At 43.4% G+C, this 461,373-nt stretch carries 319 protein-coding genes, 1 rRNA gene, 17 pseudogenes, 1 riboswitch and 2 other annotated features (2 of these 340 cut by a window edge); of the genes and pseudogenes, 188 read left to right on the top strand and 149 right to left on the bottom strand.

The features are described from left to right. From MKX59_RS15505 to MKX59_RS15445, 13 genes are all read left to right on the top strand, one after another. Positions 1–26,400 carry the 3' portion of a non-ribosomal peptide synthase/polyketide synthase gene (locus MKX59_RS15505; RefSeq protein WP_340858516.1) on the top strand. It extends 2,418 nt beyond the left edge of the window, so only the last 26,400 of its 28,818 coding nucleotides appear in the window; the start codon falls outside the window, past its left edge; it ends in the stop codon at positions 26,398–26,400. A 12-nt stretch (positions 26,401–26,412) separates the two neighbouring features. Beyond that, positions 26,413–27,678 (top strand): MFS transporter, encoded by a 1,266-nt coding sequence (locus tag MKX59_RS15500; protein WP_071558768.1) that lies wholly within the window; start codon positions 26,413–26,415, stop codon positions 27,676–27,678. Between the two features lie 193 nt (positions 27,679–27,871). Continuing rightward, positions 27,872–28,975: a hypothetical protein gene (locus MKX59_RS15495; RefSeq protein WP_340858515.1), complete on the top strand. Its 1,104-nt coding sequence runs from the start codon at positions 27,872–27,874 to the stop codon at positions 28,973–28,975. A gap of 177 nt (positions 28,976–29,152) precedes the next feature. Continuing rightward, the gene (locus tag MKX59_RS15490) at positions 29,153–30,742 is read left to right on the top strand and encodes an acyl-CoA synthetase (protein WP_068939443.1); all 1,590 of its coding nucleotides are present in this window, start codon (positions 29,153–29,155) and stop codon (positions 30,740–30,742) included. Positions 30,743–30,789: 47 nt separating this feature from the next. Next, positions 30,790–32,022 carry an aminopeptidase gene (locus MKX59_RS15485; protein ID WP_340858514.1) on the top strand — a complete coding sequence of 411 codons (1,233 nt, stop codon included), beginning with the start codon at positions 30,790–30,792 and terminating at the stop codon, positions 32,020–32,022. Positions 32,023–32,252: 230 nt separating this feature from the next. After that, positions 32,253–32,843 carry a TetR/AcrR family transcriptional regulator gene (locus tag MKX59_RS15480; protein WP_023988547.1) on the top strand — a complete coding sequence of 197 codons (591 nt, stop codon included), beginning with the start codon at positions 32,253–32,255 and terminating at the stop codon, positions 32,841–32,843. Positions 32,844–32,861: 18 nt separating this feature from the next. Then, entirely contained in the window at positions 32,862–33,488 is a 627-nt protein-coding gene (locus MKX59_RS15475) for an HXXEE domain-containing protein (RefSeq protein ID WP_023988548.1), read from the top strand. Between the two features lie 120 nt (positions 33,489–33,608). Beyond that, positions 33,609–34,304: a DUF4309 domain-containing protein gene (locus MKX59_RS15470; RefSeq protein ID WP_254349154.1), complete on the top strand. Its 696-nt coding sequence runs from the start codon at positions 33,609–33,611 to the stop codon at positions 34,302–34,304. Positions 34,305–34,454: 150 nt separating this feature from the next. Further along, a complete protein-coding gene (locus MKX59_RS15465) occupies positions 34,455–34,982 on the top strand; it encodes a TetR/AcrR family transcriptional regulator (RefSeq protein WP_028541323.1) in 528 nt (175 codons plus the stop codon). 213 nt (positions 34,983–35,195) lie between these two features. Beyond that, positions 35,196–35,786: a sulfurtransferase TusA family protein gene (locus MKX59_RS15460; protein ID WP_023988551.1), complete on the top strand. Its 591-nt coding sequence runs from the start codon at positions 35,196–35,198 to the stop codon at positions 35,784–35,786. Further along, positions 35,783–36,298, top strand: coding sequence for a DsrE/DsrF/DrsH-like family protein (locus MKX59_RS15455; protein ID WP_049828400.1), 516 nt, complete (start codon positions 35,783–35,785; stop codon positions 36,296–36,298). Before MKX59_RS15460 ends, MKX59_RS15455 begins: the two co-directional genes overlap by 4 nt. 76 nt (positions 36,299–36,374) lie before the next feature. Beyond that, a complete protein-coding gene (locus tag MKX59_RS15450) occupies positions 36,375–36,641 on the top strand; it encodes a metal-sensitive transcriptional regulator (protein WP_013310304.1) in 267 nt (88 codons plus the stop codon). A gap of 287 nt (positions 36,642–36,928) precedes the next feature. Further along, positions 36,929–37,609 carry a YetF domain-containing protein gene (locus tag MKX59_RS15445; protein ID WP_068939434.1) on the top strand — a complete coding sequence of 227 codons (681 nt, stop codon included), beginning with the start codon at positions 36,929–36,931 and terminating at the stop codon, positions 37,607–37,609. A gap of 113 nt (positions 37,610–37,722) precedes the next feature. Here MKX59_RS15445 and MKX59_RS15440 read toward each other — a convergent pair whose 3' ends face one another. The 4 genes from MKX59_RS15440 to MKX59_RS15425 are packed head-to-tail and all read right to left on the bottom strand — an operon-like array spanning position 37,723 to position 41,692. Then, positions 37,723–38,376 (bottom strand): GerAB/ArcD/ProY family transporter, encoded by a 654-nt coding sequence (locus MKX59_RS15440; protein ID WP_340859002.1) that lies wholly within the window; start codon positions 38,374–38,376, stop codon positions 37,723–37,725. Continuing rightward, positions 38,355–38,828: a GerAB/ArcD/ProY family transporter gene (locus MKX59_RS15435; protein WP_340858513.1), complete on the bottom strand. Its 474-nt coding sequence runs from the start codon at positions 38,826–38,828 to the stop codon at positions 38,355–38,357. Before MKX59_RS15435 ends, MKX59_RS15440 begins: the two co-directional genes overlap by 22 nt. A gap of 32 nt (positions 38,829–38,860) precedes the next feature. After that, a complete protein-coding gene (locus tag MKX59_RS15430) occupies positions 38,861–40,063 on the bottom strand; it encodes a Ger(x)C family spore germination protein (RefSeq protein WP_023988555.1) in 1,203 nt (400 codons plus the stop codon). Between the two features lie 9 nt (positions 40,064–40,072). Next, the gene (locus MKX59_RS15425) at positions 40,073–41,692 is read right to left on the bottom strand and encodes a spore germination protein (protein ID WP_071558763.1); all 1,620 of its coding nucleotides are present in this window, start codon (positions 41,690–41,692) and stop codon (positions 40,073–40,075) included. A gap of 235 nt (positions 41,693–41,927) precedes the next feature. Between MKX59_RS15425 and MKX59_RS15420 the strand changes: the two genes are divergently transcribed. The 10 genes from MKX59_RS15420 to MKX59_RS15375 all read left to right on the top strand — a co-directional run bounded on the left by MKX59_RS15420 (position 41,928) and on the right by MKX59_RS15375 (position 52,219). Further along, positions 41,928–43,088, top strand: a complete 1,161-nt coding sequence (locus MKX59_RS15420) for a trans-sulfuration enzyme family protein (protein ID WP_076265433.1) — start codon at positions 41,928–41,930, stop codon at positions 43,086–43,088. A 97-nt stretch (positions 43,089–43,185) separates the two neighbouring features. Continuing rightward, positions 43,186–43,302: ribosomal RNA gene (gene rrf, locus MKX59_RS15415) — 5S ribosomal RNA — on the top strand. 277 nt (positions 43,303–43,579) lie between these two features. Beyond that, positions 43,580–44,431, top strand: a complete 852-nt coding sequence (locus tag MKX59_RS15410; RefSeq protein ID WP_076265390.1) for an alpha/beta fold hydrolase — start codon at positions 43,580–43,582, stop codon at positions 44,429–44,431. A 318-nt stretch (positions 44,432–44,749) separates the two neighbouring features. Continuing rightward, on the top strand, positions 44,750–46,672 hold the full coding sequence (locus MKX59_RS15405; RefSeq protein WP_256703700.1) for a BglG family transcription antiterminator: 1,923 nt from the start codon (positions 44,750–44,752) through the stop codon (positions 46,670–46,672). Positions 46,673–46,805: 133 nt separating this feature from the next. Continuing rightward, positions 46,806–47,123, top strand: coding sequence for a PTS sugar transporter subunit IIB (locus MKX59_RS15400; RefSeq protein ID WP_023988560.1), 318 nt, complete (start codon positions 46,806–46,808; stop codon positions 47,121–47,123). A 58-nt stretch (positions 47,124–47,181) separates the two neighbouring features. Next, on the top strand, positions 47,182–47,496 hold the full coding sequence (locus tag MKX59_RS15395) for a PTS lactose/cellobiose transporter subunit IIA (RefSeq protein ID WP_023988561.1): 315 nt from the start codon (positions 47,182–47,184) through the stop codon (positions 47,494–47,496). 69 nt (positions 47,497–47,565) lie between these two features. Then, the gene (celB, locus tag MKX59_RS15390) at positions 47,566–48,858 is read left to right on the top strand and encodes a PTS cellobiose transporter subunit IIC (RefSeq protein ID WP_023988562.1); all 1,293 of its coding nucleotides are present in this window, start codon (positions 47,566–47,568) and stop codon (positions 48,856–48,858) included. Positions 48,859–48,962: 104 nt separating this feature from the next. Next, positions 48,963–50,435, top strand: coding sequence for a glycoside hydrolase family 1 protein (locus tag MKX59_RS15385; RefSeq protein WP_218638986.1), 1,473 nt, complete (start codon positions 48,963–48,965; stop codon positions 50,433–50,435). Positions 50,436–50,951: 516 nt separating this feature from the next. After that, on the top strand, positions 50,952–51,677 hold the full coding sequence (locus MKX59_RS15380; RefSeq protein ID WP_076265392.1) for a YjjG family noncanonical pyrimidine nucleotidase: 726 nt from the start codon (positions 50,952–50,954) through the stop codon (positions 51,675–51,677). Beyond that, a complete protein-coding gene (locus tag MKX59_RS15375) occupies positions 51,674–52,219 on the top strand; it encodes a GNAT family N-acetyltransferase (RefSeq protein ID WP_076265393.1) in 546 nt (181 codons plus the stop codon). Before MKX59_RS15380 ends, MKX59_RS15375 begins: the two co-directional genes overlap by 4 nt. A 121-nt stretch (positions 52,220–52,340) precedes the next feature. Here the strand turns inward: MKX59_RS15375 and MKX59_RS15370 are convergent, their stop codons facing one another. Further along, positions 52,341–54,617 carry an alpha-galactosidase gene (locus MKX59_RS15370; RefSeq protein WP_076265394.1) on the bottom strand — a complete coding sequence of 759 codons (2,277 nt, stop codon included), beginning with the start codon at positions 54,615–54,617 and terminating at the stop codon, positions 52,341–52,343. Between the two features lie 82 nt (positions 54,618–54,699). Beyond that, positions 54,700–55,686, bottom strand: coding sequence for a LacI family DNA-binding transcriptional regulator (locus tag MKX59_RS15365; RefSeq protein ID WP_025723649.1), 987 nt, complete (start codon positions 55,684–55,686; stop codon positions 54,700–54,702). A gap of 177 nt (positions 55,687–55,863) precedes the next feature. Here MKX59_RS15365 and MKX59_RS15360 point away from each other — a divergent pair, with 177 nt between their 5' ends. The 16 genes and pseudogenes from MKX59_RS15360 to MKX59_RS15285 all read left to right on the top strand — a co-directional run bounded on the left by MKX59_RS15360 (position 55,864) and on the right by MKX59_RS15285 (position 75,233). Beyond that, positions 55,864–57,672, top strand: a complete 1,809-nt coding sequence (locus MKX59_RS15360) for a cache domain-containing sensor histidine kinase (RefSeq protein WP_076265395.1) — start codon at positions 55,864–55,866, stop codon at positions 57,670–57,672. Then, on the top strand, positions 57,665–58,771 hold the full coding sequence (locus MKX59_RS15355) for a response regulator transcription factor (protein WP_023988567.1): 1,107 nt from the start codon (positions 57,665–57,667) through the stop codon (positions 58,769–58,771). Before MKX59_RS15360 ends, MKX59_RS15355 begins: the two co-directional genes overlap by 8 nt. Before the next feature lie 197 nt (positions 58,772–58,968). Beyond that, positions 58,969–60,270, top strand: coding sequence for an ABC transporter substrate-binding protein (locus tag MKX59_RS15350; protein ID WP_023988568.1), 1,302 nt, complete (start codon positions 58,969–58,971; stop codon positions 60,268–60,270). 94 nt (positions 60,271–60,364) lie between these two features. Next, positions 60,365–61,243: a carbohydrate ABC transporter permease gene (locus tag MKX59_RS15345; protein ID WP_023988569.1), complete on the top strand. Its 879-nt coding sequence runs from the start codon at positions 60,365–60,367 to the stop codon at positions 61,241–61,243. Positions 61,244–61,271: 28 nt separating this feature from the next. Beyond that, positions 61,272–62,114, top strand: a complete 843-nt coding sequence (locus MKX59_RS15340) for a carbohydrate ABC transporter permease (RefSeq protein WP_025723644.1) — start codon at positions 61,272–61,274, stop codon at positions 62,112–62,114. A 489-nt stretch (positions 62,115–62,603) separates the two neighbouring features. Continuing rightward, a complete protein-coding gene (locus tag MKX59_RS15335) occupies positions 62,604–63,305 on the top strand; it encodes a response regulator transcription factor (RefSeq protein WP_076160469.1) in 702 nt (233 codons plus the stop codon). Further along, a complete protein-coding gene (locus tag MKX59_RS15330) occupies positions 63,302–64,288 on the top strand; it encodes a sensor histidine kinase (protein WP_076265396.1) in 987 nt (328 codons plus the stop codon). The genes MKX59_RS15335 and MKX59_RS15330 overlap by 4 nt, the downstream gene beginning before the upstream one ends. Positions 64,289–64,389: 101 nt before the next feature. Continuing rightward, positions 64,390–65,169, top strand: coding sequence for an ABC transporter ATP-binding protein (locus tag MKX59_RS15325; RefSeq protein WP_023988573.1), 780 nt, complete (start codon positions 64,390–64,392; stop codon positions 65,167–65,169). Then, positions 65,135–67,147 carry an ABC transporter permease gene (locus MKX59_RS15320; protein ID WP_076265397.1) on the top strand — a complete coding sequence of 671 codons (2,013 nt, stop codon included), beginning with the start codon at positions 65,135–65,137 and terminating at the stop codon, positions 67,145–67,147. Before MKX59_RS15325 ends, MKX59_RS15320 begins: the two co-directional genes overlap by 35 nt. A gap of 209 nt (positions 67,148–67,356) precedes the next feature. Beyond that, entirely contained in the window at positions 67,357–68,460 is a 1,104-nt protein-coding gene (locus tag MKX59_RS15315; RefSeq protein ID WP_068938436.1) for a TolC family protein, read from the top strand. Between the two features lie 35 nt (positions 68,461–68,495). Continuing rightward, positions 68,496–69,965 carry an efflux RND transporter periplasmic adaptor subunit gene (locus MKX59_RS15310; RefSeq protein WP_076265398.1) on the top strand — a complete coding sequence of 490 codons (1,470 nt, stop codon included), beginning with the start codon at positions 68,496–68,498 and terminating at the stop codon, positions 69,963–69,965. After that, positions 69,962–70,699, top strand: coding sequence for an ABC transporter ATP-binding protein (locus MKX59_RS15305; protein WP_076265399.1), 738 nt, complete (start codon positions 69,962–69,964; stop codon positions 70,697–70,699). The genes MKX59_RS15310 and MKX59_RS15305 overlap by 4 nt, the downstream gene beginning before the upstream one ends. After that, positions 70,696–71,910 carry an ABC transporter permease gene (locus tag MKX59_RS15300; protein ID WP_340858512.1) on the top strand — a complete coding sequence of 405 codons (1,215 nt, stop codon included), beginning with the start codon at positions 70,696–70,698 and terminating at the stop codon, positions 71,908–71,910. The genes MKX59_RS15305 and MKX59_RS15300 overlap by 4 nt, the downstream gene beginning before the upstream one ends. A 68-nt stretch (positions 71,911–71,978) precedes the next feature. Continuing rightward, a pseudogene (locus MKX59_RS15295) lies at positions 71,979–72,873 on the top strand (polysaccharide deacetylase family protein). Positions 72,874–72,913: 40 nt separating this feature from the next. Next, positions 72,914–73,390, top strand: coding sequence for an RNA polymerase sigma factor (locus MKX59_RS15290; RefSeq protein WP_023988580.1), 477 nt, complete (start codon positions 72,914–72,916; stop codon positions 73,388–73,390). Between the two features lie 241 nt (positions 73,391–73,631). Then, positions 73,632–75,233, top strand: coding sequence for an alpha-amylase family glycosyl hydrolase (locus MKX59_RS15285; RefSeq protein WP_023988581.1), 1,602 nt, complete (start codon positions 73,632–73,634; stop codon positions 75,231–75,233). A 331-nt stretch (positions 75,234–75,564) separates the two neighbouring features. Here the strand turns inward: MKX59_RS15285 and MKX59_RS15280 are convergent, their stop codons facing one another. The 4 genes from MKX59_RS15280 to MKX59_RS15265 all read right to left on the bottom strand — a co-directional run bounded on the left by MKX59_RS15280 (position 75,565) and on the right by MKX59_RS15265 (position 80,025). Next, the gene (locus MKX59_RS15280; RefSeq protein WP_023988582.1) at positions 75,565–76,347 is read right to left on the bottom strand and encodes an HAD family hydrolase; all 783 of its coding nucleotides are present in this window, start codon (positions 76,345–76,347) and stop codon (positions 75,565–75,567) included. A gap of 30 nt (positions 76,348–76,377) precedes the next feature. Next, positions 76,378–77,427 carry a 2-amino-2-deoxy-D-mannitol dehydrogenase GutB1 gene (gene gutB1 / locus MKX59_RS15275; protein WP_028541304.1) on the bottom strand — a complete coding sequence of 350 codons (1,050 nt, stop codon included), beginning with the start codon at positions 77,425–77,427 and terminating at the stop codon, positions 76,378–76,380. Positions 77,428–77,460: 33 nt separating this feature from the next. Then, positions 77,461–78,702 (bottom strand): aspartate aminotransferase family protein, encoded by a 1,242-nt coding sequence (locus MKX59_RS15270; protein WP_023988584.1) that lies wholly within the window; start codon positions 78,700–78,702, stop codon positions 77,461–77,463. A 114-nt stretch (positions 78,703–78,816) separates the two neighbouring features. Then, positions 78,817–80,025 carry an MFS transporter gene (locus MKX59_RS15265; RefSeq protein WP_068938433.1) on the bottom strand — a complete coding sequence of 403 codons (1,209 nt, stop codon included), beginning with the start codon at positions 80,023–80,025 and terminating at the stop codon, positions 78,817–78,819. Between the two features lie 491 nt (positions 80,026–80,516). On the opposite strand from MKX59_RS15265, the gene MKX59_RS15260 reads away from it, so the two are divergent. From MKX59_RS15260 to MKX59_RS15185, 14 genes and pseudogenes are all read left to right on the top strand, one after another. Further along, positions 80,517–81,425: an AraC family transcriptional regulator gene (locus tag MKX59_RS15260; RefSeq protein ID WP_023988586.1), complete on the top strand. Its 909-nt coding sequence runs from the start codon at positions 80,517–80,519 to the stop codon at positions 81,423–81,425. A gap of 117 nt (positions 81,426–81,542) precedes the next feature. After that, the gene (locus tag MKX59_RS15255) at positions 81,543–82,607 is read left to right on the top strand and encodes a Gfo/Idh/MocA family protein (RefSeq protein WP_023988587.1); all 1,065 of its coding nucleotides are present in this window, start codon (positions 81,543–81,545) and stop codon (positions 82,605–82,607) included. Positions 82,608–83,038: 431 nt separating this feature from the next. Next, positions 83,039–85,879: an alpha-amylase family glycosyl hydrolase gene (locus MKX59_RS15250; RefSeq protein ID WP_076265404.1), complete on the top strand. Its 2,841-nt coding sequence runs from the start codon at positions 83,039–83,041 to the stop codon at positions 85,877–85,879. A gap of 265 nt (positions 85,880–86,144) precedes the next feature. After that, complete coding sequence (locus tag MKX59_RS15245; RefSeq protein ID WP_071558752.1) at positions 86,145–87,173, top strand: helix-turn-helix transcriptional regulator; 1,029 nt, start codon at positions 86,145–86,147, stop codon at positions 87,171–87,173. Between the two features lie 159 nt (positions 87,174–87,332). After that, positions 87,333–88,127 carry an SDR family NAD(P)-dependent oxidoreductase gene (locus MKX59_RS15240; RefSeq protein ID WP_071558751.1) on the top strand — a complete coding sequence of 265 codons (795 nt, stop codon included), beginning with the start codon at positions 87,333–87,335 and terminating at the stop codon, positions 88,125–88,127. Between the two features lie 93 nt (positions 88,128–88,220). After that, a complete protein-coding gene (locus MKX59_RS15235) occupies positions 88,221–88,523 on the top strand; it encodes a putative quinol monooxygenase (protein WP_071558750.1) in 303 nt (100 codons plus the stop codon). A gap of 527 nt (positions 88,524–89,050) precedes the next feature. Further along, positions 89,051–89,578 carry a GNAT family N-acetyltransferase gene (locus tag MKX59_RS15230; RefSeq protein WP_340858511.1) on the top strand — a complete coding sequence of 176 codons (528 nt, stop codon included), beginning with the start codon at positions 89,051–89,053 and terminating at the stop codon, positions 89,576–89,578. Next, on the top strand, positions 89,575–90,285 hold the full coding sequence (locus tag MKX59_RS15225; RefSeq protein WP_076265405.1) for an SAM-dependent methyltransferase: 711 nt from the start codon (positions 89,575–89,577) through the stop codon (positions 90,283–90,285). The genes MKX59_RS15230 and MKX59_RS15225 overlap by 4 nt, the downstream gene beginning before the upstream one ends. A 432-nt stretch (positions 90,286–90,717) precedes the next feature. Further along, entirely contained in the window at positions 90,718–91,503 is a 786-nt protein-coding gene (locus tag MKX59_RS15220) for an S-layer homology domain-containing protein (RefSeq protein WP_071558749.1), read from the top strand. A gap of 630 nt (positions 91,504–92,133) precedes the next feature. Next, on the top strand, positions 92,134–93,354 hold the full coding sequence (fabD, locus tag MKX59_RS15215; RefSeq protein WP_071558748.1) for an ACP S-malonyltransferase: 1,221 nt from the start codon (positions 92,134–92,136) through the stop codon (positions 93,352–93,354). Beyond that, positions 93,329–99,416 (top strand): annotated as a pseudogene (locus tag MKX59_RS27620) (aminotransferase class III-fold pyridoxal phosphate-dependent enzyme); the annotation flags it as partial. The gene fabD and the pseudogene MKX59_RS27620, both read left to right, overlap by 26 nt. A gap of 828 nt (positions 99,417–100,244) precedes the next feature. Then, a complete protein-coding gene (locus MKX59_RS15195) occupies positions 100,245–109,118 on the top strand; it encodes an amino acid adenylation domain-containing protein (protein WP_445669766.1) in 8,874 nt (2,957 codons plus the stop codon). A gap of 23 nt (positions 109,119–109,141) precedes the next feature. Continuing rightward, the gene (locus MKX59_RS15190) at positions 109,142–113,767 is read left to right on the top strand and encodes an amino acid adenylation domain-containing protein (RefSeq protein WP_340858509.1); all 4,626 of its coding nucleotides are present in this window, start codon (positions 109,142–109,144) and stop codon (positions 113,765–113,767) included. Positions 113,768–113,781: 14 nt separating this feature from the next. Then, a complete protein-coding gene (locus tag MKX59_RS15185; RefSeq protein ID WP_340858508.1) occupies positions 113,782–134,805 on the top strand; it encodes a non-ribosomal peptide synthase/polyketide synthase in 21,024 nt (7,007 codons plus the stop codon). 280 nt (positions 134,806–135,085) lie between these two features. Here the strand turns inward: MKX59_RS15185 and MKX59_RS15180 are convergent, their stop codons facing one another. Further along, positions 135,086–136,471 (bottom strand): MFS transporter, encoded by a 1,386-nt coding sequence (locus MKX59_RS15180; protein ID WP_069080505.1) that lies wholly within the window; start codon positions 136,469–136,471, stop codon positions 135,086–135,088. 111 nt (positions 136,472–136,582) lie between these two features. On the opposite strand from MKX59_RS15180, the gene MKX59_RS15175 reads away from it, so the two are divergent. After that, positions 136,583–137,470, top strand: coding sequence for a LysR family transcriptional regulator (locus MKX59_RS15175; RefSeq protein ID WP_068938427.1), 888 nt, complete (start codon positions 136,583–136,585; stop codon positions 137,468–137,470). A 170-nt stretch (positions 137,471–137,640) separates the two neighbouring features. Here MKX59_RS15175 and MKX59_RS15170 read toward each other — a convergent pair whose 3' ends face one another. Further along, entirely contained in the window at positions 137,641–138,480 is an 840-nt protein-coding gene (locus tag MKX59_RS15170; protein ID WP_081327480.1) for a helix-turn-helix transcriptional regulator, read from the bottom strand. A 149-nt stretch (positions 138,481–138,629) separates the two neighbouring features. On the opposite strand from MKX59_RS15170, the gene MKX59_RS15165 reads away from it, so the two are divergent. From MKX59_RS15165 to MKX59_RS27615, 4 genes and pseudogenes are all read left to right on the top strand, one after another. Continuing rightward, positions 138,630–140,690 (top strand): beta-galactosidase, encoded by a 2,061-nt coding sequence (locus MKX59_RS15165; protein WP_069080506.1) that lies wholly within the window; start codon positions 138,630–138,632, stop codon positions 140,688–140,690. A gap of 263 nt (positions 140,691–140,953) precedes the next feature. Continuing rightward, complete coding sequence (locus MKX59_RS15160) at positions 140,954–141,883, top strand: ArsR/SmtB family transcription factor (RefSeq protein ID WP_069080507.1); 930 nt, start codon at positions 140,954–140,956, stop codon at positions 141,881–141,883. Between the two features lie 280 nt (positions 141,884–142,163). Beyond that, positions 142,164–143,924: a glycoside hydrolase family 2 protein gene (locus tag MKX59_RS15155; protein ID WP_053325441.1), complete on the top strand. Its 1,761-nt coding sequence runs from the start codon at positions 142,164–142,166 to the stop codon at positions 143,922–143,924. Positions 143,925–143,943: 19 nt separating this feature from the next. Then, a pseudogene (locus tag MKX59_RS27615) lies at positions 143,944–144,141 on the top strand (hypothetical protein); the annotation flags it as partial. 147 nt (positions 144,142–144,288) lie between these two features. Here the strand turns inward: MKX59_RS27615 and MKX59_RS15150 are convergent. Further along, positions 144,289–144,630 carry a winged helix-turn-helix transcriptional regulator gene (locus MKX59_RS15150; protein WP_013310350.1) on the bottom strand — a complete coding sequence of 114 codons (342 nt, stop codon included), beginning with the start codon at positions 144,628–144,630 and terminating at the stop codon, positions 144,289–144,291. Between the two features lie 106 nt (positions 144,631–144,736). Here MKX59_RS15150 and MKX59_RS15145 point away from each other — a divergent pair, with 106 nt between their 5' ends. The 4 genes from MKX59_RS15145 to MKX59_RS15130 all read left to right on the top strand — a co-directional run bounded on the left by MKX59_RS15145 (position 144,737) and on the right by MKX59_RS15130 (position 148,874). Next, a complete protein-coding gene (locus MKX59_RS15145; RefSeq protein ID WP_076265371.1) occupies positions 144,737–145,651 on the top strand; it encodes an arginase family protein in 915 nt (304 codons plus the stop codon). Positions 145,652–145,904: 253 nt separating this feature from the next. Next, on the top strand, positions 145,905–146,591 hold the full coding sequence (locus MKX59_RS15140) for a cyclase family protein (protein WP_076265370.1): 687 nt from the start codon (positions 145,905–145,907) through the stop codon (positions 146,589–146,591). Positions 146,592–147,186: 595 nt separating this feature from the next. After that, positions 147,187–148,239: a glycosyl hydrolase gene (locus tag MKX59_RS15135; protein ID WP_071558741.1), complete on the top strand. Its 1,053-nt coding sequence runs from the start codon at positions 147,187–147,189 to the stop codon at positions 148,237–148,239. A 530-nt stretch (positions 148,240–148,769) separates the two neighbouring features. Next, entirely contained in the window at positions 148,770–148,874 is a 105-nt protein-coding gene (locus MKX59_RS15130; RefSeq protein WP_023988604.1) for a DUF6254 family protein, read from the top strand. Positions 148,875–149,198: 324 nt separating this feature from the next. On the opposite strand, the gene dapA is transcribed toward MKX59_RS15130, so the two are convergent. Then, positions 149,199–150,080, bottom strand: a complete 882-nt coding sequence (gene dapA, locus MKX59_RS15125; RefSeq protein WP_071559634.1) for a 4-hydroxy-tetrahydrodipicolinate synthase — start codon at positions 150,078–150,080, stop codon at positions 149,199–149,201. A gap of 111 nt (positions 150,081–150,191) precedes the next feature. Here dapA and MKX59_RS15120 point away from each other — a divergent pair, with 111 nt between their 5' ends. From MKX59_RS15120 to MKX59_RS15105, 4 genes are all read left to right on the top strand, one after another. Further along, complete coding sequence (locus tag MKX59_RS15120) at positions 150,192–151,064, top strand: LysR family transcriptional regulator (protein ID WP_076265373.1); 873 nt, start codon at positions 150,192–150,194, stop codon at positions 151,062–151,064. 669 nt (positions 151,065–151,733) lie between these two features. Then, positions 151,734–152,756, top strand: coding sequence for an NADH:flavin oxidoreductase/NADH oxidase (locus MKX59_RS15115; RefSeq protein WP_076294735.1), 1,023 nt, complete (start codon positions 151,734–151,736; stop codon positions 152,754–152,756). 123 nt (positions 152,757–152,879) lie between these two features. Then, positions 152,880–153,272, top strand: coding sequence for an oxidoreductase (locus MKX59_RS15110; RefSeq protein ID WP_305953847.1), 393 nt, complete (start codon positions 152,880–152,882; stop codon positions 153,270–153,272). Then, positions 153,233–153,904: an oxidoreductase gene (locus MKX59_RS15105; protein ID WP_305953846.1), complete on the top strand. Its 672-nt coding sequence runs from the start codon at positions 153,233–153,235 to the stop codon at positions 153,902–153,904. The genes MKX59_RS15110 and MKX59_RS15105 overlap by 40 nt, the downstream gene beginning before the upstream one ends. A gap of 163 nt (positions 153,905–154,067) precedes the next feature. Here the strand turns inward: MKX59_RS15105 and MKX59_RS15100 are convergent, their stop codons facing one another. Continuing rightward, positions 154,068–155,180 carry a GerAB/ArcD/ProY family transporter gene (locus MKX59_RS15100; protein ID WP_023988609.1) on the bottom strand — a complete coding sequence of 371 codons (1,113 nt, stop codon included), beginning with the start codon at positions 155,178–155,180 and terminating at the stop codon, positions 154,068–154,070. Positions 155,181–155,358: 178 nt separating this feature from the next. Between MKX59_RS15100 and MKX59_RS15095 the strand changes: the two genes are divergently transcribed. The 9 genes from MKX59_RS15095 to MKX59_RS15055 all read left to right on the top strand — a co-directional run bounded on the left by MKX59_RS15095 (position 155,359) and on the right by MKX59_RS15055 (position 164,773). Then, a complete protein-coding gene (locus MKX59_RS15095) occupies positions 155,359–156,888 on the top strand; it encodes a spore germination protein (protein WP_340858507.1) in 1,530 nt (509 codons plus the stop codon). Then, positions 156,869–158,092, top strand: coding sequence for a Ger(x)C family spore germination protein (locus MKX59_RS15090; protein ID WP_028541284.1), 1,224 nt, complete (start codon positions 156,869–156,871; stop codon positions 158,090–158,092). The genes MKX59_RS15095 and MKX59_RS15090 overlap by 20 nt, the downstream gene beginning before the upstream one ends. An 8-nt stretch (positions 158,093–158,100) precedes the next feature. Further along, on the top strand, positions 158,101–158,328 hold the full coding sequence (locus tag MKX59_RS15085; protein ID WP_226887813.1) for a hypothetical protein: 228 nt from the start codon (positions 158,101–158,103) through the stop codon (positions 158,326–158,328). A 562-nt stretch (positions 158,329–158,890) separates the two neighbouring features. Then, the gene (locus MKX59_RS15080) at positions 158,891–159,301 is read left to right on the top strand and encodes a MarR family winged helix-turn-helix transcriptional regulator (protein WP_028541283.1); all 411 of its coding nucleotides are present in this window, start codon (positions 158,891–158,893) and stop codon (positions 159,299–159,301) included. Between the two features lie 73 nt (positions 159,302–159,374). Next, a complete protein-coding gene (locus MKX59_RS15075; RefSeq protein ID WP_340858506.1) occupies positions 159,375–161,138 on the top strand; it encodes an ABC transporter ATP-binding protein in 1,764 nt (587 codons plus the stop codon). After that, positions 161,131–162,981: an ABC transporter ATP-binding protein gene (locus MKX59_RS15070; RefSeq protein WP_071558740.1), complete on the top strand. Its 1,851-nt coding sequence runs from the start codon at positions 161,131–161,133 to the stop codon at positions 162,979–162,981. The genes MKX59_RS15075 and MKX59_RS15070 overlap by 8 nt, the downstream gene beginning before the upstream one ends. A gap of 120 nt (positions 162,982–163,101) precedes the next feature. After that, positions 163,102–163,410 carry a hypothetical protein gene (locus tag MKX59_RS15065; RefSeq protein ID WP_025723019.1) on the top strand — a complete coding sequence of 103 codons (309 nt, stop codon included), beginning with the start codon at positions 163,102–163,104 and terminating at the stop codon, positions 163,408–163,410. 344 nt (positions 163,411–163,754) lie between these two features. Then, the gene (locus MKX59_RS15060) at positions 163,755–164,108 is read left to right on the top strand and encodes a beta-xylosidase family glycoside hydrolase (RefSeq protein WP_053325447.1); all 354 of its coding nucleotides are present in this window, start codon (positions 163,755–163,757) and stop codon (positions 164,106–164,108) included. Positions 164,109–164,353: 245 nt separating this feature from the next. Further along, positions 164,354–164,773: an ester cyclase gene (locus tag MKX59_RS15055; RefSeq protein ID WP_071558739.1), complete on the top strand. Its 420-nt coding sequence runs from the start codon at positions 164,354–164,356 to the stop codon at positions 164,771–164,773. A 224-nt stretch (positions 164,774–164,997) separates the two neighbouring features. Here MKX59_RS15055 and MKX59_RS15050 read toward each other — a convergent pair whose 3' ends face one another. Beyond that, positions 164,998–166,389, bottom strand: coding sequence for an aminotransferase-like domain-containing protein (locus MKX59_RS15050; RefSeq protein WP_071558738.1), 1,392 nt, complete (start codon positions 166,387–166,389; stop codon positions 164,998–165,000). Between the two features lie 107 nt (positions 166,390–166,496). On the opposite strand from MKX59_RS15050, the gene MKX59_RS15045 reads away from it, so the two are divergent. Both MKX59_RS15045 and MKX59_RS15040 read left to right on the top strand, forming a co-directional pair. Then, the gene (locus MKX59_RS15045; protein ID WP_071558737.1) at positions 166,497–167,228 is read left to right on the top strand and encodes an AzlC family ABC transporter permease; all 732 of its coding nucleotides are present in this window, start codon (positions 166,497–166,499) and stop codon (positions 167,226–167,228) included. Further along, complete coding sequence (locus tag MKX59_RS15040; protein ID WP_071558736.1) at positions 167,209–167,541, top strand: branched-chain amino acid transporter permease; 333 nt, start codon at positions 167,209–167,211, stop codon at positions 167,539–167,541. Before MKX59_RS15045 ends, MKX59_RS15040 begins: the two co-directional genes overlap by 20 nt. Positions 167,542–167,723: 182 nt before the next feature. Here MKX59_RS15040 and MKX59_RS15035 read toward each other — a convergent pair whose 3' ends face one another. Next, a complete protein-coding gene (locus tag MKX59_RS15035) occupies positions 167,724–168,077 on the bottom strand; it encodes a winged helix-turn-helix transcriptional regulator (protein ID WP_023988623.1) in 354 nt (117 codons plus the stop codon). A gap of 131 nt (positions 168,078–168,208) precedes the next feature. Here MKX59_RS15035 and MKX59_RS15030 point away from each other — a divergent pair, with 131 nt between their 5' ends. From MKX59_RS15030 to MKX59_RS15010, 5 genes are read left to right on the top strand one after another with little or no spacing between them, the layout of a single operon-like run. Further along, complete coding sequence (locus tag MKX59_RS15030) at positions 168,209–168,865, top strand: ABC transporter permease (RefSeq protein ID WP_071558735.1); 657 nt, start codon at positions 168,209–168,211, stop codon at positions 168,863–168,865. A 9-nt stretch (positions 168,866–168,874) separates the two neighbouring features. Continuing rightward, positions 168,875–169,786 (top strand): glycine betaine ABC transporter substrate-binding protein, encoded by a 912-nt coding sequence (locus tag MKX59_RS15025; RefSeq protein ID WP_028541278.1) that lies wholly within the window; start codon positions 168,875–168,877, stop codon positions 169,784–169,786. 14 nt (positions 169,787–169,800) lie between these two features. Next, positions 169,801–170,571 (top strand): ABC transporter ATP-binding protein, encoded by a 771-nt coding sequence (locus MKX59_RS15020; RefSeq protein WP_025723011.1) that lies wholly within the window; start codon positions 169,801–169,803, stop codon positions 170,569–170,571. Further along, positions 170,568–171,203 (top strand): ABC transporter permease, encoded by a 636-nt coding sequence (locus MKX59_RS15015; protein ID WP_023988627.1) that lies wholly within the window; start codon positions 170,568–170,570, stop codon positions 171,201–171,203. Before MKX59_RS15020 ends, MKX59_RS15015 begins: the two co-directional genes overlap by 4 nt. Continuing rightward, entirely contained in the window at positions 171,200–172,165 is a 966-nt protein-coding gene (locus tag MKX59_RS15010; RefSeq protein ID WP_023988628.1) for a zinc-binding alcohol dehydrogenase family protein, read from the top strand. Before MKX59_RS15015 ends, MKX59_RS15010 begins: the two co-directional genes overlap by 4 nt. A gap of 195 nt (positions 172,166–172,360) precedes the next feature. On the opposite strand, the gene MKX59_RS15005 is transcribed toward MKX59_RS15010, so the two are convergent. Then, positions 172,361–174,277, bottom strand: a complete 1,917-nt coding sequence (locus tag MKX59_RS15005; protein WP_279833690.1) for a right-handed parallel beta-helix repeat-containing protein — start codon at positions 174,275–174,277, stop codon at positions 172,361–172,363. Between the two features lie 118 nt (positions 174,278–174,395). On the opposite strand from MKX59_RS15005, the gene MKX59_RS15000 reads away from it, so the two are divergent. After that, positions 174,396–175,151: a helix-turn-helix transcriptional regulator gene (locus tag MKX59_RS15000; RefSeq protein ID WP_340858505.1), complete on the top strand. Its 756-nt coding sequence runs from the start codon at positions 174,396–174,398 to the stop codon at positions 175,149–175,151. Positions 175,152–176,130: 979 nt separating this feature from the next. Here the strand turns inward: MKX59_RS15000 and MKX59_RS14995 are convergent. Next, complete coding sequence (locus MKX59_RS14995; protein WP_023988631.1) at positions 176,131–177,024, bottom strand: LysR family transcriptional regulator; 894 nt, start codon at positions 177,022–177,024, stop codon at positions 176,131–176,133. Positions 177,025–177,370: 346 nt separating this feature from the next. Here MKX59_RS14995 and MKX59_RS14990 point away from each other — a divergent pair, with 346 nt between their 5' ends. The 3 genes from MKX59_RS14990 (at position 177,371) to MKX59_RS14980 (ending at position 181,246) form a co-directional block, all read left to right on the top strand. Beyond that, complete coding sequence (locus MKX59_RS14990; RefSeq protein ID WP_023988632.1) at positions 177,371–177,811, top strand: DMT family transporter; 441 nt, start codon at positions 177,371–177,373, stop codon at positions 177,809–177,811. A gap of 21 nt (positions 177,812–177,832) precedes the next feature. Beyond that, a complete protein-coding gene (locus MKX59_RS14985) occupies positions 177,833–179,278 on the top strand; it encodes a glycoside hydrolase family 1 protein (protein WP_028541273.1) in 1,446 nt (481 codons plus the stop codon). A gap of 105 nt (positions 179,279–179,383) precedes the next feature. Then, complete coding sequence (locus MKX59_RS14980; RefSeq protein ID WP_076265366.1) at positions 179,384–181,246, top strand: beta-glucoside-specific PTS transporter subunit IIABC; 1,863 nt, start codon at positions 179,384–179,386, stop codon at positions 181,244–181,246. A gap of 350 nt (positions 181,247–181,596) precedes the next feature. On the opposite strand, the gene MKX59_RS14975 is transcribed toward MKX59_RS14980, so the two are convergent. Together MKX59_RS14975 and MKX59_RS14970 are read right to left on the bottom strand one after the other, a co-directional pair. After that, positions 181,597–182,511, bottom strand: a complete 915-nt coding sequence (locus tag MKX59_RS14975) for a dihydrodipicolinate synthase family protein (protein ID WP_023988636.1) — start codon at positions 182,509–182,511, stop codon at positions 181,597–181,599. Positions 182,512–182,729: 218 nt separating this feature from the next. Continuing rightward, positions 182,730–183,374 carry a YczE/YyaS/YitT family protein gene (locus tag MKX59_RS14970; RefSeq protein ID WP_023988637.1) on the bottom strand — a complete coding sequence of 215 codons (645 nt, stop codon included), beginning with the start codon at positions 183,372–183,374 and terminating at the stop codon, positions 182,730–182,732. A gap of 115 nt (positions 183,375–183,489) precedes the next feature. Between MKX59_RS14970 and MKX59_RS14965 the strand changes: the two genes are divergently transcribed. The 4 genes from MKX59_RS14965 (at position 183,490) to MKX59_RS14950 (ending at position 185,422) form a co-directional block, all read left to right on the top strand. Next, positions 183,490–183,942 carry a MarR family winged helix-turn-helix transcriptional regulator gene (locus MKX59_RS14965; protein ID WP_023988638.1) on the top strand — a complete coding sequence of 151 codons (453 nt, stop codon included), beginning with the start codon at positions 183,490–183,492 and terminating at the stop codon, positions 183,940–183,942. A 25-nt stretch (positions 183,943–183,967) separates the two neighbouring features. Next, entirely contained in the window at positions 183,968–184,486 is a 519-nt protein-coding gene (locus MKX59_RS14960) for a GNAT family N-acetyltransferase (protein ID WP_071558729.1), read from the top strand. A gap of 83 nt (positions 184,487–184,569) precedes the next feature. Next, a riboswitch (guanidine-I (ykkC/yxkD leader) is annotated at positions 184,570–184,668 on the top strand. Between the two features lie 94 nt (positions 184,669–184,762). Then, entirely contained in the window at positions 184,763–185,104 is a 342-nt protein-coding gene (locus tag MKX59_RS14955) for a DMT family transporter (RefSeq protein ID WP_023988640.1), read from the top strand. Between the two features lie 3 nt (positions 185,105–185,107). Next, the gene (locus MKX59_RS14950; protein WP_023988641.1) at positions 185,108–185,422 is read left to right on the top strand and encodes a DMT family transporter; all 315 of its coding nucleotides are present in this window, start codon (positions 185,108–185,110) and stop codon (positions 185,420–185,422) included. A 155-nt stretch (positions 185,423–185,577) separates the two neighbouring features. On the opposite strand, the gene MKX59_RS14945 is transcribed toward MKX59_RS14950, so the two are convergent. Next, a complete protein-coding gene (locus tag MKX59_RS14945; RefSeq protein ID WP_076265365.1) occupies positions 185,578–187,131 on the bottom strand; it encodes a PucR family transcriptional regulator in 1,554 nt (517 codons plus the stop codon). A 312-nt stretch (positions 187,132–187,443) separates the two neighbouring features. On the opposite strand from MKX59_RS14945, the gene MKX59_RS14940 reads away from it, so the two are divergent. The 4 genes from MKX59_RS14940 (at position 187,444) to MKX59_RS14925 (ending at position 190,308) form a co-directional block, all read left to right on the top strand. After that, a complete protein-coding gene (locus MKX59_RS14940) occupies positions 187,444–188,409 on the top strand; it encodes a flavodoxin family protein (RefSeq protein ID WP_023988643.1) in 966 nt (321 codons plus the stop codon). A gap of 48 nt (positions 188,410–188,457) precedes the next feature. Further along, the gene (locus tag MKX59_RS14935) at positions 188,458–188,628 is read left to right on the top strand and encodes a hypothetical protein (RefSeq protein WP_023988644.1); all 171 of its coding nucleotides are present in this window, start codon (positions 188,458–188,460) and stop codon (positions 188,626–188,628) included. A 316-nt stretch (positions 188,629–188,944) separates the two neighbouring features. Continuing rightward, on the top strand, positions 188,945–189,706 hold the full coding sequence (locus tag MKX59_RS14930; protein WP_340858504.1) for an SDR family oxidoreductase: 762 nt from the start codon (positions 188,945–188,947) through the stop codon (positions 189,704–189,706). 431 nt (positions 189,707–190,137) lie between these two features. After that, entirely contained in the window at positions 190,138–190,308 is a 171-nt protein-coding gene (locus tag MKX59_RS14925) for a hypothetical protein (protein WP_155613676.1), read from the top strand. On the opposite strand, the gene MKX59_RS14920 is transcribed toward MKX59_RS14925, so the two are convergent. Next, complete coding sequence (locus MKX59_RS14920; protein ID WP_053325463.1) at positions 190,305–192,008, bottom strand: helix-turn-helix domain-containing protein; 1,704 nt, start codon at positions 192,006–192,008, stop codon at positions 190,305–190,307. The two genes, MKX59_RS14925 and MKX59_RS14920, sit on opposite strands and share 4 nt — an antisense overlap. A 197-nt stretch (positions 192,009–192,205) precedes the next feature. Here MKX59_RS14920 and nikA (MKX59_RS14915) point away from each other — a divergent pair, with 197 nt between their 5' ends. From nikA (MKX59_RS14915) to MKX59_RS14880, 8 genes and pseudogenes are all read left to right on the top strand, one after another. Beyond that, positions 192,206–193,831: a nickel ABC transporter substrate-binding protein gene (gene nikA, locus MKX59_RS14915; RefSeq protein WP_023988649.1), complete on the top strand. Its 1,626-nt coding sequence runs from the start codon at positions 192,206–192,208 to the stop codon at positions 193,829–193,831. A 19-nt stretch (positions 193,832–193,850) separates the two neighbouring features. Next, positions 193,851–194,792, top strand: coding sequence for an ABC transporter permease subunit (locus MKX59_RS14910; RefSeq protein WP_023988650.1), 942 nt, complete (start codon positions 193,851–193,853; stop codon positions 194,790–194,792). 4 nt (positions 194,793–194,796) lie between these two features. After that, a complete protein-coding gene (gene nikC / locus MKX59_RS14905) occupies positions 194,797–195,678 on the top strand; it encodes a nickel transporter permease (protein ID WP_076265363.1) in 882 nt (293 codons plus the stop codon). After that, positions 195,641–196,456 (top strand): ABC transporter ATP-binding protein, encoded by an 816-nt coding sequence (locus MKX59_RS14900; protein WP_053325465.1) that lies wholly within the window; start codon positions 195,641–195,643, stop codon positions 196,454–196,456. Before nikC (MKX59_RS14905) ends, MKX59_RS14900 begins: the two co-directional genes overlap by 38 nt. A 15-nt stretch (positions 196,457–196,471) precedes the next feature. Continuing rightward, entirely contained in the window at positions 196,472–197,335 is an 864-nt protein-coding gene (locus MKX59_RS14895) for an ATP-binding cassette domain-containing protein (RefSeq protein ID WP_023988653.1), read from the top strand. Then, entirely contained in the window at positions 197,332–198,561 is a 1,230-nt protein-coding gene (gene cntE, locus MKX59_RS14890; RefSeq protein WP_023988654.1) for a staphylopine family metallophore export MFS transporter CntE, read from the top strand. Before MKX59_RS14895 ends, cntE begins: the two co-directional genes overlap by 4 nt. A gap of 309 nt (positions 198,562–198,870) precedes the next feature. Next, positions 198,871–199,736, top strand: a pseudogene (gene xerS / locus MKX59_RS14885) (tyrosine recombinase XerS); the annotation flags it as partial. Positions 199,737–199,887: 151 nt separating this feature from the next. Beyond that, positions 199,888–200,100, top strand: a complete 213-nt coding sequence (locus MKX59_RS14880; RefSeq protein ID WP_023988655.1) for a zinc-binding dehydrogenase — start codon at positions 199,888–199,890, stop codon at positions 200,098–200,100. On the opposite strand, the gene MKX59_RS14875 is transcribed toward MKX59_RS14880, so the two are convergent. Together MKX59_RS14875 and MKX59_RS14870 are read right to left on the bottom strand one after the other, a co-directional pair. Continuing rightward, positions 200,097–200,228: a hypothetical protein gene (locus tag MKX59_RS14875; protein ID WP_256026521.1), complete on the bottom strand. Its 132-nt coding sequence runs from the start codon at positions 200,226–200,228 to the stop codon at positions 200,097–200,099. The two genes, MKX59_RS14880 and MKX59_RS14875, sit on opposite strands and share 4 nt — an antisense overlap. 524 nt (positions 200,229–200,752) lie before the next feature. Then, positions 200,753–201,052, bottom strand: a complete 300-nt coding sequence (locus MKX59_RS14870; RefSeq protein ID WP_023988657.1) for an NAD(P)-dependent oxidoreductase — start codon at positions 201,050–201,052, stop codon at positions 200,753–200,755. Positions 201,053–201,209: 157 nt separating this feature from the next. Between MKX59_RS14870 and MKX59_RS14865 the strand changes: the two genes are divergently transcribed. The 5 genes and pseudogenes from MKX59_RS14865 to MKX59_RS14845 all read left to right on the top strand — a co-directional run bounded on the left by MKX59_RS14865 (position 201,210) and on the right by MKX59_RS14845 (position 205,782). Next, the gene (locus tag MKX59_RS14865) at positions 201,210–201,794 is read left to right on the top strand and encodes a TetR/AcrR family transcriptional regulator (RefSeq protein ID WP_071558721.1); all 585 of its coding nucleotides are present in this window, start codon (positions 201,210–201,212) and stop codon (positions 201,792–201,794) included. Between the two features lie 159 nt (positions 201,795–201,953). Continuing rightward, positions 201,954–202,222 (top strand): annotated as a pseudogene (locus MKX59_RS14860) (manganese catalase family protein); the annotation flags it as partial. Between the two features lie 91 nt (positions 202,223–202,313). Continuing rightward, positions 202,314–202,745 (top strand): RrF2 family transcriptional regulator, encoded by a 432-nt coding sequence (locus MKX59_RS14855; RefSeq protein WP_023988659.1) that lies wholly within the window; start codon positions 202,314–202,316, stop codon positions 202,743–202,745. 668 nt (positions 202,746–203,413) lie between these two features. Then, positions 203,414–204,064, top strand: a complete 651-nt coding sequence (locus tag MKX59_RS14850; protein ID WP_308457638.1) for an FMN-dependent NADH-azoreductase — start codon at positions 203,414–203,416, stop codon at positions 204,062–204,064. A gap of 749 nt (positions 204,065–204,813) precedes the next feature. Then, complete coding sequence (locus tag MKX59_RS14845) at positions 204,814–205,782, top strand: LacI family DNA-binding transcriptional regulator (protein WP_071558720.1); 969 nt, start codon at positions 204,814–204,816, stop codon at positions 205,780–205,782. A gap of 210 nt (positions 205,783–205,992) precedes the next feature. On the opposite strand, the gene rpoN is transcribed toward MKX59_RS14845, so the two are convergent. Beyond that, the gene (gene rpoN, locus MKX59_RS14840; RefSeq protein ID WP_071558719.1) at positions 205,993–207,375 is read right to left on the bottom strand and encodes an RNA polymerase factor sigma-54; all 1,383 of its coding nucleotides are present in this window, start codon (positions 207,373–207,375) and stop codon (positions 205,993–205,995) included. Between the two features lie 273 nt (positions 207,376–207,648). On the opposite strand from rpoN, the gene MKX59_RS14835 reads away from it, so the two are divergent. From MKX59_RS14835 to MKX59_RS14805, 7 genes are all read left to right on the top strand, one after another. Continuing rightward, positions 207,649–208,470, top strand: coding sequence for a Cof-type HAD-IIB family hydrolase (locus tag MKX59_RS14835; RefSeq protein ID WP_071558718.1), 822 nt, complete (start codon positions 207,649–207,651; stop codon positions 208,468–208,470). Positions 208,471–208,519: 49 nt separating this feature from the next. Then, entirely contained in the window at positions 208,520–211,300 is a 2,781-nt protein-coding gene (locus MKX59_RS14830) for a sigma-54-dependent transcriptional regulator (RefSeq protein WP_071558717.1), read from the top strand. A gap of 200 nt (positions 211,301–211,500) precedes the next feature. After that, a complete protein-coding gene (locus MKX59_RS14825; protein ID WP_013309476.1) occupies positions 211,501–211,920 on the top strand; it encodes a PTS sugar transporter subunit IIA in 420 nt (139 codons plus the stop codon). Between the two features lies 1 nt (position 211,921). Beyond that, positions 211,922–212,404, top strand: a complete 483-nt coding sequence (locus MKX59_RS14820) for a mannose/fructose/sorbose PTS transporter subunit IIB (protein ID WP_023988665.1) — start codon at positions 211,922–211,924, stop codon at positions 212,402–212,404. Positions 212,405–212,443: 39 nt separating this feature from the next. After that, a complete protein-coding gene (locus MKX59_RS14815; RefSeq protein ID WP_023988666.1) occupies positions 212,444–213,214 on the top strand; it encodes a PTS mannose/fructose/sorbose transporter subunit IIC in 771 nt (256 codons plus the stop codon). 28 nt (positions 213,215–213,242) lie between these two features. Continuing rightward, positions 213,243–214,067: a PTS mannose transporter subunit IID gene (gene manZ / locus MKX59_RS14810; RefSeq protein WP_071558716.1), complete on the top strand. Its 825-nt coding sequence runs from the start codon at positions 213,243–213,245 to the stop codon at positions 214,065–214,067. 163 nt (positions 214,068–214,230) lie between these two features. Beyond that, positions 214,231–217,845 carry a GH32 C-terminal domain-containing protein gene (locus MKX59_RS14805; RefSeq protein WP_445669762.1) on the top strand — a complete coding sequence of 1,205 codons (3,615 nt, stop codon included), beginning with the start codon at positions 214,231–214,233 and terminating at the stop codon, positions 217,843–217,845. A 579-nt stretch (positions 217,846–218,424) separates the two neighbouring features. Here MKX59_RS14805 and MKX59_RS14800 read toward each other — a convergent pair. Then, the gene (locus tag MKX59_RS14800) at positions 218,425–219,399 is read right to left on the bottom strand and encodes a carbohydrate kinase family protein (protein ID WP_071558715.1); all 975 of its coding nucleotides are present in this window, start codon (positions 219,397–219,399) and stop codon (positions 218,425–218,427) included. 22 nt (positions 219,400–219,421) lie between these two features. Then, a complete protein-coding gene (locus tag MKX59_RS14795) occupies positions 219,422–220,456 on the bottom strand; it encodes a LacI family DNA-binding transcriptional regulator (protein ID WP_028541254.1) in 1,035 nt (344 codons plus the stop codon). Positions 220,457–220,962: 506 nt separating this feature from the next. On the opposite strand from MKX59_RS14795, the gene MKX59_RS14790 reads away from it, so the two are divergent. The 7 genes from MKX59_RS14790 to MKX59_RS14760 all read left to right on the top strand — a co-directional run bounded on the left by MKX59_RS14790 (position 220,963) and on the right by MKX59_RS14760 (position 232,185). Next, positions 220,963–221,847: an ABC transporter permease gene (locus MKX59_RS14790; protein ID WP_226887819.1), complete on the top strand. Its 885-nt coding sequence runs from the start codon at positions 220,963–220,965 to the stop codon at positions 221,845–221,847. Positions 221,848–221,861: 14 nt separating this feature from the next. Then, entirely contained in the window at positions 221,862–222,743 is an 882-nt protein-coding gene (locus tag MKX59_RS14785) for a carbohydrate ABC transporter permease (RefSeq protein ID WP_013309484.1), read from the top strand. A gap of 18 nt (positions 222,744–222,761) precedes the next feature. After that, the gene (locus tag MKX59_RS14780; protein ID WP_023988674.1) at positions 222,762–224,381 is read left to right on the top strand and encodes an ABC transporter substrate-binding protein; all 1,620 of its coding nucleotides are present in this window, start codon (positions 222,762–222,764) and stop codon (positions 224,379–224,381) included. Between the two features lie 72 nt (positions 224,382–224,453). Beyond that, positions 224,454–226,022, top strand: coding sequence for a glycoside hydrolase family 32 protein (locus MKX59_RS14775; RefSeq protein WP_256704481.1), 1,569 nt, complete (start codon positions 224,454–224,456; stop codon positions 226,020–226,022). Positions 226,023–227,761: 1,739 nt separating this feature from the next. Continuing rightward, positions 227,762–228,595 carry a BglG family transcription antiterminator LicT gene (gene licT / locus MKX59_RS14770; protein ID WP_023988677.1) on the top strand — a complete coding sequence of 278 codons (834 nt, stop codon included), beginning with the start codon at positions 227,762–227,764 and terminating at the stop codon, positions 228,593–228,595. Positions 228,596–228,816: 221 nt separating this feature from the next. Continuing rightward, positions 228,817–230,724 carry a beta-glucoside-specific PTS transporter subunit IIABC gene (locus tag MKX59_RS14765; RefSeq protein ID WP_053325476.1) on the top strand — a complete coding sequence of 636 codons (1,908 nt, stop codon included), beginning with the start codon at positions 228,817–228,819 and terminating at the stop codon, positions 230,722–230,724. A 24-nt stretch (positions 230,725–230,748) separates the two neighbouring features. Next, on the top strand, positions 230,749–232,185 hold the full coding sequence (locus tag MKX59_RS14760) for a glycoside hydrolase family 1 protein (RefSeq protein WP_048481502.1): 1,437 nt from the start codon (positions 230,749–230,751) through the stop codon (positions 232,183–232,185). 228 nt (positions 232,186–232,413) lie between these two features. Here the strand turns inward: MKX59_RS14760 and MKX59_RS14755 are convergent, their stop codons facing one another. Next, on the bottom strand, positions 232,414–232,644 hold the full coding sequence (locus MKX59_RS14755) for an EthD domain-containing protein (RefSeq protein ID WP_340858503.1): 231 nt from the start codon (positions 232,642–232,644) through the stop codon (positions 232,414–232,416). A 194-nt stretch (positions 232,645–232,838) separates the two neighbouring features. Here MKX59_RS14755 and MKX59_RS14750 point away from each other — a divergent pair, with 194 nt between their 5' ends. Further along, on the top strand, positions 232,839–233,357 hold the full coding sequence (locus MKX59_RS14750; protein WP_340858502.1) for a helix-turn-helix transcriptional regulator: 519 nt from the start codon (positions 232,839–232,841) through the stop codon (positions 233,355–233,357). A 263-nt stretch (positions 233,358–233,620) separates the two neighbouring features. Here the strand turns inward: MKX59_RS14750 and MKX59_RS14745 are convergent, their stop codons facing one another. After that, complete coding sequence (locus tag MKX59_RS14745; RefSeq protein ID WP_316243714.1) at positions 233,621–234,190, bottom strand: TetR/AcrR family transcriptional regulator; 570 nt, start codon at positions 234,188–234,190, stop codon at positions 233,621–233,623. A 219-nt stretch (positions 234,191–234,409) separates the two neighbouring features. On the opposite strand from MKX59_RS14745, the gene MKX59_RS14740 reads away from it, so the two are divergent. Together MKX59_RS14740 and MKX59_RS14735 are read left to right on the top strand one after the other, a co-directional pair. Further along, on the top strand, positions 234,410–235,057 hold the full coding sequence (locus tag MKX59_RS14740; protein WP_076265081.1) for an NAD(P)-dependent oxidoreductase: 648 nt from the start codon (positions 234,410–234,412) through the stop codon (positions 235,055–235,057). A gap of 43 nt (positions 235,058–235,100) precedes the next feature. Then, on the top strand, positions 235,101–235,820 hold the full coding sequence (locus tag MKX59_RS14735; RefSeq protein ID WP_076160389.1) for a DsbA family oxidoreductase: 720 nt from the start codon (positions 235,101–235,103) through the stop codon (positions 235,818–235,820). Between the two features lie 79 nt (positions 235,821–235,899). Here MKX59_RS14735 and MKX59_RS14730 read toward each other — a convergent pair whose 3' ends face one another. Together MKX59_RS14730 and MKX59_RS14725 are read right to left on the bottom strand one after the other, a co-directional pair. Next, positions 235,900–236,523 carry a TetR/AcrR family transcriptional regulator gene (locus MKX59_RS14730; RefSeq protein WP_023988685.1) on the bottom strand — a complete coding sequence of 208 codons (624 nt, stop codon included), beginning with the start codon at positions 236,521–236,523 and terminating at the stop codon, positions 235,900–235,902. Positions 236,524–236,636: 113 nt separating this feature from the next. Next, complete coding sequence (locus tag MKX59_RS14725) at positions 236,637–237,545, bottom strand: arginase family protein (protein ID WP_034095032.1); 909 nt, start codon at positions 237,543–237,545, stop codon at positions 236,637–236,639. 474 nt (positions 237,546–238,019) lie between these two features. Here MKX59_RS14725 and MKX59_RS14720 point away from each other — a divergent pair, with 474 nt between their 5' ends. The 8 genes from MKX59_RS14720 (at position 238,020) to MKX59_RS14685 (ending at position 248,040) form a co-directional block, all read left to right on the top strand. After that, a complete protein-coding gene (locus MKX59_RS14720) occupies positions 238,020–238,715 on the top strand; it encodes a response regulator transcription factor (protein WP_023988687.1) in 696 nt (231 codons plus the stop codon). A 3-nt stretch (positions 238,716–238,718) separates the two neighbouring features. Beyond that, the gene (locus tag MKX59_RS14715) at positions 238,719–239,978 is read left to right on the top strand and encodes a HAMP domain-containing sensor histidine kinase (RefSeq protein WP_023988688.1); all 1,260 of its coding nucleotides are present in this window, start codon (positions 238,719–238,721) and stop codon (positions 239,976–239,978) included. A gap of 87 nt (positions 239,979–240,065) precedes the next feature. Continuing rightward, positions 240,066–240,752, top strand: coding sequence for an ABC transporter ATP-binding protein (locus tag MKX59_RS14710; RefSeq protein ID WP_028541247.1), 687 nt, complete (start codon positions 240,066–240,068; stop codon positions 240,750–240,752). Further along, complete coding sequence (locus MKX59_RS14705) at positions 240,749–243,406, top strand: FtsX-like permease family protein (protein WP_340858501.1); 2,658 nt, start codon at positions 240,749–240,751, stop codon at positions 243,404–243,406. Before MKX59_RS14710 ends, MKX59_RS14705 begins: the two co-directional genes overlap by 4 nt. 509 nt (positions 243,407–243,915) lie before the next feature. Continuing rightward, complete coding sequence (locus MKX59_RS14700) at positions 243,916–244,215, top strand: FtsX-like permease family protein (protein ID WP_080751622.1); 300 nt, start codon at positions 243,916–243,918, stop codon at positions 244,213–244,215. A gap of 471 nt (positions 244,216–244,686) precedes the next feature. Further along, a complete protein-coding gene (locus tag MKX59_RS14695; protein WP_081326325.1) occupies positions 244,687–246,096 on the top strand; it encodes a DHA2 family efflux MFS transporter permease subunit in 1,410 nt (469 codons plus the stop codon). A gap of 140 nt (positions 246,097–246,236) precedes the next feature. Next, the gene (locus MKX59_RS14690; protein WP_023988693.1) at positions 246,237–246,497 is read left to right on the top strand and encodes a hypothetical protein; all 261 of its coding nucleotides are present in this window, start codon (positions 246,237–246,239) and stop codon (positions 246,495–246,497) included. A gap of 280 nt (positions 246,498–246,777) precedes the next feature. Continuing rightward, positions 246,778–248,040 (top strand): acyl-CoA dehydrogenase family protein, encoded by a 1,263-nt coding sequence (locus MKX59_RS14685; protein WP_023988695.1) that lies wholly within the window; start codon positions 246,778–246,780, stop codon positions 248,038–248,040. Positions 248,041–248,358: 318 nt separating this feature from the next. Here MKX59_RS14685 and MKX59_RS14680 read toward each other — a convergent pair. Then, a pseudogene (locus tag MKX59_RS14680) lies at positions 248,359–249,788 on the bottom strand (DHA2 family efflux MFS transporter permease subunit). A gap of 498 nt (positions 249,789–250,286) precedes the next feature. On the opposite strand from MKX59_RS14680, the gene MKX59_RS14675 reads away from it, so the two are divergent. Beyond that, complete coding sequence (locus MKX59_RS14675; protein ID WP_340858500.1) at positions 250,287–251,201, top strand: AraC family transcriptional regulator; 915 nt, start codon at positions 250,287–250,289, stop codon at positions 251,199–251,201. Positions 251,202–251,533: 332 nt separating this feature from the next. Further along, a complete protein-coding gene (locus MKX59_RS14670) occupies positions 251,534–251,842 on the top strand; it encodes a hypothetical protein (RefSeq protein WP_053325484.1) in 309 nt (102 codons plus the stop codon). Positions 251,843–253,112: 1,270 nt separating this feature from the next. Here the strand turns inward: MKX59_RS14670 and MKX59_RS14665 are convergent. The 12 genes from MKX59_RS14665 to MKX59_RS14610 all read right to left on the bottom strand — a co-directional run bounded on the left by MKX59_RS14665 (position 253,113) and on the right by MKX59_RS14610 (position 272,697). Then, positions 253,113–255,185, bottom strand: coding sequence for a beta-galactosidase (locus MKX59_RS14665; RefSeq protein ID WP_340858499.1), 2,073 nt, complete (start codon positions 255,183–255,185; stop codon positions 253,113–253,115). A gap of 132 nt (positions 255,186–255,317) precedes the next feature. Continuing rightward, positions 255,318–258,338, bottom strand: a complete 3,021-nt coding sequence (locus tag MKX59_RS14660) for a glycoside hydrolase family 2 TIM barrel-domain containing protein (RefSeq protein WP_305954121.1) — start codon at positions 258,336–258,338, stop codon at positions 255,318–255,320. Positions 258,339–258,993: 655 nt separating this feature from the next. After that, positions 258,994–260,724 (bottom strand): glycosyl hydrolase 53 family protein, encoded by a 1,731-nt coding sequence (locus tag MKX59_RS14655; RefSeq protein WP_076265026.1) that lies wholly within the window; start codon positions 260,722–260,724, stop codon positions 258,994–258,996. Between the two features lie 335 nt (positions 260,725–261,059). Next, complete coding sequence (locus MKX59_RS14650; protein ID WP_023988743.1) at positions 261,060–262,589, bottom strand: ABC transporter substrate-binding protein; 1,530 nt, start codon at positions 262,587–262,589, stop codon at positions 261,060–261,062. A 76-nt stretch (positions 262,590–262,665) separates the two neighbouring features. Then, positions 262,666–263,595 carry a carbohydrate ABC transporter permease gene (locus tag MKX59_RS14645; RefSeq protein WP_340858498.1) on the bottom strand — a complete coding sequence of 310 codons (930 nt, stop codon included), beginning with the start codon at positions 263,593–263,595 and terminating at the stop codon, positions 262,666–262,668. Positions 263,596–263,613: 18 nt separating this feature from the next. After that, positions 263,614–264,534, bottom strand: a complete 921-nt coding sequence (locus MKX59_RS14640; protein WP_023988741.1) for an ABC transporter permease — start codon at positions 264,532–264,534, stop codon at positions 263,614–263,616. Positions 264,535–264,838: 304 nt separating this feature from the next. Then, complete coding sequence (locus MKX59_RS14635; RefSeq protein WP_340858497.1) at positions 264,839–266,410, bottom strand: response regulator; 1,572 nt, start codon at positions 266,408–266,410, stop codon at positions 264,839–264,841. A gap of 113 nt (positions 266,411–266,523) precedes the next feature. After that, a complete protein-coding gene (locus MKX59_RS14630) occupies positions 266,524–268,245 on the bottom strand; it encodes a sensor histidine kinase (RefSeq protein ID WP_023988739.1) in 1,722 nt (573 codons plus the stop codon). Positions 268,246–268,868: 623 nt separating this feature from the next. Further along, positions 268,869–269,267, bottom strand: a sequence feature (23S ribosomal RNA rRNA prediction is too short). A gap of 72 nt (positions 269,268–269,339) precedes the next feature. Further along, positions 269,340–269,720 carry a hypothetical protein gene (locus MKX59_RS14625; RefSeq protein WP_103744552.1) on the bottom strand — a complete coding sequence of 127 codons (381 nt, stop codon included), beginning with the start codon at positions 269,718–269,720 and terminating at the stop codon, positions 269,340–269,342. Positions 269,721–269,973: 253 nt separating this feature from the next. Further along, positions 269,974–270,408 carry a MarR family winged helix-turn-helix transcriptional regulator gene (locus tag MKX59_RS14620; protein WP_235322428.1) on the bottom strand — a complete coding sequence of 145 codons (435 nt, stop codon included), beginning with the start codon at positions 270,406–270,408 and terminating at the stop codon, positions 269,974–269,976. A 104-nt stretch (positions 270,409–270,512) separates the two neighbouring features. Then, positions 270,513–272,198, bottom strand: a complete 1,686-nt coding sequence (lpdA, locus tag MKX59_RS14615; protein WP_076265024.1) for a dihydrolipoyl dehydrogenase — start codon at positions 272,196–272,198, stop codon at positions 270,513–270,515. A gap of 58 nt (positions 272,199–272,256) precedes the next feature. Next, the gene (locus tag MKX59_RS14610) at positions 272,257–272,697 is read right to left on the bottom strand and encodes an OsmC family protein (protein WP_023988737.1); all 441 of its coding nucleotides are present in this window, start codon (positions 272,695–272,697) and stop codon (positions 272,257–272,259) included. A gap of 588 nt (positions 272,698–273,285) precedes the next feature. Between MKX59_RS14610 and MKX59_RS14605 the strand changes: the two are divergent. Together MKX59_RS14605 and MKX59_RS14600 are read left to right on the top strand one after the other, a co-directional pair. Further along, a pseudogene (locus MKX59_RS14605) lies at positions 273,286–273,622 on the top strand (spore germination protein); the annotation flags it as partial. A gap of 143 nt (positions 273,623–273,765) precedes the next feature. Then, positions 273,766–274,872, top strand: coding sequence for a GerAB/ArcD/ProY family transporter (locus MKX59_RS14600; protein WP_023988734.1), 1,107 nt, complete (start codon positions 273,766–273,768; stop codon positions 274,870–274,872). A 302-nt stretch (positions 274,873–275,174) separates the two neighbouring features. On the opposite strand, the gene MKX59_RS14595 is transcribed toward MKX59_RS14600, so the two are convergent. From MKX59_RS14595 to trxB, 7 genes are all read right to left on the bottom strand, one after another. Then, entirely contained in the window at positions 275,175–275,690 is a 516-nt protein-coding gene (locus tag MKX59_RS14595) for an OsmC family protein (protein WP_023988733.1), read from the bottom strand. A 62-nt stretch (positions 275,691–275,752) separates the two neighbouring features. After that, complete coding sequence (locus MKX59_RS14590) at positions 275,753–276,481, bottom strand: DsbA family oxidoreductase (RefSeq protein WP_023988732.1); 729 nt, start codon at positions 276,479–276,481, stop codon at positions 275,753–275,755. A gap of 24 nt (positions 276,482–276,505) precedes the next feature. Continuing rightward, positions 276,506–277,162: a carboxymuconolactone decarboxylase family protein gene (locus tag MKX59_RS14585; protein WP_023988731.1), complete on the bottom strand. Its 657-nt coding sequence runs from the start codon at positions 277,160–277,162 to the stop codon at positions 276,506–276,508. A 421-nt stretch (positions 277,163–277,583) separates the two neighbouring features. Next, positions 277,584–278,645 (bottom strand): NADH:flavin oxidoreductase, encoded by a 1,062-nt coding sequence (locus MKX59_RS14580; RefSeq protein WP_023988730.1) that lies wholly within the window; start codon positions 278,643–278,645, stop codon positions 277,584–277,586. Positions 278,646–279,207: 562 nt separating this feature from the next. Then, positions 279,208–279,549 carry a thioredoxin family protein gene (locus MKX59_RS14575; protein ID WP_023988729.1) on the bottom strand — a complete coding sequence of 114 codons (342 nt, stop codon included), beginning with the start codon at positions 279,547–279,549 and terminating at the stop codon, positions 279,208–279,210. 28 nt (positions 279,550–279,577) lie between these two features. Continuing rightward, positions 279,578–280,066, bottom strand: a complete 489-nt coding sequence (locus tag MKX59_RS14570; RefSeq protein WP_076265023.1) for an OsmC family protein — start codon at positions 280,064–280,066, stop codon at positions 279,578–279,580. A 98-nt stretch (positions 280,067–280,164) separates the two neighbouring features. Continuing rightward, on the bottom strand, positions 280,165–281,094 hold the full coding sequence (gene trxB / locus MKX59_RS14565; RefSeq protein WP_023988727.1) for a thioredoxin-disulfide reductase: 930 nt from the start codon (positions 281,092–281,094) through the stop codon (positions 280,165–280,167). 564 nt (positions 281,095–281,658) lie between these two features. Between trxB and MKX59_RS14560 the strand changes: the two genes are divergently transcribed. After that, on the top strand, positions 281,659–282,327 hold the full coding sequence (locus tag MKX59_RS14560) for an ArsR/SmtB family transcription factor (protein ID WP_023988726.1): 669 nt from the start codon (positions 281,659–281,661) through the stop codon (positions 282,325–282,327). A 149-nt stretch (positions 282,328–282,476) separates the two neighbouring features. Beyond that, positions 282,477–283,445 carry a LacI family DNA-binding transcriptional regulator gene (locus MKX59_RS14555; RefSeq protein WP_023988725.1) on the top strand — a complete coding sequence of 323 codons (969 nt, stop codon included), beginning with the start codon at positions 282,477–282,479 and terminating at the stop codon, positions 283,443–283,445. Positions 283,446–283,573: 128 nt separating this feature from the next. Here MKX59_RS14555 and MKX59_RS14550 read toward each other — a convergent pair whose 3' ends face one another. From MKX59_RS14550 to MKX59_RS14505, 10 genes are all read right to left on the bottom strand, one after another. Further along, complete coding sequence (locus tag MKX59_RS14550; RefSeq protein ID WP_023988724.1) at positions 283,574–284,536, bottom strand: zinc-binding dehydrogenase; 963 nt, start codon at positions 284,534–284,536, stop codon at positions 283,574–283,576. 441 nt (positions 284,537–284,977) lie between these two features. Then, a complete protein-coding gene (locus MKX59_RS14545; RefSeq protein ID WP_076265021.1) occupies positions 284,978–285,307 on the bottom strand; it encodes a thioredoxin family protein in 330 nt (109 codons plus the stop codon). A gap of 587 nt (positions 285,308–285,894) precedes the next feature. Next, positions 285,895–286,560 carry an ArsR/SmtB family transcription factor gene (locus MKX59_RS14540; protein WP_023988722.1) on the bottom strand — a complete coding sequence of 222 codons (666 nt, stop codon included), beginning with the start codon at positions 286,558–286,560 and terminating at the stop codon, positions 285,895–285,897. A gap of 245 nt (positions 286,561–286,805) precedes the next feature. After that, entirely contained in the window at positions 286,806–287,123 is a 318-nt protein-coding gene (gene trxA / locus MKX59_RS14535) for a thioredoxin (RefSeq protein ID WP_023988721.1), read from the bottom strand. A gap of 1,868 nt (positions 287,124–288,991) precedes the next feature. Next, positions 288,992–289,666 (bottom strand): zinc-dependent alcohol dehydrogenase, encoded by a 675-nt coding sequence (locus MKX59_RS14530; RefSeq protein WP_076265020.1) that lies wholly within the window; start codon positions 289,664–289,666, stop codon positions 288,992–288,994. A gap of 53 nt (positions 289,667–289,719) precedes the next feature. Further along, positions 289,720–290,943: a cytochrome P450 family protein gene (locus MKX59_RS14525; RefSeq protein ID WP_023988718.1), complete on the bottom strand. Its 1,224-nt coding sequence runs from the start codon at positions 290,941–290,943 to the stop codon at positions 289,720–289,722. A gap of 292 nt (positions 290,944–291,235) precedes the next feature. Next, entirely contained in the window at positions 291,236–293,557 is a 2,322-nt protein-coding gene (locus tag MKX59_RS14520; protein WP_023988717.1) for a GH36-type glycosyl hydrolase domain-containing protein, read from the bottom strand. A 51-nt stretch (positions 293,558–293,608) separates the two neighbouring features. Beyond that, positions 293,609–296,083, bottom strand: a complete 2,475-nt coding sequence (locus tag MKX59_RS14515) for a glycoside hydrolase family 3 N-terminal domain-containing protein (protein WP_076265019.1) — start codon at positions 296,081–296,083, stop codon at positions 293,609–293,611. Between the two features lie 77 nt (positions 296,084–296,160). Continuing rightward, positions 296,161–298,713: a glycoside hydrolase family 3 N-terminal domain-containing protein gene (locus MKX59_RS14510; protein WP_034095033.1), complete on the bottom strand. Its 2,553-nt coding sequence runs from the start codon at positions 298,711–298,713 to the stop codon at positions 296,161–296,163. 151 nt (positions 298,714–298,864) lie between these two features. Then, positions 298,865–301,573 carry a family 78 glycoside hydrolase catalytic domain gene (locus MKX59_RS14505; protein WP_023988714.1) on the bottom strand — a complete coding sequence of 903 codons (2,709 nt, stop codon included), beginning with the start codon at positions 301,571–301,573 and terminating at the stop codon, positions 298,865–298,867. 67 nt (positions 301,574–301,640) lie between these two features. Between MKX59_RS14505 and MKX59_RS14500 the strand changes: the two genes are divergently transcribed. Beyond that, entirely contained in the window at positions 301,641–301,835 is a 195-nt protein-coding gene (locus MKX59_RS14500; protein ID WP_023988713.1) for a hypothetical protein, read from the top strand. 174 nt (positions 301,836–302,009) lie between these two features. Here the strand turns inward: MKX59_RS14500 and MKX59_RS14495 are convergent, their stop codons facing one another. Both MKX59_RS14495 and MKX59_RS14490 read right to left on the bottom strand, forming a co-directional pair. Next, positions 302,010–304,418, bottom strand: a complete 2,409-nt coding sequence (locus MKX59_RS14495) for a hypothetical protein (RefSeq protein WP_023988712.1) — start codon at positions 304,416–304,418, stop codon at positions 302,010–302,012. 23 nt (positions 304,419–304,441) lie between these two features. Then, on the bottom strand, positions 304,442–305,194 hold the full coding sequence (locus MKX59_RS14490) for an SDR family NAD(P)-dependent oxidoreductase (RefSeq protein WP_023988711.1): 753 nt from the start codon (positions 305,192–305,194) through the stop codon (positions 304,442–304,444). Between the two features lie 389 nt (positions 305,195–305,583). Between MKX59_RS14490 and MKX59_RS14485 the strand changes: the two genes are divergently transcribed. Continuing rightward, positions 305,584–306,846, top strand: a complete 1,263-nt coding sequence (locus tag MKX59_RS14485) for a helix-turn-helix domain-containing protein (RefSeq protein WP_023988710.1) — start codon at positions 305,584–305,586, stop codon at positions 306,844–306,846. 44 nt (positions 306,847–306,890) lie between these two features. On the opposite strand, the gene MKX59_RS14480 is transcribed toward MKX59_RS14485, so the two are convergent. Beyond that, complete coding sequence (locus tag MKX59_RS14480) at positions 306,891–308,717, bottom strand: sensor histidine kinase (RefSeq protein ID WP_023988709.1); 1,827 nt, start codon at positions 308,715–308,717, stop codon at positions 306,891–306,893. Beyond that, the gene (locus MKX59_RS14475) at positions 308,714–310,294 is read right to left on the bottom strand and encodes a response regulator transcription factor (RefSeq protein WP_023988708.1); all 1,581 of its coding nucleotides are present in this window, start codon (positions 310,292–310,294) and stop codon (positions 308,714–308,716) included. Before MKX59_RS14475 ends, MKX59_RS14480 begins: the two co-directional genes overlap by 4 nt. Before the next feature lie 155 nt (positions 310,295–310,449). Between MKX59_RS14475 and MKX59_RS14470 the strand changes: the two genes are divergently transcribed. From MKX59_RS14470 to MKX59_RS14460, 3 genes are read left to right on the top strand one after another with little or no spacing between them, the layout of a single operon-like run. Beyond that, positions 310,450–311,370, top strand: coding sequence for an ABC transporter permease (locus tag MKX59_RS14470; protein WP_023988707.1), 921 nt, complete (start codon positions 310,450–310,452; stop codon positions 311,368–311,370). Positions 311,371–311,385: 15 nt separating this feature from the next. Further along, the gene (locus MKX59_RS14465; RefSeq protein ID WP_023988706.1) at positions 311,386–312,282 is read left to right on the top strand and encodes a carbohydrate ABC transporter permease; all 897 of its coding nucleotides are present in this window, start codon (positions 311,386–311,388) and stop codon (positions 312,280–312,282) included. Positions 312,283–312,330: 48 nt separating this feature from the next. Then, on the top strand, positions 312,331–313,857 hold the full coding sequence (locus MKX59_RS14460; RefSeq protein ID WP_023988705.1) for an ABC transporter substrate-binding protein: 1,527 nt from the start codon (positions 312,331–312,333) through the stop codon (positions 313,855–313,857). A gap of 370 nt (positions 313,858–314,227) precedes the next feature. Here MKX59_RS14460 and MKX59_RS14455 read toward each other — a convergent pair whose 3' ends face one another. Continuing rightward, positions 314,228–314,974 carry an SDR family NAD(P)-dependent oxidoreductase gene (locus tag MKX59_RS14455; protein ID WP_023988704.1) on the bottom strand — a complete coding sequence of 249 codons (747 nt, stop codon included), beginning with the start codon at positions 314,972–314,974 and terminating at the stop codon, positions 314,228–314,230. 130 nt (positions 314,975–315,104) lie between these two features. Here MKX59_RS14455 and MKX59_RS14450 point away from each other — a divergent pair, with 130 nt between their 5' ends. The 4 genes from MKX59_RS14450 to MKX59_RS14435 all read left to right on the top strand — a co-directional run bounded on the left by MKX59_RS14450 (position 315,105) and on the right by MKX59_RS14435 (position 318,474). Next, the gene (locus MKX59_RS14450; RefSeq protein WP_076265017.1) at positions 315,105–315,674 is read left to right on the top strand and encodes a TetR/AcrR family transcriptional regulator; all 570 of its coding nucleotides are present in this window, start codon (positions 315,105–315,107) and stop codon (positions 315,672–315,674) included. A 187-nt stretch (positions 315,675–315,861) separates the two neighbouring features. Further along, positions 315,862–316,392 carry a CcdC protein domain-containing protein gene (locus MKX59_RS14445; RefSeq protein WP_023988702.1) on the top strand — a complete coding sequence of 177 codons (531 nt, stop codon included), beginning with the start codon at positions 315,862–315,864 and terminating at the stop codon, positions 316,390–316,392. Positions 316,393–316,613: 221 nt separating this feature from the next. Beyond that, a complete protein-coding gene (locus tag MKX59_RS14440) occupies positions 316,614–317,795 on the top strand; it encodes an ATP-binding protein (protein WP_179085464.1) in 1,182 nt (393 codons plus the stop codon). Beyond that, positions 317,782–318,474: a response regulator gene (locus MKX59_RS14435; RefSeq protein WP_179085474.1), complete on the top strand. Its 693-nt coding sequence runs from the start codon at positions 317,782–317,784 to the stop codon at positions 318,472–318,474. Before MKX59_RS14440 ends, MKX59_RS14435 begins: the two co-directional genes overlap by 14 nt. A gap of 334 nt (positions 318,475–318,808) precedes the next feature. Here MKX59_RS14435 and MKX59_RS14430 read toward each other — a convergent pair whose 3' ends face one another. From MKX59_RS14430 to MKX59_RS14380, 11 genes and pseudogenes are all read right to left on the bottom strand, one after another. Beyond that, positions 318,809–321,139, bottom strand: a complete 2,331-nt coding sequence (locus tag MKX59_RS14430; RefSeq protein ID WP_076265014.1) for an alpha-L-rhamnosidase-related protein — start codon at positions 321,137–321,139, stop codon at positions 318,809–318,811. A 322-nt stretch (positions 321,140–321,461) separates the two neighbouring features. Beyond that, positions 321,462–322,352: a carbohydrate ABC transporter permease gene (locus tag MKX59_RS14425; RefSeq protein WP_023988699.1), complete on the bottom strand. Its 891-nt coding sequence runs from the start codon at positions 322,350–322,352 to the stop codon at positions 321,462–321,464. Positions 322,353–322,364: 12 nt separating this feature from the next. Beyond that, positions 322,365–323,296: pseudogene (locus MKX59_RS14420) on the bottom strand (ABC transporter permease). A 106-nt stretch (positions 323,297–323,402) separates the two neighbouring features. Beyond that, positions 323,403–324,899, bottom strand: coding sequence for an ABC transporter substrate-binding protein (locus MKX59_RS14415; RefSeq protein WP_023988697.1), 1,497 nt, complete (start codon positions 324,897–324,899; stop codon positions 323,403–323,405). 235 nt (positions 324,900–325,134) lie between these two features. Continuing rightward, positions 325,135–326,763 (bottom strand): response regulator, encoded by a 1,629-nt coding sequence (locus MKX59_RS14410; RefSeq protein ID WP_023988696.1) that lies wholly within the window; start codon positions 326,761–326,763, stop codon positions 325,135–325,137. 19 nt (positions 326,764–326,782) lie between these two features. After that, entirely contained in the window at positions 326,783–327,175 is a 393-nt protein-coding gene (locus MKX59_RS14405) for a sensor histidine kinase (protein ID WP_340858496.1), read from the bottom strand. 60 nt (positions 327,176–327,235) lie between these two features. After that, positions 327,236–328,519, bottom strand: a complete 1,284-nt coding sequence (locus MKX59_RS14400) for a sensor histidine kinase (protein WP_340858495.1) — start codon at positions 328,517–328,519, stop codon at positions 327,236–327,238. 330 nt (positions 328,520–328,849) lie between these two features. Then, positions 328,850–329,652, bottom strand: a pseudogene (locus MKX59_RS14395) (DegV family protein). 65 nt (positions 329,653–329,717) lie between these two features. Next, positions 329,718–330,281: an MMPL family transporter gene (locus tag MKX59_RS14390; RefSeq protein WP_443146869.1), complete on the bottom strand. Its 564-nt coding sequence runs from the start codon at positions 330,279–330,281 to the stop codon at positions 329,718–329,720. A gap of 373 nt (positions 330,282–330,654) precedes the next feature. After that, on the bottom strand, positions 330,655–331,467 hold the full coding sequence (locus tag MKX59_RS14385) for an MMPL family transporter (RefSeq protein ID WP_081391178.1): 813 nt from the start codon (positions 331,465–331,467) through the stop codon (positions 330,655–330,657). Positions 331,468–331,888: 421 nt separating this feature from the next. Next, entirely contained in the window at positions 331,889–333,490 is a 1,602-nt protein-coding gene (locus MKX59_RS14380) for a glycoside hydrolase family 32 protein (RefSeq protein ID WP_256704480.1), read from the bottom strand. Between the two features lie 330 nt (positions 333,491–333,820). Here MKX59_RS14380 and MKX59_RS14375 point away from each other — a divergent pair, with 330 nt between their 5' ends. Beyond that, positions 333,821–334,939: a LacI family DNA-binding transcriptional regulator gene (locus tag MKX59_RS14375; RefSeq protein WP_076265009.1), complete on the top strand. Its 1,119-nt coding sequence runs from the start codon at positions 333,821–333,823 to the stop codon at positions 334,937–334,939. Between the two features lie 1,681 nt (positions 334,940–336,620). Here MKX59_RS14375 and MKX59_RS14370 read toward each other — a convergent pair. Next, complete coding sequence (locus tag MKX59_RS14370; protein ID WP_028541588.1) at positions 336,621–337,361, bottom strand: SDR family oxidoreductase; 741 nt, start codon at positions 337,359–337,361, stop codon at positions 336,621–336,623. Positions 337,362–337,538: 177 nt separating this feature from the next. On the opposite strand from MKX59_RS14370, the gene MKX59_RS14365 reads away from it, so the two are divergent. Beyond that, entirely contained in the window at positions 337,539–338,114 is a 576-nt protein-coding gene (locus MKX59_RS14365) for a TetR/AcrR family transcriptional regulator (protein WP_068939620.1), read from the top strand. Between the two features lie 725 nt (positions 338,115–338,839). Here MKX59_RS14365 and MKX59_RS14360 read toward each other — a convergent pair. After that, complete coding sequence (locus MKX59_RS14360; protein WP_023988794.1) at positions 338,840–339,502, bottom strand: nitroreductase family protein; 663 nt, start codon at positions 339,500–339,502, stop codon at positions 338,840–338,842. Positions 339,503–339,692: 190 nt separating this feature from the next. Between MKX59_RS14360 and MKX59_RS14355 the strand changes: the two genes are divergently transcribed. After that, positions 339,693–340,283 carry a TetR/AcrR family transcriptional regulator gene (locus MKX59_RS14355; protein WP_023988795.1) on the top strand — a complete coding sequence of 197 codons (591 nt, stop codon included), beginning with the start codon at positions 339,693–339,695 and terminating at the stop codon, positions 340,281–340,283. A gap of 969 nt (positions 340,284–341,252) precedes the next feature. Here the strand turns inward: MKX59_RS14355 and xerS (MKX59_RS14350) are convergent. The 12 genes and pseudogenes from xerS (MKX59_RS14350) to MKX59_RS14295 form a co-directional block, all read right to left on the bottom strand. Beyond that, a pseudogene (gene xerS, locus MKX59_RS14350) lies at positions 341,253–341,990 on the bottom strand (tyrosine recombinase XerS); the annotation flags it as partial. A gap of 7 nt (positions 341,991–341,997) precedes the next feature. Next, positions 341,998–342,177: pseudogene (locus MKX59_RS14345) on the bottom strand (alpha-amylase family glycosyl hydrolase); the annotation flags it as partial. A gap of 105 nt (positions 342,178–342,282) precedes the next feature. Continuing rightward, positions 342,283–343,920: a glycoside hydrolase family 13 protein gene (locus MKX59_RS14340; protein WP_076265008.1), complete on the bottom strand. Its 1,638-nt coding sequence runs from the start codon at positions 343,918–343,920 to the stop codon at positions 342,283–342,285. 64 nt (positions 343,921–343,984) lie between these two features. Further along, positions 343,985–344,878, bottom strand: coding sequence for a carbohydrate ABC transporter permease (locus tag MKX59_RS14335; protein ID WP_023988798.1), 894 nt, complete (start codon positions 344,876–344,878; stop codon positions 343,985–343,987). A gap of 13 nt (positions 344,879–344,891) precedes the next feature. Next, positions 344,892–345,806, bottom strand: coding sequence for an ABC transporter permease (locus tag MKX59_RS14330; protein ID WP_023988799.1), 915 nt, complete (start codon positions 345,804–345,806; stop codon positions 344,892–344,894). A gap of 62 nt (positions 345,807–345,868) precedes the next feature. Continuing rightward, the gene (locus tag MKX59_RS14325; protein ID WP_076295113.1) at positions 345,869–347,605 is read right to left on the bottom strand and encodes a sugar ABC transporter substrate-binding protein; all 1,737 of its coding nucleotides are present in this window, start codon (positions 347,603–347,605) and stop codon (positions 345,869–345,871) included. A 289-nt stretch (positions 347,606–347,894) separates the two neighbouring features. Next, a complete protein-coding gene (locus MKX59_RS14320; protein ID WP_071558699.1) occupies positions 347,895–349,553 on the bottom strand; it encodes an extracellular solute-binding protein in 1,659 nt (552 codons plus the stop codon). A 47-nt stretch (positions 349,554–349,600) separates the two neighbouring features. Then, positions 349,601–351,007 (bottom strand): response regulator transcription factor, encoded by a 1,407-nt coding sequence (locus MKX59_RS14315; RefSeq protein ID WP_028541594.1) that lies wholly within the window; start codon positions 351,005–351,007, stop codon positions 349,601–349,603. A 2-nt stretch (positions 351,008–351,009) separates the two neighbouring features. After that, positions 351,010–352,716, bottom strand: a complete 1,707-nt coding sequence (locus MKX59_RS14310) for a sensor histidine kinase (protein WP_340858494.1) — start codon at positions 352,714–352,716, stop codon at positions 351,010–351,012. 547 nt (positions 352,717–353,263) lie between these two features. After that, on the bottom strand, positions 353,264–353,596 hold the full coding sequence (locus MKX59_RS14305) for a hypothetical protein (RefSeq protein WP_068939613.1): 333 nt from the start codon (positions 353,594–353,596) through the stop codon (positions 353,264–353,266). A 255-nt stretch (positions 353,597–353,851) separates the two neighbouring features. Further along, complete coding sequence (locus MKX59_RS14300) at positions 353,852–354,559, bottom strand: response regulator (RefSeq protein ID WP_071558698.1); 708 nt, start codon at positions 354,557–354,559, stop codon at positions 353,852–353,854. Then, positions 354,552–357,248, bottom strand: coding sequence for a sensor histidine kinase (locus tag MKX59_RS14295; RefSeq protein ID WP_071558697.1), 2,697 nt, complete (start codon positions 357,246–357,248; stop codon positions 354,552–354,554). Before MKX59_RS14295 ends, MKX59_RS14300 begins: the two co-directional genes overlap by 8 nt. A 791-nt stretch (positions 357,249–358,039) precedes the next feature. On the opposite strand from MKX59_RS14295, the gene MKX59_RS27610 reads away from it, so the two are divergent. Next, positions 358,040–358,318 (top strand): helix-turn-helix domain-containing protein, encoded by a 279-nt coding sequence (locus MKX59_RS27610; RefSeq protein ID WP_071558696.1) that lies wholly within the window; start codon positions 358,040–358,042, stop codon positions 358,316–358,318. A gap of 663 nt (positions 358,319–358,981) precedes the next feature. Here the strand turns inward: MKX59_RS27610 and MKX59_RS14290 are convergent. Beyond that, positions 358,982–359,650 (bottom strand): alpha/beta fold hydrolase, encoded by a 669-nt coding sequence (locus MKX59_RS14290; protein ID WP_199768877.1) that lies wholly within the window; start codon positions 359,648–359,650, stop codon positions 358,982–358,984. 60 nt (positions 359,651–359,710) lie between these two features. Continuing rightward, a complete protein-coding gene (locus MKX59_RS14285; protein WP_199768878.1) occupies positions 359,711–360,130 on the bottom strand; it encodes an epoxide hydrolase N-terminal domain-containing protein in 420 nt (139 codons plus the stop codon). A 142-nt stretch (positions 360,131–360,272) separates the two neighbouring features. Between MKX59_RS14285 and MKX59_RS14280 the strand changes: the two are divergent. The 3 genes and pseudogenes from MKX59_RS14280 (at position 360,273) to MKX59_RS14270 (ending at position 366,781) form a co-directional block, all read left to right on the top strand. Next, positions 360,273–361,145, top strand: a pseudogene (locus MKX59_RS14280) (LysR family transcriptional regulator). Between the two features lie 1,266 nt (positions 361,146–362,411). Beyond that, positions 362,412–364,319 (top strand): carbohydrate-binding protein, encoded by a 1,908-nt coding sequence (locus tag MKX59_RS14275; protein ID WP_028541600.1) that lies wholly within the window; start codon positions 362,412–362,414, stop codon positions 364,317–364,319. Between the two features lie 296 nt (positions 364,320–364,615). Then, a complete protein-coding gene (locus MKX59_RS14270) occupies positions 364,616–366,781 on the top strand; it encodes an amidase (protein WP_071558695.1) in 2,166 nt (721 codons plus the stop codon). A 305-nt stretch (positions 366,782–367,086) separates the two neighbouring features. Here the strand turns inward: MKX59_RS14270 and MKX59_RS14265 are convergent, their stop codons facing one another. After that, on the bottom strand, positions 367,087–367,767 hold the full coding sequence (locus tag MKX59_RS14265) for a winged helix DNA-binding protein (protein WP_025723225.1): 681 nt from the start codon (positions 367,765–367,767) through the stop codon (positions 367,087–367,089). Positions 367,768–367,974: 207 nt separating this feature from the next. Here MKX59_RS14265 and MKX59_RS14260 point away from each other — a divergent pair, with 207 nt between their 5' ends. Continuing rightward, the gene (locus MKX59_RS14260) at positions 367,975–368,607 is read left to right on the top strand and encodes an NAD(P)H-dependent oxidoreductase (protein ID WP_028541602.1); all 633 of its coding nucleotides are present in this window, start codon (positions 367,975–367,977) and stop codon (positions 368,605–368,607) included. Between the two features lie 395 nt (positions 368,608–369,002). Here the strand turns inward: MKX59_RS14260 and MKX59_RS14255 are convergent, their stop codons facing one another. Beyond that, on the bottom strand, positions 369,003–369,443 hold the full coding sequence (locus MKX59_RS14255) for an ATP-grasp domain-containing protein (protein ID WP_175405240.1): 441 nt from the start codon (positions 369,441–369,443) through the stop codon (positions 369,003–369,005). Positions 369,444–370,575: 1,132 nt separating this feature from the next. Here MKX59_RS14255 and MKX59_RS14250 point away from each other — a divergent pair. After that, positions 370,576–371,148 carry a DinB family protein gene (locus tag MKX59_RS14250; protein ID WP_028541603.1) on the top strand — a complete coding sequence of 191 codons (573 nt, stop codon included), beginning with the start codon at positions 370,576–370,578 and terminating at the stop codon, positions 371,146–371,148. A 474-nt stretch (positions 371,149–371,622) separates the two neighbouring features. On the opposite strand, the pseudogene MKX59_RS14245 reads toward MKX59_RS14250, so the two are convergent. Both MKX59_RS14245 and MKX59_RS14240 read right to left on the bottom strand, forming a co-directional pair. After that, positions 371,623–371,934, bottom strand: a pseudogene (locus MKX59_RS14245) (AAA family ATPase); the annotation flags it as partial. A gap of 335 nt (positions 371,935–372,269) precedes the next feature. Further along, positions 372,270–372,689: an SDR family NAD(P)-dependent oxidoreductase gene (locus tag MKX59_RS14240; RefSeq protein WP_231517195.1), complete on the bottom strand. Its 420-nt coding sequence runs from the start codon at positions 372,687–372,689 to the stop codon at positions 372,270–372,272. Between the two features lie 343 nt (positions 372,690–373,032). On the opposite strand from MKX59_RS14240, the gene MKX59_RS14235 reads away from it, so the two are divergent. Together MKX59_RS14235 and MKX59_RS14230 are read left to right on the top strand one after the other, a co-directional pair. After that, positions 373,033–373,791 carry an SDR family oxidoreductase gene (locus MKX59_RS14235; RefSeq protein WP_028541604.1) on the top strand — a complete coding sequence of 253 codons (759 nt, stop codon included), beginning with the start codon at positions 373,033–373,035 and terminating at the stop codon, positions 373,789–373,791. 139 nt (positions 373,792–373,930) lie between these two features. Continuing rightward, positions 373,931–374,548, top strand: a complete 618-nt coding sequence (locus MKX59_RS14230; RefSeq protein ID WP_340858492.1) for a TetR/AcrR family transcriptional regulator — start codon at positions 373,931–373,933, stop codon at positions 374,546–374,548. A 519-nt stretch (positions 374,549–375,067) separates the two neighbouring features. On the opposite strand, the gene MKX59_RS14225 is transcribed toward MKX59_RS14230, so the two are convergent. Then, positions 375,068–375,727 (bottom strand): TetR/AcrR family transcriptional regulator, encoded by a 660-nt coding sequence (locus tag MKX59_RS14225; RefSeq protein WP_025723220.1) that lies wholly within the window; start codon positions 375,725–375,727, stop codon positions 375,068–375,070. Positions 375,728–375,959: 232 nt separating this feature from the next. On the opposite strand from MKX59_RS14225, the gene MKX59_RS14220 reads away from it, so the two are divergent. Continuing rightward, positions 375,960–376,955, top strand: coding sequence for an aldo/keto reductase (locus MKX59_RS14220; RefSeq protein WP_071558693.1), 996 nt, complete (start codon positions 375,960–375,962; stop codon positions 376,953–376,955). Positions 376,956–377,591: 636 nt separating this feature from the next. Beyond that, complete coding sequence (locus MKX59_RS14210; protein WP_068938818.1) at positions 377,592–378,005, top strand: MerR family transcriptional regulator; 414 nt, start codon at positions 377,592–377,594, stop codon at positions 378,003–378,005. 129 nt (positions 378,006–378,134) lie between these two features. Here the strand turns inward: MKX59_RS14210 and MKX59_RS14205 are convergent, their stop codons facing one another. Continuing rightward, positions 378,135–378,356, bottom strand: coding sequence for a hypothetical protein (locus MKX59_RS14205; protein ID WP_025723218.1), 222 nt, complete (start codon positions 378,354–378,356; stop codon positions 378,135–378,137). A 221-nt stretch (positions 378,357–378,577) separates the two neighbouring features. Here MKX59_RS14205 and MKX59_RS14200 point away from each other — a divergent pair. After that, positions 378,578–379,018, top strand: a pseudogene (locus MKX59_RS14200) (LLM class flavin-dependent oxidoreductase); the annotation flags it as partial. Positions 379,019–379,340: 322 nt separating this feature from the next. On the opposite strand, the gene ppsA reads toward MKX59_RS14200, so the two are convergent. The 3 genes from ppsA to MKX59_RS14185 all read right to left on the bottom strand — a co-directional run bounded on the left by ppsA (position 379,341) and on the right by MKX59_RS14185 (position 383,668). Then, the gene (gene ppsA, locus MKX59_RS14195; protein ID WP_076265301.1) at positions 379,341–381,953 is read right to left on the bottom strand and encodes a phosphoenolpyruvate synthase; all 2,613 of its coding nucleotides are present in this window, start codon (positions 381,951–381,953) and stop codon (positions 379,341–379,343) included. Between the two features lie 614 nt (positions 381,954–382,567). Beyond that, complete coding sequence (locus MKX59_RS14190; protein WP_340858491.1) at positions 382,568–382,945, bottom strand: hypothetical protein; 378 nt, start codon at positions 382,943–382,945, stop codon at positions 382,568–382,570. A gap of 69 nt (positions 382,946–383,014) precedes the next feature. Next, positions 383,015–383,668, bottom strand: coding sequence for a GntR family transcriptional regulator (locus MKX59_RS14185; RefSeq protein ID WP_028541608.1), 654 nt, complete (start codon positions 383,666–383,668; stop codon positions 383,015–383,017). A 160-nt stretch (positions 383,669–383,828) separates the two neighbouring features. Between MKX59_RS14185 and uxuA the strand changes: the two genes are divergently transcribed. Further along, positions 383,829–384,905 (top strand): mannonate dehydratase, encoded by a 1,077-nt coding sequence (uxuA, locus tag MKX59_RS14180; protein ID WP_028541609.1) that lies wholly within the window; start codon positions 383,829–383,831, stop codon positions 384,903–384,905. Continuing rightward, positions 384,906–386,513, top strand: coding sequence for a mannitol dehydrogenase family protein (locus MKX59_RS14175; RefSeq protein ID WP_076265300.1), 1,608 nt, complete (start codon positions 384,906–384,908; stop codon positions 386,511–386,513). A 302-nt stretch (positions 386,514–386,815) separates the two neighbouring features. Here the strand turns inward: MKX59_RS14175 and MKX59_RS14170 are convergent, their stop codons facing one another. The 10 genes and pseudogenes from MKX59_RS14170 to MKX59_RS14125 all read right to left on the bottom strand — a co-directional run bounded on the left by MKX59_RS14170 (position 386,816) and on the right by MKX59_RS14125 (position 398,478). Continuing rightward, a complete protein-coding gene (locus tag MKX59_RS14170) occupies positions 386,816–387,814 on the bottom strand; it encodes an NADP-dependent oxidoreductase (protein WP_028541611.1) in 999 nt (332 codons plus the stop codon). A gap of 178 nt (positions 387,815–387,992) precedes the next feature. After that, positions 387,993–389,072 (bottom strand): alkene reductase, encoded by a 1,080-nt coding sequence (locus MKX59_RS14165; protein WP_069080644.1) that lies wholly within the window; start codon positions 389,070–389,072, stop codon positions 387,993–387,995. A gap of 47 nt (positions 389,073–389,119) precedes the next feature. After that, positions 389,120–389,872: an SDR family NAD(P)-dependent oxidoreductase gene (locus MKX59_RS14160; RefSeq protein ID WP_069080643.1), complete on the bottom strand. Its 753-nt coding sequence runs from the start codon at positions 389,870–389,872 to the stop codon at positions 389,120–389,122. Positions 389,873–390,182: 310 nt separating this feature from the next. Further along, on the bottom strand, positions 390,183–390,755 hold the full coding sequence (locus MKX59_RS14155; RefSeq protein ID WP_076265299.1) for a TetR/AcrR family transcriptional regulator: 573 nt from the start codon (positions 390,753–390,755) through the stop codon (positions 390,183–390,185). Positions 390,756–390,856: 101 nt separating this feature from the next. Next, complete coding sequence (locus MKX59_RS14150; RefSeq protein ID WP_076295105.1) at positions 390,857–391,894, bottom strand: aldo/keto reductase; 1,038 nt, start codon at positions 391,892–391,894, stop codon at positions 390,857–390,859. Between the two features lie 746 nt (positions 391,895–392,640). After that, positions 392,641–393,747 (bottom strand): Gfo/Idh/MocA family protein, encoded by a 1,107-nt coding sequence (locus tag MKX59_RS14145; RefSeq protein ID WP_023988823.1) that lies wholly within the window; start codon positions 393,745–393,747, stop codon positions 392,641–392,643. A 237-nt stretch (positions 393,748–393,984) separates the two neighbouring features. Then, positions 393,985–394,713, bottom strand: a complete 729-nt coding sequence (locus MKX59_RS14140) for a ThuA domain-containing protein (RefSeq protein WP_028541614.1) — start codon at positions 394,711–394,713, stop codon at positions 393,985–393,987. A 35-nt stretch (positions 394,714–394,748) separates the two neighbouring features. Beyond that, positions 394,749–395,921: a Gfo/Idh/MocA family protein gene (locus tag MKX59_RS14135; protein WP_028541615.1), complete on the bottom strand. Its 1,173-nt coding sequence runs from the start codon at positions 395,919–395,921 to the stop codon at positions 394,749–394,751. A 52-nt stretch (positions 395,922–395,973) separates the two neighbouring features. Beyond that, on the bottom strand, positions 395,974–397,029 hold the full coding sequence (locus MKX59_RS14130; protein WP_340858490.1) for a LacI family DNA-binding transcriptional regulator: 1,056 nt from the start codon (positions 397,027–397,029) through the stop codon (positions 395,974–395,976). A gap of 462 nt (positions 397,030–397,491) precedes the next feature. Continuing rightward, positions 397,492–398,478 (bottom strand): annotated as a pseudogene (locus tag MKX59_RS14125) (aldo/keto reductase). A gap of 474 nt (positions 398,479–398,952) precedes the next feature. Between MKX59_RS14125 and MKX59_RS14120 the strand changes: the two are divergent. Continuing rightward, complete coding sequence (locus MKX59_RS14120; protein ID WP_264453733.1) at positions 398,953–399,870, top strand: AraC family transcriptional regulator; 918 nt, start codon at positions 398,953–398,955, stop codon at positions 399,868–399,870. Positions 399,871–400,015: 145 nt separating this feature from the next. Here MKX59_RS14120 and MKX59_RS14115 read toward each other — a convergent pair whose 3' ends face one another. From MKX59_RS14115 to MKX59_RS14105, 3 genes are read right to left on the bottom strand one after another with little or no spacing between them, the layout of a single operon-like run. After that, positions 400,016–400,999, bottom strand: coding sequence for an aldo/keto reductase (locus MKX59_RS14115; RefSeq protein WP_068938809.1), 984 nt, complete (start codon positions 400,997–400,999; stop codon positions 400,016–400,018). Between the two features lie 22 nt (positions 401,000–401,021). Beyond that, positions 401,022–401,768 carry an SDR family oxidoreductase gene (locus MKX59_RS14110; protein ID WP_340858489.1) on the bottom strand — a complete coding sequence of 249 codons (747 nt, stop codon included), beginning with the start codon at positions 401,766–401,768 and terminating at the stop codon, positions 401,022–401,024. A gap of 24 nt (positions 401,769–401,792) precedes the next feature. Continuing rightward, positions 401,793–402,122: a carboxymuconolactone decarboxylase family protein gene (locus tag MKX59_RS14105; protein ID WP_023988831.1), complete on the bottom strand. Its 330-nt coding sequence runs from the start codon at positions 402,120–402,122 to the stop codon at positions 401,793–401,795. Between the two features lie 198 nt (positions 402,123–402,320). On the opposite strand from MKX59_RS14105, the gene MKX59_RS14100 reads away from it, so the two are divergent. Beyond that, entirely contained in the window at positions 402,321–402,863 is a 543-nt protein-coding gene (locus MKX59_RS14100) for a TetR/AcrR family transcriptional regulator (protein ID WP_023988832.1), read from the top strand. A gap of 39 nt (positions 402,864–402,902) precedes the next feature. Here the strand turns inward: MKX59_RS14100 and MKX59_RS14095 are convergent, their stop codons facing one another. Both MKX59_RS14095 and MKX59_RS14090 read right to left on the bottom strand, forming a co-directional pair. Continuing rightward, positions 402,903–403,895: a Gfo/Idh/MocA family protein gene (locus MKX59_RS14095; RefSeq protein ID WP_023988833.1), complete on the bottom strand. Its 993-nt coding sequence runs from the start codon at positions 403,893–403,895 to the stop codon at positions 402,903–402,905. Position 403,896: 1 nt separating this feature from the next. Next, positions 403,897–404,916, bottom strand: a complete 1,020-nt coding sequence (locus MKX59_RS14090) for a Gfo/Idh/MocA family oxidoreductase (RefSeq protein ID WP_053325531.1) — start codon at positions 404,914–404,916, stop codon at positions 403,897–403,899. Between the two features lie 181 nt (positions 404,917–405,097). Here MKX59_RS14090 and MKX59_RS14085 point away from each other — a divergent pair, with 181 nt between their 5' ends. Next, complete coding sequence (locus MKX59_RS14085) at positions 405,098–405,964, top strand: MurR/RpiR family transcriptional regulator (protein WP_023988835.1); 867 nt, start codon at positions 405,098–405,100, stop codon at positions 405,962–405,964. 107 nt (positions 405,965–406,071) lie between these two features. Here the strand turns inward: MKX59_RS14085 and MKX59_RS14080 are convergent, their stop codons facing one another. Then, positions 406,072–406,377, bottom strand: coding sequence for an ArsR/SmtB family transcription factor (locus tag MKX59_RS14080; protein WP_068938804.1), 306 nt, complete (start codon positions 406,375–406,377; stop codon positions 406,072–406,074). A 112-nt stretch (positions 406,378–406,489) separates the two neighbouring features. On the opposite strand from MKX59_RS14080, the gene MKX59_RS14075 reads away from it, so the two are divergent. Continuing rightward, positions 406,490–407,659, top strand: a complete 1,170-nt coding sequence (locus tag MKX59_RS14075) for an MFS transporter (RefSeq protein ID WP_068938802.1) — start codon at positions 406,490–406,492, stop codon at positions 407,657–407,659. A 154-nt stretch (positions 407,660–407,813) separates the two neighbouring features. Here the strand turns inward: MKX59_RS14075 and MKX59_RS14070 are convergent, their stop codons facing one another. Further along, positions 407,814–408,941 (bottom strand): NAD(P)/FAD-dependent oxidoreductase, encoded by a 1,128-nt coding sequence (locus MKX59_RS14070; protein WP_340858488.1) that lies wholly within the window; start codon positions 408,939–408,941, stop codon positions 407,814–407,816. 149 nt (positions 408,942–409,090) lie between these two features. On the opposite strand from MKX59_RS14070, the gene MKX59_RS14065 reads away from it, so the two are divergent. The 7 genes and pseudogenes from MKX59_RS14065 (at position 409,091) to MKX59_RS14035 (ending at position 414,834) form a co-directional block, all read left to right on the top strand. Beyond that, complete coding sequence (locus tag MKX59_RS14065) at positions 409,091–409,798, top strand: lantibiotic protection ABC transporter ATP-binding protein (protein ID WP_068938799.1); 708 nt, start codon at positions 409,091–409,093, stop codon at positions 409,796–409,798. A gap of 1 nt (position 409,799) precedes the next feature. Beyond that, on the top strand, positions 409,800–410,531 hold the full coding sequence (locus MKX59_RS14060) for a lantibiotic immunity ABC transporter MutE/EpiE family permease subunit (RefSeq protein WP_068938793.1): 732 nt from the start codon (positions 409,800–409,802) through the stop codon (positions 410,529–410,531). Between the two features lies 1 nt (position 410,532). Then, on the top strand, positions 410,533–411,291 hold the full coding sequence (locus tag MKX59_RS14055; protein WP_068938791.1) for a lantibiotic immunity ABC transporter MutG family permease subunit: 759 nt from the start codon (positions 410,533–410,535) through the stop codon (positions 411,289–411,291). A 37-nt stretch (positions 411,292–411,328) separates the two neighbouring features. Next, positions 411,329–411,988 (top strand): response regulator transcription factor, encoded by a 660-nt coding sequence (locus MKX59_RS14050; protein WP_340858487.1) that lies wholly within the window; start codon positions 411,329–411,331, stop codon positions 411,986–411,988. Next, positions 411,979–413,376 carry a HAMP domain-containing sensor histidine kinase gene (locus tag MKX59_RS14045; protein ID WP_069080638.1) on the top strand — a complete coding sequence of 466 codons (1,398 nt, stop codon included), beginning with the start codon at positions 411,979–411,981 and terminating at the stop codon, positions 413,374–413,376. Before MKX59_RS14050 ends, MKX59_RS14045 begins: the two co-directional genes overlap by 10 nt. A gap of 193 nt (positions 413,377–413,569) precedes the next feature. Continuing rightward, positions 413,570–413,758, top strand: a complete 189-nt coding sequence (locus tag MKX59_RS14040) for a hypothetical protein (protein WP_076159616.1) — start codon at positions 413,570–413,572, stop codon at positions 413,756–413,758. A gap of 113 nt (positions 413,759–413,871) precedes the next feature. Further along, positions 413,872–414,834, top strand: a pseudogene (locus MKX59_RS14035) (aldo/keto reductase). A gap of 85 nt (positions 414,835–414,919) precedes the next feature. Here the strand turns inward: MKX59_RS14035 and MKX59_RS14030 are convergent. Beyond that, positions 414,920–416,971, bottom strand: coding sequence for a stalk domain-containing protein (locus MKX59_RS14030; RefSeq protein WP_075154247.1), 2,052 nt, complete (start codon positions 416,969–416,971; stop codon positions 414,920–414,922). Positions 416,972–417,599: 628 nt separating this feature from the next. On the opposite strand from MKX59_RS14030, the gene MKX59_RS14025 reads away from it, so the two are divergent. Then, the gene (locus MKX59_RS14025) at positions 417,600–417,929 is read left to right on the top strand and encodes a DUF3817 domain-containing protein (protein WP_023988844.1); all 330 of its coding nucleotides are present in this window, start codon (positions 417,600–417,602) and stop codon (positions 417,927–417,929) included. A 207-nt stretch (positions 417,930–418,136) separates the two neighbouring features. Here the strand turns inward: MKX59_RS14025 and MKX59_RS14020 are convergent, their stop codons facing one another. Both MKX59_RS14020 and MKX59_RS14015 read right to left on the bottom strand, forming a co-directional pair. Then, entirely contained in the window at positions 418,137–418,388 is a 252-nt protein-coding gene (locus tag MKX59_RS14020) for a YolD-like family protein (RefSeq protein ID WP_023988845.1), read from the bottom strand. 202 nt (positions 418,389–418,590) lie between these two features. Further along, positions 418,591–419,160: a TetR/AcrR family transcriptional regulator gene (locus MKX59_RS14015; protein WP_023988846.1), complete on the bottom strand. Its 570-nt coding sequence runs from the start codon at positions 419,158–419,160 to the stop codon at positions 418,591–418,593. Positions 419,161–419,286: 126 nt separating this feature from the next. On the opposite strand from MKX59_RS14015, the gene MKX59_RS14010 reads away from it, so the two are divergent. The 7 genes from MKX59_RS14010 to MKX59_RS13980 all read left to right on the top strand — a co-directional run bounded on the left by MKX59_RS14010 (position 419,287) and on the right by MKX59_RS13980 (position 427,257). Continuing rightward, positions 419,287–420,759 (top strand): DHA2 family efflux MFS transporter permease subunit, encoded by a 1,473-nt coding sequence (locus MKX59_RS14010; RefSeq protein WP_071558684.1) that lies wholly within the window; start codon positions 419,287–419,289, stop codon positions 420,757–420,759. A gap of 209 nt (positions 420,760–420,968) precedes the next feature. Continuing rightward, positions 420,969–422,504, top strand: a complete 1,536-nt coding sequence (gene nikA / locus MKX59_RS14005) for a nickel ABC transporter substrate-binding protein (RefSeq protein ID WP_081391204.1) — start codon at positions 420,969–420,971, stop codon at positions 422,502–422,504. 1 nt (position 422,505) lies between these two features. After that, complete coding sequence (gene nikB, locus MKX59_RS14000; protein ID WP_023988849.1) at positions 422,506–423,450, top strand: nickel ABC transporter permease; 945 nt, start codon at positions 422,506–422,508, stop codon at positions 423,448–423,450. Continuing rightward, the gene (gene nikC, locus MKX59_RS13995) at positions 423,447–424,301 is read left to right on the top strand and encodes a nickel transporter permease (protein ID WP_340858486.1); all 855 of its coding nucleotides are present in this window, start codon (positions 423,447–423,449) and stop codon (positions 424,299–424,301) included. Before nikB ends, nikC (MKX59_RS13995) begins: the two co-directional genes overlap by 4 nt. A 7-nt stretch (positions 424,302–424,308) precedes the next feature. Next, positions 424,309–425,145 (top strand): ABC transporter ATP-binding protein, encoded by an 837-nt coding sequence (locus MKX59_RS13990; protein WP_340858485.1) that lies wholly within the window; start codon positions 424,309–424,311, stop codon positions 425,143–425,145. Next, complete coding sequence (locus MKX59_RS13985) at positions 425,138–425,980, top strand: ABC transporter ATP-binding protein (RefSeq protein WP_068938778.1); 843 nt, start codon at positions 425,138–425,140, stop codon at positions 425,978–425,980. The genes MKX59_RS13990 and MKX59_RS13985 overlap by 8 nt, the downstream gene beginning before the upstream one ends. Continuing rightward, on the top strand, positions 425,947–427,257 hold the full coding sequence (locus MKX59_RS13980) for an MATE family efflux transporter (RefSeq protein ID WP_023988853.1): 1,311 nt from the start codon (positions 425,947–425,949) through the stop codon (positions 427,255–427,257). Before MKX59_RS13985 ends, MKX59_RS13980 begins: the two co-directional genes overlap by 34 nt. A 119-nt stretch (positions 427,258–427,376) precedes the next feature. On the opposite strand, the gene katA is transcribed toward MKX59_RS13980, so the two are convergent. The 5 genes from katA to MKX59_RS13955 all read right to left on the bottom strand — a co-directional run bounded on the left by katA (position 427,377) and on the right by MKX59_RS13955 (position 432,109). Further along, the gene (katA, locus tag MKX59_RS13975; protein ID WP_028541635.1) at positions 427,377–428,834 is read right to left on the bottom strand and encodes a catalase KatA; all 1,458 of its coding nucleotides are present in this window, start codon (positions 428,832–428,834) and stop codon (positions 427,377–427,379) included. 291 nt (positions 428,835–429,125) lie between these two features. Beyond that, positions 429,126–429,728, bottom strand: a complete 603-nt coding sequence (cysC, locus tag MKX59_RS13970; protein WP_023988854.1) for an adenylyl-sulfate kinase — start codon at positions 429,726–429,728, stop codon at positions 429,126–429,128. Positions 429,729–429,788: 60 nt separating this feature from the next. Next, positions 429,789–430,688 carry a TIGR02452 family protein gene (locus MKX59_RS13965; RefSeq protein ID WP_023988855.1) on the bottom strand — a complete coding sequence of 300 codons (900 nt, stop codon included), beginning with the start codon at positions 430,686–430,688 and terminating at the stop codon, positions 429,789–429,791. A gap of 5 nt (positions 430,689–430,693) precedes the next feature. Continuing rightward, positions 430,694–431,176 carry an NADAR family protein gene (locus MKX59_RS13960; protein ID WP_023988856.1) on the bottom strand — a complete coding sequence of 161 codons (483 nt, stop codon included), beginning with the start codon at positions 431,174–431,176 and terminating at the stop codon, positions 430,694–430,696. A gap of 27 nt (positions 431,177–431,203) precedes the next feature. Further along, the gene (locus tag MKX59_RS13955) at positions 431,204–432,109 is read right to left on the bottom strand and encodes an NUDIX hydrolase (protein WP_071558683.1); all 906 of its coding nucleotides are present in this window, start codon (positions 432,107–432,109) and stop codon (positions 431,204–431,206) included. 292 nt (positions 432,110–432,401) lie between these two features. Between MKX59_RS13955 and MKX59_RS13950 the strand changes: the two genes are divergently transcribed. Continuing rightward, a complete protein-coding gene (locus tag MKX59_RS13950; RefSeq protein ID WP_023988858.1) occupies positions 432,402–432,704 on the top strand; it encodes a hypothetical protein in 303 nt (100 codons plus the stop codon). A 110-nt stretch (positions 432,705–432,814) separates the two neighbouring features. Here MKX59_RS13950 and MKX59_RS13945 read toward each other — a convergent pair whose 3' ends face one another. After that, complete coding sequence (locus tag MKX59_RS13945; RefSeq protein ID WP_028541639.1) at positions 432,815–433,873, bottom strand: DUF1835 domain-containing protein; 1,059 nt, start codon at positions 433,871–433,873, stop codon at positions 432,815–432,817. Between the two features lie 135 nt (positions 433,874–434,008). Between MKX59_RS13945 and glsA the strand changes: the two genes are divergently transcribed. Beyond that, positions 434,009–434,947: a glutaminase A gene (gene glsA, locus MKX59_RS13940; RefSeq protein WP_028541640.1), complete on the top strand. Its 939-nt coding sequence runs from the start codon at positions 434,009–434,011 to the stop codon at positions 434,945–434,947. 73 nt (positions 434,948–435,020) lie between these two features. On the opposite strand, the gene MKX59_RS13935 is transcribed toward glsA, so the two are convergent. Both MKX59_RS13935 and MKX59_RS13930 read right to left on the bottom strand, forming a co-directional pair. Then, positions 435,021–435,887, bottom strand: coding sequence for a VOC family protein (locus MKX59_RS13935; RefSeq protein ID WP_028541641.1), 867 nt, complete (start codon positions 435,885–435,887; stop codon positions 435,021–435,023). Between the two features lie 49 nt (positions 435,888–435,936). Next, positions 435,937–436,350 (bottom strand): DoxX family protein, encoded by a 414-nt coding sequence (locus tag MKX59_RS13930; protein WP_028541642.1) that lies wholly within the window; start codon positions 436,348–436,350, stop codon positions 435,937–435,939. Between the two features lie 269 nt (positions 436,351–436,619). Here MKX59_RS13930 and MKX59_RS13925 point away from each other — a divergent pair, with 269 nt between their 5' ends. Together MKX59_RS13925 and MKX59_RS13920 are read left to right on the top strand one after the other, a co-directional pair. Then, positions 436,620–437,159: a helix-turn-helix domain-containing protein gene (locus MKX59_RS13925; RefSeq protein ID WP_023988862.1), complete on the top strand. Its 540-nt coding sequence runs from the start codon at positions 436,620–436,622 to the stop codon at positions 437,157–437,159. A gap of 146 nt (positions 437,160–437,305) precedes the next feature. Beyond that, positions 437,306–440,257: pseudogene (locus MKX59_RS13920) on the top strand (Tn3 family transposase). Positions 440,258–440,503: 246 nt separating this feature from the next. On the opposite strand, the gene MKX59_RS13915 reads toward MKX59_RS13920, so the two are convergent. From MKX59_RS13915 to MKX59_RS13890, 6 genes are all read right to left on the bottom strand, one after another. Next, positions 440,504–441,328 carry a hypothetical protein gene (locus MKX59_RS13915; protein WP_023988864.1) on the bottom strand — a complete coding sequence of 275 codons (825 nt, stop codon included), beginning with the start codon at positions 441,326–441,328 and terminating at the stop codon, positions 440,504–440,506. A 70-nt stretch (positions 441,329–441,398) separates the two neighbouring features. Further along, positions 441,399–441,651 (bottom strand) — a binding site (T-box leader). A gap of 830 nt (positions 441,652–442,481) precedes the next feature. Beyond that, positions 442,482–442,856: a nuclear transport factor 2 family protein gene (locus MKX59_RS13910; protein ID WP_023988865.1), complete on the bottom strand. Its 375-nt coding sequence runs from the start codon at positions 442,854–442,856 to the stop codon at positions 442,482–442,484. 101 nt (positions 442,857–442,957) lie between these two features. Then, complete coding sequence (locus tag MKX59_RS13905; RefSeq protein WP_071558682.1) at positions 442,958–443,593, bottom strand: NAD(P)H-binding protein; 636 nt, start codon at positions 443,591–443,593, stop codon at positions 442,958–442,960. Between the two features lie 221 nt (positions 443,594–443,814). Beyond that, on the bottom strand, positions 443,815–444,558 hold the full coding sequence (locus MKX59_RS13900; protein ID WP_023988867.1) for an SDR family oxidoreductase: 744 nt from the start codon (positions 444,556–444,558) through the stop codon (positions 443,815–443,817). 44 nt (positions 444,559–444,602) lie between these two features. Continuing rightward, complete coding sequence (locus MKX59_RS13895) at positions 444,603–445,631, bottom strand: NADH:flavin oxidoreductase/NADH oxidase (RefSeq protein WP_023988868.1); 1,029 nt, start codon at positions 445,629–445,631, stop codon at positions 444,603–444,605. 126 nt (positions 445,632–445,757) lie between these two features. Then, the gene (locus MKX59_RS13890; protein WP_023988869.1) at positions 445,758–446,180 is read right to left on the bottom strand and encodes a MarR family winged helix-turn-helix transcriptional regulator; all 423 of its coding nucleotides are present in this window, start codon (positions 446,178–446,180) and stop codon (positions 445,758–445,760) included. A gap of 318 nt (positions 446,181–446,498) precedes the next feature. On the opposite strand from MKX59_RS13890, the gene MKX59_RS13885 reads away from it, so the two are divergent. Further along, positions 446,499–447,062, top strand: a complete 564-nt coding sequence (locus MKX59_RS13885) for a recombinase family protein (RefSeq protein ID WP_034095184.1) — start codon at positions 446,499–446,501, stop codon at positions 447,060–447,062. A 212-nt stretch (positions 447,063–447,274) separates the two neighbouring features. On the opposite strand, the gene MKX59_RS13880 is transcribed toward MKX59_RS13885, so the two are convergent. From MKX59_RS13880 to MKX59_RS13840, 9 genes are all read right to left on the bottom strand, one after another. Next, positions 447,275–447,646, bottom strand: a complete 372-nt coding sequence (locus MKX59_RS13880) for a hypothetical protein (RefSeq protein WP_256703687.1) — start codon at positions 447,644–447,646, stop codon at positions 447,275–447,277. A 237-nt stretch (positions 447,647–447,883) separates the two neighbouring features. Continuing rightward, positions 447,884–449,005, bottom strand: a complete 1,122-nt coding sequence (locus MKX59_RS13875) for a phosphodiester glycosidase family protein (RefSeq protein WP_023988872.1) — start codon at positions 449,003–449,005, stop codon at positions 447,884–447,886. Positions 449,006–449,226: 221 nt separating this feature from the next. Then, the gene (locus tag MKX59_RS13870) at positions 449,227–450,693 is read right to left on the bottom strand and encodes a potassium/proton antiporter (protein WP_023988873.1); all 1,467 of its coding nucleotides are present in this window, start codon (positions 450,691–450,693) and stop codon (positions 449,227–449,229) included. A gap of 198 nt (positions 450,694–450,891) precedes the next feature. Continuing rightward, on the bottom strand, positions 450,892–452,280 hold the full coding sequence (fumC, locus tag MKX59_RS13865) for a class II fumarate hydratase (protein ID WP_340858484.1): 1,389 nt from the start codon (positions 452,278–452,280) through the stop codon (positions 450,892–450,894). A gap of 165 nt (positions 452,281–452,445) precedes the next feature. Next, positions 452,446–453,990 (bottom strand): 2-isopropylmalate synthase, encoded by a 1,545-nt coding sequence (locus MKX59_RS13860; protein WP_071558681.1) that lies wholly within the window; start codon positions 453,988–453,990, stop codon positions 452,446–452,448. 102 nt (positions 453,991–454,092) lie between these two features. Next, the gene (locus MKX59_RS13855; RefSeq protein WP_071558680.1) at positions 454,093–454,794 is read right to left on the bottom strand and encodes a FadR/GntR family transcriptional regulator; all 702 of its coding nucleotides are present in this window, start codon (positions 454,792–454,794) and stop codon (positions 454,093–454,095) included. 154 nt (positions 454,795–454,948) lie between these two features. Continuing rightward, on the bottom strand, positions 454,949–455,968 hold the full coding sequence (locus MKX59_RS13850; RefSeq protein WP_028541645.1) for an aldose 1-epimerase: 1,020 nt from the start codon (positions 455,966–455,968) through the stop codon (positions 454,949–454,951). Positions 455,969–456,105: 137 nt separating this feature from the next. Continuing rightward, positions 456,106–456,909, bottom strand: coding sequence for an MBL fold metallo-hydrolase (locus tag MKX59_RS13845; protein ID WP_023988877.1), 804 nt, complete (start codon positions 456,907–456,909; stop codon positions 456,106–456,108). Between the two features lie 126 nt (positions 456,910–457,035). Continuing rightward, positions 457,036–457,332, bottom strand: coding sequence for a hypothetical protein (locus MKX59_RS13840; protein WP_023988878.1), 297 nt, complete (start codon positions 457,330–457,332; stop codon positions 457,036–457,038). A gap of 162 nt (positions 457,333–457,494) precedes the next feature. Here MKX59_RS13840 and MKX59_RS13835 point away from each other — a divergent pair, with 162 nt between their 5' ends. Then, the gene (locus MKX59_RS13835) at positions 457,495–458,727 is read left to right on the top strand and encodes an aminopeptidase (protein WP_023988879.1); all 1,233 of its coding nucleotides are present in this window, start codon (positions 457,495–457,497) and stop codon (positions 458,725–458,727) included. Between the two features lie 76 nt (positions 458,728–458,803). On the opposite strand, the gene MKX59_RS13830 is transcribed toward MKX59_RS13835, so the two are convergent. The 3 genes from MKX59_RS13830 to bioB form a co-directional block, all read right to left on the bottom strand. Continuing rightward, entirely contained in the window at positions 458,804–459,295 is a 492-nt protein-coding gene (locus tag MKX59_RS13830; protein ID WP_023988880.1) for a hypothetical protein, read from the bottom strand. A gap of 154 nt (positions 459,296–459,449) precedes the next feature. Beyond that, positions 459,450–460,568, bottom strand: a complete 1,119-nt coding sequence (locus MKX59_RS13825; protein WP_023988881.1) for a glycerol dehydrogenase — start codon at positions 460,566–460,568, stop codon at positions 459,450–459,452. 36 nt (positions 460,569–460,604) lie between these two features. Then, positions 460,605–461,373 carry the 3' portion of a biotin synthase BioB gene (gene bioB, locus MKX59_RS13820; protein WP_023988882.1) on the bottom strand. Its footprint extends 239 nt past the window's final position, so only the last 769 of its 1,008 coding nucleotides appear in the window; its start codon lies off the right edge, out of view; its stop codon occupies positions 460,605–460,607.

The raw sequence follows: 461,373 nt of genomic DNA, 5'->3' as shown, positions 1-461,373 counted from the left end.
TTGTCCGAGGTGGAACCGGGTGCGCTGCCGAACTTTGCCATTGGTAATTTACCGTCCATTATTTCCAGCCGAATTGCGTATTTGCTCGATCTAAAAGGCCCGGCGTTAACGATTGATACAGCATGTTCTTCCTCACTCGTAGCGGTTCATCTGGCATGCAAGTCTATCCTCAACGGAGACTGCGATATGGCACTGGCAGGTGGAGTGAAGACGATTTTACTGCCGTTGAAAGCAGGTATTGGCATGGAATCCTCCGATGATCGGGCACGAGCCTTCGACGACCAGTCGGACGGAACGGGCTGGGGCGAAGGCGTCGGAGCGGTTTTCCTAAAGCCGCTGCGTAAAGCGGAGCAAGACGGTGACAATATTTTGGCCGTGATCAAGGGAAGTGCAATCAATCAGGATGGCAGTACGATTGGTATTTCCGCGCCGAATGCGCTCGCTCAGGCGGAAGTAATTTCGCAGGCGTGGCACGATGCACAGATTGATCCAGAAACAGTTAGCTACATCGAAGCGCATGGCACCGGGACCAAGCTGGGCGATCCGGTCGAGATTGATGGCATTACCAAGGCTTTTCGCAAGCATACACAGCGCAAGCAATTTGTGGCGATCAGCACAGTCAAAACAAATATCGGCCATTTATACGAAGCCGCGGGGATTGCGGGCTTGATCAAATCCGTACTGTCCATGAAGCATCAACAGATTGCGCCGCTCGTTCATTTTCGCACGCCAAACCAGAAGATCCATTTCGAGGAATCTCCGGTATATGCCAATACGAAGCTGAGGGAATGGAAGACGAACGGCTTCCCGAGAAGAAGCGGGCTGAGTTCCTTTGGATTCAGCGGGACAAACTGCCATGTGGTACTGGAGGAATATATTGCAAAGACGGAATCGGATAAATCCTCCACGGGCAGCAATAATGGATCATCACCGCTGCTGCTGACCCTGTCAGCGCGGAGTGAATCCGCTTTACGCGAGCTGGTCGGGCGATACGCAGAACGGTTCAGACGGGCGGAAGAACTCGTGATGAAGGATGTATGCTATACGGCTAACACGGGGAGAAGCCACCTGAATCACCGGATTGCGGTGACTGCCGCAGGAGCAGATGCGCTGAAAGCAAAGGTGCTTCAGTTGCACGAACAAGGCAGAGCCGTCGATGGTGTATACACCGGGAAAGCGGATAGCGCTGGTGGCACAGAGACGGTCACTGGAAGCTTGGACACGTTGCAATCACTGGAGCAACTGGCTGCCAAGTATGTGCAGGGAGCGCAGATTGATTGGAGTACCCTATATGCAGGTAGGCACTACAAAAAGGTTTCTCTGCCTACGTATCCATTCGAACGGAAAAGATGCTGGATTAACGTGCCCGAACAGGTTCGAAAGGAACAGAAGGCGCCCGTTCATGAAAACTCAACAGTAAGGGAGACTGGAATTATGGGGAAAGAGTATTCGGTGTCAGCATCAGCTACCGATCAGCACAAATCTTCTATCCTTCAAAAGTTAGCGAAAATGATCGGTAACGTGTCCCAACTCAGTCTGGAGGAATTGGAGCCACAAACACATTTTCTGGAGCTCGGGCTAGATTCCATTAATTTGTCTCAGGTTCGCCACAGCATCAAGGATACCTTCGGACTGGACATTCCCATGAACGAATTTTTCGAAACGTTGACCACGCTGGAGCTGTTGGCCAGCTACGTAGCCGAGCGGGTGAGCATTTCCACTTCTGCTGAAGCCCCGGTTCAGTCTGTGGTAAATCGTTCGGAAACAACTCTGAGTCAGGCTGATCATGCATCTTCCCCCTTAACCCAACTGCCTCATGAATCCGGCGTTCCGGCTGAGCAAATACGGGCTCAAAGCTTCACAATCCCTACAGCCACAGGTGTAGAGCGAATTTTGGAGCAACAGCTACATCTGATGTCACAGCAGCTTGATGTTCTCCGACATCAGCCATCTGCATCCGTAATAGCTTCCGAGCCATTTAGCCCGGAATCCAGCATTTTGCCCTCAGCAAGTATAGGAAGCGCGGAGATTATCCGTATCGAGTCCAAGCAGGAAGTCGCGGCTGCATTAGCACCGGCTCCATCCGTAAAGGCTGTTCCCAAGCAGACAGGCAATGAAGCCAAACCGTATACGCCTTATAAAAAGCTGGATGTTAAAGCACGCGAATTGCTTTCGCTCCGTCAGGAACAACATCTGCAAGAGCTGATTGAACGCTACACGGCCCGTACGCGTAGCACCAAGCAGTACACCCAGCAGTATCGCTCCGTATACGCCAATAACCGTAATGCGGCTGGTTTCCGGCCTGTTTTGAAGGAAATGGTGTACCAAATCGTTTCTCAACGTGCAGACGGATCAAAAATTTGGGATCTGGATGGCAATGAATATGTCGATTTGACGATGGGCTTTGGCGTGAATCTGTTTGGGCACAATCCGGCCTTTATCCGAGAAAAAATTGAGGAAGAACTGAAAAACGGCATGTGTGTCGGCCCGATGTCCAACATGGCTGGGCAAGTCGCTGAGAAAATTTGCAAGATGACCGGCGTGGAACGGATTGCGCTGTACAATTCTGGCACGGAGGCCGTCATGGTCGCGCTCCGTCTGGCGCGTGCTGCTACGGGACGAGCTAAAGTCGTCATTTTTGCTGGCTCGTATCACGGTACATTTGACGGGGTACTGGCACTGGGGAGCGCAGGTGACAACAAGGAGCATTCGACGCCTCTCGCTCCAGGTATCTTGCAGCATATGGTGGACGATATCGTCGTGCTTCATTATGGAGCGGACGAATCGCTGGATTATATCCGCACCCATGCGCATGAGCTGGCCGCGGTTGTCGTGGAGCCGGTGCAAAGCCGCCGTCCAGATTTTCAGCCTCAAGCCTTTTTGCAGGACATTCGCCAGATTACGGAGCAGTCGGGTACTGCCTTCATTTTTGATGAAGTTATAACAGGGTTCCGTATTCAGCCGGGAGGGGCACAAGCCTGGTTTGGGGTGCAAGCCGACCTTGTGACCTACGGTAAAATCATTGGTGGCGGGCTGCCGATCGGCATCGTAGCCGGGAAAGCCGCCTTTATGAACGGGATCGACGGAGGTACGTGGAGCTTCGGGGACGACTCCTACCCGCAGCATGAGCAACAGCGGACCTTTGTCGCGGGGACCTTCTGTCATCATCCGCTGGCAATGGCTGCATCCTTAGCGGTGCTGGATCATTTGGAGAGCAACGGTGAGCAGTTGCAAAATCGTCTGAACAGCCGCACCTCGGCGTTAGCAGCGGAGCTAAACAGCTATTTCACGGACGAACACATACCTATGAAAGTTGTTAACTTTGGCTCTCTGTTCCGCTTCGTGCTCAAAGGCGATCTGGAATTGTTCTTTTATCACATGCTGGACAAAGGCATCTATATCTGGGAGGGACGAAATTGCTTCTTGTCCACGGCCCATACCGAGGATGATATTGCGCGAATCGTGCAAGCGGTCAAGGATAGCGTGAACGAGCTGCGAAAAGGGGGATTTTTACCGGACCCGCCCCCGAATGGAAACGGCCCAGGGCCGGGCAAGCAAACTGTACCTGTACCTGTAACTGTACCTCCAGAAGCTGAAGCAGTGAGTGTTCCAGAAACCGTAATTGCGCTGACTCCTGATCAAAAGCAGCTTTGGTTCGCCTCTGTTTCAGAACGAAGTGACTCTCAATCTTTACACGAAACCGCCTTGTTGCGGTTTCGTGGTCCACTTCAGCAGGAGGAGTTCAACCGGGCTGTCCAGACCATTGTGAACCGGCATGAAGCCTTACATACCTTTATGAGTGGTGATGGGGAAACTCAGGTGATCGCTCCTGTGATGAAAGTGGAAGTTCCGCTTCATGATTTTACCAGTCACCACCCAAATGAACAGGAACAACATATCCGGGCATGGATGATCCAGGACAGCGAAATCCCGTTTGCCATGACGCCAGGAGATCCGTTATTCCGAATCCATCTGCTGAAAATATCAGATGAGGAGCATCTGAGTGTCTTTACGTTCCATCATTTTATCGCGGATGGCTGGTCGATTGGTGTATTCATTCAGGAACTGGAACACATCTATTCTGCGCTTGTCCGAAATGCTGACTACAACCTTCCCGATCCAGTACCTTTTCGGAATTACGTTGTTTGGCAGCAGGATCAATTGAAAGCCGGGAAAGAAGGGGCCCTTGCTTTTTGGTCAGCAGTGCTGGAAAATCATCCGCCTGTCCTCAATCTACCATCTCCGGTGAGGGGAATACAGATTCCGTCTTCTAGCGGAAGCAGACATACTGTAATGCTCGAAGCGCCGCTCGTTAAACAATTGAGATCCGCCAGCATAAAGCTTGGCACCAGTCTTTTTATAACACTGCTATCAGCCTTTCAGATTTTTCTGCATCGCCTGACAGGGCAGCAGGAAGTAACGGTGGGGGTTCCTACTGCAGGACAATCCCATATGGACGCCTTCTCCCTGATCGGCAACTGTGTCAACTTACTTCCAGTGATCAGCGAAGTGCGTCCTGATGCTACTTTTACGGAGCATGCCCAAACGGTTAAAAAGCGCATGAATGAACTGGACAGCTTCCAAAAATACAGCTTTGCCGGACTCGCTCAGCTGGGGCTGAGAAATTTGCCTGTCATTAACGCTGTATTCAATTTGGATCGTCCGATTCCGCGTTTTCAATTCCATGGTATGGAAGCAGAACTCATTGAGAATGAGGTATCATTCAGCAAATATGAGTTGTTTTTGAACGTGACAGAGGCACAGAAGCAATTACGTCTTGATTTTGACTATAATTCGGATCTTTTTCAGCAAAACATCATCGAAGCTTGGTCAGGGTATTTCCTGAATCTGCTGCATTCCATTGTAGAGGAAGAGGGGGCTCGCGTTTCCGCGATGTCTTTACTTCGTGCGTCGGAGAACGAACAACTTCGAGCTGCATGGGCAGCAAATACCGATGCCAACGGAAACTATCTTTGCGTTCTAGATGCCTACAAGCATTTGGCACCTGTCGGGACAGCAGGGGAGGTGTATCAAGCCTCAGGAGCAGGCCTGTTGGGAACGACCCGGGAATGGGCTTACGTGGAAAACGATGGCAAGCTGCGGCATATTGGAAATTTAAATCGGACCATTCACATTCGCGGACATCAGGTTAATCTGGAGCAACTGGAGAAACACCTGCTGCAAATTTTCCAATGGGAGTCCTGCGTCATTACACCACAAACGGGCGAAACTGGAAAAGTCTCATATATAACCGCCTATGTGGTTGCAAACGCATCGAAGCCTTGGGAAGAAGACGCACTGAAAAAGGCTGTAATCGAAATTCTTCCAGATTATACGCAGCCCCGTTTTTGGATTCCTATGGATCATATTCCTCTTCTGCCGGATGGTCAGCCTTATCTACAGGCTCTACCAGCGCCAGAACGAGCAAGTGTATTCGCTAAAACAGACGTCGCTTCTGAGAACCACGGCGTAGAAGATCAGCTCGTGAACATTTGGATGAACGTTCTGAATGTAATGGATATCAGCTATGACGATAACTTTTTTCAACTGGGCGGTGATTCGCTAAAAGCGACGGTCATTCTGTCGAGAGTCAACAAGGAATTGGGTGTACACATTCCACTCAGCCACATTTTTGAGCTGCAAACGATTGCTGAGCTGGCTACATATATTGCGGGTGGAACAAAGCAGACCTATGAACCGATTGTATCTGTAAAATCGCAGGCCTTTTATCCGGTGTCTTCTTCCCAAAAGAGAATGTACGTGCTGGATCAAATGGGAAGCGGAACGGCCTATCATGTACCCGGTCAGCTTTTCATAGAGGGAAATCTGGAGGTCCCCCGCTTTATTGAAGCCGTTAAGGAAGTTATTTTGCGACATGAATCCTTTCGGACGTATTTCGATCTGGAAGACGGGGAAGTAGTACAAAAAGTTCGGGACACGATTCCATTCGACATCCCGTATACCCGTATTTCCAAGGAAGAAGCAAAGCAGGCTCGGGTCTTGTTTGTTCAGCCTTTTCATCTGGGAACAGCTCCTTTATTCCGTGCCGAACTGTACGAATTTATCGAAGGTGGCTTCATACTGCTAGTGGATATGCATCATATTGTGTCCGATGGTTTCTCCATGGCCGTGCTGCTGGATGAAATCATTCAACGGTATCAGGGCAGACAGCTTGCGAACATTCAGCTTCATTACAAGGACTTTGTTGCTTGGCAGAAGCAGCAGATCAATGACGACGCATGGCAAGCGCATGAATCATATTGGCTCCAGACCTTGAATGGCGAGCTTCCTGTACTGAATATGCCTACGGACTTTTCACGTCCGCAAGCACAAAGTTTTGAAGGTGACAGCTTGACCGTTACATTGGAATCCAAACTTACTAACACACTCTACAAATTGGCCCAAGATACCGAATCTACGATCTTTATGGTACTTTTGGCAGCTTATAATGTCCTGCTGGGCAAATATTCTAGCCAAGAGGATATTATCGTGGGTACACCTGTTGCCGGAAGACGGCATGTGGATACTCAAGCGATGATTGGCATGTTTGTCAATACGCTGGTTCTTCGCAATCATCCGCAATCTTCTTTAACGTTCCAATCCTTTTTGCAGGAGGTTAAGCAAAATTCGCTGCTGGCACTGGAGCATCAGGAATACCCGTTTGATGAGCTTGTAGACAAGCTGGAACTGGTACGGGACGTAAGTCGAAACCCGGTGTTCGATACGATGTTCAGTCTGCAAAATGTCGGCACAGATGTTTTGGAAACAGGAGGCATTCGTTTTAAGCCGGAAGAATTCAACGCGGGCATATCCAAGGTGGATTTTTCATTGCATGTGACTGAAGAAAAAGGACGTTTGTCCTTCACTTTGGAGTATGGCACGAAGCTGTTTAAACTGGAGACCATCCGACGGCTGGCAGAGCATTTTGTGCGAATTTTGGAAACAGTGACGCAGGATGTCGGGGTGCAGTTGGCTGATATTACGATCGTATCTGATGAAGAGAAGCAATTGCTGCTGACCGGATTTAACGATACCGTCGTACCTTTTCCGACAGATGAGACGATCCACGGACGATTTGAAAAGCAGGTTGCAATGACCCCGGAGAACATAGCATTTGTATTTAGAGATCAGAGCTTGACTTACCTAGAACTGAATGAGCGGGCTAATTCACTGGCACGAGTGCTTCGTGAAAATGGCGTTGGTCCTGACAAGCCCGTAGGTCTGATGTTGCAACGTTCGACAGAACTGATCGTTGGTATGATAGCTATACTGAAAGCAGGCGGTTGCTATGTGCCGATTGATCCTGAATTTCCACCAGCCCGTATTAGATACATGTTTGAAGACAGCGAGGCGACTGTAGTTTTGACCCATCGTAAACTGGTAGAAGAGAATAGCTACAAAACAAAAATGCTTTTTTTAGAAGATGAGGAATTATATCAGAGAGAGAGGTCGAACCTGGAAGCGAATGTTCAATCAGAGAACCTAGCTTATGTTATTTATACTTCAGGGTCGACCGGGCATCCAAAAGGGGTCATGCTTCAGCATAGTTCCGTTATGAACTTTATCACAGCAATGCATGAATTGATTGATTTTAAGCCTGACAAAAGGATTCTGTCGCTGACTACTATTTCTTTCGATATTTTTGTGGTTGAGACGATATTGCCGCTGCTAAACGGAATGACCTTTGTACTGGGTGATCGCCATCATCAAGTTGATCCACAGACACTTGGGGAATTAATTGTTGCTCAGCATATAGATTTGCTACAAATGACACCCTCTCGCCTTAGAATGTTACTCAGCAGTGAAGCGGGAATGCACGCACTACAAGGTATAAAGGAGATTATTCTTGGGGGCGAGGCGCTTGCGCCTACGTTACTGAAGAAATTGCAACAAATTAAAGGGCTGCGTATCTACAATATGTACGGACCTTCGGAATCAACTGTATTTTCATCAGCTAGGGAACTGACAGGTGCTAAACATATTGATATCGGGTCCCCCGTTGCCAATACGCAAATGTATATCCTTGATGGACAGGGTGCATTACAGCCAATTGGAATCCCTGGTGAGCTATGCATTGCAGGGGAAGGATTGGCTCGTGGCTATTGGAATCGCGCGGAACTGACGGCGGACAAATTTGTAGATAATCCATTTTCAACAGGAACACGAATGTACAGAACGGGCGATCTCGCCCGCTGGAAAGCGGATGGAAATCTGGAGTTTATCGGCCGAATCGACCATCAGGTGAAAGTACGTGGATTCCGGATTGAGCTGGGTGAGGTTGAAAATGCTTTGATTAGCCATTCTGCAATTCGAGAGGCTGTCGTCACTGTAAATCAAAGCAAAGATCATGAATCCGTCTTGTGTGCCTACATTGTACTGCATACAGAAGAAACACCAAGCTTAACCGTAATTCATGAGCATGCCGCCAAGTTGCTTCCGTATTACTCGGTACCGTCTTACTTTGTGTTTCTGGATCGTATACCGTTGACTCCGAATGGAAAAATCGATCGGAAGGCGCTGCCAGCACCGGAAGGTAATATACAAAGAGGGACAGAATATATTGCCCCACGGACGTGGTTGGAAGCGAAACTATCGGTAATCTGGCAGGACGTGTTGGGTTTGATGCAAGTCGGCGTGAAGGAAAACTTCTTTGAAATTGGTGGACACTCTCTACGGGCAATGACGTTGGTCTTGAGGATTTACAAAGAATTGAACAAACCAATTCCTCTACGTAGCATTTTTGACGCACCGACGATTGAACAGCTGGCAGTGGTGATTGAAAATCTGAACGAGGTGGCGTATGCATCTATTTTAGTGGCGGAAGAGCGTCCCTTTTATACCTTGTCTTCTGCACAAAAACGAATGTATATATTGCATCGGATTGATCCGGGTGATGTGAGCTACAACATGCCCGCAGTACTCCAGGTGAGCGGACCGCTGGATGTAAGACGGGTAGAGGCAGCATTTCGGCAGTTAATCTCACGCCACGAGGCCTTCCGCACGAGTTTTGAAATGGTGAACAATGAGCCTGTGCAGCGGATTCAGGAAAGGGTACCTTTCGAGGTGGAGTATGCCAAGGTACGGGAAAAACAGGCAGGGACAGACGCACTTGCATTTGAGACGGAAATAGAAAAATTGGTTAGCAATTTTGTAAATCCATTCGATCTGCAAGCTGCTCCACTGTTACGGGTAGCCTTACTGGATCTTAACGGAGAGGGGACAGAAGAAACACAGCATCTGCTAATGATCGACATGCACCACATTATCTCGGACGGTGTGTCGACGAGTGTGTTGACCCGCGAATTTGTTCGCTTATATAGCGGTGAGAAGTTACCTCCGCTGCGGATCCAATACAAAGACTATGCCGTATGGCAGCAAAGTGAAGCGCAAAAGGATTGGATGAAACGTCAGGAAGCATATTGGCTGGATACCTTCCGGAGTGAGTTACCCGTACTGAATCTGCCAACTGATTTTGCCCGTCCGGCAGTACGAAGTACGGCAGGCGATACAGTGGTATTCAGACTGGAACGCGAAGTCAGCGAGCGCTTGAAAGAGCTGGCGGCGCAGACAGGTTCAACGCTGTACATGGTGCTACTTGCAGCCTATACAGCACTGCTGCAACAGTATACTGGACAGGAAGATATCATTGTCGGGACTCCGATTGCGGGACGGCCGCATGCCGATCTGGAGCCGATCATCGGGATGTTTGTTGGCACACTGGCAATGCGCAATTATCCAACCGCTAAGCAAACGTTCCGAAGCTATGTGGAAGACGTGAAAACCCAAGCTTTGCAAGCCTACGAGCATCAGGATTATCCATTTGAAGAACTGGTGGACAAGCTAAATGTGAAACGGGATATGGGCCGTAATCCGTTGTTCGACACTATGTTTATACTGCAAAATACCGAAGAAGGCGAGCTGAAACTGGAGGATATCCGTTTCCGTCCATACGACATGGAGCAGGCTCCGGTGAAATTTGACTTAATGCTGGAAGCGAGCGAGGAAGAAGAAGGTATTCGGTTCGAATTGCAGTATGCAACATCGTTGTATGAGCGGAAAACGATTGAACAGATTACGCGTCATTTTATACGATTGTCTGAGGCTATTGTGGTGAATCCTGATATTAAACTGGGGGAGCTGGAATGGATCACAGAGGTAGAAACAGTGCATGTGCTGAGAGTGCATCAAGAGCGTCAGAAAGCTTCGCGTTACTGGAGCGCATATCTAGACGGGTATGAAGAAGCTTGCTGTTTGCCACAGGCTAAAACTCAGAGTAGAGCAGAGTGTCAAACGGAGCATTTTAACGTAGCTTTAAGTCCGAGTCTGATGAGCGGGATTCAGCAAATCTCCAACCGCTATCAGGTGAATCAGAGCACGCTGATTCAGACGGTGTGGGGCATTTTGCTTCAAAAATATAACGACACGGATGATGTAGTGTTTGGTAGTACGCTGTCCGGAAATGAGGGTGATATTCCAAATAAGGAGCGTATGCTCAGCTTGATTTTGAATACACTCCCTGTACGTATTACCAGTAGTGAGAACAACTCGTTCTGGGAAGTAATGAAACAAACCCAGAAGCAATCAGTGGCTTCTAGTAAATATGATGCTTTTTCACTATATGAAATTCAGAAACTCTCAGAACTTAAGCAAAATTTAATTAATCATATACTCATTTTTGAAAATGACTGGGTGGAGGAACAGTCTGGGCAACTAGGTGATGATATAGAGTCCCACTTTAGCATTACGGGGGTTGAGTCGGTCGAACAGTCCAACTATGATTTTAACCTGGTAGTTTTTTCAGGGAAAAAAACCCGAATGAGCTTTAGTTACAACGCACTTGTGTTTGATCGAGAAAGTATAAAGCAAATTTATGGACACTTGGTGCACCTACTAGAACAAGTTGTGGTTAACCCGGGCATTCAAGTGCATGAAATGAAAGCGATGACCGAACAGGAGTGCAAGCAAATCCTTGTTGGTTGTGGAGATATGGCAATAGAATATCCAAATAAACAGACGATTCACGGTTTGTTCGAAGCTCAAGTTTTACAAACACCAGAGCAAGTAGCGCTATTTTTCGAAGGGGAGCAGTTGACATACCTAGAGATGAATGAACGCGCTAACTCACTGGCACGGGTACTTCAAGCGCACGGTGTAGGACCCGACAAGCTGGTTGGCCTGATGGTACAGCGTTCGGCGGAGATGATCATCGGTCTGCTGGCCGTGTTAAAAGCGGGTGGTGCTTATGTGCCGATCGACCCTGAATATCCGTCAGCCCGTATTGAATATATGCTGAATGACAGTGAGGCCGCCGTACTTCTGACCAGTCGCGATCTGGTAGGAGAACACCATTACAGCGCCAACACTCTGTTTATCGAAGATGAGGAAGTATATCAAGGGGAAAAGACCAATCTGGAAGCCACTGCCCAGCCGGAGCATCTGGCTTACGTTATTTATACTTCTGGTTCAACCGGAAATCCTAAGGGCGTTATGCTCCAGCATCGCTCGGTGCTGAACTTTATTACAGGAATGCGCGAAGTGATCGACTTTGCAGCGGACAAAACGATTCTATCGTTAACCACCATTTCGTTCGATATTTTCGTATTGGAAACGATCCTGCCGTTGCTGGGCGGAATGACCGTTATACTTGGTGACCACCGTCATCAGGTCAATCCTCAGGCACTTGGCGAGCTGATTACAGCACATCACATTGACATGCTGCAAATGACGCCATCCCGGCTGCAAATGCTGCTGGGTCATGAGGAAGGCTCTCGTGCGCTCCAAGGTGTACAGGAAATTATGGTGGGGGGAGAAGCGCTTCCACCCAAGCTGCTGGAGGCCTTGCAAAAATTGAACGGTCCCCGCATTTATAACATGTACGGACCTACAGAAACGACGGTGTGGTCGGCAGTACAGGAACTTACCCAGGCCAAACAGATTGACATTGGACGTCCTATCGCGAATACGCAAATTTATGTCATTAACGCAAAGGGTGAATTACAGCCGATCGGTGTACCAGGCGAGCTATGCATTGCAGGGGAAGGTTTGGCCCGTGGCTATTGGAATCGCGCGGAATTGACGGCGGACAAATTTGTAGATAATCCATTTTCAACAGGAACACGAATGTACAAAACCGGGGACCTCGCCCGCTGGAAAGCGGATGGAAACCTGGAGTTTATCGGCCGAATCGACCATCAGGTGAAAATCCGCGGGTATCGAATTGAACTGAGTGAGGTTGAGTCGAAGCTGCTGCAAGTTGATTTTGTACGGGAAGTAACGGTCATTGCTCAAGCAGATGAAACAGGGCAAAAGCAAATGGTGGCGTACTACGTCGCCGGGCAAGAAATTGGCGCAAGCGAGCTGAGAAGCGAACTGGGCCGAGAGCTGCCAAGCTATATGGTGCCATCATACTTTATACAATTGGAGCAGATGCCATTAAGTCCGAATGGCAAAATCGACCGCAAAGCATTGCCAGCATTGGAAGATAATCCGCAAAGCAGAACGGATTATTTCGCACCGCGAACGCCAATGGAATCGAAGCTGACCCAAATTTGGCAGGATGTATTGGGCCTGAAGCAAGTCGGCGTGAAAGAGAACTTTTTCGAGATTGGTGGACACTCACTGCGGGCAACTACCTTGACTTCAAAGATTCACAAAGAACTGAATAAATCCCTGTCGTTACGCAGTATTTTCGAAGCTCCAACGATTGAACAGCTGGCTGTAGTGATTGAAAGTTTGGAACAGATGAAGTATGCATTGATTCCGGTGACGGAAGAACGAACTTTTTATCCGCTGTCCTCTGCACAAAAGCGGATGTACGTATTGCACCAGCTTGACCCTGACGATGTAAACTACAACATGCCTGCTATGTTCCAGGTAAGCGGCCCGCTGGATGTGAAGCGGATGGAAGAAGTATTCCGTCAATTGATCTCACGCCATTCAACACTCCGTACCCGCTTTGAAATGATAAATAACGAGCCGAAGCAGCAGATTCAGGATACCGTATCGTTCGAGTTGGAGTATGCGAAGGTGCAGGTGGGACATGTCGTAGCTTATACAGCAGCAGATCGACAAACCGATGTGGAAGTGTTACATCGTGATGTAGTGCAGGAACGGTATGCATCGGTGACTGAGCAGCTTGTGAGCAAGGAAGTACAAGAAAAGATCCAAAGCTTTGTACGTCCATTTGATCTGCAAGCCGCTCCGTTACTGCGGGTTGCCCTGATCGATTTGGGCGTACAGGGAATAGAAGAAGAGCCGCAGTATTTGCTGATGCTCGATATGCACCATATCATCTCGGACGGTGTGTCGACGGGCGTGTTGACTCGCGAATTTGCTCGCTTATACAGCGATGAAGAGCTGCCACCGCTACGGATTCAATACAAAGATTATGCCGTATGGCAGCAAAGTGAAGCGCAAAAGGATTGGATGAAACGTCAGGAAGCATATTGGCTCGACACCTTCCGGGGCGGAGTGCCTGTGCTGGATCTGGCAACCGACTTTGCCCGTCCGGCAGTGCAAAGTGCGGCAGGGGATACGATCGAATTTGGACTGGAGCGTGAAGTTAGCGAACGCCTGAAAGAACTGGCTTCGCAAACAGGTTCAACCTTGTATATGGTGCTGCTGGCGGCGTACACTACGCTCTTGCATAAATACACAGGCCAAGAAGATATCGTAGTGGGAACGCCGATTGCTGGAAGACCGCATGCGGAACTGGAGAGTCTGGTAGGTGTCTTCATCAACACGCTGGCGATCCGCAATTATCCGTCTGGCGACAAATCGTTCCTGGATTATCTGCAAGAGGTGAAGGAGCATGCGCTCAGTGCTTATGAGCATCAGGACTATCCTTTTGAAGAGCTGGTTGAAAAGCTGAATTTAACACGGGATACGAGCCGGAATGCGCTGTTTGACACGATGTTTGAGTTGAAAACATTGGAGCAGCAGGAGTTCGAGCTGGAAGGTCTGACCTTGAATTCGTACCCGTTAGGGAATACTACGGCCAAATTGGATCTGTCCTTGGAGACCATGGAGCAGCCGGAGGGGATTGTGTGCAGTCTGGAATACAGCACGGCGCTCTATAAGCCGGAGACTATCGCCCGATTGGCGCAGCATTTTACGGAGATCGTCCGAGCTATTGCGTATCATCCGCAGCAGTCACTGGCAACTTTGAATATGGTAACCGTCGAGGAAAAAGAACAACTCATCTACGGTTTTGGAGAAGTGGGAGTAAGAGATGTTGCTGCAGTTGAAGCAGGAGCCCTGTTCCATACCTTCGTAGAAGAACAGGCTCAGCTTGTACCGGATCATATGGCGGTGGTGTATGAGGAGCAGCAGTTGACGTACCGCATACTGAACGAGCGTGCGAACCAATTGGCTCGGAGATTGCGGAATGAAGGCGTTGGACGCGAGTCAATTGTCGGCATTTTGAGTGAACGCTCCATGGATATGCTGGTCGGCGTATTGGCGGTGTGGAAGGCTGGCGGCGCATATGTGCCACTGGATGCGGATTATCCGTCCGAACGCATTCGTTTCATGCTGGAGAATAGTGGTGCGACGGTACTGTTAACACAAACGGGATTGCAGGAGCAAGCACAGGCATGGCTGGAGGAAAGCAAGCAGTCCTTGACCAGGGGTAAGACTGAGGGTGAGTTGGAAACAGCGACTGGCGCCGAAACGATGGAATCAGGTGCTCTTCATGGAACTGTGAATGGAGCAGCAGATTCGCCAACTGACAGCGAAGCAGCATCCCAATCCGTAGCAAACTTACGTTTGCACACCGTACTAGCATTGGACGACGAATCACTGTACACCGGGGATGCCACGAATATCGAGCCGATCAATGAGCCGCAGGATCTGGCGTATGTGATCTACACGTCCGGGACAACAGGACGTCCGAAGGGCGTCATGATCGAACATCACAGCTTGGTCAATACGGCTGCGGCGTATCGTCGGGATTACCGTCTGAGCCAGTTCCCGGTACGACTGCTGCAGCTGGCGAGCTTCTCCTTCGACGTCTTCGTCGGGGATATCGCGCGGACGCTCTATAACGGTGGCACGATGGTTATTTGTCCGAAAGACGACCGGATTGATTTTAGCCGTTTGTATGGCTGGATTCGCGATTACCAGATTACAGTGTTCGAATCGACCCCGGCCCTGATCGTACCGTTTATGCAGCATGTGCATGAACAGGGGCTAGACATGAGCAGTCTGGAACTGCTGATCACCAGCTCGGATAGCTGTAGCGTGACAGATTACCGGGTGCTGCAAGAACGGTTTGGCGCAGATATCCGCATTATGAACAGTTACGGCGTCACGGAAGCGGCGATTGACTCCAGCTTCTATGACGAAGAGCTGTCGAAGCTGCCAAGCAGCGGCAATGTACCGATTGGTCAGGCATGGCTGAACGCACGCTTCTACATCGTGGACAGCCAACTGAATCCGGTGCCAATCGGCATACTGGGTGAGCTGTGCATCGGCGGGATTGGGGTCGCACGGGGATACTTGAACCGTGCGGACCTGACAGCCGAGAAATTCGTAGCGAACCCCTACGTACCGGGTGAACGACTGTACCGCACAGGCGATTTGGCACGGTGGATGCCGGACGGCAATGTGGACTTTGTTGGCCGGATGGATGATCAGGTCAAAATCCGGGGCTTCCGGATTGAACTGGGCGAGGTGGAAGCGCAGCTGCTGACTGTGGATGGCATCGAGAAAGCGATAGTCACCGCCTGGGAAAACGAAAACGGAGACAAGGATTTGTGTGCGTATGTCGTAGCTTCCGAGGCGCTGAATTTGCCGGAGCTGCGCAGCATACTCCAGCCAAAACTGCCGGGCTATATGATCCCGACATATGTCGTACAACTGGATCGTTTCCCGCTGACACCGAATGGCAAAATCGACCGCAAAGCATTGCCAGCATTGGAAGATAATCTGCAAAGCAGAACGGATTATTTCGCACCGCGAACGCCAATGGAATCGAAGCTGACCCAAATTTGGCAGGATGTATTGGGCCTGAAGCAAGTCGGCGTGAAAGAGAACTTTTTCGAGATTGGTGGACACTCACTGCGGGCAACTACCTTGACTTCAAAGATTCACAAAGAACTGAATAAATCCCTGTCGTTACGCAGTATTTTCGAAGCTCCAACGATTGAACAGCTGGCTGTAGTGATTGAAAGTTTGGAACAGATGAAGTATGCATTGATTCCGGTGACGGAAGAACGAACTTTTTATCCGCTGTCCTCTGCACAAAAGCGGATGTACGTATTGCACCAGCTTGACCCTGACGATGTAAACTACAACATGCCTGCTATGTTCCAGGTAAGCGGCCCGCTGGATGTGAAGCGGATGGAAGAAGTATTCCGTCAATTGATCTCACGCCATTCAACACTCCGTACCCGCTTTGAAATGATAAATAACGAGCCGAAGCAGCAGATTCAGGATACCGTATCGTTCGAGTTGGAGTATGCGAAGGTGCAGGTGGGACATGTCGTAGCTTATACAGCAGCAGATCGACAAACCGATGTGGAAGTGTTACATCGTGATGTAGTGCAGGAACGGTATGCATCGGTGACTGAGCAGCTTGTGAGCAAGGAAGTACAAGAAAAGATCCAAAGCTTTGTACGTCCATTTGATCTGCAAGCCGCTCCGTTACTGCGGGTTGCCCTGATCGATTTGGGCGTACAGGGAATAGAAGAAGAGCCGCAGTATTTGCTGATGCTCGATATGCACCATATCATCTCGGACGGTGTGTCGACGGGCGTGTTGACTCGCGAATTTGCTCGCTTATACAGCGATGAAGAGCTGCCACCGCTACGGATTCAATACAAAGATTATGCCGTATGGCAGCAAAGTGAAGCGCAACAGGATTGGATGGAAGTTCAGGAAGCGTATTGGCTCAATACTTTCCGGGGCAATCTGCCTGTGCTGAACCTGCCAACCGATTTTGCCCGTCCGGCGGTACGGAGCACAGCAGGCGACACGGTTGTATTCAGATTGGAGCGTGAAGTTAGCGAGCGCTTAAAAGAACTGGCAGCACAGACAGGTTCGACGCTGTACATGGTGTTATTAGCGGCCTATACAGCGTTACTATATCAATATACAGGGCAGGAAGATATCATTGTTGGCACCCCAATTGCGGGACGCCCACATGCCGATCTTGAGCCCATCATTGGGATGTTTGTCGGAACCCTGGCACTACGCAATTATCCGACTGCAGAGCAGACGTTCCGCAGCTTTCTAGAAGATGTGAAAATCCGGGCTTTACAAGCCTACGAGCACCAGGACTATCCATTTGAAAACCTGGTGGACAAGTTGAATGTGAAGCGGGATATGAGTCGGAATCCGATCTTCGATACGATGTTTGTACTGCAAAACACCGAGCAAAGCGAGTTGAAGCTCAAAGAACTGAGCTTCCGACTATACGATATAGAGCAAACTCCAGTGAAGTTTGACCTGACGCTGGAAGCGAGAGAGGAAGAATCCGGAATACAGTTCGGATTGCAGTATGCGACCATGCTGTACCAGCGGGAAACAATTGAGCAGATCACACGCCACTTTGTACGGTTGGCTGAAGTGATTGCGGCTAGCCCAGATACCACATTGAGTGAGCTGGAATGGATTACAGTGGAAGAAACAGTGGATGTACTGAAAGTGCATCAAGAACGTCAGAAGGCTTCTCGTTACTGGACCGCATACCTGGATGGGTATGAAGAACAGGCCCGTTTGCCACAGGCTAAAATCCAGAGCAAAACAGGTTATCAGGCGGAGCGTCTGGATTTTGATTTGGGCGCGGGTCTAACGGCTGGAATTCAGCAAATCGCCAAGCGTTATCAGGTGACGATGAATACGCTGATGCAGACGGTGTGGGGCATGTTGCTTCAAAAATATAACGGTACGGATGATGTGGTGTTCGGCAGCGTCGTATCCGGACGTCCGGCGGAGATTCCAAATGTGGAGCATATCATCGGTCTGTTTATTAACACGATTCCTGTACGCATTCACAGTCATAAGGACAGTCTGTTCTCGGACGTGATGAAGCAGAATCAGGAGCAATCCATCGCTTCCCAAGCCTATGATACGTACCCGCTGTATGAGATTCAGGGACTGTCGGAGCTGAAGCAGGATTTGATCAACCATATCCTTATTTTTGAAAATTACCCGATGGAGGAGCAAATCGAGCAGTTGGGTGAGGGGGAAGCATCCAGCTTCCGCATTACGGGAGTGGAGTCCGTCGAGCAGATGAACTATGACTTTAACCTGGTGGTCCTGCCGGGGAACACGATCCACATGAGCTTTGTCTACAATGCGCTGGCATTTGAACGCGAAAGTGTGGAGCAAATTCAGGGTCATCTGATGGAACTGTTGAAACAGGTGGTAGCTACCCCGGATATTTCGGTACGTGAGCTGGATGTATTGAGTGAGCCAGAACGGGAGCAAATCCTGCGCGTATGGGGAGATACGGCAGCGGACTATCCAAGCGAGCAGACGATTCACGGCTTGTTCGAGGCGCAAGCGGCGCAGACCCCGGAGCAGGCAGCATTGTTCTGCGAGGGAGAGCAACTGAGCTACCGCGAGCTGAACGAACGCGCCAACCGTTTGGCCCGTACCCTGCGTAGTCACGGAGTGACGAGCGATCGTTTGGTGGGTCTCATAACCGATCGTTCGGTGGATATGATCGTAGGCATCTTTGGGATTTTGAAAGCCGGGGGAGCATATGTGCCAATTGATCCGACGTATCCGGAAGAGCGTATCCGCTACATGCTGGACGACTCTGGGGCAGAGCTGTTATTGACGCAAAATCATCTGGTGGGCAACGTAGCTTTTGACGGTAAGGTGCTGGTTTTGGATGGAGAGCAGGCGGTCTATCACGAGGACGGTTCAAACCTGGAGCCTGTATCCGGGCCGAACGATTTGGCCTATGTGATCTATACATCAGGGACCACAGGCCAGCCGAAGGGCGTTATGCTGGAGCATCACGGACTGTGCAACTTGAAAGTCTATTTCGATCAGACGCTGCATATTGGCATATCGGATCATATCCTGTTGTTTGCCAGCTATTCATTTGATGCGGCTTGCTGGGAAATCTTCCAGGCGCTGTTCTGCGGAGCCACGTTATACGTGCCAACGTCAGAGACGATTTTGAACTACGAGCGGTTTAAGCAATATATGGCGGATCATCACATTACCGTGGCAACCTTGCCGCCGACCTATGCGGTCTATCTGGAGCCGGAACGGATGTCAAGCCTGCGTATTCTGTTCACAGCCGGATCAGCATCGTCGATAGAGCTGGTGTACAAGTGGAAGGATCAGGTTGCGTACTACAATGGCTACGGCCCAACCGAAAACTCGGTAGCTACGTCGATATGGCCGGTGTCTGAGGATGCGAGAGCAGGACAATTGATTTCCATCGGACGTCCTGTGCCAAACCATCGGGTGTACATGGTGGATGCACATGGTCATCTGGCACCAGTAGGCGTAGCGGGTGAGTTATGCGTATCCGGGCCGGGTCTGGCACGCGGCTATCTGGATCGTCCAGAGCTGACGGAGGAGAAATTCGTACCGAATCCGTTTGCGAATGGAGAAGCGGGCTATGAACGCATGTACCGGACAGGTGACTTGGCGAGATGGATGCCGGATGGCAACATCGAATATCTGGGCCGGATCGACCATCAGGTTAAAATCCGGGGGTACCGGATTGAGTTGGGCGAGGTCGAGGCGCAAATTTTGAAAGTGGAAGATGTGCAGGAGGTCATCGTGCTGGCACGTGCAGATGAGCAGGGGCAAAACCAACTGGTCGCCTACTATGTGGCAGAGCGAGAAGTGAATGCAGGTGAGCTACGCAGCTTACTGGGTGAGAAACTGCCAAACTACATGGTGCCTGCGTACTTCGTACAACTGGAGAACATGCCGCTGACACCGAACGGTAAAATTGATCGCAAAGTACTGCCAGCACTGGAAACAAATTTTCAGGGTAGAAGTGAATATGTTGCTCCACAAACGGATGCAGAGCAGGTTCTGGCTTCTATCTGGCAAACCGTACTGGGTAAGAAGCCAATTGGCTTGCTAGAAAATTTCTTCGATTTGGGCGGCGATTCGATCAAGGCGATTCAAGTATCTTCACGTCTGCTTCAGGCAGGCTACAAGCTGGATATGAAGACATTGTTTAAGCATCCGAGTGTGTCAGAATTGGCTCCGTACTTGAGTGTGGCGGGTGTCAGAACTGCCGAGCAGGGTGAGATTAAGGGCAATGTGCTGCTTACGCCGATTCAACATTGGTTTGCAGATTTGGATGAAACGGCTGCACATCACTTTAATCAGGCTGTTATGCTACACCAGGACCAGAGATTTAACGAGTCGGCACTGCGCCTGACACTGACAAAACTGGTGGAACATCATGATATTCTGCGAACGGTGTTCCGCAAAACGGAGCATAGCTATGAAGCGTGGAATCGGGGGACGCAAGAAGGTGAGCTATATCATCTTGATATGTTGGACTTCGACGATATACCCATTGGATCGGAGTTGAACCAAGCAATTGAAGCTAAAGCCAATGAGATTCAAAGCAGTATTTCTTTAAATGAAGGGCCACTAATGAAAGTCGGTTTGTTCCGTTGTGCGGATGGTGACCATTTGCTGATCGTGATTCATCATTTGGTAGTGGATGGGGTATCGTGGCGTATCTTGTTTGAAGATTTCGCGACTGCTTATGCGCAAGCTGTGAATGGAGAAGCAATTCATTTGCCTGATAAGACGGACTCCTTCCGTGCCTGGTCTGAAAAATTGGCTGTTTATGCAATCAGCCCGGCAATGGAGAGCGAACGCGCGTACTGGGAGCAATTAGACAAAGTAATCAGTTCTGATCAGGCTATATTACCTGAGGATTATAAGCATGATGGCAGATTTATGATTCGCGACATGGACACCGTAACAATGCAACTCACAGAGGAAGAGACCGTTCAACTGTTGAAACAAGCGCATCATGCATATAGCACGGAAGTGAACGATTTGCTGTTGACTGCTCTTGGTATGACGCTGTATGCCTGGACGGGCCATGAGAGTATCTTTATAAATCTGGAAGGGCACGGACGGGAGAGCATTATACCAGACATTGATATTTCTCGTACGGTTGGTTGGTTTACAAGTCAATATCCGGTTTTGTTGAATATTGGAGAGAAATCCGACGTGTCGAGACGTATCAAACAGGTCAAAGAGGGTCTACGTCAAATACCGCATAAAGGAATCGGATACAGTATTTGGAGATATCTGAGTAAAACAGGTCAAAAAGGGGGCCATCCTGAACCACAGGTGAACTTTAACTATCTGGGAGAGTTTGATCAGGATCTCCAAAATAGCGATATTCACACTTCACCCTATTCGTCTGGAAGAGATTTCAGCGACCGAATTGAGCTGAAATCTGCTTTAGACGTGGGGGGAATGGTAACAGATGGCAGGTTGGAGCTTAAGATTAAATATAATAGCAAGGCATTCTGCAAGGATACGATAGAGGATCTGGTTCATCTGTTAAAGAAGAATTTACAGGAAGTGATCAGGCATTGCATATCTCGAGAACGGACGGAGCTAACACCTAGCGACGTACTGCTTAAGGAACTCACCGTGGAGCAATTGGATGCCATTGTGGAACAAACGCAGTCGGTTGGAGAAGTAGAGAATATATATGCACTAACACCGATGCAGAAGGGGATGTTGTTTTACAATTTGATGGATTCTCAATCGGGTGCTTATTTTGAGCAGTCCTCCTTTGACCTGAAAGGATGTTTAAATCTGGCTGCGTTTACAGCGAGTCTGGAACTGCTGGTACAGCGGCATTCTGTACTACGGACAAATTTTTATAGCGGCTGGAAGGACGAGCCCCTGCAGGTTGTGTACCGGAATAAACGCAGTGAGTTGTATATAGAGGATTTGCGAGATATGGAGGAAGAAGAGCGGAACGATTATATCCTGGAATATACGCGCAAAGACAAGCAGAGAGGCTTTGATCTAGCGGAGGATACTTTGATGCGTGTCGCGATTTTGCGTACGGCTGAGAAAACATATCGTTTTGTATGGAGCTTTCACCATATTTTAATGGATGGCTGGTGCTTGTCGCTGGTGACGAATGAGGTATTTGCGAGTTACTTTGCGATTCTCGCCCATAAACAGCCGGAACTGGGACCTGTAACGCCATATAGCCAATATATTGAGTGGCTGGAGCAACAGGATCGTCAGGCTGCTTCAAACTATTGGAGCAGGTATCTGGATGGATATGAGGAGCAGTCTCGTTTGCCACAGGCCAAAATCCAGAGCAAAACAGGTTATCAGACGAAGCGCCTGGACTTTGATTTGGGCGCGGGTCTAACGGCTGGAATTCAGCAAATCGCCAAGCGTTATCAGGTGACGATGAATACGCTGATGCAGACGGTGTGGGGCATGTTGCTTCAAAAATATAACGGTACGAATGATGTGGTGTTCGGCAGCGTCGTATCCGGACGTCCGGCGGAGATTCCAAATGTGGAGCATATCATCGGTCTGTTTATTAACACGATTCCTGTACGCATTCACAGTCATAAGGACAGTCTGTTCTCGGACGTGATGAAGCAGAATCAGGAGCAATCCATCGCTTCCCAAGCCTATGATACGTACCCGCTATATGAAATTCAGGGGCTGTCGGAGCTGAAGCAGGATTTGATTAATCATATTCTTATTTTTGAAAATTACCCGATGGAGGAACAAATCGAGCAGTTGGGTGAGGGGGAAGCATCCAGCTTCCGCATTACGGGAGTGGAGTCCGTCGAGCAGACGAACTATGACTTTAACCTGGTGGTCCTGCCGGGGAACACGATCCACATGAGCTTTGTCTACAATGCGCTGGCATTTGAACGCGAAAGTGTGGAGCAAATTCAGGGTCATCTGATGGAACTGTTGAAACAGGTGGTAGCTACCCCGGATATTTCGGTACGTGAGCTGGATGTATTGAGTGAGCCAGAACGGGAGCAAATCCTGCGCGTATGGGGAGATACGGCAGCGGACTATCCAAGCGAGCAGACGATTCACGGCTTGTTCGAGGCGCAAGCGGCGCAGACCCCGGAGCAGGCAGCATTGTTCTTCGAAGGAGCACAGTTGACCTACCGCGAGCTGAATGAACGTGCAAACCGACTGGCTCGTACCTTGCGGAGTCACGGCGTAACAACAGACAGCTTGGTGGGGATTATGACGGAGCGTTCGGTGGATATGATCGTGGGGATGCTCGGGATTATGAAAGCGGGAGGCGCGTATGTTCCTCTAGATCCAACGTATCCAGAGGACCGTATCCGTTACATGCTGGACGACTCGGGAACAGCTCTCTTATTAACACAAAGCCATCTGGTGGAAAAAGTGGCCTTCGACGGCAAGATACTGGTGCTGGATGGGGAACAGGGGATCTATCACGAAGAGGGGGCGAATCTGGAGCCAGTGTCTGGCCCGAACGATCTGGCGTATGTGATTTATACCTCAGGAACGACGGGCCAGCCGAAGGGCGTTATGATCGAGCATCACGGGCCATGCAATCTGAAAACCTATTTTGATGAAACCCTACACATGAGCTTGTCGGATCATGTCCTGATGTTTGCCAGCTATTCCTTTGATGCCGCTTGCTGGGAAGTGTTCCAAACGCTGTTCTGCGGAGCCACACTGTACGTACCGACCATGGAGACGATTTTAAACTATGAGCGGTTTGAACAATATACCGCAGAGCACCAAATTACCGTAGTCATGCTGCCACCGACGTATGCGGTGTATCTGGAACCGAAGCGGATGTCGAGTCTGCGTATCCTGTTTACAGCCGGATCGGCCTCCTCATTAGAGCTTGTACAGCAATGGAAAGATCAGGTTCCGTATTATAACGGATACGGCCCAACGGAAAACTCAATTGTCACAACGATCTGGCCGGTGTCTGAGGATGCGAATGCGGATGAACGGATTTCTATCGGACGTCCCGTACCGAATCACCGGGTATATATCGTGGATGCGCATGGACATCTGGCACCTGTGGGCGTAGCTGGAGAATTGTGTGTATCGGGGGAAGGGCTGGCACGTGGATATCTGCATCGTCCGGAGCTCACGGATGAGAAATTTATACCTAATCCGTTTACGGACGGAGAAGCAGGATATGAACGGATGTATCGCACAGGGGACTTGGCGAGATGGATGCCAGACGGCAACATTGAGCACTTAGGCCGGATCGACCATCAGGTGAAAATCCGGGGGTACCGGATTGAACTGGGCGAGGTGGAGGCAAACCTGCTGAAGGTGGAGGCTGTGCAAGAGGTAATTGTACTATCCCATGAGGATGAGCAGGGTCAAAACCAACTGGTGGCGTACTATGTGGCAGAGCGCGAAGTGAGTACAAGTGAGTTACGCAGCTTACTGGGTGAAAAGCTACCTAACTATATGGTGCCTTCGTACTTTGTGCAGCTGGAATCCATGCCACTAACACCAAACGGTAAAATTGACCGCACGGCACTGCCACTGCCGGAATTGGCAAGTAGCCCGGATATAGCTTACGTGGCTCCAAGAAATGAAGTGGAACAACAATTGGCGAATCTCTGGCGGGCGGTGCTTGGGGTAGAAAAGGTAAGTATCGACGAGAACTTCTTTGAGCTTGGAGGTCATTCTTTAAAGGCCATTCAGCTCGTTTCCAAAGCACAGGAATCAGGTATTCCACTCGGCATACACCAAGTGTTGCAACATCAAACCATTCGAAGCTTGTCCGATCTGTTATCCCTTGATAAAGTTGTCACCAAGCAAGATACTTCATTGCTTACAGATGTAACGGAAGCTGAACAATGGATTAGCGAAACCTTTGGCGTACAGGCCATGCTTCAATTCGTACCTAACGATGAACGCGACTACTTGTTTCTGCATGTGCATCCCTTACGGGCAGATCAGGTGGACGAGATGACCGCCGGAATCTCGTCTCATGTTCATTCCGACCTCCATCCTCATTATATCGTTCCGATGGGTGAGGAAGACGCCAGCCTAAGGGTCAGAACAGGGCACGCAGAGCTGGAGCAAACAGACGAGGAACAGGAAAACAGTCACCAACGTCAGACTGAAGAATGGATTTTAAAAATCGCTGAAATGAATGCTAGCTGGCATGAGCATCTACTCAGCTCAGAGGCTATCTATCGTTTCCCGCTGGCCCCTGCTCAGCATTACCATTTGATGCACCCGGCTTCCTCGGGCACCGTGGTTCGGTTGGACCAATACGTGGATATGGGGCGTCTGAATACAGCGATTCGGCAGTTAATTCATCGCCATGAATTACTGAGAAGTGTGCTTGTACACGCGGATGGAGTCTGGGAATGGGAAGTACGGCCAACACCGGAGCATATTTCATTGCCTTGTGTGGATCTTTCGATCTATCCGGTACAGACCCAACAGCAGCTTCTTTCATCCCTCATGTCGAATCTTTATTTTGAACCATATGAGCAGAAACACGCTCTGCAATACCGGATGATGCTGGTTCGCTTGAATTTGCGGGAACATTTACTGCTACTGCCATGCTCACATATCATCTTTGATGCGACGAGTGGTGTAGTTTTGCATAATCAGCTTCTGGAGGAATACGATCATATACAGCAAAGTCAGACAGTTAAAACATTCCATTATCACGATTATGTCGATCATATCCGCCAAGGTCCTCAAGGACTCAGCGATCCGCAGATTGTGGAGCAATTTAAGCTCCCGGCATTTGAGGATCATAATAGTCGTATCCATGAACGGATGCTGGGGTGTAATTATGCAGCACCTACTTCATATCATTGGAATCTAAACCTGCATGATATTCCAACGCAGGAGGAGGCTGTGAACCTATGGGATTTTTCGTTGCAAATGGCATTCCAGTTCTTGAGCAGCTATTTTGAACAGTCCGAAGTTCCATTATGGTTGACACAGTATGGACGACAGTATGGGGATCGGAACTACTTTGGATCGGTGGGAGAATATATTGACCACATTCCCGTCTTACTCCTGAAGGAGGAGAGAATATCCTACGAAAATGATATCCAGAAACTCTTGGATACTGCCACACATCATCATTTAAATTTCTTCAATCTGATCTTTAACGAAGAAATGAAATCAGCTTACCCGCAATCAAGCAACATTCTAAAAAAGGGACTTGAACAACTGCCAATCGTGTTTAACTACTTGGGTGAAATGCAGGGAGGCTTAAATGAAATCGGTGCTTTGGACAGGAAGAAGGAACAGGCAAACGGAGGAAAAGCGATTTTCTTTGAGTCTGTATACACAGAAAGTGTATTGCAGATTTCTCTATCCCTTCCCTTTGAAGAGGATCACGAGAAAATTCATCGAATCTTCCAAGCTGCCAGTGACAGGCTCTTAACCGCTTTGACCATCTCGCAGTAAGGAGATGAAGATGTGAATCAATTGTTTAAGGATCATCGTTTTATCCGTTTCTTTGCTTCCCGTACTTCTGCCAACATCGCGGACAGCATTTATTCTATCGTCCTGCTGTATTTTGTACAGCAATCGACACAGTCGGTGGCGATGACCAGCTTCACGTATACGGCCGTATCTGCGGCGTCGATTTTCAGCTTTCTCGTGGGTCCTTTGGTGGATCGCTATTCACCGCCTTTGTTGGCCAGTATCGCCTTGTTTACGCAGGCTGTGCTCATTTTGGCTGTCCCGTTTCTCATTCAGGACGGGATGGTTAATCTGGTCGCTATCCTTGTTATTGTTTTTATTGCATCCTGCTTCTCTACATTGTTTTATCCGGCCAACAGTAAAATGCTGCCGCAACTGGTAGGCTCGCCGGATTTGATTGTCCGGGCGAATTCCATGATTTCGTCGACGGATCAGGTGATTAATATCGCCGGGTATCTGGCTGGAGCCTCGCTCATTATCGCCATGGGGATGAAAAACACGTTTTTTCTAGCCAGCGCAATGCTGTTTCTGGCAGGCTTTGTGTATATCAGGCTCAGCAAGCAGATCGACGCTCCTGCGATGGAGGACACGAACGGTAAAGGTTCACTGAAGCTGGGGTACTATCTGAGGGAGCTGAAAGAAGGGTATCTTTTTGTAAAACGGCACGCCTTCCTGAGAATTATGCTCCCGTTCTTTGCTTTGACGAATTTTTCGATGGCCATTTTAATTATTGCCATACCTTCCATTGCGGTATTCTATGGCTCACCGATCTATTACAGCTTACTGTATGTGGCCTATTTTATCGGTATTTTTGTCGGTTCCTTTCTGGTCAGTGTATTGAAAAAGAACGGCATCACCATTGCGGTCTCCTGGGTAGCCATGGGGCTGGCGATCTACGTGTTTTCCATTGTGCCGGAGATGTGGATGAAGCTGCTGGCCGCCCTGTTGCTAGGTATTTTTACAGGCATCATCAATGTACTGCAAACGTCCTTGATTCAAATTACTACCCCGCTGCCGTTAATGGGACGGGTGGCATCCTTTCTAAACACGCTGTCGAGCGCAGCCCTGCCATTGGGAGCCTTGATTGGTGGTGCGCTAGCTTTACGGTTTGCTCTTAGTGAGGTGCTGTTTTTCAGCGGACTGATTACCGTATTGTGCGGCTTGATCATGTTTTTGGTCAAGGATATTCGCCAGTTTGAGATTCCTTCAGAGGAGATTGGAAGAGTAACCCCAACTCCCGTTACTGAGGACATAAGCTAGAGCTTGATCCAAATTCATAAGCTACGCATGCAAAATGTCAGGCCCTCATCACAGGGCCTGGCATTTTTAGTATTTCTGGCTCTGGAACGTAGGAGCTGATCGTTTTAGTGCTGGTGTTGGAGCGCTGTTTATGGTTATCATAGACGAAGGTATGAATCTATCGTTTACATTCGGATACAAAAGGAGATACAAGATGGCTGAACCTTTAAAAAATATATACACAGAGGATTTTCTTCGCCTTTTCGGTGAAAGAGTACAAACGGCGTATAGCTCGTTTGATACCCAGAGATTTATCCATCAAGTCATGGACGAATCGTGGAATGAGCTGGAGCTAAAAGCCCGGATGCGGCGGATTTCACTAACATTGGGGACGTTCTTGCCAAGTCGTTATGAAGAAGCCCTGGCTGTCCTTTTTGCTTTAGACGAGCATTGCAGCGGTTTCCCGTACTTATTCTTTCCGGATTTTGTGGAGGTGTATGGGCAGGGGGAGGAGCATTGGACGCTTTCCATGGAAGCACTGGAGCGTTTCACACAGAAGTCATCTGCGGAGTTTGCCGTCAGACCCTTCCTGCTGCGCGAACCGGAACGGATGATGCGCCAGATGACGGTCTGGGCAGGGCATCCGAGCGAGCACGTCCGCCGTCTTGCCAGCGAAGGCTGTCGTCCACGACTGCCGTGGGGGCAAGCGTTGCCCATATTTAAGCGCGATCCCGCTCCGGTATTGGCCGTGCTGGAGCTGTTGAAAGCCGATCCCTCACTGTATGTACGTAAAAGTGTAGCCAACAACCTGAACGATATTGCCAAGGATCATCCTGATGTGGTCATTGCTACGGCTCAACGGTGGAAAGGAACACATCCTGACACCGACTGGATTGTGCGTCATGGCTGTCGGACCCTGATTCGCAAATCCATCCCCGAAGTGATGGCAATGTTCGGCTATGCGGATGAAACAGACGGGGCGCCGTTAGTCACTGAAGCCTCTTTCAGCACAGACCCTGCCTTGCTAAGGCTCGGTGATAGCTGTGAGTTGAGCTACGCGCTTCAGCTTCGTGAAGGTGACCCGGTACGAGTCCGCATCGAGTACGGCATCGACTTTGTGAAGGCGAGAGGACAAGTCTCACGTAAACTGTTTTTGCTATCTGACAAAACGGTCCCTGGAGGAACCCATCTTACAGGTACACGGACACACCGTTTTGCAGACCTGACCACTCGTCGCCATTATGCGGGAGCGCACCGGATTGCACTGCTCGTAAACGGTCAGGAAGCGACTTCTACAGTGGTAGAACTCCAGTTGTAAATCACGATAGTAGTGAAGAAAAAGAGCCTGTAATTAGGCTCTTTCTTTTTGTCGTTCGCTTTACCAAATTTATTTTTTTCCAAAAAAATGATTCTGGTATTAGAACCTGGTACTAAGACGTGTTATACTACAGTAAGAAAGTGGATCTCATCTTATGTATAAAGGGGAAGGTATAATTTGACAGATCAACAACAATGGCTTGCGCCTGAATATTACAATATGACTTCGGAAATGGAACACCATGATGCTGGTAAAACCGCACTCAAGTGGCTGAGTGAGACAGGAGAATACGAAGAAATCACCTACGGAGAGCTGTTGAAAAAGGCTAATCGACTGGCTGGAGGACTCGCAAATCTGGGATTTAACAAAGGTGACAGAGTTCTGGTCGTAGTACCACGGCGTATTATTGCGTATGTAATTTATCTGGCCTGCTTGAAGCTGGGGCTTGCTGTCATTCCATCTTCAGAAATGCTACGTGCCAAGGATATTGCATTTCGTCTTCGCCATTCAGAAGCGCGCGCAGTCATTGCCTGGACCGGAGTAACAAGCGAAGTGGACAAAATAAATGATGATTTGCCTGCTCTGGATTATCGCATCGTGGTCTCCGGGGACGACACGGCAGATGTATCTGGCTGGCTCGTGCTGAATGAGCTGATGGATGGACAGGAAGATACTTTTGAAGCTGTGAAGACGCACCGTGACGACATGGCCATTCTGGCCTATACTTCCGGCACCACAGGAAATCCTAAAGGTGTTGTACATAGCCATGGCTGGGGATATGCTCATCTGCGGATAACATCACCATGGTTGGATATTCAAGCTTCAGATATAGTATGGGCTACAGCTGCACCGGGATGGCAAAAGTGGATTTGGAGTCCGTTTTTATCCGTACTAGGAAATGGAGCGACCGGATTCGTATATAATGGTCCGTTTCGTCCAGGTCGGTATTTGCAGTTCATGCAGCAGTACGGAATCCAAGTGTTGTGCTGTACGCCGACAGAATACCGGATTATGGCGAAAACGGATGGTTTGGATCAATATGATCTATCCCAATTGCGCAGCGCAGTTTCTGCGGGAGAGCCTCTCAATCAGGAGGTCATTAATAAGTTTCAGGAGCAGTTCAACATTACGATTCGTGACGGCTACGGTCAAACAGAGAGCACATTAATTATTGGTAATTTAAAGGATGCACCTCTGCGCACAGGCTCGATGGGCAAATCTATTGCACCGGGACTCGTTGAGGTCGTAGACGAGGAGGGCATTCCGCTGGCTCCGGGGCAAGTGGGCGATATTGCGGTACGCGCTGATCTGCCGGCATTATTCCATACGTATTACCATGATCCAGAACGCAAATTAGCTAGTGTCCACGGAGATTATTTTGTTACGGGAGACCGGGCTCGCAAAGATGAGGATGGATATTTCTGGTTCGAAGGACGTGGGGATGATATCATTATCAGTTCTGGCTATACCATTGGTCCTTTTGAAGTAGAGGAAGCGCTTATGAAGCATGACTCCGTGCAGGAATGTGCTGCCGTAGCCAGCCCTGACGAAATCCGTGGACATGTTGTAAAGGCTTTTGTCGTACTCAAAGCTGGGGTAGAAGGATCACCGGCGTTAGTGAAGGAACTGCAACATCATGTGAAAACATGGACGGCGCCTTATAAATATCCACGAAAAATAGAGTTTATTCAAGAGCTTCCTAAAACTAGCTCGGGCAAAATACGAAGAGTGGAGCTGCGTGAACTGGAGAAGCAATCCGTACTGTAGTGATGAAATCATTCAATATAATCAAAACGGAACAGGAGCGTGGAAAAATGAGTACGTTTGAATCATTGTTGGAGCAATACGCAGAACTGGTCGTAAGAGTAGGGGTTAACATTCAGCCCGGACAGGTGTTTTTGGTAACTGCACCACTGGAAACTGTTGAGTTTACACGCCTGATTGTCAGCAAAGCCTATGAAGCAGGCGCTAAATATGTACAGGTAGAGTTCGAGGATGATTCCATTACACGTAGTCGTTTTGAACATGGTGACGAAGCCAGCTTTGATTACTATCCTGCTTGGAAGGCAGAAATGATGGAGAAATTTGCCGAAGAGGGTGGAGCCACACTAACGATTAAAGTGCCGAACCCGGATTTATATCAAGGCATTGATCCACAAAAGGTATCTCGTGCGACTAAGGCGGCAGCTACGGCGAGAGAAGGTTTTTCCAAATATACCCGAAATCATAAAATTAGCTGGTGTTTGATTAAAGCGCCGACGAAGGCTTGGGCCGATAAAGTATTTGCAGATGTAGCAGAAGAGGATCGTATACGTGTCATGTGGGATACAATCTTCCAAATGAACCGTGTAGATGGCTCTGATCCTATTCAGAATTGGCAGAAACATTTGAAAAACCTTGAACAGGTACAAGACAAGCTGAATCATAAAAAGTATAAAAGCCTCCATTATCGTGCACCAGGAACAGATTTGAGAATTGAACTGGCTGACGGTCATATTTGGCGCAGCGGTGGTGGTGAGAACGAGCACGGAGATTATTTTGTCGCGAATATGCCGACAGAAGAAGTGTTCACGATGCCTAAGCGTACAGGTGTGAATGGTCATGTCACAAGTACCATGCCACTCAATTTAAATGGACAACTGGTGGATCGCATAACGTTTACCTTTAAGGACGGTAAAGTCACTGAATATACAGCAGAATCCGGCGAGCAGCATTTGACTCATTTGCTCACTACGGATGAAGGGGCCAGCTATTTGGGAGAAGTTGCACTGGTGCCGCACGATTCACCGATTTCCAATCTCAATCGCATTTTTTACAATACAGGTATCGACGAAAATGCCTCCTGCCACTTGGCTCTAGGCAGTGCGTATCCATTTAATATGGAAAATGGGACACAAATGAACCGGGAGGAGCTGCTCCAGAACGGTGCCAATGTCAGCCTGACTCATGTTGACTTCATGATCGGCTCAGCTGAGCTGGATATTGACGGCGAACTGCAAGACGGAAGTAAAGAAGCCGTGTTCCGCAAAGGAAATTGGGCCATTTAGGCCTTTTCTCAATCTCCATTCAATCGACCCGCAAACGATCTCATTCGTTATGCGGGTTTTTCTATTCCCTAAATCTCAAATTGCTCCTTGTTTTGTGAAATATAAAGTGCTAAACTGAGTTCAAACAGTAATTTAAACAACGTTTTAATTATTGTTTGAAAAGTCATTTACATAAAATCGTCCCATTTCATTCATCCGTTATGATTGGACGAAACAGGAGGAGGAAAAACATGAATCACCCAGACAAAAAACAACAAACCAAAGAAAAAATCTTAGACGCTACGCTGGAATTTATTCAAAAGGAAGGTTTTGAAGCGGTTACAATCAGAAAAATTGCCGACCTATCTGCTACTAATATTTCTTTAGTTAATTATTATTTTGGCTCCAAGGAAAATCTGCTCAGTGAAGCTATTGAAGTGATATTAAATGGCTTTCAGCACACCTTTTCTATTTTGGACAATACAGCGATGCCCCCCCAAGATAGACTGAAACAATTTTTACTTAACTATCTACAGGTCATTCGTCAATATCCAGAGCTTCTTTCGCGAATTATTGCCATGGGCAGCACGCCCTTTACATCTCAACAGGAATACGGAAGGTTTTTAAACATCATGGGATTTCCAAAGGTTCAGAGCACGATCAAGGAGCTGACAGGTGAGCAACAGCCGGAGCGCTTGTTAGCGATGATGCTGCAAATATTTGGAGCTATTTTTCTGCCTGCACTGATGAGTCCGATTCTTGAATCAGGGGCAGTTGTGGAAATACCTTCAATAGAGGAACAATTAAATCTGCTGTTCGAAAGATATTTTGATCAAAAATAAATCATAGGGGTGACTAATATGAATTTTTTAAGAAAATATTGGCAAGATGCAGGGGCTATAATCGGTGTGGTTGTATGTATTGTTTTACTTATGAATCCAGCTATCCTTTCGGATATAACAGGCATGTTATGGTTGAGTTTTGTAGCTATATTATTTCATCAATTTGAGGAGTACCGCTGGCCTGGATATTTTGCTGGTTTATTTAACAATGTTATGTTTAAAAGTGATACACCGGATCATTACCCCTTAAACACTCAATCAGCGATGATTATCAATGTAGCAATTGCCTACGTGTTTTATCTGCTCCCCGTATGGTTCCCGCAAGTAGTCTGGCTTGGACTCGCACCAATTTTTATGGGATTCTTTCAGGTCGTTTGGCACGGTATCGTTGTCAATATTAAAGCAAAAACCTTATATAATCCTGGCTTGTTTACGGCACTTCTCCTGCATGTTCCAGTCGGAATCTGGTATATTCATGAAATAGTACAGCGAGACATCCCAACGGCAATAGACTGGATTGCGGGTACGATCTACTTTGTTTTTGCTGTATACATCTTCATCATTAAAGGGAATATATGGTTGAAGAAGAGTGACTCTCCTTACTCCTTTTCTAAACAACAGCTGGGAGCTTACGGTCGTAAATAGGGTATGTTAGAAAATCATCAATGTCCTTGTTTACAAGTTGGATACAAGTAGAGGTATTCTGGAAACGAGGTTCGGTTACACTTGCTTTGTACCCATGAACAAGGAAAGAGTGATCTTATAATGAAGCATACACATCAATCTCATGATCGTAAAAAATTGGCTTGCAAGCTAATCACCACTAGTGCTTTCTTGGCTATAGGTTTTGCTGTGATGACAGGATGCAGCAATAGCGGGGAAGCAAAATCAACTGCTCCTACTAAAGCAGAAACAGTCAAATCACTTGCTAGTTCTACAGATCAAAACACGGATCTCAATACTAATGGTCAAGGCTCAACCTCTACCCATCAAGAACCTGCCAGTAGTACAGCTTCATCTCACAGTAAACACAGCTCCGCAGCCGCTTTATTCAGCGCAGCCAAGCAGGGGACCTTACCGAATTTGCCTAAAGGTCTTGGCTTGGGAACTAGCAGCGATCTGTTATTTGAGCTGTGGGGGAAATCTGAGTCAGGTTCTACAGGTCCTATGAGAAGCTACGCTAAGTATCATACAGACATCGTGCTGGATGGAAGCGATAAAGTTACAGAAATCACATCTTCCGATCCAGACTATAAGAAGTTGCTTATCAAACAAGTTGTTGACGAATTGGGCCAACCTACGGAAACCGTTGACACCTCTAGAGACATACCTGACACAGCAGAAGCTAATTATACGATCAATAACACATCAGGACTTAGTTATTATTTAGTATTTTCCTATCAAACCAAAACGCAAAAGGTCAATTATATCCGATTATATTTTAACTCTAAGACGCCATAATTGGATGTATATAACAGAGTCGTTTCCGTCAGAATTGCGGAGGCGACTTTGTTCAAACTCATTGCATTTTTAGGTTATGTCGTTTATACTGATTTGTAATTGATTAATCACTAATCAGAAAACTGTGCTAAATTAAAGGATGAAAAAAATATGGCTAAAGCTACGTCAACATCTATAAATCGCCAAAAGGAAATCATATCTGCTGCCATTGAAGTGTTTGCAGAGATGGGCTACTACCGAGCTACAACAGCCAAAGTTGCGGAACGGGCCAATATTTCTCAGCCCTATGTCTTTCGTTTTTTCGCTACCAAGGAAGCGTTGCTTGTTGAAGCCTTGAAGGTTTCATTTGCACGTATCATAGACTCTTTTCACAGAGTTATTCATTCGGCCTCATCTGAACAGCTCGAGCAAGAGCTAATTGCAGCCTATTCGCAAATTATGATGGAATACCGCAATGAAACACTTTTGCAAATGCAGGCGCAGACGATCCGCGAGGATGAGGTTGTAAGCGTGATGCAGCAAGGATTCCGTGAAATTCATACGACGGTTTATGATGCTTTCCGACGGGCAGGTATTGAACAAGCAATGGAAAGAACGATGCTTTTTCTCGCCAGAGGTATGCTGTGTAATATTTCGATGTCGCTGGATCTGCCAGAACTGATGAAAAAAGACGATTAATTTTGGTTTATGTATTAGAGTCGCGTTTTTGCGCGGCTTTTTTTGCTTTTAATTTTATTTTGTTCAAGACATGATTTCATTTGCTTCTGAGAAAAAACGGCCAAATAAGTTGACAAAAGAAGCGAGTCTCGTTATTCTAATACCCATAGGGGTATATGTATAAAGAAATTTAACTAAACTAAGTCCCCTCAAAAAACAGGCGGAGGTTATAGAATGTCATCAACTAACAATATCCAAGCAGATCATATTCTTGATTGCAAAGGGCTAGCTTGTCCTATGCCTATTGTAAAAACAAAAAAGGCTATGAATGAGCTCGTTCCCGGAAAGATTATAGAGGTTCAGGCGACTGACAAAGGTTCATTAGCCGATTTTCAGAGCTGGGCTAAAAACACCGGACATCAATATTTGGGCACCCTCCAAGAAGGAGATGTAATGCGACATTATTTACGAAAAGCAAATCCGGCTGAAGTGAAGAAGGAGCAAATATTTTCTTCTACGATAAGCCATGAAGAGCTACAAGCAAAATGTTCTGGAAAAGAGAACTTCATTTTGCTTGATGTTCGTGAACCCGCTGAATTTGCGCTTAAACATATCCCTGGATCTAAGCACATCCCTCTTGGCGAACTGGAGAACAGACTTTCTGAGCTGAACTTGGAAGAAGAGATCGCAGTGATTTGCCAAGCTGGAGCACGCAGTGAAATGGCTTGTCAGTTCTTAGTTTCCAAAGGCGCTAAAAAAGTCAAATCTGTGCTTTCAGGCATATCCGAATGGGCTGGAGAAACTAAGGGAAGCGAATCCATATGAGTACGACAGCAGGAATTTATACAAATAATCAAGAACATGTTCAGTCCAAAACAACGATTGTATTATTCAGCGGGGAGCTGGATAAGGCGATTGCTGCATTCATTATTGCGAATGGAGCGGCAGCATATGATCATGAAGTAACTATTTTCTTTACTTTTTGGGGGCTAAATACGCTGCGCAAGGATGAAATCGTGAGCACCAATAAGGGAATGCTCGAAAAAGCCTTTGGCTGGATCATGCCTCGTGGACCCAAAAAGCTTGCACTATCCAAAATGAATTTTGCCGGACTCGGTCCACAGATGATCAAGCATGTCATGAAAAAGCACAATGCGCTTTCCTTGCCGCAGCTTATAGAGTTGGCACGAGAGCAGGGGATCAAGCTCGTCGCCTGTACCATGACCATGGATTTGTTAGGACTGCAGCAAGAAGAGCTAATCGACGGTTTGGAATATGCTGGAGTAGCCGCCTACTTGGGGGATGCTTCGCAGGGGAAGGTGAATCTATTTATTTAGGGTATCCTATTTATTTTTTTGGTTTATAATATACCTATACGTGTATATGGTAAGTCAAAAAAGGAGTGCATTACTTATGGATTACAATTACAGTGATGAACTGAAAACGCGCCTGAGGAGGATTGAGGGACAGGTACGTGGGGTACTTCGTTTAATGGATGAAGGTAAATCGTGCAAAGACGTCGTTAGCCAGTTATCTGCCGTACGTAACGCATCAGATAAAGCGATTGCCCAAATTGTAGCAGAGAATCTGCAACGATGTATATTGGAAGAGCAAGAGGCAGGAGGAGACACGGATAAGCTGGTTAAAGAAGCGATTCAGCTTCTTGTGAAAAGTAGATAATCATGTCTCCAGAGTCCATGCTAGCGGGCAATGATGTTACTATGTACAAAATTATGGGGGCTGGCATATTGCCTTTACCCAGCCACATATATTGGACGTTGTTAAGAAGTTTTTTGATAAACATCTGAGAGATTAAGATTATATACTAGCCATAATTAAAGTTCGCTGCCTCTAGTTGGTAGCGGGCTTTTTTAATCGGACATTTTAGGAATAACCCTCTGTTTATGCTGAGGTAGACAGGTGTAAATAACACATAAGGAAAACAACTTCTTCCGGGAGGCCTATTTATGGAGGTATTTGTTACGATTGGTGTCAAATTGATCATCAGCTTTTTTGGCTTGTGGATCATTACTTTTATTACAGGTCGAAAAACACTCAGTCAGTTAACACCACTCGATTTCCTAACATCATTGGTGTTAAGCGAAATTGTGGGAAATACGTTATATGACGATAAGGTGACCATTGGGCAGCTTTTGTTTGCTTTGGCACTATGGTGCGCGCTGGCCTACTTTTTTGAAAAGGCGACGACCCGTTTTGTGAAATTTGGATATATGGCAGAAGGTCGAACAGTGCTTCTCGTGGATAAGGGCCAGGTCAATCAAGAGATGCTTGAAAAATATGATATAGAATTTACCCAGCTGCTCTCCATGCTACGCCAGCAAAATATTTTTTCTCTTCGTGAGGTCTGGTACGCCACGTTAGAAACGAATGGTTCATTGTCAGTCATGCGCAAACCCGAATACGAGCCACCCGCCGCTCAGGATATGGGAATAGATGCACAGCCTGATCTTTTTTCTGTTACAGTCATTGATAAAGGAAAACTCCTGAACGAATCTATGCGTGGGAAGTCAATCGATATTGAAGAGATTAAAGTAAAGGTGCGCGAGCAGGGATATGATAGTATCGACGAAATCGCCTACGCAGAGTTTAGCGAGGATGGAACACTTCACATCGTGCCGATGAAATAGAAAAAGCATCATAAAATTTGAATGATAGGCTACTACAGTTCTGCGCTTCTTACCGTGTATGGTGTAGCTACTGAGATAGAGGCAGAACTTTGGGGTATTGAACTACCATCTTCTCATGAAGAGGACTGTTTATTTGTCTTTTTTCTTCTTTTAATAATAATAACTGTAAACAGAAACAAAGGGAGTACAATCTGAAAAATAGGGAACCAAGTATTAATTACAATTTTTCGACCGATTACCATGTGATGAGTAAAGTTAGGGGACAAAGAAGAAAGCCCATAAATAAGTGCTGCAAGGGGGAAAATCCACTTTTTAAATCCGACTCCAGTTATTTTTTCAAGTCCTATCACGGCGCCATTAAAAAATAAGGACATTTTGATGATCAATCCAAGAAAAAGAAGCAAGGTGAAAAGGGCATCCATTCGTTCGAACACATCCGCCAATTCAATCAACTGAACGGCTTCCAACAGAGGAAGTGTACTATCTACGGCGATCTTAGGTCCGAGAACAAAAATATTCAATTGATTGATAAATATCAGAGAAAGGGCGGTAATACTATAGGCAAAGATCACAGTTTTTGTGAGATTCCGGTCTTTATGTACAAGCGGATAAAATACAAGAAATAATACAATCTGTCCGAATGGAAAGGAGATAAGCTCAGGAATAGCGGCTTTAAAAATGGGTTTCCATCCTTCCTCTAGAATCGGAAGAGAATTTTCAAAGTGAAAGAGACCGGTTGCCGGAATTAGTATAGTATTATAGTATATCCAAGTACAAAAAAAGGGAAAAGGAATAAGGAAAATAGGAACAATACTTTGTATCCGTAACGAATCGTATTGGATACAACCATGATTGTGATCAACATGATGAGCCACAAGGGGGTTTGGCGTAGCAAAGCCAGGACTGTCACCTCGCCTAAATCGCGTAAGCTCCGAGAAGCTTCATATGTGAAGTACATCACAAAAAGCAGGTTAATCGTTGTACCCACATATTTTCCTATGTAACGGCGAAACAACATGAACAAATCTAATTCAGGGTCTTGATGATGGATAGCAAGATGGAGCATTAACAGAAGTAGTCCTGCTAAGGCGCCTATCAACATGACTAACCAAGCATCTTGCTTTGCTTCAGCTCCCATTAAAAACAAAGTTGTACTTCCAACTTCAAACAAAGACATACAAATGATCAGCTCTGATACTCGGATTGAATTTTGACGCATTGCTTCAATTCACCTCTGCCTGTTTATTCCATTCATTTCAATAGCTCGTTAAAAGACTCTCCAAATAATCCTGGACGTGCAAGTTTCATTTTTACATTTATTTTTATATCCATGTTTGCTAACTCCTTAGGCCACGTTTCCTTTATTTTTTTCCAGTCTTTTGGGTTCTTCTGATGAATTTTATTCCCAATACCAATAAGGTCGATATTATTTTGCTGTAAGGCTTTCCAGCCTTCCCGGATTTGCAACTCGATAATTTCTGCTGCTTGCTTCTGCAATTGGTCTATACTTTGCATATTTTTCATTTCTCTTTGCGAAGAGGCTGACAAAAGATCTCCGGTAGTTTTAACGTCAACGTTTAGGTAAAAATGATTTAAGTTCTTTATTGGCGTAATCTTAACCTTGGCCTTCCGGATGAGGAAAGCAGCCGTAGCATTCCCATCCACATAGTTTATAGTGGTGTTTTTAATCTGGTTGTTTAACCATGAAACCCCTATACTTTCCTTTTCATTTAGGTGTCCGACTCTCTTGTCTTTCCGGAAAATGCTTAGGCCCGACAACTTAAGTTTACTTTTAGCGGATGTTTCCTTGAACACATCAACAGAATCTAGTTTCTCCGGCTCGGAGCCCTCAAGAGATATTTCTGGAACTCCGGCTGCACCACTATCGGAGCTAATTTTCGAAATAAATTCATACATAGATACGGATGGATAAATCGATCCATATCTTCTGTTTTTTTCTATAATATTTTCTAAAGCTTGACCGGGAATTTTCTCTGGTGGTACAAGCTTTTTTAAATAATCACGAGCCTCTCCGTTGGCAATAAATACTTTTACAGTTTCCCGTGAATCAAGGTTACGGAGGTAAATATCAATAATTTCTTCAATGCCTTGTTCTGCTGCTTTTTTTCCAATAACGATTACATTATTTTGAGCAAAATACAATTTACGTGGGTATTCCAGACTACTCTTCGTAACGGTCTCTCTTAGTGTTTTTCCATGTGTAGAAAAAGTATGTACAGCGCTTTGCGATGCCCCCGTGGAAGAACCACCTGAGCCAGTCGTCATAGCTGATGGAATGATGATTTGATAAGTATTGATCCAGTCGCCTTGATGTCCATCAATTCCAGTTGCTGTTGTGATGCCTAATTCATTCAATTCTGTTCGATCCACGCACCCTGTAAGTAATAATCCTGCAATACACAGAACGTAACTAACTCTAAATTGGCTCACCATTGATCTCTCCTATTTTTCGGTATCAGACTTGTCATCATTTCTAATTTCATCTGAAATGGCAGGGTATTGGTGAGTTGCCTGTCTGGTTTTGTTGGAAGCTGATTTTCCATTTGGTCTTGTTTTCATAGCCCACCACGGTACTCTAATGACAAGATCCTTCATATTGGACTTAAAGGAGGGGCTGTAGGGCATAAAATAATCAACTCCAAATGATTTGAGTGATACAAGATGAACTAAAAGGGGGATAAGCGCTATCAGAATACCGAATAAGCCCAGAGCCCCCGCTATTAGCATAAGAGCAAACCGCAACAATCGGACTGCTGAAGCCAAGGTGACATATGGGATCACAAAGTTCGATATAGCTGTGAAGGCAACAACGATTACCATTGCACCTGAGACCAGTCCGGCTTGCACCGCTGCCTGCCCGATAACTAGAGCTCCTACGATGGAAACGGCTGGCCCGATGACCCTAGGCATTCGCACACCGGCTTCACGAATTACTTCAAACATCAATTCCATCATTAATGCTTCCAATAATGCGGGAAAAGGAGTTCCTTCCCGTTGAGCCATCAGTGTAATTAACAGCGTGGTAGGGATCATTTCCTGTTGAAAAGTCGTCAGGGCTATAAATAGAGAAGGGAGCAACAAAGTGATTAAAAAAGATACCACACGAAGAGCCCTTAAAAAAGATGAAATGTCATATCTCTGGTAGTAGTCTTCAGCCGTCTGAAAGAAATTAAAGAAGGTTACAGGTGCAATCAGAGCAAATGGCGTCCCATCAATCAGAACAGCTACTTGTCCGTCTAAAAGGCTTCCTGCGACTGTATCCGGACGCTCTGAGTTCAGCATGGTGGGAAAGAGACTAAGTGGTTCATCCTGTATGAATTCTTCTATGTAGCCACTTTCAAGTATACTGTCTGTATCAATGGATTGAAGCCGTTTAGTAATTTCATGCACGACTTCTGGATTAGCGACACCTTCAATGTAAGCTAATATAACTTTAGTTTGTGTATATCGCCCAATAATATGACTTTCAAACTTAAGGTCAGGTGTCCGCAATTTTCTTCTAATCAGTGTGATGTTGGTTGAGACATCCTCCGTAAATCCTTCTTTAGGACCCCGAACTACGGTTTGAGTACTGGGTTCCTGAATAGCTCGTCTTACTCCGCCGGCGATGGAAACTGTCAGGGCATATGTACTTCCATCGATAGCAATGACAGCATTACCGGAGAGGATGGATTGATAAATTTCATTTTGCGAGTGTATCATTTGAATATTTCCTGACGGGATTGTTCTCTTTATTAGCGAAACTGCGGTATTTTCTTCAAGCTTAAAAGAAGCTGCGAAGACCGGCTCTGTAATTAAGCCCTCCATTAAATCGGAAAGCAAGTTTTGGTCAATCAGCCCCTCGATATAACAAACGGCGAGATGTCCAGCATGGACAGAACTTTCGGAAAAATCACGAATGATAAAATCAGAGCTTTGTCCGAGTTTTAATTTAAGTATTGATAGAGTATGTGCTAATGATGGATTTATGGGTTCTGAAGAGGCCTGCTGTTTAGATTTTTCGATATCCTGTGTGTACCTTTTTCCAGGTTTCAGAACATTTCTAATCCAACGTGTCAACACAAGTGAACCCCCTCTTTATTGATAAAGCATATCTTTGCCCTGCACCCCAAAAATATACGCTATTTTTATGAATTGGATATTTAGTGAAAGACATTTGGAAGCCTCATAATTATCCGAATTTCGCAAATCAACCAGCATAGGGTCTAGAAGAGTTTGACGTATAGAATATTTGAGTCCCGGATTGAGGAGACTACCTCTTATAGGTTTGAAATTTTTTAGAAAGTGGTGATCAGGTTTGAGTTTCTCGGATGATCAGCTTATCTGTCTCCGATTTGAGGACGAACTAGGGTATTTTGCTAAGGCTGCTGCTCCTCCTATTTATGAGACTGCTCCATTTTTCTTTGATACTTACGAAGATTATGCTGAAGCGGCTAATAATGAAAAGGAGCATTATGTCTATTCGAGGGGAACCAATCCTACCGTTCAGATTGCAGAGCAAATGATTGCTGCGCTGGAAGGTGGGGCGGATTGCAAGTGCTTTGCTTGCGGAATGGCTGCTATCAGTGCCTCTCTAATGTGTAGCTTATCCGCAGGGGACCATCTGATTCTGGTCGGACACATATATGAAACCTCCGTCAGCCTAGCCCAATATTTAAAGAGGTTCCATATAGACTATACAATCGTACATTCGACTTCTACGGAAGCAGTTGCTGATGCCATCAAATCGCAGACCCGTGCTATTCTTATGGAGTCTCCTACCTCATTCACATTCGATATGGTAAATATTCAGGAGGTAACTTCGCTTTCCAAAGCAAAGGGTATACGTACAATCATAGATAATTCATGGGCTACACCCCTTTTCCAAAAACCATTGGAATGGGGCGTAGATATCGTTGTTCACTCCGCATCCAAGTACTTGGGTGGTCATAATGATTTAATTGCAGGGGCAGTGATCGCTTCTAAAGAGATAATAAACCGTATGTATGCTGAAGAGTATGAGTTGATTGGCGGCTCGTTAGCTCCTTTTGAAGCCTGGCTACTCATTCGGGGTCTAAGAACACTCCCGCTCCGTATGGAAGCCCATCAAAGGAATGCTCTGTTGGTTGCTCGTTTTCTATCAGATCATCCGTCCATTTCCAAAGTGAATCATCCCGGACTTCCTTCTCATCCACAACATAAGCTGGTATGTAGACAGCTCAAAGGGTATGCTGGATTATTCAGTTTTGAACTAAAGGATTCGACTTATGAGGATATATGTAGAGTGATCAATAAACTGCGACTGATCCGGATCGGTGTATCTTGGGGGTCTATGGAGAGCCAGGTGATCTCACCAAACTACGGCTTCAATAAGCAGAGTCTAAAAAAACAACACATGCCTGAATCGCTTATCCGCCTGGCTGTAGGGCATGAGCCTGCTGAACTTTTGATACAGGATTTGGCTACAGCTTTAAGCTAAGCGAACATTTCAGTATTTTATCTAAAAAAGCGAAAGCAGCTCACGATAAGTGATGAACCGAATAACCATACGGAAGAATTTACGATGTAAATTCATGTTTGGTGGCGATAGCGGAGGGGTTCCACACGTACCCATCCCAAACACGACCGTTAAGCCCTCCAGCGCCGATGGTACTTGGACCGCAGGGTCCTGGGAGAGTAGGACGTCGCCAAGCAAATAAAAGTATGACCTCTACATAAAAAAACGCGATTATCGCGGTTTTTTTGTTTCCAAAAAGATGTGCTTGTCAAAAATGAAGTATGAATCCCATAAGTAAAGACAAGTAAGACAAGAGTAAACCAGTTTTGTTTTTGAAAAAAACATGTTAAACTTTTCTCATAAAAATAAATGTACTTTCTGAGGTGAGTTGAAGTGTTGGAACGTTCTATGGAGAATACAAGGGAATTACACAAAGGAAAGGGAGTGATTTAAAAAAGAAAAGGAGATTATAAATGAGCACTTATCAAACAGTTATTAGTGATGGATTTGAGCTGAAATATGCTATAACAGGTAACGGAAGGCCGATATTGGTGATCGGCAGTAGTGTATATTATCCTCGCTTATTTTCAGACCATTTATATAAAAAGTTTCAGTTTATTTTTCTGGATCATAGAGGGTTTGCAAAACCGACTCGAGCTTTAAAACCAGAAGACTATACTTTGGATAAAGTTATTAATGATATAGAAACAGCAAGACAATGCCTTCATCTAAACGAATTTATCATATTAGGACATTCCGGGCATGCCTTTATGGCTTTGGAATATGCTAAACAATACCCGGACTATGTTCAAAAAGTGGTGCTTTTAAATTCAGCACCTACGAACAGCCAGGAAAGACAGCGGCAAAGCGCTTCATTCTTTTATGAAACGGCCAGTCCAGAAAGAAAGGAACGTTTTGAAAAGGACATTGTTTTATTAGAGGAAGATATCAAAAGAGACCCTGATAGAAGGTTTGTTCACATGTGTATACGAATGGGAGCCCAAAGCTTTTATGATTATGCCTATGATGCGGCTTACACGTGGAATGATGTGTACACGAACATGCCTATCATTGATTATTTATGGGGAGAAGCTTTCGGTAACATGAATTTGATACAATCCCTGGCGGATATCCATAAACCCGTATTTATTGGTTTGGGAAGGTATGATTATTTGGTTGCACCTGTTTCATTATGGGATAGGGTCGATGACACCTACGAGAACGTGAAAAAGGTGATTTTTGAACATAGTGGGCATAACCCGATGTTTGAAGAACCACATTATTTTGATCAAACATTAGCCAAATGGATTAATGAAGATCACTAGGATTTTAAACGGTCGATTCCTATTTAATAAGGAGTCGACTTTTTTGATGTTAACAAAGATCATAACTGAGCTTAGGAAAGGCGTATAACATGGAGTTGACGAAACTTGTAATCACGTTTAATAAGGTCATTAGCAATTGACTTCATGCTGCGCCCAAACAGAGCTTATATCGAGTGTTTTCTTCGGATGTCACTGCCATGTTCGGTGATTTGTTTGACAGAGAATAAAATTAGTAATACTGTGAATTCTAAATGACACTCCGTCTGTCATTTCCATGACTTAAATTTAATAAGTAAGTTTAAAGAAAGAGGGATAAGATTGTTTTCAAAACGGCAAAAAGAAATACTCTTATACTTAATTAGTTCAAATCATCCTGTTACTGCTGCATGGATTTCTAAAGAATTAAATGTTAGTGATCGAACCATACGTAATGATTTGAAATATATACAAATTAAGTCTGCTCCAATGGGTCTAAATTTAGAATTGATTAGGGGAAAAGGATACGACATAAAAATTACCGATAAAGATTTGTTTAATCAAAATTTCAATGACTTAACTAATGATAAACTCAGTCATTCTACAATTGACTTTTCTGAACAAGATAACCGAGTTATTTATTTGTTGAGCCGTTTCTTGTTAGAAAATAGCTATATAAAATTAGTGACTATTGAAGAAGAAATGTTTGTATCTAAATCTACAATACAAAACGATTTAAAAGAAGTGCGAAAAATACTGGAAAAGTACAACCTGAATTTAGTAAATCGCCCCCACTACGGCTTGTATATAGAGGGTGATGAATTTATGAAACGAACATGTTTATCAAATTATTTATACAAAAGAGAAGAAAACTTCAATCAATCTCATGAGGACTTTCCTTTATTTGATAAAAAGGAATACAAGAAAATTAAAGAAGTAATAATCGAAAAAGTAAACAAATACAAAATTGAAATATCAGATATTTCTTTAGAAAACCTTGCTATTCATTTAATTATTGCTTGTAAGAGAATCGAAGAGGGATTTTTAATTGATAATCCGTCGGTATATTTACAAAAAGACTACCCTTTCGAAGAAATAGTGGCCCATGAAATTGTCAAAGAAATAGAAGACATTACAGGATTGCTATTTCCTGATTCGGAGATCAATTATGTTATTACCCATTTGGTAGGTACTAAATTGCTTCCAAAAGAAAGTTTGTCAGAGTACAGTAAGTTGGATGAAGTCGGATCCATTGTGAGTTGTATTCTGAATAAATTACAGAAAGAATTAAATTGGGATTTCAATCATGACGTTGAATTCATTCAAGCACTCACACTTCACATTAGGCCTGCAATGAACAGACTTAGGTACAAAATGAACATTAGAAACCCTTTATTAAATGAAATTAAAGTAAATTATCCAGCGGCATTTGAAGGAGCTCTTATAGCCAGCAAGTGTATTAACAATTTTTTGAATTTAGAAGTTGGAGAACATGAGGTGGCTTTTATAGCTTTACACATTGGAGTTGCTTTAGAAAGAATGAAAAATAAAAACAACAAGATAAAAAAAGTGATTATTGTATGTGCTTCAGGTGTCGGAAGCGCAAAATTACTGTATTATCGATTAATTAATTTATTTGAAAATAAGTTACAAATTGTAAATACAATCAGTTATTATAAATTAGCAGAAGCCGATTTATCCTCTATAGATTTTATAATCAGTACAGTTCCGATCAAAGAGGATATAGGGATACCCGTCTATGTAGTAAATACCTTTTTAGATGATAAGGATCTAAATCGAATCAGGAACCTCTTATCCTCTTCAGAACAGCAAAGAGAAGCTCATACTTATCTTGAGCCATCCCGGGTGTTTGTGAAAAAAGAATTAACAACAAAGGAAAGCGTTATTCATTTTTTAAGTAGTAAGTTGGTTAAACAAGGTCTTGTACCTGATGATTATGTATCTTTAGTATTAGAAAGGGAGGCATTGGCTCCAACAAGTTTTGGTAATCTAGTAGCCATTCCACATCCGACTCTTCCCGTTACGACAGAAACTTTCTGGACCATATGTACGTTAAAACGCCCAATTCGATGGAATGATAAGCAAATGGTACAGTTGATTTGTTTGTTAAACATTAAAGAAGGAAACAATGTCGATTTAGAAAACATGTATAAGAAACTCGGTTCGCTTATAGAGAATAAGGAGATCGTCCAACGAATTCTTGCCAAAGACTCCGTGGAAGAAATCATGCAGTTACTAAACTGAAACAACAAGGAGCCGTTTTTTACACCACAAACGTTTCCTATTGTTTTTGGAAAAAGGTTCGGTTAAAAAGAAAGCGATTTAATTGTAAACTTAAGTTGTTCAGTAAATGAAGGAATTTAAGGGGGAAAAGATTATGAATACAATTATGTTAGTATGTGCAGCAGGAATGAGTACAAGTTTATTAGTAACGAAAATGCAAAAAACAGCTGAGGAAAAAGGCATAAAAGTAGATATTTTTGCCAAATCGGCTTCTGAAATTGAATTTACTTTGAAAGAGAGAAATGTAGACGTCATATTATTAGGGCCTCAGGTGAAATATTTGAAAAAGCAATTAGAAACTAAATTGGCAGATAAAAATATTTTTATTGAAGCTATTAATATGCAACATTACGGTATGATGAACGGTGAAAAAGTGTTAGAAGATGCATTACAGTTAATAAAAAGCAAATAACAAAGGATTTGAATTAAGAATTTGTTACTAAACAATAAAAGATAAGAGGGGAGAAGTTATGGTAAAAGAAGAATACTATACGGTGGCGTTTAACATTATTAGTAACGTAGGTACAGCTAAAAGCTTAGTAATTGAGGCACTTTATGCGGCAAAAGAAGGAGAATTTCAATTAGCAGAAGGAAAGTTAGAAGAGTCAAAGCAATTTTTTAGAGAAGGACATAGAGCGCATTCTTCATTAGTAAAAAGAGAAGCAAATGGAGAGCAACTTGATTTCTCACTGATATTAATGCATGCAGAAGACCAACTCATGAGTGTAGAAACCATTTCACTGCTTGTTACAGAAATGATCGAGCTATATAAGCGTTCAAAATAGAGATTGTTCAAGCCAAATAGAAGTGGCATCGCTACAAGAAATTACATCTTCGGGAGAGGACACGATGTTATGGGTAAAATAACTGAGTTTTTAGAAGAAAAGGTAATGCCAATTGCAGGCAAAATTGCTGGTCAACGGCATTTACAAGTACTTCGCGATGCAATGGTTCTAACAATCCCATTTATTATTATCGGTTCCGTGTTTCTAATCTTAGCAAATCTGCCAATTCCAGCTTATATAAACTTCTTAAAAGCTCATCCAGATATCAAAGCAACCTTACTTTATCCTTACAATGGTACATTTAATCTGGTCGCATTAATTGCTACCTTTGCTGTCGGATATAGGCTAGCTGAGAGTTATAAAGTGGACCCACTTGCTTCAGGGGCTGTAGCATTATGTTCGTATTTTGTTGTCACGCCTAATACAACTTTTACGGTAGATAAAGTGGTCACAACAGCAATGAATGTTAATTACTTTTCGAGTCAAGGCTTATTCGTAGGATTGCTTATTGCAATTTTCTCGACAGAAATTTACCGTAGGGTCGTTCAAAAGAATATTGTTATCAAAATGCCAGATGGAGTTCCGCCCACTGTTGCAAAATCCTTTACAGCAATTATTCCAGGTTTTATTGTCATCGTGAGTGTATGGGTTATACGTTTACTTGTTGAAAACTTTACTCATTTTGAAAACGTTCACACTATCGTCGCAAAACTTCTACAACAACCTTTAACCAATGTTGGTACAAGCCTAGTTGGTACAATCTTTGTATTCTTATTAATCAATTTGTTATGGGCGATTGGGTTACATGGTTCTACAATTGTAGGTTCTGTCATGTTACCTATCTGGTTACAGTTGACATCAGAGAACGCAGCTGCCTACGCAGCAGGATTACCCGTCGATAATATTGTTACGGCAGAATTTAGATATCTTATCTTTATCGGTGGATCCGGTGCAACACTTGGTCTTGTGCTCGCAATGTTTTTCTTTTCTAAGAGTAAACAATTGAAGCAAATGGGACGACTAGCCATTGGACCCGGACTATTTAATATCAATGAACCGTTAATCTTCGGTATGCCAATCGTATTAAACCCAATCATTTTGATTCCGTTTCTTATAACACCAGTTATTAGCGTGTTGATAACCTATCTATCTATGTATTATGGATGGGTAGCGAGCCCCATTGGTGTGTTGCCTCCTGGGACAATGCCGATACTTATAGGCGGATATCTGATGACTGGCAGTGTCTCGGGGATCGTCTTACAGCTTATTTTGTTTGCTGTATCCTTTGTTATTTACTTCCCGTTCTTTAAGATCATGGACAATCAGAAATATAAAGAAGAACAGAAGGCGCTTGCAAGCTAAGATGAGATCATCAATTAAAGCCTGTTAGAGTTTCTTAATGCATTTCTGTTCATAAAAATAATAGTTTGTTGACATAGGATCTATGTACTAATAGGAGGGTTATCATGTTTCAAATGAAAACAAAATTTCCAGAAGATTTTTTGTGGGGTGGAGCAACGGCTGCAAATCAACTAGAAGGAGCAAGTGATGTTGGCGGCAAGGGACTTTCTCTGGCTGATGTATATACGTTTGATGAAAAGATGCCGAAAGAGCAATGGTCAGATCAGTGGCATTTAATGACTCATAAGCAAATAGAAGAAGCTCAAGATCCTGCAAGTAAAAAATATTATCCCAAAAGACATGGGATAGACTTTTATCATCATTATAAAGAAGATATCGCATTATTTGCAGAAATGGGCTTTAAAGCTTATCGCATGTCAATTGCTTGGACTCGTATTTTTCCGAATGGTGATGAGTTAGTACCCAATGAGGAAGGATTGGCGTTTTATGATCGTGTTTTTGATGAACTGAATAAGTATGGAATAGAGCCTGTTGTTTCTTTATCTCATTATGAAATGCCACTACATCTTTCAACAAAGTATGGTGGCTGGGTGAATCGTAAACTAATAGATTTCTTTGTTCGTTTTGCTTCAACTGTATTTGACAGATATAAAAACAAAGTGAAATATTGGATGACTTTTAATGAAATTAACTGTGTGACCCATCACCCATATGTAAGTTTAGGGGTTATTGAGGAAAATCACCCTAATATTGAACAAGCAAAATTTCAAGGCGCTCATCATCAATTTGTAGCAAGTGCTCTTGCAACCAAAGCATGCAAAGAGAGTAATCCTAAAGCAATGGTAGGATGCATGGTTAGTTATCAGTTACTTGTTCCTTATAGCTGTGATCCAGATGATGTTCAAGCTACAGTAGATAAACAGCGTACCTCATTGTTCTTTACAGATGTTCAGGCGAGAGGCTATTATCCTGCTTACACAGCTAAAATGCTTGCAGAAAAGAATGTAGTACTGGAAACAGAACCCGAAGATGAACAAATTATGAGAGATTATCCGGTTGATTACGTGTCCTTTAGCTACTATATGTCTAGCGCAGTCAGTGCACATCCAGAAAGAATCGAAGGAGCGGTAGGAAATCTACTTACAGGAGGAGTTAAAAATCCTTATTTGCCAACAAGTGATTGGGGATGGCAGGTTGACCCTAAAGGCCTACGAACTGCTTTAAACCAATTGTATGATCTTTATCAAAAACCATTATTTGTTGCTGAAAATGGATATGGCGCTTTAGATGTATTAGAGGAGGGCGATAAAATTGAGGATGATTATCGTATTTCTTATTTAAAAGAACATATTAAACAAGTAAAAGAAGCAATTGCAGATGGTGTAGATGTATTTGGCTACACGAGCTGGGGCTGTATCGATATGATTAGCGCCGGAACTAATCAAATGTCAAAACGCTATGGATATATTTATGTAGATCAGGACGATATGGGCAGAGGTACAAAACGTCGCATAAAGAAAAAATCATTTTATTGGTATAAAAATGTTATTGCTACGAATGGAGAACAATTAGACTAAATTTTTAAAAGGAGAATGGTTACCTATAGGCTTGTCTCATCAGGGGCAGCTTGAGGAAGCATTCTCCTCTTTTTATAAATCGATATGTCAGCGGCTTGGCAAAACGCATGCGCTTCTCACTAGCTCAAATCGTCAATCAGTTCATGTTCGTCACCAATATCCAACTTTAGCGAAATATTGTTATCATAGGTTCCAACGGTAATCTTTTAATTTCAATTAGGACAGCCAGAAAATCAAAAACATATAGAAGATGATAAACAATAAACAAGATTGACAAAATATTAGAAGAAAGATACGATCTCGATTTATCTGATAAAACAAACAAAGTAAATAAACTGTTGGGTAATATTACTTCATCCTGGTTGTCTGTGACTTGACGGCTTAACTAGGATCTGTATAATAACCGGGAGATCATGTTACATTGATAGTCTAATTCCCGTTTTTTATGCCCTATCAGAAACAACTCTAAGCTCATAGAACTGAACAATTTAGTAAAGCAATGATACGGAGGTCGTTATGAAATACGAAATTATTTTATTTGATGTCGATGATACGCTGTTTGATTTTAAAAAGGCAGAAAGTCATGCGCTACATAATACATTTACCCAATTTGGATTGCCACAAGGGGCCACTGAGTATAAAGCTAGTTATGATGAAATCAACAGTGCGTTGTGGCGAGAGGCAGAGGAAGGACACATTACCTCAGCGCAACTGCGTGTGGAACGGTTTAAGCGATTATTTACTATTCATGATCTAGATTTCAATCCAGATGCCTTTAGTGCGGCATATTTACGTTATTTGGGCGAAGGTGCTTTTTTGATGGACGGAGCGGTTGAATTATGTGATATGCTGTCTGATTGTCGTTTGGCGATCATTACGAATGGAATCAAAGAGGTGCAAACCTCCAGAATTCAGCTTTCACCGCTGCGTGATGTATTTGAGCAGGTAATTATTTCAGAGGAAATGGGTTGCCAAAAGCCACAAGCTGGTATTTTCGATTATGCATTTACTAAGCTAGCCATTTCAGATAAAAGTAAGGTTCTCATGGTTGGTGATTCTTTGACCTCGGATATTCAAGGAGGGAACCAATACGGAATCGATACCTGCTGGTTCAACCCCGCTGGGAAAACAAATGTGTCTGGCATTCAACCCACTTATGAAATAAAAAGCCTGATGGAGTTATCGAATCGTGTGCTTTCAAAGCGTCTCGTACTGAAACGTACATCGGCTGAAATTAGATGAATAATGTCGAAATCAGAAGGCCGGAAATTAAGGACATCGAAAAGATAAATGAATTGTTTAGAATTGTGATTATAGACACGTTTACTAAAGAAGGCATTGGTCATATGCTGGAAGACATAGATGAGGAAATTGAGACTAAGAGGGTATATTTGGAACGTGACTTTGAGAGTCACGGTGAACAACGATACTTCTTAATCGCTGTAGATGGGAATCATATAATAGGTTCTATTGAATATGGACTAGTAAGTGAACTAATAAGTAAATCTACCAATGCTACATTTAAAAATTTGTGCGAGGTAGGAACTGTACTTGTTCACCCTGACTACCAGAAGATTGGGGTAGGGAATTTATTGTTGAAATCAATGTATCTGACACTGAAAAATAGAGGAGTAGAAGAATTTTGTTTAGATAGTGGATATCGTATTGCGCAGAAAATATGGAAAAAGAAATTTGGAACTCCTGATTATTTATTAAAAGATTATTGGGGAGCAGGCTCTGATCATATGATATGGAGAATCAAAGTCAAGGATGCTATTAAATGATCAATTGCTTGGCAATCTCTTGTGTGTCTTTAATCTACAGGGACCAAAGTTATAAAACAAGGCAGGCCGGAAAATCGGCCTGCCTTGTTTTAATTTTTTATCGTCACTGGCTGGTCCATGATTAGCAGGAGACAGCTTTAAGGCGGAAGGTAGAGCTGGCGAAATCTCCAGTGAGATCGGAGACAACAAGCCCAATTCTCATTAGGCGGTCACCTCCGAAAATTTCTCCATCAAATGCTACGCGGAAGGGGGAACCGCCATCTTCCACTAAGGTATTACCCGTATGGACTTCAGAGTTGCCCGTCGCCCCGTGTTCGATTATATACTTTTTATTTGGATCAAGTCCTTTTAGAGTTAGTCGCCGGATGGGGCCATTTGGTTCAGCTAGTACACGGAAGTAAGCGACAAAAGCTTCGGACTGGTCCTCGCTAACGAACATCCAGGCCGTGTCGCCTCGGCCCTCAAATGGACTAAGGAGTCGATACATATCTCCTTGCTGTACAAGGGAACGAATTTCCTTATACTGGGCGATTTGTTTGGCAGCGAGCTCCTTTTCTTCATTTGTAAAGGCAGTTAGGTCAAGTTCGTAGCCAAAATTCCCGCTCATTGCCACGTCGCCGCGTATAGCGAGGGAGGTGATTCGCCCCACCTGGTGATTCGGTACATTCGATACGTGTGCGCCCATGGTACTGGCCGGATACACGATGCTTGTGCCGTACTGGATAGCCAATCTTTCAATGGCATCAGTATCGTCACTGGTCCATGTCTGCGGCATATAGTAGAGCATTCCTGGATCGAATCGTCCACCGCCTCCGGAACAGCTTTCGAACAAGATGTCCGGGAACTGGGAAGTCAGACGTTCCAGCAGATCGTAAAGTCCGAGCATATAACGGTGCGCAGTTTCCTTTTGTCGTTCGCTAGGAGCTGTAGCCGAAGCAATCTCCGTCATGTTACGGTTCATGTCCCATTTAACATAAGATATCGGAGCGATCGAGAATACGGAGCTAAGCGTCTCGTACAAGTAGTCGCATACTTCCTTGCGGGAGAGATCGAGCACCAGTTGGGATCGGCCTTCCGTCCGCCGCCGACCTTCCGCATGCAGGCACCAGTCGGGATGGTTGCGGTACAGTTCACTATCAGGTGATACCATTTCCGGCTCAACCCACAAGCCAAACTGTAATCCTTGTTCATTAACCCGTTTGGCCAGGTCGGCAAGCCCGCCAGGCAACTTGCGACGGTCTTCAAACCAGTCCCCAAGCGAATTGTCGTCGTTGTCGCGCTTACCAAACCAACCGTCATCTAGAACAAAGAGCTCAATTCCAAGGGGGCCTGCTTCCTTGGCAATCGCTTCGATTTTATCGGCGTCGAAGTCGAAATACGTGGCTTCCCAATTGTTCACGAGAATAGGACGCTCTTTGTCACGGTAAGTCCCCCGGCAAAGACGTGTGCGATAGAGTCGGTGATAGGTGCGTGACATGCCCCCAAGACCTTCTTCGGAAAAGACCAATACGGCTTCAGGGGTCTGGAATGACTGACCCGGCTCAAGCCGCCAGGAGAAGTCAAAAGGATTGATTCCGATACTTACACGAGTCTGATTGAACTGCTCTACTTCTGCCTGTGCGACGAAGTTGCTGCTGTAGATTAGACTGAAACCGTACACATCCCCACGATCTTCAGTCGCATCAGGACGAAGCAGTGCCAGAAATGGATTCATTTGGTGACTGCTGGAACCCCTTCGGCTCTCGAGCCGAAGGGAGCCGGGTCCGAGATCGCGGCGTTGGATATGTCTTTCCCGAACCCAGGCTCCAGGTAAGTAGAGAGCTTGGTAGTTGGAATCGGCGAAGTCGACAGAGGCGCTCATGGCGTGTTCAATATTTATGGTAGCGCTTCCCTTTTGTTCAAAAAGAGTAGACCTAGCAATGGCACTGTGATTCGCAAATACAGTATAGAGCAGTGTAGTCTTAAGCCCAGAGTATGGATCCTCAAGGATCAAAAAGAGGGTTGTGGCTTCATCATCCGATTCGGTATAGACGGAAGGAAGTCCCTCGAGCTTTGGTTTACCCGGTTCAATACGGTAACCACTATATTTCAGCTCCGTAGTCCGAGTCCCGTCCGCAAGTGCAACCTGGTAAGCTGGTTGACGAAAGTCGCTTGTTCCATACTGGGGGTATTCCTGTGGAAGCGTGTCCAAAGAAATTGTACGGCTGGAAGAAACGGGAGTGGGAGAGAAGGAGCAACGCTCCCTAAGCTCCAATATACTTGCGAGACTTTGGTCATGATGAAGTTGAGCTCCCCAATAGACATGTGCGGGATATCCTTCTACAAGCTGGATAATATAGCTGCAATCCTTGGACTGCAAATGAAACAAACCAAGCGCCTCGTTAACATGAATGTTCATGATATTCACTCCTTAGGGGGTTATCATTATTGTTTTACGTAAGGATACTGATCAATGACAATAAGGCTCTCAAGTACTGATTTTAGCCTTTTTTGCATGAGCTCTCCCGAATGACAAGCTTAGTCCCGATCACGCTATACGCAGGTGGTTCACGCCCCTCAAACCGTTCAGAGAGCAGTTGCACGGCAGCCTTTCCCATCTGTTCAGGATAGGCACGGACAGTGGTTAGCGGAGGCTGCACGAAGGCTGCCATCTCAATGTCGTCGAAGCCGACAACAGCCATATCCTCTGGTACCTTGACTCCATGTCCATGAAGGGCGCGGAGGGCACCAATAGCGAGCGGATCGCTTGCAGCGAAGCAGGCCGTCGGTCGTTCCTGTTGGGTTAGAAGTTCGTTCATCATGAGATAACCATCCGCGGTACTCCAGGCACCTATACGGACGAATTGAGGATTGTACAACCCCTGTTCCCGCATGAATCGTTCAAAATAATGCGCTCTTCGCTCACCGTCGCTCTTACCGCCGATAAATCCGATTTGTCGGTGGCCAAGCTCAAGTAGATGTCCGAGTGCCTGATCAACAGCTTGCCGGAAATGAAGTCGTACAGAATCATACTCCAGCTGTTCATGGTACTGGTCGACAAGGACAATGGTGTTCTTGTCAGGATGAAGTTTGAATACCTCTTCAGGATCAACGCCGCCCACAACAATCAGACCGTCCGCCTTCTGCAGGGTGCCGATGGATGAGCGGCCTCGCAAGGTCTGGCCCAACGTCAGTCCAAGCTCTTCACAGCGCAGTTCGATTCCACGGCGGATCGAGGCGTAATACGGATCGTCTCTTTCCTCCTCAATAGAACACCACAGCAGGAGGGAGACCGTTTTCCCAGCACGTTCCGTATTCTGCTTTAATTGCCTTAGCCGGGTAGGCTTATACCCGAGTTGCTCGGCAACCAAAAAAATTCTGCTTTTGGTGTCTGGGCTTACGGACAGTGACAGATCGTTATTTAAAACCCTTGAAACGGTTGCGGCAGACACACCCGCTTCGCGGGCAATGTCTTTAATGGTTGCCAAAAGAGCTCACACCTTTTTAGTTAATAAATTTACTAAAAATCGACTTTATCCTAACACATCTTTAAAGCACTTTCAAGATGGACGATTGAATTTTTTTAACATTATTTTTGATCTACTACTGTAGAGATTGTTTGTGTTAACATGATGAATATTCTCTTGATGACGGAGGGGTCCTAGTTGAATATTCTGTCACTAGCTCGTAAGTGGTTTGGTCGACTTCGCTTTAAAAGCAAGGTTATAACGGTATTTCTTCCGCTAATTATTGTTTCTCTGCTTACTCTTGGACTGTTGTCCAACCAGCTTTTCAGCCGTTCTTTGATAGACCGAACCACCAGCAACGTGGTCGATGAGTCTCAGCTTATCTTGTCTCGGACCGATTACATATTCAGCAGTGTGGAAACAGCGGCCAATATTATGGTGACGAATATTAACCGGATGTATGATTCATACGGTGCCAAACCTGGTACTGCGATGGAGTCTATTCAGTTTGGAAACTTGATGCAGAGCCGCCTATCCATTGATTTGTCAATCTTTCGTGAGGTGGATGCCGCTGTATTCATTGATAATGAAGGAACAATTTTCGCCTCTTATACCGAAAGCGGGGATGATCGCAAGATCTATAGCATGCTTAAGCGGGTAAGGGAATCCGAAAGTTATGGACAGGCACTCTGGTTTGATATGGAGAAGAGGGATTTCCTAACACCAGATCCGAACTCTCCGGTTTTGACGTTGGGGAAGACGGTCATTAATATAGACACGGGCGAACCCTATGGAACCCTTTTTTTGTTAGTGAAGGAAGAAGGTTTGTCCGATTACTTCCGTTCCAGCGATCCGGATGCGCCCAAATCTTATTATTTTTTAGATAACGGAATGCGCGTGGCGGTGGCAGAAGACAATGAGATGCTGATGAATCCGGTGAATCCACAGCTAGGTGAGGCCATCCAACGTTGTGCGCCTAATGCATCCCAAGGAACGTGCTCATTCGAGTATGAGGGTAACCTGGTAACGGTCACTGATTATAACCGGATGGAGTGGAAGTTGGTCAATATCGTATCTCTTAGCCTGCTTACGGCTGATGTCCGGCAAAATGTTAGATTGTCGCTCTTAATCGGCGTATTGTGCCTTGTTTTTTCCTGGCTGGGCGCTAGCTTTCTATCCAAAATGGTCGTTAGCCCACTCGAACAACTGACTAGGGCCATGCGAAAAGTAGTAACTGGTGACTTGCAAGCGGTTACGACAGTCCGCACAGAGGATGAGATCGGTACGATTGCTGAAGCGTTTAACTTTATGGTAAGACGAGTTCGGGAGCTGCTGGATGAGGTAAGGCAGGAACAGAACCGTAAGCGTGAATATGAGCTCGCACTGATAAGCGCCCAAATTAAACCGCATTTTCTGTACAACACTTTGGATACCATTTATGCACTCAATGAGTTAGATCGTAATGATGAGGCTAGAGATACTACAAAAGCGCTAGCAGATTTTTATCGAATGGTGCTGAACAAGGGACGGGAATTAATTACTTTAGAAAAGGAAGCTCAGATTACTGATGATTACCTGACGATTTTGCAAATCCGTTATCCCGATGTGTTTCGCTATGAAGTGGATATCCCTGCCGAGCTTGCAGGTACACCTATCCCGAAGCTCTCGCTTCAGCCGCTTGTCGAGAATTCGATTTACCATGGTCTTAAGAAGAAAGGAACAAAAGGTTTTATCCGTATTTTTGCCTTTAAACAGGGTGATAAGGTGATCGTTCGGGTGGAGGACAACGGTGTGGGGATGGATGAATTCCAAGTTCAGACAATTATGTCCAGACATTTACCGAAAGAAGGAATACGATCAATCGGTACCTACAGTGTTCAGCAACGACTGAGTCTGTATTTTGGCGAGGAGTATGGGATATCCGTTCAAAGTATTCTCGCGGAGGGAACAACTGTTGACCTGTCGTTGCCGATGCTGCCAAAGGGGAGTGAACACCAAGATGTATAAAGTGATGATTGTCGATGATGAGCCGCTGTTCCGAGACTTTCTGCGTATAAAGATAGATTGGGAAAGTCATGGCTTTCGGGTTTGCTGCGAAGCAAGGAACGGACAGGAAGCACTTCAAGAAGCCGAGCGGCATCAGCCGCATCTCGCCCTCGTAGATATCAATATGCCCTTCATTGATGGAATTGAATTAGCCGAGAGGTTGAAAGTCAAGTTCGAACGCATCGTTATTGTATTCATATCTGGACATAACGAATTTGAATACCTACAGAAGGCGGTTCGAACCGGAGTGCAGGATTATTTGTTGAAGCCGTTCAATGCAGAAGAAATGCTCTCGATGTTGGAACGTATTAAGCCGAAACTACCGGTGTTTCTGCAGGAGAGCGAAAGTACCGAGTGGGGTAAGCATGGTAGCGAAGCGTTGCACGGCAGAGCAAGTATGCCTGATTTGGGCCATCTGCGTGATGCAGTCGTGCTAGACCTTCGATTGAAAGACAGTGAAACGTTAGAGGAAGTCCGTAAGGCAATCCAGCAGCTTAGTATATATAAGTGGGGGGATGAATACGCGGACGCGATGCTTATGGGAATCGTATCTCTAGCACTTTCCTTTGCAAGTGAACGCGGCATTCCTTATGATCGGCTATGGGATGAAGGTTTGAACAAGTCTCCTTACGACCGGCTCCGGGAGTTAGATTCCTGGGAGGCTGCTGAAGGATGGATGCTCGCTTTGTACCGCAGGCTGATCCAATTGATGGAGAATATGCACTCTACGAAGGCTTCCAATCTTTTTGCTGCGGCGATCACCTATATCGAGGAGCATTATGCAGACACAGAGTTGTCTGCTGAGCAGGTTTCGTGCGGGGTTTTCGTCGATCCCAGCTATCTGCGGCGCGTCTTCCGCAAGGAGTCCGGCTTCTCCATAGTGGATCATATTACACATATTCGGATGAAGAAGGCTAAGGAGCTCTTACTGAACAGAAATCGGAAGTTGGCGGAAATCGCTGAAAGTGTTGGATACAGTGACCCCAATTATTTCAGCAAATGCTTCAAGAAACGCTTTGGCATGACACCGACTGAATATGAGCAACTCCAAAAAAGGTAGCTCTTGTCCTGCGAGGCAGAACAACATCGATTTAAGCCTGGCGGTTTTCCTATATGGAGAACCGCTGCTCTATTTGTCCCGTTTTTTACTGATTATGCCCGTTTTATTCCTTAATCAAGAAAAGAAGCGGGAGTATACTGTAGTTATGAAAATGAAAGCGCAAACATAAAACACACTGCATAAGGGGGATTAAACAAATGAAAAAAACTTACAGAAGTTGGGGTGCAGCTTTGCTAGTGCTCACCATGTCTATTGGATTGGTCGCTTGTGGTGGAGATAAATCAGCTTCCTCCCAGGGCGGGACGGGAGACACAAAGATCAAATTGAAGGTATATGCGCAGCATTTTGACGCCGATACCACCAAGCCGTTCGATTATGCGGTGGAAGAACTCAAAAAGGACATGCCAAACGTTGAGATTGAACTGGATCCTGCCGTTCAGGACGGATACCAGAAGCTGAAGACTTATGCAGCGACAGGAAACATGCCGGATATTTATTTCACGGATTGGCCAACTCTGCAAACTTTAGCAAAATCCAAAAATGTCGAGGTGCTGGACAACTATGAGACAACGGCTAAATTCAAGGAGAACCTTAATCCGGGTGTTGAGTCTCGTTTAGTAGCTCCAGATAATCATGTGTATGCTTATCCGGATACAGGCATCGAATTCCAGCTTATCTATTACAACAAGTCGATTTTTGAGAAGGCGGGGATCGAAACGCCGATTAGGACGATTGATCAGATGGGCGAAGCAGCTAAAAAGTTGAAAGCTGCAGGTTATGTGCCCATGTCGATCTTTGCCAAGGAAAAGTGGATTACGACTGCTTTTTATAATGGGCTGGTCACAAGAGAGCAGCCACAAGGATTCGGAGCACTTGATCAGAAAGGTGTAAAAGCATTGCCAGAAGCGTTTGTAACGGCAGCACAGCAGATGAAGCAATTGCAGCAAGCCGGATTGTTCGACGCAAATGCCACGAACACCAATTATGATCAGGCATCGTCCCTGTTCTATCAGGGAAAGGCTGCCATGTTTGTGAACGGACAATGGGAAATTTACAGTTCACAGGAAAAGCTGGGCGACCAGGTCGACTGGATGTACTGGCCAGCAAAGGATGAAGCAACCTACGAGAAGTCCAAATATTTTATCGACGGTGCAGGCTCGCCACAGGGTTACGCAGTATCGTCGAGTAGCGAGAACAAGGAAACTGCTGTAAAGGTAGCAGCATTCCTTGCGACAAAGTCAGCCGAGTACAAATATACCCAACTCGGAAGTCCTATCGTTTCGCCGAAAGTGGATAAGCAAATCGCCTCCAATGTTCCAGCAATGATGCAGCGAGTCGCCAAAGAGTTGCTGCCAAACGCCAAGGAATATGCTCAGCTTCTTAGCAATACCAAAATTCAGAACACAATCAATGACAATACCCAGAATCTGATGGTGGACAACTTTTTGGTAGAGGGTTTTGTGAACAATCTGAACAGTACATTGGAGAAAGAAAACTGAGGAGAATGAAAACTGATAATCCAGGGACAAGCAACCTCTGGCGACATAAGTCGCTGGGGGGAGCCGTCCCGAAAATAAGGGGTGGAAGCAACACATGAATAAATATTTGGGGAACAAACCGGCGCTGGCACTGTTTCTGCTCCCTGCTTTGATCCTGTACAGTGTGATCCTGATTTATCCTGTTCTGCAGACCGTTCTTCGTAGCTTTTATGAGTGGGATGGCCTTAGTACGCCGATCTTTTCGGGATTGAGTAATTACCGGGAGCTCTTTTCCGATCCTTTACTTTCCACTTCGCTTAAGAACGGATTGATATTTGCAATTGTACTGGTGGTCTTTCAGATTGGACTGGGAACGCTATTGGCGCTGATTTGTGCAGACCCGCGTACACGCGGGCGGAAAATACTGAAAACGGCTTATTTTATTCCGGTTGTTCTGTCGGTAACTGTGGTGTGCCAGCTGTGGATCGCCATTTACGACCCGACCAACGGACTGATCAACCGGCTGTTCGATCTTTTGAATATCTCGTATCAGCAAAATTGGCTGAGCTCCCCGACAGCATCAATTATTGCCATCGCCTTTGTTAATGCCTGGCAGTTTATGGGGTATCAATTCGCGCTGCTATATGCAGGGGTTAAGTCAGTACCTGAGGACTACTTTGAAGCCGCCACGATTGACGGTTGCAGCAAATGGAGAGCGCATCTGCATGTTACACTTCCTCTGATGAGGGAAACGTACAAATTCTGCTTCATTATCGCGATTACCTCTGGGATAGGCGCCTTTGTGCAGATGCTGATTATGACTAACGGGGGACCTGGTACTACAAATTATACAATGACATTCATGATTTACCGCTATGCTTTTATGGAGAGCAACTATGGCTATGCGTGTGCTGTATCTGTGCTGCTTGTACTGATCTCGCTGCTGGCAACTTTAGTTATCAATAAGCTGTTCGATCGCGGACAAACCGCCTGATGAGGTGCGTATTGAAAAGGAGAACGAAATGAGTAAAACCGCTGTGAGCAAGTTCAGACAAGCTGTCCTGCAGATACCGCTGTGGTTGTATGTGATTGTTTCGATTTATCCGTTGTTCTGGATGGTTTCCTACTCGTTGAAGAACAATGATGAGATCTTTGTTACCAACCCATTCGGACTACCAACGCATTTTCGTTACGAAAATTACATCAATGCTTGGACGCAATTTAATATTCCTCGTTACTTTCTAAACAGTCTGGTCGTATCAACGATTTCGACTCTGTTCATCCTTTTATTGGCACTGATGTTTGCCTTTGCAGTGGCTCGCATGAGATGGAGGTTTCGTTCTGCTGTCCGAACTTATATGATCATAGGAATGTTTATGCCGCTACAGGTTATTATGATACCGCTGGCGATTCTGGTTCGCGATTTTCATCTTACGAATACGTATGGAGCTCTTATTCTTCCCTATATCGCAATTGGCCTTCCTTTCTCGTCAATGATTTTCTATGGGTTCCTGGCAGGAATTCCTAAGGAGATTGAAGAGGCGGCATGTATGGATGGAGCTAATATTTATAGACTGTTCCTGAAAATCATTATGCCGCTTGCAATGCCTGCAATTGCAACTGTAGCCATTTTTCAGTTCTTGAACAACTGGAATGAGTTCACTTTGGCCTATATTCTGATTTCTGATGAGAATATGAAGACCTTGCCGCTAGGCTTGCTTTTCTTCCAGGGCTCCTACAGCACGGATTGGGGGGCCATGGGAGCTGTTATGACTATCGCTTCCCTACCGATGGTACTAGTCTATCTGTTCTTGAGTGAACAAGTGGAGCGGGCAATGACGGTGGGTTCCGCTGTAAAAGGATAGAAAGGATAAACTGCCCAGGTTTGAGAATCAGAAAAAAGATTCTCTAGCCGGGCATTTTTGTTATGTACATACGCTAGTTTAATCTGACGATGGTTTGTGGCTAATCAGAAACCTTACAACAAAATAAAGGTTTTTGTAAGTTTCAACTGTTGTTCATTATGTAGAAGCTGTTATGCTGGTAAACAGCTAGGCAAGGAAAGAAGTGAGCAGATTTTGAAAGATCCAAAGCAAAGTTTCAATGAAACATTAAAAATTCCTAAAAGAACCATTATAACAGTCACCGTTATTGTTATTATAATTATATTGTTAATCACTCTGGTGCTCGGCACCATGCATATTATTCGGGATTCAATATACACCACCATGAAAACCTCCTAAATCTACAACCAAGGGGGTTAGATTGTTGTTATTGCTTGAACGATCGAATAAAGGCATTATATAGAGAAATCAGTTGTTAAAAATTCAAGCACTAAGAAGGTAGAAAACACGATGCAAAAGATATTAATAGTAGAGGATGATCCTCAAATCAGTTCCTTGCTCCAATCTTATCTTGAGAAATATGGTTATCAAGGGATTAACGTTTCAAATTTTGATCAAGTTCTGGCTATCTTTCAAGAGGTAAAGCCTGATTTGGTACTACTTGATGTGAATCTACCTCGCTTTGATGGATTTTATTGGTGCAGGCAAATACGGACTCAGTCTACATGCCCCATCCTTTTTGTTTCTGCACGCGATGATAAAATGGATCAGGTCATTGCTTTGCAAAACGGAGCAGATGATTACATTACGAAACCATTTTATCCCGAAGTACTGTTAGCCAAAGTAGAAAGCAATCTGCGACGTGCCTATGGCTCTTATGCTGTTGCCCCAAAATCACGTTCCTTAAAAGTGGCAGATTTGACGCTATATCCCGATATTATGGAACTTGTATTCCATGACAAGCAGGTAGAAATTAGCCAGAAGGAAGCAGCACTGCTAGAGCTATTGATGACGTATCCTAAGCAGGTTGTGGGTAGAGTTCATCTCTTAGAGGCTTTATGGGATGATCACCAATATGTGGGCGAAAACACACTGAATGTTTATGTCACTCGGGTCCGCAAAAAGCTGAGTGAGCTGGGACTAGGGGATATCATAGAGACGGTTAGAGGGGCTGGCTATCGGCTTCACTTGACTGAGGAGGAAGAACGGTGAAGCTTTTTTGGCGTGACCATTTTTCGCTGGTGATTTTTAATATCATTCAACTTTTTCTTGTGTTAAGTATCTATTGGATGGATGGTTACCGTAACTGGTCGACGGCCCTGTATTCCGTCTTTTTTGGGGCCTCCATATTGCTGGTTTATTTGCTCTTCCGGTATGTCATGTACTCTGGTTTATATCGCATATTATCCACTGCAAACATTAGAGATTTAGATGAGCTTATTCAGATGAAGGTACTTAATCCGTTAGCCTCTTCTTTGCAACATTTGCTTTTACAATATTATCGATTGTATCAGTCCCGAATTCATCAGTTAGAGCATCAGCAGCGCGATCATATTACGTTTATCAATCAGTGGGTTCACCAGATGAAAACTCCTCTTTCTGTTATTCATTTAATCCTTAAAGGAAAAATAGATCCCGAATCGGATCAGATTCACGATGAGATTGATCGAATGGGAAAAGGACTGGACATGATTTTGTATATGTCACGATTGGAATCCTTTGAACCTGACTTTCATGTGGAGCCTGTTGTATTACGAAAACTGGTTAGTGATGTGATTTATGATAACAAAAGATTATTGATTCGCAACGAAATTTATCCTTCCAATGAAGTGGACGAGCAGTTGAGTGTGATTACCGATGGCAAGTGGCTAAGATTCATAATTAACCAATTGGTGACCAATGCGGTGAAATACTCTTCAGGTCATGCCCACAGTCTGAAACTAATGTCTGACGTAAGAGAGCATGTCATTGTGTTGGAAGTACAGGATGAGGGGATTGGTATCCCTAAAAAAGATGTAGAACGGGTATTTGAGGCTTATTATACAGGTGAAAATGGGCGGAAGTATCGTGAATCAACCGGGATGGGACTCTATTTGGTGTCTGAAATCTGCAAAAGACTGAATCATGATATTCAACTGAAATCGACAGTTGGTGAAGGGACAACGGTTCAAATCCTGTTTTCAATTCACAAATGAGAAACCTTACAACACATTTAAGGTTTTTGTAATGTTAATCGATCGCTTCACTTGTCTGGATGGATTATGATCATAACATAGAAAAAGGAAAGGAATGAATTATGGAGATTGTACGAATGGATCAAGTCACCAAAATATATTATGGCAAGGTTCCCTACCGAGCCCTTAACAACATCCATTTAACGATCAAACAAGGCGAGTTTGTTGGTATTATGGGGCCGTCTGGTAGTGGGAAGACTACATTATTAAACATGATTTCGACCATTGATATGCCGACTTCTGGCGAGGTTTGCATTAAAGGGGAAAATCTAAATCAGCTCAAGAAGGATAAGCTGGCTTTATTTCGTCGCAAAGAGCTGGGACTTGTATTTCAGGACTTTAATTTGCTGGAAACCCTCACTTTGGGAGAGAACATACTGTTTCCTCTGATGCTGAATAAAAAAGGATTAAAGGAAATGGAGCTTAAACTGGAAGAGGTAGCGAAGAAACTGGATATTTTTGATGTTTTGGATAAACGGCCTTATGAGGTGTCAGGGGGACAAAAGCAACGGGCAGCCATTGGTAGGGCTATTATTCACTCTCCTTCACTCCTGCTCGCAGATGAACCCACTGGAAATCTCGATTCCAAGTCTTCACGTGTTGTGATGGAAATGCTGGGACTTATCCACCGTGTAGATTATTCCACAATCGTGCTGGTAACACACGGTGCAATGGAAGCCAGTTATTGTGATCGGGTAATTTTTATAAAAGATGGTGAGTTATATAATGAAATCCACCGTAGTCATAGTCAGCAAATATTTTTTCAGGAAATCATAGATATGCTCTCCTTTTTGGGGGGAAGTAGACATGCACATGAGCTTTCGTCTGTTAGCATGGAATAATCTCAAACGCAATGTACGTGCTTATGTACCTTATTATTTAAGCAGCTCATTGATGATTTCGATTTTTTTCGTATATGCGATATTTATTTTTCACCCGGATGTCTCAAATGCAATCACAGCAGCTAATGTAAAAAAAGGATTACAAGTTGCTGATCTGTTGATTTTTGTATTTTCCTTTTTTTTCGTATTATACACAAACCATATCTTTGTAGCTGCACGTAAGAAAGAATTGGGTATATTGACCATTTTAGGGACACATCACAGACAAATATATTTTTTGGTCGCATATGAAAATCTAATTATAGGTTTTTTATCCTTGGTTACCGGGATTATCGGAGGATTTATTTCAGCGAAATTCTTTCTGCTTTTGGGCTCCAATGTCATAGGAATGTATTTAACGTTTTATTTTCCTTGGAAAGCACTGGCTTTCACAGGAATTGGCTTTATGTTTTTGTTTATATTGATCTCACTTGTGTCTGTTTTCTTCATACGCCATTTTAAATTACAGCAGCTTTTTAACAAGGTTCCACAGCTCAAAAAGGAATTAAAAGCTTCATGGAGTCTTTCCTTTCTTGCGATAGTGTTAATAGGAGCGGCTGTATATTTAATGAAGCTTGATTTTCCACCATACATTTATCTGGCACCGTATCGTTTAGGGACTCTTTCTTTTTATATATTGCACTATTCGGTTGGAGACACATTTAAATACACAATTGTAATGGGGTTTATTGGTACTTACTTATTTTATACTCAATTATGTGTACTATTCATTCAACTGCTTAGAGCTAACAGGAAATGGTCTTGGAGCGGAACACGTTTGTTATGGTTATCTGAGATCACATACAAAATTAGGAATAATGCCGGGCTGTTTTCATTGATTACCTTAATTTCTATCATTTCCTGTGTAGGAGCAGCGTCAACTTTTGACTCCATGCAGCAGCAAAAAAGATTTCTAAGGGAGCAATCTTATTCATTTGCACTTTCTTCTGATGTAGTAAGTTCTAGAGAGCTTGAAAAAGAGATTGACCAAAATCTTTATACGGCTGGGGTAGATTATTCGAAAAGTGAAATACTGATCTTTCCCTTTCGTGAACAGTTCGCACCTGTGATGAAACAATCCAACTATGAAGCTCTTACTTCCAGGTTTAAGGAACTAAAACAGACAGCCGCACTTCGGGATCATCAAGGCTTTTTCATTTTTGATTCTAATGGAATGTCTTTAGAAGAACAGAAAACCTTTTTTGAAAAAAAGCTAACTTACAATCAAGGAAAATCTCAGATTATGAATATTCAGATTATGGATACTCAGAAGATAGACCATAGCACAAAGTTTGTTGAAAACATTATCTCTGAACTAGGAAGATTACTTGTTGTTTCAGATCGAACTTACGACCATTTAGTTGAACAACGGTACTTCAATGTTCCATTAGCATACAAATCTGTTTATTATTTTGTGCCAAAATGGAAGAATGGTCAACTTTCATTAGAAACTTCTGAAACTCAACAGGAGATATGGTTGTATTCCGTGTTGGCCAACAAGGTGAATAAAGGGGTACTTAACTCTAGAGCAGTGGATTATTTGACATCGGAGATGGATCTGAATATTAGTGAATTTATTGGCGGATTTATCGCCATTATTATGTTGGCAAGCACTGTAAGTCTGTTGTATTTCAGATTGTATGTAGATCTTCAACGGGATGAGGAAATATACCGAGCTTTATCGAAAATCGGATTAAACTCAAGGGAAATGAGACGAGCTGCATCCAGACAAATTGCTTTCCTATTTCTTCTGCCATTAGTCGTATCATCCGTAGGAGTAGTGCTTTGTTTATTTATGTCAGAACCATCTGGAATAAATGTAGCACCCTTTCATCTTACGCTTATTCAGATTATGCTTTGCTTTTGGGCAATCCAATTCTTTTCCTTTCTTATTGTACGTTTCCTGTACCTTCGTCAATTGGATTTAAAGATGCTGTAAAGAGCGATAAGCCGTGTGTGAAAGAATAGCAGGAGGGCAGGATTATACCTCCCTTCTGGAATCTGCACGGATGATAGAAGATGCAGTTCTCAATTCACGACATCCTTGATGGGGAGTTGTGCAAAGAAATTGTAATGAAGAGGAAGAATAAAAATTCATATAACAACGTATTTATTATACTTGATGAAACTTAGAAAGAGGGGGGTTCTATGAAAAAACGTATGTTCATTTTATTGTTGTTGGCCTTATCGGCCAGTTCTTTTTCAGAGTCCTTTGTTCATGCAGAGCAGCAGCAGGTTTCCAATGCAAGTGTGAAAATAACACTGAGTCAAGCACAGCAATGGGCACGATCTAATAGCTTTAGCTTGAAGGAGGCTCAGCAAGCGATAGATCGTAACCGGATTAACCTAAAAAATGCAGGTAAGAATCTGGATTTCATCCCAGCAGGTGCGGGCAACGGTGAAGAGGACGCGGCTAGTAGTTCAGCCTGGAAAGGGTATGCCTCATCGACGGTTTCTTATTTGGAATCCAAAAAGCAAATCGAACTTGCCCAAGATCAGGCGGATTACTCTGCAATGAAGAATTATTATGACGTACTTCTAGCTGAAAACAAAGTAAAGAGCAGTGAGGATGCACTTTCGCTCGCACTACTGGAAGAAAAAGCTGCTGAAGCGAAGGCCAACCGTGGAAAAATTTCTCCAGGTGATCAAAGCACGATTATTCAGACTCGTATAGAGGCTCAAAAGAATGTAGACATTGCAAAGGCTGCACTGCAAAAAGCGATGGATTCACTAAATACGCAAATGGGCCAACCTCAAGGTACGGTGTATGAACTGGTGGATCGACCTGTTTACCGGAAGATGGATAACACGAATTTAGATACGCTTGTGACGCGTGCCATCTCGGCGAGTCCTTCGGTATGGAGACAGGAGGAGGCAGTCAAGCTGGCAAAGATGGAAATTAAATATTACACGTGGAACTCGGGAACTGACGATTATGAAATTAAACAGATTGATGTAGACTCAGCGGAAGGCGGATTGGAAAATACCAAGGATCAATTAGCAGAAACACTGAAGAATATGTACTTTAACTTACAGCAGAGTTATGAACAATACGAACAAATGCAAAGTAATCTACAGAACGCCAATAAAGTATTAGATATATCTCGTAAAAAAAAGGAACGAGGATTTGCTACAGGTACGGAGGTAGCCACGAATCAGTTAAAAGTGAAGCAAATTGAACGGAATAAGGATGAACTAATTGTTCAAATGACGCTGCTGCAACATGCTTTAAACAAACCGTGGAGCGTATAGGTTTTAGAAAAAATACATTTTAAGGGGATATAACATTGTCGGAAACAGAAAAGAAAGATGCATTGCAAGTGTTAAGAAGGAAAAAAAGATTGAGAGGGATCATAGGTATTCTTGTCTTGATCATTATAGCGGGAATTGGAAGTTTTGTTTATATGAAAAAGGGGCAGGAAAAGCCCGTGGAGAGTCCTGCGAACCAGATTGTACAGGTACAGAAAACAAACATGACGGATTCGCTTAAAGTGACTGGGACCGTTCAGGCTTCCAAGGAAGTAAATATTAATTTTACAAATGTCGAGGGTGCCAAGCTTATCGCTGTCAATATCAAAGCAGGAGATAGTGTCAAAGCAGGTCAGGTTCTAGCACGATTAGATGATTCGGATGCCAGGCTGCAAATTAAGGATGCCGAATCCAATGTCGCGATTGCAAGGGCCAAGCTGGAGGAAGCCAAGCGCGGACCCAAAACCAATGATATCGAGCTCCAGAAAACCAATGTCTTAAAGGCACAAATGGCGATTAAAACAGCCAAGAACGATATGGAGTTAGAGGAAGCCGCTGCACAAAAGGTGGCAGTCAAGGTGACTTTGGATAAGGCCCAGAAGGATTATGATGACCAGGCTTATCTGGTTCAGAATGATGCGGCAGCAGAAAGTGACCTGGCGACAGCCAAGCAAAATCTGGATAAGGCAAAACTGGATATGAGCAATGCGGAGCTGCAGTACAAGAAGGCACAGACCAAACAGACTGAGGCAATTGAGGAGGCAGAAATGGGCTTTAAAACAGCTTTAATACAATTAAAGGCTGCACAGTCCCCGCCTGAAGCTTCCAACATCCAATCTGCACAGGCTTCTTTACAGCAGGCTGAAACGGCATTAGAGCAGAAGAAAAGTGTCCTGAGCAAATTACAGGTTACGGCACCGTGGGACGGGATCATTTTGAAGGTCAACGGCGATGTGGGTACTAGTCCTACTGCACCTTTTATTGTAATGAATAACTCCAATACAGGCGTTATGAAGGTTCTTGCCAAGGTTAACGAAAGTGATATTGCTAAATTGAAGACCGGACTTCAGGCTACAATGCACTCGAATTCATTCCCGGACAAACAATTTAAAGGCGAAGTACGCTTTGTTTCTCCAGAGCCGGTGACGGAATCGAATGTGACTACATACAAAATTGAATTGTCTTTGGATAGCCAAAAAATAAGGCTGCAACCAGGGATGAACATGGATGTATCACTCCTCTTGGCTGAACGTAAAGATGCGCTGTCTGTTCCATTGTTTGCACTGAGATCTGAAGGTGGAGTGGACGGAGTATATGTAGCGAAGAACCCAGCAAACCCTGCAGATTATGAATTCAGACCTGTGAAGCTGGGTGTTTATACAGCGGATCAGGCCGAAATCAAGTCCGGTGTCAAGGAAGGCGAGACCATTGTTATTCCGCCTCAGGGCGGTGCTGGTTCGAATGGCAGTCAAGAGGGCCAGGACCCTGATGGGGGTCAGGCACAATGAACGAAGTTCAATTAAATAAAAACGTTATTGAAATTAAAGCATTAAAAAAAATATATGAGGTAGGCGGACAGGAGATTCAGGCTCTACGTGGTGTGAATTTATCTATTAGCGAAGGTGAGTTTGTTGCCATAATGGGTCCCTCTGGTTCGGGTAAGTCCACCATGATGAATGTCATTGGTTGCCTCGATCATCCTGATACCGGGAAGTATTATCTGGATGGGTATTCCATATTGGATGCTCGTGAGAATGAGCTTTCCGAGATTCGAAATCAGAAACTGGGTTTTGTGTTTCAAAAATTCTATCTACTTTCCCGAACTACAGCATTAGCAAATGTAGAGCTACCTATGATGTATGCAGGTATACCTGCCAAGGAACGCCGGGAACGAGCCGTGGAGGCGCTTCGAAGTGTAGGCCTTGCAGAACGGATGTACAACAAACCTAACGAGCTTTCTGGCGGTCAGCAGCAACGTGTCTCTATTGCGCGTGCGTTGGTGAATAATCCTGTTATTTTGCTGGCGGATGAGCCTACGGGGGCACTGGATACGAAGACGAGCGTCGAGATTATGGAGCTATTTCAGGGTTTGAATGAGCAGGGGAAAACCATCGTCTTGGTTACTCATGAGCTGGAAATCGCTGAATATGCCAAGCGGTTGATCAGCTTTCGGGATGGGGATATTGAGCGAGATGAATGCATTACCAATAGAAGAATTTCATCAAGGATGGCGAGCCTATGAATTTGATGGAAACGATCCGTGTATCAATTAATAGTTTAACGACCAATAAGCTGCGCTCCTTTTTAACGATCCTCGGTATTATTATCGGGGTGGCAGCGGTTATTGCCATTATGGCGATCGGAAACGGCTCTACAGCCCGCATAAAAGCAGAAATTAATAAATTAGGGAATAACGTATTGATGGTTGCTCCAGCTATGACAATGGTCGATGGTGAAATAGATTTGGACAACACGCCCTCGTTTACTTGGGCTGATGTCGAGGCGTTGGAACAAAAGAAGTCTATAGATGCATTGATGCCAAATATATCGAGCAATTCTAAAGCTGCGTGGGGGCGATATAACTATAACGCTACTATTGTAGGGACTTCCACTTCATTCTATAAGGTCAAAAAGTTTTCCTTTGCTGAGGGCAGAACATTTACCAACGATGAGATGGATAAACGCATGAATGTCGCCATTCTTGAAAGCCAAGCGGTTCAACGTCTTTTTGGTGGAGATACCCAAAATGTATTGGGACGAACGTTTCAAATTAAACAGATTCCTTTCAAGGTGATCGGAGTATTGAATACTCAGCCAGTTACGAACTTAAGCTATAGTACTAATGAACAAATTTACATCCCTGCTACAACCATGATGAACCGTCTGGGTGAGAAAAACATTACGGGATTGGACGTGTCTGCCAAGTCACCAGCTTTGATGGATCAGGCTCGTCTAGACATATTGGAAAGCTTGCGTGTGACGCATCAGCTAAAACCCTCGGAACCGGATCAATTTCAAATTATGAGTCAGTCAGAGGCAGCAGGTGCAGCTTCCGGTGTAGATAATATCATGACCAGCTTACTGGGTGGTGTAGCCGCGATATCGCTCGTGGTAGGGGGAATCGGAATTATGAATATTATGATGGTTTCGGTTATAGAGCGTACAAGAGAAATCGGTATTCGGAAAGCCATTGGTGCCAAGCCGAGAGATATTATGATTCAATTTCTATCTGAAGCGGTCATCTTTGGTCTGTTAGGAGGTACAATCGGGGTTGTAACAGGCATAGGAGCGTCCAAAATAATCGAAGCAACGACACATATGACCATTGAATTTACGATCTCGCCTATTATATATTCGTTTCTTAGCTCTGCGGGCACAGGCATCCTATTTGGAGTATACCCGGCTTATAAAGCAGCAAGTTTAAAGCCTATAGATGCATTGAGATACGAATAATTTCAATTGGCACATGGTCGCAAAATGAAACGTAAACAGCTTCTAGATTTTTGGAGGAACATATACTAATGGAAAAAAGCTATACGCATAATAGAACCAGAGCTCATCGGATGAAGAGAAATAGAAGAAGACTACTGTTTATTATTATCATTTGTATTGTTCTAATTATTTTAAAACTCTTTGATATCTTTAGTAGTAAACAACAGCCGGTATTAAATAACGAATCCAAAGGGAGCGAATCACCTCTAAAAAATGTTTCGGGTGTTGAAGATGCAGCATTTGTTGAAAAATACTTGAATCAGCAAATGCAAGGACATCGGCCTGAGGGGATAGACGGTAAAAAAGTAGTCTATTTATCTTTTGATGATGGCCCATCGGTCACCGTAACGCCTAAGATATTGGATTGTTCTTAAAGAAGAAAATGTGAAAGCAACGTTTTTTGTGGTAGGAAAGGCAGTAGAAGAAAATGAAGTGGCTAAAAAAATAACAAAAAGAGTAGTTAAAGAAGGACATGCTATCGGAAATCATACCTACTCACATGACTACAGTTATTTATATCCTAATCAAACTGTGAATTCGAGCATTTTTATGAAGGATATTGAAAAAACAAATCAAGTTTTAAAGCAAATATTGGGGCAGAATTTCTCCACAAGAGTAATTCGTTTTCCAGGTGGCCATATGACATGGCAGAGAAATGATCCCAATGGTATGGAAGTGCTGGACAAAGCTCTACATGATAAGGATTACCATCAGATTGACTGGAATGTGTTACCTAAAGATGCAGAAGGTGCACCTAAGAATGCTGAACAATTAATTCGCGAATTCATAAGGAACATGGGGACTAGAGAAAAAGCAGTTGTACTCATGCATGACACTTATGGGAAAGAAGAAACTGCCAAAGCCTTGCCTGAAATCATAACATATTTAAAAAAGCAGGGATATGAATTTAAGACTATAAAGTGACTTACCGATTCCAATCAAAACAGAAGGGACAAGCAGTAATATGGATATTAAAGATGTGGAGGATCAATATTTATCTTGCAAATCAGATCTCTTTGGCTATCTATTAAGGATATTGCATAACAAACAGGATGCCGAAGATTTGTTGCATGAGTGCTTTATTCGGTTTATAAGAGCTTCACCTGACTTGCCTCAAGATCGTATTCGGTTTTACCTTTTGAGAATTGCCAAAAATTTAGCTATAGATTTAATCAGAAAACGAAAAAAGATGGATGAATACAACTTACGCAAGGAACTGCTTTATTATCACTGGGATATCCTCGATTTTGAAATTCAGGAGGAGGTCAATCGAATTCTTTTGATGGCAAGTAATACCGAGCAAAGGACGGTACTTGAATTGCGTTTAGTCCGAGGATACTCCATAAAAGAAACGGCTAGAATCTTAAACAAGAGTGAAAATTCAGTAAAGTCTTCGCTGCACAGAGCTTCAAAACGCATTAAATTAAGATATATTTCCTGAACTGATTTGGACGACAGCAGACAATCTTTTATTCAGCAAATTCGAAAGTACTAAATCTAAGAAAAAGAATAATTTCCGAAAGAGGAGTAGACATAGAGTCTGCTCCTCTTTCGTTCGATACAGAGATAAAGCAATAAGATCGATATTTTCCACCATAATAGATAATAAATATCCCCTTTTTTTGGATTGTTTCTATTTATAATGAAAACGCACCCATAACAATCAAAGGAGCTGATTTGTTTTGACACGTAACAAACGCTTAAGAAGATTGTCCACCGCCATGTTAACGGTGCCTATGCTCACGATGTTCGCTTCAGGTGCAATGGCAGAGCAGGAAATGAACGGACATAAGCCTCCGGTTTCTACTGGAAGCGGCGTATTTTATGAAATTTATATCAATTCTTTTTATGATTCGAATGGAGACGGACACGGTGATTTGAAAGGAATCACACAAAAACTTGATTACTTAAACGATGGCAAACCCCATTCGGGTAAGGATTTGCAGGTCAGCGGCCTCTGGCTTATGCCCCTTAATCCATCTCCAAGCTACCATAAATATGATGTAACTGATTACTATCAGGTGGACCCGCAGTATGGGAGTCTAAATGATTTCCGCACCTTGATGAAAGAAGCGGACCGAAAGGGCGTCAAGGTGATCATGGACCTTGTTATCAATCATTCGAGCAGCGAGCACCCATGGTTTAAGGAGGCCAGTGCCAACCCACAAAGCAAATACCACGACTATTACGTATGGGCGGATGAGAACACAGATCTGGAAGAAAAGGGCTCGTGGGGTCAGCAGGTATGGCATAAGAACCCGAATGGCGAAGGGTATTTCTACAGTACATTCTGGTCGGGCATGCCGGATCTGAACTTTGACAATCCCGAAGTCCGCAAAGAAATGATCAAAGTCGGCAAGTATTGGCTGCAGCAGGGTGCAGACGGGTTCCGGCTTGACGCGGCGATGCATATTTTTAGAGGACAGACGAAGGATGGTGCGGATAAGAACATCGCATGGTGGAATGAATTCCGTTCCGAGATGGAGAAGGTAAATCCAAATGTATATCTGGCAGGAGAGGTATGGGACAAACCGGAGACCATAGCTCCTTATTACGGACCGCTCCATTCCCTGTTTAATTTTGACCTGGGTGGAACGATTTTGAACTCCGTGAAAAACGGCCGAGATCAGGGTATCGCGGCATTCGCCGAGAAAACGCTGCAACTGTACAAATCGTATAATAAGGCGGCACTCGATGCTCCGTTCCTGAGCAACCATGACCAGACCCGTGTCATAAGCGAAGTGGGCGGAGATGTGCGAAAAGCCAAGCTGGCTGCTTCCATTCTTTTGACGCTTCCGGGTCAGCCGTTCCTCTATTATGGGGAAGAAATCGGCATGAAGGGAGAGAAGCCCGATGAGTATCTTCGTGAGCCTATGCGCTGGTACAAGGGAGATGGCCCTGGTCAAACGACGTGGGAGAAACCCAAATACAACACAGGCGAGGTATCAGTGGAAGCGCAGCTGAGGGACGATGATTCCCTGCTGGAAAGCTATCGCACACTCATCCGTCTGAGGGAAGAACATGAAGCTTTACGCAGCGACAGTCTGCAACCTATACAAGCAGGTTCTGCCAGCGTGACCGCATTTAAACGTACTTCAGGCAAAGAAACACTATATGTATATCATAACCTGTCTGGAGAGCCGGTTACCCTGCAGATGAAAGATTTCGATAAGGGTAAATGGAAAGTGGTCTTCTCCACCTCAAAGAATGTAAAGGTGAAGAAAGGAACAGTTACAATTCCGGCTTACAGTTCTCTAATTACCGAAGAAGACAGAAAGAGCTGAATATACGGCAAAATTACTGTTCAGATGAAGCAGGATATATATCGATGAATCCAGTTTGGGGTGTTAACAGCACCCCATTTTTCTATATAAGTTTTGCTGCATACGAATAGAGGATTTAAAACCGTCAGGAGATCAGTTATATGTCAAAAAGACAGTTTTTACGAGGTTGTGTGTTGAACCGGGAAATTACTCGTTTCAACTAGACCACTTCGATGTAAAGCACGCCCCTTAGAGTACACACAGGGAAGGATAAATACATTCTCCAGTGTATATTCCAAGGGGCATTGTTTAGTACCCTCAATCATAGTAAAGATCGGACGATTCCATATGATTATAAAGGGGGTATGCCTTCCGGTACATTTCGGCTCTTGCTCTTAGCAAGCAACTTCTCATCGAACGGCAGATTCTCTTTGATCGCCCACAGGTCGTCATAGCTGAGAATCCAGCGATCGGCTCTGGACAGATCCTGCCGGCCGGAGCCGGGGTTGTGGAAGCCGATGCAGTGCATTCCTGCGCTTTTGGCTGCCTGGACCCCGTTCTGTGAATCCTCAATAACGATGCAATGGGCCGGTGCAATGCCTAGCTGTTCGGCGGCGTATAAGAAAATGTCCGGTGCCGGCTTACCCTGCAATACCTCTTCACCGGTGATTCGAATGTCGAAGTAACGGCCAAGTCCTGTCTTTTCCATAATGAGATCAATTAGCGCTCGTGGAGAGGAAGAGGCTACCGCGACCGGAATCCCTTTCTCTTGCAGCCAGTCCAGCCACCGTTCCAGTCCGTCGATCGCCACAAGGCCCTCGTGTGCAATCATCGTCTGCATCACATTTTTTCGGTGATAGGTCAGGGCCTCTTCCACCGTATTGGTGAGCTGATGTCTGTCCAGTACCTGACGCCACATAGATTCGAGTGTCACTCCAACATAGGTATGGTGCTCTTCTTCCGTCATGGACGCACCGAAATGGGCAAAGGAGCTGCGTTCAACTTCAAAATAAATCGGTTCGCTGTCTACCAACACCCCGTCCATGTCGAAGATGACCGCTTTGACTGGAACGGACGCTGATGGGTCTCCTGTGCATTCATGATTCGTCGGTGTAACATGATGAATGCTCGTCATGTCCATTCTCCCCCTTGTTAGTAGCTAAATTTAGTTGCCCGAGCCATTCGATTGCAGCACAATCTTGATCGCCTGAGACGAAGGCTGAAGTGTCCGCTCGCTGATATTGCATCCAAGTGTCTTAAAGGCTTCATGGTAGTCATCAAGCGGATACGAGTGGGTAATGATTTTTTTGGCGGGAATGATCTGCTGCTCAATCAGGTAATGCGCCGTGGAGAACGTGCCCAGAGAATCAATCGAGCCGATGATTTTAAGGCTACGGTCAACGACCTCTTTCGGATTAAACGAGCTTATCCCATCTCTCAGCCCCACCAGCATCAAATACCCGCCGCTCGCAAGCTGGCTTAATACCTCAGTGCCGACCACTCCTGTGGTATCCACAATCATGTCCACCTGATTCTTTAACGGAGCTAGCTCATGAATGGCCGACTCCAGTGTGGCGTGCGCGGACCATCGCTCAGGGGCAATGGAATCCGCTATGGCGAGCCGCTCCTCCGAGATGTCAACGAGGCAACCAGTTACACCTTTCGAAGCAAGAGCATAGCTGTACAGAATCCCGATCGGACCTGCGCCTAGAATAACGGTTGTGAAGTTCGGCAGCAGGTTAATCTGGTTGATCCCGGTTAGCATACAGCTCAGCGGTTCGGTCAGCGTCGCTTCTTCGTAGCTGATATGATCCTTCAGCTTGTACAAAAAACGGTCCTCAGTCACATAATAATCGGTGAACGTACCGTCGGCGCTGACTCCGGTCTCTGTTACGGCTTTATGTGTGCAATGATTCTGTCTTCCTGTCCGGCACATTTCGCATTGACCGCAGTAATATGTTGGATCAATCACCACACGGTCCCCAGGCTGCAGTGAACTGACGGCTGATCCTACAGCGATCACATCCCCCGCTGATTCGTGGCCCAAGATCGTGGACGGCACGGCATGATATTTGCCACTGATGATGCCTAAATCCGTACCGCATACGCCTGTCGCCCGGATCCGGACGAGTACATCGTTATCTTTTTTAATCTCCGGGACAGGTCTTTCCTCAAGTGCGACATCCCAAGCTGATTTGTATACCAGTGCAAGCATAAATAGTCCTCCTTTTGCCTGTTAGGCAGATGGTTAGTGTAGGGTGGTCAGAACAGTGTCAAGCCGCTTAACAATTTCGACAATCTCATCTTCCGTAGCCGTGAGGGAAGGTCTCACTTTGACCACATTGCCATAACCGTAACGGGAGCCTCTGAGAATTAGCTGCTGTTCGGCAAAAGCGCGGTCGATAATCGCATTGCTCTTAACTGCATCTGGGGCATTATCCTCGTCGACAATTTCCAGTCCCCACATCAATCCGACGCCGCGAGCCTCACCGATGATGCAATCGTGCTTGTCGGCCATCTCCGTCAGCAGGGTTCCGAGCAGGCTTCCTTTGGACCGAACGGCTTCCAGAAAACCGGGCTCAGATACAACCTCCAGCGTGGCTTTGGCTGCCGTAACCGAGATTAGATTGCTGCCTGAGGTGAAGGAGTGCTCGTGCTTCTCCAGGACATTAAGCCGAGACTGCATTAATACCGCTGCTACCGGTACACCAATGCCGCCGAGACCCTTGGCGAGAGTAATGATATCTGGCTGGATATCCAACAACTCACTTGCGAACATGTAGCCTGTCCGCCCAATCCCGGTCTGCACCTCATCAGCGATCAGGATCAGCCCATACTCGTTGCACAGCTGACGGAGCCGCTTAAAATATCCTGCAGGTGGGATGATATTGCCTCCGTTGCCCAAGATGGGTTCAATAATCATGCAGGCCACAGAGCCTGAGCTTGCATACTCAATGGCATCCGATATGGCTTCGACGCATTGATAACCACACTTGTCAGGCGAAGAATTAAACGGGCAGCGATAGCAGTAGGGAGCAGGTACATGCAGGGAATTTGCTGCAGCCGAGTTTGGAAATTTCCTCCGCCGGAAGGCGTTGCCGGATATGCCTGTTGCGAACTGGGTCTGCCCATGATGGGATAGATACAGGCTGATTATATCGAGCGCTCCTGTATATTTCTGGGCTAGCTTCACAGCGCATTCGTTCGCCGTGGAGCCGGTAATATCTCTCATCCATCCCGCGTCGATGCCGTTCGGCGTATACTGGATCAGATGATCTAGGACTTCCTCGACGTAAGGCTCGGTAAAGGATGAGGACATGTGGGCAAGATTGGCGACTTGTTCCTGTACCTTGGTGACGACATGAGGGTGATTATAACCGAGCGATAGATTGAAGGTGCCAGACACGCCATCCAAATATTCCTTACCGGAATCGTCAATCAGAGTAATGCCTTTTCCGTATCTGAAGCGTTCTTTGGTTAAGGTATGCACGATGTTTCCCTCCATATCAGAATATACATTCTCATTAAGTACATTCTTTAAAAAGTGTACTGCCCTGCTACAACATAACGCGGCGGGCCTCACCTCCCTCAAGAATAAAGAATCTCATCCTTCCTTGCCCTGATGGACAAGGGAGTCAACTACCCGTCTGCTCCTGCCATTCCACAGATGCGAGAGAATGACTGCCAGCAGCAAAATTAGGCTGAAAGCCGCCAAAATCCAAAGGGTAGCCGTCACCGACCATTCGCTCATGCTCCAGCCTGTTACATATTGAAGAACTGCTCCGCCGATTCCGCCTGACGCAATCAGAATGCTGGTCGTTCTCTCAGTCATTCCCGGAATCAGCAGGTTTGCATAGACGAGTGCAATACAGAAGAGACCGGACATGAATAACCCTGCACCAAAAATCAGAAGGTATGTAGCCCACTGACTGGATACAAACGCCATTGCGACCAGAAAGCAGAAAGTTCCGATTCCGCTCCACAGCAGGAAAGGAATATATCCTGCTGACTCAGCAATCTTCCCTGAGAACATGCGGCCGATGATCATCGCAATCCAGAGTATGCTAACACCCAACGAGGCTACGGATTCCCGAATCTGCAGGGTCTCGATCAGAATAGAGGGCAGGAAGTTCATGAGCCCCAGTTCAAGCCCCATGTAAACAAAGAAGAATACAATGAATATTCCCAGTAACACACGGTGCTGTACCGAGTACCGGGCTTGTTCGACCGATCGCTCAGAGGTTTGGAGATCTGCTTGGATAAGGTGGGAAGAGGAGGAAGCAGGCATGGTAATCCAGAACAGTCCCAGAATAAACGTCAGAAGGGAGATGGTGTAGAAGGTCAGATACCACATTCCAAGCCAGATATACAGGCTTACCACTGCGGGAATGAGCAGTGCACCAAGTGCAAAATAGACATCCAGCTTGGACATGGCTACGGCTTTCTGCTCTTCGGTGAACTCAATCGTGAACGCTCCGATGGACGACTCAATGATGCCTGAGCCGAAGCCAACCCAGATGGTCATCACGATAACCCAGGTCCATGAGGGGAGTACACCCAAGAAGGCATACCCTGCCACGATACTAACCAGAGCAATGGACAGCATAGACTTGCGACCGATGTGTAGAGCCATGAAGGGGGAGAACAGAACGCCGACAAGAAATCCGAAAAACTGAAGGAACAACAATAATCCGCCATCGCTGTACCCCCGTCCATAGTAAGGCAGTAGAACCGGCAGTAATGCTCCAAGCACCACACTAGTAATGCCGATTAGCAGATAGAAAGCACAACTTAAAGCGAATAGTCTCTTCAAGGTCCGTTCCTCCATAAGTCTATATTTTTTATATGGATTCTGTTGCTTTACTAGATTATACCTTTTTATTGGAAATGTATATATCTCTTTATATAAAAAATGTAAAAATAATCGTTCGACAATTTTACACGTATTTGCTTAATCTAGTTAAGGCGAAACTTGGTTATCTGAAGAAACTGCAAGCGGAAGGGAGAAATAAGATCAGCCCAAATTGTTTTCGGGCGCCAAACCGCTCATAATTGAGGCATAACTTTGTGTTTGCAAAATTAGGTTAGTAAGGATACCTAACAGTGGTTTTACTTAATACAACTATGATTGATAGGGTAGGAAAAAGAATGTTAAACGCTTACAATTCAAAAGGGAGAGGGAATTTTATTCGAAAGTTGAGAAGGAGAAAAATGAAGAGGAGAAGAAGGAATGCAGTGCAGCATAATTATCAATAGTCATGTGTACGGCTTTTTTGAACTTTACAACAAAAGGAGTCTACCAAAATGAATTTTTATTTGGAAATCCCGGAGCTTGACCGACATTTTCCTTTCCGGAGCTTTATTAATAAAGGTGACGTGCTTTGCTATCCTCATTGGCATAAAGAAATTGAAATTATTTATGTGACTCAGGGAACCTTGGATCTGGGAATTAACGATATTTCGATACGGATGAAAAAAGGTGAAGTTCAGTTTATAAATGGGGGTGATGTTCATTATTTTTTGGCTTCTCCCGACAGCGAACGGGTGGTTATTCAATTTGATCTGAGCTTTTTTCAAGAGGTTTCCACATTAAGTGATCAGAAACGCCCTCTTAGATATATATTTACGGAGATGGAGCAATCAAGCTGGAACTGGCCAGAAGAAACAGCAGCTAAAATGCTTCCTCTGATTCAAAGCATTTATGATGAGAACGTCAACCACCACGAAGGTCATGCTTATATGATCAAAGCCAAGCTGTTTGAGATGTTGACTCTTATTATGCGTGAAGTGCCGAGAAGCATGACGCCAAGGCTTTCTGAAATCTCTGAAAGAACCTTAACACAATCAAAGGACACCCTTTATAAACTGGAACGTATTTTTGAGTATGTGGAATGCCATTATCATGAAACCATCTCGCTGAAGAATGTCGCTGATTATATGGGTTTCAGTCCCTATTATTTCGCCAGACTGTTTAAGAAGAATACGGGGATGACCTTTGTAGCATTTTTGAATGATTACAGACTGAATAAGGCAAAATGGATTTTGTTGAATGAAAACAATCCGATCACTGAGGTCGCAGAGGCAGCAGGATTCAGTAGTGTAAAGACGTTTCATCATCTCTTTAAGGAAGCGACAGGAACATCACCATTGAAATACCGCAGGACAATATTCGGGAATAATACAGCAAGAAATGAGGAGGAAAGCTTTTCATGAGATTTGTATGATAGAGCTATCCGACGAAGTGAAGGGAGAGTTACGAGGACATTAAAATTTATGGATCCATGAGTAACCGCTTGATATGCGGTAGGCTTAAATCAGAAGTGGAGGAAGATGAAAATGGGCAATCGTATATACAATGTAGTCATTATCGGTTATGGAGGCATGGGAAGCTACCATGTTCAATTGATCGAATCTAATCAGCAACTTGCCGTTGGCGGTGTATATGATATTGTTGATTACCGAATGGAACTGGCTGCGGCTGCTGGCTATAAAACCTACGCAAGCCTGGATGCCGTTCTGGCCGATCAGGCCGTGGATATTGTTTTGATAGCAACACCTAATGATGTTCATAAGGAAATCGCGATCCAGGCGCTACAAGCTGGAAAACATGTCATTTGCGAAAAACCAGTTACGATAACGAGCGCGGATTTCTTGGATATTGTTGAGGTGGCGAAGAAAGAAAATCGTGTGTTTACGGTACATCAAAACCGTCGATGGGATGAAGACTTCCGAATTATAAAAGATATAATTGGCAATAAGACCGTAGGCGAGCTTTTCCAGCTGGAATCGCGAGTTCAGGGGGCTAATGGGATTCCAGGTGACTGGCGGCAACTAAAGGCGTATGGAGGAGGAATGCTGCTGGATTGGGGAGTACATCTATTGGACCAGCTGCTTCAGATTACGGACAGCAAAATAGAAAGCGTAGCTGCTACCCTAAGCTATATTTTGGGGACTGAAGTGGATGACGGCTTTACCAGCTTTATTGAGTTCAAGGACGGCCTGAAAGCAGTCATTGAAGTGGGTACAACCAATTACGTAAAGCTGCCGCGCTGGTATATTAAAGGAACCGAAGGAACCGCAGTGATTAGGGATTGGGATTTGAGCGGAGAGATCGTCACCCGAAATCCAGATGTCGCTCACGTGGAACCCAAGCCGATTCAAGCAGGTCAAGGATTGACGAAAACGATGGCGCCGCCATCTGAGGAATCCACCCTTAAGTTCCCGATTGAGAAAATACCTGCTGCTGCAGAAAGCTTTTATGAAAATTTTGTCTCCACCATCGAAGGAAAAGCGGAGATTGCAATCAAAAGCGAAGAAGTACACCGTGTATTGGTGCTGATTGAGACGATTTTTGAGGCGGGGGCAACCAAAAGCGTGATTCGAAGAACTATTTAGATCTGCTGCTTTATTTTCGATCCGTCATAAGAGAGATATATAGGAGCCTGGAGAGAACCAAACAGATTTATTTAATGAAATTTTGGGATGCATTTAAGTAATCAGAAACCTTTGAAATGGTGAGCAAAATAATTTTGCCCACCATAAAACACAAGCGGGTATCGCTCCACAACCGAATTCTATTGCTTGATCATTTTTAAGTTGCTGAGATTTCGAATAGGTTTAATTTACACGTAAAAAGAAAAAGATGTTTTTACATAAAATCCGCTATTTCCTCCTTATAAATCAACATATTCCACTCTAAATTCTTCCATAAAAACATAAAATAATCCATGTAAGTGCTAGCATAATCATTTGTATGAGAAAGAGGAAGGGAGAGATCGTTTATTGTACTGTGCGACCAGAAGAATATAGATGAAGGGACGTAGAGAATGAGGAGTTATAAACGAAGATCTTGGAAACGCTTATTTTTACTCATGATCACGGGGATACTTGTATTAGCATCAGTAAGTGTTGTTACGCCGATCAATGCTGATGAATCGCCTAAAAACGTTACAAGTACATCAGTAAAACTTTCATGGAAAGCCTCCGAAGACATCTCCAATGGTAGTGGAGTATCAGATTACGATCTCTATCGCAACGGTTCTCTCATCAAGCAGAATATCTCCGATGCAACATATGCCAATCTGCCGAAGAACCTTGATTTGACAGCCCTTCCAGACAACCAAGCGATAGTTTACTATTTTAAGAAAAGCCGTGGCTGGAGCGATGTAAATATCCACTATGCTCCCGATGGTTCATCCTGGACATCCCCGCCGGGTATCAGCATGAATGAAAACGCTTGCTTGGATTGGGCCAAAAAAACTATTGATCTTGGCTCCAAAACATCGATGAAAGCAGCATTTAACAACGGCTCTGTCTGGGATAATAATAAAGGCGCTGATTATCATTTAGCTGCTGGTTTAAGTACCGTCAAAGACGGTATCGTCACAACAACCGGAGCTAAGAATCCGTGTAACCCTCCGGTTATTGATTTAGAAGCACCTTCTATACCTCAATTATTGATAGCCAATGCCGATGGACTACGAATCCAATTAGAATGGGATCCTTCTGTTGATAATGTTGGTGGAAGTGGAATCGGCGGGTATGAGATCACTCGCACAGGAGGAACTAAAGGCAAAAAGGTCTATACGACGACCCGTACTACCTTCCAAGATTCATTATTGGAGGCGAAAACGACATATACGTATACAGTTAAGGCATACGATAAAGCAGAACCAGCCAACAAATCGGAAAGTAGTATTGAGGTGAGTGCAACAACAGGAACTTCATCACCTCCTGCTTCAAAGGGAAGTCCGATCGGAACAGATATGCGTGAAGATTCAATTTACTTTGTGATGACTGCCAGATTCTATGATGGGGACCCTTCGAACAACCGAGGTGGTGCGAATCATGTTTCAAGCGGCAATGCAGCCAACAGTGATCCAATGTTTAGGGGCGATTTTCAAGGGTTAATCAATAAACTGGATTATATCAAGGCTCTTGGCTTCTCAGCGATTTGGATTACACCGGTTGTATTGAATCGATCTGATTATGACTTTCACGGCTACCATGGTTACGATTTTTTTCGAGTGGATCCCAGGTTAGAGTCACCAGGTGCAACATACCAGGATTTGATTAATGCTGCACACGACAAAGATATTAAAATTATACAGGATGTTGTGTACAATCACTCTAGCCGCTGGGGTGCAAAAGGTCTATTCACGCCAAAAGTATTCGGTATTCGAGATAATCAGTGGAGCTGGTACTATGACGAACCTCAAGAAGGAATCGAGTACGATGGCCTTCAGCAGAATGACGCAGGCAAGCCGTATAACGGTGACCTATGGTCAACGAAGGAACCGGAGGGCAACACCTGTCGGAATTGGGGAATCCCAATGAACTCAAAAACCTACAATTGCCAATGGCCCAACCCCACCTCTGGCATGTTTCCTTCACAGTACTATCACAGTTGCTGGATCGGCAATTGGGAAGGGGAAGATTCACGGAGTTGTTGGCTGCATGAGGATCTGGCTGACTTTAATACAGAGTCGAAGCCTGTCCAAGATTATTTAATTGAAGCGTACAATCGATTTATAGATATGGGTGTAGACGGGTTTAGGATAGACACCGCTGTGCACATTCCACGCGTTACCTGGAACCGTCATTTTCTTCCTGCAGCGCAGGAGCGGGCGATTGAGAAGTTTGGTGAAAAAGGACGTAATTTCTATATGTTCGGTGAAGTAGGTGCTTTCGTTAACGATAAATGGAACCGAGGTTCTGTGAATCATTCGGCTCAATTCTTCACTTGGAAGGAACGCAAAGAGTATAGCACCAATGATGAAGTAGCTGCGTTGGAACAATATCAACACGAAAATAATCTTGGTACAGCCAATCAGCCTTTATCCGATAATGCATTCCTCAAAGGGAATTTGTATCATGAACCGGACCATTCGCAATCCTCCGGGATGAATGTAATTGATATGAGGATGCATATGAATTTTAGTGATGCGAATAACGCATTTTGGAATGGCAAGGATTCGGATGACAGTTATAACGATGCGACCTATAACGTAGTGTATGTAGATAGCCATGATTATGGACCTAACAAATCATCGACCCGGTATACGGGGGGCACGGCTGCATGGGCTGAGAATATGAGTTTAATGTGGACTTTCCGTGGAATTCCAACATTGTATTACGGCTCAGAAATCGAATTTCAGGCAGGCAAGCCAATCGACTGTGGTCCAACATGTCCATTAGCAACCACAGGACGTGCTTACTATGGAGATCATATTGAAGGTACAGTAGTAGCCTCCGATTTCGGACAGGTAGCTTCTGCTTCAGGTTCGGTTGCTCAAACCCTGCAGCACCCACTTGTAAAGCACATTCAGCGACTGAATCAAATTCGAAGAAGTATTCCTGCCTTGCAGAAAGGACAGTATTCTACAAAGGATGTAAGCGGACAAATGGCGTACAAGCGACGTTATACGGATTCATCAAAAGGCATAGACAGTTATGCTTTAGTTACTGTTAGTGAATCAGCTGTTTTTCGGAATATTCCTAACGGCACTTATAAAGATGCTATTACCGGAGACGTCAAAGAGGTCACGAATGGGACGCTCAATCTGGCAGTTTCGGGCAAAGGAAACTTAAGGGTATATGTACTTGATCTCCCGGGTAATCCTGCTCCTGGTAAGATCGGTGAAAACGGGCCTTTCTTGAAGCCTTAATTTTTAAATATAAGAAGCATGGAGGGAATGACATTCCTAGGAGTGTCGGTGGTTTGAGGTTTTAAAAACACACTCATAAACATATGGGTGTGTTTTTTTGGTGTTAAAGTAGCACAGATACCAAGAAGATGTAACATTTGCCGCAGCTTAGTACGTTAATGTAGACACCTTAACGTACTTAAGAGTATTCTTATGTGTACTTAAGAGGGACCCCATTGCAACCAAAACTAATGAATATGTAAGTATATAAAGGAGGCCCATATGTATGAAGTCTCATACCACTGACCGTATTAAAATCCCGCCAGGATTGTGGGCAGGATTATGTCAATTAGGGTTTGGCGCCCACGACGTTGCTCGCAAAGCACGATTGCCGATCACCATTATTACTGAACCAGTAGTCACCACCGCCCAATATTTCGCGATCTGGCAGGCATATTCTGATCTCATTGGTGATACTGCCCAAGGAATCATCAAGCTTGCGACCGTCTTTGATACAGCGAAGTACCCACCGACCGTCTTAGCGACTTACCACGCTCGGGACTACCGCGACGCTCTAAACCGAATGGCTCGGTACAAACAACTGTGTCCCCCGGAAAGCCTACATATCACTGAGGAGGGCGAGCACTGCACAATTGATTTGGAATGGCTGTCTCCCGAGCAATCTGGTCCGCGGATGCTGGTTGGTATCACGCTGGCTTGTCTTCTGGAGATTGGACGCCGGGGCACAGGTCAACCTTTGACCGCGCAGCTTGTTGAATTTTCGAACTCCATGGGTGATGTACAGGCGCTTGAAGCTTACTTCGGCTGTCGTATCCGGATTGGTGCAAAACGTAACCGATTGACGCTACATCGAAGAGATCTGGGCCGCCCCTTTGTCTCGTACAACGAAGAGCTGCTGGAGATCCTGACTCCTGTTTTGGACCGGTCGTTGGATGAACAGCAGCGCAGCCGCTCAATTAGCGAGATGGTCAAATGGATCATGAAACGTAGCCTTACAGGAGGGCGCCCCGACATTCAGGCTGTGGCGAAGAAGCTCGGTATGAGCGATCGTACCTTGCAGCGCCGGCTTACTGACGAAAACACGAGCTTCAAGCTTCTGTTGACACAAGCTAGACATGAGCAGGCACGAAAGTACTTGGCAGACCCCTCGCTTGATATTAAAGAGGTGGCATTCTTGATTGGATATGAAGACCAGAACTCGTTTTACCGCGCCTTCCGCCTATGGGAGGGTGATACACCTTCAAATTGGCGGAATGAACATCTAGGTACAAACTCGATATCAGGAGCACGCTAGGACTGCCGACTATTCATTGATACAATTCCTAATGAGTTTTGTCATTTGGCGTGTTAAACAAGAACTTTGGCGTATTATACTAGTTACTGGACAATCCAGACAAGATAACATAACCACTATCCGGAGCACAAGACTGTTTTAAAAAAGGAGAAGTGTATTATGGATATGGGATTAAATTATAAAACAGCTTTAGTTACAGGATCAACGAAAGGTATTGGTAAAGCAATTGCCATTGAACTAGCCAAAGAAGGTGTTAATGTACTAATTAATGGACGAAATTATGAAGAGGTAGAACGAACTGTAAATGAAATTAAGTCAGATTTCCCAGCTACCTCTCCTCAAAATGCCACAGCCGATATTGTGGATATTGGACAAAGAGATGCTTTATTCGAAAAATACCCTAATATTGATATTTTAGTTAACAATACGGGTATTTATGAAATTATGCAATATGAGGACGTAGACGATGAAGTATGGGAAAAATACTTCCGCACTAACGTTCTTGCTGCAAATGGATTATCAAAATTTTATTTACCTAAAATGTTGAAAAATGATTATGGCCGCATTATTTTTATTGCGAGTGAAGAAGCAATTATGCCTTCAGGACAAATGCCGCAGTATTGTATGACAAAATCTATGTTGTTATCATTGTCAAAAAGCTTATCTAAATTAACAATAGGAACAGAAGTTACAGTCAATACGATCATGCCAGGACCAACACTCTCTGAGAATGTGCACCAAATCATTGAGAGTATGTATCCTCATGAAGATATGACTTTTTTAGAAAAAGAGAAAGATTTTATGGTTACCAACCTGCCTCAATCTGAAATACAGCGATTTATCAAGCCTATTGAAATAGGTAGACTAGCTACATTTGTATGTAGTCCTTATGCATCTGCATTTAAAGGTTCTCCAATCCGTATGGATGGGGGAATGGTACCGACTATTTTTTAGCGCTTGTGGAGAAGCTTGCTGAAATTAGCGCTGACATTGCGGAACATTATGATAAGATGAAGTCAAACATCACTCGAGGGTAGGATGAGGATCATGAACCATTTTGCTATGTATGGAAAGTTGACGGCACGTCCAGGGCAAAGGGACGCTCTTGCAGACATCTTGCTAGAAGCGGCCGATCTGTTGAAGTCGAATAATGACTGCTATTTGTATATAGTCAATGTGTCAGACGACGACCCGAATGCGGTGTATGTGACCGAACTGTGGAAAGATGCAGATGCCCATGCAGCCAGTCTTGAGAACGAAGAGGTACTGGCGTCGATACAACGCGGCCGACCGTTAATTATCGGAGCGGAGCCCATTAAACTGCGTGCTCTAGGGGGAAAAGGCCTGTAGGGTCATGATGCAATTGCTGCTACCACAGCAGCCGATCACTCGGTTGCTTTTAAGCTAACCAGCAGGATAGTCCTAATGAAACGCTTTTGTAACATGTGAAAGGTTGGCAGATAAAATTGGCCCTGGTATAATAAGGGTAATTCACTAAGGAGAGATTTTTTTGTCTGGAGCTGTTCTTTACTAATCCAATTCCATAAAAAGAGGTTTTCATGCACCTACTATTCGTCTGCCCAATTTTTGTATTACGGGTGGGATTTGAAAGCTTCGGAATTAGTTAAGAACAACGGATATTACCAGATCCTTAGGGATACCTGTTATAATGAGTCCAATCCGTGCTGGTTCAGCGCGGATTTTTTTTATGGCTCAAATAGCAGGTGATATGAGGGTAGGAATGACGTATGTTCATTCCTGCCCTTTTCTAATTTTTAGCAAAGGGGGATAGAAGGGAATTACTCCAATTTGGTCAAATACATCCAGACTTCTTGAATGAAAGATTCAATCTAAGTAAATAGAAAGGTGGACAATACATGATACTTCAAACGAATCGGCTTATATTAAAAACACTTGATCTTAATTTAATCGAAGCAGCAGCCCAACGTGATATAGGTGCTATTGAAGCTTTGGGTTATAAAACCAGTGATGAATGGCCGGGTCCTGATTTCTTTGAAGCTTTACCTTATTTTCGAGAACTTTTGATAAAAAATAATGGCACTAGAGGTTTTGACTCTTGGATCATTGTGGAGAAGGATACCCAAGAAATTGTTGGAGGGATTGGTTTTTTAGGAGATCCTGATCAGAACGGTATGATTGAGATCGGTTTTGCAACGAATGAAAGCCATCGCCGCAAAGGCTATTGCTATGAAGCCGCTCAAAAATTAATAGAGTGGTCCTTAAATCATGAAGAGGTCCAAATCGTAACGGCAAGATGCGTACCTGACAATATCAGCTCTAAGAATTTGTTATTGAAGTTAGGATTTCAAATTGATCACAAAGATGAAGAATTGCTTTATTGGAAATATGAAATGAAGAAAGTAGGAGGGGGTCAGCAGAAATGATCCGTCGAGATCTAGATGACGTAGATTTCATAAGAGCAAATTTAATGGGGCCTAGTTCGATTATCATGCTTGAGGAGCTATCGAAAAATTTGACTTTGCAGAAAGGAATGCGAGTGCTGGATTTGGGCTGTGGGACCGGACTTACTTCTATCTATCTGGCGCAAAAGTTTGGCATAACCGTGTTTGCTGTCGATTTATGGATTAGTGCAACTGAAAACTATAGAAGATTCAGAGAGTTTGGTTTGGAAAGCCAAATTATCCCCATACATGCAGATGCCTGCCACTTGCCTTTTGCGGAACAATACTTTGATGCAGTTATAAGCGTAGATGCGTATCAATATTTTGGAGCGAATGAGCAGTACTTAGATGACCATCTTGCGCCGCTAGTTAAAGAAGGAGGTAAATTGGCTATAGCAATGCCAGGGGTAAAGATGGAGTGTGATGGGGATATACCCGTGGAACTGCAGCCGTTCTTGTCACTTAGTGAGGTTGATAATCAGTGGCATACATGCGATTGGTGGCGGAAATTATGGGAACAGTCGCCAAATGTTTACGTTGAATCGGTAAGAGAAATGAGATGCTTCTCGAAAGCTTGGTATGAATGGCTTCAGTGTAACAACGATTATGCACGTGCTAATAATGCATTGCTGAATGCAGATGACGGGAAGTATATGAATCTAATCTCGCTTATTGCTACTAAGAAATAGCGATATCCGGGGACAAAAGTTCCCAGTCCTATGGGCTGAAATTCGCTAAAGTAACTGAGAACGATAGTTCAACTCTACCAAAAACAGCCGAGCGCTCGGCTGTTTTTTTAACTAGTGGGCAGATTACATGAAGTGGTTAATCGATGCCAGGGTCGAACTTACAGGCTTAGGTCGGAAGAGTAATACAGGAGAAATTGGCCCATGCAGGCCTCCACAAGCTTTCTCAATTCCCGACGGGCTACCCGAATATGGAGAGGCTTTAGAACTTGTATCCATAGCATTTTTTAAACACAGATTGTCGATATTCCAAAATACTGTTTAACAGTACTTTTTTTCTCTCTGATATCATCATTTTCTTTTGAAATGCCGATATAAAATTGAGTCTTGAGAACTATTTTATACATAAATTTTACCTAAAGGAAGTGTGAAGAGATGTTGAAAAAGAAATGGCTTATCACCCCGTTGGTTGCGACGACACTGTTTTTCGGTCAATCTGCATTCGCGGCAAACACGTTTTCAGATGTGGAAGGAACAAAATATGAATGGGCTGCCGAATCGATTCGTTCCATGGTCGACAAGGGCGTTGTCAAGGGCTATGCAGATGGGACCTTCAAGCCAAGCAAAACCATAACGAAAGCGGAATTTGTACATATGTTTCATAAGCTTTTTCCAGAAATCGATCATTCTTCCGGCAAATCTTCCGACTTTGTGGATGCGCGTAAACACTGGGCGAATAAAGATTTTGCAGCAATATTCAACGGGGACTATGTTTGGCCGTATGCTGAAAGTGTTGGGGGGAAATATCCAAACTATCTTTTCTATGTCAAGCCTGACAAACCATTGACCCGCTGGGATGTGATGATGATTGCCTCTCTTCGGACGGATTATACCAATCAGACGCTTCATCCTGAGATTGAGGAAGTGATTTCCGCAGCTGCGCAGTACAAGGATATGAAAGTTCGTCAGGCCAATTACAATGACAATTTCTCGGCCTACTATCCGGTGCTGTACATCGACAAGACTGGAGAAGAGTACTCCTATGATGGCGATTCCCAGGATCAAAAGGCAGAAGCATTCTACACCCTAACCAAGATGGGGGTCCTTACCGCTAATGAAGGATACCTTCGCCCCAAAGCGCAAGTCACACGGGCTGAAGCTGTTACCCTTTTACAGCGTTTGTACGAAGCCACAACGAAGTCAGTGGAGGATCGACAGTAGCCGCTTGCACATTGTAGCTATTAAGGAAACTGCATAAGGAGATAAATCGCTTTGGAGTTCGCTACTTAATTAGTTACGTATCTATGACGACGCCTAACCGTCGATTACTGTCGAAGGACAACAACTATGTATAATAAGTCGCCAAATTGGCGGCTTTTTTTGTTTTAACGATAGATGCCAGTCAATAGTTTAGAATACGAAATTTTCATGTAAATTCATTAAAAAGCTGAAAACAATTCCTTTTTTTAAACAAAAGAGGATATTCTTTTGGTTTATAAAATATATGTAGTATATATCACTGTACTTTAATTCATTTTAATGTTTATAATAAATTAATAGCCTTAATCTATTTCTTACACTCATCTATGATGCTGAAGTTTCTATGTATCAACTCTGAACTTCCAGCACACTCCATTTTTTTACACTTCCAAGTCTACTTACACACTTTTATTTCTGATTACATCATGAAACTCAAAAACGATTTACTTTAACATGTCGATTACTGTTTGTTTGTGGCAAGACAATTTGTTGTTTTTGCTGTATCTATCTTAAATACATAGGAATGTGAACATCTGAATCCCATAAAACATTTGTTTTACCGCTTTTTTATGGTGAGGAAAGGGGTTGGACATGAATCGCATGACTTTGCTTTTTTCGGGACAAGGATCTCAGTATGTCGGGATGGGAGCGGCATGGCATGACGGTTTTTCAGAGGCAGGTCACATTTTTGAAGAGGCTGCTGATATTTTGGGGTATGATTTGAAAACTTTATGTATGAAAGGACCCATCTCCCAATTATCCAGAACATCCTACACCCAGCCTGCACTACTCACAATTAGTGTAATCGCATTCAGACGTTACATGCACGATGTTGGGATTATTCCCGAATTTTCTGCAGGGCATAGTTTGGGTGAGTATTCTGCATTGGTAAGCAGCGGAGTCTTATCGTTTGGCGATGCTTTGCGGGTGGTACAAGAACGGGGACGCTTTATGGAAGAAGCTTCAGAGGCCGGAGTGGGTTGCATGATTGCTGTTCGAGGGGCTGATTTAAATCTGCTAGAAGAGCTGTGCGATCACTATGACGTAACCAGTCAGCCTATTTCCATCGCTTGTTATAACTCCTCCTATCAATACGTCGTTTCTGGTCATCATGCCTCTGTTGCTGCGGTGGCGGGACAATTAGAGCAACGTGGGTTCCAAATTACCCGTTTGCAGGTAAGCGGCCCTTTTCACAGCCCGCTTATGCAGCATGCTGCTGACCGATTAGCATTGGAATTGCAAAAATATACGTTTCATGAACCGCTGTGGCCTGTCATTTCTAATGTTACAGCACTGCCATATACGGATGCCAACAGCATTCGTCAAGGTTTGCATTTGCAAATGATCCATCCAGTGCGGTGGATACAAACGATGCAGTATATGGAGAAACATGGGGTGAAGCAGGGAATTGAATTAGGACCGCGAACGGTGCTGAAAAACTTGGCAAAGGAAACAAACATCGCTTTTGAGGTGCTTTCCTTGGACAGAGACTTGGATCGGATTGAGCTGGAACGTCGTTTTTCGATCCGTGATTGGTTGGTCAAACCGCTGGCGGTGGCGGTGTCTACACCCAATGCCAATTGGAATGAGGATGAGTATCATAAGGGGGTTATTTTACCTATTCACAGGTTGGAGGAGTTACTCAAAAGCATAGAATCGGGCAAATCTTCTTCTGCTTATGAACTAAGACGCGAAGCGCTGGAGTGTATTCGCCTGATATTGCAAACCAAACAAGTATCTGCAGGAGAGCAGGAGGAAGTTTTAGACCTTTTGAGGAGGGATCAGGATGGAGCAGTTTCAAACTTTAATTGAAATCATTCAGGACCGAGCCAGTAGAGCTGAAAATGGAATTATTTTCATTTCGGGTGATACACAGGAGGAGTATGTAAGCTACAGTCAGCTTCTGGAGCAAGCACTGCAGGTACTTCATCAATTGCAGGAAAAAGGAGTACAGCCTGGCAATAAGCTAATTATGCAAATTGAAGACAATCATACCTTTGTGAATGTGTTTTGGGGCTGTCTGCTCGGTGGAATCGTCCCCGTACCTGTAAGTATCGGGAATAATGATGAACATAAAATGAAGCTATTTAAAATCTGGAGTACCCTTACTTGCCCTTACATGATTGCGGATCATAAAGTATTAGAGCAGTTAGAAAAGTATTCTCATCAGCATGAGATGCTGGATTTCTTTGATTCTGTGAAAGAAGCGACCTTTTCTAGCCATGATTTTGATTATTCCGATCAGAACAAAGGGACCATTCATCAATCCAGACCGGAGGATTTGGCGTTTATTCAATTTTCCTCTGGTTCGACAGGTGATCCCAAGGGAGTCATGCTGACGCATGAGAATCTCGTATACAATATTCGGGATATCGCCAGTCAAACGGGAATGACTTCAAGTGATGCGTATCTGGGCTGGATGCCACTCACACATGATTTGGGATTGATCGCTTTTCATTTAACCTGTATCATCGCCCATGCCAAGCAGCTCATTATGCCAACAGCTCTTTTTATAAGACGTCCTTCATTATGGCTAAAAAAGGTGTCGGAGCATAAGGTGACTCAAATCTGTTCTCCTAACTTCGGTTATAAATTTTTCCTTGATCAATATAAATCCAAAACAGCGGATAACTGGGATTTGTCAAGTGTTCGCATGATTTTAAATGGGGCTGAGCCCATATCGGTGGAGCTTTGCCATGTATTTATGGAAGCCATGAGTGTACATGGATTAAAAAAAATATCATGTATCCTGTATACGGCTTGGCAGAGGCCAGCGTAGGTGTCTCCACTCCACCTTTGGATAAAGATAATTTTGTTACTATTCATTTAAATCGGCAGCAGCTACATGTAGGTGAACCTATAGAAGAAGTAGATTCATCCGATAAGCGTTGTCTTACGTTTGCGGATTTGGGCTACCCCATGGCCAGCACCTCTGTTCGCATTTGTGATGAGCAAAATCAGGTACTAAAGGACGATGTAATCGGATACACCCAAATTTGCGGCAAAAATGTGACTGCTGGGTACTATAACAATCCTGAGGCTACCGCAAAGGTCAAGACAGAGGATGGCTGGCTCATTACCGGAGATTTGGGTTTTATGAGAAACGGACGACTGGTGATTACAGGCAGAGCTAAGGATATTATTTTCGTGAACGGCCAGAACATTTATCCGCATGATATCGAAAGGATTGCAGAGGAACTGGACGGGGTGGATCTGGGGAAAGTAGCTGTCTGCGGTGTACATGATGCACAAACTAGACAGGATCGTATTGTTGTTTTTGTGATGCACACGAAAAAAATAGAGTTATTTTTGCCAACAGTCCAAAGGCTGAAAAGCCATTTGAATTATCGGGGAGGATGGCATATTCAAGATGTAGTTCCAATTCGCCGTATTCCCAAAACTACTAGTGGAAAGGTTCAGCGCTACAAGCTGGCTCAGAGCTACGAGCAGGGAGAATTTGATGTAGTTTTGGCATCCCTAACCGAGGCCGCTCGAAATATACAGGAAGCGAACGATGCCCCTGTACCTCAAGGTGAGATCGAGCAAAAACTGATTGGGATTTGCCAAGCTATTTTAAATGTACAGTCAATTGGGAAGGAAGATAGCTACTTTGATATCGGCGTAACATCCTTACAACTCGTTCAGATCGTGGACCAATTAGAGGAACAACTCGGGATTCATATTGAGGTAACGGACTTTTTCTCTTATCCGACTATCGCCAAGCTAGCTGGATATATATCCAGTCAGGGCTTAGGTCATAAGGTGAACACAGCACCGCAATTGGAATCCAAAGAGGAGGTAGAGGACCTGGATATTGCTATCATTGGCATGTCCGGTAAGTTTCCTCATGCGGATACACTGGAGCAGTTTTGGGCGAATGTAGCTTCCGGTACAGATCATATCAGTCCATATAGCGATGAAAGAAAAAAGGATGCCGAAGCTTTTATTTCCCGTCTGAATATGGAAGGCCGAAACATGCAAATCGCCGAAGGTGGCTATCTGGACGAAGTGGACAAATTTGACTACACCTTCTTCAAGCTGACTCCACGTGAAGCTTCTCTGATGGACCCGAATCAACGTTTATTTCTGCAAACTGCTTGGAGCACGATTGAGGATGCAGGCTATGGAGGAAAACAGCTGTCGGGGAAAAAGGTAGGGGTGTATGTTGGATTCTCCAAAACCAGCTTTGAATATGAACGATTGTTGTCCGAAGTGGAGCCAGGAGCGATTCCAAACTTTGGCATAGGCAATCTTCCGTCCGTTATCTCCAGTCGGATTGCGTATTTGCTTGATTTAAAAGGCCCAGCACTGACCATTGATACGGCATGCTCCTCGTCACTCGTAGCGGTACATCTGGCGTGTAAGTCGATTTTGAATGGAGACTGTGAGATGGCTTTGGCCGGTGGAGTGAAGACCATTTTGCTGCCGTTGAAAGCTGGCATTGGCATGGAATCCTCCGATGACCGGGCACGAGCATTCGACGATCAGTCGGACGGCACAGGCTGGGGCGAAGGCGTTGGAGCCGTTCTCTTAAAGCCGCTTCGCCAAGCGGAAAAAGACGGAGATCACATTCTGGGTGTGATCAAAGGAAGCGCGATTAATCAGGACGGCAGTACGATTGGAATTTCCGCGCCCAATGCGCTGGCTCAATCAGAAGTCATTTCGCAGGCGTGGCGTGATGCACGGATCGATCCCGAGACGGTAAGCTATATTGAAGCCCATGGTACTGGCACCAAGTTGGGTGACCCCGTTGAAATTAAGGGCATTACCCAGGCATTCCGTAGATTTACACAGCGCAAGCAGTTTGTGGCGATAAGCACGGTCAAAACGAATATTGGGCATTTATACGAAGCTGCTGGGATTGCGGGATTGATCAAATGCGTGCTGTCGATGAAGCATCAACAGATTGCACCGCTCGTTCATTTTCGCACACCCAACCGGAACATCCATTTTGAAGAATCTCCGCTGTATGCCAACACTAGACTGAGGGAATGGAAGACAGACGGATTTCCGAGAAGATGCGGGGTGAGTTCCTTTGGCTTAGCGGGACAAACTGCCACGTGGTGCTGGAAGAATATATAGCGAAAAAGAGTGCGGACCAAGAAACCACCGACCGAAAAAATGGATCATCGCCATTGCTACTGACACTGTCGGCGCGAACTGAAGGAGCTTTAAGTGAGTTGATTGCACGGTACGTGGATCGCTTTGAACGTGAGGAAGAATTGCCGATGGAGGATGTCTGCTATACGGCTAACACGGGCAGAAGCCACTTAACATACCGAGTGGCTGTGATAGCCGAAGGAGCGGAGGCTCTGAAAGCGAAATTACTTCAGCTTTATGAGCAGGGCAAGGCCATTGAAGGTGTATACATTGGAAAAGTAGATAGCAGTAGTGGTACAGAAACAGCCGTCGGAAGCTCGGACACTTTGCAAGCACTAGAGCAAGTAGCAGTGAAGTACGTACAGGGCGCACAAATAGATTGGGACACGCTATACGCAGGTCACCCGTACAAAAGGATTTCTCTGCCTACGTATCCGTTTGAAAGGAAAAGGTGCTGGATTCATGTTCCAGAACAGGTTCGAGCGGAGCAGACTGCACCCGTTTATAAAAATACAATAGTAAGGGAGTTTGAAACTATGGGGAATGAGTATTCGACGTCAGCGTCGTTTACTGAACAGTATAAATCTTCCATTGGACAAAAATTAGCGAAAATGATCGGTAATGTGTCACAACTTAGTCTTGAGGAACTGGAACCGCAAACACATTTTCTAGAACTAGGGCTGGACTCCATTAATTTGTCCCAGGTCCGCCACAGCATCAAGGATACATTCGACCTGGATGTCCCAATGAATGAATTTTTTGAATCGCTGACCACGCTCGAACTGTTGACTAGCTACGTCGCAGAACAGGTGAGTATTTCCGTTTCTGACGAGGCAGCAGTTGGTGCTGTGGAAATCCAACCGAAAATACCCCTTAATCGAGTAGATGCTACTACAGTATCAACCTGGACAGGGCAGGATTCCAGCGCAATTGGTACATCGCCTCATGGAATAGTCACGTCCGGGCAAGACCCATTTCAAAGCACATCAGTTATAGCGACTTCTGCTGGTATCGAGCAGATTTTGCAGCAGCAGCTGCACGTGATGTCACAGCAGCTTGATGTGCTCCAAACTCAACCGACTCCTCCGACATCCGTTTCCCAATCATTTCAACCGGAAAGGGATTTGTCGTCAGCAAATAGAGGAAGCGCAGAGAGCTTTGAAACCAAACAGGAAATTGCAACTGCATTAGCGACTGTTCCACCTGTACTAGCTGTTCCGAAGAAGGCAGGCCATGAAGCAAAACCGTTTACACCTTATAAAAAGCTGGAGGTCAAAGCTCATGAATTGCTTTCACACCGCCAAGAACAACATCTGCAAGAGCTGATTGAGCGCTATACTGCTCGGACGCGAAGCACCAAGCAGTACACTCAGCAGTATCGGTCTGTCTACGCGAATAACCGTAATGTAGCCGGATTCCGGCCTATTTTGAAGGAAATGGTCTATCAAATTGTTTCTCAACGTGCAGACGGGTCCAAAATTTGGGATTTGGATGGGAATGAATATGTAGATTTGACCATGGGCTTTGGTGTTAATCTGTTTGGACACAATCCAGCCTTTATTCGTGAAAAAATTGAGGCAGAGCTAAAGAACGGCATGTGTGTCGGACCTATGTCCAACATGGCAGGACAAGTCGCCGAGAAGATTTGCAAGCTGACCGGTGTAGAACGGATCGCTTTGTACAATTCCGGCACCGAGGCGGTTATGGTTGCCCTCCGTTTGGCGCGTGCTGCCACCGGGCGAGCCAAAGTAGCCATTTTTGCCGGCTCCTATCACGGTACGTATGATGGGGTGCTTGCGTTGGGTAGCGCTGGCAACAATAAGGAGCATTCCACACCTCTGGCGCCTGGTATCTTGCAGCACATGGTGGATGATATCGTTGTACTCAATTATGGAACAGACGAATCGCTGGATTATATACGTACACATGGGCAGGAGCTGGCTGCTGTGCTAGTGGAACCAGTGCAAAGCCGTCGTCCCGATTTTCAGCCGAAGGCCTTTTTGCAGGAGGTTCGTCAAATCACGGAGCAATCCGGTACAGCTTTTATTTTTGATGAAGTGATTACAGGCTTCCGAATTCAACCGGGAGGCGCTCAAGCGTGGTTTGGTGTACAGGCTGACCTTGTGACCTACGGTAAAATTATCGGCGGCGGGATGCCGATCGGTATCGTAGCAGGGAAAGCCGCCTTTATGGATGGGATTGACGGAGGCACCTGGAGCTTCGGAGATAATTCCTATCCTCAGAATGAGCATCGGCGAACCTTTGTAGCTGGTACGTTCTGTCATCATCCGCTGGCGATGGCGGCATCCCTAGCAGTGTTGAATTATTTGGAAAACCACGGCGAGCAGCTGCAAAATCAGTTGAACAGCCGTACTTCAGCGTTGGCAGCAGAGTTAAATAGTTACTTTACCCATGAGCAGATACCCATGAAGATTGTTCACTTTGGTTCACTATTTCGCTTCGTACTCAAGGGTGATCTGGAGCTTTTCTTCTATCACATGCTGGAAAAGGGTATTTACATCTGGGAAGGGCGGAACTGCTTCTTGTCGACCGCTCATACAGAGGAAGATATTGCGCGGATCATACAAGCTGTCAAGGACAGTGTAGATGAGCTGCGTAAAGGGGGATTCTTGCCTGATCTGACCCCGAACGGGAAAGGCCCAGGTCCAGGTAAGCAAAGTGTGTCTATAGCCGACCCTTCAGAAGTATCGACAGTGGACGTGGATGAAACGGTCATCCCACTAACCCCGGATCAAAGGCAGTTCTGGTTCGCTTAATGTCAAGAAACGAAGTGACTTCCATCTTGATACGCGAACGTATATTAATGAGAGAAGTTAAGTGAACTGTCCAATCCCGTATTGATGTTGCCGGAAAATTGAGTAAAGTGCACTTCGGCGTCTTTACCCTCCAAATTTGATAAAATGTCAGGTTCTATTTTTAGGACTTGGCATTTTTAGTAGTGTGGGTATCCGTTATGAAAAAGCCAGTCGGAGAGGAAGAAAATCGAAAGTGGGCCGTGAGGCTGCGTTGAATCGACAGGTGTCAACAAAGGTCATATTTTGCAAGTGGTTGTAATTGCTCGTAAAGGGCAGAGCAACCGTATTCAAGCTTACTAGCGCAGACATAACTTTATTCGTCATCGTGAATTCTTACAATGCGTATAGCTTCATCGAATTAAATTGTCATAAATTAGATGATGAATTCTAACATTTACTTTTAAATTGTGTCTTTAATTTAAGCTTTGAGTATCATAACTTTTAAACTTTATGAGGACGCATGTCAGCGAGTAAAAGAAAATATTTGAGTTTTTAAGAATCAATACTGGAAAAAAACTATATCCTGCATAATAAGTTGAATAAAAGAATTTAGCCATTAATGGTTTAATAAAACAAATTAGATCCTCGTTTTACCAGATGGATAATTATATTTTATTAGTATAAGGATGGTTCCTTATACAGTGGACCGTTCATATTTATCTTCCTATGAGAACTTTATCTTGTACCCCTAGCTAGGTTATATCGTGCTTTTTAGGCTAGCGTCACAGTTGGAAAGGATAAAATTAATTCCTTGAATACCCCATAGTAAAGGAGTCTGAAAAGATGGTGAATGAGTATTTTTCGACGGAATCTGCTTCCAATCCCCAAAAATCTACGATTACTAATAAACTGTCAAAAATAATCGAAAGTGTATCCCAACTCAGTCCAGACGAATTAGAGCCGCAAAAACATTTTTTAGAACTTGGTTTAGACTCTATTCTTCTGTCTCAGGTTAGACACAGCATTAAAAGTACGTTTGGCTTGGATATCCCGATGAACGAGTTTTTTGAATCACTGACTACGCTGGAGTTGCTGACAAACTATATTGCTGATAGGATAGCCTCGACCTCTGAAGAATTGTTCCAGAATTCGGAGGAGCATCAGCTGGCTGTGTCGTCTAGTATCACTTCTTCGGTACCTTCCGTTTTGTCGGGCTGGAGTCAAAAATCTACTATCTCTATAGAAGGCCCCGCACCACAAGAAAGCAAGCTATCAAATAAGGATGTATTTGCGGGGAGAGAACGAATTTTAGAAATGCAACTTCAACTCATGTCGCAGCAGATGGAAATACTGTGTCAATCTCGGCTTGCACCAGTGGCAATGCCTGAATCGCTTTCACTACAAACTGCTGTCGAACCTCAGACATCCGCGATGAAGGAGGTAGCTGCCACAGTTACTTCTGTTTCCCCCGTACAGGCTTCCGTGTCAGCTGTTTTGCCAGACAGAAAAAAATCGAAAGCATTTGTTCCCTATCAAAAAATAAATGTACAAGCCCATAATTCACTTTCACTTAGGCAGGAAAAGCATCTGCAAAAGCTGATTGAACATTACACGATGCGCACACGAAAGACCAAAGAGTATACTCAGCAATACAGGTCTGTATACGCCAATAACCGGAATGTGGCCGGATTTAGGCTTGCTCACAAGGAAATGGTGTATCAGATTATATCCCAGCGTGCAGAGGGTTCTAAAATTTGGGATCTGGATGGTAATGAATATATTGATTTGACGATGGGGTTTGGGGTCAATTTGTTTGGTCACAACCCATCCTTTATTCGTGAATCGATAGAAAAGGAAATACATAACGGAATGTGCCTTGGGCCGATGTCCAATATGGCCGGGCAGATTGCCGAAAAAATTTGCCAAATGACAGGCATGGAACGAATTGCGCTATATAACTCGGGGACAGAGGCGATTATGGTTGCCCTTCGGTTAGCACGGGCTGCCACCGGGCGGGAAAAAGTGGTGATTTTTTCTGGTTCCTATCACGGTACCTTTGACGGAGTATTGGCATTGGGCGGAACAACGGATGGCAGGGAACAACATTCCACTCCTCTCGCACCAGGTGTACTACAGCACATGGTGGACGATGTCGTTGTGCTCAGCTATGGAACGGACGAGTCACTCCAATATATCCGCTCCCATGCCCATGAACTGGCTGCTGTTCTCATAGAGCCAGTGCAGAGTCGTCGCCCTGATTTCCAGCCCGCAGCTTTTCTGAAGGAAGTACGCCAGATTACGGAGCAATCCGGGGCCGCGTTCATTTTTGATGAGGTAATTACGGGCTTCCGTATTCAGCCGGGGGGTGCGCAGGCGTGGTACGGCATTGAAGCCGACCTTGTAACTTACGGTAAAATCATTGGCGGCGGTCTTCCCATCGGTATCGTGGCAGGGAAAGCATCGTTCATGGATGGAATTGATGGAGGAATGTGGAACTTCGGAGATGACTCTTATCCACCGCATGAGCAACAGCGGACGTTTGTAGCGGGAACTTTTTGCCATCACCCCCTGGCTATGGCAGCTTCCCTGGCCGTACTAGAGCGGTTGGAGAAGGACAGGGGGCAACTGCATAACGAGCTGAATAGTCGTACGAAGGCGCTCGCAGCAGAACTGAATCACTATTTTACGGAGGAACAGATACCTATAAAGGTCGTTTACTTCGGTTCCTTGTTCCGCTTCGTCCTTAAAGGTGACTTGGAACTATTCTTCTATCACATGCTGGATAAAGGAATTTATATATGGGAAGGCCGGAACTGTTTTTTGTCAACGGCTCATAATTCGGAAGATATAGAGCGGATTGTACAGGCAATTAAAGAGAGCGTTGATGAACTGCGCAAAGGAGGGTTTCTGCCGGATCTGCACCCTCATGCAAACGATCTAAATAAGGCTTTTTTTCCTGAAACTGCAACTGCGAACCTTAAGGAATCGACGATTAAGCTGACTCCGGATCAGAAGCAATTATGGTTCGCCTCAGTCTCGGATTCAAAGGAATCGCAGTCGCTTCATGAGACTGTTTTACTGCGTTTCCGGGGTCCGCTACATGTTAAGGAATTTAATGAGGCTGTCCAACGCATCGTTAAACGCCACGAAGCCTTACGCACCTTTATGGGGGAGGACGGAGAAACGCAGATCATCGCCCCGGCAATGGCTGTCAGCATTCCGCTACATGATATCAGCAGTCTTTCTGTAGAGGAACAGAAACATGATATCCGTGCTTGGATGGATAAGGACAGGGAGACCGTATTCCCAATAAGTGCGGGGGAACCTTTATTCCGTATCCAGCTTTTAAAAACGTCGAATGAGAAGCACATCGCTGCATTTACATTTCATCATCTGATTGCAGATGGCTGGTCCATAGGTGTGTTTTTCCATGAATTGGAACGATTTTATTCCGCTTGTGTACGGGGGGAACACTGCACGCTTCCCGATCCTGTTCCGTTCCGAGATTTCGCAGCATGGCAGCAAAACCAGTTAGAGGCAGGTGGAGCGGCTGCCCTTGCTTTTTGGTCAGATGTACTTGCGAAGCCATTGCCCGCCCTTGACTTGCCGTCTATCCAACGCAACATCAGTTCTCCTTCTTCGCGCGGAGCACGGCACACCATTGTGGTGGATGCGCCTCTGGTGAAGCAACTGAAATCAGTCAGTATTCGGCTTGGCAACAGCTTATTTGTGACTTTATTGTCTGTTTTTCAGCTTTTCTTGCACAGACTGACAGGCCAAAATCAAATAATGGTAGGTATTCCAACCGCAGGGCAATCTCATATGGGTGTGTCCCCGCTAATTGGCAACTGCGTTAACTTGCTTCCAGTGATTTGTGAGGTAGACTCTGGAGCAACGTTCACGGAATTCACACAGACGGTCAAGCGAGTAATGCATACGCTGGATGCTTATCAGAAATACAGCTTTGCCGGACTTGCCCAGATAGGATTAAGCCATTTGCCCGTCCTTAAAGTGTTGTTCAATATGGATAGGCCGATTCCAGAGTTTCACTATTACGGACTGGAAACAGAATTGTTGGAGCATGAAATATTGTCCTGTCAATATGAGTTGTTTCTGAATGTTACGGAGTCTGGTCAGCAGTTGCGGCTTGATTTTGACTATGCTGCGAGTCTTTTTCAACAAGACACTATGGAAGTATGGGCGCAATACTTTGTACATCTGCTGAGCTCGATTGTGCAGGAAGACGGAATGCGTGTATCTGCACTGTCTTTGCTTCGAAGTACGGAAAGGGAGCGGCTTCTGGAAGTGTGGGCGACATACGCGGATTCTAAAGGGAATTATCCTTGTGTCCTGGACAAATATAAACATCCGTCTCCTACGGGTACCATCGGACAAGTATATTTGGCCACATCCGCTGGTTTACTGGGAACTACGCTGGAATGGGCTTATGTCGAGGTTGGAGGGAGAATTCGACATATCGGTGCAGCCAGCCGAGATGTTCTTATTCGCGGGCATCAAGTAAATCTTGAGCAGATAGAGAAACATCTTTTGCAAGCACTGGATTTGGATGCCTGTGTTTTGACGGCACGAAAAGACGGTGAGAGCAGTAACTCTTCGTATCTAGTGGCTTATATAGTGGACAATAATTCTAATTCGTGGGATATAGCGAAGCTGCAAGAGAGTGTTAGCTCAATACTTCCTGATTATGGGCAACCTCGCTTTTGGGTTCTGATGGATAGCATCCCTCTTTTGGCTGATGGGAAGCCGGATTTTCAATTATTGCCGAAACCAGAAGATATCAAGATAGAGGACTCGCAGAAGCAGGTTTCTGACGGCAATATGACTGAGGACAAACTGATATCTATATGTAAGGAAGTTTTGAATGTATCTGATATCGGATACAACGATAATTTTTTTCAAATGGGTGGAGACTCTTTAAAAGCGACTGTTCTTCTAAGCAGAATTAACAAGGAATTCGAAGTATATATTCCGCTGGTACAAATTTTACATTTGCAAACGATTGCACAACTGGCGGCACATGTAAAAGGAGGACGAAAGCGAAAGTTTGAGCCGCTTGTTCGGGCAGATTTACAGCCCTTTTATCCGGTATCTCCCGCTCAAAAAAGAATGTATGTGCTGGATCAACTGGGTGGAGGTGCAGCGTATCATGTATCAGGTCAACTGCATATAGAGGGAGAGTTACACGTTTCCAGGTTCATTGATGCAGTGAAGGAGGTTTTTTCACGGCATGAATCCTTTCGGACGTATTTTGAGATAGTAGACGGGGAAACCGTGCAGAAGGTACAGGATATGCTTTCACTGGACATTCCTGTTACTCCAATTTCTGAAGAGGATGCTGATCACGCCCGTGAACTGTTTATTCAGCCATTTGACCTGAGTAAGGCTCCTTTAATTCGTGCTGAGCTGTTCGCAATCCATCGTGACCAGTTTATGTTGCTGATCGATATGCACCATATCATTTCAGACGGCTTCTCGATGGCAGTATTAATGGATGAGATCAGCACACGGTATCAGGGTATGCCACTTGTCCCCGTTGACGTTCACTACAAAGACTATGTCGTTTGGCAAAAACAACATTATGCCGGAGACAGCCAAGCAAAGGATGAAGCATTTTGGTTAGACACGTTGGATGGCGAGCTCCCTGTATTTGACCTGCCAACTGACTTTGCTCGTCCGTCAAGTCAGAGCTTCGCAGGGGACAGCCTTACCTTCATTGTGCAATCCAAGCTGACGGATAGACTTAATCAATTGACAAGAGACACGGGAGCAACGCTCTTTATGGTGCTTTTGGCAGCTTATAATGTGCTGTTAAGCAAATACTCCGGGCAAGAGGACTTCCTCGTAGGTACACCGGCAGCGGGTAGAGGGCATGCGGATACGGAAGCAATGATCGGCATATTTGTGAATACTTTAGTTCTCCGTAATCGACCGCTGGCATCCCAGCCATTCAGTGCTTTTCTGGAGGACGTCAAACATAACACTCTGCTTGCGTTGGAGCACCAGGAATATCCATTTGACCAACTGGTCGACAAACTGGATCGAGTACGCGATGTAAGCCGCAATCCCATCTTTGATACGATGTTCAGTCTGCAAAATAAGGGAACAGAGGTCATTGAACTCGGCGGACTTCGTTTGCAACCGAATGAGTTTAATTTAGGTGTATCGAAGTTCGATCTTTCATTACATGTAACGGAAACTCAAGACCAGTTAACTTTAACCTGGGAGTATGCGACCAGCCTATTTAAGTTGGAGACGATTGAGCGATTTGCCCTCCATTATATAAAAGTGTTGGAAATCGTAACTCAAGATGTCGGAATTCGCTTGGCTGACATGGATATGCTGACAGAAGAAGATAAGCACTTATTACTATATGAGTTCAACAACACCTCTGCCTATTTTCCGCAGGATGCAACGATTCACGGAAGGTTTGAGCAGCAGGTTAGCAGGACTCCAGATGACATGGCAATCATATTTGGAGATAAGTGTATGACTTACCAAGAGTTGAATGAGCTGGCGAATCGTTTAGCGCGAACGCTGCGGGCGGATGGAGTGGGACCGGATCAGCCGGTGGGGATTATCGCTCAGCGTTCACCTGAGATGATGATTGGCATCTATGCAATTCTAAAAGCAGGTGGAGCTTATGTACCCATTGATCCGGGATACCCACAGGAAAGAATTCAATATATGCTTGAAGATTCGAGAACACAACTGGTGCTGACACAACCACAGTTTGCAGAACAGCTGAAGCAATATGCGGACTGCAAGGTAATGGTGTTGGATTATGCTTCCACGATCATGGTTTCTCAAACGTCCAGATCGACGGAGCCTACGACCGACTGCATGAGTAGCTGGCATGAAGATGCCTCCAACCTTGCGCCTGTAGCAGAACCAAACCATGCGGCCTATATCATCTACACATCCGGTTCCACAGGGAAACCGAAAGGGGTTATTGTTGAGCACCGCTCAGTCGTGAATCGGCTCTGCTGGATGCACAATAGATATGGGCTGAGCGAAGAAGATACGATTTTGCAAAAAACTGCCTTTACTTTTGACGTATCCGTATGGGAGTTGTTCTGGTGGTCGATGGTGGGCTCAAAAGTAAGCTTGTTGCCAATCGGTGGAGAAAAGTCTCCCGAACAGATCCTGAACACGATTAATGAAGACAAGGTGAGCACCCTTCATTTTGTACCCGCGATGCTGCATATTTTTCTGGAATATCTGGAGCAGCAACCAAGGGAAACGGTGCAAGCACAATTGAAAACGTTAAAACATGTATTTGCCAGCGGTGAAGCATTGCCTCCTCAGCAGGTGGCGCGTTTCTATCGAATTATGTCAGGGATTGGAAGCGCAAAACTAATTAACTTGTATGGTCCAACAGAAGCTACTGTAGACGTTTCATTCTTTGAATGCGAGCCTGTGGAAGAGCACTCGGTGATCCCGATCGGTAAACCGATTGATAATATTCAATTGTATGTTGTACAGGAAGGTACGGAGCGATTGCAGCCGATTGGAGTGGTGGGAGAACTTTGTATCAGTGGTATAGGAGTAGCCCGTGGCTATCTTAATAGACCGGAATTGACCAAGGAGAAGTTCGCTGCCAATCCGTTTAACAGCGGAGCGGAGGATTATGAGCGGATGTACCGCACAGGAGATTTGGCGCGTTGGATGCCTGATGGCAACATTGAGTATCTGGGTCGGATCGATCAACAGGTAAAAGTGAGAGGATATCGTATTGAACTGGGCGAGATCGAAGCGCAGTTGCTGTCTATAGACGGAATCCAATCAGCAGTAGTCGTAGCGCGGGAGAACAAAGACGGCTACAAGGATTTGTGTGCATACTTTGTGGCTTCTGAGCCATTAAGTCCGCTGGACGTGCAGAATGCGCTCAAGCAAAAGCTGCCGTTTTATATGATTCCAGCATATGTGGTGCCAATGCAGCAGCTTCCTCTTACATCCAATGGAAAAACGGACCGAAAAGCGTTACCTGAGCCGGACCGACATGACTCTTTGCAAACGGATTATGTTGCTCCGAGAAATGATGTGGAAAAGGCGTTGGTTATGGTATGGCAAGACGTTTTGGGAAGTGAACATATAGGCGTTCGAGATCATTTTTTTCTGCTTGGCGGCGATTCTATTAAGGCTGTTCAGGTGGCCTCACGCCTGCGTCAGCATGGTTATTCCCTTGACATTTCTCTTTTGATGGAGCACCCGTTCATTGAGGATCTCAGCAAGCTTGTGACAACTTTGTTCCGCTACACAGACCAGAATTCGATACATGGAGAGATTCCAATAACATCGATTCAGCGGCAGTTGAATGAACTGGGCACATTTTACACCTTGCGGACGGCAACATCCATGCTATTTGCAGGCAACCCGGACTTCGATGAGGATCTGTTACGGTCTGTGCTGCAAACATTAACTACTCATCACGAGGGATTACGGCTTGGTCAGGCGTCGATCGACGAACCGTCAATCCTTGTATACCGAGATGAAAATGAAGAATTGTTCACACTTGATGTGTTCTCTCTAGTAGATGATGACCATGAAGCTAGCAAGCAATTACAGAGCGAATGCTTCCAGATTCAAAATAGTTATGGAATGTTTGAGGGACCCAGAGTACGCGCAGGCTTATTCCGGATGTCGGGCTCCGACCAGTTCTTCCTTTCTGTAGATCCGCTAGTGGCTGATCCCACATCTTGGCGTATCCTGCTTGAGGATTTCACAACTGCCTATGAACAAGCTCTCAACGGGGAACCGATAGTGCTTCCTGACAAAACAGATTCTTACCGCTCCTGGATGCGGTGGCTAGAAGACTATGCAGACAGCAAAAAGCTGGCCAAAGAGAAACTCTACTGGCTGGATAAGGTTAATTTTGATGGAGAATTTATACCGAAGGACCATAAGACATCTGCACATTCCGAAACACTTCGTCCAGTAGAACATTGCATCATACAGCTTTCGGACGAGGAAACAAGCCAACTGTTGACACGGGCTAACCAAACCTATAATACAGTGACCGCTGAGTTACTGCTTGCTGCATTGGGACTGACTATAGTGGAATGGTCCGGACAGTCTAAGATTTCCATTGGATTTGAACATTATGATCGGGAGCAACAAACTGTGACTTCGGACAAACCGGACCTTTCAAGAACCGTAGGTCAATTCGGTTCCATATATCCGCTTGTTTTGGACATGGAGCCTGGGGAAGACAGTTCTCTTTTGCTCAGAAACGTAAAGGAGACGGTCCGGCAAGTGCCCAACCAGGGTTTAGGATATGGATTACTAAAATATGGTTCTGCAACCTCCGGCAGATCGGAATTTAATGCTAAGTATTACCCGGAAATTGGCTTCCGCTTGATTCATTCTGAATCGGTCAGTTCCTCTCACTTTCATACATCGCCTATGGATGTTGAATTAGGGTCCAGCCAGAATTGTAGCATTTCAGATTTAGCCTATCCCCTCTATCTGGATGGGCGGCTGAAAGACGGTAAGCTTTCCATCTGCATGCTTTATAACCATCACGCGTATGAAGCAGATACTATCCGAATGCTTCTGTTGCGTTTTGAACATCATTTGTCGGGCATTATTCAGCATTGTCTGGACCAATCCGAACGGCAACTAACACCATCAGATGTGGGAGCACGTGGTTTGGATCTGGATGAGTTTGAAGACATGAGGCAGTTTTATGAGAATCTATAACGATTCGTACGAGGAGGATATCCATGATCAAAGGACTTGAAATTGAAAAAGTGGTCAACTTGACTCCCTTACAGGAAGGAATGCTCGTTCATGCGCTGATGGAACCAGAATCACAGGCTTATTACGAGCAATTACGTATTTCTATTCGGGGAGATTTGGATTGGAATGCCCTGCAAAAAAGCTTTCAGCTACTGGTTCAGCGTCATGAAACGCTGCGCTCGAACATTTATCATAAATCCGCTTCTCGTTCGCGGCTGATTGTCTTTAAAAAGCGAAACACGGCGATTACTTACGAAAATATGACAGAGCTGACCGGAAAGGAGCAAGCCGACGCTATTCGTAGATTTATGGATGTGGACCGTAACACCCATTACGATTTGAGCAGGGATATGCTCATCCGGATGGCTGTACTCCAAACGGATAAAGATGCTTATACGTTGCTTTTAAGTTTTCACCATATTATTATGGACGGCTGGTGTCTTGGCATCATAATGGACGAGTTGTTAACGGCCTATGAGGCCTATCGTACAGGCCGTTCCGTTCAATTGCCTGAACCACGACCTTACACCGGGTATGCCGACTGGCTTGAAGAACAGGATCAGGAGGCGGCCAAGGACTACTGGAGTTCTGTATTACAAGGTTACGAACAAACGGCTGGACTTCCGATGCTAAAAACTTCAGCTACAACTCCTGAAAAAGGCGGCTATCTGCTGCAGGAATATAGAACGACGCTGACGGAAAAAGAGACCAGCACTTTGCGTGCGATTGCTGAATGCAATGGGACCACGCTCAGCAGTCTTTTTCTGGCCGCCTGGGGAATTGTACTTGGCCGTTACAACGGAAGCAAGGACGTAGTTTTTGGCACGGTGGTATCTGGCCGCCCGTCGGAATTGGATGAAGTAGAGCGAATTGTGGGATTGTTCATTAATACCATTCCATTACGAATTAGATTAAATGAAGAAAAGAGTTTTGTTGAATTGTTGCGCGATGTCCAGAGAGCCTCTGTCCAAGGAAGGGTGAACGGATACTGTTCACTTGCTGAAATCCAGTCGCAATCTGCACTCAAGCAACGCTTGCTTGATCATATCGTTGTATTCGAGAACTATCCGCTGGAAAACATGATCGGGAGACGGGACTGGCAAGACAAACTCGGATTCATTATTGATGACGCCCGGTTATTCGAAGAAATACCGTATGACTTTAATATTGAAGTTGAAGACAAGAAGGCAATGAGTTTCATATTGTCCTATAACGGCAAGGTATACAACAGTGAAGCGATGAAGCATCTGGCCCATCATTTGAAGCATGTCTTCCTCCAAGTTGCCAGCAATGCAGATGTTTGCCTCCGTGACGTTCGGCTGTTAACAACCGAAGAAGAGGCTAATTTGACGAAAATATGGAGCGGACCCGCTGTCCAGTTTCCTGCACTTACTTTTCACGGGCTATTCGAAGCGCAGACGGAGCGTACACCAGAACTAGCAGCCGTCATATATGAAGATACGATGCTCACTTACAGACAACTCAATGATAGAGCGGACGCTCTTGCCCATTTTTTGCAGAAGCGTGGAATTACACGGGAGAGTCTGGTCGCTGTCATGGTTGACAGGTCTGTTGAGATGATAGTGGCGGTGCTGGGAATTATGAAAGCCGGAGCTGCCTATGTGCCAGTAGATCCCGTGTATCCAGAAGAGCGTATTGAATATATGCTGCGTGACTGTGGAACGACGATTGTGCTTACGCAATCTCACCTGACGGGCTGGCTGAAAACAATGGATTTTATGGGCGAGGTAGTCGATCTCGCTACCTTGCCACTCCAGCCCGAGATGGATTCGAACAAGCAGTATATCTCCACATATGAGCCCAGCTCTTTGGCGTATGTCATTTATACATCGGGTACCACAGGTAAGCCCAAAGGCGTTATGGTTGAACATCAACAATATGTCAACACCGCACTCGGTTACAGACACAGCCAAGGATTTAAAGATTTCCCTGTTAAGCTACTGCAAATTGCCAGCATGTCGTTTGATGTGTTTGCATGCGATTTGGCCAAGGCATTTGTCAATGGAGGTACCTTGGTCATTTGTCCTGAAAACGTGAGAAATGATCCAGCTACCCTGGCTACACTGTTGGAGCAGCAGGAGATTACTACGTTTGAGACGCCTCCTGTGCTTTTATCTCTACTATTGAATTACATCTATGAGCATGGTACAAATATCAGTTCCCTAAAGCTGCTTACTACTGGAGCAGATAGCTTGGCTGTTGCAGATTACCGTAAGATGTTGACCCGTTTTGGCAGCAAGATGCGGATTATTAATACGTATGGAGTTACCGAAGCCGCAATCGAATCTAGCTTTTATGAGGACGAGCTGGAAAAATTGCCTCTGTCCGGTATTGTCCCTATCGGCAGAGCTCTACCGAATCATAAGTTATATATTGTTGATGACAAGATGCGTCCGGTCCCTGTCGGTGTAACGGGCGAGCTGTGTATTGGTGGAGCTTCTGTAGCGCGGGGATATCTGAACAGACCGGAGCTTTCGGCGGATAAGTTCGTGTCTGATCCGTTCTCGCCCGGTGGACGCTTGTATCGTACGGGGGATCTGGCGCGCTGGCAGCCAGATGGGAATATTGATTTTATCGGGCGAGCTGACTACCAATATAAAATTCGCGGATACCGGATTGAGCCTGGAGAAATCGAATCTATTTTGCTCGAAACGGAAGGAGTACGCCAGGCGGTTGTAGTTGATCGACTGGACACGGCGGGACAAAAGTACTTATGCGCCTATGTTGCAGGTGCAGCTGAGAAAGACATGCTGCGAGATAAACTGGCTCAGCAGTTACCAGTCTACATGGTTCCAGCCCAAATCATTGTATTGGAACAGTTGCCATTGACCCATAACGGGAAAATAGACCGATCCAATCTGCCCGAACCAGATGAAATAGCACCGTTGGATAGCGTATATGAGGCACCACAGGATGAATTGGAAAAAACAATTGCTTTGATCTGGGAAGAAGTGATCGGTGTTAAACCAATTGGATTACACAACAACTTTTTCGAGCTTGGCGGGGACTCGATTAAAGCATTGCAAATTGCAATACGCTTAAATGCCAAAGGCCTGAAAATGGAAGTAAAGGACTTATTCCGTTACCCTGAAATTCACTTGATAGCACCGTTTATAAAAAAAATCACCCGTATCATTCCCCAGGGGATTGTAGAGGGTGAGGTAGAATTGACACCCATTCAACTCGATTTTTTTCAGCATCATCGGAGAGATCGTCACCATTATAATCAGGCGGTCATGCTGCAAAATGATAGAGGATGGAATGAATTATGGCTGAAAAACGCTATGGACAAGCTGGTAGCCCATCACGATGCATTACGCATCATCTTTGTGGAAGAGGAAAAGGGAGCCTCCGCCTATAACAGGGGAGTGAACGAAGGTGAGTTCTTTACATTAACGAGCTATGATTTGACACAATCAAGCCAGCCTGAAGAAGAAATCCGACACATTGGCGATGAGCTGCAAAGCAGTTTGGATCTGCAACGAGGTCCTCTCATATGTTTGGCTTTATTCCATTTGTCCGGTGAAGATCATCTGATGATCGTTATCCACCATCTTATTGTAGACGGTGTGTCTTGGAGAATTTTGCTGGAAGATTTGGGCACCGCCTATGATCAGGTAGCTCGCGGTGAGATGCCGAATCTGCCTGCCAAGACGGATGCTTACAAAGAGTGGGCTTCAGGACTGACTACTTACGCCGAAAGTGTACAGGTACGCCAAGAAATCAGCTACTGGAACAATGTAGATTCACGCAGGATGCGTCGATTGCCAAGGGATCATGAAATCGCGGTTAGCCTGATACAGGATCGACGCCTAGCGGAGGTGGTACTCGGCAGGGATGAGACGGAAAAGCTGTTGAAGCATGTACATCATGCCTATCATACGGAAATGAATGATCTGTTACTTACAGCCTTGGGTCTGGCTTTTTATGATTGGAGCGGCTATAACGAAATCCCGATTTTGCTGGAGGGGCACGGCAGGGAGGAGATCATTAAAGATTTGGACATCTCTCGTACAGTCGGCTGGTTTACCTCCCTGTATCCTTTTGTAATCGAGGTCAACAGACCCGAAAATTTGGCCTATCAGATCAAAATGGTTAAAGATAAGCTGCGGCGGGTGCCTAATAAGGGCATCGGTTATGGTATTTTACGTTATTTGACCAAAGACCAGACTAAATCCGCTTCTCTAGTCGCAGCACCATTCCCGGAAATTAGCTTCAATTATTTGGGACAATTCGACGAAGAAAACAGCGCAGACATGCCTTGGCGTATTTCTCGATTAGCAGACTTAGCCAATGGTGAGAGAAGCCCGCGTGCGGAAAAGACGAATACATTTGACATTAACGGCATGATAACGAACGGAATCCTTCGGTTTGAATTTGAATATAACGGGCTTGAATATGGTGCAGCGACGGTAGAGCGATTAACGATCGGCTTTAAAAAACATCTATTGAATATTATCCATCATTGTTGCACTAAGGATCAGGCGGAGCGCAGCCCTACGGATTTTACATATAATCAATTGTCTATGGGGCAATTTGAACAAATATCAAGCCGATTATCGGATAAGCTGGGAAATCTGTTGAAATAAAGGATATCCGCAAGTTGAAACTCAAATTCTGCATGGATAAAGGAAAGGTGAACGATTTGGCACAGGTAAATATTAAAGATATCTATCCGCTGTCCCCGATGCAGGAGGGAATGTTGTTTCATTCCATCCTCGACGCAAAATCAGAAGCTTACTTTGAGCAGACCGTTATTACCTTTAATGAAGTGCTGGATGTTCATCTGGTTCAGCAAAGCTTGCAGCAGCTCATGAATCGATATGATATATTCCGTACCATTTTTATGTATAAAGAAACAGAACGTCCGCTTCAAATTGTCTTGGAAGAACGTGATGCGTTGCCTGTTCATTTCGAGAATATCAGTGTTTTTCCCGAAGCTGAGAAAAGGGAGCATTTTACTGACTTTTTAAAGGGAGAGCGTCAAGTGGGTTTTGACTTGGAAAAAGATGTTCCGATTCGGCTTGCCCTGTTTGAATGGAGTGATGAGTCTTCCAGACTTGTCTGGAGTGTTCATCACATTATAATGGATGGTTGGTGCATGGGAACGGTAGCCCAGGAATTTTTCACCATCTATACTTCCCTTCGGTCCGGAGTGCCTGCACAATTGGATACGGTATATCCGTACAGCAGTTTTATTCAGTGGCTGGAGCAACAGGACAAGGAAGAAGCGACAGCCTATTGGCAGGGGTATTTAAATGGGCTTGAAAATGAAACGATTTTACCGGGCTATAACCGTCCATTGAATCCAATCTTCGAAGCAGACCGTTACACATGCAAGCTGGGGAAAGAATTGACTCAAGGAATGGAGAGAATAGCTAAACACTACCACACGACAGTCAGCACTGTATTTCAGACGGTATGGGGATCATTGCTTCAAATGTACAACCACAGCCGGGATGTTGTGTTCGGGTCCGTAGTATCCGGCAGACCAGATGAAGTTCCGGGAATTGAAAATATGGTGGGATTGTTCATTAACACAATACCAACACGCATAACCAGTGATGTGGACCAGAGATTTTCGGATCTGCTTATATCTGTGCAAAACTCCAACATCGAGTCTACTCAGTACTCTTATTCTTCCTTGGCAGATATTCAGAATCACACGGATTTGAAACAAAATTTAGTCCATCATATTGTTGTTTTTGAGAACTATCCTTATTCAGAGGAGCTTATTCATGCGGAAAAAGGGCCTGATACACTTCAGGTCACCGACGTGGAGGATATTGTACAGACCAACTATGATTTTAATGTGATTGTCGTTCCTGGATCACAGTATGAAGTTACTTTTAGTTACAATCGGCTGGTTTACGATGAAAATTGGATTAGGCTAATTGAAGCTCATCTTAAACGGGGACTGGAACAGATTGTTCAACAGCCGGATCTACTGATTTCCGATTTGGAATTTCTGACGACGGAAGAGAAAAGTCAGGTTTTATCCCAATTTAGCGGAGTACAGATCTCATATCCTTCTAGTGATACCATCCATCTTTGTTTTGAAAAACAAGTAGAAAAGACACCGAAGACAATAGCAGTTGTCTGTGAGAACTCCAGTCTGACTTATGCTGAGCTGAATGAACGTGCTAACCGACTAGCTCGTACCCTACGTAGTTACGGCACCACAACCGATCGGCTGGTTGGACTCATGACTGATCGTTCTATAGATATGGTGGTCGGCATCCTCGCTATTCTTAAAGCAGGAGGGGCATATGTACCCATCGATCCGTCATATCCAGAGGAACGTATCCGTTATATATTTGACGATTCCGGTGCAGACCTGCTTTTGACGCAAAGCCATCTTGTGGAAAAGGTCAAAGAGGCCGCTTTTGGAGGAAAAGTCCTAGTATTGGATGTAGATCCAACTATATATCACATGGAAGGGTCAAATCTGGAGGCTGTATCAGGAGCAAACGATCTAGCCTATGTCATATACACTTCAGGTACTACAGGACAGCCTAAAGGTGTAATGCTGGAGCACCATGGATTGTGTAACCTGAAAACGTATTTTGATGAAACATTGCAGATAAGTCCGTTAGATCGTGCCCTACTGTTTGCGAGCTACGCATTTGATGCTGCCTGCTGGGAAATATTCCAGGCGCTATTTTGTGGCGCGACACTTTACGTGCCTACTTCGGAAATCATACTGAACTACAACCAGTTTGAACAGTACATGGCGGATCATAAAATTACGGTGGCAGCATTACCTCCTACCTACGCCGTGTATCTAAACCCAGAACGAATGCCGGATCTGCGTATTCTGTTCACCGCTGGTTCCGCTTCCTCGATGGAGCTCGTAACCAAGTGGAAGGATCAGGTCTCCTATTTTAATGGTTACGGACCGACAGAAAACTCGGTAGCAACGTCCATTTGGCCGGTGTCGGAGCACCCCGGAGCAATCGATACCATTTCCATAGGACGTCCCGTACCCAACCACCGGGTGTACATGATCGATGCTCTTGGTCATCTTTTACCTGCTGGAATAGCAGGGGAGTTGTGTGTATCCGGCCCAGGACTGGCACGCGGTTACCTGCACCGTCCGGAATTAACGGCTGAACAATTTGTGACCAATCCGTTTGCAGGTGGGGAAGCGGGCTATGAACGCATGTATCGGACAGGCGACCTGGCAAGATGGTTGCCTGACGGTAACATTGAGTACATGGGCCGGATTGACCATCAGGTCAAAATTCGCGGTTACCGGATTGAACTGGGCGAAGTTGAGACGGCTATGCTGAAGGCAGATCGCATGCAAGAGGTCATCGTACTGGCACATGCTAACAGCCAAAACCAACACGAACTGGTTGCCTACTACGTGGCGGAACGCGAAGTGACGGGGAGCGAGCTTCGCAAGCAGTTAAGTGAAGAACTCCCGAATTATATGGTTCCCTCGCACTTTGTTCAGATGGAGCAAATGCCGCTCACACCCAACGGCAAAATCGACCGCAAGGCATTGCCGGCACCGGAACAGATTTCCCGTTCCACGCAGGAATATAGGGCTCCGCGGACAGCAGAGGAGCAGGCTCTGGCTCATGTGTGGGAGGCTGTACTAGGCGGCGGTCCGGTCGGACTGACGGATCAATTTTTTGATCGGGGCGGGGATTCGATCAAGGCGATTCAGGTATCCTCACGCCTGCTGCAGGCAGGGTACAAGCTGGATATCAAAGACTTGTTTAAGTACCCTGAGGTTGCTGAGCTAGCTACGCACCTGCGTGTGTCGGATACCCAATTAGCTGATCAGGAAGAGGTCAGCGGAGCAGTGGTGCTGACACCGATTCAGCAGTGGTTTGTGGAACAAGAGCAGCCTGTGCCGGACCACTTTAATCAGGCGGTTATGCTTCACCGGGAGCAAGGATTCGAGGAAGAGCCGCTACGCCAGGCACTGACGCAGTTGGTGGTGCACCATGACGCGTTGCGGATGGTGTTCCGCAAGGCAGAGCAAGGCTGGGAAGCGTGGAACCGCGGAGTGAAGGAAGGAAAGCTGTATGATCTGGAAGTGGCCGATTTCAAAGACGTGCCGATCGGTCCCACATTGGGTCAAGCTATAGAAGCCTGGGCCAGCACTATTCAGAGTAACATCCGACTGGATGAAGGACCTCTGTTGAAAGTGGGCCTGTTCCACTGCGCTGATGGGGACCATCTGCTACTGGCTATTCATCATATGGTGGTAGACGGCGTATCGTGGCGGATACTGTTGGAGGATTTGTCGAATGCCTATGAGCAGGCTGTACGTGGAGAAACCATACAGCTCCCGACGAAAACAGACTCCTTCCGGGTCTGGTCGGAGCGGTTGTCAGCCTATGCCGACAGCCCTGAGATGGAAAGTGAGCACGTATACTGGGAGCAATTGAATGAATTGACGGCATACGAGTCTTTAAAACTTTCAGAATTGCTGGATTATAATAAAAAACCATTGACCATAAATAACACAGCTACTTTGAGCTTAAAATTCACGAAAGAAGAGACTGATCAACTGCTAAAGCAGGCCCATCGCGCGTACAACACAGAAGTGAACGATCTGTTGCTGACGGCACTCGGCAAGACGTTAAGCACTTGGTCTGGCAGTGAGCAGGTTGCAATTCTTCTGGAAGGCCATGGCCGGGAAGAAATCATGAAGGATACGGATATATCACGAACGGTCGGCTGGTTTACAAGTCAATACCCGGTACTGCTGCGGATTAACCGGGAAGATGATATCTCCGGGCACATCAAACGGATGAAGGAGATGCTGCGCAGCATTCCACATAAAGGGATTGGATACGGCATCTGGAGATATCTCAGCCAGAACGGACCGTCCGAGGCAACATACGCCGAGCCACAGATCAGCTTTAATTATTTGGGCGAATTTGATCAAACGCTACAGCACAGCGAAACGCGCATGTCACCGTACTCCAGTGGAGCAGATGTTAACGAACAGACCCGTATGCCGTGTTCCCTGGATGTGGGGGGCATTGTAACAAATGAAATGCTTGAACTGGATATTCGTTATAACACAAAAGTATTACAGGAAGATAATGTAGTAAAACTAGCCAGGGAGCTCAAGCAGAACGTGTTGGAAGTGATTCGCCACTGTGTATCACGGGAGCGTTCTGAATTGACGCCGAGTGATGTGCTGCTTCCGGGTATAAGCCTGGAAGCATTGGACCGGATGGTGGAACAGATTCAGCCTGACGGAGAGCTTGAGAATATATACCCCATGACGCCGATGCAAAAAGGCATGCTGTTCCACAACATGCTGGATTCCCGGTCCAGTGCGTATGTGGAGCAGTCCACCTTTGAACTGAAGGGAACGCTGGATCTCGTAGCGTTTGCTGCCAGTCTGGACTTGCTGGTGCAGCGTCATTCAACACTGCGGACTAACTTCCGGAGCGATTTGCAGGATGAGCCCTTGCAAGTGGTATACCGGAGTAAACGCGGAGATTTGTACGTGGAGGATATACGTGAGAAGGAGAAGGCGGCGCAGGAGCAGTATATCGAGGAGTTCGCGCGTCGGGATCAGCAGAAGGGGTTTGATCTGGCAAAGGATACGCTGATGAGGGTATCCATCTTCCGTACATCAGACGATTCATACCATTTTGTATGGAGCTTCCATCACATCATAATGGACGGCTGGTGCTTGTCACTGGTCACCAATGAGGTCTTTGGAGGATATACCACCCTTACAGAAGGAAAGCCACCGCAATTCCCTGTGGTAACACCATACAGTCGATACATCGAATGGCTGGAGGAGCAGAACCGTCAGGAAGCAGCGGAGTATTGGAGTAGTTATCTGCAGGGCCATGAGGAGACGACGGTCTTGCCTCAGGCCAAAACAGGGAAGGCGAAGGGATATGAGGCTGAATATCTGGAATTTGATTTAGGTATAGACCTGACGGCGGAACTTCAGAAGCTGGCAAAGCAAGAACAGGTGACGATAAATACGCTGATGCAAACAGCCTGGGGTGTTTTGCTGCAAAAATATAACCGCACAGAGGATGTCGTTTTCGGTAGTGTGGTATCGGGACGTCCAGCGGACATTGCGGGAGTAGAGCAAATGATCGGACTTTTCATTAATACCATACCAGTCCGTATTCAAGGTGGACCGGCAACTGCATTTGCTGAGTTAATGAAGCAAACTCAGAGGCAGGCGCTTTCTGCCAATGCCTATGACACTTTCCCGCTATATGAAATTCAGGCACTGACCGAGCAGAAGCAGGATTTAATCAAGCACATTATGGTATTCGAAAATTATCCGGTGGAACAGCAGGTAGAACAGCTGGGAAGTGATGGGCAGGAACCATTCACGATTTCGAACGTGGTGGTCACAGAACAAACCAACTACGATTTGAATGTTGTCGTGATGCCGGGAGAAGGCATCAAGATTCGTTTTATGTATAACGCATTGAGCTTTGATCAAACCGGGATTGAGCGTCTGTATGGACATTTTGCCCGTCTGCTGGAGCAAATTTCGTTCAACCCGTATATTCGCGTTGAAGAACTGGAAATGGTGACAACGGCGGAAAGACAACAGATTACAGGCGAGTTTAACGACACGGCTTCTGTATATCCGCGCAATCAGACAATCCAAAAGCTGTTTGAGGAGCAGGCCGAACGTACGCCAGATCACGTGGCCGTCACTTTGGATCATCAATCGTTGACCTATCGGGAACTCAATGAGAAGGCTAACCGATTAGCGCATACGCTACAGACTGCTGGAGTGAAGGCCGATGAGCCTGTCGGCATTCTAACGGAGCGTTCGTTGGATATGATTATCGGAACGTTGGCTATTTTGAAGGTTGGAGGCGCGTATGTACCGATAGATCCTCAATATCCCGAAGATCGTATTCGCTATATGCTGGAGGATTCGGGAGCCAAACTGCTGCTGACTCAACAAGATTTACTGGATCGTTGCTATTTTGATGGACAGATTGTCAATCTGAATGATGATACGTCCTACAGTTCGGATGCTTCCAATTTGGGGATAGATGGAGCGGGCGAACATGCTGCTTATGTCATCTATACCTCGGGATCAACAGGCAAGCCTAAGGGCGTCGTTGTTGAGCATCAAAGTGTCGTTCGCTTGGTGCGTAATACGGATTATGTGCCGTTCGATGAATCGATCCGAATGTTGCAGACTTGCGCATTTGTATTTGATGTGTCTACGTTTGAAATTTGGGGGGCGCTACTGAACGGCGGTCGGCTTGTACTCGTGCATAAGGATGATCTTTTGGACGCAGCTAAGCTCAAGGAGACCATACGGGATCATCGCATCACCATGATGTGGCTGACTACACCGCTATTTAATCAGCTTTCGCAGCAGGACAGTAAATTGTTCGGAGATGTGAAGTATTTGCTGGTCGGAGGCGACGTGCTGTCTGCGCCGCATATTAACCGGGTGTTACGGGATAATCCGGACATGAATATCATTAACGGCTATGGACCAACGGAAAATACTACTTTTTCGACGGCTTATCATATTAAGGAAGAACAGCTTGATTCTGTGCCGATCGGGCGTCCTATCCGCAATTCGACGGCGTATGTGGTCGATTCGGCGTTTAACCTGCAGCCGATTGGAGCATGGGGTGAGCTGGTTGTTGGCGGAGACGGAGTCGCACGCGGTTACTTGAACCGTCCTGAATTGACGGCTGAGAGATTTCTTGCTAATCCGTGGGTGGACGGAGATCGCCTATACTGCACGGGAGACCTTGTTCGCTGGCGTGAAGACGGTACATTGGAATACGCTGGACGGATGGATCAACAAGTTAAAATTCGCGGCTACCGAATTGAGCTGGGCGAGGTCGAGTCGGCTATGCTGAAAATAGATCGTATCCAAGAGGTCAGCGTACTGGCCCATGCGACAAACCAAAACCAACACGAACTGGTTGCCTACTACGTGGCGGAACGCGAAGTGACGGGGAGTGAGCTTCGCAAGCAGCTGAGTGAAGAACTCCCGAATTATATGGTTCCCTCGCACTTTGTTCAGATGGAGCAAATGCCGCTCACACCCAACGGCAAAATCGACCGTAAGGCATTGCCGGCACCAGAACAGATTTCCCGTTCTACGCAGGAATATAGGGCTCCGCGGACAGCAGAGGAGCAGGCTCTGGCTCATGTGTGGGAGGCTGTACTGGGCGGCGGTCCGGTCGGATTGACGGATCAATTTTTTGATCGGGGCGGGGACTCGATCAAGGCGATTCAGGTATCCTCACGCCTACTGCAGGCAGGATACAAGCTGGATATCAAAGACTTGTTTAAGTACCCTGAGGTTGCTGAGCTAGCTACGCACCTGCGTGTGTCGGATACCCAATTAGCTGATCAGGAAGAGGTCAGCGGAGCCGTGCTGCTGACACCGATTCAGCAGTGGTTTGTGGAACAAGAGCAGCCTGTGCCGGACCACTTTAATCAGGCGGTTATGCTTCACCGGGAGCAAGGATTCGAGGAAGAGCCGCTACGCCAGGCACTGACGCAGTTGGTGGTGCACCATGACGCGTTGCGGATGGTGTTCCGCAAGGCAGAGCAAGGCTGGGAAGCGTGGAACCGCGGAGTGAAGGAAGGAAAGCTGTATGATCTGGAAGTGGCCGATTTCAAAGACGTGCCGATCGGTCCCACATTGGGTCAAGCTATAGAAGCCTGGGCCAGCACTATTCAGAGTAACATCCGACTGGATGAAGGACCTCTGCTGAAAGTGGGCCTGTTCCACTGCGCTGATGGGGACCATCTGCTACTGGCTATTCATCATATGGTGATAGACGGCGTATCGTGGCGGATACTGTTGGAGGATTTGTCGAATGCCTATGAGCAGGCTGTACGTGGAGAAGCCATACAGCTCCCGACGAAAACAGACTCCTTCCGGGTCTGGTCGGAGCGGTTGTCAGCCTATGCCGACAGCCTTGAGATGGAAAGTGAGCACGCATACTGGGAGCAATTGAATGAACTGGCGGCATCCGAGTCGCCCCAACTTCCAGTGTCCCAAGAGCATAGCGATAAGTTTACGCAGCAAGACATGGGTATCGTAAATGTGAGGCTTACGAAGGAAGAGACTGATCAACTACTGAAGCAAGCCCACCGCGCGTACAACACAGAAGTGAATGATTTGTTGTTGACGGCACTCGGCAAGACGCTAAGCGCTTGGACTGGCAGTGAAAAGGTTGCGATTCTTCTCGAAGGCCATGGCCGGGAAGAAATCATAAAAGATACGGATATATCACGGACGATTGGCTGGTTTACGAGTCAATACCCGGTACTGCTGCGGATTAACCGGGAAGATGATATCTCCGGGCACATCAAACGGATGAAGGAGATGCTGCGCAGCATTCCACATAAAGGAATTGGGTATGGCATCTGGAGATATCTCAGCCAGAATGGACCGTCCGGGGCAACATACGCCGAGCCACAGATCAGCTTTAATTATTTGGGCGAATTTGATCAGACACTGCAGCATAGCGGCATGCATTTTTCTCCATATTCCAGCGGAGCTAATACTCATGAATTGACCCAAATGTCCTGTGTTATGGACGTGGGAGGACTCGTTACAGATGGCATGCTGGAACTAAGTATTCAATACAACATTAAGGCACTCCAACAAAATGCTGCTGAGCAACTAGCAGAGCAATTCAAGCAGAACGTGCTGGAAGTGATTCAGCATTGTGCATCTCGGGAGCACTCCGAATTGACACCAAGTGATGTGCTGCTTTCGGACTTAAGCCTTGAAGAACTGGACCAGATGGTGGAGCAGATTCAGCCTGACGGAGAGCTTGAGAATATGTACCCCATGACGCCGATGCAAAAAGGCATGCTGTTTCACAACATGCTGGATTCCCAGTCGATCGCCTATGTGGAGCAGTCCACCTTTGAATTGAAGGGAACGCTGGATCTCGCTGCATTCGCCGCCAGTCTGGACTTGTTGGTACAGCGTCATTCAGCTCTGCGGACCAACTTCCGGAGCGATTTGCAGGACCAGCCGCTGCAAGTGGTGTACCGGAATAAACGCGGAGAACTGTACGTAGAGGATATACGTGAGAAGGAGAAGTCGGCGCAAGAGCAGTATATCGAGGAGTTCACGCGTCGAGATCAGCAGAGGGGCTTTGATCTGGCAAAGGATGCACTGATGCGTGTATCTATCTTGCGTACATCAGATGATTCATACCATTTTGTATGGAGCTTCCACCACATCATAATGGATGGCTGGTGTTTGTCGCTGGTTACCAACGAAGTCTTTGGAGGATATACCGCCCTAGCAGAAGGGAAGCAACCGCAATTGCCTGTGGTAACACCCTACAGCCGATACATCGAATGGCTGGAGGGACAGAACCGTCAGGAAGCAGCGGAATATTGGAACGGTTACCTGCGGGGCTATGAGGAGACGGCGGTCTTGCCGCAGGCCAAAACAGGGAAGACCCAGGGATATGTGGCCGAATATCTGGAATTTGATTTGGGTATAGACCTGACAACGGCTCTACTGCAATTGGCAAAGCAAGAACAGGTAACGATAAACACGCTGATGCAAACGGCCTGGGGTGTTTTGTTGCAAAAGTATAATGGCACAGAGGATGTCGTTTTCGGGAGCGTGGTATCTGGACGTCCAGCGGACATTGCCGGAGTAGAGCAGATGATTGGACTATTCATTAACACGGTCCCCGTCCGTATTCAAGGCGGACAAGCAACTGCATTTACAGATCTGATGAAGCAAACTCAGCGACAGGCGCTTGCTTCGGGAACATACGAAACGTTCCCACTCTATGAGATTCAGGCACAGGCAGAGCAAAAAGTGGAACTGATTAATCATATTATGGTATTTGAGAACTATCCGGTGGATGAACAAATTGAGCAATTAGGTGAAAGGGAGGAAGCTGATTTTAAAATAACCGGAGCAGGAGCGGTTGAGCAGACGAATTATGATTTTAACATCGTGGTGTTACCGGGAGAGACGCTACGAGTTCATTTTGGTTACAATGCCCAGGTATATGATTATGAAAGGGTAGAGCAGATCCAGGGGCATTTGCTGCAACTGCTGGAGCAAATCAAGATCAATCCAGCTGGCCGGATTTGCGAGCTGGATATATTAACCGCGCAGGAACGCGAGCAAATGCTGGATGCTTGGTGTGACACGACAGCAGCATATCCACGTGAGCAGACGATTCACGGGTTGTTTGAGGAGCAGGTCTTGCGAACACCGGAGCAGGTAGCTGTATATTTTGAAGGAGCGCAAGTGACCTACCGTGAATTAAATGAGCGAGCGAACCGTCTGGCGCGTACTTTACGCAGTAACGGTGTGATGGCAGACGGCCTAGTCGGCCTGATGACAGAGCGATCGATTGACATGATTGTCGGCATCTTGGGTATTTTGAAAGCAGGGGGCGCCTACATTCCGATCGATCCGACTTATCCGGAGAACCGCATCCGTTATATGCTGGACGATTCAGGTACGGAACTGCTGTTAACGCAGCAGCATTTGGTTGAAAAAGTGGAATTTAGGGACAAGGTACTGCTGTTGGATGCAGAAATGGGCGAAGGCAGTGCGGATGCAAGTACGGCTGAGGCAAAAGGAAAAGCTATATCCGCATATCACAGGGATGGTTCGAATTTGAAAGCCACATCCGGTCCTCATAACCTAGCGTATGTAATCTATACGTCTGGAACGACAGGCCAGCCTAAGGGAGTCATGCTCGAGCATCGTGGACTCTGCAATCTGCATACGTATTTCAGGGAGACATTGCGAATCAGCAGTTCCGACCGTGTTGTATCGTTCGCCAGCTTTTCCTTTGATGCGGCATGCTGGGAAATGCTTCAGGCGCTCTTCAACGGGGCCACTTTATGTATCCCGACATCAGAGACCATTCTCAGCTATGACAAGTTTGAGCAGTATATGGCGGATCATCACATTACAATTGCAACGCTGCCCCCAACCTATGCCATATATTTGAGCCCAGAACGAATGCCGGAACTACGCATCCTGTTCACGGCCGGATCGGCGACCAGCACTGAACTGGTTACTAAATGGAGAGACGGTGTGACCTATGTTAACGCCTACGGTCCAACGGAAAATTCCATAGCAACGTCTGTCTGGCCTGTACCGAGAGGTCCCGAAGCAGGGGGGGGGATATCAATCGGACGCCCTGTACCGAATCACCGCGTGTACATGGTCGATGCACATGGGCAGCTTGCACCAGCAGGAATCCCCGGTGAACTGTGTGTATCCGGTCCAGGATTGGCACGCGGTTACCTGCACCGCCCGGAATTAACGGCTGAACAATTTGTGGCTAATCCGTTTGCTGGCGGGGAAGCGGGCTATGAACGCATGTATCGGACAGGCGACCTGGCAAGATGGATGCCTGATGGCAACATTGAGTATCTGGGTCGGATTGACCATCAGGTCAAAATTCGCGGTTACCGGATTGAACTGGGTGAAGTTGAGGCGGCTATGCTGAAGGCAGATCGCATGCAAGAGGTCATCGTACTGGCACATGCAAACAGCCAAAACCAACACGAACTGGTTGCCTACTACGTGGCGGAACGGGAAGTGACGGGGAGCGAGCTTCGCAAGATGCTAAATGAAGAACTCCCGAATTATATGGTCCCTTCACACTTCATTCAATTGCAGAACGTACCTCTTACGCCAAACGGTAAAATTGATCGAAAGGCACTGCCGATACCAGAAGATCGTTTGGCCGACCATGTTGCACCCCGAACGTGGATGGAAATAAAATTGGTAGACATCTGGCAGGATGTACTGGGTCTACCGCAAGTAGGCATCAACGAAAATTTCTTTGAAATTGGTGGTCATTCGCTACGGGCGACGACACTGACTTCTAGAGTTCGCAAAGATTTAAATAAACCGATGGAATTGCAAAACATATTTGAGGCACCGACGATTGAGCAATTGGCGGCCTTGCTTGAAGAACAGGATCAAATCACATATGCATCCATTCCGGTGGCTGAAAAACGCGACACTTACCCGCTTTCTTTCGCACAGACACGGATGTATGTGCTTCACCAGCTGGATCCGGATGGAATAAGCTATAACACCACATCAGCACTGAGAGTAATCGGTCCGATAGATATGAAACAGGTGGAAGAGGTATTCCATCAATTAATTTCACGTCATGCGGCCCTACGGACAAGCTTTGAACTGGTGAATGGTGTGCCGATGCAGCGGGTGCACGATACGATTCACTTTGAGTTGGAATATGCCACAATATCAGAACTGCGGACAGAATCCAATGAACTTATGCTTGAGAATTTAGCAAAAGAACATACCCGTTCCTTTGTGCGCCCATTTGACTTGAGGATCGCTCCGTTGCTACGTGTAAAGCTGGTCAAATGGGGATTGGACGAAGAAGGACAGGAGCCGCAGCACTTATTGCTGCTTGATATGCACCACATCGTTTCAGACGGGGTATCCATTGAAATATTAGCTGGTGATTTTGCCCGCTTATATAGCGGTGAAGTATTATCTCCGCTGCGTATTCAATATACGGACTATGCTGTGTGGCAGCATAGCAAAACTCAGCAGGAGCGAATAAAGAGTGAGGGAGAGTACTGGCTGAATAGATTTAGTGGTGATTTGCCTCAACTGGATTTGCCAACTGATTTTGAGCGTCCGGCAACACGATGTACGAAAGGTGACGCTGTTGAATTTGAAATGGGACAGGAATTGACCCAGTCTTTAAAAGAACTGGCGGTGCACACGGATTCTACGCTGTACATGGTACTTATGGCTGCATACACAGCATTGTTGCATTATTACACAGGGCAGGAAGACATCATTGTCGGTACTCCGATTGCAGGTAGACCGCATGCTGACCTGGAGTCTATGCTCGGTATGTTTGTCGGCACGCTCGCATTACGTAATCATCCTCACGCTGAACAGACGTTTTATAACTGCATTGAGGACGCCAAGACATGTGCACTGCAAGCATATGCGCATCAGGATTATCCGTTTGAGGAGCTGGTGGAAAAGCTCGACCTGAAACGAGATATGAGCCGTAATCCGTTGTTCGACACGATGTTTGTATTGCAGAATGTGGAGAAAAAAGAAGTGAAGTTGGACAAGTTGTTCTTCCGCTCTTTTGGCATAGAGCAGGTTTCTGCGAAATTCGACCTGACGCTTGAAGTCAGTGAGGAGGAAGCATCTATCCAGCTCCAATTTCTGTACGCTACATCTTTGTTTAAACGGGAAACGATAGAAAGTATGGCAAGGCATTTTGTACAGTTGGTCAAAACCGTTGTAGCCGATCCCAATACTAAGCTGGGCGAATTGGCGCTGATTTCGGAAGAAGACAAAGGGATTCTAAAAAAACATAGGGACACCCTAAAGGCTTCTCGCTACTGGAGTACTCTGCTCGAAGGCTATGAAGAAGCACCTCAATTGCCATATGCCAATCTGATGGGGCGCAGTCTATATCAGACAGAGCATCTGGAGATTAATTTGAATGTTGAACGAACGGTGGCGCTGCAGCGAATTGCACTGAATGAGCAGGTGAAGACAAATACGTTGCTGCAGACAGCCTGGGGAATTTTATTGCAAAAGTATAGCGGTACAGATGATGTGGTGTTCGCTTGCTCCATATCAAGTCCCTTGACAGATATATTGGAATCGAAGCATTTAATTGGACTGGGTAACCACACCTTACCAGTCCGCATTCGAACCGAAGCAGGAGCGAACTTTATCGGGTTGATGAGAAAAGTGCAGCAGCAAACCGATGAATCTGCGGTATATGAACATTTACCAATGTCTGAAATGGTTACAACGAAAGTGCAACAACTGGCACTCTTTGGCCATAGAATGGTGTTTGAGACTACTTTGGAAGAGGCCAATACTGAGCAAGAAAGCTATGATTTAAGCATCATAGTATTTCAGGGAGATACGCTACGGATTGATTTTACCTATAATGCCCAGGTATATGATCATCAGAGTGTGTCGCAGATTCAAGGACATCTACTGCAGTTGCTGGATCAAATTATAGCGAATCCGGATAGTTTAATTGAGGAAATGGATCTGTTGACTATGCAGGAGCGGGAGCACATCATCCAGGTGTGGGGAAATACCACGGCAGAGTATCCGCGTGAACAAACAATTCACGGACTGTTCGAGGAACAGGTTTTGCAGACTTCGGATCAGACAGCGGTATATTTTGAAGGTCAACAATTGACCTACCATGAATTGAACGAGCGCGCTAACCGGTTGGCCCGTACTTTACGCAGCTATGGCGTGAAAGCCGATAGTCTGGTTAGTCTGATGACAGAGCGTTCCGTAGATATGATTGTGGGCATATTGGCAATTTTGAAGGCGGGGGGAGCATATATCCCGATAGACCCAACCTATCCGGAGGAACGCATCCGCTACATGTTAGACGACTCAGGTACCGAACTGTTGTTAACGCAACAGCACCTGACGGAAAAGGTGCTGTTTGGAGGCAAGGTGTTGGTGCTTGACGGTGAACAGGACGGAGTTGCTTCCGATACAAGAAAAGCGGATGTACGCGGGGAAATGCTGTCCGTATATCATCAAAACGGTTCGAATCTGGAGGCTGTATCGGGTCCAAACGATCTAGCATATGTCATCTATACGTCCGGGACGACGGGTCAACCTAAGGGAGTCATGCTTGAGCATCACGGTCTTAGTAATCTTAAAACCTACTTCGAGCAAAAGTTGAGTATTGGCTTGTCCGATCGGGTTGTCATGTTTGCCAGTTATTCGTTTGATACGTCATGCTCGGAAATAATCCAGTCTTTACTATGCGGAGCGACATTGTATATACCTTCCTCCGAGACTATTTTGAATTATGAACGTTTCGAGCAGTACATGGCTGCCTGCAAAATTACAATTGCAACGCTGCCGCCAAACTATGCTGTATACCTGAACCCGGATCGCATGCCTGATTTGCGTGTTCTGCTTACAGCAGGATCGGCCTCTACCGCAGAACTGGTGTCCAAATGGAAGGACCGGGTGGCTTATTACAATGCGTATGGTCCTACCGAAAATTCCGTTGCAACGTCTCTTTGGCCGGTATCGGAAGAAAATTCTGAGTTAGGTGGAATCATATCCATCGGGCGGCCTGTATCTAATCACCGCGTGTATATGGTGGATATACACGGAAATCTTTCACCTGCAGGAGTCCCTGGTGAGCTGTGTGTATCCGGTCCGGGGCTGGCACGCGGCTATCTACACCGTCCAGAGCTGACAAAAGAAAAATTCGTAGCCAATCTGTTTGCAGCAGAGGAAGTTGGCTATGAGCGAATGTACCGTACAGGTGACTTGGCACGATGGTTGCCAGATGGAAACATTGAATATTTGGGTAGGATTGACCATCAGGTCAAAATCCGCGGGTATCGGATTGAGCTCGGTGAGATTGAAGCGCAAATTATTAAGGTGGACGGTGTTAAAGAATCTATTGTCATGGCTCGTGCAGATCAGCAGGGAGACTATCATTTGGCTGCTTACTACGTAGCTGAAAAAGAAATCAGCGGCAGTATGATGTTGAATTTGCTGAATGAAAAATTGCCGAACTATATGGTACCGTCGTATTTTATACAACTGCAGAACATGCCGCTGACACCGAACGGGAAAATTGATCGCAAGGCACTGCCGGCATTCGAGGAACATGCTGATTTGACTGCAGAATATGCAGCGCCGCGCACTGCCATGGAAGTGAAGTTAGCACAAATTTGGAGAGAGGTACTCGACATTCCGTCCGTCGGAATTCATCATAATTTCTTTGCCATTGGCGGACATTCACTTCGTGCGACAGCGTTGGCCGCAAAAATTCACAAAGAACTGAATATCGAGTTACCGTTGCGTTATGTATTTGACTTTCCAACAATTGAGCAAATGGCGCAGGCTGTTTATGAATTGTCTCCAAATCCATTTGCAGCGATTCCTGTTGCCGAATTGAGAGACAGTTATCCAGCATCTATAACTCAAAATAGACTATACGTTTTGAGCAGCATGAATAACTACAATATGTCTGCCATGCTTTTGATGGAAGGGGAACTGAATTTTTTAAGATTAGAAAGAGCGCTTAAGCAATTAGTTCAGCGTCATGATACATTGCGAACCTCTTTTGAATTCGTAGATGATAAACTGGTACAACGGATTCACGACCATGTCGATTTCACTTTGGAGGTTATGCAGGGACACGGCGAGAACGAAGCAAGAGCAATGATGAGACAATTTATCAGACCTTTTGATCTTGGGAAGGCACCGTTACTTCGAGCTGCTCTGTTGCAAGAATCTCCACAGCGTCATTGGTTTATGTTTGACATGCATCATGTGATTTCAGATGGTGTATCCATGAGTATATTGCTGAACGAGCTGCCCGCACTGTATGAAGAAAAAACGTTGCCCGCCTTGCGAATTCAATACAAGGATTATGCGGTATGGCAGCAAGGAGATATTGGTAGCTCATGGATGGAAAAACAAGAAGAATACTGGCTCAAGCAAATGAGCGGCGATATTCCAATTTTGGGTATCCCAGTCGACTTTGAAAGACCTGCAACACGTAGCACTTCGGGCAGCACTGTTTCCTTTGCCATTTCACCTCAGGACGTGGACCGTTTGAAAGAAATCAGTTTGCAGGCGGGAGCTACTTTATTTATGGTATTACTGGCAGCCTACAAGACCCTATTGTTCAAGTACAGCGCTCAGGAGGATATCGTTGTTGGAACGCCTATTGCAGGTAGACAGCATCACGATTTGCAGCCTGTCGTCGGCATGTTTGTCAACACGCTCGCATTGCGGAGCTTTCCTGAAGGGGATAAGTCTTTTTACGAATACGTTCAGGAAGTAAAGGACCAGGTGCTTGATGCCTTTGAGCATCAGGATTATCCGTTTGAATTGCTGGTGGAGAAGCTGAATGTACAGAGGGACCTGAGCCGAAATCCGCTGTTCGATACTCTTTTTGAGCTAGATAACATGGACTCTGGTACGACGGAATTCCAAGACTTACAGGTTACTCTGTGCCCAGGCGAACAGAATATGGCAAAATTCGATTTGACACTTACGGCCATGGAAAGCTCTGAAGGTTTGGTTTTCAGCTTCACATATGCCGATAGCCTGTACAAGAGAAGCACGATTAAACGAATGGCCGATCACTTCATCCAGTTGATTAAAGCTGTTGTAGATGAACCACAGACAAAGCTTTCTGAAATTGAGATCATTACGCCGCAGGAAATTGAAATGATATTGGATGTCTGGGGAAATACCGAGGTGAAATACCCATGTGAAAAAACCATTCATCAATTATTCGAAGAACAGGTAGAGAAGACTCCAGATCAAGTAGCTGTAGTTTTTGGAGATAGCCAGATCACATATAACGAATTAAATGTGCGTGCAAACCAACTGGCTCGCGTGCTAAGAGCAGAAGGAGTCCAGGCGGATCAATTGGTCGGAATGATTATGGAGCGCTCTATCGAAATGATTGTGGGGATTTTTGGTATTTTAAAAGCTGGTGGGGGATATGTACCTATCGACCCTGAGTTTCCGGAGGAACGTATGCTCTATATGTTACAAGACAGCCATATTAGGCTTATGGTTGCCAAGCCAGAAATGGCCGCGAAGGTACCGTCGGATGTGCTGGTCATTTCACCTGATAGTCACAGGCTATCCGCAGAAGACTGTTCCAACTTGGCTGAAGTATGTGACCCTGGCCATTTGGCTTATGTGATGTATACCTCAGGTACAACGGGCAAACCCAAAGGAGTGATGATTCAACACTCTAATGTCGTTAATATGACAACCGCATTTAGACAACAAGTATATAAGAAATACAAATCGCCAATGCGGATGGCATGGCTATCGCCGTATGTATTTGATGCATCAGTGAAACAAATTTTCCCATGTCTGCTTCTCGGGCATGCGCTTCACGTGGTGCCGAGAGAGATTAGCACCAATGGTCATCGTTTGGCTGATTATTTCAGATCCCAACGGATGGATTTTACTGATGGTACACCGGCACACATGCATATGCTGACGGAAATGCAAGACTCCGTTGCAGATCTGAATGTACAGCATTTTATTTTTGGAGCAGAGGCGCTGCCCGGTCATCTCGTTAAAACATTTTTGAGCACCCGGCCCGGATATCGTCCGCAAATAACTAATGTTTATGGTCCTACCGAGTGCTGCGTAGACACAACTGCGTACGACATTGACGGGGAGACGATGACAGCTTGGACACATACGGTGCCGATTGGCAAGCCAATGGCTAACCAGCACGTATATATTATGGATATGAATCGGAAGTTGGTTCCGATAGGAATTGCAGGTGAAATCTACATCGGTGGTGATGGAGTAGGGCGAGGTTATATGGGAAATCGTGAGCTGACAGATGAGAAATTTATAGCAGACCCCTTCAAACCAGGAAAACGTATGTACCGCACAGGAGATTTGGCGCGATGGATGGCAGATGGAAATATTGAATATTTAGGCAGGATGGATCATCAGGTGAAAATTCGGGGTTACCGAATTGAACTTGGAGAAGTGGAAGCGCAAATAATGAACCTGCCTGCGATCCGTAAAGCGGTGGTTATTGCTCGTGAGAATGAATCAGGACAAAAAGATTTATGTGCTTATTTTGTGGCTGATAGGGATCTGACCATTCAGGAACTTAAAGCAGCGTTGGTTCCCAATCTTCCGATGTACATGCTGCCAAGCTATTTTGTTCAATTGGAGAAAATGCCGTTGACCACTAACGGAAAAATTGATCGTAAATTGCTTCCTGTGCCGGACGGAGACATTCAAACAGGTGTTGAATATGCAGCACCGCGAAACGACATGGAACGGCAAATGGTAGATATTTGGAAACAGAATCTGGGTGTCAGTATTGTTGGCATTGATGATAACTATTTTGATTTAGGCGGACACTCCCTAAAAGCCATTCAATTGGTTTCACAGGCTCAGGCTGTTGGCATTGAAATAGGGATTAATCAGGTGTTTCAATATCAGACTATTCGCCAAATGTCAGAGTATATGCGAGCAGACACTTCGATGCCGGATATGTTAACACGTGATATTGCCGAGGCAATCGACATCATCGAAAAGGCTTATGACGTATATGCTCATTTCCAATCAACAACTGTTGAAGGGCGAGATCAATTAACTTTGCACATAGATCCTTTTGATTCTATACAAGCAGAGGCCCTAAAGAAAGTCATTTTGTCACGCCTTCATCCTGACCTTCATCCACATCATTTGCTTCCTTTTGAAGCAGCTGCTCAAGTACCTGACTGTGAAAAGCTGTACACAGATACGATGGTAGACGATGAAGCTGTGAAGCGGCATGCTGAGGAATGGCTGGAACATCTGCTGCGGATGAATGACCAATGGAATAGCACGATGCTGGCAGGAGAGCCTTTACAACGCTATGCGCTTGCTCCCGCTCAACATTATCATTTGGAGCATCCGCAATCCTCAGGAGGTGTCATTCCTTTTGATAGTTACCTGCTGGATGTAGAACGGTTATCTGCAATCATGCAACGTCTGATAGAGCGCCATGAACTCTTTAGAAGTGTGTTGGTCCAAACGGATGTCGGATGGGAATGGGAAATGTTGTCCATGAAGGAGCGCATGGACATTCCAATGATAGATTTATCGAACTACGGTGCAGAGATGCAAAATCGTATACTCTCACATATATTGCCTGCATTCTTTATGAACCCTTATGAAACAACCGGAAACTTATTATATCGTATTGCGCTTGTCCGCCTCAATTTAAGGGATCATTTGCTGCTGCTCCCTTGTTCACATCTCATCTATGATGGCATGAGCGGAGAGGTCGTTAAGAGTGAGTTGTACCGTGCATATGAAGATATAAGCAATGTAAAAGGGCAACTAGCAGGAAGCTACCGTGATTATGTGAGTCAGGTCCGCAAAGGACCTCAGGGCATGGGCGATCAAGAGATTGTTGACAAATTTCGCTTGTCCGCATTTGCTGCTGCTTCGGATGCTGTAGTCCTCGCAATTGATGAGCGCAACCATACAACGGGCACAGATGTGACAGTAGAACTTGCAGATTTGAATGATTCTGACGCAATCGGACACATGTGGGACTTGGCTATACGCCTAGCTAACCGCTTTTTCCGCAGATATTTGCAAGTGGACGAGATTCCTATTCTTCTCACCAATTATGGACGGGCATACGAGGACAAGCAGTATTTTGATATTATAGGTGAATTTATAGACCAAATCCCTGTACTGCTTACAGATGCGGATGAACATGGGCATGAGATCAGAAATAGTATGCAGTTGGCCGTATCGCGTAACCTGAATTTTCTAAATCTCATATACAATGATGAAATGGCTTCGTTGTATCCGCAGTCTAATAGGTATCTGAAGCATAGCCTGAATAAGCTACCTATTGTCTTCAATTACCTTGGCGAAGCGTCAGATAAATATCAGCTGTTTAAAAATATCGAGCCAGAAGAGAGGGACATCTATCGGGATCCAATCATTTTCTTTACTGTTCAGCATGTGGAAAATGCATTGCAAATCTCACTGGAACTTCCTTTTAAAGAAAATCCAGAAACCGTTAAAGCGTTGTTGGAAACAGAGCTAGCGAATTTACTAGTAACAGACGAAAATGGAATAATGTCCACCTAATTTTCACTCAAGGCATTAAAAACAAGCTCCGAGTTCAAAATAGGGAAACTGGGCCCCAAAGCTTTCAAATGGCTTTGGGGCAATCTAAACAAACCACAAAAGCCGCAAGTCTCCAATAACCCCGGAGATTTACGGCTTTTGTGGTTTGAATGTAGCGAAGTTTTATGTAGCAATGTCGCTGAATTAAAACTTGTTGTAGTAGATCTTTACGCCAAATAAATGACATTTGGTGTATGCTGATGGGTGCCGCGCAATGGTTTGAGATATGAACTTAGTGAACCTACGACTCATGCAATTGCGCTGACTCCCGGTGCCGCCGACTCATGAATACCAAAGACAATGCAATTACCGTAAGGATGATCCCAAGCATTTGAAATCCCTTGAAGCTAAACGTACCTCCCATTACGATAGCTATCAATAATGAAGAGATAATGGTTCCCAGATATCTGGATGTGTTAAATAATCCGGATGCTACACCGATTATTTCTTTTGGAGAACTTTGGAACAGGGCTGCTTGCATACCTACATTGTTCAAACCGTTGCTAATTCCGAATGCAGCTAAAGCCAAACACACGCTGATAACCGGTGAAGTTGGATTCAATGTCACGAGCCACACTGACCCCAATGTCATCAGAATTGCGGACACCAGCAATGCCGGTCTGGGTCCTGATTTATCGATCCATTGTCCTGCAATTGGAGAAGTAATTAGCGAGCACAAGCCTAAGCTTAGCATGAGAATGCCTGTTTGGAACTCGCTGACATGACGTACCATTTGCAAGTAGGACGGAAGCCCGAAAAAGAGCGAGTAATATAGTACATTAACGAGCATGAATTCAACATTCACCCAAGTCATTGCAGGGTACTTGGCGAATGTGCGTAAAGGGATAAAGGGTGATGTCGCTTTTAACTCATGTCGTACGAATATCCCCAGCGCAACGAGACCTATCAGCCCGACAATGACATTTCCTAATGAGATATGTCCAAATGATTTTGCTGAGAGTAATCCAACGAGTAGGGTAACCAAAGCCACTGTGAAGAGCAGAATTCCTGATGCATCAATCAATTCAAACCATTTACGAAAGGACATGTTGCGTGCTAAGGATGTTGGCAGTTCATCCTTAGGAATATTCCTCCAAGCCAATACAAAGCTGGCCACCACAAACGGAATATTGATGAAAAAGATAGCAGGCCAATTCCACCAATGAATCAAGACTCCGCCAATAAAGGGGCCAATTGCTGCTGCTCCAGATAGGAATATGGACAAAACAGACAACGCAGTTGCTTGTTTTTCTGTAATATGAATTCGAACAATAGCCATTCCAACCCCAACCATCATGCTTGTTCCGATGGATTGCACAATGCGGAACACGATGAGCCACCCGAAATTTGGTGATAATGGAGCCAATAATGATGCAATGAAGGCTACAACAAGCCCGGTAAGAAATATCTTTCTACGACCGAATAAATCGCTGGCTTTTCCCATGACAGGTTGAGCGATGCTACTTGCAATGTAGAAAGAAAAAACAATCCAGGAAACACCTGTAAAGTCAAGTTGGAACACTTTTTGCAGACTTGGAATAGCAACAGAAACCATCGAAGAATTTAATGGGTTCAATAGTATCCCTAGACCAACTGAAATCATTAACCACCAGCTGCGAACGCTCATTTCTGGTCCCCCCATAGCGAATTAATGTCATCGTACTTGAAACCGATTATTTATTCCAACGCATTTGATGTTATAATCTCATTGACTTGGGGGAATGAATGGGGGATCATAATGGAACTTCTTCAACTGCAATATTTTCTGACGGTAGCTCGTTTGGAACATGTGACCGAAGCTGCACGAAGTCTGCATGTTACTCAATCGTCGCTGAGCAAAACGATTCAGCGCCTGGAGGAAGATCTGGGGGTTCCTCTATTCGATCGAACAGGGAGGAAACTGCGATTGAATGAGTTCGGAAGCAGATTCCTTCACCGTGCAGAGAGGGCTTTATTTGAATTGGAGCAGGGGAAGCAGGAGCTTAGTGATTTATCCAGCCCGGAACATGGCACTCTCGAATTGGCGGTGACCACCGCTAGCACATTACCCAATATCCTTCGAGAGTTTCGGAAAAAGCGACCCTATATTCAATTTCATGTGCAAATGCTGACTACGCAGGAAATGGTAACGCTTCTTCATAGAGGCGAGGTCGATTTTTGCTTGTCCTCACCTCCAATAGAGGGAGATGACATCGAATGCCAAATCGTGTTTATCGACCCAATCCTTGTAGCTGTTCCAAAGGGACATCGGCTGGCAGATCGAAGCAGTGTAACGTTGACAGATCTAAGGGATGAATGGTTTGTCGGTGTAAAGAGAGGCTACGGTACTCGCGATTTAGTGGACTCTATATGCAAATCGGAAGGATTTGTACCTAAATATGTGTATGAGGGGGATGAACCTGCAAGGCTTAGTACGCTTGTGGAAGCTGAAATTGGCATAGCCTTCATACCAAGCACGGCAAGAAATTCACGGGAACATCTTAAGTATCTCCAAGTAGAAAATCACGAATTGGTACGGGAGATCGCTTTATTATGGCACAGGAGTCGGTATATTTCGCGGGCTGCTCTGGAATTCCGTGAGGTAGTTGTAGAATATTTTGGAGCGATATCCAAACAGACAAATTAATCCCAAATATAAGCGAAATAAAAAACATTAACAAAAGCGGTAGCGTAGGACATGTTAACCAAACGTCCTAAGCGGCCGCTTATTCTTTTATTCAACTGCATAATTTGTAATTTCGATTTGTACGCTGCCATACACACACGCCCAGCTATTGAAGGAGTTTTTGGATTGTACTAACCCATCTTTCTCAGCTGGCGAAACTGCTCCGGCGTGATGCCTGTATGCTCCCGAAATCTCTTGATAAAATAGCTGCTTTGATGAAAGCCGGTTTCCAGTGCAATCTGCTTTACAGTGAGTGCCGTAGATACAAGCAATTGTTTGGCCAGCGTTATTCGGCATTGGAGCAAATATTGAGCTGGAGTACTACCCATGATCTGATGGAAGAGTCGGCTAAAATGAAAGGAGCTATAACCTGACGTCGCAGCCATTGTCTTCAAATCGAGCATGTTTCGACAATGCATACGAATATATTCCGCCGTATGACGAATCCTCTCATGGACGGTGCCGCCGGGAGAGGTGCCGAAAATTTGGTGGGAATGATGGACGATCTCCAGAAGGACTTCATAAAGCAGGGAAGAGATCTGTACATCATAGTCGTGACGGTAAGTTTGGGCAAGTTGCAACATTTCTTCCATCAGCGGTTTTAAACGTTCTGGCCGGTGGAGCGAGAACAGATACGGTTCGTGCATGCTTCGACCTTGTAATAGCGAATCTACATCCTGCCCGTCAAAATGAATCCATCGGACATCCCAGGGATCCTCGGGTTTAGTTCGATATTGCTGCGTCGTATGCTTGCCGAAAAGAAAGCCCATGCCAGGGGTAAGCTCGATTTCCTTCCCATCATGCACAATAGCGCCTTTGCCTGCAAAAATGATATGTAAATTGTAATCTTTCAGTAATCCTGCATTCCTTCGCTCCCCATGATTGGGGAAGTTCTTGTAATGTCCTAACGATTCGGGAAACAGTATACCTTTTAGAATGGGTGAAGGAAGATAACAATCTATTTTAATCATGTATCCATCTCCTTGAGTAAGTTAGCAAAAAAGTAATTCAATTAGCAAAATCGAGTTATTCTAATCCTTTTATTCTTATATTACAATAGATACGATTATCAGATAATCACATTTTTGTACTATCACTTCTACTGAAGGAGAATTGGAGCATGCCGAAATCCTTATCTTTAGATCGCTTTCATTTAGGAGCTTGTTATTATCCTGAACACTGGGACGAATCGTTGTGGTCGGACGATCTCATAAGAATGAAGGAACTGGGCTTCAGCATCATTCGGATTGGAGAATTTGCTTGGTCGATCTTCGAGCCGGAGGAAGGAAAGTTCGAATTCACGCTGTTTGACCGTTTCTTGGAGCAGGCAGATGCGAACGGGATTCAAGTGATCATGGGCACACCAACAGCTACGCCACCAGCATGGCTTACTTATAAGTATCCCGAGGTGCTGAACGTATCTATGGAGGGGGTCACGTTCCAACATGGTCAGCGTCGGCATTATAACTACAGTAGTCCCATTTATTTAGAGCTTTGCGCACGTATTACAAGAGAGATGGCACAACATTACAAAGATCATCCGGCCATCATTGGGTGGCAAATTGATAATGAGCTGAACTGCGAGATAAACGTCTTCTATGCCGAGGCAGATCATCAGGCTTTCCGGCGCTGGCTAGAGTCAAAATACGGTACGTTGGAGCAGCTCAACAAGGCCTGGGGTGCTGTATTCTGGAATCAAACTTATAACAGCTGGAAGCAGGTCCATCTAACTCGTCCGACCGTATCCGGGTCAACGAATCCTCATCAGGCTTTGGACGAGAAGCGATTTATATCCGATAACACCATTTCGTTTGCCAAGCTACAAGTGGACATACTTCGGTCAGTGGCGCCTAATCAGTGGGTGACAACCAACGGTGTATTCGGGCATTTGGATAGCCATAGGATGACGGATCAACTGCTTGATTTTTTCTCGTACGATTCTTATCCTCAATTCAGTACCATTTATCCGGACCACGGGGAGAAGCCATTGCTGGATCGCAAGTGGGGGCTTTCTTTAAGTAACGTCAGAGGGATGTCACCAAATTTTTGCGTGATGGAGCAGCAATCCGGTCCGGGAGGATGGGTGAACAGGATGGAGATGCCATCTCCACGCCCGGGACAGATGCGATTGTGGACCTACCAAAGCATTGCTCACGGGGCAGACATGATTTTGTATTTCCGCTGGAGAACGGCAACATTTGGTACGGAAATGTACTGGCATGGAATTAATGATTATCACAATCAGCCGAATCGTCGGGTCGCAGAAGCAGGCCGCGTCGGAAAGGAACTGCAAAAGGTCGGGGGGCGGATTCTTGGCAAACGCTACGTGGCAGAGGTTGCTCTACTTCGCGATTATGATAACGAGTGGGATGGCGAGTTGGATAAATGGTATGGTCCCTTGACAAAGCAAAGTGAGCTCGGCTGGTACAAGGCACTGCAGTATGGACATATACCTTCGGATATAGTTACAATCCGTCCGGGTATGGAATCAGAACAGCTGCGGGAACTGGCTAATTACAAGGTGTTGGTATACACGCATCCGGCGATCCTACGAGACAGTACGGCAGCTATGTTACAGAAATATGTAGAGAATGGGGGCATCCTGATCTTCGGCTGCCGCACCGGTTATAAGAACGAGTTTGGTCACTGCCGTATGCAGCTACTCCCAGGCCCTGCAGCCGCAATGAGCGGCGTTCACGTAGAGGACTTTACGATGATAAATGGGACGGCAGCACCTGTATCGGTGCGATTTAAGGATCAAGAACTTGATTTTTGGGCTCCAGGCTTCAACGATATATTGAATGTTCATGCTGATACGGTAGAAGTACTCGCAGAGTACGCATCAAGCTACTATGAAGGGAAACCGGCCTTGACCGTCAACCGTGTCGGTGAGGGACTGGTCTACTATTGGGGTGCAGCTTTTGACTTAGCGTTAGCGGCTGAGCTCCTAAGACAGCTGCCGGTGACATCTCCGCTTGCGGGGTGGTGCCAAGCTCCTTCGACGGTAGAAGTCGCTATTCGTGCGGATGTACAAGAAGAGCTGGTATTTCTACTGAATTACAGCGGAGAAACGGCTCTGATTAAACTGAGTGTTGAGACGGAGGAACTCCTTTCCGGTAGCAGGCTTACTGGTACCGTACCATTGGAACCGTATGGAGTATGGGTATTAAAGAAAGTTTAAAATGAAGAGAGCATCAGCCGCTGATCTTAGTTCGAAGATCAGTGGCTTTTTATTGCATAAAGCAAGGGAATAACGTGGTGCTTTTGTGTACAAGGTTCGGCTCAATAATCGCTGTCTTTCTTATGGGTTCTTGAACCAGAAAAATCGAACATGATCGGTATTTAATACAAAAATAATAATTTAATACAATATTATTGACTGTTTCAAAGCATACAAGTAAACTTACTGTAATATAATCACAGTAAAATGAGATGAGTGATGCAATGCTTGAGCTTAGTTTTGATGATCCGGACAAGCTGGTAACGGTTACGCATGCTTTATCCACCCGTTCCCGAGTTGATATTCTCCGCCTCTTGATTTCTAAAAACCTTAATATTGTAGAAATAGCGGAAGCTCTTCAACTTCCGGTGTCTACGGTAGCCAACAATATCAAGGTTCTGGAGGCTGCTAGACTGATTAATACAGAGCTGCTGCCTGCCTCTCGCGGCGCGATGAAGATGTGCAGCCGCAATTATGATGACATTCATATTGCGCTAAATCTTGAAAAAGCAGTACCCAAAGGGGATGTACAGATCTACGAAGTGGACATGCCGATCGGTCATTATAGCGATTGTGAGGTTTCACCGACGTGCGGTATGGCCAATGCAGACGGGATGATCATACGCGAGGACGAACCGGCGAGTTTTTTCCACCCGAAGCATATCGGAGCCCAGATGATATGGTTCCGCAAGGGCTATGTCGAGTATTTAATGCCGCTCGAAATACCGGCAGGAGCGCGAATAGAATCGCTTGAGCTATCGATGGAAATGTGTTCTGAAGCACCAAACTATGACAACAATTGGCCTTCTGATATTTCCTTGTGGGTTAATGGCGTGGAGATTGGCATGTGGACGTGTCCCGGTGATTTTGGAGACAGGCGCGGCAAGCTGAATCCTGCCTGGTGGTATGAGTGGTCTACCCAGTATGGGTTGCTCAAGACCTGGCGAGTAGATAAAGAGAAGACTGCGCTGGATATGGAGAAGGTTTCCTCGGTTACACTGGATGAGCTCAACCTGCAAAACAGCCACAAATTGCGTTTGCGGATCGGAATTAAGCCAGATGCGGTGCATCAAGGTGGGCTCAACCTGTTCGGAAAGCAATTTGGAGATTATGATCAGAATATCAAAATGACTGTGAATTATGTCATGGATTGAGATATTGGTGAAATGGATAGGCTTTAGTTGCAGGTGCTCTGTAGCTAAAGCCTTATTCAGTTTATTAGTTACATAAAATTAACTTGAAAGCGTTGACATTAAAAATGCATCACTATATAATCCCCTAAAGATACAATAATAGTGTAACAAATCGATTTTATTGTTTGTATTTCGAAGCGGAGGTAAAGGATGACGATCGAACCTACAGATGATAGCAATGCACTGTAAAGTCATCAGGCTAAGGTGACTAATTATATATCAAAGGATAGGTGGAAACTGTATGACTACAAACGCTTATATCAAAAATTATCCAAGGCCGCAATTTGTCCGTAAAGAGTGGCTGGATTTGAATGGGGTGTGGGATTTCGCCTTCGACGACGGCAAAGTGGGTGAAAGCGAGCAATGGTATCATCATTTTCCGAAGGGAGCCAAAATCCTCGTACCTTTTACTTATGAAACCAAGGCAAGCGGGATCGGAGTCGAGACCTTCCATCCGGTGATCTGGTACTGCAGGAGCGTGAAGGTCCCGCAGGAGGCAATAGCGAAAAGGACAATTCTACATTTTCAGGGTGTAGATTATAAAGCGAAATGCTGGGTGAACGGATTTATGGCTGGTGAGCATGAAGGAGGTTATGCTGCGTTTTCTTTCGACATCACACCCTATATCACTTACGACTCGGAGAATAGCATCGTGCTTAAAGTGGAGGATAGTCAGAGCTGCACGCAGCCCCGGGGAAAGCAGCGTTGGGTGGATCAAAACTTTGAATGCTTTTATGTACAGAGCACCGGAATCTGGAAAAGTGTGTGGATTGAATATGTGAATGAGGTAAGAATCAATGAGGTCAAGATAACACCGGATATCGACCGTCATATGATCCGCTTTGACTTTCAGCTCATGGGTATCGAGGGTAAAGATAATTTACGCCTAGAGACACGGATTACGCTGAAAGGACAGCATGTGAAAAAGGTCAGCCTATCTGCCGACAGGCCCTGGATAACGGTAGAGGTCCATGTATTTCATGAAGCCGGTGGTCCATGGAAGCAGTGTTTGTGGTCACCGGAATCGCCAAACTTGTTCGATGTAGAGTTTATTCTGTATGAGGATGAGAAAGAGTGCGACAGGGTGTATTCTTATTTTGGCATGCGGAAAATATCGATTGAAAACGGACAGGTTCTATTGAATAATGGTCCTCTTTACCAGCGGCTGATTCTGGATCAGGGCTACTGGCCGGAAACACATCTGACTCCGCCGTCTGAAGAAGCTCTTATCGAAGATATCGATAAAATAGCCGCGATGGGATATAACGGGGTTCGTAAACATATGAAGTTGGAAGACCCTCGCTTTTTATATTGGTGTGATGTGAAAGGCATGCTCGTCTGGTCGGAAATGGCGGCGACCTTTGAGTTCAATGATCAGGCGGTTAGCCGCTTTACGAAAGAATGGCTGGAAATCGTGCCGCAGCAGTACAATCATCCGAGCATCATAACTTGGGTCCCGTTCAATGAATCGTGGGGCATATCGACCATTGGACATGATGTAAGGCAGCAGCAGTTCACGCAAACCATCTATCATCTGACGAAGACGATTGATCCGTATCGTCCGGTGATTACCAATGACGGATGGGAGCATACAGTCTCGGATATTTTAACCCTTCATGATTATGTGGAGACGGGCGAAGAGTTTTTGGAGCGATATCAGGACAAGGAAAGCATTGTAAACAACAGCATCTCCTTTAACAATTGGAAATATGCCTTTGCAGAAGGATATGCCTACCGGGGACAACCAATTATCATAAGCGAATTCGGCGGCATTGCCTTCCAGACGGACATGGGCTGGGGATACGGAAACCAGGTGAATTCAGTCGAAGCTTTTATCGAACGTTTCCGTGCAGTCACCGGAGCAATTAAAGCGACCCCCTATCTCTCGGGCTATTGCTATACACAGGTAACCGATGTACAGCAGGAAGTCAACGGATTGTTGACGGAAGACCGAAAACCGAAGGTTCCGCTTGAAGTGATTCGGGAGATAAATCTGGCTTGAAGCGATAATTAAGATAATAGAATTTCTAGAACGGCTGCATGCTGATGTCCAGTCATTGCTGCATTCACCTGTCGTACAAGGTTTTTGTTACACACAGCTGACGGACGTGGAACAGGGAATCAACGTTCTGCTGACGCACGATAGACACCCGAAGATGCCGACCGAACAAATCAGAGCCATTATGGAAGGCCGCCTTTCCTCTTCGGTTGGAGAATAAGGGGAAGTATATGAATACGGCATCTTCAGTATTTAGAGCTAAATAAACAAAGTGTCACTGCTGTTAACCATAGAGTTTAACTTGGGATAGCAGTGTTGAAAAACAGGACGATTTTTCGCATACAGGATTTTTAGTAGAAAACTGGATTTAATTATTTTGGTTTTTTGTTCCCCACTCACATAACCCTTCCAAAACAGGTAATAGCGTTTCTGCTTTATCTGTGAGACTGTACTCGACTTTAGGGGGGACTTGAGGATATTCTTTTCGATTCACCAGACCATCCGCTTCCAATTCTTTTAGTTGTGAACTCAATGTTTTATAAGTAATAGCCCCTATCTGTCTTTTCAGATCATTAAAGCGAACTGTTCGGTTTTCGGCTAGGAGATAAATAATAACCATTTTCCATTTACCACCAATCAATGAAACTGTATAACCAAAAGGTGTATCTTGAATATTTTTAACTTTACCTTTAAATTCAGCCATACTCATGTTTACACTATCCTTTCGGGTAGTACCTATCAAAATAGTGCGTACTACGTTTTTATTTGTGTTCAGTTTATACTAACCTTACTTTTGAAGTAAAGGAGAGAAAAACATGACTAAAAAAACAATACGCCTGTTAATGCCACAATGGCAAGGGGGAAACAATCCTAATTACTCTTTTGGAGCCGAACTGCTTGCTTGGCTAGCTCCGGATAATGAACAACCTCTTATTCATGTTCCAGTTCAAGCTTATAAGGGTACTCCGCTTGAAAACGAAAACGGTATGAATGGGAGAAAACAGCTACTTGAACAGTTAGAGGCTGCTCAGCATATCATTGATGCTCATAAGCCAGATCGCATTGTAATGTTTGGTGGTGACTGCTTAGTGGAACAAGCTCCATTTGCCTATTTGAACGAACGATACGGTGGGGAATTAGGTTTAATTTGGATCGATGCTCACAGTGATTTAGTTAGATATGTGGGCTATGATAACGGTCATACATTACCGCTCGGAAATCTTTTGGGAGAAGGAGATGAGGAGTTCACAAAACATGTGAAAATCCCACTAAAACCTGAAAATGTCTTTATCGCGGGATTAGCGGCTCCTACAGAACAAGAATCAGAAGTCATTTCAGAAGCGTTTCAAAGACTAAATATAGCTCCTGTAGAATCAGACACAGAAATGATTCAAAGACTAGGAATTAAAACTGCAGGAACCAAAGAGTTAACGAATAGTACTGAATCTATAAGAGAGTGGATTAAAGAAAGTGGCATTAAGCACCTAGCTATTCACCTTGATTTAGATGTGCTTGACCCAAAAGCATTTCGTTCTTTATTATTCGCCAACCCTGAAGCACCTTATAATTTTTCTCCTGCGGGAACAATGCAAATGCCTCAGCTACTTAATCTGATTAAAGAACTATCTGAAGAAACAGATGTAGTTGGATTAGGTATAACGGAGCATATGCCGTGGGATTCTATTAACTTAAAGAATCTGCTTGGAGAGATACCTATTTTAATATCTTAGGATAATCGTTTATTATTTTTATATTATCTTTCTTAAAAGGACAATCAAGGAGAAGTGGTCGTACGATTTCAGGAAAGATAGGGCGATTGAATATAAAATATAAATTAAAATGAGGGAGTTGACCTGTAGGGGTATGGTCTTTTTATCAGTTTGTCTGTTTGTACTCCGCTTATACTTTTCGGAAGCTACACATTAGGCGAATATCCCCTATAATAATGGATTCTTAAAACTAAAATTACAGGAGCGTCTTAGTATGTCAAAATACGTTGAAATCGGTTACCCAATATATGAAGGAATGCCTGTTTATCCAGGATTGCCAGAAGTGAAGTTAGAGCCTAGAGAGCGTTTGGACAAAGGGGATGCCTGGAATGGAAGTGTGTTAAGTATGTATCTTCATGTCGGCACCCATGTCGATGCACCGTGGCATCATTTAAATAACGGTAAGGGAATAGATGCTGTTCCGATTGAAGAATTCATCTATCGAAAACCGCTGTTAATTGATTGTCCTCTTGATCCGAACGGCTTTATTACCATTGAAATGCTTCAGGAATATGAAGAGCTGCATGAAGCGGATATTCTCATCTTTAATACAAGCTATTGGAAACACCGAGATACGGATTTTGAGAAATACGCTAATAATTTTCCAGCCGTCTCTCCCAAAGCAGCGGAATTCATCCGTAAAAATTTGCCGAACTGCAAAGCTGTGGCCATTGATACCATGAGCATTGAAAATCTGGAAGAAGCCAAAAGAAACGGCTATTTTGTTCACCATGCCTTCTTAGACCATGAAAAATATGAAGAGCCGACAATGCTCATTTACGAAGACATAAACCCTGCACCATTAATTGGTAAAAAGCTATTATCTGCTTTCACAGCACCACTTCGCATTAAAAATCACGATGCATCTATGGTTAACATCATTGTTGAAGTTGAAGAATAAAAGCTAACGAGGAACAATAGGTTTATCGAACACAGGTGCAGACTTCAGCACTGCAAGGAGAGACAACAACATATACGCATAAGAAGTCGCCATTTTGGCGGCTTTTTTGTTTTAGCGAAAATCTACGCTAAGCCTTCAGATGTAATCAACTTATTTTGATAGACGTTGGTTAGCCGCTATTTATTTCTTTTGATTTTTATAACATGGCGTGTCAAATGTGCGGGCATAAAGTCTTCTATATAGCACATAATAACAATAATTTGAAAAGAATATTTTCATAAGAATGAAAAGGAAAATATTACTTTAAGCATATTCTTATCTCTAACATTCTTTGTGAAGTTGAATGATAGTTGTTATAAGAACTATTTTTTACTCTTTTAGAACTATTTTAATCTATTCATTTGAGGTCGATATAATTGAGCTGCTTTTATTCGTAAAAGTAAAATTTTCTAGGAAGTTGGTATCAACTTCCTAGAATGAAAAATAATGTAGATTGCAATCAGAAGTGTCATAGGGAGAAATATCACAGTGAAATCAATTAAATGAATACGATGGTAGAAATCGACCAGCCGTTCCTTTAGAGAGGAGGTGGTACATAAGAATATTGGGGATTCTGTTAATCGCTTCGACTTTCTCACAGACAGCATCTGCACATACGGTGAATCCTAATGGACAAGCCACAACCAAGGAAGTGATGAACTGGCTCGCTAATCTGTCATCGGAAAACCGCGTAGTGTCAGGAGCATTCGGCGGGTACACAAATGCGTCATTTTCTATGACCGAAGCTAATCGAATTGAAAATGCAACAGGACAGTCCCCTGCCGTGTATGGCTGTGATTATTCAAGAGGATGGATGGAGACTTCTAATATTGCCGATTCGATCGATTATAGTTGTAACACCGATTTAATCTCTCATTGGAAGAACGGAGGTATACCTCAGATCAGTATGCATCTGGCTAACCCTGCGTTTAACTCTGGAAATTATAAAACCCCAATCTCAAACAGTCAGTATGAAAGAATCCTAGACTCATCAACTGAAGAGGGCCAGCGATTAGACGCTATGTTAAGCAAAATTGCCGACGGCCTTCAGCAGTTAGAAGATGAAGGTGTTCCTGTTCTTTTCAGACCTCTTCACGAAATGAATGGAGAATGGTTCTGGTGGGGACTTACCGACTATAACCAAGAGGATAGCGAACGTATCACTTTATATCAACAGCTTTATAAAAAAGTCTATCATTATATGACCGATACAAGAGGATTGGACAACCTGATATGGGTATACGCACCAGACGCCAACCGAAACTTTAAGACAGACTTTTACCCTGGATCTTCATATGTTGATATTGTTGGATTAGACGCTTATTTCTCAGATCCTTATTCGATTCAAGGATATGACGAGCTAACAGCTCTTGATAAGCCTTTTGCTTTCACAGAAGTCGGTCCGCAGGCAACCAATGGTAGTATGGATTATTCTTTATTTATCAATGCCATCAAAGAAAAATATCCGAAAACCATTTATTTCTTAGCTTGGGATGAGGGATGGAGCCCCGCAGCTAATAAAGGTGCCTACAATCTTTATAATGATGGTTGGACACTGAATAAGGGGGAAATGTGGGAAGGCAGTTCACTTGCATCATTTGCTGAATAATTGATCAATAGTTCATTAAACAGGACTATGAAGAATGCAAGTTCTTCATAGTCTCTTAAAAAACATGTCCTTTAGGGAGTTACAATAACAGCTAATGTATGAATTTTTTATCACTTACATAACTATTTCTCGGAAACTAGCGGTTCAGCCGATAAGTAGCCTTCTTACACACCTTCCAATCTTTCGGGCGCATCACCGATATTTCTGATTATTTGTGTTGTATTATATGTACTAAATCCTCTTTTCGGAAGGCAAAGGCCGATTTCTAGTATGTTAAGGAGAAATCGGCTGTTTTTTTTAAAAATTGTTCCCAGTGCAGCGCTTGAGTTAGCGCCGTTTGCTCAATTAATGCAATCTCCAGCAAACCCAGAATACATGAAGCCATGCTCCCAGCTATTCCTTTGAAACGGTTTGGAACCCCTGAATTATTACAAAAATCCAACGAATTTAGTTTTATGAATGAACAGAGCTGAGAAATGACAACTTAAGAAAGTAGTATACATCACAATTTCCAAAGGAGGATATCTGTTATGGCTCACCAGAAGAAAAGGAAAGAAGCAGCCTGGAAGTCACGAAAGCAAGAACAGCATCCCCATGGTAAAGTCAAATCGCTCAAGGAGCTGTCCAGCGAATAGGAGTGAGGAGTATACTGCTTGGAAGAGAAGGACTGTCGGTGAAATTCACCGGCAGCCTTCTTTTTGCAATAATTTCGCTTACATAAAGAATTCCCTTAATGCTGCAACTGGATTTACTAACAACCATCTAGCTATTGCTTGTAAGCTTTTCAGATTGCGGACCTCATTAGGATGAAAACACCGATACAGCGTTCTACCATAGAGAGTATCTTTTTAAATTCGTTTTTCTGAAGGTTGTCAGTTCCGGCTAAAAATTGAAGCATCTCCTGTCCAGGAGATGCTTCTTCTACGTTATGATTGGGTAGTCTGAGATAAGCTGATTTATCAGGATACGATTGAATTCAGGAGACCCTGCTTCACCTGATCCGACAGTGGCATAAGTGGCAGACGCAATTGCTCGGCGGCAATAATCTCTTTCTGGGTAAGCCACCACTTGATCGCGGCCGGGGCTGGCTCTGCAAATACATGCTGGATCACCGGTTCCAGTAGCATGAAACTGTCTCGCGACCCGTTCATGTCGCCAGCCACAAAACGTTGGTATATATCCACATACTCCTGGATATTGAGATGAGCGGATGCAAGCATACCACCGGCAGCTCCCTGGCATAGCATGGCATGGAAATAGGCATCCTCTCCGCAGAGGACAGGCTTGGTCTCGTACTGGGTCAATTTTAAAAGCAGATCAAGACCGCCCGTGCTGTCCTTGAGCCCAATTACGCCATCCAGGTCCAGCACTTTGCGTATTGTATCTATTGTCATGCGACTGCCCGTGCGAACAGGAATCTCATATACAAGCACAGGCAGGCCTACACGAGATACGACACGGAAATGCTCCAAGATTCCTTCCTGCGTCGGCCGGTTGTAATACGGAGTGACCACCATGGCTGCATCCGCTCCTAATTCAGCCGCCATTTCCGTCCGATGCACCGTTGAATAAGTATCGTTCGTTCCCGTGCCAATGACGATCGGAATGGTTTTGTTCATGCTCTTCAGAACATCCTGCGTCACCTGTACCATCTGCTTCACTTCATCCCAGGATACGGTTGGCGACTCTCCTGTCGTACCGTTAACGACCAGACCCTGGATGTCATGGCCTGCAAGATAGGTAACATACTTCCGGTACGAATCGATGTCCAACTTATAGTCACGTGTAAAAGGTGTAATCAGCGGTATGAAAATCCCATGAATATGTTGTTCGTTCATCATCATCAGTTATCCCTTCCCGTTGAATTAAATCTAATGTAACATAGGAGACAGCATCAGAGTTATCTATAATAAACGATGATTCTAATCAAAATTTCCGATGGGGTGGCCAGATTGGATTTCATTTATCTTCAAACATTTCGGGAAGTTGCCATTCGTGAAAGCTTTACAAGAGCAGCAGAAGTGCTCGGTTACGCACAATCCAGCGTCACGACCCAGATTCAAAAGCTGGAGAAAACGTATCAAGTCAAATTGTTCGAGCGATACAGCAACAACAAGATTCGTCTTACCTCCGCCGGGGAAGAGCTATTCAAGCTTGCCGGACAAATGCTGGAGCTTTTTGAGCAATCGAAAGAAAAATTGGCTAAGCAGGGCGGGGGCTCCATGACGATCGGTACTATGGATTCCATCGCTTCGTATTTTCTGCCGCCGTATATGCAGGCGACTCGCAAAGAATACCCTGATCTGAACATACGATTGCATACGGATCGCGAAGAGATGATTTTGCACCAGGTCAGGGAAGGGGAGGCCGATGTCGGGCTGATCCTCGCGGACGATTCAAGCAATTCGGCCTTGCAGTGGATTACGATTCGAGAAGAACCGCTTGTACTGATTGTCCATCCGAACCATCCGCTTATCGCTAAAGAGAGAATCGGCCTGGATGATCTGGTAGATGCGGAGTGGATTATGCCCGAGCATACGTGCAACTACAGACAACTGTTGGAGAGAGTGCTTCGAGCAAATGGAATCACCTATCGCGTGAGCCTGGAGCTGGGTAATCCCGAAGCGATCAAACGGAGCATCAAAACTGGAGAGGGTATATCCATTCTACCTCTAATGGCTGCTCTGGAGGAGATTGAACGGGAAGAACTGAAGGTGTTACCCTTTGAGCATGGCGAGCTCAAGCTGGAAATTCAGCTTGTTCTTCATCCCAAGAAGTGGGTGTCCAATGCATTGAACTTTTTTATGGAGAGCATGAGAATGTAGATTTACCTCCACATCAAAATTAAAATACAGTACGAGCGCTTCCTAGTGGATACCAGAAGCGCTCACAGTTTAACGTGCCGAAGAGGATGAGGACTTAGAATGAAAAGAGGAAGCAAAGTTTATTCAAATCATTCACGTATTTTTTTGAAAAAAAAGCAATCCATATTTGCATTCAAAACTTGACAGCAAGTAATTTTTTTACTTAATTAAATGCATGCGCATGTTTTTTAATTTGGTAATGTGCTAAACCATTCGGTTACTTAATATTTAATTAGAACAAGATGTCAATGCAGAAGTTCAGTCATTGGTGAATTTCACCATAGACCATTTGGGCCGTGCAGATACATTAATTAATTGCGCAGGCTGCTGCGGAGAATATCACCTATGGCAGTATCCCTCGTGAGGATGTAGCTCGTGCCATTGTGGCAGCTTTAGATGAGAAGAACACATACAAGCGAGCTTTTGATCTGATTACTGGTGACGATTCAGTTGTTGATGCATTGCAAAAAATCTGAAGATGAGGACCAACGAGTAAATGGCGTATTTTACTTTGAAGTTTTGAAATCATACCTAAAGTTGACAAATGAAACAAACGTGTTAATATATATGCGTGTGCATGCATTTGATTGATGTATTTCATAATATACCTCAGAGAGGAGTCTTTCTCACATGAAAGATTTATTTAGTCCCTATACAATTAAAGGTTTGGAATTGAAAAATCGCGTAGTTATGCCTCCAATGTGCCAATATTCGGTTGACAAAAAGGATGGGGTCGCCACAGATTGGCATTATATACACTACGTTAGCCGAGCGGTAGGCGGAGCTGGTTTTATCATGATTGAAATGACAGATGTAGAGCCGGATGGTCGTATCTCCGATTTTGATCTTGGTTTATGGTCAGATGAGCAGATTCCTGCTCTCAAACGGATTGTAGATGCTTGTCACAGCTACGGTGCCAAAGTGGGAATCCAGATCGCGCATGCCGGACGCAAGGCGGAAGATGCTGAAGTTCCTGTAGCGCCATCTGCCATTGCATTTGATGAAAATTCAAAACAACCTCGCGCGCTTACAACAGAAGAGGTTAAAGGACTAGTCGAGAAATTTCGTGCTGCTGTAGCTCGCGCTGTCAAGGCTGGATTCGACACCATTGAAATTCATGGTGCACATGGCTATTTGATTCATCAATTTCATTCGCCGCTTACGAACAAACGGGAAGATAGATACGGTAAAGACCTTACCCTTTTTGGTCGGGAGATCATTCAGGCAGCGAAGGGCGAGATGCCGGAAGATATGCCGCTCTTGATGCGTATTTCTGCCAAAGAATACGTAGAAGGTGGATATGGTATTAAGGAAAGCATTGCTTTTGCCAAGGAATATCAAAAGGCAGGAGTAGATATGTTTGATATTTCATCTGGCGGTGAGGGACCTATAGCTGCATGGGGCAGACCAGGAACTCACGCAGCGTATCAAGTCCCCTTGGCAAAAGAAATCAAAGAAGCTCTGGATATTCCGGTGATGGCCGTTGGAAGACTAGAAGATCCAATTTTGGCGAATGCAGTTATCGGAAATGAAGAGGCCGATCTGGTTGCTGTGGGTAGAGGGATGTTGAGAAATCCTTATTGGTCACTGGAAGCCGCTTCAAAATTGAAAAAAGAAACTGCAATCCCTACACAGTATACTACAGGGTTCTAAGATCGACTGTATGCATTATTGGTTGATCCTGCTTGGGTCACCAAAATTCGGGACGGAAGATTGGACGATTTAATTTTGTAGAACTAAAAAATAGTGCTGAAAAATCGATTAGGTGTTGCACCTATGACACGCACGAGTGCTTCTCCAGAAGGCTTTGCAACGGATCAAATGGCACAATACTATGCTTCATTTGCACATGGCGGATTTGGTTTGATTATTGTTGAGGGAACCTATACAGATGAGCTGTTTAGTCAGTGTTATTTCAACCAGCCCGGGATGGCCACTGACGAACAGGCTAAATCGTGGGAAAAGGTGGTGGAAGCTGTTCATAAGGCTGGCGGAGCAATTATTGTTCAGTTAGAACACGCGAGTGCTTTATCTCAAGGTAACCGATTCGAATCAAATATATTGACTCCATCAGCAGTGCAACCACAAGGAGGCAACTTGCGTTTTATGGCGGTGAAGGAGCTTTTCCGATGCCTGTGGAAGCAACGAAGAAAGATATTGAAAACGTAATTCAGGGATTTGTGAATGCTGCTGTTCGTGCCAAATCAGCTGGATTTGACGGCGTAGAAATTCACGGTGCAAATGGTTATTTACTGGATGAGTTTCTTACGGACTATACAAACCAGGGAACGGATGAATACGGAGGTTCCCTCAGCAATCGTGTTCGTTTATTGGTTGACGTATCGAGTGCAGTTCGGCAAGCCGTAGGAGAAAACTTTATAGTTGGGATTCGAATCTCCCAAGGGAAAGTAAATGATTATGAGCATAAGTGGGCTGGTAAAGAAGAAGAGGCAAAAGTGATTTTCCAACAGTTAGGACAGTCGGGGCTTGATTATATCCATGTCACGGAATATGAGGCTTGGCAACCAGCCTTTCCAGACAGTAGTAGACAATCTCTTGCTGAGCTTGCCAAGAAGTATGGAAACATTACAGTGATGGCTAATGGACACCTGGAAGACCCATCTAAAGCAAGTCAGATGGTCGAACATTGTACAGCCGATATTATTACTTTGGGCAAAGGAGCTCTTGCTAATCATAATTGGCCTGTCAAAGTTAAAAATGATGAACTGCTAGCTATATTTGACCAGGAAAAGATTTTAAGACCGAATGCAACGATAAAGGACTTTGAATTGGTCGATTAAGAAAAAAGTACGTCCTTTAGACCTTCTGTAAAGTACTCTATCAAGGTACTCTACAAAAGGTCTAATTGAATGAACTCTGCGATCACGGAGAGCATGGAAGATGGAAGAAGGTTTGCAATTGTGGAGGGAGAAGTGCGTAAGATTGCCGAATATGCCCCGAAAGTTACGTTAGCTGGTTGTTGTGACTGATACGTTTCCTGATATGATAAACAACGAGCAGGATTAACGGGAAAGCGATGGCATGGGTGAAATCCCAATCTACCCAGTAGGCGGGGATCTCCTTGACGTAGAAAATAATATTTTTTGCAATCAGATGCGACAGTCCGTAAATCAGAAATGCCACTGGAAAGATCAATGGCCGATAGGATTTTAGCTTTAGTAGCTGAGCTGTCCCCAAAACAAATGCGTAAAAGAAAAGCGCTGTTTTGAAATAGGTGCTAATGATCCACGTGGTGGCCATTAAAGCCTCAATCCGCTGCAAAAAATTGGCAATGTTGATTCTCTGGGCAAGAATATAGGCAGCGTAAAATTCGTGTTCTGAGAAATATGCCCCGAGTACTGTTAGGGAGAGAAACAAAATGAGGTTGAGTCCAACAGCTCCGATCAACAAAGAAATGAATATATTGCGGCTCGTATTGCTTTGTTTTTGGACATAGGGATACACCATGAAGAACACGCACATTTCTCCAAAGGGATAAAATACACCGAACATAATGGTGTGCAGCATGTCAGGAAACGATGTATTCAAAATAGGATGGATACGCTCCATCTTGACATCGGGGAACAGGAGAACGATTAGGCAAATCAGAAAAAACGCAAAGAAAGGAAAAAAAATCTGGGCTGCTCTGCCCAGCGTTTCAAGACCCAGCCGCAAGCCATACACCAACAGAAAAATCGCCATGAAGCGAATGACCCCGCCGGGTGTCCCTTCGTAAATCTGTGTGCACATGAAATCTTCGATTTCTCTGATATAGGTGGAGGCTGCAATCAGGAAAAAGAATAAATAACTCAACGCTACAGCTCCACCCACCCATTTTCCTAATACTTGTAATGAAAGCTCAATAATCGTTTTAGTTGGATCAATATTTGATGTAGATATCATCAGCTTTACGCATGCAAGTCCTAGCGGAATACTAATCAAGGCGGCAATCCACGCATCCTCGTGGGCTCCGGTTGCCATTGCTGCAGGATACACAAGTGCCATTTCCCCGATTAGCGAGAAAAGTCCAAGTAACATCATTTGAGCCGTACTGATCCGGTCTTTTTCAAGATTCATGAGATTCCTCCAAATCTGCTGCAAACTGCCCCTCAAGTTTTCTTTTGTCATTTCCTTTAGTATGTGATTTTATAACATAATTATTAATTGATAGTCGAAAAGGAATGTTAAGGGGATAATTATCAAGTTCTTCTGTCATACTATTTGTAGTTTGCTCACGGAATGCGGAGGTTGTGACATGAAGGATACAATTACTGGCACATTATCACACCGCTTGGAGGACAATTTGGTGCAGTTGGTTCAACTGCTCGGGACAAGCACCGATTTGATCACTAAAAAGCTGGAATTGGATGAGTCTACGCATATCGCTTTGCTTTATATTGATGGTCTTGTGGATACACAGGTTCTGCATAATTCCATATTATTTTCGCTTCTGGAACGTTGTACCCCTGACCAAATGAGAGATCTTGATGCTAATCAGAAGATTGAGCTTTTGCGAAAACGTATGCTGATTGCGGGGGATCTATCCGTCACGCATGACCTTGGGCAATTTGTTCATGAGCTGTTATCCGGTAATATCATGGTGCTGGTTGACGGAACATCCAGCGCCCTACGGATCGGACTGCCTGGATGGGAGGACCGCAATGTAGGCGAACCAAGCTCACAATCAGTTGTACGTGGGCCGATGGAAGGGTTCACGGAAAATATGCGGACAAACACGGCGCTGATTCGAAGGAAAATTAAAGATAGCCAGCTATGGCTAGAAACCTTCCAAATTGGTAAGGTGACTCAAACCAGTGTATCCATTATGTATCTCGCCAACATCGCTAATCCTGACCTGGTGCAGGAGGTGAAGCGCAGATTGGCCAAAATAGATACGGACAGTATCCTGGAGAGCGGATATATTGAGGAGTTTATTCAAGATACGGCTGCTACGCCGTTCCCCACGATCTATAACAGCGACCGGCCGGATACTATCGCAGCGGGAATCCTGGAAGGCAAAGTGGCGATTCTTGTGGATGGAACCCCCTTTGTCCTGTTGGTGCCTACCTTTTTTGTCGCTTTTTTTCAATCTGCCGAAGATTATTATCAGCGGGCCGATATTGCCACCTTGCTACGGTTCATCCGTTTTCTTTCCTTTTTCATTACGTTGCTTGCGCCTTCATTTTATGTGGCGGTTACGACTTATCATCAGGAGATGATCCCTACCAATCTGGTTATCAGCCTTGCCGCACAGAGAGAAAGCGTTCCTTTTCCTGCATTTGTGGAGGCAGTACTCATGGAATTAACGTATGAGATTTTGCGGGAGGCGGGAGTGAGGATTCCAAAAAATATAGGGCAGGCGATATCCATTGTTGGAACACTTGTAATAGGACAGGCGGCGGTTGCCGCGGGCTTTATCTCATCAGCAATGGTTATCATTGTATCCATTACGGCCATATCCAGTTTTGTGATACCAGAGACGGGCATGTCGATCGCTGCAAGAATCATTCGCTTTGTTCTTATCGGACTAGCTGGCTTTATTGGACTATACGGAATACTATTCGGTATCTTTTTAATCGTGCTGCATTTGGCGAGTCTGCGTTCTTTTGGCATGCCCTATATGAGTCCGATCGGTCCATACCGTTCAAATGATCTGAAGGATTCCATCTTCCGCTTTACCTGGCCGCGTTTAAAGACAAGGCCGGCAGAAAGTATGATTCAAAATCTTGACCGTCAAAGCACAACCAAGCAAAAGGAGTCGGCAGATGAGCCCAAAAAACCGTAAAACTGTTTCGCGACTGCTGCTTACCCTTTTGGTCCCTATGCTGCTCAGCGGGTGCTGGGAAAGACAGGAGTTAAATGAAATGGCCTTTGTGCTGGGAATGGGGCTAGATAAGGCTGAATCTGGCTATAAGGTTACACTGCAGGTGGTTATTCCTTCAGCAATTGCCTCGCAGGCGGCGGGAGGGACGGGAGGTGCCGGGGTGCCAGTGATTGTATCTACCTTTACGGTCCCAACGATTTATGAAGCCCAGCGCAAGTACAGTCTGGAAAGTGCGAGAGCCGGCTACTATGGACATATCCGTATACTGGTGATTGGAGAGGAGCTTGCCCGGGCAGGAATTAGCGAGGCACTTGATATGATGAAGCGGAGCCGAGAGCCGCGTAATGATTACTATGCCATGGTCGCCAAAGACACCACTGCCGAAGATGTTCTGAAGGTCCTTACCCCGCTAGAGAGATTGCCGGCAAGTAAATTATATAATTCCCTGGACAAATCTTATAAGACATCGGGCAAAACAGTCGCTGTTTCTTTGAACCAATTTATTGAAGATTTGTTGTACGAGGGGAAGAATCCGGTGCTAACCGGAGTGAAGATGTCCGGCAGTGTTAGTGAGGGCGAAAAGAAGAGCAATGTGGAAGATAGCTCGCCCACAGCCAAATTACAGTACAGTAATATAGCCGTATTTCGGAAGGATAAGATGATCGGGTGGTTAAGCGATAACGAGACGATTGGCTACAATTATATCACCAATAACGTTGTCAAAAGCTCAGGTTCTGTAATAGGAGACGACGGACGGCCCATCGTCATTGAAGCACTTCATACAGACACCAAACGTAAAGTCAAGATTATTGACGGTGAACCACATATTTACATCCATGTAAAGGCCTTGTGTAATGTTGAAGAGGTAATGAGCAAAGATAATCTGGAAGCAGAGCGCGTGATTACAGGGCTGGAAAGGAAATCGGAAGAACGAATTATCTTGCGGATGAAAACTGCAGTTAAGCAAATTAATGAGCGCTATAATGTGGATATTATGGGCTTTGGACAGTTGATCTACCGTGCCAACCCCCAAGCTTGGGCTAGGCTACAACAGAAAAAAGGGGACAATTACCTAAAATCGCTACCTATCCATTACAAAGCCAGCGTGTCGATTAACCGAATTGGTATTACAGACAAATCTTTTATTGAAGATATCAAGGAGTGAGCGCAATAGTGTTACTGCTTTTTCTGGCAACAGCAGCGGTTTGTGCGGTCATCGATGTGCCTTTGCTGACACGAGGAAGCAGGCGCCGTGACCTTCTGGTCTGGGGCTTGTTTTGGATCACGGGCATTGGTGTAGTGGTCTGCTCCTTGTACAAAATCAATGTGCCGAGCCCATTGCTTCTGGTCATGATGATCTATAAACCGGTTAACAATCTGTTTACATCCTGGTTTTATTAGGTTGTAAGGAAATTCACCTTTTGTACCTCGGAAAGCGCTCCGTTCCTAATAGTTTGATCTTGTTGATATCATGGGTCACAGTTGAGTGGCGGGAGATGGTTGCTTGAACAGCGAAATGCTGCTATCAGGAAATGCTTTTAAAAATAGTAGTAGTATCTTTGATTTTAATAGTAGAAGTGAATGTTGGTAAAAGCAGCAGCAGTCTAAGACTTTATTTTTCAAGTCCTAGTGAGCTGCTGCTTTACTTTTAGAAGCAGTCTCTTACATATCCCCGATAAGTGAGAAAAGCCCAAGTAATATTATTTGAGCCGTACTGATGCGGTCTTTTTCAAGATTCATGAGATTTCTCCATATCTGCTGCAAACTGCTCCTCAAGTTTTCTTTTGTCATTTCCATTGGACTTTTGTGTAGAAAAATTGGTAAAAATACAAGCTGGTTACGGAGGATTTTTTGTATTCCATATTTTCTCTAATTGACTTTATAACCCGACATTATTATTATCTTATACTATAAGATTAATTATCTCATACTATAAGGTATTAGCGAGAAGGTGTTGTGACCATTGGATTATAAAGCATTAGCGACAGAACTATTCGAGTATATCGTCAAATCGCGGAAACCGGCATTAGAGGAACGAGGGCACTTTTCACGTGGCGAAATGGGGATTCTCATTTGTCTGAATTTCAATAAGGACGGGGTTACCTCTGGCCACTTGAGCGAATACTTGTCCGTCAGTACGGGACGGGTAGCAACGGCACTGAAGAGCCTGGAGAAGAAAGGACTAGTTGTACGGCGTACTGATGTCAGCGACAAACGTAAGGTAATTGTATTCATTACGGATTCAGGTAAGCAATTTATGATTGATAGGCATAATGAAGGAATCGCATGGACCGAGAATGTTCTTCGAAAGTTAGACGAAGAAGATGCCAAAGAACTGATCCGACTCATTAAGCTTATTGTCTCTAGAAGCTGAATTTCTATGCAGAGCAGGATGCACCATACTTCACCAAGCATCAAAGACTATCAGATAAAAGGAGAGCAACAGAATGCTAAAGATATTCAAATATCTCAAGAAAAATGAATGGATGCTTGTGGTTTGCAGCCTAGCCTTCATCGTTGTGCAGGTATGGCTTGATCTGAAGCTACCTGATTATATGGCGGAAATTACGACCAAGCTGCAAACGGAAGGAACGCCTGTGTCCGAACTGCTGATTCCCGGCAGTTACATGTTGTTTTGTGCCGTCGGCAGTATGATTGCATCTATTATTGTGGGCTATTTCGCGGCAAAGGTGGCTGCAGGGCTGGCTATGCGTCTGCGTGCGATGGTCTTTGACAAGACCTTATCCTTTTCGATGGAAGAGATGAACAACTTTTCGACGGCAAGCCTCATTACCCGCTCCACGAACGATGTTACGCAGATTCAAACGGTGGTTGCGCTGGGGCTGCAGGTGATCATCAAGGCACCGATTCTGGCCGTGTGGGCCATTGTGAAGATTGCAGATAAAAACTGGCAGTGGACCGCCTCCACAGGAGCGGCCGTGGCTGCTCTGATCCTGATGCTAAGTGTCATTGTTGTTTTCGCTCTTCCAAGTTTCCAGAGAATCCAGCGTCTCACCGATAATCTGAACAGGGTAACACGTGAGCATCTGATCGGACTTCGGGTAGTACGCGCTTATAATGCAGATCAGTATCAGCAGGAGAAGTTCGAGCAGGCTAACGTCGAGTTGACGAATACAAACCTGTTTGCGAACCGTTTAATGACGATGATTGGCCCAGGTATGACCTTTATTATGTCAGGTCTGAGTGTCTCTATCTATTGGATCGGCGCTTACCTGATTAACGGGGCGGCCGTGCCAGACCGCATCACGCTGTTCTCCAATATGGTCGTATTCTCCTCTTATGCAATGCAGGTGGTTATGGCCTTTATGATGGTAAGTATGATATTCATCCTGATGCCTCGCGCCTCGATCTCTGCCAAACGGATCATGGAGGTTTTGAATACCGAATCCAGCATCGTTAATGGGCATGAGACGACTGGAGAAGAGAGCGTTATGGGGCAAGTGGAATTCCGTAATGTCAGCTTCAAATATCCGGACGCGGAGGAGGCCGTGCTTCGCAACATCAGCTTCACGGCGAAACGAGGCGAGACGGTTGCCTTTATTGGCGCTACAGGCAGCGGCAAAACCAGCGTGATCAATCTGATTCCCCGTTTCTATGATGTGACCGAGGGAGAGGTACTCGTGGACGCTGTGAATGTCAGGAACTATAATCAGCAGGCACTCCATAACAAAATCGGGTATGTTCCTCAGAGAGCTGTACTGTTCAACGGTACGGTCGTATCCAACGTTTCGTACGGTGATAACGGAAGAGCAGGAGCTTCGGAGAAACTTGTCAAAGAAGCCGTTGGTATTGCTCAAGGAACGGAGTTTGTCGAAAAAATGGATGGTCAATATCAGGGTAGAATTTCGCAAGGTGGAGCGAATGTGTCCGGTGGTCAAAAGCAGCGGCTGTCCATTGCGCGTGCCATCTACCGTCAGCCGGAGATTTATATTTTCGATGATTCCTTCTCGGCACTAGACTACAGAACAGACCGGATTCTGCGCTCCGCTCTCAAAAAAGAAACCGGCCACGCTACGACACTTATCGTTGGTCAGCGCATAGGTACGATCAAAGACGCTGATCGGATTATCGTGCTGGACCAGGGAGAGATTGTAGGGAGCGGCACGCATGAAGAGCTGATGACGAACTGCAGCACTTATCAGGAGATCGCATATTCGCAGCTTTCGAAGGAGGAACTCATACATGGATAAGAATGAACACACCGTCGACAGCCAGCAAATGAAAATGAATCAGGGAGGTCCCATGGGTAAAGGCCCTGCGGGGGGCAAGGGTGCTGGTGAAAAAGCGAATAATTTTAAAAAGACCATCAGACAGCTTATATCCTACAGCAAGGCCTATGTGCCTATGATTATACTAGCTATGGTACTGGCCTTGGTCGGCTCCACCCTCAACGTGATTGGCCCGGATAAGCTCAGTGATATTGCCAACCTGATTCAGGAAGGAATCGTAACCGGGATTGATGTAAGTGCTGTTCAGAAGATTGTTCTTGTATTGGCGCTTTTATATGGATTTGGTCTTATCTTTAACTATTTCCAGGGCTTCATTACGGCAACCGTCTCACAGCGTCTTACAAAGAAGATGCGGACAGAGCTGTCTCAAAAAATCGATCATATGCCTTTGAAGTATTTTGACTCTACGAGTTACGGTAATGTGCTTAGCCGCGTAACCAACGATGTCGATACCATCGGACAAACGTTAAACAACAGTCTCGGCACGCTTGTCGGTGCACTGGCTACCTTTGTGGGCGCCTTGATTATGATGCTTTATACAAACTGGATCATGACCGTTACCGGAATTGTAGCTACGCTGATCGGCTTTTGCCTGATGAGCGTGATTATGAAGCATTCACAGAAATACTTTGTAGCACAGCAAGCGGAGCTTGGCCAGATCAACGGTCATATCGAAGAAACCTATGCTGGTCATAACGTAGTCAAGGTATATAACGGGGAACAAGCAGCCAAGGAAGTGTTTCATGGCATTAACAGCCGCCTATATACAAATGCATGGAAGTCCCAGTTCATGTCTGGTCTGATGATGCCAGTCATGATGTTCATTGGAAATTTTGGTTATGTCGCGGTTTGTGTCGTGGGAGCTTTGCTGGTCAACCAACAGACTATAACTATCGGAACTATTGTCGCCTTCATGGTGTATATTCGTCTGTTTACACAGCCCTTGTCGCAGCTGGCACAGGCCGCAACCAATCTGCAGTCGGCGGCTGCCGCCAGTGAACGTGTATTCGAATTTCTGGGTGAAGAAGAATTGGCAGATGAGCGTCACAAGACCATAAAGCTGGACACCGCCAAAGGGGATGTCGAATTCAAACATGTCCGTTTCGGCTATAATACAGACCGTATGATTATCAAGGACTTCTCCATGAAAGCTGAAGCTGGTCAGAAAATTGCCATTGTCGGTCCGACAGGCGCCGGTAAGACCACGCTCGTGAATTTGCTCATGCGGTTTTATGAGCTGAACGATGGAGAAATCTACATTGACGGAACCCCGATTAGTCAATTAACGCGTGAGAATATTCATGAATTATTCTGTATGGTGCTTCAGGATACCTGGCTGTTCGAAGGAACGATTCGTGACAATATCGTCTTTTCCAAAGATCATGTTACCGATGAGCAGGTGGAAGCTGCTAGTAGAGCGGTGGGGCTGCACAGCTTCATTAAAACACTGCCGCAGGGCTATGATACAGTGCTGGACGACAAAGCCAATCTCTCCGCCGGTCAAAAGCAATTGATTACCATTGCAAGAGCGATGATTGAAGATTCACCCATGCTCATTCTGGATGAGGCCACAAGCTCGGTTGATACGCGTACGGAATTGCTGATTCAACAAGCGATGGACCAGCTGACTGTGGGGAAAACCTCCTTTGTGATTGCTCACCGACTTTCGACGATCAAGAATGCGGATCTGATTCTGGTCATGAAGGATGGTGACATTATCGAAATGGGTAACCATGAGGAATTGCTGGCTAAAGGCGGCTTCTATGCTGATCTATACAACAGTCAGTTTGAACATGCATCCTAAAAGTAACTGCTTGAAAACATAATAAATATCCATATAGTTCCATCAACATTGACATCAGCAAGTGGACATTATAAGGTATGAAAGCCAGAATTTCTTAATCATAATTGTGGAGGCAGATCAATGAACCAGCGTTTTCGAATCACCCGTTCCATGCAGGAAAGTCCGGTGGAGCAATCCATTTCCCTGGAGGAGTGCAAAGATTACTTTGCATCCCAGCCAGACTTTTCGTATTCACGAGTGCTTATTATACAAGGTGCTGAGAGCACCATGTCGATTGAGGGAGATTTTTTCATGTGGAAGTATGCTGACGTAGAAATACCTTTTCGCCATTACATGGGGGATGTGTATGTGGCTATTTCCGATGAGGCTGTCGTGCCTAAGATGATTGAAATTGCAACAGATTTGCAAGCAGATGTGGTGGATGGGTGAAGAACTACTCACTATTTTTATTCTGCTGAAGGTTATTGACTTCGTAGTGTATCTTTACAGCAATGGACAGTGCTGATTTCTGACTGCTGACATCGAGTTACATAGATGTCAGCATTTTTGTTAACCACGTAACTGCAGTGGACATAGTAAAGCTACAAAATGGTAGACTTCATCCGCTGATCGCCTCTTATTGGCAGATGTGAAGAAGACGGAAGACCTGATATGTCAATATACTGGTAAGAACAATCCATAACCACAAAATACATATTCATTGGCTGGATGCTAAGAGACTTAACAGCTGGATCAACGAAAGGGGGGACGTATGCTATGTTAGAGATATTTCGTTGTTTCTCATTACGGGAGGCAGTTCAAGCTGGAAAATTAGCGAACAACCGTTGACGGTAAACTCCCAGGATGTGGACCAGGCAGCGAACAATCCGATTACGTCCTACAGCAATATTGCGTATACGCTTCGCTTTTATGCAGGAACACATTTTCAGTCGCTCAGGAGTTATGACGGTAAAGAATATGAAGCTATTGGAATTGGCTTAGATACCACGATATTCTCTGATGAATATAGCAAGTATGGTGAGTTTACAGGTAGTTTTGTTGGCTTGACCTGTGCCGATCGTGTTAAACATCAACAATATGCTGATTTTGATTTTTTCGAATATAACGTTGATGAAATGAATGAATAAATAAGTATTATTAGTTACCAAATGGTTACTATAGAACATTAAGGTGCCTACTTCACAAAAAACACGAGCGAACTTATTATGAATTTGAAAACCTAGGTTAAATTAATATTGTAACTTTGAAGTCTTTAGTTATCAATTATGATATTGATGTGTGAGGGAGATTTACTGATCAAGCAGGAACCTTTTACTTCAATGGTGATGGGCACGAAACGAAAAGGATAAAAAATTTTGAAAGGAATTTGAGAATGACAATTGAAGCGAATAAACAACAGATGCACCGGTTTACAGAGTTCATAAATACGGCTAGCGTAAAGCTAGCAGAAGAACTTATTGCCCCAAATGCGATTTTCTATGTCCCAGCACGGGAAGATGCGATGAAGGGACCGGATGGATATCTTGCAATTATCCAAATGATGCGAACTGGCTTCCCTGATATCCAATGGACACTGAAGGAGATGGTTGCTGAAGGCGATAAGGTGGCTGCGCGATTCATTATGCGAGGTACGCACCAAGGCAGTTTCTTCGGTTTTCCTCCAACAGGGAAAACCATCGAGGTTCAAGCGATGAATTTTTATCGATTCTCTGATGGGCAAATTGTAGAAGAATATGGTCAACCCGATATGCTTGGATTACTTCAACAAATTGGCGCTGTTCCAAGTTCGTAGAGGTTCATTTCAATACGACATCTGATGGTGTTCTTTGTTCGATGGATATGTAGCTAAGTAGGACAAATGTTCGTTTAAAATGGAAGCTACATAGGGAAGCTTTCCATTTTAGACGAATAAAAGACATACACTGTTTGTGCTGTGAACATTCGTACTTTGTTATGAAATATAAATAAAATAATGCCTGAGCCTTTGAATGTAGCTATACGCATCAAGACATCAATTCATTCGAGGCTCTCTCTTAAAATCTCTAATCCTCTTCTTAATTCCTCTAAAGAACTAGTGGATGAAAGCGCTACTCTTAGATAATTTTCTTCTGCATTCCCACCGCTCAGAAATCGATTGGAATGAAATACACGAACCCCTTTTTCCAGAAAAAAACCTTCAGAATAAGCTTCGTGCATAACTTTTGGTAAACGTAGCCATCGATAAAAACTCAGTGGATGTCCCCCGTGGAGAGTATTTGGGAAGAATTCAGCAAATAACTGGTTGGCTGTCTCGGCCAATTGTTTTTTCTTCGTAACAATCATATTTGCTTTTCCTGACAGAATCAGCTCAGTTACGATCTCTGCGTCCAAAGAGGATGTTTTGACGTTGACGTTGTATATGGCCTTCATCATTGTGTCTTTGAATGCTTCGTTAAACACGATATAGGCCACTCGAAGACCTGAGCAGATGGATTTGGCGGTGCTACAAATATAAACCGTTTGTTCAGGGAGCAGCTGATACATCGGCTGACCATAATGATCTATAATGTCCGCTGACAAAAAGGCATGAATGTCGTCCTCAATCAGGATCAAATGATGTTTTTGAATGATCTGAGCTAATTCTTTTTTTCGCTTTTCCGGAATTACAATGGTCGTGGGATTAGCGCAGGAAGGCATTAAAAACACACCATGTAAATTCGATTGAGAACATTGGTCTTCCAGAGCTTCAGGTAACATACCATACTCATCCCCTGAAATGGGAACTAGTTTGATACGAAACATTTTGGAGACTTCAATAAAATTGGCATACGTATACTGGTCAACCGCAATTCGGTCCCCGGGTTCAAACAGTGCTAAGAGTGTAATAGCTAATGCATTTTGGGCTCCTGAAACGATCGCCATATGTTCAGTATCGGCCTGGATGCCAAAAGCCTTCATCCAATTGAGAGCAGCCAGTTTATGATGCGGGACACCTGCAGGATCATTGTAATTCAATAGCTGTTCCAGATAACTTTTCTCTACCACGTGCTTTAAGGCCTCAGTAACCAGATCATTGGTTTGCTCAAATGAGGCAACAAAACCAAGGTCAATATGTACGTTTGAGGATGGATCTTTTGAAATGGTGACCGACCGAGCCGCGTTGGCTGAAACAAAGGTGCCGTTTCCGGTCACACCATGAATTAATCCTTTAAGCTCGCAAAGCTTGTATGCGCGTGTAATCGTTGTGAAGTTCACATCCAAAAAATCGGCCAGCTCTCGCTGAGGGGGAAGTTTTGTACCCGGAGCCAAAAAGCCATGTCTGATGTCATGTTCCAGCAATAGGGCGAGAGAGCGATAAAGCGGTCGTTGCAATCTATCCCTGTCAGGTTTCCACGACATCGGATAATGTTCAAACGAATTAAATGGCATAGCACACCTCACAATATTGTAATGCATACAATTGTATCATTGATTGTATGGATTTACATTGCTAAACTAACGAAGAAATGTAATCTTGTCAAGGAGATGTAGCAACGATGATACACAGAAGTAAGCTTCAATTGGCCTTTAAATCAGCTTTCCCTTCCACACTTCCCATACTGGCTGGATTCTTGTTTCTAGGGATTGCCTACGGCATTCTTATGAATATATCTGGCTTTGGTGCGGGGTATGCGATCCTTATGGCCCTATTTATTTTTGCCGGATCCATGGAATTTGTTGCAGTGCATTTACTGCTCGGTCCGTTCAATCCACTAGGTGCCTTGCTAATGGCCTTAATGGTGAACGCCCGGCATTTATTTTATGGCATATCCATGCTTGAAAAATACAGAGGCAACGGATTCAAAAAGTTCTATCTAATTTTTGGACTATGTGATGAATCGTTTTCAATTAATTACACTGCAAACATTCCCAAAGAAGTGGACAAGGGATGGTATATGTTTTTCGTAACTCTGCTTAATCATAGCTACTGGGTATTTGGCGCTGCCATTGGTGGATTTTTCGGATCTCTGGTGCGCATTAATATGGAGGGGCTTGAGTTTGTGATGACAGCGCTCTTTGTTGTGATCTTTGTTGAACAATGGATGAAAGAGAGCACACATCATAGTGCAGTGTTGGGTTTGGGAATTTCGATCCTTTGTCTGCTTATTTTTAATAGCGAAAATTTCATCGTTCCATCTATGATAGGTCTTCTTATCGTGCTCTCCTTCATGAGAAAATCACTAGATAGAATGACAGGTGAGAGACACGATGTCCATGACTTTGTTTGAAAACATCACAACGATAGGAATGGTCGTCTTGGGAACGATAATGACCCGATTTATTCCATTTATTTTGTTCCCTTCGGGACGTCCCACACCTAAATATGTACAGTATCTCGGCAAAGTACTTCCCTCGGCAGCTTTAGGACTGCTGGTCATTTACAGTGTTAAGGATGTCACTTTTTTCTCTGGGTCTCATGGTGTGGCCGAATTGATTTCCATTGTCTTCATTATTATGCTGCATCTCTGGAGAAGAAACATGCTGATATCCATCGCTGGCGGTACACTGCTCTATATGCTCCTGGTCCAATTTATATTCTAAAAGTTGATCATCTCCGTTGTTGCAGGTTAGCTATTGAAACTTTACACAAAATAGTTGGAGTGACTATCAGTTGCACGAACAATACCCAAGAGGACTAATGTTAACCTTAGTCCTCCGTTGTTTTTAAAATATTCAAAGGCTTGTCATTCTCGTCCTCAAAACACTTAATCGGGCTCAGTTTTTTAAGAATCCTTCATGTTACGAGGAATTTCCTCATTGAGCTTATGATATTCCAAACCCCACGTTTCCATAACATTAATGATGGGTCTTAAAGTATTCCCTAAATCACTCAAGCTGTATTCGACTCTAGGTGGTACTTCGGCATACACGGTTCGAATGACGATACCATCCTCTTCCATAGACCGCAAATTTTCTGTTAGAACTTTTTGACTGATTTCTGGAATACTTTTACGAAGTTCACCAAAACGTTTGGTTCCTTTCAAAAGGTCTCTCATTATTAGCAACTTCCATTTGTTTCCTATAAGTCCAACCGTTGTCGCCACCGGACAAAGAGGCAACTCTTTTTTTGTAATCATTCGGTCTAATCCTCCAATAGTTACTTTTTGGTTCCTATCTAATAAAAAGGTGCCTACTTTCAAAACGATTATATTGCTTATATTATAAAGCGGTCGAGGAAAAAGCAAATTAAACGAAAGGTGGAGAAACCTTGAATGACAGCTTATGGATGCAATTAACAGCCTACTTTTCAAATAACATGCATGTTTTTTTAGCTACTGGGAAAGAGCATATAATAATAAGTTTACTAGCTTTACTCTGCTCTGCCTCCATTGGAATTGTGTTGGGTTACGTAACCTGTAAGTACAAACGAACAGAGAAATGGATCGTATCCTTGTTCCAAGTTCTAAGAATTATGCCTAGTTTAGCTGTTCTACTCCTTTTAATCCCTATTATGGGGACGGGAACAAAACCAGCTTTAATTGCCCTGGTACTGTTGGGAATTCCTCCTATATTAATGAATATGATAGCCGGTTTAGAGTCTGTTCCCTCTTTTTTACTTGAAGCTGCTCATGGAGTGGGTATGTCAGAACAACAGGTAATGTGGCGAGTCAAATTCCCATTAGCTGCGCCAATGATTCTGACAGGGATTAAAATAGCTGCCATTGAGGTCATTGCGAGTGCTACCATGGCTGCCAAAATAGGAGCGGGTGGATTAGGGGAAATCATCTTTACTGGTTTAGGACTTAATCGAGTGGATTTACTTTTGATTGGTGGGTTTTCGGTGGGAATTTTAGCAATTACAGTCGGGGTAATGCTTGATATGTCCGAGCGTATTTTGTTTAAATATAGATTTTTGAAAAGGTAGGTAAAAGATATGTCTAGAAACAAGAGAAAACTGTATTTTTCAATTTCAATTTTTCTTGTATTGTCGCTCATTTTAAGTGCATGTGGTGATAAAACAGAAAATGCTGAAGATAAAGCAGCAACGATACGGATCGGTACGAAAGATTTTACTGAGAATTTGATTGTGGGTGAACTTTACGCTTTGGCTTTAGAGGGTGCGGGATATAAGGTAGAACGAGTACCCAATATTGCGGGCTCCGTTATCCATTCATCTATTGTTAACAACGATATCGATATGTATCCAGAATATACAGGTACCGGTTTATTATCCATATTGAAAGTAGATATGCTCACTGATCCTGACGCGGTTTATAAGAAAGTTAAGGAAGAATATAAAAAGCAATTTAAAATTACTTGGCTAGATTACTCTAAAGCAAATGATGGAGCAGGACTTGTTATTCGTTCGGAAGTTTCTAAAAATCTAGGAATTACTACAATTACTGATCTACAAAAACATGTAAGTAAGCTTCGATTCGCCTCACAAGGAGAAGTTGACCAACGTGCAGACGGAATTCCAGCTCTAGAGAAAGTGTATGGTAAGTTCAATTGGAAGTCATCTAAAGTATATGATAACAGCTTGAAATATGAAGTGCTTAAAAACAATGAAGCGGATGTTGCCCCAGCTTACACAACAGAAGGGCAACTAGTTAATAAAGATCAGTTCACACTGTTGAAAGATGACAAACAAGTATGGCCTCCGTATAACTTGGCTCCTGTTGTTCGTGATAATGTGCTGGATACAAATCCAGAGATAGCTGAGGTTATTAATAAGGTGAGTGCGGCGCTGGATACGGAAACGGTAACCGCCTTGAATGCAAAAGTGGACGTGGATAAAAAAGAATATGAAGATGTGGCAAAAGAATTTTATGACTCAATTAAATGAGTGTGGGGGATAACATGAGTCTTATAGCAATTGAATTCCAAAATGTGTGCAAAACATACGCAAACTCCAATGACTTAGCTGTTGATCATGTCAATCTGTCTATTAGGGAAGGCGAATTTATAACCATACTGGGTTCGTCCGGATCAGGAAAAACCACACTATTGAAAATGGTAAATCGTTTAATTGAACCTACCCAAGGGAAGATAAAACTATTTGGTGATGACATTGCTGAAATTGATCCTGTAGCGCTACGGAGAAGGATTGGCTATGTTATTCAGCAAGTGGGTTTGTTTCCTCATATGACCATTGGACAAAATATTGCTACTGTGCCCCGGCTTTTGAAATGGGAAAAAACGAAGGTGGATGAAATGGTGCACAAATTGTTACTTTTGGTTGGGTTAGATCCAGTAAACTACCTAAATCGTTACCCTTCTCAACTATCGGGAGGTCAGCAACAGAGAATTGGACTAGCTAGGGCTTTAGCAACAAATCCTAATACAATGTTATTGGATGAACCTTTTGGAGCCATAGACGCCATGACTCGTCTAAATTTGCAGGATGAACTTCTGCGGATTCATGGGGGAGTTAAGAAAACCTTCCTATTCGTAACGCATGATATCAATGAAGCATTTAAGCTGGGAACCAGGGTAATAATCATGAATCAAGGTAAAGCCTGTCAGTTTGATACGCCAAGAGAAATTGTTGCTCATCCCGCAGATGAATTTGTCGCATCGCTTATTCAATCTTCAAGAGAGCAAGAACGTTTCTGGGAGGGGTTAAAGTGATCGAATATGCCATTAAGCATCCGGATAAGTTAGGAATTGCATTACTGGAGCATGTGGAGATGCTAATTGTGATCATGCTGATCTCCATTGTCGTCACAGTACTCTTAACAATTTTAGCCCTGACTTCAGAAACGATATCCAGGTTACTCATTTATATCTTTTCGATTCTTTATTCAATTCCCAGCTTGGCCCTGTTCGCAATCATGATCCCCGTGACAGGTTTGGGTAAAACGACAGCGATTACCGTGCTCATAGCATATAACCAATATATCCTACTACGTCAGTTTATTGCAGGTTTGAATCATGTTGAACAGTCTATTATTGAGGCAGCCACTGGGCTTGGTATGAGCCGTATTCAGGTATTGCTTCATGTTCGTGTGCCTTTGGCCATCAAAGCTCTTTTTACAGGATTAAGGCTAGCATCCGTATCTACGGTTGGAATGGCGACTATAGCAGCATTTATAAATGCAGGCGGATTAGGCTCGATATTAAATGATGGCTTACGAACCATGAATATAGATAAGATTCTGTGGGGAAGTGTATTGTCAGCGTGTCTCGCTATTGGAACGAATGCAGTATTCATTCAGTTTGAAAAACGAATCTACATTGGATCGGGGAGATCACTTTTATGAAGGCTGTTGTACTGGAAAGGGCCTGTAAACCTGAAGAACTAAAGATAAAAGAAGTTCCAATCCCCAAAGTTAAACCAGGTTGGGTACTTGTTAAGATCAAAGCTTTTGGAATAAACCGCTCTGAAATGTTTACAAGACAGGGACATTCCCTATCCGTCAAATTCCCACGGATTATTGGTATTGAATGCATAGGGCAGATCGAAGATCCATCTGACAGCACATTTCAAAAAGGGGAGCGTGTTGCTTCATTAATGGGGGGATTAGGCCGAGAATTTGATGGAAGTTATGCTGAATATGTTTTGATTCCTTCAAAACAGGTTTATTCCATTCCAATTGAAATGAAATGGACTGAGCTCGCTGCAATTCCAGAAATGTATTATACGGCGTATGCGTCCTTATTCGAATGTCTCCAATTAACTGCTGACGAAGTGCTTCTCATTCGCGGTGGGACGAGTTCTGTTGGTCTGGCTGCCCTTCAGCTAGCAAAAAGTACAGGCGCCACAGTCATATCAACCACTCGGAACAACGGAAAGCTAGCATATCTTCAGCAGGCTGGAGCAGACTTTGCTTTACTCGATGATGAGTATTTTACAAAAGAAGTTTATAAAATCGCTCCAAATGGCGTAGACAAGGTCCTGGAGTTGGTCGGCACCGTCACAATAAAGGAATCATTGCAACTGGTTTCAGAGCAAGGGACCTTATGCATGTCAGGGATACTGGGAAATGAATGGACACTTGATTCCTTTGAACCGTTAATTGATATACCGACAGGTGTTTATTTTACGGCATTTACAAGTGAAGTTATCAAAGAAAACGTACTAATCGACCTGTTCAATCATATTAAAGAACATGGAATTGTTCCGCCGATTGCTAAAGTTTTCAAGCTAGAAGAAATCCGAGAAGCTCATCTTTTAATGGAGAGTAATGATGCGAATGGTAAGATCGTAATTTTGAACGATTAGTTCAGAAGATTAAGATTTCAAGGGTAGGACACATCGTTGTTGATGTTCTCTAGAACGTGATGCAAGCCTAAATGTGCCAGATCATTAATAAAATTAAATTCAAAAATCTTATATTTGAAAAAATATTCAAGCGATATCAGTGAAAGAGGCCTTACACCATAATTTATAGAGGTGTAAGGCTTTTTCTATAAGGGATTACCAAACTTTAATATAATTTTTACCTTTTTTCAAAAGTGTAATCGGCCCTATTGGAGACTTTTCTACTCTCTGCATATCCAACAAATCAGTATTCAGGATCACTTCACTACCATCGGGGCGCTCAAATTCAGCGTCAACGATACGTACCCGTGCTAATGTTGCTGTTGAATGTACTTCACCTAGAAAAACATCGAAATTTTCCGGTAATTCACAGGAAAGATAAACTTCTTCTCCCTTATCAACTATTCTGAAGTTTGGATGAAAGCTTTTGTCAACTATCTTATCTTTTTCTCTTTCAAACGGTTCTGCTCCGGCCAAATACGCATTGTTATTAATATAAACAGGTTGTTCCACCAAGTTAAATATTTCAGCGTCTCCGGGATTTTTGTGCACGTTTTCAATATACTCTTCTAAAGAAGCCGTGTGGTTTTTATAATGGGACGTTCCGACACCTTCTAATCCATCAGCTCCAATGAAAATATTATTATAAAAACGGTCATCACCGCCGTAAATAAAAGAAAAACCTGCGATTTTGGTGCTGTGGGGGAGGTGATACTGTGTAGAACGTGTCATTTCTTTCCAATGATTCATCTTACCGCAGATTAGGTTGTTTATGTAAGCTCCACCCTGTGACACATTGTCCAGAGAATATTCAGAAGCCATTATATTGTGATCAACGATATATGGCCCATGGCTTACTTCAACAAACAAATCGCGATTATTGCTATAAAATAAATTCTTACTAATCCTTGTTCCCTGTGTCTGCCAATCTGACCATAATCCTAAAGAGCAGTCATGGATACGGTTATGATAAATCTGGACATCTATGGCTGCATGGAGCTTGATTCCTGCAATTTCGTGACCGTAGAATTCACGTTTCAGAGCAATATTATATATATGGTTGTGATGAATTTCACTAAATACACCGCCTAAGTGACCCACAATTCCATTTTGACCGCAATCATAAATCGTATTATTACGGATAATATGGGAGCCGATTTTTTCCTTGCACCAGCCATTACGTTCAGCAGAAAAGACAGATTCAAGCTGGTACTGGTATCCGGGTTTGTCTTTCCGGACGGAGCGATAATTATGCCCGGTGGAGGCTTCTTTACCAATACTGATGGCGCTGCATTTTGCATCGTGAAGGATATTGTTTTCAATAATCCAACCCTTGCTCCAATTGGCACCAAGCAGTCCAGGCTGATCCGCTGTCGGAGGTGCCCATGGTGTTGCGGCCTGCGCCATTTCAAAGCCTCTTACTGTAATATAATCAATCCCTGTATCTTGGGGATAGAAACAAGATCTGCGAACGTTAACCTCAACAAATTCTTTGTTCGGATCAGCGCCTTGGAAATTCGCATATATGGTTGTATTATCAGCATTCACTTCTGCAAACCAGACATATTTTGTCTGTTCCTGATTATGAACAGGAACCATTTTTCTTGTCCAGTGGTCCAATACTTCTGTTGTAACCTTCGGATCGATCAGTTGTTCAAAGCGGCTAACTTCATAAAAAGACATACCGTTTAAATAAACGTCTCCTAAATGCTTGGTTTCCTCAATTGTTACGAGCCAATCTCCGGACACTTCAAGAGCATATGGGTTATAGTTACCAAAAAACTCATTCGGCAATACAACCTTCCAAACATTCCCTTCTGCATGCTGCCAACTTTGAATATGCTCAGAGCCTTTAATGATTACTTTTTCACCTTTTGCAGCTTGATAAGTAATTCTTCTCTTGGTGCTTAATCCTTTAAATTTTGGTTTTACCCATTCACGATATACCCCTCCATGGACAATAACCGTGTCTCCTGCCACAGCAGCAGAAGCTGCTTTATTGATTGTCAGAAATGGATCTTCTTGACTCCCCTGGCCGTGATCTGAACCAGTTTTTGCTACGTGATACTCCATAGTCTTATATCCTCCTTTAAATTCAATTTATTTTATTATAGGAAATAATATTTGTTAATTCTATCCAAAATATAGTACACTTTAAGACAATATTAGTGTTCTGGCAAAGGAGAGTTGTATGGTCTTATTTGAAAAACATGGAATGGAGGGGGAAGAATTCTTTCATTTTTTTCCATTGAAGAATTATAGCTTTCCCCTTCATTTTCACCGCGCATATGAAATGATCTATGTTAATGATGGACAGCTATATGTATCCATTGATCAAAAAGAGTATCTTTTGAAGGAAAATGATCTGGTCTTTATCTTTACAAATCAAATGCATGAATTTAAGACCATCGATTACTCTGATATTACAATCATCCTTTTTTCGCCAGAATTGATCGGCGACTTTTTTATGAATTTAAAAGGCTTAATTCCAAATGACAGTGCACTGCATTTGGAGAGAGCTATTGATTTTAGTAAGCTGAATTCAATCTATAGCCAGAAAAGTTTTTTATATGCTGTTTGTGCTGATCTGATAAATCAGAAATCGTTTACCCTAGTTAAGCAATCACCTCAGACAAAGGTGCTCTATAAGATGCTGCTTTATGTAGAGGAAAATTATTCTATTGATTGCACATTAAAAGACATTGCAAAATATCTGCAGTATGACTATCCTTATCTATCAAAGTTGTTTGTCCAACAAATGAACATCACCTTCACAGACTACTTAAATCATTTTCGGATTTCACAGGCATGCTATTTGCTGAAAAATTCCCAGCAGGCGATTGGTGAAGTTGCAATCAAGTGTGGTTATAACAATTTAAGAACCTTTCATCGTAACTTCAAGGAAATAACCAGGAGAGCGCCTAGAGAATATCGAGCAATGGACTAAAGAAGAACGGCATAAGCATAATGTAAATGCGTTGAGCACTTTGTTGACCTTCAGCTTAAACTAGCTGGTGATTATGTTGAAAATATAATCATTAATTCTCAACAATCTTCAGATCATAATTTACGATCCTTCTAATCCAAAGTTTTGCTAGCAATAAATTAGAAAATCCATAAACGCAGCCATCCAATTACCAAGAATTTTTCTACATGGCGCACACCATTTTAAATCGGTTATGTGAACAGGTGCGGCAATCCCTTGTCATCTAAAAGCCGTGATTTACGAGGGCTTATCAGGATATCTGGTGAGTGGTTTCAAAGGGTTCGTTTCCTGTCTGGTCACAGGGCAGAAGCTCACTCGGTTGTGATGCGCTCGGCAACAAAAACGATTCGATTCGTACACAGTATACATCACACAACAAATGTTTTCGGTACGTTTGCTGTGGCAGTATTCACTTCATTCTTAAGGGTCAAGTCGCCAAAACTTAAAAATAGCAAGTCTCTTGCAACTTAGAGACTTGCTATTTTGTGTTTTCGGTTCATTAAATTTTGTGAAAAAAAATAGTTCCAAAGTTATGAATTTTCTAAAAATTTATACTTTTAACAGCAAAGGGCACTGCGGTTGGTACGTCATGTCGGAACGAGGAGATTGATTCAAAAAAATTGGTTGGTAAACTTGAGCTTTGAGTTAATAAAAAAATGTCGGATGACAAAAGCCATGTTGCATTAGGAGCCGCCTAAATGACGGCTTTTTTGTTTTAAGAAATCAAGTTCATGCTCCGAGCCAAGGACAAGAACTTGATTATTCCATTGCCGATTAGATATCTACCTATTTAATGCTCACTATACCGACCATCCAGTTGTCGCAGGAGCAGACGACCTCATTCTGGAGCGGTTGAAGCGAGGTTCGTTGACTGTCAAATAAGAAGCCCTTAGTGAGCTTTTTTTAGACAATTCTTTAATAGATAACCCAATTTATAAATTTATACTGTGCAGCTTTGAAAAAGCTCAATAAACTTCTGAGCTGCTGAAGAAAGGGGCAAGTCTTTTTTGATAGCAATACTTAAAAACCTTTTAGGTATGATTTCTTGGATGGGCACTATGAATAGCTGTTGTTGATCCAAATCGCTGCGAACAAAATCCTCGATTACACACGATATGCCCAAACCTTTTTTAGCAAACTCAATTAACAGTTCCATGGTACTCAGTTCTATTTTAGGTATTACTTTTAAGCCATATGAAGTGAAAAAGTTGTCAATATATTTTCTTGTATTAAGTCCTTTCTGCATGAGAATGATCGGGTAATTTACTACTAGTTCTTTTAAGAATATTGGTTTATCACATATTTCTTTAAATCTCTCACCTACTACAAAACAATCTTGTATTTCTATTTTTCCAATCACCGTCAGAGAATCTCTGCTTCCGTTCAGATTGATGATTCCTATGTCAACTTCGCCTGACTCTAGCTGCTTAATTGTAGAATGAGTAGATTGATCTTTGATATAAATCTCGATATTAGGGTAAGCCAAGGAGAATGTCTCTAGGTATTGCATCAAGAAGTTACTACAAGCTGTTGTGCTTACGGCTATTCTTAGTTGGCCAGCATCTAAATTCCTTAATTCCAAAAATTTTCTTTCAGCCGCCTGTAATAACTCATAGCTTTGTTCTACATATTGATATAATATCTCTCCTTCCGCAGTAAGGGACACTCCTTGTGCCCTTCTATGGAACAACTGTCCACCTAGCTTATTTTCAAGCAGTTTTATGGACTGACTAACTGCCGATTGTGATGTAAATAGTTCCTTTGCCGCATTAGACATACTTCCAGCTTTTACTGTGATATAGAAGATCTTATAGAGTTCATAATTAATATCCATATAAGTATTTAGTATACCTCCTATACTTATTATTAATTTTACTTATTATACTGCGTGAATTATACTCGGGTTGTCAATGATTAATCGATAAATTGAGAAGGTGATCAATCTAGTATTCCCATATTTAAGATATATTATTGACTCATCTGTAGGAGATATTCAATCTTCAGAATTTGAGAGGGGATAATACTGTGAGGCGGGATTACTTTTGCAATGGACACACTTGAAACCGTTCTTTTGGTATTTTCTTTTCTCGTGGTTCTAAAATCGGATAAACGATTTATTGAAGCACTTCGTTCAATTTCAGATTGGCTAATTGATCAAAGTAAGAGAAAGGGGAAAATACATGGCTATCATATTCATAATTTTCGCATTATTGGCAGGAATGGCCTTGCCTACACAATTTAGTGTTAATGCGCAGCTAAGGACAGTGGTGGGATCACCTATTGTTGCTTCGGCCATTTCTTTTACAGTAGGTGCCATCTCATTAATAATCATATCTTTTTTTGTAAAAGGATCGTTGTTCAAAAAAGAATGGTTTGAAGCTCCCTGGTGGATGTGGACAGGAGGACTACTGGGTGCTTTCTATGTATTGGCGACAACCATTCTCATGCCCAGAATAGGAGTAGCAGCTACGGTTGGATACGTTTTAGCTGGACAAATAATCGTGTCGGTGATCATTGATCATTTTGGATTAATTGGTGCTAGTATGCACACTTTGAATATTCCTCGATTATTGGGAGCTCTTTTGGTTATTGCAGGAGTCTTTATCGTACAAAAATTTTAAATACATTTGGGGGAAACGTACATGAGCAAAATAAGAAAAGACTTTCTGTGGGGAGGGGCTATTGCTGCTAATCAAGTAGAAGGTGCACATCGCAGGGATGGAAGAGGGTTAAGTACCGCTGATATTCAGCCGTTTATTCCAGGAGCTGATCCTATTGATCTACATTTTAATAACATGGATTCAGAAACATACGAAAAATACAAACATGGGACATACTATTTCCCTAAGCGCCAAGGAGTACATTTCTACGAACGATACCGTGAGTATATCGATGCGTTAGCAGACATGCATGTAAAAACGTTGCGGTTGTCTATTTCTTGGAGCAGGATTTTTCCGAATGGAGATGATACCGCTCCAAACGAGCAGGGTTTGGCCTTCTATGATCGATTATTTGAGTACATGAAAGAAAAAAATATTGAGCCAATCGTCACGATTTTCCATTATGAAATGCCTTTAAATTTGGTTGAGCAATATGGCGGTTGGACAAACCCGAAACTGATTGATTTCTTCGTGAAGTATGGGGAAACCGTCCTGCAAAGATATCATCAAACCGTTAAATATTGGATCATTATCAATCAAATTAACCTTGTCCACAAAGAGGCATTTGCCTCCCTTGGCATACTGAAAGATAAAGTTGATCATTACGAGCAGTCTCAGTTTCAAGCGGTTCATCACCAATTCGTAGCTTCTGCAAAGATTACTGAGTTTGGCCACAAGCTAAATCCATCCCTTCAAATGGGAATGATGTTGGCCGATACGTTAACCGCCCCTTATTCATGTGAACCTGCAGATGTCGAACTGAATTTCAGACGGAATCGAATGCAATATTTCTACAGCGATGTTCTGATTCGAGGAGAGTATCCAGAATATGCATTGACGTATTTCGAAGACCATGACATCCAGCTGGAAATTACGGAATCGGAGAAAGAGTTGCTTTGGAACAATACAGCCGATTTCCTTGCAGTCTCTTATTACTGGTCAAATACTGTTAAAGCTAGTGAGAATACGATGGACCCTAATTCTACCGTCAAAAATCCCCATTTGAAAGCGAATCGCTGGGGCTGGTCTATAAATGCTTCAGGATTATATCTCTGCATGTCTAAGTATTGGGACAGGTATCATGTTCCCATGATGGTGGCTGAAAATGGTCTTGGATTTAAAGATGTTTTAACAGCGGACAATAAAGTTCATGACGATTATCGCATCGAATACCACCAGGAGCATATTGCAGCACTGAAAGAGGCAATACATGAAGGGGCAGATGTTTTTGCCTATTGTACCTGGGCCCCTTTCGACATCATCAGTGCAGGTACTGCTGAAATGAGCAAAAGATATGGCTTTATTTATGTGGACTATGATGATGAAGGTAATGGAAATGGGCAATTCCATTATAAAGATAGTTTTTACTGGTATAAGCAAGTTATTGATACAAACGGCGAGGATCTTCATAGAACCACCAACGATTAGGATGAGAATCACTAAATGATGAAGGCACCGCCGGATCATTTTGTATCGTTTTTGTAATACGGTATGTGGAAAATGGTCCGGGCATTTATAATAGGGGGGACAACTATGAGTTATCAAAAATTGGCAAAGGATATTCTGGATGGCGTAGGAGGAAAAGAGAATGTAAATGCGGTGTGGCATTGTGCCACTAGATTGAGATTTAAATTAAATGATGTGAGTACTGCAGATACCAAAAAGATTGAAAACACAGATGGGGTCATTACCGTCGTCAATAGTGCCGGACAGTATCAGGTGGTTGTTGGTAATTCCGTTGCTCAAGTCTATGATGCACTAACATCATTACCTGGAATGGCATTACATGCTTCTAGCAACAATGAAAGCGCTTCAGAAAAAAGAACTGGGAAATTTAATCCTGTCAGTCAGTTGATGGATTTTGTTTCGGCCGTATTTACGCCATTTCTGGGAGCCTTGGCTGGATCCGGAATTTTGAAAGGCATTCTAGCTTTATTTACAACAATGAACTGGATATCGACTGACAGTGGTGCGTATAAAATATGGAATGCAGCAAGTGATGCCATTTTCTATTTTTTGCCGATTTTCTTGGCATTTACTGCGGCCAAGAAGCTTAAAGTCAACCCATTCGTAGCCGTTTCGTTAGCTGGTGCACTCATTCATCCGTCTTTAGTAGAGATCGTATCCAATTCACAAACGATTGATTTCTTTGGCATACCGATCATACCAATTACGTATACGGCGTCTGTGTTTCCCATTCTGTTGTCGATTTGGGGCCTCTCTTACTTGGAACCTTTGTTGAACAAATTCTTTCCGGAATCAATTCGTAATATGCTAACCCCTCTGGTTTCTCTAGTTATCATGTTGCCTCTAACTTTGGCTGTTATCGGCCCTCTAGGCACAAAGATCAGTGACCTGTTCGCCATGGTATTGTTAGCAATCTTTGGTTTCTCCCCATTACTTGCTGGGTTGGTTTTAGGAGCGTTCCATCAGTCGATTGTCATTTTCGGAGTCCATTGGGCGCTGATTACGCTGATGATAAACAATGTCGCTAATCAAGGATACGACCAATGGTTGCCAATTGTATGTGCAGCCGTACTTTCTCAAGCAGGTGCTGCTCTAGGCGTATTTTTGAAAACCAAGGATGCCAAAATCAAAGGCCTATCGGGTTCTGCAGCAATCACAGCCATTTTTGGTATCACTGAACCGGCAATTTACGGCGTAACCCTTAAATTAAAGCGTCCATTCTACTGTGCAATGATCGCTGCTGGTATTGGAGGCGCTGTTATTGGATCGTTTGAAGTACATGCATCCACATTTACATTTCCTAGCTTGTTGGCTATTCCAACTTATTTAGGCCAAGGTTTCATTGGAGAAGTCATCGGATTAATTATTGCATTCTTTGGAGCCGTCATTTTAACTTATTTCTTCGGTGTTTCGAATAAGAGTGTGACGAATTTGAGTGATCAAGCAAATCCAAACGAGGTTATGGTACCTGTGAATGGCCAAATTGTTCCTTTAAGCAGTGTAAGCGATGAGGTGTTTGCTTCTGAAGCGATGGGTAAAGGAGCAGGGATTGTTCCAATTAGCGGAATTGTTACAGCTCCGGTAAACGGAACGGTAAGCAGCGTGTACAAAACCGGGCATGCGATTGGCATTGTATCTGATTCCGGTATAGAACTTTTGATTCATATCGGTATTAATACTGTGAAATTAAAGGGACAACACTTTAAACCATTGGTTAAGGAAAATGATAGAATTGGCATTGATGACAAATTAGTTGAGTTTGACTTGGAGCAAATTAAGGCTGCGGGTTATGATTCTACGGTAATGGTTATTGTTACGAATTCATTTAATTATGATCAAGTGCATGTGAATCTGGAGGATCCAAATTCAAAACAGTTATTACATGTGATTCCTGCAAAACCTAGCGTTTCTTCTTCAAATTTGGTTTAACACAGGACAGCATGGATTTGATCTTGGAAGTAAATTGAAAAAACGTATAACAGCCAGCTATAGCTATTATAGCTGGCTGTTTTTAGTAGATAGTTCTGTTGCTAACGAAGAAAAGGATTAAGAAATTACGAATGCTTGGGTAGTTCAGCAAAGTATTGGACAATAAGGTCTCGAAATAGCCTTATCGACTTCGAGAGGTAATGAGTCTGCTTCTAGGACAATGTAATTCAAAGCCTCTAGAACACGTTCAGCACCAATTGCAAATATGAACCACATCTGTTGTTCCTCCAACACTCATAACGAAAAATTTTAATGCAAACGTGCTTAGTAGTCTCCCCTTCGAAAAGGTATTAGCCGAATGGTGAACAGAATGTTTCTGTAGACTGAAGATCCTTTAGTATGAATTTCAAGTGTTCTCTAGCTGATTGATTCAATGGTTGTAAGGGCAAAGGAAGACTGGGACTTGAGATCAAGCCACTTATTTCTGCTGCTGCTGAAATAACGCGAAGGCTGCCATATTGACGAAATAACGACCAAAGCGGTTCAAGTAGCGCCGAGAGTTGTTTCGCTTCTTCAGCAAAACCGGACTGGGCCAAACGGGTCATTTTTTGGCACGCCCTTGGAAACAAACCACCAAGAACTGAGTACCATACTTCACAGCCTGCATCCAAGCCAGTGACTGCGGATGAGTCTCCACTTACTCCTATAGTTACATGGGGAGGAATGGCCGTTCGCAGTTTTCTAATGCGTGCCTTGGCTGCTTCAGGATCAGAAGGCACTCCAGGAATCTTGATAGAACGAACGTTAGGCAGCTCAGCAATCCGACCGTGCAACTCATCACTGAAATGAAAATGTGTAGTCCCCGGATTATCATATACGCAGAGCGGAATAGAGAGCGAGCTTGTCACCTGTTCATACAACGAATATACCTCTTCATTTGTTAATGCCTGGTAAGAAACAGGAGCTAACAGCACTGCGCTTGCTCCTGCTCTTTGTGCATCTTCCGCTAATCGAAGTACTTCAGAAGTACGAATCGCACTTATACTTGTCATCACGGGAATCCCCTCAGATGAATGGACAGCAAGTCGAAGCACACGTAAACGTTCTTCTCGATTAAGATATGCATAATTTCCAGTTGAACCCAATGCACCAATTGAGTCTACACCAGCTGCAACTAATCGTTGAATTAGTGTCACAAATGCTTTTTCGTTAATACCTGCCTCGTTAACTGGGGTGAGTGGAAAAGCAGATAATCCACAGAACATAAAGCTACACTCCTTTATTAATTGACCTTCAAAATACAAACACATTATAAAAATGAATTAGACACAATTAAAGTACCAATTGAGAGACAAATAACAGTACCAATTCTTCTAGACAAACTTAAGATCGAAACAAAGAGATATGAGCATCAAGCTTCAGTGTCAACTTGGATATTACATCTTTTAACAGATCAGGTTAATTGAGAAACATAAAAAGCATTCTATATAGAATGCTTTTTATGTTTCTCATGATTTAGTGATGTATCAGAGTGTGTTAATATGCGGTCAAGTACTTTTTCAGTAAGTGGCATAAAGTAATTGAGTATTAGCCCCCCTAAACAAACGGTTAACAAAGTTCCAATGCCAATGGGTCCATTTAAAATGACTGCTATGATCAAGAATATAAGATAGATGAGTGTTCTCGAAAAAAATAGATTTGTTCTAGTTAATTCTTGTATGATTAATGTTAATCGGTCAACTGGAATTGGTGCAAAATTTGTCTGTAAATATGTTGCAGTTCCTAATCCTACAACAACTAAACCAATTCCAAAACAAACAACTTTGCTGTACCATAGTTCAGGTGCTATCAAATTGTGTAATAAAAAAAGCCACATATCAATACCAATACCCGTTATAAATGCTGTTAACAACCCCAAAACTTCTGGTCTTTGTCTTTTCAAAAGCGAATTACAACATATCAATATTATAGCTATTATGATTTCCCAACTTCCCACAGTAAGCCCCACATTTATGGACAGTCCTACTAAAAGTGCATCAAAAGGCGAAGTCCCAAGGTCTGATTGTATAGTGAACGAAATTCCAAGGGATAATATAAAAATTCCTAATACAAAAAAAATATATTTCACTTTACTCGACCTCTTTAATATATTTTTTTTGTTGCAAATGCAATAAAAATAAGGTAAATTCAATATATATCATTTTTATTGCATTTGCAATAAAATAGGTGCGAAGGAGTTAACTATGAAGGAAGTACTTCGTGAAATTGGAATGATCGCAAGGGCATTAGATTCTATAAGTAATATCGAATTTAAAGAATATGACCTTACAAAAGGGCAGTATTTGTACCTTGTGAGAATATGTGAAAACCCAGGAATCATTCAAGAAAAGTTAGCTGAGATGATAAAAGTAGATCGAACAACTGCATCTCGTGCTATAAAAAAACTTGTAATTAATGGATTTATTGAAAAGAAAGAAGATAACCATAACCAAAAAATTAAAAAACTCTATCCAACAGATAAAGGGAACAATGTTTATCCTTTTATAAAAAGAGAAAATGATTATTCCAATAACGTTGCATTAGAGGGATTTTCGGAAAGAGAAGTAGAAACCATTTTCAATCTTCTTCAAAGAGTGAGAGAAAATATAGGGGAAGACTGGGAATTTGTAAAAAAGGGGAACAAGAGAAATTATTGATTTACATGAAGGAGCGATACATTAAGTGACTGTAAAAATAATAAAGTGCAACCGTGAAGATTTACAAATACTCCAAGAAATAAGTATTGAAACATTTAATGATACTTTTAAAGATCAGAATTCACCTGAAAATATGAAAGCTTATCTAGAAAGAGCATTTAACTATAAGCAGTTGGAGGAGGAATTGTCCAACGACTCTTCAGAAATCTTTTTCATCTATTTTAATGAAGAACTTGCTGGATACTTAAAGGTAAATATGAATGATGCCCAATCCGAAAAAATGGGTGATGAGTCGCTCGAAATTGAGAGGATTTATATAAAAAACAAATCTCAAAAACATGGGCTTGGCAAATATCTGCTAAATAAAGCTATGGAAATTGCGATTGAACATAATAAAAAGAAGATCTGGCTCGGTGTATGGGAAAAAAATGAAAACGCCATTGCTTTTTATAAGAAAATGGGGTTTGTTCAAACTGGCGCACACTCTTTTTATATGGGTGAAGAAGAACAAATTGATTTCATAATGACCAAAACAATAATATAAGTTTAGGATGATATACGAATTCTTATTAATTTTATATTGTGATTTATTAACTAATGTGTATAATGTTAACTATAATTGAATTCAAAAATGTTTTCTAGGGTTCCGCGATGTAATATCGGCTGGTCCGAGAGAAAACTCACAGTCGTCGTACTGTGCCACGGAGGGATAAAAGCCTGGGAGAAAAACTGCTGTATGCAGTATTCTCTCAGGCTTTTTTTATTGCTGCTATAAATCCATACTACATTTGCAGCATTATCAAAAAGGAGGAAGCACAGAATGAACAAGACATGGTTATCTGTTGTAATTGCGGCATTATTTGAAGTTGGATGGGTCATCGGCCTGAAACATGCCAGCGGATGGTTAGAGTGGGGGGGCACTTTAGTTGGAATTTTAGTAAGTTTCATACTCATGATTATGGCTTCCCGTACGCTTCCGGTAGGTACGGTGTATGCAGTGTTTGTCGGGTTGGGAACGGCCGGCACTGTATTGGCAGAAATTTTGTTGTTTGATGCTGAGGTACAGGGATCTAAATTGTTGCTAATCGGGGTGCTTCTGCTCGGAGTTGTAGGGCTCAAAATACAGAGCAAAGAGAAGAAACAAGGAAAAGAGGTGCACTGACGTATGAACTGGGTATTTCTAATTTTGGCAGGCGTATTTGAGATGATGGGAGTTCTTATGATTAATAAGCTCCATAAAGATCGGAATTTCCTGTCTGCTTTTTACTTGCTTGCAGGCTTTGGATTGAGCTTCTTGTTTCTATCCCTGGCCATGGAAACACTACCCATGGGAACGGCCTACGCTGTCTGGACCGGTATTGGGGCTTCTGGCGGGGCCATATTGGGCATGATCTTTTACAGTGAACCGCGTAATACCGCGAGAATTCTGTTCATTGCGATGGTACTCGGTTCAGCAGTTGGCCTAAAGCTGGTAAGCTGATTAATGATGGAATTAGACATACTGGTCATCTTAGAACAGCAGCGAACTATCTGAATGCTTATGGGCTATCATTAAATTTAAAAATAGAAAGAAAAGACCAGCGTGCAGACAAAGTATCGATAAGAAATTTTGTCTGCATGTTTTTTTGCATTTGCTTACCCTTCTATACTCTGATCTTTAGGATCGCCGCGTTGTGTTTTCAGTTTTAGAAAATGAAGAGTCATTTGAAGTTTCAGACGAATATCACCATCGCTTAGATCAATCTCGAAAAGCTCACGCATCCTGTTGATTCGATAGAACAAAGTATTTCTATGAATAAAAAGTGTTTTAGCAGCAATATTTGGAGTGTCCACATATTGAAGATAGGCTTCAAGGGTAGGTAGCAAACTTGTTTTGTGGGCATTGTCATAAGCAATTAACTTTTGGATAACTGGATGGCAGAAGTCAGCGAGATCGTTCTGTTCCGATATGATCTTTCCAATATGCTCGCAGAGATAGTCCTCATACATATATACTGGCTTGTTAGAATTAAGTTGGAAACCAATCTCGATGGCGGTTAGGCATTGCTTATAATATTTTCGCAAAAAGGTTAAATGACTAAAGCAGTCACTCAGCGAAGCAGTTAGGCCGTTTACTTGGAGAAATTCCAGAATTCGTTTGTCTTCAGCAATGATTTTACAGGATGAATCAACGAGGGAAATGAGAAATACAATACGTCCCTGATATACGATCCAACGGCTATCCGGAAGTAATTGGATCATATGCTGTGCAACCAACTGAACTTTCCCGTCAAAAAAGCCGTTCTTCAGGTCTGTCAAGGTCATCACTCTCAGGTAAGGTGTAAGCGTCCATTCCAGATGAGCCAGTCGCATTGCGATGACATTAGCATCATTGAGCTCGCCTGTAAGCAGTTCGGAAAGCAAAAAACTATGCATCATTCCTTGATTGCAATTATAAAAGTCGTTCTTTTGCAATTCTACCGAAACCAACTCACAAAGAAATTGTACGAGTTCAAAATCAATATCTGTAAATTTACGATCCAGTTCCATAACACTGACCTGCGCGAATTCTATACCATGTACGTACACAAAAGCTGTTATCCAACAGTCGTTGGTCTCGGGATCGCGTGAATAATAAGGAGTAAGAGCCATACGGGTCAGTTCGTACAGATTGGATTTCTTCATGCTCTCAATATTACTGTCAAGAATATAACCCAAATTTCGCTGCTGTTCGATATCAGGTCGGCTGGGGATGGGGGCCTGACACATAGCGAGTAACTTATAGCCTGCGTCGACAATGATTACCGGATTACCAAAGATGCGGGAGGCCTCGTTTGTCAAGTATTGTAAACCTTTGTTTGAGTAAAGTGCGGATATCAGAGTGTGCATATGCTCAATGAGCCGATTCTCATGAGCAAGTATAGATGAAATCTTTCCCGAAAGATCCAGCAGATCCAGTCCATTTGGCAGAAGGGTAAGACAAGTATAAGAGTCTACAAGTGCATCACAATCCTGAATGCAGAAAAGAGGAGTGTCTGTAGGTAAGTCCTTTGGCAAATCCGAAAGCTTGCCTATATAAGCTGTGTCAGCCTGGAAAATGGAACTCAACCGCAGGATAGTAAATTCACTGATTTCTTTTGTTTGCATGGCCTCTTCGGGCAAGGAAAGATAACAGTCGCTAAGTTTTCTGATTATTTTTTGAATTTTCACGAGAGCAGCCTCCAAAAGCTTTTTAATCCTTGTGCAATATTACAAAACATCGTCACTATATTGGACCATATTTAAATTCCAGCACATGGGATATAACGTTTTTATTATATATACTGAAATTATTACACGCTGCAATAAATGACACTTTAATCAAAAAATGAGTAATATTGTTTAAAATCAAAAACTCTGTGAGGGAATAGTTTTGGAATTATGTGAGCAAATTTATGCGAAATTAGTGGAGAAAGCTGAAACTCTCGCATGGATTTGCTTCAGGATCTATGCCTAACAAATACAAATTGCAGGAGGATATTAATGAAAATTTTAGGGATCAGTTGCGGTAGAAGGATGAGTAATTCAGAAATCCTTGTCAAGGAAGCTCTGATGGGTGCTGAAGAACTGGGTGCCGAGGTAGAGCTTATACGTCTTAATGACCTGCAAATTAAACCTTGCACGGGTTGTAATGCTTGTGTAGTGAGCCTGCTTGAAAAGTGTGGCTCAGGAGATTGTGTGATAAAGAATGATGATTATGGATTTATTGAAGAAAAAATAATGGAATGCGACGGGTTAATTTTGAGCTCCGCCATTTATGAGAAAAGTCCGAGTGGACTGTTGAAGACTCTGAATGACCGGATGGGGCCCTCCCATGACATTGCCTTCCGAATGATTGCCAAAAAGCAACGCGAAGAAAGAGGAATAACTACTGGTAAAGGCCCAGATGAAAGAAGCTTTAAACAAAGAGTGGCTTCTCTTATAGCTGTAGGAGGGAGTGAGTGGGACACACTTGCACTGCCAATGCTCCATCTTTTCACGCTGCCGATGCAAATCAATGTTGTAGACAAAATGCTGGTTAATTGGGTTGGCTTGCCTGGATCAGTAGTCTTCAAGGAAAATGAATTGAACAGAGCTAGGCAATCTGGTCGTCATGTGGCTGAAACACTAATGAACTCGAATACGGAAGCGAAATATATTGGCGAATCTGGTTTATGTCCAATCTGTCATTCCAAACTCGTTGAAATCAGGAATCATGATGATAATTATCCTGCAATATGCGGAATTTGCGGTGTAAAGGGCACTTTGGAGGTTGAACAGGGCAAAGTTAAATTCAATGTCGCGGAAGAAGATAGAGCGCATTCTCATGTTCTAATCTCCGGGAAATTCGAGCATGCGGATGAATTATATAAAGTTTCATTAAAACCTAATTCCAAGGCTGGCGAGTTGCCTGAAAGATTAAAAAAATACAAAAACTATTTATCTTATTCCAGACCTGCTCGTAATTGATATTCCGAATAAAGTGCTTATTCTTTTTTTGAAAGGCTGGGAGCGAATTTGGCTGGTAAGATGCTTGCTGAAGCAGGCATGGTTGGAGCTGGTCTAAACGGCGTCAGTTTTTCATCTTACACACTCTTTTGGTTTATAGGACCTAAGATCATTAATGATAATTTAGTTGTTGGGAAAACTTCAAAAAGTATCACTCTGGAATATTACTTACTTATGTAAAGACCAGTCAGATGCAATAAGGTTCTGAACATAAATCCTTTGTTGCTGTAACTAACCGCATCACCTGGATCAATCCCTAAAAATTGACCTGACACTAATCGTTAAACTCCTTCGAAAAGATTCATCAGACTAGCTCCAATACGTGAACTAATCACCTACACAGTTCTTCAGGGACTTTCATGAGGCAGCCTTTTGAGGTGCTCGTTCTTGAGAATCCCCCGTTCGGGCGTGTACTTTCGTACAATTGACTTTGATTTAGAATTTGATCCATACTTCAGATGAACGGTTGTTCAAAAAAACATTGGAGGGATTTTTCATGCGTTTGGGAGGAAAAGTTGCGGTCATTACAGGCTCAGCATCAGGAATGGGGAAAGCGATCGCAGAATTATTTGCAAAAGAAGGCGCAAGTGTTATTGTTTCAGACCTGAACATTGAAGGAGCTGAAGCGGTTGCAGCAGGAATTAAATCAGCTGGCGGAACCGCCGTCGCAGTAAAAACCAATGTTGCTGATTTAAATGATATTCATGCTATGATCGATACTGCTGTTAATGAATTCGGAACTCTCGATATTTTAGTTAACAATGCGGGCGTTATGGATAACATGGCGCCTGTAGGAGATGTGGACGACGAGACATGGGATTTTATATTCGATGTTAACACAAAAAGCGTTATGCGTTCGATTCGAAAAGTTATCCCGATCTTCCTGGATAAAGGGAATGGAGTGATTATAAATACGGCATCTACGGGCGGCTTCAGCGGCGCGCATGCGGGCGCTGCTTACACTGCCTCAAAGCATGCGGTAATCGGTATTACGAAAAACACGGGGTTCATGTATGCTCAAAAAGGTATCCGATGCAATGCCATTGCGCCAGGAGCGACAGCCACAAACATTACTTCAACGATTCATAACTTAAATGAGTTTGGCGCGTCCCGAACGAAGGTTACACAAGGCGTAATTCCTCGCGTAGGGCAGGCGGAAGAAATCGCAAAAGTAGCCCTTTTCCTGGCATCAGACGAATCGAGCTTTGTGAACGGGGCTGTTATAGCTGCAGACGCGGGTTGGACGGCAGGCTTCTAATCCACTGTTTAACGAGCACACATGCTTCAAAATATATAATCATCGAAGTAAGATCCTTGCAAGGTTAAAGTAATATTCAATTGAAAGAGATGTAATGTCAAAAATAATGTTATAAAATGACAGGAGCGTTGACACACGATCCCGTCATTTTTTAGTTATATTTAGATATCATTATCATGAATGTGAGCTGCATATCGTTTTTCTCGTTTTTTGCGATCGAATAAGGAAACACTAGTCACCGCAGATCCCCGAGATTTGCGCGAATATTATCTGAATACATACTACAAGGATGTCGAGGGACAAGAACAAGGTCCCATTGAAAGTCGCTATTTTATCGGCTTTTTTATTTTATCGGTACAGTTCTTGTCCCAAGCCAAGATAATCAATAAAAAACTTACAGTGAACAAACATCAGACGAGGAACATTGACATATGAAAAAAACCATTGGATTTATTGGAGTCGGTAATATTGGAAGTATGATTGCTTGTTTTGCAGTGGCTGCAGGATATGACGCTGTAGGGGATAGGGATGTAACCAATCGTAGTAAGAGGCGATTGATTACATCCCTATTTTTGGCGTGGAGAAATCAATGTGGTCATTAGTGACTTTTCTTCAGAATCATCTGAGGAAGCTCTAGCAACAATCTGTCCATCGTGAGCGGATCATCGAAATTGTACTTGTTCTCGGTAAGAATAATACGGTCGATGCTTTTCGAGTTCCAGTATGGTAACTGCATCAGTCTTCTGTATAACCGGATCGTACGGGGATCGTTATCCATGAGAATAAAATGGGTATCGGCTTCATAGCTACAGGCATGTTCCGGTCGCGTCAGTTGAAAAGGAATGCCTGCCCGGATTAGTTCCTTCACCTTCGGAGGAGGCTGCATGCCGTCAGGGTGGTATACAGTAACTGCAAAGCCTTTCATGCTCATGATGTAGAGATTGCCCTCAACGATGGAAAACACAGCTGCTGTTTGCTTAACATCCATATGCTTCGCCAGGCCTATCCACATTTGTTTACTTGCAGCGCGATGCCGATAAATCCATTGTTGTGCAAGCTTCTGCCGATTCATTAGCTCTGCTGTTTGCATGATTCTTGAATAGACGTGTTCATAGCGATCGATGAGCACGGTTGGGGCAATGGATGCCAATTCTTCGATCCAATCTTGACGGAAACCAGAATGAATGATCAGGTCAGGAAGAAGCTTACGTATTTTGCCCGGTTCACCCAGTAATCCAATATCCTCAATACCATTGATGGAATCCCAGTACAGACCTCTTTTACCTATGATCTCCACATCTGCGCCTATCGGCGTGATACCCAAGGACAATAGATCGCCCAGCGAATAACCAACGGCAACGATCCGTTTGTAAGGAACCTCGGGCATGAGCACGGGAGATGAGCTGACTGAAGCAGCCTCCTCGTACTGGCGGGGAGTGATCCCTTCCGTTTGTCTAAACTTGCGCGAAAAGTAACTCTCATCCTTGAATCCCACGGCTTGGGCAATCTGTGCAATCGTGTCCTCGGTCTGTAACAACAGCCGCTTGGCGTGTTTCATACGAATATCCAACACGTAGTCCAACGGTTTTTTTCCTGTAATGGACTTGAATAAGGTACTGTATTGCCATTTAGCCACACCTGCGATGCTGTACAACTGGCGGGCCGTAATGTTTTGCTGATAGTGAGATTCGATATAAGTGACTGTATGCTTCACCGCTTGAATGTTATCGGATATTTCCGTATTCCGTCGAATGTTTTCCATCAGGAACAGGAGTAGTTCCTGCAACGCAATCTGCTGTTTCAATCTCGACTCTTCGGGGACGGGAGTGGGGCGCTTCAATGAGAGGTCGAGCGTTCCTGCCAAATCAAGTAACCTTGATTCGTCAGTAATGTTCATGCGCGTCTCGTACGGAATCATGGACAGTAATTCATTGGCTGGTTTCGACTCTCCAAGCCGGTATACACTGAACACGATGACGATGGCCGCCGCGGTATTCAGCTGCGTGGCGGACGATGAAGCCCCCAATGTTTCTTCGTGCGGATCGACGAATTGAATGCTGGCCTGCGCATCAGGTGCAAGCAGTAAGACATCGTTTTTTTCGGTCTGCACGAAATGCTTCCTCAAGTGTAACACACCGGATGTCGACTTAAACACGACGAGGCGATGCGCCCCAGGCGAGCTCGGGATAAGCTGTTTGCAGGACAGCCTGCGGAAAAGGCTCACGCTTTGAGGGATGTATATGTCGTATCCTTCATTCGGCAAAAAGGAAATTTCTTTTCCGTCAATTGTTGAACGTTCCATGTTGTGCTCCTTAACCAAATGTATTTTGAACCGCGGTTCCAAGCAAGACATGCATAGACAAGTCAATTGTCGCAAGCCCGGTTCTGTTTTTTGTGCTATAAAAAATCAGAAATATATCCATTGTTCAATCATACCAAACTCCTTAACATAAATTGAAGATGATTTTCATTCTCATTAATGTTTTAGGGGGCTTTACCATGCGAAAGAGAAAAATGTTCCAAGGCATACTTGTCATGCTATTTATGCTTCTGCTTGCTGTGACAGCGGCATGTTCCAAAAAAGAGGAGGCAGCACCATCTGCGTCAGCTAACGGGGAACAGGAAAGAGCTAAAGAAATAACGGTTTCATGGATGAGGGATTTGGGTCCATCTAATCCGCACGCGTACTATCCATCACAGCTGTTCTCACAATCCATGATTTACGAACCGCTGGTTGAGTACGGCGAAGGGGGAAAAATCAAGCCTCATTTGGCCACCAGTTGGGAGATTAGCGAGGACGGCAAAGAATATACTTTCCATCTTCGGGAGGACGTCCAATACTCGGACGGAACACCGTTCAACGCCGCTAGCGTCAAGCGTAACATAGACGCGATCCTGCAAAACAAGACGACGCATAGCTGGCTGGGAACGGCCAAATTGCTGGATCACCTCGAGCTTGTTGACGAGTACACCGTCAAGCTTGTCATGTCAGAGCCGTACTATCCGGTTTTGCAGGACTTAACGACCGTGCGTCCATTCCGCTTCTTGGCCGATGCAGGCTTCCCGGAAGGGGACAATACGCTGGAAAGCATTCAGTCTCCCATCGGCACGGGGCCATGGATGCTTGAAGAATACAAGCAGGATGAATACAGCGTATTCGTGAAAAACCCGAACTATTGGGGCGAACAGCCTGAACTGGACAAGATCACGGTCCGCATCATACCGGATGCCGAAACTCGGGTACTAGCCTTCGAGAAAGGCGATCTTGATCTCATTTTCGGAGAGGGTTCCATTAGCCTTGACGAATTCACGCGCCTGCAAAAGAACGATGCATTCGAAACGGAAGTATCGGGCCCGTTGGGCACGCGAAACTTAATCCTGAATACGCAGAATGAAAAGCTGACGGATATGCGAGTAAGGCTTGCATTGCATCACGGATTTGACAAGGCTGCGATGGTCAAAGGCATCACGTCTGACGTGGAACAGCCTGCGACGCAGGTGCTAACGACCGATTATCCTTACGTTAGCCAGACGTTCCCTGGATTTGCATACGATGCCTCCAAAGCAGCAGCTTATCTGGACGAGGCAGGATGGAAGGTTCCGGCATCGGGCGGTACCAGGGAAAAGGATGGCGAGAAGCTGTCGTTTGAGCTGATGTACGATACAACTGACCGCATCCAGAAAGCGATGGGCGAGACACTTCAGGCCGAATGGGCTGGACTTGGCGTTAAACTTCAGTTGACGGGACTTGAGCTGACCGAACAGACCAAACGTTTCCGTGAGGGAGACTATGACATGAACTTCTGGTTCAACTCCGGAGTGCCTTACGATCCACATACATTGGTCAATGCGGTAGCGGAGCCTACCTTTGGCGTTGCAGAGGCACATCTCAATATTGAAGGCAAGGCAGAGCTTGACGAACAGATCAGGCAAGTACTGGCTTCCGTTGACGAGAAACAGAGACAAGAGCTTTATGATCAGATTTTACAAAAAGTTCAGGAAGAATCGGTTATTATACCCCTGTCCTATATTCGTCAATATAACGTATACCAGAAAACACTGGATAACGTTTCATTTCCAGAGAGCAGATGGGATCATCCATTTAATAGCATTCACCTAAAATAAAGAAAAGGAAGGGCCACTTATGGCAGGTTATATTTTTAGAAGAGCACTGACGCTGGTTCCACTCGTGCTGTTCGCCACCTTCGTAGCTTTTGTGCTAATGAGGCTCTCTCCGGTTGATCCGGCCGAGGCGTACTTCTCGGCAGCTCATATCAAGCCTAACGAGCAAATGCTACAGGAGAAGAGGGGAGAACTGGGGCTGGACGATCCCTTTATGTCTCAGTACGTGCAATCTGCTGTTCGCATGCTACAGCTAGACCTCGGGACGTCGTACCTGTCCTCCAAGTCTGTCTGGGGAGAGATTTGGCAACGGTTGCCCGCAACGTTGCAGTTGACGGGGAGCAGTATGTTGATCGCTTTCGTAGCTGTTGTCACACTAGGGTATCTCTCGGCCGTACACGCCGGGCGGTGGGTAGATTATGCGGTGCGCATTCTTTCCTACATCGGCGCATCCTTACCGCAATTCATGCTGGGTTACTTACTGATCTATCTGTTTGCCCTCCACGGGGACTTGCTTCCCGTGGAAGGAAAGGGCACATGGCAGCATTTGATTTTACCATCATTGACTCTCTCTTTGGCACTTGTGGCAACCTATGCCCGACTGTTTCGCGAGAGTATTCTGGAGCAGATGAAGCAGGCTTACGTGGACTATGCGCATACACGAGGACTAAAGCCGCGCAGCATCATGCTCAGACATGTGGTTCGACTGGCCATCCTCCCCATCATTACCGGATTCGGTATGAATCTGGGTAGGCTTATCACGGGAACGATTGTGGTAGAACGAGTATTCTCCTGGCCCGGTTTGGGGCGGTTTTTCGTGGAATCCATTTTCAACCGCGATTTACCAGTCATTCAGGGCTATGTTTTTTTTGCTGCATGTCTTTACTTATGTACAAGTCTCCTAACCGATCTTCTGCACATGGCTGCTGATCCGAGGCTTTCCTTGCAAGAAAGGAGCAGGTAGGAATATGAAATTGAAAAGTTTGTTTTTTGGCAAGCGGCTGGTCGTAGGCTTGTGCCTGTTCTTTTTGTGTGTTTGCGCAGTAACAGCTATCTTTGCTCCATGGATAGCTCCCCATGATCCGAATCAGATACGAATGGCTGACAAGCTCGTTCCATCCTCGGCTGAGCATTTACTGGGTACCGACCATTTGGGCAGGGATGTGTTGTCCAGACTCATCTATGGTGTCCGGATTACGTTTGGACTGGTGTTGGGTGTCTTTTCCATATCTGTGCTGGTTGGTGTATCGATTGGCATGTTATCCGGTTACGTAGGCGGTTGGCTGGATCAGCTATTAATGCGGATTTGCGACGGCATGCTTGCATTTCCGAACCTCGTCCTTGTGCTTGGCATCGTTGGTATGCTTGGACCAGGGATATATCAGGTCATTATTGCACTGCTGCTGGTACAGTGGGTGTACTATGCACGTATGACCCGGGGTCTGGTGTTGCATCTGCGTTCCGAGCCGTATTTGCTGGCTGCCCTCATTTGCGGTTCCAGCCGATTAGTGATCCTGAGAAGACACGTTTTTCCGCATATTTTCCCGCAAATTGTGGTGATCGGTACGCTAGAGATGGGGTGGGCCATCATGGATATTTCAGCTCTTTCCTTCCTGGGACTCGGCATTCAGCCGCCTACCGCGGAATGGGGAGCGATGATTAATGAAGGACGCGGCTATTTGCGCGAACACCCTTCCCTAATGCTATATCCGGGATTGTGTATTTTACTTGTAGTCACCGCGTTCAATGTACTGGGGGAGTCGCTCTCCCAACTGCTCGGCGTAAAGAAAGTGAAGGAGAGGAGCACCCGCAATGTTCGAAGAACATCACGTCAGATCGGCAACCCCTGAACCATTGCTTGCACTTCATAATGTCTGTGCCGATGTGATCGAAGACGGCGCTTCTCAACGATTGCTGGATGATGTTTCGTTTTCGTTGCAGCCTGGACGCGTCGTAGGTCTTGCAGGACAGAGTGGCAGCGGCAAAACGCTAACCTGTCGATCGATTCTTCAGCTACTCGATCCTGCCATCCGCATAAACGGCAGCATCAGACTGAGAGGTGATGAACTGAACGGCATGACTGAAGAGCAGTTACGCACCATTCGCGGAAATGATATTGGATATATTGTTCAAAATCCAATGAATGCACTGGTTTCTGTTCATACCATCGGAAGCCAGTTTGTCGAAACGATCCGCACACATGCCCGGTGTAGTAAAACGGATGCGTTGACACTGGCTGTGCAGGCACTTGAAAGTGTAAGGCTGCCTGATCCGCTGGAACTTCTCAAACGATATCCGTTCGAGCTTAGCGGAGGCATGCTGCAACGCGTGTTGATTGCGCTAACGATGTGTCTGTCACCCTCCATCGTCATTGCGGACGAGCCCACCACAGCCCTCGATAGTATTAATCAATACCATGTATTGGAGGAACTAGAGAGACTGCGGATGAACCAGGACGTTGCCATCCTGCTTATTACGCATGATCTTGACGTCATCGCAGAGATGGCAGACGAGGTCATCGTGATGCATGAAGGACGGATCGTGGAACATAACGACGTATTATCCATATTCAATCGACCACAACATTCCTATACACAAGAATTGCTACGCAGTCGGTTGAATGAATGAACGGAGGGAAGAATAATGGCACTGCTAGAACTTTCTGGCGTCACTCACACGTATGATTCTGCGAACAACTCTTGGTGGAAATCGAAACAGAAGTTGCAGGGAGCTGTCGTGAAGGATATCTCCATGACGCTGGAGGCAGGACAATGCATCGGTTTGTTGGGGGGGAGCGGTGCAGGCAAGAGTACACTCGGCAAAATCATGCTTGGCTTGCAGCGCCCTCAACGGGGCTCAGTACTTATTGATGGTAAGGATATGTATGCTTGTGACAATCGAACGAAGAAACAGTTACGGAAGCATGTACAGGCCGTATTTCAGGATTGTTATTCTTCGGTAAATCCCAAGATGACGGCAGCACAAATCATCGGGGAGCCCCTGGACAATTTCGAGCGACTAACGAATGGGGAAAAGGATTACCGCATCGGCGAAGCTTTGGACATCGTCGGACTACCTGCAAGTGCCATGAACAAGCTGCCAAGACAATTCAGCGGTGGACAACTACAGCGCATTAACATTGCACGCGCCATGATCTCCAGACCCAGCTTTATCGTGCTCGATGAAGCTGTCAGCAGCTTGGATATTGCCAACCAGGTACATATTATCGATGTTTTACGCGATTTAAAGAAACAACGGGATATGTCCTACGTATTCATCACGCACAACCTGAAGGCTGCTTTTGCACTATGTGACCGATGGACTGTATTAGATCAGGGTAGCTTATGCGGTAGCTTCTCGACGATAGCCGAGATGAAGGTATCCAGGGAACCAGCAGTTAAGCTGTTGTTAGACGCCTCATTATCCGGACATCCGGAGTTGGGTACAATTCGGAAGGATAGGCCTTTCTATGTTGACGCAGGGCAGCGTAAAGGCGCCTGGGCATGAATCGAAGCAAAGATTTGCCATACGCTCGCAACGGTGCATTTTCCCCCGTGTTGCTACGCCTATATACCCTCACTTTTTTGTTTTATAGTGCTAACGCCTTCGTTCAGATGATATTGCCTCTCTATACGCAAAGCATTGGCTATGGAAACGACAAGATCGGTATGATCGTGGGGATGTATTTGCTAGTTAGCATGCTGCTGCGACCATGGGCGGGAATCGTCGTTGAACGATTCGGGATTGCCCGCATTCTACGTTTTATTCTGGCGGGGCATCTGTTAGTTTTGCTATTGTTTGTATGGCAAGGCAACGTTTCTTACATTATTGTCCGGGGTTTGCAAGGCGCTGTCGCCGCATTCTTTTCGTTGACCGTGCAAATGGCTGTTATGGACCTGTTGCCCGAGCGTGACCGTGCTCAGGGATTATCTCTATACTTGTTGTTTGGTTTGCTACCCTCGGTTATGATGCCTGCACTGGGATGGATCGCCTGGGAAAAAGCTGGACTGAACGGATTTTACGCAGGACTTTTGGTTTTGGGCGCATTGACGCTCATCTCGGGCTATGGAACAGGAAGAGCCACGCAGCACATCAAAGCGGCAAAGCGTCCCGCGGAGCAAACGACAACCAAGCATGAAATAGATAGAAGCGCACGATCCACGCTCTGGAACCGTCACTTCATGCTAAGCAGCCTCGTGATGATGAGCGCAACGATTGGGTTTGGCGCGGTAACGGCGTTTCTTGCCTTGTATGTGATACAGACCGGAATCGGCAATGCGGGGGTGTTTTTTGCTATTCAATCGGGCGTGATCGTGACAGCAAGATTTGCTTTCCGTAAGAATCTGCCTTCGGACGGGAACTGGCATTCCGTATATGTCGGCATGCTGTTGGTTTCGCTCACGATAGGTCTGGCACTTGTAGCTTTTGCCCCAGTAACAGGTAATGCATGGATGCTGTACGGGGGCGGTGCGATGATCGGCTATGGCATAGCTAATGTGTATCCTGTGCTTGCCGCTTACCTGAGCATCACACTCGGAAAAGAACGTCGAAAAGTATGGATGGGGTTATTTATCTCCATGTCCGATTTTGGAACCGTGATTGGTAGTCTCGTTCTAGGCCTGGTGGCAGACTCCGCCGGTTACAGAGCCATCTTCTGGATTTCTGCCAGCGTTTCTCTCTGCGTTGCCTTGTTTGTTGCCTTGAGTAGCCGCTGGATGAAGGCCCAGCCGTAAGATTAAGAGAACATACACTTACCTGATCAAGAATCGAGTTTAGCATTGGCATCGTTGAGAGATGGCAAGCTGCCAGTCATCGGTGTAAGTTAGATATCGGGTAGGGCTTAAATCGTTCTTGGACGATTTAAGCCCTGTTTTGTTCGTCGGCAAATAAGTCTTGAACGTTCTTGAAGTGAATATCGCTAAGAACGCTCGATATTTTTTCTATGGATAAACGGTCCTGTTTTTGAACCCAGTAATGAATAATGCCTGTTATACCAGAGAGCAAATATTCAAGCAAAATCTCGAATCGTTCCAGGGTAGAATTTAGCTACTTTAGAGAAACTAACCATTCGTGAAGTGGAGAATTTTTTATCTTTTTTGGAGTATCAACTCGACAATACTAAGCTAACCATTAACCGTAAATTGTCCTCACTAAAATCCTTATTTGATTACTTACAGAATAAAGCTGAAATAAGTGACCTAGAGCCATATATCCAGCGCAATGTTATGGCCAAAATGGATTTAAATGTAGTTAAAGAAAGCCAAGAGACGATTGCCAATCGTATTGATGGGAAAATTCTCAGAGAAGACGATTTTGAGTCGTTTAGGTTATTTGTAGCCCATGATTACGGAAAGATTAATAAAGAGAATAAACATATTTTCAATTTCCATCAATTTAATCGTGAACGAGATACAGCCATTGTTTCCCTCATTTTAGGATCCGGTCTTAGGCTCTCTGAGGTTGCAGGCATTAACCTTGAAGATCTGGATATGAATAAAGCTTTAGTAAGTGTTATCCGTAAAGGTAATAAAGAACAATATGTGTATTTCAGCAAGCAAGCTTTACTGGATTTAGAAAATTATCTGCAGATCAGAGAATCAAAATATAAACCAGAGAAAACTGAAAGCTTTTTGTTTATTGCTGCTCTATAGGTCGTAAAGGAAAAAGCCGACGCTTAACTCAGCGATCTATAGAGAAACTGATCGGAAAATACGCTACAGCTTTTGGAAAGCCAGCTTTAACCGTGCACTCTCTGAGGCATTCATTTGCAACGCGTTATCATTTAGAAAACAATGATGTGCCTAGATTGAAAAACCAATTAGGACATTCCTCAATACAAACGACTATGATTTATACTCATTTAACTGATGAAGAAATGAGGAAAGCAGTTAATAATATGGATAAGTAATAAAGCTTCGTCATGTAATCACACAAACTTTGTCCCTTTCGAGGAGAATGACACAAAGTTTACCCTGTTCAAGGGGGAATGACACAAAGCTTCTCTATAGCGACTTAGTACCAGCTGTCATTGAGTGAAATAGGGGATAAACTTGTTGTCAATGTACAATTCTTTAGCACGTAAGAATCAAAATGAATATCGCTTTTTATTTGTGCAATCCAATGGAAGTCAATTACAAGATACCACTAAACTTGTTGAAAAAGAAAATATCAAGCCCTCTATAGATTCAACTTATACGTTTGGGGACATTAACAAAGCGTTGATTAAAGTGTCGACGGGTCACTCCCAAGGCAAAGTTGTTGTGACCTTCTAAATAATAATCGAGTCCCGCTTCATCCGGCATTTTGGCCATTGCAAAATAGCTGTAACCCGCTCAGCCGCTTCGATCCTTCGCTTGTGCTGTTCCGCAATCAATTCGCCCAGCGAATAAATGTTTTCCATCCATATTTGACATTTTGGGCAGCCTTTCTTTTAGTTAATTAATAGAGCAGGAACAGCGGTACGAAAGGCAGGATACCGAGAATAATAATCGTCGTCGTTTCTAAGGCCGCCTTTTACCCGAATATGAGTCATGATACTGTAATACCCAAAAGGAGTACGCCGACTGCGGCAAAGCCGCTTTTCCAGAATCCCGCGTCTGTTAATTCTACAGAAACATGGCTGCCAATAATCCTTGTATAATCCATATTGTAATTGTCATTTTTTCTCCTTATTTATTAAAAACAATCGGCATTTTTTTGTATATAGGCAGATTTACAAACAAAATCGTACAAGCATTTCGCAACGTTTTCCCGAGATACATTCATGCCTGACTTCGTATCACCGAACGAAATTCCATAGCTCTTGCCGTCTTGTTTGATATTCGGATTGATAATGCGTACGACAGTCCATTCTATGTTTGATTTGTGAACGGTCTTCTTTTGCTTTCACGGTAGGCGTCCCCAGTGTGACAAAACGTTTTTTATTTAAAGCCTGCATGGTTTGAATGATGGTTTCATGAGCCCGGGGATCGACAAATCCTTCACTTTTCTGGATTTATCCTGCGCCGGTCCAAGCGCGCTGATCACGGCGTCTGAATTTGTAAACGTATCTTTCATTTTGCGGTGGTCATCCAGGCTACCGACAACCACTTGTAAATTCGGGTGATTTTCAGGCAGAGCATCCGCTCTTCTTACATAAGCCACTACCTGGTCGCCGTGTGTTAAAGCTTCTTTTACGACCAACTTTCCTATAGCGCCGCTGGCGCCAAAAATTGTAATTATCATAACGTAGCCTCGTCTTTCATACATCTATTATTTCTACAACACTTGTTGTATAGTTATATTGTAAGTACTGGTAGCTACTGTTCAACCGATAAAATTACGTTTTTATCGGATATACGACATATGCAGTGAAATGTCTAAAAAGTGGAGGTGAGATGAGATGACGGAAAACAGGCTCGATCCACGTTTTGTACGTACACGCAGATTAATTATGGATGCATTTCTTCTCCTCTCAACGAAAAAGGATTTTAAGAATATCAGTATTAAAGATATTACATCAGAAGCAACGATCAACCGTGCCACCTTTTACTATCATTTTATGGATAAATACGATCTGCTCGAAAAAACACTGGAAGAACATCTAATGACGAACGTAATGAGAGAAATTTCAATACATGACCAGCTCAATGAAACGACGCTTGCCAGTGTATTTATGTCGGTTACTCAATTTCAATCTTCGCTGGCTTCCCAATGTCGAAAAAGCTTTGAATCATTTACTTCTGTAATAGAAGCGATAATTAAGAAAGAACTTGAGCAAGTATTTTTCGAGATGATGATGAATCAGAATGCAGGAGTCCGTGAGGAATCCGTTCGAATTGCATCTGTAATGTTAAGCTGGAGCATTTACGGGGCGGCCGTTAACTGGCAATATAACGATACAAGGCCAACTGAAGAATATATCCAATTGGTGATACCTTATCTTTCTCAAGGGCTGAAATTTTTTATTGAGGAAGGTGTACGTTAGTTGTTCAATCAGACAAAGTAACGCTCTCTCTAAGAGAGATCTTCTTATGCCGAACAGTCTTTATTAAAGGGGAACTTAATCTAGGGACATATAGTCAACAAACAGGTCATTATGCTAACTGGGTACGTTAGTTAATAAAGCAGCGGCAGTCTAGTAGTCTTGTTCTACAACAGTGCAACAGGGGTTCCGTTCATCACGACCTACACGCGGCTAGAGGTGATCCACTGGCAGATTTGTATGAGTAAATAGCCGCCGAAGAAAAGGCCCAAGCTACATACCAGTGGCTGATTGACAAGACGGATGATGTGGATCTGTAAGACAGCCTCAAGTTTCTGCGGGAGCGGGAGATTGTGCATGCGCTGCGGTTTAAGGAGTCGGTGCAGATTATTATTGAATATACGGGAAAGAAAAAGGTATATATTCTTTAGCAGAACGAATTGAGAATATTTAAAGCTTATTATCAGTTCCAATTCAGTTTAAATAACCAATAATAACTAAACAGAGAAAAGGTGTGTTCATATGAGTACAGCAAATCGCGGAATCCACATTGGTCCTCCCCGTTTTAAAATAGCCGTTCATTCTGTCGTATGGCTAGCAAAAAGTAACAGCGTTTTATCTAGTGCAATGATTGCGAGTCAAGTTAAATCGCATGCTACATTCATGAGAAGAGTCATGCAGTCTTTAACCATTGCAGGTATCGTGGAGTCAAAAGGTGGACGTGAGGGGGGCTACATTTTACGAAAAGCTCCCAGTCTAATTACTTTAGGTGATATTTATTATGCAGTAAATACGGATATATCAGAATCTGATTTTGATATCGATTGTGGAGATGCCGCTAAACAGCTTGATCTTGAATTGGAAAAAATTCTGTATGAAACTGAACAGCACACTATAAAATATTTGAGTCAGTTTACAATCGATGATGTCGCTAACCGTATAGATTTACTTTAATTAGTAAAAAAATAAAAAAAGGCATAAATTTGTAATGTGCTGTTTCAAAGATGCATCTCAAAAGCTTTAACCAATGATGCTGCCTTAGTGGTTAAGAGTTAAAGATGTCGCCATATTGGCGACTTTTTATTTTCTTGCTGGATTTTGTTATAATAGTACACTGATCGCTCATCCCCACAATTGCGCATACTTGTAACTAATGTATATAGAGAACAGAACTGGTATGGTAATACCAGTTAAAGTATTAAAGGATACTACCAGAATAGACCCGTTCCCAATATCTTTTAGATAGTCATATAAATTTTGATGGTAAGTTCAATCAATAGACGAAAGTAAGTTATTTAAAACCCTAGTTGTAAGAAAAATGATTAAAAGTATACCTTCTCATCGATCATAGTTAGTCATCTATCATTGTATTCAGAAGATAGATAAATAAGACACGAATGCTGTGAAAGGGCTCCCCCTTAAAACGCTATTGCTCCTACTGACCAAACAATCAGGTGTTACTCCTGTACTACAACGTTATAAGCATATTTTGTAACCTAACATTCGTACAGAAATAGAACTTGAGATTAAGGAATAAATGAATTATAATGTGCTCATCGCAGTTGCATTTAAAAGTTTTAAATGTGCTTAAAAAAGGCACAATATGAAATGAACTGAGATAAATATCTTACTATAAGGGAGAAATTACTATGTCCAATGTACTTTTTATTAAAGCGAATGATCGTCCAGCAGATCAAGCAGTAAGTGTTCAGATGTATGAGACTTTTCTCAAGACTTATAAAGATACCCATTCGTCTGATGTAATTACTGAACTTGATTTGTTCGTAGAGAACCTTCCTACTTATGGGAATACTGTGATCACAGGCATCTATAAATTAAGTCAAGGTTATGAACTTACGGCAGAAGAGTTGGAAGTCACAACAACGTCCAATCGTTATCTGGATCAATTCCTTGCCGCAGATAAAGTAGTCATTGCCTTTCCACTCTGGAACACCATGGCACCTGCACCGTTGGTCAACTACATCGCTCATATCTCCCAGGTTGGCAAAACATTTAAATTTACTGCTGAAGGTCCTGTTGGTCTTGCCGGTGATAAAAAAATCGCATTGCTAAGCGCACGTGGAGGAATGTACTCGATAGAGCCGATGGCATCCTTCGAATCAGCGGTTAAACCAGTGAAGATGAATCTTGGCCTTTTCGGAATTCAAACTACCGATGTTATTATTGAAGGACATAATCAGTACAAGGATCGTGCAGAAGTGATTGTAAAAGAAGGACTTCAAGAAGTGGCCAAAGTAGCATCAACGTTCTAAGACACTTTCCAGGAAGGCTTTACCTGTTTGGCACCAGCGGCTCTATTGGGCAAATGTTGATACGGCAAGCACTTGAGAAATGTGCTCTTGTAAGGCCTATATACGCAAATCTGCAAGCCTATTCTAGAAGATAAGAAATATAATTTTGCAAACACTATTTAAACGTAAAGGCAGCCGATTATCGGCTGCCTTTACAAATTTAACGTGATCTCTTCGATAAATTGGCAAATGGGACTAAAGAAACGGTGGGCACGTAACTTTTAATAACGCTATTCGTGTCTTTCGGGGGAAATTTAGGATTAACCACTAAAACAAGAAGGATAGAGATGAATATGAACAGATGTAGAGGACAAGGACGTATATCTAATGGAATCCACACTGGCGCTTCAGCTCGGCAGGGAAGATAAAAAGCTTTTATAAAGGCCGTGGGAATTTGTAGTCATGAAAAGGGCAAGCTCGAGGAGTAAATCATTTTTCTGACGGATGTACTGGAGAGAACGCTTGAGCAAGCATAGGCATATTTCCGGAACAAAAATTGATACAGATTTTAACCGTTCTCTCTAATGATAATTTTCATCACAAGCCTTGTTTTTTAGATCCGCATACAACTGACAATAGAGCTTCATTAAAGCGAAGACATTCTTTAGGAAGCATGAAAACAGTCAGCAAAAAAAGCGTTTCAAACATAATTGAAACGTTTCCATCTTAGTGTTATTATAATTTTCATAAAGAGAGATAGGGGGAGGGAGATGCCAAGTATTAAAGATGTAGCTAACATAGCTGGCGTAGCTGTGGGAACGGTGTCCCGCGTTATTAACAACTCGGGCTCTGTAAAACCAGAAACACGCAGGAAAGTGGAGAAAGCTATACAAGAACTGAATTATTTTCCTAATGAAGTCGCTCGAAATTTCAAGATGAGGAAATCCAAGATGGTAGCCTTGCTGCTTCCAAGTATCTGGCATCCTTTTTTTTCTGAACTGGCTTATTACATTGAGGATGAGTTGGATCGGGAGGGCTTTAAGCTCATGTTATGTAATAGCGGCGGCAAGCCCGAAAAGGAACTGTATTATCTGGATATGCTACGGCAAAACAAAGTGGCTGGTATTGTCGGCATTACTTACAATGATATAGAGAATAGCGTAAGCAATGACATTCCGATTGTAAGTATTGATAGGCACTTCAACAAAAAAATTACCTGTGTGACCTCCGATAATTATGAGGGAGGGCGTCTGGCTTTGAGGGAGCTTGTTAAAGTGGGAGCCCAGAAACCGGCTTTTATGGGAAGCGTCACTTCCGTCTTCAGTGAAACCATGAATCGGAGAAAAGGTTTCATTCATGAAGCGCAAACATTGGGAGTCGATTATGTAATCTACGAGAAGCCCGACCCTATAGTGGACGACGATGCCTATTTTAACGAGTTCCTAAATGAGCACCGCGATGTGGACGGCATTTTTGCTATTACCGATATGTTAGCCGCCAGCTATATAGAAAGAGCACGCAGGGAGGGCATTCGCGTTCCAGAGGATGTAAAGGTTATCGGCTACGACGGGATTCAGGATCATCCTTATTTTCATCCGATATTGTCTACAATCAGGCAGCCAGTGGAGGAGATGGCACGTATGACAATCAGATTGCTTTATAAGAAAATCGAAGGTGAAACTTTAGATCAGCAAGTGTATCGTCTCCCCGTTGTCTTCAAGCAAGGCGAAACTACATGATTTTATTGAAAAATATTAGCCTCATTCTTTCGATTCATAGTGTGGATCTACTAACTGACGTTTTTCTTACAGCAAATTGGAAACGTTTCAAAAGTGAAAACATCCTAGTTCAAGAAAGGGGGTGTAATGGTGAATTCAAGAACTAGCGAGTCGGATCAAGCTTTCCTGAGACGTTGCCTGTCTTGCTGCATCGCCACTATCTTTAACCATTCAAACTTCAAACTTTTTTCTTTTGGCAGAAGAAAGATATCTTAGTTCTTCCCGATATTTCGTCACGGTTCTGCGTGATAAATGCAAACCTTCCTTTCCCAGCAGGGTAGTAATAGCCTGATCCGATAACGGTTTTTGCTTGTCCTCATCATCTATCAAATTTTTGATACGCTTTTTTGCACTCTCCGATGAAGCAGCATCTCCGTCCGCTGACGTCAAGGAGGAAGTAAAGAAGAATTTGAGTTCGAACAATCCGCGAGGCGTCTGTATAAATTTATTACTGACCGCCCTGCTGACCGTGGATTCGTGTAAGCCCGTCTTTTCGGCAATCTCCTTTTGGGTGATTGGTTTGAGGAAATACACGCCATGCTCAAAAAAATCCTGCTGCTTTTCCACAATGGCCTTGGCAACCCGTAGAAGGGTCAGCCGACGTTGCTTCAGGCTATTGATCAGCCATTTTGCCGTATTCATCTTCTCATGGATAAAAAGTTTGGTTTCACTATTCGGTAGATCCCGCATCATTTGCTGGTAAAAAGGGTTGATCTCAACCCGCGGCGCACTAATGTCATTAATCAGAACAAGATATTCGCCGTTGGCTTTTTCGACCGTGATATCTGCTATGATGTATTGCTGCTCTTTATGAGCAAATGCTGCGCCCGGGCATGGATTTAGCTTGCGAATTCGATCGGCCATCTGTATAACCTCTCGCCTACCGATTTCAAGAGCATCCGCAATTTTTTGTATCCGATTGTTTGCCAGATCAGCCAGATGGTTGCTTACCATTCTGACTATGCATTCATCATCCATGCCAGCAAGCTGGAGCTGGAGAAGAAGACACTCTTCCAAGCTGTAAGAGGCGATCCCCGGTGGATCAAAACTCTGTATCACCAAGAGCATATCCTCAATTTCGGCTATGGGAACGTCCACTAGTGAGGCGACAGTTGGAACATCAAGTTCTAAATATCCCATTTCGTTCAAATTGCCAATGAGGTACCGTGCCACCATACGCTGTGAATTTGTAAGCCCACATACCAGTCCAAGCTGCCTGTTCAGGTGTTCAAACAGGGTATCATTCGGATTGGGAACAAAATCCAGAAATGTAACGGGGTTTGCTCGCTGGACCGATGGATATTTTTCTCCGCCACGATAATGTTCAATCAGCTCTCCTTGATCTTTCTGTGAAAACTGCTCTGCTTCTTCTTTGATACCGCCAATGGACATATTAAACTCCGGCAAATCAATGACTGGATTATTGTTCGCCTGTTCATGCAGAAAGGATATTAAATCAGCCGAAGAATATTGCAAGATCGTGATTGCTTGTCGCAGTTCGGGCGTCATAACCAGCTTGAATCCTTGTTCCTGTTGTAATCCATATCGTATCATTGACTTATTCAAACTCCTTTTCCATACATTTCCGGCACAAATTCACAGTCAGTCATTTATGAAAGATCTACTTCTCTAAGCCTATGCAATTCTCCTGCCTAGATGTTAACGTTACCGAGTAATTTTATCTGATAGAAACGATTCAAAACAAGCCAAAGCTTGTCGTAATAAGTAACAGTTATTATGTGTGTTGTATTTTTGGTTATATACACTATCTTTCTTGTATACTCATTCATTGAATAACAAAATACACTGGAGCTGGAGGAATCATTTATGGAAACTTATAAAATTGTCTGCATTGATATTGACGGGACGCTGCTTAACTCGGCGCATCAAATCACGGAAGCAACCAAAGAAACCATTCTCCAGGTTATAAATGAAAAGCAGATTCCAGTGGTTCTTGTCTCTGCGCGAATGCCAAAAGCAATTATTCCATTGCAGAAGCATCTTGGTATTTCGGAGCCTCTCATATGCTACAGTGGGGCACTTGTTATAGATAAACACGGGAACAAGCTGAACACCCGTTATATAGATAAGAAAATGACACAGCGTTTGCTTGACAGCCTGGCTGCCTATGATCTTCACGTAAGCCTGTATAAGGATGATGAGTGGTATATTGAGCAATTGGATGCATGGGCGCTTCAAGAACGTGACATCACCAATATCGAGCCTCGCATTTATAGTTTTTCTAAGCTTACCAATGGTTGGAGGGAAGAGACTGATGGAACCAGTAAAATTTTGTGCATGGGTGATCCCGAAGAGATCAGACGCGTCCTTCAAGTATTGCGACCCGTATACGGCGAAGAAGTAAATCTCTACTTATCCAAGCCTACTTATCTGGAAATCATGTCAAAAAAGGCTTCCAAAACCGCAGCCATTCAAATTCTGCTAAAAGAGTACCAACTGAAACAAAGCGATTGTCTGGCTATTGGTGACAACTACAATGATATCGACATGCTGGCCTTTGCGGGACTTGGCATTGCCATGGAAAATGCTCCCCTTGAGGTCAAAGCTGCTGCCAACACCGTTACTCTCTCGAATGACGAGGATGGAGTAGCTCATGCGCTGAAAAACCATATTCTGTTCCCTAAATAAGCAGGTTGAAATCAATTTCCAATGACTGATTCAGGCTGGAGGAATACAGGTGAAAAGAATAGATAAGATTTTAGAGTATATTGCCGAAAGCACCAAGAAAATTTCCAAAGAGGCTTTATTTGCGGGGGAAGGGATTACGGCTGCGGAAATTGCTGATGATCAAAAGATGTTGAGAAACAATGTGAGCAAAGAGTTGAATAATCTGCTGCGTGACGATCTAATCCTTAAAATCAAAGGAAGACCGGTCAGATTTCTGCACAAGCAAATTATCGAGGACACCTTTCGGGTTCGGCTGAAAGAGAAACAAATTGAGGTCAAAAGCATCAAAGAGGTATTGCTGCCTGACGAACAGGTCGATCCGTTCCATGCCTTGATCGGTTTCAGGGGCAGCATGCGTAACCAGGTTGAGCAGGGGAAGGCAGCGATTCTGTATCCTCCTAGAGGTCTGCATACCCTAATAGTCGGGCAGACGGGTGTTGGAAAAACTATGTTTGCCAGGTTGATGTACCATTATGGCAAGTATATGAAGCGGTTTTCAGAGCATGCGCCATTTATCGTTTTTAACTGCGCTGATTATTTCAATAACCCCCACTTGCTACTTTCCCACATCTTTGGTCACGTTAAAGGGGCGTTTACAGGCGCTGATCATGAAAAGGCAGGGCTGGTGGAGAAAGCTGACGGAGGCATCCTGTTTTTGGATGAGATTCACCGTTTACCCCCGGAAGGCCAGGAAATGATTTTCTATTTCATGGATACTCACACCTATAACAAATTGGGCGAAACGGATCGAAAAAGAGACGCGAGTGTATTATTGATTGGAGCTACGACGGAGGATCCCGGATCATCCATGCTGAAAACCTTCATTAGGCGCATACCCATCACAATCAATATCCCTTCCCTTCAGGAACGTGCTATTGAGGAGCAAATGCTGATTTTGAAGCATTTGTTTGCTAACGAGGCCAATAGGGTAAACAAGCCGATTAGGATTGAACCAGAGGTAGTAAGAGCACTGATCGGCAGCGTCACCTACGGCAATATCGGCCAGTTAAAGTCGAACATCCAGCTGGTATGCGCTAAAGGTTTTTTAAACAGCATACATGAAAACAAAGAAGAAATAGGACTTGATTTTAAAAACCTGCCGGGAAATATCCGAGATGGTTTGTTTAATATTGATAAAACGCAATATAAGATGAAGGAAATCGGATGTATTTCCTCGTGCCTATACATTACTCCTGAAGGAAGAAAAGCTTTGGATGAAGAGGTTGTTTCCGAGCTGCCGTTTAACCTTTACAAACTAATTGAAGACAAGATTGGCATGCTGAAGGAAGAAGGGCTAGACGACGCCTACATCCACAGATTTATTGCTACGGATGTCAATATCCATATTAAAAGCTTTTATAACCGTTTTTATAACACCAAGGGGAGCAGGGAACGAATTCTGAAAATTGTGGACAAAGACATCCTTGAATTCTCCGAGCAGATTAAGGAAATGGCCAAAAAGGAGCTAAACCGAATTTACAGCGAGAGATTCGTGTATGCTTTCAGTCTTCATTTAAGCGCCTTTTTCAAGCGCACCAGAGAGAAAAAATACGGTGATGCACGAATCTATGAACCGATGAATGAACATGATGAAGAGTACAGACTGGCCCAGACTATCAAAAGTTTGATCGAGTCTAAGTTTGGTGTACATGTACCGGAGGCCGAAATAACTTATATGGCGATTCTTCTGAAATCTGTTGAGGAAGAACGACAGGGTAGTGTGGGAATTATTGTGGCAGCACACGGTACCAGTACAGCGAGCAGCATCGTCGGCGTCGTAGACAGCTTGCTGGGCAGTTCTAATCTTTGTGCTGTTGATATGCCTCTCGATGTCAGTCCTAGGGAAATTTTGGAGCTTATTATCGATAAAGTAAAGAGCATTGACCGTGGTAGAGGCGTGTTGCTGCTGGTTGATATGGGCTCTTTGCTCAATCTTGAAGAAACTATTATGGAACGTGTTGGAATCAATGTAAAGACTATTGATATGGTTTCAACTCCGCTCACGCTGGAGGCTGTCCGAAAGGCCAGTGTTTTTGACATGGGGATAGAGGAAATATACCAATCGCTAAAGGATTTCAGGGGATATAACAATAGCAGCGCCGCAGTGAAAGTAGTTCATAAGGCAATTGTGACGGTTTGCTCCTCCGGCAAAGGTGCAGCGGTCAAATTGAAAGAGTTTGTAGAGAAAATTGTCTGCGATTTGACGGATGAGGAAATACTTGTTGTCCCGGCAAACGTAAGGGAGTTGGATAAAGTGGTCCAGGATATGCGGTCTAAGCGAACAATTCTTGCTGTGATTGGAGTAAAACGGCCAAGCGAGCCGGAAATCCCGTTTATTCCTTTGGAAAAGCTGATTGAAGCAAGCGGTGAGCAGACATTGAGAGAGCTACTGCTGAATAACAAACAGATCCCTGCTGTGGATCAAAGTGTAGTCGTCAGGGAGTTATGCGAGGAAAGTCTGAAAGAATTTATGACTTATTTGAATCCCCACAAAATTCTGGGAATGGTGATGAGATTTGTGCAAGAGCTGGAACTTGGATTAGAAGTCAAATTTGATTATGCAACAAAAGTCCAAATTTCTACTCACACAGCTTATGCGCTGGAACGTATGGTTATTCGCGATGGACTTGTTTATCAGGGGGAAGTGAAACAGCTCGACCAGCACATATTCGAGGTGGTAAACCGTTCATGCAGCATATTTGTTTCTGGTATGAATCTTACTCTTTCTGATGACGAAAAATATTATATTTGCGAAATGTTGAGCGAAGTATATAACTTTATTCCACAGTAATGGCCAAAGAGTATAAAACGCTTTCATATGTGTATGAAAGCAGTGGAGATTGATAAATAATGATCTGTTCAGACTGGAAAAAACCTCCGACGCAACGGGGGTTTTTTGTTGTTTACAAAATTCTCTCTGATCTATACAGAAGTTTGGCACAGAACTTGCATCATAGATATATGTGGAGAGAAACAAAGGGGGTGAGACAGATGATCGGTGTAATTGTTGGGACACACGGGAAATTTTCTGAAGAAATACTGAGGTCAACAGAAATGGTTTTCGGCCAATTGGATAATGTGGCAGGTGTTACGTTTGAACCAGGTGAAAGTGTCAGCGGACTTGTAGAGAAATATAAGGCTGCGTTGGCATCGCTGGATTGGACGGACGGTGTTATCTTCCTTGTTGATCTATTCGGCGGCAGTCCTTATAATGCTGCCAGCCGAATTGCAGTTAACCATGAAAAAATGGATATTGTGACAGGAGTAAACCTGCCAATGATCGTTGACCTTCTTGCAAACAGAGGGATTGAACAAGTAGAGAATTTGGTAAATCTAGCGATACATGCGGGGCACGATTCCATGATGTCTTTTCGTGCCATTCGAAACAGTCAATTAGAGGAGGAATTATAGAATGGAAATTGCATTAGTTCGTATTGATGACCGTCTGATTCACGGTCAGGTGGCGACCGTTTGGGTGAAAGAAGCGAAGTGCAACAAGATCATCGCGGTTAGCGATGAAGTCGCAGCGGATACATTACGCAAAACCTTATTGCTTCAGGTGTCGCCGCCTGGAATTAAGGCGTATGTCGTAACGATTAACAAAGCGATAGAGGCTTATAATAACCCCAAATACAGTGATTTTAAAACATTGTTCCTCTTTACCAACCCTACGGATGTACTGCGGGTTGTAGAAGGGGGAGTACCCATCCGCTCGGTGAATGTTGGAGGAATGTGTTTTAAGGAAGGAAAGACACAGATTACCGGGGCGGTATCCGTAAACCAACAGGATGTAGATGCATTTCGTAAGCTGCATGAAAGAGGCATTGAGCTGGAAATCAGAAAAGTAGCCAGTGATCCGAAAATCAACTTGATTACCAAACTGCAGGATTTGTGATCGTAAATACCAGGCGGCAACTAGAGAGGAGTTATAGAAATGACTGTTTTTCAAATTGTGATGGTAACGCTGGTAGCGGCCATATGTGGCATGGGTAGCGTTCTAGATGAAGGGCAAACCCATCGTCCTCTGATTGCGTGTACGTTGATTGGCCTTGTCCTTGGCGATCTCAAAACTGGCATTATACTAGGCGGTACTCTGGAATTAATGGCTTTGGGATGGATGAATGTAGGAGCATCCATGGCACCAGACGCTGCTCTAGCCAGTGTGGTTTCAACCATTTTGGTCATCGTCGGCCATCAATCGATCGGCGCCGGAATTGCCGTTGCGATTCCAATTGCAGCCGCCGGACAAGTGCTTACCATTTTTGTCAGGACGATTACTGTCTTCTTCCAGCATTTAGCTGATAAGTATGCGGAATCTGCAAATTTCAAAGGAATTGAGCTATGTCACTTTATTGCCTTACTTTTGCAAGGTCTGCGCGTTGCTTTGCCCGCTGTTTTGGTGGCAGTTGCCGCAGAAACGGGCCTGGTGACTGCTATGCTTAACGCAATTCCGGAGGTAATCACAAGAGGACTACAAATTGCGGGCGGCTTTATCGTAGTCGTAGGGTATGCGATGGTCATTAATATGATGGCAGCCAAATACCTGATGCCATTCTTCTTTCTGGGCTTTGTCATTGCAGCTTTTACCAGCATTAATCTGGTTGGTTTTGGGGTCATTGGCGCGGTTCTGGCTCTGCTTTACATCCAGCTGAGCCCAAAATACAACCAGCGTAATGAGAAGATGGAAGAAATTGAAGAGTTATAGTAACTACCTGAAGGGAGAGGAGAGCACTATGAAAGAAAAGAAGCTGACTAAAAGTGATTTAAATAAGATGTTTGTCCGTTCATGCTTCCTGTTAGGCTCGTTCAATTTTGAGCGAATGCAGTCGATCGGTTTCTGTGTCACCTTGATCCCTGCGATTAAGCGGCTGTACAGCAAGAAAGAAGATCAAAAAGAGGCATTGAAAAGACATCTGGAATTTTTCAACACTCAACCGTTTATCTCGGCGCCTATTATGGGTGTAACGGCAGCGATGGAAGAGCAGAAAGCAAGCGGCCAGTCGATTGACAATGCCACCATAAGTGGAGTCAAAGTCGGTTTAATGGGACCCCTTGCGGGAGTGGGTGACCCCATTTACTGGGGGACTTTACGCCCGGTTCTGGCTGCACTCGGAGCCTCAATCGCCTTATCCGGCAGCCTTGTCGGACCGGTTCTTTTCTTCCTTCTCTTTAACACCGCACGCTTGGCAACGAAATGGTACGGTCTGAAATACGGTTATCACAAAGGTACGGAGATTGTCTCCGATATGTCTGGAAACCGGTTGCAAAAACTCACGGAGTCAGCCTCCATACTGGGGCTTTTCGTTATGGGCGCACTTGTTTCCAAATGGACCACCCTGAATGTGCCGCTGGTGGTATCAAGATATCTGGGAACGGATGGAAAAGAGGTTATTACGACCGTTCAGATGATTTTGGATCAATTGATGCCCGGACTTTTACCACTATTATTGACCTTTTTATGTATGAGGCTACTGAAAAAGAAAGTGAACGCAATCGCTCTGATTTTTGCTTTATTCGCAGTAGGCATTATTGGGTACGCATTTGGTGTTTTGGCTTAAAACGTGCCGGTCAGGGAGTCATCCTTGGCCGGACTTTGTCGGATTTTTGTGACCAAAACAGCGTAAACATAAGAAATTGAGTTATAGAGATAAATGTAAACGCTTTATTTGTGATGTTAAGAATAACACTAGGTGTTCAAAATATTAAAAGAGGATGTGAAAGATGGTGAAGAGGAAGTTAAGTATGTTGCTTATTTGCTTTATGGTATTTAGTTTACCATTAACTCCCGCCTTTGCAGCGGATCTTGGTTATTACGATGAACCTTACCGTAATCAGATTCATTTTTCGCCTGAGGCTAACTGGATGAACGACCCGAATGGAATGGTTTATTATAAGGGTGAATATCATCTTTTTTACCAGTATCATCCTTATGGGACGAAATGGGGACCGATGCATTGGGGGCATGCGGTGAGCAAAGACCTTATTCATTGGAAACATTTACCGATTGCGTTGTATCCAGATGAAAACGGTCAGATTTTCTCGGGAAGTGCTGTGATCGATTGGAACAATACAGCAGGGTTCGGAAAAGAAGCGATGGTTGCGATCTTCACTCATTCCGGGGATAACGGCCAGGTTCAAAGCATTGCGTACAGCTTAGATAGAGGCAGAACCTGGACCAAGTATGAAGGAAATCCGGTAATGCCGGATCCCCCGATATCGGATTGGCGAGACCCTAAAGTATTCTGGCATGAAGACTCCAGACAATGGGTGATGTCTTTGGCCGCAGCGAATAAAGTAATGTTGTATACTTCCCCCAATTTAAAACAGTGGACCTATGCAAGCGAATTTGGTGAAGATAACGGAATACAGGCCAACAGTGTGGATACCACTTCGTACGCTATGTCTTCACAGGAAGGAGGTTCATTCACCTATGAGGGAGATATTACCCTTAATAAAAAGAATGGCAGGAAAGGCTCAGGAGGTCTGGTTTTTCGTGCTGACAAGAATGCGAAAAACGGTTATGTCGTCAGCCTGGATGCCAAAAATGATGTCGTTACTTTAAATAAGAATGTCGATGGATCGAATACAGAAATTGCTAGCAAGTCTTTAACCCTGGGAACCTCATCAACTTACAACGTGCAGGTAGACGTATATGGTCATGACATTCAGGTGTTTATAGATAATCAGTCTGTAATTAAAGAAACGGATACTGAATTTGATTATGGTTATTACGGTCTGACCGCCTGGAATTCAACAACTTCCTTCCGAAATGTGAATTTCAAGAACACTTCTAACTTTGCAACCAATCTATCTAATTGGACAGCTGTAACCGGCCGGTGGGAAGATACCATGGAGGGGAAAAGCGGTACATCTGCAGATGATGCTTTTATCATAAGTGGTAAGACTGGGGACAACTTTATATATAATGCGATTATAGATTTGTCAGAGGGAGGAGATGAAACAGGATCACTTGTTTTCCGGACGGATGCTGATGCGAAAAATGGATATATGGCGAGTATCGATGCTTTAAACGATAAAGTGAAAATTGTGAAAATGGAAGACGGGAATAAAACGGTTCTGGCTGAAACCACAGTAACGCTGGATACTTATCAAAGCCATGATTTAAAAGTGAGCACTTTTGGAACAAATATAAAGATGTATCTGGACGGAAATCTCATTCATGATATCGATGATGCAACCTTCCTGTCCGGCCATTTTGGATTACATCTTTTGCACTCTTCTGCGATATTTCAGGATGTTCAACTGGGTAGAAATATCATGACCGATGAGAAAGAAATCATCAATCATGATTTTGAAACAGGCGATTTAACCGGATGGACGGTGACCCAGGGTGATACTTTTTCGAATGATCATGTATCCAGTGAAGCGACTTATTGGGGTGGACCCTTCGGACATGAGGGGAATTATCACTTGTGGGGATATTCCAAGCTTCACGAGGGAGATGAAGCAACGGGTGAACTGCATTCCTCCTATTTTAAATTAAGCGGATCCGGAGAAATCAATCTGTTACTAGGAGCAGGCGATGATGGCGACAATACCTATGTATCATTGGTCAGAGCAGCCGACGATCAAGAATTGATCCGCCAGGCCAATATAAAATTTAATGAAGAAAAATATTCAAAATACGTATGGGACGCGTCCAAATATATTGGTGAAGTATTATATATCAAGGTAGTAGACCATGCCAAAGATGGTTACGGTCATATAAATGTTGATGATGTTAATGTTTATAATGAAGGGACCATATCGGATAAAGTTGACCAGGTTGCAAAAGAGCCGGAGAAAACAGATATGAAACAAAGCGGTCTCCTCACAGATTGGTCCGCTGTTTCTGGACAGTGGATTCCTTCCACAAACGGCAGCATCGGAGGAGTATGGGAATGTCCTACGTTAGTCGAATTGCCGGTTGATGGCGATCCTTCAAAAAGAAAGTGGGTCCTACAGGTAAGTATAAATGATGGTGCTCCGGCAGGCGGATCGGGCATGCAGTATTTTGTAGGCAGCTTTGACGGTAAAACGTTTAAAAATGAAAATACTTCCGATAAAGTGTTATGGACTGACTATGGCGCTGATTTTTATGCTGCTGTGGATTGGAGTGGAGTAGAAGGGAAGAATGGTGAGAAATATTGGCTCGGCTGGATGAGTAATTGGAAGTATGCCAACGATACACCCACCTCAACGTGGAGAAGTTCAACAACACTGCCGCGGAAGATGGAGCTCACTCAAACCACAAAGGGTCTACGTTTAAAACAAACCCCTATTGCGCTAAAAAGCATTCGTGACAGAGGGGATCGTATATCGTATACCAATAAAATGATATCGGGTAACAGCCATCTTCTTTCTAATTTATCAGAAGATACATTTGAACTGATCGCTTTGTTTGATGTATCGGATACTAAGGCAACAGAATTTGGCTTCAAGATCCGTGAAGGAGGTGAGCAATATACTACTGTCGGTTACGATGTCTACAACGAACAATTATTTGTAGACCGGACTCATTCAGGAGATTTCGATTACGGAAGTAGTGTAGTTGGCAAGCATGAGGGACCATTACAGGCAAAAAACGGCACGGTTAAATTGCAGGTAATTGTTGATAGATCAGCTGTAGAGGTGTTCGGTAATGATGGTACGACCGTGATTACCGATCAGATATTCGCGGATTCTGCAAGCAAAGGATTAAAAATTTATAGTAAGGGCGGAAATGTGAAGCTGAAATCTTTGGACCTATATCCTCTAAAGAGTGTATGGAAAGAAAAGAACTCTTCTTTTAAATCAAACTTATCAGGTTGGACCATCGTTAACGGGAACTGGGCGGACACCATTCATGGAAAACAGGGACAGAGTAAGGGAGATGCTTTCATAGTATCAAAAGTGACCGGCAGGAATTTTGTATATGAAGCCAATATAAACGTGCCAGATACAGATTCCCACCCCGGTAATTCTGAAAAAGATTTGATAGATAACTCCATTGGAGCAGGTTCATTGGTTTTTCGTTCTGACTTAACTGCAAAGAATTCGTATGCAGCAAATGTTGATATAAAAAATAATATTGTAAAATTAATTAAATTTGTTGATGGAACCGGATATGAAATTGCGACATATAACAATGATGGAAAACTGGATTTACAGCCAAATACAGATTATCATCTCAAAGTAGAAGCGCAAGGCGACATCACTAAGGTTTATTTGAACAATAAATTAGTTATAGACACAAAAGATCAAACTTATAAAGAAGGAAACTTTGGTCTCAATGTATGGGATACAACGGCTTTTTTTAATGAAGTTAAAGTGAAACTAAAACATAAAGATGAATGATTAAAGTTGGTTAAATAATGACATTTGTATCTCTATGAGTTTAGTTTGTGTCGCCGCGCAGCAGCGACACAAACTTTTTTTACATCGACACAAAGTTTCCAATCAAAACTACCCTTATAAAATCCAAGCTTAAGCAGGGAATTTACAGAAGCGGTTATGATTGAAGACGATACCTTCTATATATGGGTTGAAGAATACATAAGAAGACATTCGATATTTTTGATGAAATCCAAGTATGTAATGTTGGTATCGGAACTGGAGATTGAAGTGTTCCCTGAATATCCGTTTTTCATCAGCAAAATCAGAAAATAATCAGGCTAAGTGTAAATTGACTTAATGCAACCACTCTATTTGTATAGGCTTGGTTTCACAATTTTTGGTACTTCGCGAATAATTTTTTTCTTTCATTTGCGATATAAAAGTTTTCATTTTCATCGACCAAGCTTTTCGTCATTCATTGGAAGGTGCCCTGATCAGCAGCATCTTTCCAATGAACGACGGATCACTACATAAAAAAGTGTCCAGCAACCTTAGAGATCGTCGGACACCTTTTGCAGTTCTTACGCTTCATTCCTTGATTCAACCTTGCGCTACGAAACGATTAACTTCTTCCAACGACGGCAAGGCTGCAATCGCTCCAACTTTAGTGCACACGATGGCGCCAACTTGATTGGCAAGTGTCACAAATTCCTGCTGCTGCTTCGCGTTAGAGGTAAATGCCTTAGGCTGACTCAACTGGCTGATTTGATACAGCATTGCTCCGACGAAGGCGTCTCCGGCACCAGTAGAGTCGATCGATTTAACAGCGATACTGCCGATTAACGAACGGGAGGCACCACTTGAGATGAGGGTTCCTTCTTTTCCTAAGGTAACTGCCACCGTCTTGGCTCCCAACTCATGCAAAAGATCCAATGAAGCATCGCGGTCAGCCAGCCCTGTAATGATGTTTAATTCCTCTTCGCTTACCTTTACCAAATCCGCATTGTGTATTCCTCTTCTGGACAGTGTGATAAATTCCTCCTGCCTGTCTTTCCAGAGGTCCCCCCGGTAATTGGGATCAAAGGAGGTGAATTGCCCATTGGCCTTCGCTCCATCTAATAAAGACAAATACGCTTCTCGGAAAGGATCGGCGAGCAAGGCCGTTGCCGAGCCAAAATGCAGAATGGCAGCCTGCCGGGTCCATTCTCTATCAATGTCCTGCAGAGACAGTTGACGGTCAGCTCCGCGGTTGAACACGAAATCCCGTTCGCCGTTAGCGGCAAGGGAAACAAAGGCCAGTGTAGTCGGCGTTGCCGGATCAAAAAGGAGCATGGACGTATCCACATGCTGCTCATCCAGAGTTTGCTTCAGGTACATGCCAAAGGGATCAGCCCCGACTTTTCCCAAGAATGACGCTTTTCCTCCGAGTTTGGCTACGGCTGCGCTTACATTTGCCGGAGCACCGCCGGCCTGCTTGGAGAAATGCTGACCCTTGGCAAGATTGACATCAATATCCGTGCAGAAAAAATCAATAAGCAGCTCGCCCACACAAAGAACCGTTCCGTCATTTTTCACATTAATTCACCTCTTGGTAGATTTAGTTTAGAACAGGCGTCGAGTCCCGGTATACGATATCCGTTGCAACATGAGTCACTCGGTATGGCATGGTATTGTCTTTGATTCTGGACAATAACATTTCGGCTGAAATAATACCCATCTGACTACTATAAATATGCACGGTTGTAAGATGAGGCTCGACAACCCGGGATTCCGAAGCATCATCGAACCCGCAGACAGCAACATCTTCCGGAACTTTAATCCCTTTGTTTTTCAAAGATTTGATCACGCTGATGGCAATGAAATCATTGGCACAAATAAAGACGGAGGGACACTCCCTCAGGGCATCCAACTGCTGTTCCATCCAGTTCTCCTCTATAAAGAAGTTGCGGTCAGGCGCTACAATGCTATGAGCAGGATCTACGGCGATTCCTGCTTCAGCTAAGGCCTTATTAAATCCGGTCCAGCGTTCATTGAAGCTTTTGCAGTGATTGTAATCGCCTACAAAACCGAAGCTTTCATAGCCATGATTAATTAATTTCCGGGTAACACAGTATGTGCTGTGTTCATTTTCCATTAATACCAGATCCGCCTTCAATTCTGGATACATCATATCCGCAGCGCAATCAATAAAAATGGTTGGGATGCAAAGATCTGTGATCATCTTGCTGTATTCCTTACTGAACATTTCGATGCAGAAGATGCCAGCCACATTCGAAGATTCGAAATTGCCGGGCAGGGTCATCGAATTGATATCGTTCTCACGGACAAAATAAATGGATAATGTATAGCCCTGGTTGCTGATTTCCTTCTCCAGCCCGCTGATCAGTAGCGATCCAAAGTGTGAACTATTGGGAAGATTACAGGTCAAAAGTGCGATATTGCCCTGTTTTTCAGAGGCTGTTTCCATATAAGAAAATTGTTTATATTTAAGCTCCACTGCCTTTTTGATCACCTTGTCCCTCGTTACGGCAGGAATATTCTCTACTCCATTAAGCGCCTTGGATGCAGTGTTTCTAGAAATCCCCAAGGCATCAGCGATATCTTGTATCGTAACCTTTGACTTTCTCGTCATTTTGTTCACCTTATTCTCCGAATTAAGATTCTCCATATTTCTAAATATATAGTATTTTCATGTTTTTAACAATGAATTTATTCAAATGAACAATAAAAATTTACATTTGTTTATTTATATCGTGTGTTTTTGATGTATTTTTGCTAAAAACATTATAATTATCTTGAAATATGCTTTTTGAATGAATTTATTCACCCGAAATATATTGACTAATTAAATGTACATCTGCTAAATTGTAAGAGTAAAAAGTGTTCAAATGTAAATTGTAAACCCATTCATTTTGGGGATGTGTAAAATTCTAGTTCTGTTGGAGGTGTGGATATTACAAGCAAGTATTTGAAAACATCTTGGTGAATTATGTCAGAGAGGTGACATAACATGGCTTATATTTTGTGTCGTATAACAAGCCGTGAACAGTAGGAGGGAAAACATTGGGGAATTCGATCGTTCAAAAAAGGGGACTAAAGGCTTCAGAAACAAAAAAAAGAAACCATTGGTTAAGCTACATGGTTCGAAATTATATATTGTATTTGTTTCTGCTTCCGTCCATAATTCTTACCGTCATTTTCAAGTATGTTCCCATGTACGGCTCGATCATTGCGTTTAAAAATTTCAGCCCAAGAAAAGGAATCATGGGCAGCGAATGGGTTGGATTTGAACATTTTCAGCGGTTTCTTTCATCGCCAAATTTTTATGACATTTTAATGAATACGCTTAAATTAAGCGCTTACGGTCTTATTCTCGGTTTCCCAGTACCGATTATTCTGGCCTTAATGCTAAATCTGATCAGAGGAGCGAAGCTCAAGAAGAATATTCAGCTTATTGTATACGCACCTAACTTCATCTCGGTTGTTGTTGTTGCCGGTATGCTGTTTGTTTTTCTATCGCCAGCTGGAATAGTGAACGCTTTGGTAACAACCTTCACCGGCAAGCCGATTTCTTTTATGACTGATCCCGCCTATTTCCGAACGGTATATATTTTGTCCGGTATATGGCAAACAGCGGGCTGGTCCTCTATCATTTATGTGGCCACCTTAGCCAATGTGGACCCGCAGTTGCATGACGCTGCAACAATTGATGGGGCTTCATTGATGAAGAGAATCTTCCACATTGATCTGCCAGCTCTTAAACCCGTCATGGCCGTCCTGTTCATTCTCGCTGCAGGAGGTATTATGTCGATCGGCTATGAAAAGGCTTACCTGATGCAGACGGCTCTGAACACACCAACCTCGGAAATCATCGCGACTTACGTATACAAGGTGGGGTTGCAATCCGGCGATTATGCTTATTCTACGGCAATCGGGTTGTTCAATTCCGTAATTAATGTAGTCCTGTTGATTTTCGTAAATACCGTCGTCAAGAAGCTGAACGAAGGAGAAGGGCTGTATTAAAGAAGGAGGTATTTATGGATATTCATTACACCGGGAAGGACCGGATTCTGCTCATTATCAATTATATTCTACTTGGTTTGTTTGTTCTCGCTATTCTGTTACCGCTGGTCTATGTGGTGCTTTCGTCCTTTTTAACTCCAAATACCCTGATTACCAAAGGGTTTGCCATTACATCATCAGACTGGACACTCACGGGATATGCCAAAATCCTAAGCAACAGTGCCATGATCCGCGGTTTTTTTAATGCTATTTTTTATTCAGCAGCCTTTGCGTTCGCAACCGTATTATTTTCCGTCTTCGCGGCTTATCCGCTTGCGATTGAAGAGTTGGTAGGGAAACGGTCCATTATGATCTTTTTCCTGATAACGATGTTTTTCGGTGGGGGTCTGATTCCTACCTATCTGGTGATTAAGGATTTAGGCATGTTGAATACGGTCTGGGCCATTATTCTGCCCGGCTCGATCAGCGTATTCAATATTATTCTGGCAAAGACTTATTTCCAGGGACTTCCGAAAGAGCTGTTCCAGGCGGCGAGTATAGACGGAGCTTCCGAGCTCAGTATTTTCTTTAAAATCGTTCTGCCGCTTTCCAAGCCTATTATTTTTGTTCTAGCTTTATACGCTTTTGTCGGACAGTGGAATTCTTATTTCGACGCCATGATTTATTTGGATGATCCGAAGCTGTTTCCGCTTCAACTGGTACTGCGCTCCATTTTGATACAGAATCAGGTTCAGCCCGGCATGATTGCCGATGCGATGGCACAAGCGGAGCTTAAGAAATTGTCTGAAATGATTAAGTACTCTGCCATTGTCATATCAAGTTTGCCTTTGATTGTCATGTATCCATTCTTCCAGAAGTATTTCGAAAAGGGTGTCATGGTAGGTTCGATCAAATAAAAAACCGGGGGTATAGAGATGAAAAAAACATTACTAACATTGTCTGTGTTGGTACTTTCTACTTCACTGCTTGCCGGATGTGGCGGTTCAGGCAATAATTCCGCGGCATCCGAAGATTACAAGCTGGAAAATGTTACTCTGCCGCTTAAAGAGAAAGTTACTTTGCATTTTATGACTCAAAGCTCGCCGCTGGCACCTTCCGATCCAAATGAAAAGTTGATTTATAAAAGACTGGAAGAAAAAACAGGGGTGCATATCGATTTTACCAACTTCACCTCCGATTCCTTCATTGAAAAAAGAAACCTGGCTGTTGCCAGTGGAGATCTTCCAGATGCCATACTGGATGCCGGCTATTCCGACTATGATTTGTTGAACCTCGGACAGGATGGAACCATTATCCCTCTGGAGGATTTGATTAATAAATACATGCCGAATCTACAGAAGGTATTGAAGGAAGCACCTGAGTACAAATCCATGATAACTGCACAGGACGGGCATATTTATGCTTTTCCTTGGATTGAAGAGCTGGGGGCCGGGAAGGAGAGCATTCATTCTGTAAACGACATGCCATGGATCAATGTGGAGTGGCTGAAAAAGCTGGGACTTAAAATGCCAAAAACCACCGAGGATTTAAAAAAAGTTCTGCTCGCATTTAAAAATGACGACCCTAACGGAAATGGCCAGGCGGATGAAATCCCGCTGTCCTTTATACTCAATAACGGCAATGAGGACCTGAATTTTCTGTTTGGATCATTCGGTCTTGGGGACAACGGCGATCATACTGTAGTGACCAATGAGGGGAAAGTGGTCTTCACTGCCGATCAGGACGGTTATAAAGAGGGAATCAAATACCTTAATGAGCTGTATAAGCTGAACCTGATTGACGAAGAGTCATTCGAGCAGGATTACAATACGTATCTGGCCAAAGGACAGAATGAAAAATATGGTCTCTATTTTCAATGGGATAAGGCGAACATTTCAGGAGACAACGATAAATATGAATTGATGAATCCGCTCGCGGGGCCAAGCGGTGAAGTCAATGTGACCCGCACGAACAATCTCGGCTTTGACCGGGGGAGAATGGTGATTACCAGTGACAACAAAAATCTTGAGCTTACAGCAAAATGGATTGACCAACTGTATGAACCCATCCAGTCCGTACAGGACAACTGGGGCACCTACGGCGACAAAACTCAGCAGAACATTTTTGAATACGATGAAGCGAGTCATATGCTGAAGCATCTTCCGCTTAAGGGAACTGCGCCAGTCGAGCTGCGTCAAAAAACGAATATCGGTGGTCCATTGGCAATTCTTGACGAATATTACGGAAAAGTAACGACCAAGCCCGACGATGCAGTGGGGCGGCTCGAGCTCATAAAGAAAAGACTCGTTCCTTATATGAAGGCTGACCATAATTTCCCGAAAGTCTTCTTCTCGCTGGAGGATCAGAAGCAGATCTCCACACTGGAAACCGATTTGTTTGCTTACGTTAACCGCAAACGGGCAGAATGGATCAAAACAGGCAAAGTGGAAGAAGAATGGGCGGAATATAAGGCCGAGCTGTCCAGACTGGGACTAGACAAATGGCTGGAAATCAAGCAGAAAGGCTACGACCGATATCTTAAAGATCAAGGCTGAAATATATAAAAGGTGGTTGGGCTGTTAAACACCTTATCAACAATCAATAGGAGAGTGGATACCATTAAAGACATGTTCCTAACGGGCGACAGTAGCAGCAGAAAAGGATCACGAAACAGTTATTATAGGGAGACATACAGGCCTCAATTCCACTATTCACCTGAGAAAAATTGGATGAACGATCCCAACGGCTTGGTTTACTATGAAGGAGAGTACCACCTGTTCTACCAGCATACGCCCCATGATACGCAGCCTGACTTTGGCCGCATGCATTGGGGGCATGCGGTAAGCAAGGATCTAATACATTGGGACGAACTCTCACCGGCAATTCCGCCTGGAGAGGACGGAGCGATCTTCTCGGGAAGTGCGGTGGTGGATAAGAACAATACAAGCGGATTTTTCAACGAAGAAGGATCAGGATTGGTTGCAATTTATACGAATGAGGGCAACAGGGCTCAGCCCGGCAAGCCGCAGGTGCAAAGCATTGCTTACAGCAGGGATAAAGGTCGAACCTGGACAAAATATGAAGGTAACCCGGTTTTATTCCCAATGGAAACGCTAGACTTTCGTGATCCGAAGGTGTTTTGGCATGATGAATCGTCGATGTGGATAATGGTCCTTGCCGTAAGAGAACGTGTAGAATTTTACACATCTCCAAACCTGAAAGAATGGTCTTTTGCAAGCGAATTCGGTTCTGACATTCCGCATATCCACCGAGGGATATTTGAATGTCCTGATATATTTCAAATCCAAGTGGATGAGGATCCTAATACCACGAAGTGGATTCTGATGCTAAGTGTCGGGGATAGAAATGGTGTGAATCCAGATGATCCGGAACCACCGGCAGGTGGTTCTGGCATGATGTATTTCATAGGCAACTTTGACGGTAAGGCATTTGCTCTGGATGGAACGTTGGAATCTTTCGATACTATTAAATGGGTAGACTACGGATCAGACTTTTACGCGGCCGTGACCTGGAATGGGATTCCAAACGAGGACGGTCGAAAGATTTGGGTCGGCTGGATGAACAATTGGCGTTATGGTACCACGCTACCTTCAGAGGAATGGCGTGGCAAGATGTCAATTCCCCGTGAGCTACAGCTTAGGACTTATCCGGAGGGACTTCACTTAATCCAAGCACCCATAAGTGAATTAAGTCAGCTAAGAAAACCGATTTTGTCTCTGCAAGACTTGACGATTAAGCCAGGTATGAACGTGTTGTCTGATTTCTCTGCTGCAAAGGCAGAAATTATTGCAGAATTTGAAATCAGCACTGCCGTGGAATTCGGGTTCAAAGTGCGGAAGTCTTCTAATCAGGAGACGATCATTGGATATAATATCTCGAATGGGGAGTTGTTCGTCGATCGGACGAAGTCGAGCGCCATTGATTTTCATTCCGATTTCACAGCAATACACAAGGCCCCTATGAAGCCAGAGCATGGACGGGTACAACTGAGTATTTACGTGGATTGGTCAAGTGTCGAGGTCTTCGGAAATCATGGAGAAACAATCATTTCAGACATGATTTTCCCGGACCTGGAAAGCAGGGGGCTGGAACTCTATGCCATTGGCGGAGAACTAAGGGTCGTATCGCTTCAAATCAATGATCTAGTAAGCATTTGGGGAAATGAGAATGTTTAGACGTTAACTATTGATATCATTCAAATTTTAATTATCTCACGACGGAACTCGTTAAGCATTGGCTTGATTCGACGAAGTGGTTACAGCCCGGTTGCGTGCATTCGTATCTGAAACTTGGTCCTCAAAACCAATTAAAGTAACACTTTTCTGCCTGGACACGTAACACCCGGTCGGCTCACAACCGTATCGGGTGTTTTCATATCCTTGGAAAGTTAGCAGAACTCGAAAGACGACCACGGAGCAATCTCATTAAAAGTGAATAAGGGCTATTGCTCTGCAGTGGTGAAAGGCGTAAGAATCTGTCCGTGCATGCCCTGGTCAATTATCCTCAATTATAATTTCCATAAGAGAGAGAAGATTACAATTGATGGTCTTGAGTTCTTTGAACTTAATAAGAGATACGATATGTTAGAAATCAAGTTTTCATTTCTTGAATATACTCTAGCTGATGGAACGGGAAAGAAAAAGAACGATATTTAGAAGTGATTTCGAGTGTATCAAATGAAGATCAAACATGGAAATTAATAAAACATGATTTTATAAGGTTATATGTTTATAGAATATGGGGTGGCAATACAGTCTACCAAGTTAGAATAATTCGCCACGTTTAAAATCCCCATTACTGCAAGTTGAAAATGCATCTCATCCATAAGGCTGCTTAGGAAATGGCTTAGTAGTTAATACAGATAATTAACCCTTCCGTATGACCTAGCTCAGGCAAATTGTGCTCCAATATGTGTTATTCCATATCTATTACCTCTATTAGGTAGTATCACCTAAATAAGAGATATTAATTTCTAAGTAGTGTTAGTAGAGCATGTTTTTATGTTTAGATTTTCTAAGAGCAGTATTGGTGATTTGAAGGAGATAAATTAATAGGTTTTCTAATTTAAAAGTGACTTTTCAAGGGGGATAACAGCTTGGGAAGAGATGCTGTACGCAATTAAATAATGGTCAAGAAACATCCAGACAGAATTAGACTTATTTTAAATTTATATACTATATACAGTATACAAAATATATATAAACACATTATATAGGGTATTTAGGAACGTGTTTTTTATTTTGCAATTGGCTTTTACTATAAATCGGACTAAGCTTGAAATAAAAAAGGGCTTATAGCTATGTTTTTTATAGTCTATCTATAAAGAAGAGTTAAACTTGGGGAAACTAACAGAAAGTAACAGACAATTGCATAGTGTTGGAAAAATTTAAACACCTTCAAGATAATACCCTATTTATGAGAGAGATCGGGAATAATCTTGGAGGTGTTGTAGATTAATCACACTGATTCGCTATATATAAAATTTCTCTGAGTGGAAGTACCGCCAAGTAAGGGCTGTGGGAAAGCATCCCTGGCCATACTCGTGATGCCTCGCTCGAACTAACTATGACTTTCAGAGGATGATATTAAGAGTGGTAAAGGTTAGTAGAAAAATCTGGCGTTGGCGTAATCCTCGCCAGGTGGCATGGAAAGTTGCAACATATGGTTCATATGGTTTGTAGGACGCCTATTAATTGTCTCTTACTTGTCTGAGAAGTCTTATTTTAGCTAAAAAAATCATGTCCGTAGTAAGTGCAGCACAACAAAAATGTTGATGGCTACACAGCCTTACATTGAATTTGATAATTGACGTTCATTTGAGCAAAATGTTAGAATCACATACAATTCAGACAAGCGTAGTGATCAATGGAGACTTGTCTTTTTTTGATGCTTTTTGAACATTGGGGGGATATTCATGTTGATTTCAAGAGTGATCAACAATAATGTGATCACGGCGATGAATGAAGACAACAAGGAATTGGTGATTATGGGTTTAGGGATTGCTTTTCAAAAGAAAAAAGGCGACACCGTTGATAAGTCCAAAATTGAAAAAGTATTTAGCCTTGAGAATAAGGAACTTACCGATAGACTAAAGACGTTATTAAACAAAATATCGTTGGAGGTTATGTCGCTTACAGAAGATATTATTAACTATGCTATGCAGAAAACGAATCGAAAACTGAATGAAAGCATATATATTTCGCTTCCCGATCATATTAATTTTACAATCGAACGTCATCAACAAGGGATAGATATTCATAATGCACTCCTTTGGGAAATAAAACGATTCTATAGATTGGAATTTGGAATCGGCATGGAAGCTCTGTCCATAATTAAAGAGCGTCTTGGTGTGGAACTCCCTGAAGATGAGGCTGGCTTTATTGCCCTCCATATCGTTAATGCTCAAATGAACGAAAATGTACCTGAAGCGGCAAATATCACAAGATTAATTAAGGAAATCCTAAACATTGTTCAATATACATTCAGAATTGATTTGGATGAAGAATCGCTTAACTATTTCAGATTCGTAACTCATCTCAAATTTTTTTCCCAGCGGATGTTTAATAAAATTATGACGGAAAGTAAAGATGAGGAATTGCTAAATATTGTGAAAGAAAAGTATAAGCCATCTTATGAATGTGCCTGGAAAATCAAAGAATACATCAAGCTAAGCTATGATTATCTCTTAAACAAGGACGAATTACTCTATTTGACGATCCATATTGAAAGAGTGGTCAACAGGAGTTGAGATCTTTACACCTGATGTAAGCGTTGACAGATTCCAAAGTACGTGCTAAATTATGTTCATATTCACAAACCGAATAATTCTTTAGGATAAGTAGGATTGTAACTGCTTCGAGCAGGCAAGACCTAAATTCTAACGAACTTACGACTACCGCGGGGCGTAAGTTGGTTGAATTTGGGTCTTTTTTTGTTTCCGTTTTTCATTAAAATCCCGGGGGGATCAGCATGAGCAATCAGAAAATTGCACGAGAAATACTGCCTTTATTAGGTGGAGAAGAAAACGTAAAAGATGTAACTCACTGTGTAACTCGATTGCGTCTTACCCTTAAAGACAATGAGAAAGCAGACAAAGCTGGTATTCAGGCTATACAGGGTGTTATGGGAGCGACAGTCAATGGGGGGCAATTTCAAATTATTGTTGGGGATAAGGTATCCGATGTTCACAGCGAATTTATAAAATTACTGGGTAACCGTCAAGTTGCGGATGATAGTAGTTCTGCATCAGGTTCGAAAGGCTTCAAAGGGATTCTCAATTCCTTCTTTAATGTCATCTCAAGTATTTTTGCTCCAATCATTCCAGCAATCATCGGGGCGGGATTACTTAAAGGGATTATCACATTACTCTCATCTTTTGAACTCGTATCTTTGGAAAGTAGCACATATAAGTTGCTATCTGTATTCGCTGATGCGGCTTTTTATTTCTTGCCTATCCTTCTTGCTTTTAGTACGGCGAAAAAGTTTAATGCTAACCAATATGTCGCTGGGGCGATTGCGGGTGTTTTGATTCATCCTAACTTAGGTGCTCTTTTGAACGGTGAATCACCTGTCACCCTAGTTGGCATCCCGATTACTTCAGTCATATACGCATCGTCTGTATTACCCATTATTCTGGGCGTGTGGTTTATGTCTTATGTGGAAAAGGTTTTAAAACGTATCATTCCTAAGGTTCTTCAGTCTATCTTTTTGCCACTGCTTACATTGTTGATTGTTTCTTCTATCATTCTTATTGCGCTTGGACCTGCTGGTACACTCATAGGAAATGGAATCGCCGTCGGATTTATTTCACTATACATGAACTATGGATGGCTAGCGGGGCTTCTTCTCGGAGGATTTTATCCGCTGATTGTCATCACAGGTATGCATTACGGGTTCTTGCCAGTCATGTTCCAATCCCTTTCTAAGTATGGTGTTGACTATATAATGGGGATTGCAGTTGCAGCCAATTCGGGTCAGGCAGGGGCGACTCTTGCGGTATATTTGAAAACCAAAAACAAAGAATTCAAGGCTGTAGCTGGAACAGCAGCACTGAATGCCATTATCGGGATTACCGAACCTGCTCTTTACGGTGTAACCGTTAAGTTAAAAAAACCGTTGATCGCAGCTGCCATTGCTGGAGGCCTGGGCAGTGCAGTAATGGGATGGTTTAAAGTTGGTGCCACGGGAATTGGTACCGGGCCGATTGCAGGGTTACCATTTTTCTTCGGTTCCACATTCCTGTATTTCTTGATCGGCTGTGCAGTTAGTTTTGTTGTTGGTTTTGTTCTGACACTCATTATTGGATTCGAAGATATTCCAGAGAGAAAAGAAGCTGTAGCCGTCTCTTCGAATAATACAATTACAGGGACGATAGAGAGTGATCCTAGAGCACCCGTAACGGTACAATTTAATAATCCAGATCGTGTTCAACCTATTCTTAGTCCTATTCATGGAGAAGTGGTAGAACTCTCGCAAGTCAGTGATCCTGCCTTTGCAGCTGGTATGATGGGCAAAGGAATTGCAATTAGACCCACTACAGGAAGAGCGGTGTCACCTGTGAAAGGTACGGTCGCGACTGTTTTCAAGAAGAAACACGCCATTGTTGTTGTGGCTGACAGTGGAGCAGAAATATTGATTCATATTGGCATAGATACCGTTAAACTGAATGGTCAACATTTTGAGACTCACGTTGAAGTAGGTCAACATGTTGAGGCTGGCGATCTGTTGGTTGAGTTCGACATAGAACAGATTAAAAAAGCTGGCTATGACACGGTAACTCCTATTATTGTAGCTAATTATAATGACTATGTCGATGTTAATGCAGAATCAATCGGAAGTATTGATGAAAAAGATCCTTTAATGAAGGTAATCGGATAAAGAAAATTTGGAGGGTGAAAAACAATGGATTTTACAAAAAAATCGGTGAATGAAATTAAAACGTCGGGGGATTTATTCCCCCCTGACTTTCTCTGGGGCGGAGCCGTGGCTGCGAATCAGATCGAAGGTGCATATCTGGAGGATGGTAAGGGATTATCTGTCTCAGATGTGTTGTCGGACGGAATATTCGGTCAGATCCTGGATAAGCCTGATGGTGAATATCTCAAACACCAGGCCATTGATTTTTACCATCGTTACCCCGAGGATATCGCATTGTTCGCAGAAATGGGGTTCCGAACACTAAGAACTTCTATAGCGTGGACCCGGATTTTTCCGAATGGAGATGAAGCCATTCCTAACGAAGCAGGTCTGGAATTTTATGATCGGTTATTTGATGAACTGCTCAAATACGGAATTCAACCATTAGTTACACTTTCTCATTATGAAATGCCTCTTGGACTCGTCCATAAGTACGGTGGCTGGTCTAATCGAGAAGTGATTACTCTTTTTGAACGTTTTTCGAGAGTTGTTTTCGATCGGTATGGGGACAAAGTAAAGTATTGGCTGACATTCAACGAAATTAATATGATGCTTCATGGTCCTTTTATTGCAGGAGGAATTTATCCTGATCAGGCAACTGAGCAAGTAACTTATCAGGCTATCCATCACCAATTCGTTGCAAGTGCTTTAGCAGTGAAGGCTTGTCATGAAATTATTCCCGATGCTCAGATCGGGTGCATGATAGCGGGTGGCCCAATGTATCCTCTTACACCTAAACCAGAGGATGTGTTGGAAGCCATGCGTAAAGACAGGGAGAATTTCTTCTTTGCAGATGTGCAAGTCAAAGGTAAATATCCTGGGTATATACTGCGTTATTTCAGAGAATCCAATATTGATCTCGATATCACAGAAGAGGATCTGAAGACACTTAAACACACGGTCGATTTCATTTCTTTTAGCTATTACATGAGTTACTGTGCAACGACAGATCCTGAACTTAATGAGCAATCCAGAGGCAATATTATGAGCGCGGTTAAAAATCCGTACCTTTCAGCTTCCGAGTGGGGTTGGTCAATCGATCCAAAGGGATTGCGCTACACGTTAAATCAGTTCTATGACAGATATGAAAAACCTTTGTTTATTGTCGAGAATGGCCTAGGCGCAATAGATGTCCCGAATGAGAAGGGGATTGTTGAGGATTCCTATCGGATTGATTATATCCGCGAGCATCTTGTGCAAGTCGCAGAAGCGATTCAAGATGGAGTCGAGGTCATGGGATACACTAGTTGGGGATGCATAGACATCGTAAGCAACTCCACCGGAGAGATGCGTAAACGTTATGGCTTTATTTATGTCGATCGTCACGATGATTTATCGGGAACTTTTGAGAGAACACGAAAGAAGAGTTTCAATTGGTACAAAGAAGTCATCGCTACCAATGGAAAAATCATTACAGAGTAGAGGTAAAACAGCCGAAACATGTTCCATAACGAATGGAGGTGTTTCGGCTGTTTCAAATTTAATGTTATGAACATGAATTTAGAGGACTTGCCGAGGGATAACAGGCAAACTAATCATGGTCTCAGTATCTATAAATTTTAGTGTATCTTCATCCACTAACAAACCTTGCGGCGAAACCCAAGCTGCCTCTGCTACGGCTGCATTTTCGAAGATGTATAACGAAACAGCTCATAGGGTGCTTCGTCGGGGACGTAGGCTCCATCTCCCTTCCCCGGTTTTCGAGTAGGATGCTGCCGATAAGAAATAAGCCCCGGAAGGAAGCTTGGTAGCAAGAGCTCCATGAGTGAATTCATAATGATAGCGAAACTCTTCAAGTGACATCCCTGGTTTTCTTCGGAACACAAACATGATGCTATGTCCTTTTTCAGGATATACATTTAACTCTTTTATACTTTCCATTATGGTTTAGCCTCCTCGAGTTAGTTTATTTAACATATGGTTATTATAGCAATGGAAATGAACATCCTAATAGTGTCTTAATCTAGAGTTTTATGGTGCAAATCAAGTTTTGTTTGGAATGTGTACTGTTTCACGTTATGTTTTATTCCATAAAACTATTCGTATACTTCGAGCATAAAAGGGGGAAGGAACTCATGGGTGTTCTTCTTATACAAATAGACGAGAATGATTTCATGGAAGTGAAGGAGCTGATCACAAGGAATTATGCAGGAGCTAAAGTCATTACTGTGAATCAGTTGCATGGGGATACGGATTGGCTTCTAAGTATGACAGAAATACCTGATCTTTTGGATAGACTTATCAATACAGCTGGGGAACCTGCGGTGCAACGCGTTTTACATTATATAAACTGTCACTTTAGAAGATCATTAACGTTGGAGGAGGTATCTTCTGAAGTCCATTTGAATCCAGTCTATTTCAGTCAGTGGTTTAAGCAGAAGACCGATTGTGGGTTTAAAGAATACATTACACATATTAGACTTCAGGAGGTACGACACTGGCTGCTAAATAGCGATCACACCATCAACTGGATCGCTGAGTATGTGGGGTATCAGGACACAGCACATCTATCTAAACTATTCCGCAAACATTTTGGTTTGGCTCCAGGGATGTATAGACAAAAGATAAGAAATGAACGCCAAGCATCAAGATAGTCCATTTTCAAAAAAGTATTTGAGGAAAAGGGTCGCCAAGCTCAGGATTCGGCATGGGTCCTCTAACATATTTCATTAAGCATATAGGTGTTCAAGGAAAATAAAGTATTCTTTGGGGGTCTAATTAAGAAGAAGGACGATTAGTAACTATGCAGAATTGTGATACCTCATTTTTCATACTCGTTGAGAACATCGTGTAATACATGATGTTCTCAAATAACTTGTTTTCGCTAATCTTTAAGTTAAAGAACGGGTTATCTCGCTTATGAAGGGTACACCTGATTCCTTTTAAACAATCCCCATACCTGTTCGGCCATGTATTTCGGTGAATGTGGCATGTTATTTATAATCCACCATTCGATTACCCCAATGAATGCAAAGGCCATAAATTGCGTTATCAATAGCTTGTCATACCCCTTATTAAGGTCCTCCATATTGACTTGGTCTTTTATGTTCCCCGTCACGATCTCTAACATATGCTCCCGAAATGCAGGGATTCCTTTATTCGAAAGCATGGAAGCGAAAAACGTATGGTTCTGCTCAAAGTATTGAAAAACAGGTAACAAAGAATGAATAAAATCAACCTTTTCCTGATTTGGATCGGTTGAGATGCAAACGGAGATCATTCTGCTCAAATGCTCATCGATGCATTGGTTAAGAAGATCGTATTTATCGGTGTAGTGAAAATAAATGGTTCCCCTGTTAACATTCGCTCGATCCGCAATCTCATTAATAGTTATTTCTTCAAAATCCTTCTCCGAGATCAAACCTATAAATGCATTAAATATGGCTGCCTTTGTTTTTAGGATTCTACGATCGATTTTAACTCCCATAATGTATAGCCTCCAGAAGATATTTAACAAATTATTCGAATCCGTTGAATATAAAACAAAAATCACTTTTTTAGCGATTGAAGAAATCAACATAATCCATATAATAATAACCAACGGACGTTATATATTCAACAAAAGTTCGATAAAGTTTTGCTGTAACCTAAATGTTCATTGGGTCAAAAGAGCAATCTAACAATAAAATATCGAGGTGATCGACTAATGAACATAACGCTTTTTGGTGGTAGTGGTGCAATTGGGAAAATTTTGACTGAGGTAGCAATTCAAAACGGGGATAACGTTACCCTTTATGCTAGAAATGCGGGGAAAATTGGACAGAAACATGAGAAGCTAAATGTTGTCGAGGGTCAATTATCTAATCAAGACTTGGTGGAACAAGCACTGTCGAATGCCGATGTCATCATTAGCACATTGGGACCCGCACTTGATACGTCCAGAAAATTAAAAGGTACCCCTGTTGCGGATGGTCATGAGGTTATTGTAAATGCGATGAGAAAGTTAAATAAGAAACGACTCATTACACTTGCTACTCCAACCTTGAAATCTGATAAGGATCGGAATTCGATTGCCACAATTGTACCGGGAATTATGGCCAAGATGATGTTTCCGAATGGTTATTACGAAATGAAAAAGCTTGAGGAAATCATCAAGCGATCTTCTTTAGACTGGACAGTAGTTCGGATTATTAATCCAAATGTAAGGCATAAGGAAAACGTTCATTATGCTTACTCGCTAGGCGATCAGCCAGCCAAAATGGGGGTATCCCGAGAAAATATCGCTAAATTTATGTATCATGCAGCTTCCGAGCCATCCTTAATTCATCAAATGCCGATTGTATACAACAGTTGAGAAAGGATTCCATCTGTTTATCAAGTGAAGGGAGAGGAACGAAATGAAAGTAGAGATTTGGTCGGATATTGGCTGCCCATTTTGTTATATCGGAAAACAGCGTTTTGAGGACGGGTTGGGGCTGTTTGCATCCAAAGATAAAGTGAATGTGGAGTACCGGAGCTTCCAGCTAGATCCTTATGCCGAGAAATACCCAGCTTACGACGTACACGACTTGTATGTTTCAAAGCATGGTGGCAGCAGAGAAGAAGCCAAGGCCATGCATAAACAATTTGCCCAACAAGCGAAGGGTGATGGAGTGGATTTTCAATTTGACCGAATAATCCCTACTCATTCGCTCGATGCGCATCGATTGATCAAGTTTGCGGGTACCTATGGCAAGAGTGCGGAAGTGTTGGAGCTTCTGTATAAAGCATATTTCACAGATTCCAAGCATATCGGCGACGCGGGCACACTGGCTGACATAGCGGCGGAAGCCGGTATGGATCGCGAGAAAACGCTCAACGTGCTGGAAAGCACGCAATATGTGGATGAAGTTCGTGCAGATGGGCGTGAAGCAAGCAGCCTTGGAGCTACAGGTGTACCTTTCTTTGTCATCAACCGCAAATATGCGATTTCAGGCGCACAATCAAGTGAAGTGTTTCTGGAGGCGCTGCAAAAAGTATGGGACGAGGAACATCCGCTGATGACGTTAGATACGACTCTAAACCAAGAATCAGGCAATATTTGCGAGGATGGTTATTGTACGCCAAAAAACAGCTGACGGAGGCGCCATTAAAGTAATCGTAAAACAGCGGCAGTCTAGGACTTTATTTTCTCGTCCATAGCTACCGCTGTTTCTTTTATTGGAGCTCTTTGGGTTTTAATGCTTGGCGAATCAGTTGATTGAATTGACTCATATGGTGATCAAAACTGAAATGTTCGTCAGTGGCTGTACGTGCAATAAGGCCGTCAATCAGCGCATACAACCAGAGAGAAAGGGTCTCCACATCATATTCTGGATCTACTTGTTTTTCATGAATAGCACTTGTAAGCAGATTTTTGAATGATTCACGCATGATGATATCACTTTGATTGAAGACATGTCGCACGCCCTTATTGCGTGAAGCTTCAGCCAAAATTTCGATCCATAATCTCTGGTCCATAGGATATACGGGATTACTGACACAACTAGTTATAATCGTCAAAATCTGTCCGAGAGGATCTTTTTCGGTTTCTTTAAATTCCATTTTGGCCAAGGCATGGCGCTGTTCTTCTTCCACCAGTGCAATAATAAATGCATCTTTACTTGGAAAGTGGCGGTACAGATTCCCTGCACTCATTCCTGCTTCTTTTGCAATTTCGACAATGCCTGTTTTGTGAAATCCATTGCGTGAAAAACATCGAACAGCAGCCTCGATGAGCAAGCGTCTGCTATCGTCTTTTTGTTTCATTCGTTTCGATTTAGGCGGTTCAGAGTTATTCATTGTACTTCAAATGTACAGGGATACCTTCTTGGCTCTTATCCCTGTAACCTCCTTGTTTCGCGAAATAATGTACATCCATCATACCATGTACATTACCATAGTCTGCATTTGGATTAAAGTGTATTAAAGACTGGACGCTCTTTATTATCAATATCTCCAAGCAGAGGTAAACGAGACAGCATGTTCGCCAAGAAATAAGAGTCCCAAGGGAAATGTTCAGTGATCCCTAGACCGACTACATCATAGGATTTGGCTACATCTTGCAAAACTCGGATAATGGTTTCCATACTTGATCCTTGTGGGAAGCTCTTGGTGTATTCTTCGTATGTTCCCGGATAAGCAACCAGAAGAGAACGGAATTCTTTCATATCCAGAACATCCAGATCAAAATGAATAATAATCTTGGACGGTTTTTTCTCAGCTAGCCATTGGAGCACTTTAGAACTATCCTGCTTAATTTCATCGGGACCTACAATATCTAATTTCATATTTTTCATGGGCTCTGAGTGAAGAGCATCGATCATGTCGTTCAATCCTACATATAGGATTTGTTCAGGTTTAAAAAGATGGGGCACCTCTGCAACAAATTCCTGATCACCTACCCCAAGCAAATTGGCAAGAACATGAGCATGATGATTTTCAAAGTCTTCAGGGATCGAGACATCAGGGTGAGCATCTACCCATAACAGAGCAACATCTCCATCATATTTCTCATTCAAATAAGAAAAAGGAGCAAGTTCTACACTGCAATCCCCTCCAAGGACAACGATACGTTCAGGGTTATGTTTATGAATTAGACTTTTGGCTGATCTAGCTTGTTGCAATACGGTACTTTTGGCAATTATACCTTGTTCTTTTTCTACATTAGGGTTCAGATCGACGGGTACTTCTTCAAAAGGACCATTAGACTTGGGAGCAAGCCAGTTTAACAAGTGAGCTCCCAGAACGTAAGGAGGGTTGTTCCCTCCTTGCCATTGAGGGAATAACAAACGCAGTGTACGGCTTGTATCCATTTCATTCATAAGATATTTCTCCTTTTATTTAAGTTAGTGATCGTTCATTCACTGAAAATGATACAAGATTACTTTTTATATTGCAAACCCTAAATAACAGGGAATGCCTATTTGAAATTATGCTGATTATACAATGACAATCATTGAGCTTATAAAAGGCAGGCGTTGATGACGGCCATTGCACAGAATGTGAAGAAAATGGCCCGACACCTACATGTCTTTTGTGGCTTAGAAATAGGCTTTCTCAACTTAAAAATTATTCCACATTGGTTGATGATTTTTTGTGACGTTTAATGGGTGAACCAGAGTTATCTTTAATAAATTTTCCACTAAACAGCTTTGTGAAAAATATCTTTCATGATACAGTGGAAAAACGGTGTAGTTTTACCGCCGCCATTTATTTGAAAAGTGGAATTAAATGGAATTATGTACGATAATAAGTAAGCATTTTAAAAACTTTCTTGAATTAAACTGAGGTGCTCAATGAATCGAATTTTACTGGTTGAAGATGATGATAATTTGGTGTTCGGTATTGAATATACTTTAACAAGTGAAGGATATGGCGTTGTTCTTGCGGGTAGCTTGGAAGAAGCCAGAAAGGCATTAAAGACAGACGACGTCGATTTAATTTTGTTGGATATAAATTTACCTGATGGTTCAGGGTATGACCTGTGTAGGGAAATCCGTGCATTATCCCAGGTTCCCATCATTTTTTTGACAGCTTTGGATGAGGAGACAAATGTTGTTGCTGGTCTTGATTTGGGAGCAGATGATTATATGACCAAACCGCTCCGTACCAAAGAACTTCTCTCTAGAATGAAAGCCGTATTAAGGCGCAATCATAAGCCCAAGGATGAACCGAATAGATGGATATCCGACGATATTGAAGTTCGAGTTCTAGAAGGAATTGTTCTTAAAAACAATCAGGAACTTTTATTGACGGGGCTGGAATATCGATTGCTATTGATGTTAATGACTCACCCCAAGCAAATTTGCAGCAGAAGTATCATCCTTAACAGTCTGTGGGATATGTCAGGAGAATTCATTGATAACAACACCCTTTCAGTTCATATCAGAAGGTTAAGAGAGAAGATCGAGGATGTTCCTGCAGTACCGAGATACATCATTACCGTTCGAGGAGTCGGATATAAATGGAATGCAGATATTGTAGGGAGATAAACCATGAATGAATTCGTCCGTAATCCAGAGTGGAAGTCTATTACTGTTAAAGCGATCGTATTACAAGTTATGTTAGCGGTAATCATATTCTTTTATATGAGTTATCAAGTCAGTCAGATCAATAAGGCCGTGGTTAATCAAAATGCTGCATTGATTGGTTATGTTTTGAAGCAAGCTCCTCAACTAGAAAATGAAATTATCCACTTTATCACTCAGGGTGCACAAGAAAATGAAATCGTAGAGGGAAAACGCAGCCTGGCTCAATATGCATATAAGGAAGATATGCCCGTAAACGATCAACCTGTACTCTCGGATAACGCCTTACCCATGAAAACGGCGGCTCAGGTTTTGCTTTATAGTATTCCATTACTGCTGTTATTGGGATGGGAATACCGCAAAATATTTAACAAGATTCGAACCATAACCTTTGCAGCGGAGCAAGTTGTTGAACATCAGTTTGATCAACCGCTTCCGGAGAATGATGAAGGAGACTTTGGCGCATTAGGACGAAACTTTAACGCGATGGCCGAAAGGTTACACAACAGTCTTCGGCAACTCCAACAAGAGAAAATGTTTCTACGCAACTTGCTTTCCGATATTTCGCATCAGCTCAAAACGCCACTAGCAATCCTCATCGTTTTTAATGAAAATTTGCTAAATGATCCTCATATGAAAGAAGAAATGAGAACGAAATTTCTGGATCGAGGCCGTCAACAACTAGAGCGAATGGAATGGCTGATTATCAGTTTGCTGAAGCTGGCACGGGTCGAAGCCGGAGCAATAACGTTCCTGATAGAACGCGTTCGAGTAAGAGAAATGATCGATCATGCTGTACATTCGTTGCGAATGTTATCCGAGCAAAGGAAGCAGAAGATTCACATTCATGGTGGAGAAGATATGTATGTTTGGGCGGATGAAGAATGGCTAACAGAAGCCTTGATTAACTTGATTAAAAATGCACTGGAACATACGCCACTAGAGGGAGGAATTGATGTTATTTTAGAAAAAAATTCATTATTCCAGACAGTAATCATTCGAGATCAAGGAGAAGGCATTTCCCCAGAAGATTTGCCTCACATTTTTGAACGATTCTATAGAGGGAGAAGAACGACAAAGCCGCAAAGTCTTGGCATTGGCTTGTCTTTATCCAAGTCCATTATTGAAGAGCAAGGCGGTATGATCACCGTTGTAAGTCAGTTAGGGCTAGGAACAGAATTTAGAGTTTCGTTTAATAAATGGGATAGTGGAGGAAGCTTACAATAACGTAAGCTTCCTCTTCACTTTATTGTAAGCTTCGATCTTTATAATAACAAACATACAAAGTGAAACATTAGCTCAGGAGGTAAACAGGTGGAAATACTAAAAACTATTAATTTGTGTAAAACCTATGGAAGTGCAGAGGCAAAGGTTGAAGCTTTAAAAAATGTCAATTTCTCTGTTCAACATGGAGAATTTGTTGCCATCGTAGGAGCCAGTGGATCAGGAAAAAGTACCTTAATGCATCTTCTAGGTGGAGTGGACCGCCCGGCTAGTGGACAGGTCATCATCGATGGTACGGATCTTTACTCCAGAAGTGAAGAGGAGCTCGCTGTATTCCGAAGACGGAAAATTGGATTTATTTTTCAATCATACAATCTGATCCCGGTCCTATCTACAGAGGAAAATATCAAGTTACCGATGCTATTAGAGAACAAAAGGGTAGATGAAAATTATGTTCAGGAATTAATGGGTATATTAGGTCTGACCGAGCGGAGACATCATCTTCCATCCGAATTGTCAGGCGGACAACAGCAAAGAACGGCGATTGGCCGTGCGTTAATTAATAAACCGTCAATTATCTTGGCGGATGAACCTACCGGAAATCTGGATAGTAAAAACAGCAGGGATATTATGGACTTACTTATGTTTTCAGTTAAAAAATATAATCAGACGTTAATCATGATCACGCACGATTTGAATATTGCTAAAATCGCAGATCGAGTCGTAAGAATCGAAGACGGAGTCCTTCTACAGGCAAATGAGGTGAGTGAAAGTTGAAAAGCTACACAGATCTTACTGGAAAATATTTAAAGGGACAGAAAAAAAGATCGATGCTTACAATCTTAGGTATAATCTTGTCGGTTACACTGTTTACTTCCATTGGAACAATCGGGATGAGCTATTGGGATAAGTCAGTCAGACAAACCATGCAGGACTTCGGAGATTACCACGTCTCTTTCAATGGTATTTCAGGAGAAGCAATCCCGAAAGTCAAAAACAATGCAGCCGTAAAAAGTGCCGGCGTCATCAGTAGAGAAGGATATGCTGTCCTTAGGGAAACAAAAGAGAAGGAAAAGAAGGAAGATCCGTTTGCCGCACCCTACCGGTACTTGAATGTCAAGGGATATAATGCGAATGCAATGAACATGCTTCAGTCACAGCTAGACTCGGGCAGGTACCCGGAAAATTCGAATGAAATTATCCTTTCATCTTCGAGTCTGAGTTATTTTTTAAAAAAACCAAAGCTTGGCGAAACAATTACGCTAAACCTTGGAATCCGGAAGGTGGCGTCAACTGGTGAAGACAAAAAGATTAACGGACTTGGCGATTATGGTTGGGATCTTGACGAAGCCTTCCAAGCTCAATCCCAAAGAGAATATACTGTTGTAGGCTTTATGAAGCCGTCAAGCAAAGAGAATTGGTCTTCCGGATACATCTTTCCTGCAATTACTTTCAATGATAACAAGAGTATCGATAACTACAAAAATTACTTTATTTACGTCAAAATGAAATCTTTGAAGAACATCAAAGAAAAGACGGAAGCCTTGAGGTCCTCTTTACAGCTGAGTAATGTCGAACAAGGTTCCGCTATGCAACTGGATAGGGATAACTTTATTGAAAATGTAAGAATTGAGTACAATAATGAACTGCTTAAATTGTATGGAAAAAGCATTTATGAAGGTGTGAATAACAGCTTAATCCTAACTTTCGCTGCTGTCATTGCGATTATAATGATTTGTACGATTGCAATGATTTATAATATTTTTCATATTTCTGTACTGGAGCGGATCTCACAATTCGGTATGTTAAGATGCATTGGAGCTACACCAGCCCAAATTCGCAAAATTGTGATGCAAGAAGCAACCCTGATAAGCTTGATCGGCATACCCATCGGGATTCTCACAGGAACCCTTTTTATGAAGGTATTGTTTTACAATATCAGCTTGTTAACGTTAGGTTTCTTAAATGATATGAGAATGGTCATTTCCCTACCGATTCTAATCTCTGCCGGTTTATTGGGCTTGCTGAGCGTATACCTTTCCGCTATTGGACCAGCAAAACAAGCAGCTCGCGTATATCCTCTTGAAGCGCTGAAAAATGCGGGAAGCTCGAAGGTTGAAAATATCACAAAGGTCAAAAAGTCTCTGTTTGTTAAAAAGCTGTTTGGCGTCGTAGGGCAATTCGCCAGCAGAAACTTGCAACGGAACAAGAAACGTTTCCGGATTACAGCCTTTTCCATGATTATTAGTATTATTTTATTTATTGTCTTTAGTGGTTTGGTTGATTTCATGCATCAAATAACACAGCTCTCGGGTGCGCAGTATTCTTATTCGCTTTCCTATGATGGTCCTTCAAGTCGAATAGACGATACTGTGTATCGGGATGTTTCTAAGCTTGATGCTGTTCAACAAGCCTACAAATTTTACAGTAATCAAGTAGATGCAATCATCCCTAAGGATAAGATCAATCCCATATATTATGGATTTCATAAGGATCGATACATCGTTGCCGAAGGGGAAGGGTATCGAACAGATAATAATTTCCTTGTGTCCTACGGAGACAATGGCTTGGATGCTCTGCAATCCAAACTCACGGCCGGGAAGATTGACAAAGAGAAAATGAACCAAGAGAATGGCGTTATCGTCCTACAAAAAATAATGATGATGACAGAAGAAGGCAAACGACTAATTCTCGATCAAACCCAATTTAAGGTTGGAGATCACATCAAAATCCGAACAATTGACGGAAATCATAATGAATATCAAACCGTGACTGTGGTCGGAATTGTCGATCAAGATTTGTTATCGAAGAAATATAGTACAGGTCAAGATCTTTCATTTATTACGACGCCGAAAGTATACTCCAAGATTATGGGTAGCGACACTTATTCCAGAATATTTATCCTCGCTAATCCCGATATATCAAATCATCCTATAACGGACTATCTTAAATCATTAACTGATAAAAACGCTGGTTTTAACTACCATGATCGAGTGGCAGAGGTCGCTCAAGCTAAAAACGATGCAAAGACTTTTAGTATCTTGCTTTACGCTTTTATCGGTGTCATTGTTCTAATTGCTTTCTTGAACATTGTAAATACAGTAAGTACGAATCTAATTCTTCGTACGAAAGAATTTGCAACCCTCAAGGCCATCGGCATGACCCAGAAGGAAGTGAGAAAAATGATTATTTTAGAAGGCGTATTTTATGGACTATTTGCCGCCGTGATCGGAATTATCCTAGGGACGACGCTGAATTATGGAATACAAGTTCTCTTTGCGAGTGCTTTGGATGCAGATTGGGTGTTCCCGTGGTACAGTATCGGCATCGCTTTCGCAGGTTCGATGATTACGACGATCGTCGCAACGATTGGGCCGATGTACAGGTTGAATAAAGTTAGTATCGTAGATGCTCTCCGGAGTGAGAACTAGGATCGGTTGGTTAAAAAGTGTAACACAAAGCCAGCTAAAAATAATGAATTTAAAACAGGCACCCTTTAATCATATGGGGTGCCTGTTAAATCGTTCTTTAAATATTTCAGTAGTGATTCAGCGGGGGACGGTACGGCTATGAGCTGCTAACATCTGATATAACTAATGATATAAAATCCTTACTAGTAGATTGATCCAAAAATAATGTAACTATATTCTCATATGTAATTACGTAAAATAGTGTGCCCAAAGTGATGTAGACATTTGTCGCGGGACAAGAACATTTTGTCATTGCGGATTAGATAATTATCTAAGCAAAGTTTCTATCTTGTAGCTTATACTTTGGAAACACGGGTAAACGGAGAGGTGACAAAGAAAATCAATTGTAGGAACGTTTCCCCATTAATAACGTGTATTAGAATAAAATTATAGAAGGGGTACAGTTAAACAGATAAAGTGGAGCAACTTGCTCAAGCCAAGAACGACGCGACAACCGCCAGGATCTTTTTATATGGATTTATTGGTGTCATTGTCCTGATTGCATTCCTGAATATACTGAACACCGTCAGCACAATGTCATTCTGCGTACCAAAGAATTTGCAGTTCTTAAAGCTCTCGGCATGACACAACGTAATGTAAAGAAAATGATTCTGTTGGAAGGCGTATTTTACGGCCTATACGCTGCGGTATACGGTAGTATACTCGGAACAGTATTGAGCTATGGTATACATCGTCTCTTCAAAGGTGCTGTCGATGTAGGTTGGACGATTCTAGGGGCAGCATTGTTCTTGCTTGTGCAGGTGCCATAGCAACAACGCTCGTTGCTACAGCTTGGCCGATGTATCGATTAAATCAAACGAGTATCGTTGAGGCTTTGAGAAAGGAAACGTAGATAACTATAAAATAGATTATCACTTAGAAAGTCGCATAGATCGCGGCTTTTTTTGTTTTAGAGATTCAAAAAAAAGGGGGTTGACTTTTCCTTTGGTTTAGGGGGGACTTGACATGCGTGTGTTATTATCAAAAAGTTGAAAGTTCTCCTCTACAGATTTGGAGAGAGAATGAGATAAGTATGCAAGAGGAGGTTTACATATACACATAACACAATGCGCTACCTGTCATCGCGGTTCTGGTAAACATTATTTCTAAGTGAAGGTATTCTGTAATGCTTTGTTTATGCTATGCAGTGAAAATTAGAAAGACACAGAGGAGTGAAGGTTTTGCAATCAGGAACTATTTCAGAAGAGCAAAAGGTCCCAAATGTTAAAGTTTTACCCATAATGTTCGCATTAATGCTTGCAGGTATCATAGGTACGTTTAATGAAACAGCAATTAATATCGCTATCAGCGATTTAATTAATCAGTTTGCAATTACGGAGTCCACGGTCCAGTGGTTATCAAGTGGTTATTTACTCACACTGGGAATTTTAGTTCCCCTTTCAGGATTATTGATACAGTGGTTTACAACGAGGCAACTTTTCCTGACATCAGTCATTATTTCAATCGTAGGGTCAGCAATAGGTGCTATGGCGGGAAGTTTCGATATATTGCTATTAGGAAGGATACTTCAAGCTGCTGGAGCAGCCCTGCTCTTTCCTTTGATGTTTAATACTGCTCTCATTATATTCCCAGCCGAGAAACGCGGAAAAGCGATGGGGCTGGTCACTCTTGTGTTCACAGCGGGACCTGCTTTAGGTCCAACCACCTCAGGTCTATTGATTGATAATCTGAGCTGGCACTGGATATTCTGGGTATCGTTAATGACTCTGGTGGTTGCTTTGGTGATAGGCGTTACATTTATAAAAAATGTAGCACCAATAACTAAACCACGTATTGATATTTACTCTCTGGTTTTGTCGACAATTGGTTTTGGAGGATTGGTTTACGGTATTAGTACTGCTGGAGAAGGAGATCATGGCTGGGGTAACCCTGTAGTCATTGTATCTCTGATCGCCGGTGTTGTTGCATTGATACTATTTGTCATTCGACAACTGAACATGAAAGAACCTCTTATGAACGTAAGAACACTTAAAAACCCGATGTTTGCCATCGGTACGGCGCTAGTATTCATTTGTATGAGTGTTGATCTTGCAGCGATGTTTGTTCTTCCTATGTTTTTGATTCGTGTTCTTGAATTAAGTGCTTTGACAGCTGGATTGACTCTTCTTCCAGGCAGCATCATTTCAGCTGTGCTTTCTCCTGTTGTTGGGTCGCTCTTTGACAAATTCGGACCTAAGTTTTTGGTAGTTCCTGGTCTAATTCTAACTGCGGCCACCCTATGGTTCTATTCTGATATTACGGTTGCATCGTCAATCGCTTTGATTGTCGTCTTGCATACCTGTCTGATGGTTGGAATTATTATGGTGTGGATGCCTGCTCAGACGAATGGTCTGAATCAGCTACCTGCTGAGATGTACCCGGATGGTACGGCTATTATGAACACGCTGCAGCAAATTGCAGGAGCGATCGGGATTGCTATGGCGGTTAGTGTCATGACAAGCGGAGTAGGAGACTTTATGAACAATGTTGCTGATCCTTCAAACCCGGCTAATGCAACATTGGCTTTGACGGCTGGTATGCAGAACGCATTATTCTTCGTGATGTTTGTTGCCCTTGCCGGCCTTGTTCTTGGCGTATTTGTTAGACGAGTGAAAGTCCAAAAGTGGTCAGGAGACTCCGATTGGTCATAATGCTTCTCAAGAAGCATTGTTGATTCAACCACAGATTTATTAAAAGGTGTAAGAGCGAATAGATTATTTACGATTATCTATTCGCTCTTCTATTTCATTTGTTGGAGGGTGAACATCGCAAATGAAGAAGAGGTGAGTCTATGCATATGTCTGAAGCCGATCTCATAGAATTCCTTACATCGAACCCTCATGTGAAAATTCGAGAACCGCCTCGGGAGCCTTTACCTACTCAACGTCTTACATTTGATAGCCAAGCGGAGGAGCGCTTCTATAATAAGCGGGTTGTTCCTTTAATTATTGCAGGTTACCTTCATAAGCTAGAGCTTCATAAAACCTTTGAGATCATGCAGGCTGTGGAACACTGTGGCAAGAAGTATAAAAAAACGTGTGTATACACCTGATTTCTACATGGAACACAAAGATGGTTCTGTTGAAATCGTTGAGGTTAAAGGACGGATGATCAAAATAATGCAACGAGATTATCCTCTTCGTCGTCATATTTTTTATTTTAAAGTACTGTCTTCCAAATAACTAGAAGTTTATTGAGGTACATGATGATGAGATATAGCGCGAGGATGAATAACCCGAAATTGAATTGTATCGATATAAGAATAGTTTAAGAGTCTTTTATATCATGATCCATATTAAAATCTAATACGTGTAAAGAGGAGAGTGTTTGGAATGTCAAACCTAAGTAAAGTAATTTCACTTACCAATGAAGAGCAAAAACTTCTTCAGAATGCTACGGAATTAGTTCCATTCTTAAAGGAATATGGTACGGAAATTGATAAAAACATGCACATACCGGAAGAAGTTATCGAAAAGCTTTCAAGTGCAGGACTTTTTAAGCTCAGAACACCGAAGAAATATGGTGGATTTGAAGTTAGCATAAGGGCAATGATTGAAATTGTCTCTGAAGTTGCGAAAGGCAATGGTTCTGTTGGATGGGTGATTCAAAATTTAAATGGAAATAACTATAGTGCATCCCAGCTACTACCCTCAAATGTGGTGAGTAAAATCTTCAATCAAGTCAACGAAGTGAGATTCTGCTCGGTACTTCAAGCCATCAAAACAGTGGTGAGGAAAGTTGAGGGAGGTTATCTGGTTGAGTATGGTCGTTGGGCCTTTGGTTCCGGGTCTAAGCATGCAACACATGCATTGTTAAATTTAAAGGATGCGAGTGGAATGCAGCAAGATCCCAAAATGCAGCTTGCTGTTGTTCCCATGGATGAAATTAAAATTATTGATGATTGGCACACGATGAGCCTAAAAGGATCGGCAAGTAACAGTTTGGAAATGAATGATGTTTTTATTTCCGATGAGTTTGTCGCTTATGAGGATGCAGAGCAAGTTGATGAAAGCATGCTGCAGCATCTAAAAGGCGAAGACAGATTCAAACCTTATTTATTTTTGATAACCAGTCTCACAACAGGAATTAGCACAATTCTGGGACTTGCAAGAGGAGCGTTGGAACACTTTGTTGAAAAGGCACCCCATAAGGGAATAGCCATGACAATCCACAAATCCCAGGCAGAAATTGGACATATCCAGTACAAGGTAGGACTGGCAGCCATGAAGATCGAATCTGCTCATCTTCATATCCATCGATCCGTTGAAATTCTAGAGACTTATGAAAAGAACTGTGAGCTCCTAGATCAACAAAACTTCGCGCGGGTTCAAACGGATATTGGATATGCGGCAATGTTATGTTGGGAAGCCGTTGAAATGTTAGTGGTCGAAAGCGGCGGAAGTGTAATACTGGATTCGAACCGACTATCCCAAATATTCCGCGATATTCGTGGTGGGGCTAATCATGCGTTTACCACAGCTTCTACTTGCATGGAACTGTACGGAAGAGTGCTTCTAGGGCTGGAACCACAGCATATTGTAACGCTAAGCAGTACACATGTAATAAGAGATACTCATAAAAAGGAGCTAGTATAAGGAACTAACGACAAGCTAAGTCAGAATAAGTCTATTACATGAATAAGAAGCCACTGATTTCCCAGATCAGTAGCTTCTTATTTGTATATTGTCTGGTAAAATATTGTCACATTGTTCCTAGAATAAAGGTAAAGTTAAATCCATTATTCTTTACTTCACAACACGGTAAAGAAAATGAAAGACGTTGCTGTTCCTAAAACATATACCACAAAAATAATAAATGAATTTCGAGATTAATTCTGAAGCGCTTAAAAAATACTAAGTTAAACTCAAAATTGTGAAATTGGTTATGATACTAAGTTATGTGATTATTACTATTCAAGAGAAACTGGGGTGCAGTTTCTCTTGAATAGTAATTGTACTTTGCTTCCTAAAACGTATGATGAAGAGTTCTACTATAATGGATATTACTGAAAGTATGAGTCCCAGTGCATAGACTCCTTACAAGCATGCAACCGAAAAAGCAACTATCTCTGCAGAATCGGCCAAACACTTGCTTTGAGCCGAAAACATTTTGCTGATAAGCAAAGCGGTACCTAAGGCCCCTGCCATTTGCAGCAAATGGCGTACAGTGAGGATATAATTCTTTGGGTAACTGTTCAGTCCAGGGGTTTACACTGGCATCAACACAAGGGATACTCCCACTAAGAATATAGAATGCATTAGGATAATATACGTTGTGGTAGTCGAAGCATCAATTCCTGTAAACATCCACATTGCAAATGCAACGATGACCACTCATGGAACAATGACGACCCGCGACCCGAAAATATCAAACAGTTTTCCGGAAATAGGTCCCATCAAACTGTTTATAATACTACCAGGAAGCATAATAATACCTGATTTAAAGGCTGTAAGTAGTAATACTCCCTGCAAATACATAGGCAGTAGTGCCATCGTGGAGAACATACTCATCATCATGGTGATCATCAGCACAACCATCAAGGCAAATATAGGGTACTTAAAGGTGCGCAAATTAAGAATCGGATTTTTGATCCTTAGTTGTCTGAAGATAAACCACGCCAATGACAAACAAGCAACACTAGCGTCCAGTAAACTTCCGGATTTGACCATCCAAGATCACCGGATTTACTGAAACTATAAACAATGCCACCAAAGCCGAGTGTAGATAAAATGATGGATAGAATATCAATCTTGGGCTTGGTGATTTCCATAACATTGGTCAGGTATTTCACTCCTACAAAAATAGAAATCATAGCCAAGGGAATGAGGATGTAGAATAACCAGCGCCAGTTTAATGAATCGATAATAACACCTGAAAGCGTAGGTCCAAGTGCTGGGGCAGACATGATCACTAGACCCATCAGGCCCATTGCAGCACCGCGTTTTTCCGGCGGGAAGATAATCAATATCGTATTCATCATCAGAGGCATCATAAGCCCCGTACCAAATGCCTGTACAATCCTACCTAAATGCCGCAATCAAGGTTCCAGCAAGAAACGTAACCATTGCTGCTGTAAATAACTGCTTGGTTGATATCCATTGCTGCATCACCGCTGTACTGGAACTAGTACGCCGACGACAAGCATATAAGCGGTAGTAAGCCATTGAATGGTTGAAGCTGTCACTCCAAATTCCTGCATCAGTTCAGGCAATGCATTGCTTAACAAAGTTTCACTAAGAATTGCTATAAAAGCACCTATAACTAATGCTACCAATATCGGAGTTCTTTTGATTTTGTATAAATCGATCTTGCTGCTTGAAATAACGACACCGGCGGTACTCATTAAGTATTCTCCCTTTTCACATCGTCTACAAATGTAGACTAGATATACATTTGAGGATAATCATGCAAGTTTTCGAAAAAAATAATCATTATACTGAAATTCTTAAAAGATGAAATATTGATCTCACAATACAAAATGAACAGCAGGGTTCCGATGAAATTAATAGCTTTTTAATACATACCAAGGAGGATTATGATATGACATCCGAGAAGAACAGAACTTGATTTGAATGCATTTATAGCTCAGCTAACATATTTAGAGAGTTAGGATTACGACATGAGGTATTGCGCTCTTATTAAATTTTGAGCTAAATGAACAAATGATCTGAGCCTAGGAGTAAAGTATCTATTACTGTTTCCTGTTATCTTATAGGTAAAGTTAGAACGCAAGACCTTACGGATGGAAATCCAACTAAATCTCATGGAAGTCAATTCCAGTTCTATTAACTAATTACGAAATTATCCTTAAGGTGATGTAGGAGAAAAAGGGGGATTCCTAATGTCCATGAGAACTAGCAAGTTGATCAAAGCTCCGCAAGAGCTGGAGTGTGCACCAGATAAAAAAGGAAGTCTAAAGCAGAACGGGTTATCCGTCATTAAATTTTATTTGCATACACAAGGTGATATAGGAACATGCTTCCTGAAGGAACATCTTTTGTTGTTTGTTAAATCGGGCATTTACACGGTACGTTTTAGAGATCAAGAGTATATCGTCCGGAGCAATGAAATGGTGTTTATTAACAAGTCTATGCTGGTTGAATACGAGAAATCAGGGGAACCCGGTTCTGAATACATGCTTGATTATATGATGTTTTTCCTGAATGAGAAATTGGTTGAGGAATTTGTGCAATTCGCTGGTTTAAAACCGATTTATCCAGTGAACGGTGAAGTTCCTGTATCCATTATTAAGGTTAATGACCTCACTCTATCTTACATTGAGTCTTTAAAACCCTATTTCGACAACCCAGACGATGTTAGAGATGCACTCGTTCGGATCAAGTTAATGGAACTTCTATTTCACCTGGTAGACTCAAATGATCATTTTCAATATCAACTGTTGCAACTATCTAACCATGATAGGAACAGTAGTATCGATAAGATTATGGAAGAAAATTTCACAAATCCCGTATCCCTCAATGATCTGGCTTATTTGTCTGGTAGAAGCCTGTCAACGTTCAAACGGGAGTTTCAGGCAATATATCATACCTCACCGTTGAAATGGATTCGCAATAGGAGGTTGGATAAAGCTAAGAAGTTACTGTTAGAGACGTCACTGTCTGCTACCGATGTCTGTTTCACTACTGGGTTCGAAAGCGTTGCTCACTTTTCCAAAGTGTTCAAACTTCGGTTTGGACTCCCACCGTCGGAGTTTAGACAACAGTTTAAGCGAAGAGAGGAGGGGTTGAAGGAATAGCATGTAATTTTCTGCTAAAAATATGTGATTAGCCTGTTTTCTTGGCAACTCATTCTTTTTCGATTTAAGTGTAGCGATAATATAAAATAAGAAGTTTAAAAAGGAGAAGATCGTATCTTGAATCGTTGGTTTAGGGATTTACTAATTATCAGACTTTTGAAATTAATTGAGTATGAAGAGGAAGAAATGTTCAAACAAATATATTGTAGTTTTCTTGAAAGAATAAAATAGAGGCTTAACAGAGGAATACGAACTGGTCCGGACATATTGTTCCGGCAAGACACAGAAAACGCACAATTAAAGATTCCACACAAATTAAGGAGAGAACGAAGATGGTTACGGTACTACTTATAGTTATTTACCTCGTATTTATAGGTCTCGGACTGCCAGATGCCTTACTTGGCAGTGCATGGTCCATTATGAAATTTGATATCGGCGCCGCAACAGAAATGGCAGGTTATATATCGTTAACGGTCTCGTTTTGTACTGTTGTATCCAGTTTATTTGCAAGTAGATTATTGCATAGATTTGGTACAGGAAAGGTAACTTTATTCAGTATTCTATCTACAACGATTGCCTTGCTTTGGTGTCAAAAACGAGGGGAGATTTGTATCAATCAACAAGAACGGCAAAAACCTTAAAAACAAGGGGTAAAACCGATTTATATACATATGTACAAAATACGAGTTTTGTGAATATGTATATAGAGAAACGCATCCCAGCAAGTTTAGCAAGCCAATGAAGTAACACTTTTACCACTTCCAGACTTGCCGATATTATCAAGTATCTCCCCCTTGGGCAATACAAAACTGATATCGTCAACAGGAGTTACATCACCTGAAGAATTATCATAGTTTAGGCTGAGATGACAGACTTTTAACAGTAATGGGCATTGTAAATGTTGATGAAGTTCCTCAGTCAGCAGCAGACTCCTGACAAGTATTTCGGTTGGAACTCTGGTTGGAGGAGCTTCTTAGACGGTAACCTCCAGCGTTACCATCATTCTGTTCCACTTGTTCATTTTTTCCAAACTTCTTTAAAACCAATAGGCGCAGTACGTAAATAACTGCGCCGGATAACTTTTTGTGATAGGCATAGGAACGGAAAAAGACGAATATCAACCGATTTATTAGAAAACTACTATTCTACCAAGTGACGTTCTTTGTAGATATCCCGATCATATTCATATTTCGATGGTACTCGGCGGTTTTTCTTACCCAGAATCATAGGGATGGCCTGTTGTTCTTCCAAAAAAGGCCCGGATTGCATTCGTATCGTAAGCCCGGTTGGCTAGACTGTTTTATAGTCAGTTCATGGCTTTAAGCATTTCGCATCCATAGATGGAATCATGCGCCCCGCCTCCGGTCAATTCGAAGCGAAATGGATTGCCTACGCATCCACCACGGGGACGTCCGGTCGCTTGTTTGTTTTCCCCCTTTTAGTGCCTGATCCATGCTGATGAACTCGCATAATCGTGGCTCAAAATTTCCTCCCCGCCACAACGTTAACACCTGATCATGTCGATAGCTCTAGAAGTTGTAGTGGGTCAAGAGCCTGATGGAAATCTTGTAATAAAACTTCCTGCCTTACCTATTGTCATTATATAGCTGTAGCCAATATGTTGGCCATCTTTTTAATGTTCGGGTTTTAAGGTAAAGCATCTTCCTGCAGGGGCTGATCGGAGAACCAAATTTTTACTATTTGAAATGCTTTAGATTGTATTCTTTTACCCTATGCAGTCATCATCTTTACTAATAAGGCACATTTGCCATCCATTTCCACATAATAGTTCGTAATGCCGATGCGTCGACCTGCCGGATCTGTACGCCGAGCCTAATGGTGAAAGGATAGATTCCACCTGTCGATGTTCTTTACCTTGATCATTTGCGTCATACTAGTTGCCTCCCCTTATTACCAGGATTTCGCTTGTCGTTTCAACAAGCGAATGCCGTTTACACCGAGCTCAACGGCATCACCCGCCGCTTCGCCGGTTTCCATATCCGTGTAGGACCGCCCGTCCAATTTGACTTGCTGCGGCGTACCTCCGAAATTCTGGATAAACACGAAGTCTGCCGTTCCGTTCGTCCGCGATTGTGCCGTAACTCCATGAGGCAGCTTTGCATCGATTACCCGCTCCAGGCCGGCCTCTTTAGCCAATAGGTCATAGAAAGCGTTCAGGAAATCGTCCTTGAGCCGGGTCGCCATGTAATAGGCGCGCCCTTTGCCCAGTCGATTCACCGTCAGCGCGGGACGGCCTGCATAGAAACTGTCCGTGTAGACGCCAAGCACTTCCGCACCCTCCGTATGGATCAGCTCGCAAAGTTCATGCGATTCAAATGTTCCAGCCAGTCCGAGCGGATTGTCTGTCGCCAATACGACGCCGTTGCGATCATCGTCGTACAAGCCCTCGATCTCCTCCGCCCATATGCCAAGCGTGTTGCGTAGCGGTCCTGGGAAACCCCTAAGGTGGCAAAGATCATGTTCGTCGACGATGCCGGACCAGTACGTCGCGACCAGCGTCCCTCCGTTCTCGACGAAAAGTTCTAGCTTCTTTCCGGTTTCCTCCCGGCACAAATATAGCATGGGCGCGACGATCAGCTTGTACGGCGCGAAGTCGTCCTCGGAGCCAATGACGTCAGTTGGCACGCCGTGCGACCACAGCGCGCGGTGCTGAGCATACGCAGTCTCTTCGTAATGGAGACCCGTGTTGCGCGGCCCTTGTGCATCCTTGATTGCCCAACGGTTATCCCAATCGAACAGGATTGCCGCTTGCGCGGGCGTCGAAGTCCCAACAACCTCGACCAATCCCGCCAGCGTCTGGCTAAGCTCCGTGACATCGCGGAAGACGCGCGTATGCTCGTGACCGACATGGTCCACAACCGCGCCGTGGAATTTCTCGCTGGAGCCGCGGCTTTTGCGCCATTGGAAATATTGGACGGAATCCGAGCCGTGTGCCACGGCTTGCAACGAGGACAGTTTGTGCATGCCCGGCTGCTTTAGCTTGCTGACCGGCTGCCAGTTGGTCAGGCTCGGCGTGCTTTCCATCAGCAGAAATGGCCGCCCCTTGATAGAACGAAACAGGTCGTGATAGAACGCGACGAATGCTCCCAGTTTGGCGTCGTCTTGATGCTCATGCCACGTCGGGTAAGCGTCCCACGAAATGATGTCGAGCAAATCTCCGAATTTACGGTAGTCCAAACCCTCGAACATATGCATGTTTGTGGTGACCGGCAACGCTGACCCTGCTTTCCGTATTGCTTCGATCTCGTACCGGCAGAAATCGATCGTTTGGTCCGTCACGAAGCGGCGCCAGTCGAGATTCAGGCCGTGTACTGCGGATTCGCCGTGCGGAGCAGGGGATTCGATCTGCCCCCAATCGAGGTACGTATGCGCCCAGAACGTCGACCACCACGCATGGTTTAACGCCTCAAGCGTGCCGTATTTATTTTTCAACCACTCCCGGAAGGCGTCTTGGCAATAGTCGCAATGACAATCGCCGCCGAATTCGTTGGAAATATGCCATCCTACGACCGCCGGATGGTCGCCGTAACGCTCCGCCAGCTTCCGGTTGATGATGGAAGTCTTCTCGCGGTAAACCGGTGATGTATAGCAGTGATTGTGACGCATGCCGTGCAGGTTGCGGATGCGATTCGCTTCGACCCGCCGAACCTCAGGATACTTCTCCGACATCCAAGCCGGGCGTGCGCCGCTCGGCGTCGCCAGCCAAGCATAAATACCGTTCGCTTCGAAGCGCTCGAGCATCTGGTCCAGCCAATCGAAGGTAAACGTGCCTTCCGTCGGTTCGAGCGCGGCCCATGCGAATATGCCGATCGACATGACGTTGCAGCCGGAAAGCTTCATCAGACGGATATCTTCTTCGAGCACCTCCGGATAACGAAGCCATTGATCTGGATTGTAATCGGCGCCGTGCATCATGACGGGAAGCTTGTCGCTGACGGGTGGGAATACTTGCGTGTTCTTCATAGCGTCTATCTCTCCTCGTGTAATGGTGAATTATGGACAAAATCGGTCATCTACCTGCAAAAATGCAGCTAGATCTTGGAATCAAACGAATCCGTTTGAACTTATCGTATTTGTGCTGCTGGGCAGGCATAGCTACTCATCTGCTTTAAAAACCGGAATGATGCGCAAACCAAATTCAATTTCCTTTTCATCCAGACGATATGGCTGGAGCAGCTCCGGACCGCAAGAGTTCGATCCAATCCCACTCATCTTGTAATCAAGATGGATAAACGTTTCTTTACGCTTAGTAAGCTCATGGAGGTGCCCCGCAGCCGCAAGATCGTCCATGCCGTAATGCCCCGCATTGAACGAGAAGGCCTCATCCCCTTTGAAACGAAGGCCCATGCCTAGTGCATTGGATACAGTGACCCATTCTGTTCCGAATCGTGAGCCGTTTTCTTGCGGTTTAATGTAAGGAACGAACATCTCATCGACTGTCGTCATGTAATGCCCTTTCTTTACGCTTCGACATTTGTCCATATAGCTCTCGTGCGGGCCGAGTCCGAAGTATTCTACTTCCTCCATGCCGGCAGGCATCGTGAGCTGAAGCCCGAAGCGAGGCAAATACAACAGGTCCTCCTTCACGTTCGCTTTTACGCATAGCGCGATTTCCCCCGTCGCCAACACTGTCCATTCGGCGTTTCCTGAGAGAATGGTCGGTACGCTATGGCCGCCCAATGAGAAGGAGACTTGAATGGTGACCGAACCGACTTCCTCCTGCTTCCAATCCACGCGATACACCTTCGTGACCGCCCGATCAAATCCGGCCTCAAGCCACTTTTCTTTCACAAAGCGGTCGTTATCAGTTGGCGCACGCCATACGGAGAAGGCAACCGGTTCTTGGATAAGCGGCACGCCGTGCCGGGAAATTGCCGTGAATGCTCCCTTGCATAAATCGAAGTGATGGACGAAATCGAAGCCTTTGATCGTCAGCATCCCATCCTCTTCCCGCGCCAAGATGCCGGGCCGGTCAACGGCAACGACGTCTACTTTCTTTCGGATGACGGGTAGCTCGAATTGCTCAAACGCAATTTCGTGCCCCAAGTCGCCCCATGACGTCTCGCGGTTCAATCGGTATGAGATCGTCAGGAAATAACGGCTCTCCGACTCCTTAGGCCAGCAAACCGGGATCGATATCGTTTCCGTTGCGTGCGGCGACGTCGACAGTCCTTCGAGCAGGCCTTGCCCCGCGACTTGTCCGTCCTTCTCGACCTTCCAATGGAAGATGACGTGGGACAAGTCGATGAAATCGTATAGATTCGTGACATCGAGCTTTCCTTCCTCAAGCGCCTTTGCTTCCACGCGAATTGGAGCGATGACTTGCTTTAGCTCGAGCAGACCGGTATGCGGAACGCGGTCCGGCGACAAGAGTCCGTCAATGCAGAAATTTCCGTCATTTGGCCGATCCCCGAAGTCGCCTCCGTAGCCGAAGAAAGGTGTGCCGTCCTCCGTCCGCGTCAAAATCCCGTGATCGCACCATTCCCAGACGCAGCCGCCCATCAGTTTCGGGTATTTATATATGACGTCCCAGTAATCCTTCAAATCACCGGGGCCATTGCCCATCGCATGGCTGTACTCGCATAAGAAGAGCGGCATCGTAGCCGTTTCGTCCTTCGCATAATTCTCAATATACTCGATCGATTCGTACATATGGCTATCCATGTCCAAACACCTCGTTTCGGTGCTGCCTTGATGGCGTGGTGCGGCGCCTTCGTAGTGAATCGGACGGGATGGATCGCGCACTTTCGCCCACTCCGCCATCGCGATATGATTGGCGTCGAAACCAGATTCATTCCCCATCGACCAAATGATGACGGACGGGTGGTTTTTATCCCGTTCGATCATCCGTTCCGCGCGTTCGACAAAGCATTCCCGCCAGGCTGGATTCTTCGTCAAGGCATGGTAGGTTCCCGTCGCGGGCAGCACCCCATGGCATTCCAAGTCCGCCTCGTCGATGACGTAAAATCCGTATTCGTCGCAAAGCTCCAAAAATTTCGAGTCGTTGGGATAATGTGAAGACCGAATCGTGTTGATGTTATACCGCTTCATTAAGACAAGGTCTTGAACCATGTGGGGAACGGGAATGGTCTGTCCCAGCTCGGGATGAGAGTCATGCCGATTGACCCCTTTTAGCTTAACGTCCTGTCCATTAATCCGAAAAACGCCGTCCTTGATTTCGATTTTGCGGAAGCCTACCTGGAATCGGAGGACTTCTTGTCCGGAGTATACGAGTAATTGGTACAAATAAGGACACTCCGCGTTCCACAGCACCGGGGCTTCGACATGGAACGCTAGCATACCCTTCCCGTCGATTGCCGCCGATTGGAAGCCGACCTGCTTACCGTCCGTGTCAAGTAGTTCCGCTTTTACGCCAACAGGGCCAATCGCCTCGATTTCGCAGCGCAGCACGGCCCAGCTGAAATCACTCGCCAACTCCTGCTTGTTGTAGACATCCCGAATGTAATGCGAATCGCGTGCGAGCAAATAGACGTCCCGGAAAATACCCGAAAATCGCCAAACGTCCTGATCCTCTATATACGAACCATCACACCATTTTAAGACCATGACAGTAACCCGGTTCGATCCCGTTCGCAAGACGCCCGTCAGATCGAACTCCGCCGGCATCCGGCTTCCTTGACTGTAGCCGACAAACCGGCCGTTGACCCATAGGTAAAAACATGAGTTCACGCCCTCGAACACGATGAACGGCTTCTTCTTCTCCCAGCTAACCGGCACATTGAAGTCCCTGACATAGACCCCTGCCGGATTGTCGTCCGGCACATACGGCGGATTATACGGAAAAGGATAGTGGATGTTCGTATAATGCAGCTGGTCGTATCCGTTCACTTGCCAGCAGGAAGGTACAAGAAGATCGTCCCATCCGCCGACATCCGCCCTTTCCTCATAAAACCCGTTTTCAACCTTCTGTACACTGGCATGATAGCGGAATTTCCAGCTGCCATTCAGCGTTTGGTAAAAGGGAGATCGCCCTCGCTTCCCCTCCATCGCCCGCCGCGTATCCCCATATGGAATAAAATACGCCCTGGATTCCTCGCGATTGATTTGCCTTATACCCAAGTCCTCCCAATACGTCTCGATCTTAACCATAATCATCCACGCCCTTTCGTCCTTTACGCTCACCACTCGTCGACGCTTCGTCCTTGTAATCGATACTTGCTTTGTTATAATGAATGCCTATTGATCTACTTGCAGGCAAGCAGTCAAAGCGATCGGTACGGAGTGACTGCGGTGAGTTAGCGCCATGTCGTAAGCCTCTGCCGTCGATACGATTTTTTTGTATTCGGTAACTCATCCAGCATGATTGAAATGCGGCAGGATGATATCGACGGAAAACCCAGCAGAAACATCTGTTACCCGATCCCGATAGGTGTCAGCGTGAGCATTAGAGCAGGGTTTCATTCTTCCTGATATATCTTGCTCTCCCTCTCCTCTCTCCGCTATGTATCCATTATAGGCTAGCGTAATGGGTCTCGAGAATTTAGCCTAGCAACAATAACCCATACTTTTTCACCGATCTGTCGAACCATGTATTTTCCCTCAGAGCAAAAAACAGAGAACCCCGTTCATGATTCAACCGGGGTCTCGCTCACACATGCAGCTATTCAAATCTTGTGCCTCTTGTTCGTAAAAAGTCCCTTTCGAATAGTATGAGTCAAAACGAAAGAAACGGGTCCCCATTCCAAGGAATGGGGACCCGTTTTTCCAATAACTTAATTTCGATGTCTTTAGCTTAGATCCAAAGATCTTGTTACTTTACAGCATCGGCTTTCTTAATAAGTTTGAAGTCGTCAATGTTTCCCCACTGTCCGCCGGGAAATTTTAGATGGGCGCCAATAGTCAGAGTTCCATTTGTAACTACAACGTTATCTATTGTTGGATTAGACCATTGTCCGGTATTTGTAAAACTCTTCCTCTTACCTCCAGCAAAAATCTCAGATATCTCTTCTTCTCCTCCGCCGTAGACCCAAGCAGATAATTGATAGGTGCCATTTTTAATCCCTGTGATAGTTTGGGAAACTTTGAATTCTGTGGCTGTTGGTCTCCAATAGTGTAATGCTAAGGTGCCGGAGTGTATGTCAATATCTGTACTAACCGCGTCTGTATCCCCAGTAACCTTCCACGGTTTTAATCCCATCTCAAAGCCAGGATTTTGAATCATACTTGTGCTGGGCACCACAGTAACTTTGGAAGAGTCAGTAAAACCCCCATCATATGAAACCACCGATATGGTTGCTGTCCCAACAGCAAGTCCGGAAATAATCCCATTATAAGGATGTACCTTTACAATATCAGGATTTGAGCTCGTAAAAGTAATTCCTTTATAGGTTGCATTAGCAGGATTGATGATAGCATTTAGCTTACTAGTAGCACCTACTTCAATCGTTTCGGTGTGCTTATCCAGAGCTAAAGATTGCACAGGATACCGATTATTTTCAACAGCACCGTCAATAAATGCATCTAATGCCAATGAGGGCGTACCGTCCGGGTCCCATGAAGATTTAGGATACCCAAAATAATTCCCCTCAGGTGCCCAATAAAATACACCCGTTCCCAAATCGTTCGGAGCTGCATGTAATTTATTTTGAACATTTACAAGCATGTTATAAACACTATCAGCATCTTTGGCAACTTCCCCCCCGACTTCAACAATCATGACTTCCTTCCTATATTTTTCTGCGAGTTTATTCATGTTTTCAGATAATTCATGAATTGAGGAAGTAAAAACCGAATCCGGATAATAAGATAAGCCAATGATATCATAATCGCTATCTTTAAGACCGGCTGCAACCAGACCGGCATAAAACGGTTCAACGCCATTTTCTGCTCCGCTTGCTCTATGGATGATAACCTTAATCCCAGGAAAAACCGCTTTGGCTGCGCTCGATCCGGCTTGAATCAGTTGAACGAGGTTGGACGTATTGCTATACTCCCCCAACGGATGCATCATTCCATTATTAATTTCATTCCCGATTTGTACCCACTCTGGTGTTACGCCTGCTACTTTTAGAGCATTCATCACCTCAGAAGTGTATTCCGATACATGTACTTTTAATTGATCTAAATTATCGCTGGCCCATGCTTTAGGTGTTATCTGTTTTCCCGGGTCAGCCCAAGTATCACTGTAGTGTAAATCAATCATAACCCTAAATCCGAAGGCGCTTACACGAGATGCTAATGCAACTACTTCTTCTGTACTGCAATGACCATTGGAAGGATCATCAGACGGATCAACAAAAGCCCGTATTCTTATGGAATCAATTCCGTGATCCTTTAAAATCTGGAGAAGATCTTGCTCTTCCCCAATATCATTATAGAATTTATAACCCAGGGCCTCTAATTGTGGCAGCCAGCTGATATCTGCGCCTTTGGCGAACGACTCAGGGATAGATGAAGCGCTTACCTTTATCGGTAAGATAAAGGCTGTCATGGATATAATCATTGCAAATGTAAGAAACATAGCAATTATTCTATTTATCATTGTACTACCTCCTTGTTTTATTTGCATCAATACATCTGGATTGAAGCGCTTTCACAAACCTCTATGGATCACATCCCGTTCCACGCCAACTGGATCGTCCACTTGGATTTTAGAATCCGCCGATTCGGGTAGTTCCAAATTCGCAACCTGATCAACTCACACGCTCCGCTTTAATCGCAGCATGTCGTCCTGACCCAGTCTTCGCAAAACGTACCTCCTGCCGTTTCGATTTCGTCCACAAACGAGATATCTATCCCTTTTAAAAATTCGAAAGTTGCCATTGCTGTACCCGCCTTTCGTTGAAAAAAGAAAGAGGGAATAACTCCCCCTTTACATTATTTCCCTGCTAAGAAGGCGTCGATCTGGCTTTGCAGTTCCGCCTGCACTTTGTCAATTCCTGCAACTTTAAGTTGTTTGATCAACTCGGCTTGACCCTTCTCCAAATCCGGAACCAGGCCGTACTCTAACGGAACGCCGTATCGTAACATCACGTTGCCGATGCTAGCCATTTCATTCTTTACCTTCTGGTCGTCGAACACGAACGTCTCAAGCGGATAGTGATAAACTTTCTTCTTCCAGTCAGCTTCCATATTCGTCGCTTCCTGAGGGTAGGAAGCATCCGTCCGATTGAGTGCCGAATTCCACCCCCAGTAGGAGAAACCGGTGAAATTCGCTTGGCTCGCGCCTGGTTTAAACTTGTCGTCGCCGACCGGCTCGTAGTGCTTGCCTGCGATGCCGTACATCGTTAAATCATGAAATTGCTTGTCGTTCTGCAATAGGTCAATCACCATTAGGGAACGCTCTACATGCTTTGTCGTCGCATGAACCGCCATGCCATTCTGCGTTGAGATGGAAGCCGTCTTCTTCTGATTCGGGGTGAGATCGGCGATAGCCATGTCGGCATCAGGAAGCGCACGACGAGCCTCGGCCAAATCGAAGCCTACAGATCCGAGATTGCGTTTGTACGATGCGGCCTTGCCAGCCTTCATTTCCTGCCAAACGTCATTCTTGCTGTTGACAACGTTCTTGGACCAACCACCGTTATCGGCCAAGTCTTTATAATAAATGAGCAACTTTTTGAATTCCGGCGTATCATAAACGTTAAAAACTTTGCCTGTTGCATCGTCGAGCTTATAAGCGAACGGGATGTTCGGATCTACGAGTTTCCACTCGTTATACTGCTCGAATAGTACATTATCCAGCTCGTTCCATTTATACCCGCCGCCCGCCGCTGCGGCGAAGCCGCTCATCCCTTTTTCGTTCTTCGAAATCGTCTTCGCGTAGGCGGCAAACGTCTCGGGACTGGTGACTGGCTCAAGATTGTACTTCTTGCGTAAGTCCTCACGAATCAGCAGAACTTTGTCCATAATCTCTTGGTTGTTGTTCGGCACCATGTACAGCTTGCCCTTAATCTTCGCCTGGTCCCAAGATAGCTTCGGCATCGCTTTCCATGTCATAGGTGCGTAGGACTTCAGCAGTTCGTCGGTCAGTTCGTAGAAGCCACCATTTAGCGCCTGATTGGAATAGAATGCCCAGTTCGCCGTGTACACCAAGTCGAAATCATCTTTCGCTGCGAACCTGAGTGGATATTTCTGCGACCAATCGGACCAGTCGAGGAATTCGACATCGACTGTCGTGTTGATCTTCTTCTTCAGCAGTTTGTTCACCTCACCGAACACTTCGTCGTAATCCGCCGGCTTGGCGCCCAGCAGCAGCATTTTCAGTTTAACCGTGCCGTCGTTCGCGCCGTCTGTACCGTTCCCGTCCCCCGAATTTCCGTTGTTACCACCGCATGCGCTAAGTAGCGTACTAAGCAACAGCACGATGACAAGAAGCAACATGGCATTCCTCTTCTTATGTTTCATGATCCATACTCCCCCTAATTCAGATAATGGCATTGATGTGAACGGACATGCTATTGATAACCAAGTTGCCCGGAGATCATCCTTTCACTGAACCGACAGTCAAGCCTTTGACGAAAAAGCGCTGAATGAACGGATACGCGATTAGGATGGGTCCTGTCGCTACAATCGTCATCGCCATCTTCAAGCTTTCGGTCGGGATACTTAAATTGACGACCGCCCCCGATTCCATCATCGCCTTGCGCATGCCGTCAATATTCCCAAGCATGCGATAAAGATAGTACTGCAGCGGCATCAAATTCTCTTGCGAGATAAAGAGTAGCGGGTTATACCAATCGTTCCAGTAACCAAGCGCGATGAACAATCCTATGGTCGCCAGTGCCGGCTTCGACAAGGGGATGATCAGCTCGATAAAGATCCTAAAATCACCCGCTCCGTCGATTTTAGCAGATTCTGTAATCGCTTCCGGGATATTGCCCATGAACGTCTTCATGACAATGATGTAAAACACATTCATCAATAAGGGAAGAATCAATACCTGAAAAGTATCCTTTAGGTGCAAGTATTCAACGACGAGCAAATACCAGGGGACAAGCCCACCGTTGAACAGTGTCGTAAAGAAGAAGTAGAACGAGAAGGTTCCTCTCCATTTGAAATCCTTCCTAGCCAGAACATAGGCCGTCATTGCAGTCAAAAACAGCCCGACCAGCGTCCCGATGGCGGTCACCCCGATCGTGACGGCGTAAGCCTGGATCATCTGTGAGGGATATTTGAACAGAATACTATACGCTTCGATCGAGAAGACCGTCGGGAACAACTGAAAGCCATTCTCAATAATGCTCTTCTCCTCTGTCAACGAGGAGGACACGATCAAAATAAAAGGCAAGATGCAGAACAAAGCCAGAATAGTAAGCGAGACGTAACCGATAATATTGAGCAATACACGATCGGCAGACACGCGTCTTCTGCCTACCGCTTGTGCGACTGGGCTCGTATCTATCGTAGACATGGGCATTCCCTCCTTCTCTTAGAATAATGCACGGTCTTTATCGTATTTGCGAACCGCGTAGTTGGCAATCATGATGGTCACGAAGCCAAGCAACGATTGGTAGAAGCCCGCTGCGGCCGACATGCCGATCTCATTTGAGCTCATCAGCAGTCGGAAGACAAACGTATCGATGACATCCGTATTTGAGAATAAGAGACCGTTGTTGCCGATCATGTTGTAGAACATCCCGAAATCCCCACGAAAAATATTGCCGATCGCCAGCAACACCAGGATAATCATTGTTGGATACAGGTTTGGCACAGTGATTTTCAGGATTCGCTGGAAGACGTTGGCTCCATCGATTTCCGCCGCCTCGTACATCTCGGTATCGATGCTCGTGATGGTAGCCAGATACATGATCGTCCCATAACCGAACGCCTTCCATGTGGATACGATGACCAGAATGAAAGGCCAATACGCGGGGGTATTGTAAATGTCGATCGGCTCCATGCCCAGCTTCGTCAACATCGCGTTAATAAACCCGAAGTCGTAGCTAAATAAGTTGAATGCAATGGCGCCGACGACAACCCACGAGATGAAGTAAGGCAGGAAAAACACCGTTTGAGTCAACTTTCGAAACCACTTCCCCCCCACCTCGAACAGCAGGATCGCGGCAAAGATTTGCACTACGTTGTTCACGACAATGAACGCGATATTGTAAAGCGCGGTGTTGCGTGTTACGCGCCAGGCGTCACCTGACTCGAAAAGAAACCGGAAATTATCGAGACCATTCCAGGGGCTCCCGAATACACCGCCGTCGAAGTTGAATTGCTTGAACGCCAATACGATTCCCGCCATAGGCACGTAGGCGAACAGAAAAATAAAAAGTACGCCTGGCGTGAGCATCAGTAGCAGGGTTTTATACTTCCTGACATCGCTCCAAAATCCATGCAGGTTCATATGCTCCCTCTCCTCTCTCCTCTTTGTCCCCATTATAGGCGAGCGTTATAGGCCTTGAAAATTTAGCCAAGCAACAAAAAACTATACTTTTTCACCGATCTGTCGAACCGTGCCGTTTACCTCCATAAAAAACTACACTGCCACATTGATTAACAAGGCGGATGGAACCAAACGACAGAGATTTTATAAGAAGCAAGATTATCTAATAAACATTCAAAATAAGGTCAGTGAGTTCATTGGTCAGGCGTAGAAAAAAAGACCCTCGGTCATGATTCGACCGGGACCTCTATCACACATTTAGCTATCAAATTTTGTGCTTCTTGCGGTATTCGCCCGGCGTCATGCCCATTGCTTGCTTGAACTTCCGGTTGAAATAAATTATATTCTTATAGCCCATCTGATCAGCGATTTCATAAATTTTCTTCGTCGGGTCTTTGAGCAGCTCGCACACACGATCCGTCTTTAGGCCGATCAAGTAATCGCTGAAATGTGTGCCCGTCTCCTCTTTGAATAACTGGCCCAAATAGTTCGCAGTAAAATCTAAATGAGCCGCGACTTCCTTAAGCGTAATTTTCTTCTCCAGGTTATTCTCCACGTATCGCATGATTTCTTCAATTAGTTTGCGCATCTGCCTTTGTCCCTTGATGTACAGCATCTCAGACAGCTCGAAGAATCCCCTACGAAGCCAAGACAGAATGTCATGCACCGTCTCGAATTGAAACAGTACGTCTGGTTGGCGCGATTCCCATTCCAGCAGCTCGTATAAATTTTCTTTTCGCTGCTGAAGATCGGCATGCAGCTTGGACGTCATGCGTATGATAAGCGCGTACACGCCTTCCTTGCCAGTCAGTGTCACATCCTGTTGAAGCAACTCCATCAAACAGTCGTCAATTGTGACCAGGTCGTAGTCCAAGATCGCTTCGAGCATTCGATTGACCTTCTCTTCCATGCACTTGCCCGGCGTATTTTGAGGATGCGCATCGATCGCTCCTTGAATGATTCGATTTTTGCCGAGCAGCCATTTGGCGCCAAGCGCCGCCAGCGCCTGTCGAAAAGACTCGTGGAGCTCCGTCTCGTTGGATGCGTAACGACCGACGCCGATCGTGACCGTGCGAGAAGTGCTTCGATTCACATGTTCGACAAGCTCCTTAAGCAAGCTATTGAACCTAGACTCCGGCACGGCTGCAAGAATCGCAAATCGGTTTCCCTGCCCCTCGATGACGGTACCGAGCCTGATGTCCGATGCAAATGTCTTGATTGTCCGGGTGATCTTTCGAGTCTCTGCGCGTTGCTCTTCCGGCGGAAGGTTGCGCATCTTCCATTCTAAGTCGTCAATTTCCACGAGCGCCACGGACGTCCCCTTCTCCAAATAATGCGCAAGCACGCTGCTAACGTGCGATGTGGCCGGCGCGGACGTTCGTTCCTCAAACCACCGTAGGAGTAGCTCTTCGTTCACGAGCGAAAGGGTTTCCGTAAAGGAACGATCCTGCTCCAGTTCTTGCTCAATTTTCGCGACCTGCTCCGTCAGTATGCGAAATAATTCTTGGTCTTCGACCGGCTTCAGCAAATACCCTGAAGCATTGATCTCGATCGCTTCCTTGGCGTAGCCGAAATCCTCGTGGCCGCTAATAAATACGATCTTAACCTTCGGATGGATCGTCTTCGCCTTCCGGGCGAATTCGGTTCCCGTCATGATCGGCATTCGAATGTCCGATAAGATCAAGTCGATCGGTTCGTATTCCATGAGCTTCAATGCCTGAAAACCGCTATGGGCCGTGCCCGCCACGCGGACATTCAGCCCACTCTCGAGGACGCGTCGGCGTAGCCATTCGAGGTCGACCACTTCATCATCAACTAGCAACAGATTAACACTCATGTACATGCCTCCGATCGTTTCACTCATTTACGCACTATGCCTGAATGTATCATACCTTTTCCCCCCGAAGGACAACATTGCGGTCTTCAATGAAAACGGATACAAATTCACGGTTACTGCCGTGGTTCGCCGCCCTGCCCATCCTGATGCCCAGCCGGGAGCAGAATCCGAACCGTCGTTCCTCCTCCATAAATACTTGCGATCTGGATGCCGTAAGGATCTCCATATAACAGTTTGATGCGCTCGTCGACGTTTTTGACACCGTAACCGCCCTCTTGCCTCGAGTTGTTTAACAATCGCTCCACCGTATGGGGGTTCATGCCAATGCCGTTGTCGATGACCTTCAGCTCGATAAGATCGCCAATACGACACGCCTTAATCAGGATCGCGATAGAATCTCCGAACCAAGCGTGCTTAAAGACGTTCTCCACGAAGGGTTGCAGGATCAGCTTGATGACCGGCACCTGCAGAATATCGGGCTCGACATCGACATGCACCGTAAACGTGTCCGCATATTTTACCCTTTGGATCGCAAGATAGGTCGTCACTTGTTCCAGCTCTTTCTCCAGCTCAATGCAGACACGGCCTTGGTTGAGGGTGAGACGGTAAAAACGGGAGAGCCCTTGCACCATCTCCGTCACCTTGTCCGTCTCTCCGAGATTCGCCAAGCTTCCGATCGTCGACAGCGTGTTATAGAGGAAATGAGGATTGATCTGTGCTTGCAAGGCCTCCAGCTCAGCTTGTTTCTTTTGGATGCCTTCGATATAGACGCTATCGATCAATTTTTGGATACTACTGGCCATCACGTTGAACGCATCGGCGATTTGTACAAACTCGTCATTGCCGGAGAATTGTATCCGCTTTAGAAAATTCCCTTCCTGGAACGAACGAACAAGGCTGACGATCCTCGACATCCTACGCCCGGAAAGGCGGGCGACGATATAGCCAATGAAGGCCATGACAACAAAGCTAATGGCACATACGGTGATGATGATTCGCTGTAATCTACCCGCATCCTTTGACAAGTACGAATTGGGCACCAGCGTCTCGATTACGAAATCAGTACCCGGGATCTCTTCCAGGAGGCTTAGATACGCTTCGCGCGAGGCGTTCTGTTCGGCCATTCCTCGATGGTAAAGCGATATGCCAGTGGAACGGTCGACCAGACGTAGCGTAATCCCTTCTTCGAGCGGAAAGGCCACGAAATCGCCCAACAGGTCTTCGAGTGACACAGTGATACGCACATAGCCGATTTCGGTCTTATAATCGGCATACGATACCAAACGGCGAAAATGTGATATATTACCAAGTTTACTGTCGGTATCGATTTGCAGCCAGATGTTGTCCCGTTCCGTGGCTTGAAGCGAACGAAACCACTCGGAATGGGAAATCTCACCGAACGGCAGGATATAATAATCGTTTTGCGCGATCGGCTCCGCGAGGTTATCGCCTCTCACAATGCTCAAATCGCTATTCAGTGTGTAAAGCATAAGGCGAATATCGTTCCCAGATAGCTGCAGCGGCGCTGTCATTTGCGGGATGATCTCATCCAGCATCGTCCAGTAAATGTCCAGCGGGTCTCCCTTCTTCTGAATGGCTTGCTGGAAAGCCAAGCTGCCAAATAGCGTATCGGATATGCGCTGAATTCCGTCCATCTGGTAAAGAATATTGTTCCTTGTCTGCTCCATGCCGGTCCGAATATTCGTCTCAGCCATCTCTGTCCGTGATTGAACAAGCATCGAATACGAAATATAGCCGATCAACACGTCCGTAAGCAACACTAGCAGCAAGTAGGGGACCATCATTTTATAGGTAAAAGGCACATATGATTTCACCGGTAAGTTCCTTTCCCATTCCTCGTTCTAATAATAAATACCACCATGTTCTAACCACAAGCATTTCAATTCCGTGATCACTGGTTTCGCCAGATAATCCAGACCTCTCCTCTTAAATGAAGAACGGTCTTTAAAACTATAGAGATATTCTTGTAAAGATCTTTAGGGCTTGCTGAACGGATCCCATATTACAACGTTACCGGCAAGCGATTTGTGAAGGTCGACCAAAGCCATTATATAAAGCGGCAAAAAGAGAACCCGAAGTCTCTTTTCGAGTTTCCTCCCCAGCAGTTACAGGCCAATGTTGGTCTTTCTGGTCTTTCGAATGTGTGTTTGAATACGGCCAAGCCCATAGCTACACTGGGCTGCTTCTTGCGTTCGGTTCGTATCTTACTCTTCTTCCCACGTGCTTCTCGGTAAGCGTTATATCCCTGAAGGCCACATCTATACATTCTTACTGCGATAATGTATTTTATAGGTTTTCTACTACTAACATAAAGGGCGTAGGTCTCCAAAATGTCCTCCATCCGAGCTACAACTCGCTACTGGATTTGGCAGGAATGCACCACTTTTTTTTCAAGTGAGGCTTAAGTTTTGTTTTTTAACGTCGTCCGAATTGTTTCCCGTCCCAGCGCGATAATTCGGGCTTCTATCTCGTCGATCACTTGCGAAGGTCGTGCAGGCTTAATTTTGCTTTCAGCACCTTTTAGCCCGTTACATTTTCGCCGCAGAGTCACTCGACCAGTGAGCTATTACGCACTCTTTCAATGGTGGCTGCTTCTAAGCCACATCCTGGTTGTCTGCGCAACTCCACATCCTTTCCCACTTAACACACACTTGGGGACCTTAGCTGATGGTCTGGGCTGTTTCCCTTTCAACAATGGATCTTAGCACTCACTGTCTGACTCCCGGAACGAAGTCCATGGCATTCGGAGTTTGACTGTGCTTGAGTACGTGGGTAACTGATGTTCCGCGATATGCACAGGCTGACCGATTGGCTTACGCTCGCAGTGATCTTTCGGTATCCATAACGAAATTGATGCTGCATACAAAGTTAACAAATGCTCTCCACCGTGTGATCTTGTTGTGGGGATCTATACGCTGCTTTTCAGCGATAGTAAGTAGCAAGACTCGGATCGACTCCATCCATGTGTTGACGATGCTGATGACACCTCCTTTCCATCTCCTTGTACTTTTTTAGCTATTCGATCTACTGCTTGAGGAAGCGGTTTTCCGCCCTGTAGCTTCTCAAGCTCTGATCCGTATTTCAGTCCTTTGCCGTAGCTATATTCCTTGCCCGCAGGTTGCTCCTGCCGATGCATTTCAACACTTCGATGCCAACACATCCAAGTTTTTAATTGCGTTTTATTTCGGATGCAGAGCTTCTCCATGACCTCTCGTACCGGAGTACCTGCCAGTCTCATTTCGATTGCTTTCATCTCTACTTCCAAAGGATAACTCACTCTTGTTGCCAACGCAAAAACACCTCCAAAGTTGTTCTCCACATCTTACGACATGGGAGCATTTTCTTGAAGGTGTTTTAATTTGTCTCATGCTATAGGATCAGTTCCACGTTTTAGATCATCTTAACAGATGTCTTTTTTACGTTCTCTACCTTGAAAGAATAATACCAATATAGCGACTTTTTAAGCGATCATTTTCTTTTCCTCCGACATGTGAGGATTGTTTTAACTTTATTTTCACAAAAACGAAGTCAGAACATTTTCGCTATTTTATTGTATTTTCAACCATAATACTCAACACATGTTTGAATGTCTCAAGATCGTCCTTGGAGATACCTGCAATTGTATCATTTTTGAACTTTTCGGCAATTGGCATTAAATCGAGACATACCTTTACGCCCTTATCGGACAATTCTAGCTGCTTGACTCGTTTATCAATATTAGTAGCGGAGCGATATAAAAGCCCATCGAATTCCAGTTTTTGAAGCAAACGGACTACGCTCGGTTCTTTAATCGACATTTTTTCTGCTAGTTCTCGCTGGGTAATGGATTCATGAATATAGATATAATACATAGCGATCCATTGACTCCTGGTGATGTGGTAGGGTCGAAACTCTTTCTCCAATGCTTCCGCAAAGACTTTCCCACTACGGTTTGTAACAAAAGCAAGGCAATCCTCTATATTAAACAATAGACACACCAACCAATCCCAACAGTTTTATCTCCGTGTATTTCTCCTCTATTCGTAGTTATGATAACAAACATTTCACTTTTTGTGAAATGGTATGGCTACATCAGCATGTTTCACGCTTGATGGAGCGCCCCAATGCTAAAGCCGAATGCAGCTTCATGAATCACTTCTCCCGTAGTCGGGTGAGCAAACACCGTGTGCGTGATTTGTTGCTCCGTCAGCTCATTGGCAATTGCAAGCGTTAAGCTACTGATCAGGGAAGACGCATCGGGACCAATAATCGACCCTCCAACTATTCTTTGTGAGCGATTATCCTTTATCAATTTAATAAAACCTTCCGGTTCATTCATTGTTAACGCCTTACCATTGCTGGCAAAGGAAACCTTGCTCACGCTGTAATCCATCCCCTGCTGTTTACATTCATCCTCTAATAGACCTACACTGGCTATTTCTGGTGAAGTGAAAATCACGTTTGGGATTGCCGTATAGTGCATGCCTCCCGATTCGCCTACTATCTCATCAATGGCTGTAATGCCTTGATGCGAGGCGACATGGGCAAGCTGCATAATATTCGTAACATCGCCTATCGCATAGATATGTTCGACGTTTGTACGCATGTGTTCGTTCACGGCAATGCCTCGCCCACGTTCATTAAGCTGAATTCCGGCTCGTTCAACCTCCAAACCCTCCAAGTTAGGCTCACGTCCAACAGCCACCAACACTTTTTCACTAACAAGGAGATGCTCACCTTGGGAATCCTCATAGGTTACGATCGCTTGTCCATCGTCAGCACGCTGGATTTTGGCTACCTTCGAGTTCGTATGGATATGAATCCCTGCTTGCTCCGCCGAATGTTTGATTTCTTCGGAGATATCGCTGTCGATCATCGTCAACAGTCGGCTCATAAATTCAACTACATGCACTTCAGCGCCCAAATAACGATAGATGAAAGCAAACTCCATGCCAATGACACCCCCGCCGATGATCGTGATGCTCTTCGGCAGTTCGGTGCATGCAAGCGCATCAGTGCTGTTCATCACAAAAGGAAGATCGATGCCAGGGATATTCACCTTGGCAATTTTGGAGCCTGTCGCTACTATGATGTCGTTCGCTGAAATATGGTAGTGGTTCTGCCCTTTTACACTCACTTCATGTGCGGATAAGAAAGAAGCTTGCCCGCGGATAACTTCAATATCATTCTTTTCCATCAAGTAGTCAATCCCGGAAATTAATTTTCCCTTGATTTCATCTTTACGACGAATAATCTGCTTCATATCGACTTGAAGGTCCGTTCCCGTGTGAATGCCAAACAAAGACGATTGTTTGACATGGTGACAAACTTCAGCAGATTTAACCAGTGATTTGGTTGGAATACAACCTACATTTAAACAGGTACCGCCTAATTCTTCCTTTTCAACTAATGTAACCTTAATCCCCTTTTTGGCTGCATAAATCGCGGATACATACCCACCTGGTCCTGCCCCAATAATCAATAGTTCAACTTTCTTAGCCATGACTGGCTGTTCCATTGCAGCAGCCTGCGGCTCAGATAATACAACCGTGTCTTCTACAGCAGTTTCCAACCTGAACAAAACTTGGTTAGAAGAAATTTCTCCACCTTCTTCAAAGAAAATGTGGCTGATGGTCCCCTCTGCGGTCGCTGTAATTTCTCGATTGCCTTTTCCCGTTTCAACCTCGACGAGTAAGTCTCCAAAAGAAACCTTCTCCCCTAGCTGCACATTGATTGTTCCTGCTTTCCCCTTTTTTCCCCCAGCAATCATTGACATTTTAATTTCCATGATGTTCAAGCTCCTTCACTACTAAAAAAGGCTAGCCGCGCCGCTTTTAGCGAATAGTTTAGTGTCTGACTACGCCGGATTGCACCAGTTTAACCCCGTTCGCTAAGCAGTCTCCAACCGGGCAGGTCTTCTCAATGAATGCCGCAAAAGCTTCTGCTTTTTCTTGACTTTCGGTCGTTTTGAAGTGCATTACAAAACGAATTTCCTGAAAACCGCTTCTTACATCTGCCAGCCCCATGAACCCATCCGGGTCCAAATCCCCTTCAAGCTCAACATACAACTCTTCATACGAAAAGTTATACGCATCCGCAAAAGCAGCAGCAACGATGGACTGACATGCTCCTAGCGCACACAGAAGCGCTTCGACCGGATTCATCCCTTTATCTGTTCCACCTAAATCTTGGGGTTCATCCATCAAGATTTTAAAGCCTCTGGATTGAGCCTCAACCTGCAAGCCTTCTGGCAATTTTGTGGCAGTAGCTTTGAACGTAGTTAACATAGATATGGCCTCCCTTTTCTTTGTGAAAAAAATAACTCAACCTTGTGAAAAGAATAACAACCTTTTTACTCAAAGTCAATAGTTAGCTAAGTAATTTGTTGGAATAAACATAGCTTGAGGAAAGCAGGATATACACTTCAATCGATTTTCGATCGTTTCCACCAAAGGATGGTAATTTCAATAAAACGCAAGCCCTGATCATCTTGGAAAATGACATAGGGATCAGCACTTTCATTCGCTAAGAATCGTTCACGTTTAATTACAAGCCCTATGTAAGTAATCTGCTCTTTCAACGAACAAAGTGACATTCCTAATCATTTCCATTCTAGACAATGATCCAGGCAATCTAGAAGCTGGTCACTACTTCGTCTACCCGACTCACTTCCACAACCAGAAAAGCGCTTCGTAACCTCTTTTGCTTATCTGCTACAATAATTTGATTTGGAAACAATGTATTTCATGATCACACGCTCTATTTATTGAGCGAATCTTTCCGACTCATGTGTTAATACAACCTTTATAAGGAATACTTTATGAACAACTTGTATCTTATGGGGAAATGAATTGAATCGTTTAGAGGTGATTATCATGTGGTCTAAAATAATTTCTTATATTCCGAGCTGGGTTACATTATTTCAGGCCGCTCTCGCGTTGATTATTCCTAACCATCGTTCGTTCTCTGATGAACATAACGAAGGCCACGCGAATCAACAGCATGAGCCAAGCTCTAAAATTACAGGGAATTATGATTCCGACTTTAAGACAATTCGTGAGGTTATAGGTGAAAATAGTGATGCGCATTTTCGTGAGTTTGTGGTGAAGAAATTTCATGCACGGTCCGTGTTTGTCTTCATAGAAGGTATGCAGGATAAAGAGATTATGAACAAGCAGGTATTGCAGATTTTTGATGTTTAAAGATCAGCAACCCTAACAGGAACAACAGGAAAGTATAAGTAACTGGAATTTTTGTATTCCTAAGCTCCTATATCTCTGATGAAAAGAAGACCTATTATGATGAAAACGCAGCAAAGCAAACGTAAGCCATGATGCTAAGACGAAGGAGGAGCTATGGTATTTACACGCTCTGATGATAAGATCACAACGAAGCAGGCCGCTGTATTCCTGACCAATACCGTATTGGGGGCAGGGATTTTGACACTGCCGAGAAATGTAACTGAAAAGGTACAGACTCCTGATGGATGGCTTTCTGTCCTCATCGGTGGATGTATTGTCATATTAGTCGTTTGGCTGATGGTGAAATTAAGTCAACAGTTTCCTGGAAACACCGTGTATCAATACTCCAGAAAAATCGTGGGCATCATCCCGGGAGGATTTTTAAGTGTATTATTGATTATATATTTTTTAATCATCGCTGGCCTCGAGATTCGGGTTTTTGCTGAAGTGACGATGTTTTATCTGCTTGAAGGCACACCCATCTGGGCGATTGTGATTCCATTTATTTGGGTAGGAAGTTATTTGGTTTTTGGAGGTATTAACTCCATCGCTCGGCTATACCAGATTGTACTTCCGATTAGTCTCTTTTTTCTGCTTTTCTGTTTTGTCTTTAGTTTAAGGATATTTGAAATTGATCATCTTCGTCCCGTATTGAGTGACGGGATTTTACCTATCATCAAGGGACTAAAATCGACTATTCTTGTTTATGCTGGATGCGAAGTCGTCATGACACTAGTCGCTTTTCTGCAGCACCCTGAAAAAGCATTTAAGGCCATGGTAGTGGGGATCAGTATCCCTTGGGTTTTGTACTTTCTGACCGTAGTTATGGTGATCGGCGGGTTATCGATGGACTCCACTGTGACAAGTACTTGGCCCACCATTAATTTAATACGCAGTTTTGAAATCCCCGGATTTCTTTTTGAACGTCTGGAGTTTCCGCTGCTGGTGATCTGGATGATGCAAATGTTTTGTAATTTTTGCAGTTTTTTCTTCAATGCATCCTTAGGAATCTCACAGGTATTCGGTCTTAAATATCGTTATGCGATTTTTGGCTTAATTCCGATTATCTTTATCTCCACAATGACTCCTCTTAGTATGATGGACTTGTTTAGCCTTAGCGGTGCGGTCGAATACATGGGAATCATTTTGTTTTTTCTGGTTCCGGTACTTCTCTCCATCGTGTTCGTGATCAGAAAGAAGGGAATGAAGCAAAATGTGTAGACGACCTATCCCATCTTTACTGCTTGCCTTCATTCTACTTAGATCAAGTCGGCTGCTGGAGCAGCAAATCTATTTTCTTCACTCCCACTGTAGAATAGTTCGTACATCGGCCTGTCGGCTGTTTTAAAATACTAACTACTGACGTATGTAGGGCGTTTGGCAAAAAAGGGAGCACACATGTCCTTAGCCACAAGGGAAAACGAAAGCACCCTGATCCTAAAATTATAAAAAAGTAGACATTATGCTATGTGTTCCTCGCATAATGTCTACTTTTCTAGCAAAACAATCAAGTATACATGGTATTAACTGTGAAGTGTATACATCGAAGTCACTTTAACGTTTCTTTCAATGGTGTTTCTCACAGGTGATATTTCTATGGCTTTTGCAATCAACTTTTCAACCTGCGCTTCATCTGCGTCACTGTCCACATTGAAACGAACGTTTATTTCATCAAAGCCAGAATTCCCCTCTTTTAAGCCAAAGAAAACGTTCAGATCTATTTCGCCAGTAACATCAACGTCCAACGAATTTACTTTAATCCCCATACCACTAGCTGTTGCAATGAATCCAACACCTACACAAGCGCCAAGTGCACTTAACAAAAGCTCAACGGGATTAGGCCCTTTTCCAGTTCCGGATAGCCACTCTGGTTCATCAATGGGTACCGGCTTATAGTCCCCAACCTCGGCCTCCGAGTAAAACCCATCTTTCCATTTTACTGTAGAAGCAAAACTTGTAATCGCATCCTCGGGATTTTCCTTATATTTTTCTGCCAAGCTTCCGAGCATATTCACATCTACACCGTTCATTTTACTCATATTTAGGACTCCTCTATTTTATATTTTTCATAGACCAATTTAATTGGATCCTGGCTTGTCCTTTATGACTTTTTAGGCGGGATCGCACACCCTTCATCAGTACATAGTCCTTCACTAGAGGTTTCATCAGAAAGAATTTCAAACTTAGCTACCGGATGCTCTTCTTCCCAAACTTTCTCCAACACTTGAGAAAAAGATTCTGTCGGCTGTGCCCCTGAAACTGCATATTTTTGGTTGAATATAAAGAACGGTACCCCGCTAATCCCAACTCTACGAGCTTCATCTTGATCTTTTCGTACTTGATCTTTATAGAGATCCTTATTTTTTAATACTTCGAGGACTTCTTTTCTGTTTAATCCAACCGTTTCTGCAATATCGGCCAGCGTATCATAATCTCCTACATCCCTTGATTCAGTGAAATGTGCAATAAGTAATTTTTCATTCAACGTTGTTTCTTTGCCATTCGTTTTTGCCCATTTTAATAAACGATGAGCATCCAGTGTATTGGTGGGTTTAAGACTATCTAATTGAAAGGATAATCCCACGTTCTTGGCTTGTTGAGTTAAGTGGCTAAGAAATTCTTTTGCCTGTTCTCTTCCGCCAAATTTAGGGGTTAATTTTTCTAGAAAACTTGTTCCATCATACGAAGAAGCTCCCGGATCAAGCTCAAAGCTTTTGTATTCAATACTTATTTCATCTTTATGCGGTAATCCATCTAAGGCTCGCTCCAGATTTTGTTTACCAATATAGCAGAATGGACATGCAATGTCAGACCAGATTTCAATTTTCATGTTTCTACCCCTTCTCAGTTTTAGTTATTCGTCAAATGCAACCAGTGCATTTACTCCATGAGCAAGAGCGGAACCAGCTTTTAAAGCAGTAGCTACCATAATCGACTCAGCCAGTTCTTCTTTGTTTGCTCCGGCTTTTTTGGCTGCTTTCGTATGAATATCAATGCAATATGGACACCCAGTGGTATGGGCAACCGCAACCGCAATCAATTCTTTTTCCTTGGTACTGAGTATGCTGGCTTTCAACGCTTGCTGATCAAAAGAAGCAAAGGATTTGAACGAATCACTTAATTGGGTAAACTCCCGTAGTCTATTAATATAAGATGCACGGTATAACTCGTCGTCATCGGTACCATCATACGCATTTAAAGCATTAACGCCATGAGCCATCGCCGAACCTGCCTTGAGCGCGGTGGCAACCATTATAGCTTCTGCCATTTCCTCTTTTGAAACACCATGTTTCTTAGCTTGTTTTACATGAACCTCAATGCAATAAGGGCATCCCGTGGTGTGGGCTATAGCAATTGCAATTAGTTCCTTGTATTTTGCTGTAAGTTTACCTTCAGCCAATGCTAACTTTTCAAAGGCTACAAACGCCTTGAATATCTCTGGAGAAACCGAGTTAAATTCTCCAATACGTTTAAAATTCGATTTTTTAAACAAACTGTCTTGATGACTCATAAAAAACCCCTCTATTCATTAGAAATTTTAGTGTACTCTGAGCTTTTATTCATCACGCTCAGAATTTTTTCCTTGCTTACGCTTTTTCATAGATCCTACGATTGAATCAACAAGTTTCTCTCATTAAATGCCTCCTTTTAAACGAAAACAAGAAGACATTATTCAATTGATTAATTGAATTATAGAATGCATAGGCATTTAAGTCAAGTTCTTTTTATGAGAAGAGGGGGACACCTTGGAAGCCATGAATATCCAGATATTTAATGAATCTTTTATATCCAACCTTCCAAAATATGCATGCGAATAGCCATAAAAAAATGAACCCTTAGAATACATTGGTTAAACCCAGGGTTTATCTAATATATTCTAGCGGGTGCATTTCAAATCGATATAGGTTCTTCGTTATTTTTCATACTCCCGTTTAATACAATGTTTCGATTGCCTCACGCGTAAACGGAAGTAATTCTTCTGTTCGTCCATCGCGGATTTTGTTTACCCAGTCAGGGTCAGCCAATAATGCGCGCCCGACTGCGACCAAATCGAATTCTTCACGTTCCAATCTCTCGATTAAATCGCCCATCTTGTTGGCTTTGCCATTAGCCTCTTCCCCGGTAGCAAAGAAATCCAAAAAATCAGCGTCAAGACCGACAGATCCAACTGTAATTGTTGGTTTCCCTGTCAGTTTTTTTATCCATCCTGAAAGATTCAAGTCAGATCCTTCAAAAGCTGGTTCCCAAAAGCGACGAAGAGAGGCATGAAAGATGTCAACGCCTGCATCAACTAATGGCGTTAAGAAACGTTTTAGTTGTTCTGGAGTTTCAACTAATTTTGCTGTATAGGCATCATATTTCCATTGTGAGATTCGCAACACGATTGGAAATTCTGGTCCAACAGCACGTCGGCAAGCTGCGATAACCTCACTAGCAAAGCGTGCACGTTTGACAATGTCGCCACCGTATTCATCGTTACGCGAATTTGTTTTTTCCCAGAAGAACTGATCGATTAAAAATCCATGGGCTGCCATAATCTCGATGCCATCAAAACCAACTTTTTTAGCATTGACTGCTGCCTGTACGAAAGCTTCAACCAATTCCGAAATTTCTTGTTTTGAGTAATCATTAACGTTGCCTCGTGCACCCATATGCCACATTTGAGAGAAAATTTTCCCACCGGCCTCGTGTACTCCATCAACTACTTTTGACCAACCGTTTAGCGCCTCTTCTCCGTATAAGTGTGGTACGTCCTCCTGCCATGCTGGCACCTCGGATGCAACATCAGGATGGTTGATAAACGTACCCTCTGTCAAAATAAGTCCAACACCATTTTCAGCTCTACGACGATAATACGCAGCGACATCCTCCCCTGGCACTCCATTTGGAGAAAAATTTCGAGTCATAGGTGCCAATATAATACGATTAGATAGTTTGAGATTTCCCATTTCGAATGGTTTAAAAAGAGCTTCAACAGATTGAGAATTAGTCACAAAAAAACCTCCAAGTTTTATTATTGTCATTCTATAACGTAGACTTCGTATATTAGCAACAATTAAATCAACTTATCTAATCCCTAACAGTGCATATAAAAAGACTCTCGTTCTAACGTTTATAAAATGAACTGAGAACCAAGTTATGGCTACACCACCACAGAAGCCTGTTAAATAGGACAGCTCTCCTCCATTAGAGCAGATATCCAAAATCGGCTCCATCTTCAGCTTAGGGCTTGTTTAACTTAAGCGATTGATTTTCATGTAATTTGGGCTTCCATCAATGAAATTACTTGAAATTAAATCCTTGCTGCTGCAACATTCTTCTCACTTCAGGATAATAAAATAATTGTGGTTATAGAAGAAGGATACTTATTGACTCCAACCTCTTGTTTCTTTTCCATTTGTACGTTTATCCATGTAGTTAGAGATCGTTTGTTCATATTTTTTAATGAGGCTTTCTAAGTTGGTGTCGTACCGTTCTTTATGCCAAATTGCTTTTTGAGGTAAACGTGGCTTCTTCGAGTAGTTTCTATATTGATACGAAATAGCGAAAAATCCCTTATGAACGTTTGTTATATACCTCAACAGCACTTTGCAGAAAATGTTCAATCTCTTCGCGTGATTTACGAAGCTTGTTGACATAACGAGTAAGCTCTTTACCTTCGACATAGGCTACAAAGCTTGGAATACCCATAATATTTTGTTCTTCACTCACAGTGCCTACATGATCTACATCCACCTCAATGAGATCCAGATCATTCGCAAATTTTTCTTCAACTTCAGGCATGAATGGATCAATAAATTTGCAGTCTGGGCACCAGTCTGCTTTAAAAACAGCAACTGTAATTTTGGGGGAACGAATAGCTGTATCAAATTCTGATTTAGAGGTAACTTTTTTCATTTTAATTTCTCCTTTTTTAATGGATGGTTTACCATTCCAATTGATGTTGTTCAATATAGTTACTTGTCAGATCATCTCCAGCATCAATCGATACCTTACCTTCGGTACCTACCGGCACACCTGCTTTGACAAGCAGCTGACCAATGTGGCATTTTTCTTCTGCTTGTAGGAATAATGCTTCGACCACAGTGATATCTTCTTTTGATGCACCCGAGGATAAAACAACATGCGGACGATGTGTAATGCTCAGTTGGTTCCCTCTAGCTATGTTCCCTTCTGTGTCCATAAAGAACCCGGCAACGGGTACTTTCTTGTGATCGAGCATGTACGCTAGTGTCAGAGAATAACAAGCAATAGCAGAGGACATCAGGAGTTGTTGTGGATTAGCACCTTCCCCACTTCCCCCTTTAAGAACAGGGATAGCAATTTGTGTTTGTAAATTGTCGCCTTTCATGCGACCAAAACCTTTCGCGTCTTTGAACCAAACCGTATTCATATTCACTTTTTGATCCGGCATTTTAATATGCTCCTTTCCATATTTTCATTACTTGTACTTGTCACTAAAATCCTTAGACTCCGAGAAACTTCAAAACGTTCTATTCGGTTAACGACGTTTTAATTATTTTCCAAAGAATCGATAAACTTTTCACTGTCCATGGCCGCCATGGCTCCAGTCCCTGCTGCAGTAATAGCTTGACGATAGCGAGTATCCTGTACATCTCCACAAGCAAACACACCTGAAATATTTGTCATCGATGTGCCGGGTACTGTAACGATGTAGCCGTTCTTATCCGTTTCAATTTGACCATTTAAAAAGTCCGTATTCGGATGATGGCCGATGGCTACAAATACACCATGTGCATGTAGGATTTCCTCTTCGCCTGAGATATGGTTCCGGACTTTCAATCCTGTCACTCCACGCTCTTCCGCAACAACTTCAAGTGGGGTCCTGCTTAAAGCCCACTCAATTTTTGGGTTTGAACGAGCGCGATCTTGCATAATTTTTGAGGCTCTCAGTTCTTCTCGACGATGCACCACAGTAACTTTGGAAGCGAATCGTGTTAGAAAGTTTGCTTCTTCCAATGCAGTATCGCCTCCACCCACTACAATGAGTTCCTTATTTCGAAAGAAAAAACCATCACAAGTGGCACAAGTACTAACTCCCCGGCCTACATTTTCTGTTTCGCCTGGTATTCCTAAATATTTCGCACTGGCACCGGTTGAAATGATCAGAGTCTCAGTAATGATTTCACCTTTGCCCTCCACTTCCAGTTTAAACGGCCGTTTTTCCAAATCTACCGTCTTTACCCAACCATTAAGAAATGTAGCCCCGAAGCGTTCCGCTTGTTTACGCATATTATCCATTAATTCGGGGCCCATGATGCCTTCTGGAAATCCAGGATAATTCTCAATTTCAGTTGTTGTTGTAAGCTGTCCTCCTGGTTCAAGTCCTTCAATGACGAGCGGATTCATATTAGCACGAGCCAGGTAGATCGCTGCGGTCAGTCCTGCTGGACCAGTTCCGACAATTACAGATTTATACATATTCATCCCTCCAAATTCGAATTTTTTTACAGTTGTTTATAACCATATTTTTTAATATTCAATTGATTAATTGAATTATAGCATTAGGGAATCTGCTCGTCAATACAAGGATGGAAAATGACTACGAATGAGACACACATTGTAGAAATATATTTAGGGGCGGATGTTTGACTAATCTTTGCATAATGAAAAAAGCTGACAGAGCGCAATGGCAGTGTCAACTTTTTTTGTGAGAGTTTATGTTTCATATGCGTTGTATGTTGGAGTAAACCAGAATTTAAGGCTTTCTTTTTAACTTTCTAAATAGGGTATTCTTATAAATTTTATCAAGTTATATCCTTTTGACTTGACTCCACTCGGGTTGTTCATGTTAAAATTTTAATATTCAATTGAATGAACAAGAGCCGATTTCATGAGTAAAGTCAATTTTTGAGTATATAATTTCCTCATTATGATTCTTCAGTTATGGATTATAGTTTAAGGTGTATTCTAAGGCTTCTCCTATGCATGATTGGAATTGGGGATTCCCGTTTTATAATACGACAAGAATAGAGGTTGAGAATAATGGAAGATATGCTGAACTCTGCGAAAATCTTTAAGGAAGATCTCTATAAACAATTGGCTAGAATCGGAAAATGTTTATCCAGTGATAAGCGTCTTGAGATCTTAAATGTGCTATCCAATGGTTCTAGAACCGTAGAAAAAATAGCCACCTGCACAGACATGAATATTGCGAATGTATCTCGCCACCTTCAAGTTCTGCTCGATGCAAAACTGGTTAAATTCACAAAAAAAGGAGTATATGTGATCTATTCTTTGGCTGATCCAGAAATCATCGAATTTCTTTCCTCTTTATGGCGAATCAGTGAAAAACAACTTCCTGACATTAGTAGAATGAAAGACGATTTCCTAAACAATCTTGATGACGTTCAAACGCTTACGATGGATGAGGTTAGGGAGAAGATTAATAATGATTCAATAATTTTGGTGGATTTACGTCCTAAAGAAGAGTATGACATGGATCATATTGCGGGAGCAATTTCAGTGCCGATGGAAGAATTAGATGCACTAATAAGAGAGATACCGAAAAACACAGAAATCATCGCATATTGTAGAGGTCCACTGTGTGTCTACTCAGCTCTGGCGACGCAGAAATTACAATCTGAAGGCTTTACGGCTTTTCGCATGGAAGAGGGCTTGAATGAGTGGCAAGAACATTTTCAGTTACATTAAGCTGACTTCTAAGAACAGACGAATAACAATTAATTTCTCCAATTCTTAACTAAAAGACTTCAAGGCCAATATTATTAGGCTCTGAAGTCCTTTTTAGTTAAGACAAACTTAGGAAACATGATATGATTTCTCTTAAGAGGTGGTTAGAAGTGGCGAATATTCAAGAAATTGCTCGCTTAGCGGGAGTATCCACAGCAACTGTATCACGAGTAATTAATAAACACGGCTACGTAAGTGATTTAACCAGACAAAAAGTTTTAGAAATTATCGAGGAGCTTGATTATGTCCCCAATGCTAATGCGATCTCTCTAAAAAAAGGTAAAACTCGTCAGATTGGAATAATGACGGTCTCCTTTAGTCCCATTATTATTAATTTTGTTCGTGCATTCACTCTTTTTGCTGAGAAAAACGGATTTATCGTCACTCTTTTTATCACGAATGGAGAACCTGAAAAGGAGCTTATTGCCCTGGAAATGCTAAAACGGAAGCAATTAGATGCTATCGTGTGTTTGATACGGTCCAATGAATGGGATGTCATTGAATCCTATGCCCGGTATGGCCCCATTGTTATATGGCAACGTCTTCAAAACGAGAATCTTCCTTCTGTCTTTATGGATCAATTTCATGCCTATTCGACAGGTCTTGAATATCTTCATTCCAAAGGTTACCGAAAAATACTTAGCATATATCCGATGTCCAAAGGACTGAATACAAAGGAACGCATTCGTGCCCATACAGAATTCGTTAAGAAACACAATCTCATGGCGTATCCATTTCCTCATTTCGAAGATAAAACTTTAGTTCGTGATGGGGAGGAGCTTGCTAAATGGTGGGTATCGCAGGAAGACCGACCTGATGCTATTTTTTGTGCCAATGATGAAGTGGCAGCTGGTCTTATGACAGCCCTGCGTCGATTGGGATTTTCCATTCCGGGAGATTTGGGGATTATGGGCTTCGATAATACAGAGATGGCTCACTTGCTCGATTTGACAACGATTGACTATCCTATCGACCAGCAAGCTGAGAATGCATTTCTTATTTTGCAAAATAAGTTGAATAACACCAAAACCAGGCTAAACACTTTAACATACAAGTTAGTTGAGCGAAGTTCGACATAACGCAGTATCTTTAGTATTACTGGCATATGGTAAATCCTACAGTACATTAAAAAAACCACTTGTCCAAATTGAACAAGTGGTTCTATTAACCCGTGAGTCGTAGGCTACCCACCCATGTAATTATATCATCACTCAGAAATATTCAGGACAGCACGGAATCGAGTCGATGCTGACATCATTTTATCGTATGCTTCGCTAGCACGATCTAATGGATATGACTCAATCATGGGGCGAATATCCGTCAGCACACTGAAATTAATCGTCGCTTGGATTTCTTCCGCTCCGCCTGTTAACGTACCTTTGACCGTGTTAGATCCTTTCAAAAAGTCCATCGCTGACAATTCTAGTGGATCAGTGGAAGTTGCCACAATGATGAGCTCGCTGTCTTGACCCAACCCGTTGATCAGAGAGGAAACGGCCTTCGCGTTAGGTGCAGTTGCCAGGATGACTTTAGCACCGCCTAATGTTTGTAATGCCTCAGCCGGATCTTCTTTGGCCGAATCAATGTAGTGATGGGCTCCAAGTTCACGTACGAGAGCTTCTTTATCATTTCCTCGTGAAATAGCCACGGTGCGATATCCGGCTTTGCTTGCAAACTGCACGGCAAGATGTCCCAGTCCACCAATCCCCTGAATCGCTACTAGATCACCAGGGCGAGCTTTACTATTTTTGATGGCACTAAAGGTCGTTTCTCCAGCACACATTAGTGGAGCAGCTTCCATTGCCGAAATTTCATTTGGAATACTGGACAAACTATCCTCATAAGCAACCATGTATTCAGCATATCCACCGTCCATTGTTAATCCGGTCACATGGCTATGTCCCCCATGCCATCCAATGCCGACACGTTCTCCAATTTTCCATTTTGACGAGCCTGATCCAAGCTCATCAACGATTCCTATCACTTCATGTCCAGGAATGCGGGGATATGCTGACGCCGCACCGCCCATGGCCATTGAATCTCCATTACATACGCCGCAAGCTTCAACGCGGAGCAATACTTGCCCTTCTGCCGGCTGCGGAACCGGTACCTCAACTAACTGCATTTTTTCTCCTGCAGCTGGAATTTGCATGGCTTTCATTTTCTTCATGAATAAACCTCCTTAGTTTTAAAATAGTGGTACTCCATTAGTATAGTTTAAACAGGTCAAATATTCAATTAATTAATTGTATATTTGAATTGATTATTTTCATTACGGATGAATAGATTCGTTGCAACTTCTTGTAAGTTTTGTATTTTTGTTATCTGATTGATGATTTTTGAGACTACTAGTTCAGCTGACTGAAGTGCACCTTCAAGATGTCAACAAATTCTGCACTTGCTTCTGTTCCAGCAAAGGCAATTTATTTTTCCATTCCCCAGATGCAGGTATAGGTCCGTAATGCGGAAAATTTTGAAGTGGAATACGATCTTCGGATATAGCAGTGCTCGCAGGTCACTTAAGCCAGCACCAATAATAATCACGGGGTTCTTCATTCTTTTCTCCATCGTATTAAATAGTTTTATTTTCATGTTGATATTACCTTAGAATTTATACCGCATTGTACAACTGTTCTAATCGTGCTTCTAATTGTTCAAACTGAACAAACCGTCCTTCACGAAGATATTCCTTTTGATCAAAAAATAAGATGATCGTGGGAACTGTAAAAATCAATAATTTGCCTGCAACCGCCTCTACCTGACTAGCATCTATATGCGCAAGTTTTATTTCTGGATAGTTGTTGAGTAATTCTTTTAGTTTGGGATAAATTGCATGACATACATTACAATCCTCTTGAGATACATATAGCATACTTAATTGGTTATTTTGGATAAACGTATCTATTTCATTCACTGAAGTTATTTCTTGGACATTTATCATTAATCTCCCGCCTTACTGTATGTTATTCGGAACTGAATGGCTCCAGATCCAATATTATTCAATGCAGTTTTGTTCTAATTTACTTTTCTGACTCCATTCAATTAATTGAGAAACTGGATCTACTAATAACTAATAAATACAAATCATGAAATCCCTGTTTTGGTAAAATACGTGCCGCTTTTTTTCCTTTAAAATATTAATCGGTCAATATAATTACGCTATCTTTTGGAGACAAATCTTTTCCCCAAACAAACGGCAATCGCCCTAGGAAGACATTGTGGATTCCTGAAATGCTATTTTTCAAAATCGGAACTATCTCTTAATGTCAATCCATTTAATATAAACAGGCACCTGATTTTGTTTGATTATAAAGATAACATCTTACACCGCAAGGAAGCGAAAATGTTGAGTTAGCCAGTAAATTATCCTGTATCTATTCTGTTCTGTCATATTAAGTCGAATCATTAAAATCAATAGAACAGTTGAATTTAATGATTAAATTTCAGTTTTATCAACTCTCTAAATCCAACTTTAAATGTTAAAAGCACTATATTTTTCACTTGCATCTTTTATTTAAATTTCATTCCTCATTCTCCATCGTAAGCATTCCACTCTCGGGCTCCTTCTTCTATTCGATACGCTGTGAAGCCCTGTTTTTGAATAAAATCAACAGCTTGAGATGCAAGAGAACAATAAGGGCCCCGACAGTATGCAGCAAGTTCTACATCAGCTTTATTTAATGTTTTTAGGTATTCTTCCAACTGCTCTAAAGGTACAGATATAGCACCTGGGATATGAGATGTGTTATACTCCTCAACTGGTCGGAGATCTATGAGAACCATGTTATCCTGCTTCATTTTTGCCAATAGTTCTTTTTTTGTGATACTTTGAACACCTACATATTGCCTTTTCAACTCATCTTTAATCTGTTTTATGTCAGAGAGTCTGTCCTCACACAAATTCCATAAAGAGGACAAAAAATGAGTTACAGATAAATCACTAATATTATATATAACGAAAGTACCTTTTTTTTGAAATCTAACCAATTTTGCTTCCAGCAAAATTTGTAAGTGACGGGATACATTCGCAACACTCATACCAGTTTGTGTAGCCAAACTTTCAACAGATTTTGGTCCGTTTGATAAGAGATCCATAATCTCAAGTCTTTTGTCACTGGATAAACATTTCCCAATTCGAGCAAATTGCTGATATAAACGTTCTTTAATATCCGATTCAGGACATCTACTTTCCATTTGGAACCTCCTCTTTGTTGCAATACCTTGGATTTTCGGGTTATGCCTTCCTGCATTCGAATTACTCACTAGTATGTCCAAGTATAAAATAGCAATCCAACATTTACTTTTAGTTCATTTTGATTCTAACTCAAAAATTCACTTAATAAATTGAAAAAAACGACGGTTCAGAAAAATCCAAATCCGTCGCTCTCTTCACATGTATTTCAATGATTATTACAAAAATGGATTTGTTGAATACTCTGTTAATTAAGCAATCCTAGAATTTTTTCTCTAAGAGCTTGCTTTTGCTCGATCCCCACCATTGTTTCAGCCAGTTTACCATCTTTAAATAAGAGTAGCGTTGGAATACTTCTAACTCCAAATTGTGAAGCCAATTCGATTTCCTCATCAACGTTGACTTTGGCTATTGTTGCTTGTCCGGCTAAATCATCAGCTAGCTCGTTCACGATTGGAAGTTGCACTTGACAAGGTGGACACCACGGTGCCCAAAAATCGACTAGTGTCACTCCGGTTTTAATGTTCGATTCAAAATTCTGTTTTGTTAAAGATACTGCTCCCATAAATAAAATCCTCCTCAATTAATTTATCAATTATTCAATAGATTAATTGAATTATACTTTTGAAATTGAATTTAGTCAACGTTTTTATATCTAATCTTTATATCTCAGAATAGAACTTAAGTTCAATTTACAGCACCTGTATTACTTTCCCGTTTAAACTACTAAGTCTATTTTGTTCTTAAACCAAAAATCCGAAGACCTTTTGATTTATATCAACGGCTAAAGATTCAACTTATTTAAGATTTTAATTAACTAGGGCGTGTCTTCAAACTCAAGTAATCCACACCATATTGCTGCCAAGATTAAATAAAGCCCATATGGAAAAAAAAGATAATAACCGCCCTATTCCACAGCCAAGGAAAACGGAGCTACTGGCTTTGGTTTATCTGGTATACCCAGACTTTTAGGATCCAGATGAAGTGATCAAACTCCCTAATCTTCGCCTGGATTCTGAGAAATGGGTTCGTATTCATTTCTCAGAGGACAAAGAAACGATACCCGAGTTAGTAATTGGATTTATTGCTAAGCTTTACGATAGCCCGCTTCGTCCCTTTTTACTTAGCAATACTGGCGAGAGGTTGTTTCTGTATTGTTGTAGATCTGATTTAATCTTTTGCATACGAGGTTAACTTCTCCTGCAGGTCTAAACTATGGTGACTACTTGTAGAAACAGGCTCTTGAGCAGCAATTTAGCCTGCTTCTAGCGGTAATTTTCGTTATATTTTCTTTGTAATAGCCTCCAATTTAAACATTTTTCCGCTCGTGAAATAAGATAAATCACAGAATCAAATCCCAAACTGGGAACTCATCTGTGATTTTGCTTTTCTTGAATATTTCGCTTTGGCATGTCTATTTATTCATGTAGAACGATATTTCAATTACGCTGAAATGAAACCACCCACTGGTCTTAACATCTTTCAATCTGTTACTTTTTCAATATCCTCATGTTGTTTTGAATAATAAGTCTCTGAGCACCACTTAATTTTAGGCTCTCTATTCTTCTCATAAATTTTTATTAGTTGGTTTAAAACAAAAATCTTTTGTACAATATTTTCACAAAAAAAGTTGAGCTGTCGTTTATAAAAATTAATATCCTTTTGATAAGGATAGTGATCCTGTTAGTTCCTCTCATATATATCAAGAAGCTGAATATGTAAATTGTATATATCTTTATAATTAATCTTAATCTCCTCCCTTTTCATTTTCGTCATCATTATACCCGTATATGAAAAAACTGATGGACACTTTTTCATCCCAGCTTAACAAATACAATAAAAAACAGGCTTGTTAATTATCTAAATATCCCCGAAAGCTAAAGACAAACTTTTCCTGAGTATCGATGGATGTAGCTTCCAAATAGCAGAAAGAGATTTGAATGAGGGCAACACTCCCCCAAAAACGGTTCACCATTTCACCTACCATCAATAACGTAAAAACAGCCCCGAATTAGGAGATTCCTGCAAACCCTCGCTTATATAGTTATGAAAGCTCAGACAGGAAAAATGGATACGATGAGACGAAAAAAGTAGCCCATCCTCTACCCGAAGATGGACTGCTTTTACTCTATTAGAATAAAGAGATGTACATTGACACAAAGTTCCCTACCAAAATGACACAAAGTCCCCTACTTTCGGAGCGTGCAATTCGCGATGAGTGTACCCCCGCTAAATCTGATGGAGCAGAGCTTATTTTAATGGTTCCCTTTGCGGTCAGAGCTTGTTCGAAAGCTTCATGAATATCAGCGAATTTATACACTTGAGTTACAATGGTCCCTATTTCCGTTTTTTTGTTGGAGATATGCTCGATGACCTTGACAATATCTTCGTGCGTGTAGGCGCATGCACCAAAAATCTGAAGTTCAGATCCCATCACTTATTGCTCACTGTCCCGAAATGTCCCGATAAACCTTCTTCCAGCGTAGTTTCAGAGGTGTTTACTGTAAAAGCCCCTAACTCTGATGCTTTTTGTAAACGCCATGCATCCATATCAACTACACATACCTTTTTAATTCCCTCGGCTATTAAACCTGCAGCAGCTGTTAAACCAATGGGGCCTGCGCCGAGGACAACGACATGTTCTTCCGGAGTAGGATGAGCACTAAATGCACCGTGACGTCCAACGCTCATAGGCTCGATCAACACGGCCAATTCATTTGGAATATGATCTGCCAATTCGTACAGGTTATCATTCAAAGCCGCATTTTCAATTAGAATGTACTCCGAGAAGGCACCCAATTCGCATGTCACTGCTTTCCCTGCTCTTTTAGCTGTAGTAGGGTTAACGCCAACACGCATTCCTGTTTTAATCTGATCAGGTACATCCGATCCTACTTCCACAACCTCCCCTACCATCTCATGACCAAATTCTGATTCAAAACGGATCCCCATATTATCGCTTCCTGATTTAACGATATTGATATCTGTTCCACAGATACCAGCAACAAGATTGCGAAGCAATACATCCTTGGAACCCACCTCAGGTCTTGGACGTTCCTCGACACGTATATCATTTTTGCCATGGTAAACTAATGCTTTCATATTCATGATGACTCTCCTTTAGTAGTATTCACATCAAAAAATTGGCTGCAATTCCTTACTCAGAACGATATGGGTAACGTCTTGAGGCCACGGATAATCATTCCCGTTCTCCATTCCAACAGATCTATGTTGGTATTCAATTGAATTTTTGGGAGCTTGTGAAGAAGATCCTGAATTGCAATTTCTCCTTCAAGTCGGGCAAGAGGCACCCCAAGGCAGTAATGAACACCTTTCCCAAAAGCAATATGATCATTGATCTTGCGAGTGATATCAAACGTGTTTGGTTCGTCAAATTTATTCGCATCCCGATTGGCAGATGATAAAGCAATAAACATCATATCGCCTTGACGGATCTGATTACCTTCAAGTTCGACGTCTTCCGTTGCCCAGCGTACATTGCTGACTTCGGCGGGACCGTTGAATCGCAGAATTTCTTCAACGGCAGGCTGAATCAAATCAGGGTCATTCATTAAAAGTTGCTTTTGCTCCGGGTTCTCCAAGAGAGCGAGTATCCCATTGCCAATAAGGTTCACCGTGGTTTCATGTCCAGCAATAATGAGCACGAACACGAGTGCATAGAGTTCCTTCTCCGTTAACTTGTCCCCCGCTTCTTCCACGTTGATAAGATCACTGATTAGATCTTCTTTAATCTCTTTACGGCGTTCAGTAATTAGTGCGTGCAGGTAATCTACAAACTCTTTCATAACCTGATCACTTTCTTGGCCCATTTGAGGATTGCTGACGCTTTCCATTATCGTGTTTGACCACAATTGGAATTTGTCCTGATCTTCTATAGGTACACCTAACATTTCACAGATAACGATGAGTGGCAATGGGAAAGCATATTCCTCAATAAGATCTATTTCACGTTTGCCGCTAGCAAGTATTTTATTCAGCAGGTCATCACTAATTTCCTCAATTCTTCCACGTAATCGTTCGATCATTCGAGGTGTGAATGCTTTTTGAATCAATCGACGTAAACGGCGGTGATCTTCCGGCCCTACACTAATCAGGTTCTGTAAGATAATCTCCCTATGAGGGGCTTGCTCTCCAGCCATACCATGATGAGGATGACTAGTAACAAAGCGTTTGTCCTGTAGGATATCAACGGCATCCTCATAACGTGATACGATCCAGGCATATTGACCACCTGGCAGAAAGAAACGATGAATAGGCTCATCCGCACGAAGCTTCTCGTAGACTGGAAAAGGATTCTGAATGAAGGGTTGATCCAAAAAGTCAACTTTCAAACCGGCTTGGTTTGAATTCTCATTTTTAAACATTTTTATTCCTCCTCGACAGTTCTTAATAGTATTGAGATCATTAAGATTTCCAATTAATTTTCGAATCTACCCAATCCACCTAACCTCTTTTTTAGAGTACTCTTTTTATTGCAGATAATATGGTATGTTAATTATAAAAAAGGTATGAAATTATGTTTATTGCTGTTAATTCTATTTGACAGGAATCTTTTGAGTTTTGTGATCTGCGCTCTGTCCCTAATCTTTAGAAACAAAAACGGTTGGACAGTGATGATTACTCGTGTCCAACCGTTTTTTTACTTCAAGATGCGAATTACAAGCTAATAGGCTTAAGTACTACTTCTACCCGATGAATCTGGTCATCTTGAAAGAGGGGTAGCAGATCTCCAGTAACATGCCTTCCGTCCACTTCTATCTCCGGTTTTCCTTTGGACAACCCTGATGGGTTTCGAATGGTAATTTCGTAACGTGTGCCACGGAATTCCCTGTACACCTGGGCTTGCTCCCAATCTGCAGGGAAACATGGGTCAATCCGGAGGCCATCATAATCCCGCTTGATCCCCATAATCCCCTCCAAGAGCGACATGAGTCCCCATGCCGAGGTTCCGGTCGTCCAAGATTGATATGACTTCCCATAATATTTGGGGTGAATCGAATAACAATTCGTGAAGACATACGGCTCCGCGCCGGATTGTGTGGAAGGATTCGCGTCACTGTCCGGAATGATCTTCAGTAATGTACGTATGGCTTCTGCGCCCCTGCCAGCCTTGCAATCCGCCATAATTTTGAAACCGGTCGCGTGGCAGTAAACTCCCCCATTCTCAAATAGCCCGGGCAGCATGCCGGCCATCCTGCCTACATGTGGCGAATACTCCATATAGGGAGGCATGTTGATGGGGAAGCCGAAATCATGCTCCATGCTGTCCATAGATTCCAGTACCTTGGGCAACTTCTCTTCATCCGGAATATCGGCTAGTACGGCCCACGATTGTGCGTTAATGTAGATCTTGCTTCCATCACTGTCTTTGGAGCCGATATTCTCTTCTTTACTAAGAGCCCGCATATACCAGCTTCCATCCCAAGCAGTGTCATTAATCGCTTTGCGGATGATACAATACTGTTCGTCCAAGTATTCAGCATAAGCGGTGTCCCCTAGTCGCCGGATCAACACTGACAGTTCTTTCAGTGCATAGCAGAACTGCTCGGACAGCATGACGGATTCCGCATCTGGATCCGTTGTAATGTTCAGAGCATCGTTCCAATCTGCAAAGAAAATCCGCATCAGGCCATGTTTTCCTTTATCTTCAATCAACCGGTTGACGGCTGACTTCACATGTTCAAGCATTGTTGCCGAGCCTTCGTCCTGGAAATCGATCTCCATATTCAGAAGAGAATAATCCCCGGTCTCTTTAATCAACTCACAAACCGCCCAGATAATCCAGAACGGCTGGTCTGAATAACGGGTAGCATCATAAGGATACCACGTCAGTACAGCGTGCCCGGCCTTAAACTGATGCCGCAAGCATTCGATGATTTCCTCTTTGGCTCTCTCCTGTCTGTAGTTGAGAAGGCCAACAGCAATTTGAAGATTGTCACGCACTCCTTTCTTGCCAACGATGCAGAAGTCTACCTGTTTCTTCACCCATTCGTTCATTATTACATTCAGCTTCTCATTAGGCGTGTCAATGTGTAGACTTGCGTATTTGCTTGTCTGATGCTCTTTAATTTCTTTTAATGCTTGTTCGATACACTTACGGTTGCTATAACGTTCCGCAGTTTGAACCGCTTCCTCCAACGATTCGCTGACACCCAGCACATAATATAGCTCCTTCTCTTCACCAGGTGCCAGTACCAGTTTATTTTGCAAGACGCCGCCAAGGTTGACTAGCGTGGTTAGAGAATTCGTACAATCTCGACCTTTAACGACAACATCAGGTCGCTGGAATAACGGTGCCGGCATGGAATCCAATTGTGTATATGTCCCTAGTTCTCCTAGAAACTCTCCTAGATTACCATCAAAGGCATGGACGGTTTCCGAGCAGGCGATATAACCGTTATATCTATTATGGGGAGCAAAGGGATGTTTGGACGCGCAGTAAACGCCGTTCAGCTTTTCATCAAAGAAGGTTTCACAGCTTCTGTACATTTCATAATACCGTGGGTATTCAAAGCCTTCCAATTCAAAGCTCACGGTGGAAAAGAGGCTGATTCGCTTTAATTTATCCGTATTATTCTTTACTTTGACCACCCATACCTCGTTGTAGCCTTCATGTGGCACAAAAAGCTTCCAGGAAGCATGGACGCCGTTCTTTTGGGATTGAAGGATGGAATATCCGATATTGTGCTCGCACGAGTAATCCTCAACTTCTTCGTTTAAGGGGCCTTCCCCTATATTCCAGTACACGTTAGAGTCATCATCACGTAAATACAAGTATTTGGCATCCTGATTATTAATCATACACATGTCTGCTTTTGAATTGATATAGTAGCTACGGCCATGGCCGATTTGGGAAACCTGGGTGCAATACCCTTGCTCGCTCCACAAGTAATTGTACCAATGCCTTGGGGTCCGTGGCGTATCAATGATACAGGAAATTCCATCTTCGCTAAAACGGTGGATTTTTTCAGCTCTCATTCTCTCACTCCTAATAAACGGTATTGAAATAGAGGAACTGCTAGTTTAGTTTTATAGTTCTGCAATTGTTACCTTTGATGAAAATACCTTTCGTTCAACATTAAGTTTTTCCCCTATAATCTCAAAGGGACCTTTTAATCGAATATCTTGGGATGAAGCACCTATAAATACTTCCATAGTTCCGGGTTCCACCACTTGGTCCATATTCAAGTCATGAAATGCCAGTTGTTTCATATTCACCTTGAACGCAATTCTCTTTGTTTCGTTTACATATAAGGTAACTCGTGCAAATCCGACCAGCTGCTTCACAGGTCTTGCAACACTGCTCACTTGATCCCGGATATAAACCTGAACCACGTCATCCCCCGTAACTTGTCCCACGTTTCTCAGCTTAAATTCGATGTTCAGTTCACCGTCTGCCTGAACCGTTCCGTCATGTACCAAATCGCTGTATTCAAATTGTGTATAGCTTAATCCATGTCCAAACGGATATAGCGGTGTATTTTGGTTGGTTTTAATATATTCAGCATATTCATTAATATCAATATAGAGTGGCAATCTGCTGTTATACATTGGAATCTGGCCAGCTTCTTTCACAATAGTCACCGGCAGCTTACCGCTCGGATTAGTCTTGCCGGTAAGAATGTTCACAATGGCTTCAGCTCCAGACTGTGCCGGAAGCCAGGAATACAAGACTGCTTTACTGTGTTCGCTAACAAAAGGTGTAGCTAATGGTCGGCCATCAATAATAATTGAAATAACAGGTTTATTCAGCTTAAATACTTCTTCCATCATTTCCAGTTGAGGTTTCTCAAGACCAATGTTGATGTTATCCTTGTTTTCACCGCAAGTAGCTTCCGGATCGATCATGCTTTCTTTGCCGCCTAAAACCGCAATCACAACATCCGCTTGCTGTACCACATCTTTTACTGCTTCAATCCCTCCATCTATGGCCTTGAACATATTGCAGCCTTTAGCGTGGAGCACATGATCTTTCCCAAACTCTGCTTCCATGACTTCTTTTACAGATTTACAATCTGAATAGAATAATTGAACAAATTCTTCGTTCGTTTTATAGACTCTTTTGGAGGAATCATCAGAATTTAAATTTTCTCTGAGCATATTCATAATGATTTCTCTTTGTTCAGGGGTTGGCTGTTCCTCAAATTCAATTCCCATCGATTTTAATGACTCTTTATTGTCGGTAATGGTTCCTGTATAAATCATTCTCAGGAAAGTATCTTCTTCGGATTTATCGAAATCACTGCTTTTTGTGCTAGCCGATCCTACCGATGAATATCCCCCAAAGAAATTAGTTTTAGTATCTGAGTTGGGGCCGATCAGCGCTATTTTCAGCTTCTTTTGGAGTGGCAGAATATTGTCCTCATTTTTCACCAAAACCATTGATTTCTCCGCAATCTCTAACGATAATTCCGCATTCTCCACTTTTTTAATTTCATTGAAGAAATCGCCTTCTCCATAAGGATTCTCGAATAGTCCTAATGTGAACTTGGTCTCTAGAACCCGTCTTAGCGAAAGGTCAATATGTGCCTCTTCAAGTTCGCCAGACTCAACTGCTTCTACCAAGTGCTGGTAACATTGGTTGCCGGGCTGTTCCACATCCATTCCGGATTTTAATGCCAGAATTCCTGCCTCTTTAGCATCCTCTGCCACTCTATACCGTAAAAATGCATGTGTGATACTACCATAATCAGCTACAACTAGCCCCTGAAAGCCCAGCTTGTTTCTTAATATGTCTGTAAGAAGCCATTTTGACGTAGACACGGCCTGATCATTTAACATCCCATAACTATTCATTACAGCTTTTATGTTTGCCTCATGAATGGCTGCTTCAAAAGGAAAGCAATAACTATCCAACAATCTTCTCTCGGAAATTTGCTGTTCTCCACCACCTCGTCCCCCTTCAGCATTTCCGTAGCCGACAAAATGCTTGGCGGTAGCCATTACCTCATGATCCCCTTGTATTCCTTTGACAAAAGAAACGCCCATCTGCGCAACTACATAGGGATCTTCCCCGTAAGTTTCACCAACTCTTCCGAATCTTGGATCTCTTGACAAGTCGAACAGAGGGGAATGTACGGCCTTGAATCCAAAAGCCATTAATTGCTTTTTGACAACCGTACCCATTTTTTGTGCCAAGTCCGGCTCCCAAGTTGAAGCAAGATTAAGAGACTGGGGAAATGTTGTTGCACTGGGGATCTGCGCCCCAGCTATTCCTTCACTGTGAATCAGCCCCGGAATGCCCAATCTCGTTTCCTCGACAAGAAATTTTTGTATGCCTTCTATAGTCTCCCTATCTTTTTTTAGATCACCCGTAAAGGAGTCATTTAAGTAGCTTATGGTCCCAATTCCGTCCTTTAACTTTTCGGTTCTGGTGTCATAAACGGATTCTCCACCATATGAATTTGCACAATATAACTGGGCTACCTTCTCCTTCAATGTCATTCTTCCAATTAAATCCTCGACTCTCTCATGAATAGAGTTACTTGCATCTTTGTAAATCATCTCTTACCTCCTAGTCATAATGTCTCCGTTTAGATATACGGCATAAGCCAGCTCTTCTCTTAAAACGACTCTCGTTTTCATTGGGCCACTTGATCTGTCTTACTCTGTGCTGGCTGTACAAGTTCGAACGATGCCTCTTTCACATCAAGGGAACTTGAGCCGATGTATACCTTGAAATCCCCCGGTTCAGCGACATACGTCTGATTCGGATTCCAGTACACCAACTCCGCTGTAGTGATACTGAAGCAGATTTCTTTTGCTTCACCTGCTGCCAATTTCACTTTTTTAAACCCTTTCAGCTCCTTTACGGGACGAACCACGCTGCCGTACAGATCCTGGATGTACATCTGAACAGTTTCTTCTCCCGATACCGCTCCTGTATTCGTAACTGTTACACTGGCAACTATCGTTCCCGAATCTGTCATCTGCGTCTGCGATAATCGAATGTCCGAAATCTCAAAAGTTGTATAGCTTAGGCCGTAACCGAACGGGTATAACGGATCATTGGAGCCATCGATATATCTGGAAAAGAACTTTTCCCCTCTATTGCTTTCCGTTACGGGTCTCCCGGTTTTAAAGTGGTTATAGTATACCGGTACTTGTCCGACATGTACGGGGAAACTCATCGTCAGTTTGCTGGAAGGATTATATTCCCCCAGGAGCACATCGGCTATGGCATGCCCCGCTTGAGATCCTAGAAACCACGTCTCAACAATGGCATCCACATGGTGCTCAAACCAATCCAGGACCAGAGGACGTCCATTGGTCAGGACCAATACAGTCGGCTTGCCCACACGAACGATGGCCTCCGCAAGCTCCTGTTGTACCTTCGGCAGTGTAATGTCCATGCGGGACGCAGCCTCACCAGATAGTTCACTGCTCTCTCCGAGCGCCAGAATGACGATATCCGCTTGTTCCGCCGCTGCAACAGCCCGCTCGACTCCCCCGTCCAATGCTTCTTCAACCTTACAGCCAGCTTCCACCAGCAGGTGGGTCTTCGGAATCCCGTTCTCTTCTAGACCTTCTCTCAGCGTAACGGTCTCCTTCGAATATCGGGACCACTGCCAGGGACCCAGCATATCCTTGCTATCGCCGAATGGACCGATCACCGCGAGCTTTTGTTCCCTGTTTGCAAGCGGGAGAACGCCGTTATTTTTCAAGAGAACAATGGACTTCTGCGCCAACGTCCGGCTCGCCTCCAAATGCTTCGGATGAAAGTGATATTCCTTCTCTTTCTCCGGACGAACATAGCGAAACGGATCATCCATAATCCCGATCTTATATTTAAAGGTCAGGATGCGCCGTACAGCTTCATTTAATTGTTCTACGACAACGAGACCTTGTTCATTTAATTCATGCAGGTGATCATACGAACGGGTAACCATTTCGATGTCCATGGTTGCCTCAAGTGCTTTTTTGGCTGCTTCCTTACTGTCTTTCGCATTTCCGTGAGCGACAATTTCATCTATGGAGCCATAATCGGAAATCAATATTCCGTCAAAGCCTAACTCTCTTCGCAGCAAATCATTAAGGATGTAGCGGCTTGCTGCCACTGGCACGCCTTGGTAAGTATTAAAGGAATTCATAACCGAACCTGCCCCGGCTTCAATCCCTGCTTGAAACGGCGGCAAATACACATTGCGGAGCGTGCCTTCCGAAATATCCACTGTATTGTAATCCCGACCTGCTTCCGCAGCCCCGTATGCGACAAAATGTTTTAAACAAGCAATAATTGTCTCTGGATCGAATAAGCTGTCCCCTTGAAAACCTTCGACTTGCGCTTTGGCGATTAAGCTGCCCAAGTATGGATCCTCGCCTGCGCCTTCAACGACACGCCCCCAACGCGGGTCTCTTGTAATATCCACCATCGGCCCATGGTTGTAGTTTATTCCGGTAGCACTGGCTTCTTTTGCGGCAATCGCGTTAGCTTCTTGGATTGCTGCCATGTCCCAGCTGCAGGACCAGGCAAGTGGTACCGGGAAAACTGTCTGAAAGCCGTGGATCACATCAAAGTTAAATAACAATGGAATACCGTGGGGAGACTGTTCTATCGCAATTTTCTGCAATTCGAACACACGGTTACTGTTTACAGCAGAGAGTACCGAGCCCACGCGGCCTTCCCTAATCAGTTTCTCCGGCGTATCAGACGAGATATCTGATCCGAGGGAGAGATTGGTCGACATACACTGGCTCATCTGACCGATTTTATCCGTGATGGACATGTTGTTCAGCAGGGCTTCAACGGCTTGACGGATCTCCTGATCGTCGCGTTGCCGTACATCTTTCTTCCGGTAAGGAGCGAGCGTTGAAATCAGTAAATCTTCGAGGGAGGGACCTGTCCCTTTTGTACCCTTTACGAAGAAGGCTTCCTGGTGGGGAAGTTTGATCCTGCCCTGGAATCCCTGATCTTCGAAGGTCAAATCAAATTCGAAAGATTCACCGGGGACAAACTGTGACATGCCTCTGGCTCGTAACAGATTCTCTTCAACCGTCACGGTGTGGATTTCAACTGGAAATGGAAAAGGCTCCAGGATAACAGATAAAGCAATAGCTTCTTTATTTTCAATGATGAACTGCATCTTAATCGTCGTATCCGGGGTTTGATGCAGAAAATGCCAGGTGCCGATCATACGATTCAACTCACTTTCAAGGAAAAATTTGAAGGGATCTTCCAACGACAGTATTTAAAAGAGCACAGCATATCTACCGCGCTCTGACAAACCGAACAATGATTATTCTTTCTATATTAGGATGTCTCAGCTTGCAGTGAAACAAAGGTTATTACTTCATGAAACAACTGAATTTTCCCTCACCGCTCAAGACTTGCTCAGACCCGTCTGGTAACTTGACTTCAGCTTGGATTCCTTCAGGTACAGAGATGGCAATCTTGAAGACGCTATCACCTAAGCTCCACTCGACGTTAACCATTCCATGTTTCGTAGCGATGCTACCCTTTGCCCATGTGAGTGATCCAACTTGAGGTTCAATTCGGAAGCTGGTCGCCCCTGAACTTGTTGGCATGATACCGAGAATAGTGGCTGGGAATTCTGCAAGTGGAACAGCGCTCCAGGCATGACAGTCACTTCTCGGATTTACTTCTGTTTCGGGAAGCGTTGTTAAACCTTGCGAGGCAAAGACACGCCAACGATCCCACAATTGGAAGATCTCGGATTGCATGCCGACTTTTTTCAATGCTTGGAACAGTAAATAAGAAAATGGTAACGTCACGCGATGAATCGATTCGGATAAAGCGCGTTCCATGAGTCGTTTTGCTTCCTCACCCTTTACGACCTCTGATAGTACTGCCATCACTTGCGTATGTTGGCTATAAATTTCAAGGTCAGGCAAATCACGAAATAACTGGCGCTCCTCGCTCCAGGCAAGTTGCTTCAAGGAAGAACGGACTTGTTCCATTCTTGTTAACATTGTTCTGGCTGCATCTGGCCAACCCGTTATCTGCAATAATGAAGCACATTTCTCCAAAGCGGCTGCATACATAAAGCTTAGTAAAAACATCGGGCGTTCCTGACTTTCCGGTGGCGCACCGACTGGCCATGATTCAACCCAATCAAAGTAAGTCCAGTATAGATTCGAGGTAACGCCGATGATGCCATCGTTGGTCAACCTGTGATGAAACCAGTCCATTAGCTCGATCATAGCGGGACGATATTTCATAATCAGTTCGAGGTCACCGTAATATGCATAATGTTCTGCTAACATGTCGACCCAATACAGTGCAAACGAAGGGATGACCTGTGATTGAAGAGATGGATAACGTGATTGCAGCAAACCCGACGGCATTCTTGAACGATAATAATCATCAATGGTTCGTCGTGCCATTCGGTCATCCGCACTAATGTGATAGGTGTATAGCATCATCAAGCGACTGTCCATGGCGTACTGCAGCTGTTCGTAATAGGGGCAATCTTCATAGGTTTCGTGCATACAACGGCGCAATGTCCTTACGCTCAGATCCCAGATGGTATTAAGTTCCTGATCCGAAGACTCAAATTCGGCTGTTACATCAAGTGGATAACCTGTTTCTCTATAGCTCACTTGAATAGAATCAATAGGAACGTCCGCTGTTTCGATCTCCAAGCGCACGTAGCGGAAAGTCCGGAACCAAAAGGGTTCGTACACTTCCTCAATTTGTTTACTAGCGCTTCCACTGACTCTATACGTATCGTAATCACCTAGAAGCTGGCCGTTATGATCTTCCCGGTTACCTTTGTTTCGCTGCCACATTTGACTGTCTTGCCCTTCATAACACTCCGCCGCAAGTAATTTAACGGTACTGCCCTTTCCTCCCCTTAATCGAATCGAAAGATAACCCGTTGTTAGTTCACCTGCGTCTAAATCCATATGAACTTGCTGCCTGGCAGGGATAGGGACTCCCCTTTCTGTATTGGAAGAACACAACAGATTCTCGGCCATAGAACGTTTAATTCCATGAATTTTTGTGATCTTCACGAATCTTTGTTCTTTCTCGTACATGAACGGAATTGGCCTTGGAGTCAGATTCCAAGTACTTAAGACGCCATAAGGATACCTGGTATCAGCGAAAGGAATTGCATTCCTCCATTGCGTGTCATCAAAGTCATGTTGTTCCCAGCCTTGTGGCGCGCCCTGTCCATCAACTTCCTCAGTACCTCCTAACCACATGATTAACTCACTAGGGACATTTCTATATGCTTGATGTCGATACGTAAGCCATTGATGATTGGAGTGAAGCGATTCCAATTCGTTCCCTGACTTGTCTCGCAGACTGGCTTCTACCAACAGCCCAGCAGATTGCGTCCGCCAAATGGAGAGGGGACCACTCTCGCCATATTTAAAAGGTTCTATACTTGGGTAACGCAGTACTCTGACCGCCAATACGTTATGGCCCGAATGTAAGTAATCGCTTACATCAACTGTTTCGTAATATGTGGTATGAGCATCTCCTTTACAGGGGCCGACAGATACAGAAATTCCATTGACATAGAGCCTGTATCTGCTATCCGCAGTAATGTCCACGATCAGTTTAGGTGCAATACCTTCCTTTACAAAGAAGTTTCTTCTAAAAAATACAAGGCGATGATTCTGGTTGCCCTGTTCCTCAGGTTGCTGAGTATCCCAGATCCATTTGGCATGCCAGTATCGATTTTCTCTAACGGAAAGGTCGCCGTAAACTTGCAGTTTATCCCGAAACGACATTCCCCTCCCCTTCTCCCCCTCAAACTGAATCGCTCCGATTGCCGGCAATGTCAATACGCCGGAAAAATGTTTTTCCTGAAAGACAAGGTCAAGTTCGACAGGTTGCCACGAATCGTTCTTGCCGGTAGCATGGAGTTTATTTTTATCCACCCGAATGTCATCAAACGTGAGGTGTAAGGGTAAAGGATCACTTTCTATTCTAATCTTGACGTTTTTTTCATCTTTGGTAATCGTAAATACCGTAATATATTGTAAAAATGGTGTCTGAATGGTCGTACTCCATTGTCCAATCAATGTTATTCTCCTTTCGATGTATAAAACTCTCTGCGCAATGATAGATTTAGGAGCCTCGATTCTCTCTATGATAAAATTACAAGCTGCCTCTTCTCTGCTCTTCCAAAGACATTTCGTTGTTCATATTCAGACTTTTATAAAAAAAACCGCATTGGAGTATGCTGTAAGCGTGGAAACTTCTCCTACTCTTTCCCACTATCGCAAGAGCGTTATCATCAGTTTGACAGCTGCAGCACAGAAATATAACCTGACAGAATTGTAATTAAGCCAAATATGTTGTACCAGTCGAAGTGTATGTCCTATCGATTCAACTCATTGCTCAGCCCACTCCTCAGGGTAACTAAAGTGGACTAGATAGATAAATCATACGCAAAAACACGACCTTGAGTGGTCGTGCTTTTGGTTTGGTACAATTTAAGTTTGCTGACTAGTATCTTTAATTCAATTTCAGTAGGAAGTGGACTGCAGGGAGTGTTCCGTCCAATTTGAAAATCATCCCGCCCTCAGAAGGTGTCCCTTGGATGTCGGAAACTGGGGTACCTACTGTGTCCAAAGCAGTTAGCGTGGCATTTTTGCTTCTTGCAAACAAGGATCCTTCAGGAGTATCCACATATAACTTCCCCTGATGATCGACAATGGTTATGAACCCCTTTTTAGTGAATACGGTTTCATCCATACCGCTTTTTCCGAGCAATGTTAAAAGAAAAGTGTTTGCACGATCTACGAATTCGGAATCCTTAGGTAACACTGCCACGGAGAGGCGATTATTGTTAACAGAAAGGGTCACATGCTTCGTTAATGAAATATCGTTGGCTGGATTACCGCTAAAATAAGTGCAGCCTTCGGTCTGGATGCGGAAAGTCCCCGCTATTGGATCAAAATGGATCTCGCCGGTATCTGAGACAAGAGCGTTGCCCACAAGACCACGGTCATCAGGCAAAAGACCCCAGCGTTTCATTGCTGCATCCAGGTTGGCCGCAAAAGCAGTGTAGTCGCCGTTCCCAGCCAAAGAAGCGATATCCGTATACACTAGAATTTTGTCTCCCAAAGCTGCACCTGGCAATTCTTCATCCGTCTGCTGCGTCAGTTTTTCGAGTCGTCCTTCACCGCTTGCATGTCTCATAGCGTCTCTGTAGGTTGACCAAGAATAGTAAACGGCATGTTTAGCTTGAGCAAGATCCCCATTATTCACAAAGCCCGCAGTGATAGCGACGTCTGCATCGCCAATATAGGCATCGCCTTGATCCAAAAATACGTTGCGCATACGGGTGATGTAAGGAAGAAAAGTGTTAGGCATGCTAAAGGAAGACGGCAGAGTCTTTAAATCGTTCTTTGTAAAGACCAGATCCACCCGATGCTCTGCAGGTCGTACCAGGCTGCCAAGAAATAATTCAGCCATAAAACCAAACTGGCAAATCAGAGATGGATCATTATAAGCATCAAATATGTCGGCGATGACATCATCAGGCTGGTCATCCCAGCTTTCAGACGTATGATGACAATAGAGCATGAGACCATCCCAATCGTTCAGGCAGGCATAAGACGCCATGGAAATAAACGAAGTAGAGTGGAACGGATTAACTCCGTATTCATTCCACTCGCTAAGGATGAAGGGTTTCCCCGCCACCACGGCTGTACTGGCCATTTGAAGCATCTCGGTGCGCATGTATTCCCCATCTTTATGCACGGTCAGAGGATTGGAAGTTACAGCTTCACGCATTCCGGGCACAACCAGCGTTTCCTGATGAAATGGCGGCATCGGATGGTTGAAGTATGTGTTGTTCTCCATAATGTCTGCATCAGAATGGGAATATATATCTGCTGTACCATTCAGGAGGTTGCTGGTATTTAGAGGGACTTTCGCACCAAGAGAACGAATATGGTCCATCATTGTACTGTAGTATCGGCGGTTTACACTGATGCCAAATTCCATAAAATCGGCATAGCGTGCTGGGCTGACACGGTCCGTCCATTCACCCATCGGGTCGTTAGGTACCTGATAGAAACTACCTTCTGGATAAAGTACTGTTCCCGCCTCAGGGTCTTCCTCTTCCCCAAGAGCACAAACCCCATTATGCGTCCAGGCCTTGGCCATATTTTTTCTGGAATCGTACTTGGCCAGCAGGTACCGGTTAAAACGACGTTGCAACTCTTGCCGATAGGGTATGATGCCCTTTTCATCCTTGATATCCTCTGTACCGCGAAAGACAGAATCTTCGTTATTGACCTGAATGGTCATCACTGCAGGATCATCAATCAAAGCCAGACCCGTATATGGATTCACATGACAGAGCAGCTTGGTTGCATATTCTTTCTGAAGTTCAATTAGTCTCTCATTGACGTGGGTGAAGCTTTTGTAGAAGAAAGGCGGCGCGTCAGGGTAATCCAAATCATCTCCTTCTTGAAAAACGCGAGCTACCAGCAGATCTATCTGAATATAGATCCCTTTCTCTTTTAGCTTTGCAACCAAATAATCAAAACGGTCAAGCCCCGTATCATTGAAAAATCTGCTCGAACCGCTATGGTAATCAATTAACGGATTTTTTTGGCTCGAACTCCATCCAGAGAGGCCCATGGGGGCATCGGCTGCATGAAGACGGATGACGTTTACGCCCAAAGATGCAAATCGTTCCGCAAGTCGTTCAGCAGTTTGATGGTCTGGCGTGTTGGATCGAGTGGGCAAGTTGAAGCCGATGAACTTAGCACGGGTTCCATCGGCAAAATACAAATTTCCGTTCCGGACCTCTGTGAATCCGTGCTTACCTGCAGGAGCATCCAACAAATGCGAAAAATCCAATACGCCTGTGTTTGGAGCGACTTTATCAATCTTGATTCTTTGTTTCATCGTAGTCCTCCTCCTTTAAGTTCTTACAATGTCAATCCACCGTCCACCGCAATGATAGAACCTGTGATGTAGCTCGACTTATCGGATGCCAAGAATACAACCATTTCAGCTATTTCTGAAGGTTCAGCAAAACGTCCAAGACGCATGTTTGGGAACCCTTCCGGTGTATAACCGGATTCCTGCATCATCATAGGCACCGACTGGGTAAGTGCTGTGTCGACACCGCCCGGACAGATAGCGTTTACACGAATACCTTTGCGCACATATTCGATCGCTGCCGACTTGGTTAAACCGATGACGGCATGCTTGCTTGCAGTATAGGCCGACATACTATGTTCAGCACGAATTCCTGCAGTAGATGCGGTGTTGATGATGGAACCAGATCCTTGGGCGTTCATGATGCGAAGTACTTTTTTCAGACCCAGGAAAACACCGCGTACATTTACGTTCATGATTCGATCAAATTCAGATGCACTGAGGTCTTCAATCAATGAAAACTTTTGCAAAATCCCTGCGTTGTTAAAAAAGACATCAATTCGACCGTAACTGTCGAGCGCAGCTTTCGTGTAACGTTCGACGTCTTCTTCCTTAGAAACATCGGCTTGAACAAAAAGCCCTTCTCCACCCTGCGCACGGATTAAATCAACAGTCTCTTCTCCCGTTCCCGCGTTAAAGTCTACAGCTACGATCTTGTATCCAGATTGAGATAGTTTAAGAGATGATGCCCGCCCGATGCAGCCACCGGCTCCAGTCACGATCGCGACGGACCCGTTCATGGAGAGTGTTTCCTTTGAGCTGTTAGTCAGGGTATTCTCTTGTGAAGGTTTTGGATCTCCTACGGGAATGCTTGACAAGTCCAATAGTATGGATGAAAGGAGTTCATCAGAAATGTTTGCTTGCGGAATAACGCTAAGTTGCTTCAGAGTGAAACCCTTCCCCATGCTGACCATCGGACTTGTAGAGATCCCCGGAAGGTATTTCTCCAGAACATTGACTGCTGTTTCATTGGAAAGCAATTCACCTAATTTTGAGTTTTCAGAGAATGTTGTCAGTTTAATCACCTCGATTGGAATATGTAACTCATTTTAATACTTGATTCGCACACTTTATGGTATGTTTCTTATGAAAAGAGTATTTTATTATGATGTGTAGGATGTGATTCGAGGTGAGAACAGACCAAGGGCACCAGTGTATTGAAACTTCGTGTAAGTTGCTATTCGAAACCGTACAATTACCTGTTTCTTATACAAGAATGAATGATGATCAGATCCATTCTTTTGGCATAGAAGCAATAGAGAGCAACCCACTTTTTGAACACCATTCTGAGCTGGTTATGTTATTAAAGCAGCAAGTTCAGCAGCCTTTACATGTACCCATTATTCATACAACCAATTTTGGAGAATCCTTCGTTATTATTCCGCTGCTTCGTCACGGTGATATGGAGGCAATTGTCTTGATTGGTCCGTCTACTGTTATACCGATGAATAATGATATTATTAATGCCTTGTTAAGTGAATTCGGATACGGCGTGACACCGGTGTGGATTTCATATTTGCAGCAACTGCCTCTCTACTCAACAAAACGTCTTAATCATATCGGAATTTTGGCTTTCCATTTATTCAATGGAATCATGCTGGATCTAACCGACATTACCGAAAAGTATGTTCAATTCGAACATCAAGCCGAATCAAGCAACCAAGCCGCAATCGCAATCTCGGATCGACGTGAGTTATTGGAATTTCGTGGCGTATTTGAGATTGAGAAGCAATTGCTGAGATCCATCCGAAACGGAGATAAAACGGCCTTTTACAATATGACCTTATCCGTTAATCATGATGGACCCGGTATCTTGTCTAACTACAATCAATTGCGCAAGATTAAAAATCTTGGTGTGTATGTTATAGCCCTTGCTACACGGGCCGCAATTGAAGGGGGCCTATATCCAGAAGTTGCCTATACCGTTAGTGATCTTCATATCGAGCGTATTGAAGATCTCCATGAATATAATAAAGTGGTCGCCGCCATCGGCGCCGCATTAATAGACTTTGTGGATCGGGTATACGAAAGTAAACGCAAACACCTTTCCAAATCTATTGCGACTTGCCAGGAGTATATTTTCAATCACTTATATGAAAGTATACCCCTAGCCGTTCTAGCGGATCTCGTAGGTTTGCAGGAAAACTATTTGTCGCAATTATTCAAGAAAGAAACGGGTGTGACTATCACCCAATTCATTCAACAAGAAAAGGTAGATGAGGCGAAGAAACTTCTGGAGCTGACCTCTGAACCCATAACTGCCATCGCCACCAAACTCAACTTTTATGATCAGAACCATTTCATCAAAATTTTTAAGCGCTATACCGGTCTGACACCAAAAAAATATCGAAACAAGAATAAGTTTGATGCTTTATCCTTTAGTGAATCTTAAAATAAGCCTGAAATTCAATTTGCATGCCCGGAGAATACAAATTCTTAGGATTGGTTCCCATTCACATTCGATTGATGTTGCAGTTTCTGCATAGGTATACGGATGATAACCTCGGTACCTAATCCGGGCTTACTATGGAACGTAAGTCCGTAACTTGTACCATAAAAAAGATGAATTCGCTCATTAATGTTTCGCAGACCGTATCCACTGCCTTTCGTTTGATTGTGGAGATCGCTAGTGAGTAATTTGGATACGGTATCCGGGGACATGCCTTCACCATCATCCGATACAATTATCTCAATATTGCCTTTGATGAGACCGCCCCTTATTCGAATCGTACCGGCTTCTTCATCTGTGCACAATATTCCATGGATGATGGCGTTCTCTACGATAGGCTGTAGTGTAATTTTTAAAATACCACACTCCATAATTGCTTCATCCACCTGAATATCAAGCTGGATTTTACTTGCGTATCGGGCGCTCTGTATTTGCATATAACTGCTGACATGAAGAAGTTCATCACGGATGGAAATGATCGTATTGCCCCCGCTTAGGCTAAGTTTGTAGAACTTCGAGAGCGAGGTCACAACCTGTCCTATCTCGTCGGTCATTCCGCTGCGTGCCATCCATTTCATCAAATCAAGTGTATTGTATAAAAAATGAGGATTGATTTGCGCTTGCAGCGCTTTTAACTCTGCACTCTTGATTTCTTGCCCAGAGCGAAACTGTTCTTCTAACAATCCCCCAATTTTATGAACCATATAATTATAATTCTCGATTAACTCCCCGAACTCATCCCTGGACGGGGGTAGTGAGAGTGCTACGACGTTGCCTTCTTGTACATTTCGCATTTTACGCATGATCTGAGTTAGGCGTGATGTCATATAATTTGATATCAAAATGGATAGGAGCAAAGCGATTAAGCCAATAACGATGAGCAAAAGAACTGAGTTTTTTAGCATGGCTTTGCTTTCAGCGGCAATTTCCTCTAACGGAATTACTGTAACCATATACCAATCGGTTCCGGGAATCATTTTGCTCTGTAGATACACTTCAGACTTCTTCAATTTAACAAAATGAGGGTCCCTCTTAGAAGAATGAATTACCTGATCCTGATCAATGTTATATTCCTGTTGAAGCGAGAGATTAGAACTTGCAACAAGTTCCCCATTGGAATTTTGAATATATGTCAAGCTGTTCTGAATGGGTGCGGCATTGTTTAGAATATCAGTGACCATGCTGAGCGGAATATCCAATCGGATAACGCCAAGTAATTCCGAATAATCATTGGGGTTACGAAATGGCCGGAGAACCGCCAAAAAATCATTTTTATTTGCCTCGGAATCTGTAAAGTAAGAGTTTGGTGCCCACAAAATCCCTTTGCCACTCTCCATCAATCGCTTGAACCAGTAGGTCTGACGTGCTTTCTCCAGACTGAAGAGGTTAATGTTCTCGTCTGAATAGAACAATTCCTCATTAACGAATAATTTGACGTTTTGAATATTACTATGGTCTTCCAAGGAAGATAAAAATGGCTTCAAATCCAGAAAATATCTGTACTGTATGAAGAAATCATCAGTGCTTCCTTCGGATGTCATCACATCGGTAAGCATTTTCTCTGATATAAGAATATCGCTCGCTGTGCGAATTTGTTGAAATTTGAAGGAAAGAAAAGAGAATGACTGGTCAAAGTTTCGCTCCACAGAAAATGAAGTCCTATTTAAAAACTGCTTATACTGTTGCTCAGAAGACAGATAGAAATAACCGCCGAGCGGAAGTATGATCAGCGTGAAGAAGGAAAGGATCAGTTTATTTCTAAGCTTGAGATCGGAGAAAAATTGGAAAAACCGTGCTTTCTCCTTCATTTTCATCCTCCAAGCCCCTCCCTGTATTCAGATGGATTGCACCCGGTCAATTTACGAAAACATTTGGCAAAATAGTCTCCATTGTTATATCCCACGCTCAACGATACATCAGCCACCTTGCGCGAAGGGTCACGCAATAGCTCCTTCGCTTTATCAATCCGATAATTCGTAACATACTGATTAATTGTTTGGCCAGTCTCCTGTTTAAAGCGGTTGCAAAGATAGGAAGTCGTAAGCATCGTATGGGTACTGATTTTACTGATCGATAGATGAATGTCCGAGTAATGGTCATGAACATATTGAAGAATTCCGTTAACAATACCACTAAAAGGAGATTGCTCCATAATTGATGACGAATAGTGCTCCACCTTCATGACGATCAAATCTTTCAACTCGCTCAAGGTTTCTAATTCGTGCATGATGTTCCATATCGATCCCGAGCTATTCGTATTATCGAAGAGGTGGATATTTCGTTCTCCCGACACACGAATCAATGTCATCACAAGCTGGAAATACATTTCTTTTACGTAGTTGACCATGGTGTTTTTATGCTGCTTGATATCAAAGGTGAGACTGGAAATAAGCCGAAGCGCTTGCTCGATTTCCTGCTTGGAGAGATGTTCCCCGAACACAGTCACTAAGTGAGGATCAATGGAATACGCAGGTGTCTGATTCTCGTGATACCCGTAAACGGAATAATTGTTATAGAACATATGCTGCAAGGCTATTACCGCTGTACTATAGGATTTTTCAGTAGCCGACAGCCCTATGACGGTTTTGCCTGAAGCGATGAATACCATCTCCTTGTCTGGCAGGATATCCAATAAGTTCGAGGCAAATCGGTCAGCAGCATCCTGGAGTTCATCCAGATTGCCTGAGACGACGTACAGGTGTATGACGATATGAGAGTCGTCCTTCACAGCCGCGATCCCTGTAGTACTGGATTCAGTCAGCAAACCAGAGACCAAACCATAAATGTTTTCTACGTTCAATTCCACGCGTTGTGGATTCAGCATGTTTTTCTTACGAACCTTCACCAATAAAGTTTGCAAACGCATTCTGGCTGGAAAAGTATATCCTGCTAATTCTACCAATTCATCGATCCGTTCTTTGCCACATTTGGGTTTCGTAATTGCTATCGCGAGTTCGCTCGAGATGAGTGGTTTTGCGGCCAACATCATGTTCGTTTCCACTTTGGCATTCTGCCCTGTCGACCGAGTCTGAGAAACTGCCAACTGGAGCGCATCCTGTAGTTCGTTAATTTCTATGGGTTTCTCAACGTATGAGACTGCCCTCAGTTTTATTGCGGATTTCAGATATTGTTTGTCAGAGAATCCACTCATGAAAATAATCTGACAGCTCGGATTGATTTCCCGATAAGCGGTCGCAAGCTCAATCCCGTCCATTTTGGGCATACGTACGTCGGTTAAAAGAAGCTCGGGATGCTCTTGGCGTGCGATATCTAACGCCTTACTTCCATTACTCGCTTGCAACACCATATCAATGCCGTACTGGTCCCAGTGAATTGCCCCGATTATCCCCTGTAGCGTAAATGGATCATCATCCGCAATCAGAATCTTCATTTGAAATGACCTCCTATCATAGGACTTTTTTATTTCTGATCCTATAATATATTTGGCTAGATTACAATTCTGTCGGGTTATATTGGTGTTGGAATGCTGTCAAACTAACGATAACGCTTTCATGAACATTACAAAAAGAATAGGAGGTTTCAACAGTGAAACGTGAATCGTTGCTGCAACATCTGATCAAGAATCGACTACTGGTATTAATGGCTTTACCGGCCGTGGTTTTCTTTTTCATTTTCAACTATTTACCCATTGCCGGATTGGTTATTGCGTTTAAACAATACAACTACCAAGATGGTATCTTTGGAAGCCCGTGGGTAGGATTAGACAATTTTCGATTCTTCTTCATTTCAGGTAAGGCATTACTTGTGACGACTAATACGTTCTTGTACAATATTGCATTTATTATCGTCAACAACATTTTGGAGATTGTACTTGCAATCGCGCTTGTAGAATTATCAGGTAAATGGTTCCGCAAGATTACGCAATCGATGCTGTTTCTACCTTATTTCGTGTCCTGGGTAACCGTGGGGTTACTGGTCTACGGTTTTGCTGATTTTGATTCGGGTATCATTAATGGGTTCATGCGATCCAATGGATCCGAGCCCATCGACATCTACAATACTCCGGATTACTGGCCGTTCCTGATTATCCTTGTCAGTGCATGGAAGTCTGTAGGATATGGCATGATCTATTACCTGGCTGCCATTATGGGCGTGGATAAGGAAATTTACGAAGCTGCACAGATTGATGGTGCGAATATTTTCCGCCGGATATGGCATTTGACCCTGCCCTTTCTTACTCCAACCATCGTCATCCTGGTGCTTCTTGCCATTGGGAATATCTTTAGAGGTGATTTTGGCTTGTTCTATCAGCTGGTACAGAATAATGGTGTTCTATACGATAAGACGGATGTCATCGATACTTTCGTTTTCCGTTCTTTGCTCTCCACAAGGGAGGAAGGTATGGCAGCTGCCGCGGGTTTCTACCAATCCATTTTGTGCTTTGTCACCATCATGATTGCGAATTATGCAGTCAAAAAATACAACAAAGATTATTCTCTGTTTTAGAAAGGGGCTGCCCACTTGAGAAAACCAACTGGAGATATCGTACTTTTTAATGTTCTCTCTTATCTATTGCTTGGTGTTTTTGCAATCCTGTGCTTCGTACCATTTCTAATGGTCCTATCTTCCTCATTAACGGATGAACAGGAAATTATCCGTAACGGTTATACGCTTTTCCCGACTTCTTTTTCTTTAAAGGCATACGAAGTCGCTTTTGAAAATCCAATGGTTATTCTGAGAGCCTATGGTGTAACGGTACTCGTCACGGTGGTTGGTACCATAGCCAGCGTGTACCTAATGGCTATGACGGCTTACGTTATTCATAAACGTACATTTCGCATAGCGAACGGCTTGGCTTTCTTTTTCTTCTTCACTACGCTATTTAATGCAGGTCTGGTGCCTTGGTACATCCTAATTATGAAATACTTGAATCTGAAAGATAATTTGCTTGTTTTAATCATTCCAGTTCTCTTTAATGTTTTTTACATCATTGTGATGAAAGCATTCATGCGAGGCGTACCTGAAGCACTTAGTGAATCCGCCTTCATTGATGGAGCGAACGAATTTCGTATATTCACTTCCATCATTCTTCCCGTATGCAAACCGGTACTTGCAACAGTTACGCTCTTCGTTGCCTTGCAATATTGGAACGATTGGTATCTCTCGATGCTATTTATATCAGACGAGAACTTGCGACCGTTGCAACTGCTTCTTTACAATCTTGTCACGAATTCCGACGAGCTGCGAAGAATCTCGGCGTTATCCAACGGAGGAGCTTCTGTTGATATGAGCAGTATGCCGCAAAACTCTCTTAAGATGGCTGTTACCATGATCTCAATAGGTCCTATTCTTTTTCTATATCCCTTTATACAACGATTCTTTGTGCAAGGGCTGACTTTAGGTGCTGTGAAAGGTTAGTTTCGGCAAACTGTCGATTTAACATATACTACTTATAGGAGGGTCAACATGAAAAACAAACGAAACAAGTGGTCTACCACCCTGGCAATTGTTATGGTCTGTGCATTGGTCTTAGCTGCTTGCAGTAATTCAGAGAAAAATAGTTCATCTGAGTCAGAGAACAATGACGCGGGTCAAGTCACACTTAAAATGATTCTTCTCGGTGATAAGCCGGTTGATGCTGATCTTGTTTATCAGGAATTAAGCAAAATGGCACAGAAAGATATCAATGCCAAAATTGAAGTGACTAACTTTACCTGGGGCGAGTGGGCACAGAAATACTCCCTTCTTTTCTCCGCGGGAGAAGATTTCGACCTGATTTATGCTTCGAACTGGACCGATTATCAAGGTTTCGCCAGTAAAAATGGGTTTCTGGAATTGACCGAGGATCTCTTGTCCAAGAACGCGCCAATTACTTGGGAGAAAACACGTAAGGACGCTTGGGAGCAGGCAAAAGTAAATGGAAAGGTATACGCTGTACCTCAGGCAGTACAGGAGAATGGAGCAACTGGATTCTTGCTGCGCGGAGATTTAAGAGAGAAATATAATGTGCCGCCGGTTAAAGACATGGCTGGTCTGGATGCCTACTTAACGGCAATTGCAAAGAACGACCAAGGAATTACTCCTTTTGCTTATCATCATGGAACGGAAGGTTTCATCCGAACCTTATTTGATCCGAATCTGGAAGCACCTGACAACCTAAGTGTGTCATCCAACAGTGCCCTGACTTTAAACGTTTATAGTAAAGAAGGAATGCAAGCTAAGAGGACTTTCGAGACGGAAGGCTACAAAAACTTTGCGAATACTATGTTCCGCTGGCAAAAAGAGGGCATTCTCTCGAAGAACGCATTGTCACAAAAAGAAAAATCCTCTGAGTTGTTTGAAGCAGGAAAATCGGCAGTTCAGGTTTCGTCACTTGATCAAATTTCAAATACAGCTGTAGCCATTGAAAAAAAACATCCAGAATGGAAGGCTGAGATATTCATTCCCGAAATGACGGCTGTCCCTTCTGGTTACATGCAAAATGGAGTAGCAATAAACGCTCGTTCCAAAAATCCTGAACTTGCGCTTCAATTCCTGGATCTGCTTAAGTGGAATAAAGACTACTCAGATTTAACCTGGTATGGAATTAAGGGTAAACATTGGGAGCCTGTCGGGGACGACCGATTTAAAGAACTTGCAGATTCTTCAAATTATCCGCCGGGAGCAAATGACCCATGGGGATGGCGCGGCCCTAACGAAAGATGGAGCGTCGAATCACCTGACGAAATCGTTAAAGAACTAAGAGATTATCGGAAAATTGAACACAAATACCCATATGGATATAACTTTATTTACAGTGACGCTAATGTGAAGAACGAAAATGCAGCCATTCAGAATCTCGCTGAACAATACATGAATCCGGCCAGCGTTGGCCTAATCGATTATGAAACCGCTTATGCGAGATTTGAGTCGGCTGCCAAAAAAGCCGGTCTGGAAACAACCTTAAAGGATCTGCAGGCCCAGATTGACGCATACAAGGCGAACAATCCTTAAGAAGAAAAATCAGCCGTATTGCTTCCAACTGGGAAGCAATACGGCTGATTTTGTATTTCGTTCGTTTCCCCCACGTGTGAAAACCATCGCCACGACTTGGCATTAGTTGGATTTCTAAAGTCACTTCTGTATTCAACTTGTTAAACATTTCTATATCTTTCATAACTTGTCCGTCTCTGATAAGTATGAATGGAATAATTCTATCTTCAAATCTGAGTTGAATTGTTACAAAAAAACTGGACCTTCAATTGCTAGATCGTGTCTAACATTTGAAGATTCAGTTCAGTTGATTAGTTCTCTGAGTTATCGTTTTCCGTTATTTGAACGTTTGGGCAATCTTTCTGATCTATGCTTTTCCATATCTATACCTTTAATTGTAAATTTGACCTCCTGCGCAATTTACAATCGAACCTGATAATAACTTTCCATTCGTCATGGCAAAAATGACTGCGTCTGCTACTTCATCTGCAGTTGCTGTGATATTAGGACCTGTTGTTTCAGAGATACCTTTAAGGATATCTTCATTAATAGTAACGGCTGCATTTGCTGAAATATTAGTTTGCATATTATTAGGAGCCACTCCTACAGCGAAGATTGACTTGTTTTGATAGTCTTGGCCAATGGATTTGGTAATTCCCGCCATGGCATGTTTTGAAGCAGCATAAATACCATTGAAGGCTGTTGGCTTAAATGAATTTGAAGAGACTGTATTTACGATTGTTCCGCCGCCATTTTCCAGCATTACTGGGATTACATATTTAACTCCTAAAAATGCACCTTTTACGTTGACATTCATTAAACGATCATATTCGTCAGAAGAGTACTCATGAATTAAACGGAATGGAATCATAATGCCAGCATTATTAATGAAGAAATCAACTCTGCCAAATGCTTCTACAGTCTTAGTAACATAATTTTGAACGTCGTTTTCGTTAGAAATATCTGCTTTCACAAAAATTGCTTCAGCACCTTTTTCTTTAACGTCGTTCGTGGTTTGTTGTCCATCTTTCTCATTAAAATCAACAAGAGATAATTTATATCCTTGCTCTGCTAACTTTAAAGCTGTTGAACGCCCTAAACCCGTTGCTGCTCCAGTAATAATCACTACTTTATTCATCTGAACATCTCCCTAAATATTATCATAGAATTAATCGACAACTGTCTCATTGAGTATAATAAATTAAGATAATCACTTACCAACAAATCTTGTATAGTTGTCGGTTATTTTATAAATAGGAGTTATTAAATTGGATAAAAGAATAGTAAGAACAAAGAAAAATTTATACTTAACAATTGAAAAATTACTAAAAAACTCGTCATTTGAACAGTCATCTGTTTCAGAAATTTGTAAATTAGCAAAAGTAAACAGAAGCACCTTCTATGTACACTATGTTGATAAAAATGATTTGTTTAATGATTATACTGAGCATCTGATCGCACAAGTTGAACGGGAATTAATGCCATATCAAAAAAATTTAGAACGAACGGGTGTATTGCCTTCGTATGAAAAATTACTGATGCATGTTCAACAACATGATTATTATTATCGCTTTATTTTTTCACCAAATGCACCTTTGCAGTTTTATTTTCAATATTCAAAACATATTCAAACGATGATAGAGGAATCAATAATGTTAGATCCTTCGAAGCATATAAATGCTGATCTTTATTTCGCCTTTCAAAGAAGCGCCTATCTTGGAGTTGTTATGGAATGGGTTGCGCAAGACTTTTCTATATCGGTTAAAGAAGTTGACAATCAGTTGAAACTTATTCTGAATTTAGACGGTTCTTCAAATCATGTGCTAAGTTCTCTATAAGAAATATTCACAAGTTCACTGACTGAGGACAACCCTCTTCTATTAAAAGTTTATTCTCATTTTTGCGAAGCATATCCACCTATAGGTGGATATATATCACTACAAATTCAACCTGCTGGTGGACGTATTTCCTCCTTACAAATTGTATGATTGTGACATAACTAATGACCTGTAAGGAGGCACCGTTATGACAACTAATCTTTGGATTTCCACAATTGCTATGTTCGCTGTGCTGGTATACAGTACGATCGGACGCAAACCGTTCAACATCATCCGAATCCTGCTGCCTATTGTTTTAATTGGCTACTTTGGGGCTACGTATTTGAAAGAAGTGCCAACTGGTGGTAATAACGGCTGGCTACTGGTTGCTGCTTCTCTACTCGGGGCTGTGGCCGGTGCAGTTCTGGTCTTTTTAACCCGCACCGAATTTGACTCAAAAACCGGTATCACATACGTAACCTCGAACTTTGCTAGTATTGCTGTATTATCTTTTGTTTTCATTCTACGTATTGTTTTGATAGAAATGGTTACACTAAACGGCGAAGAAGCCTTTCTTTTTTCAATAGAGCACCATTTTGACTTAGAAGTGCTCGGTCCGATTTTCATTCTGATGGCTGGTGCAATGATTACCGTACGAGTGATCGGTACTTTAATTAAAGTGAAACGCAGTAAGTTGAACATACAGCTACTGAATACATTTACTATAGAAGATAAATAACTCACTTGGGGAAAGGTGTTATTTTGTCAAACTCTAATCATCCTTTTATCTAGCTTATTATTGAATTCTTGCTGTCGTAGCAGTGATCTTTGGATTTATTCAATAAGTGCCCTAGCCCTTATGACAGCAAATAAATAAATTGAGTGAATAATAAGGCAAAAATGTTCTCATGAAGGTGGTATTCATGGATGTCTCTCTCCTTTCACAGAGGATTCGTTATCGTGATTATAGCGTTATTATTCGTGTTCCTATCATTATTTCCTGATCCGATGTCCTCCAAATGGGTATCACTGGCTCTGTGCCTGATCTACATGGTTAGTTTTTGGTATGTCTATCAACTTTCATCTACACGAATGCTTAGTGTTCTGTTTGCATTACTGTATGTTGTATCCCTTGTATTTTGGTTTGCGTTTGATGAAAACACGGGATTACTGCTATCCCTACAAGGCTTTCTCATAAGCTACATCGCGCTGATGCTGCCAAATTGGACAGCGGTGATTCAGTCAGGTAGCATTCTCTTGATCACGTTTCTGGTTCGGCTTTCTTTTGATGGACAATCCTGGGAGGGTTTACTAAGTCGTGATTTCTTTTTTTATGCGGGCTTGTTCGCCATGTGTCGCTTGATTAGGCAGAGAAGGATACGCGAACAGGAACGATTCAAGTTTACAGAGGAATTAACTCTGATGCATTCAGAACTGGAAGGTGCCCACCTCAAACTTCGACAAGCTCATGAGGAGCTGGAGCTAGCGACAGAGAAGTCCCTGCGTTATGCTGTCATTGAGGAACGCAGCCGGATCGCTCGAGATCTTCACGATAGTATCGGGCACCGACTGACTTCCGTAATTGTTCAGTTGCAGGCGCTACCCTATGTACTAAAAACTAATAAAGCAGAGACCGAGAAAATTGTGAAGACAGTTCTTAATGTGGCACGAAGCTGTCTACAAGAGGTGCGTTTAGTTGTACACAACATGGAAAAGGATGAGTGCGGTACGGACTTCATCTCGCTGAGGAATCTAGTGCAACAAACTGCCTCTTCCTCTTCCCTTGAAATACAACTTGAAATGAACGAACGTGTTAATCAAGAGAAATGGCCACTTGATATTTCTGTAGCACTGTATCGAATGATTCAAGAGGCATTAACCAATACGATCCGTCACGCTAATGCTTATCGAGTGGATATCAGGGTCAACCAACACGAGAACGAAGTCGAAATCTGTTATCGTGATGATGGCAAACTTATGCCTAACAGTGTCTGGCAAGAAGGCTTCGGACTAACCGGTATTCGGAAGAGGTGTGAAAATTTAAATGGTAGTTGCTACATAGGAGCTCAGGATCCACATGGCATGACTCTTGATATTTGGCTACCGTTGACAGCAATTAAGGAGGAACATACGCATGGATAAGTCACTTATTTTGCTGGTGGACGATCAACCTCTTGTGAGACAGGGTATGAAGTATATTATAGGGGCGCAACCTGATATGCAGGTGGTTGGAGAAGCTGGAGATGGCATAGAAGCAATAGAATTAGCACTAAAAACAAATCCGGATCTTATATTAATGGACGTTCAAATGCCACAATGCAACGGCATTAAAGCTACGCGGGAAATTCTTCTCCAAAAGCCAGACTGTAAAATTGTCATTTTAACCACCTTTGACACGGAAGAATACGTATTTGAAGGTATACGCGCTGGTTCAATCGGTTATCTTCTTAAGGATACAGAACCTGAGGAACTACTTGCTGCGATTCGATCCGCTTTACGTGGTGAAGTGATATTTCGAACGGCGCTCGCTGCAAAATTGATTGGAGAGGCACTACAGAAGAATTCACCTTCAACGCCTTCTATGGAAGGTCATCAAAGTCTGAATAAAGAGGCTAACCTATTAATTGAGGCTTTTACCAATCGCGAACTTGAAGTGCTTCAGTTAATGGCCTATGGTCTTCGAAATGAGGAGATTGCTGATAAACTGATCCTGGGTGAAAGCACTGTTAAGACGCATGTGCACCGTATCTTAAAGAAGTTTGATGTCCAAGACCGAACGCAGGCTGTTGTCTATGCTATTCGCAACAGCATTGTCGATTAAATGATATGAATCTGTATTTTAAAAGGGTTTAACATGTTCTCTGGTTGATACGTATCTTATTCAAGGTTCGATAAGCCACCATGGAGAGGCAAGCCGTGTAGCGAAAAAGGGATTCACTCAACAGAATAAAAGGCTGCCCTAACCTCTGTAGTGCTAGCTATTTACAGCATTTCGTTGCGCATGCGTATGTCTTCCTATTACACGCGCAACGAGTTGTACGTTACTTATCCTCCTATGCACAGGCACTTCATGATAGAAACCATCTTATTGATTCCAATGGTCTGCTTCAACAAAAAGAAGAGCCCATCCACAGGGACAAGCTCCACTTAGCCATTTAGCATTTGACGTTGCTCATATTACTAACAATATTTATCCCTTCGGGTGCCTCGACTCTAAGATCAATCTTCCCGTCAACTAACCTCTCCCAGCTTATTTTTATCATCCCGTTCGGCGTAACTACCTCTCCCCTCGCCCAAGACAAATGACCGGGTGCCGGACTTACTCGAACGCTTTTATATCCAGGCTCTGCGGGCTGCACACCCAGAATAACCGCTGGCAGTTCATACAGTATCAATGCTCCCCAGGCATGACAATCACTCCGTTTCGTTACATCATCTTCTACACAGGTTGTCAATTTATCCGCTACCATCTGTCTCCAAGGATTCCATAACACATCCGTTCTAGGGTATAACCCTACTTTCTCCACTGCCCGGAAGAGATAGTAGGCCAAAGCAACAGAGCATTGAGACATTGTTTTATCTTCCAAGGACACCTTCATCATGTCTACCGCTTGTCTTCCACTTACCACATCGGTCAATACAGCAAATACTTGTGCATGCTGGCTGTACTCCTCTACCCCTGGACCATCTTGAATCAGTCCGTTCCTTCCAACACAACAGGAAAGAACCGCGTTCTTAATCCCCTCTGCCCTATTTAAAAAGTTCATAGCTAAATCTGGACGATGCACGTAATTAGCCAGTTCAGCAGCAGCCAGAAGTCCCATTCGGTACAGCAACGAATCAAATGTTACCGGTCCTTGATTGATGGCATTGGGGACACCAGACTCCCAACCTGCTACCCAATCTACAAAGGACCAGTAAGGATTGCCCATCCCCCCTTCGGATGTTCTAGACGTTAACCCCTTGTCTAACAAACGATTGTCGAAGAATTGGAGCACTCTTTCCACAGAGGGTAAATATTTTTCAACGAGTCCTTTGTCACCGAAATACATCATGTGATCATGGATCATGAGAATATAATAGATCGAAAATCCGGGAATAACATGTGGACCGATAGAAGGATAGCAGCTGTTGGTCAGACCATCGTAGCGCTGAGAGCGAAAGAAATCATCAATACACTTTCTTGCCAGCCGATCGTCGGCAGCCACATTGTACGTATAGAGAATTTGTGAACGTGAATCCATGGCATATTGCAGCTGCTCATAGTACGGGCAATCCTCGTAGGTCTCATGCATACAAAGACGCAAGGTTCGTTCACTGATCTCCCATATGGCTTGAAGCGAATCGTCCGATGTCTCTGCATGAGTTCGGACCTCAAGAGGGTATCCGGTTTCCCGGTAACTCAATTTTGTGAAAATTAAGGGTTCTGCTCCGGTTGTCACAGCCAATTGGACAAACCGGAATGTTCGGAACCAAAAGGGCTCATATTCCTCAGGATGCTCTATGGAACCGAAGCCTCCTACCCGATACGTATCCGGGGTTCCTTCCAGACGCCCAAGAATAAAGTCAGTTCTGTCTCCCTTTACTTGTGCGAAGATACTTCCATTCCCATCGGCGCTTAAGTAAATGTAGGATTCCGAACAGAGCAAAGAAACCTGTGCTCCTGCACCTCCGGCAAAACCCATCTCCAGAAATCCCGTAACCTCATATCCTGCGCTCAGTTCAATTACTGTATTCGAATATGGAGGGATAATGATTGCACTTTCTCCATGAATTAGCTCTTTCCAGGCATTCGTATCCGTATCCGGTGTTCGGGTACAAACCACATTAAGAAATTGGCTAGGCTTCTCATACATATAAGGAATGGGTCTTGGGTATAAGCCGCCGGGACTAATGGCCTTGGTTACTTCGTTGTTTTGGTAAGCTATTGCCCTCCTCCAATGACGGTCATTAAAGCCAGCTTGCTTCCATCCATAAGTGAGAATGTTCCCTTCAGCAGCTTCAATGATGCAGAGCGGATCGAACTCAGGATTAGCCTTGCCCAAGGTAATTCCTTTTTCGTAGAAGCTTGTCCAGGTCTTATCCGCTTCAACAGGCAATTTGTCTCCGTTGTCCAATATGATTCGTCCAGACAGATACAAGCCTGGCATCTCTGTTCTCCAAACCGAATGATTTCCTTTTTCATGATGCTGGGGGTATCGAAGAACAACCACTGCGAACACATTTACCCCTGGAATAAGCGCTGTAGTCACATCCAGCTCGTCATAAAACCAGACCTTATCGTCCCCCTTGCAAGGACCCTGCGATATGGAAACGCCATTTACATAAAGGCGATACCTCGAATCCGCGCTTACCTTAAGAACTGCAGCCTGGACCTCCCTGTCCAGATACAGCTCCTTTCGAAAGTAAAAAAAACAAGGGCGATTAGAATCATAAGGCCCTTCACTCCAGATCCAATTACTCTTTTTCTTGACAGACAACTCCATATATAAGCTCCTTTCTATACTTTAAGGTTCATACAGCAAACCGCATTGACGTATACTATAAGTCTGGCAACCTCTCCTACTCTTTCTCACTATCGCAAGTGCGTTATCATCAGTTTGACAGCTGTAGCACAGAAATATAACCTGACAGAATTGTAATTAAGCCAAATATGTTGTACCAGTCGAAGTGTATGTCCTATTGATTCAACTCATTGCTCAGTCCAGTCCTCAGAGTAACTAAAGTGGACTAGATAGATTAAATGATATGCAAAAGCACGACCTTTCAGTGGTCGTGCTGTGGGTTTGGGACATTTTCTTCAATAGGTTAACCCTTAACCGCCCCAAATGCTAAACCTTTGACGAAGTACTTTTGAAGAAAAGGATAAGCAATCATAATGGGAGCTATGCTGATTACAGCGATAGCCATGCGGAATGCTTCAGTGGGTAATTCTTGCATGGACTGACTTGCCAATGAGCCTACGGAACTGTTATTTGATAGAAACTGAATATTACTCATTAGTTGGTTCATCACGGTCTGCAAGCTATATAGTTTGGGATCCGTAAGATAAATCAAACCATTGAACCAATCATTCCAATACATGAGTCCTTGCAATAAACCTACGACAGCCAATATAGGTAATGAAAGCGGTAACACAATTTTTCGGTAAATGGTAAACTCTCTAGCACCATCTATACTTGCCGATTCCAAAACTGAGGACGGTACGGTCGTCTTGAAAAACCCTCTCATCATCAATACACTAAACCCGTTCATTAATAACCCAGGAATAATAAGAGCCGCCAGGGTATTTTTAAAATGGAACACCTGGGTATATATGATGTAGGTTGGCGCCAATCCGCCATTGAATAACAATGCAAAGAACAACAGAAAGGCAACATACTTCCCACCTGGCAGATCCGGTCTAGATAGCGGATAAGCCAGCATGGACGTAATGAGCAAACTGGATGCCGTTCCGAATACAGTAACGAAAATAGTTATTCCATAGGCATTAAAGATTAATGATGATTGCTGCCAAATATAATCATACGCTGCAAAACTAAACTTCTGGGGAAAGAAGGAATACCCGTTCTGAATAATAGATTGCTCATCAGTTAAAGACGAAATGATGAGAAGCAGGAATGGAAAAATACATGCAAGAGACAACAACATCAAAAGGATATTTGAACCCCATTGCCAGATACGATCTTCGCGAGCCATAAATGATCCCCCCTAGAATAAAGCATTATCCTTATTAATTTTTCGAACGGTATAATTCGAAAGAATGACAAGGATGAAGCCAACAACGGATTGATACAACCCTGCCGCAGCCGACATTCCTATGTCTCCAAGCTGCATGAGTGCCCTGAATACGTAAGTATCAATGACGTTTGTTGTACTAAATAAGGCTCCCGAGTTCATTGGAACTTGATAAAATAATCAAAGTCAGAGTAGAATATACGCCCGATACTAAGTAGCGTCATCATCACAATAATAGGCGTTATCAAAGGAACCGTGATCTTTCGTATTTGTTGCCATTTACTGGCCCCATCCAGCATAGCGGCTTCATAGTAATCCTTGTCGATACCAATAATGGCAGCAAGATAAACAATGCAGGAAAAGCCAATTCCTTTCCATAAGTTCACAATCACCAGAATAAAGGGCCAAAACTTCGGCTCATTGTACCAAGAGACAGGATCTATCCCTAAAGCCGGTAGTATTGTTTTGTTCATTAGTCCTACATTTACACTTAATAAGGAATACACAAGGTAACTAACCAGCACCATAGATATCAAATAAGGGAGAAGCAAAACACTTTGATAGAACTTAACGGCCAGTTTATTCTTAATTTCGTTCAAAAGAATAGCAGTTCCCACACCAACAATGAGCCCGATCACAATAAACGCTGCATTGTAAAGAATCGTATTCCTAGTGATAATGTAAGCATCAGACGATGAGAATAAAAACTTGAAGTTATCCATACCATTCCAGTCGCTACCCCATATTCCTTTGGCAAAATTCACATCCTTGAATGCTATAGTTAAGCCATACATGGGCATATAGTTATTTATAATTAAATAAGCAACGCCCGGTAACATCATGAAGTAAAGGGAACTGTATTTCCATAGTTTCTTTCCTGCAATACTTAATCTGCTGTTCACCATCAACACTCCCTTCATTCAATGGTATAACGAAGTTCGGAATACTAAGGCAACTTAAAAGAGACGGTTACGCGGTTAAATGACCGTCTCTACCGGTAGGAATGAATGATCACTTTTGTTTTTGTGCCCATTCATCAAGTTGTTTTTGTTTCTCAGCGATGACCTTATCAACACCTGCTGCTTTCAAGCTTGCTATAAACTTAGGCAATATGTTATCTGGGTCTACACTGCCTGTTTCAAGTGGGAGCGCATATTGAGTAATAACATTTCCAATGGCAGCAACCTCTGTCTTCACCGTCGATGGATCGAAGGTGAAGCCTAACGCTTTTGATTTCGTAGCCGATTCATTAAACTTTTTGACTTTCTCCCACAGTTCAGGATCTGTTCCATTCCAGATATAGGCCATGAATTGATTACCGAGTAGCCATCCCATATTCAAGTAATATCCCGAACTTTGAGCATCAACGCCTTCTGGAAAATCAATAATATTTCCAGACTTCACTTCATAATGTTTGCCTTCAATTCCCCAAATAAGCAAGTTAGCAATATCTTTGTCGGAGTACATCAGATTCAGAAATTCCATCGCCTTATCCGGAGACTTAGAGTTTACAGTGATCCCCCACATCGTATTTGTTATTTGAGAGGTCGTGGAAACGGGAGGTTGTGAGAACGTTGTGACTTTCTTTTCAACACCTCCAGAGATTGTTGCTTCAGTCAATGCTGCTGGATGTGCACTAATTAAATAGGAGAAGCCCCGTTTTGAATCAATAAGATCATTTGGGTTCGCTTGGTTGGTTGAAGCATCCTGAAGGATTAACCCCTCCTGATACCACCTTCTAAGCATTTTAAGTTGCTTCGCATATTCATCAGTCTCATAAAGATTAACTACCTTTAGATTATTGTCATAATTAGGAAGGACGCCAATACTATTATTGAGATCATCATATGTTTTGTAATTGTTAAGTACAGAAGCACCTACAGTTGATGGGATAATTGGAGCCATATTGGGTTCGCCCGCTTTAACTGTTTTTAATATATCTTCCAGATCTTCAAGGCCTTCCAGTTTGCTGGTGTCAATCTGGTACTTATCTACAATATCCTCTCGCATCGAAATACCGTTGACAACGGCCATCTCATGCAGTGCTGGCACACCATAGATGGTGCCGTTCACTCTTGAAGCATCCAGGTATGCTGGATCCAAAGCTTCAGTGATGCCTTGACCGTGCTTTTCTAAAAGGTCGTCCAGTGGAATCAATTGACCTTGTAGTACGGACTGACTGTAATTGTAAAGGCTTGGCATAAGATCAAGTTGTTCACCCCCGGAAAACATCAAATTCGTTTGCTGCATCCAGTTCGAGAAGCTGATGGGTATCAATTTTACCTTAACGTTGATTTTCTCTTGAGCGATTTCATTAACGGCGCCTTCGATCAAAGACATATCTTTCGGTAGTGCACTAAAAATAGGAAAGGCGACGGTTAATTCCGTCACTTCTCCATTATTGCTTTCAGCCTCCCTGTTACTATTGCTATCACTACTACTGCAAGCAGACACTAAAACCATGGAACCTAATAGCAGTGCACTCAACAACTTCAATTTCTTTCTCATTGTTCTCGCCCCTTTATAATGGATTATCTACTTATGAAACCGCTGACATGTGTGGTGTCCAGAAGTGGATAATTATAGTTTACATAGTACTGTCCTGTGATTCTGCTGTTTGTACGACCTTCCGATATTCATTTTACGACTATCATCAGACCACCAGCCCAAATCAAACAAACCGGTCAAGCCTACACTTAACCGGTTCGGATTATAGGATGAATCAAACATTGGATGGACTAACTTAATTATCTTCAACTATTTCGTCAACGACACTCACGGAGCAACGTTGATGCATGTGGCGATATTCATTGGGATTCATATTCGTATGTTTCTTAAAGGTTCGTGAGAAATGGGAAAAATTAATATACCCAATATGGGAAGCTATAGCACTGATCTGCATATCCGTCTTCACGAGAAGTTCTTTGGCAATTCTTATCCTTTCTTGAAATAAGTAATCAGATACTGCCATCCCTGTTTCTTTTTTGAAAATGCGAGTTAGATAATCCGGATTAAGATACACATGATTGGCAATTTCTACTCGGGAGATATCTTTTGAGATATTAAGTTGAATGAATTGAATTACTTTTTGTACAACGCTCATCGATTGCTCCAGAGAATGGACGTATTCTTTCGCTTTGATTACGATATGGTTTACCCAGTCGAGTAAATTGGTCAGTGAACGAGAGGCATTTGAGCTCAATTGCTGCGATAGAGAATCACTGTACAATTGATGGGCTTGAATTCCTTTTGTTTGAAGTACATAATGCAACATCTGTTGGAAATCTTGGTAGATTCGATTCAACAGATCAGCATTTAAAATCCCTCTATCCAGTCCATTTAGGTATTGGGTAGATTCGGTCAATACATCATCAAATGAATCTTCAGTTAACATAACTGACCATAGCTTAATATTAGCGGGCTCATACTTGGAGGGGTTGACCTGAGATTTGGACAGAAAAAACACTTTATTGTTGTATGCAACATTATTTCTGTCCAATTCATTGAGTTTGTTCACCATATCTAGCATTTCATGGCCATGGACTGGTTGCCCAATATAACATGAGATATCGCAATAAAAATAATGACTGCACTCCTCAATATAATGCTGGCCTTCTTTTTCTAATGCTACGGTAAGATCCTCATGTTCTTCCACGGATAGTATGGCAAGCATTCTTCTATTGTTAAGTGCAATGACAAGTCCCTCTTTCTTGGTCTTCACAAGAATTTCTTCTGCAGAATTTTTGAGACCATATTCCAAAATCTTCTCCTCACGCAAGGTAAGTGCCTTATGCCATCTTTGGATGTTAATCAATATCGGTAAGAAAATCCTTTCATTGACAAATGGAATGTTTCGATCTTCTGCAACGAGACTGAGAGCTTTGGGGTTGGACGGAATGGTTTGATTCAGAATGTCCTGCCAAAATCGTTCAATTAGCAAGGGTTGAAGCTGAAACCAGAATTGTCCGAACTGGGTGATTTGAGTTATTTCGGCTTCTTTGTGAATCCTTTCTTTCGCTTTGATAATGATTTTTTCAAGCTCCTCAAATGGTACTGGCTTTAGGATATAATCTAAACTTCCTAATCGAATGGCCTGCTTGGCATACTCAAAATCGGCATGGCAAGTCAAAAAAATGGTTTCTGTTTGTGGGAAGCGTTCTCGAACCCATTTTGTTAACTCCAAACCTGAAGCCTGAGGCATCTCGATATCACAGAGCATAATATCGATGTGTTCTTCCTCAAACAGTTCTTTCGCTTGCTTTACCGTATGGGCTGTAAATACCTGATGAATCCCTAGCTTATCCCAATCAATTCCAGAGCGAATCCCTTCTACGGCATGAATCTCATCATCTACAATTAGCAGTTGGTACATAAGTAATAGAGCCACCCTTCTACATTTCTTCCTGATACGGAAGTCGAATTTCGACTACAGCCCCATTCGGAAAGCCATTATAACAAGATAATGAGGCCTCCTGACCGTATAAAATCATTAATCTTTTCTTTACATTCCAGATACCAATATGCTCACCTTTTTCATCTATAATTCGATTTCCCAAGCGGATCTCTGTTAATACTTTTTCAGGAAATCCTCTTCCTGTATCTCTAATAATGATTTCAATGTATGGACTTAAACCTGTCTCTCTTGATTCAAGAGTTACCGATAAATGCAAGGGTTCTTCCAATGTCACACTGTGTTTAATTGAATTCTCAAGAAAGGTTTGAATAAGTAACGGGGGGATTTTTAAATGTTTGAGTGTCTCTGGATACTCTATAGTACAAGTCAATTGCTCAGGGAAACGTAACTCTTGGATTCGGATATAGTTGCGAACATGTTCAAGCTCCTCCTACAGAGTAACAAAGGAAAGATTACTGCGAAACATGAACCGGAAGTATCGGACTAAACAAATTGTCATATCTTGAATAAGAGCAAAATTCTTCACTTGAGCCAAATTGTAGAGAATGTTTAATGAGTTCATAAAGAAATGAGGATTAATTTGGAGCTGGAGATGCTGAAGCTCGATTCTCTGCTTGCTTAATTGTTCTTCGTACACATTAATTTTCAGTGTTTCAATTTGATTAATCATTTTGTTAAACGTCTGATTTACCATTAAAAATTCATCTGAGGCTCTGTAGTCCTCTATTCGAACTTTTACAAGGCCTTTATTTAATTTATTCATGACTGTGATGAGACGATTTAAAGGTACCAGAAGTGTTCGATGCAGAAAATACAGACTTAATGGAACTAGTCCTATGGCAGTAAAGGATATCCAACCAATCAACCATGACAACATCGGAAGATTTTGCAGAATCTGCTCGTTAGGAATGATCGCAGCCAGACCGAATTCACCCTCTTGAGAAGATTCACCGACAACCAGCCAGTTATCGTTTTCACCTGTTAAATAATATTGCTCAAATCCTCGTGAGAGATCAACTTGGTCAAGAGGCAGATCCGTTTGAATCATTGGTTTTCCTTCAGATGTAATAAGCAGTCCACTCCCGTTTCTCCCCAGATCTATTAAACTCATTGGACTGAGAAGCGTATGAGCATTGACCCAAGCACCTATGAATAGATTATCCGATTTAATGATTCGGAGGAGATAGCTCTCTTCTCCGATAACTCGTATGTACCAGTTTTTCGTTGGCAGTTGAGATGAGTTTGATAATTGGTTTAAATGTCTAACCAGATTTTCTTCAACCTTTATTCGTTCTGAATAGGAAACAGCGGATTGCGAAACATTTAGCAAGTCTTGCCGTTCAGGTTCGAAAATGAAAAAGGAATCTATGCTTGTATATAAAAATATGTTATTGGATAAATTTACGGATACATTGTATTTAGCCATTTGATATTCGTCATCAGAGTTGGGTGCATCCATGGACTGTATATCATAATTAGTTGTGGCCAGACCCAGGATATTCTTCTCAGCAAGTTTTAATCGATCGTCAATATGATTCATGTACAGCGAAATCATATTTTTATTGGAGATGGCTACTTGGTTAAGTACCACATCTATACTGTAATGATTGTTATATATAAGTAAGGTAATAAGAGGTAATGTGACAACAAACAATCCCACAACCAGCTTTAATCGAATGGAGTTCCAAGAAAAATATGGAAATCGGATGCCCATTTTTATTCCCCCTGTTAATTGAAAGTTGGGCGGTTGCTTGTATCACAATAGCCATCTTAGAGTGTACCAGTTTATATATAAACACTTCTCTCATTTTATATGGATAGAGTCATCATTCTAGAGCGGGACATAGCATACACCTCCTCATTTGATCATAGATCATGAGTGAAATCTACCGAATACACGACTTTTTAATGTGCATCTGACGACATCTCATGCGAACGTTATATCCTATTAAATTAACCCTTCTGATTTACAAACGTTCTGCTTGGCTACAATTATCAAATAAGAAGTTACCGAAAGGGCAACTTCTTAATAAGTAGAATATGACTACCATTCGGGCTTCAGAATGAAGCTGATCGCAAGACTGTGTGGTCCACTGTGAGAGGAGATAGCACACCCGCCTTCGATGATGAATACCTCGCGAATATTTGTCTCTTCAAGAATCACATTCCGTATCCATTCTGCAATCTCTGCTTCCAAGGTATGTGAAATAATGATCTGATCATGGTCAATACGGTGAATCTGCGAAAATATGCTATTTATCAGCTTTCGGAGTATCTTGTACTTATTACCGCGGTATTTCACCCCGGATAGAACTCTTCCATGTTTTACATAGAGAATAGGCCTGATTCGCAGCATACTTCCAACGATATGCTGAAGATTACTGACTCTCCCGCCTTTGTGCAAATAATCAAGACCATCAACTAGCACGTTTAACTGGACTTCATCACGCAGCAAGTGAAGTTTCTCCGAAATGAACAGAGCACTTCTCCCTTCTGTTGCCGCTTGAGCAGCCAGAAGAACATTCATGGCCGTTCCTGCAGATACATTCAATGAATCTACTACGGTTACCCGCCCTGGTGGAAATTCCCTTGCGGCAATTAATGCATTCTGATAAGTGGATGATAACTGAGAAGACATACTGATAAACAGTACGTCTTCCCCATTTTCAATAACTGGGCCGAAAGTTTGGACAAAATCGGCGGGTGAGGGAGCTGCAGTTTTCGGCAACTTGCCTGATCCTCTACCCTTCTATACATCTCATGGGTATCCATCTCGATTCGATCAAGGTATGATTGTCCCTCGAAGACAATGTACAATGGTACGATGCCAATATGATATTTCGTCATCCACTCCTGTGGAATATCGGATATACTATCTGCAAATATGCGAACCTTAGTCATGTTCTCCCCTCCTATGCAGACTTTTTCTCCCTATTCATAACCGACTCTCCCTCAACATCGATATTAGGCAAGATTCGATTCAACCAATTCGGTAAATACCAGGCACTCTTACCCAAGATGGTCATGATTGCTGGAACCAGTGTCATTCTCACAACGAATGCATCTATCAGAATACCAAAGGCGAGAGCGAGTCCCATCGATTTGATAATCGTATCTTCTGCAAATATGAAGCTGGCAAAGACAGCAATCATGATCATTCCCGCTGCTGCCACTACAGGTCCACTATGACGGATACCACTTCTTACGGACTGTCGTGCATCACCGGTATGAGTATAGTCTTCACGCATGCGACTTAGGAGGAATACCTCATAGTCCATGGCTAATCCAAACAAAATGCCTGTAACGAGGATGGGCAGGAAGTTCAGGACGGGTCCCGGCTCAGGAATACCGAACAGATTGCCCAGATATCCATCCTGAATGACCCACACCACAAAGCCGAGTGTCGCGCCAAGTGTGAACAAGAATCCAAGTACAGCTTTGATTGGAACCAGAATGGATCGGAATACCATCATCAACAATACAAATGCGAGTCCAACGATCAGCAAGGCGAACTTCGGTAAAGCCTCAAGAGTTTTTCTGAAATATCAATGTTAACGGACGTACTTCCCGTAATGAGAACATCTACGTTTTCCTTTTGAAGAATATTATCTGCATGATCCCGAATGGATTGTACGAGTTCTGTAGTTCGAATATCATGTGGCCCTGTTTCAGGCAATCGGTGATAATGGCAGCTTGGCCAGATGGATTTGGAATGATTGGACTTACACTGGCTACATCTGGAATATCTTTAATAAATGCAGTAGCTTTCGCAATTTCAGACTGAGGATCTGTGCTATTAGCTGCTTTGGCGACAATAATTAATGGTCCATTAAATCCTTCGCCAAATCCTTAGGCAAGCAGGTCATAACCACGGCGCTCTGTCGTTTCTGTTGATTTTAGACCATTATCTGGTAGACCGAGCTGCATATGCAGGAACGGTAAGGTACAAACGGATAGAATGACAATGCACAGGATCGAGGTTAACCAAGGTTTACGTGTTACAACTTGACCCCAGCGATTTTCTGATCCATGTTTTTTCCTTGCTCCTGACCATTTGCGAAGCCACTTGTTCTCACGAGCAGGGCTGATTCGTTCTCCTGCTATTGCTAGTACAGCGGGAACAAAAATTACAGCAATCAGAACAGCAACAAACACACTTATCGCTGCCGCCAGCCCCATCATTGTAATAAATGGGATTTGTATATTGAGAACAAAACAGAGATATAGAATAAGAGCCACCAGAACCACTTTAGCTGTTTCATAAAAGATGGCGATTGTTTGCCCAATTAATACAGGAATTAGGCCAATCAAGACAGCTGGATAACCATCAGGTACTAATACCGCGCTACCAAAAATCAGTACTCCTTGAATGACTACATATAACATTCTGGAGTTTCTTGTGATTTGATTTACACGCCAATACAAAAAAATATGGAGCACCATTAAGAGGGAAAAAATGATACTTAACAGTAATGAAGGCGCGGACATAGTCTGCCACACGATAGTAACAACTGTTACAATTATCACCCAGACAATGACAGGAATGCGTGTAGAAGCAATTTTATCATCTTCCGTGGCTATTCCTGAATTTAGAAATGTAGACTGTTCATGCGAATTTCTCATGGGATCACCTATTTTTCCTCTCAGCTCTTGTCTTAACATTATATATTGAATTCTAAATGAACGTATGTACTTTGGTACATGTCCGTTAGGGAATTTATTTAATAAGCCTTTCTAGTGTATGTACTATCTCATTTATGACAGATAATCTTCTTCATTATTAATACCAAATAAAAATGAATGCTTGACATGATGACATATTTCAGCAGATTTAACCAATGATTTGGTCGAGGTGCAACCTATATTTAAACATCTGCCTCCCAATTCTTCTTTTTATGACTAATGTAACTTGGATTTCCTTTTTGGCTGCATAGGTCGAAACTTGGGCATACAAAAAACCGTTGCTCCTTGATATAAAGTTCAACGGTTTTAAGAGAATATATGACCATTTTTTCAATAAATAAATTAGTAGAAGTGTTTTTTATCCGCACAAAACTCTTATTACTATACAATAAAAAGAATTTTATAATGTTGACGCTTCATGGTTCCAGATGTTTTGTAGTTCTACTATTTTTAATTCGTTTACTACTAAACTTCCTTCCAGAGACCTTAGCTCGAGTCTGTTCATATTGTAATCCTGAATATGGTTCATACACATATATACTTTACCACCATTAATATAGATTTCAGTTATGATTGTGTCAATAAGAATTCGTATTTCAATGCCACCGTCGTAAGATTCCACGGGGGCGAAGCTTTCCAAGCATTTTAATTCCTGTTTGCTTCCATCGTACGTCATGCTGAGTCCAAAGATCGATAAACTAAAATTTGCATCGCTCGCCGGTGAAAGATTCAGGGCAATATCATAGAGCTTGCCTGTTAACTTCTCTGTATATGCTGAACCTGAAACAAGCTGAATATTTTCAACTTTATCGATACGCATATACAACTCTTCAATTTCGCGAACCGGATAGGCACATAAAAAGACATCATCTTGAAAGGATTTTAGTTTCATTTCACAAGGGAAGTACATACAGCCGCCAAAGGGTACCGAAGGGATTGTACTAGAACTATGAGCGATCCTGATCCTTCTTCCATCTTCTCGGTTGATATTGGACCAGGATTGTGAAGCATAGCCACTATTGCTGTACTTTAGTCTCTTCAACTCCGTTTCAGGTTTGAAAGTGTTCCCATCAAAGCTGCCTATAACATAAATATCTGATGCCCCGATGAGTACCCATTTGATTTTTTGTTCATCGTTATCTACCGCAAGCGGGTAAAAGTCAGGGCATTCGGCTTCATTAGATAGCGTAATGATCTGAATTTGCTTCCAATCTAACAGATTTTTTGAAGAGAGTAATGCAAACTGATGATTATCGAGGTAAAGAGACATGATATAAATGTTACTTTGTTCATAATAAATGATTTTCGGATCTCTATTGCCAGGCACAATTTGTTGCACCAAAGGATTTTTATTATATTTTTTGAAACTAACGCCTCGATCTGTACTGTACGCAAGGCATTGAGTAAAGGGCTGACCCTTAGAAGTTTCAGAAGTGTTTCCAGCTGCTGTATAAAATATCAAAATCACTTCATTTTCATTCTCTTGGAGTCCAGTAACATTATTCGTGTCTACGATTGCTGATCCTGAAAACATCGTTCCTGTAGGATCAGGATATAAAGCAATATCTTTTTCATTCCAATGAACCAGGTCACTACTCACTGCATGTCCCCAGTGCATATTCCCCCATATGTTCCCAACAGGATTGTGTTGATAAAACATTAGATATTGATTGTCGTAGTAAACCAAACCATTTGCATCGTTAAGCCACCCTCTTTTGGCGGTAAAATGGAACCCCGGGCGGTATTTATCGATGTAAGCCTCTTGATCAGGGACTCCTCTATCCGACATCTTTAGTTGCAAGTTAACTTCCGGAACACAAGTTATTTCCAATTGATGGCCATTAAATCGTTCAACATTTAAATAAAATTCATAATCAGGATTGACGAAATCCAACTGAACCTCAAGATCATATTCCATAATCCCATTAATATAAAATTCTACACGCTTTTTTTGAGCATGATGGCTTGCTGGAAAAATAAGATACTTAGAATCACATTCCATTTTCAAATTAAAAACCTCCATCTTTTCTTTTATTATTTTTGCTACCCATTCTTTATCAGTTGTATTAATACGCTTACAACAAGATTATTGTAACGCTACACAAAGAATATGTAAACTTACAAAAATGCTATTTTGTAAATATAAATGTCAAAATATTTGTCGAAATCATCAAAATAAGAAGTTGAGGCAAGCAGATTTACTTAAATGAGATTATTGGCAATTACAAAACCCATTTTGTAAAACCTGTTGTTAGCTAAATGTTCTGAATATGCTATACTGTCATGTAGATCGATATCATAAAACTAAAACCTTGAGGTTTGGAGTAGACCCATGAAGAATAAATATACGACGTCCGATATTGCTAAACAGCTTAATCTTTCTCGAGCAACCGTGTCTAAGGCGTTAAACAATCATCCGAGTATCCCTGAAAGAACGCGAAAACTCGTGCTTGAGACAGCCGAAAGTCTCGGCTACCGACATATCCGCAGGAAATCAATCCCGATAGATGCTGATAATAATTTTCAAGGTAGCGAACCTGAGGTAGGATCTACCAAAACAGTTGCATTCCTCATTAAATCAAGTATAAATATCTTCCAAGAGGAGTTTTGGAGCGAGGTACTTCGCGGTGTCGAAGAATCTGCTCGCCAGAACAACTACCAACTCGTTCTCACATTTGGTACTGACGAGGACTTACACGAAGGTCGCCTACCCGATACGATCGCCAGTCATTCTGCAGATGGTATCATTCTGGCAGGCATTACAAGCAAGCGATACACTGAAGTCGTTACAGCGAGTGGCATTCCAGTAGTCTTAATTGACGGCTATTACGACTCGGACACGAGTAGGGTTTTGTTCGATTCCGTGCTTTCTGAGAACGAACAGGCTGCCCGAAACCTTACATGTCATCTGATTGAACTGGGACATAAAGAGATTGGATTTATCGGTGACATCTCGATAAGCCGATCTTTTATGGAACGTTATCTTGGTTACAGGCATGCCATGGTAGATGCGGATTTACTCATTAATAAAAATTATTGTATTTTGGAACCTAGTCAGACAAATTATTATTCTATTCAAGAATTTTCCAGACAACTTGATGCTATGAACCCACTCCCAACGGCATTTGTTTGCGCAAACGACCTGGTGGCGTTGCAGATCATCCGTTATCTTGAATCGGTCGGTCTTCGCGTTCCAACAGATCTGTCGGTTACCGGGTTTGATATGATGGGTAAACGCACTGATTCCACGCTACCTCTATCTCGACTGACGACAGCCGAAGTAAAGGCGGACCGGATCGGTGCTCGTTCCTTCGAGCAGTTACTCTGGCGTATGGAACATGCAGACCGACCGTACGAGTTCGTACGATTGATTTCCCCTATCTTAATTGGTGAATCAACGACTGCCCCCACACCGACTTCTAAAACGATACGACCAGTGGAAAAGAATTAGTAATGAGACAATAAGCTGTCAGCCCATTTACAGAAAAATAAACGGTGTGGAAGAAGATTCGATGGCAGAAAAACATGAGATTCAGAATATATTTAACAAAGAATTTTAGAAAACAATGAATAATGGAAGATACTTTTCTTTTTCAAAAATCGAACTTTTCAAGTAGAAATCTTGGGAATTCTTATTTAATACATGTCCGATCAGAAAACCAAATAAAAAAAAGATAAAGCTGATTAAATTAAGTCCTAGATGAGTAAATTTGATATGGTAGATAATCCTCAAACCATAAAAATAAGTAGTGTACTCTCGAGAATATCCTGACTGAAGATATTACCTGAAAAAAAATAAATAAAATAAGAAACGACTAGCATCTTTAGAGCTAGTCATTTCTATTGCTTTATACTATTTACTCAGATCTTATAGGGTATTCATATAAAAATTACTCAACCAATCCTGTTCGAATAGTTATCACTACAGCAAGGAACAGATTGACTAGTTATATGCCTAATCGGTAATTGGACTATGTTCTTGTCTCTCAACAATGACGGGATCAGCACAAAGTACGATGTCAACGATGTGTTCCCCCCTGATAAAAATGCACATGCACCCTCCCCTCCATTACTTTGCTTAGGGCTTATTGACGGGCTTGTTTTATCCATTTCGAATGGGATCACAGTTCCAGTTGGAATAACTGCAGAACATTGAATCTGGTCTCTTGAGTAAAATCCAGCCTTCAGCGTTTTAGTCACTAAAAAGAGATCCACCACTCCACCACTTAGTTATCCATCTAAACGGTAATCGGACTATGTTCTTGTCCTTGGCTCAGGACACGAACTTTTACCGATAAAATAAAAAAGCCGCTAAAATAGCTACTTTAATGGGTATATGTTCTTGTCCCTCGACAGCTACTCTACAGAAGAATGAATCTTGATCATTTATATCTAGTCACTGAGCATTCATGAATATTATCCTTACTCATTTTTAACAACTAGGATAAAATTATGCAAAAGATAATTTAATTATTAGCGGAAATTTCGATTGGCCCGCCCGACTTGATTCAGCTCCTTGATTTTGTACACATACATATATCGCTCAATTCATGCAAAACGGACCTTGACATGTTGATTACCTATATTCGAGAACAGCTTGTAGAAACGAAAAGCCCCATCGTGGAGAAAGATCGTTGGACTATTTGGAAAGCCTTAAAGAAATAAACATTTTTTTATCCATGATTTTTAGCTAAAATACACCTTAGCCTGATTAAATAAATCAGGCTATTCCTAGTTTGGCTCTTCATGAACCAAATAAACAATGACTCCGGGCCATCTGCCTTAGCAGCAGAAAATCAGCGCTTTCCTTTCTAGAAAAACCTAGTTCCTGATACAAAAAATCGTTATTCAAGCGAATTCTTATATTCTTATGCTTTTATCTGGCCACATGAACTCCATCATGATACTATTTAGATAATTACCTAAATAAAGTCCTAGACTGTCGCTGTTTCATTGAACTAACGTTCCCAGTTAGTTCAAAAAACAATTAACATGATAGCTCTTGTTATATATAAAGTAAATTCATCTTTCCGTTATCAGCTTACAGTTGGATAATAGCCTTAGATGGTGGATGACCAGTATTTTGATTTTCAGCCATAAGGAAAATTCCCTATCATCTTGTTTGGAAATGTTCAAGGCAACGCGGTCGGCCTAACCATAATTTCACTGATTAGGGTGTCATCAGGTTCATTAATGGCAAACGCGATGGCTCTAGCAATACTGTAAGGAGAAATCCCTATGCCGCTTATTTGATTGGCGATCGTCTGCACTTCCGGGCTGGTAATGCTGTCAAAAAGTTCGGTCTTCGTCAGACCAGGAGCAATCAAGGTAGATCTAATACGCGAAGTCGAAGACTCTTCCAAGCGCAGCCCTTCCGAGATGGCTCTAACTGCGAACTTGGTGGCCGCGTATACGGCATTTGTAGGGGACACATGATAACCGGCTGTAGAGGATAGGTTAATGATATGACCGGACTGCTGCTCCCGCATGGTAGGCAATACCGCTGCGATACCGTATAAAACGCCTTTGATGTTCACATCGATCATTTGATCCCACTCTTCTACTCTTAATTCATTCAGCCTGGAACTCGGCATGACCCCTGCATTGTTCACCAATACATCAATTCGGCCATACACACTTAAGGTAAACTTGGCCAAATTCTGCATATCTTCGGCAGAAACGACGTCTGCTTTTACAGAAACGGCCTCGCCGCCACCCTGTTTAATTTCATTAGCAATCGCATGCAGACGTTCCTCTCTTCTGGCTGCCAATACCACCTTTGCGCCATTTTGTGCCAACAACTTCGCTGTAGCTTCCCCTATTCCGCTGGAGGCTCCAGTTATAATCACCACTTTATCTCGTATATTTTCCATTGTTAAATGCTCCTTTACCCAAAATTTTTCTTGGTGACGTGTGTTGAATATTTAACGGTCGTTGATTAATATTATAGACAGAAGCCCCGATTACTCAATGGTTAATGGATGCGTATTTGTTTTATATACAACAACACCCTAAGAATTGTTGATTAACTGAAGGAGGTAACGAAAGGAATGGAAAACGCTGTTAAAACCGACCGACGCATTCTCCGAACCAAGCAGTCCATAACGAAGTCGTTTCTGGAGCTTTTTTCGGAAAAAGATTTTGAACAAATCACTATTAACGAGATAGCGGAGCGTGCCAATGTTAACCGCGGCACCGTTTATCTGCATTACAGTGACAAATACGACCTTTTGGATAAATGCATTGAAGATCACATCAACGAATTGATTTCGTTGTGCAAGAAACGGGAGGCCAATCCGCTTAGCCAAGGAATGGTACAAGAGCCCAAACCGGTTTTTGATTATTTGCGTGACAATTTCCAGTTTTTCTCTGCTATGTTTTCCAATCAAAGAGCCTTTCTATTCCGGGACCGATTGCTGAATTTCATCTCAGTCAATCTTATGAATAAAATGGAAAGTACTGACAATAAGCCCGTTATCGACAATGAGTTAAAAGCCCAATTCATGGCCTCTGCTTTTATTGGCATTGTGGAGTGGTGGGTACGTCATCAAATGCCGCATTCCACACAATTTATGGCCGATCAGGTTAGGAATTTATTTGAAAAGAATCAAGTTTATCCGAAGTAGTATTGAATGTATCTCAGAACTTTATCCTTTCGCTTTTACGCAAACGCTACCTAATGGGGTTCGGCAATTCTAGGCCACGGTTATGAAGTGTTCCCTTCTTTACATTAATTCCACTAACCTGCCCATAAGCGTAATGAAAAGATCAGCCGATCGTTTGGCCGGCTGCGCTAACCTGGTTAGCTTAATAAAAATGGAGCAGCTGCCAACTGGCAAAACTGCTCCATACTGTTGTACAACTAACGTTTCGCGTTAGTTGTATGGACTAATTACTGAGTGAATTTCATACTATCTTGACTAGCAACAAATCCAAGTCGTTTATTGAATCTGTAGCATCTTTACGGTGTGTATGGTTGTCAGTTAGATTATTTCGTAACCCATTGTTTTAGCCTCATTAATAGTATAACAAAATGGGGACTCTCCAATTCCTTTGCCATAATAATCCTGTCTACACGAACACCCTCAATTTAACCTCATGTTGTACCTAATCTCGAAAACCTCGGAATAATTAATTGTAAGCTGAATACCACCAATAACTTCGTTGTTATTCGAAAGGAACGATTACAACATTAGCATCTGCTGTTCAATCTTTGCGAGCGCTTCAAGCTGGTATCTTTTTGTACTACCGTCCCGAGCAATCGAGCAAAACAAGAATTGAAATTAACGATGGTATCCCTCAAGTCTCTGCTGGCCGTTGATTATGCGGGCGCCAAGTCTTTTTCATTTTGTTATTCTCTAGGCATTTCGTTAAAGAAAGCTACATCATCAACTGCCAGCCTCACCGTCGGATGACCGGGCTTCGCCGCCTTGCCGATGGCGATCAGCATAATCGGAACGTAGCGTTCTGATATCCGGAACGCTTCCATGAACTTTTGTTTGTTGTAGCCGCCCATCGATACCGTGTCGTAGCCTTTAGCGCGGGCGACAAGCATGAGTTGCATCGATACTAGCCCGCCGTCGGTATAAACTTTTTCGCGGATGGCCTCGGGCGGCATGCTCGAATACATCCCGGTATAGCGTTCCACGAACGATTTAGCCGTCTCTGCAGGCATGTAACCCGCATCGACCGCCATTCCGTAGATTTTCTCGGCCGATTTATAACACTCCAAATCTCCGAGTAGCGCAATGACAGCCGAAGCCTCGACCACTTGCTGTTGAGTGAATGCGATCGGAAGCAGCTTCTGCTTCAGCTCCGGCGAGTCGATAACTAGAAAACGCCACGGCTGCAGGTTAGCGGCTGAAGGAGCGAGCGTGGCTTGCCGCAATATTTCGGTCAATTCCTCCCGCGAAATCTTGATCTCGGGATCATAGCTACGAACTGACCGGCGTTCTCCAATAACATCAAAAAAAAGTTGGTGCTCCATCGTTAGTGACGGTTGTGAAACCGACATGGTTCTCTCCTCCTTTTGGAAAAGCAGCATTCTGCATTTTGTTTCAATACAACATTAGTAGTTTGAACAACACTTGTTGTATTTATATGTTATAATACCAACCGAATGGTACGCAATCATCAATAACCATAAACCGTTGTATAGACAACACCATTTCTATAATGTCGTTTTATTAGGGGAGATCTTAACGATGACCATTAAAAAGAATGAAGCTGATCCTCGTGTGATACGTACACGGCGACTCCTTCAAGACGCTTTTGCTTCATTAATTCAAGAAAAAGACTTTGAATCGATAACCGTTAGGGATATTGCAGAGCGGGCTACTGTTAACAGAGCGACTTTTTATGCGCACTTTGTAGATAAATTCGAAATTCTTGAGGCCAAACTAATGGAATCATTTATGACAATCATAAATCGTAGAATAAACGGTCACGAAGTTCTAAATGAAGAAACAATTCAGAGTATTTTTCTGGGTGTGTGCGATTTTCACAAGGGTCTAAGCACGATGTGCAAAAGAAGGTATACATCGCTTGGACTTGTATTCGAAATTCAAATAAAGGAAAAAATTCAAACGATACTTCTTTCCTTTATAGACAAAGACAAGATGCCATCGAGTCCAAACGCGCACTTCTTAATAAATACAGCTTCTATCATGTTAAGTTGGGGGATGTATGGGGCTGCTTACGTTTGGAACAATGAGGGGTGCCCAATAAGTGCGGAATCATTTGTTAAACAGGCTATGCCCTTAATGATGAACGGAGCCAAAGAACTACTGGGATAGGTCTTGTCGCTATTGCTCTATCCTGCCCGTTCAGATGAAACCAAGCCTGTTGTGCCTGAAGAAAGCAAACGTTGGATTGTATAGTGGCTCATCTTGGAAGAAGGTTTCACCCGTATATTAATGGGCTTACTGAATTGAACATTTTCCTTTGGAACCCACCTGTATTCGCTCGTCTCATCAGAAATAGCCAACTCTCCACCCAGTTTTACACACGAAAATCAAACATGACCTTCGAATGAACATCAGTTTGTGTGTTGTGGTGAATAGTGGACTGTAAGTTATCTGTTTAGATCATCATCAAATCGGCAATCGGAACATGTTCTTGTCCTTGGCTCGGGACAAGAACTTGTACCGATAACATAAAAAAGCCGCTAAAATAGAAATTGCGACAGAAGATAACAGGCACGTATCTTATTGTAAAAATGTATAAAGTCTTCAATTCGTCTATGTGCTTCTCAATACTTCCGATGATGATCCTAAGATTATAGATCTTCCACTTTCGGCTGTGAACGATCAAGCCCGTGACTCAAGGGGTGCTCCTATCGTGAAATGGTACAATAACCCGAATTGGTTTGTTGGAAATGGGATAATATTCTTGTCAAAATCGGTGATGAGATAAAGTTCTTGTCATTTGGTTTTGACAAGAACTTTATCTCATAAAATAAAAAAGCCGCGATTTCCGCAGCAATTAATGAGATAATGTTTTTATCATCCGACAGATATCTTGTCCGTTGAAGTTCAGTGACAACAAGTTTACCCCATTTCTTATATGACTTCTGTTGGAATAAGCCTAAAGCATTTTTGAATATCATATTTCTGATACCATTTTCTTTGAAAGGGATAAACTTGTTGTCATTTTCCTTCTGAGGGGTAAACTTGTTGTCACATTTTCATGTTCATTCTCTTGTTTCAGTAAAATATCATTACAAGTAGTTATAAAACTACTTTTGATTTCTTTCGAGGTTTACATTACTTATCCATATTATTCACTGCATTCTTCATCTCTTCATCAGTTAAATGAGTATAAATCATTGTTGTTTGAATGGATGAATGCCCTAATTGATTTTTTAATCTAGGTACATCATTATTCTCCAGGTGATAACGTGTTGCAAAAGAATGCCTTAGAGAATGTACGGTTAAAGAAGGCTTCCCAAAAGCTGTAGCATATTTTTCGATGAGTTTCTCAATGGATCTCTGCGTTAAGCGTCTGCTTCTTTCTTTACGACCAATGGGAGCTGCAATAAACAAGAAGCTTTCATTTTTTTCTGGAATATATCTTAATTCTCTGATCTGCAGATAATTTTCTAAATCCAGTAAAGCTTGCTTGCTGAAATACACGTACTGTTCTTTATTGCCTTTGCGTACAACACGAACTAAAGCTTTATTCATATCCAGATCCTCGATGTTAATGCCTGCAACCTCAGATAGCCTAAGTCCTGATCCTAAAATGAGGGAAACAATGGCTGTATCTCGTTCACGGTTAAATTGATGGAAAATGAAAATACGTTTATTCTCTTTGTAATCATGGGCTACAAATAGCCTAAACGATTCAAAATCGTCTTCTCTGAGAATTTTCCCATCCATACGATTGGCAATGGTTTCTTGGCTTTCTTTAACTACATTTAAATCCATTTTGGCCATAACATTGCGCTGGATATATGGCTTTAGGTCACTTGTCTCAGCTTTATTCTGTAAGTAATCAAATCTAGCGAAGAGATCTTGATTCGATAAACCACGGGTGTTCGTCGCTTGTGTGATTGATCAACAAATCCATGATTCCTTTCATACCTCGACTATGAAAGGAATCATCCTCTTTATATCACCAATGCCATCCCCATTGGAGTCCATAAAAAATTTGATAAGCCACAGCTTCTTTCCACCATGCCCTTTTCATATTGCTTGATCCTTTTTCCCTTATTCTAAATTCAATTCATAAATATTTTTCAACCAGTTAAGATTAGAAATTTATTGATCATACACTTTTGTACGATATTCATTTTCATTTATTGAGTGTATCGATAAGGTACATCCTCGCTTCATAAGGACGCATTTCTATATCAGACATGTTATTTGGATAATTGGATATTAGCAGCTGTTTAGTCTCTGCCAGCTCTTTCTGAAGTGGGAGATGGGTTGTGTATTTTTGAAAATTACATACTACAAGTAGTTTGGTTCCTTTCAGCGTTCGAGTGTATGCGAACAAATCTTTATTCTCGGGATACATCAGCTCATAATCCCCATATATGATCACTTCATGATCTTTCCTTAATCGGATTAGTTTCCGATAATAATGGAATATGGATTCAGGGTTATTTAAACTTTCTTGTGCATGGATATCCTTATAATTCGGGTTTACTTTAATCCAAGGGTTCCCTAATGTAAAACCAGCGTTGTCGGAAGCGTCCCACTGCATTGGTGTTCGAGCGTTATCACGCCCCTTTGCAAAGACTGACTCCATAACTTTATCTTCAGGGTATCCTTTCTCAATTCTATCTTTGTAGAAATTTAGTAACTCAATATCCCGATAGTCTTCAATTGGATATTGAACATTCGTCATTCCTAATTCTTCCCCCTGATAAATGTATGGTGTGCCTCGCATGCCATGAAGAAGGGTTGCCAACATTTTAGCCGATTCTATCCTGTATTCTCCGTCATCTCCCCAACGAGAAACGATTCGGGGTAAGTCGTGATTATTCCAAAACAAACTGTTCCAGGCATCCCCCTTCAGCTCTGTCTGCCATTTAGATAACACTTTTTTTAATTCTTGAAAATCTAGAGGCTTAAGATCCCACTTCCCTTTCCCCTCTTGTTCGTCCAAACTAATATGTTCAAATTGAAATACCATTGAAAACTCACTGCCGTCCGGGTTGCTATACAATTTGGCGATCTCTGGCGTAGCGCCCCATGTTTCTCCAACCGTCAGCAGGTCTCCTGCTTTTTGAAACGTCTCCTTGCTGAGTTCCCTGATATACTTATGCAGATTCGGCCCGTTGCTGGTAATTTTCAAATCTGGCTCTTTTCCGATTAAGTCAATTACGTCAAGCCGAAAACCGCCTACACCCTTGCTTATCCACCAATTGATCATTTCGTAAATCTCTTGTCGGACTTTTGGGTTTTCCCAGTTGAGATCCGGCTGTTTTACAGAAAAAAGATGTAAATAATATTGTCCTATCTCGGGTACCCATTCCCAAGCTGAACCACCAAAGATGGAACCCAAGTCGTTTGGTGGCATTCCTTCAACGCCATCTCTCCAGACATAATAGTCATGGTACGGATTTTCTTTACTTTTTTTTGCTTCTTGAAACCATGGGTGCTCATCGGAAGTATGGTTCAACACCAAATCCATTATGATTCGAATGTCACGTTTCCCAGCTTCATGAATTAACATCCCCATATCATCCAAAGACCCGAACATCGGATCAATATCCCGATAGTCCGAAATATCATAACCGAAATCATCCTGAGGGGATTTACAAACTGGTGATAGCCAAATCGCACCGACACCGAGTTGCTGCAAATAGTCCAGACGGGAAACAATTCCTTTCAAATCGCCGATTCCATCACCATTACTATCTTGAAAGCTCCGTGGATATATCTGGTATACAACGATTTCTTTCCACCAATTTTTATTTTCCATTGTTCATTACAACCTTTCCAATAGACGCATAGTGTTTTTATCTTAATCAAGTCGCATCATACAATTACTCTTTTACCGATCCTACAACAATTCCAGTCACAAAATATTTTTGAAGCAGCGGATAAATCAGCAGTAGCGGGATGACAGCGACTACGATTTTGGCAGCATTTAGATTTTTGTTTGATATTTCAGTCAGGTTGCTGAGTTGTGCTGAGTTGGTGCCGGATTGAAGAAGTTCGGCAATATTCACGTTAAGGGACTGAATATAAGTCATTAGCGGATAATTGCTGACTTGGGTCATATAGATCAAACCGCTAAAAAAATCATTCCACGTTCCCACGATACTGAATAGTGCTACCGTCGCCAGCGCAGGGATGGACACGGGAACATACACTTTGAACAGAACCTGGAGCGGATTCGCCCCATCGATGAATGCTGCTTCTTCTAGCGCCTTAGGTACAGCAGAGAAGAAGTTCATGACAAGGATGACACTGAATATAGGGACAGCTCCCGGTAGAACAAGCGACCAAATTGTATTAAGCATATCGAGGTTTTTGATCAGTAGATAACTCGGGATCATCCCGCCGCTGAACAACATGGCAAAAATCATAACATTCATATAAATGTTTCTGCCCCTAAATTCCCTTTTCGACTTGGAGAGCGGGTATGCCATTAAAATAATAAGAATCATGTTGAGAATAAGTGTGAGCACAACACGTAGAACAGATATGCCAAAGGAACGCCAGAACTGAGCATCATCGATAATTTTCGTATACGCTGCTGTTGTAAAATTGACCGGTACGAGACCTACAGCATTAGCTGACACGGCCTCGCTGCTGCTGAATGAAATCGCAACGATATTCCATAACGGAAGAAGGCAGATCAATGCCAGCAATATGACGATGGCATTGATGACAAACCGGCCAATTCGATCTTTTAGGCTTACAGAATATGACATAGGCTTTGCCTCCTTAGAATATTTTTCGGTCGGTGTATTTCTTGGCCAAATGGTTGGCGGACAATAGCAAAACAATACCGATCACTGACTTGAACAGGCCAACAGCCGTACCGAAGCTATACTGTCGCCCAACGAGTCCAATCCGATATACATAAGTATCCAGAATATCTCCCGACTCATAGACAACCGGATTATACAGATTATAAATTTGATCGAAGCCGGCACTCAAAATATTGGTCAGACTCATCACTCCCATGAGCAGGATAATAGGCAGCATACCTGGCAATGTAATATGCCATACTTTTCTCCACCAGCTGGCTCCATCCATTCCTGCCGCTTCATACAGACCCGGATCAATCGAAGTAATTGCAGCCAAATAGACGATGGAACTGTAACCGAACTCCTTCCACACGTCTGTCCCAATAATCAGCGGCTGGAACCAGGTGTTGCTGCCGAGAAAATTAATATTCTCCAGACCGAAAAAAGCCAAAATTTGATTCACAATTCCATCCAAACTGAACATGTTAACAACCACGGATGCTAGAACTACCCAGGATAGAAAGTGTGGCAGATAAACAATTGTCTGTACGGATTTTTTAACGAATTTGATGCGGATCTCATTTAACAAAATGGAAAAAATGATAGCCATCATTGTTCCCAATAGAATCTTAGCAATGGCAATCACCAACGTATTACTAAAAACCTGTGCGATGTCCGGCAGCTTAAACATATAAATAAAATGCTTCAGCCCTACAAATTTGGAGCCAAACATCCCCTTGGCTGGTATATAATCCTGAAACGCCGTAATGACACCGACCATCGGAACATAGCTGAATACCAGTAAAAATAAAATTCCCGGAAGCATCATCATATGATACATGGCACCCGTGCCCAACCGAACTTTTGCTCTATCATTTCCCTGTTTCATGGATGGACCCCTTTCCTGAAGAAAGGCTACTTATCGCAGCCCTTCTAGCAGTTCATGATTGTTTATTTTTCGGATGCAGCCTCGTCTTCAATTTCCTGAATTACCTGGTCCCCACCTTGTTTCTTCCAATTGCTAACGAAAGTATCGAAGTAATCCAGAGATTCTGCACCAGTCACGATTTTGATGAAAGATTCCTGCTCCATCTTGGTCAGATTAGCCCATGTCTGTTTCATGCTTGGTGTAGTGCCAGAGAAAGCGGGTGTCATCCAGACGAATTTGTTTTCCCGTGTCAGTTTGTCGATGAGTCCCACTCCGTTGATACGCGAGTGATATTTCGCCCAGGCTGTTACGTTATCCGTATCCATATCGCTCAAGTAGGTTTGGATACTTTCAATATTGTTCTTTGATTCGGTTGTCCGGACCTGATCCAGACTAATCTCCCCTTTAATCCCGCGAACAACGTCAGAGTAATCATCCAGCAGCGAGGTAGCCGAGTTGACTTCAATATTAAAAGGTCTGGTAGAACCGTCTACGCCGTTCTCTTGATACTTGGCGGCTTCTGGCATAGATGTTTCCACATTTTTATCATTTGCCAGTTTATCGTAGAAAAGGTTTACTATTTTAACGGCAAGTTCCGGGTGTTCATATCCTTTTCTCACAACGATAAACTGATTGGCTGGATTGGCGTGTGCCACGTTTACCTTTCCGTCTGCATCCTCCAAAGTGTAAGCCGTGAATTTCGCATTCTTATCCATCTGCTTCACGCTGCTCAGACCCCAGTCGGGAATATGCCATGGTCCAAAAGCAATACCGCTTTGGCCGTTGGTGTACAGTGCCGTAATATCATCAAATGTGCGTGTTCCAAATTGCGGGTCGATGATGCCTCTCTTGAACCAATCTGCCATGACGCCTAACATCTGCTTGGTTTCCTTTGTTGTCGAGCCATAAACAATGCTGCCATCCTTTCCCTTCATCCAGTATTGAGGGAATGCACCCTTGGTGGAGGCAACTCCCAGCATGGTATAGGCGGAACCATTATAGTCACTTGTATTAAGGGTGTTCACAAAGGGAATACCTACCGGTTTCCCGGATTGGCCAGGATCTCTTTTCAGGAATTCCTTGGCCGTTTTCTCCACATCATCCAGCTTGATGGCCCCGTCTCCGTCTGCGTCAAGTTGGATACCCAGTAAATCCAGCCAATCCTGACGAACCCAGACCATGGTTGGCGCGGAATCTAGGGAAGTAGCCGGAAGTCCCATTAAACGTCCATCTATCGTCGCATTATCTAATGCACGGCCCTCATAAGATTCGTAAATGTTCTTGATGTTATCTGTGGCATACTGCTTGTAAATTTCCGTCATATCTTCAATCAGATCATTATCAACCAGTTCTTTGAGTTCATCCTTGGAATCGACACGCATCATGTCAGGCAGTTCCCCAGAGGCGATGGCGAGAGAAACCTGACGGCTGTAATCTTCTCCGTTGGCTTCAAATTGGTCTTTAATCTGAGCGTTAAATGTTTCTTTGACCAGCCGAGTATACGCGTTGTTCTCATACGTATCTCCAGCCGACAGTTTCGGGTTGGCTGTAGTCACACGACCCATCGTTACGGTTATTTCGTCTTTATAGGCACTGAATGGGTCTCCCGGTGTTACCTCATACTTGCCCGCTTCCTCCGCAGTGGGAGGGTTGGAGGAACCCCCACAGGCTGCAAGGGTTGAAATCATCAGAGCAGACATCGACAGCACGGCCAGACGTCTCGTCAACATTTTGCTTTTTATGAACCGTTTAGTTCTCATCACATTCGATTCCCCTTCGTTCTGAATATTTCCCTATCATTGTTGTTTGCGCTTTCATTATAAGACTCGGAGAAGACAAATCGAGATAGGGATTGAACGTCTGTTTGGATAGAGAAATGTATGCGGTTTCATCTGGGATCATAAAGCCTGAGTTGGCCTGTAAGCATTTATCCTACCTACCGACATACATTTGTCTATCCTTACTTACTAATCAAAGTGAAGAACAAAAAAACCGGCAGCTCCTGAAACAGGAATCGTCGGCTTGATTAATGGAATTTTAAGATGGTCTTCAGCGATGATTATGGGCTGCGGTCACCTCCACAGTCACTTGATCGCCCCCTTGTTCCTTCCATTCCTCGACAAATTGACCAAATGAATCGATCGGTTCAGCGCCTAAAATAATTTTTAAAAATGTATCATGTTCCAGTTTTGATAGTTCACCCCAAGCCTTCTCCATCGTTGGAGTTCGTATATAGGTAAGGCTTCGAACTTTATGGATGTTTGGATCGAAAAAATTTCTTCCGCCTACAAGAAGCGAATAACCCCGCATAAAGCTGTCGCTGTGTTCATTCCAATAGGAAATACCATATTGATCATAAGGCTTCAATTTGGTTTGTTTTATTGTCGAAACTAAGTTTTCCAGCAATTTGTATTCAGACTTGTCCTTGAAATCGGCGGGTGTTTTGGTTCCCATCAGAATATCCTGCGCGGCCTTCGATTCATATCGTGCTTCATCTGCCGGAGCAAAGAAATTGCGGCCCAGCATAAAACGCGTACCGTACTTGAACTCATCACGAAGGTACAGATTGTTAATTTTAATGATCGCTTCGGGATGAGCATATCCTTTTCGTACCACCAAGAATGAACTTGACGGATTATCCACCTTCACATGGTATGCTCCGTTTGCATCCAGCGGGAGTGCGTATGCTTGCCAGTTCGCCTCCGGCTCGTTCTGCCAAGCGCTCGGAAGGGGCCAGTACCCAGCATAAAAACCTTGAAAGAACATCCCCGCCTGACCGTTAATAACTGTTTCTTCCGCTTCTTTGCGGATACCCAGTTCTGGATCGAGAAGGCCTTTGGCGTACATTTCACGCAGTTTGACCAAGGCCTCCTTCGTTTCCGGTAGAACCGAACCGTATACAGGTTTTCCATCTTTGCTCAGCCAATATCCCGGGAAAGATCCAAATGCTGCGAAGATTGGGGTTAGATCAAAAGAAAAAGCACTGTTGTTGAAATCGTTATACAGTCCAGTGCTTGAAGCAAGGCCAATCGTATCCCGCTTACTGTTTCCATCTGGGTCATTCTCTACAAAGGCCTTGGCGATAGCTTCCAGATCATCTACCGTTTTCGGCGGCTTCAGTCCAAGACGGTCCAGCCAATCCTGTCGAATCCAGAGCATGCTGAAGTCTTCCGCTGTCACAGAAGGAACAGCCATCATCTTGCCATCGAAGGTCACTTGTTCCATAGCCAATCCGTTTGTGCTATCAATAATTTTTTTTATTTCCGGTGATGCGCTACTATTGTATGCCTCGGTTAGGTCTTCAATTTCTCCAGCCTTGATCATCTCGTTCAGCTGCAGCTGATTTACAATCATGGCATCCGGCAGATCATTGCTGGCGATAGCCAGATCGATTTTCTGACTCAGATTTTCCTTCGACACCTGCCATAATACCTGGACATCAATGTTAAGGTTTTGTTTAATCATCGTTTTCCATATATTCTTCTCAAGTGTTTCTCCTCCTGAGAGATCCGCGCCTGTTGGATCTACCACATATCCCAGTCGGATGGAAACGGGATATTCATATTTCCCCAATGGATCGGCAGCGGCAGTGTCCGAGATTGTTTTCGTTGGTCCCATTGGCGATTCCCGGAAGTATGGGTTGCTGAAATATACTGTCACTGTAATTAAGCTGACGACAAGAACACATGCAGCCATCTTCTTAATCATCGTTTTCCCTTCTTTCGCCCGGATTATTGGTCATCTGGGAGAGTACGCTATTTATCCCCTCTGCCGAGCTGTCGATATTCGCTTGGCAGCAGACCTGTCAATTCGCGAAAAATTCGGCTGAAATATTTTTCATCCGTATAACCCACTCGCTCCGCAATCCAGAAAATCGTGTTGGTTGTATTCAATAAATACTCTTTAGACTTCTCTATTCGTATAAATCGGGAGTACTCATTAAAGGTTTTCCCCATCAAATCCTTGAAGCATTGACTGAAATAGCTTCGGCTGATGTTCAGTTGTTGGGACAGACCTGAAGCTGTAAAAGCTTGGTCCAAATTATTTTGCATGATCATAATCGCTTTTTTCACGGCGTCTACAATTTCTTGTGAATACGAAGTCTGTTCATCTGCCTTACGAATGCCCACAGAGGTCTGCTTGATCCAATCTTCTACCTCGTACCAGGATTGAAAAGAATGGATCATTGAGATTCTACCCAACGTAGTCTGAGCAAAAAGGTGATTCCATTCCATAACTATAGAGTATAGCAATCCCATCAGCTGGCCTTTATGCAGTCTTAGTGATTTGAACTGTTCAATCAGTTGGTTGTAATAACTGTCGTTGTGGGTCCATGGTGATAGGAACCAACTTTGCCTAATACGATCCATGTCTTCATCCTGCGGTTCTATTGGAAATGAGTCCTCCACATTCATCGAAACGGAAATGACAGGATCATAAGGATTGTATGCATAGAATAAGGACGTTTCTGTATAATTCATAATCCAGTTTTGGATTTGCGACCATGTTCGCTCTTGTACATCGGACATAACCAGCAAGGCGACTTGGGGAACTTGATCCAGGGATTCCTTCAGTTTATGGAACAGCTGATCCTCTACGTCCATGGGTGCCGTCCACATCCAGCTGTTCCGTTCAACCTCCCATCGGATCTCGTCTACATTGGATGTCAGTTCAATCGGCCAGCTCTGTCCTGACTTGCGATCCAGTGAAACAAGTGCATACACATGGCGATAATGGACATTGGTCTCACTTAGCAGAGGCAGCTTTCGTCTTGTATTCGCCAGCTCGTCAATCCGGGTATGTATTCGATGCAGCACGTGTTCGAATTGCTCCTTCTCGAGCTGAACTTTGGCTATATAGTCGATGGCTCCAAGTCTGAGCGCTTCCTGGATATAATCAAAATCTTGATGCAGTGTTAATACAACAATATGTAGTTCTGGATAGAGCTGCCTTGCAGCTCGCATCAGTTCAATACCTGACATCACCGGCATCGCGAGATCTGTCAGCATCAGATCGACCGGTTGGGCTTTCAGAAAATCCAGTGCTTTCAACCCGTTACTTGCTTCTCCTATAACCTCCATATTGAACTCGTTCCACGGCATCGCGGAGCTTATTCCTTTTCGTACTAATTTATCGTCATCCACTATCAATACCTTAATCATCCTCAGACATCTTCTCCTTTGATAGGAAGTATGAGCAGTATACTTGTCCCTGTACCCAATTCACTTTCGATCACCAGTTGTGCTTGATCTCCATACTGTGCCCTCAACATGCGGTGGACATAATTGAGTCCGATGCCCATCCCTACTTTTTTATGTTCAGCTATACGATTATTCAGAAGTCTTTGAATCGCTTCCTCGGTCATGCCTGCTCCATTATCCTGTATTAAAATATTCAGCGTTTTGGCAAGTGTAACTTCAATTTGAATAAAACCTTCGTCACTCAGTCCATGATAAAGTGAATTTTCAACCAACGGTTGCAGAATAAAACGAGGCACAGGTATTTGAAGAACTTGATCATCTGCTGAAATACGCACGTCAAATTCAAAGTCATATCGAATTTGCTGCAGGATTAGGTACTGTCTTAGCGCATCAATTTCCTCTTCCATCGTGGATACTTGCCCTAATTTACCCAAATTGTAATACAACAGCTTGTTTAAGGATTGCACCAACTTGTCAATCTCTCCTTGTCCGTTCATGACGGCCAGCCAGTGCACAGTATCCAGCGTATTCATTAGAAAGTGAGGATTGATCTGATATAACAATTTTTCCACTTCCAAATCTGCACGAATCTTCTCTTTCTGCTGCACTTCCTTGAACAGGTCGCCGATTTGATGCTGCATATTTGAGAATTCTCCCAACAGAAAATCAAACTCGGGAATTTGAGTGCGGGTCTGGCTGCCTGCCTTTTGTGGATTCTGAGACATTCCGTTAATTTCCGAATGGAACAGGCCTAGTGGTTTGTAAACCATCTTCCACAGAAGCCAAGCCAGAAATACGGTAAAGCCGAGAAAAAATAAAGCGACCAGTAATATTTGAAGCAACCATTGGTTTTTCTCCTGTTGATACTTAGCCTGCGAAATTACCGATATGACGCTCCAATTCTGACTGGAGTCCTCCTTAAGCCAATGGTAATCACGGGATATTCCATCTTTTGCAGTACCTTTCGATATGCTGGAGAAATTCTCTCCGACCTTCATCGCTTCTGGAATTTCACTGTAAACAATGTTGCCCTCACCATTCAGGATTAAATGCGATAAAGCTCCTTTGTATTGATTGTAACCCAGTATATCCTGTGTAAGACGAAAGCCGGATTCGACGTAAATATATACATCGTCCCTTTGAGGCAGCTGTACCTTTCGCATAGCAGATAAAACAAGCTGATCATCAAATCGGTTCATACTCATATGGGGACCATAGTACGCAATGCCATATGATTTGGAAAGCACAGGCAAAGACTCGGGAGAAAAACGATCTTTGATGGGAAAGTTAGCGAACTGTGTAGTGCCTTCTTTCTGGAAATAGTATAAGGTCAGACCTATATTCGGATTAGTAAACGTTACGACATTTAACTCATTCTTTAATTCATCTCTAGCCTCAATCAATTCAAATATATTGGAGGAAGGCTTCAAGACTTCATCCAGTTTTTTTCCTAATGTACCACTATATGATAATTGCTGAGTAACATGATTCAGGTTGGTAATTGAATTTTCCAGTGATGAAGTTACCTGCTGTAGATTGCTCCGAATTCCATCATTGATTTTATTCGCAAAAATGGAATCAATGGTATAGTAAGAAATTGCAAATATACTGATAAAGGGAATAAACGCGCTGAGAAAAAACAATAAAAAGATTCTTTTTTTAAGTGTCATTCCGACCCATTCTCCTTAGGTAAATGAAAGAGCAAGCCCCTGGTTATGAAGCTTGCTGTTTATGAACAACAGCTCTATCAATTATCGTATTCCTCTTAGGCAGCGACCTATTTGAAAATTGGCGACATCTTAATCCGATTCAGATTGAAAAAATCAGGATACTTGCATCTCAGTGAGGTCCAATTCTGTTCATAATTATAGATTGATATTCAAATATGTCAAACGCTTTCATGGAATTTATAGAACTTATTCTCCCTTCCTCTTTGCATATATGACTTGCCGTTTTTAATTGCTTATTGTAGTTGAATTTTCTGCATGTAAAAAGGGCTCACTCCGTCTTCAACAAGTGAAATAAGCCTTCTAAGCTTTCAATAACATTTTCTACTCCTAATTCTTATAAATGGTGTTGTTGATCAGGATTGGATGCCAAAGCAACAAATAATTTTTCTTCTTCACTCAGCGCTTGTAGAAATTGTTCTCCGGCCAGATTGGGAGCAAACACCAGGTAACGCGGCCTGACGATTCATATTTTTCCTTCTTTCGGAGTTTAGCTATAAACCTCTTGTTCCAGCACCCGATTTACAGCCTTGATAAAGGCAAGATAACCACCATCGGTATCGTTCCGATGAGGAAGAGCCAAAAACATTGTCTCTTCAACCTGGTTATCGTCTAACTCATAGCTGTTTGTCAGGATTTCTCTGATCTCATCGACGGGTGTACCGAGAGCAAACTTCTGAGCTGCTTTATAGATATCATAGTTCTCATAGATATCCTTCCGTGTCACCTTCTGCAAATCGATAAAATCATATATTTTTTTAACGGAATACAGCACCGCCAGCACAATTGAGATCAGACCCGCACTTGTTAAAATTTCATTCATTCCCCATACCTCTTTCCCTTTCACTCAGTTGACAGCTTAGCCGATGAAACAGACGAACAAGGTAGTGCCCATCTCACATGCCGAACCTCCTTATCCTCTTTACTTCAGAGTTCAGCGTAACATTTTCACCATTAGTTTAGGATTAGGGTTTTCATATAGGTATAAAGATCATCTTAAGATTTAGATGGCAGATGAAAAATAAAGAGACCATGCTCCATAAGAGCATGATCTCTAATTACATAATGGTATTGTTACCTAGCCATCATCTCCAACCTGAAGCATACGGTAACCAACTCCGATATGTGTTTGAATAAACTTAGTTTGTGATGATGTTTTTTCTATTTTTTTTCTCAGCGTTGCCATAAACACACGCAGGGCAGGAATGTCATAGCTGTGGTTGCCCCAGATTTCATGCAGGATAAAATTATGGGTCAGTACTTTGCCTACATGTTTTGCCAGCAGGCAAAGCAGTTTATATTCGCTTGGGGTCAGGTGAATTTCTTCTTCACCGATCCATACGCATCCTGCTGCATAATCAATTTTCAAATTTCCATTAATAAAGCTGGAAGCATCCTTCAGGAGCTTATCACTGTCATTTCGAATTCTTCGTAAACTGACTCGAAGTCTGGCCAGCAGTTCTTCTACACTGAAGGGTTTTGTTAGATAATCGTCCGCTCCGGCATCCAGCGCATCTATTTTATCCCGATCTTCGCTGCGTGCGCTGACCACGATAATAGGCATATTCGACCATGCACGAAGCTTTTTAATGATATCTACACCATCCATATCCGGCAGCCCCAAATCCAGAATCATTAGATCCGGCTGCTTGGATACTGCTTCTAAAATCGATGCTTCCCCTGTTTCAGCCGTATGATATTTATACCCCTGTGTCTCCAGCGTTGTCGTAATCAGCTTGCGGATGGGTTTATCGTCCTCCACAACAAGAATAAAAGGTTTATTCATGAACATTCACTTCCTCAGCTTGCAGGGTAAAATAAAAAACCGTCCCTTTAGGGATATTGTCCTTAACACCAATAGTACCTCCATGAGCATTCACAATTGATTTGCACAGAGAAAGCCCCAATCCTAATCCACGACGTCCGTCCCCATGAATGTTGTCTGCCGTATAAAACATCTCAAACAGTCTAACCTTGACTTCTTCTGAAGAAATACCGGGGCCATCATCTGAGATTTCTACAATGACTATATGTCTCTCGCGTCTTGCTGAAATTGTGATGTGAGAGCCATCTTGGGTATACTTGATTGCATTATCAATCATATTGATCAATACCTGAACAATAAGTCGGGAGTCCATTCGAGCCATCATCAATTCATCATCCAGTTCCGTCTGAATGACATGCTTCACATTGTTGCGATTCACATGAAGCAGAGCCTCCGAAATGACTTCCTCCATTAATTCTGCCTGAAAATTCAGATTTAGAGTACCACCTTCGATTCGACTAATAGACAGCAAATTTTCTACCAAATTGATTAACCACATGGAATCGTCATATATATCCGTATATAGACCTTTTTTCTGTTCCTCGTTTAGTACCTCTGGGTTTCCAAGAAGAATCCCCGCATTGCCTGAGATGCTGGTAAGTGGAGTGCGTAAATCATGAGAAATGGACCGAAGCAGACTGGCACGGAGTTGCTCCTGCTGGATTTGCATGGAGATCTCTTGTTGTCTTTCGTTCAGTTTTTCTTTCTCTAGCGCCAGCGCGCATTCTCCCAGCATGGCAAGCATTAGGCTATTTTCAAAAACTTCTAAAGGTTCTTCCTCATCCATTACAATAGCTGCCACCGCAAGAACCTGCTCTCCTCCACGCACCGCATGATATAGACACTTAGCGCCAAAAAAAGTATCCGTCGTTGCTCCTGCACGCTTGTTGTTTTTATATACCCACTCTGCAACTGCACGTTCGTTGCCTCCTGTGTAGACCCCTGGATCAACTGCAGATTCTTTCTTTGGAAAAAACTGCGGCGCCAACAGTACCCCTTGGTCAACTGAATAGAAAATGACCATTCTGTCCAACAACTTTACCATTTGATGTGCCATTTCATTAATAATAGCCGGAGAGTCTTTGGCCTGTTGCAATTTCCGGCTTGTTTCCAGAAGCACCTCGGTACGGTAAGCTTTTTGCGCGGATTGCCGAGCCTGCTCTCTTACTCGCATAGTTAGTGTACTCGTCATGAAAGAAGCAGCCAGCATGACCAGAAAGGTGACCGGATAGCCTGAATCATAAGCCTGTAAAGAATAATAAGGCTCGGTAAAAAAATAATTAAACACAAGTACACTCATAACCGAAGAAATGGCGCTATACATTCTGCCCTTGGTCACAATTGCATTTAACAAAACTCCCAGAATGTACACGGTGATAATGTTAGCTTCTCGGAATTCCAAATACTTAAACCACAAGCCAATAATTGTGCACACAGCCAAGATAGCAATGGTCTTGATAGTATCTGCCAACGACAGCAATGGGTATTTTTCGTAAAAAGGCAATCTTTTATAGAAGGAAGACTGAGTATAGGGGATAATATAGATTTCAATATTAGGAAGTAAGGCCGTTAGTTTATCACTTACATTGGATTTTGCAAGCCCTCTCCTCTTGTAAGGGGAGCGTCCTAGGACAATTTTCGATACACAGCTTGTTTTGACATATTCGGCAATCTGTCCTGGAATATCGTCTCCATACATCGTTGCGATTTGTGCACCCATTTGCTCAGCCAGCCTAAGGTTCTCCCTTAACTCCGCTTTATTTTTTGATGTCAATTCTCTCGCTTCTGGTGTTTCCACAAACAACGCGGTGAAATGACCATGAAAAGCTGCCGCCATTCTTGCTGCTGTTCGGATCACTTTCTTATTGGAAGCAGCCGAAGACAGACAGACCAGAATATGTTCTTTCGTATCAAATTCATTTCTTTTCGCCTGCTCACTGATTTGCTCCGCGATTCGGTTTAACTGACTTGCTGTATTACGCAAAGCAATTTCACGTAGAGTCGTCAGCTTCTCTTTGGTAAATAAATGAGCCTGTGTATTCTCCTCCTCAGGGTAAATCTTTCCCCTATTCAAACGTCCTATTAAATCATCCGGTTCAATATCGACTAATTCCACCTGATCAGCACTGTCAAATACACTGTCCGGTATGCGTTCGTCAACGGAAATGCCAGTAATGGAGTAGACAATATCCGTTAGACTTTCGATCTGTTGAACATTCATCGTCGTATATACATGAATTCCTGCGCGAAGAAGTTCCTCCACATCCTGATATCTTTTTTTATGTCGGCATCCTGCCGCGTTGGTATGGGCCAAATCGTCCAATAAAATAAGGTCAGGACTTCTCTGGAGCGCTTGGTCCAGATCAAATTCCTTAGTTGAGGATTCTTTATTTGAAATTTTGATGTAAGGAAGAAGTTCAAGTCCTTCCAATAACGCCGCAGTGTATGGCCGGGCATAATGTTTAATATATCCAACTACGATATCTATACCCTCTTTTTGCTCTTCGTGAGCGTCGCTAAGCATTGCACAGGTCTTCCCAACACCTGGTGCATATCCAACAAAAATTTTCAGTCTTCCTCTACTTTTTCTTACCGGCAAGTCAGTAATTCGATCAAGTATGGACCCGGCATCGTTCTGTTTTGCTGCCATCCTGTGCCCACCCTCTACTATATTCTCTCTCAATCCATAGTATATCATGAGCAAAATCAGTACCGTATTACGAATTTGCCTACAGCATTAAGATTGTATTAAGATCCGCTCTTATGTAATAACATCCTCAAAGAAGCCTCAAAATCCTGATTCTGTCCTAGCTTTCTCAGTGGAAGGATAGCAGCACAAAATAATATAAAAAGCTTTCACAAGCTGGTTCAGCCTTTTCTCATATTCACGGCATAGAAGATTGAAAAACAAGGATTCAATGCTTTGGCTTCATCTGTCATAGCACGTTTTGACATCTTCTCCTTCCATTTCAAATTTCATTGTTAGAATTTCCTATATGATTGGTAATTGTAGAGCTGGCAGCAGACGCAGGCATTTCAGAAATGCAAATCGGCACAAATGCTAGAACTAATAAAAACAAACTACATTTCTTCCACATCAATTCTTCCTCCTTAAGTCAGAGAAACGAAGGAAAGTACCCTGCCAAGTAGACATAGTTTCTTCTTCATGTCTGACTGACAGGGTACAATTCATTCTTTATAGTTTTTGCTTATTCTTGTATTCTTCGGCTGAGACACCTTATTATGGTATGCTCATGTTGTGCCACAAAGCTATTGTCGGGTACACATAAAGTCCATCCGTATGCTCAACGACATACCCTGCACCTGTAAATAAAAAGGGCTCGATTGTAATTACCAAGCCCTCTCCCTCTTCCAATACCGTGGCTACACAAATTCTTATTTACTAGGAAGAAGATAAAGAACTTACAAAAAGGTTTATAAATGTGTCAGGAGGATCTAGCTAGAGATGTTGGAACCAGAGGTTACATTAGTCAAATTGAGAAAGCAAATGCGATGCCCTCTTTTGAGATCATTAGCAAGCTTGCGGAGCGATTAAATTGCTCAATTAGACTGTGCCCCCGGGTTTCACCGCATTTATTTTTTCGAATAACCCCCTCTTCAGTTTTCCTTTTCACCCACATATCGATCAAGGCCTTGTCAGGTTTTCCAAAGTATGAACTGTACACTTTCCGGAAATATAATATAATCTCTCATCTTTAGTTCGGGCAGTCGTTCCAAAATATAAAAAGCCGCTAAATAAGCGACTAATTAAATGGTCAATGTCCTTTTTTTCTTCGATAACTAGACGCAAAGCCAACGACATGAGCTTTTTATTGCGCATTGAATTATTCCAAGCTCTCTTTGCCCTGTAAGTTCATTCAAGAGTACTGGTTATTTTGTTGGATCATCTATGCTCCTTTGCCTTGAGATTAGTGAGTGATACTGACGGTTTCGATCAGTTTTATTCATATAACAATATCGAAGCTGTGTAGTATGGTTGAGGTTGTGAATATACTAGGCTGAATTATCATTAAGAGAAGTATGGATAAATGTATCTATTTAAGTGTATACACCCCGATATTTTTCTCATTTTATATGGACTAATATGTGAACCTACCGTAGCGGAATGAATCTCATATGTGATTTTGTAGAAGAATATTGAGTTGTGTTACCGCTTTGCATTTACATATTTTACAGTAACACAAAATTAAAATTTGCCCCTTTTCACATGATCTTAGTAGTCAGGTCAACTCCAGTTTCACTGTGGTAATCTCTAAGACAAAGTTTGAGGGCCAACTTTGTGTCCATTCCCCTTTAAGGGGTAAATGTATGTCTGGTAAAAAATGTACTGGTTGTTCATAACCCTCTCAAGGATAGAGACTATCAGATGCTTATGGAATGAAAAAAATGATTTAGATGTTCGGCAAACAATTTAGGATTTTCCATAGCGGCAAAATGACCGCCTTTATTCGCTTTCTCCCAGTACGTAATATTATAGGCGCGTTCTACCCAGCTTCGGGGAGGCGTGGGCAGCTCCTTGGGAAATAAGGAAACCCCTGTTGGAACAGTAACACGCTGATCTTCGGTGAAATGCAGTGGCATTTTGGTACCTTCAGTATATATTCGCATGGAAGAAGCAATCGAATTGGTAAACCAGTAAATCGATATGTTAGTGAGGATATGATCAAGTGAGAAAGACCTTTCGATATCCCCGTCACAGTCACTCCAACCTTGAAATTTTTCTACCATCCAGCTGGCAAGACCGGTTGGGGAATCACTTAGTGCAAAAGCCAGTGTTTCCGGCTTCGTTCTATGAAGGGCGCTATAAGCACCTTCTCGGTCCAACCACTCAGCTACGATGTCTAAGTAAGCTTGCTCTTCTTCGCTAACAGATGGTGTATTCGGAGTGAGGGGTGGCTTGTAGCTTCCTGGAATATAATTGAGATGAAGTCCCATCACCCGTTCAGGGTACATGAATGCTAACCATGTTGAGACCCCTGCTCCAATATCCCCTCCCTGAACCCAATACCTTTCATAATCCAAACGATCCATAAGTTTTGCCCAAAGCGTAGCTACGTATTTGGACCCCACTCCCGGTCGTGTGGGTTTACTCTAAAATGCAAAGCCTGGCAATGAGGGAATAATCACGTCAAAAGCCTCTTCAGCATGTCCACCATATAGTGATGGAGTTGTTAGATAAGGGATTAGTTCTAACATCTCTACAAATGATCCTGGCCATCCATGAGTCAACAACAGTGGTCGTGCGGATGTGCCTTCACCCCGAACGTGTACAAAGTGTATATCGAAGCCATCCACATGTTCCATAAACTGCGGGAAACGGTTTAACCATGCTTCCTGTTCACGCCAGTTGTATTCCGTGCTCCAATAATCAACTAATCTCTTCAAAAAGGAACGGTCTGTCCCCAGAGCCCATGGTTCTACAGAGAAATTCGAAGGCCATCGAACCTGTTTTAGTCTCATAGACAGATCATGCAGTTGTTGCTCTGGAATTGAAATTTTGAACGGTTCCATTCATTGTTTCCTCCCTTGTAGATTATTTTACGATCAGAAGGATTCTATTGTATGATGGATCTGTTCATTAATAAAATTGAAATATTCAAAATCATTATCATTTTTATCGATAGAAATTAGACACCTTATTACATTTTAGACGATTATCGAAATCGGAAGTTATACAGGGGCTGCATCGCAATTGGGATACACTCAGTCCACGATCACTGCCCATATACAGTCGCTTGAAGAAGAGATTGGCGGGGAGCTTTTCACTTACGAAAGAAGGCACTTGAAACTTACTCAATTAGGGAGAGAATTAATACCTCTGGCAGAAGATCTACTGGCTACTCATGACCAGATTAGAAATATACGAAGCAACCAGGAGGTTAAAGGTGCTATAAAGGTGGCTGCACCAGAGTCTTTAACAATTTCTAGATTAAGCCCGATTATAAGGGAATTCTCTTTGAAATATCCTCATGTCAAATTCATCCTTATCAACGGTACATGTGAACAAAACCAGGTTGACTTAATCAGTGGACGTGTAGATGTGGCTTTCATGGTCTACCCGGAAATACATCCGGAAAAATGCATTCATTATTCTTTGGCCCAGGAGAACATTGTCCTGGTGTGCAGCAATGACGGTCCAGACCATTTCGATGAATATAAGCGAGAGAACACCAACCATTTTTTTATTACGAATTAAGAAAGCTGTAGTTATCGGACCATGTTTGAAAGATATCTTGTAAAGCATGATATTCACCCATTTCAAACCATGGAGTTATGGAGTATTGAGGCGATTAAACAAACCGTTATGAGTGGGCTTGGATTTTCTTTTTTGCCTTATATTACAGTTAAAGAAGACGTGAATAGAGGAAAACTTAAAATCGTAAGTCATTCCGAAAAGTTCGATCCGATATACTCCCATATGCTGATTAAAAAGAAAAAGTGGTTATCTCCAACAGTAAAAGCTTTCTCTGAATTTGTGATAAAGTCGATCCGTGAAACGGATAACGAACTCGAAAGTTCAAGATGACTACCATTTATTGGATAATTGGTAATCGGGCCATGTTCTTGTCCCTCGACATTCCTTCCATGTCTCGTCAGCATATTGATCAAACAATTCGCCGGCTTCCACAAATTTGTCAGAGATTCAATCAGTTCTCGAACCAAATTAAATTCGCCGCGATATGAAATAATATCAGCAAGTCAGCGCTTGATACAAGAGACAAACGCAGTTTTGTCTTAAATGCATTGTTTGTGGATGGAGAAACCTACTGATTTTTCAACTCGATTCCCAGCTTTTCTTTTGTCCATTTGGTATGATTTCTCCTGGTTTGAACTTAACATCTGGACCCCATGGTCACAAATACGTAATTGTTACCGGTTGATCGTATTTACCGTTCTTATCTCCAGCCTGGCACATGTAGTTTTTGTGTCACCCGGCTTGTGACCGCTCGCTATTGCTGCTGCACCCGTTCAACACGGCCGACATGTCAACACACCTACCATCAGCAGACTGCCGATCCGTCTTCTTTTTACTTTCGTTCAACTTTGTCACCCCAGTCTAGGTAATGTAGATTACAGCATTTATAATAATGAATGAATCAGGTAACTGCCCATACTAACTTTACAACATTTATTGCACTAATTTAGGATACTGGAAATTGGATATCAGTGTTGCATTAATGCAATCTCCCCTGGACAGGCAAAAGCATCCCTGCAGGGCTGCCTCTTCTGCTGCAATCATTCATACTAATTACTCGTATATTTTATCCAGTCATGTTCAGCATACAACGTATGGACATAGTGTGTTTAACTAATGCCAACTTAAAGTTTCACCCGTCGATTGAGCTTGCTTGGAATAACAGGTCGGATATCTCGATTTTGCAAAAGGTCCAGCATGCCATTGGTATCGTAATTTACGTTCCTTTCGATTCGCTTTTTTTAGAAAATAGAATGATATTGTTATTTTTGATAGAACATGCTATGATTGCGCCAAATAAAACCATTATTTGCAATCAATTTACATATTAATATTTAATAACCCAATGTTTATGATTACTATACTTTCTCCAACACATAACTGGAGTTGTCAATAAATGAACAGAGACCAGTATATGGTGACTCTCCTCTCGTAGTTCACTTTTAAGTTCAATAAATGTAAGCGATTTCATGTCTATTTCTCGTGCCCTCTTCACAGCAGTTCTCCTTACGGGTAGAGGTCTGAGTATATTCTTGAGTTTGATAAATTTACGAATAGCTCGGCTTTGGACCATATAAAAAAACGGAGGTTATTGTTATGATTAGAAAATGTCTAGCTTTATTTCTCTCCTTCACTTTATTGCTTGGTGTCTCTCTCGTGCTAAGTGTAGATGCTGCCAATCGACCACTGGCTAAACTCCCTGGAAATTCCAACCCTCTAGTGGATCATAAATTGGGAGCTGATCCCTATTCATTGGTATATGGTGGAAGGGTGTATGTCTACATGTCAAGTGATACGTATGTTTATAACAATGATGGATCGATTAAAGACAATGACTTCAGTGCACTGGATCGCATCCAGGTCATTTCCTCCGCGGACATGGTGAATTGGACGGATCACGGAACGATACCGGTCGCAGGTGCCAACAACAAGAACAACGGTAGAGGCATTGCCAAATGGGCCTCTAACTCCTGGGCTCCAGCAATTGCGCATAAAAAATTGAATGGCAAAGATAAATTCTTTCTTTATTTTGCCAATGGTGGGGCAGGAATTGGAGTCCTGACAGCAGACACGCCGATCGGACCTTGGACAGACCCCCTCGGTAAAGCGCTTGTGACACATAGTACGCCTGGAATGGCTGGCGTGACATGGCTTTTTGATCCGGCTGTGTTGGTGGATGATGATGGCACAGGATACCTGTATAGCGGTGGGGGAATTCCTAACGAATCCGATCCCGCTTCCATTGCTAATCCTAAAACAGCTAGAGTGATCAAGTTGGGGGCCGATATGATAAGTGTTGTTGGAAGCACAACCACCATTGATGCACCTTACTTATTTGAAGATTCCGGTATTCATAAGTACAATGGCAAATACTATTATTCCTACTGCATTAACTTTGCCGGGACACACCCGCCACAGTACCCTGCAGGTGAAATCGGCTATATGGTCGGCGATAACCCGATGGGCCCCTTCACTTATAAAGGCCATTTCCTGAAAAACCCCTATACATTCTTCGGCGTTGGCGGCAACAACCACCATGCTGTATTTAACTTTAAAAATGAGTGGTACGTCGTGTATCATGCCCAAACGGTCAGCAAGGCACAAATTGGAAATGGAAAAGGCTATCGCTCTCCTCACATTAATAAACTGGTGTACAATACCGATGGAAGCATCCAGGAGGTACAAGGGAATATGACTGGAATAGCTCAGCTATCCAATCTAAATCCATATACCAGAGTTGAAGCGGAAACCATCGCGTGGCAGGCGGGTATTACGACCGAGCCCACTCAAGCCACTGGCGGTCCGGTCAGTAATCTGAATGTGACCAATATTCACAATGGGGACTGGGTCGCTGTCGGGAAGGCTGATTTTGGCTCTACCGGAGCAAAGACGTTCAAAGCCAATGTTGCCACAAGTGTCGGTGGTAGTATTGAAGTACGTCTTGACAGTGAGACAGGCCCTTTAGTCGGCACCTTAAAAGTACCTTCAACTGGAGGTATGCAGACCTGGAGAGAAGTAGAGACCACGATCAATAATGCAACTGGGGTTCGCAACATTTATCTGGTGTTTACTGGGACAGGAAACGGCAATCTATTTAATTTGGATGCCTGGCAGTTTACCCCCAACACGGGGAACAATACGGGGACAAAGGTTGAAGCTGAGAACATGAACATTGGCGGCACTTATGCGGGCAAGATCAGTACACCTTTTGACGGGGCTGCTCTGTATGCCACTGCTGACTATGCATCATACTCACAGTATTTTGCCAACCCTACGCATAATATCTCAGTACGGGGGGCTTCAAGCAATGCTAGTACGGCCAAAGTGGACTTGGTTATTGGAGGAGTAACTGTGGGTTCCTTTTATTTCACGGGCAAAACGCCGACTGTCCAAACTTTATCCAACATTACTCACGCTACCGGAGATCAGGACGTCAAACTCACCTTGACGAGCGATGACGGAACCTGGGATGCCTACGTGGATTTCATTGAATTTTCATTATGATCGCTCGTATTTATCTTAGCCAAATGTTTACTATATTGAGAATATATGGGTGTTTCATCCTCAGTGACTTACAAGTGTAACCCATGGAAAACGCCCTCTGGTGCTCGGGATTTGCTAGGGAAGCTCCCTAGTGTAATCTCGGGCACCATTTTACCTTAAATGGCTCCCTTTATATCCGTATTACAAAAATTGACATTTCGTATGAAAATAAGTAGTATAATTAGAAACATTTATTAATTTCTCGTTCCTCTCTATTCAAATTCCTGATCCTATCTAATTTAAGGAGTGAAAATGCTATGTGCGCACGAATGCTAAAAGCGAATGCAAGGAATGTAATCGGTAATTATTGCAAATGGATCGCGACTGGTATGATTTTAACTCTCACGGGATGCTCCCTTGCATCCGCCACCCCTTCGCCCTCTTCCTCAAGTAAAACCAGTAGTGAACCCGTCTCCTCCCTAGTTACATTTCAATTGCAAGAGGCTACGATTGCTCAGATGCAGGACGCGATGAAGTCAGGAGCACTGTCGAGTGTCGAACTCACCGCCCTGTACCTTAACCGCGTATATGCCTATGATTCTAGTGGCATTCGGCTGAATTCCATCCCTGTTCTGAACCCCGACGTACTAAAAGAAGCCGCTCAGGCTGATCAACTAAGGGCACAGGGTATTAAGACCGGTCCTCTACAAGGCATCCCCTACACGGTTAAAGACAGCTACAAGGTTAAGGGACTCACTGTTGCTTCTGGATCTCCGGCTTTCAAAAATCTGATGGCAAAAGACGATGCCTTTACAGTAGAGAAGATACGCAAATCCGGTGGGGTGCTCATTGGTAAAACCAACATGCCACCAATGGCAGCAGGGGGAATGCAAAGAGGCGTTTATGGCCGTGCTGAAAGTCCGTACAATCCAAATTATTTGGCTGCAGCTTGGTACTCTGGCTCCTCTAACGGATCTGGCGTATCAACAGCCGCCAACCTTGCTGCCTTCGGTATGGGGGAAGAAACGGTATCCTCTGGAAGATCACCAGCATCTAACAATGGTTTAATTGCCTACACGCCATCGCGGGGCCTAATCTCCATTCGGGGGAATTGGCCGCTCTTCCCTATACGGGATGTCGTTGTCCCACATACGAGGACTGTCGAGGACATGCTCCGCTTGCTTGACGTGATCGTTGTAGAAGATAAGATCACCAAGGGGGATTTCTGGCGAGAACAGAAAGCCGTTCGACTCCCTTCTGTCAACAGTGTCCGTCCCAAATCCTATTTAGAGCTGCGAGACATTCAAGCTTTAAAAGGCAAGCGCATTGGCGTTCCGAAAATCTATATTGGTAAGGACCATGAAACCACAACTCCGATCAAATTCAGACCTTCGATACAGGCATTATGGGAAAAAGCTGTAAAAGATTTAACTGCTCTTGGAGCTGAGGTTGTGGAAGTTGACTTCCCCTTGCAGGCGAACAGCGAGAAAGACCGGGCAACAGCAAAAACACCTGAGGAACGTGGTTTGATGCCGGCAAAGTGGGTTGAAAAGGAATTCGGATTGCTTAATCCTTATGCTGCTGAGGAATTCCTTAAAAGTGTGGGCGATCCGAATTTTCCGTCATGGGCTAATATCGACCCTGCAACCGTCTTCCCAAATCCGCCCGGTTCGGTAGATGCCAAACGTGGCAGAGACCTTGGCCACTATGACGTATTTATTGAAACCATAAAGAAAGGCGTCACCCCTTACGAACAAATTTCCCAGTTTCATGAAGGACTACGGGGGCTTGAAAATGTGCGAAAGATTGATTTTGAAAATTGGATGAAGCAAAACAACCTTGATTTTATTGCATTCCCGGCAAATTCGAATATCGGCAAAGCTGACTCCGATGTGAATGAAACATCCTATGAGGAGGCTTGGGAGAATGGCAACTATTTCTCCAATACGAATTTCATTCTACGCGAGTACGGTATCCCAAGTGTGTCTGTGAGTATGGGCGCTATGAAGGATACCGGAATGCCCGTTAATCTGACGATGGCAGGTGCCGCATACAGCGATAATGACCTGCTTCGTTACGCTTATTCCTATGAGCAGGCGACCAAAAACCGTCCTATTGCAGCACGCACGCCAGCGCTTGAGGATGAAACCTTTTCCTATAACCCGCAAACTGCTCTCCCACCCTCTAAACGCAAGGAAACAGGAGCCCCTGAACTTAAGTTGAATGCTTCGATCACGGATGATGTTCTCGAATTGGAAGGTTCAGTCTCAGATCAAAGCGATATCGCGCAGCTTAAAGTTTATGTCAATGGCATTCGTGTCGTTATTACAGAAGATAAAACCAATTGGTCAGCAACGCTTCCAACTACTAAATACAAACAGGGTGGTTCCTCCCAAGCCGATACGCTGCATATTCTCGTACTGGCCAAGGATATTTACGGAAATACCTCTGCTCAAGTCAAGTCAGTCACTTTACCCCAATGACGAAGGACATCATAGAACTCACTATAATTGTGGGTTCCATGACCGTAAGGTTCTCATTAGGGAAGCCATCGCTGCAGCTGGCCTGAGCGACGGGATAGAGTGTAATATCCTATTCCTATTGCTGTTGCAATCCCGCTTCCATTTAATTGCTATTTGAAGGGAGCGGGCTGTAGCCCAGCTATCACCAAATAACTTATGGTCGAGAGTACAGAATTCTTAGGAGACCTAAGAATTTTTAGTGCCTTCATGCATTTTTTATAAGAGTTTCTCCATAAACCCTAAATTTGATAGAGACAAGGTATTAGTCAATCCTCAAGAAAGGCAATACGTATCAATTCTTTTACTCTGCTCAACTTCTTCGAATCAAAATTCTGCAACATACTTAAGATTTCATTTTTTTGTTGTAAATCTATAGGTGAGCTAATCTTGTTAGTAGATAACTTGTAATCTTCGTGTTCATCCTCTGCTTCAACAGGAACCATTTCTGATCCAACCCATGAAGTTTCCAATACTTCTCTCATTAATTCTGAAAGAAAGCGTATCTGATCGAGGTTATAACGACTTAGAAAAATCCTAAAATTATCATCCATATGTTCATGAAGTTGCTGGTGCAATTTGAAAGCTTGCTCACCAGATGGAGTTAAACGAAATAATACTTCTTTTTTATTGGAAGATAATGATTCAGCATGTATAACTCCTAGTTTCACCAGCCGCTGAGTTATTTTGGATACGCTACCTCTAGGAATACCAAAATGCCTAGAAATTGTAATGCCATTGACTGGCTCTAATTCTCCTATAGCATCCAAGACATGGAGCATCTGAACAGATGCTTCCTTTAAAAATTCGATAACGACCGATTCAGTAGCATTTTTAATCATCCATCTTCTTTCTTCATCTTCGCCTTCTGACTGAAATCGCTTCTGTACAGCAGCAATGTGACCTATTATATCTGTTATTAAAAGCGTTTGTTCAACATTATCATTCATTTTTACAATCTCACTCTCTTACTTTTAAGATTTTATATTAGAGAATAAAGAAATATTCTCAGATTTTATATTTCTAGTATACCAAGTGATTATAAAAAATAAAATACAAGGAAACATTATTGACAACAGAGAAACAAAAATATATTATTGTATCCATAAAAAACAATTTTGTTTCCAAGAAAACAAAGTACAAGAAAGGAATTTTATATGAATATTCTTATTATATTTGATCATCCTTATGGAAGTGGTGCTTCAGAAAATATTCTTCACAATAGAAGTTATTCAGCCGCCTTGTTGGCAGCTACCATAAGAGGTTTGCGTTCAAGTGGTCACCGAATCGATTTGATTGATTTGCATAAAGACGGCTTCAATCCTGTTATGTCTGCTTCTGACCTCGCGTCTTGGCGAACAAAGGAAGTAATTGATCCTCTAATTGCAGATTATCAACAGCGACTACTCGAAGCAGATCACCTTATTTTTATCTTTCCTATCTGGTGGGAAGGAATGCCAGCAATGATGAAAGGTTTCTTGGATAAGGTATTCGCAAAAGGAATCGTGTACAGCGAGCCTAAACCAGGGCGTTTATTTAAGTGTCTGCTTCCTCGTTTGAAGGGTGCTTCTTTACTAACTGTTATGGCAACTCCAACATATATTTATCGATGGCTATTTGGAAATCCAATCACCAAAATGATGTTTCGTGGAACTTTTCGAAAAATGGGTATAAACTCACTTAAATGGTATAATTACTCAGGTATGGAGAAGCGAACTCTTGAACAGCGCCAATTGTATCTAATGGAAACGGAAAAACTTTTCGCAAAACGTTGGAATACTACTTATTGACTATTGCACAATAAATAGGGTGAATCGCTACATTTATCACTAATATTTTTGGTAAGTTTCATCTTCCGAAACGGCTTGCAAGCTTTCAGGAGTTCCCACGACTCGGCCTAAAGAGAACTTTCTAAGCATGTTTGGCATGTGTTAATCCTCCTGCCAGTCTTGGATTTTGGGTTGTCAAAAGAGCATTTGGGACATTGCCTGCCGCATGGCCTATATCCCTCAAAGGGAAAAAAATGCTTTCCATTAAAAGAATCGGCGCCTGCCGATTCTCTCCTTATTAAATCAAATAGTCCGACTGAGTTTATTAATGATGACGTGGCATTTGTCTCCCTCTGCATATACGCATAAATTAGATCATCATAAATAATCACACAGCAAGCCTGGATTTGATAATCCTAAATACTAGCATTCGCGATTGCATTTTTTGTAGTAATTGCTACACTATATATATTGATAATGAGAATCATTATTAAAGGTGCGGGTAACAGGTGACCAGCCTCAATGAAATAAGGCATTACCACCTCTTTGGTTGTGATTGCAAGCACTTCGTGCCTTCCATTAGTCGTCAGCACCTCAACGCTGTATTCTTCCCCGTCGTCTATATACTCCTCAATCACCAGCGTACCATCCAATATATATTCATCCTGCTGAATGCTATGACGCAACGCGTCTTCAATCTGTTCGAAAGAGCGGATTATTGAAATATTAAGGCTTCCCTGTCCGGAGACTGGTTTCAAAATTACAGGTGTCTGCCATTCCTCCAGACAGCTCACAATATCTTCCCTTGAGTTGTAGTGCGGTAGCGGTTGAAAGGAAGATTCATAAATAAAGAACAATAGATTAATCTCATTTTTAAAACCAAGAAACATTCCATAACAAATACGGCGACTTCTCTCCAGTGGATTCCAGAGAAAAGTCGCTATTTGGTTTTAAGTTTCGATAAAGGGTCTGGTTTAGCTACCCCAAAAAGGCTTTGCAATCTGCTGACCTTGATCAATCTTCGTCCTTACTCGTCTTCACAGGTTGTTTTAGCAAGCTTCCAGTCACTCACAAGTTGCTAAAAGTTAGAACACAACTTTATTGTCTGTACACAACTTTCTTCGAACAATAAGGTTGTGTTCTAGCGAGTCAACTACAAATATTTTCACCTGTGCGATATGCAATAAAGTTGTGTACCAAAATCCAATATTTGTGATTTATATTTTTTATTAAATTCTAAAAATATGTACTTTAAATCCTTATAAATTGTTCTCCTGTCTTTAACTTTTCTAATATTTCTTTACCTTAATATCGCTCTCTATTTAAACCAAAGCAACCGTCCTGATTTTAACAAAGCCTGATGACACTTGTTCATCAGGCTTTTGATTTTACTAAAAGTGATTCTTTTATTATGTTTCCTTAATATTTAGTACACAACTTTATTGCCTATTTCTCGATTAGTACACAACTTTATTGTCTGTAGACAATGACACCACACAACAATTGTGTGGTGTCATAATTAATGAGAAAACAACAAGCTGAATATATGATAATTCAACGATCATTTTCATAATTAGTGAGAACTCAGTGACTCGAAGTTATTCGGTCCACCCTAATTTTTCAAATTTATGAGAATATACGCAACTCTAAAAATGCGTATTTATACAATCAATAAGAAGTTGTACTACTTCTTCATTGTCAATTGTTAGTGAATAATAATGTTTTAGACTAAACAATAAAGAACTAGACTGAGATAACAAAGTTATAGACTGGCGACGCGTGGCCCGCATGCACAGCTGCATTTGCGCTCCCGAATCTTCCGGAATGAAGTCAGCTTTGCGATCAGCGCGCTAGCGACAGCGGTCGGTGTAATTAGAAAATATAGTCTTAGACTGGTAAATAAAGTATTAAAGATATAAACTACGAATATGCTTTTTCTTGAGCCCTCTCATATGATGAGAGTAATTCAGTATTCGAGGAGATGATCTTCTGAATAAGAACATAGGGATTAAGGATATTTTGGTAAGGTTCGACGAGATTTCGAAGCATTATGTTCGGGAGCTGGACAAGTATAGTCTGGCGGAACTGTGTCGCAAGCCAAGCGAGAACGAATGGTCGCTTGGTCAAATGTACCTGCATCTGCCCCATTCCACGCTGAACTTGCAGCTCCGTCTTGCGGAGGAGTGCATGGCGCTCGGTGGCGGCAACGAGGAGGGCGGCGGGAAGACGGAGGCCGGCCATGCCGTGTTTGAGCAAGGGAGCTTCCCATCGGTTCGCATTCAGGTACCGGCCGACTTGCAATATACGCCTCCACAGCCAGAAAGCAAGGAGCAGCTTGTCGCCAAGCTGGAGGAAGCAAGGCGCCGCATGCATGAGATTGGGGCGTCGCTGCAGAACATAGACCCAGAGCGGCTGCAGCGAAAGGCGACTCATCCGGCCGTAGCCTTCGGCGCGTTAAACGCGGTCGAATGGTTCACGATGGTGGAGATGCATTACCGTCATCATCTTCTTCAAAAGGAGCGGCTGGACGCTTTCTTACAAACTGCAGAGTTATTAGGCTAACAGGACACGATAGCTGAATGTTGACCACAACAGCGGCCAGTCTAGGAATTTATTTTCGCGTCCTTATCTGCCGCTGTTGCATTTGTCGGATCAGTCTAAAACTTTATTTTCTTCGGACATCAAATATGATTATTATTCTCGTTCAATCTGTAAATTTTCTCACTAATTATGACACCACACAACAATTGTGCGTTGTCATAATTAGTGAGAAAAAGTCATCAAAAAAGCTTATGGCATCAATACACATTTTCATATTTAGTGAGAAAAAGCAAAAACTCACTTTGCATCTTTATGCATGATAATGAATACGGATTTTCGCGATATCTTCATCTTAATTATACACAGCAAAAAGACCACTATCTAGTATTAGATAGTAGTCTCAGTTTAAAATACTCTATTCACTTAAATTAAAATCATTTCGCCTTCTATTCTTCTACAGAAACATAAATACTTAATCCAGATTATGTAGTATTAATAAGCCAAGTAAGCAGAATTCGATTTGGGAGCCAGGGTCAGGTAAATAACGGCTTGTGTTAAATGAACATCACACTCTGACATCCCTATAAATTGACATGCTTGAAACACCGAAACAGTGATTTCCAACGCCCTATTGTCTGCCAGACCTACGTCCTCACTTGCAAACCTAACGAGCCTACGAGCGATAAATAAAGGATCTTCACCTGATTCCAACATTCTTGACAACCAATAAATAGATGCATTCACATCACTATTTCGCATGGAATTATGCAATACAGAAATGATCGGACTATGTTCTTGTCTATTTCGGCAACCGATACAAGTTCTAGTCCTTCACTCGGGTACCGATAAAATAAGCCGCATAGCAAATTTAATGGCAGTCACTACATTAGTCCTATCATTTTATTTATTTTTTGATTAATTGCATGATTCCTTTAGGAAAAGTTTCCTCTGCCTCTGTTCTTTTATCATAAAGACTGTACCAAGCATCTGACACTTGATCAGGATCAAAACTTGTGCCCTGCTTGATTAAAGGACTAATGGATAAATGGCCCACAAATACTCCAAGAGGAAGCAAACGCTCGTGTTATAGTTCCGGAGTCCTGACATGGCGATACCTGAATTTCCAAACATCGGGCTTGGACTCATTGCGGAAAGATCGCTTGTAAAAAGAAGCGCCCCTTCACCCCGTTCTGTCTTTCTGGAATGACTTGTCTGGCTGTATTTATAGCTCCAATGACAACATTGTTGAAAAATTGAAGTGCGCTCTCATCTGTCGTTTCCAGAACAGATGTCGTAGTAACATTTCCACTATGCGGATTAAACTCCATTACATCGATTGTACCGAACGTATTCTTAATTTCTTGAAAAGCCCTGATAAGTTGCATTTTGTTAGTGATATCGGCAGCAAAACCCTGAGCTTCAATGCCCATCTTACCAAGCTGCTCTGCATATTGGTCCAATTTCTCCTGTGTTCTTGAAACGAGTGCGATACGAAAACCGTTTCTTCCAAAAGTCTTGGCTAGTGAGAAGCCTAGACCAGGTCCTGCACCGATAATAAGCATTGTTTTCAATTCATACTCACCTTCCATAGAGACATTGATCTTCTTGATACAGTCCATATTTACCTTAGGTAACTGCTCTATTTTTTTATATACGCATCAGTAGACCTTCATTGAATCGACATCTTGGATTTGTCCTTCCAACAAGGTTTGAAGAAGTTTGCGTTCACGATTCGAGTCGGAAATCTCCCCAGCGGGCTACTTCTTCCTCATTTGTGTTCACTGTCTCCTGTCCACGTAGTGATCTTATCACACATCAATAAAAATATAAAGCTGAGTTACTTGACTTTGGTTGATTCCCCCCTTATATTTGTCCTTGTAAGTATCTTGCGATGGAGGTTTTAACATGACTAGACTTAATGGTAAACGAGCACTTATTACGGGTGGCACCAGCGGAATTGGCTTGGAGACAGCCAAACAATTTCTGGCTGAAGGCGCTGAATTGATTGTCACCGGAGTAACCCCGGCAAATGTAGAAAAAACACAAAAGGAACTCGGAAATCAAGTCCTTGTGCTTCAGGCAGATTCCCGAGACCTCAACGCCCAACGTCAACTGGCTGAACGTGTTGAACAACATTTTGGCAAACTGGATATTGCCTTTTTAAACGCAGGCGTATCTGACTGGCGTCCATTCGAGCAAATCGATGAAGAAGCCTTTGACCGCTTGTTTGCCATCAACGTAAAAGCTCCATTTTTCTTAATGCAGGCATTAACTCCAGTGATGGCGAACCCATCCTCTGTCGTTTTAATGGGATCGAGCAGTTCTCATGCCGGATATGCACATTCCAACGCTTATGCGGCTACTAAAGGTGCCATTTCCACCCTGACCAAAGCCTGGAATTCCGACTTATTATCGTCTCACGGAATTCGCTTCAATACGGTGAGTCCTGGACCGATTGATACCCCGCTTTACGATAAGAACAAGCTAGGCGTGTCTGACGAAATTCGTGAGATGGTTATTAACCGCATTCGTGACGGGATTCCGGCTGGACGCATGGGTACTGCCGAAGAGATTGCCAAAGCTGTTGTCTATCTGGCTTCGGATGAGTCACGCTTCACCATTGGCGTTGACTTGGTTCTGGATGGCGCTCAAACGATTCTCTAATATGTTAGCCCTATTGCTGCTTAAGCCCTCCGAGGGTGCTTAGGCAGCTTTTTCTTTTAGAACACGATCAACTGTTGTATAGTAGAGAAAAGGGTGCTATCCCTCTGATAGGACTTAAATCCAAATTTGGAGTGGAAATATGGGAACAAAATCAACTTACCATGAACGTATAAAGGAAGAAAAAAGGGCATGTGCTATTGCCGCTGCACAAGAACTGTTTTTTGAAAAAGGGTATGCGCGCACCACGTTAGCTCAAATTGCAAAACTTGCTGGTCTCTCTACAGGAACATTGTTCAATCATTTCCCGACCAAGGAATTGATCTTCGAAACCATCGTCAAGCATTTTTGGGAACTTGATCCCGAATGGGACTTTCCACCGGTACTAGGCTCTCCCTTGCAAGGATTAATTAAGTTCGGACGAGATTACGCATGCGTGCTGACTCGTGATGGAATGGCTCCTTTGTTTCGGGTCGTCATTGCAGAGGCCAAGCAGTTCCCCGAGCTCAGTCTTTTTCATTATGAATTGGGTGAAGGTGCTGTTCATCAGAAATTGACGCAATATTTATTAGATGAAGTTCAATTGGGTAATATAAACCTGCCGGATGCGGCAAAAACGGCCAACGAATTTATGAGTATAATTGCTGGGCAGGTGCTATGGCCCAAAATGTTGCTGCTTGATTTCAGTATCTCCCGAGAGCAGGCTTTTCAAATAGCGGACGAGGCTGCACATATGATAATAAATAAGTATGCTCGCTAAAACAGACGAATACGAGTGATCTCCTATAACGGGAGTCCCTCGTATTCGTCTGTTTTACGTTCTAGTCTTAGACGCACTCTGTTTATAAAAAATGAAGAACAATCGGGTTTTTCCCATCTTATAATCGATGTTCCCCCTCTTACCTCATTATACTTATATACAGGTTACTTAGTTTTTCTGATGAGAAATCCTTCAATCTCATATTTTTACTAGCGGGGTTAATACCTAAAAATACTCTCATGACACCAATTATAATCAAAGTATGAAAAGAGTATCGATAACACACTCATTTCATTATTGGTATATTATCACATCAATGATTGTTGATCTAATCAACCTATTCATGTAATAGAAGAAAAGGCGAGAAGAGGAACACCCCGGTCATGTGCCGCCGTGCGTTTCATTCACGCCTTTTTCTATGCTTCTAATGTATCATGGAAAATCCGTCATATGATGCCCAACTTAAGCTTAAAGTGTGTTCACTTTAAAAATAATTTGGATTATTCTAAATTGCTAAGTTTAATATAAGTTTTTTGAAATCTTTTGTGCCATATACTCAATTCTAGGAATCATCAAGTTGTCATCTATCATTTTCATTTTATCAGGTTTAAACAACTGAATTTTTTTTAGATTGTAATAGTCAAATAGCACTTGATACACGGTCAATTGGTTCTCCATCAGGTACTTTACATCTAAAACATTATTTAGAATCTCATCTTGCATAACGATAAGTCTACCCTCAATCTTATTAAAAACCCCACTTTTAATCCCTTCATCATAGAAAGCCAATTCCTGATCTACTCGTTGCTTCATAGCTTCTTTTAGGGACTCATAGGTCTCAGGATAACTACTTTCAAGATCCCTTAGGAAAATGTCTGTGATGAACTCTTTTAATATGATTGTTTGTTCAAATGTTTGCTGAAATCGCTGAACAAATACTTGATCAGCGTCAGAATCTTCAATAATTTCGTGGATGTATTCGATAGAAGCACTCACAAGAAACGTAATAATATCTTCTTTGGTAGAGAAATATTTATATAAAGTCGCCCTGCTTACATCCATAATCCTTGAAATTTCGTCCATTTTTAAACTTTGAAACCCATATTTTCTAACGTGCGCTGACAATCTATTAGTAAGTTTTTGCCTCATCTGATGTTGTCTTTCAATCTGCCTTTCCATCTAAATGCCCCCTTATAAATTATATTATAGCTCATAATCATCATTTTAAACAAACTAAACAACACAGACACTTTAAATACTTTTTGTTTACTTTATTCATTTTTCATGATATTATGTGTTTGTTCTTATGAATAACAGTGATGAAAATTCATATTGAACGAGCTAAGATTGGATACCTTTTAATCTAGGTTTTAAACACTTCGGTGATAAAATTATTTAAGGAGGAACAAAAATGCAAACTCGAAGTCTTGGTCAACAAGGTTTAAAAGTTTCTTCTATTGGTTTAGGTACTATGGGGATGACAATGGCATACGGTCCTTCAAATGAAGATGAAGCAATAGCAACTATTCGTCGAGCTTATGAGCTTGGAGTTAACTTTTTTGATACAGCAGAATTATATGGATATGGAAATGGTCACAATGAACAGTTGCTGGGTAAAGCTGTAAAGGATTTTCGTGAAAAGGTAGTACTAGCTACCAAATTCGGTTTTGATATGACGGCCGAGCAGATTGGAACACGTTTTAACAGCCGGCCAGAAAATATTCGTAAGGTAGCTGAGAACAGTCTTCGCTATCTGCAGACTGATTACATTGATGTGTTCTATCAGCATATCCCTGATCCTGATGTTCCTATCGAGGAAGTAGCTGGGGTCGTTGGAGATCTTATCAAAGAAGGCAAAGTTAAATATTTCGGTTTAAGTAACACCGGTTCAAAAACAATTCGTCAAGCTCACGCTGTTACTCCGGTTTCTATGCTTCAAACTGAATACTCCATATTTGAACGCGAGATTGAGGAAAACAATATACGAGAGACTTTGAATGAATTAGGCATAGGTTTAGTGCCTTACGCTCCTTTAGGCAGAGGGTTCCTGACAGGTGCAGTTAAACCAGCCCAAGAGTACGCGGAAGACGATATGCGCCGTTACGACGAGCGCTGGCAAGGCGAAAATTATATCTACAATCTACGAGCAACAGAACAACTTAATGAACTGGCTTCTAACAAAGGTATTTCTGTAGCCGAATTGGCACTGGCTTGGATTCTCGCCCAGGGAGAAGATATCGTTCCGATCCCGGGTACACGAAGTGCTAAGCGAGTTGAGCAAAACGTTGCTGCTGCTAACGTCAATCTTACAGAAGCTGATCTTCAACGTATCAAAGAGATCCTTCCACACGGATCAGCCGGTAGCCGGTATCCAGCTGGAGTGTTGGAGAATTTCACAAGAGATTGATAATTTTGTTTATAGAATACTAAATTTAAATATAAAATAAAAAAGCAGTTGACTAGAATTTCTTCATAGTCAACTGCTTTTTTAATTGACCACTTAAAACTCTATATCGCTCTGTTGAATAAACCTATAATTTCTAGTGTATGTTTTCGATGCTTTTCAGTAATCTACGTGGGAAAGTACTGCTGCTAAGATCACGCCGAAAGGACAAAAAGTTTCTTTGCGCGAATACCCTTGAATGCATCTGCAATCATTCGCTTTATGGGCTTCTTCGTTTTTGATTAACCATTGTACTCTTTACGGCCAGTGTGTGTAGAGATCATATATGGGTAGAACTATCCACCTTGTGTAGGCTCACCGTAAATGTCTGCCCCATCGTAGGTAGGAATATTTCCTTTGAGGCAGTTATCACATTTCACCCCAGAAGGGTTCATACATCCGTTACAATCGCGGCAATCTCGTGTCCAGGAACGAATGGATAATTCAAGCGCCCCCCTCTAGTTAACTCTAGGTCAAATGTTTATCTTATTTTTTATCTTCGATGCACTTTGACATGCATTTATAGCATGGTAGAATTCACTCGGATCAATCCTAGAGTTAACCCGAAGTATACTCCTAGTAGAAAGGAATTCATTGTACATGACCTATTCAATCAGTGAAGTTGCTAAAAAATTAGACCTTACGGTATATACATTGCGTTACTACGACAAGGAAGGACTCATGCCTTTTGTAGAACGTACCACGAGCGGAACACGCTTGTTCAAAGACTCCGACATTGACTTTCTTAAGATCATTCAATGTCTGAAACTGACTGGGGTGTCTATTAAAGACATTAAGGACTTCGTTGAATGGTGTTCTGAAGGGGACTCCACACTGAAGCAAAGATATGACATGTTTACGGAGCGAAAAGCTATTGTGGAAGGACAAATGGAGGAACTACGAAGAACCATGGAAGTCTTTGAGCACAAATGTTCTTACTACGAAACTGCTTTGGAAGTTGGAACCGAAGAGATTCACAAAATTAAATCGATAGAAAATGCCCTCACCAATTGATGGCACGCACAAAAAAAGTAGCTTGAAATCCTTTAACGGATTCCAAGCTACTTTTTTGGTAAGTCTCTGCTCACCATATTGAATAGCACTTCAGGAATGCTCATTCTATTACTTGTAGAAGTAGCTGCATCATGTTTCCAAAAGCTTCAGTGCGCCCAGCTCCACCGCAGAGTTTACGATTAAGTAACCTGATGGCGTGTCCTCTACCTCACTGATCATAACTTCGAAAATTTTATACAGTGCTTCCACTGCTGTCTTGGACGCTTTAATTTCTGCGAGTAAAGTGTTGCTGACCTTACCTCTGTAACGATCCATTGCCTGCAAAAACAGCGAATGTTTGTCATCAAACATATCATAAAATTTTCTTGGCCAAAAGTTAAAGAAAACTTCTGAAAAATTCTTTTTTTATTCTTGAAAACAATTGAAAGTAGAATCAGGCCATTTCAACTATTTGAAATCTATTCAAATTAGGAGAGTTCATCTGAGTTAATTTCGTTGTATAGGCTATATCCTTAAGTATTCTACCACCTGAAATACGCATTTCAACATTTCTTATTTGAAGCTGCTACTGAGCACATGCGCATTTGAGTATGGAGCGCAGACATGCACTGCTCAAGTCAGTGCTTGGCCTTGATTTAAGCAGCTTTGCTTTGGATCATCGCATAACTGCCGATATGCTTCCTGATCCGAATCACCCAGTCCGTAGCCGGACACATGCTGAGCTTTTGCGCCGGTATATTATAAACCATCAGCCTACAGTGGAAGATGTGTTGGCAAGACCCGAGGTCGTCGGATCTGCTCATTGGGTTTCCGTTGGAACGGTTGAGGACGTATTGAATGATATTATTGAGCGTTTTGAGGCTGGGGCTATTGACGGATTTATAGCTCTTCCAGGCGGTTCAGAAGAATCTATGAAAATATTTTTTGAAAAACTGATGCCGCAGTTGGTTGAAAGAGGCTTGTTCAGAAGCGAATATGCAGGTTCGACTCTGAGGGCACATTTGGGTATTTAACACCCGATACTGTCGAGAACAAGACATTAAAAGTCGCTATTTTAGCGGCTTTTTTGTTCTAACGGTACAAGCACTTGTCTCAAGTCGAGGAAAAGAACTTGTACCTATTACCGTAAAGGACAAGCGATTTAGATTATTGGGTCAGCTATATATAAATCATTATGTTGTTTTGATCTTCAAATAAATAAGTTCTTAAAGTACAACTCTCCTTTGTGTCATAGGTAGATAAAAGGACGAACAGGATAACCGCCCTTTTATCCATGATAGGTTGTATTTAATGCCGTCCATTATGACAGAGGCTATTACTTAGCGTATTCAGCCATTACAATATTTCGATATACCCTTCTGTTCCATGCACACGAATTCGTTGCCCATCTTTTATCAGTTTGGTAGCATTCTCCACTCCGACAACTGCGGGTAAGCCATATTCACGTGCGATAACGGCTCCATGAGTCATCAGTCCACCAACTTCGGTGACTAGGCCTTTTATGGATACAAACAATGGTGTCCAGCTGGGGTCAGTAAAGGCGGTGACTAATATATCTCCATCTTCCAGATCAGCATCTTCCATGTTTAAGATGACACGTGCTCGTCCCTCTATAACTCCGGTAGAAACAGGCAGCCCTACAATCGCTTCGGCTGGGAGATTTTCTCGTTTGTACTCACCCGCAATGATTTCACCATCAGACGTGATTACACGCGGGGGAGTTAGTTTTTCATATAATTTGTAATCGTCTTTTCGTTTACTGATGATCTGATAATCCAGTTTATTTGTGCGTACGACTTCGTGAAGTTCTTCAAAAGTGAGATCGTATATATCTTCTTTTTCGTGAATAATGCCAGCTTGTACGAGTTGTTCGGCTTCTTTTAGTAAAGCCTGCTTATAAACGAAGTAGCGATTAACCATGCCGTATTTGGGATATTCACGATAACCGATGAAATTCCTGATCAGATCGATCATCCGTTTTGTTTCTTTGGCTTTTTGTTCACCATCCGGTAATTGCTTCAATCGATCTAATAACTCTTGTTCTTTTTTCAAAGCCTCTTGTCGCCCCTGCTCAAATTTCCAATTGCCAGCATTAGGCTCAAAGTTTTTGATATTACTGAGAATCATGGGGACAAGTATAATTGGTTTTTCACTCCAACGAGTTCTCGAAATATCGATTTCACCGGCACATCGCATTCCGTATTTGTTGAGATAAGCATAGATAGCGTCTTGAGTTTCCTGTCCACCATCCAACTTAACCATTTCATCCAAAAAATTATCATCTTTTACATGTTGTAAATAATCAATTACCTCCGGATAAGGACGAATCGCATCTGCGACATCCAATAGCGCCAGACCCATTTCCGAAGTAATGTTGTTTGGTACAGATTGAGAAAGCGTATCTGCTGCGTTTTTTTCACCTAACCACTCGTACATTTTTTCATTGATCCATGACGAAGCATTCATAGCAGTCATAAAAACCTTTGAACTTTGTGGGTCAAATAAGATCTTCTTTAATTCTTGGAGATCTTCCAGAATAAAATCAAATAAATCTGCTCCTGATTTCGTTTGGATGTTTTGTTTTAATTCTTCTATCGATGTTTGACTGTTCTTAATCAAATCAGAAACGATTGCCGGATCGTTTTCGATTTGTGCTTGAAAACCTGCAGACGACCTACCTTTACTGATATTACCGGGACTCCGTTCTGTTCTATCATCTGGTAACGATTTTATAAAATCTCGCTCTATTAGGGTCATAAATGCGTCTTTTATGAGCGGATCAGATTGTCCCAGGGTATTTAAGAAAGTTTCTCTGCTGACAGGTGAAGCCAGCATATGTGTAACATCAACAAACAACCTTCCACCGGCTATACGCATGGGTGCAGGAGTTATTAACAGGTAAAAAGACAATCCCAATGGTTTTATCGGGTCAGTCATCATTTGTTGATGACCGACAGATACATAAACGTGATTTTCCTGATCATTTGCTTCAGGGATCGGGTATAAAGTCGTGATTGGACGACTCTGGACAATATAAAAAGTATCATGGGCCAAACACCATTCGATATCTTGTGGATAGCCAAAATAAGCTTCGATCTGTCTTCCCATGCGTGCCAGTTGTAAAATTTGTTGTTCAGTAAGGGTTTGAGTCTTTTGCTGATCGGGGTCGATCTGCCGGGTCTCTGTTCCGCCTTCTCTTCGTCCATAGACAGCCAATTCTTTGGTTGCTATCCTCTTATCGGCGATTTCCCCTTCCTGTACTTTATAACAATCGGCAGAGACCAAGCCAGAGACCAGTGCTTCTCCAAGTCCAAAACTAGCTTCGATCGATAGCAGTTTCCGGTTGGATGTAATCGGGTCAGCGGTAAATAAAATTCCTGAAGCCTGCGGGAAAACCATCCTTTGAACGATAACGGATAAATAAACTTGACTGTGGTCAAATCCATTTTGCATACGGTAGATAACCGCGCGATCCGTAAATAGGGAAGCCCAACATTTGCTGATATGCTGCAAGATTGCTTCTTTGCCAATGATATTTAAATAGGTGTCTTGTTGACCAGCAAAAGAGGCATGTGGTAAATCTTCAGCAGTCGCACTAGAACGCACTGCATATGCATGTTCATCACCAAACCGGGAGAGATAGTGAGCAACTGCTTGCACAACATCGGAAGGAATTTCTATTTCCATAATGGTTTCTCGAATCTTACTGCTGATTTCACCAATTTGATCTCGATCTGCTACTTTTAGCATGGTTAGTCGATCCAGCAAAGCATGATACGTTTCGTTTTGTTCGATGGCTTTTTGGTACCCCACTGTTGTAACACAAAATCCTTCTGGTACGTGTATTCCTTCAATTTTTGATAATTCCCCTAAATTCAACCCTTTTCCGCCAACCAGCAAAAACTGCGTTTTTTCCATTTCCTGAAAACCGAGAACCAAAGAACTCATTTAATATCTCTCCTAACTATTAAATTGAGAAAAAAACATTTGACAAGAGTTTACCGGCATGGTAAAGTTAAATTGTAAGATGTAATAATTATGTCCATAAAAATTTACGAAGTCGTAATCTGATTATATCATCGTGTCTGTTTTATATGCAATATAAAAGAACCTGATAAAACTATCCAGGTTCTTTTTTGATTTTCCGCTATCATTAGTCACATCAAAAACCATGGCTCGAGCCGAACTCAGTTACTGCATAGTACCCTATCGGTCCTATGAAGCCTAAGGAAATCCTGAAGTTGCGTCGGGTTCTTATTGAGCTAACCTGCCCGTTAGTTCAGCGAACGAAACGCGTATAGTGAACCTCTTATATTTTTTTCGGGCATGTTCATCTTTGCACTTGGGAAAATTGGAAAGCATGAAAGTTTCTATAATTCACTTCATCTCACATGTGATTCTATAGGCTCTTCTTTATGATAACTAAAAAGAAGATAATTTATTTCATTCTCTATTCCTGGCTTACACTTACTGTGAAACACTGTGATATGTAATAATATATCCAGGATATGTTTGTTCCAATTGCCAAATTTACTTTCACTTACGTTTGTTATAAGCCCGCGTCAACTAGTCTGCAAAAGCCGGTACAGCAGCGCCTCTCTCTTATTCTCAAACGTTCGCTGTATCTCCAGAAATTCAGGTACCTCCGACAGCCGGGAGGGTCTGTACCCGGGGCCGCCGCAGCCGCAGGAGTGGTAAGCGTATCCTTGTTGATATAGTAGCTCCACCTTTTTCCACTGCTTAATATCCGTTTGCTTCGGGGCCTGAAACATGTATACAAGGCTGCAAACTCCTGTGAGGATTCCTCCAGTTTGATCACCGCCTGACGGTAAATAACAATGCTCACGAGCAAAAATGGAATGACACAGGCCGGCACGTTTCCGCCCATAAATTTGCTGCAGTCTCGCGTTTATTACTCGCTCTATCACCGACATATTCAACTTGTAGAACAGCCTCCATGAATTACCCACTACTTTAAAATTCATACATGTTAATTTGAGCTAGCTGCCTTATTTCTTGATATAATCAGCGAACTTCCGGAGAAAATCGAGCGAATGGATATCCTCTCTGAGATGATGATGAACCAGATCATCCATTTTGGTTGTTTCCTTATTCAGCATGTATTCAAGCATAGCTTGGTGCTCATGCCAGATGCCCATCAGCTTCCCTGTTTCCAGCATATGCAGCTTGCGATATCTGATATAGTGAACATTCGACTGCTGAATGAGCTGCCAAAGAAACCCCCGTCCCACCAATTGGAACATGGTTTGGTGAAACTGATCATCCAGACTGAGAAATTGATCCGTAGCATGATCTTCTTCAATCACAGCTCTCTGTCTGTCTAGAATATCACTCAACTTCTGTACATCGCTTAATGTAATTTGCGAAGAAAGCTCCTTCATAATCTCCTTTTCCAATGCGCTTCTTAAGTAAATAATTTGTTCAACGGACTCTAGATCAATATAGGACACAATGTTCCCCTTCTTGGGATAAATATCAATGTAGGACTCAAGCGCAAGCCACTTCAATACATCGCGTAGCGGAGTTCTGGACAGCTGGAAGCGTTCTGACAAGGTCGTCTCACTGAGAAGAGTACCCGGCTTTAAGGTCAGTGACAAAATATCTTTTTTCAACAGTTGCATGATTTCTTCTTTTGTAAACATATCATTCCTACCTTTACTTTATAAATCTAGTTATATTATAAAGCATTTTGAGCTGACGAACCCCTCTGAAATTATCATTGACAAGAACAAACCCTATAATTTATGATCAACTCAATCTTGTATACAAGACAAACGAAATACAATCAGGGAGGGTATCGTTATGAATATGACCTGGAGATGGTATGGTGAAAACAACGACAATATTACACTGGATCATATCCGGCAAATTCCGGGAGTTATGGGCATTGTCTGGTCTTTACATGATAAGGTAGCCGGTGAAGTATGGGAAATGGAGCGAATTCAGGAGGTAGCTGATCAGATTACGAGCAAGGGCTTTAGTACGGCGGTCGTAGAAAGTGTAAATGTCCACGATGATATCAAAATCGGCCTGCCATCCCGCGATCAATATATTGACATTTATATCGACACCATTCGAAAATTAGCCAAAGTGGGAGTCAAGGTGATTTGCTATAACTTTATGCCTGTCTTTGACTGGACAAGAACGGAACTGTATAAGGAACTGCCTGACGGGTCCAACGCCCTCTTTTATGAAAAGGCTGCCATTACCGATGATCCACGCCAAATGGTGGATCGGATTCTCGAGGGAGCCGGAAAGTTCACCATGCCTGGCTGGGAACCGGAGCGGTTGGCGAGACTGGATGAACTTTTTGCTGCTTACGCGGATGTCACAGAAGACAAGTTGTTTGGCAACCTGAAGTATTTTCTTGAGCGCATCATCCCGGTCTGCGAGGAGGTTGACATCAAGATGGCCATTCATCCTGATGATCCGGCATGGCCCATCTTCGGATTGCCGAGAATTGTCCGTAGTCGTGAGACCATCCAGCGCATCCTAGATGCAGTGAACAGCCCATATAATGGTCTAACCTTCTGCACAGGCTCACTGGGGAGCAATCCTGAGAATGATTTGCCAGCCATGATTCGGGAGTTTCATAATCGTATTCATTTTGCTCATATTCGTAATGTCAAGGTGTTTGAGAATGGCGACTTTATTGAAGTGTCACACCGCGGTAAGGACGGAAGCGTCGATGTTCCGGAAGTAGTTAGAGCTTATTACGAGAACGGCTATCAGGGATATGTACGCCCTGATCACGGCAGACATCTATGGGGGGAAGAAAAGAATTGTCGGCCAGGCTACGGTTTGTATGACCGTGCACTGGGAGTTATGTACTTGCTGGGTGTCTGGGATAGTCTCGCTCAAGGCAAAGGAGTGAAATAAATGCTCCAATTTGACCGGAAAGGCCTTTCAGAAAAGGCGGCCTGGGGAGCAGCAGACATCGAGCTGCCAAAATATGATCTGGAGCTTGTAGCCAATAACACCCGAGTTAGACCACAATGGGTGCATTTCGGCGCAGGCAATATTTTTCGAGGGTTGATAGCCAACGCGCAGCAACAACTGCTGAATAAATTGAAAGCGGATACAGGTATTATTGCAACCGAAGCCTTTGATTTTGAAATGATCGACAAAGTCTATAAGCCTTACGACAATCTAACCTTACTGGTGTTGATGAGTGCAGACGGAAGATTTCACAAGAGCGTGGTCGCAAGCATCGTTGAGGGACTCGCAGCAGAGCAAAATCGTCCAGACGACTACCTCCGTCTGATTGAAATATTTGAGAATCCGTCCCTGCAGATGGCCAGCTTTACTGTCACGGAAAAAGGATACGCCCTGACCGGGCCCGACGGCATGTATCTGGCTGTTGTGGAGAGGGATTTGACGAATGGTCCTGAACAGCCAGTGCATGTGATAAGCATAGCTACTTCGCTTGCCTATCGGCGTTACCTGAAGGGGCGGCATCCAATGACCTTTGTGAGCATGGATAATTGCTCCCATAACGGCGATCTGTTAAAGGATAGTATGATTGCTATCGCCAAGGAGTGGACTCGCAGAGGCCTGGTAGAGGAAGGATTTGCAGACTATCTGCATAATGAGGAGAAAATAACCTTCCCCCTGACCATGATTGACAAAATCACCCCCCGCCCTTCCTTGCAAGTACAGTCTGCTCTTCGGGAGCTGGGGTTAGCCGACATGGAGATGATCGTTACCTCAAGGCATACGTATACGGCTCCCTTTGTCAACGCTGAGGTTAGCGAGTATTTGGTCATTGAAGACAAGTTTACGAACGGGAGACCTGCACTGGAGGAAGCTGGCATCATCTTCACGAATCGGGATACGGTGGACAAAGTGGAAAAGATGAAAGTCACTACCTGTCTCAATCCGCTGCATACAGCGCTGGCCCTAGCTGGGTGTCTGCTTGGGTATGAGCTTATTGCAGATGAAATGAGGGATCACACATTGCGTCGTCTGGTGGAAACCATTGGCTACAAGGAAGGTTTGCCTGTTGTAGTTGATCCCGGTATTATCCAACCGAAACCATTTATTGACGAGGTATTGCAGGAACGCTTCGCCAATCCCTATATTCCGGATACGCCTCAGCGGATTGCCACAGATACCTCTCAAAAGATGAGCATCCGTTTTGGTGAAACCATAAAGTCTTATGCTAGCACAGCAGGACTTGATCCTGCGAACTTGACTGCTATTCCCTTGACCATTGCGATCTGGTGTCGCTATTTGCTGGGAGTGGATGATCAAGGAGCACCCTTCACACTCAGCCCGGACCCATTACTGGATTCATTGCAAGGATATTTGCAGAACACGAAGCTGGGCGATCAGACCTCCGAGATTCGCTGCCTCCTCGAGGATGACAAACTGTTCGGTGTCCGATTATATGAGATTGGTCTGGGCGACAAGATTGAAGCCATGTTTCATGAGATGCTGGCAGGTCCTGGTGCAGTCCGAAGCACGATAGAGAAGTATGTGAACTAGAACTTACATTAATGCAATCCCTCTGCCAGAAACTTTGGTCAGGGGGATTGCGTTAATGAGAACCAATTCTTTAAATAATCAACATCCACATGACTAAGTATCTGTTCTTCTCCCCTTTTTTGGATTCACAAAGTAATATTAAATCCCGTGTCGCTTCACCTGTTGTTACGTTTCCAGCAATAATCGTTTATTTAGGTCATCTCGGAACGGCGTCTATAATATTAGATGTGCTTACTTCGGCCTACAGTATAATTTGTTTATTCTCAGAACACGCAAGCAACATCACATAAGTTGCTTATTATTTAGAAGGTCACAATCACTTTGCCTTGAGAGTGGCCCATCGACACTTTAATCAGCGCCTTGTTAATGTCCCCAAACGTATAAGTTGAATCTATAGAGGGCTTGATATTTTCTTTTTCAACAAGTTTAGTGATTTCTTGTAATTGACTTCCATTGGCTTGCACAAATAAAAAGCGATATTCATTTTGATTCTTACGTGCTAAAGAATCTAAGCGAGCACCCACTAGACCAAACAATGCTTTTTTCCACAACGGAAAATGATTGTCAACCGCAAAGCGATAATTAGGTCCGGCTTTCAATGATACCAATTTCCCTTGTGGTTTTAAAATGCCCAGTTCAGCTTTGATCTCTTTGGCACCCAAGGTGTCGATCACATAATCGATATCGGACAGTATGTTAGCATAATTCTCTGCCTTATAATTTATGAATTGATCAGCCCCGATCGACAGTGTACGTGATCTGCCTCTTTCACTTCCACTTGTAATAACATGTAATCCCATTGATTTGGCAATGGGAATTGCCATAGCGCCAAATCCTCCTGTTCCTCCAGGAATGAATAGCTTTCTATTCGGCTGGGCATGGAGTACATCGTGCAATGCTTGATAAGCAGTCAAGGCAGTAAGGGGTACCGCAGCAGCTTCAATAAAAGATAGATTTTCAGGTATGATGGATAAAGCATCTTCATTTACGGCCGCATACTCAGCAAAAGCACCGATTTTATTAAGCGGCAACCTCGTATAAACAGGGTCACCAACCTTAAAATTCAAAACATCATCACCAACGGCTTCAATAATGCCAGATAGTTCATTCCCTAAAGTTAATGGCAACTTATAGTCAGCAATCATCCGAACACTGCCATTCAGATTAAGAATGTCCAGTGGATTTACACCTGCAGCTTTTACTTTGACAAGAACCTCATGGCTATTGATCTGTGGTATGTTAACATCATTTAATTCCACTTGGATTTTTTTTGAATATTTCTGTATTTGTGCTGCTCTCATGATTCATCCTCTTCCTTTGCTAATTTTGGGGTAGCACACCATGAATGCAATCACTAGTTACGAGTGTAGGTGGATCAAAATAAATATTTAGTTCTTGGCTAATAAAATCAAGGTAGAGTAGATAAATCATGGCGTACAACTTTCAGTCGCACGCCATGATTTACCATATTCACTATTGTTACCCCTCTTGGGATTCTAATTCTTCCATCGTAGGATAATCCGTGTAACCTTTGCTTCCCAGACCAAAGAATGTTGTCGGATCTGCTTCGTTCAATGGCGCACCTTTTTGAAGTCGTTCCACTAAATCTGGATTGGCTAATGACCACACACCAACGGGCACCAGATCAGCAAGGCCACGATCTATATCCACGCTAAGATCTTCCAGAGCTCGTCCAGCACGATTGACTAACAATGGATTCGTCCAGATTGAGCGAATGTCTTGGAGCAGCTTTTCATTTCCAAGATGCATGACATGAAGGTAAGCTAAATCCAATTGAGCTAATTCCTTTACAAGATAACGATAAAGTTCAGGACCTTGTTCACCATCTTGGATCCCACCAAGAGGTGTCCCTGGCGAAATACGGAAGCCGGTTCTTTCTGCTCCAATTTCTTCGACGATGGCTTTCGTTACTTCGATCGCGAAGCGAGCACGATTTTCTACAGATCCCCCGTATCCATCTGTCCGTGTATTCGAGTTTTCTCCGATAAATTGATTAATCAGATAACCATTGGCTCCATGAATTTCAACGCCATCCGCACCTGCTTTAATAGCCGCTACTGCTGCTTTCCGGAAATCAGCAATGGTCGTTTGAATGTCCTCTTCACTTAACTCACGAGGAACGGGAATGTCCTGCATACCTTTAGCAGTAAACATTTCTACACCGGGCGCGATTGCAGATGGCGCAACAGGTTGGCGATGATGTGGTGTATTATCAGGGTGCGACATGCGACCAGCATGCATTAATTGGATATACATATATCCACCTGCTTTATGCACTGCATCTGTAACCTTTTTCCATCCTTCGATATGTTTATCCGTATAGATCCCAGGTGACCATAAGTAACCTTGCCCATCATCAGAAGGCTGTACACCCTCAGTAATAATGAGTCCCATTGACGCTCGTTGAGCATAATAAAGGGAAGTTAGCTCTCCCGGTGTACCATCTTCTTGCGATCTACTACGTGTCATTGGTGCCATTGCTAAACGATGAGGTAATTCCATTGTTCCAATGTTTGTTTTACTCCACAATTTTTTCATTCGGATACTCTCCTCTTTTAATGTATTCAAGGATATATGAATTGAATTTAAAATTCTGAAATGATTGGATAGATTTCGCCTCTCAGATTGAAATCATAGTTCTGGTCTACAATCCCTACCACCTCGTTGCTATCATAAAGATCCAACATGAAGCCCGCCATTTGTTTGGCAGTGTGGTACTTAGGCATGTTTGCTTTGTAATCAAATTCTTCAGTATCTAATGATTTCTTAACGAATTCCGTTTCTGTTATAGCTGGTGCTAAAACCTTAGCTTTTAGTTTTGCACCTTTCATTTCTAGTTCTTTTGCAAGCCCTTCTGTGAAGGCACTAACGTAATATTTAGATGCAGAATAAGCAACACTCCCAACAGCAATGGCATATCCGAGTGCGGATGAGACGTTAATTAGCTGAGTTCCTTCTACATCAGCATAATCTCGTACATATAGTGTAGAAAGGATCGTCAAGGTTTCAATGTTAACACGTAGCATAGTTTCAACTTTATCTAAATTCTGTTCTGCTACAAAAGAAGCTTCACCGAGCCCCGCATTGTTAATCCAGGTCTCAATTTGGTATTCCTTTAAATTGTTATATAGTGTGTAGGCCTGATCTGTAACAGACAGGTCACTTGTACGAACAATAACATTTATAGTAGGATCCATATCCAGAATTGCTGATTTAAGTTCTTCTAATTTATCCAATCTTCTAGCTACCAAGATTAAGTTTTTGCCACGTGCAGCAAACGCCAATGCCGTTGCATATCCAATCCCTGAGCTTGCTCCTGTAATAACTGTATACTTCATAATATTCTCTCCTTCATAACATGCAGATTAGTGTAAATGAGTTTTAAAGACGATTTTAGAACGATCATTCTTATTAGGGTGAAAAAACAGTTAGATCTAACTTGCTATTAGCATATCAATTTTAGAACGAACAGTAAAGAATTTTTTTATGACTAAGATTTTAATTTTGGAGCGGTATTCTTTGACTTGTGTGAGGCATGAGATACAAGTTCTTTCTTTCGTTAGAGGGACAAGAAAAAACTTGTATCAAGGAAACAAACAGTCCTCCATTTAGGTGACTCCTTTTGCCTGTCATGCTGTAATTCCACTTTTAATCCAAAGCGGTCAGTGTCATATCAATAATATTCTTTAATTTTTGCTGATCCGTTGTTGTCTTAACCAACGTACGTAGCCCCAACCACGCATTCATTAAATAATGAGAAATAACTACAGTATCCAAGTCAGCCTTGAACTCACCCGATTGTTGACCCTTCAGAACAAGGTTAGTCAAGAGTTCCTCAGTTCGCGAATAACTCTCATCAACTAAGGATGCAACTTCTGGATCCAACACGCCGAGTTCCACGCCTGAATTCACGAGAAAACACCCTAGAGGCTCTCCTTCATTTCTTACTGTCGCCTCAAACAACTCCCGAATTAATTCTTTGATCGGTTTTTGTTTTTCAATCAGAAACCTCATTTTGCTGGTCTGCTTCGTTTCATATCGTTCGAGAGCTTTCATAAATAAGGCATGCTTATCCCCAAAGGTATCATAGATACTTCTTCGGTGAATGCCCATAAACTCAACCAAATCTTGCATTGAAGTTTTCTCATATCCTTGTGCCCAAAATAGGTGTATTGCCTTATCTAATACTTCATTAACTTCAAATTCTTTTGATCTTGCCATCGTCATCACCTCGAATAATCATTATACAATTTAGTGAAGGATCGGCAAACTAGATTTAAAATAAGTGAATACATTACAGGTATGAGGTCTGTCTTACATATTTAACCCAGGATTCTTCGTTTGTCTGCTTGTAACCAATCAGGCGTCCATCCTTTTTCCAGGGCATCCAGGGTTACTCCTGGCGGAACGATAGCATCTATCGCATCCAGGATATCAGTGCTTAATCGGATGTCGCTGCCTTTTAACGTTTCACGAAGTTGCTCAATTGTTCTTGCCCCCACTATAGCAGAAGTAATTGACGAATGAGCTTGTGTAAATGCCATGGCAAGATGAGGCAAAGTTAATCCTGCTTCATCTGCAAGGGTTTGGAGCTTAGCAATGGCTTCAAATTTGGTGCGATTTTCTTCTCGATCAGGGTCAACAACAGATTTTAAGCGTCCAGCGAAGGTGGCTGCTCTTGAATCCGGGGCAACGGCTGCTCCTAAACGATATTTCCCTGTTAGTAAGCCACCCGAAAGTGGGCTCCAAACAAGTACGCCCATTCCGTATTTTGCGGTTGCAGCAAGCAAATCGAATTCGATACTTCGATTCAATATGGAATACGGGGCTTGCTCGGATACAAAGCGTGCGGTATTTTTGCGTTCGCTAGTCCATTGTGCTTCGGTCACTTGCCATGCCTGAAAATTGGATGTACCAATATAGCGAATCTTCCCTTCACGAACCAGGTCCGTAAGTGCGTCAAGACTCTCTTCAATGTCAGTATGGAGATCCGGCTGATGTAGTTGATACAAATCGATATAGTCCGTTTGCAACCTTCTCAAGCTACCCTCTACTGCACGCTTAATCCAATATTTCGAGTTACCGGATTGATTAAGCCCAATGCCCATGGGCATTCCGCCTTTCGTGGCCAGAATAACATCCTGTCTGCGTCCTTTTAGGATGTGACCCAGAATTTCTTCGGATTGACCACTTGAATAGACATCCGCTGTATCGATCAGATTAATGCCTCCAGCCAAAGCCTCATCCAACATGACTGCAGCTTCTTTCTCCGTATTGTTCCCCCAAAAACCAAAAGTACCTGTACCTAATACAAAACTGCTTATTTTAAGGCCTGTATTTCCTAATACACGATATTCCATGTCAATCCATCCCTTCTCCATCTTTTACAATAAGAATGATCATTCTAATATGCGCAGAAGAACTCCACGGCAAGATCTCACACCACTCCTCATAACTCTTGGCTTCTTATCCGTGTATTCCTCCCACACCAACAATATAACATATTTAGAACGATCGGTAAAGAATGATTTTATGACCGAAATTAAGATCAGGTCTTTTGGGAGCATAAACCGACCACGCCAGAGATGATCGATGAAGAATGCAAATTGAATGGCTGTCTGTATGACGGCGATCCGGAAAATGTAGCGGAGAAAATGTCCTTCGTTCGATCTAACTGTTCGGCACTAAGGCAGTCCCAATTGTGCGTAAAGAAAATCCGTTTCAGTTCATCATATTTTCGATTATTGACTCCTCGTCAGTTTAAACCTAGGTTACCAAGTGAACCCTCTCATTACCCGCTGAATGCACACGTGAGCTTTTCTTATCCGACGTACCTATGACGGTTACTTTGCTTTGTCTTTCCTCTTTTAGTCTTTGCACTATAATCCTTTATGAAAGGACTTCCACAACTTCTCGCTCTGTCAAATTTCCCGAAAATTGAACTGAGAAGACTCCAAAGCCGCGGTCAAAACGGAGCTGGAGTCTTCTTTTCAATAGAAATGAACATTCAAAGCGGAATGTAAAAAAACAAAAACTGACTTTTGGGACATGCCCTGCAGTCTTGTAATTTTTGAATGCTGCCGACTAGCACTAGGCTGACCTTTGTTTACGTATCTAACGTGTACAAAGGCAGGTTTTCCGGTAAAGCCGCCGGGCGCAGACATGTGCTTTGCATTGGATAGAAGGTCTGCTGCTCGGAGGAATCGTGGAACGCCCACATCGCCTCCAGCACATGATAGGCCAATTCACCACTGGCGCGGTGAGGCCGTCCGCTGCGGATAGCGTAGGCCATATCGGCAACACCGATGCCCCTTGTGTTCTCCTGGTAGCCGGGCAGCAGCGGTACGTCTGTCCATTCTTGCTCGCCTAGCACCCTATAGCGAACTGGCCCTCCGAACGTGTTCGGGTCAGGCACCTGTAACGTGCCATGAGTGCCGTATACCTCGATCGGTGGCAGAGTGCTTCCACCAAAGATGTCAAAGCTGGTAATTAGCGTGCCGACAGCCCCCTGCTTGAAGCGCAGCAATCCGGCCACATGAGTCGGTATATCGACCGGGATGGTCTGGCCTCTCTTTTTCTCGCTCGTAATCATTCGTTGATCCATCGCCTTGCTTGTCATGCCCGAAATGGCAGCAATCGGACCCAGCAATTGCACCAGAGCCGTCAAATAATAGGGGCCCATATCAAACATTGGACCGCCGCCGACTGCATAATAAAATTCAGGATCAGGATGCCAATGTTCATGTCCACGGCTCATCATGAAAGCCGTAGCGGCTACCGGACTCCCAATAACTCCGTCTTCAATCAGCTTCAATGATGTCTGTATACCGGAACCGAAGAAGGTCTCCGGTGCGCAGCCGACAAGCAGTCCCTTTTGATGAGCAAGATCCAAGACAGCCTGCCCTTGCTCACGGGTGACGGCAAGTGGCTTCTCCACATAAACATGCTTGCCTGCCTCAAGAGCTCTGAGACAAACGTCAGCGTGAACGCCCGGAATGGTCAAATTAATAATGAGTTCGATCTCCGGATCAGCCAAAATCTCATCTACCGAATATACATTCGGAACGTTAAACGCTACTGCCTGCTCCTCTGCCCGACCTTGGTCCAGATCCGCTACTGCGTACAGCTCCAGAATGTCGAAACGATGGCAATTTTCCATGTAAATTCCGCTAATTTTACCACACCCGATAATGCCTACTTTCATTTTGTTCATGCCTGGACTCCCTTCTTCTTCAGAAAAAATGGATAATGGCATTCTTTTATTTCATTGGATACTATTAGAGACTGGCAATACGAATTCAATCAGGACATCATTGCATAAGGGCACACGCCTAACGGTATTACTGTCCGTGTTGTCTGTTCTCCTTCTGTGCTCTGTCCCTTTCTGACCATGGTGAGTTCAGGTGGTCAAACTCTTTGCCAGAGGTACTACCAATTCATCCGATCCACGCTAACGCTGCTGGTTGTCTGTCATGCCTGTATAAGCCTCTGCCAGCGAGCTGCCCTGGGTGGCCACCGCCTGTTTGCCTGCGGCTGCCCATAGAAACCCGCTGCGCATCATCTCGGTCACTTGAGGCATATCTATGATTTCTGCGTGATGGCCCAGCGAATTGTAGAAGACGCGTCCGTTCCCCCAGCGCTTCGTCCATACAACAGGCATATCCACTGGCCCATTGGCTGAATGGGGACCTGGTACGACCGGGAAGCGTGTGGTTGCCAGCACTTCAACTGCCGGGTCTACGTGGAGGTAATACTGCTCGCTTTTGACCTGAAAATCCTCAATGTGCTCTAGAAGTGGGCTGGAGCCGCGCTTCATGTTCACCATGTACTCCACCCCGTCATTGCCGGGATGCGCAACCCATTGCCCGCCTGTCATGAACTGCCAATCCACGTTGTTCCGGAAGGCATCACACATGCCGCCATGGCAGCCTGTGAGACCTACGCCGCTTTGAACGGCTGCTGAGACATTATTGACTAGTTCCTGCTCAATCTGTCCCATGGTCCACATTGGAACGATTAAGTCCAGGTCAAGCAGTTTCTCTGCATCCTGGTAGGCTTCAAGGGTATTAGACACCTCCACCTCGAACTGCTCTTCCTTCAAAATGCGTTCAAAAATGGCCGCCACCTGCTCCGGCTCATGTCCGTTCCATCCACCCCATACAATCAGTGCCTTGCGCATCTGTAACCACTCACCTTTCGGAATGTATTGTTATACTACATTTCTTCAATGGATACCCAGCGGCGTTCCTCTATGGAGCGTTCTACCGCTTCAAGCACAGCCTGACAAGCGACACCGTCGTGGAAGTTCGGCGAAGGTTGTCGTCCTTCGGAGATGGCCCTCAACATCTCAAGCATCTCGTGGGTGAAGGTATGCTCGAATCCAATTGTATGTCCTGCAGGCCACCAGGCTTCAGAGTACTTATGTGCCGGATCGGTGGCGAGTACGCGGCGAAAGCCCTGAACGTCCTCCTTATCCTGTGTGAAATACACTTCCAGTTCGTTCATTCGTTCAAAGTCAAACCGCACGCTGCCTAGGCTACCGTTGATCTCGAATGAATTTGTGCTCCGATGTCCGGCAGCAAAACGTGTGGCCTCGAAGCTGCCCAGCGCACCTCCGGCGAAGCGTGCCAGGAACAGCGTGGCATCATCGACTGTCACTTCTCCCATCGGTGCATTTGCCTCTGCGCTCCTTTTGGAGCTCAACCCGCTCATCTCCAAAGCCAACGGGCGCTGTTTGATGAATGTCTCGCTCATACCGATCACTTCATGGAACTCGCCGACCAAGAAGCGAGCGAGATCAATCAGATGGGCGCCAAGATCACCATGAGAGCCAGAACCGGCCACTTCTTTTTGCAGCCGCCATACCAGCGGGAAGGACGGGTCCATGATCCAGTCTTGAAGGAAGAAAGCACGGAAATGATAAATTTTGCCTAGGCGACCGCTCTCGACTAGCTGCTTTGCCAGCTGGACAGCCGGAGAAAAGCGGTAGTTGAAGCCTACCATATGTCTGACCCCTGCTTCCTCTGCTACCTGCAGCATGTCACGGGAATCCGCCAGCGAGAGCGCAAGCGGCTTCTCACAGAACAGATGCTTGCCCTGGAGGGCAGCCTCAACGACAATTTCCTTATGGGCATTACTCGGGGCGTTAATATCAATGAGATCAATATCGTTACGTTTCACTAGATCACGCCAATCCGTAACACTTTCGGTCCAGCCGAACTGGCGGGCAGCCGCCTGAACCCCCTGCGCGTTGCGTCCACAGATAACGGACATCTCTGGCTGCAGCGGGGCATCTGGGAAGAACATGGGTAGACTACGGTAAGCGTTGCTGTGAGCCTTGCCCATAAATTTGTAGCCAACCATTCCGATACGAAGACGATTAGACATGTCGTGATCCTCCTTATGGGTCTGAGTTTCAACGAGTTTTTGACGATTGGTGTTATGGACGAATGGATGACGCCCTGATAATCAGCTCTGTGGACAGGAGTTCTCTTATCGAGTCGGACCCGGTCAGTTCCAGGGCTGGAATAAGGTCCAGAGAATCGGGTATAAGCTTCGAGGCTGCGAGCTCTCCCATCTCATAAAAAGGAACGCGGACACTGCTTAGCGGCGGAACAGCCATCTCAGCCGCATCCGAATCGTCATAGCCTACAAACGCTGGGAACCGTTCAACTGGCAGTCCGCGCTCACGGAGACCCTGCATTACCCCGAGGGCCATCCGGTCGTTCGCCGCAAATACGGCATCAATATCATTCAATTTGTCTGCTATTGTGGCTGAGGCTTCGAGCCCGCTTCGACGGCTGTAGTTACCTTCCAGAAGCAGATCGTGGTCATATTCAATACCGGCCTCCTGAAGCGCGGTACGGTAACCCTTCATTCGCTCAGTACTATTGGAATAGATATCCGGGCCGTTGAGAAAGGCAATCCGTTTGTATCCCTGCTCGATGAGGTGACTTACAGCCGCTCGGCTGCCTTCTACATGGTCTGCATCCACTTCACAGAACGATTGCCCTTCAAAATGGTGATTCATGACGCAGAATGGACGCCCTTCTTCCTGAAGTCTCTTTAGAGCTTCCACCTCATCGTGGTCATCCCTGGCTCCAAGGATGATACAGGTATCGATCCTTTGCTGGCGGAAAAGACTACTGTAATCAATCCGTTCCCCCGGCTTCCGGAACAATAGAAGCAGATCGAGTCCGCTGTCTCTGGCCTTGTTTCCGATACCGCTCAGCATCTCAGAGAAAAAATAGGCTGAGAACAGGTGCGCCTTCGGGACATAAGGCATAACCACACCAAGATGGCCACTCTTGCTTCGGGCAAAGTTACGGGCCAGCGCACTAGGAACATATCCAAGCTGATTAGCTGCGTCCAGAACCCTTCTCCGCGTATCCTCTTTGATAGGACCTACTGCATTTAAGACCCGGGATACCGTCGCTTCAGACACGCCGGAAAGTTCTGCTACTTCCTTGCGCGAAACGATATTACCCACCTCCAAATCATTTTATGTACGCGCGTACATTTTCTCATGCAGCCATACCTCTGTCAATCCCAAAAAGTGTGCTTCAAAGATGAATAAGCTCATTTCTCTACTAAAAGGACATTGTCTCGCGATCCCTGCTTGCCAGCAGATTGAACGGAATATCCCAGCCCCAGCAGTCGGTGCCGCGAACAAATAAATGTTTATTAACTATTGCGCTAACGGATACGAAAGTTCAATAAAATAGCGGCAGTTCTAGGACTTTATTTCCTCGTCCATGACTGCCGCTATTTCGATTTTTGGGATGATTTTAATGCTATTTTACCAGCAGCGAGTTAATGAACATTGGACTTATACTCACCCCGCCTCACAAGGCGGGACAGAATTTTAATATTGCGGAGAAATACGATTTCTCATCTCAATTATTTACTTTAACAAAAGAGATTTCCACATGGTTGGGATATGACTTGAAGAATTAGATCAAAGACCCGTTCTTCTCTCCAGTTCCTCCGTATATCTGGCGCCCATCAAAGTGATCTGCGAGGCTGCGCTGTTAATATTGCGCACATCTTCGGATGTGAGCTTAATGTGGACTGCGCCTAGATTTTCTTCCAGACGGCTTAATTTCCGTGTGCCCGGGATCGGAACGATCCACGACTTCTGGGCTAGCAGCCAGGCGAGTGCGATTTGGGCTGGCGTTGCTTTTAACTGCTCAGCCATCTCTTTAAGCAGGTCGACCAGCACCTGATTGGCCTCCAGCGCTTCTGGAGTAAAACGTGGAAGAATACTGCGGAAATCGTCATGGTTGAATGTCGTGTTTGCGTTAAAACTTCCCGTCAGGTAGCCCTTGCCCAAAGGACTGAACGGAACGAAGCCAATACCGAGCTCTTCTAGGGCAGGGAGGAGTTCCTCTTCGGGACGTCTCCACCACAGGGAATATTCACTCTGAATTGCAGTGAGTGGATGAACCGCGTGTGCACGACGAATGGTCTTCACTCCTGCTTCAGACAATCCCCAGTGCTTTACCTTTCCTTCCCGGATCAGATCTTGCACGGCTCCCGCTACCTCTTCGATTGGCACATCTGGATCGACTCGGTGCTGATAGTACAGGTCGATGGCTTCAATCTTGAGCCGTCTAAGCGATTCTTCGGCAACTTTCTTGATATGCTCAGGGAGACTGTTCATCCCGGACTGCTTGCCATCCTGCATATTGAAGCCGAACTTCGTGGCAATCACGACTTGGTCTCGAAAGGGGAAGAAGAGCTTCGCCCAAGAGTTCTTCATTCGTGTAGGGTCCGTATACTTCAGCGGTATCAAAGAAAGTCACGCGCGCTCGACCGCTTCCCGAATGACCGAGATCATATCCTTTTGGTCCGAAGCCGGCCCATAACCGTAACTCATTCCCATGCATCCAAGTCCGATTGCGGAAACTTCCAGACCGCTATTTCCCAATTTACGCTTTTCCATCATACATCTTCCTTTCTTAATATGATTCTATCTTTATTTAGTTAGAGAGTTGGTCATTATAAATGTTATTATTTTTCATTAGTTGATTGGCTTACGATCCTATCAAGAGAACTATTATATAATTTTTTGAAACATTCATGCTCTTCAAACTCTATTAATGTGATAAGCCTTTGAACCAATAAGTTCCTAAACCAACGATTCAAATAATTCATCTCCTCCCTTTTTTAAACTTGTTCTTTGATAATGTCGTTATGCTTGCGGTAGTTTAGAGGCTTCTGTCACTTCATCCGCTTCAGCTGTTACATTGTTCTCCCCCTTGCTTGATTCTGTGAGCTTAGTCTTATTATGCCGAACAGAAAAAGCGAAGTGATATCTCATTCGTCTTAAATGATTGCCCAATCCTATTACGGCTACTGTTGCTACAGGCGGATAAGTCTTATAATGGGACCAGACAAACCTGCAAGGAGGATTTGAATGTCCGAGAACCTTATTCAACAGCAACAGGAGCTTACCGGATTAATCGAGCGTCACTCGCTTCAGAATAGCACCAAGGAAACGGCGGTCCCTTCCCTATTTTTCTATCAGCATTCCAGCATAACTGAGCCCGCTTATCGGGTTTACAAGCCTTCTTTTTGTGTTGTCGTTCAAGGTCTGAAAGAAATTTTGCTGGCACAGGAGAGATTTGAATATGGACCGTCCAATTATCTGATCGCTTCCATGAATCTGCCTGTGATCGGTCAAATTATAAAAGCGTCTGCTGACTCTCCTTACCTGAGTCTCAAGCTCGAATTTACACAGAACCAGATCCTTGAAGTGCTGAACGATTGTGATATTAAGGTCACGTCAAAAGATAATGCCAAGCGTGCCCTGTTCGTCGGCTGGATGGAATCGTCCATTCAGGACGCCGTGCTCAGGCTTGCCCGTCTGCTGGACACCCCGGGAGAAATCCCATTTCTCGCCCCGCTTTACACGAGGGAGATTCTGTACAGGTTGCTGCAGGGGCCCTATGGAGTCGAATTGGCTCAGATTGCAGTCGAAGGAAGCAGCACCTATCGGATCCGGGAAGCTATCGACCATATTGTCCGAAATTGGGACCAGTCTTTTCGGATCGAAGATCTTGCAGACACCGCCAGCATGAGTGTTTCTTCGTTCCATCGGCATTTTAAAGAGGTAACCGCCATGAGCCCAATTCAGTTCCAAAAACAGCTGAGACTTCAGGAAGCTCGCCGCATCTTATTGGCTGAATCGGCGGACGCCGCAGACGTCGCTTTCAGGGTCGGTTACGAGAGTTCCTCCCAATTCAGCCGCGAATACTCCCGCATGTTCGGTGCTCCTCCGAGAGCGGACATCAAGCGATTGAAGGAAAAATATGACCAGGTCATGAATGACTAAGTATCTAGACTGATCGGCGAAGAAGCAAAAAGGACGACCTTAGGCCGTCTCTTTTTCGGTATGATACGTTTAACTTCCAGCGTCATTTCCTATAAAACGAGAACACCACCGACTTCCCCAACATCATTTAGGCGGTCTTCGGTCTTCAAGCCCAGTTCGGCAGTAGCGTCTCGCCCCGGTCTGTAGCAGGCGCGGGAGTCACCGAAAGTCTGGAAATCTCATCGCGCCACTCTGGAGTCATCTCTACATCGACAGCGCCCAGTGAGTCTTCCAGCTGCGCGAGGTTTCTTGCGCCAATAATTGGCGCCGTGATCATAGGATTGGACATCGCCCAAGCTACCGCAAGCGTCGAGGGCTTCACACCTCGTTCTGCTGCATGTGCAGTAAAGCGGTCGGCGACGGCAAAATTCATTTCATCCGCATAGCGGTCCGTATACCGCTGCTCTTCGACCAGCCGTCCTTGCTCCGGTCGTTTGTTCGTTCCGTATTTGCCCGTAAGAATCCCGGCTCCCAGAGGGCTGTACGAAATGACCCCAATCTGCTCGGAAGCGGCAAGAGGCAGGATTTCTACCTCAGCCTGACGTTTGACCAGGTTGTACATCGGCTGGATCAATTCAAAGCGCGCCAGCTCCTCCCTGGCAGAGATGCCGACCGCTTTGGCAATCTGCCAGGCCGACCAGTTGCTCACCGCTGGGTAAAGGATTTTGCCCTGCGCTTGAAGATCGTCGAGTGCACGAAGCGTCTCCTCCATTGGTGTATTTTCGTCGAACATATGCACGAAGTAGAAGTCGATGCGGTCCGTCTTCAGGCGTCGCAGACTGTTTTCCACTTCAAGCATGATATGACGACGGGAAAGCCCCCTAGCATTCACGTCCTGTCCCATCGGATAGAAAACTTTAGTGCTCAGTACAATCTCATTCCGACAGTCCTCGATGCACTCGCCTAGAATTTCTTCGGAGCGACCCTGGCTGTACACGTTTGCTGTATCGAAAAAGTTAATGCCAGCTTCGCGGGAGCGGTTGAACATTTTTTTGGATGTTTCTTCATCGGCATTTCCGCCGAAGGACATCGTGCCAAAACATAAATTTGAAACCTTGATTCCTGTTTTTCCTACTGTACGATAATTCATCGTCATTCCTCCTGCTGTTGACTTACGCCTGTTGTGTGGTTGGGCGAATAATCATTTCATTGATCGCAACGTCTCCTGGCTCTTCAATCGCAAAAGCAATCGCACGTGCGATACTTTCCGCTTTAATCGCTCCTTGATATAACTCATCGTAGGCTTGTTTTAACTCTGCATCCGTGATTCCCTCCGTCAATTCAGTGCTGACAGCTCCTGGAGAGATATTCGTTGTACGAATCTGGGTACCACTGATCGCCTCTTCTTGACGTAAACCTTCCGTAATCGCCCTTACGGCATGTTTGGTCGCGCAATATACAGTGCCGCCGGGATAGACATTATGTCCGGCAATAGAAGACAGATTAATGATATGGCCAGATTTCTGTTCCCGCATCGCAGGCAGAACAGCAGCAATCCCGTACAAAAGGCCCTTGATATTAATATCAATCATCATATCCCATTCATTAATTTTCTTCTTAAAGAGAAACGATTGCGGCATGACTCCGGCATTATTGATAAGTACGTCGATTTTCCCAAACTCTTGAAGTGCATACGAAGCCAACTCCTCCACTTGTTCATGCGATGTCACATCGGTTACTTTGTAGATGGCTGTACCCCCGCTTTGTTCAACTTCTTCTTGCAGCTTTTGTAAACGGTCTTCACAGCGAGCCGCCAGCACAAGCTTCGCACCTTTAGATGCCAGTTCTTTGGCCGCTGCCTCTCCGATTCCGCTGGAAGCACCTGTAATAATAACGACTTTATCTTGAATATTGGACATAGAGAATGAACATCCTTTCGAGACTTAGTTTTCTTTTGCGAATAGTTCTTTGGCCACTGTAATAGCGGACATCGCCTTCGGCCAGCCCGCATAAAAGGCAAGATGGGTAATGACTTCGATCAGTTCCTCTTCCGTCAGGCCGTTGTCTTTGGCTTTACCCAAATGAAAGCCCAGTTGTTCGGAATTCCCTCCGGTGATCAAGCTTGCTACGGTAATGAGGCTGCGGTCGCGTGGGGCCAGCTCTTTGCGTTCCCAAACGTCCCCAAAAAGCACCTTGTCGGTCAGCTCGACAATCTTTGGTGAGAAGTCCCCAATCGTTCGCTGTGCAGCCGTAAGTTTTTGAGTATCTGACATGTGATATCTCCTCTTTCTTTGCATTGATCCTTCATATAAATGCATCTATAATTGAAAAAGATACATTATTGAACTTGTGTCTATTATTATAAGCTGATACAGAATGCTTGCAATTGTTAAATACGCTTGATTTGTTCATTAATAGACATATAAGTTAAAACAGTCAATTATCATTTAGAAGTTTAGGGGTTGAACACAGTGAAAGTGGACAGGAGAATACTCAAAACACAGGAAGCCTTGAAAAAAGCATTAACGGAGTTGATGGCCGAAAAGAGTTTCGACCATATTACGATTCAGGATCTATCCGACAAAGCGAATGTAAGCCGGGGAACCATCTATCTTCATTACGTGGACAAATATGATTTGCTGGATAAGCTGATCGCCGCACACATCAATGAACTTCGAAGATTATGTATTGAATCGGCTCATTTGAGCTTTACAGAGGCCGAAATTGTTTGGTTTGAATATTTTGAGGCTAACTATTTATTTTTCTCCACGATGCTGGTGAGCAAAGGCGCCCCTTACTTCCGCACTCAGTTTCTTGAATTTATGATCGATGAACTTCGGGAAGAGGTCGACATGAATGAAGCAAGAAATCGGGGACTAAACGAAGAAGTGGTTGTCCGTTATGCAGCGTCCGCTGTGGTAGGGATTATGGAGTGGTGGTTTTTGAATGATAAACCTCTCCCTCCTGTCGAGATGGCAGAGCAAATAGGCATGCTGTTGGACCGGAAATTGTGAATCTGATAAAAAAGAGTAGCAGACATATGTCTGCTACTCTCAAAATGGTTTATCAGGGCCAAATACAAGATTGGCGGACTGCTTGGCTTTCTCAATGACATTCATGACCTTCTCGCTATGTTCAAGCATATTCGAGACTTTTCCAAAATCTTTTTCTTCGATGATACGATCAAACTCAACGAATTCGTCATACATTCGATGCGAATGATCTTTTAGATCCACACGAATTGGCGTTTCCTTATTCGCAGTGTAATCAAAGCAGTCGCATATATTAGCAGAACTTGCCATGTGTAAATAGCCCTTATTGCCTTGAATGTTCACGGCATTGGGGGCCGTACTATCTTTTGAACCTATGCAGACACACTTGAAATCACCGTAATCAAGCAGCAGCATACCTGAAGTATCAATTCCACGCTCCATGTTCGCCCAATACTCCACTTTCTTTGGGCTACCGAAGAATCCAACAACAAAATGAATATTATATAAATTAATATCCATCAAGGCTCCACCAGACATTTCCGGATTAAACGCAGGCTGGATTATTCCCGCTTTGAAAGCTTCATATCGAGATGAGTATTGAGAATAGTTGCATTCAACTATTTTGATCTCACCAAGTTTAGGTAGATACTCCTTCATTGACAAATAATTTTTCAAATATTGATTCGTTATGGCTTCCACCAATACCAGTTTTCTTTGCTGAGCAATTTCTTTTAGCTCTAGAAATTCTTGCAAATTGGAAGTAAACGGCTTCTCACAAATGACATGTTTACCACTCAATAATGCTTCTTTGGCATATGAATAATGAAGATGATTAGGCAACCCGATATAAACTGTATCCACATCACGGTTCATCAGCATCTCGCTGTAATCCGAATAAATCTGAGATATTCCATATTTATTTTTCAAATCCAGTAATTTCTCCTGGTGGCTAGGTCTAGAACAAATGCCCTTTAATAAAATGGTCGGGATTTCCTGAATAAAGCTCAATAGATCCCCTACGATCATCCCTGCTCCGACAATTCCCAACTTCATTTTAGTTGCACTCCTCTATACCTTTTTCAAGTATTTCCATACAAATTATCGTTTCTTCGTCTTTAATCACTTTTTCTTTACCAAATACGATCGACTGATAAATATCGTCATACACTCGGGCATAGTCTCCCTTTTCAGAAACGACTTTTTCTTCATGATACTCGCCTTTATCATCCAAATATGTTAAGATGCCGTAATGCTCGGGCAGGTCGATGCCGAAATCGGCGTGTCCCTTAGGCAGATAGTATAATTTCAGATGCTCCTCCTGACGATCCTTCGTTTGCTTTATAAAAACGCCTTTTTTGCCGTATACAACAAAACTCGGCCGCTCTTTTAAGCGAAAAAAGCTGGATTTGATGGATACCTTGAGCGAGGGATAATAAAAATCCAGATCAAAGTAATCATTCATTCTCCCAGAACCCAGCAATTGACGAACATCGTAACGAATTGTGTCCGGCTTCCCAAAATAGGAAAGAACCTGGTCAATGGTATGAACGCCATGTCCGTATAGGTAACTGTTATACTTGGAAAAATGAGAAGTGGAGTTCGGGATCTCAGGGCGATAATAATCGTAATGCATCTCCACTTCCAGCAAATCTCCAAGTTTTCCTGATTCAATAATCTTCTGGGTAGTGAGGAAATCCGAGTCGTAACGTCTATTCTGATAGCATTGTACAACCAGATTTTTCTCTTTAGCATATTGGAAGATCGACATGGCTTCTTCTTTGGTTAACGTAAAAGGTTTCTCAACAAGTACATTTTTCCCGTGGTCAAGCGCCATTTTCGCATAGTCGTAGTGGGATTCTACAGGTGTACAGATAACAATCAACTGAATCTCCTTATCGTTCATTAGAGATTCAATATTATCTGTATACCGCACGTCAGGGATTTTTTTCCACTCCCCTTTATCTGGATTACGTGCGTATATCGTCTTCACTTTCAAATCAGCTCTGTTCAATGAAAAAGGAAGATGATAACGGTTCGTGCTTTTCCCATTTCCAATATAACCGATGGTAAGCATATTATTTCCCCCTTAGGCTCTTTTTCATTTATTATAGAAGAAGAATGTTGATCGTAAAGGATTTGCCGCCAAAATGGTACATTCAACCGATTATTTGTCAACATGGCGGGTTGTTTTTAAACAAAATGTTTATTTTATATCCTTTATCAAACGTTATTTCAATTGAACCGGAGTGAACCTGTTGAAAATACTGATGCAATTATCCGAAATGCAAAACTTTACACCAAACGAAAAAAGCATTGCATCCTATATTTTGCTTCATAAGGAAAGTATCCTGCACTTAAATATTCAGGAGCTTGCAAAGGCAACATATACTTCGCATTCCGCGATTAATCGATTAACACATAAACTTGGGCTATCTGGTTTCAAGGAGTTCATAATCAAACTTGCTCGGGAATTTCAGCAGAATACCCAGAACATTTCCAATGTAGACCCCAACTATCCTTTCGGTTTTGATGAATCCCCACTTCAAGTAGCGAAAGAAATTGCAGAATTAATGAAAGAAACGATTGAAAAAAACTTTACATTCATGGATGATGATTTATTGTCGCAAACAGCCCTACTGCTGGATCAAGCGAAAAGAATCTTTATATATGCGTTAGGTGATTCACAAATCCGTGCGAAAAGTTTCCAAAATAAATTGGTAAAAATAAACAAGTATGTGTTTATAGCCACGGAGCTGTCTGAGTGGGCTTACCATACGGCTAATCTTACGACACAGGATTGCGCTGTTTTTTTAACTTACCACGGAAAGTCGCCGATTTTTTTAAAAGCAGCACGGCATTTCGCACATGAAAATATCCCTTTTATCACAATTACAGCAACCAATCAAAGCGAATTGGCCAAACTCAGTAATATCTGTATCCAGGTGCCTAATGACGAAGTAAAACATGCCAAGATTGGTACATTTTCATCGCAGATTGCCTTTGACTATGTATTAAATGTGATCTATTCCTGTATCTATAAAATCGACTACTTGAAAAACATGCAAACCACAACACAATCGTTAAAAAATTCGCATCTCAATGACATGATGAATGACGTATAGAGTAATTGTTCTTCCTCTAACTACAAAATAAGCGGAAACTTATGATTTTCTATCGTTACCTCCGTCTATAAAGGTCTAGTCAGCATCATGCTAACTAGACCTTTATTTTATTGCTTCAAGCCCATCAGTACAGCCGCTAGCAATCCCGGAAATCGTAAATTCACATCGTCGTACCGGATTGAAATAAAGCGTTGGGTACCCTCTATTCTTGTATGGATGACTCCTGATTCCCGAAGAGCCTTAAAGTGATGGGACAAGGTTGACTTTGGGGCCGAAATATCTATCGAGCTACAGGATTGCTCCCCCTTTTCGTCCAAAATCTTGATGATATTAAGCCGAATCGGGTCACTCAGGGCATATAAAACTGTAGATAGAGTAATTTCATTAACGCTAGGATGATACAGTGTTCTCAAGATCCGTTCACCTACCTGAATAAAGAATTATAGTTGCATTATAACATATTGCAATGTTATATTTCTATTGTTCGAAAATTATCGAACAATAGAACAAATGGAGGAATTAGTTTTGAATAAAATTATCACCTTGTTTTTCTTTATCATGTTTTTCATCGGCACAGATACGTTCATTGTATCGCCTCTTTTACCTATTCTTCGTGAAAGTTTCGGCATTTCTATCGAGCAATCAGGCTGGATCGTTTCGGCCTATGCTTTAGGTTATGCTGTGTTTGCCTTAATTGCAGGACCATTGTCAGATGAATGGAATCGAAAAAAAGTACTACTGTTCGGCTTGCTTGGTTTTGGTATCTTTACTTTACTTTGCGGCTTTGCCACGGATTTTTGGACCATGTTTGCTTTTCGCTTATTGGCTGGGATTAGCGCCGCTTTCGCGTCGCCTCAAGTTTGGGCTGCCATTCCTCAGCTGGTTCAACCACATAAAGTATTAAAAGCCATGGGGGTTGCTACCGCAGGATTGGCCGTTTCCCAAATGCTGGGTGTGCCCATCGGCAGCTATCTCGCTACCACAGGGTGGCAAACACCTTTTATTATAACTGGTTGCTGCACCTTCTTGATCGTTATTTTGACTGCTGTTCTCTTGCCCTCCTTACCTGCTTCTCTACAGAAGCATAAGGCTTCCTCTATTGGGAGTAGATATCGTTCATTACTACGCGGATCAACACCTAAGATCGCTTTTCTTGCCTATCTCCTATTCCAACTCGGAAATTTTGCTGCTTTCTCTTTTATTGGCACATGGCTTTCCGATAAATTCAGTCTCAATGTTGCAAGTATTGGTACGGTAATTCTGTTCCTTGGTTTAGGAAATACGATCAGCAGCTTATTTGGTAGTAGCCTAGTTAATAAAGTAGGTGCTAGACACTCTTTGAAATATGGCATAATCTTCATCGGCCTGCTTTATTTACTTCTTCCATATTTACCTAGCGTAACTTATGTCGAAATTACATATTTTCTGATCTTCCTCATCCTTGGAATGATTTTTCCACTTATGATGAGTTTGCTTCAAACCCTGTCTGCTACAGCACGAGGAACAATTTCATCACTTGCCAATTCTTCTATGTATTGTGGTACGGCGGTTGGCTCTTTCACAGCGGGAATGCTATATGCACACTCTGGTGGTTTTATTTCCGTTAGCCTGTTTACTGTGATTTGTTTTAGTATGTCACTTATCTTGTTCTTACGTAGCGGAGTTTTGAACATTAATATGAGTCAATCTCTATAAACTGCTCAACGGTTAGGTAGTTATCTAATCTTTAAAATGGAAACCTGTAATTGCCCTTTTCAGCTAGCGATATAAGTTCACTTAAAGTTGAGAAAAAGAACTTATATCGCTAAAAAAGCCGCCATTGTGGCGACTTCATTTCTCCGGTCAAGAATCAACTTTCATCTATTGCTTTTCGAATATCATAATCATTGATATCGATATCTAAATTCATTCCAAGTGCCAACTTTGCCAGCTGATTTCCAATAAAGGGGCCCATGGTCAACCCGGATGCTCCAAGCCCATTTGCCGCTATAAGACCATCCCAGCCTGGAACAGCTCCGATCACTGGTAGAAACCCGGGTGTAAAAGGACGGAAACCAACTCTTACCTCCTGAAAAGTGCTGTTTGCTAAATCAGGGGCCAATTCTAAACCTTTATCCAGAATTTCCTGCATCCCACCTGCTGTTACTCTCGTATCGTAACCTTCGATTTCATTTTCGTGAGTCGCCCCTATTACGATCTTCTGTTTATCAAAAGCCAGCAGATATTGATCAGAAGGCGGTATGACTACAGGCCAAGTGCCTGTGTCTTGCCTATTAGAAACCTGCAAATGCATAATTTGTGCTTTTTGATAACTAACCTTAAAATGAATGCCCAAAGGCAACAGTAGTTGATTTGCCCATGCACCTGCACAAACAATGACCTTGTCAGACGAGAAGCTTTGTGCACCGACCACTACTCCCGTTACATGGTCGGACTCATATTGAAGCGTAGCATTTCCTTGTATAAGGACCACCCCGTTTTTTTGTGCTGATCGGACCAACGCATCCCGCAGCGCACGCCCATCTATTCGGGCGGCACCGCTAATATGAACAGAATGATAACCTTCTACTAACAAAGGAAACCGTTCATGGGTTTCTTTTTCATTTAGCCGGGTAATTTCACCGATTTCCGGTGCATCCGCTTGTCGTAAGTGTGCCCGCTCCTCCATTTTTTTGATTTTCTCCAAATCATCATGAATACTGAGAGCCCCCACTTGAGCATAGCCAGTTTCTGTTTCTCCCTCGCTTTTGAGTTCTTCAATCAACCCAGGGTAAAAACGCGCTCCCGCTTTGGCTAGTTGGTACCAAGCCTGATTGCGTCGCTGTGATAGCCAGGGACAGATAATGCCAGCAGCGGCATCAGTAGCCTGTCCTTTATCTTTACGATCTACAATAATGACATTAGCACCCATTTTTGCTAGATGGTATGCTGTCGATGCCCCCAGAATTCCTGATCCGATTACGATGACCTTCTTCATGATTACATCCCTTTCCTAAATCACTGTATCCATTATAGCGAATAGTGCATGAATGCATAAAGTTTGAAATTAATATTTTAAATCCTTATAAAGTTCTTAGAATTGATCTTTAAAGTAGTTGTCAGAACAAATGAAAAGGATGAACTGATATGGATAACATTATTTTACAGACTAAAAATCTCTGCAAAACCTTCGGACGACAACAGGCGGTGAACAACGTCACACTGTCTATTCAGGAGAATTCCGTCTATGGACTACTTGGCCCAAATGGGGCTGGAAAATCAACCACCTTGAAAATGTTAACCGGTATGCTACGCCCGACATCCGGTGAGATTTTATTTCAAGGAAAACCCTGGTCCCGAAAAGATCTTGCTCAGATCGGCGCACTGATCGAATCCCCTCCACTCTATGAAAATTTGACAGCTAGAGAGAACCTCAAAGTTCGTACAACGTTGCTGGGATTGCCTGATTCGCAGATTGATGAAGTGCTGAACATTGTTGATTTGACCCATACCGGGAAAAAGCGCTCGGGCCAGTTCTCGATGGGTATGAAACAGCGGCTGGGCATTGCCATTGCTCTCCTCAATCATCCCAAGCTATTGATCTTAGATGAGCCAACCAACGGACTAGACCCCATTGGTATTCAGGAGCAACGCGAGTTGATTCGCTCCTTCCCGAAGCAAGGAATTACCGTAATTCTTTCCAGCCATATTTTATCCGAAGTCGAACAAATCGTTGACCATGTCGGTATCATTGCCGGCGGCGTATTAGCTTATCAAGAGGCGGTCACTCCAGGACAAAGCCTGGAATCGTTGTTCATGCAGATTGCACAGGAATACCGAAAAGGGGATGAGTAGGATGCAGCAATATATAGCCGCCGAACATCTAAAATTAAAGCGTACCTTCACAAAAAAGTTGGTCTGGCTTGCCCCCATCGCTACTCTTCTTCTGTGTACCGTACTCATGGGGGGACGTATGCTCCAAAGCGCCAGCTACAATTGGTGGTATTTCATGCTGCTGCCAGGTGCCCTCACCTTAATGTGCTCAGGAGTGATCCAAAAGGATTGCAAGAAGCTGAAATACCGTGCTGTCCTCGGCATGGCTGTAGATTTGGCTCAGGTATGGTACGGTAAAATCGGGGTTTGCGTAAGACTCTTAATGGTTTCCTTTATTGTCCTATTTATAGGGATAACTCTTGGCGGATTCGTATTCTCAACTTCTGTGACACTAGCAGGAAGCGTTGCTGCAACTCTAATCCTCTTCATCACCTTTTTGTGGCAAGTTCCACTTTGCCTGTTCCTGACGGACCGAATAGGCATGTTTGCCACTCTAATTATTAATATGCTGGGCAACGTATCCTGCACCATTTTGTTCGCTACGTCCTCTGTGTGGTGGGCGGTCCCTTATGCTATTCCAGCCCGATTAATGTGCGCCGTCATTAAAGTGCTACCTAATGGGCTTGCCGTTCCTTCAGGAGATCCGCTTTTGGATAAAGGCGTGATTGTACCCGGCCTAGTGATCACAATCTGCCTGTTTATAATTCTGTCGATACTGACGGCGATGTCCTTCCGCAAGCGGGAGGCTAAATAAGATGATTTCTTTTTTCCGCTATCTGAAATCCGATGTGCTTAAACTTAGAAGGCAGCCCTTACTGCTTGTGCAGCTGTTTGTGCCGCTTTTAGGCATAGCAATCTTTCTAGCCTATTATTCCTTTACTCCGTATTCACCGATTTCAAAGGTGGACGGCTATTTGCAGGTCTTGGCCGTGGTTCTTCCTACCATGATTGGTATTGTCTGCTCCATTGCTGTTGAGCAGGAGGCAGTCGCTGGCAATTTCCAGCAGCTATTGATCTCGCCAGTGAAGCTGCTACCTTTCCTGAGCAAGCTCAGCCTGCTCCTGATCTTGGGATTTGGCAGTGTGCTGCTTGCCTCCGGTGGCTTTGGGGCTGGCTATATATATCTTATGAGAGAGTCACCGTATGGCTTGAAGTTTTATGTGTTGGCTGCCTGCATTCTGTTTATGTCCAGTGTATTCCTCTATTTTCTGCATTTTTTCATTAGTTTGCGGTTCGGCAAGGGAGCTTCCATCGGTCTAGGCATTATGGAGAGTCTATTGTCCGCTTTGCTTCTTACAGGGCTGGGTGATCATAATTGGATATTCATCCCCTCTGCTTGGACTGCCCGGTTCATCACGATCTGGGTGCAATACGGTATAAACTCAGCAGTATCTATTCCTGAAGCTATACGGCTTGATTCGGGAGTCAGATATTGCGTAGTAGGGACCGTAGTCATCATGGTATTATTAGGATTATGGATTTGTCGTTGGGAAGGACACAATTCGTCGGAATAAAGACTAGAGTAAAGAAAGCAAGGGAAGTGAATTAAGCATGGCAAACTTGTTGGCCGTTGATGATGAACCCGCCGTTTTGGCACTCCTTCAAAATATTTTGCAGAAAGATGGCCATGTTGTCACGGTGGTCTCCGACTCCCCACAGGTTCTCACTATGCAGCTTGGAGCCTTTGACCTCATCCTGCTTGACGTGATGATGCCTACCATGGACGGGTTCACACTCTGTCGGGAAATTCGCAGCAAAATAGACTGCCCGATCCTGTTCCTCACCGCAAAATCCATGGAGAACGATGTGATGTTAGGGCTTGGGGAAGGGGCGGACGATTATATTGTCAAGCCGTTTGGTGCTGGAGAGTTGCGCGCAAGAATCAACGCCCATCTCAGACGGGAGAATCGTGAACGGCGTAATGTATTCTGCATCGGGGAAATTCATTTCAATCTGTCCGGCAAGGAAATCACCGTTCAGAATGTTGTAGTCCCGTTTACCAAAAGCGAATATGAGATATGTAAGTTTCTAGCCCTGAACTGGGGACAGGTGTTCCCTAAAGAGCAGATTTACGAAGCTGTCTTCGGCTTGGATGGGGACAGCGATTCCGCCACCATCGTGGAGCATATTAAAAATATCCGAGCCAAGCTTGGCAAAGTAGAGGTTTCGCCAGTGGAGACGGTTTGGGGAATCGGGTACCGATGGAAGTAACCAAAGTACAGCAAGCATGCAAGACAACCAAACTACGAACCATTTTTCTGGGTTATTTAGTTATGTTCTGTATCGGGACGATTGCGCTCGCTCTGTTCCTGGTTCTCATCTTCTATGTCCTGATGTCTTGTGGGACCATTCTCCCCGCGAACTATGCTGAGAATCAGGTGCGGGCGGACAAGACAATCATTGAAGCTGGCAAGACCCTACAGCCGGATTCTCGGCAGAAACTGTACAAATACGCATCATTCACTTCGGAAGGCCGCCTCAATGAGGGAAACCTTTCTGAAAAGCAGGCTCAAACTGCTTGGAGTGTTACGCAGCAGAACGATACTGCTTATCAATTTCCCTATAACTATGTAAAAGTCTCACATCATGATAAAGTTACTGTGATGCGCTATTCTGTCTCGGCTCAGTTTGAACTTCCTATCCTGCGTCAATACCTGCCGAACGCGGAATTGTCCTTTTTTGCCGTGTTCTGTATCGCCTTTCTGGGGGGAGGTGCCTTGCTGGCTTCCTCCTTCGGACGAAAGCTGGCACGTAAGATGAGTGGGTTGCAGCAGGCCACCAAACAAATTCAAGCACAGGATCTGGACTTCTCAATCGAATTCAGTGGCGTGATGGAGATCGATCAGGTGCTGCATTCCATGGATAAAATGAAAGAAACTTTAAAGACTTCGCTTCACAAACAGTGGAATCTGGAAAGATCACGTCGCGAGCAAATATCCGCCCTGGCACACGATGTCAAAACACCACTCACTATCGTTCGTGGAAACGTAGAGCTGCTGTCCGAGACCGATCAGTCCGAAGAGCAAAAGAACTATACGGATTATATATCGGAAAGCACCAGGCAGATGGAGCAGTATATTAAGACTCTTATTGAAATTTCAAAAGCGGAAACGCTTGTCACCCTGCGGGCGGAAACGATGGATTCTGACTTCTATTTAACGAAAGTGAAAGATCAAATAATAGCCTTGGCTGCTGTCAAAAAAATATCTGTAGCATTCGCTGCATATAACCTCCCTAAGACGCTGTATGCAGACCCAGTTCTACTTGAGCGCGCCATTATGAATGTTGCTTCTAATGCGGTAGATCAGGCACCTGAGTATAGCGAGATCCAGGTGATCGTAGAATCTGTGGAAGACGGCATTCAGTTCAGCATCTTAGACGAAGGCTCGGGCTTCTCTACAGAAGGTCTCAAACAGGCCGCCGAGCAGTTTTATATGGGTGACTCGTCCAGAAGATTAAGCGGGCATTACGGGATGGGCCTGTATATAACAAAATCCATTGTCAACCTACATGGCGGAAAGCTGATTATTGCCAACTCCACCCAGACAGGCGGCGGACAGGTAAGTATTAAAATTCCACTCAGGTCATTACCGATATGATCGTCAAATTTTTAAAAAAAGATCATCTACTATCTAGGTTAGTTCGATTTCATCAGGCATACGCCTCTTCCTTGTTCTATGCTTAAACGATATAAAACGCTACTGACATTTATATATCAGTAGCGTTTTATCATTTTGCATCGGAATGAAGACACTCCTGACACAACCAATGTCGCTGAAGGAGTTAAAACCTATGATCCAGCTTCAATTAGATGAGAGCAACATATCAAATATTGAATGGTACGATAGGCTTTACGATTACCAAAAAAAGACAGATCAGCAGCTGAAAGAACTTCAGGAAATTAAGGATATGATTGAATTGAAATTGCAAACCGGGCAAAAATTTGGCCATAACTTTTTGCCACTTGAAACCCAAACTTAATCTGTTTTCGATTCCTGATCGCTCTGCTTGACCTAGTGTTTACACCAGGTTGTAAGATGTGCATTAGAGTCCTTCCTAGGATTCCACATCATACAATAGAGGAGCTTAAAAACATGAACAATACAATAGCAATAGGAAAAACAGGATTAAAAGCATTTAAACTTGGTTTTGGAGCAGGTGTGGTAGGTAATTCAATGATGTATCCAAAAGTCGATGATACTCTAAGCCGACAATTAATTAGGACTGCCCTTGAAAAAGGGATCAATTTCATTGATACCGCATTTCTGTATGGAATGGGCCACTCTGAGGAGTTAATCGGTGAAGCCATCCGGGATTATGGTGGCCGTGAACATCTTGTAATCTCTACTAAATCTTCTTCTAACCCCAATTTAATCAAGGCCATCTGGAAGTCGACAACAGTCCAGCTGCATTACATAAGGCTGTGGATGACAGCCTTATGAGATTACAGACAGACTATGTTGACATTTTCTTTCTTCATTTTCCCGATAGCCGGACCCCGCTAGCTGAAGCTGCTGACACACTTGCAGAGCTGAAGAAGTCAGGGAAAATCAAAGCCATTGGCGCTTCAAATTTAAGCTTTGAGCAGCTTCAGGCTTTTAATGTTGATAAGCACTTGGATGTTCTTCAAGCTGAATACTCACTACTGGTTCGTCATGCAGAAGCCGACGTTATTCCTTATTGTCTAGAGCACGAAATTTCACTGATTCCTTTTTTTCCCGCTCGCATCAGGTCTGTTGGCCGGTAAATATAAGAAGGATGATGTTTTTAATGACACTTCACGAATGAATAATCCTTTATTTCAAAAAGAAGCATTTCTCGCAAATTTGGAACGCGTGGATCGCTTCAAAGCATTCGCGAAAGACAAGGGTGCAGATCCTGCACAGATTGCGCTAGCTTGGCTATTAACGCGTTCAGCCGTTGATCTAATTATTCCAGGTGCAACCAAGTCTGATCAAATCGAGTCCAATCTTCAAACTCTGGGTGTTCGACTAACAAGTGGCGAGCTTAAGCAACTCGATATTCTTTTCAATCAAAATAACTTGTTTACAGAGTAACAGATTGTCATTGTTCTACATACACTTCCTAATACACAGAAAGGGTTCTAAAGTGAAAACTTTAGAACCCTTTCTACAGAAGTATTTATTTTGTAATCGTAATTTGTTTGGATGCAGTATTATAGTTCACCTGATACCCCGAAAGCTCGCTAATTACTCGTAATGGAACCAGTGTGTAGCCGTTAACAATAACCGGAGCTGTGATGTTCGTCGAATAACTTCGGGAGTTGTTTAACTCATACACGGCAAGGGTCGAATTCTTGACTTGAAGCACTACTTGTTTGCCGTCTGTAGGTCGAGTCAGAATGATCTTTTTGGTCGCCTTTTCATAATTTACCTCGTAACCTATCCGTTCACTGATAAAGCGCAGCGGGACCATCGTCGCCCCATTTATGATTCGCGGAGCCTGAGCCATCGTCGTAGCACGACCATCGACATAAGCTGATTTAGCTCCTGGTGTCAGGGTGAACGAAGTTGAATATGAGGAAACCGCATTGTTAGGGTATGAGGACGTTGTACCAGAAGTTGTTGTTGTAGAACTCGTCCCGGATGATGAACTACTGGTACCAATCGCTCTATTGCGAATAGCTTCTAACCGATCCAGCAAATCGCTTTTACGGGTTCCGCTCGGCAGATCACTGATTGCATCTCTGGCAGAACGCCAGTCCGAGGCATTCAGACTGTTTTCTGCAATTCGCATCAAATCTCTCGCTTTCTCATAATTCGATGAACTAGATGACGAAGAAGAATAGTAACCATCCGAATTCGTGCGTTCTGATATCTTTACACCGCTAGATTCTCTTCCATTACTATTGACAGTTACGACCTTAATCTCATACCAGCGTCCTTCTCGCAAATCCGTGATTTTATAGGACTCAGAGCTTGTAGTTCCCTCATAATCTCCATCAACATATATCTTCACCTTGTCGGCTTTACTCGGCATATCGTAGGTGATTTTGATCCAGGTGTCACTTTTGCTATCTACTTCAAGATTGGACACTTCTGACGAATTGGAGGACGTACTGTCCGTTGTGGCAGTCAGTCTCACACCGGAGGACAATGCACCTGTGCTTCGCTTGGACCTAATCGTGAACGAATAGGCCTGCCCTGAAGAAAGATTGTTGAATGTATAGGATGTTCCTGATGAATCGGTTACCAGTTGCCCGTCCTTATACAGACTGACTGTACTAATTCCGCTGGGTCTCGTCCAGGAAACAGTGACGCTATAGTTATTAACTGATGTCACTGAAGCTCCTGTCACTTCGGGCACGGTATCAACGCTGAGCGCTGAGGTCGTAACCGGAATACTGATTCCTCCAGAGATGTTGCCGGATTTGTCAATAGTCTTGACCAGAACTGTATAATTTGTGGAGGCAATCAATCCACTGAACGTATAGGACGTCCCTGTAGTTCGCTGCACTTCCTTACCATTTAAATAGATGATCGCTTGGCTCAGGTCAGCATCCTTAGGCAATATGTAATTTACGGTAAAAGCGTTATATCCGACATTCGTCGCTGTCAGCCCGCTTACCTCTCCTGGAGGTGTCTTATCTACAGGGACATCAATGGAAGCCGTTTTGGCCTGTACTATCGTACCTTGTGATTCATCTCCGCTCTTATTCACCGTCTTCACTCGAAAGGTATAGGTCGTATTCGGCTGTAAACCGCTCAACATATAAGAGTTACTTCTAATATTATCTACATACACATCGTTAGTGACACCAACCACTTTTACATGGTCGAAATTAAGGTCCGACGGATTGGTCCAGGACAAATTTACTTTTGTTGTTTCTGTAGGAACCGCTGTCAGATTGCTTACCTCTGCCGGCGCGATATTCGCAGTAACCATTTGGCTCGACATTACTTTTAGCATTTGGTTGAGATAGGTGTTCTGACCATAACCTTTTGTTAACGTAGTCACTTTCGTGCCTGAAGTAACCGGCACATTACGACCTTGAGCGGTTGCTAATTTGGTATGTAACTGTGCTGTATTCAGTCCTGTCAGATTTGAGTTATGCCTCTCAGTCGGCAACGCGCTAGCCACTGCATCGGGGGCCAAAATGCCATATCCCGTATTTAAAATCAGTGTAGCCGTTGCGAACGGAGCCATCCATTGACGCAAACGTTTTTTATTCATGATCTATGCTCTCCTTGATACCAGTATGGAAATTTTATTTGTCAAAACTAATAAGTTAAGCTTATAAACCCTTCTGCTGCCATCCAGCTTTTAAAATTCACACTATAATGTACACACGTTCATTTAACTGTTATCGGAATTTGCATACAAAATGTTTAGACTTCACACTAGCATTTTTACTGATAGGGTCGCGCAAACAACATATGCTAAGCCTTCGAACTTGACCAGCTTAGTGTTTTTTCTTACTCCAAGCCATCTTTCTAAGCCCAATTGTTTGTTTCAATTTCATCACTTTTTGCTCGGCCTCTCGATAGCGTGTTAATATCAGAGTGACTTTATATTTTATATTTTTGCTTTTAATAGATTAGATCATGCAACCAGTGAATATAGATACATATTTTGACAAGATAAACGAAATTACGATTATCGTTTCCGGGCACGCTAAGCTGTGGTACGTTGGAATCAGCGAAATGAAGCATTTGATGGGAGATACTTCAGTCATGTGAAAGCTCTGACATAACCTTGGGATTCAGCTGTAAATATTCGATATATCGTAACTTTCTACCGTTTAATAACATTGCATTATAGGATATATTAAATTTTAAGCAATAGGAGAAGGAGGTGTATTATGTTCAAAAATGCCTTTAAGATGTTTGGTGTCATTGGTAATATTGAAGCGATTTCATATCTACTGCTTGTGTGTATCGCTATGCCGCTTAAATACGCAGCTGGAATGCCGCAAATGGTAAGCTGGGTGGGTATGATCCATGGGGTACTGTTCGTGGCTTATGTCATAGCTACTGTGGTCATGCTGATTCTGCGGAAAATAACGCTACTGCAAAGTCTTGCAGCCTTGATTGCATCGCTGTTGCCGTTTGGCCCCTTCATTTTTGATCGTAAGGTGCTTAAGAAGGCCGAAGCACGTGCCAGTCATACCAGCCCGATAAAAGCTACATAAGCATGTACAAGGGAAAGTGCCAACACAATAACGCGGCTTTCTCTTCCCACTCATGCAGCAGCATACAAAAACAACCGATGGCTCTAAACCACTCGGTTGTTTTTGTATACGCGAATTGTAAATTGTTACTTTCCCACAGCAGTAAGGGAGACCCTAACTTTGTCATTCTTTTCGTCCTTTTCTGCTATATTTATGTAATCACAACAACTAATCTCTCGGGTAATTTACACTCATAATATCCATAAAAGGAACTTTTTCTGTTTCTCCATTACTCTCCACATGAACCTTTCCCGTTCTCGGGTCCATTTTAACGATCTGTCCGCGGGTTGTTTCTTGGCGTCCCCATACGGTCAATACGATTTCGGATTGCTCACGTTGTGCTTCTACAAGCTGATTCCCGATTTCCTCCAGTACAAATTCATCCCGAGTAGGCCGTTTGGCTACCTTCGCTTTTGCCATTTGCTATCACCCTTCCTTTCGTGCAAAATCAAAATCAAATTCATTCCATTTTACCATACTTTTCATCATTTGGTGCTGGTAATGTGAGTAAAATTACGTCTCAGAACCACTAAAAAGCCAAGTTCTCAAAAACGAGAACATCGGCTTTTTAAAGTTGCTTGTTGGAGCTCATTAGGAGCGATTGAAAATCGAAGAGACAGGATTATTTGACCAACTGTGGAATGTAATCCACGATATTATAAATAGGAGCACTGCTCTGTTGCGTAACAGCCAAAATTAATGCACCTTCGAGCATCGAAATGATAAGTACCGCCAGACTGTGTGCCTTTTCCTCTGTCCAGCCCGATTTCTGAAGACGTTCCATATAAATGCGCTGCCAATCTGCAAATGTATTCACACAAGCATGACGTAGCGATTCGCTAATACAGGAAGTTTCCGCAGCAGCCCAGAAGCCAATCGGCATGAAGTCGTTAAAGCCGGTACGGTCTGCCTCCTCAGCTGTATTACGAATAAAATTCTGAATGGCTAGTACAGGATTATCGTTTTCGTCCAGTGTCTGTTTTAATTTTTGCTTAATAAATTCATTCCCTCTTCTTATGCATTCCAAAGCTAATTCTTCTTTACCACGCGGAAAATAATAATAAAGTGAGCCCTTCGGTGATCCACTCTCCGCAAGAATCTGATTCAGTCCAGTTGCGTGATACCCCTGATGAAAAAAGAGCTTCGATGCGGTTTGTACGATATTCTCGTATGATTCAGGTTTAGCAGCCATATACAGCATCCTTCATTATATATTATTTATAATTTACTTTGACAAAAAAATAACAACATGTTTATTATATATAGACCGATCGTTATAATTCAATACCCATTAATTTATTGGAGGAACAAAAACAACATGAGTACAAAGAGTCAAACGAGTTCACCCTCTGAACCCAAAACGTTCAAGGTGCTACCTATTATGATTGCCCTGCTCCTTAGTGGCTTTATTGGAATGTTCAGTGAAACGGCACTTAACATTGCACTGAATGATTTGATGCAGATTTTGCATATTACAACTGCAACAGCCCAATGGCTGACGACCGCTTATCTGCTGACACTCGGTATTTTAGTACCTGTATCGGGATTGCTGATTCAAACCTTTACGACAAGACAGCTGTTTGTTACATCGTTGCTGTTCTCAATAGCTGGTTGCCTCGTTGCTGCACTTTCACCTACTTTTTCAGTGCTATTGATCGCTCGTATTCTTCAGGCCATTGGTACAGCGCTGTTATTGCCGTTGATGTTTAACACCATCTTGATCATTTTCCCGGCTGAAAAGAGAGGCGCGGCTATGGGGATCATCGGATTGGTAATTATGTTTGCACCTGCGGTGGGACCTACCATTGCAGGACTGGTACTGCAAAATCTGTCTTGGCACTGGATCTTCTGGATTTCTCTTCCTTTTTTGGTTCTCTCGCTGATTTGCGGTATTTTATTTATGCAAAACGTTTCAAAAACGACCAAGCCCAAAATTGATCTTTTATCTATCCTCCTGTCTTCCATTGGCTTCGGTGGTGTCGTGTTTGGTTTCAGTAAATCTGGAGAAGGTGGCGAAGGTTGGGCTAGCCCGATGGTTCTGCTTCCAGTGATCGTCGGTCTGGTATCGTTGATACTGTTCTCTGTACGTCAATTGAAAATGAAGCAGCCAATGTTGAATTTGCGTGTGTTTAAATATCCAATGTTCGTTATCGGCGTTATTATGGTGTTCCTATGTATGATGACGATCCTTTCTACGATGCTGATTCTTCCACTCTTTTTGCAAAAAGGGCTGGCTCTGTCTGCTCTAACAGCAGGTTTGGTACTTCTGCCTGGTGGAATTATCAACGGTCTCTTGTCTCCCATTATGGGCTCCCTATTCGATAAATTTGGTCCCAAATGGCTTGTTATTCCAGGCCTTGTGATTGTGGCCGCTGTTTTGTTTTTCCTGTCCGGCATTACAACAACTTCAACTCTCGTACTCATTATTGTGCTTCATAGTTGCTTGATGATCGGCATTTCCATGATTATGATGCCAGCTCAGACAAACGGCCTAAACCAGCTCCCTATGGATCTATACCCAGACGGAACGGCCATTATGAGCACGCTCCAACAAGTTGCTGGTGCTATCGGTACAGCCGTAGCGGTAAGCATTCTCTCGAAAGGCATGGACAGCTATTTGAGCCAATCCAGTATGCCTGAATCCGTAAATGAAATGGCTAATGCCATGGCAATCGGATCACAAAATTCATTTTTCTTTGCGATGATCATCAGTGTGGTCGGTTTGATCCTTGCGTTTTTCATCCGCAGAGTTCATGTTGAACATGGCACTGCCAAAGCACCCATGCATTAATTTATAATTTTTTTGCCACTCCAAATTAAAAATATCTAAATATACTTAAAGGCTGCTAACCATCTCACTATTGGTTATGCAGCCTTTTTTCATATGAATTTACATACACACTCATCAATTACATATTTACAAAGCTCCTTCATTTGGTTACGATATGATTTATGAATTAAAGCGTAAAAATTACGATTACTATTAAGGAGGACTCTCTGTTGTTTAAGCGTTCGTATTTTAAACTATTTATACCTGCGGTAATTGCGGTGATGATGGCAGCCTGCGCTTCATCTCCGTCAGCTTCACCCTCTCCATCTGCTGCACCACAAGATAAAAGTGTCACCTTATTATTCAATGTGCAAAGCCCTTCTATAGATCCTCATGCAGATGTAAATTACACAGCTGTTCGTGCTGGAGTAAGTGAAACACTGATCAAAGTGAACAAGGATCTTAAGCTGGAAGCTTGGCTTGCAGAGAAATGGGACAGCAAGGACGGACAGCACTGGACCTTCAACATCCGACCAGGTGTGAACTTCCACAGCGCTAAAGCCGTCAATGCCGCTGCTGTCAAAGCCTCCTTGGAAAGAGCGCTAAAGCTCAATCCATCGGTCAAAAATGCGCTACATATCCGTGATATTCATGCGGATGGACAGATTTTGACCATTACGACAGACAAACCTTTCCCGGAATTTGTGTCCGAGCTGGTTCATCCGAATACCGCTATTATAGACACCACAGCTACAGATGACTTCCCATCAGGGACGGGACCGTTCAAGGTTGCCAGCTTCCGTGCTGGAAGTGAACTGAATTTAGATCGCAATGAACAATATTGGAACGGTGAAGTAAAGTTGAAACATGCTAAATTCATGTTTAACGAAGACGCCAATGCACGTCAGCTTGCTTTTCAAGCCAAAACTGCTGATATTGTGTATCGCCCGCCAATTGAAAGTCTGGAGCTATTGAAAGCTGATTCTACCGTAAAGGTTGACTCGCTTCCTAGTTTGCGAACGCATCAGCTTATTTACAATATGAACAATAACGATCTGAAAAAGACGGCTGTACGTAAAGCATTTGATAACCTGATTAACCGGGATGAGATCGCCCGTGGTATCATGTCTGGTCAGGGAACCCCTGCTCAAGGCCCGTTCTTGTCCGACTTTCCTTTTTCACCGGAATATATTACGAAACAGTTTGATTTGAATGCTGCCCGAGAAGGCTTCAAGCAAGCTGGATATACAGTACAGAACGGTAAAGTTGCGAACCCCGACGGCAAGCCGCTTCATCTTACATTGCTAACTTACCAGTCGAGAGCGGAGCTTCCACTCATCTCTCAGCTTATTCAGGCTAACGCTAAAGAACTTGGCATTACGATTGATATCCGTCAGGTTGATAATATTGACGAATATCTTGCCGCTCATCAGGATTGGGATTTAGCGACTTATAGTAGCATTACAGCCCCGCGCGGCGATGCAAGCTATTTTCTGAATGCGGCTTACATGCCTGAAGGAGCACTGAATTATGGGCGTGTGCATGTACCGGAACTCACTGGTATGATTTCACAGCTGAACACCACCGTGAATGAGGAAGAACGCAACAAGCTGGCGCTGAAGGCTGTCACGCTGATTGACCAAGAAAATCTGCAATCCTTTCTGGTCCATCCAAACAACGTAGTGGCCTATCGCGATTACGTACATAACTGGGTAACTAGCCAAAGTGAATACTACTTGCTGACCCAGGACCTGGATGTGAACTAGCATGTTTAAATCCATCGCCAAAAAGTTTCTTGAACTGGTCTTGTTCTTTCTTATTCTTTCCTTTGTGAGCTTCTGTCTGCTTAAGCTTGTTCCGGGCGATCCCGTCCGGAGCATTCTCCGAGTCGACGATGTAGCTGTGTCCAATCAGCAAATTATGGATATGCGCAGCCAACTGGGGCTGGATCAACCATTACCTGTGCAATATGGTAAGTGGTTGGTCCAGTTGCTTCAGTTTGATTTTGGACAATCTTATTTAACCCATCGTCCAGTATTCACAGAGTTTATGGAAAAACTGCCTTATACACTGCTACTTACCGGAGGGTCTCTGTTCATTATGCTGCTGATAGCTCTCCCGTTGGGAACGATGGCGGCGCTCTACCGTAACCGCTGGATTGACAGAGCCAGTCGTGTGTTTGCCTTAATCGGCTCCTCGATTCCCAGCTTTTGGCTGGGGCTTTTGTTTATCGAATGGTTTGCAGTTAAATTACGTATTTTGCCGTCTATGGGTGAAGGAACCGCTTTTCATTTGGTACTCCCTTCTCTTACCTTGGGATTGGCAATGGCGGCCGTTTATGTACGAATGATCCGCGCAAGTCTGATTGAAAGCTCGGGGCAAGACTTTATCAAAGCGGCGCAAGCGCGTGGAATCAGCCCCATCCGCATTTTTTTCAGACATATGCTCCGTCACAGTCTTGTTCCACTCATTACGGTATTCAGTGAGAGTATAGGCAGCCTACTGGGAGGCACAGTCGTGATTGAAGTGCTATTCGCCTATCCAGGGCTGGGCAAATGGATTGTGGATGCCATTGCTGCAAGGGATTACCCCATTATTCAGGGCTATACCGTATTTATGGCTGCATTCATTGTATGTATCAATATTTTGGTAGAGCTGTCCTACCGTTGGGTCAATCCTGAAATCGCTTTGAAGGAGAAACGTTTATCATGATAAAATCCGTACATGCGGAAAACAGGCAGCTCACCAGAACGCGATTGTCCAATACATGGATCGTGTCGCTCTCCATTCTGCTCATTCTTGCAGCAATTACAGTCGTTCCGTTTCTTGCTCCGCAAGATCCGTATCGTATCCAGATGGGGAATCGACTACAATCGATCAGCGCTACACACTGGCTGGGAACAGATCATTTGGGCAGAGATGTACTATCGAGAGTGATAGCTGGACTTCGGACGACTGTCGGAACCAGTTTATTGATTTTGGCCGTTTCGCTGGTTGTCGGGGTCCCTCTTGGTCTGCTTTCAGGGCTTATTGGAGGCTGGATGGATCGTGTATTCAAACGGGTGGTCGATGCCTTCATGACATTACCTGATTATATTTTTGCCATTGTACTGAGCGGTTTGCTCGGACCAGGCTTAGTAAATCTTATTTTCGCGGTGACTGCGGTAAAATGGGTTGGTTATGCGCGCCTGGTGCGTAGTACCGTTCTGGCTGAAAAGCAAAAGGATTACATTTCGTTATCCATACTGGCGGGTACCTCCTCCCTGCGGATTGTCATGCGGCATATTCTCCCCCATGCAATTGGGAATGTTCTTGTGCTGGCTACGCTGGATATCGGCAAAATCATTTTAATGATTGCCTCCCTATCTTTTTTGGGCTTAGGTCCACAGCCACCAATTCCTGAATGGGGTACGATGCTGAATGAAGGACGAGCGTATTTTCAAATGGCTCCCCACCTGATGCTTGTTCCAGGGATAGCTGTCGTTCTAACAGTGCTACTGGCGAACGTATTGGGAGACAAACTGCGCGACCGTTATGATGTTAAAACCCGGACAGAGGAGTGAGCTGTACATGCTGACTATTGAAGGCTTAACGATTCGGACAAATGTAAAAACGATTGTAGAGCAACTGAAGCTTGCCGTTCGTCCGGGGGAATGGTGTGCTCTAGCCGGCGAAAGCGGTAGTGGCAAAAGCATGACGGCATTTGCTATCGGCGGCCTTCTCCCCTCTTCTGTTACAGCGGAAGGAATTATTGCGTGGAAGGACAATAATTTGCTGGATCTATCCGCTAAACAAAGACGTTCTTTGCTTGGTAGTGAAATATCTTACATTTTTCAAGACTACCACGGGGCTTTCACCCCCTTTCTGCGTGTGGGCAGCCAACTGAACGAGCTGATGCGCGCCCATGGCAAACAAGATCGCAAGGCACGTAAGCAACGCTGTATCGAGGTGCTGAAGCGCGTACAGCTTCCCGCCGAGCGCGTGTACCGCAGCTATCCGTTTCAGCTCAGCGGCGGTCAATTGCAACGGGCAGCTATTGCGGCTGCACTACTACTGGAGCCGAAGTTGCTTATTGCCGACGAGCCTACAACTGCGCTGGATACGCTCACAGCTCATCGGGTGCTTCAGCTCATTGACCAAATCCGGACGGAGACGGGTATTTCCGTCTTGTGGATCACTCATGACCTGCGTCATGTACGCAAGTATGCAGATCGAATCGCAGTGATGCACGAAGGTTCACTGGTTGAAACTGGTGAAACGCAAGCGGTGCTGAACCATCCGGCCCACCCGTATACTCGTCGTCTACTGGCGGCTATTCCGCCCCTGTCTCCGGGCGCTCCAGTACGTTTGCCTTACAACAGCACTGAAGAACAGAACGCATTGGAAAGGAGCGCTTTACATGAATAATCAAGCCGCCTACGCTCAGCAGCAAGACACGTCTAATGCTGTCGTGACCGTCTCCGGTTTGACGAAGGCTTACGCTGGAGGTAAAACGGTGCTGCAAGATGTTGCTCTGTCGATCTCCCCCCGAGAATGTCTGGGTATCGTCGGGGAAAGCGGCAGTGGGAAAAGCACACTCGCTCGCTGTATTTTGACATTGGACCCGTTTGATCAAGGTGAGCTTAGACTGGATGGACAGTCTATCCGTGGGCTAAAGCGGAGCGAATTAAAACGGATTCGTAGCAGGCTGGGTGCAGTATTTCAACATCCATCCGCGGCTTTGAATCCCAGACTAACCATCCTGCAATCCCTGCTGGAGCCACTGGACCAGCTTAAGTACTATGTTCCTTCCTTTATGGCGGGTAAGTCCTCAGAACGTCGGGATACAGCAGAACATTTGCTTGAGATGGTAAAGCTTCCAGCCAGCTATCTGGACAAGTTTCCACATCAGCTCAGCGGTGGGGAAAAGCAGCGTGTAACCATCGCACGTGCCATCAGCACAGAGCCGGATTTTATCGTATTGGACGAGCCAACAGCAAGTCTGGATGTGACCACACAAGCCACCATTTTGAATCTGCTCAAAGATTTGCAGGATGAGCTAGGACTGGCTTATCTGTTTATCTCACATGATCTGGCGGCTGTGCACTTTATGAGTGATCGAATCATGGTCATGAAAGAAGGCAGTGTGCTTGAGCATTTTCCCAAAGAAGCATTATTTCATTCGGATCGCCATCCCTATACACAATCATTACTGGAGGTTTTTTCAACATGTTGCCTTCCCACCGAGCCTATCTTGCTTTAGCTATCCCTTTAATTATTTCGACGATTACAACCCCGCTGCTCGGTGCGGTGGATACAGCTGTAATCGGTCATTTAAGCCATTCCGCGTATTTAGGCGGTGTAGCGGTGGGCACTCTTATTTTTAATACTTTATATTGGTTGTTTGGCTTTCTGCGAGTCAGCACATCAGCTTTCACGGCACAAGCCGCAGGGGCACAAAATAACGACCAGGGCATAGCTGCTCTCATGCGCCCACTGGCCATTGCTTTACTCATTGGTGCGGTATTCATTGTGTTGCAAAAGCCAATTCTGCTGGCTTCTCTTCAGCTAATCCATCCGGCGCAGGATGTGGCGGCGCAGGCAGCGATTTATTTTAACATTCGTATTTGGGGAGCCCCTCTAACATTGGTGAACTATGTGCTGCTCGGCTGGCTGATGGGATTGTCCCGTGTGAAGGCTACATTATTTTTGCAAATTTCAATGAACGTAATCAATATGGTATTAGCTATTGTATTTACACAGATGATGCATTGGAATGTCACGGGTGTGGCAAGCGCTACTCTGATTGCGGAAATTCTTGCATGTGTATTGGGTCTGGCGCTGGTGTTCCGCTCATCGATTTGGAGGGAATGGAAGCAAAGCGGACAGATGAATTGGCGAGGTTGGTTTGGAGCTTCAGAGTTGAAAAATGTCATGGCGACAAACCTTGATCTCATGATTCGCACAGCCTGTCTGCTGACAATGTTTAATCTGTTTACGGCACGCAGTGCGAGCTTTGGAACCGATCAGTTGGCGGCGAACGCTATTTTGTTGCAGATCCATTATATTATGGCTTACTTTTTTGATGGGTTCGCCAACGCCAGTAGCATTATGACGGGTCAGGCTAGGGGTGCCGGGGATCGTAAAATGCTGCAAAGGGTTATTCACTTGTCCTGGTTCTGGACACTGGTGACCAGCGTAGTGACGGGAGGATTGTATTTCGCACTGAAAGAGCCGCTTATCTCGCTATTTACGGATAATGCTACAGTGATTAACCTTACAGGCCCTTATAATGGATGGCTTGTGGTCTTTCCGCTGGCAGCCGGACTGGGACTGGTATTCTACGGTGTGTTTACGGGGATGACGGTAACGTATCCGATCCGTAATTCGATGCTGATCTCATTGCTCTGCTTTTTGATCGCTCTCTTCTGGTGCGTTCCCCATTATGGGAATCACGGACTTTGGCTGTCCTTTATTGTATTTGCCCTAGGACGGTCGCTGTTTCTTGTAATCTATTTACCTCGCTTGCAGAGGATATAGCAGCACCTGATTTACATCGCTCTCAAAACAAAGGATGTCCCATCCACCATGTACGTGGTGTTGGGACATCCTTTTATTATATATTCATACGGCTTTCAGGTTAGAGTTTGCAGATACCTCTACTCGCCTTGAGGAACGGTCAAGCCCAAACCTTCGGCTACACGACGTCCATATTCAGGATCAGCTTTATAAAAATGACCGATCTGACGCAGTTTGATTTCATCACTTTCTACGGGCTTCATCGCATTTACGATGTTTCGGACCAGACGTGCACGCTCTTCTTCACTGAGCAAGCGGTACAGGTCGCCTGGCTGTGTGTAGTGATCATGATGATCGTAGGCTACACTTTGCGCTTCGCCAGACACTTCAAAAGGAGCAATTTTGTGCGCAGGTGATTCTTTGGGTCCACCGAGACTATTAGGCTCGTAATAAACAGATCCTCCGCCATTGCTGTCACTGCGTAATGCACCATCGCGTTGGTAGTTGTGTACTTCTGCATGCGGACGGTTGATCGGCAACGAATTATGATTTGCACCTACACGGTAGCGATGTGCGTCGCCGTAGGCAAACAGGCGTCCTTGCAGCATTTTATCCGGGGATGCTTCAATTCCAGGAACAAATGAACCCGGAGAGAATGTCGCCTGCTCTACCTCAGCAAAGTAGTTCTCAGGATTGCGATTCAGCACCATGCGCCCAACCTCAATCAGCGGATAATCCTTTTGAGACCATACTTTTGTCACATCAAATGGATCAAAGCGGTACGTATCTGCATCTTCTACCGGCATAATCTGCACATGAAGTTTCCATGCAGGAAAATCACCTTTTTTGATGGCATTAAACAAGTCTTCTGTGTGATAATCAGGATTTTCACCGGCAATTTTCGCAGCCAAATCCACATCAAGATTTTGCACACCTTGCTCCGTTTTAAAATGATATTTCACCCATACTGCCTGTCCTTCGGCGTTGACCCACTTGAACGTGTGACTACCGAAACCATGCATATGTCTAAGTGTAGCTGGAATACCGCGGTCAGACATAAGGATACTTACCTGATGCAGCGATTCAGGAGATAAGGACCAGAAATCCCAGACCGCATTCGGGTTTTTCAGATGGGTTTGGGGATGACGTTTTTGCGTATGAATAAAGTCAGGAAATTTAATGGCATCCCGAATAAAAAACACAGGTGTATTATTGCCCACGAGATCATAGTTGCCTTCTTCTGTATAAAACTTCACCGCAAAACCACGCGGGTCGCGTACAGTATCGGACGAGCCCAGCTCACCCGCCACAGTCGAAAAGCGAATAAACATCGGTGTACGCTTGCCCACCTCAGACAAGAAGCTTGCTTTTGTAAATGCAGACAAATCATTAGTGACTTCAAAATATCCGTGCGCCCCTGCACCTTTTGCATGAACGACACGTTCCGGCACACGCTCCCGGTTAAAATGCGCCAATTTCTCCAGCAGATGCACATCCTGAATTAGTGCGGGACCTCGCGAGCCTGCTGTGATCGAATTTTGATTATCTCCAACAGGAGCGCCCCAGCTTGTAGTCAGGTTCGTTGGTTGGTTACTCATGATTGACATCACCTCTTGAATGAATTGGTTGACTATGTGCCTTTCACTATAAATTGTGCACAAACAAAAATCAATACTTTTTTTATAATTATTATAATTTAGGATTTAGAATTAGTTTAAAATCATAAACAAAAAAGCAAGCCCTATAAGGCTTGCCGTATATGCAGTATTGTATTTATTTACTAATAGGTATGCTTCAATTTTCACGTTCTGTAATGATTACTTTGATCACTTCTCGAAGTCTTGGCATGGAGGCTTTCAGACAATATTCATGTAGAATTCATCATAAAATCATAAAAGAAGCAGCTTCCTATCGAGAAAATCCAAGATATCCTGAACCGACTGGATTACCTCCCGACCTTCAGTCGATACGATTAGATCCGGTTCCAGCGGTGCTTCATAGGGAGCATCAATCCCCGTAAAATGATGAATTTCTCCGGCACGTGCTTTCTTGTACATTCCTTTTGGATCGCGTCGCTCACATTCCTCCAGGCTGCACTGTATATAAATCTCATAGCAACCTTCCTGCTGTAAAATGTCCTTTACCATTTCACGATCTTCACGATAAGGGGAAATGGTGGCGCAAATCGTTAGAACACCCGCATGTGCCATTAGCTTTGCAACTTCAGCAATACGGCGGATATTTTCTTTGCGGTCAGCGGGCAGGAAACCTAGATTCCGATTTAAACCGTGCCGAACATTATCCCCATCCAAAATAAACGTGTGTATGCCTTGTGCGTATAACGCTTTTTCAAGTGTGGAGGATACCGTTGATTTCCCCGAACCAGACAGCCCCGTAAACCAAAGCACCGGACTTTTATGTCCATTCAAAAGCTGACGCGCTTGCTTATCAACATCGGATACATGCCAGGTTATATTCGAAGATGGATTCATTCAGCACCTTCCTTTTTCATGAGATATTATAGTAAACAGTTTTTATGCACAGCTCAAGCTTCAGGATAGCGCATTTTTAAAGCTGTTTAAAGTACGCTGCTCTGCTTTATGATCCAACACTGCAAAAACAATCCGGTCAAACAACAAGCCATATCCTTCATCTACAAGTACTTGCTTGAACCAGAGGGCAACCTCTTCCGGCTTATTGCGGAATACTCCGCAACCATAGGCTCCCAGCACAAGATGTTCTACGCCGTTTTGCTTAGCCATTCCAAGAATGTAACGAATCCGCTCCAGCATCACTTCACCAATCCGATTCACCTGCTCTGGTTCCCGTTCTCGCACAACTCCAGCATTTACAGCAGGTGCGGTCAGGAAATCGACTTGATACGGCTTCTCCAACAATGTCCCCTGATCATCCCGAAATACCGGAACTTCAGGCGAATAAATCATATAATCTGAATAAAAACAGCTCCGCAGCTTCCGATTATGTCCATACATCTCTTCCATTTGTGAAATGCAAGGATACAATGCTGACGAACGAGCCAAGCTTTCTTCTTGAGCCTGGCTGCCTCCGAGAAATCCACCTCCCGGATTTTTGGCTGATGCAAAATTCAAACACGCCACGTGGGCCAGCTTCTCCTCTACCTGGAGTCTGTATGCCGCCTGTAACGTGCTTTCTCCCGTAATTTCCAATTTTGCAATGATCGTCTGTTCGTCTATACGGGAAGAAGGCCCCAATATACTTTTTATTCTTTGCTCTGCCTCTTGTTTTACAGCTACCAGCTGAGAAGGTGTATATAACTTCGAGCCTGTGACCGCATTTCCTATCTCTTTTGTCATATTTACTTGAACCAGTTTGATATTCGTATAATTCCCATGTTCCAAAATGGATAGTGTTTCCTGCGCCATATGCGATCGGGCATCCCGGTTGCTCCGGGAATTCATTGTATTTTTCATGATGACTATTCCTCCTTTTGCAATACATCCTCACGTAAATTTGTCAATATTTCTCCTAGCCAGTTCGTGCCACGCCATAGCTTGCGGTTCCGTATACGAGCATCGCTCTCAGCTAAGCCTACACCCCAAATGGTGTCGGTCGGACTAGCCTCAACCAGAGTGGTTCCTTTCGTTTTAAGCAGGTGCTTGAGCAAATTCGGATTTTGTGTAAACTTGGCGTAATTACCGTCATATACAAATTGCCGGCAATTTGCCTCCCACAAGGATTGGTCAAATCCGCGCACACTGCGGCCCCGGGCTTTTTGCTCCCTTGGGGTAGGGGCTTGCATAATTTTCAAGGCCGCCTCTTCATCCCCAAAAAGCTGTGCTTTTTTCAACATCATATATTGCTCGGCACAGTTAAACTCCAATCCATCCACGACAAAATCAGAAGGATACCATTGCGAAAATGGCGAATGACTGCGATAAAAAAATGTAAACTTTTCCATGAAGATTCCTCATTTCATATTCCTATGCTACATAAAACGCGACCGAGGCTTAAATCGGTATAACTTGGACGGACGATGTCCAGCTGCCTTTCTATACTCATTGGTTTCTTCCACGAGATCAGCTATTTTACGACGAAAAGCTGCGGCCAACAGCTCCTTACCTAGAATAATTTCATACACCTGCTGAAGCTCACTCAGTGTAAATAGAGCTGGCATCAGGTGAAACGCGATATCTGTGTATTCTATTTTGCTGCGCAGACGCTCTATACCGTACGCAATAATTTTGGCATGATCAAAAGCAATTCCTTGTGACTCCAGCACCTCTCGCTTGATTTCAATGGTTCTTCCCTTAAGAATTTCAGTTATTTTTACTTTGGCTGATAGATGGATGTCCCCATGCTTCAATGTGATGTCAATGTCTTGTTCCCATGTGTAACCTTCCGGCTGATTCGTCCGCGTCTCCTGAGCTACGCTGTAATCCAGCTCAAACCATTGGGCATCATCGGCATCATCCCCCGCCTGTACCTCCAAGGAATCGTGGTCCACCAATGCCATGTAAGCGCAGCTAATTACCCGCATACGAGGATCACGTGCCACATCTCCCCAAGTATATAGCTGCTCCATATAAATCTGATCCACATTCGTTTCCGTTTTAAGCTCGCGTCGTGCAGCCTCTTCCAGACTTTCATCTATACCTACAAAACCACCCGGCAACGCCCATTGCCCTATATAGGGATGCTCCCCTCTTTGGATCAAAAGAAGCTGGAGGGTCTTCTCCGGTAGCTTCCGGTAATTTTGTTGGAGCTGATCCATTACCGTAAATAGCAGCATATCTACCGTTACGGATGGGCGCTCATATTCCTTCGCATCATAAGCGGCCAAGAACTCCTCTTCCGTCAAGCCACTGTGATTATGTTTCGATCCATCTGTCACTTGCGTCACCTACCTGTTCATATATGGGTCATTCGTCGCTTTTGATTCAAAAGTGACGAATGCTTTCTGTGATTTTTAATTTGAATCAATTGATAAAAACAAAATGTTAATATCAATACAATAATATATAAAAAGTGCTTCGTCAATAGGGTGTATAGACCTATTTTCAATCGTTTGATAGTACTATTAGACTGTTTACTGAATTTTACTTGTTGCTTATTGTCATATCATGTATGATGTTTTGGTCAATATAGGAAATACAACATACTAAACACGTAGGGAGAAGATCTAATTGACTAACCAGTTTAACCCGCAAAACAATCAGCAAGGAGCACCATCCAGGCCAGCCCCTGTTTACCCGCCTCCTGTATCATTCAAGGAGTGGATGATCAGTTTACTTTTGATGGCTATACCGGTAGTTGGACTTATTATGCTGTTTGTGTGGGCATTTAGCGGCTCGACTAATCCGAGCAAAGCTAACTATGCTAAAGCAGGCCTTCTTTGGGCCGCTATTGTAATCGTGATCTATATCATTATGGCTGTTGCTCTGTTGCCTGCTATCATAAGTTCATTGAATTCAAGCAGCTACTATTGATTCCAAGTACATAGCAAAATAACCCTCTGATGAATCAACCTGATACATCAGAAGGTCTTTAAACTAAACTGCCGATCCCATCGGCAGTTTTTATTTGATCACTTTTTGCTTTACTCCTTTATTCTCACAGCATAACGATTCATCATTCCCGGCATCCCCTGAAAATCAAGTTTCCCATGGGCGATCAAATATTGAATCCGGTATTCCAAAAAAGTATCGCTTCTTGGCTGCGACCACTGCGTTAAAGCTTGACCTATTATTTTTCCGGTGTTCACAAATCCCAGATTATCCGCTAACTGTATCTTGCTAATCATATCCAGCAAGGCCTGATCCAAATAATCCTCCGGCACATGGACAATACGGTCATTGTCCCATAATCTCAGGACACTATCTTGCTCGCTAAGCTCCAACCACTCCCGTTCGTATCGACGTCGGTCTTCCATACACACCACATAAAGTTCATCTTCACTTCGCTTAATGAACCGTTCGATTTCTTTCGAATGCACCACGCCCATGGATAAAGGGAATGGACTCTCATTATATAAATGATCATCCGGCTCCCGCTCCAAGGTATCCGTGACATTAATGACCCGAATAGGTGTAGCTCTTTTGCGCAAGAGATATAATACAAAGCGTAATCCGACCTGCTCGTCAGCATTAGAGCCACACCAAATCGTGATCGACTTCTCATCTGGAATTTCACTTAGGGTAACCATCATCTGTTCAATACGGTGCTCCCAATTGGCGTAATGGAAAAACTCATAATGCATCATCCGTTCAGCCAACCAGCCGTGACGGTTTTCTTGTCCTTCTAATGTTTCCAGCCTCCACAATGGTCCTATGGAAAACTGATCATTAAAAGACAGCACGATACTCTCAAGCCGCAATCCTGCACCCGAAAGTCCTCCCTTCATCGAGCCTGCGGCAGACTGAGAAAACAATAGATGCACATGCCTCTCCCGGGTGCGCTCATGCTCCAGACGCTCATTTCGGCTCGTTTCCACATCATTTGCCCACTGCTCTAATATAGGATTAGCCCATTCAGGATTTTTGTCTGATAAGGCTGCAACCTGCTCCAGTACACTATGTACAAAACCTCTAAGTCTTCGACCCTTAATAACCTCATCGTAGTCTTCATCAAAATTCGGTTCATTATGCGATAACAACAAGTCACTGCCTCCTTTTATCTAATTCAATTCAAACTTGTCTTTCGACCAGAAATATCTTTAGAATAGGCGTATAGCTATCACTTCTTACTCTACAATAAAATACCACAGATTGCTTACTTGACTGGAGGAAAAGAAATGACATCGGAGTGGCAGAGATTACAGACCAAACTGCCGGAATGGGTAGAACAAAGCCGTCATGAGTATATTCATGGCAAGGTAGCAGCATATATTCCCGAACTGTCCAAAGCACCAGCCGACGCGCTGGGTGTTGTTGTAATGAACGGTGCGGGTGAAACCGTAGTGGCCGGGGATACGGAAATCCAATTTACGATGCAAAGTATCTCAAAGGTATTTACGCTCATTCTGGCCTTGATGGATAATGGAGAGGACGTTGTCTTCTCTAAGGTGGGTATGGAGCCTACCGGAGACCGTTTTAATTCCATGCTAAAGCTAGAACTGGTCGAGCCGGGTATTCCGTTTAACCCACTGATTAACGCCGGAGCGATCGCAGTCTCCTCTCTGATTCGCGGGAACAGCCCAGAAGAGAAGTTTGCCCGTGTTCTCCAATTTTTCCGCCTGCTTACCCACAATGACACATTGGAATATGATCAGGATGTCTACGATTCAGAATCAGCTACAGGCCATTTGAACCGTTCCCTTGCTTATTTTCTAATGGAAAAAGGAATTTTAAGAGGTCATGTGGAGGATGTGCTTGAAGTTTATTTCAGACATTGTGCTGTCAAATTGAACTGTACAGATTTAGCACGTATGGGACTTGTACTAGCTTACAACGGCCGTGATCCGGTGACAGGTATACCGCTGATTCCCCGCCGCTATGTACAGATCGCCAAAACATTTATGACGACATGCGGCATGTATGACGCTTCAGGGGAATTCGCCATTCAAGTCGGACTACCTGCCAAAAGCGGCGTATCAGGCAGTATTATGACGATGGTACCCGGACGATATGGCATTGGACTGGTTGGACCTTCTCTGAACCGTATGGGCAACAGTACAGCCGGTGTACACTTGCTGGAGAAGATGTCTCGGGATTTGGACTGGAGCTTGTTCTAAGTATACGAAAAAAAGGGTATTCCCAGCCTTTACGGCTCATAGGAATACCCTTTTTTGTTGCGTGTCTTCTATGTTACGAGATTTGACCGTTAATCAGTTTAATTTGAATGCGGAACGGATCAGCTACATACTTGGCGCCATCGCGTTCTTGCATTCCATAGCCTGCTGCCTCTAAACGAGCTACAATGGCATCCAATTCATTCTGATCCGGTACGATCAATTCAAAATAATCCAATCCTGCAGCGTGCTCAGGAGCTGGTGGTGCTCCTTCACCTGCCCATATATTCAAGCCCATATGGTGGTGGTAACCACCTGCGGAAACGAACAAGGCTGAAGAGCCATACCGGCACGTAATGTCAAAGCCAAGCACATCGCAATAAAATTGCTGTGCTTTGAGCAAATTAGACACATGGAAGTGGACGTGCCCGATTACCGTTCCCTGCGGTAGTCCCTGCCAAGGTAGATTTTCGGAAATCGCAACCAAGTCTTCTGCATCCACGGGATCTGTTCCCATCATGTAAAATCCATTTGCATCCTTTTTCCACTGATCACGGGGACGATCTGCATAGATTTCGATTCCGTTATTATCAGGGTCATGGATATATAGAGCTTCACTTACATCATGGTCTCCCTGTCCGATTTCAATCTCATGAGCCAGCAGATTACGTAAAGACAGGCCCAGAGCTACACGGTTTGGGAGAAGAATAGCAAAGTGATATAACCCGGCAGCAGATTGACGCGGCAGAATAACTGCATTTTCAATATAGTTAAGGATCAGTAGCGCATGCTTCCCATCGACAGTCAATTCAGCGGTATCCGCCGTTTGACGCAGCAACTGAAAACCAACGACCTCTGTATAAAATTGAATAGAACGCTCCAAGTTACTAACCTTTAATGAAACCTGCCCGATTTTGGTGTTGTCATGAATATGTGCTGTCATGAGATTTCCCTCTTTCTATATGGATTGGAGGACTAAAGCTAATCAAAAATTATTGTTTGGTTGACTCACGACGGCTGAACAAAGAATCCAGAGACAATCGAGTCGTTGGAGCAAATACCAGATGAAGAGCTACCAGAATAAAAGCAATATCCAGCTCATAGCCAGCGCCTTGACCATTCCCCATCAACCCGCCGGACAATTTTGCTGTAAAAATGGCGCCGATCAAAACAATAACCAAAAGCCCAGATACATAGCGAGTGAGCAATCCAAGAATCAATGCAATCCCACCGACCAACTCAATCACCGCAACGACATAACCTAAAAATCCTGGAACGCCAATGCTGGAAAACCAGCCTGCTACATTACCCAACCCCATTTGGAATTTAGCAATTCCGTGTGCCAAAAACAAAATTCCCAGCGCCATCCGCATAATTGTAGAAATGTTTTTGCTTGCTGAACTCATGTTTATCTCTCCATTCTGTTTGTTTATTACACTCATACAAGTGCATATGAATAATTAATTTATATTACTAATAATTTGGTTAAAAAAATAATACTGTCTGAATCTCTGCCGCACCACATTAGTGTGAATCAAACTCGAATTATTAGTAATAGAAATAATTATTTTGTAGTGTGAATTTATCATAAGAAACTGTAGTCTGTCAACAAATTATTTGGTATTATAAATAATAAATTAGTATACATTATATTCCCTTAAAGGAGGAACGCTCTATGGGTATAGGATGCAACATACGCGCCGCTCGTAAACGTAAAAATTTATCCATCCAGCAAATATGTGAACGAACCGGACTATCGCAAGGGTTTATGAGTCAAGTAGAAAATAATAAAACCTCCCCTTCCATCGCAACATTGGACAGTATCGCAAATGCGCTTAAGGTTCCCCTTGCTTTTCTGCTTCTTAAAGAAGAGGAACGGATGCAAGTGATTCGTAAGGACGAGCGTCGTAAAACGTTATATGGTAAAAACAACCTCCAGGTCGATCATTTGGGGGGGCAAGGAAACGTTAAAATGATGCTGGTGGACATGCCGCCAGGCTCATCTACAGAAGAGGAGCATGCTCATGCGGGGGATGAGATTCATTTTATCTTGGAGGGCACGGTATACGTGGAGCAAGGCGAGGATTCAGCTACTTTGGAAGCAGGAGATTCCTTTAGCTGGAGGGCAGCTATCCCCCATTATGCCAAAAACGTGGGTGAAAACAACGCCCGTATCCTGATTTCCGTATTTCTCGAAGCAGAAAATGACGCCTAATAGGCTTGATCACAGGGTTCTTGTCATAGACCGCAAAGTAGATATTAATATGTAAAATATATAGGCCGAATAAGGCTTTTTAATGTTTATTTTTACCTAAACTAACAGTATAGGTAAAAATATTACATATATAGGGAGAGACAGACATGAAGAGGAGTTGGACAGAAGACGAGCTGTTAGAACATTTTATTTTGGTTAACATCGAGCGTAAATTAATCGGTAACAAAACTGGTGCGAGCCGTCTTGGTTTTACGGTGTTATTAAAGTATTTTCAGCATGAGGCTAGATTCCCAACCAAAAGAAGTGACATACCAAGGCCTGTTGTTGAGTATATTGCAAAGCAACTCGAGCTGTCTCCTGATCTATTCGACCAATATCGTTGGGGAGCTGAAGAAAGGAATTACACCTACCATAGAAAGCAAATTCGAGACTTCTTCGGTTTTCAGGAACTTACCCGTAAAGATAATGAACGTTTAGAACAATGGTTAGTAGAACAGGTTCCATTTACACATGATACAGACTATTTAAAAAACCAAGCATATAGTCTTTTTCGCAAGTGGAAAGTTGAACCACCTTCTGCCGGGAGATTGAACCGAATAATTGATTCTGCTATTGATACCTTTGAAAAGGGTTTCTACCAAGAAACCTATCAGCAATTATCTTCTAAGACATGCGCTCGATTAGATTCTTTATTAGACTCCCATGATAAGGGGGAATCTGATGAAGAGGAAAGGGACATTTTAGCTTTTCGGCACCTACTTTCTTCCCCTCGTAAACCAAGTGTCAATACAATGGAGATGGAAGTTAAGAAATTATTGGCTATTCGACACCTTCAAATTCCAGATGGTTTATTTCATCATTTGACTCCAAAATTAATAAAGAAATATCGGCTTCGTGCAGCTACTGAGACAGTAACAGAATTGCGTGTACACCCAATGCCTATTCGCTACACCTTACTTGCTATTTTATTTTGGCATCGCCAAGCTGAAATCATCGATTATTTAGCTGATTTGTTAGATGAAATCACGCTTAAGTTTGGAAATAAAGCAAAGAATACAACCCGTAATGAAACAGTGGCAGAGTTAGAAAAAGTACAGGGGAAAAATAAACACATTCTCAACTTATTAAAAGCAACAGTTGATCATCCAGATGGAATCATTCAAGATACTTTATATCCAATCGTAAGCTCTTCCACCATTCGGGATATTATTAAAGACATGACAAGAAACAACCGAGAATACAAAGAAAAAATTTATATAAAGATGCACTCTTCCTATCGAGGGCACTATAGGAGAGCTCTCTGTGATATCCTAAAAAACCTTACGTTTAAGTCTAATAATCTATCCCATCAACCTATCATTGAAGCTCTTCAACTTATTCAAGAATACAGTGAAAGTGGTCAGCGTTTTTTTGCAGTTGGGGACGAAGTTCCTATTGAAGGAGTCATTCAGCCTAAGTGGAAGGATATCATTATTGAGGAAGATAGCAAGGGGATAGAGAGAGTTAACCGAATTAATTATGAGATTGCTGTTTTACAATCCCTTCGCACGCGATTTCGGTGTAAGGAAATCTGGATTGAGGGCGCTGACCGATATCGAAATCCTGATGAAGACCTGCCCCAAGATTTTGAAGAACACAAAGAAGAATATTTCCAAGCGCTAAAAGCGCCACTCGATGTAGAGCCTTTTATTTCGGACATTATACAACTGATGAAAGATAAGCTCTATTTACTGAACCAAGGCTTTGAAGATAAGAGCAACGATAAAGTTGCGATTACCAGCAGAAATAACAAGGGATGGATTCGTGTTACCCCGCTAGAAAAGCAGCCCGAACCTCCACATTTGTCTATGATTAAACAGGAGATCAGAAACCGTTGGTCCAATATCAACCTCTTAGATTTATTAAAAGAAACAGACTTTCATACTGGATTCACCAAGCACTTTAAAACTACAGCGGACCGGTCTATTTTAGATGAGGAAACGATTCAACGTCGGCTACTTCTCAGTCTATTTGGATTAAAAGCTGTCTCTGCTGGAAATAACCAAGATAGCTATCGTGAACTTCAGTATATCCGTAATAAATTTATTCATAAAGATCACTTGCGAAAAGCCAATGCAGAGGTTACCAAGCAAATCATTTACCATCGAATAAAAGAGGTGTGGGGGGAAGCTACTACCGCCTGCGCTTCCGATTCAAAACATTTTGGATCGTGGGATCAAAACCTTCTTACTGAATGGCATCCTCGTTATAAAAGACATGGAGTCATGATATATTGGCATACAGATCGCAAGTCAGCATGTATCTATTCTCAGCTTAAAACTTGTCTTTCCTCCGAAGTTGCAGCCATGATGGAGGGTGTTCTTCGTCATTGTACAGACATGGAAATAGACCGAAATTATGTAGACACGCATGGACAAAGTGTCGTTGCTTTTGCCTTTTGTCATTTGCTTGATTTTAAGCTGATGCCACGCTTCAAAAATATTGGCTCTCAAAAATTATATCGTCCTGAAGCCGGAATGAATGAGGAATATCCTCACTTACAACCTGTATTAAGTAGGCCCATTAACTGGGATCTCATCCGTCAACAGTATTAGCAAATCATTAAGTTTGCGACTGCTTTACGGTTAGGAACTGCATCAGCAGAAGCTATTTTAAAGCGATTTACGAGAGATACGAAGCACCCGACTTACCAAGCTTTATGTGAGTTAGGGAAAGCGATAAAAACCATTTTCTTATGTGATTATCTGCATTTTGAGGAAGTTCGTAGAGAAATCCATGAAGGACTAAATACCGTTGAACATTGGAATTCTGTTAACAATTACATTTTTTATGGAAAGAATAGCGAAATTCGGTTCAATTCTCTAGAAGACCAAGAAGTATCTGCATTATCGCTCCAATTGCTTCAAAACTGCTTAGTTTATATCAATACTTTAATGGTTCAAGAGATTCTCTATAATAACAATCAGTATTGGTTAAAGAGGATGACTCCCGAAGACTTTAGAGGATTAACACCTTTATTTTATAACCATGTGAATCCATATGGGACATTTAAATTAAATATGAATAAGAGAATTCCAATCAATCTAAAAATTTCATAAAAGTGTTGCTTTGAAATAAAGTTTGATCAAAAACACCTCACAAACTCGTATTTTTTACGGTAAATAATAAGAATCCACTTTGAAAAAAAGATTGATCAAAATGGATTCTTATTCTACAGATTTAAGTTTCGGTTTTATAAAAAAGTTTGATCATTTTCTACCTTTGATACTCCACAATCGCGCCCTATAATGGAATAACTAAGATGCTTATATTAGCTGGTATAGTTCTATAAGAACAGTAAAAATTTAAACCTGAAGAGCTTTTTGTAATGATTTTTTCATTGCTTCTACAAAATTCTGACGTGTCTCTTCAGATAATTCTAATAAGGAAAGATAGGGATTTAAATCTTCTAATTCGACTAATAAAAGCTCCCCTTGTTCGCTTCGACAGGCATCAACTCGTTGAATCCCCCAGTCAAGATTATTCCAGTCGATGAAACGTTTAGCAAAAGCTAAATCTTCTTCCGTAGGTACATACTCTTTCAATTCCCATCTTTTATCTTTATCCGGTGCATAAAGAGCATACTGAAATTCTTTGTTGATAAAATAAAATGAGACTTCATATTCAAAATTGATAAATGGTTGTACCAATGTATTTTTCGATTCTGAATTAACTTTTTCACTCAATTCATCTTTCGTAACAAATTCCATCCCGATAGAATCTGCTCCATCTTTCGGCTTTACGATATACGTGTCTACATTAGGGAGTTTATTTAGGGAATCAAGCGTATCAATCGTTGGAATAACAGGAAAATGAGCATTTGTTAGTTCTATTAAATATTCTTTTCCGTTCATATCAGCCTTCCCATCAAACGAATTATATGTGTTTAAATGTTTAGAAACAATTCGGTTGCGGAACGCTTCATATTTGTCTTTAAAATTTGCGACTGGACCTGCATTTCGGAAAACAATTAAATCAGCATGATCTTCAAATGCTTCGATATCTTCAGGATGACAGATGACCAAATTAAAGGCTTCTCTAAGTTTAGAAGTAAGAAATAAATCCTCTTCATAATAGTTTCTTCCTTTTGCTTCATAATATAAATCTGTTACAAATAGTAGCGTCTTCATTACGCCTTCACCTGCTTTTCTTAAAATTCTTATTGTAAAAAAAACATCCTAAAAAAAAAATCCCGTCTCAGTAAGAGACGAGATTGAAACTCGCGGTACCACTCTTGTTTAATAAAATGTTTGAATAACACTTTATTACCCTTTACAAACGTACAATCATACGTTGTCCCTTGTAACGGTGGATACCGATAAAGCTTACTAAACATTCGGCTTTACTTCTCAGAGATGATTTTCGGTTATTATCTGAACACTGGTTTTCAGCAAAACACCAGCTCTCTTTGGAACAGAAACAATAACGTACTCTTTCTCTTCATAGAATTTAAATAAAATTAGATTAATTAGCATTATTATATATTAATTCGAAAATAAAACAAATGGTTATTTAAGGAAGTTAATTGGATTTCTTTATACAATTATTTGCTTCTACACTTTAATTTAAATATCCAATTCCCTTTAAAAGTTTTGCTCCACAATCTGGCCCTTTAACGGAACAACTATGTCGTCACTCAACAGTTCCTTAATTCACCTTTTAATTCAGATGTACTTTTCAATTCACTAAAAAACACCCCTTAGATAATCTTATCCAAAGGGGTAAAGCATCGTAACTTTTTTGCAAACGGTATAACTTTCATTAAAACGGTACATCTTTTTTATAAACGGTACTTTGTTTCAAATCTACACCTGTTTTTTAAATTATAAGATATTCTAAAACCTTTGAATACCGTAAATTTCCTTCTTTTAGTTCAATAAAAAGAAAAAAGAGGATTATCTCACCATCCCCTCTTGTATATCAGGCTTTTTTATTTCTGGACCCTTTATGAAAACTCTTACATTTATAAAGGCTAATAGACCGAAAGTTCCGAATGTTACCACGTTTAAAGTTACCCGTAATTTTTAGCTAACACTAACTAGACAAGCCAATAATCATCTAAATGGTGACATCAATAAAATTAAGCTTTGTACTGTCGTAGGAATAGTAGTTATACGTAATCTTCTTCTTGTCTAGGATTCGCATTACATTGGTTTTGTCCTGCTTTTTTACCCATAATTATCACCGATCTGACTGTTTAAAAGGTTTTAATTCCTGTCTCAAAAACAGTGGACAGTCCTCTATTTTTGAGACAGGCTTATGATTCTATTTGGAAATTACTTTTTACGAATGCAGATGGAATAACTTCGAAATAATGATCCATTCACCGTCTAGTTTAAGTAATTGCTGAAAATCAGTGTATGATTCGCCATATGCATCATTCTCTAAACTTATACGAACAGAAGCAATCGTTCCTTCAACATCTAGAATATCAACCCTTGATTTAAGATCCATTGCAGGACCAGCTTTATCCATAAAGTCCCATAAGTTTTGAATAGGTCCTCCTAGAAAGCCATCAGTTGTATTGTAACCGTACATAGTTGCATCTTTATGAAAAGCTTGCTTTGCTACTTCTTTGTTCCCTGAAATAAGACCTTCTATATACTTATTCACTACTTTAATAATCTCATCGTAATCTTTTATTGCTGTTTTGCTCATTTTTCCTAAATCCCCCTTAAGTTATAAATAGTCCGTTTAACGATAATAAAGTTTTCTAACCCAGGCTCGTTTTATTTAATTAGCACATATAAAAGCTATTCTTATAAATTCCGCAAAGCATCTGATATAGGAGTTTTACCATCGCTCATTGTGATGACTTTTTCGATGGTATTAGGGTCTTGCAAACTCTGAACTAACGTATCCACTACATTTTCTATAGAATTTTCACCAGGATAATCAATATTGACATCTATTTTTCCAGATCCAGGCTCCTCTTTTAAAACACCAGGCTGTAATATTGTATAGTCTAGCTTGGTATTATTAATTAGCCAATGATCAGCAAAATGTTTAGCAATATTATAATTTGTTAAATCTTTTAGAAAAGACTGATTCCACTTGTCTTGATTTAGGGCAAAAACTGAACTAAGCATGATAAATCTTTTTATTTTCTTGTGCTCAGCAGCGCGCATCACTTTAACAGCACCATTTAAGTCAATCTTCAATAAATCTTTTCCTTTAGAACCAGCTACAAAGAAAATAGCTTCTGCATCATACATATTCTCAGCTATTGCTTCAGGGCTCGCTAATAAATCTATATGAACATAGCGAACATTGTTCGAACTGCTTGTGAGGTTATCCCTTCTAGTTCCTGCGTAAACAAAATGTCCGTTCTCAACTAGTTTATCAACAAGATGTGAACCTACTCGACCATTAGCTCCTACTACTAATACCTTCATGAAAAAACCTCCCCAAAAATGAATTTAAATGAGTATTTATCTTATAGTGATAAAAATGATATTAACATGGTCTGACCATATTGATATTATTTTACTCTATTCAATTTAAAACAAACTATAAGTGTAAAAACTTATTGGCTAATTCTTATAGACAAAATCAAGTGGGGTAAATTACCTCTCTTTTCTTTCGTAATCAGAAGTCTTTCTTTCAAATTACCTCATTACCATTCCTGTGCTGTAGGTGTGACAATCACATCATTAATCATGACGTTCGCAGGCTTATTAACCACAAATCCAATTGTTTCAGCTACATAGTCTACGTCAATAGCTACCTTATTTAATTCTCCCAGTACAGATTTTACATCTTCATCTGTCACTGTATCCTGCCAATTAGTTGCAATGACACCTGGTGAGACTAAAACAGCTTGAATATTATGTTTGACCGATACCTCTTTACGTAGACTTTCGGTAATTGCTCTTACTGCATACTTCGTAGAACTATACACACCATGACCTTCACCAATCGCATGACCGGCAATAGAACCTACATTAATGATTTGTCCACTTCCTTGTTTCTTCATATGAGGTAGGACCGCAGCTACTCCATACAGCACACCTTTTACGTTAAGGTCAATCATCGTTTCCCATTCGTCTACATGAGCGTTATCCCACATGGAGAACAACATCATCCCTGCACTGTTAATTAACGTATCAACTCTTCCGAATTTATCTACTGTAAAGTCTACGAGAGATTGAACGTCTTCTTTGACGGTAACATCTGTCACCTTGTAAGAAGCCTTCCCCCCTTCTTTATTGATTCGCTCTGCTAGATTTTTTAGTTTCTCTTCATTTCTGGCAGCTAGAACGACAGAAGCTCCATTCTTCGCAAGATGAATCGCTGTTGCTTCTCCAATCCCACTTGAAGATCCTGTAATAATGACTACTTTGTCTTGAATATATGACATCTTTTATACTCCTCCTTTAGGTTTTTATCTTTTGTCATTTCAACTTATCTTCTAAAACCATCTGCGTACTGTGTAGGCACAGTCGTTTCTTTTTTTAATGTAGCTGCAGCTTCTAATGCCCAATGAGGATTTCGTAACATTCCTCGTCCAACAGCTACAAGGTCTGCCTCCTCATTTCCGATAACAGCGTTTGCCAATGCAGGGGCATCCAATCTTCCAACTGCAATGACCGGAACATTGAGAGCTTTTTTAATTTCTCGAGCTAGTGGTACTTGATAAGCAGCATGCGTACCAGGTTTTCCCCAAGCAGCAATAGGACCTTCACCACCTGAAGAGATGTCAAAGATATCTACTCCTGCTTTTTGATATTCTTTTGTAAACTCTATACTTTGGTTAATTCCATATCCACCTTCTACATATTCTTTAGCAGATATACGCATCATTAACGGCATATCTTCTGGTATCTCAGCTTTGGCTGCTTCAATAATTTCTCGGCCAAACTTAGTTAGATCCTTTCCATACTCATCATTTCTTTTATTTGTTAAAGGAGAGTGGAATTGATGAATTAAATATCCATGAGCACCATGGATTTCAATTGTGTCAAATCCTGCTTTTACTGCGCGCTGTACGGCCTTGCGAAACTTTTCTACCATTTCTTTCACTTCATCTGTTGAAAGAGCTCTAGGTGTTTTTGAATTTTCATCAAATGGAATAGCAGAAGGTGCAACTGGCACAGCAGCATCTTCTGCTTTACGTCCAGCGTGAGCGATTTGAATACCAACTTTTGCTCCATAACGGTGGCAAGCTTCTACAATTCTTGCTAAAGCAGGGATTTGCTCGTCTGACCATAATCCTAAGTCAAAGTCTGAAATACGGCCATCAGGCTCAACATCTGTCATTTCAATCATAATAAATCCAGCTCCACCGATCGCTCTATTTACATAGTGCAGGTAATGCCAATCCGTAGCGATCCCATCTTTATTTTCAACCGAATATTGACACATTGGAGACATCACAATACGGTTTTTTAACTCCAATCCTTTTATCTTATAAGGACTAAATAAATGTTCCATGATAAAAAACTCCTTTTTATTTAAATTAAATGCATGACACATGCATTTAATTTAACGCTAAATTTTCTCCATGTCAAGTCAAAGTACTCCATCTGAAAAATGAGTACTTTGACTGATTAGGAATTTTTATAACTCTTCTATTAACTGTTTCATTAATCCTTCAACATTAACCGTAGAGAGATATGATTTTAGTATTTCTCGGAAAGAAACTAAACTTCTTTGTAGTTTCTTCTCACCTAAGTCAGTTAGGCGAGTATAGGAACCTCTACGGTCATCTGTACAAACATGCTTTTCTAATGCACCACAGCTGTTCGCTTCCATATTACCTACTAGCCTAGAAAGCGCACTCTGACTTAAACCGATCATCTCTTGCAATTGCTGTAATCTGAGCTTTTTGTCTGGTGCTTTGGAAAGGTAGTAGAGTACGTAGAATTCTTTTAAAGATAAGCTGTACTCCGCTTGCAGGACATTCTCCAATTCTTTCTTTATTTTATTTTGTATAGAGTCTATGGTTAACCAATGATCCATAAAATCATGATTAGTATTCATGATATTCCACCTATTCTACATTATATTATTGCGTTCTAATCAGAATATATGCACAAACTGGTACGATATCTAAACCATGTTACATAATAATTCTTTAACATATAATTTTACCAAAGTGAAGTGCAAACAGTCAAATTTCTACTACTGAATGTTAGGTACCTAAATGGGTATCCAAAAGAAAACAACCTATGTGTAAAATATCCAATTTAACCACCAAGTGTTATTCAATTATCTGGCCCTTTTCTTGAATAACTAACGTGTTTGAGAGGTCATTTAATCACCTTCAAGCACATACGACATCTCTTTTTTTACAACTACATTACCAAAAACCATGCCCGCGTTTCCACGATTGATCAGAACCTAGACAGACAACTTAGCATGCTAAAGGAATATGGCTGCGAAAAGATAATTGATGAAAAATTCACTGGTACAGTGAAAGACCGTCAAGGTCTGCAGAATTTAATGAATGTGATTAGGGCAAATGATATTGTTGTAGTAGAGAGTATTTCACGTCTGGGTCGTAAAACGCTCGATATTTTAAGTATCATTCAAGAATTTGAAGATATAGGAGTACAATTTGTCTCCTTAAAAGAGAATATGGACACACGAACATCAACAGGAAAGGCTATGTTTCAAATGATGTGTGTGATTGCTGAATTGGAACGGAATCTCATCGCTGAACGAGTAAAAGAAGGATTGGAAGCAAGTAAGAAGCGTGGGAAAAAGCTTGGAAGACCGAAAGTCGACAAGGATAAAATAGCCTTGGCCCTACGAATGTATGACAGTAAGGAATACTCTGTAAAAGAAATTATAGAAGGCACTGGTATTTCACAAGGTTCTTTATACAGAGCTATTCAGAAGCGGACCCTAGAAACAACATAAGGAGCATACACTTTGCTCCTGTTTTCTCATATCATCTCTCCACTTATCTGCTACTTTGCGGTCTATGACAGCAACCCTGTGACTAGGCCTAATAGATACTTAAGCAAGCATGAAGCAACAAAAGTACAAATTCCATCTAAAAAAGCGCGTACCGGGAAGTATCTTTACTTCAACGATACGCGCTTTTTAAATTTTCCTTACTATTGCTGCTCTTAACTTATTCCATCGCCTGCTGGGGCATCTGTACGCGATTCCCACGGCAGCTTGAAGGTTTTCATAATTTGTTTGGTATTAGCCGGGAGTCCAGTTACGGGATCACCCGTAGTACCCAGCAGTTCATCTTTATTTAGCGTAGTAATACGCCCATAGAAAGTAGTACTGCTGTCTCCCCATCCTGTAGTAAACTTGTAGATCAGGGGCTTATTTATTTTCGGATAAGTTCCCCACTGATTTTTGGCTTTATTCACCAAAAAACGCTCCAGCGGATCGTATTCCATTGTAAATGTTTTATCAAAGGGAGCACCCACATACCCTTGATAGGTGACAACTGGAAAACCGTCCTTCACTTCAACTAGACTCAGCACATCCCCACTGTAAAATAGCGCAATGCTTCGCCTTGAGGGAACATATAGACACTCGACAGGAGCTCAGTATTGGGAAAATGCGCTTCGATATAAGGATGGACAGAACGTCTGCCTAAACGAATTAACGCATCACGCGCTGTCGCCAGATCTCCCTCGTATATTTCTTCTTTTAATTTACCATGAATCTCTGGCTGGTCATCAGTCTCCGTTCACTTAATGAACTTGTTCATTCCTGATCTATCTCTTTTTGGCTGCGTCAATGTCTCCAGGATTCAGACCTTCCCATATGTTCGGGATACTAACAGTCTCTGGATGCTCAAATACGAGAAACGCAGTCGGCAAATACCGCTCTCCGTATTCAGAAGAAGGCTTGTTCACAATGGCATTATCCTTGACGAGCACCGTTGAAGAACCTCCATCCAGATTAGCACCGATAACCGCTCCGTGTTTAAGCAAAATATTTTGCATATCATACAAGTTGGCACCAATACTGTACCCAGGCTGACGACCGTCGATGGTCACGAATATAATGGCCCCGTCTGCTCTTTGTCCCATTGCGGTACGGGGAGCAATTCCCCACCCCTCGCTTGCATTGCGAATCAGACCTTTCCCATTCACGATTAGGCGTGGTTGAAAAGTAACCGCTTCTTGCACATTCATTTTGGACAACTCAGACAACGAATAGTGACCGGCTATCATTTTTCCCTGTTTATCAATACCTACGATTTGAACAGAGGCATTTTTGCCCATATCATTGTAGTATATCTCGCCCTGGGAAATGACAACGCCAATCGGTTTAAAACCATTCCCATTCCAGTTGGGATCGGCAAAGCCACCGCCATTTACGCCAGCAACAGCCCCTAAACGCTCGACCATACTAGATACCCTTTCTCCCCGGCCGACCTTGGAAGGAACCCCGAGCCGAATTTTAGTGGGGTCATGAACCGTCATAACATAGCCATGATAGTTACGCCCCGATACCTCTTCCACCTCAACCAGCGGCGTTTGTTGTACTTTGGTCGGTATCAGATCAGGCAGATTGATTGTATGTCTGTCCTTCTCCTCACCCATCGCTTCAAAACGGGCCGAATATTCAGCCACACGTTTTTTCGCCTCTGCTTCACCGATAAAGTACTTCGCCCAGTGACGATGTTGGGTCGTGATCAGCGTATCCGCAGCCAAATAGCGCATGTCCTTGCCAGATGACGTTAGGAACAACCACGCACCACCCCCTATTCCTGCTAACAGGAATACAATAAAAAGTCGCAGTATAAAGCGACCGAATTTTCCTTTTCGTTTCTTTTTTCTATTTTTCTGCCTGCGAGCTGCTGCACGCTGTGGCAAGACTTCCGGTTTCATTCATCATCTCTCCTGTTATTGGTGACTTCTATCTTATTCATCACTATTGCCCATCAAATGATCCGTAACGATAGGCAGCGACATCTAACGACAATATCATAAACTAATTTTGTAGAATGATAGTGTCAATTTTTTAACAGATTCATCCACTCTGAAAAAAACACAGGAAAAAGTCCTCCACATGAATGTGAAGGACTGTAATTAAGGGTACTCTACGCTTTTTACGGAGCAGCCTCTGGTTCGAGTAGCATGAACAGTTCTTTCATCTGCTGTCGCTTGAGTTTGGGACTAAGCACATACAATGTATCGCCTGGTTCAATTACAGTAGTGCCTCTAGGGGCAATAATTTGCTCGTTCCGAATTATGGCTGTGAATAAAATATCTTCAGGCAACTGTATATCCTGAATCGCTTTGCCCGCTATCGACATCCCCTTTTGTACCTGAATGTGGTTGATTTCCGAAGTGGTTTTCCCCAGAGAAACTAATTCCAGCAATGAAGGAGACGATGTTTCGTTAGGGTCCATCAAGCCAAGCTTCACCGCTAGCCACGAAATAGTTGTACCTTGAATGATCGCAGAGGTGAGCACGACGAAAAATACAACATTAAAAAACAAGGGTCCTACATCCATCTCATCCAGTAAAGGATAGGTTGCTAGTACAATAGGTACCGCCCCCCGCAGTCCTGCCCAGGATAACAGTGTCTTCTCGCGCACAGAGTACCTGGAAAAAAGCAAGCTTAGGAACACGCCTATTGGACGAGCCACGAGCATGAGGATGAAGGAGAGCGCCAAGCTTTGCCACGCAATGCCCAGCAATTGATCAGGAAAGACCAATAGGCCGAGCAGGACAAACATCATAATCTGCACCATCCAGGCGAAACCATTGTTAAAATGAATAATGGATCGCTTGTAGGTCAAGTCGGAATTTCCCAAGACAATGGCCATGACATAAACCGCCAGCAATCCGCTTGCCTCCAGTAACGATGCCGCTGCATACGTCAAGACTGCAAATGCCAGCGCCATTACAGGATACAAACCGGATGAATCAAAATTCATTTTATTAATCGCATATACACCTATACGTCCAAGTACAAAACCAACGACTAAACCAAAACCCATTTCCCATAAAAACAACAAGATATGTATCCAAATGGATTGCTCAGGGTGATGTATCAGCTCAATCAATGTTACCGTGAGAAATACAGCCATCGGGTCATTACTGCCGGATTCCGCTTCGAGCGTCGAGGTAATTCGTTTTTTGATGTTTTTACCTCCTAGAACGGAAAACACGGCTGCCGCATCCGTCGATCCGACAATAGCGCCAAACAGCATGGATTCCATCCAGCTTACGCCTAAAATAAACTTGGCGCATACGCCAATGACTACGGTCGTAATGATGACCCCTAACGTTGATAATGATAACGCAGGTCGAATAACTGGCTTAACGTCTGCAAACTTTGTCTGCATCCCGCCTTCAAACAAGATTACAATGAGCGCGAGAATGCCCACCAGCTGTGTGATAAAGGCATTATCAAAATAAATAAACTGACTAAGCACCATACCTACGGCAATAAACAAAACAAGCGCAGGCATACCGAAACGGCTGGAAAATTTGGTAGTCAGCACACCGACCAGCAGCAAGCTGGACAGCAAAAGCACAATCAAATTTATAAGGGTTGTCTGTTCCATACGCTTCTCCTATCTTGAAAATGGATGTTCAATTTTTCGCCTTCTATCTATATACCCTCAAATCACACAGAATACTAATCTTAAGTAAAAAAATATATGAGAAAACAAAAAATCCAGCTCATGGTCTGTGCTAAATCGCACTCGATGAGCTGGTTTGTATATTTTTTATAAGGCTTAAGCAGAGACAATCGTCGTGCTTTAGGCTTTAGGATGAATCATATGCGCAGGTACAACATATTGATCGAACTGTTCTTCAGTCAACAGTCCGCTGCGGAGTGCCGCTTCTTTTAGAGACAGTCCTTCTGCATGTGCAAGTTTGGCGATTTTAGCGGCATTTTCATATCCGATATGTGGATTCAATGCCGTCACCAGCATCAGCGAATTATTCAAATTGTGCTCAATTTTAACGAGATCAGGCTCAATGCCGATCGCACAGTTGTCATTAAAAGCAATCATGGAATCGGCCAGCAGTTGAACAGACTGCAAAAAATTGTAGATGATTACTGGCTTAAACACGTTCAGTTCAAAATTACCCTGACTCGCAGCAAAGCCGATAGCTGCATCATTACCCATTACTTGAGTAACGACCATCGTCAGTGCTTCGCTCTGGGTCGGATTCACCTTACCGGGCATGATAGAGCTACCTGGCTCGTTAGCAGGGATCGTAATTTCCCCCAAACCGCTACGCGGACCACTTGCCAGCCAACGAACATCATTGGCGATTTTCATCAAATCGGCAGCGAGCGCTTTGACTGCTCCATGTACGGCCACCACTTCATCGTGGCTGGTCAATGCATGAAATTTATTGGGTGCGGAAGTGAACGTTTTGCCAGTGAAACTGGAAATTTCCGCAGAGGTTCGGGAGCCAAACTCTGGATGAGCATTAATTCCTGTCCCCACCGCTGTACCGCCAATCGCCAGCTCCTTCATGTATTGAACCGTGTCGATGATAATTCGCTTGCTCTTGTCCAGCATGGCATACCAGCCGCTTATTTCCTGGCCCAGCGTAAGCGGTGTCGCATCTTGTAAATGGGTTCGTCCAATTTTTATAATATCCTTGTATTGCTCTGACTTCTGTTGAAAAGTCTCTTTCAGCTTATCGATGGCAGGCAACAAACGATCCTCCACTGCAATGACACCCGCTACATGAAGCGCTGTAGGAAACGTATCGTTTGAGCTTTGCGACATGTTCACATCGTCATTGGGATGCAGCTTCGTATCTTTTCCCTGCTCTTGTAACCATTGGCTTCCCAGATGAGCAATCACTTCATTCACATTCATATTGGACTGCGTACCGCTCCCTGTCTGCCATACAACCAATGGGAAATGGTCATCAACTCGCCCTGCGAGAATTTCGTCTGCTGCATAAATAATGGCATCCTGCTTCTCCTGTGATAGCTTACCCAGCTTATAGTTACTGATCGCCGCGCTCTTTTTAAGCACCGCGAACGCCTGTATGACCTCTAATGGCATTTTCTCCGAACCAATCGGGAAATTTTCCTTGCTGCGCTGTGTTTGCGCTCCCCACAGACGGTCTGCCGGTACTTTGATTTCGCCCAACGTATCCTTTTCGATGCGGTAGTTCAACTCATTTCCTCCTCTTGGCCTATGTAATTCAGACAAAATATGGTGATCTCTCTTGCCTATTATACATTAAATTTCAAATGTTATCATTTATTTTGCAAGCGCTTTTTTACGATAAGGCCAGAGGAGGCAAAAGGAGATTTCCGCTACTATCCTGGGTCACTAAGTTCAGCTAATGATGATATTTCTTTTGCCATGGACTTCTTTTCTGCCCAGTAGCTTGTTCAGCGCATCGATGTAAGCTTTGGCGCTAGCTTCCAAAATATCAGTACTTGTGCCTCTTCCCAGTGCTGTGTACTCACCTTGCCTCAAAATGGCGTGTACTTCCCCCAATGCATCTTTGCCATATGTTACAGATTGGATCGAGTAATCCTCCAACTCCACCTCTTCACCACTGGCCTTGTCTATAGCATGGAAAATCGCATCTACAGAACCGTTACCCATTGCTACTTCATCAATTGCTGTCCCATCTTGTTTACTCAACCGAATGGATGCGACTGGAACCGACTGATTGCCATAGGACACCTGAATGGAATCCAGTGTGTAAATTTGAGGCGAGGCATTGCGGCTTTCATCCATCAGGACGAGCAAATCTTCATCCAACACCTGTTTTTTCTTATCCGTCAAGTCCTTGAATTTGCGGAACGCCTCTTGCAGCTGTTCCTCCGTCAAAGCTTCAAACCCCATGTCCGCCAGTTTTTCTTTAAATGCATGTCTACCCGAGTGCTTGCCCAATACAAGTTTACTTGTCTTCAGACCAATACGCTCAGGGGACACGATCTCATACGTTGTACGCTCTTTAAGCATTCCGTCCTGATGTATACCAGACTCGTGCGCAAACGCATTGGCTCCAACAATGGCCTTGTTTCCCGGTACCGACATCCCCGTACGTTTGCTCACCAGGCGACTGGTGGCATACAGCTCCTCCAAAACCAGACTCGTTTGTGCACCATAGAGCTCGGTTCTAGTGTCAAGGGCCAGTGCAACTTCCTCGATAGGTGTATTTCCGGCTCGCTCACCGATGCCATTGATGGTACCTTCAAATTGGTCTACACCATTACGGATAGCCGCCAGCGTGTTAGCTGTTGCCATACCAAGATCATCATGACAATGTGTGCTAAGTTGTATTTTTTCGATACCGGGCACTTGTTGTTTTACAATTCTAAACATTTCACCGAACTGGTCCGGCGAGGCATATCCCACCGTATCCGGTAAATTGACGACTGTCGCTCCAGCACGAATCGCCATATCCACGACCTCACAAATAAAGTCCAGCTCGGTACGACTGGCGTCCTCTGCTGAAAATTCTACCTTGCTGAAATACTTGCGTCCATAACGAATGGCAGCTGCAGCGGTCTCTAATACTTTCGCTTTATCCATTCGCAGCTTATGTTGGCGGTGAATGGGCGAGGTAGCCAGGAATAAATGAAGACAGGCATCCTCAGCTCCTTGTAGCGCCTCTCTGACTGCATCAATATCCTGTTCCTTCGAGCGTGCAAAACCAACCAGTGTTGCTTGGGTAACCTGTTTGGCAATCTCCTGCATGCTGATAATCTCACCAGGCGAGGTTGCTGGAAAGCCAGTCTCAATCCGATCTACGCCTAATTTTTGCAGCTGAAGAGCAATTTCCACCTTTTCTGTGCTGGTTAAGCTAACTCCTGGTGATTGTTCTCCATCTCTTAACGTTGTGTCCAACACCCATATTTTGCGCATACAGATACCACCTTTGGATTGATTTTAGGAGATGTTCGAGTAGAAGGCTGAAAATTCGTTTTATTATTCATCTGATCATCTGATGTTTAAAAGTAAAAAAATTTATGAACTTCCCATATGCTTTTGCAGCTCTAGCTTGGTGCCGTCCAAATGTTGAATGCTATACAGCTCGGCAGCCTTGCCATCCTGATCCCGGATTGCTTCATATATTTTTTCATGCTGCAAAGTAAAATGATTTTGCATCGCTGGATCGGTAATGAGATTGTTCAACGCCTTGCGAATGGCCTCTACAAAGCTGCCATATACGTCTGTAAGCACCTTATTGCGTGTAGCTCCGGCAACAGCCAAGTGAAAAGTGATATCCGCATCTAAGTACCCAGACAAATCTCCAGCGACCAAAGTTGCAGCACGACGGTCCAGCGCCGCACGCATTAAGTGTAAATCCTCGTCATTACGACGTAATGCAGCCAATCTGGCAATCTCTAGTTCCAACACACTCCGCACTTCATAAACCTCAATAATTTCAGCACGGCTTAGACGGTAATCCAATGGCTCTTGAGAAGTTGTCGGTTGGCAGACAAAAGTTCCGTGTCCTTGCTTTTTCTCTAATAGACCGGCATGAACCAGAACGCTAACTGCTTCACGTACTGTAGATCGCCCGACTCCGAATAGCTTCATGAGCTCAGGCTCGGTTGGAATCTTTGTGCCCACATTCCATTCACCAGCAGCAATTTTTCGTTGCAGCTGTTCAGCTACTTCATCGGCGATTTGCCTGCGTTTGACGGCTTGAAAAGGAAAATTCATCTGATCATCTCCTGTTTCGTATCATACTATGACTGCTTGGCATTCTGCAACCTTTTTCTTCCTCCTTCCCCATTGGCCCTTACCTGTGCTTTACATACCCAAATAAAGCCTGCACCGTTGGACACGATACAGGCTTATAAGGATAAATTAAATGCTAGGATTTCGATTTATTAGGTGTTATACAATACAAACGGCTGGTTGCCTCAAAAATATGGCCTGGAGCCAGTGCAATCAATCCGATCTCCTCAGCTGGTAGGTCCGGACGATTCGGTGCATTGATCATGTTCATTTGCGGTTCAGGACAGATGAATTCCTTGTTCGCTTTGTTATTCCAGATCATCCAATGCTTATAAGCTGTACCTACATCGTATACGAGGGTAGCCCCTGTCTTACTGTGTGTCAGTTCCATGTAGTTGCGTCCATTTTGCGGAGCTGCCGTGTAATGATTATCCATAGAGGCAAAATAAGGACTAACTCCCGTCGTCTTCAGCAGTTCCTCTTCCAGAGATAAAGGCTGGAACTGACCTGTGGCCAACAACCGTTCCGTCAGCTCACGACGCTCACCGATTGTGACCTTAATCTTGTAATCCTCAGGCGAGCTATCGGGTACGAACGGAACGCGAATCGCTGTGTGAAAGGCAAATAAGTTGGGGATCGGTTGATCGCCCTCGTTATGGATCACATAACGCTGATGCAGGCCAAATTCGTCCAGGCTGTACGTTAACTTCATGGTAAAGGTGAAGGGTAAATAACGGAACATGGGATGTCCTTCCCTTACATGCTGATTCATTACCACATAGCTACCTTGCTCCCCGGAACCGTAGTCCTCAACCTCCCACCGAACAGTGTGTAAAAAGCCGTGCAGATGGTTGTGGGTCGCCTCTTCATTTATCGGCAGCTCATATGTAACACCATTCCACAGGAATTTTCCATCCTCATACCGATTCGGAGGGAACAGGAAAGGAATTCCGTAAACGGACGGGCTTTGCTTAAAAGCCTCTATGCTCTCAGCATCTGGCTCACGCAGAAAAGAATATCCCGTTTCATTGTCACGAAAAGAAATCAGATTTGCGCCGTTTCCCGGCAGGGCAACCGCTTCATATCGTCCAAATTTAAGACGAATCGCCGGTATTCCATAATAAAGATCACCAATTGCAGCATGTTGTTGTGTCATCAAAAAATCCTCCTTGATGAAATGACGATGTTTAATGAAAGCGTTTAGCTTTTGGCTTGACTATACCATGCTGAGCAAAAAAATTCCACGTCCACACAAAAAACGATGCCCCGCAAGGCATCGTCCTTCACACATCACTACACATAACGTCCCTGTTTGGGTACAGCCATGTGCTCAAAATCTCCCGCCAGTTGCTCCAGCTGATCTGTCAGCTCAGCACCACGCATGTAATGACCATGTCCTGTGACTGCAATCTCAGGCTTTAACTTGGCCAGCATTTCCACCGAACGCTGCGCAGCTTGCCAATCTGTTGTAAAATACGCAGGAGGTCCATGTATTTCTTTTTCCTGTAAAATAACGGCCAGTGCCGATTCCTGTTTCACCGTAATAAAAGCGTCACCGGCCACCATTAACCTTCTTCGCTCATGAAAAAGCGATACATGACCAGGTGTATGTCCTGGCGTATGCAGCCACTTCCAACCAGGGGCACCGGGGACACTGCCATCTTGGGGCAGGGATGTGATGCGATCATCGAGATCTATAGCATCATTGGGGTATAAGAAGGAAATGCCCGACATTAAACCTCCCCCTACACTAGGGTCAGGTTTTTGATAATCCTTCATTCCCGTCAAATAAGGTAATTCCAAAGGATGTGCATAAACAGGTGTACCCCAATGCTGTACCAACTCAATAACCGAACCTACATGATCAAAATGACCATGTGTAAGCACAATAGCGATTGGAGGGCCAGCGAACCGTTCCTCTGCCAGGCGTATAATCGAGTCTGTAAATCCTGTCATCCCCGTATCCACCAGCACCCAGGAGCGGCTTCCCGGCTCTCCAATAAAACACATATTTACAAACAGCGTCCGTAAGCTCAGGAGATCGGGAGCAGCCTCTTCATTTGCCGTCATTCCTTCGGTGAACAGATGATTTGCCAAAGCTTCACCCTCCTATTCACATGGAATTTCCTGTTAATATCGACCTTTAGGCTTCCCCCATGTCAGCAGATTATGCGGACACTGCTAAATATAATCCGCTTGTCACGAAAATAGACCATGTTTACATTACTCGGGTAATTTGCTCCATGCCGTATCTAGCAAATAATCGAACAAATCATCGTTCTCTTCAATCCAGCTATCCATTTGCAGCATCTCTTCCTCCACCCGTGGCTCTCCTGCAAAATGGAGACTGTAATCCCATTCCTTTCCCCTTTTACTGTGGAATGTGATTTCATATACAGAGCTCTGTCCGTCTACTCCAAATACCACTTGGCCCAGATAAGCACCATTCTCATCTCTTGTCATTTGTGCCTGTTGAATATGTACTTCTTTCACTTCCTGAGGTGAATTTTGCTCTGTCATTCATCTATCCGCCCTTTCATTTTCACTAAATAGTACCAAAACTGATTTGTGAACCTTTTCGTTACATTGTACAATATATAAGCTATGTGTGGAATTTGCAAAAAAACTGTGCAAGTTACCCAAGCCTTGTTTAAGGCTTTTCGTGAAATGGAGGAAAGTTACATGTCAGATTTTCAACAAAAATTGCAAAAATATGCCGAGTTAGCCGTTCGGGTCGGCGCCAATGTACATCCTGGGCAGACACTCATCGTTCATGCGCCAATCTTGTCCGCCGAACTCGTGAGACTTATCGTCAAATCAGCGTATACTGCTGGAGCCAAGCTGGTTACAGTAAAATGGAGTGATGAGACCATTACTCGATTACAGTATGAACTAGCTCCTGATGAAACTTTTAATATTGCTCCCAAATGGTACGCAGCCGAAATGACTGAAGAGGTCGAAAATGGCGCAGCTGTACTGCATGTCATTGCAGAAAATCCGGATTTGCTTAAAGGGATTCCGTCCAGCCGAATTACTGCTGCCCAGCGCGTGCGGTCACATGAATTACGTCAATACCGCGAATTTCAAATGGCCGACAAATTCAGTTGGTCTCTGATTGCTTATCCTTCAGCAGAGTGGGCTGCCAAAGTATTCCCTGATCTGCCAGCTTCAGAGCAAATGGATAAACTGTGGGATGCCATTTTCAGCACCGTGCGTGTGGATCTGGATAACCCCGTGGAGGCGTGGAAAGAGCATTTGAAAACCCTTTCCAGCAAATCTGATATTTTAAATGCCAAACGCTATAAAAAGCTGCATTATCTGGCTCCAGGCACAGACCTCACCATCGAATTGGCAAAAGATCATCTGTGGGTAGCAGCCGAAAGCGTCAACCAACAGGGACATACTTTTGTAGCCAATATGCCTACCGAGGAAGTGTTTACAGCTCCGCTCAAAACGGGAGTGAACGGTAAGGTCAGCAGCACCAAGCCACTTAGCTACAGCGGAAATATCATCGACAACTTTTCACTGACTTTTGAAAATGGACGTATTGTCGATGTACAGGCAGAGATCGGTTTGGAAACTCTTCAGCATCTCGTAGAAATGGATGAAGGTTCACACTATCTGGGTGAGGTTGCTCTCGTACCTCATAAGTCACCTATCTCTGATAAAAATATTTTATTTTATAATACGTTGTTTGATGAAAATGCCTCTAACCATTTGGCCATCGGTAATGCCTATGCATTTAACCTTAAAGGCGGCAAGGATATGACTCAAGAGCAGTTGGCTGCCAACGGCCTGAATTCCAGCCTGACACACGTCGACTTTATGATCGGTTCAGGTGAAATGGACATCAACGGCGTTACCGAGGACGGTACTGAGGAACCTATCTTCCGTAAAGGAAATTGGGCGATCTAACACGGCAAAAAAGGCTCTCACCGCTTCATGCGTGAGAGCCTTCTTGCTTCATCCTATAGGCTATGTTAGATCTATTTTACAACGTGTTAATCCAAGAATTCGCTGCAATTCCAAAAACAATTTGTATCACGCTGATGATAAAAAAGACAATAAGACAATTTACAACTCTTCGATTGGTGGTTTGATGCATGGATAAAGATGATTTCACATAAAACATACTGCCTAATATCCCCAAACACAGACCAAAGATGCCAGCAAATAGCCATCCTATAACCAAACTGACCACGACAAAAGCCCAACTCCAGCCGGGAACTTTACTCACAGGAACATAAGGTTGATTGGACCCAAGATACACACCGTCCACGGCTAAATCTGCTTTGTTGCCAATGACAACAACATTTACAGCTTTTTCTTTCAATCTAATTGGAAAATCAATCAAGTTCAAAAATGCGTTCTGGCTTTTAACCTTCTGCTCGCTTCCATTTACAATAATTTTTCCGCCAGTTAAGCTACGCTTGTACTCAATACTATATTGAGTACCTTGATCTTCTACATTCCATTTTGCCATCGCTAAACCCCTCTCAAATTTTAGGGGAGCCATAAATATACTCCCGGCATTTCCTGATTATGTACCATAAAAATCATAACATAAGCTGCAAGTTAAATAATGGGAAAAAGGCCGCTGATCAGCGACCTTTGATTCTACTTTATTTCGTATGGGGTTAGTTTCTATATCCAATTTTAGCCTTGTAGGCAAGTGAATACTGGTCAGCCGCTAAAATCGCATCAAGCACATCATCCGCTGTGACAGCAAATGGTAGATTGTGAGCAGTTTCGCCTTCTTTGGTAGCAGCCTGAGCTACCCGGTACAAATCCTCTCGGGAAGCTTCCTGGAGCTTAATGTCTTCCAGCGTGACAGGCAGATCGAGTTTTAGATAAAAGTCAATATACCGCTCCACCTCGGACAAAGGTCTTTTTTCCAAGGCAAGCTGGACTAAGGTGCCAAAAGCTACCTTCTGACCATGTGTCAGGTGATGAATGTCTCCTTCCAGAACGGTAAAACCATTGTGAATCGCATGTGCGCCTGCCAAACCGCCGCTTTCAAAGCCCAAACCGCTTAGCAACGTATTGGCTTCCACTACCGCTTCAAGCGCAGGTGTGACGACTTTGCGTTTCACGGATTCGTAAGCCTGCAGTCCGTAATCGAAAAGAACTTCCTCACACTTGGACGCAATGGCTTCTGCCGCCAAGGTTGGCAAACCACCAGCCATTGTCGTTGCGCGAGCTTCAATGACCGCACGGGCTTCAATCCACGTCGCCATGGCATCTGCAATACCTGAGGAGAGAAACAAGGGCGGCGCTTGAGAAATGACTTTCGTGTCCACCAGGATCAGGCTCGGATTTTTACTGAAAAAGGTATACGTATCAAATGCACCCTCATCAGTGTACAAAACAGATAGTGCACTAGTAGGGGCATCTGTAGAAGCGGTTGTTGGAATAATCACAACCGAGGAACCGAGTAGTTCATTAACGGCTTTGGCAGTATCCAGCGTTTTACCACCACCTACACCAATGACAATGTCGACCTGGGCGCTTCGTCCCTGATCCGCAATGCGGTTGACTTCATTTTTGGATGCTTCCCCTTGAAACTCAATTTTAACCGCCGTAATATCAGTCTGTTCCAGACTTTTTACCACGCGGTCGGCTGCAATCTCCCAAACCAGCTTGTCCGCAATAACCAAGGCAGTATGACCAAATGGCTTAACATACTCACCAGCTTTATCAATCACATTTTTCCCTTGCACATATTTACCTGGACTAATAAATACTTTTTCGCTCATCGTTTAACTCTCCCTTCCAAGTTTGTACAATTTCTATTATACGGCTGAAAGGGCACACATCTCAATTTCGAAACCAAGATCTTCAATCATTTGATGATCAAATGTGACCTCTTGGCCTTCTGTCGTTAAATAATCTCCTACAAAAATTGAATTCGCTGCATACAGGCATAGCGGTTGTAACGAGCGTAAATTCAACTCTCGTCCACCTGCAACGCGTATTTCTTTGGATGGACAGATGAAGCGGAACAGTGCCAGCACCTTCAAAGCTTGGATAGGTGATATTCGCTTTGCTCCCTCCAACGGGGTTCCAGGGACTGGATTCAAGAAGTTAACCGGAATAGAGTCAGCATCTAACTCCCGTAAGGCATAAGCCATTTGAACGATTTCCTCATTCGTTTCCCCCATCCCGATAATAACGCCAGAGCATGGAGACATTCCGTGAGATTGAGCCATTTTCACAGTTTCGACGCGTTGATCGTATGTATGTGTGGTTGTAATCGAGGGATAGTTGGCCTTACTTGTATTTAAATTATGATTGTATCGATGTACCCCAGCCTTTGCCAACCGCCGTGCCTGATCTCCCTTGAGAATCCCTAAGCAGGCGCAAATTTTGAGCGGCATCGTGCGATTAATTTCTTGTACTGCCTCAATCACCTGATCCAGTTCTCGATCTGTTGGACCTTTGCCGGAAGCTACGATGCAATAGGTCCCTGCTCTCCGCGCTACTGCTTCCCTAGCTCCAGCCAATAGTGATTCCTTGTCCAACATACTGTACTTGCTCACAGGCGCCGTGGATACGATAGAT

The organism is Paenibacillus sp. FSL R7-0340, from assembly GCF_038002205.1.
In the GTDB taxonomy this organism is placed as follows: domain Bacteria; phylum Bacillota; class Bacilli; order Paenibacillales; family Paenibacillaceae; genus Paenibacillus; species Paenibacillus polymyxa_B.
The sequence above is the reverse complement of the archived record's forward strand: the minus strand, read 5'-3'. Positions and strand labels throughout refer to the sequence as shown.

Bases quoted from the DNA above. Each gene is read 5' to 3' on its own strand.
- MKX59_RS14790 (WP_226887819.1), top strand. From the start codon at position 220,963: ATGGTTCGAAATTATATATTGTATTTGTTTCTGCTTCCGTCCATAATT.
- MKX59_RS14895 (WP_023988653.1), top strand. From the start codon at position 196,472: ATGGCACTGCTAGAACTTTCTGGCGTCACTCACACGTATGATTCTGCG.
- MKX59_RS14065 (WP_068938799.1), top strand. From the start codon at position 409,091: ATGGATAACATTATTTTACAGACTAAAAATCTCTGCAAAACCTTCGGA.
- MKX59_RS14235 (WP_028541604.1), top strand. From the start codon at position 373,033: ATGACTAGACTTAATGGTAAACGAGCACTTATTACGGGTGGCACCAGC.
- MKX59_RS14585 (WP_023988731.1), bottom strand. From the start codon at position 277,162: ATGAGTCATCAAGACAGTTTGTTTAAAAAATCGAATTTTAAACGTATT.
- MKX59_RS14305 (WP_068939613.1), bottom strand. From the start codon at position 353,596: ATGAATGAAATTTTAACAAGTGCGGGTCTGATCTCAATTGTGCTGGCG.
- MKX59_RS14950 (WP_023988641.1), top strand. From the start codon at position 185,108: ATGAACTGGGTATTTCTAATTTTGGCAGGCGTATTTGAGATGATGGGA.
- MKX59_RS14310 (WP_340858494.1), bottom strand. From the start codon at position 352,716: ATGACACTTAAAAAAAGAATCTTTTTATTGTTTTTTCTCAGCGCGTTT.
- MKX59_RS14260 (WP_028541602.1), top strand. From the start codon at position 367,975: ATGAATATTCTTATTATATTTGATCATCCTTATGGAAGTGGTGCTTCA.
- MKX59_RS14725 (WP_034095032.1), bottom strand. From the start codon at position 237,545: ATGAATGAAATGGATACAAGCCGTACACTGCGTTTGTTATTCCCTCAA.
- MKX59_RS14315 (WP_028541594.1), bottom strand. From the start codon at position 351,007: ATGATTAAGGTATTGATAGTGGATGACGATAAATTAGTACGAAAAGGA.
- MKX59_RS14560 (WP_023988726.1), top strand. From the start codon at position 281,659: ATGGAAGATATGCTGAACTCTGCGAAAATCTTTAAGGAAGATCTCTAT.
- MKX59_RS15095 (WP_340858507.1), top strand. From the start codon at position 155,359: ATGAAGGATACAATTACTGGCACATTATCACACCGCTTGGAGGACAAT.
- MKX59_RS14340 (WP_076265008.1), bottom strand. From the start codon at position 343,920: ATGGAAAATAAAAATTGGTGGAAAGAAATCGTTGTATACCAGATATAT.
- MKX59_RS14820 (WP_023988665.1), top strand. From the start codon at position 211,922: ATGGAAATTGCATTAGTTCGTATTGATGACCGTCTGATTCACGGTCAG.
- MKX59_RS14750 (WP_340858502.1), top strand. From the start codon at position 232,839: ATGGGTGTTCTTCTTATACAAATAGACGAGAATGATTTCATGGAAGTG.
- dapA (WP_071559634.1), bottom strand. From the start codon at position 150,080: ATGATGAACGAACAACATATTCATGGGATTTTCATACCGCTGATTACA.
- MKX59_RS14355 (WP_023988795.1), top strand. From the start codon at position 339,693: ATGACCATTAAAAAGAATGAAGCTGATCCTCGTGTGATACGTACACGG.
- MKX59_RS15465 (WP_028541323.1), top strand. From the start codon at position 34,455: ATGGCTAAAGCTACGTCAACATCTATAAATCGCCAAAAGGAAATCATA.
- MKX59_RS13860 (WP_071558681.1), bottom strand. From the start codon at position 453,990: ATGCGCAAAATATGGGTGTTGGACACAACGTTAAGAGATGGAGAACAA.
- MKX59_RS14430 (WP_076265014.1), bottom strand. From the start codon at position 321,139: ATGGAGTTGTCTGTCAAGAAAAAGAGTAATTGGATCTGGAGTGAAGGG.
- MKX59_RS15340 (WP_025723644.1), top strand. From the start codon at position 61,272: ATGAGTAAAACCGCTGTGAGCAAGTTCAGACAAGCTGTCCTGCAGATA.
- MKX59_RS14045 (WP_069080638.1), top strand. From the start codon at position 411,979: ATGGAAGTAACCAAAGTACAGCAAGCATGCAAGACAACCAAACTACGA.
- MKX59_RS14370 (WP_028541588.1), bottom strand. From the start codon at position 337,361: ATGGAAAATATACGAGATAAAGTGGTGATTATAACTGGAGCCTCCAGC.
- MKX59_RS14855 (WP_023988659.1), top strand. From the start codon at position 202,314: ATGAGTACAGCAAATCGCGGAATCCACATTGGTCCTCCCCGTTTTAAA.
- MKX59_RS14185 (WP_028541608.1), bottom strand. From the start codon at position 383,668: ATGTTTACAAAAGAAGAAATCATGCAACTGTTGAAAAAAGATATTTTG.
- MKX59_RS15250 (WP_076265404.1), top strand. From the start codon at position 83,039: ATGAGGAGTTATAAACGAAGATCTTGGAAACGCTTATTTTTACTCATG.
- MKX59_RS14875 (WP_256026521.1), bottom strand. From the start codon at position 200,228: ATGGAAAACATTTATTCGCTGGGCGAATTGATTGCGGAACAGCACAAG.
- MKX59_RS14300 (WP_071558698.1), bottom strand. From the start codon at position 354,559: ATGAATAAACCTTTTATTCTTGTTGTGGAGGACGATAAACCCATCCGC.
- MKX59_RS15000 (WP_340858505.1), top strand. From the start codon at position 174,396: ATGGTCTTATTTGAAAAACATGGAATGGAGGGGGAAGAATTCTTTCAT.
- MKX59_RS14730 (WP_023988685.1), bottom strand. From the start codon at position 236,523: ATGAATAACTCTGAACCGCCTAAATCGAAACGAATGAAACAAAAAGAC.
- MKX59_RS14695 (WP_081326325.1), top strand. From the start codon at position 244,687: ATGTTCGCATTAATGCTTGCAGGTATCATAGGTACGTTTAATGAAACA.
- MKX59_RS14375 (WP_076265009.1), top strand. From the start codon at position 333,821: ATGAAGAATAAATATACGACGTCCGATATTGCTAAACAGCTTAATCTT.
- MKX59_RS14990 (WP_023988632.1), top strand. From the start codon at position 177,371: ATGGCTATCATATTCATAATTTTCGCATTATTGGCAGGAATGGCCTTG.
- MKX59_RS14495 (WP_023988712.1), bottom strand. From the start codon at position 304,418: ATGAAACAAAGAATCAAGATTGATAAAGTCGCTCCAAACACAGGCGTA.
- MKX59_RS14980 (WP_076265366.1), top strand. From the start codon at position 179,384: ATGAGTTATCAAAAATTGGCAAAGGATATTCTGGATGGCGTAGGAGGA.
- MKX59_RS14165 (WP_069080644.1), bottom strand. From the start codon at position 389,072: ATGAAAAAATTGTGGAGTAAAACAAACATTGGAACAATGGAATTACCT.
- MKX59_RS14490 (WP_023988711.1), bottom strand. From the start codon at position 305,194: ATGAACGGGTCCGTCGCGATCGTGACTGGAGCCGGTGGCTGCATCGGG.
- MKX59_RS14985 (WP_028541273.1), top strand. From the start codon at position 177,833: ATGAGCAAAATAAGAAAAGACTTTCTGTGGGGAGGGGCTATTGCTGCT.
- MKX59_RS14870 (WP_023988657.1), bottom strand. From the start codon at position 201,052: ATGATAATTACAATTTTTGGCGCCAGCGGCGCTATAGGAAAGTTGGTC.
- MKX59_RS14640 (WP_023988741.1), bottom strand. From the start codon at position 264,534: ATGAACCTGCATGGATTTTGGAGCGATGTCAGGAAGTATAAAACCCTG.
- MKX59_RS14515 (WP_076265019.1), bottom strand. From the start codon at position 296,083: ATGATTTACAAAGATGCAAGTAACTCTATTCATGAGAGAGTCGAGGAT.
- nikA (WP_023988649.1), top strand. From the start codon at position 192,206: ATGCGAAAGAGAAAAATGTTCCAAGGCATACTTGTCATGCTATTTATG.
- MKX59_RS15355 (WP_023988567.1), top strand. From the start codon at position 57,665: ATGTATAAAGTGATGATTGTCGATGATGAGCCGCTGTTCCGAGACTTT.
- MKX59_RS14910 (WP_023988650.1), top strand. From the start codon at position 193,851: ATGGCAGGTTATATTTTTAGAAGAGCACTGACGCTGGTTCCACTCGTG.
- gutB1 (WP_028541304.1), bottom strand. From the start codon at position 77,427: ATGCTTGCACTGGTATACAAATCAGCTTGGGATGTCGCACTTGAGGAA.
- MKX59_RS14925 (WP_155613676.1), top strand. From the start codon at position 190,138: ATGAAAAAAACCATTGGATTTATTGGAGTCGGTAATATTGGAAGTATG.
- MKX59_RS13900 (WP_023988867.1), bottom strand. From the start codon at position 444,558: ATGTCATATATTCAAGACAAAGTAGTCATTATTACAGGATCTTCAAGT.
- MKX59_RS15485 (WP_340858514.1), top strand. From the start codon at position 30,790: ATGAGTACGTTTGAATCATTGTTGGAGCAATACGCAGAACTGGTCGTA.
- MKX59_RS15225 (WP_076265405.1), top strand. From the start codon at position 89,575: ATGATCCGTCGAGATCTAGATGACGTAGATTTCATAAGAGCAAATTTA.
- MKX59_RS14775 (WP_256704481.1), top strand. From the start codon at position 224,454: ATGTTCCTAACGGGCGACAGTAGCAGCAGAAAAGGATCACGAAACAGT.
- MKX59_RS15410 (WP_076265390.1), top strand. From the start codon at position 43,580: ATGAGCACTTATCAAACAGTTATTAGTGATGGATTTGAGCTGAAATAT.
- MKX59_RS14140 (WP_028541614.1), bottom strand. From the start codon at position 394,713: ATGCGCAAGGCACTGATTGTATGGGGTGGATGGAACGGACATGAGCCG.
- MKX59_RS15220 (WP_071558749.1), top strand. From the start codon at position 90,718: ATGTTGAAAAAGAAATGGCTTATCACCCCGTTGGTTGCGACGACACTG.
- MKX59_RS14815 (WP_023988666.1), top strand. From the start codon at position 212,444: ATGACTGTTTTTCAAATTGTGATGGTAACGCTGGTAGCGGCCATATGT.
- MKX59_RS14965 (WP_023988638.1), top strand. From the start codon at position 183,490: ATGAAGGAAGTACTTCGTGAAATTGGAATGATCGCAAGGGCATTAGAT.
- MKX59_RS14675 (WP_340858500.1), top strand. From the start codon at position 250,287: ATGTCCATGAGAACTAGCAAGTTGATCAAAGCTCCGCAAGAGCTGGAG.
- MKX59_RS14540 (WP_023988722.1), bottom strand. From the start codon at position 286,560: ATGGAAAGTAGATGTCCTGAATCGGATATTAAAGAACGTTTATATCAG.
- MKX59_RS15230 (WP_340858511.1), top strand. From the start codon at position 89,051: ATGATACTTCAAACGAATCGGCTTATATTAAAAACACTTGATCTTAAT.
- MKX59_RS13825 (WP_023988881.1), bottom strand. From the start codon at position 460,568: ATGAGCGAAAAAGTATTTATTAGTCCAGGTAAATATGTGCAAGGGAAA.
- MKX59_RS14760 (WP_048481502.1), top strand. From the start codon at position 230,749: ATGGATTTTACAAAAAAATCGGTGAATGAAATTAAAACGTCGGGGGAT.
- MKX59_RS14520 (WP_023988717.1), bottom strand. From the start codon at position 293,557: ATGAGAGCTGAAAAAATCCACCGTTTTAGCGAAGATGGAATTTCCTGT.
- MKX59_RS13990 (WP_340858485.1), top strand. From the start codon at position 424,309: ATGCTGACTATTGAAGGCTTAACGATTCGGACAAATGTAAAAACGATT.
- MKX59_RS14135 (WP_028541615.1), bottom strand. From the start codon at position 395,921: ATGTCTAATCGTCTTCGTATCGGAATGGTTGGCTACAAATTTATGGGC.
- MKX59_RS13980 (WP_023988853.1), top strand. From the start codon at position 425,947: ATGTTGCCTTCCCACCGAGCCTATCTTGCTTTAGCTATCCCTTTAATT.
- MKX59_RS15315 (WP_068938436.1), top strand. From the start codon at position 67,357: ATGAAAAAACGTATGTTCATTTTATTGTTGTTGGCCTTATCGGCCAGT.
- MKX59_RS15470 (WP_254349154.1), top strand. From the start codon at position 33,609: ATGAAGCATACACATCAATCTCATGATCGTAAAAAATTGGCTTGCAAG.
- MKX59_RS14335 (WP_023988798.1), bottom strand. From the start codon at position 344,878: ATGTCATATTCTGTAAGCCTAAAAGATCGAATTGGCCGGTTTGTCATC.
- MKX59_RS14055 (WP_068938791.1), top strand. From the start codon at position 410,533: ATGATTTCTTTTTTCCGCTATCTGAAATCCGATGTGCTTAAACTTAGA.
- MKX59_RS15475 (WP_023988548.1), top strand. From the start codon at position 32,862: ATGAATTTTTTAAGAAAATATTGGCAAGATGCAGGGGCTATAATCGGT.
- MKX59_RS15035 (WP_023988623.1), bottom strand. From the start codon at position 168,077: ATGATTACAAAAAAAGAGTTGCCTCTTTGTCCGGTGGCGACAACGGTT.
- MKX59_RS14295 (WP_071558697.1), bottom strand. From the start codon at position 357,248: ATGGCAGCAAAACAGAACGATGCCGGGTCCATACTTGATCGAATTACT.
- nikC (WP_340858486.1), top strand. From the start codon at position 423,447: ATGATAAAATCCGTACATGCGGAAAACAGGCAGCTCACCAGAACGCGA.
- MKX59_RS14930 (WP_340858504.1), top strand. From the start codon at position 188,945: ATGCGTTTGGGAGGAAAAGTTGCGGTCATTACAGGCTCAGCATCAGGA.
- MKX59_RS15280 (WP_023988582.1), bottom strand. From the start codon at position 76,347: ATGACGAGCATTCATCATGTTACACCGACGAATCATGAATGCACAGGA.
- MKX59_RS14365 (WP_068939620.1), top strand. From the start codon at position 337,539: ATGGAAAACGCTGTTAAAACCGACCGACGCATTCTCCGAACCAAGCAG.
- MKX59_RS13875 (WP_023988872.1), bottom strand. From the start codon at position 449,005: ATGAAACCGGAAGTCTTGCCACAGCGTGCAGCAGCTCGCAGGCAGAAA.
- MKX59_RS15065 (WP_025723019.1), top strand. From the start codon at position 163,102: ATGAACCAGCGTTTTCGAATCACCCGTTCCATGCAGGAAAGTCCGGTG.
- MKX59_RS14745 (WP_316243714.1), bottom strand. From the start codon at position 234,190: ATGGGAGTTAAAATCGATCGTAGAATCCTAAAAACAAAGGCAGCCATA.
- MKX59_RS14290 (WP_199768877.1), bottom strand. From the start codon at position 359,650: ATGGATCGTTTGGATTATGAAAGGTATTGGGTTCAGGGAGGGGATATT.
- MKX59_RS14610 (WP_023988737.1), bottom strand. From the start codon at position 272,697: ATGTTAACTACGTTCAAAGCTACTGCCACAAAATTGCCAGAAGGCTTG.
- MKX59_RS15325 (WP_023988573.1), top strand. From the start codon at position 64,390: ATGGAGATTGTACGAATGGATCAAGTCACCAAAATATATTATGGCAAG.
- MKX59_RS15240 (WP_071558751.1), top strand. From the start codon at position 87,333: ATGGATATGGGATTAAATTATAAAACAGCTTTAGTTACAGGATCAACG.
- MKX59_RS14090 (WP_053325531.1), bottom strand. From the start codon at position 404,916: ATGCTTACCATCGGTTATATTGGAAATGGGAAAAGCACGAACCGTTAT.
- MKX59_RS15435 (WP_340858513.1), bottom strand. From the start codon at position 38,828: ATGCGTCAAAATTCAATCCGAGTATCAGAGCTGATCATTTGTATGTCT.
- MKX59_RS15025 (WP_028541278.1), top strand. From the start codon at position 168,875: ATGTCTAGAAACAAGAGAAAACTGTATTTTTCAATTTCAATTTTTCTT.
- MKX59_RS13855 (WP_071558680.1), bottom strand. From the start codon at position 454,794: ATGAATTTTCCTTTTCAAGCCGTCAAACGCAGGCAAATCGCCGATGAA.
- MKX59_RS15175 (WP_068938427.1), top strand. From the start codon at position 136,583: ATGGAACTTCTTCAACTGCAATATTTTCTGACGGTAGCTCGTTTGGAA.
- trxB (WP_023988727.1), bottom strand. From the start codon at position 281,094: ATGTATAAATCTGTAATTGTCGGAACTGGTCCAGCAGGACTGACCGCA.
- MKX59_RS14320 (WP_071558699.1), bottom strand. From the start codon at position 349,553: ATGATTAAGAAGATGGCTGCATGTGTTCTTGTCGTCAGCTTAATTACA.
- MKX59_RS15430 (WP_023988555.1), bottom strand. From the start codon at position 40,063: ATGGTGAGCCAATTTAGAGTTAGTTACGTTCTGTGTATTGCAGGATTA.
- MKX59_RS15335 (WP_076160469.1), top strand. From the start codon at position 62,604: ATGCAAAAGATATTAATAGTAGAGGATGATCCTCAAATCAGTTCCTTG.
- MKX59_RS14380 (WP_256704480.1), bottom strand. From the start codon at position 333,490: ATGGAATGTGATTCTAAGTATCTTATTTTTCCAGCAAGCCATCATGCT.
- MKX59_RS14415 (WP_023988697.1), bottom strand. From the start codon at position 324,899: ATGAGAAAGAAATTGAAGTTGTTGAGTGCACTGCTATTAGGTTCCATG.
- MKX59_RS14880 (WP_023988655.1), top strand. From the start codon at position 199,888: ATGTACAATTCTTTAGCACGTAAGAATCAAAATGAATATCGCTTTTTA.
- MKX59_RS14900 (WP_053325465.1), top strand. From the start codon at position 195,641: ATGTTCGAAGAACATCACGTCAGATCGGCAACCCCTGAACCATTGCTT.
- MKX59_RS13915 (WP_023988864.1), bottom strand. From the start codon at position 441,328: ATGAAGACGCTACTATTTGTAACAGATTTATATTATGAAGCAAAAGGA.
- MKX59_RS14545 (WP_076265021.1), bottom strand. From the start codon at position 285,307: ATGATAAATGTCCAAGAAATAACTTCAGTGAATGAAATAGATACGTTT.
- MKX59_RS15055 (WP_071558739.1), top strand. From the start codon at position 164,354: ATGACAATTGAAGCGAATAAACAACAGATGCACCGGTTTACAGAGTTC.
- MKX59_RS14015 (WP_023988846.1), bottom strand. From the start codon at position 419,160: ATGGCTGCTAAACCTGAATCATACGAGAATATCGTACAAACCGCATCG.
- MKX59_RS14805 (WP_445669762.1), top strand. From the start codon at position 214,231: ATGGTGAAGAGGAAGTTAAGTATGTTGCTTATTTGCTTTATGGTATTT.
- MKX59_RS14275 (WP_028541600.1), top strand. From the start codon at position 362,412: ATGATTAGAAAATGTCTAGCTTTATTTCTCTCCTTCACTTTATTGCTT.
- MKX59_RS15305 (WP_076265399.1), top strand. From the start codon at position 69,962: ATGAACGAAGTTCAATTAAATAAAAACGTTATTGAAATTAAAGCATTA.
- MKX59_RS14325 (WP_076295113.1), bottom strand. From the start codon at position 347,605: ATGAGAACTAAACGGTTCATAAAAAGCAAAATGTTGACGAGACGTCTG.
- MKX59_RS15105 (WP_305953846.1), top strand. From the start codon at position 153,233: ATGCCTGTGGAAGCAACGAAGAAAGATATTGAAAACGTAATTCAGGGA.
- MKX59_RS15165 (WP_069080506.1), top strand. From the start codon at position 138,630: ATGCCGAAATCCTTATCTTTAGATCGCTTTCATTTAGGAGCTTGTTAT.
- MKX59_RS13890 (WP_023988869.1), bottom strand. From the start codon at position 446,180: ATGAATACTAATCATGATTTTATGGATCATTGGTTAACCATAGACTCT.
- MKX59_RS13835 (WP_023988879.1), top strand. From the start codon at position 457,495: ATGTCAGATTTTCAACAAAAATTGCAAAAATATGCCGAGTTAGCCGTT.
- MKX59_RS15090 (WP_028541284.1), top strand. From the start codon at position 156,869: ATGAGCCCAAAAAACCGTAAAACTGTTTCGCGACTGCTGCTTACCCTT.
- MKX59_RS14205 (WP_025723218.1), bottom strand. From the start codon at position 378,356: ATGTTTGATGACAAACATTCGCTGTTTTTGCAGGCAATGGATCGTTAC.
- MKX59_RS14025 (WP_023988844.1), top strand. From the start codon at position 417,600: ATGTTCAAAAATGCCTTTAAGATGTTTGGTGTCATTGGTAATATTGAA.
- MKX59_RS14385 (WP_081391178.1), bottom strand. From the start codon at position 331,467: ATGTTAAGACAAGAGCTGAGAGGAAAAATAGGTGATCCCATGAGAAAT.
- MKX59_RS14940 (WP_023988643.1), top strand. From the start codon at position 187,444: ATGAAAATTTTAGGGATCAGTTGCGGTAGAAGGATGAGTAATTCAGAA.
- MKX59_RS14070 (WP_340858488.1), bottom strand. From the start codon at position 408,941: ATGAAGAAGGTCATCGTAATCGGATCAGGAATTCTGGGGGCATCGACA.
- MKX59_RS15180 (WP_069080505.1), bottom strand. From the start codon at position 136,471: ATGAGCGTTCGCAGCTGGTGGTTAATGATTTCAGTTGGTCTAGGGATA.
- MKX59_RS14210 (WP_068938818.1), top strand. From the start codon at position 377,592: ATGACCTATTCAATCAGTGAAGTTGCTAAAAAATTAGACCTTACGGTA.
- MKX59_RS14690 (WP_023988693.1), top strand. From the start codon at position 246,237: ATGCATATGTCTGAAGCCGATCTCATAGAATTCCTTACATCGAACCCT.
- MKX59_RS15480 (WP_023988547.1), top strand. From the start codon at position 32,253: ATGAATCACCCAGACAAAAAACAACAAACCAAAGAAAAAATCTTAGAC.
- rpoN (WP_071558719.1), bottom strand. From the start codon at position 207,375: ATGATACGATATGGATTACAACAGGAACAAGGATTCAAGCTGGTTATG.
- MKX59_RS13840 (WP_023988878.1), bottom strand. From the start codon at position 457,332: ATGACAGAGCAAAATTCACCTCAGGAAGTGAAAGAAGTACATATTCAA.
- MKX59_RS15345 (WP_023988569.1), top strand. From the start codon at position 60,365: ATGAATAAATATTTGGGGAACAAACCGGCGCTGGCACTGTTTCTGCTC.
- MKX59_RS14920 (WP_053325463.1), bottom strand. From the start codon at position 192,008: ATGGAACGTTCAACAATTGACGGAAAAGAAATTTCCTTTTTGCCGAAT.
- MKX59_RS14270 (WP_071558695.1), top strand. From the start codon at position 364,616: ATGTGCGCACGAATGCTAAAAGCGAATGCAAGGAATGTAATCGGTAAT.
- MKX59_RS14655 (WP_076265026.1), bottom strand. From the start codon at position 260,724: ATGATAAATAGAATAATTGCTATGTTTCTTACATTTGCAATGATTATA.
- MKX59_RS14145 (WP_023988823.1), bottom strand. From the start codon at position 393,747: ATGAACAAAATGAAAGTAGGCATTATCGGGTGTGGTAAAATTAGCGGA.
- cntE (WP_023988654.1), top strand. From the start codon at position 197,332: ATGAATCGAAGCAAAGATTTGCCATACGCTCGCAACGGTGCATTTTCC.
- MKX59_RS14230 (WP_340858492.1), top strand. From the start codon at position 373,931: ATGGGAACAAAATCAACTTACCATGAACGTATAAAGGAAGAAAAAAGG.
- fabD (WP_071558748.1), top strand. From the start codon at position 92,134: ATGAATCGCATGACTTTGCTTTTTTCGGGACAAGGATCTCAGTATGTC.
- MKX59_RS14475 (WP_023988708.1), bottom strand. From the start codon at position 310,294: ATGAAGATTCTGATTGCGGATGATGATCCATTTACGCTACAGGGGATA.
- celB (WP_023988562.1), top strand. From the start codon at position 47,566: ATGGGTAAAATAACTGAGTTTTTAGAAGAAAAGGTAATGCCAATTGCA.
- MKX59_RS15115 (WP_076294735.1), top strand. From the start codon at position 151,734: ATGAAAGATTTATTTAGTCCCTATACAATTAAAGGTTTGGAATTGAAA.
- MKX59_RS14845 (WP_071558720.1), top strand. From the start codon at position 204,814: ATGCCAAGTATTAAAGATGTAGCTAACATAGCTGGCGTAGCTGTGGGA.
- MKX59_RS13895 (WP_023988868.1), bottom strand. From the start codon at position 445,631: ATGGAACATTTATTTAGTCCTTATAAGATAAAAGGATTGGAGTTAAAA.
- MKX59_RS14955 (WP_023988640.1), top strand. From the start codon at position 184,763: ATGAACAAGACATGGTTATCTGTTGTAATTGCGGCATTATTTGAAGTT.
- MKX59_RS14645 (WP_340858498.1), bottom strand. From the start codon at position 263,595: ATGTCTACGATAGATACGAGCCCAGTCGCACAAGCGGTAGGCAGAAGA.
- MKX59_RS14995 (WP_023988631.1), bottom strand. From the start codon at position 177,024: ATGGATATTAATTATGAACTCTATAAGATCTTCTATATCACAGTAAAA.
- MKX59_RS15070 (WP_071558740.1), top strand. From the start codon at position 161,131: ATGGATAAGAATGAACACACCGTCGACAGCCAGCAAATGAAAATGAAT.
- MKX59_RS14665 (WP_340858499.1), bottom strand. From the start codon at position 255,185: ATGAAGAACACGCAAGTATTCCCACCCGTCAGCGACAAGCTTCCCGTC.
- MKX59_RS15100 (WP_023988609.1), bottom strand. From the start codon at position 155,180: ATGAATCTTGAAAAAGACCGGATCAGTACGGCTCAAATGATGTTACTT.
- MKX59_RS14410 (WP_023988696.1), bottom strand. From the start codon at position 326,763: ATGTACCAACTGCTAATTGTAGATGATGAGATTCATGCCGTAGAAGGG.
- MKX59_RS14510 (WP_034095033.1), bottom strand. From the start codon at position 298,713: ATGATCGGCACCTGGCATTTTCTGCATCAAACCCCGGATACGACGATT.
- MKX59_RS14155 (WP_076265299.1), bottom strand. From the start codon at position 390,755: ATGGCAAGATCAAAAGAATTTGAAGTTAATGAAGTATTAGATAAGGCA.
- MKX59_RS15190 (WP_340858509.1), top strand. From the start codon at position 109,142: ATGATCAAAGGACTTGAAATTGAAAAAGTGGTCAACTTGACTCCCTTA.
- MKX59_RS27610 (WP_071558696.1), top strand. From the start codon at position 358,040: ATGTGTCAGGAGGATCTAGCTAGAGATGTTGGAACCAGAGGTTACATT.
- MKX59_RS14425 (WP_023988699.1), bottom strand. From the start codon at position 322,352: ATGGCTCGCGAAGATCGTATCTGGCAATGGGGTTCAAATATCCTTTTG.
- MKX59_RS14660 (WP_305954121.1), bottom strand. From the start codon at position 258,338: ATGATTATGGTTAAGATCGAGACGTATTGGGAGGACTTGGGTATAAGG.
- MKX59_RS13925 (WP_023988862.1), top strand. From the start codon at position 436,620: ATGGGTATAGGATGCAACATACGCGCCGCTCGTAAACGTAAAAATTTA.
- MKX59_RS14285 (WP_199768878.1), bottom strand. From the start codon at position 360,130: ATGGAACCGTTCAAAATTTCAATTCCAGAGCAACAACTGCATGATCTG.
- MKX59_RS14600 (WP_023988734.1), top strand. From the start codon at position 273,766: ATGGTATTTACACGCTCTGATGATAAGATCACAACGAAGCAGGCCGCT.
- MKX59_RS15400 (WP_023988560.1), top strand. From the start codon at position 46,806: ATGAATACAATTATGTTAGTATGTGCAGCAGGAATGAGTACAAGTTTA.
- MKX59_RS14570 (WP_076265023.1), bottom strand. From the start codon at position 280,066: ATGCCGGATCAAAAAGTGAATATGAATACGGTTTGGTTCAAAGACGCG.
- MKX59_RS15495 (WP_340858515.1), top strand. From the start codon at position 27,872: ATGGCTGAACCTTTAAAAAATATATACACAGAGGATTTTCTTCGCCTT.
- MKX59_RS15235 (WP_071558750.1), top strand. From the start codon at position 88,221: ATGAACCATTTTGCTATGTATGGAAAGTTGACGGCACGTCCAGGGCAA.
- MKX59_RS14500 (WP_023988713.1), top strand. From the start codon at position 301,641: ATGATAAAATTACAAGCTGCCTCTTCTCTGCTCTTCCAAAGACATTTC.
- lpdA (WP_076265024.1), bottom strand. From the start codon at position 272,198: ATGGAAATTAAAATGTCAATGATTGCTGGGGGAAAAAAGGGGAAAGCA.
- MKX59_RS14120 (WP_264453733.1), top strand. From the start codon at position 398,953: ATGTCCGAGAACCTTATTCAACAGCAACAGGAGCTTACCGGATTAATC.
- MKX59_RS14265 (WP_025723225.1), bottom strand. From the start codon at position 367,767: ATGAATGATAATGTTGAACAAACGCTTTTAATAACAGATATAATAGGT.
- MKX59_RS15110 (WP_305953847.1), top strand. From the start codon at position 152,880: ATGACACGCACGAGTGCTTCTCCAGAAGGCTTTGCAACGGATCAAATG.
- MKX59_RS15350 (WP_023988568.1), top strand. From the start codon at position 58,969: ATGAAAAAAACTTACAGAAGTTGGGGTGCAGCTTTGCTAGTGCTCACC.
- MKX59_RS14175 (WP_076265300.1), top strand. From the start codon at position 384,906: ATGCTCCAATTTGACCGGAAAGGCCTTTCAGAAAAGGCGGCCTGGGGA.
- MKX59_RS14480 (WP_023988709.1), bottom strand. From the start codon at position 308,717: ATGAAAATGAAGGAGAAAGCACGGTTTTTCCAATTTTTCTCCGATCTC.
- MKX59_RS14720 (WP_023988687.1), top strand. From the start codon at position 238,020: ATGAATCGAATTTTACTGGTTGAAGATGATGATAATTTGGTGTTCGGT.
- MKX59_RS14525 (WP_023988718.1), bottom strand. From the start codon at position 290,943: ATGTTTAAAAATGAGAATTCAAACCAAGCCGGTTTGAAAGTTGACTTT.
- MKX59_RS14715 (WP_023988688.1), top strand. From the start codon at position 238,719: ATGAATGAATTCGTCCGTAATCCAGAGTGGAAGTCTATTACTGTTAAA.
- MKX59_RS13905 (WP_071558682.1), bottom strand. From the start codon at position 443,593: ATGAAGGTATTAGTAGTAGGAGCTAATGGTCGAGTAGGTTCACATCTT.
- MKX59_RS15445 (WP_068939434.1), top strand. From the start codon at position 36,929: ATGGAGGTATTTGTTACGATTGGTGTCAAATTGATCATCAGCTTTTTT.
- MKX59_RS15040 (WP_071558736.1), top strand. From the start codon at position 167,209: ATGTCCATGACTTTGTTTGAAAACATCACAACGATAGGAATGGTCGTC.
- MKX59_RS15245 (WP_071558752.1), top strand. From the start codon at position 86,145: ATGAAGTCTCATACCACTGACCGTATTAAAATCCCGCCAGGATTGTGG.
- MKX59_RS14780 (WP_023988674.1), top strand. From the start codon at position 222,762: ATGAAAAAAACATTACTAACATTGTCTGTGTTGGTACTTTCTACTTCA.
- MKX59_RS14590 (WP_023988732.1), bottom strand. From the start codon at position 276,481: ATGAAAATTGAAATCTGGTCTGACATTGCATGTCCATTCTGCTATATT.
- nikB (WP_023988849.1), top strand. From the start codon at position 422,506: ATGTTTAAATCCATCGCCAAAAAGTTTCTTGAACTGGTCTTGTTCTTT.
- MKX59_RS14685 (WP_023988695.1), top strand. From the start codon at position 246,778: ATGTCAAACCTAAGTAAAGTAATTTCACTTACCAATGAAGAGCAAAAA.
- MKX59_RS14170 (WP_028541611.1), bottom strand. From the start codon at position 387,814: ATGAGAGCAGCACAAATACAGAAATATTCAAAAAAAATCCAAGTGGAA.
- MKX59_RS15075 (WP_340858506.1), top strand. From the start codon at position 159,375: ATGCTAAAGATATTCAAATATCTCAAGAAAAATGAATGGATGCTTGTG.
- MKX59_RS15005 (WP_279833690.1), bottom strand. From the start codon at position 174,277: ATGGAGTATCACGTAGCAAAAACTGGTTCAGATCACGGCCAGGGGAGT.
- MKX59_RS13985 (WP_068938778.1), top strand. From the start codon at position 425,138: ATGAATAATCAAGCCGCCTACGCTCAGCAGCAAGACACGTCTAATGCT.
- MKX59_RS14400 (WP_340858495.1), bottom strand. From the start codon at position 328,519: ATGGGCATCCGATTTCCATATTTTTCTTGGAACTCCATTCGATTAAAG.
- MKX59_RS14975 (WP_023988636.1), bottom strand. From the start codon at position 182,511: ATGTTCTGTGGATTATCTGCTTTTCCACTCACCCCAGTTAACGAGGCA.
- MKX59_RS15395 (WP_023988561.1), top strand. From the start codon at position 47,182: ATGGTAAAAGAAGAATACTATACGGTGGCGTTTAACATTATTAGTAAC.
- MKX59_RS15375 (WP_076265393.1), top strand. From the start codon at position 51,674: ATGAATAATGTCGAAATCAGAAGGCCGGAAATTAAGGACATCGAAAAG.
- MKX59_RS14460 (WP_023988705.1), top strand. From the start codon at position 312,331: ATGAAAAACAAACGAAACAAGTGGTCTACCACCCTGGCAATTGTTATG.
- MKX59_RS15130 (WP_023988604.1), top strand. From the start codon at position 148,770: ATGGCTCACCAGAAGAAAAGGAAAGAAGCAGCCTGGAAGTCACGAAAG.
- ppsA (WP_076265301.1), bottom strand. From the start codon at position 381,953: ATGAGTTCTTTGGTTCTCGGTTTTCAGGAAATGGAAAAAACGCAGTTT.
- cysC (WP_023988854.1), bottom strand. From the start codon at position 429,728: ATGAATCCATCTTCGAATATAACCTGGCATGTATCCGATGTTGATAAG.
- MKX59_RS14735 (WP_076160389.1), top strand. From the start codon at position 235,101: ATGAAAGTAGAGATTTGGTCGGATATTGGCTGCCCATTTTGTTATATC.
- MKX59_RS14030 (WP_075154247.1), bottom strand. From the start codon at position 416,971: ATGAATAAAAAACGTTTGCGTCAATGGATGGCTCCGTTCGCAACGGCT.
- MKX59_RS13850 (WP_028541645.1), bottom strand. From the start codon at position 455,968: ATGACACAACAACATGCTGCAATTGGTGATCTTTATTATGGAATACCG.
- MKX59_RS15050 (WP_071558738.1), bottom strand. From the start codon at position 166,389: ATGCCATTTAATTCGTTTGAACATTATCCGATGTCGTGGAAACCTGAC.
- MKX59_RS14765 (WP_053325476.1), top strand. From the start codon at position 228,817: ATGAGCAATCAGAAAATTGCACGAGAAATACTGCCTTTATTAGGTGGA.
- MKX59_RS15170 (WP_081327480.1), bottom strand. From the start codon at position 138,480: ATGATTAAAATAGATTGTTATCTTCCTTCACCCATTCTAAAAGGTATA.
- MKX59_RS14740 (WP_076265081.1), top strand. From the start codon at position 234,410: ATGAACATAACGCTTTTTGGTGGTAGTGGTGCAATTGGGAAAATTTTG.
- MKX59_RS15385 (WP_218638986.1), top strand. From the start codon at position 48,963: ATGTTTCAAATGAAAACAAAATTTCCAGAAGATTTTTTGTGGGGTGGA.
- MKX59_RS15460 (WP_023988551.1), top strand. From the start codon at position 35,196: ATGTCATCAACTAACAATATCCAAGCAGATCATATTCTTGATTGCAAA.
- MKX59_RS14825 (WP_013309476.1), top strand. From the start codon at position 211,501: ATGATCGGTGTAATTGTTGGGACACACGGGAAATTTTCTGAAGAAATA.
- MKX59_RS14050 (WP_340858487.1), top strand. From the start codon at position 411,329: ATGGCAAACTTGTTGGCCGTTGATGATGAACCCGCCGTTTTGGCACTC.
- MKX59_RS14835 (WP_071558718.1), top strand. From the start codon at position 207,649: ATGGAAACTTATAAAATTGTCTGCATTGATATTGACGGGACGCTGCTT.
- MKX59_RS15370 (WP_076265394.1), bottom strand. From the start codon at position 54,617: ATGAACATTCATGTTAACGAGGCGCTTGGTTTGTTTCATTTGCAGTCC.
- MKX59_RS13960 (WP_023988856.1), bottom strand. From the start codon at position 431,176: ATGGAAAAGTTTACATTTTTTTATCGCAGTCATTCGCCATTTTCGCAA.
- MKX59_RS14670 (WP_053325484.1), top strand. From the start codon at position 251,534: ATGGTTACGGTACTACTTATAGTTATTTACCTCGTATTTATAGGTCTC.
- MKX59_RS13930 (WP_028541642.1), bottom strand. From the start codon at position 436,350: ATGAGTTCAGCAAGCAAAAACATTTCTACAATTATGCGGATGGCGCTG.
- MKX59_RS14360 (WP_023988794.1), bottom strand. From the start codon at position 339,502: ATGTCGGTTTCACAACCGTCACTAACGATGGAGCACCAACTTTTTTTT.
- MKX59_RS14105 (WP_023988831.1), bottom strand. From the start codon at position 402,122: ATGTCAGATACTCAAAAACTTACGGCTGCACAGCGAACGATTGGGGAC.
- MKX59_RS14330 (WP_023988799.1), bottom strand. From the start codon at position 345,806: ATGAAACAGGGAAATGATAGAGCAAAAGTTCGGTTGGGCACGGGTGCC.
- MKX59_RS14755 (WP_340858503.1), bottom strand. From the start codon at position 232,644: ATGGAAAGTATAAAAGAGTTAAATGTATATCCTGAAAAAGGACATAGC.
- MKX59_RS15450 (WP_013310304.1), top strand. From the start codon at position 36,375: ATGGATTACAATTACAGTGATGAACTGAAAACGCGCCTGAGGAGGATT.
- MKX59_RS13910 (WP_023988865.1), bottom strand. From the start codon at position 442,856: ATGAGCAAAACAGCAATAAAAGATTACGATGAGATTATTAAAGTAGTG.
- MKX59_RS14020 (WP_023988845.1), bottom strand. From the start codon at position 418,388: ATGGCAAAAGCGAAGGTAGCCAAACGGCCTACTCGGGATGAATTTGTA.
- uxuA (WP_028541609.1), top strand. From the start codon at position 383,829: ATGAATATGACCTGGAGATGGTATGGTGAAAACAACGACAATATTACA.
- MKX59_RS13830 (WP_023988880.1), bottom strand. From the start codon at position 459,295: ATGGCAAAATGGAATGTAGAAGATCAAGGTACTCAATATAGTATTGAG.
- MKX59_RS14225 (WP_025723220.1), bottom strand. From the start codon at position 375,727: ATGGAAAGGCAGATTGAAAGACAACATCAGATGAGGCAAAAACTTACT.
- MKX59_RS14115 (WP_068938809.1), bottom strand. From the start codon at position 400,999: ATGAATTATCGTACAGTAGGAAAAACAGGAATCAAGGTTTCAAATTTA.
- MKX59_RS15300 (WP_340858512.1), top strand. From the start codon at position 70,696: ATGAATTTGATGGAAACGATCCGTGTATCAATTAATAGTTTAACGACC.
- MKX59_RS15155 (WP_053325441.1), top strand. From the start codon at position 142,164: ATGACTACAAACGCTTATATCAAAAATTATCCAAGGCCGCAATTTGTC.
- MKX59_RS15320 (WP_076265397.1), top strand. From the start codon at position 65,135: ATGCACATGAGCTTTCGTCTGTTAGCATGGAATAATCTCAAACGCAAT.
- manZ (WP_071558716.1), top strand. From the start codon at position 213,243: ATGAAAGAAAAGAAGCTGACTAAAAGTGATTTAAATAAGATGTTTGTC.
- MKX59_RS15290 (WP_023988580.1), top strand. From the start codon at position 72,914: ATGGATATTAAAGATGTGGAGGATCAATATTTATCTTGCAAATCAGAT.
- MKX59_RS14150 (WP_076295105.1), bottom strand. From the start codon at position 391,894: ATGGAATATCGTGTATTAGGAAATACAGGCCTTAAAATAAGCAGTTTT.
- MKX59_RS15455 (WP_049828400.1), top strand. From the start codon at position 35,783: ATGAGTACGACAGCAGGAATTTATACAAATAATCAAGAACATGTTCAG.
- MKX59_RS14095 (WP_023988833.1), bottom strand. From the start codon at position 403,895: ATGAAGTTGGGAATTGTCGGAGCAGGGATGATCGTAGGGGATCTATTG.
- MKX59_RS14650 (WP_023988743.1), bottom strand. From the start codon at position 262,589: ATGAAACATAAGAAGAGGAATGCCATGTTGCTTCTTGTCATCGTGCTG.
- nikC (WP_076265363.1), top strand. From the start codon at position 194,797: ATGAAATTGAAAAGTTTGTTTTTTGGCAAGCGGCTGGTCGTAGGCTTG.
- MKX59_RS15255 (WP_023988587.1), top strand. From the start codon at position 81,543: ATGAAAATGGGCAATCGTATATACAATGTAGTCATTATCGGTTATGGA.
- MKX59_RS13965 (WP_023988855.1), bottom strand. From the start codon at position 430,688: ATGAAAAATACAATGAATTCCCGGAGCAACCGGGATGCCCGATCGCAT.
- MKX59_RS14795 (WP_028541254.1), bottom strand. From the start codon at position 220,456: ATGACGAGAAAGTCAAAGGTTACGATACAAGATATCGCTGATGCCTTG.
- MKX59_RS14220 (WP_071558693.1), top strand. From the start codon at position 375,960: ATGCAAACTCGAAGTCTTGGTCAACAAGGTTTAAAAGTTTCTTCTATT.
- MKX59_RS14575 (WP_023988729.1), bottom strand. From the start codon at position 279,549: ATGAAAAAAGTTACCTCTAAATCAGAATTTGATACAGCTATTCGTTCC.
- MKX59_RS14455 (WP_023988704.1), bottom strand. From the start codon at position 314,974: ATGAATAAAGTAGTGATTATTACTGGAGCAGCAACGGGTTTAGGGCGT.
- MKX59_RS14110 (WP_340858489.1), bottom strand. From the start codon at position 401,768: ATGTCCAATATTCAAGATAAAGTCGTTATTATTACAGGTGCTTCCAGC.
- MKX59_RS13935 (WP_028541641.1), bottom strand. From the start codon at position 435,887: ATGACAGCACATATTCATGACAACACCAAAATCGGGCAGGTTTCATTA.
- MKX59_RS15160 (WP_069080507.1), top strand. From the start codon at position 140,954: ATGCTTGAGCTTAGTTTTGATGATCCGGACAAGCTGGTAACGGTTACG.
- glsA (WP_028541640.1), top strand. From the start codon at position 434,009: ATGACATCGGAGTGGCAGAGATTACAGACCAAACTGCCGGAATGGGTA.
- MKX59_RS15380 (WP_076265392.1), top strand. From the start codon at position 50,952: ATGAAATACGAAATTATTTTATTTGATGTCGATGATACGCTGTTTGAT.
- MKX59_RS15020 (WP_025723011.1), top strand. From the start codon at position 169,801: ATGAGTCTTATAGCAATTGAATTCCAAAATGTGTGCAAAACATACGCA.
- MKX59_RS15140 (WP_076265370.1), top strand. From the start codon at position 145,905: ATGTCAAAATACGTTGAAATCGGTTACCCAATATATGAAGGAATGCCT.
- MKX59_RS14785 (WP_013309484.1), top strand. From the start codon at position 221,862: ATGGATATTCATTACACCGGGAAGGACCGGATTCTGCTCATTATCAAT.
- MKX59_RS14160 (WP_069080643.1), bottom strand. From the start codon at position 389,872: ATGAAGTATACAGTTATTACAGGAGCAAGCTCAGGGATTGGATATGCA.
- MKX59_RS15260 (WP_023988586.1), top strand. From the start codon at position 80,517: ATGAATTTTTATTTGGAAATCCCGGAGCTTGACCGACATTTTCCTTTC.
- MKX59_RS14060 (WP_068938793.1), top strand. From the start codon at position 409,800: ATGCAGCAATATATAGCCGCCGAACATCTAAAATTAAAGCGTACCTTC.
- MKX59_RS14635 (WP_340858497.1), bottom strand. From the start codon at position 266,410: ATGAGTGTTAATCTGTTGCTAGTTGATGATGAAGTGGTCGACCTCGAA.
- MKX59_RS14445 (WP_023988702.1), top strand. From the start codon at position 315,862: ATGACAACTAATCTTTGGATTTCCACAATTGCTATGTTCGCTGTGCTG.
- MKX59_RS14550 (WP_023988724.1), bottom strand. From the start codon at position 284,536: ATGAAGAAAATGAAAGCCATGCAAATTCCAGCTGCAGGAGAAAAAATG.
- MKX59_RS14530 (WP_076265020.1), bottom strand. From the start codon at position 289,666: ATGAATATGAAAGCATTAGTTTACCATGGCAAAAATGATATACGTGTC.
- MKX59_RS14010 (WP_071558684.1), top strand. From the start codon at position 419,287: ATGAGTACAAAGAGTCAAACGAGTTCACCCTCTGAACCCAAAACGTTC.
- MKX59_RS15045 (WP_071558737.1), top strand. From the start codon at position 166,497: ATGATACACAGAAGTAAGCTTCAATTGGCCTTTAAATCAGCTTTCCCT.
- MKX59_RS15150 (WP_013310350.1), bottom strand. From the start codon at position 144,630: ATGAGTATGGCTGAATTTAAAGGTAAAGTTAAAAATATTCAAGATACA.
- trxA (WP_023988721.1), bottom strand. From the start codon at position 287,123: ATGGGAGCAGTATCTTTAACAAAACAGAATTTTGAATCGAACATTAAA.
- katA (WP_028541635.1), bottom strand. From the start codon at position 428,834: ATGAGTAACCAACCAACGAACCTGACTACAAGCTGGGGCGCTCCTGTT.
- MKX59_RS14040 (WP_076159616.1), top strand. From the start codon at position 413,570: ATGATCCAGCTTCAATTAGATGAGAGCAACATATCAAATATTGAATGG.
- MKX59_RS15010 (WP_023988628.1), top strand. From the start codon at position 171,200: ATGAAGGCTGTTGTACTGGAAAGGGCCTGTAAACCTGAAGAACTAAAG.
- MKX59_RS13870 (WP_023988873.1), bottom strand. From the start codon at position 450,693: ATGGAACAGACAACCCTTATAAATTTGATTGTGCTTTTGCTGTCCAGC.
- MKX59_RS14595 (WP_023988733.1), bottom strand. From the start codon at position 275,690: ATGAGTAAAATGAACGGTGTAGATGTGAATATGCTCGGAAGCTTGGCA.
- MKX59_RS14865 (WP_071558721.1), top strand. From the start codon at position 201,210: ATGACGGAAAACAGGCTCGATCCACGTTTTGTACGTACACGCAGATTA.
- MKX59_RS14240 (WP_231517195.1), bottom strand. From the start codon at position 372,689: ATGCTTATTATCGGTGCAGGACCTGGTCTAGGCTTCTCACTAGCCAAG.
- MKX59_RS15145 (WP_076265371.1), top strand. From the start codon at position 144,737: ATGACTAAAAAAACAATACGCCTGTTAATGCCACAATGGCAAGGGGGA.
- licT (WP_023988677.1), top strand. From the start codon at position 227,762: ATGTTGATTTCAAGAGTGATCAACAATAATGTGATCACGGCGATGAAT.